The organism is Paraburkholderia monticola, assembly GCF_001580545.1.
GTDB lineage: Bacteria > Pseudomonadota > Gammaproteobacteria > Burkholderiales > Burkholderiaceae > Paraburkholderia > Paraburkholderia monticola.
Genome location: NZ_LRBG01000037.1, coordinates 341,640 through 803,012, shown reverse-complemented (window position 1 = coordinate 803,012; position 461,373 = coordinate 341,640). Strand labels below are relative to the sequence as shown.

Sequence of the window (461,373 nt, the reverse complement as noted above, 5' to 3'; positions counted from 1 at the left end):
TCGCATCGACAGACTGCAACACGACCGTTGTCCATGCCGGGCGAACCCGGCCTGAGGTCGACACGGGTGCGCGAGTGCGGATCTGCGCTGGCGCGTGCGCTGAAGCTCGAATCACAAACTTTCCAAATGTAGCAATTACGGCAGAGGATGGGGAAAACTATGAACCGCACCGCGTTAGCTCGCTTACTTTCGATGTCAACTGTCGTGGGTGTCGCCGCTGCGGGCGTCGGCAGCGCTTCGGCCGCGCCACTCGATGCACTGATCGCCGCTGCGAAGCAGGAAGGCCAGCTTACCGTGATCGCATTGCCGCACGACTGGTGCAACTACGGGCAACTGGTCGCAGGCTTCCAGAAGAAGTACGGCATCAAGATCAACGAGCTGAATCCGGATGCAGGCTCGGGCGACGAAATCGAATCCATCAAGGCGAACAAGGGCAACAAAGGTCCGCAAGCGCCGGACGTGATCGACGTGGGCCTGTCGTTCGGTCCGTCCGCGAAGGCTGCGGGGTTGCTGCAACCGTACAAGGTCGCAACGTGGAACGCGATCCCCGCGGAGTCGAAAGATGCCGATGGCTACTGGTACGGCGATTACTACGGCGTGCTGTCGTTTGAAGTCAACGCCGACATGATCGACAAGGCGCCGTCCGACTGGAGCGATCTGCAGAAGTCCGACTACAAGAACGCCGTCTCGCTGGCGGGCGACCCGCGCTCGGCCAATCAGGCGATCCAGGCCGTGTATGCAGCCGGCTTGTCGCAAAGCAAGGGCGACGCCAGCAAGGCCGACCAGGCCGGCCTCAAATTCTTCGCCGACCTGAACAAGAGTGGCAACTTCGTGCCGGTGATCGGCAAGGCCGCGTCGCTCGCACAAGGCACTACGCCGATCATCGTGCGCTGGGACTACAACGCGCTCGCCGACCGCGACACGCTGAAGGGCAATCCGAAAGTGAATGTGGTGATTCCGAAAACAGGCGTGGTCGCCGGCGTGTACGTTCAGGCAATCAGCGCGTACGCGCCGCATCCGAACGCGGCCAAGCTGTGGATGGAATATCTGTACTCGGACGAAGGCCAAATCGGCTGGCTGACGGGCTACTGCCACCCGATGCGCTACAACGAACTGGTGGCCGGGAAGAAGGTGCCGCAAGCGCTGCTCGACAAGCTCCCGCCGCCGTCGTCGTATAAGAACGTGGTGTTCCCGACGCTGCCCCAACAGGACGCCTCCAAGGACACCATCACGAAGCACTGGAACGACGCGGTCGGCGCGAACGTCAAGTAAGCGGCGTGGCTGAAGTCGTCGCGGCTCTGGACCGTATGCGCCGCGACGTCGAACCGTAGCGAAAAGTTGTGCCGTCGCGCGCCGCTCAACCCGGGTGGCGCGCGTTGCGTTAGCCAGAAAGCCCCAAGGGTGAGCTATGAGCGCTTCATCGGATGCCGGGTCGGTGCAGCCGGAATTGCTGACTCCACCAGCGCCTACGCCAACGCCTCGCGTCGACGGTCCGGGCCGCGCGTCGCAGTGGCTCGCGTGGATCGGCGTGATGCCGTTCTTCACGTTTGCGCTGATGTTCCTGATTCTGCCGACCGGCTTTCTGATGATCGGCGCGTTCCAGGACTCGCAAGGCCACTTCACGCTCGCCAATTTCCGCGAACTGTTCCAGCCGACCGTGATGGAAGCTTACTGGATCAGCTTCAAGGTGAGCGCCGCTTCCGCGCTCGGCGGCGCGTTGATCGGTTCGCTGCTCGCGTGGGCGGCGGTACAGGGCAAACTGCCGGGCTGGATTCGTCCGACCTTGATGACGTTTTCCGGCGTCGCTTCGAACTTTGCCGGCGTGCCACTCGCGTTTGCGTTCATCTGCACGCTGGGGCGGGTCGGGCTCGTCACGGTACTGCTGAAGAAGTATCTCGGCTTCAATCTGTACGCGACGGGATTCAGCATTCTGAGTTTCTCCGGTCTGACGCTGACCTACCTGTACTTCCAGATTCCGTTGATGGTGCTGATCGTCACGCCCGCGCTTGACGGCCTGAGGCGCGAATGGCGCGAGGCCTGCGATTGCCTCGGTGGTACTCCGTATCAATACTGGCGCTACGTCGCGCTGCCGGTGTTGTGGCCGAGCGTGCTCGGTGCGACGCTGCTGCTGTTCGCCAATGCGTTCGGCGCGGTCGCCACGGCTTACGCGCTGACCGGTAGCTCGCTGAATATCGTCACGATCTTGCTGTTCGCACAAATTCGCGGCGACGTGATGCACAACCAGAACCTCGGCTACGCGCTCGCGCTAGGGATGGTGCTCGTGACCGGCCTATCGAATGGCGGCTACATCTGGCTGCGTTCGCACGCCGAAAGGGGTCGCCGATGAAAAGCCAGTCGCGGGTGGGAGCATGGACCGCGGTGATCGTCGGTTCGCTGTACTTTCTGATTCCGTTGATCGCGACGTTCGAGTTCAGCTTGCGGATGAAGCGCGGCACGTACAGCTTCGAGGCGTATCGCGTCGTGCTGGCCGATCCGCATTTTCAGGCTTCGTTCGGCTACTCGATTCTGATGGCAATCCTGACAATCGTCGTCGGCGTACTGCTGGTGGTGCCGACCGCTTACTGGGTCCAGTTGCATTTGCCGAAGCTGCGGCCGCTCGTCGAATTCATCACGCTGTTGCCGCTGGTGGTGCCGGCGATCGTGATCGTGTTTGGCTATCTGCGCATCTATAACAGCAGTTCGATTCTGCCGTTCACGGCCAACGAGCGCGCGACTGATCTCCTGCTGGTGTTCGGCTACGTGACGCTGTCGCTGCCCTACATGTACCGCGCGGTCGACGCCGGCCTGCGCGCAGTCGACGTGCGCTCGCTCACCGAGGCGGCGGAGTGCCTCGGCGCGAACTGGCCGACCATTCTGTTCAAGGTGATTTTCCCGAATATCCGCTCGGGCATTCTGTCAGGCGCGTTTCTCACCTTTGCCGTGGTGATCGGCGAGTTCACGTTGGCGAGCCTGCTCGACCGGCCCGCGTTCGGCCCGTATCTGCAATTGATCGGTGCGAACCGGGCCTATGAACCGTCAGCGCTCGCGATCATTGCGTTCGCGATCACGTGGGCGTCGATGGGTTTGATTCAGGTATTCGGCTCGGCCCGCGCGTTGAGCGGCCAGAACATTTGACGCACTGATTTTGACGCACTGAGGCAGCGAATCATGGCATTCCTTGAGATCGAAAACCTGCACAAGTCGTTCGGGGCGAACACGGCGCTGCATCACTTCGGGATGCAGATCGAACGCGGCGAGTTCGTCACGTTCCTCGGGCCGTCCGGTTGCGGCAAGACCACCGTGCTGCGGATGATCGCCGGCTTCGAAACGCCGACGAGCGGCATCATCCGGATGGACGGCCAGGACGTCACGCACCTTCGGACGCGGCAGCGCAAAGTCGGCATGGTGTTTCAGGCGTATGCGCTGTTTCCGAACATGACTGTCGCCGACAACATCGGCTTCGGGCTGAAGATTGCGCATCGGCCGCAGGCGGAGATCAGCAAGCGCGTCCACGAGATGCTGGAACTGATCAAACTGCCGCAGCTCGGCGAACGTTATCCGTGGCAGCTGTCGGGCGGCCAGCAGCAGCGCGTGGCATTGGCGCGCGCGCTGGCCGGCAGGCCGCAAGTCCTGCTGCTCGACGAACCGCTGTCGGCGCTCGACGCGAAGATTCGCATTTCGTTGCGTCAGGACATTCGCGCGTTGCAGCGCGAACTCGGCATCACGTCGATTTTCGTCACGCACGATCAGGAGGAGGCGCTGTCGATTTCCGACCGCATCGTCGTGATGAATGAAGGCCGCGTCGAACAGATCGGCTCGCCGTCCGAGATCTACAACTATCCGCGCACGCGCTTTGTCGCGTCGTTCGTCGGCACGCTGAACATTCTGGCCGGGCACGTGGTCGATCCGGCGGCCGGAAGGATGGCGGTGGACGGCCAGGAGTTGACCACCACCCAGGCACTGCCGGCGGACGACGCGGGCAAACGGCGTCTGCTCGCGCTGCGGCCCGAGGCGATCGTGCTGGAGCCGGCCTCGCCCGGCCGCAACACGCTGAACGCGACCGTCGAAGAGGTGAATTTCCTCGGCGCGGTTGTGCGCATCAGAACGCGCGTGAAAGACGCGGTGATTTCGCTCGACGTGTTCAACGACCCGAATCGCGGTTTGCCCGAACGGGGGCAGCCCGTCTCGCTGGGTTTCTCGCACGAGAATCTGCTGGTGCTGGAAGAGGGCGGCGTCTAGGAACCGGCTGCTCGACTAGTGGCGAAGCGCACCCCGGCCGGAACCTTGCTCACTGATTTTCGCGCGGGATGCCGGCCTCCAGAAATCCACGCAGAACCAAATTCAAATCCGTCTCATCACAGCCCAAACAACCGCCCGAGACGAGGTTCGCCATCCCGCACACCGGCGAGCCGCAACGCGTGCCACGCCATCGCGTAGTTACTCGATATCACCGGCTTCCCAAACGCCGCCTCGAGTTCCGGAATCAACCCCGCAATACGCAAGCTCGTGCAGGACACAAAAATCGCATCCACATCGTCATTACCCGCCAGACGCTCAACACCCGTCCGCAACGACGCAGCATCAATCCGCGCCACTTCGTTATCGTTCGCATGCTCGAACGACGCCATGCGCGTAATGCGGTGGCCACGCGACTCGATATAGTCGCGCATGTAATCGTTGATCGAACGCACGTAGGGTGTCAGCAGTGCCGTGCGCTCAGCGCCGAGTGCGCAAAGCGCAGCCAATGCCGCCGTGATCGGCGTGGTGGCCGCGGCGTCCGGACGCGCTTCGCGAATTCGCGCGAACACCTTGTCCTCGCCGATCACCATCGACGCCGATGTGCAGCCAAACGCCACCACGTCGATACGCTCGGCCGGCCGGATCAGCGCGACCGCCGGAGCAATGCGGTCCTCCATTTCAGCCAGCCGTTCGGGTGTGATATCCGCCGAGTTGTACACACGGCTTTCGTAGAACGCGACGCCGTCCTGCTTCAGCAGGCCTCGCCACTCATGCTCGATCGTATGATCGGTGGCGAGCACCACGAGGCCGATCGCGGCACGCCGGCAGATGCCATCGTCCAGCGTGAAAGCGAGCCTCGTGTACGCGTCGTGCTGCTGTGCAATCTCACTCATTTCAAAGCCATCCTTTCATGCTGCATTCCGGTTCGCGAGTACCTGCCGTCACCGCCTTCTAAAGGTAGAGGATTGCCGGCGGCTTTGTGAAGTGGTTTATACGCAAATACCCTATAGCGCCGCAACGCACGCGGCCTCCTATCATGAAATCAGCGCTTTCGTGCCAGCGCGGCGGTGAAATCAGCGGTCACACCCTCGACCTGATCGGCTGGGATGCATCCCGAGCAAGCGCCGCTTTGCGTCCGTTTTCTGGTGTCACCGGTGTAGCCGTGTGGCGGATCGTTCGATCGCTTTCACAATAAGGAGTCGCAAACATGAATGCTCAGAAGAATGGTTGGCCCGGCGCGGATCGGAGCTTGCGGCAAACGGTGGTCACGGCCGTCGCGGCTGCTTTCGCTGTGTTTGCAGGCATGGCGCCCGATGCGGCGCAAAGCCAGAGCGCCACCATCAAGATCGGCGTACCCGTCCCGCTGTCAGGCAGCAGTGCCAATGCCGGCACCGACATCGTCAACGGCGCGAAGCTCGCCGCCGCCAGAATCAACGCGGCCGGCGGCGTACTCGGCAAGCAGATCGAACTGGTGCCCGAGGACGACGCCTGCGATGCGCAGACCGCGGTGCAGGCGGCGCAAAAGCTCGTCGATGCGGGCGTGGTCGCGGTAGCGGGCGGCTATTGTTCCAGTGCGGCCCTGCCGGAATCGACGACCTTTCATCGCGCCGGCATTCCCTACGTGCTCGATGCGTCGACCAATCCGCAGCTGACCGAGATGGGGTACGACAACGTGTTCCGCACGATCGGCCGTGACGATCAGCAGGGCCCCTTCGCGGCAAGCTTCATGAAAGATGCGCTGCACGCGAAGCACGTGGCGGTCATCGACGACAACACGACCTATTCCAAAGGTCTCGCACAGAACACCGTGGAAGCGCTGAAGAAAAACGGTGTCGATGTGGTCTACGCCAATTCGATCACGCCCGGTCAGATGGACTACTCACCGACGCTGACGCGGGTCGGATCGCTGAAGCCTGACGTGATCTACTACACCGGCTATTTCTCCGAAGCCGGTCTGCTGGTCAAGGAGGCGCGGCAACTGGGTCTGAAAATGACCCTCATGGGCGGCGACGCCACCAACGATCCCACGCTGATGAAAACCGCCGGTCCCGCCGCCGACGGCATGATCATCACGACGGCACCGCTCGCGCAGTTCCTGAGCGGCGCGCACGCCTACGTCGACGACTACACGAAGGCCTACGGGCAAGCGCCGGGACCGTACTCGGTCTATGAATACGATGCGGTCGGCGTCACGGCGAAAGCCATCGCAGACGCAAAATCGGCACAGCCTGCCGCGATCACCGCTGCTCTGCACAAGATCTCGAACTACCCGGGCGCGACCGGGACGATCGATTTCAATCCGAAAGGAGACCGCAGCAAGGCGGTGTACATCACGATCGTCGTGCACGACGACAAATTCCAGCCCTACCAGAGACAGGATGCGAGCGGACATTGGGTGGCGATGAAGTAGGCGAGCTTGCGCGCCCCACCCCGTCATGAGCGATTTCTTCCAGTTCGTCATCGAAGGGCTGACGACCGGCTCGTTCTACGCGCTCGTCGCCCTCGGCTACACGATGGTGTACGGGATCATCCGGCTGATCAACTTCGCTCATGGCGACCTGTTCATGGTCGGCGCATTCGTCGGCTGGACCGGCTTGATGGTGCTGGCCTCAGCACATCTGCCGCTCGCTATCGCCCTGCTGATCGCCCTCGTGGCCGCGATGACGGTCACCGGCGCACTCGGCCTGCTGATCGAGCGGCTCGCGTATCAGCCGTTGCTGCGGGCGCCGCGGCTGTCGATCCTGATCACGGCCCTGGGCGTCTCGCTGGCGCTGCAAAATGGGGTGCTGCTGATCTACGGCGCAGGCTTTCGCACCTATCCGCACGTGCTGAGCCAGGCGGGATTCGAACTTCACGGCGTGCAGATCACCTTCGCGCAGATCGGCATCATCGTGGCGAGCCTTGCCCTGATGCTGGCACTGTATTTCTTCGTTCATCACACGTTTCTCGGCACCGCGATGCGCGCGCTGGCCATCGATCAGGACGCGGCGCGCCTGATGGGCATCGACGTCGAGCGCCTGATCCAGCTGACCTTTCTGCTCGGCTCGGTGCTGGCCGCCGTGGCGGGCGTGATGGAGGGGCTTTACTACACGCAGATCAATTTCTTCATGGGCTTCGTGCTAGGCCTGCGCGCATTTACCGCGGCGGTCCTCGGCGGCATCGGCAATATCCCGGGCGCGATGGCGGGCGGCATCCTGATCGGCCTGCTCGAAGCCTTCGGCGCGGGCTATGTGTCGTCGCAATGGACCGACGTGTTCGTGTTCGGCGTATTGATCGGCGTGCTCGTGATCAAGCCGACCGGGCTGTTCGGCGAACGCGTCGTCGAGAGAATGTAATTCATGAGCGCCACTCAGGCTTCCGCGCGTTGGACGAGGCCTGCAGGCGGCGCGCTGCTGGCCGCCGCCGTGGCGCTGCCGGCTGTGGCCAGCAACTATGTCGTCGACGTCGGCCTGACCATCGTGACCTATTCGATTCTGGGTCTCGGGTTGAACATCGTGGTCGGCTATGCCGGACTGCTCGATCTGGGCTACGCGGCCTTCTTCGCGATCGGCGCCTACACGACGGCCTTGCTGGAGACGCTGCTGCACTTTTCGTTCTGGGAAACGCTGCCGTTCAGCCTCGCGTTCGCCGGCGTCTCGGGCATCGTCATCGGCTATCCCACCTTGCGGCTGCGCAGCGACTATCTGGCGATCGTCACGCTGGGGTTCGGCGAAATCACGCGTATCGTCGCCACCAATCTCGACATCACGGGCGGCCCGAACGGCATCTTCGGCATCGCGAGCCCGAGCCTGTTCGGCTTCGAGATCAGTTCGCCGCTGGCGCTGTACGAACTGGGCATGGCGTTTCTCGTGCTGGTGCTCGTGTTCGCGATACGGCTCGGCCAATCCCGGCTCGGCCGCGCCTGGACCAGCATCCGCGAGGACGAGGCGGCCGCCGAGGCCGTCGGGGTGCCGACGCTGCGCGTCAAGCTGCTCGCCTATGTGATGGGGGCGCTGATCGGCGGGCTGGGCGGCAGCCTGTTCGCCGCCCGCTTCGGCACCATCGATCCGACCGGCTTCACCTATCTGCAATCCGTCACGATTCTGATCGTCGTCGTGCTCGGCGGCCGCGGCAGCATTCCCGGGGTGATCATCGGCGCCATCATCGTCGCCGGCCTGCCGGAGATGCTGCGTTTTCTGAACCTCTGGCGCATCTTCGCTTTCGCGATCGGGCTCGTGATCCTGATGCTGCTCAGGCCGCAGGGTTTGTGGCCAGCACCGTTGCGGCGCGTTGCGCCGCCGCGCGAGGGTGCCGACGCCGAGCGGGCCCCCGCGCCCAGCCACGCGCTGACCGATGAAACCCTGCTCGAGGTGCGCGACATGCAGCGCCGCTTCGGTGGCGTGCTGGCGGTCGGCGGGGTCAGCTTCACGGTGAAGAGCGGCGAGATCGTGAGCCTGATCGGCCCGAACGGCGCCGGCAAGACCACCGTGTTCAACTGCCTGACGGGCGTGATCCGTCCGACCGGCGGCCAGATCGTCTGGTGCGGGAAACGGCTTGCAGGCGGCGCGCCTCATCGGATCGTTCATGAAGGCATGGCGCGGACCTTCCAGGGCATCCGCCTGTTCGGCCACATGACGGCCTTCGAAAACGTCCTGACCGGCATGGATCATCGGCTTCGCACGTCGCTCGCCGCCGAGCTTCTGGGCTTGCCGTCCGCGCGTGCCGAGGCCGCCGACCATTCGACGGAGGGACTGCGCTGGCTCGCGTTCGTCGGACTGGCGTCCCGCGCGGGCGAGCGCGCCGCCGATCTGCCCTACGGCGACCAGCGCAGGCTGGAGATCGCCCGCGCGCTCGCGAGCAGCCCGCGCCTGCTGCTGCTCGATGAACCGGCGGCGGGCATGAACCCCACCGAGAAACGCGCGCTGATGGAACTGATCCGGCGGATTCGCGATCATGGCGTGACGGTGCTGTTGATCGAGCACGACATGATGCTGGTGATGGGCGTGTCGGACCGGATCATCGTGATGGATCACGGCGTCATCATCGCCGAGGGCCCGCCCGCCGCGGTCCAGGCCGATCCGCGTGTGATCGATGCCTATCTCGGCACGGCCGAACAGGACGAGGCAAGCGACGATACCGCCGGGGAGGAATCGCTGTGGGACTCCTAGAAATCCGCGATCTGCGAGTAGGCTATGGAAATGTCGAAGTGCTGCACGGCATCTCGCTGGAGGTCGCACAGGGCGAAATCGTCGCGTTGCTCGGCAGCAACGGCGCGGGAAAAACGACCACGCTGCGGGCCATTTCCGGATTGATCAGACCCCGCGCGGGCGACATCGCGATGGATGGCCAGCGCCTGATGGGACTGCGCGCCCACCAGATCGTGGCGCTGGGTCTAGGTCATGTGCCGGAGGGACGGCGCATTTTCGGCGCACTGACGGTGGAGGAGAATCTGCATCTCGGCGGCTACCTGATCCGGCGTGACACCGCCGCGCTGCAGCAACGACGCGATCAGCTGTATGAGACTTTTCCGCGGCTCGGTGAGCGGCGCAGCCAGCTGGCCGGCACGCTCAGCGGCGGGGAACAGCAAATGCTGGCGATTGCTCGCGCGCTGATGCTGCGCCCGCGTCTGGTGGTATTGGACGAACCCTCGATGGGACTCGCGCCGAAGCTGGTGCGCGCAATCTTCGGGATGATCGCCGCCATCTGCAGGGAGGGCACTTCGATTCTTCTCGTCGAGCAGAACGCCCGTCAGGCGCTGCGCATCGCGCATCGGGCCTATGTGCTGGAAAGCGGTCGCATCGCGCTCGCGGGGTCCGCCCGCGAGCTGGCTCAGGATAGTCGGGTCCGCGCCGCCTATCTGGGCGGCAGCGCTATCGCGGCGGCGCAGCCCGCCAACGGAACGAATGACATCGGTCGAAACGGGTCGGACTCAACTGGAGGCAACCATGCAGGAAATCGATAAGGAACAGGTCGTTGAAGTTCTGAACCGGATTCTGGAGTCGGAACTGGCCGGGGTCGTTCGTTATACCCACTACTCATTCCTCGTATTCGGCTTTGGCCGCATTCCCATCGTGGCGTGGCTGCGACAGCAGGCCGACGAGTCGCTCGTCCACGCGCAGCAGGCCGGCGAATGGATCACCACGCTCGGCGCCTACCCGTCGCTCGCGATCGGTCCGCTGCTCGACTCGCACGTCTTCGACATCGCGTCGATTCTGCGTGAATCGCTCGAAGCCGAAAAAGTCGCGCTCGACCTGTACCGGGAACTGCTCGCGCAGGTGGAAGATCGTTCGGTCGCGCTGGAGGAATACGCGCGTCAGATGATCCACGTCGAAGAAATGCACGCGGGCGAAGTGGAGAAGATGCTGCGGCGCCCCGGCGCGATGACGACGCCGCCCGAGCGCGGCAACGCGCCGGCCTGAGCTCGCGGGAGACGCCATCATGCTGAATTACCCTGCGGCGTATCAGTCCACGAAAGGCTCCGCGCTCGATGTCGACAAGGCGTTCTATCAGCGCATCGCTTCGCGGCACGACACGCGCACGCTGGTCGAGTCGATCGTCGTGCCGATTCGCTCGGGACGCGCGTGGACCGTGCCGGCCGGCCACGTGTTCCGGATCGTCACGATCGAGGGCCCGCAGGTTGCCGACCTGAACCTGTGGAACCGGCACAACCCGCGCGAGCGGATGTGGGCCTCGCGCACGCGCCAGTTGCAGCAGGCTCACGTGAGCACGTTCGATCGTCTGTGGTCGACGCTGCCGTTTCTGCGTCCGATGGTGACCATCACCGACGACAGTCTCGCCGGCTACGGCGTCGACGAACACGGCGGCCGCGTGCACGATCTGCTCGGCACGCGCTGCGATCCCTATGTGAACCGGATGCTGACCGGCGAGGACTTTCATTTCCATTGCCACTCGAACCTGACGCGCGCCATCGCGCCGTACGGGCTGACCGAGTACGACGTCCACGACGTGCTCAATGTGTTCCAGTGCACCGGCCTGAATCTCGACGACAAATACTTCATGAAGGCGTGTCCCGCACAGAAAGGCGATTACCTCGAATTCTTCGCGGAGATCGATCTGCTGTGCGCACTGTCGACCTGTCCGGGCGGCGATCTGTCGGTGCCGATGTGGGGCCCCGACGCGCGCGATCCGCTGGACGTGTGCCGGCCGCTTGGCATCGAGGTCTGGCAACTCGCGCCCGAGCTGCTGGACGGCTGGGCGCCGCCCCCTGTGGCCGCCTACAAGGGCCAGCACGGGATGGTGCTGGATCAGCCGCAATGGAAGTGAGACGGCCGCGGCGCGAATCGTACGATGCTTCGATCTGGCAGAGCGGCGCGATTTCACCAATAATGGCCCCACTCCCCATCCTGCGAGAGGGCCAACATGCCTTATAGCCCCGATGCCATCCGTACCATCGCCCTGGTCGGGCATGCCAGCAGCGGTAAGACCTCGCTCGTCGAAGCGCTGCTGTACCACGGCGGCGCGCTCCATGCGCCTGGCAGCGTCGACCGAGGGACGACGGTCTGCGATTTTGACCCGCTCGAACGGAAGTATCATCACTCGCTGAACTCCACCCTCACTCACCTGCACTACCGCGACACCCGCATCTATCTGCTCGATACGCCCGGTTATCCCGACTTTTCCGGGCCCTCGATCAGCGCGCTGCCCGCGGTCGAGACGGTAGCCGTCGTCATCAATGCGCAGACCGGCATCGAGATGACCACGCGGCGCATGATGAACTGGGCGGCCGAACGTAAGCTCTGCAGAATGATCGTGGTGAACGGCATCGATGGAGAAAAGGTCGACCTTCCAGGGCTGCTGGCGCAAATCCAGCAAACCTTCGGCACGGAATGCCTGCCGATCAACCTGCCGGCGCAGCGCGGCCGCGAGGTGGTGGACTGCTTTTTCAACCCGGACGGAGACGCCGATTTCCTGTCCGTGGAAGCAGCGCACAATGCGCTGATCGATCAGGTGATCGAACTCGACCCGGCCCTGATGGAGCTTTACCTGGAGCAAGGCGAGGCCATCCGTCCGGAACAGTTGCACGAGCCGTTCGAGCGCGCGCTGCGCGAAGGCCATCTGGTGCCGGTGTGCTTCACGTCGGTGGCTAACGGTGCCGGCATCGAGGCACTGCTCGATGTGTTCGTGCGGCTTCTGCCCAATCCGATGGAGGGCAATCCGCCGCTCTTCTACCGCGATACCGGCCACCATAAGGAAGTCGTGCGTGCCGAACCGGTCGCCGACAAACACGTGCTGGCCCACACCTTCAAGATCGTGATCGACCCTTACATCGGCAAGATGGCCGTGTTTCGGATCTATCAGGGCACGATCGAGCGCGATATGCAGCTCTATATCGGCGACCGGCGGCAGCCGTTCCGGGTCGCCCATCTGTTGATGCTGCAGGGCAAGGAGCACGTCGATGTCCTGCGTGCCGGTCCCGGCGATATCTGCGCGGTGACCAAGGCCGACGAGATCGGCCTCGATGCCGTGCTGCACGACGCGCCCGAGGACGGCAACATTCACCTCGTGCCGCCCCAGTTCCCGACGCCCATTTATGGCCTCGCGATCGAGCCGGCGCGCCGCGGTCACGAACAGCGGCTCTGGGAAGCGCTACAGAAGCTGACCGCGGAAGACCCGTGTCTGCGTATCGAGCGCGAGCCCACCACCAACGAGACCGTGGTGCGAGGCCTCGGCGAGCTGCATCTGCGCTATATGCTGGAGCGCCTGACCGACCAGTACAAGCTCGAAGTCGTCACGCGACCGCCGAAAATCGCCTATCGCGAGACCATCGGCGGCAGCGCGGAGGGGCACTGCCGCCATAAGAAGCAATCCGGCGGGGCAGGACAGTTCGGGGAAGTCATGCTGCGCGTAGAGCCGCTGCCGCGAGGCGCGGGGTTCGAATTCGTCGACGCAGTCAAAGGCGGCGCCATCCCCGGCCAGTTCATTCCCGCGGTGGAAAAAGGCATCCTCCAGGTGATCGAGAGCGGGCCCCTTGCCGGCGTCCCGATGCAGGACGTGCGAGTCACGGTCCTCGACGGCAAGAGCCATTCGGTCGACTCCAAGGAAGTGGCCTTCGTCACCGCCGGGCGCAAAGCCTTCATCGATGCGGTGCTCAAAGCCCAGCCCATCGTGCTCGAACCTATCGTGGATATCGAGGTGACGACACCGGAACCCACCATGGGCGAGATCATTGGCGATCTGTCGTCGAGACGCGGCCAGGTTCATGGTTCGCGCCCGTCCGCCGCCGATGCCGTGGTCGTGGCGGGCCAGGTGCCGCTGGCGGAGCTCAACGACTATCAATCGCGTCTGAACGCGATCGCCGGAGGACACGGCAGCTACAGCATCGAACTGAGCCATTACGCGCCGGTGCCCGCTGCCACGCAGGAATCGTTGGTTGCACAGCACAAAAACCGGAGCGACGCCGCGCTGTCGTGAATGCACCGGGCCCCGGTTGCATCTGAGGACATTATGAAAATTATCGTGCTCGGGGGCGGGGTGGTCGGTGTGACGACCGCGTACCAGCTACAGAAGGATGGCCATGAGGTCGTGATCGTCGAGCGCCAGCCTTTAGTCGCAGCGGAAACCAGTTGGGGCAACGCGGGCATGATCGCGCCCGGGCATTCGTTTGTCTGGTCTTCACCCAAAGCGCCGATGATTCTGCTCAAATCGCTGGTGCTGAAGGATCAGGCGTTGCGCTTCAAGTTCTCGGCAGATCCCAGGCTTTACAGCTGGTCGTGGCGCTTCCTGATGGAATGCACCTCGGAGAAGGCGCGTCGCAATACCTTGCTCAAGCATCGGCTGGCCGCGTACTCGCAGCGTGTGTTGCAGGATGTGGTCGCCGAAAACGCCATCGAATACGATCGGAATGAGCGCGGCATTCTGTATTTCCATCGGACGCAGGAAGCGCTGGACCGCGGCATCGAACACATGAAGCTGCTGGAATCCGATGGACAGGTCATCAACGTTCTCAGTCGCGATCAGGTCGTCGCACTCGAGCCTTCGCTGGCACCGGCAAAAAACAGCATAGCCGGCGCCATCCACTGCCCGACCGACGAGACCGGAGACCCCGCGAAGTTCACCCGCGCCCTTGCGCAAATCGTCGTCGCGCGTGGCGGCACGCTTCTGACGGATACCACCATCGAGCGCTTCGAAACCGCCGGGCAGGACGTGATGGGCGTCGGCACGAGCCGAGGCCTTCTGAAAGGCGACGCTTATGTGCTGGCGCTTGGCCCCTACAGTCCGGTACTTGGCCGACAGATCGGCATCGATCTTCCGATCTATCCGATCAAGGGATATTCCCTCACGATCCCGATCGATGGCCGGCCCATGCCGCCCACCATCGCAGCGATCGACGAGCACAACCTGGTCGCGATCTCGCGCTTTGGCGACCGGATCCGGGTCACCGCGACGGCGGAGTTCGCCGGCTACGATACGAGCCACCAGCCCTCTGATTTCGCGTTCATGAAGAGCGTGACACGCGAACTGTACCCGGACGGCGCCAACTACGATCGCGCCGAAATGTGGGCCGGGCTCAGGCCGATGACGCCGACGAACTTACCGTTTCTTGGGCGCACGAAGTATCGCAATCTCTATCTGAATACCGGCCACGGTCACATCGGCTGGACGATGTCGCACGGATCGGCTCGCATCACGGCCGACCTGATCGCGGGACTCACGCCCGCGATTCCGATGGTGGGGCTGCTTGGCGATTGATGGTGACTCGGCGGGAAGGCCTAACGTTCTACGCGAATGGCCACGATGCCCTGATCAGCGCTTTACCGCCGCCCGTCCCCGCGCCAACTTCACGCGCCAGTTCACGAGCGCGCCGAGCGCCATCAGGATGCTAGTGCCGAGAAACACCGCGCGCATGCCGACGTGTCCGCCGACGAAACCGCCTAACAGCGGCCCGGCCACCTGCCCCGCGTACTGAGACGACACCGAATACCCAAGAATCGCCCCCGTCACGCTCGCCGGGACGTTGTGGCGAATCACGCTCGCGATGCACGGCAACAGGCCGCCGAGTGCCATGCCCATCAGGAAGCGCAGCACGATCAGCTGCCAGCTCGCGGTGACGAACGCCTGCGGGACGAGCAGCAACGCCGATACGGCGAGGCAGCCGACGATCACGTTCCAATGCCCGACACGATCGGCGAGCCTGCCCAGCCGCGACGATGAGATCACGCTGCCGAGCGCCGCGCCCGACATCACGAAGCCCGCGACCATCGTCACGTTTTGAGGCTTCACGAGCTGAGCGACGTAGACGGTGATGATCGGCTCGATCGACATGTTCGCGACCATCAGCAGCAGACCCGTGGCGAGCATCGCGATGGCGGGTCCCTTGTCGTCGACCGAGGCCCACGCGCCCTGCTTCGACGCGTTGTCCGCGCGTTTGCGGACCGGCTTTTCGCGGATCAGAAACGCCGTCGCGAGAAACGCGACGAAGATCGCCGCGCCCGATGCCCAAAAGGTCGCGCGGATGCCGATCAGCGGCGGCAGGAAGCCGCCCAGCAATGGGCCGACCAGATTGCCCGCCATGATCCCCGACGACAACACGCCGAGTGCCCAGCCCGAGCGCGCCTTCGGCGTCTGCGTCGCGACGAGGATCATCGAGCCCGACGCATAGCCGCCGAGCAGCCCCGCGAGCAGCCGCAACGCGACCAGTTGCCACGCGGAATGCGCCATGCCGATCAGCGACATCGCGACCGCCATGCCGAGGCTCGAACGGATCAGCATCAGCTTGCGGCCATAGAGGTCCGCGAGCTTGCCCCACAGCGGCGCGACGAGCGCGGCGCTGAAGAAGGTCGCGCCGAACGCGGCACCCGACCACTGCACGATCGCCGCATGATCCTTCACGCCGAGTTGCTCGACGTAGAGCGGCAGGAACGGCAGCAGCAGGGTCATTGCGACGATGGTCGTGAACGAGCCGAACACGCACACGCCGAGATTGCGCTGCCAGTGTGCGGCGGCTTCGTCGTCGGCTGGTGGGGCGGCCTTGGCCGCCGTCGGAGCATGCGGCTGCGGCGGCACAGGGTCGGCTGTCGGTACGTCGAGTTTGCGATTCATCTTCGGGACTTTCCAGGGTGACGAGCGTCCGCTCGATCTATCCGAAGCATCGTAACGGGCTCCGGCGTCATCAGGCAGTCAACCCGTCATCCTGGTATCGTTACTACCTCTTCGGAACTCGCGGAACTCGCGGGCCTCGTTGCGCCGCTTTTGCAACTAGCGGCCCCCGGGCAACGTGCTGTGCGAGGTCTGCGGCGCGGCCGCCGCCGATGCCGCCGCACCCGATACTCCCGCCGCCCCACCCGGCAGATCGGCCGGTTTCGTCGAGCTCACCGCGTCCGGATAGAGCTGCATCAGCACGCGTAGCACGCCGTTGGTCCAGCCAAAGCCGTCCTGTAGCGGATACTCGCCGCCGCCGGCCGATTTGTCGCTCGCGTCGACGTCGTACTTCTCGACCAGCTTGCCGGTGCGCTGGTAGTACGCGACGTCGGTACGGATCCAGCGCGTCGCGATATCGCGCGCAAGTTCCGGTTCGCTATAGCGGCGCAGTCCCATCACCGCGAGATACTGCAGCGGCGCCCAGCCGTTCGGTTGATCCCACTGCTGGCCGGTGCGGGTCTGCGTCGTTGCGAGACCGCCCGAGCGCAGCAGCGCGCGCCGGATCGTTTGCGCCAGTTCGCGCGCCTCTTCGCGCGTCGCGACGCCGGCATACAGGGGATACACGGTCGCGGCCGTAAGCCGGTGCGTGAGCGTGCGATGCACGAAGTCGTAGTCGCCGAACGCGTGCAGTTGCGGGTCCCACAGCACCCGGCGGATTGCATCGGCGCGCACGCGCGCACGTTGTTCGAGATTCTCCGCGTGGCCTGCATCGCCGCTCACGCGGTAGGCTTTCGCGAGCGTGCGTTCGAGTTCCACCATCAGGCAGTTCAGGTCGACGGGGACGAGCGCGGTCACGTCGATGGTCGCGAGCGTCCGGCCGTCGGCAAACCAGCGCGAGCTGAAATCCCAGCCGGATTCGCCGCCCGCGCGCAGGTTGCGCCACAACTCCTGCGCATCGCGTTGCGGCGTCTGCTGCGCCGTCATCACGTCCTCCCGGTACGACTCGTCGCGCGGCGCCGCACGCTCGTCCCAATAGCGATTGAGCAACGTGCCGTCGGTGAAGCGCACGACGTGTTGCGTCGCGTTGCCGGCCGCGAGGCGCTGGCTGCCGTCCATCCAGTACGCGTATTCGCGACGCAGTTCGGGCAGATAGCGGGCGTAGACCTGGTCGCCCTCCTTGTGCGCGACGAGTTGCACCATCTGCGCGAAGAACGGCGGCTGCGAACGGCTCAGGTAGTACGTGCGATTACCGTTGGGAATGTGGCCATAGCGGTCGATCAAGGTCGAGAAGTTGTTCAGCGTGTCGTCGACGAGCGCGCGCTGGCCGCTTGCGTCGAGCCCCAGCAGGATGAAGTACGAATCCCAGTAGTAGATCTCGTCGAAGCGGTCGCCCGGCACGATGTACGGCGACGGCAGCGGCAGCAGCGACGAGTACGGGCTCGCGCTCGCATCCGGCTCGCGGCGCAGCACGCTCCACAACGTATCGATGTGCGCGGTGACGCTCTGGTCAGGATCGGACACGTAGCGCTTCGCTGCGCGCGACGGCAGCGTGAAATGCTGTTCGACGAATTGCCTGAGGTCGAAGCGCGGCTGCGTGCGCGCGCTGTCGTAATCGGCGACGATCTGCGTCGGTGGCTCACTAGGGACCATATCGGCGAAGGTCTTGCTGTCCGGATAGAGATGCGCGAGTTCGACGTCGCGGTACAGCTCGCCGTACAGCTCGGACGGCGGCGTCGCCACGACCGGTGACGGTTGCGCGTGCTCGGCGTCTTCGGCGCGCCGGAGCAAGGCGCTGCTGGCGGCATTCGCGGCGACGGCCGAAGCGGGCAGCGTAACGACCGGCACGGCCGGATGGGTCTGCGCATACGCCGGCGCGGCTTGCGCGCCGACGCTGGTGCTGGCGGCAAGCGCCAACGCCGCAGCCACGGCTGCGACAGCGCACCGGCAAAGCCGCGCGCACGCACGCAAAAGGGGCAAGTCGTAACGGGATGGCATCGGCGAACCCGTTGAGGACGACGCGGCGACGTCGTCGTGGAAGGCCACAGCGCGTACCGAAGACACGCCGCACATGACTGCGGGGCTACGAGACGCTGTCGCAAGCAAATGCGGGACCCGCTTCGCAAAACGAGGGCGTTTCGCAAGCTCTTCCGAAAGATGAGTGACGGACGATGGGCCGAGGTCCAGCGCTAACCTCCAGTCTGGAATCCCAATGACGCCGCCTTCGCGCGCAGCTCCGCAAAGCGGTCCGCCGTCGGGTTGATCGCCAGTTTTTGCGACCGGTCGATCGCCGTTACCGCGTTCGACGACGAACGCGAGGCCGCCGCGAGGCATACGCCGCCGAACCGCCCTGGGGCGACCGTGAACGCGGGCGCATCGGTGCGCGGCGCGCCGCTGAAGTCTAGTGCATAGGCGAGATTGAACGTCGCCGGATCGCTGCCGCGCACGCCGAGCGGCTGCAAGCCGAAGCGCCATTGCAGGAGCGCGTGAATCGAACTGGGGTCGAACGGATAGCGCGTGACCGTGCCCGCGCTCACACGTGGGCCAAGCAGCGCGAGCGGCACGCGAAACCCGAGCTTGCCGTCGTTGCCGAGCGTGAATTCGCTGATGCCGATCGGCCGGGTGGGCGGTACTACGTGTTCGAGAAAGCCGCCCCATTCGTCATAGACGACGATCATCAGCGTACGGCTCCAGTTCGGGCTCGTGCGCAGCGCCTCGTACACCTGCGCAAGAAACGCCTGGCCGTCGCGGATGTCCGCATGCGGATGATCGTCCGAGGAAAAGCCTTCCTCTTCACCCACGAATGCCGGGTCGACCATGCAGAACGGCGGCAGCGTGCCCGTTGCCGCATTCGCGAGGAAATCCGCAAACGGGCGCGAAATGCCGAGATACCGGGTGCCAAAAAGCGCCGTGAAGGGTACGTCGCGGTAGTAGTAGTTACATCCGACGTTGGCGTCGCTGAGCTTGTCCCAGATCGTCGTGAGCGAGGACGTGTCATTGCTGTCGTCGAGCCGATCCGTTGCGCCGCTATGAAGGTAGAGGCGGTTTGGAAACGTGCTGGTCAGGATGCCGCTGAAATAGAAGTCGCCGATCGTGTAGTGGCTCGCCACGGCGCTGAAGAACGGGAGATCGGCCGACGTGTAGTAGCCGATCGGCAGCAGATCGCCCTGGTTCAGGCTGGTGCCCGGCGTGAGCAGCCAGCCGTTCATCGCGCCCGATGCCAGTTGCGTGCGGGCCCCCTGGAAGCTGTGATTGGGATCCTGGTGGGCGCACGCCTGATAGCCGTACGCGGGATTCGCGGATAGCGAAAACGGCGTTTGCGTCGCGCCGAAAGCGTCCTTGAACTGCTGGTTCGCGGGCCTGCCCTCGGCTTCGGGCAGCCAGCCGAGAAAATGGTCGAACGAGCGGTTTTCCATCGTGACGAGCACGATGAAGTCGACGCCCGAGCTGTCCGGCGCGGGCAACGCCGGGCGCGGCAGGCTATAGCGGTCGGCGGCGTCCGGCGACGGAATGTCGGCAATCGAAGGCGCGGGGGCGTCGCCGCTGCCGCCGTTCGATCCTCCGCCTCCGCCCGGTCCGCCGACGCTCCCGCAACCCGTTAGCGCGACGCCGCCGGCCACCGCGGCCACGCCGGCAAGAAAGCGGCGGCGGTCGTAGCCGTGATTCTGGTGAGTCTCGTCGCCCATGGCACGTCTCCTGGTGAGATGCAGCCGCGCCCTCGGCAGCAAATTTCAAGCCCAAGGCTCCGGCAGGCGGCTGCTCGCGAGCGGCGCAATCCCACGAATAAGCCCCCCGTAACCTAGGTTTTTCGAACGATTGACCGCCGCGCAGGTAGCCGACAATTCGTAGCTATGCGAGGCGGGCTCCATCGCGCGGCTGCCTCCCCGAACGACGAAACGGTATTCGTCACCACGTGCACTTTGTCGAGGCAGACATGTCAAGCAATATTACGATCACGGACGAACTCATAGCTGAAATCGCCAACCGGATGGCTGACGAGGGCCAGAAGGTGTCGCCCGTGGCCATCTGGTCCGAAGTTCATACCGGCTCGGTGGTCGCGGTGTCGGCGGCCTTGCGCAAGTGGCGCGAAACACGCGCTGCGCGGGCGCCGCAGGTCGTAGAACGTCCTGCTTTGCCGGAAACCGTGACGGACACGATGCGCGACGCGCTCGATCGGCTCTGGACCTCGGCGCAGGACGAAGCCGAACGCGCGGTGGCGCGCCGCCTCGCCGCGATGCGCCAGCGTGTCGAGGATGCCAGCAACGAACGCGACGACGCGCTCACGGAACTGCAAACCACCGTCCAGGAACTGGATGCGCTGCAGGTCCAGCTGAATCAGATGGCAACCGCCTACGACGAGAAGGTCGATGCGGTGGCGGGCCTCGAAGAGGACATCGCGCTCGCGGTGCAACGCACCGACGCAGCGGAGAAGCGCGCGCAGCAACTCGCCGAGCGCGTTTCGCTGCTCGAAGCGGAACTGGAGCGCGCGGAGCTGGCCGCGGGGCGTGAAGCGTCGTCGCGGGAAGGCAGCGACGTGACAGGCGAGGACGACTCGGCCGAGCTGGTTGCCGACACGCCGGAAGCTGAAGCGGAGCGCGCAGCGCTCGACGCTGCGCATCTGGAAGCGGTCGCTCGTCTCGAAAGCGAACTCGAAGCGATTCGCGCGGAGCTGCAGGCCGAGCAGGAAGCGCTCGCAGCCCAACGCGAAGAGGTCACGGGCGCGCATGCCGAGCGGGATGCCGCCGCGCTCGAATTGCAGAATGCCCAGGCACAAATCGCCAGCCTGACCGATGAGCGCGATGCGGATGCCTCGGAAATCGCGAGGCTGTCGGCCAGTTTGTCGGAGGCGCAGGAACGCGCCGCAAGCGCTGCGGCGAGCGGACAGGTCGAGGGCGCGGAGTCGGCGTCGCCGGCGGCTGTCGACTCGCAAGAGCTCGACGCCTTGAAGGAGCAGCTTGCGCGCGACGCGCAAACGCATGCCGCCGCGATTGCCGAAGCGCGCGAGACCGTCAGGAAATGGTCCGACTACTCGAACGTACTGAAGCAGCAACTGGCTCAGTCGAATGAAAAAATGATGCTCGTCCTCGCCCGCGGCGCGGGCGAGGCGTCGTTGAGCCGCCTGCTTGCGGCTGAACTGGGCCAGCTCAATCCTGAGCATGACTTGCTGCGCAAGGAAAAGCAGCAGCAAGTGGTCGTCGAAACGATCAACGCTCACCTCGAGAAACAAGGCTACCGCTACGACGAGAAGACGGGTCTGGTGTCGAAGGTGAACCCCGAAACCGCGCCGGCCTGATTCAAAGCTTTCCCGCAAGCCGATCGGCGTGATACGACGAACGCACGAGCGGCCCCGACACCACTTCCCTGAACCCCATGTTCAGGCCTTCGTCGCGTAGCATGTCGAACGTCGTGGGCGGCACGTATCGCCGCACCGGCATGTGATACCGCGACGGCGCGAGATACTGGCCGATCGTCAGCACGTCGACGTCGTGCGCGCGCAGATCACGCATCGTCGCGAGCAGTTCGCTGTCGGTCTCGCCGAGGCCGGTCATCAGGCCGGACTTGGTCAGCACCGCGGCGTTCTGCCGTTTCACGCGCGCCAGCAACTCGAGCGAGCCGTGGTAGTCGGCGCCAGCCCGTGCCGCCCGGTACAGCGACGGCACCGTCTCGAGGTTGTGGTTGAAGACGTCGGGCCATGCCCCGGACAAAGCGTCGAGCGCGCGGTCGATTCGCCCGCGAAAATCCGGCGTCAGGATTTCCACGCGAATGCCCGGCACGCGCTCGCGCACGAGCGCAATACAGCGCGCGAAGTGCGCGGCGCCGCCGTCGCGCTGATCGTCGCGGTCCACCGATGTAATCACCACGTAGCGCAGCCCGAGCGCGGCGACTGCATCGGCGAGCCGCGCGGGCTCGTCGTCGTCGAGCGCTTGCGGCCGGCCATGCGCCACGTCACAGAAGGCACAGCGCCGCGTGCAGATCCCTCCCATGATCATGAATGTCGCGGTGCGCTGCGCAAAACACTCGCCGATGTTCGGACACATCGCCTCTTCGCAGACCGAGTGCAACCTGTGTTCGCGCAGGATCGCCGCCATGCCCGCCACGGTTTCGCTCATCATCGGCCGCGCATGCAGCCAGGGTGGTTTGGGCAACACCGTCGAATCGTCCGCCGGCACGATCTTCACCGGAATGCGGGCAAGCTTGTCGCGGTTGCGCTTGCCATGCTGGCCAAGCGCCGTGAGGCTGTCGGTTTGAATAGAGGCGTCCATCGCGTTTATCCGAAGAACTCGTTGAGCAGGCGGTTCACTTCCGAGGCAGCCTCCATCTGCACCATGTGCCCTTTGCCGTCGATGACGTGCACGCGCACCTGAGCGGGCAGCCCCTGCGCGTGCGCGGCCGGAATGATCTGGTCCTGCGCGCCCCAGATCACCAGCGTGCGCGGCGCGAGCGTGTCGAGCCGGTCCCGATAGATGCGGCGCTGCACCCCGCCTTCGAACGCGGACCCGGCAATCTTGCGCAACGCGTCGTTCACGCCTTCGAGGCGTTTGTACTTGACGATGTCTTCGATCAATTGCCGCGTGACCAGCGAGCCGTCGGCGAACAGCTTCACCAGATGCGGCTTCAGCGCGTTGCGGCTGCTGCCCTCGACGAAACCCTCTATGTACTCGCGATTGATCTCCGCGCCCAGCCCCGCGCCCGCGATCAATGCCAGCGACGCGACGCGTTCGGGCGCTTTCGCGGCGACCGTCATCGACACCGCGCCGCCCATCGAATGGCCGACCAGATGCGCGCGCTCGATGCCCCGATCGTCGAGAAACGCGATCACGCTGTCGGCCAGTTCGTCGAGGCTGCCGGTCTCGACCGCCTTGCCCGACTCGCCATGCCCCGGCAGATCGAGCGCCCACACGGCGCGGTGCGCGGCGAGATCCGCATGATTGAAGAGCCAGTTGTTCAGATCGCCGCCGAAACCGTGGATCAGCACCGCGGGCGTGCCGCCGTCGCCGATCTTCAGGTAACGCACGGTGCGCCCGCCGATCTGCGCTTTTTCCGGTTGCGGCCCGGCCTCCGCGGTGTCCGCGGTGGCCGGCACGAAGTCGCGCTGGAACGCTTCGACCGCCGCGTCGATGTCGGCATCGGAGCTCGCCTCGTCGGCGACCACGCCAAGCAGCGCCCCGATCGGCAACGTGTCGCCCTGCTGCGCGATCTGGCGACGCAATAGGCCGTCGAAAGCGCACTCGACGCCCGACGAAATCTTGTCGGTCTCGACGTCCAGCACCTCGTCGCCCTTCGCGACCTTTTCGCCGATCTCCTTGAGCCAGCCGTTGACCTGGCCCTGCTCCATCGACAGTCCCCACTTGGGCATCGTAATCATGTGAATCGGCATTGCTCAGCTCCTCACTTTCCGCACGGCCGCGGCGATGTTCTCCGCCGACGGGATATACAGATCCTCGAGCACGCCTGCGAAAGGCGTGGGCGTATGCGGCGCGGTCACGAGTTCGATCGGCGCCTTCAACGAATGGAACGCGCGCTGCGCGACCAGCGCGGCGATATCGGTCGCGATCGAGCAGCGCGGATTCGCCTCGTCGACCACGACGACGCGTCCGGTACGCTCGGCGCTCTCCAGGATCGTTTCCTCGTCGAGCGGCGAGGTCGTGCGCAAATCGATCACGTCGACCTGGATGCCCTCTTTCGCGAGCTTTTCGGCGGCGTCGGTCGCGTGGTGAACCATCCGGCCATAGGTGACGATCGTCGCGTCGTCGCCGTCGCGCACCACGTTCGCTTCGCCGAACGGAATCGCATACGACTCTTCCGGCACGTCGCCCTCCCGCCCATACAGCAGCTTGTGCTCGCAGAAGATCACCGGGTCGTTGTCGCGAATCGCCTGGATCAACAGACCCTTCGCGTCGTACGGCGTCGACGGGCACACCACTTTCAGCCCGGGTATGTGCGTGAAAAGCGACGTCAGCATCTGCGAGTGCTGTGCGGCCGCGCGCAGGCCGGCGCCCTGCATCGTGCGAATCACGACGGGCGTGACCGCCTTGCCGCCGAACATATAGCGAAACTTCGCGGCCTGATTGAAGATCTGGTCGAAGCACACGCCCATGAAGTCGATGAACATCAGCTCGGCCACCGGACGCAGCCCGCATGCGGCCGCGCCGACCGCCGTGCCGATGAAGCCGCCTTCGGACAGCGGCGTGTCGAGCACGCGCCCCGGATATTTATGAAAGAGCCCTTTCGTTACGCCGAGCACACCGCCCCACGCATCCTGTTCGCCTGGGGACCCGGCGCCCCCCGCGTTGTCCTCGCCCATCACGATGACGCTTTCGTCGCGCGCCATCTCCTGGCTCAGCGCTTCGTTGATCGCCTGGGAATACGTAATCTTCCTTGCCATGATTGTCTCCTGTCGATCGGAGTTAGCGCTTTAGCGCTTAGTCCGATCCCATGCAAAGCTGAAGGTTGAATGTTCGCGTTGCGCATTACGGATAGGACACGTACACGTCGGTCAGCAGATCCGCGGCCGTCGGCAACGGCGCAGCCTTCGCTTCCGCCACCGCGCCGTCGATCAACTGCTTGACCTTGGCGTCGACGCCGCGCAGTTCGTCGGCACTGAGCATTTCGGCCCGCACCACGCGCTCCTCGAAGCGCTTCAGGCAGTCTTTTTCGTCGCGTAGTTTCTGCACTTCGCCGGGCGCGCGATAGGTTTGCGCATCGCCTTCGAAGTGACCGAAATAGCGCGACAGCTTTACCTCGACGAGCGTCGGGCCGCCGCCGTCGCGCGCCCGCTCGATCGCGGCGCCGAGCGCCTCGTGCACCGCGAAGAAATCGAAGCCGTCGACGATCACGCCGGGCATGCCAAAGCCGCTCGCGCGGTCGGCGATGTTGTCGGCCGCGACCGACCACGTCGACGAGGTCGCCTCCGCATAACCGTTGTTCTCCGCGACAAAAATCGCCGGCAGGCGCCATACGGAAGCCAGATTCATCGATTCGAAGATCACGCCCTGGTTCGACGCGCCGTCGCCGAAAAAGCACACGCCGACTCCGCCGGTCTTTTTCAGCTTCGCGGCGAGTGCCGCGCCGCACACGAGCGGACCGCCAGCGCCGACGATCCCGTTGGCGCCGAGCATCCCTTTCGACAGATCGGCGATGTGCATCGAGCCGCCCTTGCCGCGACACACGCCGGTGCTGCGACCGTAGATTTCGGCCATCATGCCGCGCACATCGACGCCCTTCGCGATGCAGTGGCCATGACCCCGGTGGGTGGTCGCGACATAGTCCGCGTCGTTCAGATGCATCATCGTGCCGACCGCCGACGCCTCCTCGCCGGCATACAGATGCACGAAGCCCGGTATCTCGCCGGTCGCGAATTCGACGTGCAGACGCTCCTCGAACTCGCGGATCGTGCGCATCATCCGATACGCTTCCAGCAGCTTGTCCTTGCTCAACTGGGTCGAAACAGACATGGTGTGTCTCCTATCAATGATCTCGATGGTCACTGCTACTTCAGCCAGCATTGCTTCAGGCGTTTGCTTCCTCCTAAGTTGATGACCCTCGACGCGCCGTCGCTTCGCGCATCAACTGCCGCGACGCGCAATAGCGCAGCGTGCGGCCGACATCCACGGTGAGCGGTCCCGCCCAGTCGAGCGCGATCTCGTAGCGGTCGTCGCGTTCGAGCTCGATCTCGCGCTCGCCGTCGAAGGCGAGCGTCCCTTGTTCGGTATGCAGCGGGGTCCAGCAGCCGGCTTCGAAGCGCTCGCAGGCGCGCATCGTCACCTGATCGACGCGGCCCGGCGCGAGCGGCGCGAAGATCGGCACGCCGGATTCGCCCGCACGCGCGAACCGCAGATGCAGCCCGTACGGCGCGCTGCGTTCGACCGGCGCCCACGCGCCGCCAATCGCCGAAAGGCCGATGCCATCCGGCGCAGCGAACGTGAGAAAGAGCGCTTCGAGATCCGCCGGCTCGGAGATGGCGCGCGCACCGATGAAACGCTGCCGGCTCACGCACACGTCGACCAGCGCGATTTCCTCGCGCCCCTGATTCGGGCCCGCGACGCAGCGAACCACGAGACGTTTGTTGCGCGTCAGCGCGACATCGGGCGGCGCGAGCCCGGATGCGGCGAGCGCGCCCGCGAGGCCCGCGACCGTCGCTTCGCGCAGCTCCGGAAACGCGTTGTTGGTACCCGTCGACAGCGTCAGCAGCGGCACGTCGCCGCAATGCGCGGCGACCGCGCGATGCGTGCCGTCACCGCCAAGCACCGCGATCAGATCGACGCCCATCGCGACCATTTGCGCGACACCCGCGTGGGTGTCCGTCACGCTGTCCGTGATCGGCAGATCGAGGAATTCGACGTTAGGCCAGGGCTGCGGCTCGGCCACGGCCGCATGCGTGTCGAGCGCGCGCAGCACCAACGCGGCGACTCCGGTCCGATCGCGCAACGTCAGCACGCGACCGACGCCGAGCATGCCGAGGCCCGCGAGCAGGCGCACGACCATGTTCGCTTTCTCGGCGGTCGGAAACACCGATGCGTGTGTGGTGAGGCGTCGAATATCGCGGCCCGATGCCGGGTTCGCGATCACGCCGACGGTGATGGGCGATAGCACTGGCTTGTCTCCTGTATGCGCGTCGCGAAGCGCGGACTCGCTTTGATGAACCCCGATACTGCAAAGGTCGGGCCAGTTGCTTGCGCGCCGTGCGCTGGGGCCGAAAGCGTCGCAGGCAAAGGGCTGACGCGGGGCTTTGGCGTTCCGGAGCGCTTTCATCAGACCTGCCCCGCGCAGTTCACTGTGTCTCAGGCACACGTCGCGCGACGTGCCGCAAGGCTCGAAGCACGCCGCGACGCTTGCGCAGTACCGCGCCAGACACGGGTTTGCCCGATCGGACCGGTGTGTCGCCAGTCGCTGAGACATTCGTCTCACGCGTCTCACGTGCTGCGCCGCAATGTGATTGCTCATGATGGATGTGCTACAAGACAGGGACTCGCCCTACTCGGTGTCGCTCGCCTGGAGCCGGCCATGCCCTACGTTTCTCAAACGCAGCACATCGATCGCGTCCGCGCGGCCATCGAAGGACGCCTGCCCGCCCCTGCCAATTCGCCGCGCCTCGTCTCGTCGTGGCAGCGCTCGTTCGAGCAGTACCGGCTCGACCCCGGCTCCGTGATCGGCCCGCGCGTGCTGTCGTCCGCGGAGCTGCGCGAAGTCCAGGGCAAGGAGGAAGCCTTTCTGCGCGCGTCGGGCCAGTGCCTTGCGCGGCTGCACGAGATGATTCGGGTCGCCGACTATTGCGTGATGCTGTCCGACGCGCATGGGGTCACGATCGACTATCGGATCGACCGCGACCGGCGCAACGATTTCAAGCACGCGGGGCTATATATCGGCTCGTGCTGGTCCGAGCGCGAAGAAGGCACGTGCGGCATCGCCAATGTGCTGACCGATCTCGCGCCGATCACCGTGCACAAGACCGATCACTTCCGCGCTGCGTTCACGACCCTCACGTGCAGCGCTTCGCCGATCTTCGCGCCGACGGGCGAGTTGATCGGCGTGCTCGATGCCTCGGCGATCCACTCGCCCGACAACCGCGACAGCCAGGGGCTGGTGTTTCAGCTGGTGCGGCAAAGCGCGAGTTTGATCGAGGATGGCTACTTCCTGAATCAGACCGCGCAGCACTGGATCCTGTTCGGCCATCAAAGCCGCCATTTCGTCGAAGCACAACCCGAAGTGCTGATCGCGTTCGACGAATGCGGCAACATCGCCGCCGCGAACCGCAAGGCACAGGAGAGCATCGCGGGCCTCGACGCTCCGCGTCACCTCGACGAGATATTCGATACGTCCGATGTCCGTCTGCACGACGTCGCGCGCACCGACATGATCGTGGCGCTGCGGCTGCGCGCGACCGGCGCGATGCTGTACGCGCGTATTCGCGCTCCGATGAGACGCGCGGCCCCCCCCGCCCCTCGCAGTCCGTCCGGGTGAGTCGCAGGCGGACAGCAGCATCGGCGCGATGTCGCGCTTCCTGAATAGCTCGGACGAACGGATCGCGCGCAACGCGGACGTCGCGTTGCGGATCGCCGGCAAGCGGCTTCCGCTTCTGCTGCTCGGCGAAACCGGTGTCGGCAAGGAGGTGTTCGCGCACGCGGTGCACGACTCCGGTTCGCGGCGGACCCGGCCGTTCGTCGCCGTGAATTGCGGCGCGATTCCGGAGCCGCTGATCGAGAGCGAGCTGTTCGGTTACGCGCCGGGCGCATTCACCGGCGCGCGCAGCCGTGGCGCGCGCGGCAAGATCGCGCTCGCACATAGCGGCACACTGTTTCTCGATGAAATCGGCGATATGCCGCTCGGTCTGCAGACGCGCCTGCTGCGTGTGCTGGCCGAGGGCGAAGTGGTGCCGCTCGGCGGCGATGCGCCGGTACGCGTCGATATCGACGTCATCTGCGCAACGCACCGCGATCTGATGCACATGGTCGAAGCCGGATCGTTCCGCGAAGATCTCTACTATCGCCTCAGCGGCGCGACGCTGCGGATGCCGCCGCTGCGCGAGCGCACCGACATCCGCGAGGTGGTAGATACGGTGTTCAACGAGGAAGCCCAGGCGGCCGGCCATGTGCTGATGCTCGACGAGCAACTCGCCGGGCAGCTTGCCGCCTTCGCGTGGCCCGGCAACATCCGGCAGTTGCGCAACGTATTGCGCTATGCGTGCGCGGTCTGCGATTCGGCTCGCGTCGAGTTGCGGCACGTGTCGCCGGACCTCGCGGCGCAACTCGCGTCCGCGGCCACGCCGGTACTCGCTACGGACTCCACCTCGCCGGCCAGCCCGGACGACGAACGAGCACGGATCGTTGCCGCACTGACCCGGTGTCAATGGCGGCCGAACGCCGCCGCGCAGGCTTTAGGCATGTCGCGCGCGACGCTCTACCGGCGCATCGCGCGGCTGGGCATCGTCGGGCCGCATCGCACCTAGGCGGTTGCTCCTGCTTTGACGGAAAATCATTGCGCCGGTAAGATCAATACAAAAAATATAACGATAAAAACAAACGCCTTGAACAGAATAACGGGTGAGCAATGTCTGAGAGCAAGCACATCGACGCGCCAAGCCGCGCGACCACAGTAGCACCGTCGGCCGACGAAGCATTACCGATCGGGGAACCGCTTCCGTGGCGCGTGGTGGACGAGGACGGCAGCCTGCTGCTTCGTGCGGGCACGATCTTGTGCCGCGAAGCACAGCGCAACTTCCTCCTCTCGCACTTCCATCCCCGGCGTGGCGACGCAGCCGGATTCCAGCAAAACTCGCGCAGCGCCGAGACGAATCCAGTCACACTCGAAGACATGCATCTGAGCATCGGCGCGCTGCTCGGCATGCGCACCCAGATCGGCATGGGCCGGGCGATGCATGCGAGCCGGGTCATCGGCTTCAGTCCGAGCCACAAGCTTTTCGTCACGCCGCCGATGGTCGACGGTCAGCACCTGATGCCGATGCCCGGCGAGAACGTCGAGATCGTGGCGGTCACCACCCAGGCGGTGTTCTGGTTCGTGTGTACCGTCGAAGCGATTTGCACGCACCCATTCGACTACCTCGTGCTGTCGGCGCCGGGCAACATCCGTCAGTTGCGCGAGCGTAAAGCGGTGCGTGTGCGCACGCATCTCGCCGTGCGGCATGGCATCGATTTGACGGGTCACGCGCTGGATGGAATGGGAGTCGGCTGCGATCTGAGCGTGTTCGGCATGTCGCTCGCGACGACCGCGCCGATCGGGCGGATCGGCGAGCGGGTGCGCGTGGCGCTACAACTCACCACGCGAACCGTCGACGCCGAATTCACGGCCGTCGCGGTCATCCGCAACGTGCAGACCGGCACGAATCCAGCGGCGCTCTGCACGCACGGCCTCGAATTCGAAGGCTTGAGCTCGGAGCAGGAACTGGCGCTGAAAGCCTTCGTGTTCGACAAGCAGGACGCGATTTCATATTGGGCCGCGCATGCGGCTTAGCGCTTCCCGCTTCTGAATCGCCTCCCGTCGCTGGGTAGCCTAACGGCCGTGGCGGCCACCACCCATGTAGTGGCCGCCACCCCAGCCGCCGCCACCGCCCCCACCCCAGCCGCCTCCGCCACTGCCGCCCCAGCCGCCACCGCCGCCGTAGTTCGCGTGAGCGGCACCCCATCCGCCACCGCCATAGGAACCGCCGGCCGAACCGGCGTGAGCGCCGCTCCAGGTGCCATGTCCATTTCCCCAATAGGAGGCGTGGCCGTAGTAGGCGTGGTTGTAGTACCCGTGGCCATAATAGCCGTGGCCCCAGTAGCCATGGCCGGCCCAGTAGGTGTGATAGCCATAGTGATAGTGGTTGTACCCGCAACACCCGCCCCAGAAGGCCAACGTCACCGACGGCCACCAGTAGCCTGGCCAGTACCCGTAGTACGGGTATGGATACGGATATGGGTACGCGTAGGGGTACGGAGGATAAGCGACCGGGTAGTACGCCGGCGCGCCATAGGCTGGCCCGGGCGCGGACGGGGGCGCGGACGCGAAATCGTAGGTAGGTGGCGGCCCGTCGGGCGACGTGCCGTCGGGCATGCTGAATTCCTCCGGCGCCGGAGCCTGCTGCGACGGGTCGCCCGGAGCCATCGCCACACCTTGCTGCGCGCCCGCCGTCGGGACGCCCGGATCGCCAGTCGCATAGGCAGCGGCATAGGGAGCGGGGTAATACCCATAGCCCGGATAGTAGCCGTACGGCACGTAGTAACAACCGGCCAGCGCCCCGGAGACAAGCACTGCAACGGCGCTGCCGGCGCGCAACGTTGCATCGAGCGGGTTCATGACATGCTCCTCACTGTGCACGCGGCGACGTAGGCGGCGCGCGCCTGTCTAATCAGCTTATGTCAGGGTCCGATGCGGGACTTCACAAAGTGGTAACGGGGTATTTCAACCGTCAGCAGTAGAGTAGGAACGCCGCTTGCGCCAATCTGGGCCGCGACGAAGTCCGAAACCATGTTGAGCGGTCGGCTCGGTGATGGAGGTTCGATGAAAGGCAGGCGGGTGGCAATCGCAGGCGTGGCCGCGGCTCTGGTTGCTTTCGGAGCCGCGCACGGCGGACACGCTTCGCACGCAGGGGAGCCCGAGCCGAGTCCTGTGACTACGGCCTTCGCGACCGCCAGCGATACCACTGCCGAGGCGCGCGGGGCGAAGCTCGCCGCGCTCGGCGATTGCATCACGTGCCACACCGCGACGGGCGGCCAGCCTCTCGCGGGCGGACTGCCACTGCAAACGCCGTTCGGCGTCATTTACTCGACCAACATCACCCCGGACCAGGAAACCGGTATCGGCCGCTGGACGCTCGACGAGTTCACCCGCGCGATGCGGCGCGGCGTGTCCCGCGACGGCCATCTGCTCTATCCCGCGTTTCCGTATCCCCACTTCACGCACATGAGTGATGCCGATATCGCGTCGCTGTATGCCTGGCTGATGAGCCGCGATCCCGTCAACGCTCGCGCGCCGCACAACGCGCTGATCTTCCCGCTCGGCTTCAGGCCCATCATCGCCGGGTGGAATCTTCTCTATCTGCATGCGGACACGACAGCAGCGCCGTCCCCCTCCGACGCGCCGGACATCGCGCGCGGGCGTTATCTGGTCGAAAGCCTCGGTCATTGCGGCGCGTGCCACACGCCGCTCAACCACCTCGGTGCCGAGCGCCGCGAGCACGCGCTGCAAGGCGGCACGATCGACGGATGGGATGCGCCCGCGCTCACGGACCTCGCCTCACGCCCGACGCCCTGGACGCAGCAACAGCTCGTCAGCTATCTGCGCACGGGTCTCGCCAGCGCGCATGGTGCGGCAGCCGGTCCGATGCGCCCCGTCACGCGCATGCTCGCCGACGCACCCGCGTCCGACGTCGAGGCGATTGCCGCGTATCTGCTGGCGCTGTCACCGGGTCCGCCAGGCGAGCCTGAGCATGTCGTCGCTACACCGCCCGCTTCTGCGGCGCGCGTGCCCGTCGTCGGCGCGACCGGGAGCGGCGCGAATCTGTTCGCCGCGGCCTGCGCATCGTGTCATGCCGAAGGCGCGCCGATGTCGATCGGGGGCGCCCGAGCGTCGCTGGCCTTTGGCACGGCCGTCAACGCCGACAGCCCACGCAACATGGTTCGCCTCATTCTCGATGGAATCGACTGGCACGAAAGCGACGGCGCGCCCTTCATGCCATCATTCGCCAACACCTTCACGGACGCGCAGATCGCGGAGCTCGCCAACTACACGCGCGCCCGCTTCACCGCACGCGGCGCGTGGCCCTCGCTCGACGCCGGCGCGGTCGCGCAATTTCGCAAGGACGGCCTGCCACGATGATCACGCTCAACGTCAACGGCGTCAGTCATACGGTCGATGCCGACCCGTCCACGCCGCTGCTCTACGTGCTGCGCAACCAGTTGCAACTCGACGGCGCAAAGTTCGGCTGCGGTCTCGGTCAATGCGGTGCGTGCACCGTCAGCCTAGGCGGCGAGCCGGTGTTCTCGTGCCTGATGCCGATCGTGGCCGTCGGCGACCGGCCCGTGCGAACCGTCGAGGGACTGGGCACCGCGCAACAGCCGGGACCGCTTCAGCAAGCCTTCATCGACGTGCAAGCCGCGCAATGCGGCTATTGCATCGCCGGCATGATCATGCGTGCTCACACGCTGCTCGAGCGAGTCCCGCACCCGACCGATGAACAGATCCGTCGCCACATGCAGCCGAACCTGTGCCGCTGCGGCACGCACATGCGCATTCTCGAAGCGATCCGGCAAGTCGCGACGGGTTCGCCGCGTGCCGACGAGGGAGCCCAGTCATGAGCGACGACCGGCGTTCCCCCGTCGCTCACGACAGCGGTCCAGGCGACCCCGCACGGCGCCGCTTTCTCGTCGGCGGATCGCTGATCGTGAGCTTCGCGATCATGCCGCGCATGGCCGCGTTTGCGCAAACCACCACCGAAGCGGGCACCTTCACCGCCAGCGCACCGAAGCTGCCGGGCAGTCTCAAGAGCACGCCGTTGCTCGACGCGTGGATCAAGGTCGCCCCCGACGGCCACGTCAGCGTATTCACCGGCAAAGTCGAGCTTGGCACCGGCATTCGCACCGCGCTGCTGCAGGTCGCCGCGGAAGAGCTGGATCTCGCGCCTGATGCGATCGAGCTGATCACCGCCGACACCGCCGCCACGCCGAACGAAGGCTACACCGCGGGCAGCCACACGATGGCGGACAGCGGCACCGCGATCCTCAACGCCGCGGCTCAGGTGCGCACGCTGCTCGTCGCGAGCGCGGCCGCGCAGCTCGGCGTCGACGCAGCGGCCCTCACGACCCGCGACGGCGCCATCATCGCCGCCGACGGCAGACGCGTGACCTATGGCGATGCCGTGCGTTATGCGAACCTCCATCAGAACGCACAGCCCGACGCCGCGACAAAGCCGCCATCGTCCTACGCCGTGATCGGCCATACGCTGCCGCGCGTGGATATCCCGGGCAAGGTGACGGGTGGCGCGAGCTATGTCCAGGACCTGCGGCTGCCCGGCATGCTGCATGCTCGCGTGGTCCGGCCGCCGTCTTATGGCGCGAGCCTCGTGGCAGTCGATAGCGCGCGCGTCGAGGCGCTGCCCGGCGTCATCAAGGTGGTGCGCAACGGCAACTACCTCGCGGTCGTCGCCGACGACGAATGGCGCGCGATCCTCGCGATGCGTGAGCTCGAACTCGCCGCGCGATGGCAGGCCGGGCCGCCGTTGCCCGATCCGGCGAGCATTCACGCGCTGCTGATGACGCTGCCCTCACAGGAAATCGTGGTGGCCGATCAGGGCGCGGCCGTGCCCGGGTCGACCCTGCGCGCACGCTACACGAAGCCGTATCTGACGCATGGCTCGATTGGGCCATCGTGCGCTGTCGCGCAACTCGACAACGGTGTGATGAGCGTGTGGACGCACACGCAAGGCGTCTATCCGCTGCGTGCGGGCATCGCCGAAATGCTCGCCATGCCACCCGAGAAGGTGCGCTGCGTGCATGTGGAAGGTTCGGGCTGCTACGGACACAACAGCGCGGACGACGTCGCCGCCGACGCCGCCCTCCTTGCTCGCGAGTTGCCCGGCCGTCCCGTGCGCGTGCAATTGATGCGCGAACAGGAACACCTGTGGGAGCCGTTCGGCCCGGCAATGACGGTCGAGGCGAGCGCAACGCTCGATGCGAGCGGCACGATGACCGACTGGCGCTACGAGCTATGGAGCAACACCCATAACAATCGCATCGAGAATGCGGGCCGCCTGCTGGCCGCGCAGCTGCTCGCACAACCGTTCACGCCCGCGCCGCCGAAGCCGATTCCGATGCCGGAAGGCGGAGGCGACCGCAATAGCATTCCGCTTTACCGCGTGCCCAGCCTGCACGTGCAGCATCATTTCGTGCCCACGATGCCGATACGGGTCTCCGCGATGCGCTCGCTGGGCGCGCACATGAACGTGTTCGCGATCGAGAGCTTCATCGACGAGCTCGCTCGCGCCGCTCACGCCGATCCGGTTGCATTTCGCCTGAAGCATCTCGACGATCCGCGCGCCCACGACGTCATTCGCGCCGTGGTCGATCAATTCGGCTGGCAAGCCCGCAGCGCACGCACCGGCGGGTCGAGCCCGCGCTCGCACGGTACCGGCTTCGCGTTTGCCCAGTACAAGAACCTGATGGCCTACCTTGCCGTTGCGATGGAAGTCACGGTCCTGCGCGATACCGGCGAGCTCAGCATCGAGCGCGTGGTAGCGGCAGTGGATTGCGGGCAGATCGTCAATCCGGACGGCGTGCGCAATCAGATCGAAGGCGGGATTCTGCAAACCACCAGTTGGACGCTCTATGAAGAAACGCAGTTCGACCGGCAGCGCATCACGAGCTTCGACTGGAGCACTTATCCGATCATGCGTTTCTCGTCGGTGCCGAAACGCGTGGACGTGCTGTTGATCAACCGGCCCGGCCTGCCCTTCCTCGGTGTCGGAGAAGCGGCGCAAGGTCCGGCCGCCGCGGCACTCGCGAATGCGATCGACGATGCGACCGGCGTGCGGATCCGCGACTTGCCGTTGCTCGGGCCGAAGGGAAAGGACGCGCTCAAGGCATGAGGATTCGTGAGGGTACGAAGCGGACGCTTGTGGTCCGGACCAAAGCGGAAGGCGGAGTTCGCAGATACGGACTGGCCATCAGCATTCCAGTTCACTGCTTGATGAGGTGGTCCACCCGATCCCTCCTGGCGATCGGGTGATAGGGGCCCGAAAATGTCAGTGCAGGGTGTGGATGCAGTTGATGAACTCAGCCTCGTCCTCATCGGACGAAGCTTGATCAAGGATCGCGCACCGGAAGTCCAATTTGACGCGAAGGATGGCTGATTCGATACGTGCATCGCCCCGATGTCCGCTCAGGCGAGTATTGATCGCCTCCTCGACGGCAAGAATCGCCTGCTCGATGCTCTCCGGATCATCGCTATCGAACCCGATCTCAAGCTCAATGCTCTCCAGCAGGTTCAACGCTGTGGCAATGTCATCGGAAGCGACGAATAGCGTCTCGGCGTTTTCTGTCATCTACCCTCCCCGTTGGGTTGTCCAGAGTCTTCAGACTGGTACGAACTGCCCCACTATCGTTGCACATCCAGAGCAAATCTGCCAGGCGACGAAGGCGACTGTTGGGTTCGAAACAACGGAAATGTTGCTGTACTCAGCGAAGCGAATAGAATCGAACATTCCCGTATAGATCTATGGGCATTGGGTTCGAAAACGCCCCAATCCTGGCAAGCGGCTCCATTCACGTTCAATCCGACAGCATCTGCCGCATTTCTTCGTCGGCATTCTCGCGTCGATCAGCGAAGAGAGCAAACAGCGTCGGTGGGCCGCGTTCGCCGACCGGCTGATCAGCGGACTGCTAGAGCACTGCGATCTAACGCAAGATCCGGACTCTTTGGGCCTCTTTGCCCATGGTGCAGCACACGTACCCGCAGGGCGCTACGACAACATACTTCCCTATGGCGATTATTACTTCATGGAAGTGCTCATGCGGTCGGTCGGCCATCAGCAATTTTTCTGGTAACCAGCAACACATCATGAGCTTCGACTCGAGCACTTACCCAATCATGCGTTTCTCGTCGGTGCAGAAACGCGTGGACGCGCTGTTGATAAGTCGAACGGGCCTGCCATTCCTCGGCGTGCGGATCCGCGACTTGCCGTTGCTCGGGCCGAAGGGAAAGGACGCGCTCAAGGCATGAGGATTCACGAGGGCCTGTTCGATCGGTCTCCTCTGCGCAGTTGCAGGAGATGCGTGTCCCACCGAAGTCGATCGTCGGACGGCGGAGCGGACAAAATCGCTGCCCGGTTCGAGTAGGAAGCGTCGATGAAGTCCAGCAGCTTCTGCAGCCGGAGTTGCTGGCCCGGCAGAAGGCCCACCGTTGCCAGTGCCTGAAGCACTCGCCCCCGCCAATAAGTTCTGGAGAAAAAAGAATCGGCTCCTTGCGCACCCAGCACCTGCTCGAGATGCGCGATGGCGGGGTCGATGTTGTGAAACGTGTACGGGCTCGGGTCCAAACTCTCGTGTGCGACGGACATCACATTGATCTCTGATTAATCTGCTTCTCAAGCGCGGTGACGCGCGGGTGAATGTGGTTATTCAGCTCTATTGTTATGACTTATATAACGACATCGACACACTTCTACATCAATCAAAAACAAACCACAGCGTGCTACGACAGCATCAATCGTTGCTACCTTCGTTGCCGGGTGGAAACACCTGCCACGTGCCGTCATCATGGAGGAAGAAGAACAGTCCGACCGGACCTTGCGGCCGCTGCGCCTCGACGTGGATGTAACGCCGGCGGCTCGCGCCCTGGTGGCTGAACCGGGTGAGCCGGACGGAGGTTGCCGGCATCAACCATTTTTCAACCGATGATCGCAGGGTCCTCTTTGCCGTCATCATGCGCACCTCCTTCGGTCTGGCGGCCATCTTCGCGTCGACTCGCGTCGATCACGCCGATGTGCCTGTGCATCCGGGAGTTGAAGTTCGGGCGCTTCGCTCCCGGTGCCGAAACCACTTCAGACAATCTGGACGGCCACGGCCAGCGAAGCTGGCGCGTGGCCCGTCCGTGGCGACGCAGCGATTACTCGTCGCTCGTTTCTACCGGTGCCGCGAGTTGTCGAACGCGCTTGGCGGAAGTCGACGCCGCCACGCTGAGGTCCTTCTCCGCACTCTCACCCACCTGCTTCACGGCCTTCGTCGCAGTGTCATATGCCTTGTTCGCCGTATCGATGACCGTCGTGATGAACGTCTTCCACGCCGTCACAGCGGTTTCGCTTCCAGCGGGTGCCGTTTTCGCGAGGGTTTCGGCGTAGCGCTGCGCATCGCCCTGGTACTTCTTGAACTGCGCTTCCGCAACCGCCAGATATTCCGCTCGCGTGCTCGAAGCGATTTCGTAAACCTCGCGCCAATATGCCTGAGCCTTTTCGATCGCAGGCTGTGCCTGGCTTGTCTGTTGCGCGATAAACGTTTGCGGCGCGCCGGCCCCAAATGCCTTGACCAGAGCCTCCTGATTTTCCGCGAGACCAGATTTCGCGGCTTGCAGAGTCAGGCTGGTCAGCTTTTCGACTGCATTGACGGTTTTGCTCAGGAGGTCGAACGTTGTGTCGACACTCGCCTTCTGTGCGGCGACGATTTGTTCCGGGGTCGTACTATTCATCACTAAGCTCCATGGAAAAGGCTGAAAACGGCGTTGTTGGATCAATGCACAGAACCTGGCTGGTAGCCACGAACAGCGCAGCGCGGACAATTTGATGCGCCGCAACAATTTCATTCTAGAGTGGGGTCGCCAAATGTCAATGACATAGCTGCCTTTGTCGAGCGCGGCGGCGGCCGAAATCGCTCAAATCCTTTCTAGCAAAGGATAGACGGCGTTATAAGTGAAAACCCCAGGCCCTCTGAAAAGTTAAATCTTCAGAAAATTCAGGGTTAGTTCGACCTTGTGCAACGCGGCAAATCCTGTAGAGTCAAGCACTTTCGACGTGCTGATTCATAAGCGATACAACGGTGGTGCGGAAGCCCACATTCGGTCACGCCGCTGTCACGCGCGACCAGTAACGTCACGCCGCAGTGAGAACAAGAGGCCGTTGAAATATCTATAAGAAAATAAGTCTGAGAGATCCGAGGAATGAATCTGCATTTACAGAATATTGGCCACCTCGAGCGCAGCGTCGAGGACGACCGCTTGAGGCGCGCCTTGGCCGCGCGCCTTGACAGGGCATTCAAGCGAGCCCGAATCAGTTCGGCGCACGCGGCAAAGTGGCTAGGCGTGAGTGAGTACGACGTGCAGTATTGGCGCAGCGGCATTACCGTGCCGCCGCTGAACGCCTGCGCCCGTCTCGCCGACGCTTTCGATCTCGACATTCACTGGCTCTGCACGGGCCAGACTCACGAGATCCCGCGAGACTACCTGCGGGCGTCCAGTTCGCCGGCGCTTTAACACCCACGCGCGTCACGGTAACGGGGAAACGACGAAAGGAACGTTTCGTGCGAGCGCATCTGCATCTCCCGCTTCCCGGCGCTCGGCCGAATGCACTCTCCTCCCGACAGGCGCACCGCACACCGCCCCGCACAAGCTGGTACGCACGCTGCGTTGGCGCGGCTCGCGCACGGGTGGGCCACCGATCCAGGCCCCGGGCTGACGAGCCTCGGCTGCGATAACGATCCGAGCGGCATCGCAACCTATTCACTGGCAGGCGCCTGGTACGGCTACGACATGCTGTGGACCTGCGTGCTGTCGTATCCGTCGATGGTCGCGTTGCAACTGGTCTCGGCGCGTGTCGCCGCCGTTACGGGGCATGGCCTGACGGCGAACATGCGCGCGCATTATGCGCCGGTGTTCTTCTATTTCGCGGTGGCGCGCTTCGTGATTGCGAATACGCTGAACATTGCCGTCGATGTGGTGGCCATGGCCGCGGGCGTCCAGTCTTTCATTCATGCGCCCCTTGCGCTGCTTGCGCTCACTTGCGGTTGCGCATCGATCGCGTTGCAATGTTGTATTCCCTACGCGCGCTATGCACGGGTAGTCAAATGGCTGGTTCTGCCGATGTTCGCGTATGTGGGCGTGATGCTGATCGTCGATGTACCGTGGCACACGGTCGCGCTGCGCTCGCTCGTACCCAGCTTCGTCTGGAAAGAAGATTTTGTGACGATGCTGATGGCCTTGCTCGGCACCACGATGAGCCCGTATCTGCTTTTTTCGCAGGCAGAGCAGGAAGTCCAGCAAGAACGTCAACAGGGTGAACAGCGCGCTACGCTGCGCGATCAACCTTCCCCGGAGCAGCTTCGCCGGTTGCGTATCCAGACCTTGAAGCGCACTGCGCTGTCGAGCGTCGCCGCGTTGTGCGTGATGATCGTCGCCGCGGCGACGCTGCATGGCGCACACGCGCAGCCCGGCGAGCCCGCCGAGATTTCCCGAGCGCTGGAGCCACTCGCGGGTGGGTATGCCGGGCGCCTGCTTGGGCTTGCGCTGATCGGTTCGGCGCTGCTCGCTTTGCCTTCGCTGGCGGGTTCCGCTGCGCAGGCGGTCGCGAGCTCGTTCGACTGGCCCCACGATCAACAACGTGATCGGCGTATTTCCGTGCTGCTCATCGCCCTAGCGACGGTCGGCACATTGCTTGGTCTCGCGCTATGCCTCTCGCATGTCGATCCCGTCACGGCGCTGTATTGGAGCGCCGTCGTCAATGGCATGACGATGACGCCCGTGCTGGTGCTGCTGGTGCTGCTCAGCGCAAAACGCGAAGCGGTCGGTGAAATGGTCGCGCACTGGTCATTGCGGGCGCTCTGCTGGCTCGCGACGCTCATCACCGGTATGGTCGTGATCGCGCACCTCGTCCTGGAAGTGGCCGAGCGCGTGTCCTGACTTGTCCTGATTGGATGTGCCGCGCGAGAGTCGGCGCATCGAACTGTAAGCTCAACGTATCGACGCAAGTATCGGCTTGTGCGGTTAAGATTGCCGGGAACGCGACGAACACGCGAAGGAGCCATGGTGATGGAGGAATCCCGGAACTCGACGCGGCAGAGCGGCCCCAAAGTCGCGCTTGCCCTGCAAGGCGGCGGTTCGCACGGCGCCTTCACATGGGGCGTGCTCGACCGTCTGCTCGAGGCTTCGTCGCAGGCCACGCCACTCGATGTCGCCGCGATCAGCGGCGCGAGCGCGGGCGGGATCAATGCGGCGCTGTGCGCGGCGGGCCTCGCGACCAGCGGCCCAGAGAAAGCTCGCGAGATGCTCGGCACCTTTTGGGAAGCGGTATCGCGTGCCGGCGCGCTGGCGGGCAATGCGCTCCTCGGCTTTTCCGAGCCGGGTCCATTCGGCGGCTGGAATATCGACTGGAATCCCGCCGCCATCATGCTGGAAGCCGTGGGACTCGTCACATCGCCCTACGGCAATCCGTTTTACCGCGATCCGCTCGGGCCGGTGATTCGTTCCGCCCTGACGGAACACGATCTCGCGACGCTCAACACGTCGCCAGACGGCCCGCAACTATTCATTTGCGCGACCGATGTACGAACCAACCAGCGCGCAATCTTCACCCGCCCCGATATTTCCGTTGACGTATTGCGCGCCTCCGCTTGCCTGCCGAGCGAGTTTCGCACCGTGAGCGTGGACGGCGTACCGTACTGGGACGGCGGCTATCTGGGTAACCCGCCGTTGGCACCGTTGATCGACCACGCCCAGGATCTGATCCTCGTCCTCGCGAATCCATTCGTGCGCCACGACATGCCGCCCAAAGATGCGCGCGGCATTCTCGACCGGCTCAACGAAATCGGTTTCAACGCGTCGGTGGTGCTGGAAATCAACGCGATCGAAGCAGTCAACCGCGTGCTCGACTCGGTCGGCGAGGAAGCGGCGCGCAAAAGCCGCTTCAAGCCCGTCAGATTTCACCTGATTCGCGACGACGATTTTCTCGCGAAGTTCGGCTTTGTCTCCAAGAGCAGCACCTCCTGGCCCTTGCTCAAAACGCTGTTCGAGCGTGGACGCGAGGTGGCTGACGTATGGCTCAAAAATGACTATGCGAACCTCGGGCGAGCGTCGTCGCTCGACGTTAAAAGTTCGCTGCTCGATCCGACGCTCAAGCACGATGCCAAGCCGAGCGAGCAGCGAAACTGATCACGACAGATAGTGAGGGCTTGCGGCAGTCTTAAACGCTTGCCCGCGAAATGACGCTCGCGATGGCCTGCGCGACCGTCGCGACGTTGTTCTCGTTGAGCGCGGCGACGCACATGCGCCCGGAGCGGATCAGGTAGACGCCGTGCCGTTCGCGCAGCGTGTCGACCTGATCTGCCGACAGCCCCGTGTAGGTGAACATGCCGCGCTGCTCGAGGTATCGCGCGAGCAGCGCGTCCGGCAGCTTGCCGCGCAGGTGTTCATGGATCTCGGCACGCATGCGCATGATGCGCCGGCACATCGATGCAAGCTCTTCCTGCCACGCTTGCCGCAATGCCGCTGTCGTCAGCACGCGCGCGACGATCTTCGCGCCGTGCGTCGGCGGATTGCTGTAGTTCGCGCGCACCGCGCTCGTCAATTGACCCAATACGCGCCCGGCAATCTCCGGCGACTCGCAAATCACCGACAGTCCGCCGCACCTCTCGCCATACAGCGAGAAGTTCTTCGAAAACGAATTCGCCACCAATGCCGGGACGTTCTGGCGCACGAGCTCACGAATCGCGAATGCATCCGCATCGATGCCCGCGCCGAAGCCCTGATATGCCATGTCGATGAACGGCACCAGGTCCCGCTTCTTCATGACGTCGATCAGCTCCACCCATTGCGCGTCGTTCAGATCGACGCCCGTCGGGTTGTGACAGCACGCATGCAACAGCACGACGCTGCGGGCCGGTAGCGCATCGATGGCCGAGAGCATCGCTTCGAACTTCAGACCGCCGCTCGACTCGTCATAGTACGGATACGCGCCGACTTCGAACCCCGCGCGCTCGAAGATGAAACGATGGTTTTCCCACGTCGGATCGCTGACCCACACCCGCGAGGCCGGAAAGTAGCGCTTGATGAAATCCGCGCCGACCTTGAGCGCGCCCGAGCCGCCCAAGGTCTGCATCGTCGCGATGCGTCCCTCGGCAAGCGCCGCCGAGTCGTTGCCGAATACCAACGATTGCACGGCCTCGCGGTAGTGGGCGAAACCCGCCATCGGCAGATACGGTTTCGGACCCAGCTCCGCGATCAGTTGTCCTTCGGCCTCGCGAACGGCTTGCATCACCGGCAAGCGGCCTTGCTCGTCGTAGTAAATGCCGATACTCAGATTGACCTTGTGCTCGCGCGGATCCTTCGCGAAGTTCTCGTTCAACGTGAGGATCGGGTCGCCCGCATAGGCATCGATATGTTCAAACATGCTAGTTCCTGGATTAGGCCAAAAGATTGCAAAAGCGGGGTGCCTAGCGCGTCGGCACGCCAGCCGGTACCGAGGCGCCCGCGCGCCGATTGCGCAGGCGATAGCCGACGCCCAGCACGGCCAGCCAGACGGGGATCAGATAGACCGACATGCGCAGATCCGGGATCAGCCACATCACGACCAGAATGCCACCGAGGAACACCAGACACAGGTAGTTGGTCAGCGGATAACCCAGGCTGCGGAACAGGGTCGTCTCGCCGGCTCGCGCCTTCGCAACCCGGAAGCGCAAATGAATGATGCTGATCATCGCCCAGTTGATGATGAGCGCCGAAACGACCAGCCCCATCAGCAGTTCGAACGCCTTGCCCGGCATCAGGTAGTTGATCACCACGCAGGCGGCCGTCGCCAGTGCGGACACACCGAGGGCGACGAGCGGAATCCCGCGGGAGTTGACCTTGAGCAGCGCGCGCGGCGCATTGCCCTGGCCGGCGAGGCCGTAAAGCATGCGACTGTTGCAGTAGACCCCGCTGTTGTACACCGACAGCGCGGCGGTGAGCACCACCGCATTGAGCACGTTGGCGACGAAGTTGCTATTCATCGCGTGAAAGATCAGCACGAACGGACTGCCACCGGTGACGACTTTTTCCCACGGATACAGCGACAGCAGCACGCCGAGTGCGCCGACGTAGAAAATCAGAATCCGGTAGATCACCTGGTTGGTGGCGCGCGGGATCGTGTGCGAAGGATCGTCCGCTTCAGCGGCCGTAATGCCGACGAGTTCCAGTCCACCGAACGAGAACATGATGACGGCCATCGACATCACGAGACCCGACACGCCATTCGGGAAGAAGCCGCCATGACGCCAGAGGTTGGCCACGCTCGCGTCAGGGCCTGCATGGCCCGAGATCAGCAGATAGCCGCCGAAGCCGATCATGCCGACGATTGCCGCGACCTTGACGATCGAGAACCAGAACTCGAGCTCGCCGAACGACTTCACGCTGGTGAGGTTGATCGCGTTGACGACGCCGAAGCACACGAGCGCGGAAACCCACGTTGGCAGACCGGGCCACCAGTACTGCATGTAGATACCGACGGCCGACAGTTCCGCCATCGACACGAGAATGTACAGCACCCAATAGTTCCAGCCCGACACGAAGCCTGAGAATTGGCCGCAGTATTTGCCGGCGAAGTAGCTGAAGGAACCGGCGACGGGCTCGTCGACGACCATTTCGCCGAGTTGCCGCATGATGAAGAAGGCGACGACGCCCGCGATCGCGTATCCGAGCAGCACCGACGGCCCGGCCGTCTTGATGGTCTGCGCGATGCCGAGAAAGAGTCCTGTGCCGATTGCGCCTCCTAGCGCGATCAGCTGGATGTGACGATTCTTCAGGCCGCGGTGTAGCGAGCCCTCTTGCTGGTGTGCCACGATGTTGTCTCCTGTGTCCTGCGATGGATTCCGCACGCCACGCCTCGCTTCTCGTCCGCTCTGGTCAGGCAGGCGACATGCCGAGGCGTCACGGCCGACGCTTGTGGCGCCGGTGCCGTGTCTTGCTGGTATCTGTTTTGTCGAAGTGGCGATGAGCCGGTTGCGCGCGCGTCAGACTTTCAGCGTGCCCCGCTCGATCTGATCGCGTTCGAGCGACTCGAACAGTGCCTTGAAATTGCCTTCGCCGAAGCCTTCGTCGCCCTTGCGCTGGATGAATTCGAAGAACACCGGCCCAAGCAGCGGCTTGGAAAAGATCTGCAGCAACAGGCGCGGCGAACCGTCTGCCGTCGTTCCGTCGAGCAGGATGCCGCGCGATTGCAGTTCGCCAACCGGTTGACCGTGGCCCGGCAGGCGGGTCTCGAGCGCATCGTAGTAGTAGCTGTTCGGTCCCGTCATCAGCGGCACGCCTGCCATCTGCAGGTTGTCGATGACGGCGAGCAGATCATCGGTGAGGAACGCGATGTGTTGAATGCCCTCGCCATTGAAGGCCATCAGGAATTCCTCGATCTGGCCGCTACCCTTGCCCGACTCCTCGTTCAATGGAATACGGATCTTGCCGTCCGGCGCCGTCATCGCCTTCGACGTCAGACCCGTGTATTCACCCTCGATATCGAAGTAGCGCAGCTCGCGGAAGTTGAACAGCGTCTCGTAGAAATTGGCCCAATACGTCATGCGGCCGCGATAGACATTGTGCGTCAGGTGGTCGACGAGGCGCAGGCCATGACCGGCCGGTCGGCGCTCGACGCCTTCGACGAACTCGAAATCGATGTCGTAGATCGACTTGCCGTCTTCGAAGCGGTCGATCAGATAAAGCGGCGCGCCGCCAATGCCTTTGATGGCGGGCAAGCGCAACTCCATCGGACCGGTTGCGATTTCGATCGGCTGAGCGCCCAGCGACAAAGCGCGCGCATAGGCCTTGTGCGAATCCTTCACGCGAAACGCCATGCCGCACGCGCTCGGGCCGTGCTCGGCGGCGAAGTACGCGGCCTGACTATTGGGCTCGCGATTGACGATGAAGTTGATCTCGCCCTGGCGATAAAGCAATACGTCTTTCGAACGGTGGCGAGCCACCAGAGTGAAGCCCATCTGCTCGAACAGCGGTTCCAGCACATTGGGGATGGGCGAGGCAAATTCAACGAATTCGAAGCCCATCAGTTGCATCGGGTTGTCAAACAGGTCGGCCATGATCTCTCAGGTTCAGCGGATGATGAATGATTGGTGGCGAGCCACCGGCACCGAGCGGTACCGGGAGTCGGGAAAATGAAAGAAAATTTCTCCATTCGCCTTGCAGGCAAGGTGGTCGGTCCGCTCGCGCGTCTGGCCACGCTCCTATTGCATGCGCTCTCGTCGCAGCGAAATCTGGAATCAGTTTAATTTTTTATCGACGCAATTGGATTTCCTAGACAGCGCAGACAAACCCTTATTTGTGCATTAAAATTTCCTTTTGCTTGTGACTGGGGAAAGAAAAGTGCAGACAATCGACTTCGACCGTATCGACATGCGTTTGCTGGACGTTCTTCAGTCCCAGGGGCGCATCTCCAATCTCGAACTGGCGGAAGCGATCAAGCTGTCGCCTGCGCAGACGCTGCGGCGTCATCGGCGGCTCGAGGAAATGGGCGTGATCAAGTGCTACGAGACGCGGCTTGACGCGCAGATGCTCGGCTTTGGCGTCGTGGCCTTCATCCAGGTGACGATGGAGCGAGGCCATGTCCGTGATCTGTCGAAGTTCAAGCGGATGATCGCGGAACTCACCGAGGTTCAGGAATGCTTCGTCGTCACGGGTGATATCGATTACATGCTCAAGGTCGTGGCGCACGACCTGAAAGCGTTGTCGGAGTTTCTGCTCGATACGCTGATGCGCATTCCGGGCGTGAGCGGCGTCAAGTCCAGCGTTTGTCTCGACGAACTCAAATGTTCGGGCGCCGTTCCGCTTGCGGCCTAGTTCGCTGAATGGCCGCCGCCAACCATCCACCGCTTCCGTGCGGTCGTTCAAACCAATGCTTGACTAACGCGAGCCTCAGCAACCCGTTCGATCGCCACGATATGACTGAGTGCCGCGCGGAACGTCTCGTCGATACTCTGCTCCCCATCCAGCGCGACAATGCCGTTCACCTCGAACACGGCTCGATAGGCCGCCACCTGACGCATCAGAAAGCTCATCGGCGGCGGCTGGTCGTTCTCGTCGTTCCTCGACCGCACGCGGCGGTGTGAGGTCGCGCCGGAAACGTTCAGGCCAAAGGCAACGTCGGGACGCAGCAGATGGCCTGCGATGCTGTGGAGCACGGCTGCAGTCTCGGCGGGATCGGAGCGCGTACCGATTTCCGCCTGAGACGTGAACACGTAGCGGTCGCAAAACACGACGTCGCCGCGTTCCAGTGCCGGGATGATCGTATCGGTCATGTGCTGGACGAGGTCTCCCATGATGGACAGCAGAATGCCCAGCATGTCGATGCGGCGTCGGCCACCGTCGGTCCCGCAACCGCCACTCTGCGTATGCCAATGGCCGTCGACCAGCTCCCGAAACACCGCATCGCCGCGGATCCGTCGAGTCGGTGTGAACGTCGTCACGCAGTTCAGCCCCGCGCGTGTACACGCGCTCTCGAGCCTCTCCATCAGTGACGACTTACCCGCTCCATCCACACCGCACAACGTGACGAGGACGCCCGGATAGCCGTGCGGTTTGAGTTCGAGCGCTTCGAAGCCACTATTCGACATGAGATCACCTCAGACCATCACTTCGCCGGACTCCGCGAGCACCTCGTCACGCACCTCGATCGGCGCCAAGACCGCGGTGAAATGCTTGAGCATCGGCGGTGCCGAGACGATGCGCATGCCCGGGATCGCGGCGCGTCGGTGGTAGACCCGGATCAATGCAGCCGCAACCGCCCCGAGGTGGCTATCGGTGTAGACGCGGCGAGGAATGGCCAGCCGCAGCAGTTCCAGCCTCGGCGGGCTGGCCGTGCCCGTCGACGGATCTTCTTTCAGGAACGCCAATGAGCCAAGACCGACTGCGCGTACCCCGCCCTCCAAATAAAGCTCGGCGGCCAGCGCCTCGGCCGGAAACTCCGAGCGCGGCAGATGCGGCAGGAAGGCAGCCGCATCGACATAGACCGCGTGTCCGCCGGTAGGCCTCAGAATCGGAACGCCCCCGGCAAGCAGTCGGTCTCCGAGCCGTTCGACCTGCCGCACACGGTGCTGAAGGTAGTCGTCGTCGACCATCTCGCGCAGACCGATAGAGAGCGCCTCGAGATCGCGGCCCGCCATTCCCCCGTAGGTGACGAAGCCTTCGTGCAGCACGAGAAGCGGCACGACCTGCTCATAGAGCGTGCGCGACCGTGTCGCGAGCAAGCCGCCGATGTTGACCAGCGCATCCTTCTTGCAGCTGAACGTGCAGCCCTCTGCGTAGGAAAACTGCTCCTTGAGAATGTCCGCCACGGACCGGCTCGCATAGCCGCTTTCGCGCTGCTGGATGAAGTAGGCATTCTCCGCGCAGCGCGCCGCATCGAAGTAGACAGGAATCGCAAACTCATCGGCCAACGCCCTGACCGCGCGCAGGTTCGCCATCGATACCGGCTGCCCGCCGCCCGCGTTGTTCGTCAGCGAGACCATGATCAGCGGAACGTTGTCGCGCCCTTCGCTCTCGATCACGTTGCGCAGCTTCTGCACATCCACGTCGCCCTTGAACGGGTGCTCGACAGCGGGTTGGTAGCCGATATCGCCGACGCACGGTATCGCCGTGCCGCCGGCAATCGAGACGTGCGCCTCGGTCGAATCGAACGGCGCGTTGAACGGCACCACCTGCCCTGGCCGCACGAGGGTCCGAAACAGGAAGTGTTCGGCCGGCCGGCCCTGGTGGGTCGGCAATACATACTCGAAGCCGAGCATGTCGCGCACGGACTGCGTCAGCTTCGTAAAGCTGCGGGAGCCGGCATACGACTCATCGCCGGTCATGATGCCCGCCCACTGGTTCGCGCTCATCGCCGAGGTGCCGCTGTCCGTCATCAGATCGATGTAGACGTCGTCCGCTTCGAGGCGAAACACGTTGTACCCGGCAGCGGCAAGTCGCGCCTGCCTTTGCTCGCGGTCGATCAGTCTGATCGGCTCGACCATCTTGATCCGGTACGGCTCGGGCGGGCTGTCATCTGAAAGCATGGACTCCTCCTGCGTTGAAAGTACGCGGGCGATCGGCGCCCATTCCGGCTCGCCGCCATGCGCGGACGCGCAGTGCCCGCCGTGTCCGTTGTGGTGGGCCGCTTCGAAGCGTTTCTCGATCCGGTTCAGAATCGACCAGTACGCACCCCGCTCACCTTGCGCGATCGCTTCGACCAGCGCGTCATTCGCGTTGTAGTTGAACAGACTCGTATTGGTCCCGAAGAAGCGCCGGTCATTGCCGATCAGATCGGCAATGAATTTCTGCGGCTCGGGGCCCAGTGCGGTCGGCAGATAGAACACCGGGTGCAGCAGATCGTCGTTGCCTTCGATCTGGCCATGAAGATTCGGATTCGCGACGTTCAGGCCTTCTTCGCGGATCATCTGCTCGAGTTCGGTTCCCGGAAAAATCCTCAGCCCGACCGTCACCGAAACGCGCTCCGGATCGACCCGCTTGATGAACTCGATCGTCTCGCGCGCGGTTTCCCGCGTCTCGCCGGGCGCGCCGAACAGCAGCTCGATGATGTGTTCGAGGCCGTGGCGCTTCGCCGTCTTGACCGCATGTTCGATGTCGGCGGCGCTGAAGGTGCGGCGCAGGATCTTCAGCATCGTTTCGCTGGCGCTGTCGACACCGAAGTTCATGCCGACACAACCGGCCGCTTTCATCGCGGCCGCCAGCTCATCGGGGAACGGTTTCGGCATACCGTACGCATACCACTGGATTTTGCCGGCGAGCCCGTGCCGGACGATCGCCGCGCACAGCGCCAGCGGATGCGCGACGCTCAGATTGAATTCCGAGTCGTTGATGTGAAAGACATTGACCCCTTGCTCGACCAGCGATGCCATCTCGGCGACGACATCATCGGGTTCGCGCATGCGCACCGTGCGCCCTTTGATCAGCGGCTCGACGCAATAGATACAGGAGCGATTGCAGCCGCGCTTCGTTTCAATGCCGATCTGGCCGCCTTTGGCGAAATAGTGCGGGTTGTCGACCAGCTCGCGTTTGTGAGGCCCGATCTTCGCCAATGGGCCGCACGTGTTCGGGGCGAGCGGCGTAGCGTGCACGCCGGCCGCATCGCGGTAGACCAGGCCGGGTATGTGCGTGAAACTGCGGCCCTCTTCGAGGCAGGTCAGCAGTTCGGGAAAGCTGAACTCGCCTTCCCGGACGATGCCGAAATCGGCGTCGAGGTAGGCGAGCAGCTTTTCCGGCATCACCGAGTAGCCCGCGCCGCCCATCACGACCGGGACCGCGCGCACACGCCGGAGCATCGCGACGATGTCGCGGATTCTGTCGAGGAAGCTGTAGCCGCTGGAAAAGTAGACGTCGTCGGTATTGCGCAGCGTCACCCCCCAGTACGCGGGCGCGGCCGTGCGACAGTGCGCGGCGATGGCCGCCTCGCAGTCGTCGGAAAAGCACAGGTCGAGCAGATCGAGCTCGAACCCCGCTCGTTCCATCGGCGCCGACAGGTAGTCGAATGCAATCGGCGCAATCGCCGGCTTGATCTGGTTCGTGTTGACGAAGGTGACGCGCTTGGCCATGTTCGGTCGGTTCCAGTGCAAGGGTTCGCGAGGGTTCGCAGAGGTTGGCGGAAGCGCGCGGCTAGACGGCGACGTCGATCGACATCTTCTGGCCCGCCCGGGCCACCGTCATCTCGCTCATGAACTCACTGAACTGATGCATCATCACCGCCGCGAGGTGCTTCGCCTTTTCCTCGCAGTCGGAGAATGCGTAGAAGCCCGGACCCGCGCTGCTCATTCCCGCGTAGACCGCGCCCTCGCGTTGCATCGTTTCGTCGAACTCACGCATCACGTCGGTCCGGAAAATGCCCTCGAGCACCTTCATGTTGCTCATGCTGTTGAGCTCCCAACCGTGCTTCAGAAACGCGAAGAGGTCGTTGCGATGCAGTGCGGGCCGCAATTTCTTTTCGATGAAGTTGCGCCATGCAACGCCGTAGCGCTTTTGCCACTCGACAAAATGCGTCGGCACGAAGCCCGCCTCGGTGGTGCCGGACATGTCCGCGCCTTCGCCATGGGCGCGCAGCGTTTCGGTCGAGAGCGTGTCGTAGTTGCCGACCGCGGTCGTGACCCAAAGGTTTTCCGAACTGAGGTTGCCGAGGAAACGGCCGTTGCCGTGCTTCTCGTCGACCCAGACCAGCCCGCCGAAAAACAGGCACGCTTCGCCGACGCCGGTCTCGAGACCGAAATACACGTGCTCGTCATCCTTCGCGGTCTCGACGTAGTTGCGGGTGATCATTTCCCACATGTCGTGCGGCGAAAACGGTGAGCCGAACAAGGCGTTCAAGCCGGCGAGCGTCGCGGTATTGAACGAGACGTTCGAGCCGAAACCGCTGTGCTGGTGCTGGATGCTGCGCACCCGCTCGACGAGGATGTCGTCGCGAGCGTAGCCGACGGCCCGCTTGAACAACTCGAGCATGTGCCGCCCGCTCGGCACGTCGCAGCCGCCCGCGCCGCCCTTCGTCTTCGTGACGGTGATCCGGTGTCCGACCGTGCTCGTCGACACGCCGAGTCCGCCGCCGCCGAAGCCAGGCGCCATCTGCATGAAATCGAAGACAGCGAAGTGAAGACGCCCTGGCACCGAGACTTCGGCACGATCGTAGCTCGGCACCGCCTCGCGCTCCCAATGCGGCAGCACAGTCAGATTCGCCCCCGGCAGAAACTGCCCCGCTTTAGCCTTCCATGCCTGATTCATTGCCCCACCCCCTTGAACGTACGGATTCCTACGCTAAACGCTTCGCGACCCTCTACCAGATTCCACGAGCTTCGAAATACAACGGGTCTTCATTGGCTCGCGATCTTCACTCACGGTTCGTGCCAGGTCTTCTATTGCGGTACGAAGCGAGCCCTCGTCAGATGCAATGACGCAAGCAGGCAGCCAGATTTCAAAAGGCCGCGCGACACTTCAGAACGTTTAGACGTTCGGACATCCGGGTGAGAAGCGGCCCAGCATTGGAGGTCCCGCAGTCCACCCGCAACCAACAGATTTGCCTGCACGTGTTGGCCGGGCACCGACATCGCGGTGATGGCGACGGTCTCCGCGAACCTGCCTCGCCACCTCGCAGACCCCACCGGAATCCGGCCGGTCCCCGCGCCCGCCTTTTGATATCCGGCCACGCCATTGCGTCATTGCAGTGTTAGAGGACGACCTCCGTTCCGCCAACGGATGACTGGCATGAACCCTGCAAAAAGCATCCGCAGGCAGTAGCCGTCCCAACACGATTCCTCTTTGCCGTAACCGAACCCGAACCTGAACCCGAATCGAATGGCATCGCTCGATCGCCATTCGTGACTCGTCCTCATGAGCATTGACGGGAGCCGCAGATGACAGCAACCCTGAAGAACAACGCGCCGGCGCGACGTCACGTCGATTGGCCGCGCGCCTTGCGGGCGATCAAGGCGCTGAGGGCGAATGTCGACGATATTCAGCATGCCTATGAGGTGATGATCGCGCTCGACGGCGGCCAGATGGAGGCGATGTACCAGCGTTTTCTCGGCGAGCCGGGCGCCGCCGTACTGCTTTCCGAACAACCGTCACTGCTCGGCACGCTCGCGGACTCCGCTGCGCTCTTGCGTTTGCCGGCGGGCTCGTTCGGCCGCGCCTATATGGCGATGATGGAGCACAGCGGCTACAGCGCCGATGGTCTGCTGCAGGCGAGCCGGCTCGCCGCGGGCCTCGAAGAAATCCTCCCCGGCCCGGACCGGCAGTGGTTCATCGAGCGCAGCGGCTGCATTCATGACCTGCTGCACGTGCTGACGGGCTATGGACAGGACTGGGCCGGCGAGACCTCGCTTCTCGCGTTCGACTGCGGGCTCGAACCGATGCGCGCGCGCATCGTGGGTCTGCTCGGCACCGCGTTGACCGCGCCGTGGTGGCCGAACTTCTGGGTGCATCGTTTTCTGCGCCGCGCGTGGCTGCGTGGCCAGCATGCGCGCATTCCCCTTTCGTACCCGTGGGAAGAGGCCTTGGAGCGACCGCTCGCAACCGTGCGCTGCGAGCTCTCGATCGAGCCGCTCGCGCTCGCCCACCCGCAGGGCATCCTGGCCGGCGGCCAGACACTGCCGTGGCGCTACGCCGCGTCGAGCATCGCGTGAACGGAAAGGATCCCAACATGACCAGCACACCGAACAATGCGTCGACGCGAAGCAGCGTGTTCGAAGTGGTACGCACGCAGCTCGCCCGCGTCTGCCGCGAACATCGACGCGACTTCGATGCCGAGATTCACCTCGAGAGTTCACTGATCGCCGATCTCGGCCTCGACTCGCTGTCGCTCGTCGAAGCGGTGGTCGCACTCGAGCAGGCGTTCGGCATCGAGCGCCTGCCGCTGGAAGCGTTGAGCGAAGGATCCGACGAAGCGTACTTCACGGTCGGATCGCTGGTGGATCTGTGCATGCGGCACACGGCGGTCGGTATCGCCGTCGATGAGGGGATGCGCACATGAGCCCGCGCGTTTCGTTGGCCACCCCGGATGCCCATCGCGGCAGGCTTGCCACGACGGCAGCCGCCGTCGGCAACGCGCTCGGCCGGATGCCGCTCGCCTCCGAGGCGGTGCCGATCGCCGGCGCGTTCGTCTGCTCGCTGCTGCTGTACGGACGGATAGCCGGCGTCGCCTTCGAACCGGGCTGGCGTCTCCTGGCCGGCCTTGCGTCGTTCTTCCTGCTGTTCGTCCAACTGCGCCTGATCGACGACCTCGACGACCTCGAGCGCGACTATCCCGCCTGGCGCGCGCCGTCGGCATGGCGCGCGGCACGGCGCACACGTCTCGTCGCCAGCCTTGCGGCAGGCGCGTTGCTGCTCGCCGTGCTGAACATCGGCATGAAGCACGCGTGGGCCGCCGCCGCTGCCGCCGCCGCACTGGCCTTCGCGGCCCCGTTCGGTTGCAAGCGGCTGTTCGCGACGATGCACCCGCTGCTCTGCTTACCCGCTTTCGAAGGCGCGCCATTCGCCATCTTCACGTACGCCTATTTCTTCTGGCGCGATATGGCTGCGCGCGAACTGAATTCGTTCGTCGTCGTGTGCGTAGCGGGTTCGATGTGGACCGGCTACGAGTTCTGGAAGTTCTCGCGCAAGGTCGGCACCACCGCGCCGCAGCCCTATCACCTCCCGGCGCGCGGAATCCGGCTCGCGTTGAATGCCTTCCTGATTCTGGCGCTCGGCATCAACGTGTCGCTCTCGCGCCTGGCAGGCCTCTCGCTAACGTACTCGATCTATGCCGCGACGCTGCCACTCGTGTGGCTCGTTTGGCTCAACGCGTCCTGGCCCGGCCCCGCGAGCCGGCCAGGCCGGCCACGCTGGGCCGGCACCCGCTTCGTCGTCGCCGTCGAACTCGGACTGCTCGCCGGGCTTCTCCTCAAATGACACGCAACCCTGGATGGTCACCCACGATGAATAAGCACGTTCTGGTCACCGGTGCGCGAGGTCTGCTGGGCGCTGAAGTGATCGCCCGGCTGACGGCAATGGGGTATCCGGTCGTCGCCTTTCTGCGCTCCGATGGACCGGTGGTCCGCAACGACGGCACGCCGCTCGCGGCAACGCCGTATCGCGGTCACACGCCGGCTGCCGGTACCTTCTCCTGTGTGCGAGGCGACGTCGCCGAACCCCACCTTGGGCTCGATCCGGACACCTACGCTGCACTGCGCGCGACGACGCAAGCGATCGTCCACTGTGCCGCGCTGACCAGCTTCGGGCGCAAGCCCGAGGTCTACGAGGCGATCAATTTTCGCGGCACCGAGCGCATCGTCGAGTTCGCGCAACGTAGCGGCGACGCGCCGATTCCGTTGCTCTATGTGAGCACCGCCTATGTCTGTGGCGAGCGCCCCGGCATCTTCAGCGAGGACGACCTCGAACTCGGCCAGCGCCTGGGCAACCCGTACGAGCAGAGCAAGTACCGCGCGGAACAGTCGGTGCGAGCGGCGATGCGCGGCGGTCTGCCGGCGGCGGTCCTGCGCCCATCGATCATCGTCGGCGACTCGGCGACCGGCGTGATCCGCAAGTTCGACACGCTTTACACCGTCGTGCGTCTGACGGCCGCGGGACTCGTGCGCACGATGCCCGGCGACTACGGCGCAACGCTGAACATCGTGCCGATCGACTGGGTCGCGGACTGCGTCGCCGAGGCGCTGGCGAAGTTCCCGCTGGTGCGCGGACGCACGCTGCATCTGACCTCGGGCACGCCCACGACGCTGCGCGAAATCAACGACGTCTGCGCCGAGTTTCCCTCGTTTCACGTGCCTCGCTATGTGCCGCGGCATGTCTTCGACGCCGCCGCGATGAAGCCGCTCGAGCGACGTTACTACGACGAGGTCGTGAAACTCTACGAGTCGTACCTGACGCGCCAGGTGCGCTTTGCACGGGAGACGACCGCCGCCCTGCTGCCGGCGCTGCCTCGCGCGACGGGCAAAACGCTGCTGCGCAGGATCTTTCGTTATGGGATCGCGGCGGGCTACTTCGTGCCGCGCTCGGCTTGACGTTCAGGGAGCCTAACCATGTTGATGACTGATCCGATGCTCGCGGAACTCTGGCAAAAATCGCGGGCCGCGCTAGGTGCCCAGTTCGAACAGCGGGCACCGAGCGCCGTCTTTCTCGAAGGCTCGATTGCCGAAGGCTTCGGTAACGAACGCTCCGACGTCGACTTCGTCGCGATCGTCGACAACGGAATCGAGCCGGCCACGATGCCGTACATCCTGTTCATCGATGGCCGCCGTGTCGAAGTCAGGCTGCTGAGTCCGGCACGCCTGCGCCGCGAACTCGCGCAGGTTCGCGAAGCACTGGGCAAAGGCCGTCGCGCGGTGGCGCGCCTGTCGTGGAATCTGCTCGAGCGTTGCCAGCGTTTTATCGGCGGGCTGCCGATCGACAACCCGGCGTTGATCGGGACGCTGCAAGCCGAGCTTGGCCGCGAGGCGCTCTGCGAGGCGGTGGCGCTGTGGTTCGAGGATTTCGCGCGGCAGACCGGCCGCTATGCGGTCGCGATGTTCGCGCTCGGCGAGCCCGACTACGCTCGCGCGTGGATCAGGACCGCCGCGTTTCATGCGGCCAAGAGTCACGTGGCGCGCCTCGGCGAGTGCTACATGAGCCCGAAATGGCTGTCGCTGCAACTCGAACGCGCGGCCGTCGACGCCGGCCGCGTCGACCGTCTGTGGAACCTGCTGCACGCGCCGCGCGAGCAAGGCGCCGCAAGCGGGTTGCTGGCGGCGGGGGTCGCGCTGATCCGTGAGTTCGGTGTCAACGGCGTGAGCCTCGCGGCCGACAACGTGCTGATCGGCCCCGGCAAAGACACGACGACCTGGCAGATCGGCGAACGGGTCCATGTGCTGCGCGGCGGCGACGTCTTCGCGCTCGACGACGAAGCGGCCCAGGCGTGGCGTGCGATCACGTTCGACACGCCATGCACGGATCTCGCGAGCCATGACGACGCTCAGGCGGCAAGCCGGCGCCGCGCGCTGATCGCCGAGTTCAGCCGGCTGGGCCTCGTCAGCCTACGCTGGAAAGGGAGCGGAGAAATCCACGCGCGTCAGCAGGCGACCTCGACGCCGGTGTCCCGTGCGCCGCTGATCTCGATCGACGGCGCGCGCCTCGCGGCCGGGCGCGCGAGCGGTGCGCAGTTGCTGCCGATGCCCGCCGGGCGCTTCGCCGAAGCGGGTCTCGAGATGGTCTGGGCCAACATCGGCCTCGAGAACGCGCGCGAGGACGCCCAAGGTGCACTCCAGCGCGGCCAATGGAAGGTACTCGAGTACGCGCTGCAACGGATGATGCAGACCGCCTGCATGGTCACGCTCGGAGCGCACGGCGTGACGCCGCAGTCGACGATGGAAGAAGCGACGCTCGACGCGATCCGGCTGCTGCCGCTCGATGCGACGCTGATCGACGGCATCCGCGAACTCGAACAGTGTTCGATCGGCTCGACGCGCGATGCACAACGCTGCGTCGCGCTGGCCGATGAACTCGCGCAGCGTCTGCGCAAGCTCGGCGGCGACCCGCAATTTCCGGCGAGCTTCGATACGGCGTCGGGTTGGCGCGGCACGATCCACGCCGCCTACGACTGGATCAACCTCGGCGCGCATCTGCACGCGCGCTTCCCGCAGACCGCCCACGGCGGACGGGGTACCGCCGAGGAAGCGAGAGATCTGCTCGCGTCGTCGAGCACCTGAGCAACGGGGAACGCAATGAAGTTAGACACTATTACGCCTGCACGCGGCCAACTCGAAGCGGCCGGAAGCTGCGCACCCCACGAGGTCAACGCTGCGTGCGACAGCGCCGCCCCGGCAGCATCGTCTCGCGTGATCCTCACCGCGGCGAGTCCGGCCGACACCATCGAACGGCTTGCCGGCAACAAGGGCCGATCGCTGCATCGGCTGGCGAACCTCGGCGCGGCGGTGCCACAGTGGGCGATTCTCGGCACCGACTGCTTTGCCGAGTTCCGCCGCGACGCCGATCTCGACGGAACCATCGCCGCGCTGCTTGGCGACTTCACGCCCGCGAACGCCGCCGCGATCGCGAGCGCGATCCGCGAGGTCGTGCTGACGTGCGACATGAGCGCCGCGTTGCGCGCCGATATCGCGCGCGCATTCGACAGCATAGGAGACGGCCCGCTCGCGGTGCGTTCGTCGGGCGTCGAAGAAGACAGCGCGAGCTTCTCGTTCGCCGGCCAGTTCGACACGTTCCTCGACGTACGCGGCCTCGACTCGACGCTCGAACACGTGCGCCGGTGCTGGGCTTCCGCGTACTCCGAGCGCTCGCTGCGCTACCGGCATCAGCACGGACTCGATATCGCCGGCGCCGGCATGGCCGTGATCCTGCAGCGCCTCGCTCAGGCGGACACGAGCGGCGTCGTGTTCACGATCAACCCGGCGAACGGCAACCGCGACGAGCTCGTCTTGAGCGCCGTCTACGGGCTTGGCGAGGGACTCGTGTCGGGCGCGGTCGACGCCGACACGATCACCGTGGACCGTCATACCGGACAGCACAAGCAGGTGGTGATCGGCGAAAAACATGAACGCCATGACGGCCGCGACATTCGCGAGGTGCCGGCCGCGCTGCGCGAGGCAGTGGCTCTGTCCAACGACGAGATCGAGCGCATCGTGACGACGGCCCGCACGCTCGAAACCACGCTCGGCGAGCCGCTCGATATCGAATGGTGCATCGCGCAGAACCAGCTATGGATCCTGCAAGCGCGCCCCGTGACCACCCCGGTCGCGCCGGTGCCGTCGCGAGCCGGCGAATTCCAGCTGTGGGACAACTCCAACATCGTCGAGAACTATCCCGGCGTGACGACACAGCTGACGTTCACGTTCGCGCAGCACGTCTATGCGCAGGTGTTCCGCGAGTTCGGCCGGCTGCTCGCGATTCCGCACACGCAGCGGCGTCAGATGGATGGCTTCCTCGGCTCGACGCTCGCGTTCCTGAACGGGCGCGTGTACTACAACCTGCTGCACTGGTACAAGCTCTCCGGGCTCGCGCCGTTCCAGGACCTCGGGCGCAAGATGATGGAAGTCCAGATGGGCGTCGACGAGCCGCTCGATCTGGCGAGCTTCGCCGCGCAGATCACTCCGTACCAGACCCGCTCGCGCGCCGGCCTCGCCTGCATCCGGGCGGTGAGCGGCACGAAGTTCGCGTGGCACTTCGCGCGTCTCGAGCGCAATGTCGAACGCTTCCGCGCGTTCTTCTACCCGGTCTACGACGAGTTCGACGCGCTCGACTATCGCTCGCTTCCCGCCGACGCCGTCTATGCGCACTACCGCCGCTTCGAGCAGGCGCTGCTCGCGCGCTGGGGCATGATGATCGTGCTCGAATCGGCGATCGGTCTCAGTTACGGCGTGCTCCGGCGACTGATCAAACGGTGGATGCCCGATGCGCCCGAGTGGCTCGAAGTGGCGGTCATCGGCGGCATGGACGATATCGAGTCCATCGAACCGGTGCGCCGGCTGGCTGCGATCGCGCAAGCCGTGCGCGCCGAGCCTCGAGTCGAAGCACTGATCCGCAGCACGCCGTCAGCCGTTGCGTATGCGGCGCTGCGCGGATGCGGCGCGCCTCAGATCGTCGCCGACATCGAGCGCTATCTCGCCGACTTCGCGTACCGCAGCAACAACGAACTGAAGCTCGAAGAACCCGATCTGCGCGAAGACCCGGGCGTGCTGTTCGATATGTTGAAGGCTTCGCTCGCGCATGGTGCCGTGTCGATCGATCGCACCGCCACCGAAGCGCGCATCGACGCGTTATTGCATGAGCGGCTCAATCCGCTCCAGCGCTGGATTTTTGCCCGCGCGCGCAGCCGCGTGCGCGCCGCGATCCGGGCGCGTGAGACCGTGCGCTTTTGCCGCTCGCGCGCGTTCGGGGTCGCGCGCCGGATGTTCCGCGCGATCGGCGAGGGTCTGGCCGGCGACGGCGTGCTGGCAACCGCCCGCGACATCTTCCATCTGCGCCTCGAGGAAATCCGGGGCTGCTTCGAAGGCACCGTCTCCCATCGCGAGCTGCGCCCGCTCGTCGAGCAACGCAAGCGCGACGATGCGGCCTACCGCGCCATGGACGACCTGCCGCCACGCTTCGTGACGCATGGCCCCGTTGCGGCCTGGCTCGGCAAACCGGCGAACCTCGCCGCGCTGCGCGCGGCGCCTTCCGATGCTTCCGGCGCGACGCTACGCGGCACGCCCTGCTCGCCGGGCTTTGCCGTTGGACAGGCGAAGGTCGTGCGCGAAGCCAACGAGTTCGACGGCGGCATCCTCGTCACCTATCGGACCGACCCCGGCTGGGTCCCGGTATTCGCTTCGGCGACCGGGCTTCTGATCGAGCGCGGCAGTCCGCTGACCCATGCCGCGATCGTTGCACGCGAGATCGGCATCCCGACCATCGTCCAGATTCCGGGCCTCACGACGCGCGTGCAGTCAGGCATGCAGCTCAAGGTCGATGGCCATAGCGGCGTGATCGAACTGCCCGAACCGACCTGAAATGAATTTCCCACCCGCTGACCATTGAAATTGCCTCTGAAGGATATTGCCATGTACCGCCTCCTCAACGATCGTCGCGACCTGCCCCATCTGCGGCTCTATATCCAGTGCGCGCTGCTGTTCATCCCCGCCGCGGCGCTGCTGTATGGCCTCGGCCATTTTCCGTGGTGGCTGGGCGTGGCCTACGTGCTCGTCTGGAACGCGTTCGGCGACCGCTTCACGATGAGCTATCACTGCACGCTGCATCGGCGGCTGTTCAGGAAGCAGCACCGGGCGTGCGAGATCCTGCTCGAGTGGGTGCTGTGTCCGTTGTTCGGTCAGACGCCGGGCACCTTCTATGTCCATCACATGGGCATGCATCACATCGACGACAACCTGCCCGGCGATCTGAGCTCGACGATGCGGTATCAGCGCGACAGCGTGAGCGGCTTTCTGCACTACTACCTGCGCTTCGCCGCGCTGGTCCCGCTCGAGCTGAGCGTCTATCTGTGGCGCTCGCGCAATACGAAGCTGATCCGCCAGCTGCTCGTGGGTGAGGTCGCGTTTTACGCAGCCGTTGCCGCCGCCGCGTACTGGAACCTGCGGGCGACGCTCGTCGTGTTCGTGTTCCCGTTCGTGTTCGTGCGGCTGATGATGATGATCGGCAACTGGGTCCAGCACGCGTTCATCGACCCCGATCATCCCGACAACCCCTACACGAGCAGCACCAATACGATCGACGCGCGCTTCAATGCCCGCGTCTTCAACGCCGGCTATCACATCTACCACCACGTCCGCAAAGGCACGCACTACAGCGAACTGACGAAGGAATTCGCGGCGAATCTCGAGAAGTACGGACGCGAGGACGCGGTCGTGTTCGATCGCATCGACATCGCGCAGATCTGGCTGCTGCTCGTCACCCACCAGCATCGCAAGCTCGCCACGCATTTCGTGCGCCTGCCGGGCGCGCCGGTGCGCAGCGACGACGAGGTGATCGCGCTGCTGCGCCGCCGTCTGCAGCCGATCCGCGACTGGGCGCCGGCCGCTTCGCTCGAACGCTGAAGCTCGATCACACAACGAGGACCCGTCACCATGGACCAGACGCTAGTCGATGCCGTTTCGGCGCTGCCGCGCGGCGACGCTCGAGGCCTTCGCTTTGTCTCCTCGCACGGCGACGAGCACTACTATCCTTACGAGGCGCTCGAGCGCGAAGCGCGCAAGCGTGCGAGGCGCCTCGCGGCCCTGGGCCTGAGCAAGGGCGAGCGCATCGCGCTCGTGATCCTCGACCCGGAAGCGTTCATCCTGAGCTTCCTCGGCGCCTCGTTTGCCGGTCTGGTGCCGGTGCCGATCTTTCCTCGCGGCAGCCTCAACTTCAAGACCCGCACGCGCTATGCCGAAACCGTGAGTCACATCGTGCGCTCGGCGGGCGCGCGGATACTGCTCACATCGGACTCGGCAAAAGAAACCATCGAGGACGTGCTGGCCGTCGACACCGGCCTCGAACGCATCGTGACAGTTGAAGCGCTGGACGACGGCGAGCCGCCCGCCTGCGATTTACCCGCCGTGCAGCCCGATGACCTGTGCTTCCTGCAATACACGTCGGGCAGCACGTCGCTGCCGAAAGGCGTGATGGTCACGCATCGCAATCTGCTCGCGAATGCGCGAGCATTCCTCGGACCGCGCGGCATCGATCTGCGCAAAGACGACGTCTACGTCAGCTGGCTGCCGTTGCACCACGACATGGGACTCATCAGCGTGCTCGGCGCGTTGATCTGCGACTTGCCGAGCGTGCTGCTCGCCACCGAAGCGTTCGTGCGCCGCCCCGGCCTGTGGATGGAGGCGATCACGAAGTACGGCGGCACGATCAGCTTCGCGCCGAACTTCGCCTACGCGCTCGCCGCGCGCCGTACCCGCGACAAGGACCTCGAAGGGCTCGACCTGCGGCCGCTGCGCGTGGCCGGCTGCGGTGCCGAGCCGATCAACGCGCAAGCGCTGCGTGACTTCTGCGCGCGCTTCGAGCCGGCCGGTTTTCGCGCCGAAGCACTGCTGCCGTGCTACGGAATGGCCGAGGCAACGCTCGCGATCACGTTTCACGACCACGGCCAGCCGATCGTCACCGACGTCGTCTATGCGTCAGCGCTGGGGCTCGGACGCGCCATCCCGGCCACGCACGATACCGGATTGCGTTCGGTCGAGCTGGTCGGCTGCGGCCATCCGTTTCCGGGCCACGAGTTGCGGATCGTCGACGAATCCGGGCAAGCGTTGCCCGAGCGCTGCGTCGGCGAAATCGTCACGCGCGGGCCCAGCATCACCGTGGGCTACTACGGCGAGGCCGACGCGAGCGCCGCCGCGTATCGCGACGGTTGGCTCCAGACCGGCGACCTCGGTTATGTCGCCGGCGACCAGCTCTATATCTGCGGCCGCAGCAAGGATCTGATCGTGATTCACGGCTCGAACCACTATCCGCAGGACATCGAATGGGCGGTGGCCGAGTTGCCGAGCGTGCAAAGCCGCGGCGTCATCGCGTTCAGCGTGATGCGCGACGGCGACGAGACGCTCATCGTGTGTGCGGAGGGCAAGCCGGCCGAGGCCGCCACGCTGCGGCGCGCGATCGCGCAGAAGGTCGCCGAATGCGCGGGCCTGCAGGTCGGTCACGTGGCGATCGTACAGGCGGGCAGCTTACCGCGGACGTCGAGCGGCAAAGTGCAGCGCCGCCGGACCAAGGCGCAGTTCGAAGCCGGCGAGCTGGAGGAACACACGTGAACCGCCTGCGCTGGCACAGGATCATGCTGACGATGTCGGGCGCGCTCGCGCTCGCCGCCTGTCACGCGAGAGAAGCCGAGGTGACGCCGCCGCGCGCGGTCATCGCCGTGACCGTGCACCGCGACAGCCGGCCCGTTCTCGCGACGCTGCCGGGCGAAGTCAACGCACGCTATGCGACGCCGCTGTCGTTTCGCATCGCCGGCAAACTGATCGTGCGCAACGTGCACCTCGGCGACACGGTCAAGGCGGGCGACGTGATCGCGCGGCTCGATCCCGACGACGCGCAACGCAGCCTCGCGAGCGCACAAGCTCAATTGATGGCGGCGCAGCATCGGCTCACCTTCGCCGAGCAGCAACTCGATCGCGACCGGGCGCAGGCGCAGGAACAGCTGATCTCGACGGCGCAGCTCGAGCAAACCCAGGACGCGTATGTGGCAGCCGTCGCACAGCGCGATCAGGTGGTCGAGCAGTTCGCGCTGCTGAAGAATCAGGTGCAATACACGACCCTCACGGCAGAACATGCCGGCGTCGTGACTAGCGAAGACGCCGATACCGGGCAGAACCTCGCGCCAGGACAAGCGGTCTACCACGTCGCCTGGTCCGGCGAGGTCGATATCCTCTGCGACGTGCCCGAGAGCCTGCTGAAGGCGCTGGCGGTCGGCAGCGCGGCCAGCATCTCGCTGCCGGCCGTCACCGGCCGCCGCTACGCGGCGCACGTGCGCGAGCTGTCGCCGGCCGCGGATCCCGGCAGCCGCACCTATCGCGCGAAACTGACGCTCGATGCGCCGGGTCCCGAGGTGCACCTCGGCATGACGGCCAACGTCACGTTCGCCGACACGGCGGGCGAAGCGCAAGCGGACGACCCGATCACGCTGCCCGCCACCGCGCTGTTTCACGAGGGCAACGCGCCGGCCGTGTGGGTCGTGCGGCCCCGCGACCAGGCGCTGGAGCTGCGGCGGGTCCAGGTCGGCCGCTACGACGACCGCACGATCTCCGTCTCACAAGGCCTCACCGACGGCGAGCGCGTCGTGCTGCAAGGCGTGCATACCGTGAGCGCCGGCGAGACCGTGCGCGCGGTCGCACCCTTGCATCCCGAGGACTTCGCATCATGAAGGCGCTGTTCAGCCAGGGTTCCGGCGGCCTGGGCGGCCCCGATGGATCAGGCGGACCGCCGCGGCCGCCGGCGGACGATACGGGCCGCTTCAACCTGTCCGCGTGGGCGATCCGCAACCAGGCGCTCGTGATCTTCGCCGTCGTGCTCGCGACCTTGTTCGGCGTGCTCGCCTATTCCCGGCTCGGACAATCCGAGGACCCGCCGTTCACGTTCCGCGCGATGGTGATCCGGACCTTCTGGCCCGGCGCGACCGCACGCCAGGTCGAGGAGCAGGTCACCGACCGGATCGGCCGCAAGCTCCAGGAAACGCCTCATCTCGACTATCTGCGCAGCTACTCGCGTCCCGGCGAATCGCTGATCGTGTTCACGATGAAAGACTCCGCGCCGGTGAGCGAGGTGCGCGAGACGTGGTACCAGGTGCGCAAGAAAGTCAGCGACATCGCCGACACGCTTCCGCCCGGCGTGCGGGGTCCGTACTTCGACGACGAGTTCGGCGACGTCTACACGAACATCTATACGCTCGCGGGCGACGGGTTCTCGCCGGCCCAGTTGCACGCCTATGCCGACGAACTTCGCGGCGTGCTGCTGCGCGTGCCCGGTGTCGCGAAGGTCGACTATTTCGGCGATCCCGACGAGCACATCACGATCGAAATTCCCAACGCGCAATTGACTCGGCTCAGCATCACGCCGCAACAACTGGCTCAGGCGATCAATGCGCAAAATGCGGTCACGCCGAGCGGCACGCTGACCACCGCGTTCGACCGCGTCTATGTGCGTCCGAGCGGCCAGTTCACTGATCTGAAGGCGATGGGCGACACGCTGATCGACATCAACCATCGCCTCGTTCGTCTCGGCGACATCGCGACGATCAAGCGCGGCTACGACGATCCGCCGGTCTCGCAGGTTCGCGCCGGCGGCGGCCCCGTGCTCGCCATCGGCATCACGATGCAGGCGGGCGGCGATGTGATTCAGCTTGGCAAGCGGCTCGACACGCAGATCGCCGAATTGCGCGGGCGTCTGCCCGCGGGGCTCAAGCTCGTCGAGGTGTCGAGCATGCCGCACGCGGTCTCGCATTCGGTCCACGCTTTTCTGGAGGCGGCCGCCGAAGCCATCGCGATCGTGCTGGCCGTGAGCCTGATCTCGCTGGGCTGGCGCGCCGGCGTGGTGGTCGCGATCTCGATCCCGGTCGTGCTCGCGGTCACCGTGCTCTGCATGGATGGCTTCGACATCGGCTTGCACAAGATCTCGCTCGGCACGCTCGTCCTCGCGCTGGGCCTGCTCGTCGACGACGCGATCATCGCGGTCGAAATGATGGCCGTAAAGCTCGAGCAGGGATTGGGCCGCGCAAAGGCCGCGGCATTCGCCTACAGCAGCACCGCGTTTCCGATGCTGACGGGGACCCTGGTCACGGTGGCGGGATTCCTGCCGATCGCGCTGGCAAAATCGGCGACCGGCGAGTACACGCGCTCGATCTTTCAGGTGTCCGCGATCGCGCTGATCGCTTCGTGGTTTGCGGCAGTCGTGCTGATCCCGTTGCTCGGCTATCACCTGCTGCCCGAACGCAAGCACACCGCACGCGGGCCAGCGCGGCACTTCGCGCTCAAGATCCGCCGGCACGACGACACGGAGATGAACTCGTCTCGGACGGCGACGTTGCCCGCCACCCGCTTTCATCGCCGGCTGCGCGAGTGCATCGTGTGGTGTCTGAAGCGGCGCCTCATCGTGCTCGGCGTCACGGGCGCGCTGTTCGTTGCCGCGCTGGCCGGCTTTGCGCTCGTGCCGCAACAGTTCTTCCCGAGCTCCGAGCGGCCCGAACTGCTCGTCGACATGCGGCTGCCCGAAGGTGCGTCGTTCGCAGCGACGCTGCGCGAAGCCACGCGCCTCGAAAAGACCCTGGCCGGCCGGCCCGAGATCGATCATCTGGTCGACTTCGTCGGTGCGGGCGCACCGCGCTTTTATCTGCCGCTCGACGTCCAGCTGACCCAGCCCAACTTCGCGCAGTTCGTGATCACCGCAAAGTCCGTCGACGATCGCGTGAAGCTCGAGCGCTGGCTCGCAAGCACCCTGCAAAAGAGCTTTCCCTCCGCGCGCACGCGCGTCTCGCCGCTCGAGACCGGCCCCTCGGTCGGCTATCCGGTGCAGTTTCGCGTCAGCGGAAGCGAGCTCGGCACCGTGCGGGAAATCGCGGAAAAAGTCGCGGCGATCATGAAAGACGATGAGCGCACGACAGGCGTCCATTTCGACTGGGACGAACCCGGCGAGCGCTCGGTGCGCTTCGAGATCGACCAGCAGAAGGCGCGCGAGCTCGGCGTCACGTCGGAAGACGTGGGGAGCTTCCTCGCGATGACGCTGTCGGGCTACACGTTCACGCAGTTCCGGGTTCGCGACCGGTTGATCAGCGTCGACCTGCGCGCGCCCCAGAGCGAGCGCGTCGATCCCGCCGGGATCGTGAACCTCGCGATGCCGACGCCGAACGGTCCGGTTCCGCTCGGCGCGCTCGGACACCTGAAAAACGAGCTCGAATACGCGGTGATCTGGGACCGCGACCGTCAACCGACGATCACGGTCCAGTCCGACGTGCGCGGCAACGCTCTCGACCTCGACGTGATCCAGGCGATCGATCGGTCGCTGGAGCCGCTGCGCGCGTCGCTGCCGATCGGCTACCGGATCGAGACCGGCGGTGCGGGCGAGATCAGCGGTAACGCGCAGGCGTCGGTGATCGCGCAGCTTCCGCTGATGCTCGTCGTGGTGCTGTCGCTGCTGATGATTCAACTGCGCAGCTTCACACGCGTGCTGATGGTCGTGCTCACCGCGCCGCTGGGGCTCATCGGCGTGGTCGGCGCGCTGCTGCTGTTCGGCAAGCCGTTCGGCTTCGTGGCGATGCTCGGCGTCATTGCGATGTCCGGCATCATCATGCGCAACTCGGTCATCCTCGTCGACCAGATCGAACGCGATATCGCCGCGGGCCACCCGCGCTTCGATGCGATCGTCGGCGCCACGCTGCGGCGCTTCCGCCCGATCATGCTGACCGCCGCGGCCGCCGTGCTCGCCCTGATTCCGCTCTTGCGTTCCGCCTTCTTCGGACCGATGGCGACCGCGCTGATGGGCGGCATCACCGGCGCCACCGTCTTGACGCTGTTCTTTTTGCCCGCGCTCTACGCGACCGCGTTCAAGGTGCGGGACGGCGAACGCGATCTGCGAAGCGCGAGCGCGCCGGTCGAATATACGTGGAGTTGATCGTGGGCACAGACTGCAATCCCATTCTCGAACCAGCGCCGGAGCGAGCGCGCGCTGCGGCGCTGCCTGGATGGCGGGCGGCGCTCGGTGCGGCCGCCGCGATCGCGCTTGGCGCATGCACGTTCGGACCGAGCGGCGAACCGCCCGCGATGCCCGTTCCCGTCCACTACGGCGTCGAGCCGCAGCCCGCGCAAACGGTCGAGGCGCTCGGGGTCGCGCAGCGCTTCACGGTCGGCGCGCAACCTGCGCCCGAATGGTGGCGGCTGTTCGGATCGACCGAGTTGAATGCGCTCGTCGAGGAAGGTTTGCGCAACAGCCCGACGCTCGCTGCCGCCGACAAGCGCCTCGCCGCCGCGCACGAACAACTGATGGGCCAGATTCACAGCTCGCTGCTGCCGACGGTCGATCTGGTCGGGCAAGCCTCACGCGGGCGCGATCTCGGCATTCCGGTGCCCGGCGGTCCGAATACGCTGCTCTACAACGAGTTCATCGGCGTCGTCCAGGCGCAATATACGTTCGACCTGTTCGGCGCGGTGCACAAGGCCAACGCGGCCCGCTCCGCGCGTGTCGACGTCGAAGCGTATCAACGCGAAGCGGCGCGGCGCGCACTGGCCACCAACATCGTCACCGCGACGATCGATGCGGCGATGTTGCGCGCCCAGATCGAGGCGACCGAGCGATTGATCGCGCTTGCCGGCGATCAGGCTCACGATACCGAACGGCATTACCAACTCGGATCGCTGACGCACGGCGACGTGCTGAGCGCGCGGCAAAACACGGCCACGCTCGAGGTTAGCGTGGCCGAACTGCGGCAACAGCTGACGGTGACGAGACACGCGCTCGCGGTGCTGCTTGGCCGCACGCCCGACGCGGCACCGCCCGAGCCCGAACTCGCGAGCCTGCACTTGCCGCAGGATCTGCCCGTCGTGTTGCCATCCGACCTGTTGCGCACGCGGCCCGATATCGAAGCGGCCGAGGCGGCGCTGCAAGCCGCCGCGGCAGACGTCGGCGTCGCCACGGCTCAGCTGTTTCCGAGCCTGACGCTGACCGCATCGATGGGACAAGGGGGGTTCAGCTGGCCGCTCGCGATGTCGGGCGCCGGCGCGATCTGGGCGATCGGCGCGACGGTTTCGCAGGCGCTTTTTCATGGCGGCGCACTCGTCGCGCAACGGCGCGCGTCAATCGACGCCTACGAAGCGGCCGTCTTCGAGTACAAGCAGACCGTGCTGGCGGCGTTCGAGAACGTCGCGGACACGCTCGCGTCGCTCGAACACGACGCGCAGGCACTCGAAGCCGCGAGCGGTGCCGCCCATGACGCGCGCGAGGCGTTCGACGAAGCCACGTCCCGCCACCGGCTCGGCGCGCTGCCCGCTGCGACCGCGCGCGGCGGCGAGCAGCAGTACGAAGCGGCAAGGCTCGAAGAAATCCGCCTGATCGGCCGACGTCTGACCGATACGGCGACGCTGTTTCAGGCCATGGGCGAGTTGCCGCCAGGCGCCAACGGCAGACCTGACCACCTGGCCGGCAAGTGATCAGCCTGCGGGTTCCCGGGGTACGCCGACGAGGTACGTGAGACCGAGCGGCGATCCCTGTACCGGCTGCGTGCCGATGTCCCATTCGAAGCTCTGCTGGTCCGGAATGCTTGCCACCATCTCACGCAATTCGTCGGGACTGTAGATGCGCAGCATCGACACGATGCCGTCGAACAGACACAGCAGCGGGATGGCCGGAAGGACATAAGTGAGCGCGAGTCGCGACCAGCGAAACGGCCGGATCAGCGGAGTCAGCACGAGCATCATCAGCGGCATCAGCAGGATGAACACGATCCCGAGCAGGCGGTGATCGGCGCCCTCGACGACGACGATCGCGCGGCGCTTGTTCACCGCATCGGCGAGGATCGCCCGCGCATCGTGCGGCCGAAAATGGTGGAAAGCGTTGAACATCGTGCGCACACCGTCGAATCTCGATGGCACGTTCATCGCATCCACGGAGTCGCTCACATAGGTGACGCGGCCGCTCGACCCGGCTGATATGCGCTCGCGCGCGGCGCGATTGGGATAGAAGTCGGTCAGTTGCACCGTCACGGAACCGGACTGCGCGAGCAACGGTGCAAGCGTCTGCCACGGGCCGCCGCCGCCCGAGCAGAGATCGACGATCTGGTCGCTGCCGACCCGTCGCATCGCCTCGCGCATTTTGTCCCCGATGGCGTTGAATCCCTTGTGAGCATTGGCCAGAAAATGCAGCCAGTCGGTGGCGCCGTCACGGATCGCCCGTGGGCACCACGGCTCGTCTTCGATTTCGAGCAGATGCAGGCGTCGCATGATCATGCAGGCAACCGAAATGAGTAAAGATGGGCAGAGGCGTCGATCAGGCTAAACGACGCGCAGGTCGGCCTGGGTGAGCGTCAACCATTCACCGAAGTTGAACGACTCACCGCGTGGGTTTTTCAACAAGGTCAGCGCGACTTTGCTCACGGCGCCGCGGCCGCTTTGTGCGCCGTCTGCTCGCCTGCGTTGATGGGCCATTGCGAGCGGATCTTCGTCACGACCAGGTCCGGAAGCGGGATGTAGTCGAGCGCGTTGACCGTCGGTCCGCCATGACTCAACGCCCAGTCGAAAAACTTCAGGGTGGCTTCGTCGTGGCCCGGCTTGTTCGGCGTTGCGGGAAACAACACATAGGTTGCGCCCATGACCGGCCACGCATCCTTGCCCGGCTGATTGGTCAGCAACTGCGACAGAGAGCCCGACCAGTCGGCGGCCGTCGCCGCTGCCTTGAACGAATCGACACTGGGCTCAACGACATTGCCCGCCGCATTGGTCAATGCAAGGTACTTCAAGCGGTTCTGCTTCGTGAAATCCCATGCGACATAACCGATCGCGCCGGGCAGATAGCCGACGTACGTGGCCACCCCCTCGTTGCCTTTGCCGCCGATGCCGAGCGGCCATCGCACGCTGGTGCCTTCGCCGACCTTGCGCTTCCATTCCGGACTGACCTGCGCGAGGTAGTGAGTCCAGATCAGCGTCGTGCCCGAGCCATCCTGGCGACGCACCACCGCGATCGGATAGTTCGGCATCTTGATCTTTGGATTCAGCTGCACGATCGCAGGGTCGTCCCAGTACTGAATCTTGCCTAGAAAGATCTCGGCGATGACCGGCCCCGTCAGCATCACCTCGCCGGCTTTGAGCCCCGGAAGATTCACGACGGGCACTACGCCGCCGATCACGGTCGGGAATTGCCGCAAGCCGTTTTTGGTCAATTCATCGTCGCTCAGTGGCGCATCCGATCCTGCGAAGTCGACTTCGCGGGCGATGACCTGCTTGAGTCCATCGGACGACCCCGTGCTCAGATAGACCACCTTGCTGCCACCGGACTTCAGATAGTCGTTGGCCCAGCGGGTGTAAAGAGGCGCGGCGAACGTGCTGCCGGCTCCCGTAATGTCGGCGGCGTACGCCGCGGCTGTGCATGAAAAGCAAACCGGAAAAGCAATGACCACGCCCAATTTTTTCACGAGTGTCTCCCGTTGGTTCTTGTTCCGGGACATCGCTGATCCAGACTTGCCAGTGCGTGAATTTTTTGGAGGGCGACCGTGCCGGCATTTCAGTGTTGTGTGTTTTTCATCGGGTATACAGGTCTCCTCAGTTGCGCGGCATATGGCATTACAAAGCGGCGCCAGACCAAATTCCAATTGAATCATGCTATCGAACACGTCGCCGTGTGGCCCCACTAGCGCGGCGGTGAAAGACGTCTGAAACGCTTCCATAGTTTTTTCAACGTCTGGTGATCCGCAGCGACCCGCGAAGCCAGAAACCCTCGCGCAAAGGCAGCACCCGAAGCCGCGTCGGGCGAAGTTTTCGACAGCGCCTTCAGAAGCTGATCGGCGACGACGGCATCGTTGCGCCAGCCCAGACCATCCTGAAGCGCGGTCAGCGCGTCGACATAGTGGAGGACGGCCCGCCTCGGGCACAGCGACTCGAAGAACTCGGTGGCATAGCGAACCTTCTTCGCTGCGATGCGGGCGCGGTGGCGACGATGATCGTCGAGATCGGCCAGGCCCTTGCCGCGTTTGATCAGTTTCCTGTGCCGACTCCGCAGCACATCCTCGGCGAACGGCTTCACCAGACTGCCGATCGCTTCGCGCTGTTCGTCGGACATGCCGTCTCGCCAGCCCTTTCGGCTCAACCACAGCGCGAGCTGAAGCGCGAGCCGCGTATAGCGAACCGACTCGACCGCGGCGGCGGCGCGCTGGCGGTTGTCGACGGCGATCTTTTCGCACGCCTGCCTGACGGGCTGGATCTCGTCCGGATGGTCCTTGAAGTCGGCATGATCGAGCGTCGATCCCGCCAGCACTTCCCAGTCTCGCGCAGCGCCGAGTTCCGAGGCAATCCAGCGCAATTCGTCGTTCAGGCCGGGATAGGCGGGAATGACCGTGGCGAACAGGTCGAGGGCGGAACGCAAACGACGAAGCCCAACGCGCATCTGATGAACGCTCGACGGATCGTGACCGGACACGACGCCGCGTTCGTTCGCCTGAACCTGATCCAGGCAGTTGCGCGCGATCACGGAGAACGCCTCTTCGATCGACGCGCGTTTGTCCAGTTGCACCCGTTGCGCCTTGACCGCCTCGCTATGCTCGGCCACAAGCTGCGCGTAACCGAGATCGGCCTTGCTGAGACGATCGATGCGCAGCGGCACGGTATCGAGCAACTCGAGCGCGACGCTGTACAGGCTCTCCGGCTGCCCCTGTTTCAGCTCCAGCTCCAAGGCCGTGATCGGCACCGAACCCATCTTCGCGTCGATGGTGCCCTCGTCGAGTGCGATCTCGATCTCGTCGCCGGACGGCAGGTGCAGCGGAAAGACCGATCGATTGATTCGCGTGACGAACACCGGTTCCAGCTGCGCGCCAATGAGTGCGTCGCGAACCAGCTTGCCTGGGTCGGTGTCCTCAGGAATCTGATCGTGCAGTCGCTCGAGTTCGGGGACGTCGCTCCCGACGGGCCCCTCGAATTCGTCCCGCTCGAAAAGTCCCGCCTGCACCGACCCTTGCAGCTTCAGCGTCTGCACTCTGTCGGTGCCGACGGTACGCACTCGCAGCGAAGCTTTGCTGTCGCGAAACGTGAGCGCGGGCGTGTCGAAATAGGTGCTCGTCAGCAGTCGAGGAGCCTCGGCCGCGCTTTCCACTTTTGCGAATAGAGGCGCGTGACGCAATGCATCAAGATCTTCTTTCGCGACGCGCAGCTTTAGCTCCCGTTCCATCAGACCTCCTGTGTATGCCCGGGATTGTCAGACTACCTCAGATCCGCGCCACTGCCGGTGCTTTGCCTCGCGTTCAGCGTGAGGCAGAAGGGAAAATGTTGGTTTGACCCAGATCAAGCGACCTACACTGCAATTCAACAAAGACGAAAGGTCTGGAGGCGGCCATGAAAAAGGAGAGAAAGACGGCACGGCAAATTCTGTCCGACAACCCTCGGGAGGTGATTTCGGTCGGCCCCGATGACACAGTGCTCAGCGCGCTGCAGTTGATGGCGGACAAGGACGTGACGACGGTGTTGGTGCTGCAGGGCAGCAATGTGGCGGGTGTGCTGTCCCAGCGCGACTACGCCCGCAAAGTCGAGGTGCTTGGCCGCAACGCCGCCAACACCAGGGTCGGCGAGGTCATGACGACCCAGGTGTTTTACGTGGCGCCCGAGCATACCTGCGACAAGTGCCTCGTCACGATGCACACCAAGCGGATCCGGCACCTGCCCGTGATCGAATCCGGGCGCGTTATCGGCGTGCTTTCCGCCAGTGACGTGCTGGAGGAACTCCTGCAGGAGGACGAGCATTTCATCCGGGTACTCGAGGACGACATGCTCCATCTGACCATTGATACCGGCGGCGCCTACTAGAATCGCGCCCAAGCCAGGCGAGGTGAAACGTGAGCACGCACTCAACCGCGGTGGCGCCTTTACCCGCCATCCTCTCCCGCACGAGCGGCAAAGTGGCCTCGGCGCGCGATGCCGTGCGCCTGATCCGCGAAGGCGATACGGTCGCGACAGGCGGCTTCGTCGGTATCGGCTTCGCCGAAGACCTCGCGATTGCCATCGAGGAACTCTGTACGGCGCATGACGAGGATACGTTGGTCGCCCTCCCCAAACCCCGCAACCTCACGCTGGTCTATGCGGCCGGCCAGGGAGACGGCAAGGAGCGGGGACTGAACCATCTCGCGATGCCTGGGCTCGTCAAGCGCGTGATCGGCGGACACTGGGGCCTCGTGCCGAAGCTGCAGCAGCTTGCGGTGGATAACCAGATCGAAGCCTACAACCTGCCGCAGGGTGTGATCAGCCACCTGTTTCGCGACATCGCGGCCGGCAAGCCCGGCCATCTTTCGCGAGTCGGCCTCGGCACCTTTGTCGATCCGCGCTTCGGCGGGGGCAAACTGAACGAACGCACCACCGAGAATCTGGTCGAGTTGATGCGTATCGGCGACGAGGACTATCTGTTTTACAAGGCCTTCCCGATCAACGTCGCGATCGTGCGCGGCACCACGGCCGACCCGGACGGCAATGTCACGATGGAGCGCGAAGCCCTGACCCTGGAGGCCCTCGCCATCGCGATGGCCGCGCACAACTGCAACGGTCTGGTGATCGTCCAGGTGGAACGCATCGCTGAACGAGGCTCGCTGAATCCACGGCAGGTCAAGATCCCTGGAGTGCTGGTCGATTGCGTCGTGCTGGCGCCACCCGAGCACCACCAGCAGACCTTTGCCACGCCGTACAGCGCGGCGTTCGCCGGCGAAATTCGGGTCCCCGCGAGCAGTGTGGCGCCGATGCCGATGAGCGAGCGCAAAGTGATTGCGCGGCGCGCGGCCATGGAACTCCAGCCAAACAGCGTGGTGAATCTCGGCATCGGCATGCCCGAGGGCATTGCCAGCGTCGCCAACGAGGAAAGGGTCCTCGACCTTGTGACGCTGACCACCGAGCCCGGCGTGATCGGCGGCATTCCGGCGGGAGGCTTGAACTTCGGCGCGGCGACCAATGCGCAGGCGATCATCGACCAGCCCGCCCAGTTCGATTTCTATGACGGCGGCGGCCTCGACCTCGCCTTTCTTGGCCTCGCCCAGGCCGATCGGCTGGGAAACCTCAATGTGTCCAGATTCGGGCCGCGCCTGGCCGGCGCCGGAGGCTTCATCAACATCAGCCAGAACGCCAAGAAAGTCGTGTTCGTCGGCACTTTCATGGCGGGCCGCAGCCAGATTGCAGTCGCCGATGGGAAGCTGCATATCCACCGTGACGGCACGGCCAGGAAGTTCGTCGAGGAAGTCGAGCATCGCACGTTTTCTGGCCCGTATGCGGCGGCGGCGCGCAAGCCAGTCCTCTACATCACCGAGCGTTGCGTGTTCGAGCTCGGCGAGCAGGGCATGGAACTGATCGAGATTGCGCCCGGTGTCGATCTGGAGCGCGATATTCTGGCCAGGATGGACTTCGCGCCGATCCTGCGTTCGCCGGTGCCGATGGACGAGCGGATTTTCCGCCCTGAACCGATGGGTCTGCGCTCGAATGTGTTGCGACTGCCGCTGGAAGCACGCTTCATCTACGACAACGGCAAGAACATCATGTTTCTGAATTTCGCGCGCCTGGAGGTGAAGCGTCCGGACGACATCGCGGCGATCCGGGCTCAGGTAGGCCGCGTCTGCGAGCCGCTCGACCACAAGGTTTATGCCGTGGTGAACTACGAGGGGTTCGTATTGGACCCCGCGCTGGAGGACGCGTATGTCGAGATGGTCGAGGATATGGTGCAGCGCTACTATCTCGGCGTCACACGCTTCACGACCAGCGCTTTCATGCGCGCCAAGCTGGGGGACGCACTGACGCGGCGCGGCCTCTCACCTTATGTCTATGAGACGGAGGCGGAAGCGCAGGCGTACCTGCGCGAGCAATCGCCGAACCGCTAGCCCCTAAAGCATCCTGTCCAACGCCTTGGCGAACCTGGCGACCGTGCCTTCGATGTCATGCAGTTTGTCGAGGCCAAACAAGCCGATGCGGAAGGTCTTGAAGTCGGCGGGTTCGTCGCATTGCAGCGGAACGCCTGCCGCGATCTGCAAGCCGGCATCGGCGAATTTCTTGCCGGATCGAATGTCGTCGTCGTCCGTGTAGCTGACCACGACTCCCGGCGCCTCGAAACCTTCGGCCGCCACGCTTCTGAAACCTTTGTCGGTCAACAGCGCGCGGATGCGCTTGCCGAGTTCCAACTGCTCCGCTCTCACCTTGTCGAGGCCGTATGCCTCGGTTTCCTTGATGACGTCACGCAGCGTCGCGAGGCTGTCCGTGGGCATCGTGGCGTGGTACGCGAATCCGCCGTTCTCGTAGGCCTCCATGATCTGCAGCCATTTGCGCAGATCGCAAGCGAAACTGGTGCTGGTCGTCTGGTCGATTCTTTCGCGGGCGAGCGGGCTCAGCATGACCAGCCCGCAGCAAGGCGACGCACTCCAGCCCTTTTGCGGCGCGCTGATCAGGACGTCGACGCCACTCGCCTGCATATCCACCCAGACCGTGCCGGAGGCGATGCAATCGAGCACGAACATGCCGCCGACGGCATGAACGGCGTCGGCCACGGCGCGCAAATAGGCATCGGGCAGCATCATTCCGGATGCGGTTTCGACATGCGGCGCAAAGACCAGATCCGGTTTGTGTTCGCTGATCGCGGCTACCACTTCTTCGATCGGAGCCGGTGCAAATGCAGCCTGCCTTCCTGGTTCGACCGGGCGCGCCTTCAATACGATCGATTCAGACGGAATGCCGCCCATGTCGAAAATCTGCGACCAGCGGAAACTGAACCAGCCATTGCGGATGACCAGACACTTCCGGTTCGTCGCGAACTGCCGGGCCACGGCTTCCATGCCGAAAGTCCCGCTGCCCGGAACGACCACGGCCGCCTTCGCGTTGTAGACTTTTTTCAGGGAGGCGGAAATGTCGCGCATGACGCCCTGGAAGAGCCGCGACATATGGTTGATTGATCGGTCGGTATAAACGACTGAATATTCGAGGAGTCCCTCGCGGTCGACATCGGGGAGTAAACCTGGCACGTTCGCCTCCGGTAATGGACGAATCAAAGAATCGAAAACAGATTCTAACCAAAGCCAGCTACCCCTGGATGTTTATCCTCAGCTCAGGATCTGTCAGCCCCCACCGCGCGCGCTCGCGTTCTGCAGATGCGTGCCGAGGCCAACGGCCACCTCTCACGCACCCGCGCAACACGATCGCGCATGGTCACTTCGACGCATCGGTGATCAGGCTGGATAAGCCATGTATTTCTGCAAGATATCGGTCAGCGCCTGGTTCGGCGTGCATTGCTCACGCGAGAAAGACGCGAGGATATGGTCGATCTGACTTTCCGAGAGTCCCTTGAACAGCTTCGCGTAAGCCGGCTGCATCAGGCTGCCCACGAAGAAGCACATCAGATTCTGGCTGAGGCAACGACGGGTGTAGGCCTGCGACTGCTCTTCATCACCGATCACGGCCCGAATCTGGTCGGCGAGTTGGACGGCGGCATCCTTGACGGGTGTCATTGGCAACCAGTGCATCCAGTCGTCGGTACCGAGCATTTCCTTCTTGCGGATCAGATCGCCGACGAGCTGCATGTACGGGGACGCTTCATCGAGCGTGAGCATGCCCATCACGCCGACGTCCTTGTAGTTCCATGTCGTCCAATGCGCGCCATGGCGTTCAAGAATCGCGATCTGGTCATCCATCGCGCGTAGCCGGTCAGGAATCTCCTGCGTGGCGCCGTTGTACGCGGAGCCGAATTCCCCTACCCATAGCGGCACATTGTGCCGTTGCGTGAAAACCGTGCCCTCGTGATCGAGGAATGCTTTCTCCTGACGCGCCAGATCCCAATACTCTTCCGATTCCTCGGTCTTCGCGGACTGTGAGCGGATCACGCCGGGGTAGGAGCCGGGTCCGAACCCGCACGATGTGTAGTTGTGGCTGCTATAGACGAGATTGTCGGCAAACGGTGCGTCCATGCCCGCGAACAGCAGTGAGTAGCAATCGCCCTCGAGGAAGATGATGTGCTTCGGATCGATCTCGCGCACCGCGGTCACCGCCCGCCTGTAAAGCGCATTGAAGCGTGGCCAGTCCGGTTGATAGTTCCTGTAGATGTTCCACGGCACGTCGCCCCGGTAATTATTGACACAGGGTTCATTCATCAGGTTGTAGCCGGCGACTACGGCCTCGTCCCGATAGCGACGCGCGAACTCCTGCCACAGCGCGACGAAGCGGTCCTGATAATGCGCGCTTTCCCAGAACAGATTGATGCGCGAGGCGTTATCCGAGTGCCAATGGACGTTTTGCCAACCCGCGACTGCGTGCAGATCGAGGATCACGTAAAGCCCATGCCTCTCGCACCATTTGAGCACCTGATTCAGGCGGGCAAAGCCCTTTTCATTGTATTGAAAGGGCGCGCGCTCATCCTCGAAATGACGGAAGTTCAGCGGCAGGCGGACCACCGTCGCGCCCATCCGCTTCAGGTAGATGACGTCGCTCTCGTTGAAGAAATGATCGAGCAGTCGATCGAAAAAGAATTCCGCCCTGGCGGCGCCCAACACCGACTTCATCTCGGCGCGGAGCGTATGTTCCGCCCCCGGGTAGCCGTTGATGAAGTCCTCCATATTCATCCAGCCGCCTGGACAGGTGCCTCTGAGGCGAACCTTGTCTCCGTTGGCATCGACGATCTGATTTCCGCTGACACTCAAAAACTGCATGTTCAGTCCTTCCGTCAAGATGGTGGGTGTAACTCCGAGCGCTTACTGATCGATCGCTCTGACTGCGTCAGGCACGCCGCCCAGGCTTCCGAGGCGCACGCTGGAGGAATCGTTCTCGTCTTTTTTCAAGCGAACGAGCGTCCACAGCACAGTGGCGCCGATCAGATCGAATACGGCCAGAAGAATGAAAATCGGTTTGTAGCCGACATGGCTGACCATCGCGCCAACGACCAACGTAAAACACAATTGCCCGATGGTGCTGACGGTGCCCGCACAACCCGCCACCGTAGCGACCTCGCTCTTGCGAAACAGGTCGGTCGACATGGTGATGACCGTCACCGATAGCGTCTGATGCGCGAAGCCGCCCAGACAGAGCAGTGCGATGGCCGTTAGCGGGTGATCGACGAAGCCTACGAACGGCACAGGCAGCATCATCAAGGCGCCGAAGGTGAACACGCAGCGCCGGGCGTTGACCACGCTGATGCTGGTGTATTTGAGCAGTGCGCCGACGAGCATCCCGCCGAATACGCTGCCGATATCTGCCGCGAGGAAGGGCAACCAGGCGAACAAGGCAATCTGCTTCAGATCCATATGCCGGACCGTGCTCAGATAGAGCGGCAGCCAGAAACTCAGCGTCACCCACGTCGGATCGGCGAGAAACCGCGGCAAGGCGATGCCCCAGAAATTGCGTTGGGTGATGATCGAGCGGATGGACGGACGCTCGCTGCTCGCCTGGATATGCTCCTCCTGACCCGCACGGATGTAGTTCTTTTCCCGCTCGGAAAGCGCGCGATGCTTCTCGGGCGTGTCATAGATCCACCACCAGAGGGCCAACCATACGAACCCGATACCCCCCGTGACCACGAACGCGAACTGCCAGTTCCAGAAGAGGGTGGCCCAGACCACGAGCGGCGGCGCGAGCATCGAACCCAGCGATGCGCCAATGTTGTAGATGCCGCCGGCGAGACCCCGCTCCCGCGCGGGGAACCATTGCGAGGTCGCCTTCATGCCCGCGGGATGGATCGCCCCCTCGGGCAAGCCGAGAAGCCCCCGCATCAGCGCGAGACCCTGCCAGGAATGGACCAGACCATGCCCCATCGTGATGATCGACCACGCGAGGCAGAACAGCGCAAAGCCCGTCTTCAGGCCGATCACATCGATGACATAGCCGGTGAGTGGCTGTAGCGCATTCGTGAGGGTAAATGCGCTGAGCACATACGAGTATTGCTCCGCAGTCAGATGCAACTGGGTGGTGAGCGTGGGCGCAGTGACCGCAAGCGTGCTTCGGGTCAGGAAATTCAGGCACGAACCTAACATGATGGTGCCGATGATCCACCATCTCAGACCGTAGATTTTTCGTGTCATTTCGTCTCCGTCATTGTTTTCTAAACGTTACTGCGTGGACGCCGCGAAAGTGACGGCGCCTCCGATGCGACCGTCGACCCGAAGCTGCGACGCCCTACGCGGGCAACTGGCGATACGAGAAGTTCCGGAAGTCAGCGGGCTCGCGAAAGCCGAGCATGTCGTTGACCGAGATCCCGACGAACGCCCCCGTGAAACCGATGGGCGTCGCATACTCGTCGCTCAGTTTGGTGAAGTCCTTTTCCACGCCGACGTCCATCCACTCACCATGCGTCGAGCGGTAGAAGAAGCGCAGCTTCGTGTCCTCGACCCGAACCCGCAAGCCGGTTTCGCCGCCCTCAGGCAGTACGGCAAGCCGGTTGTCATACGCAAAGCTGCCGGCATCCATCTCCATGAAGGAGAGTATTTTTGTGCCGTCATCGTCGCGAGTGATGAACAGGTAGTAGAACGTGTTCTCGTCGTAGCGGGCCATGAGTCCGGCCATGTGCAAGTACGACGTCGGCGAGAATTCGAGCGCCGTTTCGACTTCGAATTGCCAGTCACGGACGCGGCAAGCCAACAGGCTTTGATGGAATCGCGAGGTGGGCGACTCCTGGCCCCGTATCCGCAGATAACCGGGGCGTTCGGCCAGACTGCACCAGGCGTCGCTGATCGGGGCGCGCAGACTTTGCAGTTCGAGCGGCAGCGTCGCACCGTGGCCGAAATCGACCCGCCAGCTGCTATCGAGGTTTTGCTCGACGTCGGAGTCGACCGTGAAGGATTCGGGCGGCACCACGCCTGCGCCGCTCAGGAAAGGCCAGCCGTCCCGCCAATCGATTCGCGCGATGCAGGTCTCCCGACCCAGCGGTGAACGTTTCGTCTGTGCGTCGATTGGCCGGGAACCGAGGTACGTCATGAACCACTGGCCATTGGGCCCTTCGACCAGATTGCCGTGACCCGTTCGCTGGATGCGGCGATTCACGTCGCGCGAGCTCAGCATCGGCGTTTCGGGATGCAGCTCGTACGGACCGAAAATGCCGCGCGATCTGGACACGCAGGTGGCATGCGTATAGCCCGTCCCGCCTTCCGCGGTGATCAGGTAGTACCAGCCATCCTTTTTCAGCAAATGGGGCGCTTCGTAGATCTGGCATTTCATGAAGTAATCGGTCTTCAGATTCGCGCCGCGATAGATCACGTGCTCTTCACCGATCAGTCTTCCCTGCTCCGCCGAGTACTCGCGCAAGATGATGCCCGCGAAGAGATCCTCGTGGATTCCCCGGAAATCGCGGCGAATGTACGCGAGCCACTTCTTGCCCGATTCGTCGTGAAACAGCGACGGGTCGTATCCGCCAGAGACCAGATGCGTCGGTTCCGACCACGGGCCAGTGATGTCCGGGGCCGTCACGACGTAGTTGTGCATGTCGCGCAGCGGCGAAATCTTCTGCTCGCCTTTCCATGCCTTCGTGTCGGTGTAGACGAGCCAGTAGAGGCCATCGTGATACGACAAGGCCGGAGCCCAGATGCCGCCGGACGGCTGTTCCCCGATCAGGTTCAGTTGCGAAAGGCGGTCCAGCGGGGTGGCCTTCAGTTCCCAGTTGACGAAGTCTTTCGATTCGTAGATGAGAACGCCCGGATACCATTCGAACGTCGATACAGCGATGTACCACGCATCTTTGCCGCGACAAATACAGGGATCGGGATTGAAACCGCGTAGAACAGGGTTTTGAATAACGCTCATCGAGGATGGATCTGTCTGAAAAGATCGAAGTGCACGGTTCGACGCTAGCCACGGTTGCCTTCACCGATCGGATACGCGAACCAAATCTATGCCTACCGATAAGTTACCGGTAACAATCCGAATTTAGCACGTGACTTTGCGGTCGTTCAAGCGCGATGACGAGAGGGTATTCCCGTAGATGGCAGTTGAAAGGCGATTGTGAACGACTTCAGATTTTCCCTTGCGGTGCACCACCGCCACCGCGCCGGCTTCAGCTAGCCGGGGCGCAATGCCCTCTCCGAGGCCCGCGCTGCAACGGCGCTTTCGCTCACGCACAGTTAGTACTACGCTAGAAGCCGGATCGACGAAGACCGGCTGATGCGCGAGCTTTCCATAGTCGCGTTGCCCCGTCTTCGACGTGTTTTCGTCGGCGTTCGGCCGCAATGGAGCGAGGTCCAATATGCAATTGTCCGCCGTCAAGGTCGTCAAGCCTGAAACGACCAACTTCATTCTCGGGCAAAGCCACTTCATCAAATCCGTCGAGGATATTCACGAAGCGATGGTCGGCACGGTGCCCGGCATCAAGTTCGGCCTCGCCTTTTGCGAGGCCTCCGGCAAGCGCCTCGTGCGGCGCTCCGGCACCGACGAGAGCCTCGTCGAGATGGCATGCCAGAACGCAACCAGCGTCGGCGCGGGCCATAGCTTCTTGGTGTTTCTGGGCGACGGCTTTTTCCCCGTCAACGTGCTGAACACGATCAAGGCCGTGCCGGAGGTCTGCCGCATCTTCTGCGCGACAGCGAACCCCGTCGAAGTGCTGATCGCTGAAACCGATCAGGGCCGAGGCATCGTCGGCGTGATCGATGGCTTTTCGCCGCTCGGCATCGAAAGCGCGGAAGACATTCAATGGCGCAAGGATCTTTTGCGCACGATAGGGTACAAACTGTAGCGACTGCCCTTTCACTCACGTCACGCGCGCCGCCGCGCCTGCCGACATCGTATGGAACCACCACGACGCCTCATTCCGGGCACATTATGGCCCGCCATCGTGCGACAGACCGAACGTGCGCTCAGTTGCGGCGCGCTGCAACCGATCGACACGCAACAGTCCGTGATCGAAAGCGGCGGCATCCGCTTTCTCGTGCGTCAGGTGTCGAGCCTGACGCGCAAGGAACAGGATCGCGAGCAAAGGCGAGCGCTTCAGACGGAAAAGCGTCCTCGCGCGAACCCGTTTCTTCCCTACGAGCCGGATCTGTTCGTCGCCGATATCTCCGACACGCATCTCGCGTTGCTGAACAAGTTCAACGTGATCGACCATCATCTGCTGATCGTCACGCGCGAGTTCGAACGGCAGGAAGCGCTGCTCGATCTTGCCGACTTCGAAGCGCTGATCAGGTGCATGGTCGAGTTCGACGGCATCGGCTTTTACAACGCGGGCACCGAGGCGGGCGCGAGCCAGCCGCACAAGCATCTGCAGATCGTGCCGCTGCCGCTCGGGGAAGCCGATCCGGCCGTGCCTATCGAGCCTTTGCTCAGCGCGAGTGCGCAGACCCGTTTGCCGGATCTGCCATTCCGGCATGCGTTCGCTCGCTTCGACACGGATGAGTTGACTCGCGCGGACGCGGCAAAGACGGCGCTTTCCCGCTATCGCTCGCTGCTCGAAGCGGCCGGTGTCGGCGCGGTCGAAATCGACCGTGCTACCTGTCATGCGACGCCCTATAACCTGCTCGTCACGCGGCGCTGGATGCTGCTCGTGCCGAGATCGCAAGAGCGTGTCGAAGGCGTGTCCGTCAACGCGCTCGGCTTTGCGGGTTCGCTGTTCGTGCGCGACGCGGCGCAGTTGGAGGTGATCGAAAGGCTCGGCCCGATGACGGTATTGGAACGCGTCGCGCTGCCCGCGAGCATGTAGACGTAGCGACGGACTCACGCACCGTCCGACTGCAAGTACCTGTGCGCGAACGCAATCGCCATGCTGCCCTCCCCGACCGCTGAAGCAACGCGCTTCACGGGACTCAGCCTCACATCCCCACACGCGAACACGCCAGGGACGCTCGATTCGAGCAGGTAAGGATCGCGCTGATGCGACCAGCTTCCGGCCCTGACGACGTCATCGCCGGTCAGAACATAGCCGCGCCCATCGCGCGCGATCTCGGGCGGCAGCCACTCCGTCTGCGCGTCCGCGCCGATGAAAACGAACAGACCGCCGCAGTCGTGCCGGCTCACTTCGCCGCTGGTCGAATCGCGAATGTCGATGGCCGTCAGATGCGTATCGCCCTGCGCGCCGACCACTTCCGAGCGCAACCGCACCGCGACATTCGACTTGCCCGCAAGCTGTTCGACGAGATAGCGCGACATGCCCTTTTCCAGCGAATCGCCGCGCACGACGAGCGTCACGCTGCGCGCATGATTGGCGAAGAACAACGCCGCCTGGCCGGCCGAATTGCCGCCGCCGATCAGATGGACATCGAGCCCGTGCGTCGCGCTCGCTTCGCTGCGCGCCGCGCCGTAGTAAATCCCCTTGCCGATCAGGCGGTCGAAGCCGTCGATGGCGAGCCGCCGCCAGGTGACGCCGGTCGCGAGAATGATCGTGCGAGCGCGCACGGCGTCGCCGCCGTCGAGATGAATCTGCCGCGTTTGCACATCGATGCGCTCGACCGAGCGCGTCACCAGGATCTCCGCGCCGAGCCGCCGTGCCTGTTGCAGCGCACGGCTCGCGAGTTCATCGCCGGAAACGCCATTGGGAAAGCCGAGATAGTTTTCGATGCGCGAGGACGTGCCCGCCTGTCCGCCCGGCGCCTCGCGCTCGAGCACCAGCGTGCGCAAACCTTCCGACGCGCCGTACACCGCGGCGGCAAGCCCCGCGGGTCCGCCGCCGATGATCACCGTGTCGTATCCGGCAAGCTGCGGCTGCGTCTGAAGACCGAGCCGTTCGGCCAGCTCGCGGGTCGCCGGCCGGCTCAGCACGGTGCCGTCGACGAGGCGCAACGCGGGGCACTCGGCTTCCGACGGACACGTGCCGGGCCAGCGCGCGGCCAGTTCAGGCGCATCCGGCGCCATCCAGTCGTGGCTGATCTGATTGCGCGCGAGGAACTGACGCAGCAGCGTGCACGCATTGTCCCAACGGTTGCCGACGATCGACACCCGCGCCTTCGGCGGCTCGGCGGAAAGGCTTTGCAGGCCGCCGATGCGCTCGCGTGCCAACGCGCCCATCCGGAACGCCACGTCCGGCGATGCGGCGGCCAGCGCATAGTATTGCGGCGCATCGACGCGCATCACGCGCGAAGGCTCGGCGGCCCGATAAGCGCCCGGAAACGGCGAGCTCAGCGCCAACGGCACCTCGCCGAAGATCGTCCCGGGCAGACGCCAGCCCAAGGTTCGCTCGATGCCGTCGAAAGTCTTGATGACTTCCATCTTGCCCGCCAGCACGGCGTATAGCGCACGCTCGCCGCCTTCATGAACCGCGAACTCGCCCGCGCACAGATGCAGGTCGGCGGAGGTGTGCGCGAGGTTCTCCAGCACGATGTCGGGGAGGGCCGAGAACAACGGGACAGCGCGGATGTCGTCGATCGTGAGCATGGCTTCGTCCTTTGTTCTTTCAGGCTCCTGACGTAACGCAAGGTCCGCCAGCATTCCGGGGCGTCATGTCCGATGATTGGATTCGCGCGAAGACTTGCGCAGACAAGCGCACCGACCCAGTATAGGATTTTCAGGTCGCGAGCCATAGGCGCGCTTCAACCAGTACGAAGCAGGGAGCGCAATGAACGCGGAGGTGCGCCATGGTGTTTCGATCGGTGGGAATCATCTGTCTGGCGACCTGTGTGTGGGCGAGCGCGGCCCGATGTCTGGCAGCGGACTCGTCGGCGGCGCCCTCGACTCCCGTCGCGCAGCCCGTCGTCTATGTCTCCGATTTCGATCTCGATGCCGCGAATGTCACCCCTGACAGCGGGCCTGGCCACCGCGCGCGAGGCATCGTGGGCAATCTGGTGCCCGAAGGTCCGCTGCGCCAGCAACAGGATCCGCAAGCGCGGGCGCGAGAGATCGTTGCGCTGATGGCGCAATCTCTCACGGACGATCTGCGCAAGGCCGGAGTAGACGCGCGCCGCGTGACGCCGGGTGAGCCCCTGCCCCACAGCGGCTGGCAGGTGCGGGGCGTTTTTCTCAGTGTCGACGAGGGTAACCGCTTGCGTCGCGCGATGGTGGGGATGGGCTCGGGCCAAAGCCAGTTTCAGGTCGCGGTTTCCTGCGATAACCTGGCTGCGCCGGAGTTGCCGCCGCTCTATCAAAGTGTCGAAGAAGGCTCGAGCCGGGATATGCCCGGCGCCGTGATCAAGCTCAATCCGTACGTGATTGCCGCGAAGGTCGTTCTGTCTGGTCGCGATGAAAAGACGGCGATCAGGAAAAGCGCCGGGCAGATCGCTGAGCAGCTCGCACAACGGCTTCAGGCTGGCGCAAAGTAGAAGACATCCAGCGCGGCCCGATGCTAACGGCCGTGACCGCCGCCTGCGCCCCAGAAGTGGCCGCCGCCACCGCCCCAGCCATGAGCACCGCCCCAGCCGCCGCCATTCGAACTGGCGTGCATGGGGCCCCATGAGCCGTGACCTCCAGCCCAGTTGCCATCGTGACCCCAGTGGCCGGGGTGGTGCGGGTGGCCGTGGAAATGGCCGCAACATCCGCCGAAGAACACGAAGCTGAACGACGCCGACGGCCACCAGAAACCCGGCCAGTCGTAAGCGTAGTAAGGGTACGGATAGTAGTAAGGATAGGGATAGGCGACCGGGTAGTATGCAGGCGCGGCATAGGCGGGCGCGGGCGACAGGTCGTAGGCGGGCGTCGTGCCGTCGGGCATCGCAAACTGAATCTCGCCGTCGGCACCGCCTGCTGTGACAGAGGACATCTCTTGCTGAGCGTCCACCGTCGATACGACGCCATTGGCAGGGTAGGACCCGTAAGGATAGTAGCCGTACGGCACGTAGTAATAGCAACCGGACACAGCGCCCAACAACACCAGCACTGCAACGGCGCTGCCGGCGCGCAACGTTGCATCAAGCGGTTTCATGACGTGCTCCTCGATTCACACGGCGACACGGCGGTGCGCGCTGCCTATCGAGCGTAAGTCAGTGGACCTGGTTGCCTAACGGTTAAACGGCCCCGCACGGTGGTTTATTCCGCGATCAGCGAAGCCGGTCGAGCGCGCTCACCGTTTTCCAGACGATTGAATAATTGAAGCAGTCACTACGCGCGAGGAATAAAGCGCCGGGGCGTCGCGTTTACCACCATGTCGACGCTTGCGTTCGCGGTGAACCGTGCGACGCGTCCGCCATGCAACGGCAGTTCGGTAATAGCGCGGTTATTGCCTCGCTGGATATCCCTCGGTGGGACTTCCTGCGAGCTTCCCCCTGGAGGAATGACTATGAAGCGGCTTCGGATGGCTCTTGCGTGTCTGGTTTGCCTGGGAGCGGTGGTGGTGGTTTCAGGATGCGGCGATATGAACTCAGGCAGCTCCGGCGCGTCTGGCGGTTCGAGCAGTTCATCAGCCGGCGGTTACTGAACGCCGCGCGCCGAGCTGCGCAGTGCACCTGAGAGTCGCGCCGGTCGAGAACACGGCGCGGACTTTCTTTGACCTTAGCGATCGCTGAACTTGCGTAGCTTCTCGAGCGTATCTTCGATAAAGCCTCGGCAATAAAGCGCCGCCAGATACACGATCGGCAACCCGGCCGTGGCGGTAAGCCATACGGTCGAAGCCGCCACCAACGGACTGGACGACCATCTTCCATACTCGGAAACGCAAATCGCAACGAACAAGGCTGCACTGAACACTGCGGCATGAAACATGTACACCAGTGTCAGCGCTCGCCTATCCCAATCGGAAATTGTCCGGCTGAAAAAGGTGCGCCACGTTCGAACCAGCGAGAAGACGATCGCCAGCACCCCGAGAGAAAAGAAAATAATCACGGGAATTTGCGAGTAAGCCATATACCCTTCCTGATTCGAAATCACCGCTTTGATTGAAGGAAGTTTGCGTCTCCCAGACCACTCTCGTACGCGACAGCGCCAATCTCGTGCTACGCCCGCACTGTCGCGGATGTCAGTCTGCGCAGCACTACATGCCGCCGATGCTCGCCCCTCCACTCGAACTTGTACCTGTGCCCGAGCCCGAGCTCGAGCCCGTATTCGTCCCAGCGCTCGACGCCGGGTTCAGATCGATCCTTCCATAAACGCCATCGGCTTCGTCATTCGGACCCGCCGCGAAGAACAGCGTGCTCGAAGGCTGATTGCTGAGGTCGTTGCCGAACGCGATGCCCCACAGGCCCGGTTCGACGATCGGCCTGCCGTTCGATCCATTGAGCGGCCCCATCGACTGACCGCTCGTTGCGTTGAACGCGTTGATCGTGCCGTCGCCGAAATTGCCGATCAGAATTGCGCCGCTCATCGAGCCGAAACTAGCGGGAGCCTGCGCGATGCCCCAAGGGGCGTTCAGTGCGGCACCGGTCGCGAAGTGCTGCTTCAGGTTGCCCGCCGTGTCGTAAACATCCACCACGCCGAGTCCCGCGCCCGCGACATCGTCGTGTTTGGCGGCGTCTTGCATGGCGTAAGTGACGAACAGATTCGAGCCGATCGCCTGAATGCCGAACGGCGCGAAGCCGGCCGGAACCGTCGGGTCCTTGAAGCCGCCGGGCATTCCGACCTTGGCGAAGCTGCTATCGAAGACGTCGATCTTGTTGTTATGGAAGTCGGTCGCGTAAAGGAAGTTGCTGCCGTTCAGCGAGGCGAGCGCGAGACCTTTGTACACTGCGCCGCCCGCGCCATCGTCGTACATGACGAACGCGTTGGTCGGCCCCACGGTGGGCGCCCATGCGGTGATGGTGCCGCCTTCGCCCGTGAAGATGAAAGCCGCGACACCGGATTTGCCGTTTTCGGTAACGGCGAAGCTCGATGTGCCGTTGAAGACGATCCCGGTGGGCGATGCAGTCCCGTTCTTGCCGTTGGGTATCGTGACGACCAGCGATTGCGGTACGCCGTTGCCGTCATAGAGCGTTGCGACATTGGTGCCGTTGTCCGCGACCCAGACGAAACCCTTCGGATTGAAGGCGACGCCCCAAGGATTTTTCAGGTTCGCGTCAGTGTGGGCGGCGGCCACCGCGCCATCCGACACGAGGGCCGTCGCAGTGAATGTCGATTGAACGGCCGGGCTTGGATTGCTCAAGCTGGGGCTGGAGCTGGAGCCGCTGCTACTGCCGCCACCGCCACACGACGCGAGAATCGCGATGGCCATGCCGCATGTCACGACGCCCAACACAGCAAGTAGTGCCTTCATGACTGTACTCCTCACCCAGAGCCACAATGGTCAATGAACGAAGAAGGTGCAAGAGTTATTCCGACGTCGAAGCGGTTATTTCGCAAACGCAGTCGCGCATCGCAATGGCTGAATTGCCTAGATAAAAGCGACGTCTGTGCAACGAATAACACGTGTGTCTATTCCATTCGTCTGGCCACAATCTCGGTTGCTTCGTGTGGTTTGAACGGCTTAAATAGCAGCGCGACTGAGGCGAGCTTCGACGTAAAACGCTACAGGGACTCTAGGTAACCGGCCGTTATCTCCTCGCTTTGCGCCACCGGCATTCGCGCCAATCGCACGCGGCTATGCTTTAGCGCAGCATGTAATTGCGTTGTAATTTGGGGCAGCGACTGCGCGCGAGCACCAATGAATGCCTGGCCATTGTTGGGAGAACAGAGTATGCCCCATCCGCCCGACGCAATTATTCGACGAATGAAGGACAGTGCCAAACAGCTTCTTCCCGATGCGATTTTCCTGAGTTTGTTGCATCGGAAGGAGATTGGCCGGTTCCCGAAACTATTGCGTCCGACGACCTTCAACGAAAAGATCCTGCTCCGCAGCCTGCGGCCCGACCCACGCTACGGCGCGTTGACCGACAAGCTCGCGGTGCGGGACTACGTGAGGGAAAAGATCGGCGATAAATTTCTGGTTCCGCTTCTTTCGGCGCCCGAGGTCTTCACGCAGGCGGTCTTCGATGCGCTGCCCGATGCCTTCGTGATGAAGGCCAATCATGGCAGCAGTTTCGTCGAGGTCGTGCGAGATAAATCGGAACGGAGTTTCGAGCAATTGCAGTTGCTGGCCAGCCGCTGGATGTCCACCGACTTTTACCGGGTTGCACGTGAGCGCCATTACCGGCAAATCCAGCCACGCATTTTCTTCGAACATCTGCTGCTCGACGAGCGCGGCCAGATCCCGGCGGACTATAAGGTGCACTGCTTCGGCGGCCAGTCGAGCAAGCCGAAGATGTTCATCGTCGTGATCTCGGACCGCTTCAGCGACCACCCGCGCGGCGACGTGTACGACGCGCAATGGAATCATCTCGACGTCGGCATTGGCCCCTACGCACGCAGTGCGGCACCGGAGCCGCCGCCGCACAACTTGCCATTGATCCTCGAGACCGCAGCGACACTGGCCCATGACTTCAACTATGTGCGCGTCGATCTGTACGCGCCGAACAATGACGTGTACTTCGGCGAACTGACCTTCACGCCAGGCGCAGGCGTGGTGCCGATGCGGCCGGACTGCGTCGATTTCGAGTGGGGTCTGCTGTTGCCATGAGTGAGCGCAGCCACACCCCACGAAGAGCCGATTGAGCTGCGTAGCGCGACCCGCGGCGCACGCACTCAGACCAGTTCGGTTGTCGCTCGATGCGCCGTAATTTGGCCGTCGCCGCCGGTGGGATACCGGCTGAACAACGCGGTGAACTCTTCTGGCGCTACGGGCCGTGAAAACAGGTAGCCCTGCCCGCTGTCGCACGACCACTCGCGTAACAGGCGGGCCTGTTCGGGCGTCTCGATCCCTTCCGCTGTCACCGAGAGACCCAGCTGGCGCGCAAGCGAAATGATCGCGCGAACGATGGCGTCGTCCTCGTCGTTCGTGCCAATGCCCTGCACGAACGAGCGGTCGATCTTCAGCACATCGAGCGGCAAGCGGCGAAGATAGCTGAGCGACGAGTAGCCGGTGCCGAAATCGTCGATGGCGATCGTCACGCCGAAGCTTTTCAAACGGCGCAAGGTTTCGATGCTCTTTTCCGCGTTCCGCATGATCAGCCCCTCGGTGACTTCCAGCTTGAGCGAACCCGGGGCGATCGATGCCGCCTGCAGTGCCGCGGCCACGTCGTCGACGAAGTTGGGATCGTCGAACTGCCCGGGCGAAAGATTGACGCTGACCTGAAGCGGCGCGTGAGAGGGAAACTGGCGCTGCCAATCGGCGACCTGCTGACAGGATCGCTCGAGCACATAGCGGCCCAACGGAACGATCAGCCCGCTTTCCTCGGCAATCGCGATGAATTCGGATGGAGGCAGCAGGCCACGAACGGGATGCTGCCATCGGATCAGGGCTTCCATTTGATGAAAGCCGCCGGACTGCAGCTGCATGATCGGCTGGAAATGGACGCGCAGTTCATGCTGTTCGATCGCATGGCGCAGGTCGCTTTCGATTTCTAGCCGCCGTACCGTGTCGGCATGCATCTGCTTCTCGAAGATCACATAGCGGCCCCTGCCGCTGTTCTTGGCGCGGTACATGGCGACGTCGGCATCGCGCAGCAGCGCATCGGCGTCGCCACGCAGCCCTTCGCCATGCCTGAACGCAAGTCCGAGGCTTGCGCCGACCATGTACTGCTTGTTGTCGAGATCGAACGGCTGACCGAACTGCGCGAGTATCCGCTGCGCAATCGCCACGCCCTCGCTGACAGCGTCCGTGCCAAGCTGTTCGAGCAACATCACGAACTCGTCTCCGCCGAGCCTCGCCACGGTGTCGGTGGAACGCAGGCATTTTTGCAGCCGCTCGGACGCGGCGATCAACAGCCGGTCTCCCGCGTGATGGCCGAGACTGTCGTTGACGCGCTTGAAATGATCGAGATCGACAAAGATCAGACCGGTCGTCGCGCTGCTGCCGTTCGCACGCAGCGCAGCCTGGCCGATCCGGTCGAGCAGAAGCGCGCGGTTTGGCAGCCCCGTGAGCGAGTCGTAGAACGCCCGCTTGGTGAGTTGCTCCTCGAAATGCTTGCGTTCGGTGATGTCGCTAGCCGTCGCGACAATCGCTCCGACCGCGGGTTCGTCCTGCAGATTCGTGAGCGTGAGTTCCACATGACGCCATGATTCGCCCTCGCCGCGCGTGCGCAGTTCGATCGAGCGCGTCGAGCGCGGCGCGGATGAAACGACCTGCAGCACTTCCTGCAAGCTCGGACGGTCGGACGGATGGATGGGGTCGAGGACGGTGGTCCCCGCGAGGCGCCCCAGGTTGTCCAGTGGATCGGGCCGGCGCGTCGGTGCTTCGTACGTGATGACGCCGTCCGTATTGCAGACCAGGATTGCATCCGTCGTATTGGCCACCAGCGCCTGTAGCCGCTGCTCGCTTTTCTTCAGCACGTCCTGGGCAGCCGCGTCGGCACCGCGGCGAATGCGTCGCAGCATCTGCAAGAAGAGCAGCGCCAGCGCCACACCGATCAGCATCACGACCGGCGTGGAGATCAGAACGATGCGCTGCACTTTCACGAGCCGGTCGAGCTGCGTGGTGGCGTCGAGCCGGTGCCGTGCGGCTGCATCGAGCACCTTGTCCTCGATGTCGTCGAACAACGGGTCGGCCAGCTTCTCATCGATCTCGTTGGCGCGCGCGATATCGTGCTGGTCGACCGCCTGGAACATGTCGCGCGCGTACACCCGATACTTCGCGTGCTTGCGAAGCAGCTCGTGCAGCATCGGGGTACTGTGCGGCTCGAGCGCGGCCGCTTTCGTGAGCGCCGCGTCGAGCGTCTCGCCCGCCTCGGCATGTTCACGACGGACCTCGGGACGCGGATCGAGGAAGTATTTGCGTTCCGCGGACTCCTCCCAGGCGACGCTATAACGCGCCTCTTCGAAAATTTTGTCCGCCTCGTTGCCGGCACGCGCCGCCGCGCCCGCACTCAAACTCTCGTACGCGCCCCAGAACGCCAGCAGCGGCACACTCAGAAGCACGAGCGTCAGGCCGACGATCGCGATGCGCCGGGCTGGCGGCTCATTGGGCGAAGTAGGCTCGTCACCGGTTGGGCTCGCGCGGCCGCGCTTCGGGCGGGGCGGCTTCGGGATACCTCGTTGGCTCGTCACATTGGCTCCGAAGGTGGACGTAGAACGACTTGTTAACGACCCGGGGTACCCGTTGATGTAGTCGGGGATAACGCCGAGAGCGCGGTCGCGGCCTGGGGGCCACGTCGCCTGCGGCCGGCGCGGAGGATTTCATCGGTGGCGCGAGGCCATCGCCGGCGCGAACGTTTGCGCGCCCGGCCTCAGGTCACTGCGGGAGCGCGGAAAATGCCTCAGAATCGTTGGACACGATCCGGCTAGCTTCCAATGGCCATCAATATCAATGACGGAGAGCAGCCCATGGCTGGCAGCACTTCAGGCGAAGCATTGCGTCGGTTTGCTTCTATCGCGGCGCTGGTCATGGCTCTGGTTCTGGTCGTTCTGAAAGTCTGGGCCTGGTTCGCGACCGCGTCGATTTCCATGCTCACGTCCGCCGCCGACGGACTGATCGACGTACTCGCTTCGTCGGTGACGTTCCTCGGGGTTCGCTATGCCGCGCGCCCGGCGGACCGCGGACACCGCTATGGTCACGGCAAAGCGGAAGCCGTGGCGGCGTTCGTGCAGGCGATGTTGCTGGCCGGCGTCGCGCTAGCCCTTGGTGCGGAGTCGGTTCAACGGTTGTTCAACCCGCAGCCGTTGAACCAGACGGAGTTCGGCATCCTCGTGATCGTCGTCAGTTGCATCGCGGCGGGAGCGCTCGTCGGCATGCAGACGTATGTCGTGGCCCGGACGCAGTCCACCGCGATAGCCGCGGATCGGGCCCACTACGTCACCGACGTCGCCGTGAATATCGCGGTGCTGATCGCCTTGCTGTTCGAACATTTTTTTGGCTGGTCGCGCGCCGACGCCATCGGTGCGCTCGCGATCTCGCTCTACATGGTATGGAATGCGCGCGGTATGGCGAGGCATGCGCTAGTCCAGCTGCTGGACGAGGAACTGGAATCCGACGCCCGGCAGCGGATCGAAGCGGCGGCGCTCGCGTGCGAAGGCGTCTGTGCAATCCACGACTTGCGTACCCGAAACGGCGGTGATCGGGTGTTCGTGGAGTTTCATCTGGAGGTCGACGGAGCGCTGACGGTGCAGCAGGGGCACGCCATTGCAGATCGGGCGGAACAGGCCGTGGCCAATCTGTTCCCGGCTTCGGACGTGACCGCTCATACCGAGCCTGCGGGCATCCAGGACGCGCGCCTGGACGACATCGTCAGCCGGCACGTCGCGCGCGGCAAGGCAGCGAGACAGTCCGGCAAGCAGACGTGATGAGCGCCGGGCACATAGAATTCCGTTGCGCGCAGCGGCAGCAGCAGCAGCGGCGGATCGACGGACGGAACACTCGGTCCCTATATCACCGTAAGCACGCGCATCCCCTGAACCGCCCGCCGCTGCGCGAAGCGCCCGGATCGAAAGCGAAATCAGGGCTTGCGCCGTTCATCGAGAGACTTTTATAATCGCGGCACTCTTCGGGGAGTAGCCGCTCCGGACGCGAGGTCCGGTGGCACACGTCAACATACTTGTCGACCTTCGACATGGCGTGTGCAGCGAAAGCCTGGCAAGACCGATGACGTACAGCCCTCACCTAACCGGGTCGCAGGGGTGTGTGTCATCGCGTGTTCGCTGTGCGACCCGGTTACAACAATCCCATGGAATCGTTTCTCGTCTCTACGAGCGTGGTGACTCTTGCCGAAATCGGCGACAAGACCCAACTGCTCTCGCTCGTTCTCGCCGCGCGTTATCGCAAACCCGTTCCCATCGTGCTCGGCGTCTTCGTGGCGACGTTGGTCAATCACGCGTTCTCGGGCGCCCTCGGAGCGTGGCTCGCGGATGTCGTCAATCCTCACGTGATGAACTGGGCGGTGGTCGCCTCGTTCGCGCTGATGGCCATCTGGATCCTCGTTCCCGACAAGCTTGACGATGCGGAGGCCGCCACGAAGGGACACATGGGCGTGTTCGGTACGACGGTGGTAACGTTTTTCCTCGCGGAAATGGGCGACAAGACCCAGGTCGTGACGGTTGCTCTGGCCGCCCGCTTTCATGAGTTTTTTGGCGTCGTCGCCGGTACGACGCTGGGCATGATGATCGCCAACGTTCCTGTCATTTACCTCGGGCACAAATTCGCCGATCGGTTGCCGACCAAGGCCGTGCACATCGTCGCGGCGATCATCTTCGTGGTGCTAGGAGGATTCGCGCTCAGGACTGCCCTGTATCCAGACGCTCACCCGCTGTTCTAGCGCCTCGCGGTGTTGGCAACTTCATTCGTTTCGCCGAAGTGTCTGTTGCTCGTCAGCAGACTGCCTCGCCTGTCCGCGTAAAAGCCGGTTTGCCGGAATGCCCGCCGATTTCCATGATCTCCGCGAGGCGCTGCTGGTAGTGCTCGGGCAGATATTCGGCGAGCGAATACTTTCTTCCCTTGTCGGCCAGATGCGCCGCCAGTCGATCGAGCGCCAGCCTGAAGCTCTCCGGCTGCGACCGAAACTTGATCTTGTTGCCCACGGCGTCGCCGGTCGTTGCCATACTGCCACCGTCGTGGACAAGGGCCGGCATGCCGAGCATGGCGGCCTCGACGATGACGAGCGGCGCATTTTCAGCGCCCAACGATGGCACGACGACCGCGTCGGCGAAGTGCCGCATCTGCGGAAACAATTCTTCCTGCGGCAATCTACCGAAAAAAATCAGCTTGCCGCGCTCGATAAGCGACGTGAAGCGTTGCTCCATGGCAAGGCGATCCGGACCGTCCCCATACACCCCTATGACGTCGATGCGATGAAAGTCCACGCTCTGTGCGAGTTCGATAAATTCCGCGAGTCCCTTTTCCTGTGAAATCCTGCCGACAAAGGCAATCTTGAATCGCTGCTTGCCTGAAGCATTCGCGGGCTGAAGCGCGACCGGCACCGAAGAGGGATTAAAAACAACCCTTGTATTCGTGATGCCCCTACGATGCAGCGCTTCTTCCATGAAAGCGCTTGGACATACGATCGTCTCGAAGATCCGTGTGGGAGGAAATGCCCCGCGCACCGCGTGCCAGTAAACCTTCGTCATCGCATCATGCACGAAGCCTTTTGCCGTCGACCGATGCGTCAACGCTGCGCGCGTGCCCAACACGTCCAGCGGCAGAATCACCGGACGCTGCTTGTCGAAGTATTGCAACGCCGGGTTGTAATAGACGAGGTGATAGTCGTGGCTCGTGTGATAGGCACGGAAGCCCAGCTTGCGTTTCTGGCGCGCGATAACACCAAGTATCGAATTCGATAAGGCGTTATGGTAGTTGTGCACCATCAATCGATGCGGACGAAAATCAACGATAGTCTTCTCGAGTGCACGTGCGGCCGGCACATTCCAGGACCTGGACAGCTTCGTGGTGCCCACCGGAAAGTGGTTGTCGTCGAAGCGCTCAACGTCGACCCCCGGCAACCGGCTGAGCAGGTCTGCCGATTGCTGATAAACAACTTCCGCACCGCCCATCGTCGCGTAATCGTTTATTACCAATACCCTGCAGCGCTGCATGTCTAACTCCGTTTTTCTAATGCCGAGTAATTGCATGAAGGTGGTCAATTCCTCAGCATTCTATGAAGTCGATTTCGACGACTTTGTGTGGGAACGCACCAAGTAGGCCCCACCTTCTCTTACCTCGTCTTACAGACCGCGATCATTCAGGAGCCGGTATCGCGCTGTGATAGTTGCAAATGCAAATTGCGAAAAGGTGAAAGACGATCAATAAGCGTTCCGAAAGACAACGGATTTGCCACGGTACAGTTCGTAAGATTTCGTCCTTCGGAATGTAAGCAGGTGCGAGAATTGTGATGCGGGGGACGGTTTCCACGCCGGAATCAGCGGAGTTAGAAATGGACGATCTCTATGACCTGCAGCGCTTTGTCGATGCCCAGGACCCGGTGTACACGCAGGTGTGCGATGAATTGAGGCATGGACGTAAGCGAAGCCACTGGATGTGGTTCGTCTTTCCCCAGATTCAGGGGCTCGGAGCTAGCGCAATGGCGCAGCGATTCGCGCTTTCGTCGCTGGCCGAGGCGCAAGCCTATCTGCGCCACCCGATACTCGGAGCACGACTGCGCGAAACGACGCAACTGGTCAACCTCGTCAGCGACCGCTCCATCGAGGAAATTTTCGGCTATCCGGATGACCTCAAGTTTCGTTCGTCGGTCACCCTGTTCTCGCGTGCCACGAACGACAACGACGTTTTCGTCGAAGCTTTGCGCAAGTATTTCGCGGGAGAGGCCGATCCGCGAACCCTTGCGCTGCTTTAGATCGCTTGGGTCCCGTGGATCGCTTTAGTGGCGAGAGCGCATTACTGCCCGCTCGCATCGGCTGCACGGGACCGGTAGAGCAGCAGATGATCGGTACCGGATTCGGACAGCCAGACTTCGCCTGGACGACCCATCATCTCGCGCACATTCGCGTGGTCACGAGGAAGCGGCAACACGTCGAACCGCTCGGAACGCGGATCAAACCGCACTAGCGCGTTAGCGCTCCACTCACTGAGCCAGACGATGTCCTGGTCGTCGACGAAAATCGCGTACGCGTGCGGATCGTTGCCGGGCAGTTTCCATTCGCGCCATTGACGCGCGGCGGGATCGAATACGCCGACTTTTCCTGCGTTCCACTCGCTGACCCAGACGCGGCCTCTGGAATCGGACCAGACGCGCCGCGCGCCCTGATTCGACGTGGGCGGCTCGATGACCTGCGCCGCGCCAGTCACGGAGTCGATGTGCCCCAGATAATTCCCCGCCAGTGACGCGAAATACAAATCCCCGGACCGCGTCACGCAGATGCCATAGGGCCCGGCTCCGCGTGGTGCGTCGAAGACACGCATGCGGGCTCGCTGCGGATCGAGTTCGCCATAAACGCCGCTTTGCCCGGTAAACCACAGATGCCCTTGCCTGTCGAACACGGCGGTGTTCAGATTGGCGTCCGGGTGTTCCTTGGGGAGCGGAAAGCGCGTGACGGCGAGCGTCTTCGGATCGATGCGCACGATCGCGTTCTGGCCGCCATCGGTGACCCACGCCGCCGAATCGGGACCGACGATCACGCCATGCGGGGCCGATCCGGTGCCGAGCGCAACGGTGTCGATTTTGCCGCTGCGCGGGTCGAGCCGTCCGACCGCTCCCCGCGCCTGCGCGGTGTACCACACGGTGCCGTCATGCGCCGGTGCGACGTCGTGCGGCGCACTGCCGCTCGGGACGGCGAAGCTCTCGAACGACGGCTTCGGTGCTTGCGCCTGCGCGAAGCCGATGCTGCCAGCGGTCATCACGAAAGGCACGGCGTAGATAGCCGCGGCGATCACGGATCTGGCAGCCGATTGCCGCATGGTGTGACTTACCGATGCAAGAAAGCTGAGCAGCCCCGCAAGGAAAAGCAGATGAGCCAGCATGGGCGGCCTCTTACACTGTCTGGTTACGCGTCTGCCCTCAGCCGATCTCGATCACCGCCGGACCGGGTTCCTTAAGAGTAGTCAACCCGATGCAAGGCCGCTCGATTTCATCGAACCGGCCGCTCAAAACCTGAACTGCGCGACGCAGTCGACGAGGGTTGCAGCCTGTTGCCTCAAGCTCTCGGCCGCGGCGGCGCTTTCTTCGACGAGGGCCGCGTTTTGCTGCGTCGTCTCATCCATCTGGTTGACCGCTTCACCGATTTGCCCGACGCCCACGCTCTGCTGCGCACCGGCGTTGCTGATTTCCGCCACGAGGATACTGACGCGCTGAATCGTGCTCACGACCTGCGTCATCGTCGCCCCTGCCTCGTCGACGAGCGCGCTGCCATGATCGACGCGCTCCACGCTTGCGGAAATCAATTCCCGAATCTCGTGAGCCGCTTGCGCGCTGCGTTTCGCGAGCGAACGCACCTCGCTCGCGACGACAGCGAACCCTCGGCCCTGCTCTCCCGCACGTGCTGCCTCGACCGCCGCGTTCAGCGCGAGAATATTGGTCTGCGCCGCGATGTCATTGATGATGCCGATAATCTCGCCGATCTTGCGCGAACTCTGATTGATGCCCTTCATCGTCTCGACGACCGCACCCACGAGGTGGCCCCCCTGCACCGCGATCGTCGAAGCGCTGGTCGCGATCTCGCTGGCTTCGAGCGCATTCACCGCGTTCTGCTTCACCGTGGCACTCAATTGCTCCATCGACGCCGCGGTTTGCTGGAGCGCGCTCGCCTGCTCCTCGGTGCGCTGACTCAGATTCGCGTTGCCCGATGCTATTTGCGCCGAACCTGTCGCCACGGCGTCGCTGCTCATGCGCACCTGGGCGACGATACGCGCGAGCGCCACCGTCATCGCATGCATTGCGGCCATCAGGCTGTCGGTGTCGCCGGGTTGCAGATGCAGATCGACATCGAGATTACCGGTCGCGATCTGGCGTGCCGCCTCACGCGCGTCGTCAGGCTCGCCGCCGAGCTTGCGCGTGATCGCACGCGAGAACTTCAGGGCGGCCACGACGCCCGCGAGCGCGATGACCGCCATCACGCCGATACTCGCGAACGTGGCGCGCCTTTGGGTTGCTTTCGCGAGCGCGGCGGCAGCGGATGTCTGCGCGACGATCGCGGCGCCCGCTTCGCGCAGCGTAATCGCGGAGTCGCGGTCGATCCCGTCGATCGCCCGGTCGCCAACGGTGATGTCGAAGCCCGAGGCTTCGAACGCCTGCAGCGCCCTGCGAAACGATGCGCCCATTTCCTGATGCAGCAGGTTGAAACGTTCGAGTTTCGCGTGCGCAACGCCTGGCGGCAATTCTCGCGCGAGCTTTTCCGTTGCCGTTTGCACCGCGTCTTCATAATTCTGGAATCCGCGCCAGTACTTTTTGAATTGCTCGGGGTCTTTGCCGCGTAGCAGGATGTCCTTGCCGTTCTGCACCTGGTTCTTGAATGCGACGAGCGCATCGTCGACTCGGCGGGCCTGCGCATCGTCAACCAGAACGAGCCGCTCGTATGCGTTGGCGGCATCGTTCATCTGCCACACGCCGAATAGCCCCGCCCCCGAAGCGACCAGCAACGCGGCGCCCAGCGCCAACGGAAGTTGATGGACCAGTTTCATGTATCGCCTTATGAAGCCCCCTTTCTATTCCGGGGCATTGTCTCCGCTCGCGAGCGTAGCCGACATTGGCTCGCCGGGCTTTGGACAAAAGTGCGATTCGCTGGGATATTCGTTACGAAGTTTGGAGGCAGGGAATCCGGTTAGCTAATTCGTAGGCGGACCTGCACAGGCGGGGGAACCACTGGGCCACACGGAAATACGCGCATCCGACCGTCATGACGCCAATCGCGTCGTCATCACAGTGGGATGCGCGTATTTCCGTCAGCCTGCGACCGGGCAGAATTCAGCCCAGCACCGCTTCTTTGCCGAGCTTCCGCACGCAGTAATCAATCAGCCCATCGACCACGGCCGCAGCGTCCCCGTGAATGGCGGGGCCGTGCATCGGAAATATCGACTCGATATCGTATTTTTTTATCTTGTTCAACGCGCGGTGGAAATACTCGATCGAGGGCAGGTATTCAGACTGCTCGATCGACGCGATCATGCCGGCTACCGGGTCTTTCGATTCTCCATCCACGGGTCCGAAGCGCATGAAGATATCGGAAGAAAAAAGTGCCTTGAGCCGCGGCACATAGATGACCAACGCATCCCATTGATGCACGTGCTTGACGAAAATCGGCACGATGACTTCATCGTTGATCCTGGTGGGTGCCTCGTCTTTCAGTGGTTTCACCTTGACCGGGAAGATATCCGACAACGCGTGCGAACAGATCGGATGCGCGTACGCAACCACGCCTTTGTTGAGCGCGACGAACTCGGGCAAGGCGCCCATTTCATCGTCTTCGAAATGCGGCACGATGACACTGCTGACGGACGCCACATCGATTCCCGTTTCACGAAGCGTCGCGCTCATCAATGAAAAGTCGGCTCGCGCGCCCGTCTCGATGCAAAGCGTTCCCGAGGGCGACCTAAGGAAAAACTGACAGAAGCTCAGGTTGATTTTCTCGACATAGGTGCTGTGTCTGTAGATGTGCTCAGCAAAAATATCGACTTTTGATGAACTCATTTCGGTGCCTCCATGCTCGCCTCGAATTGTCGAATGGCGACGCTGCCGCGTTCTTCGAAGTTCTCCAGATAGGCAGTCATGTACCGCTCGTTGCCGTACAGGAATGCGATATCGCTCAAAACCATATGCCGGATCGCAAGCAATGGAACAGGCGTTTGCAACGGACGGAACGCTCTGTTGTGCAGCCCTGGCTCGGCGCAGTCCGGGAAAAACTGACCGATCATCAAATGACGTTCGACGAACATGGGCTTGAGCTGCTTCTGCACACACTCTATCGCGCTCGACGCATCGCCCAGCTCGTCGGGGATGACGAGACGACAGTAGTATATGTCGTCGCTTCGCTTGCTTTGAAGAAATTCCTCCAGGTGCTGTTCCATGTCGCTGGCCAATCCCGCCACGCTGCGGGAGAAGTTACGGTAAAACTCGAGCGACCTTTTCAGTATCGCCGTTTTGGCGTAAGGGCACACGTTGCCGGTGCGCCCCAGTGCCGGGTTCGGAACGCACAAAAACCGATCGATCCAATCGACGATTCGGGATAACCGTGCATCACGCGACGCCTCTTCGAAAGATACCGGTTGCGATTCCGATACGCGTGTCGCCATAGTCATCCCCATGCGTCGCTGAGCTGCGGTGACGGCATGGTCCTGATCAGGCGCCCCCACTCGTCGTCGAAACTGTCTCGCGAGAAACGCGTCACGCCGGCCCCCGGTGTGAACGTCAATTCGCCGAAAAAGATCTCGCCGTCAAATGCGTAAAGATCCACGCGCACATAGCCGAGGCCCGCCGAAAGCCGCCTCGCCACGCTGATGACCTCAGCCCAATTGGGCGGGCGCGGAGTCGGTTCCGCGCTGCACGGGTAGCCGGCCGCCGCGATATCCAGCCGGTTCCAATCCGTGTCGTAGAAATCGTGCCGGGGCGCGCCGAACCGGTCCGACACCACACCGGTATAAATCACCGGCGCGCCATTTTCCCGTTCGAAGATATTGATCTTGTAGTCGGCGGGCACCTTGCCGCTTCGATCGATCAGTAACTTCTCGAAGTAGATCCGAGGCGTGATCGACCGATAATGCCGTTCGCGCGAAGCGAGGTAGAAGTCAGTCGCCAGCCATTCGTCCGCAATCTTGCGCAGTTCTTCGAACGAAACATCGCCCTTATTCCAGACTACCTTCACAAAACCGCACCCGTGGTTCGCCTTCATGACGAATGAATCCGGGAGCGAGTCGAATACGTCCGCGCTGAAAACGTCGGGCGCGGCGATCAGGGGAATCAGATGCTTCTCCCCTACCTTGGCCTTCACATAGTCTCGGACCGCGAGCTTGTCGGCGAGGATGCTCCATATCGGGTCCGGATGCAGACAGCGATCCAGAATGATTTCGTTGAACGTCGACGGGTTTCTCAAATGCGGAAATCGTCCCACTCGTCGGCGATGTGAAAGAAACAGAAAAACCGCATCGGGAAGGAAATATTTCACGCCGTGAAGCACGCCAAAACTGATCGCGGCGACGCCCTTATTGAATATGCATATTCCTGTCGATGCTATTGATGCGTTCTCGCCAGCATTGCTTTCAAGGATATTCGTCGGCATGGGCCGGATTCTCCACCGATAAGATTCCCTGCGCCTCCTGGATCCATCAGGTGTACTCATTGGCGACCTCCCTGACAGAGCAACGTCGAAAGGCGTTGGTGATCAGTGAACGTGGGGGAAGACTCTGAGAATCGACGTCGTTTGCAAATCCCAACCGGGGCCTTGGAGGCACCTGCCGACGTCGCCTTCGTGCTGCAGTGAAGCATAGTGGTCCGGCGAAGTCCGCGCTTTGATGTGGCCGAAATCGTGGAGTTTCTGTCACGCCGTACATGCCAAAAGCCTGAGGCTGCGTCGACGACGTATCACGATTTGATATAAGAAGCGCGAAACCTTATGACGAAATGTGATTTGGCGATCACGCCCCACCGAACCTGGCCCGCGGGCACCAGGGTAAATACAGATTCGATCGCTCCAAAAGCTTTATAGAATGACAAGCATTAGCAAGGAGCAACATCGCTTGCTATAGATTAATCAAGATGCCCCTCGCAGAACCCGGAGACGCCATGCAGATCGACTACCAAACGATGCGGTTCGACTACGAGCGAGCCGCCGACCACGACGCCGGTGCCGCGCTCACCTACCCGGTCGTCGTGATCGGGGCGGGCCCGGTCGGGCTGTCCGCAGCCATCGATCTGGCCCAGCAAGGCGTTCGCACCGTCCTGCTCGACAACGACGACACGCTATCGAGCGGTTCGCGCGCGATCTGTTTTGCCAAACGAACGCTCGAAATATTCGACCGGCTCGGTTGCGGCGCGCAGATGGTCGACAAGGGCGTGAGCTGGAACGTCGGCAAGGTGTTTCTGCAGGATGAGCTGATCTACACCTTCAACCTGCTGCCCGAAACAGGCCACGCGCGCCCCGCCTTCATCAACCTGCAGCAGTACTACGTCGAGGGCTTTCTGGCGGACCGCGCGAAGCAGACCGCGAATCTGCAGATGCGCTGGAAAAGCAACGTCATCGGTGTGATCCAACGCGAGGACCATGTCGAGTTGCAGGTCGAAACGCCCGACGGCTTCTATCCGATGCGCGCGCAATACGTGATCGCCGCCGATGGCTCGCACAGTGCCGTTCGCAAGGCACTCGGTCTCGACAGCCATGGGCGCACCTTCAAGGACCGCTTCCTGATCGCGGACGTGAAAATGAAGGCGCCGTTTCCGACCGAACGCTGGTTCTGGTTCGATCCGCCCTTCCATCGCAACCAATCGGTGCTGCTGCACCGGCAGCCCGACAACGTCTGGCGCATCGATTTCCAGCTCGGCTGGGACGCCGATCCGGTCGCGGAAAAGCAGCCTGAGAAAGTGATTCCGCGCGTGAAAGCACTGCTTGGCAACGATGCCGAGTTCGAACTCGAATGGGTCAGCGTCTACACGTTTTCGTGTTTGCGGATGGAGCGCTTCCGGCATGGCCGCGTGCTGTTCGCGGGCGATTCGGCGCATGGCGTGTCGCCGTTCGGCGCGCGCGGCGCGAATAGCGGCGTGCAGGATGTCGACAATCTGGCCTGGAAGCTGCGACTCGTCGTGAACGGCGACGCGCCGCCCGCCCTGCTCGATACCTATGCATCGGAGCGTGAATATGCCGCGGACGAAAACATCCTGAATTCATCGCGCGCCACCGACTTCATCACGCCGAAAAGCGCGGTGTCGCGGATGTTCCGCGATGCCACGCTGAAGCTCGCGAAAGAGTGTCCGTTCGCGCGGCGCCTCGTCAACAGCGGCCGTCTGTCGGTGCCGGCGGTGCTGCACGACTCGCCACTGAACACGCCCGATGCCGACGCGTTCACCGGCAAGATGATGCCCGGCGCGGCATGCACCGACGCGCCCATCAAGGTCGATGGCGCCGACGCATGGTTCCTGAATCAGACGGGCCACGGAGGCTTCACCGGCGTGCATTTCTGCGGCCAGGCGGACGACCTGACGAAATGCGCCGAACAGCTTCGCGCGCTCGCGCGCCTCGCCGTTCCAGTCCACTCGCTGATTGTCGTGCCACGTGGCGCGGCCGTGACCGCTCTGCCCGACATGCCGCACGTCACGATGGTCGAGGACGTGGAAGGGATCGTCACGCATCGCTTCGATGCCCGGCCCGGCACCTTTTATCTGCTGCGCCCGGACCAGCATGTCTGCGCGCGCTGGCGCGCTCTCGACACCGCGTCGGTCGCCAAGGCCGTGGATCGCGCAACCTGCAACGGATGACCATCATGACCAAGCTGAACATCGAAACGAATATTGCCGATCCCGACGCGTTCTATGAAAAGCTCATCGACGCGCACAACGGACTCAGCGACGAGCAAAGCCAGTTCATGAACGCGAAGCTGGTGCTGCTGCTCGCTAACCACATCGGCGATGTCGACGTGCTGCTCGAAGCGCTCGCGCTGGCGCGCGCGGGGGTGGCAGCGGAGCCGCCACGCCCGGCTGCGTGAGTTGGGATCAGGCAGAATTATTCAGCGCTCGATCCAGCCAAACCGCCACGACAGCCGTCGTGTCGTGGCGAGCAGCCTTTGCGCGGTCGTGCCGTGCAGGCTGAAATCGAAGCTGCCCGACGGACCAATCACCGCCACCACCAGACTGACGCTGCCCGTGTGATCGAACACGGGCGCAGCCAACGCGCCGATGCCTGGCACCGGCGCATCGAGCGCGTCATCGATGCCCTCGCCTCGAATCTTCGCGCGACGCGCCAGATAGGCCGGGGCCAACGACGGCGCGCCCTTTTTCGGCGACACGAGCACCTCGGCGCTCGGCGCGCCCGCGAGTCTGATCGATTCCTGCGACAACAGCCCGATCAATACATCGTCCGCCAGATGCGCGGCGAACACGCGCCCTATCGCCGTGTTGACGAGCGACATCACGGTGCCCACCCGCAGACTCACGTGCTGCGGTCTTGCCGACTCCTCGAAGCGGATCACGGTGGGACCGAGCGGTCCCAGAATCGATACCGCGACGCTCATGCCGGACTCCGCCGCGAGTGTGACGATCTCCGGTTCGGCATCGCGAATCGGCGACATCCGCTGCAACGCGATCAGGCCGAGCTCCATGCCGAGCGGTCCCGCGCTGAAGAGACCCGCATCGTCGCGGCTCAGCAAGCCCACCTTGAGCAGACTCACCAGATGCGGAAACGCCTTCGCCGCGGGCATGCCGGCCGCGGCGGCCAGATCGCGCAGCGACAGCGGACGACCAGCGGCAACGAGGGCCAGCAGGAGATCGCCGGTGTTGTCGAGCGCGCTGATGCCGCGCTGAGCTTTCGTGTCGTTCAGTGGGGGCGTGTCCGCATCGGACGCGCTGGGGGTTTCGATCTGCATGGTTCTCAGGAAGCTGTGACCAACGCTTCGGTAATACGCCGGGAAGTTTCCAGCAACTGACGCGCGAGCGCGCCATCCCACTCGATATCGATCGAACCCGACGAGCCGATCGCCGTCAACGCGAGTTGCATGCGCTGCTCGCCATCGAACACCGGCACGCTCAGACTGCTGATGCCCGGACTCGGCGCATCGATGCCGCGCTCGATGCCCCGAGCGCGGATCTCATCGAAGCGTGTGCGCCACGCCGCGCTGTCCGGCCCGCTGTCCGCACCTTTGCCAGCGCGACCGCGAGCCGGCGACGGGTCCGCCGACTGCGCCTGGCTGCGCGCCATTTCCGCGATCTGCTCGGGCGCGTAGAACGCGCAGAAGACGCGGCCCGTCGACGTCGCTTCGAGCGACATCACCGTGCCGATGTGCAGGTTCACGTGCAACGGAGAACCACCGCGCTCGTATCGCACGATGGTCGGCCCCTGCACGCCCGCCACGCAGATCGCCACGCTCAGACCGATCCGCTCCGCGAGCGCGGCCGCATAGGGTGCAGCGATGCGGTAGACCGGCTGTTGTTCGATATGCATGAGGCCGAGTCGCAACGAAAGCGGTCCCGGCTCGTAGTTGCCGGTCAGTGCGTCGCGTTTGACGAGGCCGAGGCGCGTCAGGCTCACCAGATAGGTATGCGCCTGCGCCGACGACAGTTGTGCCGCGCCGGCCAGTTCCGTCAGCCCGAGCGGTTCGCGCTGCCGCGCGAGCACCTGCAGCAGACGTCCGCCGACTTCGACGCTCTGAATGCCCCGCTGCTTCTTTTCGCTTGTCGTATCGGCCATCGTTCGGTGTCGCCCGTTGAAGGCCTAAATGGTATCCGATCGGAACCTGCCGACCAACCAACGGCGTTTACCCTAAATTAGCGAATGACAAGGTATTTTGTCATTGACAAACATCACCGTGACGACGACTATTAGGCATCCCCCACTGAGTCGTTAGACGGAGACAGACATGGCGAAGGCTTTTGCATCCCAGGCCGACCTGGAAGAGAAGAAGATCACGTGGACCCAATTGTCGGAAAACGCGTATGCGTACACGGCCGAGGGCGACCCCAATTCGGGCGTGATCATCGGCGACGACGGCGTGCTGATCGTCGACACCACCGCCACGCCGGCCATGGCGCAAGACCTGATCGCGAAGATCCGCAGCGTCACCGACAAGCCGATCAAATACGTGGTGCTGTCGCACTATCACGCGGTGCGCGTGCTGGGCGCGTCGGCGTATTTCAAGGAAGGCGCGCAGCAGGTGATCGCGAGCCGCGGCACCTACGAAATGATCGTGGAGCGCGGCGAGGCCGACATGAAGTCGGAGATCGAGCGCTTTCCGCGCCTGTTTGCCGGTGTCGAAACGGTGCCGGGGCTGACTTGGCCGACGCTGGTTTTCGAAAAGGAAATGACGCTCTTTCTCGGCAAGCTCGAAGTGCGCATCGCGCATCTCGGCTCGGGCCACACGAAGGGCGACACGGTCGTCTGGCTGCCGTCGCAGAAGGTGCTGTTTTCCGGCGACCTGGTCGAGTACGACGCGGCCTGCTACTGCGGCGACGCGCAGCTCGAACAATGGCCGGCCACGCTCGAAGCACTGCGCGCCCTGAACGCGGACAAGCTGGTGCCGGGGCGCGGCCCCGCGCTGCTGAACCCCGCGGAAGTGAACAAGGGTCTCGACTACACGAAAGACTTCGTCACCACGCTGTTGCAGGCAGGCCGTGACGCATTCAAGGACAAGCTCGACCTGAAGGGTGCGATGGCGCTCACGCGCAAAGCCATGGACCCGAAGTTCGGCAATGTCTTCATCTACGAGCACTGTCTGCCGTTCGACGTGTCACGCGCCTACGACGAAGCCAGCGGCATCAGCCATCCGCGCATCTGGACCGCGCAGCGCGACAAGGAGATGTGGGACGCGTTGCAGAACTGAGCGCCGCCCCGCAATCCGCACTCGAGGAAAGGCCGTCCGGTCTTTCCTTTTTCCCATTCGATACCTGAAGGCGCGCTAGACGCCTCGGACGCGCTCGTCTTCGCACAGGCGCGCGCCGCACCTGGAGCGAGACATGCATCATTCCCTCGATGGCAACGCCATTGGCCACGCCGTGCCCGTCGCGAGTGACGATTCGATGTTCAGGAAGGTCGCGTGGCGCATCGTGCCGTTTCTGTTTCTTTGCTACGTCGTGTCTTTTCTGGACCGGATCAACATCGGCTTTGCGCAATTGCAGATGAAGCATGATCTCGGCTTCAGCGATGCGATGTATGGGCTCGGCGCAGCTGTGTTCTATGTCGGTTATGTGCTGTGCGAAGTGCCGAGCAACGTGCTCCTGGCCAAATACGGCGCGCGCAAAACCTTCATGCGGATCATGCTGCTCTGGGGTATTGCGTCGATGTGCATGATGTTCGTATCGAAGCCCGCGCACTTTTATGTGCTGCGTTTCATGCTGGGCGTGTTCGAGGCGGGATTTTTCCCTGGCATCGTGCTGTATCTGACCTACTGGTTTCCCGCCAGCCGGCGCGCCGCCGTGATCTCGGTGTTCTTCGCGGGCGTGGCGGTTGCGGGTGTGCTCGGAGGACTGTTTTCCGGCTGGATCATGCGCGACATGAGCGGCGTGCTGAGCCTGTTCGGATGGCAATGGATGTTTGCGATCGAAGGGGCACCCGCCGTAATCCTCGGTTTGCTCACGTGGCGCTATCTGGTCGACAAGCCTCACGACGCGAACTGGCTCACGCAGGCCGAGAAGGAACGGCTCGTCGCGCTCTGCGCGCAAGGCCAGGCGAAAGACAGCAAGCATGACGGCCGCAGCTTCGCTGCCGCGCTGCTCAATCCGCGCGTCTATCTGTTCGCGTTCATTTATTTCTCGCTGACCTGTGCGTCGCTGACGCTCAACTTCTGGATGCCGTTGATGATCCGCGATTTCGGCGTTCAGGATGTCATGGCGGTGAGTCTTTATACGGTGGTGCCGAATGCCATCGGCGCGGTGGGTCTGATTCTGATTGCGCGCCGCTCGGATCGAACCGGGGAACGGCGCAAGCATTTCGCATTCTGTACGGTGGGCGGTGGTCTTGCGCTTGCGGCGCTCACGCTACACCTGAGCAGCTTTCCCGCGATGCTGGCGATTCTGTCGCTGGCCGCCGTGTTGATCTTCGCGGCGCTGCCGATTTTCTGGGCCGTTCCTACCAGCTATCTGTCCGGTAAGGCGGCAGCATCGGGCATTGCTTTGATCAGTAGCATCGGCATTACCAGTGGCATCGTTAGCCCGTGGGTGATCGGTCAGATTCGTACGACGACCGGCAGTATGGATCTCGCCGTGTATCTTCTTGCGGCTCTGCTTGTGGTTAGCGGGGTTGCGTTGATGGTAGGGGTTAAGGGCGAATCGGCGCGACGGTGATAAGCCACGACCGATTCGCTGCAGGTTCCGCCGAGCCCTCCGCGTCAATGCGCGCCAGCATCGAAAACCAGACAAGGTCGGATCTAGAACGGCGACGCTTCGGTAGTCAGATCGGTCAGATCGTTGGTCGTGAGGTCGATGACAAAGTGACGGGTCGGCGCGCCATTCGCGAGCCTAAGCAGAATGTCCATCAGCGGTTTGAAGCGTGCCTGGAAAACGCTGCCCACGGAGTTGTCATTCGTCACCTTGTCGACATTCATTCGTAGGGATGCATGGGTCGATTGCAGTGCCGTATGAAGCAGTTTGTACTGGCGTGCGCGGCTTTCGGGAATATCGGCGAATGCGAGGTCGCCCGCGTTGGCGATCCGCACAAAATCCCCAGCAAGATCGATCGCCCGCCAATCATTGAAGTCCTCGAGACGCAGCCCATTGGCGTGAGCCAACGCTCTCGCCTCTTGCTCCGCGGCCGCATAATCAAGCGAGAATGCAGTGTTGGGTGTCCCGGCGCCGCCGGCTTCGTCGAGGCACTCATAGAATGCCTTGCTATAAAACCCCTGACTGTCAGTGCTTTGCAGTTCCTTGAGAGTGACTCTGGTTCGCAGTTGCGACAGAACCAGCAGATCCGAACCGCGCAGTGGGCTCTTGACCAGTTCGCGCATTTCGCAGCGCCAGTCGTCTTTCAGTAGACGCAGTCGTACAAGTTCGGACATATAGCGAGAGGTGAAGTCGGCGTAATTCGTTGCATCGAGCATCGACGCACTCCACAATTCGCCGCCACCAGGTACCTTCGCCGGGAAATCGGTGTAGAAACGGTGCTCGTCGCGATAGTGCTCAAACAGTTCGTCGAAGCGCGGCACGTCGTCGAGTCGCACGGTTTGCACCTCGATCTGATTGTCGGGCTTCAACGTGAGTAGCTTGTACGCCGGCACATAGGCTGCGAGCGAAGGCGCCTGGATGTTGAAGAGCGCGTGCCCGGCGTCGTACTTGCGCACGGCGGTATCGTTGAAGTGCATGTGGCCGCCGACGTGTACTTTCAACCCGGTATCGGCCAACGCACGCGTAACATCCTCTTCCGGACGACGCACCATCTGCATTTTTCCCGCGCCGAGTAGCGCGATGATGTCATCGGATGCGCCATTAAAGAACTCACTCATCGGGAAATGGCTGAACGCAACCACCTGCTTGTTCAGTGCTTTGCCACGTGCGACGACGTCCGTGAGCCAACGGATCACGTGCGGCTTGTGTGTCAGCATCCTGTTGTAGCCGGCATCACCCGAACCTGCGAAGTCATTCGGACCTGTTCCGCCCGGAATGTAGACATTCGCGTCGATACCCACCAGCCACACGCCTTCGACCGGTTCCACGAGGTAAGTGGTGTCCGGCACATTGTGACAGAGCGTGTAATCACTCTTTCTGTCGACGCCGCCAGCACCTTCCTTGCAAATTTCGTATTGACGGTTCTTCCACGACGCCTGCTCGGTCGCCCGTGCCAGCGAATAGCTACGATAGTTGTACGTGCTGTAGGGGGTTTCGTAATAGAGGTAGTTGGCCTTCGGCATGAAGCCGTGTCGAGCGAGCGCCGTTGTGATGCCGTCGTAGCCGAGTTCCTGGACTTCTTCGGTGCAATAGGTCGCGCCGCGTTTCGTCCACTCGCCAGCATAACCATCGCAAACGGAGGCGCCGCGGCTATAAATCGCCTGAGCCGCCCCGGTTCGACCGGTGTCCGGATCGACGCCAAGATAGTCATCCTTCCCGCCGGGCCTGGCAAATGGACGGTTTGGATCATGGTTGCCCGGTGCCGCAAAGAACTCGATGCCGTACCTGTTCGAATAGTCGTCCAGTACCTTTTGCAGACCGCGTATATGGACCGGCTGACCGTCGTCGGAGAAGTCGCCGGGCAATGCAATGAACCTGACGCCGCGCCCGACCGCGTCGTCGAGTGCAGCAATGAACGCGAAGTAGTTTTCATTGAAAAGACGCGTCGACGTCATCTGCGCCTGCATCAGGCGAATGGTCGCGTTCTTGCCGGATTTCCGGTTGGGCACACCTTGAAAGGAGCCGTCCTTGAACGTTGCATAGACGTCGTGGAAATGAATGTCGGGCATGAATGCCACTTGCGTCGCGGCGGGTCGCTGGATCGGTGGTTGCGCGCTGGCGGCCACGTCTTCGGCGCCTGCGCTCAGGCCTTCGTGGTTGCCGCACGCAATGAGCAACGTTGACATGGATACGACTGACACCTTCAGGACGCGACACAACAGGCGGGTTAGATCAGGTAGGAGCATTAGGCGAATGGGACTGGTTGCGGATTAATTCCCCCATGCAATTTCGCGTTGCAAACGGGGACCATCGCCCCATGGTGCATAGACAACATTACAATGTATTTTCAAGACAATTACATAACGATTAATTGATCGCACTATTCGCGGGGCAGACCTCATTGATCGGTGTTTCGCTCGCTCACCGGCTCGGGCCCTGCGGAAACCGAAGCCAGCAAACAGCAACCGACGAATGAGTGCTGTCGGCGTGGTGCTCGAAAACTGCTGGACCGGATCTTGCGTATCCTCGATGATGGAGGATGACAATCATGACCCGACTACTCTTTGCACTAGCCCTATCGATCGGCCTTGCAGGCTGCGTCGTCGCCCCGCCGCCAAGCTATGGCTATGGTTACGAGCCAGCCCCCGCCTATGGTTATGGGCCCGGGTATTACGCCGCACCGTCGGTTAGTGTGGGCATCGGCGTCGGCGGTTACTGGGGTGGTGGCCATGGCGGCGGCTGGCATGGTCGATAGTCCGGATTGGTTCAGACGGTCACGAAGGAAACGACAAAAATGAAATTACGACGCATCACCGCACGGCGCTCCCCGGTGCATGGCAAGGGCGTGTTCGCGCTGCAGCCGATCGCCGCGGGCGAACGGGTCATCGAGTACAAGGGGGAAGTGACCAGTTGGCGGCGCGCCGCCGCGCGTCAGCGCGCGGAGGCTGGCCATACGTTCGTGTTTGGTCTGTCCGACGGACGTGTGATCGACGGCAGCCGTGGCGGCAACAGCGCCCGCTTTCTCAACCATGCCTGCGCCCCCAATTGCGAAGCGATCGAGACGGGCGAGCGCGTCTTCATTCACGCGCTCGCCGCGATCGCACCCGGCGACGAGCTTTTCATCGACTACGGGCTGTCAGTCGATGGCGTGATCACCGACGACATCCGTACCCAGTACAGCTGTCATTGCGGCGCTCCGGCCTGCCGCCGCTCCATGCTCGGCAACGGCGCATGACGCGGCATTGACCCGGCATCGACGGCCGTTCCCCGGAAGTCCAAAGCACACTCCCAAACCAGGGTAAACATCCAGCCACGCACAAAGCGCTTTAAAATGGTTGGTGTACGGAGTATATTTCCGTTCAAGCGATATCTATTGAACGGAGGACGACGTCATGCAATTTCATCTCAACGGTTTCCGGGTCGGCGATCCCACGATCGAGCCCGCCCTCAGCAATGCGCATGCTGCGCAGATGCCCGAGGCGGTCGACGTGCTGATCGTCGGCAGCGGTCCTGCCGGCCTCGTGCTGGCGGCGCAACTGTCGCAATTCCCGTCGATCAGCACGCGCATCGTCGAGCGTCGCGACGGACCGTTGCAGATGGGCCAGGCCGATGGCGTGGCGTGCCGTACCGTCGAAATGTTCAATGCGTTCGGCCTCAGCGACCGTCTGCTGCAAGAAGCCTACTGGGTCAACGAAACGGTATTCTGGCGTCCCGATGCAAATGACCGCGGCGCGATCAGTCGTACCGGTCGCGTTCAGGACACCGAAACAGGTCTTTCGGAATTTCCGCACGTCATCGTCAATCAGGCTCGCATCCAGGAATATCTGCTCGATGTGATGCGCCGCTCCGCGCGTCGGATGGAACCGGACTACGGCCTCGAACTCGTCGATGTTCAGCGCGACGACACGCATGAATATCCGGTGCTGGTCACGTTAAAGCGTACCGATCCGGCGCGGCTCGACGAGACCGTGACCGTGCGGGCGCGCTATGTCGTCGGTTGCGACGGCTCACGCAGCCGCGTACGCACGGCCATCGGACAAACGCTGAAGGGCGACGCGGCGAACCACGCGTGGGGCGTGATGGATGCGCTAGCCGTCAGCGACTTTCCGGACATCCGCCTGAAAGCGGCGATTCAATCCGCAAGCAAGGGCAACCTCCTCATCATTCCGCGTGAAGGCGGCTATCTCGTCCGCTTCTACGTCGACCTCGGCGATGTCACCCCGGAGAGCCGCGACAGCCTCAAGCAGATCACGGTCGATCGCATCATCGAGACGGCGCAGCGCATTCTCCATCCCTATACGCTCGACGTGAAAGAAGTGGCATGGTTCTCGGTCTACGAGGTCGGGCAGCGCCTCACCGACCGCTTCGACGACGCGATCGCCGCCGACGGCACCGCTCGCGAGCCTCGCGTGTTCATCGCGGGCGATGCCTGCCATACGCATAGCGCCAAAGCGGGCCAGGGCATGAACGTGTCGATGCAGGACGGCTTCAATCTCGGCTGGAAGCTCGGCGCGGTGCTGGAGGGTCGCAGCGACGCCGATCTGTTGCGCACGTATTCGGACGAGCGCCAACCGATTGCGCAGGAGCTGATCGATTTCGACAAGGAATGGTCGGCGATGATGGCCGCGCCGCCCAAGGACCCGAACCGGCCCGAAGCGGGCGGTGTCGATCCCGCGGAGCTGCAGGCGTACTTCGTTCGCGCTGGCCGCTACACGGCTGGCGTCGCCACGCGTTACCGGCCGGCGACCCTGACCGGTGAAGCGACCCATCAGGCGCTCGCCAAGGGCTTTTCGATCGGCGCGCGCTTTCATTCGTCGCCGGTCGTTCGCCTCGCGGATGCCAAGCCGTTCCACCTCGGGCACGCCGGTCGCGCGGACGGCCGCTGGCGCCTGTACGCTTTCGCGGACGCGTCTGGCCGTGCGCTCAATGCGCTGTGCGAGCATCTCGACAGCTCGCCCGATTCGGTCTTGCGGCTGGTCACGCCGAAGGACGCCGACGTGGACAGCGTCCTCGATCTGCGCGCGGTGCTGCAGCAGCCGCATCGCGAAGTCCGTCTCGACGCCCTACCCGCGCTTTTGCTGCCGCGCAAAGGACGCCACGGCCTGATCGACTACGAAAAGGCATTTACGAGCGACGCGACGACTGATATCTTCGACGAGCGCGGCATCGATCGCGAACAGGGCGCACTCGTGCTGGTACGTCCCGACCAATACGTGGCCCATGTGCTTCCATTGAATGCGTACGAAGAGCTGAACGCCTTCTTCCGGCCCATCTTTCGCGCGCGTTGAACCACCCGAAACCCGAATCTCCGAAATTGTCGACCAAATCTGAAGACGCCCGCCCACTCCCCAGATTCACCGGCAGCCTGGTGCGGCGTGCCCAACAGCGCCATGCAGCAGTGTGGCTAAGTGAGGTTTCCACCGAGATCACGAGCGTCCAGTACGCGGCGCTCGAGGCCTTGCAGGAGACCCCCGGCGTCAGTCAGCGGCAACTCGGAGATGAACTCGATGTCGACCGTTCGACCATAGCGGATCTCGTTGCACGCATGGTGCGCAATGGCCTTATCGAACGCGCCGACGATCCTGTCGACAAGCGCAGTTACGTGCTGTTTCTCACCACCGCCGGTAAGAAGCAGCTCGCGACCTTGCGTCCTCGAGTCGAGCAGGTCGAGCGCATTCTCACCGCAAGGTTGACACCGGCCGAACTCGCGCAGTTGCGCCGCCTGCTTTCGGCACTGCTGCCGCCGCAGGCTTGATGCGCCGGCTTCCGCAAACCGCCTAAGTTCGCGGTCCACCACTCGCCACACGTGCGCCCGCACGTGCGTTCTGGAATTCGAGCCGCAACGCAATCCGCGCCAGCGGACATCCGGACGATCCAGCGTCCGCATCCCTCGCTTCGATCGCCATTTCTCCAGCGCGGCAAACCCGCCTGCGACCAGCACTGATTCGCGCATCCTGAAAGCACTGCTGCGCATATCCATAGCTGCAATGCTTCCTTGTCCCTGGAAAGGGTGTCGACAAGAATGAGCACTCCACGACCACCACGTCGCGCTGCACATCGTCCCGATCAATGACCCATCGAATCCCGCGAAACGTTTTGCGAACCTTCTCCTTGTGGAAGTCCGCATTGCTCGCTACGGCACTCGCATTGACGATGCCGCTGGCCCATGCCGACAAACCCGCTGTGATCCGCATCGGCGTCGCGCAGCAAGGCGCCGGCGATCCGCCGACCTTCGGCGGCTCACCGGCCGCCACCGTGCAGCAGCTTCAGCTGCTCGAAAAGGAATTCGCCGCCGACGGCATCAAGGTCGAATGGCTGTTCTTCAAGGGCGCGGGTCCGGCTGTCAACGAAGCGATCGCCGACAAGTCGCTCGACTTCGCGTTTCAAGGCGACCTGCCCTCCGTACTGGGCCGGGCAAACGGCTTGAAGACCCGCATCCTGCTCGAATCCGGCGTGCGTGTCGGCGTGAAGTTCGCCGTGCCGCCCGACTCGCCCGTGCAGAGCGTGAAGGATCTGAAAGGCCGGCGCGTGTCGATTTTTCGCGGCACCAATCTGCAGCTCGTCGCCGACAACGTGCTCGCGGCCAATCAGCTCGACGAGCGCGATCTGCGCGTGATCAATCTGGATTCGGCCAGCGCGCTCGCGGCGCTTTCGTCAAAAGGCATCGACGCGTCGGTCAACGACTATCACCTTTACAAGCTGCGCGATCAGGGTCTCGCGAAGATCGTCTACGAATCGCAGACAGCAGGCCCGCAGTTTACGCGGCAATCGCACCTGCTCGTGCTCGACGATTTCGATCGCGCGCATCCCGACATCGTGCAGCGGGTCGTCAACGTGTTCGTCAAAGGCGCTCAATGGTCCTCCGATGAAGCGAACCGCGACGCGCTATTCAAGCTCTGGGCGAAAAGCGGCGTCAGCTACGCGTCGTGGCAGGCCGAGTTCGCGAACCAGCCGCTGAAGTCGCGCAACTCGCCGCTGATCGATCCGTTCATCGTCGCGCGCTACAAGGCCGTGTCGGCCGATGCGTTGAAGCTGAAGCTGATCCGTCAGCCCGTCGAGGTCGACGGCTGGTTCGAGCCGCGCTATCTCGACAACGCGTTGCACAGCCAGTCGCTCGAGCACTACTGGACGCGCTACGACCCACAAGGCAAACCCCTCGGCTGACCGGAGATCGACGATGAGCAAGGCGCTTGGCGAATGGTCCCCGGCCGCGGCGCACGTCCCGGCGCGCGTGGCAAACGACGCGAAGGCGCAGGCGAATCTGCAGCGGCGCGCACGGGCCGTCGGCTGGCATCTCGCGCCGTGGCTGTTGCCCGCCGCACTGTTCGCGCTGTGGAGCATCGGCTGCGAACGCGGCTGGATCGCGCCGCAAATCCTGCCGCCGCCGCAGATCGTGTTCGACACGCTGAGCGACCTCGCGCGCAGCGGCGACCTCGCGCACCATACCCTCGTGAGCCTGCAGCGCGTACTGCTCGGCTTCGGCGCGGGCACCCTGGCTGGTTTCCTGATCGGTGCGGCGCTCGGTCTGTCGCGGACGGTCGAATCGTACGTTCTGCCGGGATTCAATGCGCTCGTGCAGATTCCCGTGCTCGGCTGGCTGCCGTTTCTGTTGCTGCTCGTCGGCGTCGCCGAGCCGCTCAAGTACATCCTGATCGCGCATGCCGCGCTCGTTCCCGTCACGCTGAGCACGATGCAGGGTTTTCGCCAGACGCCCGCCGCGCTCGACGAAGTCGCGCGCGGGTTCGGCTATGGCCGCTGGCAGCGCATCGCGTACGTGGTGCTGCCCGCCGCCGTGCCGACGCTTGCCACCGGCGTGCGGCTCGCGTTCACGAAAGCGTGGCTTGCACTGGTCGTCGTCGAACTGGTGGCGTCGTCGGAAGGGCTCGGCTATCTGATCGTCTCCGGCCGACAGCTTTTTCAACTCGATCTGGTCATGGCGTCCGTCGTGATCGTCGGCGCGATCGGCTTTGCGATCAACCGTCTGCTCGATGCGCTCGAAGCGCGGCTGCGGCGCGGCCAACCTTCGGCGTTTCGCGAATAGACGCTTCGTTTCTGGACTCAGTCATGCCACTCACTTCTGCTTCCGAGGCGCTGCGCCGCTTCTTCGAGCCGCCGCGAAGCGCTCCACCTTCGTGCGGTTGCGAGGCACCTGCCCGCCCCACTCGCATGGCAGCGCTCAGGGACCGTCTTGCTGCCTTCAACTGGCGCGGTCTCGTGCTGCCGCTCGCATTGTTCGCGCTGTGGTGGCTCGTGTCGGCGTTACACCTCGTCAAGAGCGGCCTGCTCGTGAGCCCCGCCGATGTCGCGCATACCGCGTGGCAACAGATCGAAAGCGGCGCATTGCTGCGCGCGCTGTCGGCGTCGCTCGCGCGCGAGGCGAGCGGCTTCGTGATCGGCACCGCGGGCGGCCTGCTGCTCGGCTCGGCGCTCGGGCTCTCGCGTGTCGCGACGCGCCTGATCGGCCCGAGCTTCGATACCTTCAAGCAAATCTCCCTGTTCGCATGGATTCCGCTGATCTCGGTCTGGTTCGGCCTCGGCGACATGGCGAAAGTCGTGTTCCTGTCGCTCGCGGCGTTGCTGCCGGTCGCGGCACATACCTGCGACGGCATCCATGCGGTGCCGCGCCGCTACATCGAGGTCGCGCGCGCGTTGCGCTACTCGCGAATCCAGCTGATCCGCTACGTGATCCTCCCCGCCGCGTTGCCGACGATCTTCACCGGCCTCTATCTGGGGCTGATCTATTCGTGGCTTGCGACGCTCGGTGCCGAGTATCTGCTGGTCGCGGGCAGCGGCATCGGCAACACGCTGATCGACGGCAGCGAGCAGTTCAGGATGGACCTCGTGCTGTTCGGCATCATCGTCGTCGGACTGACCGGCTGGGCGCTCAATGCGCTCGCCCGCGGCGTCGAGCGACGCGTGATGGCGCGCCGCAGCGGTGCGCCGCGGGAACGCGCCGTCGCCTGAGGTGGTGCAGCAGCCAAACGGCTCATCAACAGGAAGCGAACTCATGACCACCACGGTTTCCGAAGGCATCCGCATTCGCGGCGTCAGCAAGCGCTATGCAGGCCAACGCGGCGCGCGCGACGACCTGCTCGTGCTCGACGACATCTCGCTCGACATCGCGGCCGGCGAATTCATCAGCGTGCTCGGCGCGAGCGGCTGCGGCAAGTCGACGTTGCTGCGGCTCGTCGCCGGACTCGACACCGACTATCGCGGCGATATCAGTGTGGATGGCGAGCGTGTGCGCGACACGTCGCTCGAACGCGGCATCGTGTTTCAGGATCACCGGCTGTTTCCGTGGCTGACGGCGTCGCAGAACATTCTCGCCGCTCTGCGCAATGCGCCGCTCTCGTCGCAACAGAAGCGCGACGCGGTGGCCGAGCATGTCGCGCTGGTCGGCCTGCAAGGCTTCGAGCATGCGTATCCGCATCAGCTGTCGGGCGGCATGGCGCAGCGTGTGGCGATCGCGCGCGGACTCGTGAATCGCCCGCGCGTGCTGTTGCTCGACGAACCGTTCGGCGCGCTCGACGCCCTCACTCGCGCGCGTCTGCAAAACGAACTGCAACGGATCTGGGAGAGCGAGCGCATCACGATGATCCTCGTCACGCATGACGTCGACGAAGCGATTCATCTCGGCGATCGCGTGGTGACGATGGCGCCTCGCCCTGGCCGCATCAAGCGGATCACGCATGTCGGCTTGCCACGGCCGCGCGAGCGCAGCGACCCGCGCTTCGTGCATCTGCGTGAGCAGATCCTCGCGGATTTCTCCGAGCGGACCGAACATGCCGGCTGACCTCGCCCGCGACAAGCAGCGTCTTCGTTCAACGTTCGTCACAAGGAGCCCGCAGTGAGCGCAACATCACACCACCCACGACAGATGAGCCTCGGCGCATTTCTGATGGAGACCGGCCATCACATCGCCGCGTGGCGTCATCCCGACACGCATGCGGCGGGCGGTCTCGACTTCACGCACTACGCGCAGCTCGCGCGCATCGCCGAGCGGGCGAAGTTGGACGCGATCTTTTTCGCGGACAGCGTCAGCGTGCGCGACACGCATCTGCCGTCGCTGTCGCGCACCGCGCGCGCCGATCACTTCGAGCCGTTGACGCTGCTGTCCGCGCTGTCGGTCGTAACCGAGCGCATCGGGCTGATCGCGACCGTGTCGACCAGCTTCAACGAGCCCTACAACGTGGCCCGCAAATTCGCCTCACTCGATCATCTGAGCGGCGGCCGTTCGGGCTGGAACCTCGTCACGTCCAGCACGGAAACGGAAGCGCACAACTTCAGTCGCGACAAGCACCTCGATCACGCGCTGCGCTACGAGCGCGCGAAAGAGTTCTACGACGTGGTCGCGGGCCTGTGGGACAGCTGGGAAGACGACGCGTTCGTGCGCGACAAGGCGAGCGGCATCTATTTCGATGCCGACAAGCTGCACGTGCTCGGCCATCGCGGCAAGCACTTCAGCGTGCGCGGGCCGTTGAACGTCGCGCGTTCGCCGCAGGGCTGGCCGGTGGTGGTACAAGCGGGCGCATCGGAAGCCGGACGCGAGCTGGCTGCGCAGACGGCCGAGGTGATCTTCGTCGCGCATCAGACGCTCGACGAAGCGCAGCAGTTCTATCGCGACGTCAAAGGACGCCTCGCGCGCTACGGACGCGCGCCCGAGCATCTGAAGATCATGCCGGGCATCTTCCCGGTGATCGGCAAAACGCAGCAGGAAGCGCGCGACAAGTTCGACGCGTTGCAGGAGCTGATCGATCCTGCCGTCGGCCTCGCGTTGCTGTCGAACATGTCGGGCGGCATCGACCTGTCGCAATACCCCGTCGACGGACCGGTGCCGGAGCTGCCCGAAACCAATGGCGGCAAGAGCCGCCAACGGCTGCTGCTCGACCTCGCCCGGCGTGACAACCTGACGATCCGCGATCTGTATCTGCGTATCGCGGGCGCGCGCGGACATCAGCAGGTGATCGGCACGCCGCAAAGTATCGCCGACCAGTTGCAGCAATGGTTCGAAGAGGAAGGCGCGGACGGCTTCAACATCATGTCGCCGTGGCTGCCGGGCGGGCTCAGCGAATTCGCCGATACCGTCGTGCCCGAATTGCAGCGCCGCGGACTCTTTCGCACCGAGTACACGGGCCGCACGTTGCGCGATCATCTGGGGCTGCCGCGTCCGCTCAATCGTTACACGCAGACGGCGCGGGAGCGCGGCGAACTCGCGACGGCCGCTTCCTGAACAAAGGCCTTTGGCGAGCGAGGCAATCTGCTCGCCCGCCAAAGGCCTGTCAAAGTTTGCCCGGCCGCGGATCCGGCACGAAGCCATCGCGATTGGGCATGCGGATGGCGGCAAGCGTTTGCGCGTCGAGACGCGCATCGTCCGGCACGATGCCGTTGCGATTCAATATCCACGCGCTGAGCGCGTACACCTCGTCGGCGCTCAGCGACTGCGGCGCGTTATAGGGCATCGCCCGGCGGATATAGTCGAACAGCGTCGTCGCATACGGCCAGTAGCTGCCGACCGTGCGCTTCGGATTCGCGGTGGCGAGCGTGCCCGCGCCGCCGATCAACTGATCGCCGATCAATCCTTCCCCTTTCGCGCCATGACAGACCGCGCATTTCGCCGCGAAAATGCGGCCACCCGTTGCGACGTCGCCGCTGCCATTGGGCAGGCCGTGGCCGTCCGGCGCGACGTCGATATTCCAGGCGCTCAGATCGGTTTCGCTGATCGGCTTGCCGAGCGCGTCGACCGATGCGCGCCAGTGCGCTTGTGCAGCGCTCGACTGCGCGTCGCGCGTTGCGTTGAACGACGAGGAGCAGCCAGCGAGCAGACTGCCAGCCGCGACCACTGCCAGCAGAGCGCGCATCATGCTGGATACCGAGCCAACGATCCGGATAGGCTCACGCATTTTTCACGCTCCCATCCGCTTCGATGCGCCACTGCTGAATGCCGTTGTAGTGATAGTTCGAGTTCAAGCCGCGCGCCGCGACGAGTGCTTCGCGCGTCGGTTGCACGTAGCCGGTCGAGTCCGTGGCGCGCGACAGGATCGCGGTCGGCGCGCCATTCCACACGAAGCCAGCCTGGAAGCGCGTCAAGGCGCGATCGCGCGCCGGCTCGTCGAGCACCGCGGCTTGCCACGTCGCGCCGCCATCGGTCGATACCTCGACCTTGCGGATCGCCCCGCGCCCCGACCACGCGAGCCCGACGATCGGATAGAAGCCCCGCACCGTCAGCCGCTGCCCGGCGGATGGCCGCGTGATCACCGACTTCGCGTCCATCTCGAACACGAACTGACGCGCGCGCCCGTCGGGCAGGATGCCCGTGTACTTCGACGTTTCCTCGCGCGTCTGCAACGGCGCATCGACGATCTTCAACCGCCGCAGCCATTTCACGTTGGTATTGCCCTCGAAGCCAGGCACGATCAGACGCAGCGGATAGCCGTTCTCGGGCCGCAGGCGCTCGCCGTTCTGCGCGTAGACGACGAGCGCGCGTTCGAGAATCCGCTCGAGCGGCAGACTGCGCGTCATGGCGGCCGCGTCCCCGCCTTCGGCGAGCAGCCATTGCGGCGTGCCGCCGTCGCTCGCCGCCGTGCGTCCACCGACTGCTTCGAGCAGCGTCGACAGCCTGACGCCGGTCCACTCGCAGCACGACAACAGACCGTGCGTGATCTGCACCGGCAAGCCACTCGGTCCCTTCCACTCGCTCGCCGTGTTGCCCGAGCATTCGAGAAAGTGAATGCGCGACTCCGAAGGCAGGCGCAACAGGTCATCCATCGTGAAGAGCTTCGGTTCGCGCACGAGACCGTGTATCACGAGCCGGTGCGCGTCGGGATCGATGTCGGGCACGCCCGCGTGATGCCGCTCGTAGACGAGCCCATTCGGCGTGATCGAGCCATGCAGATCCGCGAGCGGCGTCAACGACGATGCGGCGCCCGGCATCGGCCACGCTCGCGCGGCGCGGCGAATCACGTTCGCTTCGTGCGGCGATGGCAGTCCATACGGGTGGTTGAGAATCGGCGCACCGGGTGTTTGCGTCCAGGCATCGACGCCTAGCGGCTGCAACAGCGTTGCGGCCCTCAGATTCGGCGCGGCCAGGGCGGACAGGGCGAGACCGCCCAGCAGACGTCGACGCGGCGACGCGGGTTTCGACGCAGCGTGCGCGTCGCGGGCAATACGTGAATGTCGCGGCATGCTTGTGCCGGCGAGGCGGCCTGGGTTGATCGAGAAGCGCCCGAGTATAGGCAGTGTCGGCGCGCCATTCAAAGCCGATTGCGACTATGGTTATGACCGTCCGCGATATGCCGTGCGCGGACTCAGAAAAACAGCAGCGAACGCAACTCGATACTGCGCCGCGGCCGCGCGTCGGGCGGCGAGGACGGATCATCGAACGCCGTATGCGCGGTCAGGCGCGCGACGTCGTCTCCCGCCGAATCGTAGATTTTCAGCAGCAGCACTTCGTCGGGCGTCATCAGCGGGAAGTAATACCAGCGGTGTCGCGGATCGAACACGAACGCGTAGGTCTCACCGACCTTGTCCGGATAGATCAGATCGGACGGCACCAGATCGTTGAGCGCAATGCTGCGCGCGTCGCACAACGCGAGCGGCGAGGTTTCGACCGGCCAGCCGATCGGCCGCCACAGGTTGACGATCGCGACCCGGCCCTTCAGCAACTGCTCGGCCTCGTGCGGCGGCAGATGATCGCGCACGCGGCGCGGCCCCGACACGAAGGTCTGATCGTTGTGGATGTACTTGACGGGTTCGCGCACGCCGCTCGCTCGCGTCGTGCGGCCATCGCGCAACGTGTGATCGAAAATGACGACGCGCTTCGCGCCGGTCCACCGCTTGAGCAATGCCTCAGACTCAGGATAGTAGACGCGTTCGATCGCGGCCGGATCGGCGAAGTCGCTGAGAGCGCTGGCGTGCTGGTGCAGTTCGAAGCCGTTGCGATCGAGCGACAGCCCGCCGGGCGGCGGGCTCACGCGCGCGTTGGCAATCTTCACGCGCTCGGTCCGGTAGATGCCGCTGCGCAGCGGCACGCCCGCGGGCGGCTCGTATGCGTACGTGGCGGGTTTCACACCCGTGGCGAACAGATAGTTCAGGTCGGCCTCCACCACCGCCGGCTGTTCGACGACGATATCGCTCATTGCTTGCGCTCCATCAGATGTCCGTCAATCCGGCGCGATTTCGGCGAGCACGTGAAACGATTCGAGCGTGTAGCCCATGTTGAAGTAGCCCGCGCGCGCGCAGATCGCAATCCGCTCGAGGCGTTCGGGATCATCGCGCGATGGATCGTATGCGTCGCGCGCGTGGGCTGCGTCGTGGCGCCGGTCGCGATGGACCCGCTGCCGAATGGCTTCGAAAGGGTGGAACACGGCCCGCCGATAAAACGATGCGAGGTTCATTGACATCATGCGCCCTCCTGCTCGTGGCATTCATCGAATCTAGTCGGCGGCGCGCGCTTGCGCAAACAAGCATTTGTGCAATGCTTTGCGGCGCGAGTGCAATGTTGGGCCCGCAGTATTCAGTTCAGCGCAATCGCGGCCGCCGCCCCCACGGGTGAGCCTTGCAGCGCTACCGACGCGCGTCCGTCCGGCCCGACCGGCACGTCGCCGACTAGCGTCGTGCGGTAGAGCTGGCGATCGAAGTCGAGATCGAAGATATCGGTCGGCGCGAGATGCGCGGTTGTCCGGTTGTCCCAGAACGCCACGCTGCCTGCTTCCCATTTGAAGCGAACCGTGAACTCCGGCCGCGTCACGTGTTCCCACAGCAGTTCGAGCAGGACCTGACTCTCGCGCGGTGTGACACCGGCAATCTGCTTCAGAAATCCGGGGCTCACATAGAGCGCACGCTCGCCGGTCTCCGGATGCACACGCACGAGCGGGTGCTCGCTGACGAGCGTGTGCTGCTCGACCGCCGACGCAAAAGCCTCGGTGCCTTTCGCGCCTTGCGGCGGCGCGAAGCGATGCACGCCGCGCAGACCGTCGACGAACTGGCGCAATGGCTCGGACAGCTTCTCATAGGCGATGACGAGGTTGGTCCATTGCGTGTCGCCGCCGTACGGCGGAATGGTCACGCCACGCAGAATCGACGCGAACGGCGGATTGACGGCCGCGGTCACATCGGTATGCCAGCCCGTCCAGGGCCGCAACAGCGGCTGCCCTTCGAAGCGCGTCGCCTTGCGGAATTTCGAAATCGAGTAGATCTGCGGATGGCCGTCGACATGGCCGAACACCGGATGCCCGACCGTCAATTCGCCGAATTGCGCGGAGAACGCAACATGCTGCTCGTGGCTCAGAAACTGCTCGCGAAAGAACACGACACGCCACTTCAGCAGCGCGGCGCGGATCGCCTTGATCTGCTTCTGGTCGAGGGGCCGCGTCAAATCGACTCCGCTGATTTCCGCTCCGATATGCGCGGACAGCGGGTTGATCTGGAGTTCGGCTTCGTTCGTAATGGGGGCTGCACTCATCGTTGCTCTCCTGGGTTGCGGCGCTTGTCGCGCGACCTGCGTGGATGTTCATCGGCGATGCGGCAGCGAGCCATGTGCGCGGAATTATCGTTCGCGATCCTGATGATGTACGCTGCACGCGTGCGCCAGCGTGTCAGTATAGGGACACGCCGGTACACCGATAACGACCGATTTGCGCTTAGGTTATTCGCGCAGGTGCAATGAAGAGACCCCTCGTCGCGGATCGCGGCGCATACGAAAAAGGCATGGCGCCTTCCGGCACCATGCCTTGCTTGGTCACACGACAGACAGCGGCGCGGCGCGCCCGTTCAAGCACGCCTTGCGGACAGATGACGAATCACCGACACCATCGCATCCACTTCGTCGCAAGTGTTGTAGAACGCGAGCGACGGGCGCACCGTCGTTTCGAGCCCGAAGCGCCGCAGGATCGGTTGCGCGCAGTGATGCCCCGAGCGGACTGCGATGCCCTCTTCGGACAGTGCACGCCCAACCTCTTCGGTTTCGTAGCCCTTCAGCACGAAAGACAGCACGCTCGCCTTGTCGCGCGCGGTGCCGACGAGCCGCACGCCCGGTACGGGCGCGAGTGCATGAGTCGCGTACTCGAGCAGATCGTGCTCGTAGCGCGCGATATTCTCGATGCCGACCCGCTCCACGTAGTCGAGCGCGGCGCCAAGACCGACCGCATCCGCGATATTGCCCGTGCCTGCCTCGAAGCGATTCGGCGGCGGCTGAAACACCGTCCGCTCGAACGTCACATCGGCGATCATGTTGCCGCCACCCTGCCACGGCGGCATCTCGTCGAGAATCGCGCGCTTGCCGTAGACCACGCCGATGCCCGTCGGACCGAAAATTTTGTGGCCCGAGAACACGAAGAAGTCCGCGTCGAGCGCCTGCACGTCGACGCGCATGTGCGAGACCGACTGCGCGCCGTCCACGAGCGCCTTCGCTCCCGCGCGATGCGCGAGCTCGACGATTTCGCGCACCGGCACCACCGTGCCGAGCGCATTGGATACCTGGGTTACCGAAACGATCTTCGTGCGGTCGTTCAGCAGCTTGCGGTATTCGTCGAGCAGCACCTGGCCCGAATCGTCGACGGGAATCACGCGCAGCTTCGCGCCCGTCTGCGCCGCGAGTTGCTGCCACGGCACGATATTGGCGTGATGCTCGAGATGCGACACGACGATTTCATCGCCGGCGCCGACGTTATTCACGCCCCACGTCTTCGCGATCAGGTTGATCGCCTCGGTCGTGCCACGCACGAACACGATCTCATCCGGCGACGATGCGCCGATGAAGCGCTGCACCTTGCTGCGGGCGTCTTCGTAGGCGTCCGTCGCGCGGCCCGCCAGCGTATGCGCGGCGCGATGGATGTTCGAGTTCTCGTGCGCGTAGAAATACGCGAGACGGTCGATGACGGACTGCGGCTTGTGCGTCGTCGCCGCGTTGTCGAACCAGATCAGCTGCTTGCCGTTCACGCGCTCCTGAAGGATCGGAAAATCGCGGCGAATCGCGTTGACGTCGAAGGGCGGATGGCCTGCCGGTGTGGCCGCCGCGAGCGCCCGCGAATCGGCTTCGCCCCGCGTGCCCTCGACAAAGTACGGCGCGCCGCCGCGCGGCAAGCCAAGTGGATCGTCGACCGGCGGCGCGAAGCGATGAATCGACAGCAGCTCGCGCAGGTCATCCTCGCCGGGGAGCCCGAATGAACCCGGCACAGCCGCGGCGCTCGCGGGCAACGCGATCTGCTGATCGGGACGCGACCAGCCGTGCCCCGCCGCCTGCATGAAATAGTAGGGCGACGCGGAAGCCCCTTCCTGCACCGGCGGCACGCCCAGCGCCGCTCCGCCGGCGCGCGGCTCCAGCGCGGGCGCGATCGTCGCGGCATTGTCGAGCAGTCCGTTCTGCGCGACCGCATGCGGCACCAGCGCCGGCGCGCGATTGCCGAGCGACAGCACATGCGTCGGCGCCGACGGCAACAGGTTCGCACCCGGCACCTTCCCTTGCGGCAACGAAACGCCAGGGACGCCCGTGCCAGCGCCACCGGGGCCGGCAAGCGGCGAACCCGCCGGAGCCGGATTACCGAGCGACGACAAAATGGGCGCGGCAGCAGGCAACGCCGAAGCAACGCCGCCAACCGCGCCGCTGCCAGCCGACACCTGCGGTGCTGCCGCGCCGCCCGGCAACGCACTGAAGAACTCGGTCGCGAGGCGCGCCAACTGCGCCGGATCAGGCAGTCCAGCCGGCAGCACCGGCGGCGGCGCGGACAACGACCCCGCGCTCGGCGGCCTACCGGTAGGTGTCTGGATAGTCATGGTATTTGCCGATCTCTACGTCGTCGAGCACTGCGAGCGCATCGGGTGAATGAACGGCGAGCGAGCAATAGAGCGAGATCAGATACGACGCGATCGCCTGGTTGTTGATGCCCATGAAACGCACCGACAACCCTGGGCCCTGCTCGCCCGCGACGCCCGGCTGGTAGAGACCGACCACGCCCTGGCGCTTGTCGCCGACACGCAGCAGCAATATCTTCGTCTTGCCGTCGGCGATCGGCACCTTGTCCGACGGGATCAACGGAATGCCGCGCCACGTGATGAACTGCGAGCCGAACAGGCTGACCGTCGGCGGCGGCACACCGCGGCGCGTGCATTCGCGGCCGAACGCCGCGATCGCGAGCGGATGCGTGAGGAAAAACGCGGGCTCTTTCCAGACTTTGGTCAGCAACTCGTCGAGATCGTCCGGCGTCGGCGCGCCCGTCAGCGGAAACACGCGCTGCTCTTCATCAACGTTCGCGAGCAGACCGTAGTCCGGATTGTTGATGAGCTGGCTTTCCTGAACTTCCTTGATCGTCTCGATCGTCAGGCGCAGCTGTTCCTTGATCTGATCGTGCGGACTGCTGTACAGATCGGAGATGCGCGTGTGCACGTCAAGCACCGTGCTGACCGCGTTGAGGAAGTACTCGCGCGGATTTTCTTCGTACGGAACGTACGTCGTGGGCAGTGTGCTTTCGTCCTCGCGCGCGGTGCAGGCGGCCTGAACCGCTTCAGGATCCTTCACGCGGTTCAGACGATAGATGCCCGCCTCGACCGGCACCCATTGCAGCAGATGGGTCAGCCAGCGTGGCGTGATGGTGGAAAGCTGCGGGACTGTTTTGGTGGCGTTGGCTAGTTGCCGTGCTGCATTATCGCCGAGAGCGGTTTGGCCGCTCGCTGACGTCGACATACGAAGGCTCCAGGTCTATAGAAGAAAAACAGGAATGCTTATGGCGGCAGGGAATTATCAGAAGACTCAAATATCGGCTCAACATGCTATAGCCATCATCGCGCGCGCGACGGGCCCTGCCCCCCGCCGCGATACGCGGTGTACGTGTTCGTGAAGAACGTCGAATCAAGCGATCAAGCGGGAAGCCGAGGCGCCACGGCGCCGCGCTCGTGGTCAGGCGCATCGAGCCTCGACGCCGCGCACAGCAGCGTCGCGATCGGCACATTGAGCGCGCGCGCAAGCTTGTCGGCCGTGACGATCGACGCGATCGCGCTACCCCGCTCGATCTCGCCGACATACGACCGGTTCAGCCCCGCATGCTCGGCGAGTTGCTCCTGCGACCACGAAAGCGCTTCGCGCAAGGACCGCACTGTCGCCCCGAAGTCGCGCACGAGTCCTGTCATCCCGGCACCTCGGCCGAGATCGCGCGGGCGGCCGGCGTCGCCGCTCGCGCCGATTCGCTGCGTAGCACCGCCTGCGTGACGTGCGAGCCGGGCGCGACATCGTGTGTGATCCACACGTTGCCGCCGATGGTCGCGCCGCGTCCGATCGTCACCCGGCCAAGAATCGTCGCGCCCGCATAGATGACGACGTCGTCCTCGACGATCGGATGGCGCGCGAGCCCTTTCTCAAGGTGACCGTTCTCGTTGAGCGGAAAACGCTTCGCGCCGAGCGTGACCGCCTGATAGACGCGCACGCGCTCGCCGATCACGGAGGTCTCGCCGATCACGACGCCAGTGCCATGATCGATGAAGAAGCCCGAGCCGATCTGCGCACCGGGATGAATGTCGATGCCGGTTTGCGCATGCGCCAGTTCAGCGACGATCCGCGCGAGCAATGGCAAGCCCAGTCCATAGAGTTCGTGAGCGAGCCGGTGATGAATCATCGCGAGCACGCCGGGATAGCACAGCAGCACCTCGTCGACACTGCCAGCCGCGGGATCGCCGTGGTACGCCGCGATCACGTCGCTGTCGAGCAGCGAGCGAATCGCCGGCAGGCGTCGGGAGAACGCGCGGATCGCTTCGATCGCGCGGGCTTCGATCGTATCGCCGTCGCTTCTTTCGCGTCGCGCCGCGTATTGCAGTTCGAGCCGCGCTTGCGCAAGCAGACCGTGCAACGCCGCATCGAGCGCGTGCGTGACGTAGAAGTTCTCGCTTTCCTGTCGTAAGTCGGGCGGCCCGAGCCGCATTGGAAACAGCGCGCCCTTCAGTGCGTCGATGGCGGTCGCGAGTGCGTCGCGCGAAGGCAGATCGCGCCCGCCTGGCTCCAGCGCGCGCCGTTGCACGTCGCGCCATTGTTGCCGGACCGTCTGAAGCGATCCGGCGATGTCGTCGATATCGAATGCCGCCATTTGCCCATGCTCCTTGTGACTATGTTTACCGGCAAGCGGCTTGCCAGGCAATGCCTCGCCGCGCGATGCGTGCGCATGCCCGAAGAGGCAGACCAGCTCGCGCTAGTCCTGCACCCACGGCAGATCGTGGAAGCGCCAGCCGTTCAGCGCGCCGCGGTGCTGACCGTCGTTCAGATCCCCTTCGAATCCTTCCAGCACGTTGTATACCTGCGTGAAGCCCGCCTTGGCCGCCGCTTCGGCCGCCAGTGCCGAGCGATTGCCGCTGCGGCACAGCAGCAGCACGACCGCGTCCTTGCCGGTTTTCGCTTCGAGTTCGCGCACGAAGCGCGGATTGCGCGTGAGGCTCGTGCCTGTCGCCCACGGCACGTGCACCGTGTCGGGCACGTAGCCGACGAACTTGCGTTCCTCAGCCGTTCGCACATCCACCAGCAGCGCATTGCCGCTGGAAAAGAGTGCCCACGCGTCCCGCGGCGCGACGCCGCCGGCATATGCGAGCCCTGTGGTTGCCGCCTTTTCGCGTGCCGTCTCGAGCACTGCGTGGGCCGGTCGTTGTTCGAGTACTGCTGTCATGTCGCCTCCTTGATGATGGAAAGTACCGCCACAGCGCGGCAAACCGTCTATAGCCATCAGAAGCGATCATGAGCGAGGCGGTAGGCAGAGCAGAACCAATCAAATTTCATTTCTAAAGAAGGACGCGTGGATTGAAGTTATTCGTGAGAGAGCGGAACGCGAACGGATTGAGTTCCTTGGTGAAAACGTCGACGAAGACCGGCGCGACGGAACGCTCAGAACGCCTGCAGGCGCTTGCGCCGAATCGCGATAACGATAGCGCTCGATATTATTTGTGCGCTAACGAGTGCCTCTCTACGATCTCGAGACCTTCACTCGAAACAGCTTCCAGAAACATGACAACGACAAAAGCACTCAAGGCCGCACTTTTCTCGGTTCTCGTGACATGCGGCATCATCGGCGCGCAACCGGCGCTCGCGGCGGGGCAAACGGTGCGCGTCGGCATCATGTCCGGCGAGGACGAAGACGTGTGGCGCGCGGTCGCGGCCAATGCGGCCAAACAGGGCATCACCGTCAAGATCACGACGTTCTCCGACTACACGCAGCCGAACGAAGCACTCGCGCAGCACGATCTCGATGCGAACTCGTTCCAGCACAAGCCCTATCTCGACGCGCAGATCGCGGCGCGCCACTACGAGATCGTGCCCGTCGGCTATACCTACGTGCAGCCGATCGGCCTCTACTCGCGCAAGGTGAAATCGGTCGCGGCGCTGCCGCAAAACGCGACGATCGGCGTGCCGAACGATCCGAGCAACGAAGGCCGCGCACTGCTTCTGCTGCAAGCGAACGGAGTGATCAAGCTGCGCCCCGACGTCGGCCTGCTGCCGACCGCGCGCGACATCGCGGACAATCCGAAGCACGTCCAGATCAAGGAGCTCGACGCGGGCATCGTCGGCCGTGCGATCGGCGACCTCGACGCGGCCGTGGTCAATACCGACTGGGCGATCAAGGCCGGCATCAAGATTCCGCAGGAACGCATCGCGCAGGAGAAAGTGCCGGGCAATCCGTATCGCAACTTCATCGCGGTCAACGCGAAAGACGCAAACGCGCCGTGGGTGAAAGCCATCGTCGCCAGCTACCAGCAGGCCAACGTCGCATCGTCGATCCTGACGGTCTATCACGGCGCCACGCTGCCGGCATGGGACGGCGCGCCCCAGCACTGAGATCGCGCCCGACGCCAGCGGCGGCGCTTCGGTCGCCGCCGCCAATCCTCGCCTCTTCATCGTATTGCCCGTCATGTCCATCACCACAACACTCCACGACCGCCGCACCTTCCTGAAGCTCTCGCTCGGCGCCGCAGCGGCAACCGTATCGGCCGTAGCGGCACCGCTTTCGTTCGCGCAAGGCAACCCGCGCGTCTTGCGCGTCGGCAACCAGAAGGGCTATCTGAATCTGCTGAAAGGGCGCGGCACGCTGGAAAAGCGGCTCGCACCACTGAACGTATCGGTGACGTGGACCGAGTTCGCGGCAGGCCCCGTGCAACTGGAAGCGCTGAACGTCGGCTCGATCGATTTCGGCGATGTCGGCGAAGCGCCGCCGATCTTCGCGCAGGCCGCCGGCGCACCGTTGGCCTATGTGGCGGCGACCGTCAAGCGGCCGCAGTCGGAAGCCGTGCTCGTGCCGCCTCAATCGACGATCCGCTCGGTCGCGGACCTGAAGGGCAAAAGGATCGCGCTGAACAAAGGCAGCAACGTCCACTACTTTCTCGTCAAGCTGCTGCGACAGCACGGTCTGCAATACGGCGACGTGAAGCTCGTTTTCCTCGCGCCCGCCGATGCACGCGCCGCGTTCGAGCGGGCGTCGATCGACGCGTGGGTCATCTGGGATCCGTTCTTCGCCGCGGCGGAGCAATCGCTCGGCGCTCGCGTGATTGCCGATGCGAGCGGCGTGGTCGGCAATCGCGCGTTCTACTTCTCGTCGCAGAGTTATGCGGCGAACAATCCCGACGTGATCCGCATCGTGATCGAAGAACTCGACAAGGTCGATCAGTGGGGCCAACAGAACAAGGATCAGCTCGCGAGCGAACTCGCGCAGCTATGGGGTTTGCCGAAGCAGGTCGTGGAGGTGGCGGTACGACGCCAGCAGTTCGGCACGCTGCCGATTACCCGCGCGATTCTCGGCGAGCAGCAACAGATCGCCGATACGTTCCTCGATCTCGGCCTGATTCCGAAGCATGTCGACGTGCTGAAGGCGGCGCCTTCGAATCTCGCCTAGGTGCGCGGGCGACGCGGCGATGTCGCCACCGCCTCAACGCTCGGAGACCGGCCGCTTCAGTGTGGGAGCGCCCTCCTGGGGCGCGTCGCTGTACTCCGACATACGTCGCACAGAACTGACGCAGGCCGCGATCAACGCGAGCGTCGCGGCAATGCCGGCGATCAGCGTGAGGTGCCGGCCATGCACGAGCCCGAATACGACGGCCACCACCACGGCGCCGCTCGACTGGCCGAGCAGCCGTCCCATCGACTGCAGGCCGGACGCGCCGCCGCTGCGATGCCGCGGCGCACTGCCGATGATCACGCGATTGTTCGGCGATTGAAAGAGCCCGAAGCCGAGGCCGCAGATCGCGAGGCGCCACACGATGTCGAAGCGCGTCGCCGTATCGCCGAGCAGGCACAGCAGCGCGAGACCGGCTCCGAACACGACGAGCCCGATGCTGCTGATGCGTCCCGGCTGCATCCGGTCGGAGAGTCGTCCGGCGAGCGGCGCGATCAACGCGGTCACGAGCGGCCAGGGCGTCATCAGAAGGCCGGTTTGGGTTTCCGACAGTTTCAGCGTCTGCTCGAAATAGAACGGCAGCACGATATACGCCATCGTCTGTGCCGCGAACGAGCAGATCGACGTCGCCATCGACAATGAAAACACCGGCATGCGCAGCAGGTCGATCGGCAGCATCGGCGCCACGAGCCTGCTTTCGCGGCGCACGAACAGCACGCCGGCCACCAGTGCGAGCGCAACCATCACGATGCCGCGCTGCGTCGCGCCCGGCTGGCTGAATGCGGCGAGACCGGAGATCAGCAGGCCGAAGCAGAGCGCATTGAGCACGACGCTCAAGCCGCTCAGGCGTGCACCGGAGGCCGGCGTCACGGGCAACGTGCGCGCGCCGATCGACAGCGCCAGCACGCCGAGCGGCACATTGACGAGGAACAGCCACTGCCAGTGCGCGATCGACAGAATCGCCGACGCGATACTCGGCCCCGCCGCCGACGAGACGGCCACGACCAGCGACGATAAGCCGACGCCGAGGCCAAGCTTCGCCTTCGGAAAGACGAAGCGCACCAATGCGATATTCACGCTCATGATGCCGGCCGCGCCGAAGCCCTGAAACACGCGGGCAATGGCAAGCAGCGCCAGAGTGTGCGAATTCGCGCAGGCGAACGACGCCACCGTGAACAGCGCGAGTCCGTAACAGTAGACCCGCTTGTAGCCGAGGCTGTCGCCGAGCACCGCGAGCGGCAGCAAGGACACGGTGATCGCCAGCTGATACGCATTGACGACCCAGATCGCGGCCGAGGGCGATACCGCGAGGTCATTGCTGATGGTGGGCAGTGCGACGTTGACGATCGAGGTGTCGAGCACCGACATCGTCATCGCGATGGCGATCGCGAGGTACGCAAACGCACGTTGGGGGTTGGGCAGGCCGTCGGTCATGGTGCAAGTGGATCGAAAGAAATTGCGCGGGCGGCGGCGTGCTGCGCCGGCGCGGGTGCATTGTTGCAACTATGACCCGCGGGAGCAAGGTTGAACTTGATACTGGAATGATCGGTACCCGCCTCGTGGCGCGTCTGTTTCGGGCACCGCGCTTGCGTCGCTGAAGAGTTGACCGGCCCCGGCCCACGTTGTCAATCTGTAGGAATCATTGCACCGGCCCGTATTGGCGAGGCACCCATGAAACAGCCTTTTTTCACGATCGGGCACTCGACGCACCCGTTGCAGCAATTCGTCGATCTGCTCAAAGGCGAACAGATCGCGTTGCTGGTCGACGTGCGCAGCATCCCGCGCTCGCGGACCAATCCGCAGTTCAATCTCGACACGCTGCCCGCTTCGCTCGCCCCCGAGCATATCGACTACGTGCATCTCGCCGCACTCGGCGGACGCCGCGGCAAGTGCAAGGGCGATGCGCCGTCGCCGAATGCGTACTGGACGTATCCGGCGTTCCGCAACTACGCGGACTATGCGATGAGCGATGCATTCCGCGATGGGCTCGCGCAACTTCTGACGCTCGGTCATCGGCAGCGCTGCGCGATCATGTGCTCGGAAGCGGTCTGGTGGCGTTGCCACCGGCGTATCATTACCGACTACCTGCTGACGCACGACGAAAGCGTGCTGCACATCATGGACGCGCACCACACGAACGCCGCCACGATGACGCCGGGCGCCGAACCCCAGGCCGACGGCACGCTGATCTATCCGGCTCAAGCGCAGGACTGACCCGCCCATGACACGACTGCCCGCCAGTCACCTCGCCCCGCTCGATGGCTGTTACCACTCAACACACGTCGAAAAACGGCGCGTCGCTCGACACGCTGCTTCAGGATATCCGCGCCTGCACGCTGTGCGCGCCGATGCTGCCGCACGCGCCGCGCCCCGTGCTTGCGGCATCGGAACGGGCGCGCATTCTGATCATCGGTCAGGCACCCGGCGCACGCGTGCATGCGTCGGGGGTGCCGTGGAGCGACGCGAGCGGCGCGCGTTTGCGCACGTGGCTCGGCATCGACGACGCGACCTTTTACGACGTTTCGAAACTCGCTCTCGTGCCGATGGGCTTCTGTTTTCCGGGCCGCGGCGCGAGCGGCGATCTACCGCCCCGGCCCGAGTGCGCAAGCCGCTGGCATCGCCAATTGCTCGAGCATATGCGTTCGGTGAAATTGACGCTGCTGATCGGACAATACGCGCAGCGCTTCGGCCTCGGCGACGCATTCGGCCCGACTTCGACCGATACGCTCGTGAGATGGGCGGAGTTTGGTCCGCATCTGATGCCGCTTCCGCATCCGTCGCCGCGCAATATCGCCTGGTTCAAGCGCAACGCGTGGTTTGAAGCAGAGGTGTTGCCGACGTTGCGCGAGCGTGTTGCGGCGGCGTTGGCGGATCGGGCGCTTTGAGCGCCCGTCTGCTGCACCGCGTCACCAGCCCGAAGCCCTGCATGACGTCACGCAGCGGGCGTCTGTAAGCGGCCGTCCCACTCTTCGGACACGTTACGGGTATACATGGATTAGGAGGCGCAACCGCACTGCACTACCATCTTTGCGGTACCGCACGGCGCGTATCGAGCGCTTCCGAATCGGGGTTGCCCAACGCCACGCCAAAGTCCCGCGCAGCCCAGCGCACTCCCGGTGCCGTCCAGCATCTGCACACGATCGACGCAACGTCGACCACATCGACCAACGAAGACAAGAACCGGAGGATGAGATGGCACAGCAACGGGATGACGATCAGGATCAAAACGGTAGCGGTATCAGCACGACACGGCGGGGGTTGATGCAGGGCGCGGGGCTCGGCGCGGCGCTTTCGCTGATGGGTGCGCTCGGCGGCGCAGGCGGGCTGATCGGCGCCGCGCAGGCCGCGGAGTCGGCTTTTCCGTCCCACAAGAAGTGGAAGATCGTGTTCGTCAATCACGTCACCACGAACCCGTTCTTCGTGCCGACACAGTATGGCATTCAGGATGCCTGCTCGCTGCTCAGCATGGATTACCAGTGGACCGGCTCGGCCACCTCGGACGCGGGCGAAATGGTCCGCGCCGTGAACTCGGCGATCGCGGCGAAGGCCGACGCCATCGCGGTGCCGATCGTCGATCCGAGCGCGTTCGACAAGCCCATTCAGGCCGCGCTCGACGCCGGCATCCCGGTGTTCGCCTATAACGCCGACGCGCCGCGCGGCAAGAAGAATCCGCGCCTGGCTTATATCGGCCAGGACCTGTATCTGTCGGGCTACCAGATGGGCGAGCGGATCGTGAGCCTGATCGACAGCGGCATGGTCGCGCTGTTCATCGCGACGCCGGGGCAGCTGAACATCCAGCCGCGCCTCGACGGCGCAAGCGACGCCATCAAGAAGTCCGGCAAGAAGATCGACATCCAGACGGTGGCCACGGGCGCGACGGTCAACGAGGAGCTGTCGAAGATCAAGTCGTTCTATCTGGGCCACCAGGACCTGAAGGGCATGTTCGCCGTCGATGCGGGCAGCACGCAGGGCGTCGCGCAGGTGATGAAGGAATCGAACCTTCCTTCGAAGGGCGTGCACGGCGGCGGCTTCGACCTGTTGCCGACCACCATCCAGCTCATCCACGAAGGCTTCCTCGACTTCACCATCGATCAGCAGCCCTACGTCCAGGGCTTCTATACGGTGATGCAGGCGTTCGTGTTCCTCAGCTCGGGCGGCCTCGTCGGACCAGCCGAAATCAACACCGGCCTCAAGTTCGTGACCAAGGACAACGTCGAGCCGTACCTCAATACCTCGACGCGCTTTGAAGGCAAGACCGATAAGCAGCAAATCGTTCCGAGGTCCGGCGCAATCAAGTCCTGATGAATACAGTGAACGAAACCAGCAAGACCGAAGCTGCCCGCGCGCCCAAGCGCGCGGGCGTTTCTTTCGCATCACAATGGGCGCCCGAGCTACGTATCCTGCTCGTGGCCGTGCTGCTGGCCGCCTACTTTGAATTTGCGAATCACGATTTCCTGCTCACCAACGCGAGTCTCGTCAATCTCTCGCAGTTCATCGCGCCGGTGGCAATCATCGCGTTCGGTGAAATCATGCTGATGATCGGCGGCGACATCGATCTCTCGGCCGGCATGGTGTTCGCATTCGCGCCCTTCATGATGGTGTTCGCGAACGACGCGGGCGCGCCCATGTGGCTCGCCGTGATCGCGGGGCTCGTGGCCGCGGGAATCATCGGCTTCGTCAATGGCGCCGTGACGGTGTGGCTGCGGCTGCCGTCGTTCGTCACGACGCTCGGCACGCTCTTTCTGATCAACGGCATTACGCTCACCGTCTCGCGGGGCACGCCCGCGCCCACGCCGGGGTCGCCGACGTTCGCCGGGTTCATGGGCGCATGGGGCTATAGCGAGATCATCTGGACGCTGGTGATCGCGGCCGCGATGCACGTGCTGTTGCGGCACACGCGCTGGGGCCTGCATACGCAGGCCGCGGGCGCAAATCCACTCGGCGCGAGCGAGGCCGGTATCCAAGTGAGGCGGCTGCGCCTCGGCAACTTCATTCTCGCCGCCGTGCTCGCGGGCTTCACCGGCATGCTCGAAGCCTTTCGCATCACCTCGATCGATCCGCAGGCGGGCGGCAACCAGATCATGTTCCTCGCCGTGGCCGCCGCCGTGATCGGCGGCACACCGCTCACGGGCGGCTCGGGCACCATCGTGGGCGGGCTCATCGGCGCGGCGGTGCTCGGCATTCTGAACGACGGCTTTACGCTGATCGGCATCAACGCGTTCACGTTCAACATCATTCTTGGCGCCGCGATTCTGGCGGCGATGATCTTCAACATCCACGTCGGGCGTATTCGCCGCAAGGGTGGACGCTGATGGACCAATCGCAAACTTCTTCCGCAGGCGCGAACGCCACGCCTGCTGCGAACAGCGCACCCGACGCGCCGCTCGCGCTGCGCGGCGACAGCCTCGTCAAACGCTTCGGCGCGGTGACGGCGCTCGACGGCGTCTCGCTCACGCTCGGCAAGGGCGAAATTCTGGGCATACTCGGCGACAACGGCGCGGGCAAGTCCACGCTCGTGAAGATCCTCACCGGCTTTCATCAGCAATCGGCCGGCACGCTCCATATCGACGGTGAGGAGACGCTGCTGCGCTCCGTCGATCATGCGCGTTCGCTCGGCATCGAATGCGTGTATCAGGATCTCGCGCTCGCCAATTCGCTGAGCATCTATCACAACATGTTCCTGAACCGCGAAATCGTGCGCCGCGGACCGTTCAGGCTGCTCGACCACAAGCAGATGCGCGAGCGCGCGGCGCAATGCCTCGACGATATCGGCGTGCACGTACCTTCGGTGGATTTGCCGGTGGAGCGTCTTTCGGGCGGTCAGCGCCAGGCTATCGCCGTGGCGCGCGCCGTGAATTCGAACGCGAAGATCCTGTTGCTCGACGAGCCGCTCGCCGCGATGGGCGCGCGCGAGGCGGGGCTCATCATCGACCTTCTGATGCGCTTGAAGGAGAAAGGCGGCCTCTCCATCATCATGATCATGCACAACTATGCGCAGACGCTCGATATCGCGGATCGCATCATGCTGATGCAGCGCGGCCGCGTAACCTACGAGCAAAAGAGCGCGCTGACTTCGGTGGCGGAGCTGATGAACATCGTGCAGCGGGAATACCGGGCCATGCGCGCCGGCGGCGAGCATTGAGCCCTGCATAAAGCCCGGCATTGAGCCCAGCATTGAGCCCGTCACTCAGGATCAGAAGTCGATCTTCGCATTCACGCTGACCATGCGCGGATCGCCCGGCGCGATGTAATCCGAGTACTGGAACATCCAGTAGCGGCGATTCGTGATGTTGTCGATCGCCGCGCGCAGCGTCACGTCGTGGCCGCCGATGCGCGTCATATAGTTCGCCCCGACGTTCACGATCGTGTAGCTGCCCGTCTCCAGGTCGCCCGCCGCACGCACCATCGTGCTGCCCGTGAACTTGGCGTCCGCGCCGACCTGCAGGCCCGGCACGGCGGGCACGTCGTAGGTCACGCGGCCGGCGGCGACGAACTGCGGCGCGCCAGCCACACGGTTGCCGTTGTAGGCCTGCCCCTTCGCGTACCAGGTGTCGAGCAGCATCAGGTTGCCGGTCACCTGCCAGCTGCGGCCAAGACGTACGCTGCCACCCGCTTCGAGACCTTCGTAGATCGAGTTGCCGTCCTGCACGTAGACGTTCTGGCTGTTCGCGTACGCGGCTCCACGTTCGATGCGGAACAGCGCGGCCGTCGCGCTCCAGCGCTCATGCTCGCTCTTGATGCCGAGCTCGTACTGACGCGAACGCAGCGGACGCAGCAGCGCGCCGGCGTTCGCGTAGATGTCGGCCACCATCGCGCCCTGCTCGAGCGATTCCACGTAGCTGGCGTAAAGCGTGGTGTGCGGCTCGAGCTTGTACATCAGCGCGACGGTCGGCGTCAGCACGCCGTTCTGCCCGTACGACGACGCGAGCGAGCCGTTGACGTTGTACGACTGCTGATCGTAGTTCGTGTAGCGCAGGCCCGCGAGCAGCGACCAGCGGTCCGTCAACTGGATCGTGTCGCTTGCGAACAGCGCCTTCTGCGTGATCTCGTTCGCGCGATATTTGTCGAGACCGGCGCCCGAGTAATAGCGCCATGGGTTCGGCTGATACAGGTTGCCGGGGCCCAGGGTGAAGTAGTACGACACCGCGCTGTAGTCGTTCGTCTGATACTGCCACGACGCGCCGAGCACCAGTTGATGCGTGAAGATGCCGGTCTTCACCTTGCCTTCGAACGCGCCCTGCCAGTAGATGTCCTGGTGGCCTTCGTCGCCGTTCCAGCGGCTGTCGGTGTAGTCGCCTGCCTGGTTCAGCAGCGTCAGTGTGCTTTCATTGCGGTCGCGCGCCGATTTGCTATAGCTCGCCGACGTGTTGAACGACCAGTCCGGCGTGATCTGATACCTGACGCCCGCCGTGTACAGCTGCAGGTTCGTGTTCAGATGCTGATCGGTGCCGCCTAGCAGATTGGTGCCGCCGCTGATCGGCGCGGGCAGGCTCGTGCCCGTATAGCTGCCCGTGTAGATCGCCGGGGTTTGGCCGCTCGAGCGGCTTTGCTGATAGATCGCGTCGAAGTAGACGTCGAGGTCGCGCGTGAGCTGGCCGTCGAGCGACACCGCCAGCGAATTGCGATTGATGTCGCCTGCGTTGTAGGTCTTGCCCGCCTCGTGCGTGTAGTTGATGCGCGCGCCGAACATGTCGTCCGGGCCGAAACGCCGGCTCAGGTCGACGTGCTGGCTGAATACGCTGTCCATCCGGTAGCCGGCCGACACGCTCGTCACCGGCTGATCCGCCGGTTTCTTCGTCACGTAGTTGACGACACCGCCCGGCTGCACGAAGCCGTACATGAAGCCACCCAGGCCCTTCAGCAGTTCGACGCGTTCGAGGTTTTCGTAAGGCATCGTGATGCCGTACGAGATGAACGGATTGCCGTTGATCCGAAAGCCATTCTGCCAATCGATCGGCAGGCCGCGAATCGAAATGTAGGTGGCCCACGCGCTGTACGCGTTGCTGCTGTCGGTGACGGACGCGTCGACTGCGAACACGTCGCCGAGCTTGTTCGCCTGACGATCGGCGAGTTCCTCGCCGGTCACGACGGTGGTCGAGAACGGCGTGTCGAGCTGCGAACGCGAGCCGAGCGCGCCGACCGATACGGGCGTGCTCAAGTGCATCGGCGAATCCGGCTGGGCGGCCGCGCTGACGTTGACGGCCGGTAGCGCCTGGCCGCCGCCGTCAGCCGCCGGCGCGGCCGCCGCCGCGACGCCTGAACTGGCTGCGGGCGCCGCGGCTTCCCCGCTGGCGGCGCCCTGCGCGAAAGCGGATTGCGCGGCGCCGGCAAAGGCCAGCCAGACGGCAATCTGCATGGGACGATGGAGTGTGAGCCTTGTTGAACGTGCGGTTTTTTGATTCTTCATGTCTACCAGCGAGCAAGCGCCTCCGTCGGTTGTAAATGCGAGTGATTCGCATTACGAGAGAGCGCGATGGTAGCAGAGGCTTTTGCCTTTTGAAAGGATTACGGTGAGATTCGAATGGCTTGCAGTGGTGGGGGTGCTACAGCCGTGGGTATGCACGGCTTTAGCGAGCGCGGGCCGATGAGCCACGCTGTAGAGAGGGTTTTCTGACTGGGAACACCTTGCTCCGGGCGGAGCGGGTCCGGTGGGCGGATCTTCGATCGGCTCGGAATTCCTGCCAGTGAGCTCAGACGCTCGATATCGCCGATCGCATCATGTTGATGCAGCCGAGGCCCCGTGACCTACGAGCAGGAGAGCGCGCTGACCTCGGTGGCGGAGCTGATGGGCCGGGCGCATTCCTTTGATCGCCATAGTCGCTACTCGTTAAAACTCCTCTACTTAGCGGTTCAAATCGCTGCTTTCTGAAAAAGCGCTTCCGTAAGCAACACCCAAACAGGCCGCATTTTCGAGGAGTTTCTGCTGCACATCAGGCCTTCGCCCCCCGCGATTGAACGAGCGGTTGCTTTTGTCTGCGGATGCGTCTCAGGAGCCGCATCGGTGCAACGAGGCAATACCACTGCAGCGCCGGGAAGGGATCGCTCCAACGGAAGTAGCCGTCGAAGACCTTGGTGCCAGGGGGCAGCAGATCGGACGGGGGACGGTCCGCGAAACTCGCGCGCCAAGCCACCGGTACGGTAGTGGTGCGATTGGGGATCGGCGGAAGTCCTAGTTCATGTCTGAACGCGGCGAGCGGAATGTTGACACCGGCCAGCGTCGCGATTTCTTCCTGCCAGTCCGTGCGGCCCACGGTCGGCTCGACCATGATGAATTGCTTGTAGTTGTCGTCCCACTTGTACTCGATGCTGCCCATGCCGTCGAAGCCCGACCGCTCGATGAACTTCGTCGTCAGTGGTTCGAGCGCTTCGCGCGCTTCGGGCGCGGCCACACATATCGCAGTGTTACCGACACAGGGCGGATAACTAAGCATCTTCCGGCCCGTGAACATACTGATCACCTTGCCGCCCTCGCCGCGATAGAACATCGTAAAGAAGATGTTGCTGTCGGGCCCTTCTATCCATTCCTGAACCACGATGCCGCCTGGCGATGCGAGCATTTTGGCGGCGCACTCGCGTGCTTCGCCCAACGTGTCTGCGCGCACTGCACGCTCCTTATGGCCATGAACCGCCTGACGCTTGTCGTCCGGTTTCAGCACGCAGGGATAGCGCAATTCCGACAGACGTTGCAGATCAGCCATGGTGTCCAGCACGACCGAACGCGGTACCGGAAAACCGTGCTTTTGCGCGAATTCATGAAACCTGACCTTGCTCGACAGCATGTTCACCGTGTCGTCGTCAGGAAGACGAAAGCGATACAGTGGCAAAAGTTTCTCGCGATTCTCGGAGACCGCGTGGACCGGATCTTCCTCGGTCAAAAAAAGAACAGGCCGCTCCGTAAAGCGCCGGCCGAGCTCGACCAGCTCGTCGGCAAAAGATCTGCCAATGAGGCTTTCAACATGATGGCTGCGCACGTGTCGACACCACTGACCGACGTGAAGCTTTTTTGTATCGACCGCTATGAGAGGCACCTGCGCGTGAGCGAGCGATCTCGCGACGCCCAACCCACCCAATTGCGTACCAACGATCACTGCTGCAGCCTGCTTTTCACCGTATCCGCTCGCCATGGTATCTCGTCCTGATTCCACTCAAATAATTGATTCCCCAAGCCATGTCAGTGGCATCTTCTCTCAGCGGCACGACGTGACATCCCCGGCCAATGTACGAGCCCGCGCGCACGTGCCAATATGCGCTGCCGCACACAGGCCACAAGAAAACACGGCAAAGGTGGCCGCACCAGTGCGATCACTCATCGCTGAGTGCATCGACGCGAGAGGTCCAGCCGGCGTGGCTTGGGCCATATCACCCAGAAGGAAATCGTAATAAAGTCCGGCCCCGAGCAATTTGCGTGCAACATTGATACCCGTGTCGTCCCGCCCGATGCCGCGAACGTTGTCCGAACTTGTCATGGACTGAGTCCATCCAGCCCTACTCGCGGTTCATTGAATCGGCGTGCGATAAGCATCTGACAGGAACCTGCTCGAGACCGGAATGGATTCCGAGTACGCTTTGATCTCAGCTGCGAGGCGCGGGCGAATCAGACGCCGATCGTAGCTATAAATCGAATAGACATCCCCTTCTCCGTTTCCCGGATCGTCGTTACGGATGACATACCAGAACGCCTTCTGCACCTCTGCGCGGTCCATGAGTACCTTGATCTGATCGAATACGGCAGCTTGCTCCGCGTCAGTTTTGGCGCCATTGTTCGTTTCAGTGATCCACACCTGCTTTGGTCCGTTCGTGGTCAGCGTCCCCAGAGTATCGATGAACGATTTCATCATCTTGAGATAGACGCCGCTATTGAAGTAAGCATGAACATCCACGACGTCGATTGCAGCATTCAAAGGGCTGCTCGGACTCGCCGAATAGTTTCCGACCGCCTTGATCGCATCGGTCGCTTCGATGAGCGCGTCTTTTTCCGGCGGCTTCCAGCCATCATCAGGGAAAGCGGAGTTATAAAAGTAGGAGATTCCCTGACTATGCAGCACCGCCTTGTAGCCTCGCTTCGCTTTCTCCTTCAGGACATGTCTAGCAAGGATATAAAGCTCCTTTTCGCGTTGAGGAACGTAGCCGTACGCCCCGTCAGACGCACCGTACGACGGGGCGGTCGTCGCGAATCCCCAGTTGACTTCGTTGAACAGCTCGATATCCGCAGTAAAAGGGAGCACAACATCCATCAGCGCACTCAAATACGCGGAAAAGATCGAATCGCAGAAGTCGAGCCGCGACGAGGCCTGAGTGGGCGGGTCTTGCACGCCGCGGCATTGGTAGGCACCCACCGGCGCATGCAAGCCAACCTGAAAAAGAATCTTCATCCCACGGCTTCGCGCCGCATTGAGGAGTGCTTTTTCGAATGCCACCTTTTTCGGGTCAAGCGTGCTGGCGTTCGTCATGAATTCCCAAGGCGCGCCAAGACGCACCGTGCCGACCCCCAGATCTTTGATCAAGTCCAGATCCTTGGTGCACGCGTCTATTGCCCTCTGGTCTGCGGACTGAACCGCGCAATTGACATCAATGGCAAACCGATCTGGGCCGCCCGTCATCGGTGGTGGTTGCATCGCGACGAGTTGCGCATCGGTTTGTGCTCTCGTCGCCTTTCGCACTTGCCCGAAACCCGTCGCGGGTTGCACGCAGGCCGTGAAAATCAGTGCAACGAAAATCAATGCTCGGGTCATCATCGTCCACTTCGATATCAACGCAAAGTACGGGCGGCGCCTTTTATGGCTATTTCGCTGAACGCCGAAGAAAGCTCGGCGTTCATAAAAGAGTCATTGGGGACGGGACGTTAGGCACATCGGACCTGGCAATTCCGCTTCAGTCTCCTCTTCCCGAATGAATACAACGGCTCGTTCGGTGTAGCCTCAATACAACACCCGCCGCGTCGGGCGCATTGGATTTCTCAACAAGTACCATGTAACCATGATTACGGCACGCGCAGATAACGAAGGCCCGTTCATTTCAGACAAAGTTGGCGCAGTCATGTACGTGTCATTGCACGTAGGCTCAATTTCCTTGTTACGACGTTCGTAACTGATCATCCGCGGGTATCTACCGACTGGCGTGAAGACCACACTCTCCACTGCGTCTTCGAGCCAGGTTGATGTGCAGATTACGACCTTCACCGCTGTCGACAAAAGCTGGAAAACTGTGAGTAACCTAACAGAAGGCGGACAGTCCTATGTCCCAGTATGGCGATCTGTGGACGCAAGGTTGGTTGCGACTTGAAATGATTGTCGCCTGCGAGGGCGTCGCCCCAGTCGTTACCCCACCGGATGCTATCCCCACCAGTCAGCGCACTTGGAGGCAACAATGAATAGCCGCGTCGAATTGGCACGTCCGAGCAACAAACGCTGAGTGCGTGGTTAGTTTGCCAGTGCTGGCTCAATGAAGTGCCGGCCAATGCAGTCCAAACCCGATACAGCTCCCGGAGCACGTAGCAGATGCGCTGATGTTTTCGCCGACGTTCGCAACGGCGCAAGAAGCATCGAGCGTACCAATTGCACCACTCCCCATATCGAGCACATGCAATGTGAAAGCGTGGAGGCATTATTTTGAAAACTCTCGCGGATGAAAGAGTTACCGACTGCGGCTCTGAGGATAGGGTCGTACCGCTCGTCGCTGCGCCAATGCCGCCGCGTCGCGAGCCTGCCGCGTTTTCGATCTTCCATGAACCGTGGTGGCTCGATATTGCAACTGGCGGGAACTGGGCCATGGCCAAAGTGATGCACGGCAACCAGTTGATGGGACAGTTACCTTACTGTTCAACCCGCAAGGGCGCGTTTCGAATTTCGCATCTACCCCCGCTCACGCACACACTTGGTCCAGTCGTTCAATCGCTAGGCCTCGACGGCCCACGCGAACAAAGTCATCGTCAGACCGTCACATCTGCACTGATCGAGCAGTTGCCGCATTTCGACAGTTTTTATCAGCCACTCGACGCGCGTATCGAAGATGCGCTCGCTTTTTCACTGCACGGTTTTACGGTATCTGTGCGCTACACGTTTCAGATCTCACCGGAGCGCACGATCTGCCAAGTGTGGGACACGATGCACAGTAAGACCAGAAACGTCATCCGTAGTGCTGAAAAAAACTTGACCGTTGCGCCGATCGCCACGCCCGCGGAATTCCTGCGGTTCTATGAGGCGAATCTGTCCGGACGTTCGCGCCAGAACGCTTACGGACGCGTAATGAATCAACTCGTCAACGCCTTCGTTGAGCGACAAACCGGCCATCTTCTGGGCGCGTACTCTACCGACGGGCGGCTCGTCGCCGCCATCGGTCTCGTGTGGGACCAGCATGCGATGTACTACCTGCTGTCGTCTCGTGAAGACAAAGCACACAGCGGCGCCATCAGCCTGTTGATCTGGAAGGCGATTCAGCAGGCGATCGAGCGCAAACTGACATTCGATGTCGACGGTTTCTACGACCGCGGCACCTGCAAGTTTCTGGAAGGATTAGGCGGTACGCTCAAACAGCGTCTCTGTGTTGAGCGCGCCGGTACGATGTTTTCCGTCGCGCGCGTTCTCAGGCAACGGTTCATGCGCGACGCCCGTAGTGGGTTTTCTGCTCTCAGCCGTTGAGCGAGTCCGGGCAGAAACAGTGGAATCCTGTGTTCCTTCCTGAACGTAGTTCCCTCGGTTTTTTCTCCTGCGAAAGATGGGTTTCGATCGATACACCACGCAACCAGCAAAGCGGAAGTGCCAGCTTGGAGGAGCGATGTTCGCATCCCTGGTCCGCAGCGTGGCCTGCTAGAAACAGGCGACTCGAAGAAGGCGGCAAACCGCATCTAATGCTGAACCGGTGAGAAGAAATAACGGGGGCCAAATATCTTTGCGAGGAAGGTATGACTAACGCACTGTTCTTGATGCAGGATCTGCGGGGCGGCGGTGCAGAACTCGTGACTCTGAACGTGGTGAGTGGAATCATTGCGCGCGGAGGAAAGGCGCGAATCCATACCTTCAGCGAGAAGCGTACCGACCACGCGCTGCCGGAAAATCTCGCGCGCGTGGGAAAGTCGGTCTTCCCCGCCAGCGGCGGCTCCGCGACCTCTCTCTGGCGCGCCCTGCGTGGGGCGAGCGTAATTGTCGGGTCCCTTGAGATCAAGACTCATCTGGCCGCAGTGTTGTTTGGCGCGATCTTTCGCAAACCCGTCGTTCTCTGGCTGCATAAGGATCTGGTGGTGTTTCTCGAGAGCAAGGGCGCCCTCCAGCGTGTCGTCTACAAGGCGCTCTTCGGCTTGAACCTGCGCTTCTCCCAGCAAACCATCACCGTGAGCGAAGGCGTGGCGAAGCGCCTGCGGTCTATGTTCCCGGCTCACGCCTCGCGTATCGTCTGTATCTATAACCCGATCGACATCCCCCGCATCGACAGCCACATGGCGGACGCGCTCGAGGCACCACCATGGATGAAGAAGCCCTTTGTACTGTCGGTTGGGCGCCTCACCCGGGAGAAAGGCTTTGACCTCTTGATCCACGCGTTCGCCCAGCTCTCAAAGCGCGTTCCGGGTGTTGATCTCGTCATTCTGGGTCAAGGTAACGAGCGCGAGGCACTCGAGCGGCTAACGAACGAACTCGGCATCGCGGACCGCGTGCATCTTCCGGGCTTTACCAGCCCGCATCATGCGATGGCACGAGCATCACTGTTCGTTACCTCCTCGCGCTTCGAGGGCCTGTCGCTTGTACTGATCGAGGCCCTCTACCACGGCGCGCGCATCGTCTCCACTGATTGCCCGGTCGGACCACGCGAGGTGCTCGATGGCGGTCGTTACGGGGTGCTGACAGCCAACGAGGCCATCAACGAACTGGCGGATGCGATGGTGCGCGAATTGACGACCTCTGATGCCGACGGGGCCAAAGAAACTCGCCGCGCACGCGCCAAAAGCTTTTCGTTTGATCGCATCCTGCCGGAATGGGAGCGTCTGCTGAACAACGTATGAATTCACCTGGCGCTACCAATGAGGGCGCCCCCGTTACGCCGTTGCGATCAAGCGACTATCAGTCGAGCATGGACGGGTTTCGCAAGATTGACCTGCGCGGCCGCTAGAGCGAACTTTCCTAAGCGACGAAGCTCGCAGTGGTCTGTATCCGGCCGGCTTGCGTGCACATTCGAGCAGAGCCGGTGCCGCACTGGACTAGTTGGTTTCGGCTGGTCGCGAAGATCATTTGCGTCCCTCTGATTGCCAATTCCTTCTTGCAACGGCATCACGATCAGCGCGTACGCATTATCGGCGTCGATGAGCGAGAGCCCGCGGCGCTGCTGCAACGCGGCGTTGCGGCTCGAGTCCGAGCCGCAGAACGAAAAACACGATCAGTGGCGAAATAGGCGAAAGATGTCGCAGGAATGATCCGTAATCCGGTTCAAAAATAGCTTGCGTTACGACGAAACTCACCAGTAGGCAAAGACAAAGCCTCTCAAATCCGCGCCTCGCCGCATACGACGTCGCGACCGCCCGATAGCGAAACGACAGCATTCCGAACGTGAGACAAAGGCCAACTCCCCCGAGCATCTGCATCGCATTGCCCGAAGCGATCAACCGTAGTGGCACGATGAAAGTCACCAGCGTAATGGCGGCGTTCGCGACGCCGACGACAATCCCGTTGCCTGCAATGAAGGGCATGATGATCGAGGCGGTGTCGTTCACGTCGCGCCATTCGTTGACGCTCTGCCTCGCAAAACCCAGCGGTTCGCCAAGGGCTGCCTGAAATCCGACAGCGACGACCACAAACACAAAGAGCGAAAACAGGAGCAGTGATATCGGTCTTCTGAAACCTGTTGGCGCGAGATAGAGGCATACGGTCGCCGACAGTACGATTCCCCAATACGATCTGAAGTAGACAGCGATCAACCCTGCGAGCACCACAAAAATCGGCAGAATTGCACGGGACGAGCTGTAAAACAGCAACAGCAACACCAGGATCGAAATGACAATTTCTTTCGAAGGAAGGCCGATATATACCGTCTGATTGACAAGCCAGAATGCTACAAGGCAGAACTCTGCGGGCTTTAACGCAGTGACCCCGGAACGCCAGATGGCGAAAAACATGCTGAAGCTCGCCGCGAGAAATCCGAGCAATGAAATTGTGAAATCGCGCAGGCCGAAAAAGTTGAAGACCCACGCGAGATTCGCGAACGAGTCTCCAAACGCCTCGAATGACGCGCCGCTTTTCATCATCTGGAGAATTCCCGCCGCATCCAACAAAAAGCGCGCGGGCAGCGCGCTCTCGTGCGCTGCGGAGAGAGCACACAGTGCGATGAACAGAATGAGCCAGACGGCGGCTGACACCCCTGGACTCGCATTCCTGCCGATCACGCCAGGAACCTTTACAATTCGCATCCCGACTCCTTACAAAACGTCGCGGACTGGCTCGTGGTCGAGCAACCAGCTTTACTGCACCGCGGCTTCCCGAGCGCCCGAATCATGATGCCCCGAGCCCAGGTCGGCGCACTGGGTAAGCCGCGGGTTGCGCACTGATTTTCAGCGCCTGGTACGTACCCACGCAGGTGATGACCGTTCCGCCCAGGCTGATCAGTACCAGCGTGTGGATAAAGCTGACGCCAAAAACCTGCGCCATCGCCAGACTCACCACGATTAATAGGGCATTGGCGATCTGATTTGCCAACTCGACCTTTTGCCGGTTGGCGACCACGAATACCTGTGACATCGAACTGTAGATCACCGTGCTGATGAAGTTCGGAACGAAGATCGCATAGACCGTCATTGACGGGTCCCAATCGTTCCCCATCTTCAGGTTAATGATCAGCTCCAGGCCCGCATAGCATGCCGCTACGAGGGCGAAACCGGTCAGCGTCAGCATGATGAAGAACTGCTTTGAAGGATTCGTCCCGGTCTTTTTGTCGTTGGCGAAGTAATCGACCAGATCACGACGGAACACACCCCCAAGGCTTTGTGACAACAGCGACGCGGGAAAGAAGCCCACCCGGTACGCAAGCGCGAAGATACCTGCGTCCCGGTTACCGAACACAATAGGAATCAGAATACCGGATGCATAGATCACGAATGAGTTCAGCGTGATGATCGGAAAGCCGTATTTGGCGTACTGGATCTGCAGCGAGGAGAACTTCATGAAGGCCGAAGGGATCATCCCGCGCGCAGACCACAGGTAACCGGCGGCAAATGCACCGCTCAGGACGAGAAAGATCCAGCAATAAATGTTGAATACACTGGTGCCAGTGCACTTGCCTGACGAAACCGCCATCAGGCCAACGAAAAAAACGGCAAACATCGCATTCGGCAAAAACCGGATTACCGCGATCTTCGTGTATTTTCTTTCGCTAATCAGTGATGCGCACAGCGCCTGCTGCAAAAACACGCCTAACGCGAGACCGAGAACGGGTAGGTATTCTGGGTGACCGGCCGCCATGGTGGTCACCGCGAGCGCGAGGCTGATGAGGGTTGCGACCGAACTGGAGCTCATCATTGCACGCACCGCAAGCGCCTTGTCCGCTGCGAGGCAGGCGCTGTCCAGACGTAACCCGATCACCGTGCCGACAAAAAGTCCCCCGGCCATCAGCTGATTGAAGTGGCCAAGTTCCGTGGGGCCGCAATACTTTCCGATCAATAGAATCGAAACGAAATTGAGCGCCTGGCTTATCACCACTCCAGCGATACTTACAAACGAGTGCCTGATATTCACGATTGAAATGTCGTAGATGGAATGCGACCTGACTGACTTCCTGTTCCAGGTTCATGGCAGGCTCCTGACTGTGCTCAACACGCAATACCGCTACGGACACTGCGCCACCATGAAAAATCAACGTCAGACTTGGTCGGGGACCCCTGTAAGCTCGAACTGGGCGCTTGCTATCGCTGCCACAATATTCCCCGACTCACAGCTAGCCCTTGGGCGTTTCCGCTTTGGGAGGCAAAGCCTCGAGATAGGAGGCATTGCGATACAGGCCGGCGCGCGCGGTCCGCGTATAGCGATAGATATCCATGTCGATGCCGTTCAAGATCACACCCTTCACGTGGGCATTCGCCTGCTTGAGTTGCTTCACCGCCTCCACGACCTCTGCAATTGACGTCGTTTCAAAGCGCGTCACGAGCATGACGGTGCCGCAGCAATTCGCGAGCGCCGCAGCGTCCGACACGGCAAGGACCGGCGGAGTGTCGATCAGCACAATGTCGTATTCATTCGTCTTCGCCAGAAATTGCTGCATGCGCTTCGTCAGCAGCAGTTCGGCAGGATTCTCCGGTATGGCTCCACGTGGGACGAAATCGAGGCCTGGCCGCACCTCACGGATGATGTCCGACTCCGGCATTTCGTCCGACGACAGGTAGTCAGCCAAACCTGGTTGCGAATCGACGCCATAGTATCGTTCGAGATGACCTCTGCGCAGGTCCGCGTCGATCAACAGTACCCGCTTTCCACCCGTGGCGACCACTGCCGCCAGGTTCGCCGAAAGGAACGACTTGCCCACATGTTCTGTCGGGCCAGTCAGCAACACACGATTGTTGCCCAACTCCGATTCGCACATGGCGAAATGCAGTGCCGTTCTCAGCCGGCGCAAACTTTCGATTGATGCGTCGCGCGGGAACTCGCTCGCAAGCAGGAACCCCTTATCGTCAGTCAGGCTAGGCGCCTTGCCAATTCGCGCGACGTTCACCTGCGACAGCGGCACATTCGCATAAACGTTCAAGCCAGTTTGTTCCTCGATCTCCTGCGCATCCGTCACGCCCCGATAGAGCACGTGGCGCGCGAAAGCGGCGACTACACCGAGAAACAACCCGCCCAACCCCGCGCAGACAATGATGAAAAGCTTGTCCGGCCTGATCGGGTACTTCGACGCCACGGGGCTATCGATCATCCGGACCGTTCCCACTTTACCGGCGCGCACCAGCTTGAGCTGCTGCATGTTGTTCAACATGCCGACGTAAAGCTCATTGTCGACAGTCACGTCACGGGTAAGGCGCACCGCGTTCTGTTCCAGATCAGGAAGCCCGTGCTGCTGCTGGGACATCGTTTCGAGCGAGTCGCTCACCATTGCGATTTCGTGGTCGACCGCCTGGATCGCGGGATGGCCCGGCGCGTAGATCGCGCTCAGTTGCGCGCGCTTTTGCTTCAATTCGAGCAGGTTGCGCTGCGCAGCAACGCTCTGATCCAGATAAGCCTTGCCCTGCTCGCTGAGATCAAACACGCCCTTCCGGTTGCGCATCTCGTTGTACCGGTCTTCGGCGCGCTCGAGATCGGCCTTGAGTTGAGGCAGCAGATCGCTTAGAAATGCGAGCGACTTTTCGGCCTCTTCCGCCTTCCGCTTTACATTCTGGTCAACATAAACATGGCCAATCTCAGCCAGTGTTTGCGCGGTCAACAACCGGTCTGATCCCGTCAGGGAAGCGGCGATGATGCCGCTGTCCTTGCTACCTTTCTGCGCGATCTTAAGCCTGTCTTGCAGGCGTTCGACGGTTTTTTCGCGGTTCTCTTTTCTCAGCGTGAACTCGGTGCCGGGCCTCGCGTTGAGCGAATCAATGCTGAGCTTGACCAGACCCTCGGCATGATTCACCTGGAGCGTTTCACCCACGCGTCCTTCGACCGCCTTATCGAGGTTGGACTGTTCAAGTCGGTAACGGCCATTGCCTAGCGCAGTGACGATGAACTTCTCACCCTCCAAAAATTCAGGAACGTCGAAGCTGGCGACTTTCAACGACTCGTCGCCCCACGCATATCCGCTTCCTTTGAGGATGGCCGGTTCGGACATCTTTTTGGCGTGCCGAGCCAGCCAGTCTCCGATCAGCGGAAGGCGCCGCGGCTTTGCGTCGATATCGAGCCCCAGTTCATCAACGGCTCTTCCAATCACCATTCTCGACTGGAGGATTTCCATTTCACCTGTGGCTTCTGTCTTGACGTCGAACATGCTGGACACGTCGCCCAATGGACTTTTGGCGGCATTGGCCGCCATCGTGTCTTCAACCTGAATGAGGATATTGGCCTGATACACAGGCGGCGCGAGAAATGCATAGGCGATACCGAGGACGAGTACGCCGCTGGCAATGCCACCGACCAGCCAGCGGTTCGCCACGAGCACGTCGACATAGCGCGAAAGACTGACATCCTCACTTCGGATAACAGTGGCATTCCCAAACGAATGGCTCTGGTTCATCGAAACTCCAGCCGGTGTATGAAAAGTCAGACCTTTGATTGGGTGAGCCACGTAAGCCGCGTGCCCAATCGCTTCTTAAGACTGAGAGCCTCACCGGCGCCCTCGGGCACCGGGAGTGTCATGGCGTGCCGTAGACGAACAAGCCAACACTGCTCGGCCTTGAACGGTTACCTGCCGCGCTCAGGAACAGCAAACAGTCTATTCACCCATCAATCCATCAGGCTATCCAATACCCACCGCACGCTATGTACGCTGCCGCACAACTTCTCGGTGCCGATGGCAAACTTCATAAAGATTTCCGCAGATCTTGCTGGTACTGCCTCACAACGCGCCCGAAGATTCGTCTTGCTTCTGAACTCCGTGGTGAGTCAATCGCTGAGCACCGGATGGGCGTTACGAATACGGTTCAGCTGCACCGAATAAAGCCGCACCATGTTGGCGAAGAAACGATCCTCACTGAATCTGCTGCTAGCTTCCTGCTGAGCGCGTCGCGATAGATTTTTCCGGAAACCATCGTCCCTCAAGATCCTTGAAATAAGCGCGGTCGCCTGCGGCGCCGTCCGGTATAGGACACCGGTAGAATCATGATGAACGGTATCGATATTGCCAGCGCACTCTGAGGCCACGACGGGCGTGCCGAGCGCCATTGCTTCTATCAGCGAGACCGGCATACCTTCCCACGAAGCAGTCGACAGATAGATATCCGCGTGCGCGACCGCATCGATAGCATCAGCACGCGTGAGCCAACCTGTCACACGCACGCCGGCGTCTTCAAGTGTCCTTCTCAGAGATGCGTCACCGTCGCCTATCCACAGGAAATCGACGTCTTCGCGCTCGAAAGAACGGGCAATCTCAGCAAATAACCGAGGATTCTTTTGCACACGAATGCCGCCGACCGTCACGATTCGTGGCCTCTTTTTCGACCGGTCTTGAATCGTGCCAGGTTGACGATTTTCAGGCGGGAAAGCGACTGCGCAGTCGATCGCATTCTCCACCAACACTGCCTCTCGTCGAAGGTAACGGCGAATGGCGGAGCATTCGCTCTCCGAACAACCAACGTAGGCGCAATTCTTCAAGCCGGCGAGCCATTCCAGAGCAGCGAAACAATAGCGCTTTACCTCGCCAACGTCCGTCCGCATAAAAGAGATGCAATGTGGGCTATATAGGAAGGCCGTTTCCGGCAGCGCGAACAAAGTTGACACTCGCCCGAGGAAACCAGCGAATGACGAGTGCATGTGCACGACGTCCGGTTTCAAGTGAATGATTTGCTTACGCAACTCCGTCATAATGCTTGTCACAGGGGGTCCTTTCATCTGGACATATTGCAATATGACATCACGATGAAACATCGCACGTAAATTCTTCGGCGTTTCGTCGCGCACTGAATAAATCACATAAACCTCGTGACCTTCCTTGGCGAGGCGCGTGGCAAGAGTACTTACAACTGCAAGCGTTCCCGTTGCGGTCGATTCAATCACGTGGGCGACTTTCATAACGTACGTCTCGGAATGGATGAACCCTAGCGGAACACGTCGCCGATCGGTCTTGGCGGTCGCGCCGATATGAAAAGGAACCGGGCAGGTCAGTAGGCGCCGTCTTTGGCGAATACGACTCTGACGGTTCGCAGCAGAATCCACACATCAAATGCCAGCGAGCGATTCGTTGCGTATTTGACGTCAAGCGAAACACGGGTCGGATAGTCGACATCATTGCGGCCGCTGACCTGCCACAAGCCCGTGATCCCTGGCTTTAAAGCAAGGTAATAATGAACATTGTGACCATAGCGCACCAGTTCCTTTTGTACGATCGGGCGCGGGCCAACCAGGCTCATATCGCCGCGCAATACATTCCAGAGCTGCGGTAGCTCATCGAGGCTGGTTTTTCGCAAAAATCGGCCAACGGGTGTCACACGAATATCATTTTTCAGTTTGAAATCGCGGTCCCATTCCGCCCGAGCTTGCGAATCTGTCGCCAGCAGTTTGGCAAGGACCGCATCTGAATCCATTACCATTGAACGGAATTTCAGGCACTTGAACGTTCGCCCTCCTCGGCCAATCCGCGGGTGACCATATAAGGCATTTCCGTGATCGCGCTTGACCAGCAGCGCAATGATGACAAAAACTGGGAAGAGCAGGAAAAGGAGAACGGACGCTCCACAGACATCCATGGTCCTCTTCGCTGCGTTACCGCGCCAATTTAATCGGGGTTTTACGTTTGCGGAATTTGATTCATCCGAAGCATAGCGCTGTGACTTGACATGGATGCACGCGCCTTTTACTCCCTGTTCCCGGGCGGCGTCGGAATCGAACATGTTGTCTCCTATATGGTCGTAATCGGCCTTCCAAGGGACGAAAGGTAGGCCTTGAAAGGAAACGTCGCAATCTTTTCGGATAGGATGGAATGAAACTGCGCAGGCCGGCACTGGTCATTCCAGGGGTCAAGTATCGGCGACCGACGGCATTCACTAATGCGCGCTACCGCACATTGAAGGTAGATATTCCCGCTCGGTAGAATATCGTCATAGCAGTCTTACCCATGGATGCGCGCCAAACTCGAATGAGATGCCGCCTAAAAGCAAGATGCTTCAAGTGGGAATGAGAACCGCGAGCCACGAGTTAAAGAGGCGGTGCTGAGACTCGAATACTTGACTCGTATGGTTTGGCTCAGCTATCTGCAGGTTAACTAACCGGTGCAGACCATCAGTTGACTTTGGGGCGAAAGCAATAACACAAATAGCGCCCACGGCCGCTGCGCGCAAGGGCCCACGGCATCGACCTCCACGCTATGCAATAGCATGGGCTCTTCTGATGCAACGTTGATCGTCACCTTTGCAGGTGATCGCTGGTGATTTACAACTAATCGGGTTTACCTAGATCGACAATTCTCGAACGCGGAAAGGCTGCTGTCTTATGATCCGAAGATTCTATTGATATCGATTCCGTCGCTACAAACTCGTCAGCATCGCAGCACTGCGCCGAGCATGCGGTGGATCTGCGGTCTGCTCGATCCACCACCATCGCCATTACCCTTCCGCCCCGTTTTACTTGATGCCAGTCAATGTCACGCTTCCAGTCATTTTCCCATTTGGGTTTGCTCCTGCTTGCTAGATAGCTCCTGGCTATCGTCAGTCGACTCTCTTGCACGCGCCACGCAAAGTGCACACGCAAACACACCAATAGCGACGCCGATCAAGAGGCACGCCGCATGTGTCAGAATAGTTACCATCAACCCTCCGATCTTCGCGAAACCGTTTAATACACTGGCAACATGCGTTAAACGGTTGAGCCAGCCAAAGCTACGCTCGACAATTCAGCGCCGGGAAGCAAAGGAAGACTCTCTTAGTTTTTTGTTAATCACTTATATCTTTGTTCTACAACCTCTGTGCATTGCTGACGAACTGAAAAACCGCCGGGCTCGACGTATCGAATCGATGCAGTTTTTGTCAAGGAGCTTCGGCGAAATCAAGCGGTTTAATTGTACTGCGTTTTCGGACAGAAACCGCACTACTGACCGATGTCGGAGAAAGGGGCCGCGAGTGCGTGCGCTTTGGCCGACTCATTGAGCGATGAGAAATCGCCGCTGGCCTCTTTGAACGCCCCTAGGCATTTGACCCCAGGCGACACGCATGACCCGTCGTCATCACCAAGCCGAACGCCCCGGCATGGCAAGAAAAGATGGCATTCCAGATTTCGGGAACGGGCTCCTCGTTTGTCCGCTCGCTACCGCATCGTTCGCACCGCGGGCCGCTGCGGTAGCACGATCACGCAGGCGGCGATGAACGCAATGAGGTTTAACGAGGCGTACGGCCGGCTGATCTCGAGGTGACCTTGAGAAGCGGGTTTGTCCAGCAAGTCCTCCAAGGTCGCGCCTGGCGGGCGCGTGAGGATGAACGCTGCCAAGAAAATAGCGGTGCGTCACAGCCGTGACCAGAAATAGCGTGCACCGACGCTTTGGTGCGGGTCTGCTGATCGTTCAGACATTCGTCCCGGAATGAACCATTGAACGTCTCGATGAAGCTGTTATCGGTCAGCCTGTCCGGACGGCTGAAGTCGATCTGCACCTTGTAGTCGTAAGCCCACGTGAGCAGAGTTGAGCGAAAAGACGCGGCTGCCTGGCAGCGATTCACAGTCGCGGCATAGATTTGGGATTCGCTCACGGGAAAGCATCGAACGATGGACTCCCGAGCTCTTCGCTAAGAGCACGTTGAATTTGATCGAAGTCCTGCTGTCACCGCGCCCATCGCTCGTCAAGATGCCTTAAGCAGCAGATCCGTCCTGCGGCGGACGACTCTGCTCACCGCTGTGTCTTCCTTCGTTTCTTCGGCTTCGGTGGTGTGAGCGCGGCGGTCCAGAACGCAGCAGCCGCGCGCTTGCTTGCGGCTGTCGTTCGTACTCGCGCGGAATTCGCGACGGTATTGGCGCCACTCAACCACATGCTCATGAACGGGTTCTTCATCGTCCAGGGATTCTTCATGTCAGCCTCGATTGAAGGAACGTCTCGCGGGTCTGCTATCGACAGATCGACGCAATGACTATTCCCGAACTTCCGCAACGCCGTGATCCACCTACTGTATCGCTCTTCCGGCAGGACGCTGCGGTATGAAAGCCACACAGAGGACCATGAACGCCACCAGGATCAACGACGCATAGAGCCGGCTGACCTCCAGGCCACCTTGAGAAACGGGTTTGTCCAGCAAGTCCCCCAGAGTCGCGCCGAGCGGTCGCGTCAAGATGAATGCGGCCCAGAAAATAGCGGTGCGCGAGATTCGCGACCAGTAATAGAGTGCGCCGACGATCAGCAACCCCGCGCCGAAGATCAGAGCGCCAATCTCATAGCCAAGCCCGAGCCCCCCTTCGTCCGATCCCGCCACCCAATCGCCCAACGCCGTACCTAGTGTTTGCGAAAAGAGGATCGTCACCCAATAGAACCACTCGGCTTTCGCCGTGGTCACGCTTTGCACTGCCACGGTCCCTTCCGTTTTGTACCAGACGGCCAGGCTCGTCAGCAGAAGCGCGAAAACAAGGGCTACACCGCCGGGATAGCCGATGCCAACGGAGCGATCGAAAAAGTCCGCCATCGTGGTACCGAGCGTGGTGGTTGCGACGATGGTCGACCAATAGAGAACGGGATGAAAGCGCGGCGCCCTGATCTGTCCCGCGACCAGCCCGATGAAAATAACCGCAAATATTGCCGAGCCGATCAGATAACCGAGTTTGAGCGACATGGTGACCCAATCGCCGCCCGTTTCACCCAGCGTCGTGGCGGCGATCTTGATGATCCAGAATCCCAGCGTGATCTGCGGGACCTTGCTGACTGCATGCGCGCGAGTTCGTGACGGATTGCTATTCATGTGACGTGCTCACTAGTCTCGTGGTTTGAACAAGGGCTCAACCATCGCAGAGCAACGCTTAACAGCACCTTAAGCATCCACAGAATCACGGCGGTCAGATTTTCCTGGGCGAGCAACGGGGCGGTATTTCCCGGACTCTTCAACGCAGCTCCAGCCACATAGGCTGATGATCGGACGAGCGGCTGTGCGGATCCACCTCGCACGATGCAATGCGTGCGGTCAAATCTTGCGTGACGAAAACGAAATCGCACGCGAATGGTCCTTCGGGCCATTGCTCATGATCGTATAGGCCGACCGTCGCGGCACGCGGCTCGCCAGAATGCACGCAGGCCCACGCGTCGACGAAAGCTGGAGCGTCGGCAATCGGTTCAAGGATCCCGCAATAGGCGGCGTCTTCGAACGCGCTGTTGAAGTCGCCACAGAGAATTGCGCTGATCGGACGCGCCGTATCGGCAAACGGGCTGTCCGGTCTTTCGGCGCGGGCGGGAAAGCGTGCGTGAGCGCACGCCTCCTGGTGCAGTTCCCGCAGTCTCGCTACTTGCGCGAGTCGCTGCTTTTCCGAATAAAACTCCAGGTGCGTGCTGATGACGCGCAATGGACCGATGTCGGCTTCGAGCACCGCTTCGAGCGCGACGCGAAGCATCGACGGCGTGGCCGGGTCGGCAGGCCACGGCAGCGAATGTCGAAGCACCTGGCGGACCGGCAAGCGGGTCGCGATCGCATTGCCGAACTGGCGCCGATGACGGCTCGCGCCCAGTGAAGGAAGATCGGAGCCGATCGCGTCGAATACCGTCATGTCCGGCAGCAAAGCGGCAAGCTTCGCGAACTGATCGACCGATGGCCCGCCTTTCAACCCGCCGGCCGCCGGTTCTTCGTTGAAACCGCGCGTGACTTCCTGCAGACACAGGACGTCGAAGTCGCACAACGCGCGTGCTTCCTGCACGATCCGGCCAAGGTCGACGCGGCCGTCAACGCCGCAACCCCACTGCATGTTCCAGTCGACGAGCTTCATGAGGGTCTCCTTAGAAGAGCCGACTACAGTTTATCGCTGCGCCCTATCGCGCGATGAATCAGTGGGGCGGCCCATTCCGCCAGAAGTTTCCACCGCCGGCGCCTTCCCATAAAGTTTTCTTTCAATCGGCCGTTATCTCGACGCACACACCCGTCGAAACGGAGCACCGTTTGAAAGATATGAGATTTGCTGCATCGATCGTTGGGATCACGACTGCACTCTATTTGTCCGGATGCACCACGACTGGACAGCCACAGATCGCTGTTCGACCGGTTTCTCACGCTCCACAGGCCACTGCGGTTGTGACAGCACCGCCCTCCCGGGCTGTCGTTACCGCGAGGCCGGTAGTCGTGGAGGAGGTGATTCCGGAAACCAACGACATGTATATCTCGGCAGCGTCGAACGCCGATATCGTGTTCGTCGGAGGAAGCACATACATCTGGGCAAAGGGGCCGGACGGGCGACGCTATCGTCATTTCTACAGTCACGGCGATAGGCGCCAGGAGGTGTTTCGTCGGCGCGACAACCTGCGTTCGGTCGTCAGCCATCGTCCCGGACATCCGCCAGCAAAATACGCGGGGCACAGTTCTGCTCGCCAACGAGAAGATCTGCGTCACCCGCAGCCATTGCATGCGAACGGTATGTCACGCCACGATCATCGGTCCTCGCACCGTCTGGTAGCCGACGATCATTCACACCACATTGATCCGCACCATTCAGCATCCAAACCGGGTCAGTCGGTCCGCGATGCGTCCGCCGTGCATAACGGTGTACGACAGCACCCCGCCCCCAGTGTGTAGCCGGCAACACCGTTCTCATTCTTTCGTCCACGCTGCGGCGCAGGCCTTCGCAAAGTCCCGGCGCGACCATGGCTGCCGGCCGAGAAGCGACGTCGGGCGCTCGACCTGCGCAGCCGTCGCAGCGGCCCCATCGCGTTGATATCGCAACATGATCAGTCGCATGTCATAGGCGAGCCGATCTGGCGAACCCGATTTCAGGCGTGTTTCGGGCGCCACGAGATTGCTGGCCGTATTTAACCAGACCAACCCGGTGCCAGCTAGCACCGCCCGGCTGGCCGGTGGCAAATCTTCTCGCAGTGTGTCTGCTCCGAGAAGTCTGCACTATCCGTTCACTCGAAAGTCACAAGGTGGCGAAACGCTTGGCTGTCGCTGGCCTCTCCACTCGTTCGTGTGTATTGCAGTTATCGCCACGACTCGCATCGCTGCTCTGGCGTATTTTCCAGGGTGTCCCTTGGGACCAAATATTGCTGCACACATTGCAGTCCAGTTGATCTGGGATGACGACGTTATGATGGGGCTACTCAACAGATACGAGAACGTGAACCGCCCCGAGGCCGCAATTGAGCGCTCGCCCCACCTGCGCTGAGGGGTGTGTTCTTCCGGACAGCTTGAATGGAGACACATGATGTACGAAGCGCAACTCAGCAATCTGTCAGCACGCCTCGCCAACGCCGCACGTGAAACCGCAGGGATGCCAGAGGAAAGTCGGCAAGCATGGCTAGCCGCGATTGAAGGCGAAATCGATGCGTTGCGCACAGAGATTGAACGCAACCAGAACGTGGAGCCGGCAAACCGTTTCCAGCTTCTTCAACAACTGGAGGACGCAAGAGCGATCGCCACAGGTCTGCTCTAGACGATGGATCGCCTTTCTCGCCCGATAGTCGATCTTATTCGCGTGGCACGACGGTTGCGGTAATGGATTTCGGGAGCGAACCATCACATTCTCTTTGTCGCCGGCGATCGCAATTGTCGCCCGCTACCAGGTGATCACTCCGTCTCCGCCACGGAGCCAAGCAATGCAACTCGCAGATGATGCTGACAATAGCCGCGCTGGACGCGTGCGCCGTCGTCGGCGCTCACGTGAAATCTCGAGATATGCGGGCAGGCCGACCCGCCTCCTTTGGCGCTATGTAGGTCGTCGCAAGTTGGCGCATGTCGTAGTGCTTGCGAGCGTCCTGATCGCCGTGGGGTGCGCGCTGGCATCGCAATACGGTATCAAGAACCTGATCGATGCACTGCCCGCCGGACGTGCGCATCCGGAGACCGTGATTCGCGCTTTCATGATTCTGGTAATACTGATTCTGGCGGACAATCTGTTCTGGCGAATCGGCGGCTGGACCGCCGCACGCGCGTTCGTCGGCGTAACGGGTGATGTCCGCAACGAGATGTTCGCCTACCTGTCGGCACACGCTCCGGCATTCTTTGCGGACAAGCAGCCTGGTGTCCTGTCCAGCCGGGTGTCGGCCATGGCGAACGCCGTCTATACGGTGGAGAACACCGTCGCGTGGACCGCACTGCCACCGTGTCTGACCATGGCGGGCGCCATCGCCATGGTCGCCGTGGTCAGTGTGCCGATGAGCCTCGCGCTTGTCACCGTCTCCGTCGGGCTCGCGTTGTGGCTCTTCCGGCTTGCGAACAAAGGAACGGCGCGCCACCAGGCATTCGCCGCGCGTGCCGCATCGGTGGACGGCGAACTCGTGGACGTGATCGGCAACATGGGGCTGGTACGCGCGTTTTCTTCCGTGCCGCTGGAGTGTCAACGGCTCGACGCACATCTGCACACCGAGAGCGCGGCGCGCACGCAAAGCCTGCTGTACCTCGAAAAACTGCGGCTACTGCACTCCGCTACCACCGCGCTCTTCTCCGCAGGCCTTTTGGGGTGGACACTCTGGTTGTGGAACCAGGGACGTGCCACCACCGGTGAGGTCGTGCTCGTTAGCTCGCTCGGTTTTGCAATCCTCCACGGCACCCGGGACCTGGCGGTCGCGCTCGTCGACCTCACCCAGCATATTGCACGTCTGGGCGAGGCGACGCAGACTCTGCTTGTCCCGCATGAGATGCCAGAGCGCAGCGATACGCAGCCTCTGCGGATCGAACGGCCCACCGTGGACTTCGATAACGTGTCCTTCGCCTATTCCGGGCGCCGGCCGGTGCTCAGCGAATTCAACCTGCATATTCGCGCTGGCGAGCGGGTGGGTCTGATCGGTCCGTCAGGCTCCGGAAAATCGACCATCTTCGCTTTGATCCAGCACTTTTACGAACCGCAGACAGGCAGCGTGAGGATTTCGGGGCAGGACATCTCGCGTGTGACGCTGCATAGCCTGCAATCGGCGATTTCAATCGTGCCGCAGGACGCGTCCCTGTTTCATCGATCCCTGCTGGAAAACATCCGCTATGGTGTCCCTGACGCGACGGAAGCCGATGTTCGCCGCGCGTGCGAGGACGCAAACTGCGCGGACTTCCTCGCCGCGATGCCCGGGGGCCTCAACACTGTAGCCGGCGATCGCGGCGCAAAGTTGTCGGGCGGTCAACGCCAGAGAATTGCCATCGCGCGTGCTGCTCTCAAGGACTCGCCGATCCTTCTGCTCGATGAAGCCACTTCAGCGCTCGACACGGTTTCAGAACTCGCGATCCAATCAGCCCTTGAGCGGTTGATGCAAAACCGCACCGTCATCGCCATTGCCCACCGACTCTCCACCTTGCAGACCTTCGATCGCATCGTCGTGATCAATCGAGGGCGCGTCGTTCAGGACGGCTCGCCGACGGAGCTGGCGGCCGTCCCGGGGATCTATCGCGACACTCTAGCGGGACAGCGCAGGCGGTTCGCCGCGCCAGAGGTATCCTGACGCGGGAGCGACCCGTCAATGCAGCATTCATTCGGGCTTCCTCGCGATAGCATTGTTCACTCGCGCAGCGAACCAGAACCTTTTCAGGCTGATTTCGATACGGAATCGCGGCTGTCTTCGTCCACGCTCTCGAGTCGAAAAATGCGTATGGCGGACGCCGCACCCTGATTCCCCCGTCGCTCGACGTCCTGCGCGAGCAGTTCCCGGAAAACGCCCAACGCCGGCACGCCGTGCAACCGGCTGAACTCTTCGAGCACCTCTGCGATAGCATGGTTCAATGTCTCAGGTTTGCGCGTACTGGCAATGTGCGAACTGCCCCTTACCAGCTCCAACATGTAGGTCACCCGACCCAGCGCCATCGCGGCGCCGGAGATAGCTTTCTTCGGCATTTCAGTTCTCCCTTTCCGTTTTCACACAATCACTCGCAGGGCTGCAACGTGGCGTCAGCGAACCCAATATTTCGTACGATTGCGCGAACATTGGCCCGTGGCGACGACCGTCTATACCGGGCCGACAATGGCGCTTACAGAATGCGTGGGTCGCTCGACGCCGCTGTCGATTTCTTCTTCGTAGGACCTCCGGCCTCAAATGATTGGGCGGGACGCTATTGCAGCCAGAATGACCGGTAGCCGCGCCGGTTTTACAAAATGATGATCGAAACCAGCCTTGAACGATTCGGCTTTTTCTGCGGCCGCGCTCAGTGCGGTCACCGCCAGCAGAAACGGGCGGGGGGTGAAACCCATGCGTCGGATCTCTTTCGCCACCGCGTGTCCGTCCACGCGAGGCATCTGGATATCGAGTATCACCACGGCAGGATGCCAGGCATAGTACGCGGCGAGCGCGCCTGCACCGTCCACGGCCGTCTGGACGATGTAGCCGGATGCTTCGAAGAACAACACGTAGGCTTCGACGAGATCCGCGTCGTCGTCCGCGATGAGTAAGCGCTCCGCTTTGGCAGTGGACATAGATTCCTCTAGGTTGCCCCTAATGTCGCGCAATTTAGGGACCCGATAGAATCAAAGCGGATAATTTCAGCTAATATAAATTCAGCGAATACTCCATACGGATTTTTCCCTTCTTCGAGGGCGAACATGCGATTGGCTGACTTCATCCTCCGCGACATGGAAACGATCCTGGCGCAATGGGAGGCGTTTGCAGCGACCCTGTTTCCGGCAGCCGCTAACATGCAATCGCTGGCTCTGCGAGACCATGCGCAACAGATTCTGCAAGCTGTAGCGAAGGATCTGACGACGGTCCAGACGAGGGACGCGCAAACCGAAAAGTCATTGGGCCGTGCCCCGGTTCGTGCCGGCGCTCCAGCGACAGCCGCGCAAACGCACGCGCTGTTGCGGGCGCGAGGCGGCTTTGACATCAACCAGTTGGCCGCCGAATACCGCGCCCTGCGAGCGAGCGTTCTGCGCCTCTGGATGGACGACTGCCAGCCTGAATCCCCACATCCGGATGATGTCATCCGGTTCAACGAGGCCATCGACCAGGCACTTGCGGAATCGGTCGGTCATTTCAGCGCGCAGGTAGACCAGGCTCGGAATCTTTTTCTTGGCATGCTCGGGCACGATATGCGCAGCCCGCTCCAGACCATCCTGATGACGGCCCAATATCTGGCAGCGCTGAACGCCGGGGAGCAGATATCGGGAGCCGCATCCCGTTTGATCAGAAGCGGCGGTCGCATGCAGGCTCTTCTGAGCGATATGCTTGATTTCAATCGAACCAGGCTGGGTTTGGGTATCAATATCGCGCCGACCGATGGCGACCTGCAGAAACTACTTGCCGACGAACTCGACCAGTTACGGGCAGCGCACCCAGACCGTCGGGTCGATCTCGACGTGGTGGGTGACTGTCGAGGCGTTTGGGACGGCCGCCGTCTGCAGCAGTTACTCGGCAATCTGGTTTTGAATGCAATCAAGTACGGCGCGCCCGATGCGCCGGTGCGAGTGGTGGTGACTGGCGACGCGCGGGATGTTCGCTTCGAGGTCAGGAACTACGGGCCGGCCATCGAGCGAATCACGCTGGATCGGATCTTTGACCCACTTCAGCGTGGCTTGAATCAGGAAGGTTCATATAACCCCGACGGCAGTCTGGGGCTCGGACTGTATATCGCGCGCGAGATTGCCAAGGCTCATGGGGGCGAGATCGAGGCGCGGTCCGACGGGACAGAAACCATATTCGCTGTGCGCCTGCCGCGCGGTCAGTAGCGCGCATGCCCGTGCCACGCATGGATCCGACACAAGGCGCCAATGCGCTCGCCAGGTATAGCCCTTGCGCATTTGAGTGCGTATCAGCTGATGACCTATGGAGGAACCGCATGCCACAAGTCATCGTTGCGCTGTTCGGTTCATATCATGACGGCGATGAGGCGCTTCGCGCGCTGCGGGCACTGGGGCTAAGCCCGGACCATGGACATTTATATCAGGCAGGAAAATGCGCCCCGGCGACGCCTGTTTCTGTCAACACTCCAGAACTGGACTGGCGCCTCCACGAGTCCGCGGAGTATGCCGCGCACGGCGAGCGTCCGGGCGCAGGCGCGAACCGATACAACCCGGAGACGGAAGATTTGGGTATCAGCGCCGACACTGCGACTTCCGTGAGCGTCGACACAACCTCGCGTACGCTTCTAGTGATTGAGGACACAACTGGCCTGAGACCCGCCGCCGCTTCCGAGGTGCTTTACGACTACGGCGCGCTCGCGGTAAAAGACGCGGCCGGCCATTGGCGCTTTTCACCCAACCGGAAGGTCTGCCGCAGCCAGGAATCGTGATTTGATTCGCAACCCGAAATTTTCCGACGCCGTGATGACAGGTGGTCACACCCCTTGCTCATCCCCCACCCGGGTATGCCGCTTGCGCGTTCCAGAGGCACCCTTTTCAAGGAGGTGAATCATGGGCTCAATCAACCCGCAAGGTGGCACCCAGGGCGGGGCCAATATTGTAGGCGGCGGCATGGGGGAAGGACCGGGACCGGACATCATGGCCGCAGCCACGCTGGACGGAACCAAGGTGATGTCTTCCGACGGCGAACATGTGGGGAAAATTTCAGACATCATGCTGGACGTCCGAAGCGGACGCATTGCCTACGCAGTGCTGGCGGAGGGAGGATTCCTCGGCATGGGGGCCAATCTGCACGCCATCCCATGGAGTGCACTGACTCTCGACACAGATCAGAAATGCTTCTTCGTCGACATTACCGCCCAACGCCTGAAGGACGACCCCGGTTTTGACAAGGACCACTGGCCCGTCATGGCGGACGCAAAGTGGGGAATGTCGATGCATACCTACTACAACCGGGACCCGTACTGGTCGGCGACCCGCGAAGTAGTCGAAGACGACTCGAGCATCAGGCCGAGCGAACACTAAAAAGAAGGACGGCCAAGCCGCGCCACGCCGACAGCTAATCTGTCGCTCTGGTGTCTGCGCCACCGCGTCTCACTGCGGTGGCGTACCCGCTTCAGCAGAAGACGCGACAATACGGCTCCCTAAAGGGCGACGAAAATTTGGATTCGCTGTGGCTACGCCAGCGGACCTGAGAAAGTCGTCGCGAACGCCCCTGCGAGCGCGACACGTCAGAAGTTGCTCGACCCTGAGTCCTCCACGTTCCTCACACCCGACCAGTAAGGGTCGCGGTTGTAGTACTGATGGACGGTGGCACCCCACGAGGCGTCCGCCATTGAGGGCCAATGATCCTTGTCAAAACCTGGGTCGTCCTTGATTCGCTGTGCGGCGATGCTGACGTGGAAGCACTCCGCGTCGGTATCGAGCGTCAACGCGTTCCACGGAATCGCGTGCAGGCTTGTGCCCATCCCGAGAAATCCGCCCTCGGAGAGCACCGCGTATGCAATCCTGCCGCTTCGCACGTCGAGCATGATGTCGGAAATCTTGCCGACGTCCGCACCATCTGACGAAATGACGGTCGTCCCCTTAAGTGTCGCTGCAGCCATCACGTCGGAACCGGGTCCGTCACCGGTACCACTGCCGACGATTTGCGCGCCGCTGCCAGGTGCGCTCCCTGGTGGGTCGAATGTGCTCATGACGTTCTCCGGATTGTCAGGGGGAAAACTTCATCAGCGCAACGAATATGCCCACGCGGACATTGCTTGGCGCAGGGACTCGGGCAATACCTTGACGACCGGACTCGCGTCGCGAGGCAGGTCAGCGTGACGGGTACACGTTCATCGCAGCATCGCAAGAAAATTGTGCGCACCCCGGCTCGCGGAATACCCCTTGCTCGTATCAAGTCATTCCACCCCACCGGAGACTCAGATGGCTACCGACCCGAAGCAGCACAACCCCGCAAGTGACAAGTCCGAAGAGGATGTCGACAAGGCGGTAGAAGACACCTTCCCGGCGAGCGACCCGCCCTCGACAGGAGGAACCACCCGGATTGCGTCAGAGGACGGCGACGAAGTCGACGAGGACGGAGCTAGTCCGCAGTAATCACACCCAGATGAGTGCCTGCGTGTACCGACATCCCAAGAAACCGCACTGACGAGCGCTCGGTAGCTTTGCCTGGCGGATGCATGACCGTATCCGCCTCGACCGAGGAATTCGCACAGATGAGTCCATGGAAGTTCATCGTCTACGTAGACTGTGAGCTTGCGTAAGTTGCGAGAAGTGAAGAATCGGATCGACCCACACAACCCGTCGATAGTGGTCCTCGTGCGGACCGCCATCCTTTTGTCTATAACAATTTGGTGACGCAGGTATCGAGCAACGTGCGAAATGTACCGCGACGATGCTCGGCAAGGAGGCGCGCCACGACACGAAGCACCTCTGGATTGTGAAGCATGCCCCAGTGACTTACGTTGTCCACTTCGATGTTCCGATGATATTCGGACTCTGTCCCGACACATCCTGCCCAACCGACGACACCATCGGATGGCGAATATACCGACGTACAAGGGACCGCAGGGTCGATACTCAATCGCCTGAGAAGCGCCTCATCCATCGGTGACACTCCGCCATTCAGGAGCGTGAAAAGCCAACCGGCGTGGGTCGAGTTTGGCTGGTCCGCAAACGGCGTCGCGAGGGTGATGGCCTGTCTCACCAGCTTCGGATGCGTCTTCGCGAGTTCGCGGGCGTACACTCCGCCAAGGCTCCAGCCGATTAATGAAATGGGGCGACCATTTTGGCTATGGATACGCTTCAACTGCTCGCTTAACAGGTCGAGAAAACCGTCGAATTCGGTATCGGGCCACTGGTTGACGCCCTGCTCCCAGTCATGGACTTCGTAATTCAGCTCTTTGAGCCTTTCTCGCAAGCCTTCGGTCGCATATCCGCTGACGCCCAGACCTGGAAAAACGATCACAGGATGGCCGTCGCCTTGTGGCAAAGGCTGGGAGGCGGGAGCAAGACTTGCAACGTAGTCCGCCATCGCACGAAGGGGTTCCAGCGCAAAAAGTATCGCTGGGGGCGGCGTTAATTCAAGTTTTTCCATCGAATCTCCCAGACGCCGCTATAGGGTTCGCCGCACACCATCACAAATTGCCAGATGAGCGTTGCGGAGAAAAATGTCCCCCGAGGGTTGCGACCAATGAGGCACCGTCAAGGGGGAGCAGAATCAGCAGAAAGTGCGGGATAGAGCCGGGAACCAGCGCTCCGACTCATTCCGTAAATCACGCCGCGTCCCATGGAGCCTGGAGACCGCGTGCAACGCGACGAAACCGGTCCGTCAATCTATGTCTATTCGGCCTCGACAATGTTCGTTCCGAGGGAGGCGCTCTTCGTGAGACTCTCGACGAAACCCTGCGCATCACGCGCATGCTGCTGGTATTGAGACGGCGCGGTGGCAGTTAATGCACTCTGAACACCTGACATGATTTCGTAGACGTGGCGGCTGTACGCCGTGAGTTTTTCCGCAGTGGGCTTCACGAGGCTGGTCGACAGCGCAATCAGCTCCTCAGGTTTCGCGGACAACGCCTTGGCCATCAGAGCCTCGTTTTCAGCGAGCGTCGCTTTGACTACCTGAAGATTTAGCTGTGTCAATTTTTCCAAGCCGTCAAATGCGGTGCTCGAGAAGGCAAATAGCTGCTGGATACCGGTATTTTGTGCGTCTACCAGACGCTGGGGGATAAGTGTGCTCATGAATGCTCCAGATAGGGAAGACGACCGGTGCAAGGACCCTGAACGGATTCAGGAGCACGGGTCATGGGCCAACGGCCAATTGCTGCGGCGCAACAAAATTCATTGTAGGCGCATTATTCCTGAAGTCAATCGTGCCCTAATCATTTAGCCTCGCGATAACAACAAGCCCGATTTTCTCGGTCAATTTATTATCAGCAGAACGAAGTAGAGGAAAATCCAGAGAATGGGGCTCCTGTTTTGAGCCCCTGCGACTCTCACTTCACGGCTTCTCCCACACCGAGGTCAGCGCCAGTCATCGGGTCAGAGGAAGTGTCCGACGCCGTACGCGAAGCCATGGCTCGAAGAACCTCGGCTTCGTCGGCCGTCACGTTCACGGTTGCCGTGCCGTCGCCACCGTCCACAGCCGGTTTCGGCGCTTCGACGAATTCCCACTCGGGCCCCTCATTCCACGGACCTCGCGGAGCTCCATCACTTGCGGACATTTTGTAATAGACGCTTGTAAATTCCGGGACACCGGGAAGCTTTCCCTGAGGGAAATTCGGCTGGATGGAATGGAGCGCTTTTTCGAACGACTTCTGATGGGCGATTTCCCGCGTCATCAGAAAGCCCAGCGTTTCCTTGATGGCGGGGTCATCGGTCACGTTAATTAGCCGTTCGTACACAATCTTGGCCCGCGCTTCCGCCGCAATATTGGATCGAAGGTCTGCGGTGGGCTCACCGATGGTATCGACATAGGCTGCTGACCACGGAACCCCAGCGGAATTGGTGAGTGCCGGGCCGCCCCCATACAGTAGCGCTGTGATATGGGAGTCGTTGCCACCGCCGGTCATGCCGCGATAGAGCTCAGCTTCACTTTCAACCGCTTCCGCTAGCTGACCCTTTGCCCCCTTGTTCAGCATCGCGACGATGGACCCGACGATTTCCAGATGGCTGAGTTCTTCCGTTGCAATGTCGAACAGGAGGTCCTTGCGACCAGGGTCATCTTCGCCCACAGCCTGAGTGAAATACCGGCATGCCGCGCCGAGCTCACCTTGTGGTCCGCCAAATTGCTCGAGCAGCAGATTTGCGAGGCCGGGATTAGGCGCGGAAACACGCACCGTGTATTGGAGGCGCTTGTTATGGACAAACATGGTGTTCTCCTTTAAGAGCCCGGCAATGACGGAGCACCGTCTATAACGCCAGGCAACAGGATTCGGAAGTCGTGAAAGCGGCGATGCTGTCGCGCACCGCTTTCACAACGGAGGTCTCAGAAGGATGAGTTCTGGCGAGGGGCGGCAAACGCACCGCACATGGGCAGGGAGACTGCGTCCTTGTTCCGCATGTCGCGTTCCCGAAACAACGTGTACGGCTCGAAATTATTTTCTGGAGGGTGAGGACTTCGGGAATAGCCGTTGCGCGTCGATAGCGTCGAGATATCTGTGGGTCGTCTGGTGCACCGCCGGATTCTCTTCTCTGTTTTCTACCCCTTACGAGAGAGCAAATCATGACCGCAAAGACTGTGAAAGACCTGTTTATTCACTCGCTGTCCGACGTCTACAGCGCGGAAAAGCAGCTGACCAAAGCGCTCCCGAAACTGGCGCGCGCCTCGACCAGCCCCGAATTGAAAGCGCTGTTCGAAATGCATCTGGAGGAAACGCACGGGCAGGTCGCGAGAATCGACCAGGTTGTCGAGTCCTGCGGTATCAAACTGAAGCGAATCAAGTGCGCCGCGATGGAAGGGCTTGTCGAGGAAGGAGGCGAGGTGATTGAGGAAATGGAAAAAGGGCCCATTCTCGACCTCGCTCTCATCGGAGCCGCTCAAAAGGTCGAGCATTATGAAATCGCGACCTACGGAACGCTCGCTGCGCTGGCCGAAAAGCTGGGCGAGTCTGCCGCCCAGAAGCTGTTGCTCGATACGCTGAAGGAAGAAAAGGCCGCCGATGAAAAGCTGACGGTGTTGGCGCAAGGAACCATAGTCGAAGAAGCGATGGCTCATTAGCCCTTGATGCATCTGGAAGCGGCCGTCCTCTACGGCACGGGGCCACGTCGTAACACCCGTTGTCCTCAGGCGCGGTCCTCCGCCCCTGAGGCCCTCCGGACTCGAGGTCGCCCGGCGTCCGGAATCCTATCGCTCAGCTTCCACCCGAGGCAGGGTCGGTAGCCGACGAAGGCGTGGCGGACCCCGCCTTCTTGTGCATCTTCTTGTGCGAACCCGTTGTTGCCGGTGCCATCGTATTAGCCCCTGACGCGCCCGAAACCGTATCGGTCGATCCGCCAGAATTCGGCTTGCTCATTCCCGTACCGCCTTGTCCTCCAGCGGCACCGCCGCCTGCGCCTTGGGCAAAAACGTTACCCGATATTCCAACCAGAAGCACAGAAATCAAAACCCCTTTCGTCGCAACTCGCATGGCAGTCCCCTCAAGTACGAATCGGTCAACGCCGGACGGCGCTAATCCGTATGTTCGTGCCCGCAATTCGCATACCGTGTCGGAGCCGAGCAGCGTGGAACCACCCAACGACGAGAACACCTGTTACGACCCACGCGACGTGGCCGGCTCGTGACGAATTCGCCGCCGTCGACCGCGACAACGGTTGCCATCAGATCCAGCCGAACGCTCACCAAGAACGATGACGCGTCCGATATAACAGCAGCACCACTTACGCAATCACGCAGCTGACGAGTTCTGCCTCAGTGACGACGACGGGCAATCTGCCTTGTCTCGCACCTCGCGAGCAGCAAAATCGGGTTGTATGCAGGAGTCGGGTATGACGCATGCTGCGGCGTAGGCGCGGCATCGGCGCGCATAGCGCCACCGGACCGGAGACGATCATGAAGCGGGTAGCGACGATTTTGAGCGTGGTTTCGTTGATTGCCAGCACCTGCGTGTTCGCGCAGACAAACAGCAACAGTGCCAAGCCCACCGGGCAGGACCAGCAGGAAGCGCAGCCCGGCACCGGCAGTCACAGCATGGATCGAGCCGCGGCTGCCGGCAGCAGCAAGGCCGCTAGCGGAACCTTGATGCACCAACGCGAAAAGGGAATGTCACCGCAGGGCGCGTCGGGGACCGACGCGACCGGCAGGATGAAACAATAGACAGGGGCGACAAATCGCGCTGCCAATGGGCGACCACGATGCTGGTCAAGCCGGTATGTTACGCAGCGACTCGTGCGCATCGCGTGAATCTGCATGGCGACGCTTTTCAGCTTGTGCTCGCGCGCGCCCCGTGTGTATGAAGCCAGCAGGAGCGTCGGAGGACGTAGCGGTCCAACCAGGTTTGCTGCGAATGGCGTCCTTGTGAATTGATAACGGGTCAGCACGCCGGCCGGACGGCACACTTAGATCATGTCGCGCAGCCCGCGCATTCAAGTTGGCGTGTGTTGTCTCTCCGATCCAATACCGACGTGAACGGCAGCGCAGCATGGGCCATGCCGAGCTTTCGTCACCACGCCAGTACCACCACTCATACGTTGGCCGCGGTACGTCAGCCGGACGCCAAGCAAGGGCCATCCGGTTGACAATGACCGCGACGGTTACGTCGACAGCTAGACGTAGCGCGCTTCGTTCAGATCGGACAGGAGCGTCGGGCCCGTCGGTCGCCAGCCCAAACGCGCCTGCGTTTGCGCACTCGATGCCGGCATATCGAGCGCGGCGAACATCGCCATCCACCCGAAGTACGCCTGGGCTTCGTCGCGCGCGATCGAGACCACCGGCAACTTCAGGCCACGCCCCAGCGCCTCGGCAATCTCGCGAGCGCTGACGCCTTCCTCACCGACCGCGTGATAGCGCGCGCCGCGCTCGCCTCTCTCGATCGCGAGCCGGTACAGCCGCACGACGTCCGACAGATGCCCCGCCGGCCAGCGGTGACGACCCTGCTCCACATAGGCGCACACGCCTTTCTCCCGCGCGATCTCGATGAGCGGCGTGATCAGGCCTTGCCGGAACGGGTTATGCACTTGCGGCAGGCGCATCACCGACACATTGACGCCCGCCTCCAGCAGCGCGTTGCCGGCTAGCTCCGAGCCGATGCGCGGGTTCGGGTGGCCAGTGTTGAACACGTCCTCGGTGGCCGGTTGTCCGTCATCGCGGCTGCCGACACCCGTACCTGACGTGATGAGAAGCGGCCGATCGGAACCCGCGAGCGCCGATCCTAGCGCTGCGATCGCGCGCTTGTCCTTCTCGCAGTTTTCCAAGAAGTGCGAGAAATCATGATCGAACGCAAGGTGGATGACGGCGTCCGCCTTCGCGGCGCCGCTGCGCAGGCTGTCGGTGTCTTCGAGCGTGCCGCGATGGACCTCCGCGCCCGCTGCGCTCAGCGCGTCCGCGCCCTGCTCGGATCGGGTCATGCCGATAACCTGATGCCCAGCCTTGATAAGTTCGGGCACCAAAGCCGAGCCGATAAACCCGGTGGCGCCGGTTAGAAAGATACGCATGGTCAAGTCTCCAGGATAAGCACCCATGCACTATGCGATCATTCAATATGCTATTGAAGTAGTGAGCTTATCCCGGTAAAGCGACTAACAGGTTATTCATCCCCGTGAACACCGCCCAATCCCTCGGCGACTTTCTACGCAGCCGCCGCACCCGGCTCGATCCGGCCAGCTTCGGCTTTTCGGGCCGCAGGCGTACGCCCGGACTGCGACGGGAAGAAGTGGCCCAGCGCGCGAACATCAGCTCGACGTGGTACACGTGGCTCGAGCAGGGCCGCGGCGGCGCACCTTCCGCGGCGGTGCTGGAGCGCATCTGCGCGGCGTTGATGTTGACGAATACCGAGCGCGAACATCTTTTCATGCTGGGCCTGGGGCGGCCGCCGGAAGTGCGCTACCAGTCCTCGGACGGAGTAGACCCGCGCTTGCAGCGCGTGCTCGATTCGCTCGATGCCAGCCCGTCGATCATCAAGACCGCGACGTGGGACGTGATCGCGTGGAATCGTGCCGCGGCTGTCGTGCTCACCGACTACGGCACGTTGCCGCCGGGCCAGCGCAACATCCTGCGCTTCCTGTTCGGCGACCCGGCCGTCCGTGCAAAACAGCACGATTGGGAAAGCGTCGCGCGCTTCGTCGTGGGGACGTTCCGCGCGGACGTTGCGCGCGCCGGGCTCGCTTCCGAAGTGGGCGATCTGGTGGATGATCTGTGCCGCGCCAGCCCGGACTTCGATCGTATGTGGCGCGAGAACCAGGTATTCGGCCACAGCGAAGGCGAGCACGTGAAACGCCTGCTGCATCCCCAGTTCGGGGCCATCGAGATGGAATATTCACTGTTCGCCGTCGATGGTCGGCCAGACCTCAGCATGCTCGTCTACACACCGCTCGACGCGCGGATCGCAAAGCGCATTCGCAACGCCGTCGCTGCAATGGACAAAAGTCCGGTCGACGCCTAGCGCGCGAGCAGCGTTCGTGCCAAGCGGCCCAGGCGGCGAATTCCCTGTTCCATGTCGTCGTTCCACGCATGCCCGGCGCTCAGGCGCAAGCAATTGCGAAAGCGCCGGCTCGCGGAAAATACATCACCGGGCGCGAAGCAGATGCCTTGCTCGAGCGCCTCGTCGAAGAGCGCGCGCGAATCGAAGCGTCGTGGCAGTTCGAGCCACAGCACGAAGCCGCCTGCTGGCCGGCTTACTTTCGTGTCTGCCGGGAAGCTGGCCTCGATCGTGCGAGTCATGTGCGCGAGGTTTTCTTCGAAGACCCGGCGGATGCGGCGCAGGTGTGAATCGTAGGCGCCGCTCTCGAGGAAGTCCGCGAGCGCGATCTGAGGCAAGACCGGGCTGCAGAGGCTGAACGCGAGCTTGCGCTCCATCACTTGCTGCGTATAGGCGCCCGCCGCGATCCAACCGACCCGGTATCCGGGCGCCAGCGATTTCGAAAACGAGCTGCAGTAGATCGTATTCGCGCCGCCGTCGAGCGCGATGAACGGCTTCGGCCGCTCGCGTCCGAAGTGAATGTCGCCATAGACGTCGTCTTCGATCAGCGGCACGGCATGCCGCGCGAGCACCGCGAGGAGTGCGCGTTTGTCGTCTTCGGCCATCATCGAGCCGAGCGGATTATTGAAGCTCGATGACAGCAGGCAGGCCGCCACCGGCTCCGTTTCGAGCAGGCGCGCGACTGCGCCGACGTCGATCCCGCGCGTCGGGTGAGTCGGCAGTTCGAATGCCTTGAGGCCCAGCATCTCGATGGTATGCAGGAACCCGAAGTAGGTGGGTGATTCGATCGCGATCGTGTCGCCGCGCCTCGCGACTGTCGTCAGCGCGAGCGTGAGCGCCTCGGTGGCGCCGCACGTCACGAGCACGTCGTCGGGCGACAGCGCATGGCCGACGCGCATCGCGCGCTTCGCAATCTCGCGGCGCAGGCGCGGTTCGCCTTGGGGTGCGCAATAGGTGTTGTAGCGCGTGCCGTCTTGACGTGCGGCGCGCGCGAGCGCGAGGTCGAGCCGCTTCGATTGCAGCAGCGCCGGGTCGGGTACGGCGCAGCCCAGCGGCACGAGGGTCGAATTCGACGCATGTTCGAGCAACGCCGCTACGGCTCCGCTGATCGAGACGGTCGACGCCCTCGCGCGCGGCCGCGATGCCGACGGCAATGCGCGTGCGCCGCGGCGCGCCGCCGCGACGTAAAAGCCCGACTGCGGACGCGCGACGAGGACACCGCGATCCTCTAGCAGGCGATACGCCTGTAACGCGGTGGAAATGCTGATGCGATGCTGCTCGCTGACTGTGCGCACCGATGGCAGCCGCATGCCTGGCGCGAGCGCCCCCTTGTCGATCATGCCGACGATGAGCTCGGCCAGTTGCTCGTAACGGTACGAAGTGGACGTGTCCATGGGCGCGCTCAAGACGGGGTAATCCGTGATTATCGGCGCGCCGCCCTGGCTCGCCAAGCGAAACTGTGTTGGTCCATTCAGCGGAAAATTGTGGCTGTTATGGTTTGCGGGACGAGGCTACGATGCATGCGTCGCGATCGAATGCGCGGCGCAGAATTCACCGCAACCGGAAGGCAAAACCATGAATGGCTTACAGCAGACGTGGCGCGGCAGATTTCCTCGCAACGAAATCATTTCACTGCTCGACGTGAATCGTCCGTTCAACCTGGCGGAGAGCACATCGCAAGACTTGACGGTCGGCGAACTGCTGGACCTGGCGGGTCTCGAGCGCATTCGCGATCTGAAACTCGGTTATGGAACTTCGGCCGGGTCGTTGGCGCTGCGCGAAGCCATTGCAGAGGGCTGCGGCGTCTCAGCCGAACAGATCATCACGACGCAGGGCGCCGCGCTCGGGCTGTTTCTTCTCGCTTACGAGGTCTGCCGGCCCGGCGACGAGGCCGTCCTCGCGACACCCTGCTTTCCGCCGAGCCGCGACTGCCTTCTCGGAGCCGGCGTCGACGTCCGCGAAGTCAAGTTGTCGTTCGAGAATGGCTATCGGCTGGAACTGGACCCGATCGCCGCAAGCCTGTCGTCGAAGACGAAGCTGGTCAGCATCGCTTCGCCGCAAAATCCAACGGGCGTTCAGGTATCTCGTACCGATATCGAGAAGCTTCTTGTCCTGATGGAAACGCGGTCTCCTCGAGCGCTACTTTTCGTCGACGAGACTTATCGGGAAGCCGCCTATGGCGATGAGGCCGTGGTCGACAGTTTCGCCTCGCTCGACGCGCGTATCGTCACCGGCGCTTCGGTATCGAAGGCGCTTGGTGCGCCAGGATTGCGCACAGGCTGGCTCACAGTCGCGGACGCTGATCTTCGGGCGCGCCTCGCCGTCGCCAAACTGAACACGGTGATCTCGGGCTCGGTCCTCGACGAAACGCTCGCCACCGTGCTTTTGCGTCATCGGGAGCGGGTGCTCGCGCCGCGACGTCGGTTGCTTGCCGGCGCACTCCAGGAACTGGCGCTCTGGTGCGAGAGCGAGCGCAAACGCGTCGAGTGGGTTCGACCCGACGCTGGTGCGCTGTGCTGCGTGCGCCTGCGTCCGGACGCATTCAATGACACTGCCGTCTCACGTTTCTGGGATCTGCTGCCAGGGCATGATTTGCAGCTGGCGTGCGGAACATGGTTCGGGGAAAGCAGCCGTACCTTCCGGGTCGGCTTTGGCTATCTGCCGCCCGGGCGCCTTGGACCCGCATTGACCGCACTCTCGTCGGCGCTGGACGCCGCGACGGAATGACCTATCGTCACCTTTGATCTATGGAGCCCCACGATGAAAGTAAGAATCGCATATATCGAGGAACCGCCCTTTTACTGGACCGCTGACGATCATCGCGTGACGGGCGCCGACATCGAACTCGCCGACGTGACGCTGCGAGCGATCGGAGTCGACTCGATCGAACATCATTTGACCTCGTTCGAAGAGCTTCTGCCTGGCGTGCAGGAAGGTCGCTGGGACATGAACGTGCCCATCTTCGTGACGCCCGAGCGAGCGCAGCGCGTGGCGTTCAGCGTGCCGGTCTGGTCGCTAGCCGATGGCTTTTTGCTGCTTCATGGCAATCCGAAAGCGCTGACGAGCTACGCGGCCGTCGCGGCGCGCCATGACGCGCGGCTTGGGATCGTCGCCGGGACGGTTCAGTTCGATGCGGCGAAGTCGGCGGGCGTGAGCGATAGCCAGGTCGTGACGTTCAAGGACCAACCCCACGCGATCGACGCGCTGCTCGCAGGACAGATCGACGCCTACGCGAGCACGGCAGTGGGAAGTCGTGTCCTCGCCCGCGACAGTAGCGAGCTTGAAGCGGTTTCGCTCGGGCAGAGCAACGCGGGACGAGCGCCCGTCGGCGCCTTCTCGTTCAACCGGAGCAATGATGGCCTTCTGCAGGCGGTGAACGAGCAGCTCCGGAAATACCTCGGTTCGGCGGACCACCGGGCTCGCATGGCGAAGTACGGCCTGGCGGAGACGGAGCTCGACAGCGTGAGCGCGAGCTGAACGGCAACCCGGTGGCCGTGGTCATGGACGCGGCACGCGGGAACAACGATACGTCGAGCGAGGGAAATTTCTATTTGGCGGGTGCCGCGACATCGCAGTCGCCGCCGTGGGCGCCGCTGCCCGTGCTCTTCAGAGTGAGCACGAGTCTGCTACCCGTGTTTGCCGTGATGATCCCGCCATAGCTAACCGTGGGAATGAACTGGATGTCCGGCGCGACCGCCACAGGGGGATTCCTTGCGCCGTCGACGGACAGGTTGAGCTCCACCGTGATCGAATCAATGGCAACGCCCATATCCTGCTTCCGGCCGGCCTGATCTTTCTTGAAGTTGCACAGGCCATTGAGAACCTGTTCGAGGGCAGTCGGGATATCAACGGGTTTGCCCGGTGGGATGGGCGGCGTATTACAGCCAACGATCATGAATGGCAGGGCGCACATCGCTGCATATCGGTAGGCTCGCATCAGGTTCCCCAATCGATCTGGTCCATGCCGTATGGGCCTTCCCGTGCCGTCGCTGGTTCAGCACTGGCTGGCGCACGCCAACGCTCAGTACTTGATATTCCTCGCCGCCTGACGGCCGTTCTGCTTGGTGTGCCGTTTGTCCTGACGGCATTGCGAATTGCTCTTCTGGTCCGTGGCCCTGCACTCCTGCTTCGTGTGGCGGGAACCCTGGCGCGTTTCTTGACGAACGTCACGCCCGGCGCGACGTTGCTGAGCCTGTTCGGTTGCCAGGGAGGTTCCCGCGGAAGCCACCAGAGCCAAAGCAATGGCCGTGGCCGCGAACTTCCGGCTCCATGCAGACATGGCGTCCTCCGCAACGGGTTGCGTATCGATATTTCGTGTCGCTCACGGGCTGTTGCCGCGTGCACGCCGCTGGCGCCTGCGTGAGCAGTGCAAGGGTGACACGTGTGCATCCGGGGTCAATCGGACCAAGGTCCTAGGGTTGCCGGGTGAGTCCGCCAGAATGACCGTGGTTCAGCCAACACCCAGCCTTGCCGATTCACCGACTAATGCTGATGACGATGGTGGATGTCCGGGAAATGCGCGTGCGAATGTGTGATGGGCAGATGGACGTGCGGATGGGTGTGCGGTTCGTGACCGTCATACGGAAAATCGTGCTCGTGCTGATGATGTTCATCGTGCCGATGCCGGTGCGAGTGCTCGATCAGTTCGTGGTGATGCTCATGCTCGTGCCGCTCCCGTACATGAAGCCAGATACCAAGCGCCATCAGTGCCGCGGCAATCCAGAAGCTGACGGACGGCTGCGCCGGCCAGATCAGCAACGAAATGGCGACGCCAAACAACGGCGCAACCGAGAAGTAAGCGCCCGTGCGTGCCGTCCCGAGATGACGCAGCGCGACGACGAAGAGAACGAGACTCACGCCGTAGCCGGCGAGCCCCGTAAGCATGGCAGCGCCCACCGTGGTCGCGGACGGCAGTGATGCTCCTAGAGCGATTGCGATGGCAAGATTCACGGGACCAGCGATCAGGCCTTTCAGGCAGGCGATCATCATCGCGTCACTGGCGGACACCTTGCGCGTGAGGTTGTTGTCGACCGCCCAGCACAGGCATGCCCCGACGATCAGCAGAGCACCGGCCGGCACACCTCTTTCCCCGGGCGCCCAGGACAACATCACGCCACCGGCGACGATCGCAACCATGCCGAGAAACACCTGCAGATCGACGTTCTCGCGAAACACCACCCACGCGATGACGGCAGTCAGCACGCCCTCGAGATTCAGCAGCAGCGAGCTGGTCGCGGCCGGCGTGCTCGACAGCCCCAGCATCAGCAGCGCCGGTCCGGCGACACCACCGGCGGCGATCGCGCCGGCAAGCCACGGCAATTCGCTTTTCTGAAACCGGTGTTCATGCCCGGCTTGCGCCGACGGCCGCCGCATCCGGCGGGTGATGATGCCCACGCCGAGACCGATGCCGCTTCCAAGGTAGAACAGGCCCGCCACCATGAACGGCGACATCGAGCCGAGCAGCGCTTTGGCGAAGGGCGTCGCGGCGCCGAACAGCGCCGCGGCGGCAAGCGCGGTCAATACCGCGCTAAGCCTCGAGCTCATACCCACTCACGCCGTCACCCATCCGCCAGAAAATTCGGATGACTCGTGCGAATCTGATCGATCTGATTCAACGTTCCCGACAGATGCTTGCGCAGCGCCGCCTGCGCGGCCTCGACATCACCATGCTCAATCGCATCGATGATCTCGGCGTGATCGCGCACCACCGCCATCGTCTTGCCCTCCACCGGGAGATGCAACCGCCGCAGCCGGTCGATATGGCCGCTCAGCCTGCGCACCAGATCCCAGAGCTGCGGCACGCCCGCCGCCTCGTACATCTGCCGATGAAACGCCTGATCGAGCAGCGAGAACTGCTCGTAGTTCTTCAGGTCGAGCAGTTCCGTTTGCCGCGCGATCGTCTCGCGCAGCTGGGCGATCAGCGCGGCGTTGCGCTGCTCCGCGAGCGTGCGCACGACTTCCAGTTCGATCGATCGCCGCAGGAAGTGCGCCTGCAGCGCGGACGTCACGTTGATCTGGCTGACGACCGTCGCGTGCTGCGGGTAGATGTCGACGAGGCCTTCCTCGCCGAGCTTCATCAGCGCGTCGCGCACCGGTGTCTGGCTCAACCCGTACCGGTTCGCCAGCTCGGTGCGGGAGAGCACCGTGCCCGGCGTCAGTTCGAGGGAAAGGATCATTTCGCGCAGACGTTCGAATACTTGCGGCGCGGCGTGGCGGGAGCGGTCGAGCCGCGTCACCGTCGACGAATGAGCGTGGTTTTTCATGGCAAAAACTGAAGCGTGGAGGCACGCGGGATCGGCGTGGCCGCCCGCTGAGGCACTAGTACTATAGCCGACGCCCGCCCCTTCCAGCGGGCTTGCGGCCCGAATTCACCAAAAAGTGGACATGAGTATTTACCCCACTGACGCACTAATACATTAGTGCTTTACTATCCGTTCCATCAAATTCCCCTTGTTCCCTTGCCGATTGCCATCATGACTCGCGACATCACCATCACGCAGGTGCGCATCACCCCGATCGCCTTCCGCGACGGCCCGCTGCTCAACGCCGCCGGGATCCACGAACCCTGGGCGCTGCGCGCCATCGTCGAGCTGGAGACGAGCGACGGCCGCGTCGGCATCTCCGAGACTTACGGCGACGAGCCGATGCTGCGCGTGCTCGAGCAGGCGAAGTCGCTGGTGCTGGGCCTGTCGCCGTTCGACCTCAATCGCATGGAAGAGCGCGTGCGGGCCACCATCAAGGCGAGCCCAGGCGCGGTCGAGTTCGAACTCGCGCCCGGCTCGCATGCGGCGAAGAACGCGCCGAAGGTCATCAGCACGCTCGAAGTCGCGATGCTCGACCTGCAAGGGCAGATCGTCGGCGCGCCGATCGTCGATCTGCTCGGCGGCAAGGTGCGCGACGCAGTGCCCTACAGCGCCTATCTGTTCTTCAAATACGCCGAGCACATCGACAAGCCCTATGCGCCCGATGCATGGGGCGAAGGCCTGAGCCCCGAGCAGATCGTCGCGCAAGCGCGTCGGATGATCGAGCTGTACGGCTTCCAGAGCATCAAGCTGAAAGGCGGCGTATTCGAACCGGCGCACGAAATCGCCTGCATGCGCGCGCTGCATCAGGCTTTCCCCGGCGTGCCTCTGCGCCTCGATCCGAACGCCAACTGGACGCTCGCAACGAGCATCGCGGCGGCCCCTGAACTCGACGAGCTGCTCGAATACTACGAAGACCCGTGCCCGGGTCTCGAAGGGATGGCCGAGCTGGCGAAGCACACGCGCCTGCCGCTCGCGACCAACATGGTGATCACGACGATGGAAGATTTCCGGCGCGGCGCCGAGATGGGTTCGGTCAAGGTGCTGCTGTCGGATCATCACTACTGGGGCGGACTGCGCGCCACGCAAACGCTCGCGCGCATGTGCAAGCTGTGGGATCTCGGCATGTCGATGCACTCGAATTCCCACCTCGGCATCAGCCTGATGGCAATGACGCACGTCGCGGCGAGCATCCCCAACCTGACCTATGCCTGCGACACGCACTACCCGTGGCAGGAAGAAGAAGTCATCAAGGGCGGCCGCGTGAAGTTCGACAACGGTTCGGTGCGCGTACCCACCACGCCGGGCCTCGGCGTCGAGCTCGATCGCGAGCGGCTTGCCGAACTGCATGCGCAGTATCTGTCGTGCGGCGTGCGCAATCGCGATGACCTCACGCAGATGCGCAAGTACGAGCCGGGCTTCACCGGCAAGAACCCACGCTTCTGATCCGCGCCTGCGAGCCGCACAGAACAACGACACGCGGCACCTGACCCGCGACGCGCCCCGCGCGTCGCATCGAAGGAGACAACTCCATGAGTAGCCCCATTGCCGACGCGGCACGGCCCGAGCGCGCCGGCCCGCTGGCGAGCGCGGTGCGCAAGATCAAGTGGCGCGTGCTGCCGCTGTTCGTCGTGATGTTCATCGTCAACTACATCGACCGCGTGAACATCGGCTTCGTGCGCCAGCATCTGAGCGCCGATCTGGGCATCGGCGCGGCGGCTTATGGGCTCGGCGCGGGGCTCTTCTTCGTCAGCTATGCGATCTTCGAAGTGCCGTCGAACATCCTGCTGCAGCGCTTCGGCGCAAAGCTATGGCTCGCACGCATCATGCTCACGTGGGGCTTGGCCGCGGCCGGCATGGCGTTCGTGCGCGGCGAAACCTCGTTCTACGCGATGCGGCTCCTGCTCGGCGCAGCCGAAGCGGGCTTCTTTCCCGGCGTCATCTACTACTTCACGCAATGGCTGCCGAGCAACGAGCGCGGCAAGGCGATGGCGATCTTCCTGAGCGGCTCGGCGCTCGCGTCGGTGCTGTCCGGACCGATCTCGGGCGGGCTGATGCTGATCGAAGGCGCGGGACTGCGCGGCTGGCAGTGGATGTTCCTGATCGAAGGCATGTTCTCGGTGTTGCTCGCGGGCTTCATCTGGCTGTGGCTCGACTCGAAGCCGCGCGACGCCGCGTGGCTCACTCGCGCCGAGCAGGATGCGGTGCTCGATGAGGTCGAGGAAGAGCAACGCCAGCGCGCCGCCGCGCACCCGGTCAAACCATCGCTGGGCGCGCTGCTGCGCGATCCGCAAATCCTGATCTTTTGCCTGATCTACTTCGCGGTGTCGCTGACCATCTACGGCGCGACCTTCTGGCTGCCCAGCATCATCCGCAAGATGGGCGATTTCAACGATTTGCAGGTCGGCCTGTTCAACTCGATTCCGTGGCTGATCTCGATCGTGGCGATGTATCTGTTCGCGATGCTCGCGGCGCGCTTCAAGTTCCAGCAGGCGTGGGTCGCGGTCGTACTGCTGATCGCCGCGCTCGGCATGTATGCGGCCGGCCAGGGGAGCGCGCTGTTCTCGTTCGTCGCGATCTGCTTTGCGGCGATCGGCTTCAAGGCGGCCTCGGCGCTGTTCTGGCCGATTCCGCAGGGCTATCTCGACGCGCGGATTTCCGCGGCGGTGCTGGCGCTGATCAACTCGATCGGCAACCTCGGCGGCTTCGTCGCGCCGGCAGCCTTCGGCTTGCTCGAACAGAAGACCGGCTCGATCGAAGGAGGACTGACTGGACTCGCGGTGATGTCGGTGGTGGCCGCCGGCGTCGTGTTCTTCTCCCGCATGAGCCCGCGCGAAGGCTTGCCCGCCTCCGCGCATTGATCGCATCGAACCGTATCGACACCATTTCCAAAAACCTTCAGGAGACTTGATGAAAACAATAGAAGCCACGAGGGCCGCAGCAAGTACGGCCGTCGGACGATACCGCTGGACCATCTGCGCGATGATCTTCGCCGCGACGACGATCAACTACATGGATCGTCAGATGCTCGGGCTGCTCGCGCCGCTGCTGCAAAAGGACATCGGCTGGAACCAGGTGCAGTACGCGCAGACCGTGATGGTGTTTACGGTCGCCTATGCGGTAGGCCTCGCGATCTTCGGCCGCATCGCGGACCGTGTCAGCACGAAGAAGGTCTACGGCAGCGCGATGGCGCTGTGGAGCCTGGCAGCGATGCTGCACGCGGTGGCATCGACCGTGCCGGGCTTCGCGGCCGTGCGCGGTCTGCTCGGCTTCGGCGAAGCGGCGAATTTTCCCGTTGCGATCCGCACCACGGCGACGTGGTTTCCGAAGAAGGAGCGCGCGCTAGCGACGGGCTTCTGGAACATGGGCGCGACGATCGGCGGCATCGTCGCACCTGCCTTCGTGCCGATCGCCGCGGTCATGTGGGGCTGGCGCGCGACGTTCATCGCGGGCGGCGCGACCGGTTTCATCTGGCTGGCCGTCTGGCTGCTGGTTTATCGGCAGCCTTCGGAGCATCCGTCGGTGTCGAAGGAAGAACTCGACTACATCAATGCGGATCGCGAAGAAGTCGTCGAACAGAAAGTCAGCTGGTTGTCGGTGCTCAAATACCGCGAGACGTGGGCGTTCGTCTTCGGCAAGCTGCTGACCGATCCGGTGTGGTGGTTCTATCTGTTCTGGCTGCCGAAGTGGCTCAATGAGTCGCGCCATATCGACATCGGCAACATGGGCCTGCCGCTGATCGCGATCTATACGATGGCATCGGTCGGCAGCGTGGCGGGCGGCTGGCTGTCGTCGCGCCTGATGGCGCGCACCAACAAGCCGAATTTCGCGCGCAAGCTCACGATGCTCGTTTGTGCGTTGTGCGTGGTGCCGATCGCCACCTTGTCGTATTTCCAGAGCCTGTGGTTCGCGGTGTTCGCCGTGGGTCTCGCGGCGGCGGCGCACCAGGGTTGGTCGGCGAACCTCGTCACGACGGTCGGCGACGTGTTTCCGAAGCGGCTGGTCGGCACGGTGGTCGGCATCGGCGGCGTGGCGGGGATGGTCGGCTCGTTCTTCTTCTCCGGCGTGATCGGCGAGACCTTGCAGCGCACTGGGCAGTATTGGGCGCTCTTTACGGTCGGCGCATCGGCGTATCTGGTTGCGTTGGGCATCATCCATCTGCTGATGCCGCGAATGACGGCAGTGAAGTTGCGCGATTGAAGTAACTGAAGTAACGCTTGCCGGTAGTAAAGTGGGCGGGGCACGCGACGAATCATCCGCGTGCCCCGCCCTTTTCTTTTCAGGCCACGCGAGCCCTTATGACCATCGATCCCTCCGTCGTCGCCGCGTTTGCACCCACGGGCAAACTGCGCGCATCGATCAATCTCGGCAACCCGATCCTCGCCAATCGTCACCCTGAGTCCGGTGAACCGTTCGGCGTATCGATCGATCTCGCGCGCGCGTTCGCCGCCAGATTGAACGTCGAACTGGAGCTGGTGGTCTTCGATACGGCCGGCCAATCGGTGCAGGCGGTCAGCGAGGAGCGCGCGGATTTCGGCTTCTTCGCGATCGATCCGTTGCGCGGCGAAACGATTGCGTTCACGGCGCCCTATGTGTTGATCGAAGGCTTCTATCTCGTGCGCGACGACTCGCCGGTGCGAACCAATCAGCAGGTGGATCAGCCGCACAACCGGGTCGTGGTCGGCAAAGGCAGTGCGTACGATCTGTTTCTGACGCGCGAGTTGAAGGCTGCGCAAATCGTGCGCGCACCAAGCTCGCCGAGTGTCGTGCCGACTTTCATCGAGCAGCATCTGGAAGTGGCCGCGGGGGTAAAGCAACAACTCGAAGCCGATGCGAAGCAAACCGCCGGGCTGCGGCTGCTCGACGAGCGCTTCATGGTGATCCGGCAGGCGATGGGCGTCTCGAAGACCCGCGGCGAGGCGGCGGCTCTGGCACTGCGTTCGTTTGTCGAGGAAGTGAAGGCGGCGGGCTTCGTCGCGGACTCGCTCGCGCGGCACCAGATCGCTGGGGCATCGGTTGCAGCCGCCGAGTAGCAGGTCGTTCCATCCCGACACCGCGTAGCGCCTCGCTGCGCGGTCGCTGATCCTCGCAAGTCTTTCGAGCCACTCGCTCGGTTTCCCACGCTCGGTTTCCCACGCTCGGTGACGCGTTCCGCGTGAACGGTCACAGCGCCTCTTTGCCCTCACCGAGGGATTGTCCCAAGCTCCCCCGCGCCAAAACCCGTTGCAATCCGGATATTTTCTGGCCACAATCGAACCTGTTCAAATTCATAGCAATATGTTCATTTATGAACATAGGAGAGACGACGTGCTGAAGATCGGGATCAATGGCGGCGGAATCGGCGGCCTCGCGGCGGCGATTGCGCTGCACAAGCAAGGTCATGACGTGGTCGTGTTCGAACAGGCCGAGCGTTTCGGACGCGTCGGCGCCGATATCAACCTGACGCCAAACGCGGTGCGCGCGCTCGACGGCCTCGGCATCGGCGCGACGCTGCGCGAAACCGCCGCGCGGCCGTCGGCACGCATCAGCCGGATGTGGGATACCGGCGAAGTGACCTCGCATCTACCGCTGTCGGATGAAGCCGAGATCAAGTACGGCGCCCCGCAACTGACGATGCACCGCGCCGACGTGATCGCGGCGCTCGAAGCCGCGATGCCTGCCGGCGCGTTGCGGCTCGGCCATCGCGTGACGAAGCTCACGCAGGAAGATGGCGCCGCAACCGTCGCGCTCGCGGACAACACCGAGCATCGCTTCGATCTCGTGATCGGCGCGGACGGCATCCATTCCGGTGTGCGCGAATTCATCCTCGGCCCTGATGCGCCGCAGTTCACCGGCGTGGTCTCGTATCGCGCGGTGGTGCCCGCCACGCGACTCGCCAACCTCGAAACCGGCGCGTTCGTCAAATGGTGGGGCCCGACGCCGGAATCGCAGATCGTCACGTTCCCGCTAAATCGCGGCCGCGACGTGTTCATCTTCGCGACGACCGCGCAGCCCGACTGGACCCACGAATCGTGGACCGCCCCCGGCGACCCCGACGCGCTGCGCGAGGCCTACCGGCACTTTCACGCCGACGCGAAAACGCTGCTGGCCGCCTGCGATACCGTGCTCGCCTCGGCGCTGTACGTGCGCGAGCCGTTGTCGCAATGGAGCCGCGGCAACTTCACGCTGCTCGGCGACGCCTGCCATCCGATGATGCCGTTCATGGCCCAGGGCGCCGGCATGGCGATCGAAGACGCGGTCGTGCTGTCGCGCGCGCTCGACGGCGCCTCGGCCGGGACGCTCGGTGCCGCGCTCGCGCGCTACGAAAACGCGCGCCGCGAGCGCACCGCGCGCATCCAGATCGGCTCGCGCGGCAACAACTGGCTCAAGGAAGGCGGCAACGCCGACTGGGTCTACGGCTACGATGCGTGGACGGTTCCTGTGGCATGATCGCTGTCCCTTACCCCGCTCCCCGCTCAACGCATGCCTGACCGTTCTGAACGCAGCACCGAAGCCCCGAACGCCGTCGACCGCTCGTTCCGGCTGTTGCGCTTCATTGCCGAAGGCGGACAAACCGGCAACGTCAGCGAAGCGGCGCGGCAGCTCGGCGTGAATCGCATCACGCTGATGCGGCTGATCGCGTCGCTCGAAGCGCTCGGCCTGATCGTCGAGGACGGCAGCGGGCATCGTCTCGGGATGCCGTTTCTGACGCTGGCGGCGGCCGCGCTGGGGTCGTCGGATCTGATCGCGCATGCGCGCGCCGTGCTGCCGACACTCGCCGTGTCGACACGCATGTCCGCGTATCTGGTCGTGCGCGAGGGCGCGGACATCGTCTACTCGCTCGCCGAAGTGCCGGACACGCCGCTCGTCAGTCAGATTCGGGTCGGCAGCCGGCTGCCCGCGTATCGCGCGACGCCGGGGCTCGCGATGCTCGCGCTGCTCCCCCGCGCGGAACTCGAGCAGATGTGCGCGACGCAATGGCCCGAGGAGGACGCGCCCTCGTTCGATGCGCTGTCGGCGCGTCTCGCCGAGGTGCGTGCGGACGGCTGCGCGTGGAGCCATTCGGGACTCGAAGCGGGCATCGACTCGTGCGCGGCGCCGATCCTCGACGCCGCGGGCAACCCGGTGGCGGCGCTCAGCATCGCCGGGCCCTCGCGGCTGTTCGCCGATCGGCCGGAGCACGACGAAGCGCTGGCGCTGCCGGTCAAGCGCGCGGCCGCGCAGATATCGAAGCTGCTGGCGTAGCGGACACACACCGGGCCGCGCACGCTGCCCGCTTCCTTCAGCGACGCCGGCCGTGATACCGCCGCAACAGATAGTTCGCGGTCGAGCCATGCAGCAGCACCGACAACACGATCGCATCGAGCACGGTCGGCAACAGTGGCGCCATCGCGCCACGCGCGTATTCGAGGCCGAACATCAGGTAGTAGAACGCGCCGACACCGCGAATTCCCATCCACGCCATCAGATACCGCTGAGCGTTGTCGATGCGCGCGCCGAACATCGACGCCACGACGGACACCGGTCGCGCGACGAAAAACAGAAACACCACGGGCAATACGGCACGCACGTCGAGCATCTCGCGCCAATGCGCGGACACGACGCAACCGATGATCAGCATCAGCGACATCTCCGCAATCCGCTCCATTTCGATCGTAAATTCCATCATCGATTCGGCGAGGACCGCGTGCGCCTTTTCCGGGTCCTGGGCGACGTCGAGCTGCTCACCGTGCTGCACCTCCTCGAGCAGCTCCGAGGGATTCTTGTCGCCCGTCGCGCGCAATTCCTCATGACGCAGCGCGACACCCGCGACGAACACCGCGACGAACGCATACGCCTGCAACAACAGCGCCGCGCCATACGACGTCGACATCAGGCCTAGCGCGAGAAAGCCGTCGAAACCGATCGCTTCGCCGTAGCGCGTGCGTAAAAAGAAAATCACGCGCGCGAACACGATCGCGAATACGCAGCCGATCACGAGCGCGCTCACGATCCCCCACAACACCGAGCCGACGAAATGCACGCCGCTGCCCGAGCCGAACAGCTTCGCGCCGGCCAGCGTCAAGCCCAACACCGCAAACGGATAGGCGGCGCCGTCGTTCAGGCCGCCTTCACCGGACAACGCGAATCGCACGGGTTCGTCGTCGCCGGCTTGCGTCACGCGCAATTCGTTGGCGAGCACCGGGTCGGTCGGCGCGAGCGCGGCCGCGAGGAACAACGCCGCGCCGTCGGCGCGTCCGGTCAACAGCGCGGTGAAGCCGAACATCAACGCCACGGTGATGAGCATTGCGGGACCGCCGAGTCGCAGCGGCAACAGCCACAGCGGATTGCGCGGCCGCACGCGCAGATGCATGCCGATCGAAAACAGCGACACGACGAGCCCGACTTCGGCGAGCGTCGCGAGCAACGCGGTATTGCCGAGCAGATCGATCCCGACGAGCCCCGACATGGTCGGACCCACCGCCACGCCGACCAGCAGATAGATCATCGCGCCCGTCAGCGGCAGACGGCGGATCGGCCCGCGCGCGACGGCCATGAACGTGAGCAATGCGCCGATCAGCAGGAACCAGACCGGTTCGTCTCTCATGGCGGGATGGCGAGCATGCGCCGCGACGGCGACACGACCACCGCGCCGCCGCTAGCGGGCACGGCTAGGGGCGCTGGCAAAGCGCTGTACAACCTTGTTCATGGGCGGCCTCCTCGGTCCGGACAAGCGGGATATGTCCTGTCCCTTGCGTTGCAAGCCGCGTTCCTCGCCTGACGCAGCGCCGTGCCGAGTGATCTCACACGCCGAAGGGAAAGGTCTGCGCCGCGTGGTCGTGTTCGTCGACCGAAACGGGCAGCGCGGTCACCGCGCTGGTGCGATCGAACCACACGAACGCATCGAATTGCTCGGCCAGCGACGCTTGCGCGTAGTGGCTATGCCGCTCGCTCTCCGGCCGATAGATGACGCCGATGAAGCGCTCCAATAGCGGCTCGCGCAGCCGTTCGCGCAGCGCGTCGTGCACGCCTGGCCGCAGGTCGAGCAGGAAGCGCGCGAGACCGGTGCCGTGCATGCTGAATTCGACGCTGCCCGCGAGCGACGGCGCCACGGTCTTCACCTCCATCGGTCCGCCCCAGTCGCTCGCCGTGGCGAGCGTGCCGCTGTGCGTGCCGAACCCGATCAGCGCGACCGCGTCGCCGAAATACGCGCGGCACAACTGGCCGAGATTGATCTCGTCCTGCGCGCGGCCCCTCTCCGTTGCGCTCGCGTCGCCGATATGCGAGTTGTGCGCCCACACGACCGCGCGCGCGCGCGGCCCATGGCGGTCGAGCGCGTAACGCAGCGTGTCGAACATATGCGTGTCGCGCAGATTCCAGCTTTGCGGGCCGCCGTAGTACATCGCGCGATAGTACTGCTCGGCGACCGCGACGAGCCGCGCGTTCTGCGCCGCGTCGAGGAATCCCTCGCCGTCCTCGCGCGCATAGGCGAGCCGGTTTTTCAGCAGATCGCCGAGCTGCGCGATCACCTGCTCTTCGCACCGCGCGTAGCCGCCGGTAATCGCCGCGCGTCCATAGACGGCCGGATCTTGCTGCCACGGACTGAGGCACCCATAGCGCTCGCGAGCGATCCGGGCCGCGGCCGGGTCGACGCTGTCGAGGTAGCGCAGCACCACGTCGATCGATTCCGACAGACTGTAGATGTCGAGCCCGTAAAAGCGCGTCTCGCGCTCGCGGTGCGCGGCGTTGTGCGAGCGCAGCCACGCGACGAAGCCCATGAAGTCCGTGTTGCGCCACATCCAGGTCGGAAAGCGGCGAAACGGCCGGGACCGCTCGCCGGGCATCGGTCGATCGCGCACATGCCGGTCGATAATCGCCGCGTCGGGCCAGTCGGCCTCGACCGCGATCATCGAAAAGCCGTGGTGCTCGATGAGGCGTCGTGTGATCGCCGCCCGCGCGCGATAAAACTCAGAGGTACCGTGACTGGCCTCGCCGAGCAGCACGACGCGCCGCCCGGCGAAGCGGTCGAAAAACGCCGCGAATTCCGGGGCATCGAGGTCGGGCAACGGTTCGGCCGCGTCGCGAATCGCGGCTTCGAGCGCGGGCGGCGTGGGCTGCGATGCCGGCCGCGCGTTCGCATGCGGCGCGCTCCCCGGCTCGGGCCAGCCATCGTCGCCGACGAGCGGCACGAAGCGCACTTCGCCCAAGCCGTGTTCGTCGTAGTCGTGTTCGCCGCGCCGCACGATCTTCACGAGCCGCTGATGGCTGCGGCTGCTGCCGACCGGCATCACCAGCCGGCCACCGGGAGCCAGTTGGGCACGCAGCGCCTGCGGCACATGCGGGCCGCCCGCCGCCGCGATGATCGCGTTATAGGGCGCATGCGCGGCGAAACCCACCGTGCCGTCGCCGATATGCACCTCGACGTTCTCGTAGCCGAGCCGCTGCAGGCGCTCGCGCGCGCCCTCGGCGAGGCTCGCGTCGCGCTCGATCGAATCCACCCGGCCCGCGATCTCCGCGGCGATCGCGGCCGCATAGCCGGAGCCCGTGCCGATGTCGAGCACGTGATCGCCTGGATGCAGATCGGCCGCTTCGAGCATCTTCGCGACGATGAACGGTTGCGAGATCGACTGCTCGCCGCCGATCGGCAGCGGTGTATCGTCGTACGCGAAGTCGCGGAACTCGGATGGCACGAACGCCTCGCGCGGCACGCGGCGCATCGCCGAGATCACGTGGTGGTCGCGCACGCCGCGCCGCACGATCTGTCGTTCGACCATCCATGCGCGCGCATCGTCGAAATCGCTCATCGCCGCCTCCTCCGCATGCGCAGCGGACCGCGCGCGCATCGATTGCGATGGCGGCGCGCGGATCCGCTGGTCTTCCACCTTCAGCAACGAGCATACCGCCGGCAGAAACTTACGGCGATCCGCACAACGTAAAGCCGGTGTCGCGGGTTCTGTCAGGCGGAAAACCGGCTGCGCGAGGGCGAGCGCGGGCGCGGAAGTGCAAACAACGAGGAGGCGCTGACGATCATCGACGGCAACGCGCGTGAGAAGCGCGGTTGGATGCGGCCCCAGGTGGAGCGCGACGCGACGCTCGCCACGGCCGCGTTCACCTTGATCGGTGGCTGCCTGTCGTCGAACCCGCCTCGGTATCGGTCATCAGTACAGTCATCGGTCCCGTGCTCAGCGCGGCCGAGATGATCGCGAGACGATCTGGCGGGCAATCGACCAGATCGACGCTCAGCGACTCCCGACCTCCCGCGCTATTCACGTGCACGGACCAGCCGCACACCTGCGCACGCTGCTCAATCAGACTTTTCCAGATTGCGACGACGTGCAGCGATCCCGGGCTTGCATAAACAGTCAGACGTTTCACGTTCACGGCTTCACGCGGCACGCGGCCGCGCCTCGGGTTCCCGATCACAGGTATTGGTATGTTGCTTGTACGTCGAGGTTAGACGGGCAAACTTTCAAAAGCAAAAGCGCACGGGGGTGCCCCTAACCTGACGGTTACGGACACCCGCGTGCGCGAGGTGCAGCGCAGCGCTGCAAGGCCGTGGCAGCGCGGGCCTGCATGTTCAACCGCTTAGCGGCGGCCCGCCCCCCGCTTTACCGAGCCTGGCTGCGCAGCGTCTTCGCGGCGGCCACCATGTTCGTGAGCGCCGGAAGGACCTCGGACCACTGACGCGTCTTCAGACCGCAGTCCGGGTTCACCCACAAACGCTGCGCCGGAATCCGCTCGGCCGCCTTCCGCATCAGTTGCACGATGTGCTGCTGCGTCGGGATGTTCGGCGAATGGATGTCATAGACGCCCGGACCGATCTCGTTCGGGTAGTTGAAGTCGTCGAAGGCGTCGAGCAGCTCCATGTCCGAGCGCGAGGTCTCGATCGTGATCACGTCCGCATCCATATCGGCGATCGACGCGATGATGTCGTTGAACTCCGAATAGCACATATGCGTGTGGATCTGCGTTTCGTCCCGCACGCCGTTCGCGGTGAGTCGGAACGATTCCACCGCCCAGCGCAGGTACTCGCCCCACTGCGCGCGACGCAGCGGCAGACCTTCGCGCAGCGCCGCTTCGTCGATCTGCACGACCCGCACGCCGGCCTTCTCCAGATCGAGCACTTCTTCGCGGATTGCCAGCGCGAGCTGATAGCACGACACCGAACGCGGCTGGTCGTCACGCACGAACGACCAGTTCAGGATCGTCACCGGGCCTGTCAGCATGCCCTTCATCGGCTTGTTCGTCAGCGACTGCGCGTAGCTGATCCACTCGACCGTCATCGCCTTCGGACGGCTGATGTCGCCGAACAGGATAGGCGGCTTCACGCAGCGCGAGCCATACGACTGCACCCAGCCGAACTGGCTGAACGCGTAGCCGTCGAGCTGCTCGCCGAAGTATTCGACCATGTCGTTGCGTTCGGCTTCGCCGTGCACCAGCACGTCGAGGCCCAGCGCTTCCTGCTCGCGCACGCTGCGCTCGATTTCCTTGCGCATCGCGTCCTGATAGCCGGACTGATCGAGCGCGCCGCTCCTGAACTGGCTGCGTGCATGGCGAATTTCCGCGGTTTGCGGGAACGAGCCGATTGTCGTGGTCGGGTAGGCGGGCAGCTTCAGCAGCGCGGCCTGCTTCGTCGCGCGCTCGGCGTAAGCGTGCTGGCGGTTGCCGAGGTTCGCGTCGATGCGGGCCAGCGCGGCCTTCACCGCCGGGTTGTTCACGCGCGGCGAGTTGCGGCGCGCGGCAATCGCGGCGGCGTTCGCGGCGAGTTCATGCGTGACCCTGTCGCGACCGGCGTTCAAGGCGGTGGCGAGCACCTTCAGCTCGTCGAGCTTTTGCAGCGCGAACGCGAGCCACGAGCGGATTTCGGCGTCGAGCCTGGCTTCGCTCGCGAGATCGACCGGCACGTGCAGCAGCGAGCACGACGGCGCGAGCCACAAACGATCGCCGAGTTGCTGCGCGAGCGGCTCGAGCCAGTCGAGCGTGGCGTTCAGATCGGTCTTCCAGATGTTGCGGCCGTTGATCGCGCCGACCGACAGCACGCTGTGCGCGGGCAGCTTCTGCGCGGCCAGGGCGACCTCCTCGCGCGCATTGATCGCGTCGATGTGCAGACCGTCGACCGGCAAGCTGCAGGCAAGCTCCAGGTTCTCCTTGAGCTGACCGAAATAGGTCGCCAGCAGCAGCTTGACGCCGCGCTCCTCGAAGCCTTGATACGCGGTCACGAACGCGGCGCGCCATGCCGGATCGAGTTCGGTGACGAGCACCGGCTCGTCGATCTGCACCCACTCGACGTCCATCACCTTGAAATAGTCGAGCAGCGCGCGATACACGGGCATCAGGCGCGGCAGCAGCGCGAGCTTGTCGGCGAGTTTGCCGGGGCCGTCCTTCGCCTTGCCGAGCCACAGATACGTGATCGGGCCGATGATCACCGGCTTCGCTTTCACGCCCTGGGCTCGTGCTTCGCGCAGCTGTTCGAGGAAGCCGGACGTGTCGAGGTTGAACGCCGTCTCTGCCGTGAATTCGGGGACGATGTAGTGGTAGTTGGTATCGAACCACTTCGTCATTTCGCCGGCCGCGACGCCGCCGCAGCAGGCGGCATGCTCTTCGGCGCCCTGCGCCGAACGCCCGCGCGCGACGCGGAAGTAGTTGTCGAGCTTGTCGCCATGAAAGCCTTGCACGCGCGCCGGCAGATTGCCGAGCGCGAAGCTCATGTCGAGCACCTGATCGTAGAACGCGAAATCGCCGACGGGCGCGAGGTCGAGTTCGCGCTGGTCGTTCCAGTGACGCGCGCGCAGCTGCGCGCCGAGCGCCTTCAGTTCGTCGCGCGACGATTCGCCCTTCCAGTAGCGTTCGAGGCCGAACTTGAGTTCGCGTTGTGCGCCGATGCGCGGGAAGCCGAGATTGTGTGTCGTGACCATGGGCGCTGCCTTCCGATGAAATTTGCCAGAAACGATGCGAGGAGTGACAGCGATGATAGGGTTTTCATTACATGAATAAAAATGGCATTATTTCATTCACCCATCAATTCTGTTCATCTATGCTCGAACGCTTTCACCTCACCCTGATCCGCGAAGTGGACCGGCAGGGCTCGCTCACGGCGGCGGCCGGTGCGCTGCATCTGACGCAATCGGCGTTGAGCCATACCGTGAAGAAGCTCGAGCAGCAGCTCGGCACGCCGGTCTGGGAACGCGATGGCCGCCACCTGCGCCTCACGCAGGCGGGTCGCTATCTGTTGTCGCTCGCCGACCGTCTGCTGCCGCAGTTCGAACACGCCGAGGCGCGCATGAAGCAATATGCGAACGGCGAGCGCGGCACGCTGCGCATCGGCATGGAATGTCATCCGTGTTATCAGTGGCTGCTGAAGGTCGTGTCGCCCTACCTCGCGCGCTGGCCCGACGTCGACGTCGACGTCAAGCAACGCTTCCAGTTCGGCGGCATCGGCGCGCTGTTCGGCTACGACATCGACGTGCTCGTCACGCCGGACCCGCTGAAGCGGCCCGGCCTCCGCTTCGAGCCCGTGTTCGACTACGAGCAGGTGCTGGTGGTGGCCGAAGGGCATCGTCTGGCCAACGCGCGCTACGTGGAACCGGGGCAACTCGTCGATGAAACGCTGATTACCTATCCGGTCGAAACCGATCGCCTCGACATCTACAACCTGTTCCTGCGTCCCGCCGACGTCGCCCCGCGCCGCCATAAGACCATCGAGACCACCGACATCATGCTGCAGATGGTCGCGAGCAATCGCGGCGTGGCGGCCCTACCGCGCTGGCTCGCCGAGGAATACGCGGACCGCATGCCGGTGGTCAGCGTGAAGCTCGGCAAGACCGGCATCGCCAAACAGATTTTTCTCGGCACGCGCGAAGCGGATGCCTCGCTCGACTATCTGCATTCGTTCGTCGAGTTCGCGCGCGCGTCGAGCTGGCAGGACGCGAAGCCGCGGCGCTGAATGCGACATGCGCGAGTCCGCGCGTCTCCATGTCGACGAGCCGAACGGTCATGAAAGAAAAACGGTTCGACTACACGCAGACTTCCCGGCCGAGATACGCAGCGACCGCGCCTGTCACCGCGAAGGCGTGCAATTCCTCCGGCGAAGCCAGATGCGCGGCGACGATCTCGCGATTATCGAGCCGCAGTTCGGGTTCGCAATCGAGGCGCAGCTCGAAGAAATGTACCCGGTCCCTTCGGCCGTCCCACTGGCCGGCGACGCTGCCCGCTGGCAGCAAGGGGTGAGACGGGAGTCCGATCTCCTCCTCCATCTCGCGCAGCGCCGCGGCAGCAGGCGTCTCACCGGCCCGGATACTGCCACCCGGGAACCCCCATTCGGCACGGTACGACGACTTCAGCAGCAACAGCGACTGACCCACGTAGATTGCTACTAGCGCGCCCTCATGGTCAGGCCGTCGAAGGTGCCACCAGGCGCGGGCGAGCGGAAATCCGAGGCGAAACACCATGCGCCAGACAGCGTCGGAAAGCGCCGCCACGGTGGAAGAAGCCGTCATGAGCGGACCGCTCGCGCCCCGTTCACTGCTGCGGCAACGCATATGCAACCACGTAGTCGCCGAGCTTCGTGCCGAACGACCCGTGTCCACCGGCCGCGATCACGACGAACTGGCGGCCGTTGACCGAGTACGTCATCGGCGTGGCCTGGCCGCCCGCGGGCAGGCGTGCCTGCCAGAGCAGATTGCCGTCATTGACGTCGAACGCGCGCAGATAGTTGTCCGCCGTCGCGCCGATGAAGACGACCCCGCCCGCCGTCACCATCGGGCCGCCCAGCATCGGCATGCCCATCCTGAACGACAGCGGAAACGGAGAGCTGTCACGCGGGGTCCCGATGCGGCGCTTCCACACGATCTGGTTGGTCTTCAGATCGATCGCCGCGATGTAGCCCCACGCCGGCTGCTTGCACGGCAGGCCGAACGGCGAAAAGAACGGGTTCAGCGTCACGCCGAAGGGCACGCCGTATTGCGGCTGGATGCCCGCCTCCGTGCCGCTTCCCTTCGCGCCCGGCTGCGGCTCCATCGGGTTGCCGGGGCCGCGCGGTATGAGACGCGAGACGAAAGGCAGCGCGATCGGGTTGGCTACGGCAACCTGCCGGTCGGTGTCGATGGCAAGGCCGCCCCACTCGAACATGCCGAGATTGCCCGGGAACACGAGCGAGCCCTGAAGTGAAGGCGGCGTGAAAGTGCCCTCATAGCGAAGCCTGTGGAACATCACGCGGCATATGAGCTGGTCGTACATCGTGGCGCCCCACATGTCGGCATCCGTGAGGTTCTTCGAGGGGCGAAACGTGAGCTGCGAAAACGGCTGCGTGGGCGAAACGTGATCGCCGGGCGCCGCGCCCTGGGGCACCGGCATTTCGGGCGCGGGTACGACGAGCGCACCCGTGCGACGGTCCAGCACGAACAGGTTGCCGGTCTTCGCTGGCGCGTAGACGACCGGTACGATCTTGCCGTCCTTGTCGGTGATGTCGGCGAGCGTGGGCTGTGAAGGTTGGTCCATGTCCCAGAGATCGTGATGCACCGTCTGGTAGAACCAGGCGAGCTTGCCCGTCGAGGCGTGCAGGGCGAGCAGACCCGTCGCGTAACGCTCCAGCTCGGGTGTGCGGTCGCCGCCCCAGATGTCCGGCGTCTTCACGCCCATCGGCAGATAGACGATATCGAGCTTCGCATCATAGGCGGCAGGCGCCCATGAGTTCGGCGAGTTCCATGCGTAGTGTTCGCCCGGACCCGGAATCTTGTTCGGATCCGCCGCGCCCGGATCGAATGCCCAGAGCAGTTCGCCCGTCCGCACATCGAAGCCGCGGATCACACCCGAGGGCTCGCGGTTCGAGAAGTTGTCCTCGACCGCGCCCGCCACGACGATCACGTTGTTCGTCACAACGGGTGGCGACGTGGGCTCGTACATGCCGGGCGTCGTCACAGGCATGGCGTGCTGCAGGTCGAGGTCGCCGTTGCTGCCGAAGCCTGGGCAGCGTTCGCCTGTCAACGCGTCGAGCGCATAGAGGTGGCCGTCGTTGACGGGCAGCAGGATGCGGCGCATACACGCGCCGTTAGCGGCAGGTGCTGCCGCGGTCGTGGTTTCGCTCGCAGGGCCGGCGGCTTCCGTACCCGATGCGGCCATGGCATCGGACGCCGCCATGCCGCCGCTCGCGCTCGTCGCAGTTGCGGCGCTCGCCGACAGATCGACAAACGACACGCCCCGGCAGGTCACGTGCTGGAACGAAGGATCGGCCTTGAGCTTCGGATCGAACTTCCATTTGAGCTGGCCCGTTTGCGCGTCCAGCGCGAACAGGATCTGGTGAGGCGAGCACAGGTACAGCAGATCGCCGATCTTGATCGGCGTGACTTCGTTGGTGATTTCGACCGGATCGTTGGGCCCCTTCATGTCGCCCGTGCGGAAGGTCCATGCCAGTTGCAGCTGATGTGCGTTCTCCGGCGTGATCTGTTGCAGCGGCGAATAGCGCGTGCCTTGCTGGTCGCGGCCGTAAGCGGGCCACTCGGAAGCCTGGATGCCGTCCGGGTGCGGCGCGGGCGTGGGTCTCGCCGAGGTCAACGTACCATTCAGTTGTTGCGGATCGTTGAAGTGCGCATAGACGAGCACGCCGCCCCAAACCACGAGCCCCACGACGAGCGAGACCACGCCGAACCTGCGCGGGCGCTCGAGACGCCAGCTCATGAGCAGCAGCAGCCACACGCCGAACACGACCAGCACGCCCGAGCGCGGCACGAGCGCCCAGAAGTCGGAGCCCGCTTCCCAGAGTCCCCAGATCGCGGTACCGATCAGCACCAGCGCATAGACGACGAAAGCCGCGGCGCTGGCCCGCCACAGCAGCCACGTGAAGATGAGCAGCACGATGCCCGTCACGACGTAGTAGGGCGAGCCGCCGAGCGAGAGCAGCCACCCGCCGCCGATCAGCAAATAGATGGCGGTGAGCAACGTGAACAGCACGGAGATGACGCCGATGACGCCCAGCGGTTTCGATAGTCTGGCCATGATCTCAACCTTCCTTGAAGAACGTCTGCGATGATGGATAAAGCGTTGACTCAGCACACGTGCATCATGTCCACGTATGCAGCCTTGCGATCGTCGTCGCTGTTACGTCAGCTCCATGCTGGCGTCTTCTTTCGTAGTGCTGTCCATGCCGGGACGACTCGGGTGCAGACAATGCGGCACTAAAAAGCATAGTGCGTCGACGAACAATCCGCTTTTCTGGCTGGAGAACGTGCGATAAACCGCGTCCGCACCGAGCATTTTGCGTGCCACACCGCATCATGCGGAATGCATCGTGCGACGAAGGGGGTGGATCGAGGAAAAGCATCGAGTTGCGCAGGAACGTGCCGGACCGATCTGCGTCATTCAGCAAACAGATCGTCTGTTGACTCGAAGGCCGCGCATCGTTTCGCCCGGCGGCCATTCTGAAGCGAGCCGCACCAGCTAGAAACTCATCGCGAATCCGAACGACACGCCATGCACGTTGCGCCCGAACACGTAGCGCACCATCGCGCGCGTGCGAGTGACGATGATCGGATACCTGCTGCTATCGAGTTCGAGGCCCACGCCCAACGAAGTGAGGTCGTTGAAACCCAGCACCCCGGCACTGTCGCCGAAGTAATGCGAGTAAGCGGCTTCGAGCACATAGCGGACCGGCCGGTCCAGCGCGTGCCAGCCGGTGGGCGCGCGCCAGCGTGTCCATAGGCTCAGCTGCTGGGCCATGGCCGAGCCCTGGACTGCTTCCGACGTACTGCCGAAACTACGCAGATAAATATCGGTCGCCCGCAACTCAGCGTCGATTTCGTAGTTTTCGCGGTAGTGCTCATAGTCGAGCATCAACGAGCCGCCATAGCCGTAGGCGTTGAGCGAGCCGTTCTCGAGGAACTGCAGGTTGCTGTCCGTGACGCGATTGAAGATCGTTTGCCCCACCGTCAGGTCACTCGAGACACGCCCAAGCGTACCGTTGAGGATCGGCCGGAACACCAGTTCGTCGGTGATGCGGAAATCCCAGCCGAGGCCGACTGTGCCGCTGAAAGTGTTCCACTTCGTCGGCACCGCACGCTGCTGGGCGCCGTCCGTTGCAATGAAGACCGGATCGTAGCGGCTATAGGCAAGCGTGCCCTCCATGTACAGGGGAAACGTCCTGCTGAGCGTGAAGCCGCCGCCAAATTGCGTCTGCCCGAAGCCGGGATTACCCGTCAGGCCGTTATTGACCGACAGGTTACTGGTCGTCACGTCGGGGACTGTCGTGTAGGTCATGATCGCGAGCACAGCGTCGGCATGCCGCTTGACATTGCCGCCAACCACCGCACCGCTCGACAGTTGCCCCGGCACGACCTGCGCATGCGAGGCGCACGGCAGCAGCGTCAAGGGCAAAGCAGCGCATGCCCCCGCCGCGCGTTGTGACCAACGCTTCCGGAACGCAAGCATGGTCAAACAACCTCGCCAGTTGTCGATGGATTGGCAGGCTGACTTGCGGGCTCACACACAGCGTATCCAACGAGCATCACGCCCTCCTGCCAGTCGGCTGGTTGTGTTCGTCTTCCGCGAAGTCTCCGTCCCGTTGCAAAGAAGCACGTCCCCGCAACTGATGCGACTCCGGCGGGCGTTCTGCCGCTCACAGCACCTGGAAGCGCTGCTGTAACTTATGTGATAGAAATACCCGAAGTGAACTAGTACGGCAATACGGGCATATCTTCAGTCAACTGCCCTGCGCGCGGGCGAGGGACTTCGCCGTCGGCAAGCGATACCTCGCCGCCCCACTCACCCAAGGAGCGTCTTTATGTCCACTCATTCGGCATCGCACGACAAACTGATCAAGATCCCGGGCCCGGACCATCCGATCACGATCGAGCGCCATGGCGGGCGCGTGATCGTCATGGCAGGCGGCCACGTGATCGCTGATACGCACGACGCGTTGACGCTGCGCGAAGCCCTCTATCCGGCCGTACTTTACATTCCGCGCAAGGACGTCGATATGACACTCCTCGAACGCTCCACCCACGCGACGTACTGTCCATACAAGGGCGATTGCGCATACTTCTCGATTCCGTCGGTCGGCGGGCGCGGCACCAATGCGGTGTGGACCTACGAACAGCCTTACGACGCCGTCGCGCCGATCCGCGAGCACCTGGCGTTCTATCCCGACCGCGTGGACTCGATCACGGAGCAGCCGGCCGATCACTAGAGCGACACTACCGCCGCTATATAGTCAATCCATCGGTTGACACCTGGCGGCATTCGACTACCGACCGACGAAACGGCACGGGTTGCGAAAACCCGTGCCGTTTTTTATGCGTGGTAGCTCGCGCAAATCCACTGCGCATGTGCGTCGAATGGATCACGTATTCCTTAACAAAACCTTAAGCGCTAAGCACGTCGAAATAAAAACCGCAGGTCACGTAAATGACTTCTTTACGGTTCAAATTCGTCCCGCCTTACCCAAAGTCGTTGTCAAACAAAAGGACGAGACATGAAACCGATCACGAAATGGAAGCGTAAGCAAAGCGCAATGTGCGCAGCCGTCGCATTGCTCGCCGGGCTGTACTCGGTAGTAGCAACAGCCGGCGACGATCACGATCACGGCCGCGATCACGATCACGATCGCGGGTCGGTCAAGCATGTGCTGCTGATCAGCTTCGACGGTCTGCATGAGCAGGACGTCGCGCGTTGCATCGGCGCGAACACGTGCCCCAACCTCTCCCTGCTCGCGAAGTCGGGGACGACGTATACGAACGCTCACACGCCGGGACTGTCGGATTCGTTTCCGGGCCTCGCCGCGCTCGTGACCGGCGGCTCGCCGAAGTCCGCGGGCCTCTTCTACGACGTCTCCTACGACCGCACGTTCTATGCGCCGTCGGATAGCAATTGCACGGGCCCGACCGGCTGGAATGTCGTGTTCGATGAAACGACCGGCATCGACGGCGAGAACGGCGGCGCGCTCATCCACCTCAACGGCGGCGGCGCGTTCAATCCGCAAGCGATTCCGCATGCGCTCGTCAATGGCGTCTGCACGCCGGTCTATCCGCACAACTATCTGAAGACCAACACGGTTTTCGAGGTGATCAAGGGCAACGTGCACGGCGCGCGCACCGCGTGGGCCGATAAGCACGCGTGGGGCTACGACTGGCTCAATGGACCGTCGGGCGCGGGCGTCGACGATCTTTCGCGTACCGAAATAAATTCGATCGATCCGGATACCAACACGTACTACCTCGACACTTACCAGCACACGGAGAAGTTCGACAACTACCACGTGCAATCGCTGATCGATGAGATCGACGGCAAGGATTCGACCGGGCAAATGAACGCCCCGGTGCCGACCGTGTTCGGCGCCAATTTCCAGACCTTGAGCGTCGCGCAGAAGGCCACGGTCGCGACGGGCGGCGGCTATCTGGATGCGAGCTTCACGCCGGGTCCGCAGGTCACCGGCGCGATCGCGTATATCGACGACGCGTTGGGACGCATCGTGGCCGAACTGAAGCAGCGCGGTCTTTATTCGTCGACGGCGATCATCGTCACCGCGAAACACGGCCAGTCGCCGACCGATCATACGAAGCTCGTGAAGAACGGCGATACGCTGACCAAGCTGCTCGAAGCAAACAACTACCTGGATTCAGGCGGCGCTTTCGGCCAGGCCGCGACGAAGAGCGGCAACCTCAACGACGGTACCGGACTCGTCGGCACCGGCTTCGTGCAGACCGACGACGTCGGTCTGATCTGGCTGCGCGATCAAAGCCAGGCGTCCTCGGTCGTGAAGACGCTCAAAGACAATCTGAGCTGCAACGCGCCCGGCATCTGCGCCGATGGTCCGCAGGCGTACATCCTGTCTGGCCCGCAACTGGCGAACCGGTTCGGCGATCCGTCGCGCGGCCGCACGCCCGACATCATCGTTCAGCCGAACCCGGGCGTGATCTATACGTCGAGCACGGCGAAGGATGAGGAGCATGGCGGCAATGCGCCCGACGACAGCCATCTCGGCCTCGTGATGTATGTGCCTCATGCGCAGCACGCCGGCCAGGTCGACAACGAGCGTGTGCTGACCACGCAGGTGGCGCCGACGATTTTGCGTCTGCTCGATCTGAAGCCCGAGCTGCTGCAGTCGGTCGCAGTCGAAGGAACGCGTCCGCTGCCGGAGTTCGATCACCAGGACTGAGTGTCGATGTAGTCAAAGCATTCGAGTCATGAACTGCGCCGCGATCTGGGTTGCCACGATCGCGGCGTAGCTGCTTTCGACGAGGTCCAACCGCGCGGCCCGCGCATGCCGGCCCGTGCGAGAATGGGAGCGCCTGATCCGTCGAACCGGTGTGCGTCGCTAGCCTGCCAAGGAGCCGCGTTCCCATGAACTCTATTGCTCTCGGATGTGTAGCGGTGCTGGGGCTGCTGTTGTTCGGCCTCGGCTTGTCGGTATCGATGATGCGTTTTCGCCAACGCAGCCTGTCCGACTGCGCCGACGATCCGGCCAACCTCTTGCACAAGCTCGTTCGCGCACATGGCAATACGGCCGAATACGCGCCGTTCCTCGCCGTACTGTTTCTCTTTCTGGGCGCCCGCTCGCCCTCCACGCTGACGGTGTCGCTGATGATCGTCGCGACCGTGTGCCGGTGCCTGCTCGTCGTCGGACTGATTGCGTTTCCGACGATGGCGAAGCCCAACCCTTTGCGCTTCGTCGGTGCGCTTGGGACTTATGGGGCGGGGATTGCCTTGTGTCTGGCGTTATTGCGGTGATGAAACGCGCCGCCCGAAACGAAAAAAGCCCCACGGTTACCCGTGGGGCGCCAAAAAGACTCGCAGCCTGACACCGCGAGTCCTGGTCTTTCAAGCAACCACGCTTACTTCACATTCGGGAACACCGGCCAGGACGAAGCCTGATCGCACAGCGACAGCTTCGGATTCTGCGAGACGATCGTCGCCGCAGGATTCGTGTCGCCAGCCGCACCCGCATCGTCGCTGCCGTTGACCGTCAGGTTCAGCGTGTTCGTCGGGGTCGTGTACTTGCCCGCCCCGCCCGACGTGTTCGTCAGGATACCGCCCGTGCCGTGAGCGAGCGAGTGACCGATCAGGCTCACGTTCGCGCCAAGGTTCAGCGTCGCGTTGGCCGCCTTCGATTGCGTCGAGCCATCGAGCGCGCCGATGTTCACGACCGGCTTGCTCAGGTTCGCAATCGCCATCGTCACGTCGTTATCCGCGACCACGTTATCCATGTTCAGCTGGATCACGCTCTGCGTATTGGCGTAAGCGGTGTCGGCATGCAGACCACGGAAGGTCAGGTTGCCGCCGCCCACTTTGCCAGCCGCCTTGTTGGCCGGGATGTTCATCATGCGGATATTGCTGACGTTGATGTCGTGGAAGCTCGGCGGCAGCCAGCCCAGACCCGTGTACGAGATCGGATCGGCAGCCGGACCCGTGTAGTACATGTCGAACACGAGGAAGTCCTTCGCGCCACGCAGACATGCGCCGTCGTAGTAGATGTTGCTGACGTCGCCGCCACGTGCCTGACCGCTCTTGATACGCAGGCCCACGATGCCCATATCCGTCGACCCGGTGCTGCCGTCGTAGATATTGTCGAAGTAGTTGTCGTAGAAGTGAATGTTCCGGACACCTGCATTCGTCGGGCTGCCGACCGACAGGCCGTGACCGTTGTAGTTGTGGTTGTGCGCCACCGTGATGCCGTACGTGCGGTTCGACGAAACGTCGCGGTTACCGTCGATGCCCCACAGCATGTTGGACGGGTTCTGGCCGCTCGGCGCGCCGCGTGCCGCCAGCGGACGCGGATCCTGCAGACCGCCCTTGAACGCGACGTTGTCGTCGGACGGGCTCAGGAAGTTGTACACGATCGCGACGTTCTTCACGTAGCCGTCGAAGTACACCTGGCCTGCGGACGTCGTCTTGCTGCCCGTGCCGAGTGCCGAGTGCTCCGGACCCGCTGCAACGCTCGGGTCGACACCGTCGGTGTTCTTCACGCCGGTCGAGCTGGCATCGATCGTCGCACCCGTATAGAGATGCGAGTACGAACCGCTGACGCCATCGAAGCCGTCGTTGTTCATGCCGACGCTCGCCTGGTTCGCCGCATCCGGCAGCAACGGCGTGATGATCTTGATGCCCCACACGGTCAGGCCGTCCACGCCGTCGGCTTCGACGGTGAAGAAGGTGCTGTTGCGGAACGTGATCTGATACAGCGACAGGTTCTTCGACTGCTGCATCCACAGCATGCCGGGGTTGCCCTGGAAGCTGTACGGGCCGCCGCCGATGTCCTTGTTGCCGTGGTACGAGATATCCCACCAGCTCGCCGGCACCCAGCGTGCGCAGCCGGCCGTACCGGCGGTACAGCCGCCACCCGTGACCGAATAGCCGCTCGGAACGCTGGTTGCCTGACGGTTCACCACATAGGTGACGGCCGGCGTGGTCAGCGTCGTCTGGCCCATCGCGGTGACGACGTCGCAAGCGGTGCCTTCCGGCGCGAGCGTGCCCGCGCGGTAAGCGGCGATCGTGTTCGTGCAGCTGAACTTCGGCGTCGTCACGCCGGTGATGTTGCCGCTCGAATACGTGAACGCCTCGGTGACGCCGGTCGCCCAGCGGATCGTCGGATACATCGGCGACGAGCTGATCAGCGGCATGTAGCCACGCGCATCGATCGAGCCCGTGCCCATGATCGACGCGTTGACCGTATGCGTGCCGCGGATCAGCGGATAGCAGTTCTGCATGCCGCTCGTGCCCGCGATGGTCGCCTGGCCCGCGTTGGCGGTGCCGCTCGGCGCCGGAAGACCGGCCGGGTTGTTGATCGCGGCGCCGCAGGTGATCGCGTTGGGGCGATCCTGCGCGGTCTTGTCGTAGACGACGACGTCGCGGCTCGCGAACAGCGTGACGCCGTCGTCGATCCACAGCGTGACGCCCGACGGCAGAACCAGCGGACCGCTCAGGAACGCGTTGCCCGCGCCGCTGCTGTTCTTGACGAGACGCACCGCGAACTTGGTGGCCTTGTAGGTCGGGTTCGACAGCGTTTCGCTCGATGCACCCGCGATGTTGACGAGCGGGTTGTTGGCTGCCTGCTGCGTAGCGGCCGCCTGCTGATCGGCCTGCGTGATCTTCGCGCCGACTTCCGCGTCCACGGCGGCGCCGCACGCGTCGAGCGCGGCCTGGATGCGCGCCTGGTCGGGGTTGTTCAGTGCCGTGGTCGCGCCGCCGTAGGCAGCCGGCGTCGGATCCGAGCTGAGCGGCAGCGAGCCGTCAGCGTTCTTGATCATGTTGTTGTTAGCCTGCAGCGTCGCGCACACCTGCGTGTCGGCCGGCAAGGACGGCGAATCCGGCAGATTCGTGTCGGCGGCGTAGCGGCCAGGCGTCCAGGCCGGGGTAGTCGGCGAGGTCGGGCTCGTGGGTGGCGTGGTCGAGCCGGAACTGGGGCCTGAAATGTTATTACCTTCACCGCAACCGGCGACGGTCAAAACAAACAGGCCGAGTACCGCAAGCTCTCGGACTGAGCGCATCTTCATAAGTAATCTCCTTGGGAGTGGATCCAGTGCGCGCGCCTGGCAGGCCTCGCTCTCGCCCGCATCGATGCGGCAGCGAAAGCGTCAGGTCATGCGGAGCGGCTACGTTTGTTATAAGACATCGTATGAGACACAACCTAAAATCCGGAGCTTCCACCCTACGCGCGTCGGCCGAAGCGACGTATCGCGCTACTTATGTCGACACAACGATCCAGCCTCCGGCCGGATCCATCAAGACCGCAGTGCAATGGAAATGCTTGTCCAGCAAGGGACTGCGTCTCAAAGTCATCTTCTGTTGCGAGCCGGCCGCCCGAGCGGCTCGCCGACAACCGGCCGCGCTAGCTCGCGAACCGAGTTGTCCGGCAACCACATAATTTATCGTACAACGTACAACGGATCATGCTTCAGAACGGGGATTTCTTTCTATTACAGTAAACCCCAGCTTGTCGCGTCAGGGATACCGACAACGCCTGAAGCCGCTCAGATATGATGAAAGCGTCAGGCCGAACACCCGGTCCCGCACCCAGCCCACCATCGAGGATTCATCTTGCATTCCGCCAACATCCTGCTTGCGCTTGCGGGCGTCCTGCTGCTCAGCGTCGCGAGTCCGGGACCCAACTTTCTGATCGTCACGTCGACGGCCATCGCGTCGCGCAGCGCCGGCATCATGACCGGCCTCGGCCTCGCCGCCGCGTCTGGCACCTGGGCCTTGATCGCGATCGCGGGACTGAGCCTGATCGTCACGCATGTCAGCTGGATCGGCGCCGTGCTGCGGATTGCCGGCGCGCTCTATCTGATCTGGCTCGGCCTCAAGATGATCGCGACCGCGCGGCGGCCGTTGGCCGTGGGCGTCGGCAGCGGCGCGGCCGGCTGGGCCGCGACCAGAAAGGGGTATTTCGTCAGCATGACGAACCCGAAATCGATCGCGTTCTACGGCAGCATCTTCGCGTTGATGGTGCCTGCGCATGCGCCGTTGTGGCTCGATGTCGCGGTCGTGGCGCTGTCGATCGGGATTTCCTGCGCGTGGTACTGCGCGATGGCGTTGCTGGCATCGCATCCGGCGGTGCGGCGCACGCTGATTCGACGCAAGGCTGCGCTCGACACGGTGGCGGGTGTCTTATTGGTCGGTGTGGGTGGACGGATGTTGGCGGGGCGTTGAGCGGCCATCGACACGCGAAATGATGCCCCGTGCGCGAGATCAGGCGGAGTCGGGCTGCGAGGTGCCGTCGCCGCGAATCAGCAGTTCGAGATAGCCCGTCCGCGGATCAAGCTCTCGCACGAACGAATACCCAGGAAGCGACACAAGCAGTAACTCAGCGGTCGTGCGCACCGTGCAGCCGCGCGCCACATGACCGCCAAACACCTGGCCGCGGGCATCCGCAATCGACATGTGCAGATGCGCGCCATCGAGCGAGACGGAGCCCGCCAGGGTCAATATTTCGAGGTCGCCGCGAAGTTCCGTCGGCGCTTGCGCGCCAGCCAACCTCAATGCCGCAACGTCGAGACTGCCGATGCCCTGAACGACGAAGGCTGCTTGCAGGTTGCGTTGCCGGAGCGCGTCCTCGACGGCGACGCGAAGGTCGTCGCCGGGGGAGAGTCTGAGGGGATGGGCTTGCATGCCTGGGTCGGTCGACGCGCGGTAGACGCAGGGATTAAATGTGGATGAGGAAGTATCTCATAGGCGCATGTATCCGCTGAGCTCGTGCCGACCCGGCGGAAAAATATATACAGTCCATCTGTACAGTTAAACTGCATATATGATATGGTGCCGCCATGACTAGACCATCGCCGTCTTCCCAATCTACAGATCTCGCCGCCCTTGCAGGCGAACTACGCGTTGCCGTGAGCAAACTGGTTCGTCGCGCGCGGGAGCATTCGCAATCGAGCGACTTTACGTCGGCCCAGAAGTCGGTGCTGTTTCATCTGGAGCGCGACGGGCCAGCCACCGTTTCCGCCTTGGCACGGGCTGAAAGTGTGAAACCGCAGTCCATGCGCATGACGGTTGCGGGCCTGGAGACGCTGGGCGTCGTCAAAGGCGAAGCGGACCCGACCGACGGACGCAAAACGCTGATCGATCTCACTCCCGCATTCAAACGAAACCTGCAGGCGAGTCGGGCCGCCAAAGAGGACTGGCTGATTCGTGCGCTGCAGGCGCAGCTATCCGCGCGAGAACAGGCCGCGCTCGCCGCCGCGGTGGGACTGCTGCAACGGGTCGCAGACTTCTGAACATTCACCGCGTCGAAACGGGCACAGCCCGCGACTCATCGATTGACTCGCTACGAGGAGTAACTGAAGTGGATTGGTCACATGTCGTTCCTTATTTTTTCGGAGGTGCCTTTCTTGCGAATGCGGTGCCTCATTTCGTCAGGGGTGTGATGGGCGAGCCGTTTCAGAGTCCGTTCGCGAAGCCGTCCGGGAAAGGGCTGTCGTCATCGACGGTCAATGTGTTGTGGGGTTTCTTCAATATTGTCGTCGGCTATCTTCTGGTTTTTCGAGTTGGCGACTTTCGACTCGAAGTAACCGGTGATGTCGTGCCGTTCGGCCTCGGTATCCTGGCGATGGGGTTGCTCTGTGCGCGGCTGTTCGGCCCTTTGCATGGCGGCAATATGCGGAAACGCACATAAGAGACTTGCGATGACTCACGGCGCGCCGCCCGGAGCGTGCAAAAGACCCGATCAGGGTTTATACTGAAATTGTCTCCTCCATGTCTCCACATGGATTCAGGCCCGCCCAGTGCGGGCCTTTTTCTTGCCCGGGCGTCCTTGCGATGTGGCGACACCGGCCTGCCCCGGTCCAGTCTCGACACTGCGAAGCCATCACTTGCACATGTCGATTTCTGCCGTGATCATTCGTCGTAGTCACAGGAGGCGCCATTGTCTCCGATCAATTTCGACTTCAAAGGAGAAATCCAAATGCGTGTCATGGTGATCGTCAAGGCAACCCCTGAATCCGAAGCCGGGCAAATGCCAAGCACGGAACTGATCGCGGCGATGGGGAAATATAACGAGGAGTTGGTGAAGGCAGGCATCATGCAAGGCGGCGACGGGCTGAAACCGAGTTCGGCAGGCGCACGCGTGAGGTTTTCGGGCAAGGATCGAACCGTCATTGACGGGCCATTTGCCGAAGTCAAGGAATTGATCGCCGGGTACTGGCTTTGGCAGGTTCAGTCGATGGACGAAGCGATTGAATGGGTCAAGCGTTGCCCGAATCCGATGGTCAGCGATTCGGAGATCGAAATTCGGCCTTTCTTTGAGCCCGCGGACTTTGGTGAAGCCTTTACGCCCGAACTTCAAGACGCGGAAAAGCGCCTGCGGCAACAAATCGAGGGGCAAACGCGCTGACCATTTTGATCGTCAGTTTCCAAACGTCACCTTGACATGCAAGTAATCTCTTGCCTATAGTAGATGCAACAGATTACTTGCCTATAGGCATTCATGGCCGAGCGTCCCGACGACACAGACCTGCTGTTCAAAGCCCTCGCCGATCCGAGCCGTCGCAAGCTGCTGGACGTGCTGCACGCGCACGACGGCCAGACCCTGAACGACCTGTGCGAACACCTCGACATGACGCGGCAAGGCGTGACGCAGCATCTGGGTCTGCTGGAAGCGGCGAACCTCGTCGTTACCGCACGCAGCGGGCGCGAGAAGTTGCACTTCCTCAATCCGGTGCCGCTGCAGCAGATCTACGAGCGCTGGATTGCGAAGTTCGAAAAGCCGCGCCTGAAGGCGCTCTCATCCCTGAAACGACGCCTGGAGAGAGGCAATGACTAGATCGACGTTCGTCTACGTGACCTGTACATTTCATAGAGCGATGCAAGCTGCTGTTTATATGAAAGAAAGCCGGCATTTTGAGTTGTGCGGATAGCGACTGAAATGCACAAGCGATACCAAATGAAATCAACGGTTTATAACGCGATTCCAGACGACGCATTTTCCCGCCTCTTGCTGTAGGTACTGTGCGGAGTGATGTGCACGATGCCCGGCAAAACCACACAAAGATAAGAGAGTTCGGCGTTCATATCCAGGATGATCCACTGAGCCAGCCGGTCCGGCCGAGCGCCACGGCCGTCGCCGATAAGGCGATGCCCCGAAGCACACGGGCGGATCATCTAAACTGCAGAATTGACGAACAAGGACATTACCGCTCGGCTGCCCCGCCATGGCGCACATCTTCTTCGCTCCTTCGATTCAACGGCATATCGCAACACCCGAGCGCGAGATCGATGCGCGCACGCTCGGCGACGCACTCGAGGCCGTCTTCGCCGCGCAACCTCGACTTCGCGGCTACATCCTTGACGATCAGGGCTCACTGCGCAGGCATCTGGCCGTGTTTGTCGACGGCCGGCCGGTGCGCGACCGACGACATCTGTCCGATGCCCTCAGCGAGGAAAGCCGGGTTTACGTCTTACAGGCGCTGTCGGGCGGATAAGAAGGTTCCACTCGTACTCCGGGAGACACTAGACATGAGCGATCGATTGCTTGTTGCAACCCGCAAGGGATTGTTCGTTCTGCAAGCCGACGGCGACGGTGGCTGGACCGTCGGTGAGCCGTATTTCATCGGCGAGCCGGTGAGCATGGTGCTGCCTGATCCACGCGACGGATCGCTGTATGCCGCGCTCAATCTCGGCCACTTTGGCGTGAAGCTGCATCGCCGGCGCGCGGGCATGGCGGATTGGGAAGAATGCGCGGTCCCCGTCTACCCGCCGCAGCCTGCCGACGAGACGCGTACCAGTGACGGCGCGGACACGAGCGCGGCCGCGCCCAACCCTCAGCCGCCCTGGACGCTTCAGCAGATCTGGTCGCTCGAAACCGGCGGCCCGGACGAACCGGGTGTGTTGTGGGCCGGCACGATTCCCGGTGGGCTCTTCCGTTCTGACGATGGCGGCGACACCTGGGTCCTCAACCGTGCGCTGTGGGATAGCCCGGAGCGCCGCGAATGGCTCGGAGGCGGCTACGACGCGCCGGGCATCCATTCGGTGATGGTCGATCCGCGCAACAGCCGGCACGTGACGATCGGCGTGTCGTGCGGCGGCGTCTGGCAGACGGCCGACGGCGGTACGACCTGGCGCGTGAGTGCCGAAGGCATGGAAGCCGACTACATGCCGCCAGAACGGCGCGGCGACCCTAATGTGCAAGACCCGCACCGCGTCGTGCACTGTGCGGCAAACCCGGATGTGCTGTGGACGCAGCATCACTGCGCCATCTTCCGCTCGATCGACGGCGCCGCCCACTGGCAGCGGATCGAAGCGCAGCCATCGAGTTTCGGCTTCGCGGTCGCCGTGCATCCGCGCGAGCCGGACACTGCGTGGTTCGTACCCGCCGTTAAAGACCAGTACCGGATCCCGGTAGACGGCCAGTTCGTCGTTACGCGCACACGCGACGGCGGCCGCACGTTCGAGCGTTTCTCGAACGGCTTGCCGCCAGCACCGGCCTATGACCTCGTATATCGGCACGGGCTCGCGGTCGATGACTCCGGCACGCACCTCGCGATGGGGTCGACTACTGGCGGGCTATGGACGTCCGACGATGGCGGCGAAAGCTGGCATTTGATTTCAGCGCATTTGCCGCCGGTATATTGCGTTCGGTTTGGATGAGGGCGCGGGGCGTGACAGGAAGGTTGCCGGACCCGGCGGCACGCCGCCGGGCACCCGGGGACATCGCGCGGAGCGTCCGACAGCGCTGGACGTGCCACGCTAGCCGGCAGATTGAGTTCGCTGCCACCCAAACTGTTATCTTTTTGCACTGAAATATCGTTGAATCTGAAGGCTTTTGCTGATGACAGTCGATCTGATCCCTTCAGGTATACCGTCACCGCACGTGCGCTGAAAAATCGCCCCCGGTTCCCGCCTGTCGGAGTGTTTCCTGCTGGTCAGACACGTTACCGTAGCGAGCATACACACACTATCCAACCCGGCTGTCTCGCCGCAGCGCAGCCACTGCGCCCGCCTGCTCTCACCCGAAAGTGCGTCCGCCGGGTCCCATCGCTCACCTTAGCGGTTGCGTCCGACCACCACCAGGCAGGTCGAGGGGTGAACGTACGTTTCGTGCGGAAAATGGCGGTTAGGTCCGAAAGGAGCCATAAAATCAATGACCTGCATTTGCGAGTCGCGGAACCGGAACACGTGACGACGTCGCGCGGTGCGCGCGATATCAATGGTCTAGAAATATGTCGGTGCTGTTCCGGTTTGTGTGGTGCGTGTTTCTGTCTGCTGCGGCCTGGTGTATGTGTTTGCCTGGACCGTCGCAGACACGAACTCCTTTAACGAGCCGTGTCGATAGCCAACGCGTCGACAGCCTTGCGCTGATAGCCATTCGTCGCGAGCAACAGGCTGCGTGAATACTCGTTATCGACCTGCTGCGCTCTGATTTTCTCCACATCGAGTTCTTCGATGATCTCGCCATTGCGCATGATCGCAATACGCGAGCACAGAAAGCTCACGACAGCGAGATTGTGGGTGACAAGAATCATCGTCAGACTACGCTCGCGATGCAGGCGCTTGAGCAAGTTCAATATCTCAGCTTGCACGGAGACATCGAGCGCCGATGTAGGCTCGTCGAGCAGCAAAACACGCGGCTCGACGATCAGCGCGCGCGCAATCGCCACACGTTGCCGCTGCCCACCCGATAGCTGATGCGGATAGCGAAATCGAAACGACGCATTGAGCCCGACTTCACGCAACGCATTGACGATACGTTCTTCATGCTGGCAGATGCCGTTGATACGCAACGGTTCGCGCAATGTCTGATCAACAGTGAAGCGTGGATGCAGCGAGCCGTATGGGTCCTGAAACACCATTTGCACAGCGCACTTTTGCGCGACACCGCCTTGCTGCGCAATGCGCACCTTGCCTTGCGCGATAGGCGTCAATCCACTCAACGCACGAAGAATGGTCGACTTGCCGGAACCCGACTCACCGACGAGCCCGAACACTTCGCCTTGCGCTACATGAAAGCTCGCATCGCGGACGGCATCGACTGCGCCCGCGACCGTCTTGAAGCGCACTGTCAACGCATCGACGTCGATCATGCGGACGCTCCTTGCGTGTCGTTCAGCCATGCAGGGTCGCGCGACAGAACGGGCAATTCGGCAGGCGGATTGGCAAGCGGCGGATTCGCGGCCAGCAACCCGCGCGTATAAGGATGTTGCGCATGCACGAGATCGCGCGCCGCGCATGTTTCGACGACACGCCCCGCATACATCACCACCACCCGATCGCAGAACGACATCACGAGCGGCAAGTCATGGCTGATAAAAATGAGGCCGGTATCATGTTTGGCGATCATCTCGTCGAGTACGGCGAGCACCTGCATCGATACGAGCACGTCGAGCGCACTGGTCGGCTCATCGGCGATCAGCAGGCGCGGTCCCGTCGACACCATCATCGCGATCATCACGCGCTGTCCCATGCCGCCGGAAAGCTCATGCGGATATGAATCCGCGACGCGCGCGGGGTTGCGGATATGCACCGCTTCGAGGGACGCGATGATCTTCTCACGCATCGCACGCCCGTTGAGCTTCGGATCATGCAGTGCGAACGCCTCGCGCATTTGCCGCGCGACAGTCATCACCGGGTTCAGCGAGTACTTCGGATCTTGCAGGATCATGCCCATTTGCTGACCGCATAGACGGCGGCGCCTGTCGGCGCGCATATTCAGCAGATCACTTCCATCGAAGCGCAACCTTTTCGCGGTGTAATGCGCGGCAGGCGGCAGAAGTCCGAGCAGCGCGCGGCCCGTCAGCGACTTGCCCGAACCCGATTCACCGACGATGCCAAGCCGCTCGCCTTTATTCAGCGTCAGCGAGAGACCGCGCACGGCTTCATTCAGCGTACCGTCGTGCGTGCGAAATGCGATGCGCAGATCGTCGATCTCACAGAGAGGCGAGCGCGTTTCGTTCGTGCCCATATCAGTCTCCATGGCGGGGATCGAACACGTCGCGCAAACCGTCGCCGAGCAGATTGAATGCGAGGCTCACGAGCAGAATCGCGAAGCCCGGTATCGTCGCCACCCACCACGCGTCGAGCAGCACGTTGCGGCCCGACGCGACCATGAAGCCCCATTCGGGACTGGGCGGTTGTGCGCCAAGCCCCAGAAAACCAAGGCCTGCGACGGTCAGAATGATGCCAGCCATATCAAGCGTCGCACGAACGATCACCGACGACGAACACAGCGGCACAATATAGCGCAGCAGAATGCGCAGATTCGACGCGCCTTGCAGCCGTGCGACGTGTATGAAATCGGCTTGCACGAGCCTCAACGTTTCGGCGCGTGCAAGACGCGCATACGCGGGCCACGCGGTAATCGAAATAGCGATCACCGCATTGAACACACCCGGCCCCAATGCCGCAGCGAATGCGAGTGCGAGCACGATCTTCGGGAACGCTAGCGCGATATCCGTCACGCGCATCAGCACGTTATCGACCCAGCCTCCGAAGAAGCCCGCCGTCGTGCCGATCATCAAGCCGATCGGCACGACGACCACGACAACGAGGATCGCAATCGACAGCGTCAGGTGCGAGCCGTAAATGATGCGCGAAAGAATATCGCGTCCGAGCTGATCGGTGCCAAGCCAATAAGAGGCCGAACCGGGCGGCAACAGACGGTCGGACAACACCTGCCGGAGCGGATCATGCGGCGCGATCCAAGGGCCGATGACGGCGCCGACCACGAGCAGCATGAGGATCGACAGACCGAACAGCGATAGCGGATTACCCGAGAAACGCCGCCAGCGCCGATACGCAAGACCGAGCGCCGCCTGCATGCGCGAAGCTGGCGTATCGGTCAACAACCAGGCTCTCCACGTTGAGCGAGGCACGTTCATCGGCAAGTCCTGAGTTGAAGTCTCAACAGGTGGACGCACGTTGCAGATCTCCGTTGCATCAGCGGGCGCGCGGATCGAACACGCGATAGAGCACATCCGTCAGCAGGTTCAACGCAATGAAAGTAATGCCGATCACGAGCGTGCTGCCGAGCACGGCATTCATATCGGCATTGAGCAGCGCGCCCGTCAGATACGAACCGATGCCCGGCCACGCGAATACGATTTCGGTGAGCACCGAGCCTTCGAGCAGAAAGCTATACGACAGTGCGACCACCGTCAGCAGCGACACCGCGATATTGCCGAATGCGTGCACCCACACGACGCGCCGCTCGGACAAGCCTTTTGCGCGTGCCGTCGTGATGTACTCCTGGTTCAACTGGTCGAGCATGAACGAGCGCGTCATCCGGCTCAGATAGGCGACCGAGTAATAGCCCAATATCGCAGCGGGCAACGCGATATGCGACAGTGCATTGAAAAACACATCCCATTCCCCAGCGATCAGCGAATCGATCAACAGGCTGCCCGTGTGCGTATCGACCATGCCATCGAACACGGGGTCGATTCTTCCTGGTCCCGACACCCAATGCAGCTTCGCATAGAACAACAGTAGTCCCATCAGACCGAGCCAGAACACGGGCACTGAACTGCCGATCAGGCCGATGAAACGCGCGACGTGATCGATCCAGCGGTTGTGCCGTGTCGCAGCAATCACGCCGAGCGGCACACCGACCAATACGCCGATGATCGTCGACAGTGTCGCGAGTTCCAATGTGGCCGGGAAGACGCGCTTGATGTCGTCGAGCACGGGATTCGCCGTCAGCAGCGATACGCCCAGATCGCCGTGCAGCACCGCGCGCACATAGATGAAAAACTGCGCGGCAAGGGGCTTGTCGAGTCCAAGCTGAATGCGCGCGGCCGCATAAGCGCTCGCCGACGCGCGATCGCCGAGTATTGCGAGCACGGGATCGATCGGCACCTTGCGGCCGATCACGAAGGTCACGGCCAGCAAGCCCGTGAACGTGACGGCGAGCGTGAGCGCCCAGCGCAGCACGCGCAACGTCCAGCGCACGGTCGCGCTGCGCGCGGACGCAGCGCGTATCTGGTCAATAGGAGTGGTCGTCGTCGACATGTTTCGCGCGCTTACTGCTTCTTCACATGCAGATACGACACGAGATCGTTGATTGGACCGACTTCGAGGCCCGACACGCCCGGACGCATCGCCACTTGCGACACCTGCTGGAACATGATGACGAACGGCGAGTTTGCGAGCATTTCCTTCTGCATCGTCTGATAGAGTTGCGCGCGCTTTGTCGTCGACGATTCGGCGAGCGCCGCATTGGTCTGTTTCGTCAGATCGGGAATGTCCCACGAATTACGCCATGCGAGCATCTTGTACGCAGACTTGTCAGAGTTGTCTGGATTCCATGCGTAGCCCTGCGCATTGCTGTGCGGGTCGATGTAATCCGCTGACCATTCGCCGATATAGATATCGTGCTGACGCGCTCGATACTTCGCGAGCGTCTGCTTGTTGTCGCCCGGAATGATCTCGACCTTGATGCCGCCTTGCGCGAGATTCGCTTGTACAGCTTGCGCAATTTCGTTGTACGGGTAAGCGCTGCGCACATCCATCGTCACGTTGAAGCCATTGGGCAAGCCCGCTTTGGCGAGCAGCGCCTTGGCCTTGGCAACGTCCTGGTGATAGGGATCGGTATTCAATGCGCCGAGGAAACCTTCGGGCAGGAACGTTTGATGAGTCTTGAACGTGCTCTTCGTCACGTTTTTCTGAATGCCGTCATAGTCGATCAGCCATTTCATGGCTTCCTGCACTTCCGGCTTCGCGAGATTCGGGTTCTTCACGTTCAGGCCGAGGTAGAGCAACGTCGCTTGCGGCACCGACATCACCTGCACCTTGTTGGCCTTAGTCAATGCGGCGAGATCGTCGGGGCTCAGATTGCGTGCGACATCCGCGTCGCCGTTTTCGAGCAGCAGGCGCTGGCTCGCGGCTTCCGGCACATGACGCATCACGATGCGTTTCATCGCGAGCGGCAGTCGGTAGCCGTCGTATTTCTGCAGGACGATGCTGTCGTTCGCCGTCCATTTGACGAGCTTGTATGCGCCAGAGCCCGCTTCGTTCGTACGCAGCCATTCGTTGCCGAAATCGTTGCCCTTCTGATGCGACGTCAGGAGCTGCTTATCGACCACTGACGCGGGCCACGCGCCCAGCACGTTCAGCACGAACGTGGGCGAGTATTTCTGGTCGGTCGTAATGCTGACGGTCGAGTCGTCGATCTTCTTGACGTTCTGCAGCGCGTTGTCTTTGGTCAGGCCAATGCCTTGCAATACGGCCGCCGCGCCTTTATCGAGCAGCACGCAGCGCTGGATCGACCACGCGACATCATCGGCTGTCAGAGGATTGCCAGAGTGGAACTTGAGACCCGGGCGAACCTTGAACGTGAACGTGAGTCCATCAGGGCTGACCGTCCACGATTGCGCGACATCGCCATTGAATTTCGCCGGGTCTTTCAGATCGACGCGCACCAGTCGGTCATAGGTATTCGCGACATATTCTTCCGGCACGAGCTCATAGACTTCGCCGGGATCGAGCGTCGAGAATTCGTCGAGCGTGGTGGCGATCACCAGCATGTCTTTCGGCGTCGCCGCAAATGCAGTACTTGTTGTCGTCATCGTAAGCGTCAGTGCGGACACGACCGCGACTGCCGCCAGCGCATTGCGCAAAACCAGATTCATACTCGCTCCGTATCGAGAGGGAAAAGCGGTGAGAAATCTGCAAACGGACAGCAAAGAACCAGAACGCGATTACATCAATTTCAGAGGGCCGCTTTCGGCATTGTCAATAACGGGCAGCGAGCGTGAACCCGGAATTTCATAATGCCACCATTCGCTTGGAATATGCGTGAATCCTGCCGCATGCATGATGCCAAGCAGCAGCAGTCGATTGCGCTGCACATGCTGCGGCAATCCGTGATGGAAGTGCTCGGACTCCTTGATCATTGCATCGAAGCCCGTGCCCATGTCGAGCGCTTCACCGTTGCTGTCAATCAGGGTGAGATCGAGCGCCGTACCCCGGCTATGGTTCGAGCCTCGGCCAAGTTCTGCGATATACGTGGGATCGGGCAGAAAATCCCACAGTACTTTTTGTGCTTGCGGCGGACGGTACGCATCGAAAATGTGCAGCTTCATGCCGACGCTTTCGGCAAGTTCGACGGCTTTGCGCAATCTGGCTTCAGCGGGGGCCAGCAGCAGGGCGTGCGCTTCCTTGTAGATCGCCTTGCCGGTGAAATTGCGATCGGTCGCATACACGAGGTCGACTTCGACGCCATGCGTTTCCGGTGTGATGTGAATGAGGTGCGGTGTATCGGTCATGATTGTCAAAGATCGAATTGATCGGGTTCGCGTTGCAACTCGCAGTTGTGCGCGACACGTTTGTCGATAGTGCAGCCGTGAACAGGCAGGTGGGCTGCGCAAGCGAATCCCAGAACTGACTGACATCGGTTTTCACTTGCAGCAGATCGCAGGCGAAGTCTCGCGCCCACGGGCAATAGAGATCGGTGACGAGCGCGAACGGCAATTCGCGCCGTGCCGCCGCCTCGCAATAGCGGCGCGCGATGCGCGAATAGGCACGCGTGTCGGTGACGATCAGATACGGCGACGCGAATTCCGAATTCAGCGACTCCACATACGAGCCTGACATGCCGGCGGAAAGGAACCCACGTGGCCGCAGATATTCGAGGTAGCTGTGGAATGCATTCGAAATGCTGCACGTCGATTGAATGCCGAGAATAAAGACGGCATCCGCAGCGGTAATGCGTTGCCCGATGCGGGCGAATGTGTCGCCTGGTGCGAGCTGGCACACATAGCGGATCGTATCGAGTTCGAGCAAATGAGCGAGCGCCGTGTCACTCGTGTCTTCCACGCCGTTCGCGTAGCCGTCGAGGCGCTCGCTGCGCCAGGCGTCGAGGTGATCAGTGATGAACCATGGCCGTGTTTGTGTACCGCGGGATTCGCGCTTCAGGTCGTCGAGATTGCGACAGCCCACGCCGCGCACAAAGCGCTCGACCGAAATGCCGCTCGTGCCCATCTGTTGCGCGATCTGATCCGCCGTCTCCAGTCCGAGGCACTCCAGATTCGCAAGCATAAAACTGGCAATGCGCTTGGCCGTGGGCGTGAGCGCCGCAAAACTCGCTTCGACTGTATGAGCGAATGCGGTGGACATCGAGTCGTGTTTCCGGTCTTCTCGTTAGTTATCCGGCATTGCTCGGCGAACTGATATGTATATAACAATGACAATAAGGCGAGTGCTAACTTGATTTTTTTATCGGATCAAGAAAGCCAATAGCGAGAAGGCGCGTTGCTCGCTGAACGTTCCTGATTGCACACAACCTGAGAAAAGACCGACGACCGGTGATCCAGGCCGCGGTGGACATCGGGCTCAAGCCCGGCCGTGCAGCCAAACGTCCGGGCTTGACGGTCCGGCAGGTCGAATCGACATTTCCGCGACAATATTTAGAGTCCCGCTGTCATTTCTTGTTCGATTGGCGCGTCTGGCCTGGCTTTTTGGCCGCTCCCGAAAGCACAGTGATAGCACGCCGCCGTTCGCGAAGACCGCAAGGAGGCTGATCTGCACGGCAGCCTCCCCGGTTGGCAATTCGCCTGGACGGACAGCTTACCGCGCGCCAGTGTCTGCAGGCGTTCATTCGCCGCCGGACGGTCGAAATGCCGATCCAGCCAGATCAGCCATTCGTCGGCCTCGACGCGCAGATCGTTCAGGTCAATCTGGCCTCCGCGTAAAGTCTCAATCCGCTCGAGAAATTCGTGCTCGCCACGAACTTTTCGGGGCCGTCTGTATCTTCCAGCGAGCAATGCCCGGCGCCCGCGACGCAGCGCGGTAACGGTCTTGACCGTTGATTGCACGTTCGCCTTGCTGCTCGCGGGCACTGTGGACAAGGTCTACGACGGCTCCCTTATGTCAGTCCACCCCAGGACCGGCAATCTGCTCTTCTCTGATGCGATCGACGAGGCGGAGAGTGCCCGTCTGGTGGTGACCATACGCGTTTGCGCAAGACGCCCACTGCAGAACAGGCGGTCTACCTGGAGGCGCACTACAAGCGCTTCCTCGAGAAGCAAGCAGAGCGCAGCTCCAAGCTGCGCAATGTAGCCTAGATCTAGCGGGCTCCAGCGGGGAGACTGTCGAGGCGGCCACCTCGACATCGTCCGTGCCTGTGAGAATCGCCCCCATAGCATGACGGCACGTTACGGCCTTCAGAAATCTTTCATACACGAAACTCTCAAGCAATTAAGCATGCGCTGGCGACAGGATGTCGCACTGGTCACGCGGATAAACCATTTATATTGCATCGCACAAGCCCGTGCGATCGGTAGATGCGATCTGACGGTCGTGTTATAGTGCACTGCACAAACCCCGTCCGATCGGCAAGTTCGATCTGACGACCGCGTCCGGCGTTGCCGGGTTGCGGACAGACATGCCGCTGAAGGTGATTCGACACGCCTGTCAGCTTCGCCCAGTTTCTGTCTACACCATCAAAATGAGGTCCCTGTGAAATACCTTCCCCGCATCGCCGCGTCTGGAGCACTCCTGGTCGTCGCTCTCGGTATCGTCACCTTCGCCCAGATCAAGTTCGCGCCGCAATCCGCCGACAACAACCCGGTCGCACGGATCGTCCTGAACGTCGAGTCGCAACTGAACGACTGAGCGACTCCACCGCTGTATGTAGCCCGCGCCCCGCAGGCAAAGAAAAACCCGCCAGGCTCCCAAGAGAACTGGCGGGTTTGAGCTACTGATTTCGGATTCACATACCAGGCGATGGTAACGGAGTTGACGCCTGCTCAGGCTCCTCCAGCGACCAGTCGCCTCCAGGTCCACGGCATCCAACACCTTGGGCAGGTCACCAATCGTGAATTCGAGACGCTTCATCGTGGCCTCGTGAGACAGGCAATCTTCCCCTTCGACGTTTCGATCATCAGAAACTTGAAGAGCGTGTCGCCACACTGATCCAGCGCAAGCCAGCCCTCCCCGCCTTGCGCAAATTGTCACCGCGCAACCTGAAGGCATTGCCGAATCCAAAATTTGTGCAGCAGCCTCCTGCACAAATTGAAACCTCTTCGGCTTATCCCGACGCGTTCTCGTGTGTCAGCCATGGCTATCGCGCAGAATGTCGGCACGCTGATTACTGCGCTCCCGCCCGCACTGTTTGCGACGGTGGCTCCGCCTGGATCGAACGATATTCCGATGACGGTCGGCTCGATCAGTTTGGCGTCACGATCATCGCCGCACTTGCAGCCTGGAGCGCGCGCGAAACGTATGGCATTCCGATGAACCGGCTCGACGAGCCTGACGCCGTGCCGATCAACAAGGGGGACTACGACCTTCTGCGTGGAGAATTGGTCGCCGACGACAAGCTCTCGCGGGGGGGCGGCCTGACAAACCCGAGCGCCTTTGACAGGTGTGCGCGCTGGTTCCCGGCAGTGGCGGAGCGGAATCGCCTACTGCGATTCTGCTCGCCTGCTTCAGTGTTGACGCATATAGGCTTCAGCCATGATCGCGCTGACTTCAGCGCGGGTCTTCAACGCGTCGCGGATTCCGTCACGAAGGCGTGCGAGCCATCCGGGCACGGACGGGGCCAGAACGGTAGCGGCAAGTGCTGCGGAGATGAACGATTTCATGATGGGACTCCGGTTGTCTGACGGCGGCCTACCCGCTGTCGTCCGGTAACGATGCTGTCCCGAGACGACATAGGTATTCGATCTGCGGGCGAAGCGCACCGCTTCACCGCCTTTGACATCAGTATAAACCCTAATGTCGTTCATGTATCCAGGCGTTTTATTCAGCTCGCCGGCCGGAATTGTGGAGGTACCCTTTTGAACGCCGCCTCCGCTAACTCATTTAAATACATTTGCAATGGGCATACACAGCGACCGATCGACCCGGTCCGAATCATGATCCGCGAGCGCGCGCATGTAACAGCACCGTTCCGGTCCCGCCGAGCGCAATCAGCAATATACCCAGCGTCATCCACAAGTCCGGCGCCTGACCAAAGTAAGCCCAACTAGAAAGCGTGGGAACGCCAGGTGCGCCTAACCAAACGGTATGGAGCACCCCCAGGTGCACACTTCGAAGCGCCTGGAGCATCAACGTGTGACCGAAAGTCTCGAGCGACGCCATGATGAGGACATCCAACTAGCTTCCGGACCGGACGTTCCTGATCTCAGGAAGGAGAGTGGCCTGCGCCGCCCATAACTGCCGACCACGGCGCTTGCCTACGACCCAGCCCCAGCCGGCAGGCCGCGCATCGCGCGTCGGACCGTAGCCGACCCGTTGCTGTCCGTCGAGTCGCCTCGACCTTTAAGGCGGCTTTCGACGCGTGTGTGGTCATCGCGAATACTCCGAACGGGAAAGGTGCCGTCAGCGGAGGCGCCGGGGCAACAAATCGGATATGCCGGGCAACCGGGCTCGGCGCAGACGGCTGGCTCGATAGTGCAAACATACTGTCTGCAGCCGAGCGCATCGGAATGGGCGGCCGCCCACGGGAAAGGCCGATTGAATGCGCAATGGCCGGCTATGCCCGACTTCAGAGTCCCATGTGATCGGAAGTTCCCGACCCCGACCACTCACAGGCGTCCCTCGTCAATCAACGACTGTGCCCTTGCCTTGCGCGCCGCGCTCGATATATCCCGGAAGCAGGCGCCTTCTTCCTGAAGCCAGCGCTCGAGCGTTTTGGAGTCGCTCTGACACGAGGCAGCCTTTGCGTTTCGGGGCTGAAGTAAACGCTAGAATCGCCGTTTGCCAGTCGCAGTGGTGCGAATCTGGAATCGATGGAAATCTGGGCTGTTGTGAGGAAAAGGTATGGAGAAAGGTAGACTTCTTACAATCGCTTTCACTGTCGCCGCGGCGTCTTTCGCTGGGTGTGCGAGCGTAGCCGAAAAAAACGCCGATCAGTGCGAGCAAATGATGCAAAGCAAAGCAGAACCCGCGCTCGTGTCGGTGAGTAAAAGCGAACCGTCGCGTGACGGCCGCTCGGTGCTGGTAACTGGCGTGGTCGAAGATCAGCGCTTAAATACCGTCGTACCTGCCAAAGCGGAATGTCAGTTCAAGGGTAAGTCGCTCGCAACCTTTAAATGGCTAGCTCCTGCCACGTTGGCAGATTCAAGTGACGCGCGTGCGAACGCCGGAAACACGGAGCATTAGACAAACCAAAGGTGCGAGCATGACCTCGGCGCAAACGAGAGCATGCAAAACCTTGGGGCTTCACCGTCTGCTAACTCCACCAGTCAAGTTCGCAAAGCCGCAATCAGGTTACGACGGTCGGTGCGTTCCTGCCGGTGCGGACCGCGATGTCGGCCACCCGGCCGGCGACGGCAATCAGGCCGGCGAGCGCCGTCTGCGTGGAGATGTCATGTTTCGAGCTGTCGGCCTCGTAGCGTTCGAGATAGACGCGCAGCGTCGCGCCTTCGGTGCCGGTGCCAGACAGCCGGAAGACAATGCGCGAACCTTCCGCAAAGACGATCCGCACGCCCTGCTTCTGCGACTCCGAGCCGTCCACCGGGTCCGTGTACGAGAAATCGTCGGCGGTTTCGACCATGTAGTCATCGAGTCGCTGGCCAGGCAGCGATGGCAGCTGCGCGCGCAAGTGCGTCACTAGCGCGTCCGCTGCCGCGCTGTCGATCGCCTCGTAATCGTGCCGCGAGTAGTAGTTGCGGCCGAAGCGCGCCCAGTGCTCGCGCACGATCGCCTCGACGGGTTTGCCGGTCGCGGCGAGGATGTTCAGCCAGAACAGCACCGCCCACAGGCCGTCCTTCTCGCGGATGTGGTTCGAGCCGGTGCCGTAGCTTTCCTCGCCGCAGAGCGTCGCCATGCCGGCGTCGAGCAGGTTGCCGAAGAACTTCCAGCCGGTCGGCGTTTCGTAGCAGCGAATGCCTAACCCGGCGGCGACGCGGTCCGCGGCCGTCGAGGTCGGCATCGAACGTGCGATGCCCGCGAGGCCGTCGCGGTAGCCCGGCGCGAGCGTCGCGTTCGCGGCGAGGACCGCGAGACTATCCGATGGCGCGACGCAGAAGTCGCGGCCGACGATCATGTTGCGATCGGCGTCGCCGTCAGAGGCCGCGCCGAAATCCGGCGCCGCCGCGCCGCTCATGCAGCCAATCAGATCGGCGGCGTTCACGGGGTTCGGGTCGGGATGATGGCCGCCAAAGTCCTCGAGTGGCTCCCCGTTGACGACGGTGCCGGCCGGCGCGCCGAGCATGCCTTCGATAATCGCCTTCGCATACGGGCCGCCGATGGCGCTCATGGCGTCGAAGCGCATCGTGAAGCCGCGCGCAAACAGCGCGCGGATCGCGTCGAAGTCGAACAGCCGCTGCATCAGCTCGGCGTAGTCGGCAACCGGGTCGACGACCTCGACGGTCATGTTCTCGATCGTATGCGTGCCAGGCGCGTCCAGATCGACGTCGGGCGCATCGCTGATCCGGTACGCCGTAATTGTGCCGGTGCGCGTGTAGATCGCGTCGGTCACCTTTTCTGGCGCGGGGCCACCGTTGGCGATGTTGTACTTGATCCCGAAGTCACCGTCTGCGCCGCCCGGATTGTGACTGGCGGACAGCACGATGCCGCCGAACGCGCCGGTCTTTCGGATCACGCAACTGATCGCCGGCGTCGAGAACAGCCCGCCGCGGCCCACCAGCACCTTGCCGAAGCCGTTGGCGGCCGCCATCTTCAGGATCGTCTGCACGGCGGCGCGATTATAGAAACGCCCGTCGCCGCCCAGCACGAGAGTTTGTCCGGCACTGCCCTCGAGCGAGTCGAAGATCGACTGCACGAAATTCTCGAGGTAGCCAGGCTGCATGAAAGCCGTCACCTTCTTGCGCAGCCCCGACGTGCCGGGCTTTTGCCCGGGGATGGGTTGTGTTGCAATGTTTCGGATTGTCATGTCCCTTCCTTTTTGCCGGGGGTTCCAGCGTTGCCTTCCTGTGTTACGGGGAATCCTCTCGTGCCTTCTGCCTTCTGCCTTCTCCCCTCTGGCTTCTGGCTTCTGGCTTCTGCCAGTTTCAGCCGCGACCTCGACACCAAGCCGCAGGTCTAGCAGGTCCGCAAATTTCGCGAAGTCGAATGAGCGCCACCAGTCAGGCGACGCGCCGGCAAAGCGCCACGTGCTGAGTTTGTGTCGAAGTTGGGAGGGGTAGAGGCTCACCCACTCGCCGACGAACCGGTGCCAGTCCGGCAGTGGCGGTATAACGGCGTCGCTATGGACACGGAACCCGTAAAAGACTGTACGCTTTCTGAATGACGTACGCTTTCGGAGAACGGCATAGAACCGGCGCACCACGTCAACCAGCCGCCTCCGCGTCAACTGCCGGGTCGTCCAAACGCTGAACGTGCAAAGGTTACGGCGTAAGCGCCCGGCTGCGCGACCATGTATCCGCGCTGTGCCGTTCTCGTCCATCCGACGAAAGCTTCATACGATGGCTGGTGCGGATTAGAGCGCTCCCCAATGACCGACGGCGGTGTTTCGGCCATTCCCGACACTCAGGCATCGGCGCTCGTGAGGCGGCAGTACTTCGCTTTCCCGACATTCGCCCCTCGGTAGCCGCAAATGTCAGGCCTCACGCGAACGTAGGCGCAGTTTCGACCCACTTCGGTCCCCCGCAATACACGCGCGAACGACCGTTGCGTGAGCCATAGCAGCCGCGCCCGTTGCTGCCGGATGTGAGCGAAGCATCGGGATTCGCGATAGTGCCGTCACGCTTGATACTTGCACCTCCTTACAGTTCGCGACGCGATTGTCGCTTTACCGACCATCATCGTTTGACCGCATTCTCGCGGCGACACAGCTGGCAAAAATCTCTCACTTTTCCTCATCCGAACGATCAGAAATTGCATCGCAAGGCAATCGGCGGATTTTGGCTATCGCCGCGCCCTCTTACCATCGTTACAGAATCACGCGATCAGAAACGGCCGCGGAAGTGCCGGAGTTTCCTTCAATTCATCGACGCAACCTAGCGAGCGCCCGAGCATGAAAAATCTTAAATTCATCCCTCCTCTTATGACGGTGATGTTCGCGGTGCAGCCGTTTTTGGCAAAGGCTGACGTCACGATCAAGATAGGCCAGGTATCACCATTGACTGGGGAGCTGTCTCACATAGGCAAGGACGACGAGAACGGCGTGCGGCTCGCGATCGAGGATCTGAACACGAAGAAACTTCGTATCGGAGGGCAGCCGGTCACATTCGTACTGGATTCGCAGGACGACGCGGCCGACCCGAAGACCGCTGTGACCGTTGCGCAAAAATTGGTCGACGACCGCGTGGCAGGTGTGGTCGGCCACGCCAATTCCGGCACGTCGATTCCTGCTTCGAAGATCTACTCGGATGCCGGCATACCGATGATCACCGAGTCCGCAACCAACCCCAAGCTCACCGCGCAGGGCTACAAGAACGTCTTCCGCATGGTCGCGAACGACGTGCGGCAAGGCACGGTCATCGGCACCTATCTGGTGAAGGACCTCAAGGCGACAAAGATCGCGATCGTCGACGATCGAACAGCCTACGGACAGGGACTCGCCGACGAAGTCGAAAAGGCGGTCAAGGCTTCGGGAGGCACCGTCGTCGCACGTGAATACGGGACCGACAAAACCACTAACTGGATGGCCGTCCTCACGACCCTCAAGAGCCACGTTCCCGACGGGATCGTCTTCACCGGTGGAGATACGCAAGCGGCCGCATTCGTCCAGCAAGCCCAGAAGCTCGGTCTGAAGGCCAAACTGATCGCGGGTGATGAGGCCTGTACGCCGCAATTCATCAAGCTCGCGGGCGCCGCGATGAACAGCGGCACGTATTGCACGCTGGCGGGCGTGCCGCCGTCGAAAATGCCGCAGGGAGACGCCTTCTTCAAACGCTACCAGCAGCGGTTCGGCGTTCCTGTGCAACTCTACGCGCCGTACGCGTATGACGCCGTGATGTCGATGGCCGGTGCGATGCAGGCTGCCGACTCGGTCGATCCGAAAGTCTATCTGCCCAAGCTTCGGAACCTGGCACTGGACGGTGTGACGGGACCGATCAAGTTTGACGAAAACGGCGACATTCGCAACGGCGCGATTACTGTCCGGCAGTTTGGCCAAGGCGACTGGCACGACGCGAGCGTCGTCAGATAGGCCACTATCGTCGCGATGGACAATTCGATGTCAAACGCGGAAACGACGGGGGATCTTCGGTGGTGCGCCGGCGGCCGTGCAACAGACAGGCTGCCCGGTGCCCGGCTGCCGACCGGAATCTACTTCAGTCGTCGATATCTACCGGTACGCCTAGCCCGACCTTTACCCGGCTCATGCTCACGAGCGTCTTGAAGCGCTTGACGTTGTTATTGGAAAAGAAAAGCTGCCGGGTCAGGTCGTTGTATTGCTCCATGTCCCGCACCGTCAGGATCAGTACGAAGTCCCACTCGCCCGCGACGTAGTAGCACTGCTGAATCTGTGGACACCGTTCAAAGGTCCGCTTCATGGAATCGAGCAGATCGATTTGCTCACTCTCGACTTCCACCATGGAAACAATAGTAAGAGGACATCCCACCTTTTCGGGCGAGACGATAGCCGCATACCGGTCAATCACGCCGTCCTCGGCTAGGCGGCGCAGACGGCGGTTCACGGCGGCAGTCGAGAGATTGACCCGCGCGCCAAGTTCATTTTGGGGCAGTTGAGCGTCCTGCTGGACCTCGGCGAGCAGTTTGCGATCGAATACATCGAGGGTGATAGCCATGGTGTGAGTCCCAGCATAAATGCGAGAAATTATTGCGCGATGACCCTAGATTTGGAGATTAATTCAATGGTGTCAAGCAATATTATTTTGTCATTGGCTGACGCGTCGACTTCCGAGGAGGTGATGCGACGGTCCGCCTCGGACACTTACTCACTGGAGCCTCACCGCAATGCTGATCGCTAACAAGCGCGCGTCGCACACTGACTATCCCAACGAACTGAAGACCATTCTGAGTGTCGAGTCCGCTGAACAGAGCCGTCAATGGCTCAAGAACTGGAAGCTTCTCAGTTCGTCTGCCACGCCTCTATGGGATCTGCCCGATGCGGCGGCACGACTCGGCGTGGCGCGTCTGAGCATCAAGGACGAATCCGTCCGGTCACCACTCGGAAGCTTCAAGGCTCTGGGCGCGCCGATCGCGCTCGTACGCCTGATCCTGCGTTTGTGGCCCGAGCATGATCTCGATCCGAAGGGCTTGATCGAGGGGCGCTACAAGGCAATGCTCACGAACCTCGTCGTGATCAGCGCGACCGACGGCAACCATGGCAAGGCCTTGGCCGCTGCAGCGCAAACGATCGGCTGCAATTGCGTGGTCGTCTTGCACGCCAACGTGAGCGCCGAGCGCGAGCAGGCCATCGCTGCGTATGGCGCGCAAATCATTCGCGTTCGGGGAAACTACGACGGGTCGGTGGAAGAAGCCGCACGCCTTGCGAAGGAAAACGGCTGGCACGTGGTCTCAGACACATCCTATGAAGGATATGAAGCCATTCCTCGCGACGTTATGCAGGGCTATGGCGCGATCGCTGCGGAGATCGTCGAGCAGTCGGAAAGCCATGCGGACGAATCCGCTTTCACGCACGTATTTCTGCAAGGCGGTGTCGGCGGTCTCGCTGCTGGGGTCGCCAGCTATCTTTGGCAGATTCATGGCCCCAAACGGCCGCGCTTCGTCGTCGTCGAGCCGCGGCAGGCGGATTGCCTGTATCAAAGCGCGCTCGAAGGCCGCGCGGCGAAAGCGACTGGCTCCGTCGATTCGGTCATGGCAGGTCTTGCGTGCGGCGAAGCTTCACCACTCGCGTGGAAGATTCTCGAACGGTGCATCGACGACTTCATGACGATCGGCGATGAAGATGCGATCCGGGCAATGGGTAGACTTGCGGCGGGAACCGGCGCAGACATTCCGCTCGTAATCGGCGAATCCGGGGCAGCAGGCTATGCCGGTGTCGAAGTAGTGATGCGCGATTCACAACTGGCGCACACCATCGGTTTGAACGGGCAATCACGCGTTCTGGTGATCAGCACGGAGGGAGCGACGGCGCCGTCAGTCTATAGCGAATGTGTAGGCGAGACGGCCGACTCGGTTCTTGCACGCCAGGCTCAGTGGCTGGAAGCCACGATTCGATAAGACAATCCAGATCGCCATCGGAAAGGGATACGCACTATGGAAAGCTCCTTGCAATCGCAATTGAAGAGTTGGCGTCGGCATCTGCATCGGAACCCGGAAACCGGTTTTGAGGAAGTTGCCACTTCGGACTATGTCGCGAGAGCTTTGACAGCGCTCGGCCTTGACGTGCACCGGGGAATCGGCGGCACGGGTCTGGTCGCCAACCTCGCAGTCGGCAACGGCCGCGGCGTGATTGGCCTGCGAGCCGACATGGATGCGTTGAATATCGCGGAGAACGCACCGGACCGCCCGCATGCCTCGCGAACGCAAGGCAAAATGCACGCCTGTGGACACGATGGGCATATGTCGATGGTTCTCGGCGCGGCGCGTCTGCTTGCCGAACGAAGGGACTTCAGCGGCACTGTGCGATTTATTTTTCAGCCGGCCGAAGAACATGGCCGCGGCGCGAAAGCGATGATGAAAGACGGGCTCTTCGAGCGATATCCCGTCGACGCCATCTTTGGCGCGCACAATATGCCTGGCATGCCCGCCGGGACATTCGCGACGCGTGCCGGCGGCATCATGGCCAGCGAAGACAATTTCGTCATTCACATCAAGGCCCGTGGCACGCATGCAGCGAGGCCCCACATGGGCATCGATCCCATCGTGATCGCGTCGCAAATCGTGCTGGCATTACAGACAATTGTGTCCCGCAATCTTGATCCGAGCCTGCAGGCGGTGGTCTCCTGCACGCAATTCATCACGGACGGTATCCGCAACGTCATCCCATCGAACGTGACGATCAAGGGTGATACCCGCAGCTATGCACCCGAAGTCCAGACGATGCTGGCGACCCGCATGCGCGAAATCAGCGAAGGCATCTGTCATGCGCACGGGGCTGAATGTACGTTCGAATACACGCACGAATTTGCGCCCACCGTGAACTCACCGGAATATGTTGACCTTGCCGTTGCGGCGGCCCGCAATATCGCCGGCACGGACCAGGTCGACGCCAACGTGCAGCCCATGATGATTTCCGAGGATTTCGGCGCGTTCCTCCAGGCCGTACCGGGCAACTTTATTTTCATTGGCAACGGTGATACAGGGAAGGAAGGAGGTATTCCGCTCCACAACGCCACGTACGACTTCAACGACAACATTTTGCTCACCGGCGCGCGATACTTCGCAGAGATAGCGCGACTGGCTCTCCCTCTTTCCTGAGTGACATCTGCTTCGCGTTCCCGGCCTGGTCAATGGCCAGCCGGTTCTCGCCCGGATTTTCAATGTCTCATTCCTATGAGCAGCCTTTCGAATTGAGAGGCTGACTGACGATAACTGGCCGGCAGTACGCGTTCGCACCAGTCACCCGAAGCAGTCATTGAGAATCCCAACGGCCGCATTGAGATCCGTTCATCGAACTGGTGCTATCGGCCACGTGCGGTCGCTCGACCGAAGTTGGGAGGGGACAATCGAGCGTCAGCAGTCGGCCCGGGACGTGACCCACACGGTCGATGCCGCGAACGCTACCGAACCCGTCCGATCGCCGTTCGCTACCGCGTGGAGACGCCTGCCGGCCTCCTGAGACGCGCCTATACTCGTCCATGCTCCGCGTTACCGGAATAACTGGCCGCCAATCAGTTCGACGGGCGCGGGCAGACTTTTTTATTCCACATGGCGCCGCTGATTCGCGGCAACGGAGAAGCCATGAAAGAGATCCCCAAAACCACTGCCTTGTTCATCGCAGGCTTTGGCCCGATTGTGACTGATGCCCAGGCAAGCCGCGAGCTCTACAGTCGGGCCCTCGATATCTCCTTTAAGGAGGAGAAAGGCGGCTACCTCCATACTGAGAGTCTGAAAGGCGCAAACACCTTCGCCTTGTGGCCGCTCTCTCAAGCCGCTCAGTCGTGCTTTGGAACGGATTCGTGGCCTGATGACGTACCTGTCCCACAAGCTTGGCTTGAGTTCGATGTCGACAACGTCAAAGCGGCTACGACAGAACTTGAATCACAAGGGTATCGGATGCTGGTCAGCAACCGGAATGAGCCGTGGGGCCAGATCGTCAGTCGCTTCATCGGGCCGGAAGGATTGCTGATAGGAATCACGTTTACGCCGTCGATGCGGGAAGAGAAATGATGGTGGCCTCGATGGGAAGCTCCCGCACGGTGAGTGATCTGGCCAGCGAGCAGCCCACGCTCCCCTGGTGAATGGCTGATGAGGAACCGGCAACGGTCCTCGCCGTCCTCCTGGACCGAGTGGCGGCTGCAAGTGGCGGATTCAACCGGTCGATGCCCGATGATTGCAACGTTCCGGCTACCCCCCGAGTCGGGCGGTAGCCAAAGGCGTCATTGAGCAAAGTGGCGGCTCTCCGGTTGGAGCAGTATCGCATTGATAACGTAACGGATCTGCACGCCGCTCGGTGGTCGGCACACTACGGTCTGCCCACATCGCGCACCCAAAATTGAAATGCCGGCAGGCGACAGCACCGACAGATATCCCATCCGATAGTCCGCCTTGTCGGGATAAACCAGCTTCCAGCGATGTGTGTCCGCACTGTCGAGTGCCGCGCATTCAATCATCGTGTTCATCGTGACGACGTCAGGCGGTATCTGCTCAGGGGCTACAAGTAAAGCGGTGGCCTCAAGCGTCTCCACCATCGCTCGCTGCTGCGGTGTCGCCGTTGGCAGATCGATGCACGCTTTCAGTTGAGCCAGATCGCTTTCGGACACGATGCGCTCATTTTCCGCAAGCGTCTTCATATCAGTGAGAGAACAGGTTTGGGGGAACAGCACGATTGCCTCCGGCAAGAATAAAGATTGCAGATGTCTGAGCATCGGCTGTCATCCCATATCTCCAGCCAGGACGCATCGAGAAAGATCAGCCGTGTGGCCGTGCCCGATCGATGCACGCGGCGCACGACGTCCCGGTTCACGAACGCGCCGGGACGCTCATCTGAAAAGACCACCTGCATCAGTGGAGCCAGGCGCCGGGTGACCTCGGCAAAGCTCGCGTACGTCGAAGGCTTCGCGACACCGAGCCAGTAGAGTAGTGCTGCTGTCGGGTTGCCTGCGTCCCGCAGCACAAAGCGAAGAGGCCGCGCGACTGACAGTGAGGTGAAGGTCTGCATGATGACTACTCCCCGCTTCCGCGAGCGGTGTCAGGTCTGCCGTCCATGATGTCGGTACCCATGGTTCGCTCCACCACTTTTTGCAGTCGGTGATCGACCCATATCCTTCCCCATCGTGTCGCATACCCTAGCGCCTCCGCCGCCGTGTAGAAATAGTCCAGGGCGCGAAATTTACATGATGAGGAGTCCGCCTGTTCAATAACAAGATCGGCGGCATATAGATCGGTGTCCGCAGGCCGAGCATGGACTGAAAGGCGGTAGCCCTTATATGTCGAGCAGTAACTCAATGGGGCGACGTGCCGCGCCTGCGGCGCAGGCCCCTGCATATCTGCAGGCCGATTTGCGAACTCGATCGCGATTGTCTTTCCGGCTTGAACAGCCTGCAATGAATGCTTCGCTTGCGTTCTCATGGCTTTCCCAGTTTTCCAGCACGTGGTTAGCCCCGCCGCAATCGCAGCGCGGTAGCAGGCCGCGCGTTAGCAGCGCGACGGGGGCTGTGGGACGTGACACGCGACTGCGCGTTGCTGCGCGCTACTTGCCCTCGCCTGCCAGGAAAGGCGCGAAACAATGGCGTGGTGTGCCGTCAGGTCTGGTAGGAGGCCCGGCTCTTCGCTCTTATTCGAAGCGCCGGGCGAAGGGAAGTGCTGACTTGTCCGCGGGAAGAACGCGGCTCCGTGTGCGTTTCACAGTCCCCGGGTCTCGATGTCTGCACGTCTCCTCTTCGGGTAGGCCCCGAGAACGGAAACACACCAGGACAGAAAGACTCAGGAAGAAATGCACTGTTATGGCCTCAATTGGGTCGCTCGTAAGCGACAGAGGATGTAGACAGTCTCATTAAAGCCCGATTGTCAGGAGTTTGCAAGCTTTGATTTGACTGCTCACTCACGGCTCAGCGTATACGGCGGCGACTTTCGTTTGCGAAGCTTGCAACGATTCGGCCTTAACCGACCGTCGCGGAAACTAAGTTTGCACAACAGTTCCCCATCAATAACTCACTGAGCTGCCTCGCACCCTATCATGGCGGCTACGACAGGCTGAGAGGCTGAACGGATCGATCCGAGTCGGACGCATGAGTCGCAGTTCGGCCAGTTTCGGCCGGTCGACATCGTGCCGAAGATCGCGGACAATTCTAGGGCTCGAACAAATGCAGGAGATCGGCAATGACAGTCTTTTGGACTTTGAAGAGCATCCCTGAGCTGGCGAATCTCCCGGCGCGCGACAGACGCGTAAATTGGCGACGCGCCTATCGTCGTAGCTGGCGTCATTGGCAGATATGGGCCGGTTTGCTCGCGTGCGCCCTGTGCGCCGCAGTGGGTGCGGGACTTGGTGCATTTGCCTCGCATCCGATCGTTGGAGCATTTATCGGAGGCGGCGTTGGCGGATTCGTATTTGGGCAAACTACGGTACGTGTCGCGCGTTCACATTACAGAAACATACTGCTAGGCCTCGACAGTTAGCCAACTGACTGGCGCGGTAGCTCCACTACCTGAAATCGTTGGCAAACAATGCATCTACGCAGTCGGCGGGAGATTTGCGGCGGCTCGTCGTCGGCCGCCCGTATAATCCGAGCATGGCTCCATCCATCTCCCACTCAGCAAGCTCAAGGCCGCCGGCAGCGGTTTCTCGATTCATCGGTTTGTTGGTCGCGCATACCTCAGCGGGTCCTTCACGATCCACGCGCGTGGAATGCACGTTCCACGAGCTGCGGCTGACGACCGTATGAAAATACCAAAACGACTTGCACCGCTTCTCGAAGAAGGGCTCATCGACGAAGTCATCGGCCAGTTGATGAGCGGCAAGGAGGCAACAGTCTATGTCGTGCGCAGCGGCGAATCGACGCGTTGCGCCAAGGTCTACAAGGACGCCAAGCAGCGCAGTTTTCGGCAAGCCGCGTCGTATCGGGACGGTCGCAAGGTCAAGAACAGCCGGCAGGCTCGGGCGATGGAAAAAGGTACGCGCTACGGCCGTCAGATGCAGGAAGCGTCATGGCAGAACGCTGAAGTGGACGCGCTGTTCCGGCTCGCCAACGCAGGTGTGCGCGTGCCGCAACCCTATATTTGTACCGACGGCGTATTGCTGATGGAGCTGGTGATCGACGGGGCGGGTGACGTCGCGCCACGGCTGAACGACGTCGATCTGACCGAAGCCCGCGCTCTCGAACTGCACGCGCTGCTGCTGAACCAGGTTGTCCGCATGCTCTGCGCAGGCGTAGTTCACGGCGACCTGTCGGAATACAACATCCTGCTGGCAGCAGATGGGCCGGTGATCATTGATCTGCCACAGGCCGTCGATGCAGCCGGCAACAACGAAGCTGCCTCGATGCTCAAGCGAGACGTCGACAACCTGGCCGCGTACTTCGGACGGTTTGCACCGCAAATACTCACCGCGAGTTATGGGACGGAGATCTGGGCGCTCTTCGAGACAGGCCGGCTGCACGTCGATGCCGAACTGACCGGTCGCATCGAAGTCGACGCGCGACCTGTGGACCTCGATGGCGTGCTGCAGGAACTCGAAGCGACACGTCTTGAGGAAGACGCGCGAATGAGTCGCCAGCAGGAACTGAGCGCAGGCAGGTAACCGCGCTTGATGTCCCCGAAGACGGTCCGAAAGTGAAAAGTCTTCGAGGATGTCGCCGCTCGGGCCAAAACCGGCCACTCAAAGGCAGCGAAATCGTGGCCTGTCGATCTCACAGGCGCCGCCCGAGACGCCCGTAATGCGATGCCGGCGCCGCGCTGCTGCAGCCCGCTTTTCAGGCAGCGATCATTCACCTTCAAGACAAAGAATGAAACGAGTATTTATTGGCTTTTCTGCGTTGTTCCTGTCCGGTTGTCTTAGTATCGGCAGTATTCATGGCACTTCGGAAGTGCTGCAGCGCCCAAGTGCTCCCGTATCGAACTTAGGCGTGGTCTATATCCAGGCAGCCTTGACAGCAAAACGGGGAGGGTTGCCTACCAAGTCACCGGTCCCGCTTCTCCAGAAGGATGGGTATTACCAAATTGCGGATGAAATAAAGCGTGTGACTCCGGACGTGGCGCGGGAGCGAGGTATTCAAGCAACCGTCTCGGTTGGCGGGGAAAGTTCCATCCCTAGATTGCCCTACAGACCGGGTTCACACGACGCCGCACAACGAGCGGCCACGAAGGAACTCGTCCTGTTCGTTAAAGGCGGTCACCTGGACGTGCGCGGCGTAGAAAGCGATTTTATTTTCCATGCAATATTTCGCGATGCATCAACCGGAACAGAGTACTGGCATAGCGATTATCGTATTCTTGACGGTCGTTTCCCGGACCAAATTGCATTAAATGGGGCAAAAATTCGTACGTTGCTTTCGCAAATTTTCGATGATTTGCAGAAAGAAGGATTTGTCATGCCGCCGGTGTCGAGTTGACGTAGCTTTAGTACCCCAAAATAGACAGAAAGGTGACCGCGAAGTGCTCCCTTTCCGCGCTATTGAATACAGCCCAAATGTGCTGACTAGGGAGAGCACGGGCGGCGAGTTGGGTGAAGCAAGCGGACACTTCACGCGACATGAACGCGACGCGCAATCGAGGCGCTGCGTACGGGCGGCTTTTTCGACCTCAGAGTGCAAGCTTGCGACGCTCCCGCGCAAGTAGACCTTCAGTCACTGGTGCTGCGCATCGTCTAGCTCATTTGCCAACTACGGCACGCAGCTGACGCGATCGGATTGCGACGCGGCGCTTTCTATTGACGCGGGATATCCGAGACAACTACACGCAGCATCGATGCCGTAGCCATGGGCATGAAGCTCTGCAGCTGTTCCACGCAGCCCAATGACAGAGTGCGCCATTGATGTTCCGCGAGCTCAATTGGCTGATGACTCCGGGCGCGAAAACGGCTTCCACTGCAGCGGTCCGGCGCAACCAGCGAATGTGTGAAAGCATGCCTAATCGGGTGCACGGTGAAAAACACACATGCTTTCAATCATTGGAGAGCAGCACCAGTCGAGCTCTCTCCTGGCGACCTGGCTCCGTCGTCACCTGCTACGGCTCGTCGCCTCTCAACACTGGCCTCATAAGTTGTTGACAGTTCACGTTCTGGTCCGAGTCGGAGGCCAGCGAACGATTCTCACTCTGGTGGAAAGGTCCAGCTGTGTTCCCGGGTCATAAACGCGAAGACGCAACCGGACACTCGCTCCGGCTGCGACCCGCGAACAGTGCTCGGCGAGCGCACCGAACGGCGTACCGGACTACGGATTCCCGGCCGAGCCGCCGTTCGACACCAGTGACGGCGCCAGTGCGCTGTTGGGATCCTGTCCGTCCCACTGGCCGATCCATGCGTCGTTCGGCGTCGCCCCCATCACGAAAACGAGCGTGCCGCCGGCCTTCATCTCGTCATAGGTGATGTAAGGCCGGTGCAGCGGCGTGCCATTCAGGCTGACCGACTGGACGAAGCGATTGACCGACGACGGCGCGCCACCGCTCGCCGTATGCGCGGTGATCGTGAAGCGCCGCGGCGCGCCGAACTGCAACTTGCCGCCGGATGCCTCGCCGGTCGCGACCGGCACGTCGATCGTCGCCTCCTCGAATAGCGGCGTGCCGAAATAGAACACACCGCCGACGGGGTTCAGCGAATACATGCCAAGCGCAGACAGCACGTACCACGCGGACAGCTGCCCGCAATCGTCGTTGCCAGGAACGGCCGAATCCCGCACCCGCCGCGGATCGCCCTGCGCGGCCCTCAGGCTATCGCCGCTCAACGTGCCGCGATCGCCGGCCGTAAGCGTCAACGAGTACATGTCGTCCATCACCGACCGCACCCGATCCTGCGTCTTCGACGGCATCCCCACCACGTCGTACAGATAAGGCAGATGGTTCGCCGGCTCATTGCCTGCGAAATACTGGCCGATTCTGCCGGTCAGGTCCGGAAAGCCCTGGTTGCCGAGGAATGTTAATTGATTGGCCGGTTCAAACGTCCTGTCGAGCTGCGCAACAAATTGGGCTTTCCCCCCTAGCAGCGCAACTAGTCCCGGGAAATCGTGGAAGATGTTCCACGTATCGACCCACGAATTCGACTCGGAGAAATTCGTCTTCTCGGCCGCGGTCGGATCGAAACCGGCCAACCAGTTGCCCTGCGCATCCTTCGGCTGGGCGAACCTCCAGCCGTTGTTCAGGGTTGTGTTGAACACGTTCCGGTAGTTCAGGCTGCGTTGCAGGTACGGCCGGTATTCGGCCGTGCCCTTGCCAGCCGCCTTGCCCACCACGGCTGTCGCCCAGTCGTCGAACGAATAATCCTGCGTAGTCGACACAGCCGAGTTGGCGCCGGCAAACACGTAGCCGCGCTGTCGATACTGGTCGAAGCCGTGCGCGCTCGCGCTCTGGGTAGTCGTCAGCGCGGTCCAGATGTCGTCGACACTCGCGCTCGTCAGATGCTTCAGATAGGCATCTGCAATCATCGGGATCGACGGATGGCCCGCCATCGTGAAGGTTTCCGTTTGCGCAAGCGGCCACACCGGTAGTTCTCCCTTGCCGTTCTGCCTGAACTGCGTCAGCAGCGACTTGACCCAGCCGTCCATGCGTTCTGGCTGCACCAGCGTCATCAACGGCGATTCGGCGCGGAAGGTGTCCCAGAGCGAGAACGTCGATGAGTAGTCGAAACCAGGGTTCGCATGCTTGCTCGTCGTGGGCGGTGACGTCGTGCTGTCATTGGTCGAATCCGTGCCGACGTAACTGCCGTCCGCATTGTTGTAGAGCGTCGGCGCGAGCATCGTGCGGTACAGCGACGTGTAGAACATGGTTTGCTGGTCCGGCGTGCCACCCTTGACGCGGATCCTGCCGAGCACGGTGGCCCAATCGCGCTCGGCCGAGGCGCGCACCTGATCGAACGACTTCGCGCCGACTTCTGCTGCGAGGTTGGCCTGGGCGTCCGCGATGCTCGACGGCGATATGCCCACCTCCACCGTGACCGAGCCGCCGGCATAGTTGCCATTGCCCGCGAAGGTCAGATAGGCCCGGTAGCCGTCCGCACTGAAGGCGACGTTCTTGCGGTCAAACGCCTTCGAAAAGCGCGCAACGAAATACGTCGGTTTGTTACTCGCCCAATTGTTTGTGATCTCCCATCCCGCGATCGTCTGCGCGTCGATCACGACGATCTTGCCACTGCTGGTCGTGCCGCCGATCGGTTGGTCGATGCTCACGATCATGTTCTGCTGCTGCCCAGCCGTGTTCGGGAAGTACGTGTAGCGCTGCACGCCCGCATGCGCGGTCGCCGTCATCTCGGCGAATACCTTCGTACCCTGCACATTCCACGGCGTGTTGCCCGTGCCTTGCGGCGACATCAGCACACGGTAGTAACCGGCGCTAGCGCTTTCGTCGTCATGCTTGAACGATGCGTTGTAGGTGATCGACGAATCGGCGGCCACCTTCGCTAGCGTCGCCTTGTCGACCGGCGCCAGCGTCGGCAGGAACCGCACTTCGCCGCCCGAGCCCACGCCGGTGCCCGACAGGTGCGTATGCGAGAAGCCGGTGATATAGGTGTCGTCGTACAGATAGCCTGGGCTGCGATCCCAGCCGGACGACGGCGTGGTCGTGCCGGTCGTGTCCGGCCCGAGCTGGACCATGCCGAACGGCACGGTCGCGCCCGGGTAGACATGGCCATGGCCCCGCACACCGCTGTTCCAGGGCGCGTTGATATCGAGATTCGCGGTGCCGATCATCGGATCGACGCTGTGCAGGATTGACCGCTTGACGGCATTCTCCTGACTGCCCTGATCGTTCTGGTTCCCCTGATTACTCTGATCGCCCTGCGAGAATCCCACTTCGGCCGCGTTCGCCTTCGCCAGCACACTCGCATCCGTCGAACCCTGATCGCTCCCCCATCCCGACAGGGCGGCAAGGCACCCGATACCCAACACGTAACGTAGCTTCATTCGTCCACTCCTCTCTCTGCATCGGTCGTGTTTGAAAAGACGCTCGTTGAACTTCCTCCATCTACAAGACGCATTCGATTCGTCGCCGCTGCCTGTCTTCGTATCGCTCTCGAGGCGATCCTATTGATTCGGCATCCAAAATTTCAATAGTAGAAATTTCTTTTTTGGAACTACTCTTCTGATTTGGCGAATCGATCGGGGATTCCGCGCACTTATATGCAGCGGATCGCCTGCGTGGGAGAGACCGTGTGACGCGTCGCCGCGCCACACTGATTTCCTTGAAATGACAATGATCGGAAGAATATTTAAAAAGACTCGAGCTTTCTATTCGTATTTTTACGTATTTTTAGCTCGTTTATCTAAACAAAGTTCTGTTGTTTAAGCGTGTTTAATGCGTCGCGAATCGGAACTTATCAAGTTTGCTGTCGACGAAGAGCTATATGCTGATTCGCGAGTATTCGCATATATCGTAGTCGACGTAATTTGTTGACTCGCACAAGCCCCGCGAGCACCCAATGCAGCGCTCCCCCAGGCGGTGTCCGCTCGGTCCGACAAGACTCTCCAGCGCCTGGTTGCCACTTGTCGGAGTCCGGATTTCTCGCTTACCGTTGACGACCGTGGGGCAATACTCCGCAGCGTGTACCTGGAATCGTGCCGCCTGACGAGTAACACATCGCGATCAGTTCGATATTGGCACGTCGATGAGGTTCGGCTCTCCCGAGCGGATGCCATCCTCTATGGCAATAGCAATGTCCCCAGCTCGCTCGACGCGCCGCGCAGAAACACCGAGCGAACTCGCGAGAGCCAGGAAGTCGATTGCAGGGTCGGAGATATCCAGGCCAATGAACCTGTTTGCCCCGGCGCTGCGATAGCTCGTCTGGGCTCGAGCGTAGTTTTTCAGTATGTTGTATTCGCCGTTGTTGAACACCACGAAGGTGACAGGCAAGCGCTCGTGCGCTGCGGTCCATAGCGCCTGCGGCGAGTACATCGCGGAGCCGTCGCCGACCAGGCACACGACGGGGTTGCGATCTAGCCCCAGCGACGTACCGACCGCCGCCGGCATGCCCCAACCAAGGATTGCGCTACGGGTGAAAAGATATTGTCGCCCGGAAGCCGAATCGAGGCACGCGCGCACGTGCGGAATCGTAACGGGAGCCTCGTCGACAATCGGGATGTCCGGTCCGATCGCCCGGATCGTTTCGAATGCAGCGACGAAGGGCGTTGTCGTCGGTGCGTCGAATTCGCGGGCCGATCGCTCAGTGGTTTTAGTCCGACGCGCGTCGCGCTTGAGTGTGGCTGCCTCTCGCAGCCGGACGATCGCGCCGTTCTGCGGCTGAAGATTCCTCGCAAGCATTGGCAGCAGCGCTCGTAGCGAAAGCTGCAGGTCGCCGACGAGACCGAGCGTTGTCTGGTGGATCCGGCCAATCTGGTGGCCGTCGCCCGTTAGTTGGAAGAGCTGGCAATGTGACGGAATGGCAGATCCATCGGAATACGGATAGGCGATCAGGGAATGGCCGCCTAACAGGAGGACCGCGTCGAAAGGGGCGAGTGTCTCTCGGATCTCGGAGGCTTTCGACGGCAGCGTTCCCTGCCACAGTGGATGGGCGGTCGGGAACGGGATGTGGCCCGGCCATGATGCGCCGAAGACCGGCGCTCCGAGTGCCTCGGCAAGCGCAACGGCTTCGACGTCGGCATTCGCCGTGAAGACTTCCTCACCAGCGACGAGCGCAATACGTCCGGCTGATACTCCCGCCAGCGCAGCGGCCAGCGCGTCGAGCATGTTGGCCACCGAGGCGCGCTCAATTCGCGATGCCTCGCCGGCGCCCACGATCGTGGAACGCTCCATCGTGTCCATCGGCAATGACAGGAACACCGGACCGGCCGGACCTGTGCGGCAGTCCTGCAAAGCACGACGCAACAGCATGGGGATATGCTCGGGATGGTGAATTTCTTCCACCCACTTAACGTTCGGACGGGCGATGCCCGTGAGATCGCCGTGAAGCAAGGGATCTGTCACGCTGTGCCGCGTGTCTTGCTGTCCGGCCGTTACGACGAGCGGAGTGTTCGCCATTTTCGCGTTGAGGATCGCGCCCATCGCGTTGCCGAGGCCACCAGCCGTGTGAAGATTGACAAATCCCGGCTTGCCGGACGCCTGCGCATAACCGTCTGCCATAGCAACGACGGATGCCTCGTGAAGGCCTAGAACATAGTCTATGCCGGCGAGGTCGGTCAGCGCGTCCAATAGCGGAAGCTCGGTCGTCCCCGGATTGCCGAAGACATAACGCACCCCTTCTTGTTGTAGTACTTCTGCGAACAGATCTGCACCGCGCTGTTCGCTTGCACTGAGTGGGTCAAAGGACGATATCGATGTCATAAAGATAACCTTGGAGTTCAGTTGTCGATCCGGAAAAGTCTAGTGTTAGTCGGTGCGTACGCGATTGCGAATCCGGTGAATATCGCGGTAAATGAGGCACCAGATATTCCAAGCGAAGCTGAAGTCGATCACCATCGCGCCCCCAGCGTCGCGATGCTTAGGCCTGCTGCAGGAGCAGGCCGCCACCGGATATAAAGTTTCGCTGTTGTACCGCTGCATGTTGCGCGGCGCCGTGCAGATCTCGCATTCGCCGCTGCAGCGGAGAATCTCGATACAGGGCACCGCTGCCGGCCAATGAAAAGCACGCGTCGGCCACACGAACGCAGGTTGCGGCCATCCATGTCGCCACCTGCGTACCGTGAACATGAAGGTCCTTCTCGCTCAGCGTTCCGTCAACCGCGTGACGCCAATGGCTCGCCGCCTGATCGCGCAGGAGCGCGCGCGCCGCGCGCAGATCGGCATCAATGCGCCCGAGTTCCGCCTGAAACCATTCCGAATCGCGCATCGATGTCGCCGCACGGTATTGACGGTGACCGCTCGCCGCCAATGCGATCAGGTCTGCCAACGCCCCTTCGGCGATGCCGAGCATATTGGCCGCGTGGAACAGCGGGATGAACGGGGGCACGACGCTGTACAGCGGTCCTTCTAGCCAGCGTTGTTCTGCTGGAGCGAAGAAGTGATCTTCGGTCACCAGCGCATTGCGAAGCGAAATATGATGACTGCCGGTGCCGACCAGTCCCATCACATGCCAGCTGTCTTCAATATGCCATTGGTCGGCTGGCAACAGAAAGGCGCGCATCAGCGGTACCTCGCCGGACGGCGCGGACAGCGGCGTACTGCCTTCGCGCATCGTGCTGAGTCCGAGAATCCAGTCGGCGTGTGCGCATCCGCTCGCGAACGGCCAGCGTCCATTCACGCACCAGCCGCGGTCGGTTCGATCCGCAGTGCCGCCTGGAGCGAAGGAGCCGGCGAAGATCACGTCGGGACCATTTGCGTAGATACGCTCATAGGTGGATTGCGGTAACTCCGGCGCCACTAGTGCAGCAGTTGCGCCGATCATGCTGATCCAGCCGAGCGAGCCATCGATCCTCCCTAACGCTGTGACGATTTCGAGTGCCGCGGGCACATCGAGTTCAAGCCCTCCATAGCGACGTGGAACGAGCGAACGAAAGATTCCAATCGATCGCAATGTCTCGATCACGTCGCGAGGCATGCTCCGCAGCGCGTCGATTTCCGGTAAGCGCGCTACGATCGTGGACGCCATCCCTTTGATATCGGACAGCATGAGTTCGACTATTGATGTCATTTTGCTTGAATGAAATACGCAGCTTGAGGAGATGGGGAAGTTATGCGCGAATGTTAGTCACCGCATATGCGATACCCACATTGCGCGCGAAATCATTGACGCGAACGTCAATTGCGACGGTCGGCGCTAATGACCCGACGTTCCTTTCTGAATGCACGTGGTATTAACTTGCTGAGAGCGCTGCGTCAAAATTGTGCGAGACTGTCCGCAGACGGATGCATTCGAACGTTGCACCTCATCCCGTGCATCTCTTCCGGAGAGAGTTCCGCATACTGCGTGGCTTGTAAATAAGCGGCCGCACGATTGCCCACGAGGTCAGACGTGCTGCCCTCCATTGATGTGAATCTCGGCGCCATTGATATATGACGCCGCCGGCCCACAAAGGAAATGGATTGTCTCCGCCACCTCGCGAGGGTTACCCAATCGATGAAGTGGAATCTCGTGGTTGACGATGTCTTCGGTGCCTGGCGACAGGATCGAAGTATCAATCTCTCCGGGGGCAATGGCATTGACGCGTACGCCCTCCGGTCCAAACTCATGAGCCATCTCTCGCGTCAGGGCGAAAAGTGCTGCCTTGGACACCGCATAAGCAGCGCCCGCGAAGGGATGGACTTTGAAACCGGCAATCGAGGTGACATTGGCAATTGCGCCCTTGGCGCGTGCCAGCTCAGGAAAGAGAGCCCGGGCGAGCAAGGCATTCGAGATCAGATTGACGTTGAGAACGGTCGACCACGTGCGAGTGTCGCTCTTGAGCACGCCAAGTCGCGTTCTGTCTTCGCCTTTGGGCGAGATCCCCTCATTGTTCACGAGCGCGTGCAGTTTGCCGTCAGGAAGCCGACGACGTACTTCTTCGGCAATCTTCTCGACGGAATTCAGATCCGCGAGGTCCGCCTGAATATGCGACTCTCGCGCGGCTGGCCACTTGCAGTCTTCGGAAAACGGCTGTCGCGACACAGTGAAAACCTTCCAGTTGTGTTCCTGGAACAACTTTACAGTTGCGTGTCCGATCCCACGACTCGCGCCGGTAAGTAGCATGTAGCGGGTTGAAACGTCTGCGTGCGGCATTTCGGAAAGTCGACTGATGGCGCAGTTGCCATGTTCATTGCGTAGTCCGCGATAGCGCCGTACGTTCGACGTCGGGGTCGTTTTCACAACCTCGCGAGAAAGACGGCACCGGGAATTCAAACCAGAACACGATCTGGAAGAAGCAACGGCGAGAACGAGTGGCCGTCTGGATGCCAGATCGGACGCAACGCTGCCCCTCGGCTGGCTCACATCGGCGGCGCAACGCCATCCTTTTCGACGACGACGAACTTACCGCCATAAGTACCGGCCGCCGTTGGCGTTGCCACGACGAACACCTTCTTGCCCGTCGTCAACTCAGCGCGGGTCGCCGGAATAAGCGTCACGACCGGAACGTTGTCCGGCACGGTGATGGTGTTGCTGCCGCCCTTGTATGAAAGTTTGAGATCGTGGCCGCTCGTGCCCTGCACTACCGTATCCACATTGGCGTTCGTCATTGTGCTGTTCGCGCCGAGATCCCATGCATAGTGGCCTTCACCCGTACCGCGAGCGGCTTCCGGAAAGACCAGAACTTCCTTTGCGGTCAGCTTGCCATCGGGGCCCGGCATGGCGGCTGCGCCGACAAAGGAGCCCGGCTTGATATCCGCAAGCTTGATCGCCTTTACGGCGTTGACACCCGACGACTCCTGCATGTCGATCGTCACGGTGTCTCCACTGCGCCGATGCACTTTGAGGGTGCTGCCGGTGAACGACACAATCTCGCCACGGATTCGTTCAGGTTTGTCGGCTGACGATTGAGCGAACGCCGCACCGGCGAGCGTCAGTGCGACGAAGGAAACGGCGAATTTGAAGTGCATGGACATAAATGCTCCGTAAGATGGGTTGAGGTGAGAAGATATTGACGGCGTGTGGTTCAGGAACCACCGAACCAGTTGTAACCCTGGTTTTCCCAATAGCCGCCGGGAAATTCATTGGTCACGGAAATGGCGACGATATGCTTCGGGTTTTTGTAGCCGAGCTTCGTGGGCACGCGAAGCTTCATGGGGAAGCCGTACTTCGCGGGCAGGATGTCGCCGTCATAGGTCAGCGTGAGCAGCGTCTGGGGATGCAACGCCGTCGGCATGTCGATGCTTGTCCAGTAGTTGTCGGCACAGTGTAGGGCGACGTATTTCGCAGTCGTATCGGCGCCGGCCCGCAAGAGAAAGTCGGAGAATCGCACCCCACCCCACTTGCCGATTGCGCTCCAACCTTCAATACAAATGTGCCGAGTCACCTGGCCCTGCTGCGGCAACGCATGCAGTTCGTCGAGCGTCCAGATACGCTTGCCTTTGACGAGACCACTGAGATCAAGTTGATAAGCGTGTGCGTCGACGTCCGGTACCTGATCAATGTCATAGAAGGCATTGAACGGAAATGGGCGCGTGATCATCGATTCTGGATAGACCGGCGCCAGTTCGCGCGGATCGAACAGCAGGGCCTGCGCGCTATCGTTGAATGAAGACATTTTCCGCAGCATGGCGTCGACCGATCTATCGTTGGTCAAATCGCAGCCCGACAGTAGTGCGAGTCCGCCCAAGGTCAGGATTCGCCTGCCAAGCAGGCGACGTGCAGGCGATTGCAGTTCCCTCTGTGCATCCTTGATGATCGATGCAGCGTCAAGGGGGCGTACGGATTTTCGGGAAGTCACGGTTAGCGGCCCCGGATCATGGTGAGTAAAGATCGCGGCACTAGCGCAACCATCACGACATGTATTGAGAAAAAGCCGACGAGCACGCTCATCGCGACGAAGTGGACGATGCGTGCGTTGTCGAAACCACCCATTAACGTGCGCAGGACCGGCAATTGAACCGGTTTCCAGATAGCCAGGCCCGATAACACCACGAGCACGATGTCGGCAATCACAACGAGATATGCAAACTTCTGTACGGCGTTGTATCGGCCTGGATCGTCATGACCAAGCTTGCCCCGGAGCGCGGCAACCAGGTCGAAGGCAATCGCGCGAATGCCAATGGGAAAGAATTTCTTGCGCAGGCGTCCTGTAAAAGTGCCCAGAACGAGGTATGTGACAAAGTTTGCGACCAGTATCCACATGACCGTGAAATGCCAGAGCAGCGCACCACCTAGCCAGCCGCCCAGTGCGACCCAGCTCGGAAACCAGATGGCCTTGAAGATGGGCGACGCGTTATACACTTGCCAGCCGCTCAGACACATGACTACGACAGCGACTGCGTTGATCCAGCGCATGATGCGGACCCATACGGGATGTATCGTTGTATGAGCCAAAGCGGCCTCCCTGTCGATGGTATTGAAAGTTAAAAGCGTGTTCTGCGGCTCTCAGCGGCGAGCGAAAAGCCACCGTGCGTCGCGCCTTCCCTTGCAAACTCAACTCGAAATCTGACTCGTGAAAGACCGTCGCGTTGCCCGGTCTTCATTTGGATACTCGTGCCTTAGTACCCGACAAGAATCGCATCCCGGGTCGCGCAATGCTATCGGTCAAATGACCGACCAAGGCGAGTCACCCTGCAAGAGACGTTCGTGGACGACCCGCGCGCTCGCTGCCGCTGCGGTCATGCCGTGCGTTACCATGAGGAGACGCGCCTGAAGCAGTCGTGTCGACTTGATGTATTGCGACGGCGAAGTGTTGACCGACTTCCTTCATGCGGCACCAGTTCCAGAAGCAGTCCCACCATGTCGGCGCGCACGCTCCAGTGCTTGAGTCTTGCGTTCCATGGCAGATCACCCGTTCAGCGTCATTTCTATCGATGACGGTAGGTGTGCCACATCGCATTGCGTTACGACGATCGCCTCATAGGATCAGGCAAGGAATTCAGACAATCTCACGTTCGCGGATCTTCTTGCCTCACATACGATTCGATCATGCGGCCGCGTCACGCCACACCGTGTGCCGCTGCAGAGCCTTGAATCATCCTAAAGAGAAAACTGCATGACCGACGTTCTTAGTCCCGTAGACGGCAGTGTGGTCGGACAGGTAGAACATCATTCCGAATCCCAGGTACGCCCAGTGATTGTTCGTACCAGTGCCGCATTTTTTGGGTGGTCGCCCCTGCTTGCCAAACAACGCGGCGATATCGTGCGCTTGATGTTTACGCGGAAGGTGTCTATCGCATTGGCCGCTGGTCGCGCGATCATCATGAAGCCGATGGCAGAAACCCGCAGACCGCATCCGAAAATTCAATTTCATCGGACACACCGGCCCGCAGCCGTCTACCCGGTCTCCCCCCAACCCTGCAGTAGATGAAGTTGATTACAGAGGCAAGTCGAGCCATCCCGAATGGCATCGGTCATTCGACCGATACCGTTCGGCATAGCTCGACGTCATTCTATTGCCTGACTCATCCGCATCGTAGACGGCGATATGTCAGACATCGATCCGGTCAATGCCGCGCGCCGGCTTCGGATGCTAGCCTCTGAGGAGTTTGAATGTTTGAATGTCACATTACATCGAGCAGGATCCGCGAGGAGCGGTGGCTCAAGTCATATTATTCCGTCCGGGCAATATTTTCCGCCATCTGGGTCGCATTAGCATTTGTTATCGGTAAGCAGACCGGAGCCCCCGTCGCGGCTCTGCTTGTCATTTACCCCGCGTGGGATGCTCTGGCCAATGTCATCGACATGTCGCGCAGCGGTGGAACCGGTACGAACCCGACACAGGCTATCAATATCGTTGTCAGCGCCATCACAACGGTCGTGGTCCTCCTGGCATTGAGCATTGGGGCGCCTCCGATACTCGTGATCTTTGGTGTTTGGGCGATCGTCTCCGGACTACTCCAACTCGCTACCGCGGTCCGCCGTTGGACGGACCTTGGGGCACAGTGGCCAATGATTCTAAGCGGAGCGCAATCCGCGCTCGCGGGGATATTCTTCATTCTCCAAAGCGGCGCCTTAATACCTCCCGCGATTTTCAAAATAGCCGGCTATGCAGGCGTTGGTGCGATTTACTTCCTGATATCCGCTGTGTGGCTACACGCGAAGCATGCACGACTTAACGCTACTTGAGAGTTCTCCAGAAAAGTAGTCCCAGTCGTCTCACACGTGTCCTCGATGCAGACGAACCATTCCATCATATTTTTCGACCCTCTACGTTGACGATTACGAATCCATTTGGATCTGATAATTTTGTCAATTTTCAACATCGGAAAGCACAGGACTGTCGGCGGCTGAAAAGCCAACATCTCGGGTGTACCGTTCAATATGAGTTCATTTAATGACAATCCAATCTCTTAGCATTCGGTCTCTACTCGTTCCTCTCTCCGCTTCACTCTTCTTCGCAACACCACATTCCATTGGGGCAGTGCCTGACTCGAACAGAACGTTCAGGCCATTGATTGAATTGACAGTGAAGAGACTCAGAATTGCAAAGCAGGTCGCATTGGTGAAGTGGGACTCCGGTTCCGCGATCGAAGATTTACCCCGAGAGGAGGAGGTCCTGGCAACAGCCAGAACAGAAGCTCGCGCCGCGGGCATATCTGACCAGGAAGCAACGCAATTTTTTGGGGATCAGATAGAGGCGAATAAGCTTGTCCAATATGGTCTTCATGCGCTATGGCGACAAATCGGAGGAGCGCCCGATGAACCAAGGGCCAATCTGGCAAGCGACATCCGTCCCAGGCTTGATGGATTGCAGAAGGAGTTTCTGCAGGTTCTGATTTCGACAAGAGATTTGCGCACAGAACAGGGGTGCGGTGAGAGACTCGCTAGAGAAGTGCAGTTATACATTACCAGTCAGGCTCTGGAGCCGCTCTACGGATTAGCCGTAGAGCGCGCGCTTGCGAGAGTTTGTCTAGAAGGTTGAACTGAATGGTCACGCACCCTGCGCAATAGCGCTGGATCTTCGCAAGTTAGGCCGGCGCAATCAGATAGGGTGCGCCGGATTTTTCACTGGACTGTCATCATCGCCGCCAAGTTGGGCGAGTGCGCACCAATGGGGATGACGAATAGCTGTACCTTCCGACCGGATTCGACTGGCGCCATGCACACCGATCTGTGTCGCCCGCCCGACAAGCCAGCTATAAGACCTCAAAAAAGGAACAACGTCGATGACTGGAGCAGACTTAGCCAGCACGCTTCCAGGCATGCAGCCGCAACTATGGAAATTTGCGTTGAGCCACAAATCGACTCGCGTCTACCCGGCGAGCCGCTTGCCCCTACTAGCAAGTCCCGATCGAAAGCGCGCCCCGTTGGCTTTTCGATAGCGCGCCGTTCAGCCTGCTCACGCACATCCGAATGTCGATATCCCCGGACTGCACCGTCGCACTACCGTGCAGCACCTCGCATCGTCACGTATGATTATTAGCCCTTTCTCATGATGTTCCATAACCAATCCGATGTTCGACCTTGAGCCCAGCCACGCCGCGCTGCGTATATTCGATGCCGTGAGAACACTCGCTTTCGTCGGCGATCTGAGCATGGGACAGCCAACCGACCATTCGCTGCGCACCGGATGGCTGGCAGCACGGCTGGCGCACACGGCCGGACTCGAGGCTTCGGCTTGCGACACGGTCCGCGAGGTGTCGCTGCTACGTTGGTCGGGTTGCACGGCAAACGCGGCAGGGTTCGCAACAGTGTTCGGCGACGACATTGCGATCCGGACCGCGATGCTTGAGAGCACGCCCGGTATCGCCGAGACGATTGGCGGAGTCGGAGCCGCGCTGATGCCACTCGCGCAAACTCACTGCGAAGTATCCGGCGAGGTCGCGCGAATAATGGGTCTTTCGAAGGCGACCGAAACCGCGCTGCGCCACATTTTCGAAACCTGGGACGGCAGAGGCTTGCCCGCGCAGCTCGCACGCGAGGCGGTGCCGATATCCGTACTAGTCGTTGCACTTGCTGGCGACCTGGAGGTGTTCAGCCGCACGTATGGCGTCGACGCGGCGCTGGCGCTGATCGAACAGCGCTCCGGCGCGCGGTATCCGGCGAACCTCGTCGCGGCAGCGACACGCCACGCAAGCAGTTGGCTGACGGAACTGGAGCGCCAATCGCTGGATGATTTTGATGTCGTGCTGGCAACAGCCGATATGCAACGGACAACGTCGGCGGAATTGATCGCCGACATCATTGATCTGAAATTGCCATGGATGACAGGCTTTTCACGTGCGGTCGCAATGACGGCTGCCGAATGTCACGCTCGATTCACCTCGGATGATGCAACACGCGCGCTCGTATATCGGGCTGGATTGATTCATGGCATCGGCAGGGCCGCCGTACCCAACAATGTGTGGAACCTATCGACGCCTTTGTCGCCCAGCACCTGGGAAAAGGTGCGGCTGGTGCCGTACTGGACAGAGCGCGCAGGCAGGCAAACCGGCGCGCTGGGCGAAGCTACCGTGCTTGCGTCGTATGCGTACGAGCGGCAAGACGGTTCGGGGTATTTTCGCGGCGCGCGCGCTCCGGCGCTGACGTTGGAGGCTCGTGTGCTGGCGGCGTCGGTAGCGTGGGTTGCGTTGCGCTCCACGCGCCCCTGGCGCGCCGCGCTCGCCGACGAGGCCGCCGCACAGGTGTTGCAAGACGAGGCTGCCAATGGCCGGCTATGCCGCGAGGTGGTGGATGCGCTCGTGGCGGAGCGTGCCCCCGTCGCCAGGCGCGCGGCAAGGAGTGCGCCGCATGGTCCCCGACTGTCTGCAAGAGAGCTCGACGTCCTGCGTGCGATCTCGCGAGGTGCGAGCAACAAGGAAGCCGCGCAGGAACTGACGATGAGTCCCAGCACGGTGCGCACCCACGTCGAGAGCGTATTTCGCAAGCTCGAGTGTTCGACGCGCGCAGCGGCAACGCTCAAGGCGTCTACGATGGGCTTGATCTAGATGCATGGCGTTGCGCGTCAGCGAGGCGATCCTGCCAGCACAATGTCCGGGACGCCGCCCGCCTGGACCGTGAGATAGACGACATCCTCATTCGTTTCGTTCCTGACGTGGTGAACTGTGCCCGGATCAACGGAGTAGTATTCGCGCACCTTGGTGCTTTGAACATGGCCGTCGATATTCAACTCGACGGTCAAGACGCCACGAATCACGAGAAACCGATCAGTGACATTCGTGTGGTGATGCCATTGCGTCTCACCGCCGGCTTGAACCGTCGTTTGGAGGATAGCGCAGCCTTCCTCGCGCAATAGCGTCTTATACTGCACCTTGCCGTTGGCAAGTGGAATATCGTTATCATCCATCTCATTCTCCGATGCGAGTCGATAGCTTGTTGCTCGCAGTTCTGGTTGCCAAACCTTGGCGGAATGCCTGACGAACCGGTCGCCAACCACCCGTCAGGTTCTTTGGTTGTTCATGACGTCCCGATACACTTGCGACGCGATCCGCCGACCGACCACCACAACCCTGCGATCAGGAAGTAGACAGCGCCCATTGCCTCGCTGAAAAGCAGCACTCCGGCCAGCGCCGATCGTGCGCCATTTCGAGATCATTCGCCATTGTGCGCCGGAGCGCTTCCAGCGAAAGACGGCATGGCCGAGCTGGAGAACGCCTGAAAGAGCGGCCCAAACGCCGAATGCCCGAGGTAGCCAGCTCACGCCGATGAGAACAACGAAATGATGAACCGACATTGCACTCATCCTCCAGGAATTCTTGTGAGCTTGCCCTGAGGAAACCGACCTTCGTCACCGCGAGTATCATCGCGACTCCAACGTCATCATGACATTCGACTGATCGCTGCGGCATCGGTCAAATGACCGATGCGCGCCGACGATAGGCTACATTGACTGAGCGCGATTAGCTTCGATCACCGTCAACGCCGCCATGTTGATAATTCTCCGGACTGTGGAACTAGACGTGAGGATATTCACCGGCGCGTTGACGCCCAGCAAGAATGGACCTACCGCCACGTTGCTCCCTGCTTCGGTTTTGAGCAGATTGTAGGCAATATTGCCCGCATCTACGTTTGGACAAACCAAAAGATTCGCTACACCCTTGAGCGGCGAAGTTGGAAGGATGCGTGATCTCAACGCTTCGTCAAGTGCGCAGTCGCCGTGCATCTCGCCGTCTACCTCAAGGTCGGGGGCCTGTTCTCTGACGATCTGCAACGCCCGGCGCATCTTCACGCCTGAGGCCGCGCTGCCTGAACCGAAGTTTGAACGCGAGAGCAACGCTGCTTTGGGCGACAGGTTCAACCATTCCATCTGCCTTGCCGCGGCAATCGTGAATTCGGCTATCTGCTCTGCGCTCGGGTCATCGTTGATGTGGGTATCCACCAGCGCCACCGTGCGCTGATCGAGCAACAGGATGTTCATGGCCGCATAGGTGCTCGCGCCACGCTTCTTGCCGATCACTTCGTCAACAAAACGCAGGTGATCGTGATAGGCGCCGACGGTCCCGCAAATCATGCCGTCAGCATCACCTAACCGCACCATCATCGCACCGATCAAGGTCAGACGACGGCGCATTTCAACGCGCGCCATCTCCTTCGAGATGCCGTCGCGGCACATGAGTTCCCAGTACGTCTTCCAGTATTGCGGGAAACGTTCGTCATACTCAGGATTGGTCACTTCGACGTCCTGCCCGAGTCGCAGACGCAAACCAAATCGCTCAATACGTGCAAGCAGTACCTCTGGACGCCCAACCAGAATCGGACGTGCCAACTTCTCGTCCACGACCACCTGCACAGCTCGTAGCACACGCTCGTCTTCCCCCTCGGTGAACACGATGCGCGCATGACCTCCATCCCGCACAAGCTGGCGTGCGGTTGCAAACAGCGGCTTCATGAAGGCGCCGGAATGGTAAACGAATTGCTGCAATCGCTCGACATAGGCGTCGAGGTCTGGAATCGGGCGTGTCGCTACACCGCCCGCCATGGCGGCCTTAGCCACCGCCGGTGCGATGCGGACGATCAGACGTGGGTCGAATGGCTTTGGAATAAGATATTCGGGACCAAAGGCTACGTCATAGGTGCCGTACGCGGCAGCCACGACTTCGTTCTGTTCCTCTTCCGCCAGACCAGCGATGGCATGCACCGCGGCAATTTCCATTTCGCGTGTGATGGTAGTAGCCCCGACGTCGAGTGCGCCGCGGAAGATGTATGGAAAGCAGAGGACATTGTTGACCTGGTTCGGGTAGTCCGAGCGGCCAGTTGCAATAACCACATCATCGCGTGTGGCATGCGCGAGCTCCGGGAAGATTTCCGGAGTAGGATTTGCTAGTGCGAGAACCAGCGGGCGTGGCGCCATCGTGGTCAGCATCTCGGCGCTCAGGATGCCGCCCACCGAAAGACCCAGGAATACATCCGCGCCGCCGATCACTTCGGCCAACGTGCGGGCGCTGGTCTCCTGCGCAAAGGACGCCTTGGCCGGGTCCATTAGCGCAGTACGCCCACGGTAAACGACGCCTTCGATATCTGTGACCCAGATGTTTTCGATCGGAAGCCCGAGGTCAACCAGTAGTTCGAGACATGCCAGTGCCGCTGCACCGGCGCCCGACGTCACCACCTTCACTTCCGAAATGGATTTGCCCACCACCTTCAGTCCGTTGATGAAAGCAGCGGATACGGTGATGGCCGTGCCGTGCTGATCGTCATGGAAGACGGGGATCTTCATACGCTCGCGCAACTGGCGCTCCACGGCGAAGCACTCAGGCGCCTTGATGTCCTCGAGGTTGATACCGCCAAAGGTGGCTTCAAGACTGGCGATAATGTCGACGAGCTTATCCGGATCGGTCTCGCTGATCTCGATGTCGAAGACGTCGATCCCTGCGAACTTCTTGAACAGCACGGCTTTGCCTTCCATGACCGGCTTGGACGCCAGCGCGCCAATGTTTCCAAGGCCCAACACGGCGGTGCCGTTGGTTATCACGCCAACCAGGTTTCCCCGACCCGTAAACCGATGTGCCAGATGAGGATCGGCCGCGATTTCCTCACACACCGCAGCCACGCCAGGGGTATAGGCGAGCGCCAGGTCACGTTGCGTCACGAGCGGTTTGGTAGCCGTCACCGCGGTTTTCCCAGGGATGGGAAACTCGTGATAGTCGAATGCCGCCTGCCGATCTGTATCTTTCTGATCCATATTCCTTGCCTCCAAGAGTGTGCTGGGCCAGCCCCGGCGCGATCTGTGGAGACGATTCTAAAGATCCGCCATCAGCAGATTATTTTGATTTAATATCGGTCCATCATTTTTTCGTGATGGGCGTGCGCGCTGTCAAATGAAATTCGAGTCGAACGATGTAGTCAGGCGGCTGAGCGCGCGTCTGAAGATGAGACATCTGGTCCTGTTGCTGCAAATCCAGCAGCACGGTTCGCTTACCCGCGTCGCGGAGCACATGGCCAGCAGCCAGCCAGCCGTGACCAATGCTCTCTCCGAGTTGGAAAGCATGTTCGGCACCCCGCTCTTCGAGCGCTCCCCGCGCGGCATGCTGCCCACGGCAATGGGTGCGTTGGTATTGGAGCGGGCCAGGACGATGATCAACGACCTCGATCATCTCGCTCGTGAGATGGAGGCAGTTGCCTTAGGGCACGCAGCGCACCTGCACATCGGAGTCATTCCGTTCATCTCCGGTCAGATGCTCTCGGCAGCACTCAAGCGGCTCCAATCCCGTATGGAGCGACGCCTGACCGTGACGATTCACGAAGGAACCAGCGATCAACTGTTGCTGCAACTACAGGACCACACCGTGGACATCGTCATCGGACGAGCGTCGTCGGTGACAGATTTGAACCACATCTCCCTGGAAGTCCTGTTCCGGCAGCAACCGCGGATGATCGCGAACCGGCGTCTTGCGGCAAAATTGTCTCGTACGAAGCTCGACTGGAACAAGCTGATAACGCTGGACTGGATTCTCGGCGCGCCACATACGCCGATGAGAGAACAGGTGACCGACCTGTTTCTCACCGCAGGAACCACACCTCCAGTTCCGGTCGTTGAGAGTTACTCCTCCAAACTCATCGGTGAAATGATTGCTTCAAGCGAAGAGGCTGTGTCGATCGTACCATCCGATATCGCGGAGGAACTGGTGCGAATTGCCGGCGTCGCAATCGTTCCCTACTCGCTCGATTGGACACTTCCGCCTATCGCGTTGTTCACGCGCTCGGTGGGCTCGCACTCAGCGGCGCAGGAGTTGTTCGTCGAGGCATTGCGCCAGATTTGCAAAGAGATGTACGCAGAAGCGCAAGGTTAGGATCGACGTGCCTTTAACGTCGCTGCCGAAGAGCACGCCAGTTTTCGGGGGACTGTCTACTGTTGACCGACATTCGCGATAAGTTTGTGGGTCGATCTGAACAATCGATTTTTTCGCTAGCTGATTGCAAAAGCCAGGAAGCGACTTTTCAACGGTATCGACCCGTGTGAGTCATTCAAACGCGATATAGCACCGTCCGCTTTCAAACCGACATCGGAAGATCGTCAAGCACACCGCGACCTGTAAAAGTGGCGCTATTGGCTGACGCTCATCACGAAGCCGGCAAGACGAACTCGAGAGAGTACTGACGCGAAGCGGAGCTATTCCAATGAACGCGGCTGCCGCAGAGACTGCGAGCAGCGCCCCGCTCATTGCAGAAACCCTGCGTTACGCAGCGCCTCCTCAGCGGCCTCATGGTCTTGAACGGATGTTCCGCCAGAAACACCGATGCCCCCAACCAGATGCCCTTCATGGAAGAGCGGTACGCCGCCGCCTACCGGAGTCAGACGCGGATGATGCGCCAGCGGGGCAACGGTGGATTCGGCCATGTACTGATTCCATTGGTGCGTGGCCATGCCGAAGGAGGCGGCAGTCCACGCCTTGTCGATGGCGACGCCAACGGTAAGGAAAGGAGCCGTGTCTGCGCGCTCGAAAGCGCGCAGGTGGCCGCCTGCATCGGTAATTGCGATCGTCGCTGCGAATCCGCGCGCTGCGCAGGCGCGCCGCGCCTCTGCCAGCAATGCTTGCGCGGCTTCGAGGCTGATGGTTGTCGTGCTGATGATTTGCGATGTCATGTTTATGCTCGTTGTCAGAAAGTTTCAGCGGTTGGCGACGACGACTTTGCCGATCATGTTGCCGGCCTCGACCAGCGCATGCGCCTGGGCCAAACTTGCGGCGTTGATGTCGTCAATGCGTCGGGTCAGCGTGTGCTTGAGGTCGCCCCGATCGACCAGTTCCGCCACGCGGCGCAGCAAGGCGTGTTGCCGTGCGATCGTGCTGGTGGTGAAGATCGCGCGGGTATACATGAGCTCCCAGTGAATCGAAATGGACTTCGCCTTGAACGGTCCGATATCCAGATCCACCGGGTCGTCGATCAGTGCGAACTGGCCCTCCGGACGCAGCACGGCCGCGATTTGCGGCACATAGGAGGCGCTTTCGTTCAACCCGGCAACGTGGGTGACGTGTTTGATGTCGAGCGCGGCCAATTGGGGCGCCCAAGGCTGATGGTGATCGATGACGTGATGAGCGCCATGCGCCAGCACCCACTCGCGGGTCTCCGTTCGCGAGGCCGTGCCGATAACCGTCATGCCAGTCAGCTCGCGCGCAAGCTGGGTAAGAATGGAGCCGACACCGCCCGCCGCTCCTATTACCAGCAGCACGTTGTTATCGGTTGGATCTGCAGCCTGAGCGCGTAGACGGTCGAACAGCAGCTCCCAGGCAGTGATCGCGGTCAGCGGCAACGATGCGGCTTCCGCGAAGTCCAGCGATGCCGGCATGGGTCCAACGATGCGTTCGTCCACTGCGTGCAGTTCGCTGTTGCAGCCAGGCCGCGTAATGTCGCCGGCGTACCACACACGGTCGCCCGGCTTGAAGCGCGTCGCCAACGGACCGGTTGCGCGGACGATTCCTGCGGCGTCCCAGCCGGCGATACGCGCACTACCTTCTGGAATATCTCCACCGCGCCGGATTTTCGTATCCACCGGATTGACCGACACAGCTTTGACTTCCACTAGCAGGTCGTGATCGCGCAGTTCCGGCGTCGGCAGTTCGATGTCCTGCAGTGCCTGCGGGTTGCTGATGGGATGGTTCTGATAGAAGCCAATGGCCTTCATGACAAAAAATCCTTCGGGGTCAGAGAATGATGGGTACGTAGGCCACTATGGTGGCGACAAACGGCAATCGACTCAGACATATAAGCGGTCTTCAGGTAAGCAAGGACCCTATGGTATCTTTCGGCAATGTGCGGATAAATACCGGCCGCGCCCAAACACTTTCTGCATTTCAATGAAAATAATCCGGCTTGATGACGTTCAGATCTTTGTGCACACGGTGGACTCCGGCAGCTTCTCGGAGGCGGCACGCAAGCTGAACATTGCGCCGGGACATGCGAGTGCTTCAGTGCAGCGGCTCGAAAAGGCGCTGGACGCCCGCCTGTTCACGCGATCCACGCGCAGCATGCAACTGTCGGAGGCTGGGGAGCGCTACCTGCCGCATGCGCGGGTCATGGTTGACGCGCGGGAGCAAGGCGAGCAGGCCTTGGCAAATGGCAGGGGTGCTCTGTCGGGCCCACTGCGACTGTCCGCTCCATCTGACTTTGGACGAAACGTGCTGTTGCCGTGGCTGGATGAATTTCAGCACCGGCATCCCGGACTGTCCTTGCACCTGAAAATCAGCGACCGCGCGGCCGACTTGGTCCGCCAGCCGCTGGATGCCGCCGTGCGCTACGGACCACTGCCTGATTCATCTCTGCTGGGCATGAAGTTGGTCGACAACAACCGACGCGCATTGTGTGCCGCACCGTCGTACATCGACCGGCATGGTGCGCCGGCCAAAGTCGACGACCTGCGGCGACACAACTGTCTTCGGTTCGTATGGAGCGAGCAGATACATGAACGCTGGCGATTTACCCTACCCGGCGGCGACCGCACCGTGGCAGTCACCGGTAATCGCATCAGCGACGATGCCGATGCGGTTCGTCGCTGGGCAGTTGCAGGGGAAGGCCTTGTGTACAAGTCGCGACTGGACCTCATCGACGATCTGAAGGCCGGGCGACTGGTAGAGTTGTTTCCGCCGGAGTACTGCGAACCTTCGCCGTTACACCTGGTTTGTGCCCACCGTGCGCAACTGACTCCGGCGATTACCGAGTTGAATGCCTTCCTGCGGGAGCGCTGCTCGGCATTGCTTGCAAGCCACCCATGGAGGGGTTACCAATCTGCGTAACGAAGGTCGCGCCCTTCCCAAGCGTTGCAACCCGACGCGCGAACCGGCGCGGGCGTTGACATCTTGCCGGCTATTTGCCCGGCATGACGTAGCGTGTCTGGTGTTTGACGAGCGTCGCAATCTGGTTGCTGCCGTTACCGCAAAGCGGATCGCCTCCCAGTAGAGTCCTCTGCATCTCTTCCTCACATGCGTCGGACCGCCGAGCCGAATCGTACGGTCCTACTCCAACATCAAGTCCAGCGGCCTGGCTCAAAGCCGCTTCAACTCGGGACGACACCCTGGATCAGAGCCGTGCGCCGCCTGTCGCGTCCACGACATCGGCCGTCATCCAGCACGTCTCGTTCGAGGCCGTGAACGCGACGATATCAGCGACGTCCCCAGGCTGACCCACGCCGGCACCGAAAGCTCGACGCTCATCAACTCAAGAACGAACTCACCATCTTGCCTGAAGACACCTGTCGCGTAGCGGTCGCACGGGTTGAATATGCCTCGAAAAATCCCCCGCATCGATTGGACGTGCGCCGTCTGTATTGGCAACTTTAACGCGGTGGATTTCCGGGGCATTTTTGACGTCCTGGCGGGTTCTGCCGAACAGGTGACGTCGCCACCCAGCAGTTGGAGGACATATCCAAATGAGCAGCCGAAAAAATGGCAAGCCGATGTTTCTCGCTGGCGCCGTCAATGAGATGACACGAACGGCGACGACAAACTGGCCTCAGGCACGGCAAAATGCCGCTGCATACGCGCGATCTCCTCCGACGGTGTACCGCCGAATAGCCGTTTGAATTCACGGCTGAACTGCGAAGGACTTTCGTAGCCGACCTGCGCGCTCGCTGCGGCTGCGGTCATGCCCTGCCTCGCCATCAGCAGACGCGCCTGATGCAGCCGTGTCGACTTGATGTATTGCAACGGCGAAGTATTGGTCGTTGCCTTGAAGTGCGCATGGAAGGACGGCACACTCATTTTTGCCTCGGCGGCAAGATCCTCAACCGACAAGGCTTCCGCGTATCTCAAGTGAATTTTTCTGAGCGCCTTCGAAATACGGCCGAAGTTGCCATGGCGGTTAAGGGCCGCGCGCATCGAGCCGCCTTGCTCGCCCACGAAGACGCGGAAATAAATCTCCCGAACCAGTGCCGGACCGAGTATTGCGGCCTCGAGCGGATTACGTATCGCACGCAGGAATCGCAGCACGGATTCGCCGAGCGCGAGATCGAGCCGTGTGGTGGCCATGCCCCGAGGCTCGACCGCGACCAGACCGTCACGCTCGTCGATCTGCGTCAGAACGTCGGCGGCAAGGCTCATGTCGAGCCTCAAATATATCGCGAGTAATGGTTCTTCCTCCGTCGCATCGGTCTCCATTGAAAAAGGCAACGGCAGTGCGACGACCAGATAGTGCTGCGCATCATAGACGTACACCGTGCCGCCGAGGTACCCACGTTTTCTGCCCTGACAGACGATCACGATACCCGGCTCATAAAGCACCGGCGTGCGTGTAAGCGGCCGGTTCGAGCGCAGGAAGCGGATATCGGCCATCGGCGTCAGGTTATACCCCTCAAGTGGTGCCAGTTCCAGAAGCAGTCCCACCATGTCGGCGCGCACACGCGCCAGTGCCTGCGTTTCGGTTTCCATTGCAGATCACCCGTTCAGCGTCATTTCTATCGATGACGTTAAGCGTGCCACATTGAATGCGTCATAACGATCGCCTCATAGGATCAGGCAAGGAATCCAGACAATCTCACGTTCGCGGATCCTCCCCGCGCACATAGGATTCGATCATGCGCTGGCGTCATGCGGCAACGTGTGCCGCTGCGAAACCCTGAATCATCCTAAGGAGAAAACTGCATGATCGACGTTCCCAATCCCGTAGACGGCAGTGTCGTCGGACAGGTCGAGCATCATTCCGAATTCGAGGTACGCGCGGCGATCGATCGTACCTGTGCCGCATTTCCTGCGTGGTCGCGCCTGCTTGCCAAACAACGCAGCGACATTCTGCGAAAGTGGTTCGACCTGGTTAGTGCGGACAAGCGCGCATTTGCCGAATTGATGTGCCGCGAAAACGGCAAGTGCCTTACCGAAGCACTTGGTGAAATCGAATACGGACTCGGCTTCGTCGAATGGTACGCAGAGGAAGCGAAGCGCGTCTACGGCGACACTATTCCGACACACGCGCAGGGCGCTGCGGTCATCGTCACCAAGGAGCCAGTCGGTCCCGTTGCGTCGATCACGCCGTGGAACTTTCCGTTCATGATGATCACCCGGAAGGTGGCTACCGCTTTGGCCGCCGGCTGCACGATCATCATTAAGCCGGCGGAAGAAACTCCGTTGACCGCTTACAAACTTCTCGAATACGCACGTCGCGCCGGCATTCCGGAGGGCGTATTCGAAATGGTGACGGGTGACCCGGTGCTGATCGGAAAGCTCATTACGAGCGATGCCCGTATCAAGAAGATTTCGTTCACCGGCTCCACGGTGGTCGGCAAGCTGCTGGCTCGTCAAAGCTCGGATACGCTCAAGAAAATGACGATGGAGTTGGGCGGCAATGCGCCGTTCATCGTGTTCGACGATAGTGACATCGAACAGGCTGCCAAAGGCCTCGTGGCCGCAAAACTGCGCAACTCGGGTCAGGTGTGCATTTCGCCGAATCGTGTGTACGTGCAGTCCAGCATCCATGACCGTTTCGTTCAACGCGTGAAGGAACTGGTGGAAGAGATTCCCGTCGACCAGGGGCTGCAGGAGCGCTTCGTCGTGGGTCCGTTGATCAACGCGAAGGCGGTTTCCAAGGTTACGGAACTGGTCGACGATGCCCGGGCGAATGGTGCGAACGTAGTACTCGGCGGCCATTTGCATGCAAAAGGCGGCCTCTTTTATGCTCCGACCATCCTCACTGAGGTGACGGACGCCATGCAAATCCAGTCGACCGAAATTTTTGGCCCGGTGTTTCCTGTCTACCGCTTCGAGACCGAAATGGAGGTCATCGCACGAGCCAACGATACGGAATACGGACTTGTCGCCTACGCCTACACGCGCGATCTGGGCCGCGCGTTCCGGCTCTCGCGAAATATCGAGTCTGGAATGGTCATTCTGAACTCCGGTTCCGTGGGCACCGCGTCCGTCCCGTTCGGTGGCGTGAAGCAATCGGGTTATGGACGGGAAGGCAGCTACTACGGCATCGAGGAATACGTGCAGGTCAAGTACACGCTGATGGCAGGGCTAGATTGAGCGCCCCGCCGACTGAGGCGGGGCTGCCGATCCATAGGCCACGCTGAGTCAAATCGGACGACCGGTGCGATCCATGAAAGAATCGCGCCGGTTGCCGTCGCCCGGTCAGCGGGCCGGCAATCGCTCGGTTCCGGAAGCAGGTTGCCCTGCATGGCGCTCAAGGCGTCTGACACGGGCGTCCTGCTTCAGCCCCCAGACCCAGGTTACCGCGAGACAAGGAAGCAGCGACGCAATCGAATAGCCGACACCTGCAAGCGGGTTACCGGTCCAATCCACGAGCGTCAAACTGATTAGCGGCAGAAATCCTCCGAATAGGACATTACCCAGTTGCTGGGCCAGTCCGAATCCCGTGGTGCGGCTTTGCGGGGGAAAGCATTCGGCGATGAACGCAGGCAGGGGTGCCATGATCATCGCGGTCAGGATCGCCAACACCGCAATCAATAGAGAAACCTGCACCCATTGCGCCGACGATGCACTTGCCTTGATGCCCGCAAAGGCCGGATATACGGCAACGATCCATAGCAAGATGCCGATCAGCATCACACGGGCGCGCCCGATCGCATCCGAAAGTTTCCCGAACGCCGGATAGAACGGAGCAGCGATCAATATGGCCGCACCCAGACAAAGATTGGCCGTTGTCGGGTCGACCTTGAGCACGTTCTGGAGAAAATACAGCATGTACACGATCGACGTATATAACGACACAGAGGTGCCCCCTTGTGCCCCGAACATGGCGACCAGAATCATCTTCCACGACGATTTGCTCGACAGCGTATCCTGCAGCGGATTTTTTGACAGACGCCCCGCCGCTTTCATCTGCGAAAAGATGGGTGTCTCAGTCATGCCGAGCCGGATCCATGTCGCCACTGCAACGATAGGAGCGGAAATGACGAACGGCACGCGCCATCCCCACGCCTCGAAGCTGGATGGAACGAGAGACACTTTCAGAATGGAGACAATGGCAAGCGCAAGCAGCAGACCTATGCTCGCGGTTCCCTGCAGTACACTCGTCGACATGCCTTTCCGGCCTTCCGGCGCGTGCTCCATGACGTATACGACCGCCGACCCGTACTCGCCACCCAGTGCGACACCCTGAATGATTCGCAGCGTGATCAGAGCGACAGGCGCCGCTACACCCGCTACCGCATGGGTTGGCAGACATCCGATACCCACAGTGGCAATGCCCATCAATGCCAGTGTAATGACGAACGTCCTCTTGCGACCGATCCGATCCGACATCGGATTGAAGATGATCGTGCCTAACGGGCGCGCGACGTAGGCTATGCCGAAAGTCGCAACGCCCGCAAAAGTAGCCACGATCTTGTCCGTGTCGGGAAGAAACAGATGCGTCAGCGTCGCGGTCAACGCGACGTAGACAAAAAAATCGTAGTACTCAAGCATCGTTCCGAGGCTCGAAGTTGCGATGATCCGCACCATCCCTGGCTGATGATCATGAGCACGCGTCCCGTTCGACATGTCAGTCTCCTCTATGTGTATGGAACAGCGACGCGCGGTTTCACCATCGCGCCGGTGCTACCGATTACATCCGGCTCTTCTTTTGAGCCTGCCGCTCCAGAAAGCTGGAAACAGCGCGCTTATGCTCGTCGCCACACAGCAGGATCGCCTGCATGCTGGCCGCTATCTCGAGTGCCGCTGGCAGCGAGCCCCTCGCGGACTCGCGTACGAGTTTTTTTGCCATTCGCATGGCTCGTGGCGGATTGGTCGCAAGGCGTCGCGCAAGCGCGAGTGCTTCGCCATCCAGTTGGTCATCTGCGAAGACCTTTGCTACGATGCCGAAGCGTTCTGCCGCTGCGGCGTCGAGAAACTCGCTGGTGAGCGTCATCTCGAGGGCCTTGGCAGGGCCTACGATACGTGACAGAAACCATGCGCCACCTATTCCCGATACCAGTCCGAGCCGCAGGAAGCTTTCCGCAAATTGCGCACTTTCACCTGCCAGGCGGATATCGCACATCAGGGCAAGGTCGCAACCTGCTCCCACTGCTGCACCATTCACAGCGCAGATCGACGGAACCTCAAGGTTGCTCATGGCCCGCGTAATCCGATGCAGGCTTTTTTGCAAGCGCTCGCGCACGTCTTCTACACTTCCGTCCATCAGATCCTTGCCGCTTTGCATGTCCTTGACATGACCGCCGGTGCAGAAATGTTTCGAAGAAGACCGCAACAGAAGGCAATTTACGTCGTCGTTGAAATTCGCTGACTCGAGTGCGTCCGATAAGGCTTCCGTCATGGCCACCGTTAGCGCATTTCCGTTCGCAGCGCTATTCATGCTGAGAATCAGCACACCCGATTCGACCGACCTCGTGACCAACTCCGTTTCTGATTGCTGCAATGACACGATTGACCTCTGGATAATAAAAACGAGAACTTCGACAACTATCGGTTCACGAAGTCGGGACAGCGGCGCTCGAGGAAAGCCGCCATCCCTTCCTTCTGGTCAACAAGTGAAAATCCAGCATGAAAGAGCCGCCGCTCGAACAGCAACCCTTCGGATAACGACGACTCGAATGACCGATTAACCGATTCCTTTATCGCAAGCAGTACTGGCAACGAATGCCGCGCAACCTGCTCGCCTATTCGCATGGCCTCATCTATCAACCCGTCCCTGGGTACAACTTTCGAGACCAACCCGCACAGCAGTGCCTCCTGCGCAGACATCGACTCGCCAGTGAGGCATGCGAGCATTGCCGTGGATTTCCCCGCCGCTCGCGGCAAGCGTTGAGTGCCGCCAGCACCAGGCACGATGCCCAGCTTGACCTCGGGTTGCCCGAATACTGCGTCGCTTGCCGCGATCACGATGTCGCACATCATGGCGAGTTCGCACCCTCCTCCCAATGCATATCCACCCACGGCGGCAATGATCGGCTTACGCAGGCCGCGGATGCGATCCCAACCGCGGCCGATGTACTCCTCACAGAACGCCGTCTGATAGTCGAGCTTCGACATCGCGACGATATCCGCGCCCGCGGCAAAGGCCTTTTCCGATCCGGTCAGCACCGTGGCGTGCACATCCGGTTCGGATTCGACGTGTTGTAGCGCTGCGACCAGTGCATCGATCAACTCGTCGGTTAGCGGATTCAGTTTGTTTTCCAACGCAAGACGAAGCAGTGCTACCTTGCCGTGCGTTTCACGTCGGACGATCTCGGTTGACATTTATGGTCTCCTTAGATCGCGACGGCATGAGCCACGCCGGCGCGTATCACGCCGGCGTTCAGGAGTTCTGTGATTTCATCGTCCTGAATGCCGTACAGCTTGAGCATCTCAACCGTATGCTGTCCGGTCAGTGGTGCAGGAATCTCGTCTTTTACCGGCTTGTCCGATGGGCCGAGGGCAAATCCATGCGTGCGCACTGTCCCAGCAGCAGGATGTTCCACTGTGCGTGCGATGCCACTCTCACGATATTCAGTCGTCCCGGTCACATCGCTATAAGTCGCAAGCGGGGCGCAGATGACGTCGCGCGGTGCGAGCCGTGCAATCCACTCCGCTGTGCTTCGCTCAATAAAGCGCGCCGCTAGCAGTTCATGAAGAACATGACGATTGCGCACGCGATCGTCGTTGGTCGAAAAGCGCGAGTCATGTTCAAGTTCGGGCACTTCCGCGACTTCACATAACGCACTCCAGCGAGCCATGTCGTAGGCGACGACCATGATCCAACCATCACGTGTCGGAAACGCCTCATTGGGACATGCATAGGGTGCGGCGCTGCCCGTTTTCTCAGGATTTCTGCCTGATGCGAAAAATGCCGCAAAGCCGATCTGCTGAAGCATCAGCGTCGCGTTGTAGAGGCTAACGTCTAGATGCTGGCCGATTTGATCCCGATAGACCCGATGCAGCGCGCCAAGTACTGCAATTGCCGCAAGGTATCCGCCGATCATGTCCGCAACCGGAATCGGCACTTTCAACGGATCGCCCTGAGTCGCACCGAGCGTACTCATGAGCCCGCTAACAGCCTGAATCACGCCGTCGACACCTGGACGCCGCATATTGCTGCCGGTCTGGCCAAACGCGGAGATCGAGCAATAAACAAGTTTGGGATGGTCTTTGCGCAGGGACTCGTAGTCCAGTCCCATTGACGCCATGACGCCAGGCCGAAAATTCTCTACCAGCACATCGGCTTTGCGGATCATTTCCCGGACCACACGTCTGCCAGCGTCAGCCTTCAGATCGATGGACACGCTGTGCTTGTTGCGGTTGACGCTCATGAACGTCGGGCTCTCGCCGTCGATCCATGGCGGCCCGATCTTGCGGCCAATTTCCCCTTGCAGCGGCTCGATCTTGACGACGTGAGCGCCAAGGTCTGCTAGCGTCATCGAACAGACTGGTCCAGCCAGAACGTGCGAGAAATCGACGACTCGCACCCCCTTCAAACTGTCTCGTAACATTTTTGATCGTCCTGTCTCGCGGCGTGCCATTGCGGCATGCCATGACGACGAGCATAGGCAGACGCCGTTGAGCGGACAATCGACTTTTTCGAATCAGGCTTTGACTTTTTGTTAAAAGGTCAGCATTCACACCTGAACTTGCGTAGCCAACCAGTCGCGGAAAATCTTCAGCTCTTCAGAGGGACGGCGCCCCGTTGGCCACGCGAAGTAGTACGTGTAGCCGCCACGGTCGAGTTCAAGGCGAAACGGCTGGACCAGTTGGCCACTGTCGAGCTCGGCGCGGATCAATGCCTTTTGCGCGATAGCGACGCCGTGCCCTTCGATTGCAGCCTGGTAAGCAAGCAACGACGTCTCATAACGCATCGCCGGTCGCTTGACGTGTAAGGGGAAGCCAGCCGCCTTCAACCATAACGACCAATCATCCGGCCGCGCGAGCGAGTGCAACATCGTTTCGCCTCGCAATTTCCCCTGCGCTTTCAGCTTGAGGGACGGCGCCGCAACCGGCACCAGTATGTTCGGAATCAGGCGTTCCACGCGCAGGCCGGGCCAGTTACCCACACCCAGTTGAATCCCGCCATCTATCTCTTCACGCGTGAAATCCAGGGGAACGGATGACGTCGTCAACTGAACATCTATCTCCTTGTGCAGTCGGTGGAAGCTCGCGAGGCGTGGAATCAACCAGCGCACTGCGAAGGTGGCGGGGGACCGAATCTTCAGTACGCGCGAGCCGCTTTCCCTGCCGCGAGCGCTATCTGCCGCATAGCGCAGCGATTCGAAAATTGGAATCAGCTCGGCGAGATAACGCGCGCCGGCTGACGTCAGCTCTAGACGACCTTTGACCCGTTCGAAGAGTGCGACGCCAAGATAGGTCTCCAGCGTCCTCACCTGCCGGCTAACCGCGGCCGGAGTGACAGCGAGTTCGTCTGCGGCCTTCGAAATACTGAGGAGCCGACCGGTCGCTTCGAACGCACGGGTCGGGTTCAGCGGAGGAAGAGGTTGGCGGCGATCCATGCGCAGGCTGGAAGTGGACGGAGAAGCGCCGCAAGCGTTTGGCTTGCCGATGCGCTCAGCTATTGTAGCTGGGCAGATAAGCGTAACTCTTTTCACCTCGCGTGGTGACGTTGATTCTCTAGCTCGGTTGACTGATTCTCTATGGCCAATATGTGAAGCCATGCCCAGTGTCGTCCGATCCAATTTTCAACTCAACTTCCTGGCATGACTGACTACAAACCCGAGCGTAGTTGCAGCAGACAATGGGCTACGATTGTCAAAATTGGGACGTTTCTGGCTGACAATGTCCTCAGCTATGCAGTTTAAGCTTTCAACGCAAATTCTCATTCTGCTCTCTGCAGAAAGGCAGACGTGCGCGCTCTCGTTAGTCGTAAAAGGCCGTCGTCTGTCACGGCATTTTTTTAATGTGCCAGTCAAAAGATTTACCCACAAGAACCGTAACAGTCTTGTACGCCATGCCGTCTTAATTTTAAGTAACCGCTCACCTAGACTGCAACCACTGGCTACGGACAGGGCTGTTCGTGGCAGCGAACCCAAATGTCGAGGTGAGTCATCATGAAGTTGCTCATTCAAGCAGTTGTTATCAGCGCGGCCCTTGCAGCTCCTTTCGCTTCCTTTGCGCAATCGAGTGTACCCAAGACGCGTGCGCAAGTCCGCGCCGAATTGATTGAGCTCGAACAAGCCGGCTATAACCCGGGGGCGTCAAACGACGCGACTTATCCTGGTCAGATCGAGGCAGCGGAGGCTTGGGTAGCCCGGAAGCAGGCTAGTGTCACAGCCGCAAAGACGCAAGTTGCAGATGCAAATGATACGGGCGGAACAGTCGCAGGCACTTCGGAATCGGGAAACATTCGTCCCAAGCCGTCAAGTGATGGCATGAAGCCGATCTATTTCGGGCAATGAGTCAACCGGCTATCGTCGTGGTCAGGATGCTCTGCATACGCCGGCATAGCCGCAAATAGTCAACGCAGCAATTTTGAAATAGTTGCACTTCTCCCCGCGTTTCGCGTCAACTTCAGAACCGTCACGCTGACCTCTCCGATCCAATACATTAAGTCGACGCGTTTGCACCAGGCGCGTCGGCGAATGATTCGCGACGGGTTGGCGGCCCCGTCCGCGTCGGCGCGCGTCGGTTACGAAAGTCCTTCGCAGTGCAGTCGCCTGCGACGCCCACGCAGCCGATTACCGCCTCAAACCCGTCGAGCCGGAGCGACTGCAGCGCACCCTGCTGCGATTGCGTGGGTCGACTCGCGTAGCGCGCGAGCATCCCCATGCCAGCCCAACTGATGATTGCTGATCGCGGGCAAACGCATGTCGTGCGCTGCGCCGAAATCGAATGGCTGGAAGCAGCCGAGAACTATGACAATATTCATTTGGCGGGGAAAAGCCTGTTGATGCGCTGTACTTTAACTGCGGTGCTCAATGACCCTGGGGGCAACATTTGTTCGCACGCACCGTGGGGCCGCCGTGGCGCTGTCTGCTGTGCTCGTGGTCCGGTCGCGGGGAAAAGGCGATGCGACGATCGTTTTGCGCAGTGGCGTCGAAGTGCCGTGCAGCCGGCAACATCGTGCCGAATTGATCCAACGTCTGCGGCGGTAGCACTGCTGTCCACTTCGTCACACGCCAGACCCAACTCGTCCCAGCTTGATGGAAACTACGGTGGCGTGCTGATCGTTTTCGATCGACTCTTTGGCACCTACATAGCAGAACGGCGCGACACGCCTTGTCGGTCTGGGCTTATGCAACCGATGACAACGTACAACTTGCTGACCATAGAGTTCGCGCAATGGAGATCACTCTGGCGCGATCTGAGAGCCGCGCGGACGTTGAGCGAAGCACGGAGCTACGTTCTGAAGCCGCCAGGCTGGCAGCCTGGTGGTAACGGAGAAACTATCGAAGATTTGAGGAAACGTGCAAACCACGGCAGTTCGGAGCGCGCGCACCCGCGACAACGTCCGATAGTGGTTTGGGTGCGGACGCTTACGAAGCTCGCCTTAGCGTCTCTTCGGGGCGCGAAGACTCACTCGTCAATAGAGACAGGAGACATTCGAGGGCACGGGTTTGCGAGTGACCGTGAAGCGGACTTCAGCCGCCGCACAGCCGTTGATCGGCGACCGGCGGCTTTGGCCGAACTGCGGTCCTCCCGCGGCACCTTACTCTCTCGTTAGAAAGCCGAGCCCCCAAAGCGCTCGAATCAAGACAATGCCTCCAACTTACCGCTACCAGCGGCCCGTTTCATTGCCACGGCGCGTTTGCGGTGATCACGGGCGTTATCGTTCCGCGCCCGTGCAGCGGTCTGGTGCACTACCACATCTGAATCTGGCCTCGACACTCGTATCGAGGCCATTCTTAAACGTCCGCGCAAGCGACAACTTAAACAAAGAAGGCCATCCTTCATCCTGTCGCACCTTCCTTCGCGGCTACCGATCCGCCTTTCCGCTCACCTCACGCACGCGACCAATCCGTTCGAAGATCGCACCGCGCGGTTCCGGACAATCGGCAATCGGCGCGTAGGCCAGCGCGCGCGCTTCTCGCGCGGGAATGCCGAACGCTTGCATGAGGGCGCACATCGACTGCTCAGTGTAATCAGCCGGTGCATCATCGGATAGCAAGGTTTCAATGCCATAGCGAATCGAGCCCAACGCAATATCGCGCGCGACGACTACATCGGCGACTTTGAAACGTCCCGCTTCGAGTCCGAGTTGTAGATCTCGCGTCAGGTATTCGTCGAGTAGACGCCCACGCGATCCGCGTCTGGTGCCGACGCGCGTGATGAAGGCTCCCCACAACGGATAGCGCAACGCCATGTGCATGTACAACCGCGAGCCGACTACAACTCGCTGCGCCGGGTCTTCGATCTCCCGCACCAGCGGATCGATGACGGCCAGCACCTCGTCGCTGCTCTCGCCCGCCACCGCCGACAACAACTCCGCAGTGGTTCGGAAATAGTTGTAGAACGTGCCCCGCGCAACCCCGGCGGCGGCGATGAAGTCGTCGATCATCGGTGCGTCCGGACCCTTCTCGGCAAATACTGCCAGTGCGCTTTCCAGCAGGCGATTGCGTGTGTTTTCGCGGCGCCTTGCGCCGACGCGCGTGCGATGGTCTTCGAGCGGCGGTAGCTCTTTCATTGAGTGTTCCCTTGATCCAGCGCGAATTTTACCAGCAGGCGCATGCGGGTTTATCCCGAGCTTTTTAGAGTTGACGGTTTTGTCATTTCTACTAGAATACAAACTGACAACTTCGTCAATTCTAGTCCGGTGCATTGAAACAGGCACGAAAATCTTCAGGAGACAGCTATGCGGTTCATCAGTTTCGAGCGAGATGGAAAAGCGGTACTCGGTATCCGCGACGGTGAGCAAGTGCGCGTAATCGGCGATGAAACGCTCGAATCCCTGCTTGCACGCGGCGTGGATCTACGCGAATACGCGACGCATCATGCGAGCGAAGAGAAAGTGCCGGTCAAGGATCTGAAGTTCCTCCCTCCGCTGCAACGGCCGCCGAAGATCATCTGCGTCGGGCTGAACTTCGCGGATCACACGTCGGAAAGCAACTACGCCCAGCCCGACTATCCGACGCTGTTTTTCCGCGTCAACACGAGCCTGATTGCCCACGAACAGCCGATGGTTCGCCCAGCTGTGAGCGACTCCGAAGGCCTCGACTTCGAAGGCGAAATCGCCGTGGTGCTCGGCAAGGGCGGTCGGCACATTTCGAAGGAAAGCGCACTCTCGCACGTGGCCGGCTACTCGGTGTTCAACGACGGCTCGGTGCGCGAGTATCAGTTCAAGACGCCGCAATGGACGGTCGGCAAAAACTTCGACGGAACCGGCGCATTCGGTCCCGACCTGGTCACCGCGGACGAACTGCCGCCCGGCGTAAAGGGATTGCGCCTCGAAACGCGTCTGAACGGCGAACTGGTGCAATCAGCCAGCACCGACGAAATGGTCTTCGATGTACCGAGCCTGATCAGCATCATCAGCGAAGCGATCACGCTGGAAGCAGGCGACGTGATCGTGTCCGGCACGCCGTCGGGTATCGGCTGGGCGCGCACGCCGAAGCTCCTGATGAAGGCCGGTGACGTCTGCGAAGTGAGCGTCGAAAAAATCGGCACGCTGAAGAACGTGATCGTCGACGAAGTCAAAGCATAAAAACCGTCAGGCATACCTGCCCGGAAGCACCGGGCAGGCAAGCCGGCCCCAGAGCCGGCGCAGCACCTCATTCAATGGAGACGACTATGGCTGACCCGGCAAATGTGCGTAGCGTCGCAAGTGTTCATTCGATCGATCACTTCGCGCTGAATGTTCCTTCCATCGACGAGGCCGAACGCTTCTTTAGCGCATTCGGACTCGACGTGACCTCGTGCGGCAACGAAGTCCGCGAACTCGAGCTGCGGGCCGCTGACGGCCACCGATGGGCGCGAGTCTTGCCGTCTTCCAGAAAATCGCTCGCGTATCTGAGCTTCAATTGCTTCGAGGCGGACTTCTCCGCCATCGAAGCACAGGTGCGGGCAAGCACGGCCCAGATCGTCGACGGCCCCGCGAATCATCGCAACGGTCTCTGGTTTCACGATCCCGATGGCAACCTGATTCAGGTGAAGATCGGCCCCAAAACCAGCCCCTCGGCCAAGACACCCTGCGTCGTCACCGGCAGCGCCGCCGACGAACGTGGCTCGCATAGCCGCTCCGCTTCAACACAGGTCAAACCGCGCCGCCTTTCGCACGTTCTGCTGTTCACGCCCGATGTGCTCCGCGCGCTCGATTTCTACTCCAACGCGATCGGTCTACGCCTGTCGGACAAGTCAATCGACATCATTGCGTTCACCCACGCGCCGCACGGCAGCGACCACCACCTGGTGGCTTTTGCAAAGAGCAACGCTCGCGGCTGGCATCACGCCGCGTGGGACGTCGAGAACGTCAACATGGTCGGCGAAGGCGCCTCGCAAATGCAGGCCGCGGGCTTCAGCAAGGGCTGGGGCACCGGTCGCCACGTGCTGGGATCGAACTACTTCCACTACGTCCAGGATCCCTGGGGCTCGTTCTGCGAATACTCGGCGGATATCGATTTCGTCTCGGCTGGACACACATGGCCGGCGGGTGATTTTCCGCCGGAAGACTCGCTCTATCTGTGGGGCCCGCAAGTGCCGGAAGACTTCGTGCATAACTACGAAGCGTCATCCTGATCGCTGACCCGGCCGGAGTCCTAAGCCCCGAGGGCTAAGCGCCCTCTCCTCCTTTCTCGTGATCGCATGGCAGCCAGATCGACCGGCGCCAGGGCAAAACTCGCTCTCTTTTAGCAGGTGAACTCAAATGACTGACCAGAATATTCTTGATGTCGTCATCGTCGGATACGGACCTGTCGGTCAATCCCTGGCGATTCATCTCGGCGAACGCGGCTACCGCGTCGCGGTGTTCGATCGATGGCCTGCGCTGTATCCATTGCCGCGCGCCGTATTCCACGATCATGAAATCCGCCGTGTCTTTCATGCTATGGGGATCGGCAAGGATGTCGAAAAGATCTCTCAACCATCCGCGATGTATCAATGGTTCAACGCGGACTGGAAGACACTGGTCGAAATCGACTGGTCGGCGGAATCGATCAGCGATGGCCCGGTCGGCTATCTTTTCAATCAGCCGTCGCTCGAAGCGCTGTTCGACAGCAAGGCGAAGTCGCTGCCCAGCGTCTCCGTGCAGCAGGGTTGGGAAGCAACAGCGCTGCACCAGCACGCGGACCACTGTGAGGTGACGTTGCGCAAGGGATCGATGATCGAAGGCGTGTGGACCCCTACCGGCGAAACGCAAACAGTACGCGCGCGATACGTGGTCGGCGCCGACGGCGCGAACAGCTTCGTGCGTAAATCGGCAGGCATCGCTTTCGAAGACCTGGGCTTCCAGGAGGACTGGCTCGTGATCGATCTGAAGCCGAATGAGGGCGTCAAACTCGACGTGCCGGACATCGGCCAATGGTGCAATCCCGCAAGGCCGACGACCATGGTGCCGGGCGGCCCCGGCTACCGACGCTGGGAATTCATGCGTCTGCCACACGAAACGCTCGACGAACTGCAGAAGCCGGAGAAAGTGTGGGAGCTGTTGCAGCCGTGGGTCACACCCGAGAACGCCACACTTGTGCGCTATGCGGTCTATACGTTCCGCTCCCTGCTTGCGCAGAACTGGCATAACGGCCGCGTCGTGCTCGCTGGCGATGCGGCACATCAGATGCCGCCGTTCATGGGCCAGGGCATGTGCTCTGGCCTGCGCGACGCATGGAATCTCGCGTGGCGTTTGGACCTGATCCTGAAGGGAATCGCGTCGTCGAACCTGCTGGAAAGCTATACGCCGGAGCGTCGTCCGCAAGTACGCGCGGTGATCGATGCGTCGATCGCGATGGGCCAGGTGGTGTGCATTTCCGATCCAGAAGAAGCGGCGCGCCGCGACGCCGCCTATCTCGCCGGCGATGTTCCGCCACTGCCCCCCTTCCCTGGTCTCACCGATGGCCTGATCTGCACGCAGAAGAATTTTGCCGTCGAGGCAGTTGCCGGCCTGTTGAGCGTGCACGGTCAGATCGAGAATGATGGAGAAGAAATGCGCTTCGACAACGCAATGCCGAACGGCTTTCACGTCATCGCACTCGATGCGGACCCCGAGTCGTATCTGGACGCCGCCGCGCAGGCCACGCTCGCGCGCATCGGCGCCCAGACCGCTGGCATCACTGCCGACACCAGCAAGACGGTAGCGGGACGCATCCTGCTGGACAAGAGCGGCAAATATCAGCGCTTCTTTGATGAGCACGGCGTGCGTGTCATGATCGTGCGGCCCGATTACTACGTGTTCGGTGCGGTGAAGAAGCTTTCGGACTTGCCCGCGCTCATCGCCGACCTCGCATCGCGGCTTGGCGTCGAAGTCGACGCCGGGCAGGAAACTGCCGCCGCTTGACGCGACCCAAGGTCATTGCGCAGACCACGAGCGACGGCCCAACCGCTGTCGCTCGAGCCACTTGCACGGCGGCCCTCGCCCAGAAAGCGACACGCGCCCGTCAGTGAAACCAGGCTGTCACGCGGCAAGCCAGTGCTGCCCGTCCGCTTTCATTTTGCGCTCCAGTTCACTGCCTCGAGTCGCGAATACACGCTCGACGGGAAAGCCGCCTTTTTCGAGCAGGTACGCCAATGCAGCGTATTCCCGCGGATATTTCGCTACCACGTCCCGGTCGATCTCAACCGGACCGCGAGGAAAAGTAAACGCCCCCATGTCATAAATGCTTTGCCGTTTGACCAGTTTCCACACGCCATTGCGCTTTTCCACCAGATCGTAGAACCGGTTGTGTGTCTCGCAACCCAGATCCAACCGAACATTGTCAGCGACGATCACCGCGTTCGTTTCCACGATCGCCCTGCTGCCATTGAAGTTCACCACAGGCGTGCCAATCAGATGCTTGGTTCTGAGATCCGACGCGCCCATCTTGATGGATCCCGCGACGAAATCGGCAAACGGCCCTTCGAACCATGTCACCTCGATGACGCCGTCGGGATGAAACAAGCCGCGCAGCTGATCCCATTCACCCAGGTCGCGGTGCATCCAGCCTGTGATCAAGTCGGTAATCTGAATACGGTCTTCAACAAGTGATTGCATGATGAGTTTTCCTTCCATTCATTGTTAGAGCGCAAGGCATGCGCATGGCGTCAAGAATCGTCCACAATGTGTCTTTAATCAAATAGATTGAAGTGAACGATTGATCACAAAAACTGATGGCCGAGGTTGACGATGGATTTACGCCACTTGCGCTACTTTCTAGCGGTCGCTGAAGAGGGCCATTTCGGGCGCGCCGCCCGCCGCCTGAACATCGTCCAGCCCGCGTTGAGCATGCAAATACGCGCGTTGGAAGAAGAGCTGGGAGGGCCGCTGTTCCTGCGCACCAGCCGCCGGGTTGAACTCACGGAAGCAGGCATGCTGCTGCGCGAAGAAGCGCGTCGCACGCTGGACCAGGCGGAGCACACCCGTCTCACCGTACAGCGGTCGATACGTGGTGAGACTGGCAACGTCAGGGTGGGCTTCGCGGGCAACGCGGTTTTCAGCGGCAAACTGATCAACGATTTGCGCGAGTTCCATCGCACGTATCCGGACGCCGATCTGATCGTGCGGGAACTGGCTCCCCAATTGCAGGCGAACGCCGTCGTCGCGGGTCAATTGGATATCGGCTACACACCCGATCCAGGCATTGCATGTGATGACCGACTGGTCTACGAGTCAATCGGTGCCTGGCGAATCCTGGTCGCGCTGCCGAGCGATCATGAACTGGCCAGCAAGAAACGCCTGACTGCCCGAATGTTGACTACTGCCCCCCTGATTGTCTACGCCGCCCAGGACGCTGACGAAAGCCTCGTCCATGCGTTACGCCAGGTGCTCGACAGCCCGCCGAAGGTAACTTATCAAGCTGCCAACACGCTGAGCGTACTGGCCCTCGTGGCGTCAGGGCTCGGCCTTGCCCTCGTGCCCGCACCGATTGCGCAGATAGCGCTGCCGGGCGTGGTCTACAAGCCTCTTGATCTGCCCGGACTATCGATGGACCTCATGAGGATCAGTCGCGTGGATGAAAGCTCTGGGGCAGTGCGCGCCTTTCTGACGTTAGCCCGCCAACGCGATAAACACCGCCGGGCCGACGACTAAACGGCAATGGACGACGAGATCATCGTCGAGCGCTCGATGATCCGATTGCCTGAGCGATGCGTGACAGCGCCTGTCCGCTTCGAGGCTGCAAGGACATTTAAACTCATGCCGCACTCGCCAGACTTCTGTCCGACACCCTGAACGCTGCCAGTACGCCGCGCACATGGGCAATCTGCTCGTCGAGGGAGTGCGCGGCGGCCCCTGCCTGCTCGACCAGCGCGGCATTCTGCTGCGTTACCTGGTCCATCTGCGCGACGACGCCGGCAACCTGAAGAATTCCCTGACTTTGCCGCGCGGACGCCAAGGAAATTTCTGCAACGACCGTGGAGACCTCTACGATCGCATGCTTGACCTGTTCGATGGCAGCGCCCGCCTTCTCTGCCTGCGACGAGCCGTCCCGCACCATCGCGGCCGAGGCTTCGATCAGCGTTTTGATCTCCTTGGCCGCAGACGAAGACCGCTGCGCCAGCACGCGAACTTCGCCTGCAACGACTGCGAAGCCACGCCCCTGATCGCCGGCGCGGGCCGCCTCCACGGCGGCGTTGAGCGCGAGGATATTGGTCTGAAAAGCGATACCTTCGATGAGGGACGTGATGTCGGAGATTCTGCGCGACTCCGTCTCGATTCTGGCGATGGTGGCAACCAACGCCTGCACCGCCTCGTTGCCGCGATCCGCCAGGCTAGACGCACGTGTCGCCAGACCATCGGCTTCGCGGGCGCTGTCGGTGTTCTGTGCGACAGTCCCTGTCAACTCCGCCATGCTCGCGACGGTCTGCTCAAGAGACGCGGCCTGCTCCTCGGTTCGCGAAGACAGATCCATGTTGCCTGCGGCGATCTGCCGGGTAGCCGCACTCACGGATTCCGTCGATGCCAGCACGGCGAGCACTGTATCCTCGACCCGACGCATGAAGCGATCGAACCAGACCGCGCCGCGCCCGAACTCATCCATGCGTCGCGCCGACGAGCGCCGTGACAGGTCGAGCGTTTCGGCCAGATACTGGAATGAGCGTGTCTGCCGGCCAAGACCGTCACATACCACCCTGTAGAGATGAAAGTAGCTGTACGTCAGCATCGCCACCGTCACGGCCGCGATCGCGAGGAGCCACGTCGCGGCCGATGAGTCAGAGTCGGCGGCACGCACCTGCCAGACAATCGTCCTGTTTGCAATGAAGCTCGAGGCGAGCGTCAGGAGCACGGGAACACCGAAGGCCAGTGCCAGCCGGAGCCGGATGGTCGGAACGAATTTACGCATGCTGTCTCCATGGGCGCGCATCGACTCGCTCAGGACGCCTCGATACGCGCCACCTCTGCTCAAACTAGAAAGAGAACCCAAGACTGCCCGGGCTCCTGAAGCTGTTCAGGAACTGGAAGCGCGCCGTCGTCGTTTCGGGCTGCGGCTGAAGTGGAGTCGCCAGTCCCATGACCTGACCGCCGGCTCCGGTATAGGCGGGCCAGTTTGGCAAACCGCTGCCGTTCGGATTGCCGGTCTTTGCAAAATTCGTCCAGTACGACGACATTGCATCCGCAACGGCAAAGTCACTCGCATTTGGCGCGCCGTGTCCGTTCGCCACCAGATTCTGGAAGACGTAGGGCACTTCGGATACGTGAATCGGCAGTGGGTTGTAGGGCGACGTCTGGCTGAAGTAATAGGAATAGACCGGCGACTTGCCGGTCTTCTTCTGCAGGTTCGCCATCTCCCACGTTTGCGAAGCGATGATCAGATCCCCCGCGAGCGTGACTTCGGACTGTTGTGCCTGCACATCCGTCGTGGCCGGGTAAAACTGCAGGAACGTGTTGATATTGTTCGCACCGAACGCCGAGGTCGCGGCGGCAACGAAATGTTCCTTCGTGTCGGCCGGTATGCCGGCGGTCGCGGCGAAGATCGTCCCTTCGTCGGCGTTCTGGCCTTCGAGTAAAGGCACATCGTTCTGCAGACCCGCAGCGAAGCGCGACGCGGGATCCGCCGGCAATACGTAACCGTCGACGCTGGGGCTGTACGCCGGTTCGGTCGGATCGGCCATCAATTGCGAGGCAGGCAGATTGCGCAGCGCGGCGAGCGTGGACGCCCCGGACGCGGCGCCGAGATGCGCGCCAGTTTGCGTCGCAGCGACGTGCGACACCATCACGCCCTTCGGGGTTTCCCAAAACGCGCCGCTTTCGGTGATGGCTTTCGTGAACAATCCTTTGGCCAGCGGCGACGAAAGCAGCATGCCGATTGCGTGGGCGCCGGCCGATTCGCCGAACACGGTGACGTTGCCGGGGTCGCCGCCGAACGCCGCAATGTTGTTTTTGACCCATTGCAGCGCCGCAATCTGATCGAGGAGTCCGTACATGCCTGACGAACTCGCGCCGGCTTCCGCGTCGAGGTCTGCACGTGCAAGAAAGCCGAACACGCCGAGCCGATAATTCAGTGTGACCACCACGACACCTTTCTTCGCCAGGTTGGCGCCTTCCCAGCGCGGATCGCCAGAGGTTCCGAACTGGAATCCGCCGCCATGAATCCAGACCATGACCGGCCGCCGCTCGACCGAAGTTTTGGCCCCCGTCCACACGTTCAGGAACAGGCAATCTTCACTAGCGTGGCTGTTGTCGACCGGCCCGAAAGCCGTGCCCTGCCAGCATGTATTTCCATATTGCGTGGCCGCGCGGGTGCCGCTCCAATGCGCTGCAGTCTGCGGCGCTTTCCAACGCAACTCGCCGACTGGAGCCACCGCATACGGAATACCTCGGAAGCTGATGATGCCGGACGCGTCGGGCGGATTGCCGCTCAGCACGCCAGACTGCACCAATGCCTGATTCGTCGTCAGATCGGGACTGGGCGACAGTGTGTCATTGCCGCCGCCGCAAGCGCTCAGCATGCCGATCGCACCGGCCAACAGTGCCCCCGTGTAAAGCGTTTTGTTTTTTACCACGTGATGTCTCCTCGGGAGGTTCGCACCAATGGGCGAGAACCGCGAAAAAAGCTGTAGTCAGGCGATAGCGCGCGAGCGCCCCAACGCGGTCGCGCGTCGACGGGTGCGCTCAGAACGAATGCCGGATTCCGGCCATCACGCCCAGTTGCCCGATGCCCGCGGCCGGCGTCGTCCCGGGTCCGCCCTGACTGAGCGTGTAGCGTGCCTTCGCGCTGTTGAACAGGTAGCCGCTCTGCAGATAGACGCTGGTGCTCTTCGACAGCAGATAGGTGCCGCGCAACGCGGCCAGCGTGGCGCGCGTGTCTTGCTGTTGATCGATGGTGCGATAGACGCCGCCGTCGAAGACAATCGCCGGTGTCACGTAGTACGACGCCGTGAGGTAATAGATGTTGCTCCGCACGTTCGGCAGCGCAGCCGCCGCCGTGTCCACCCAGCGGCCCAACCAGCCGCCGCCTACTTTGAGTTGTCCCAGCTTGAAGTAGCCGTTCAGTTGCGTGCGGGCGTCCTTGTCGCCGCTACTGGTCAGGGCGATCGGCGCAACGCCGTTGAAGAAGTTGGCCGCAGCTCCTGGGCCGCCGCGCTGTTCGTCATACGAGGCCGCCACGCCGAACGCGCTGGCGTCATAGCGCAGCATGACCGACCATTGGCGGCACGCCTGCGCGTTGCCTGGAATCGAGCCCGCGCAGGTACCTTGCCCCGGGGAATTGCCCGTGCCGGCCGAGTCGCGTCCGAACGAATAAGTCGCGCCGGCCGTCACGCCGCCGAACGTTCCTTTGTAGGTGACGGTGTTGTCGCTGCGTGCGTTGGGAATATACGCATCGAGCGAGCCGATCCCGCCGTAGATGTCCGGCCCGAGGATGTCCGAGTCGCTGAGCGCCCAGAACGACATCGTGTACTGGCGCCCGAAGGTCAACGCACCGTACTGATTTGACAGGCCCACCCACGCCTGCCGTCCGAACAGCCGGCCACCCTGGTTCGTGTCGCCCGCGCGAACGTTAAAACCGTTTTCAAGCGTAAATACCGCTGCCAGGCCACCACCGAGATCCTCCTTGCCGCGCAGGCCCCAACGCGACGGCATCGAACCGGTGATGCCGGGCATACGTACAACCTTGTCCCCCGCTGCATCCGCGTGCGTAACAAGTTCGATGCCGGTATCGAGAATCCCGTACAGCGTGACGCTGCTCTGCGCGTAGGCCGAGCCGCAAAGGACAAAGGCGGCGGCCGCCGCAATGGCTTTATGTTTCATGTCTCCAAACCCTATGTGATGTTCTAATTTTTTCAGTCCATGGCGCCGTGGATCGCGCCGGTCGTCGTCATGCTTTCCTGCTTACGCCTCGTTGCTCATGCTTCAGTGCTGCTCCTGCCGCGATAGAGCCAGCCGTTCGCGAGCATCGCGACACCGGCGATGACCATCGGGGCAGCGAACAGCAGGAAGGCAGTCGCGACGCTATGGAAGGCGGCCAGAAGAATCCCGCCCGTCATCGAGCCGATGATCGAGCCGATACGCCCCACGCCGAGCGCCCAGCTCACGCCCGTGGCACGCGCCGCGGTCGTGTAGAAACCGGCGACCAGTACGTTCGCCGCGGTCTGTGCGCCGGACAGGCCGAATCCCGCCATGAACACCGATACGAACACCCACATCGGTTCGTTGATCGAAAGGCCGATCAGCGCAGTGGACACCGCCGCGATCGCGTAGGAACCGGCGAGCACGAAGAACGGATTGAGCCTGTCCATCAGCCGGGCATTGATCAGCGAACCGATCGTGCCGCCAAGCGGCAGCATCGCGCCGACACGTGCAGCGTGAGAGGCATCGATGCCTGCGCTGGTGATCACCGTCGGCAACCAGCTACTGACCTGGTAGTACACCCAGAGCGTGCAGAAGAATGCGAGCCACAGGAGCAGCGTGCCTGCACGGTAGCGCCGGTTGAACAACGTACCGACTGCCGTCTCGGCGGCTCCGCTCGCCTTCGCCTCTGCGGGCACGATCTGTTCGACATTCGTGTTGGCATCGCCCGTCAGACGTTTCATGACTTGCCGGGCTTCCTGTTCATAACGCGGCTTGCCTGCCATGAAACGCAACGATTCCGGCATCCAGATCCAGACGATGGGGGTGAGCACCAGTGGGAAGACGCCGCCGAACACGAATACGCCCTGCCAGCCGAAGAGCGGGATGAGCAAGGCGGCAACTGCTCCACCGAACGCCAGGCCTAACGTGAAGCCACAGAACATGAGCGTGACCATCAGTGCCCGACTGCGCGTGGGGCTGAATTCCGACGACAGTGTTATCGCGTTTGGCATTGCGCCGCCCAGGCCGGCGCCTGTTGCGAAGCGCAGCACGACCAGCCAGAGGGGCGATGGCGCATAGGCGCACGCGAAACTACCCATGCCGAACAGCACCAGCGAAATCGCGATGACGCGTTTGCGGCCGATGCGGTCGGCCAGCGGCCCAAACAGGAAACTGCCGACCGTGAGCCCGAAGAGCCCGGCGCCGAAGATCGGCCCGAGTTGCGCGGGACTGAGCGCCCACGCTCTCTTCAGCAAAGGCGCGACGTATCCCACCGAGGCCACGTCGAAGCCATCGGCTGCGACGACCAGAAAGCAGAGAAACAGCGTGAGGATTTGTAGCGAGGACGTTTTTTTGTCGTCCATAACGCTATGTGACGTAACTGCTTGCGCGTGCATAACCTGTCTCCAAGGGTTCCGTTCGCTTCATTGCGAAACTGTTTCCATCTTTTTTTGCGCAGGGCCTGTCCGTGATCCGGTCGCCATGCATCGCGATGAGCCTGTGTTTGCAAGCGTTTTTCACGCGGCCGATGGGCAGGCCTGAGTCGGCAACAAGGCGGTCTCTCCCGGTCGATGCCCGAGCGTACGCAGCACGGCAGCGACGAACTCGTCGCCCAACACGCTGCCTCGCCAGGCCACATGCTGGTCCGGTCGAATCAGCACGAATGCCGCCTGGTAAAGATCCGCCACGGCGGCTTCGGCCACCCGCACGACAGTCAGTCCAGGCAGCATCGCTGCCGCGTTCCGGACCGCGCCATGGCTTTCGATGTCCACGTCCGCTTCAGCGATACATAGCAGCGTGAAGCCGGGGCCAAAACGGTCGTACAAAGAGCTGCCATCGGCGAGCCACACATGCGGCGCACGATGGCCAGGACGCGCGCATGGCACGTAGAGGTTCGCCGTGTCGGGGGTGGCCGCACCTGCTTCAGCCACCAGCAGCGGCGATGTTTCATAGCGCGTGCCGAGATGAACACCGGGAATCACGAACTCCGCGGTCGCATGGAATTTCAGGTAATCGCCGACTGCGGCGCGTGCCGCGTCGCCGGAGGCACCTGCTTCATGCGCGACGGCGGGCAGATGCACGTTGCCGATACTGTCGGCGAAGCCGCGGGCAAACGAAGTGTTACGCAACGCCGCCGGCCGGCGCTCCGCTTCATAGCTCGCGCCGAGTGCGTCACCGGCGACGCCCTTGACCATAGCCTCGAGCTTCCACGCGAGGTTCGCCGCGTCCTCGATGCCGGTGTTGTAGCCGAGTCCGCCAGTCGGCGTAAAAAGATGGGCCGAATCGCCCGCGAGAAATACCCGTCCAACCGAAAACTTCTCGGCCACGAGCGCAAAGCCCGCCGTCCACCTCGAACTGCTCTTCACTTCAAATGGGATATCTGCGCCGATTGCCTCGGCGATACGCTGCGTCACATCGGCTTCGTCGAGTGATTCGCCTTCGCGTGTCTGCACATTCATGATGAAGTGGCCTTCACCATCGACGGCGATGACCAGCGCGCGTTGCTTCGCGCCGAAGGTCCAGTACTGCCAGGCGGGCGCATGCGGGCACACACGGTAGATGTCCGGTGCGTAGAAGTAGACGGCGTCCATCTGACCGCCCATGAATTCGCGCTTCTCTCCCGCCACGCCTGCGTATGACAGACCCAACGATTTGCGCACGAAACTGCGCGGCCCGTCGCAACCGATGAGATAGCGAGCCGTGACAGTGCGCGTTTGCGCAGCCCGATCCACCATGGCATCCATCTCGACAGTCGCAGTCACCCCTTCGGCGTTTTGCGTGAAATCGAGCACCTTTGAACTGAAGTGCACGCGACAGTTTGCATGACGGCGCGCCGCCTCGAGCAACACCGGTTCGACATAGAGCTGCGAACAGCGATGCGGCGGCTCGGGCGTGGCCCAGGTGAAAGCGTGCGCCTTGGCCCATTCAACCGCCGCCTGCGACGACGGTTGATTCAGGCGCGCCAGTTCATGGCCGGCGATCGAGGTGAAATAAGCAACGTCCGGCGCATAGTCACACGGCAACCCCAACGAGCGGACCGCAGCCGAGATGCCGATGCGGCGGAAATGCTCCATCGTGCGCGCGCTGTTGGCATTCGCAGCCGGATGGGTACTCGTGCCAGGTTTCGCATCGAACACCTCGACACTGATGCCTCGCTGCCCCAGTTCTGCCGCCAGAAACAGGCCAACCGGGCCGCCGCCCACGATGACTACTTCGCAGTCCACCACTTCCGTCTCCTTGCTTTTTACCTGCTATGGATGCGAAGTTAACCGCCATGCGCCTATAAATCTATACAATGACTTTCATATTCATCATGAATCTGGTGCATACATGCAGTCTCCCGACCTGAACTTCCTCTACGTCATTCAGGCGCTGGCCGAGGAGCGCAGCGTGTCGCGCGCGGCTGAACGCCTGGGTCTCACGCAACCTGCCGTGAGTCACGCACTAGGGAAACTCCGCACGTTGTTTCAGGACGATCTGTTCGTGCGGGCCGGACCGGTCATGGCACCGACACCTGTCGGCGAGCGCTTGATCGAAGGCGTTACGAACGTTCTGGCGCTGGTCCAGCAGGAGATCTGGAGCGCCAAATCGTTCGACGCCTCCACCACCACGCGGACTTTTTCGGTCTGCCTGAGCGACATGGGTGTGATCGTGCTGCTGCCACGCCTGTTGGCGGCGCTGCGCGAACGCGCGCCGCACGCCACGCTCAAACCGATTCAGGTGCCGTCACTCGAGCTAGCCAGCGCGCTGCAGGACGGCGCGCTCGATCTCGCGATCGGCTATCTCGGCAAACTCGGCGAGAACCTTCATCAACAGCCCTTGTTCCGTCGCTCGCTGGTCGGCATCATCAAAGGGGGAGCAACGCGAAAGAAGCTGCGTATGACACTCGATGATTTCGTGGAGAAAAAGCATGTCGTCGCGGGCACGCTTGCGCTCACCAATCAGATGCTCGAGAAGGAATTGCGGCAGCACGGTGCGCGTCTGAAGGTGGGCGTGGAGGTGCCGTATCTGCTGGCCGTGCCGAGTCTCGTCGCAAACTCGGACTTCATTGCAGCGGTGCCGGACGAACTGGCCGAACTGTTTTCGCGCCTGGCCGATGTGGACGTGTTTCCGCTGCCAATCAAGTTACCGGATTTACTCGTGCAGCAGTTCTGGCATGCGCGCTATCACAATGACGCCGGACACCGCTGGTTTCGCTCATTGGTCGCGCAAACGCTGCGCCAGGATTAAAGCGCGCCGCCACCACGCTCGCTCGAGCGTGCGCATGACGACGCCTCGTACGCACGGCTGCAAATATCAACCCGCGTCAGGGAAGCGGGGCGATGCCGTCTCGCCGAAACGTTTTAAGTTCAAGCAGGCGTCGCTTGATCGCCCGATGGCTCGGTGTGGATTCGACCGGTCGGTGCAACACACTAGAACCTGCGTGAGCAGCGGAGGTGTTGCACCGACCGCTTGAATCCACAGCCCTTCTGTGCCCGAAGCGACCGCCTCATGCCTACCCGCCAATCCTTCAGCTTTCGTAATAGCGGCCTTTATGGCTCGTGCAGGCGAGTCTATTTAGATGGCGAATCATTAAGTTGAGCCGCCGCTCTGCGATTCCGATGAGAAAACGCACGCTTTCGGCTCGACTACCCGAAGTAGCTGATCCCCGAAACGATCATTAGCACGTTCACGGCGCGCGCGAAATGCTTGTCCGACAGCCGCTTGTAGAGCGTCATGCCAACTGCGGTTCCGAGCAGCGCAGCGGGTATGGAGAGCAGATTCGCCGGCGCGAACCCAACCTTGCCGGTGGAATGTCGCAACAGACTAATCGTCGCAAGCGCAGCCACCTGCATGATCAAAATGAACGGCTGGAACATAGCGCGCTGGCGGTCCTTGCTCCACCCCTTGAAACCACACCAGATGGTGACAAATGCACCGGGAAACCCGACGGCACCACCTGTGATTCCCCCGAGAAGTCCGGCGAAGACATCGAAGGCCATCTTCTGACGACGGATAATCAAAGGTTTGCGGACAAGCATGTAGCAACCGTAAGCGACAAGAAAAACGCCAAGTACATGGGTATAGAGATGACGATCCAGCTTCAACAATACAATGATGCCGATCGGCAGACCGATTGCACCGCCGATCAGAAAAATAGCAAGTTCTCGCCAGTGGATTGCTCTTCTCAGTGACCACACCATCGCTGTCTGGTTGGCGATACTGCAGACGATCATGATCTGGACGAGTTGCACGGGATCGATGGGAATATGGAACAACATGGCGCCGCAAACAGCAGAGAAAGCGAATCCGGCGATGCTAGAAACGGCGGATGCTAAAAAGATGGCGCCGACGACAACTGGCTTTATGGCGCCCCCTGCTGACAAGGCGAGACACAGTGCAGTGGCAGCTATGAGGACCAACCACTGAACCTTGATTTTCCGGGCTCGCCAGTTGAGTGCCGTGCTGGATGAAAGAGCGGATCCTTTGGTGCTTTCCGTTTCAGGCTGAGGCTCAAAATCCATCGCCGTGACTCCCAATTTTGCGAATTTTCGGAAGAGCCAGGCCTTTCCGGCCCAGTTGCTGCCGCATCGTCAGGCTCGCGCGTTCGGCACGCAGAGCGCACCCGAAAAGGGTGAAATGTCCGCCTCAATGTGATAGATCACACGACTTTCAGACGCCCTTCCAGAATGAGAGGTACCGCACACTTCTGGTAGGTGTTTGCGCCGACAAACTTCGCCATCGAGCCGCGCTAACCAGGGTTGCCGGACTTCGGCTGGCGTTTGCTGATCTGGGGCGGACGTCACTGCGCCGGGATCACAATGCCCGTGAACGTCGGCTCCTGGCCCGCCCGGCGCCCCACGGTCGGCTGGGACAATGATGGGTAGTGACGTTCAGGTATCGGCGCTGTTGAGGCCGCTTCAGCGTACATTTCTTGCATTTGCACTGAGGCAGCGCGCAATGTCGGCCCCGTCGGAAACGTACGCGAAGTTTCGAGCCGAAGTAGTAGCCCGGATCGCGTTCCAGGCGGGAGCGCGGTTACCTTTTCACGGTTGCGTAGCGCGGTGCGTGAGGTCAAGCGCGCAGCATCTGCATCCCGGGCATCAGCCTTCAGGAACGGGCGGTGGCCTAGGACCAATGCGTTTGATAAAGGATCTTGCACACCTGACCAAGATACTGGTTCCAGATGCAGATCCTCTTATAGGGTCCTTGCTGGTTCGCGCCTGCGGCCGACATTGTGGCCATCAGTGCCTTGACGTCATCAGGGCCGTGCAATTGGACCTTGCTATCGTCAGCCATAGTGACAGTGACCTTGAAGCCGAGTTTCGCAAGGTTGGCTAGCGCCGCACCCGGAGTCTTGTCTGCTTCAGGATAAAGTTCACTAAGGCGCGCGACCAAAGCCAGAGCTGATAAATCCAGTGATTCGTTTTCCCCGATCACCTGCTCCTGCGGAGGTGGGTCGCCACCATGAATCGCTAACCACAACGCCATGAGCCAACCCGCATCCAAGGCATGACCTAGTTTCTGTAACTCGCTTGCGTTCATTCGATTGCTCCTCTTGACCCTTGAGCCGATGTTTAACGGACTTTCCGACGAAGCCATTCGAGTGTTGACTGGATCGATATCGCGCGAAGCTGGGGCAACGTGCTCGCAAAAGCGGCCTTTCCTCAACCTGTTTGACGTCAACAAGTCCCCACGCTAAATGACACGACGTTCTCCTCCTGAGGACGAAGCCTCGCAACTAGTTGTTTCTGCTATCGCTGCTACCGCAGATTGTCCGTTGGCATCGAGACAGCACAATCAGCGCCTGCATCAGCGCCCAGGACGCCCGTGAAACATTGATAGGCGACAAGTGTTAAACGATCCGAGTCAAATCCATTTAAACGGCGCCCATGCAGAAGCGCTCGGTGGTCGCCTGTCAGAGGAAAGTCAGTACATCCCGTAGACTGGGTCCGGCACTTCCGCAACCCGCCATTTATGTTGACGAACGTTTTATGTGTCGTTGCTGAGTCGGGTTTCGGATGCGGATTCAACCGGTCGATAGGTCGCACGAATTGCTTCAGTTCCGCGCTCGCAGCCGCGACATCTAACCATCTGATCGCACATCATCCCGTCACCGCGCAAAGCAGAAAACTATCTGAGCAGAAAACTCGATAGTTTTGTAATAAAACAATTTTGCGCTGCGCCACGATTTTTCCCATTGCCGCAGACTTTGTTGCACCCGAACGACGAGTCTCAGATCCCGCAGACTTTGTTGTGCCCCGATATTTTGATCGTCAGTTTCCACACGTCACCTTGACATGCAAGCAATCTCTTGCCTATAGTAAATGCAACAGATTACTTGCCTATAGCCATTCATGGCCGAGCGTCCCGACGACACAGACCTGCTGTTCAAAGCCCTCGCCGATCCGAGCCGTCGCAAGCTGCTGGACGTGCTGCACGCGCACGACGGCCAGACCCTGAACGACCTGTGCGAACACCTCGACATGACGCGGCAAGGCGTGACGCAGCATCTGGGTCTGCTGGAAGCGGCGAACCTCGTCGTTACCGCACGCAGCGGGCGCGAGAAATTGCACTTCCTCAATCCGGTGCCGCTGCAACAGATCTACGAGCGCTGGATTGCCAAGTTCGAAAAGCCGCGCCTGAAGGCGCTCTCATCCCTGAAACGACGCCTGGAGAGAGGCAATGACTAGATCGACGTTCGTCTACGTGACCTATATCCGCACCACGCCGGAGCAGCTGTGGTCGGCATTGACCGACGCGGAGTTCATCAGGCAGTACTGGTTCGGCATGCACTGCGACAGCGAATGGACGGCGGGCTCGTCGTGGAAGCTCGTGTCGAGCACGGGGGAGACTTTCGACGCCGGCGAGATCATCGAGGCGGAGCCGCCGCGGCGCCTCGTGATCCGCTGGCGGCACCAGCGACGTCCCGAGTTGCAAGCCGAAGGCGATTCGCGTTGCACGATGGAACTCGAACCGAGCGGAACGGCGGTCAAGCTGACGCTCACGCATATGATCGAGCGCGATCCTTCGCAATTCATCGAGGCGGTCTCGGGCGGCTGGCCGAAGATCATGTCCAACCTCAAATCGCTGCTCGAGACGGGCTCGATCGCGTTGCAGGAGGCTTATCCGGCCAATGCCGGCAGTCATGCCACGAAGGCATGAAGCGTAGCGTTCCGCGCGAACTTTGAGGACGTCCGGGCGCGAAAATTACGCTGATAGAATCATCCGGTACCCCTCGACCATCTCAGGAAATCAGCATGGAAATTCAGCCGTATCTGTTCTTCAATGGCCGTTGTGAGGAAGCCATTGCGTTCTATCGTTCGGCGCTCGGCGCGCAGGAGTTGATGAAGCTGCGCATGAAAGACGCGCCGCCCGATCCCGCGCGTCCGGTGCCGCCCGAACACGTCGACAAGATCCTCCACGCGACCCTCGTCATCGGCAACACGCACGTGCTGATGTCGGATGGCGAATGCCGAGGCGACGCCGCCGTGCATGCGGGCTTCAGCCTGTCGGTCACGGCCGACGACCAGCCCTCCGGCGAAAAATATTTCAACGCGCTGTCGGACGGTGGCCAGGTCACGATGCCGTTCCAGCAGACTTTCTGGACCAGCGGCTTCGGCACGTTGGTCGACCGGTTCGGCGTGCCGTGGATGGTCAACGTGCGGCACGAGGAACCCGCGGCGTAGCGTTGAAACGGGCCCGGGTTTCATAGCGCTTGCACACTCGAACGCCGCGTCAACGCGGCGTCTGTCTTCCTCCGGCGCAACAGCAAGCGCTCAGCCGCCGCGCATGTGCCGCACCCCACACCTGCAAGCACATAGCGGGCCGCCCGCTATGGCAATCACCGCGCAGACACGCTAGAGTGCAAGCAGGCATGACCGTCGTTCACCGCTGTTCCCGGCACCCGCACCGCAAAACGAATCGAATGACGCCGCATCTCCAAGGGGCAAACGATGACGCCACCCGAAACGCTCGCGGATCGCCGCGCAGTCGGCCGCAATGCACGCAAGAACACGCCGCGCAGCGCCAACTCCGACATCGGCAACATCCGGCGTGATCCGGTCCGCCTGCTGCGCGAAAGCAGCCGCGGACGCGTCGAATCCCTCGTGCCGCTGCGCTACGGCCGCATGCTCGCATCGCCATTCACGTTCTATCGCGGCAGCGCGATCATCCAGGCGCACGACCTTGCGAAGACCGCGAACAGCGGCTTTCACTTCCAGATCTGCGGCGACTGCCACCTGATGAATTTCGGCGGCTTCGCGACACCCGAGCGCGCGCTCGTGTTCGACATCAACGATTTCGACGAAACCGCGGTCGGACCGTGGGAATGGGACCTCAAGCGTCTGGTGGCGAGCCTCTATATCGCGGTCCGGCATCTCGGCCACGGCGATCGGCTCGCGGACGAAACGGTCGCGTCGTGTATGCAGAGCTATCAGCACTGGACCTCGGAATACGCGCAGATGAGTCCGCTCGAACTCTGGTGCGAGCTGATCACGTTCGCGCGTCTCGAGGAAATCTCCCCCACCGCCGACGCGCGTGAACGCATTCGCAACAGCATCGCGAAGGCGTCGCGCCGCACGCACGAGACGATCCTGCCGAAGCTCGCAAGCAAGCGCGAGGGCCTCTGGCAAATCCGCGACGCGCCGCCCACGGTGTTCCACGTGCACGGCAAGAACACGCTGTTCACGCACAAGGACGACTGGGTCGGCCTCGGCGACTGGCGCACGTTGATGGCGCCGATCCTCGCGCACTATCTGAACTCCCTCGGCACGGTGCGCCGCACGCTGCTCGATCACTTCTCGATGCACGACATGGCGTTCAAGGTGGTCGGCGTCGGCAGCGTCGGCACGCGCTGCCTGATCCTGCTGATGGTCGATCAGCACGAGAAGCCCCTGTTCATCCAGTTCAAGGAAGCGTCGACCTCGGTCGTGTCGCGTTACTTCAAGGCACCGGGGCCGAAGCACCAGGGGCAGCGTGTCGTCGACGGGCAGCGGCTCATGCAGGGCGCGAGCGACCCGTTCCTCGGCTGGACCACGGGACCGTTCGGGCGCTCGATCTACGGCCGTCAGCTACGCGACATGAAGATCTCGGCGACGCTCGAGCTGTTTGCGAAAGACACCTTCCGCCAGTACGCAGCCATGTGTGGCTGGGTGCTCGCGCGGGCTCATGCAAAAGCCGGCGGCGTCGCCACCGAGGTTGACGCCTATCTCGGCAACGGCGATCAGATGACGGATTCGCTGGTCCTCTACTCGCGCGCGTACGCGGACCAGGTCGAAAAGGACTACGAGATATTCCGCCAAGCGTGCCGCAGCGGCAAACTGGAAGCGCGCACCGACGCCGACATGGCTGCGGATTTCGCAGCGTAGACGAACGAGGCGAGGGGGCACGCTGTGCCCCCTCGCCTGTTCGCTTACTTTTGTAAGCGGAAGCCTGCCGCGCCACGTACCGCGGGGTTCCGACTCACTGACCGTACACGTCGAAATCGAAATACTTTTTCGCAAGGCGGTCGTAGGTGCCATCGGCGCGCATATCGGCAATGGCTTTGTCGATTTTCTCCTTCAGATCGACATCTTCTTTACGCAAACCGATTGCCGTGCCACTGCCGAGCGTTTTCGCGTCATAAAGCGGATTGCCGGCGAATGCGAAATCCTTGCCGCGTGGTGTGCGCAAAAAGCCGATTTCGGCTTGCACCGCGTTTTGCAGTGACCCGTCGATGCGGCCGGCAAGCAGATCCGAATACACCAGATCCTGATCCTGATACGGCACGATCACGGCACCTGCCGGCTCCCAATACGTCTTCGCATAGGTTTCCTGAATCGAGCCCTGCTCGACGCCGATGTGCTTGCCCTTCAGCGCTTCCGGCGTCGGCTCGATCGACGAGCCCTTCTTCGCGACCAGACGGGTCGGAATACGGAACACCTTCGACGAGAAGGCGATCTGCGCCTGGCGCGCGGGCGTCATCGACATCGTCGACAGCACGCCGTCGAATTTGCGGCCCTTCAACGCGGGAATCATGCCGTCGAACGAATTCTCGATCCACAGGCATTTCGCGTCGAGCCGCCGGCAAATCTCATTGCCGAGATCGATGTCGAAGCCGACGAGCTTGCCGTCGGCGGCTTTCGACTCGAACGGCGGATAGCTCGCGTCGACGCCGAAACGCAGCGTCGGCCAGTCCTTGGCGATTGCGCTCGCGGACGATACGGCCAACAGCGCAATCGTCAGGGTTGCCAGCATGGCTTTCATTTCTGCTCCTTATCGGTCTTTTAAAAGACTACAAACAGGCGGCCGGCGACACACGCAGACCGCGAAAAACCCGACATTCGACCGTGAACCGCGCGTTCGCACAAATTCATTAAAAAAATCAATTCATGCGGAGCGCGCATAGAACGGGCGCCAAGCACCGGCAGCCCGAGCGGCGCGCGCCGGTTAGAGATTTAACATTGCTCTGCGTTGCCGAGCCTGCTTTAGTACGCCATGACACTCTCGTTTCATTGAATGAGCACGGATCAGCGTCGGTTTTTTGCGCGCCATTTTATTGAAAAGATCGCAATAACACTAATTCATTCATACAGCCTTCTTCCTGTCCGACTAGCGTATTCACCCGCTAAAGCGACCACCGGTGGGCAACCGTGCGCCGGTTGCTTTGCCATACGTTGTCACATAGAATTTTCCGCAGGGCCTCCTCCTGGAACCGATGACATGGCTTCGAACAACGGAAAACCGGTGTCGTCGTTTGTTCCTCGGGGCATGCTCGGCCTCTGGGTCGTCCTGTTCGTCATCTGGATGATCGCCAATGCGTCGCTCGCCGTCGAACCCGCTCTCGTCGGTCTCGTCATTACCTTCGTCATCGCGCATGTCTTCGTATCGTCTAGCGAGGCGTGGCAGCGTCTACGTCTGACACCGAGCGCGCTTTATCACTTCATCGCATATAGCGCGACCTTCGTCGTCGAACTCGTGCGCGCCAATCTGAACATGATGGCGCTGGTGTACTCGCCTCGTATCGACATCAAGCCCGGCATCGTCAAGGTTCGCACCCGCCTCGAAACACCGCTCGGCCGTCTCGCGCTCGCCAATTCGATTGCGCTCACACCGGGCTCGCTCGTGATGGATATTCGGGACGACATACTATTCATCCACTGGCTCGACGTGAAGACGACCGACATCGACGAAGCGACCGAGGCACTCGTCGCGCCGTTCGAAAAGCATCTGGAGAAGGTCTTTGGCTGAGATCATGCTCCGGATCGCCGCCGTGCTGATCTTCTTCGCGATCCTGTTCGGCGTGATCCGTCTCGTGATCGGCAAAACCCTCGTCGACCGCATCGTCGCGATCGACATGCTGACGGTCGTTTCGTTGTCGCTGATCGCGCTGTACGCGCAGGTCTCCGGCCGTTTCGTCTATATCGACGTCGCGCTCGTCTACGCATTGCTGAGCTTTCTCGCGGTGCTGGCGATTGCGCGCTTTCTCGAAAGGGGGCTGTGAGCCATGCTCGAACTGCTCCTGCTGCTGATGTGCGCGAGCATCCTCGTGAGCGGCGTACTGGCCGTCTTCCTGAAGAATCTGCTGGCCGCGATGGTGAGCTCGGGGCTCGCGAGCCTGTTCGCCGCGATCGCCTTCCTGCTGCTCGCCGCGCCCGACGTCGCGATGGCCGAGGCCGCGATCGGCTCGGGACTCGCGACCTTCATCTTTCTGTACGCGATCCGCAAAACCGGTTATCAGAAGGGCTAGCGCATGTTCGAACTGATCGGCAGCGTGTTCATCCTCGTGGGCGCCGTCTTTCTGTTCTCCGCCGGCCTCGGGCTGTTGCGCATGCCGGACGCGTACACGCGCATCCAGGCCGGCACCAAGGCATCGACGCTCGGCAACATGCTGGTGCTGATCGGCCTCGCGTTCTATCACCCGAACTGGACCTTCCGTCTGATCCTGCTGATCTACTTCGTGCTCGTGACCAACCCGGTGTCCTCGCACGCGCTGTCGCGCGCCGCCTGGCTGATCCGCACGCCGATGACGTCGTCCACGGTCACCGACGCGCTCGCCGATGAAGACGGGCGCACCGCGGGGGAGGCGGAATCATGATGCGTCGCGCGTTCGCGCTGCTGACGGTGCTGCTGTTCGCGGTCGTGTTCTGGCGGCTCGTCGGCGGCTATACGGAGTTGCAGGCGCTGCGCCCGCTCGCCTGGTATTACGTCGTCAGAGGGCCGGTCGAACTCGGCGCGCCGAACATCGTGACCGGCATTCTGATCACCTATCGCGGCTTCGACACCCTCGGCGAAGTCGCGGTGCTGTTCATGGTGGCGGCAAGCGTTGGCCTGCTGCTCAAAGAAGAAAGCCAGCCGACATCCGCCGCTGCAACAGACGAAACCACTAGCGCGCGACGCCCCGCCGGCGAAATCGTGCATACCGGCAAGCAGGTGCTGCTGCCGATGATCTTCACCTTCGGCGGCTACGTGATCGTCAACGGCCACCTGTCGGCGGGCGGCGGCTTCCAGGGCGGCGCGATCGTCGCGTCCGCCGTGATGCTGATGATGCTTGCGCGGCCCCGCTCGACGCTGAACGTCGCGCTGCTGAGCGTCATCGAATCGCTGGCGGGCGTTATCTACGTTTGCATCGGCATTCTGGGCCTCGTGCTGGCGGGCGGTTTTCTCGACGCGCGCTTTCTGCCGCGCGGCGAGTTCGGCGCGTTTTTCAGCGCCGGCGCGATCCCGCTGATTTCCGCGCTGCTCGGCGTCAAGGTCGGCGCGGAGCTGAGCGTCATCATCGACCGGTTCAGAAGCTGAACGAGGGAACAAGCACATGGGCATCCCGGTTTCGAAGATCCTGCTGATCACGGGCTTCTGCCTTTCGCTGATCGGCCTGTGGGGCATGCTGACCCACCGCAACATCCTGCGCATCATCATCGGCTTCGCGGTGATCGACACGGGGCTGCACATCGTGATGGTCGCGACCGGCTACATCACGGGCGGGACCGCGCCGATCATCGACGCGGCGCTCAGCAAGTCCGCCGCCGCGCACCGCGCGATCGATCCGGTTCCATCGGCGCTCGTCGTCACGGCGATCGTGATCGGGCTGTCGGTCACCGCCATCATGCTGTCGTACGCGATCCGTCTTTACGCCGCCAAAAAGACCCTTTCCATCGACGCCTTCACCGAGTCGAAATGGTAGCCGCGCTCTTTCATCCGCTGCATATCTTCATTCTCGGGCTCGGCGGCGGCTTCGCCATTCCGCTGCTGTACCGGCTCGGCAAGCCGTGGCTCACGCTCGGCTTTTTCCTCGCGCTGTGCGGCATCGTGGTGGTGTCCGCCGTGTCGTTCTATGGCGTGCTCGACGGCGGCGACACGATCGAAGTGCTGACCGCGGGCTCGCTGCCGCCGGTGTCGATCAACCTGCGCTTCGGCTTGTGGGAAGGCTTCTTCACGTTCAGCGTCAACCTGGTCGCGCTGCTCGGCGCCTTGCATCTGTGGGACCGTCTGCGCGGCAACTACGCGGCCTTGCTGCTGTACCTGATTCTCGTGATGGGCATCGACGGCATGGTGATGACCCGCGATCTGTTCAACCTGTTTGTGTTTCTCGAGATCGTGTCGATCGCCACGTACGGCCTGTTCGGGCTCGACCGCACGCCCGCCGCGCTCTCGGCCGCGTTCAAGTACATCTTTGCGACCGTGATCGCCTCGACGCTGTTTCTGCTCGGCGCGGTGCTGCTCTACTACGTGAGCGGCACGCTGAACATCGACCAGCTGTTGGCGGTGCGCGACCAGCTCGGCGGCCCGATCGGCACGACCGCGATCCTGCTCGTGTTCGCGAGTCTCGTGATCGAGCTGAAGCCGTTTCCGGCGAACGGCTGGGGGCTCGACGTCTACGAGACCGCGCCGAGCGGCGTCGCCGCGATGGTGTCGGTCGGCGTATCGGCGGGCGTGTTTTTCGCGCTGTTCAAATTGCTACCGCTGTTCGACGGCCAACTCACGCTGCTCGCCGTGTCGGGCGGCATCACGTTCCTGTTCTCGAACCTGCTCGCGATCAAGCAGACGAAGCCGCAACGCGTGCTCGGCTATTCGTCGATCGGGCAAATGGCGCTCATGATGCTGTCGCTCGCACTGCTGCGCCAGGTCGGCGCGGAGGAGTCGATTCCGCTCGTCGTCGGCGGCCTCTTCATCAACCATCTGTTTGCGAAGGCCGGGCTCTTCTGGCTGATCGGCGTGCTGCGACGGCACGGCGACGATGCCCGCGCGATCCTGTCGCGCAGCCCGCTGCTGATCGGCCTGCTCGGACTCTTCATGGTCGCGATCGCGGGGCTGCCGCCGTTCCCCGGCTTCTGGGCGAAGTGGGAACTCGTCATGCGCCTGACCGCTGCCGGCAAGCCGTACTGGATCGTGCTGATCCTGACCGGTTCGCTGCTCGAAGCAGGCTATATGTTCCACTGGTTCGTGCGCGCGCTCACTCCGTCCGACCATGAAGCCAAATCCCGTCCCAAAGTCGTCGCGCTGGTGCCGCTGTTCGGCGTCGCGGTGCTGCTGATCGCCGCGGCCTACATGGCGGCCGTCTTCTCGGGTGTCGCGTCGGTGTGGATCTTCTCGCCGCTCATGGCGGGCGCGCTGTTCTATGCGGCCGATCGTCTGCCGGGGCGCGTGAAAGGCGTGCTCGCGCTGATCGCGATCGCGCTGATCGGCAGTCTGCTGTGCGAGGGCACGGGCGGCATCGGCGGACTGTTCACGTGGCTGCTGCTCGCGGGCAGCCTCGTGATCGCCGCGGCAAGTCTCTATCGCGACGACGTGCGCGCCGGCTTCTATCCGATGCTCGTCGTCCTGACGCTGTCGATTCCGGCGCTCTTGCGTTCATCGACGACGCTCGAGTTCTTCTATAGCTGGGAAATCATCACGCTGTCGTCGTGCTTCCTGATCGCGAAGTGCCGGCGCGCTGGACCGCATGTGCTGACCTTTCTGCTGTTTTCGCTGCTGGCGGCGTTCTTCCTGCTCGCGGGCTTCGCCAACGTTGCGGCGATCGACGGCACCATCTCGCTATCGGCCTTGATCCACGCGGGACCGGAAGCGAACCGCGCGTTCGTGCTGCTCGCGGCCGGCTTCCTGATCAAGGCCGGCGCGATCGGCGTGCACGTGTGGCTGCCGGGTGCTTACACCGAGGCGGAAGACGACGTGACCGCGATGCTGTCGGCGGTGGTCAGCAAGGTCGCGATGTTCGGCCTGCTGATCGGCACCTATCTGACGATACGCTCGGAGGTCGGCCTCGAACTCGCGCACCTGATGACGTGGATAGGCATGCTCACGACGCTGGTCGGCGCATTGATGGCATTGCGGCAGAACGACTTCAAACGCATGCTCGCGCTCTCGAGCATGAGCCAGCTTGGCTATATCGTCACCGCGATCGGACTGATGAGCCATCTCGGCTGGGTCACCGCGCTGTACCTGGTCGCCAATCACATGTTCGTGAAGGGCATCCTGTTCCTCGCGCTCGCAGGCGTGATTCTGCGCACCGGCACGCGCAACTTCGCCGATGTGGGCGGCCTCGCGCGCGAGATGCCGCTCACCTTCGCGATGGTCGTGATCGCGCTCGTGTCGATGTCGGGCCTGCCGCCGCTGATGGGCTTCGGGGGCAAGTGGCTGCTGCTGAGCGCGATGACCGACAAGGGCTGGTACGGGCTCGCCGTGTGCGGGTTGATCGCGACTTGCGCTGGCTTTCTGTACATGCTGCGTCTCCTGAACGGCATCTTCCTGAAGCTGCCCCCGACGCAGCGGCCGATCGTGCGCGAGGCGCCCATCATGCTGCTGGTGCCGCAGTTTCTGTTCGTGGTCGGGATCGTGATCCTGTCGTTCTTTCCGAAGGTGCTGCTCGAGCCCGTGTCGGCCGCGATCGATCCGCAATTCGCGGCGACGCTGGTGTGGGGCGGCATGTCGCTGGAAAGCATCTACGGGTTCTGGAATCCGACGCCGGTCGTGATCGTCGTGCTGGTCGTCACGGCGATCGTGTTCGGGCTCGGCGTTCTGTACTATCGCAGCCGGCGCGGCAACGCGCGCAACGCTCCGGATTTCTACCACTTCTACCGGCCGATGTTGAGCCGCACCGTGCCGCCGGTCGCGCAGATCTTCTGGCGTGGCATCTCGCACTTCGCGCTGGTGTCGGCGGCGTGGATCCGGCGCGTCTATACCGGCAATGGACAGACCTACGCGCTGTATGTGCTGCTATATTTCCTCGCGATCTATTTCGCGAGCACGGGGCTGAGCGCGGCGGGAACGCAATAAGGACCACGACGCCGCGCTCCTCGCGTCATCGATCATCACTTACTCGCTGGTCGAATCGACCGGCAATTCCGCGCCACTCTCCCGCGCGGGACGTTGCACCGCTCGAACGAGCCCGCTGCCGCCCCCTCCGCAGAAGAACAGATCCGCGCCGTTCGATTCGAGTCCGGAGATGCCCGCGCCGGCCGGCATCTCGACGCTCTCGAGCACCTCGCCGCTGCGCGGATCGATATGTCTGAGCTCGCTCTCGTCGCCTTCCCACGTGCCATGCCATAGTTCGCCGTCGACCCACGTAATGCCCGTCACGAAGCGGTTCGATTCGATCGTGCGCAGCACCGCGCCCGTGTCCGGATCGATCTGATAGATCTTTCGTTCGGGGTATTGACCCATCCACAACGAACCTTCGGCCCATGTCAGCCCCGACTGGCCGCCGTCGCCGGGCGCGGCGATCGTCGCTAGCACGCGGCCGCTTTGCGGATCGATCTTCTGGATGCGGCCGTGCGCGATCTGGAACAGGTGCTCGCCGTCGAAGGCCGTGCCCGCGTCGGCGGCCACCGCGATCGAGCGCAGCGTCTCGCCGCTCGCGGGATCGATCGCGGCGAGGCTTTCGCCGGTCGCGATCCACACCTGCCGGCCGTCGTAGGTGACGCCGTGCACTTTATCGACGCCCGTAAAGGGCCCATATTCGCGGACGATTCTGGCGGCTGAGCGGTTCATGGTGGTCATCCTAATCACGAAGGGAACGGGGAAGGGAGTAACAAAGCCGTCGCGAATCCGGCAAGCGGCGGCGTCATCCAGCGGCGCGCGCGCCCCTCGCCCACCGGCTGTACTTTGCCCGCGGCCGCAAGCGCGTCGAGCGCGCGCTGCACGGTACGCTGACTGGCGCCGAGCACGAGAGCAAGCGCCGAACTCGACCACGATTCGCCGTCCGACAGGAACGCGAGCAGCGCCGCATGCTCGCCTTCGACCGGCGGCGCCAGCACGACGACCTCGCGCGCCTGACGCGGCGCGAGCGCGAAGCCGCGCGTCGTCGCGCTGACGCTCGCGAGCGTGCCGAGCGCCGCGCGTAGGCGGCCGATCTCGACGCGCAACCGCGCGCGATGCGATTCGTCGGCGCGTTTGGCGCGGAATGCGCGCGCGACGAGCGTGTCGCGCGGCACGTCGTTGGGCCATGCCTCGCCGAGCATGCGAGCGAGCGCAAACAGCACCGGTCGGCTTGCCAGCACGACCGTCGCGTTCGCGTCGCGGATCGCATAGCGGCAAGCGTCGACGATCAGCGGGCCGTCCGCCTGGTTCGAGCTCAGGAGCGTCTCGACATCGTCGAGCAGGATCGGTTCTGCTTCGCCGTGTGCGATCCTGCGCGCCGCCGGTTTATTCAGCGCCAATGACGCGCTTTCGACTTCCGCGATCAGCGCGGGAATGCCGGCTTCGCGAGCCGCGTCTGCGGCTCGCGTCAGCGCGGCGCGAGCGGCGCGGCTGCGCAAACGCCGCAGCGCGACGCCCGCGATGACCAGCTGATGCGCGGCACGCAATGCGGGCGGAAACGGCTGGGGATCGACAGCGGCGAGCTTGCGCTCCGCTTCGTCGAGACGGCCGATCAGCAGCAGACGCCGCGCCGCCAGATAGCGCGCATGCGCGGCATTGACGCGATCGCCATGGGAGTCGAGCGTGGCGGTCGCGCTATCGAGTGTTCGGGCGGGCCATGCGAGATCGCGCGACGCAAGCGCGATCTCGGCTTCGGCGACCACGCATCGCGCGCGCGCCACCGCGTGCTGCGGGCCGAAGGCACGCGCGGCACCGCGCACCAGCGCTTTCGCCCGCACGAAGTCGCCGAGCTGCGCCATCGCGATGCCGCGCAGCGCGAGCGCCGGCGCGTCGTCGCGCAATGCGACGCGGTCGAGCGCGCCGAGCGGATCGCCGGCCGCCAGCGCGCGCGCCGCCGCCGTGATCAGTGCGTCCACGGGTCGTGAATCCGCGCGCAGCACGTCAATGCATCAAGCAAATCCCGCCACACTTGTCACTCCCATCCGGTCGTTGTCCGTCGCTAATCTAGCATGACCATCAACCGTCGCCGAAGCCGTCGCGGCAAGGGCTCGCGCGGCACGGCACGACACCCGGAGGAATCCACCATGACCACGCATCCGATCGGAACACGCGAACAGTGGCTCGCCGCACGACGCACGCTGCTCGACGCGGAAAAGGCCTACACACGACACGGCGACGAGCTCGCGCAGCAGCGCCAGGCGCTGCCGTGGGTACGAGTCGACAAGACCTATCGCTTCGAAACCGACGAAGGCAGCGCATCGCTCGCGGATCTGTTCAAAGGACGTTCGCAGCTGCTCGTCTACCACTTCATGTTCGGCCCCGACTACAAGGCGGGCTGCCCGTCGTGCTCGTCGATCGCGGACGGCTTCGCCGGCTTCGCCGTGCATCTCGCGAATCACGACGTGATGCTGATGGCGGTATCGCGCGCGCCGCTCGAGAAGCTGCAGACGTACAAACGGCGCATGGGCTGGACGTTTCCGTGGGCGTCGTCGGCCAACGGCGAATTCAATCTCGACTTCAACGTTTCATTTACCGAGGAGCAGCAGCGCGAAGGCAGTATCGAGTACAACTACGAGCGCAGCGGCCACGCGATGGATATGACGCCCGCCCCCGAACCGGTCGTACAGTTCGCGGCGACTTGCGGCACCGACGCGGCCACCTACACGCGCGACCGGCCCGGCATGAGCGCGTTCGTGCTCGAGGACGGCGTCATCTATCACACGTACTCGACTTACGCGCGCGGCGTCGATGGCCTGTGGGGCATGTACCAGTGGCTCGATCGCGCGCCGAAGGGCCGCAACGAGACGGGCATCTGGTGGCGTCGTCACGACGAGTACGAGCGGTCATGAGCCCGCTCGTGCGTGCTGCCTGCGCGAGCGGGCAGCGCCTCGTCACGCGGCGCGTGCCCGGCTCGTCGCAGCGCGGGTTCGTCGGCGTCTGTGCGTTGCTGTTCGTCGCGAGTGTGGCGATGACCGTGGCGCACAACGCGTCGATGTCGGCGATGGGCGCGGTGCCGATGCCCGGCGGCTGGTCGATGTCGACGCTATGGATGCCGACCTGCGGGCGCACATGGGCTCGCGTCGCGGCATCGTTCATCGGCATGTGGATCGTGATGATGACGGCGATGATGCTGCCGTCGCTGGTGCCGACGCTGCTGCGTTACCGCGACGCGGTCGGCTCGCGTGCCAGGGCGGGACGCCTGGCCCTGCTGACGATGCTCGTGAGCGGCGGCTATGGCGTCGTCTGGACCGCCGTCGGCGCGGCTGTGTTTGCGTTGGGCGCGCCGCTCGCGGCGCTCGAACTGCGCTGGCCCGCGCTCGCGCGTTCGGTGCCGTTCGCAGTCAGCGCGGTGGTATTGCTCGCTGGCGCGTTGCAGTTCAGCGCGTGGAAGGCGCACCGCCTCGCTTGCTGTCGCGCGACGCCAAACCTCGCCGCCGATGCCGCGAGCGCCTGGCGTTACGGTCTGCGCATCGGTATCGATTGCGGCCACTGCTGCGCGGGGCTGACCGCAATACTGCTCAGCGTCGGCACGATGGATTTGCGCGTGATGGCCGCCGTGACGGCCGCCATCACCGTCGAGCGTATTGCACCGGACGGCGCGCGCATCGCACGAGCGATCGGCGCCCTCGCCATCGGCGGCGCAGGCTTGCTGCTCGTGCAAGCCCTGTCAGCCGGCTGACGTCCCCGCCGCCGATCGCTTCGGAAATCGATGCTCGACGGCGTGACTCTCTCAAGATTGTTTTAAATATAGAAACAGTGAGTTCGGAAATTAGGTATTTACCCTAGTTCCCGCGCCCCCTAGACTGTCATCACTGCTGCAAACAAATGAGTTTCGCAGCCTAACAAGACAAAACCTGGAGGTAGTTAAAAATGAAATCCCTCGTTCAAGCTGTCGTTATCGCCGCTACCCTCGCTGCTCCGGTTGCCGTTTTCGCTCAATCGAACCAGCCGCTGACCCGCGCGCAAGTTCGTGAAGAGCTCGTCCAGATCGAAAAGGCCGGCTACAACCCGGCACGTTCGAACCCGAACGAATACCCGGGGAACATTCAGGCTGCTGAAGCCCGCGTCGCTGCGCAAAACAGCGCGGTCGGCGGTGTGACCAGCGGCTCGTCGCAAGAAGGTCGCGCAGCGCAGTAAGCTGCCTCACCGGTTGGAAAGTTGCTGTAGATGTGGCTGTACCTGCTGGCCCGCCATCGTGCTTGAATGCGATGGCGGGCCAGTGTCGTTTGGGCAAGCGCCGCTGGCGTCCTGTTAAACCGCGCCCGGGTTGATATACGCGGTCTTGACCGTCGTATAGAACTCGCGCGCGTAGGCGCCCTGCTCGCGCGGACCATAGCTCGAGCCCTTCCTGCCGCCGAACGGCACGTGATAATCGACACCCGCCGTCGCGGTGTTGACCATCACCATGCCGGCCTGCACATGACGACGGAAATGACTCGCGTACTTCAGCGACGTCGTGCAGATGCCGGCCGACAGCCCGAACTCGGTATCGTTGGCGACCGCGAGCGCTTCCTGGTAGTCCTTGACCTTGATCACCGATGCCACCGGCCCGAACACTTCCTCGCGGTTGATGCGCATCGCCGAGGTCGTCTCCGTGACCAGCGCCGGCGCGAGGAAGTAGCCGCGCGTCGCGCCTTCGACGCGCTCGCCGCCGTACACCGTGCCGCCTTCTTCGCGCGCGATCGCCAGATAGCGCTCGTCCTGCGCCAACTGCTTGTCGTCGACGACCGGGCCGATGTGCGTGCCGTCCGCGAGCGCATCGCCGACTTTCAGCGCCTGCATGCGGGTCTTCATGCCGTCGATGAAGCGGTCATAGATCCCCGCGGTCACGATCAGCCGGCTCGATGCCGTGCAACGCTGGCCGGTCGAGTAGAACGCGCCGTTGATGCAGGCTTCGATCGCGACATTGAGATCGGCGTCGTCGAGCACGACCATCGGGTTCTTGCCGCCCATTTCCAGCTGGAACTTCTTGCCCGACTCGAAGCATTTCGCGCCGATCGCACGGCCGGTCGAAATCGACCCGGTGAAGCTCACCGCATCCACCTCCGGCGACGACACGAGCGCCTCGCCGACCACCGAGCCGCGCCCCATCACGAGATTGATCACGCCTGCCGGCGCGCCTGCCTCGGCGATGATCTTGACGAGCTCCCACGTGCTGCCGGGCACCAGATCGGCCGGTTTGATCACGACCGTGTTGCCGTAGGCGAGCGCCGGCGCGATCTTCCATGCCGGAATCGCGATCGGAAAATTCCACGGCGTGATGAGGCCGACCACGCCGAGCGGCTCGCGCGTCATTTCGACCGTCATGCCCGGACGCACCGACGGCACCGTTTCGCCGCCGAGACGCAGCGCTTCGCCCGCGAAGAACTTGAAGATCTGTCCGGCGCGGCCCACTTCGCCGATCGCCTCGGGCAGCGTCTTGCCCTCTTCGCGCGCGAGCAGCTTGCCGAGTTCGGCCTTGCGCGCGAGGATCGCGCTGCCCGCCTGGTCGAGCAGATCGAAGCGTTGCTGCGGCGTGGATAGCGACCACGTCGCGAAGGCCCTGCGCGCGGCGCTGATCGCGCGGTGCGTCTGTTCGGCGTCGGCTTGCGCGAATTCGCCGATCACGTCATCGAGATTCGACGGATTGACGTTGCGCGACACGCTTGCGCCATCGACCCATTGTCCGTCGATGTAGTTTGCAAATTGGCTCATGTCCTGACTCTCCTTGCGAATAGGAAAACTCGCGACGATCCTGTCACGCGGCAACCAGCAGGCCACGGGCCGCGAGATTGCGATACAGCGCGCGCACCCCGAACGTCCACGGTTCGATTTCCGTCGACAGGCGCACCGTGTTGGTCAGCGCGCCGAGCTGCGGCGTCGAGATCGTCACGCGGTCGCCGAGGTGGTGCGTGAAGCCGCCGCCGGGCGCGTCGCGGTCCTTGATCGGCGAGAACATCGTGCCGAGGAACAGCATGAAGCCGTCCGGGTACTGGTGATGACGGCCGCAGGTCTGCGCGACGAGGTCGGCCGGGTCGCGGCTGATCTCGCTCATGTGGCTCACGCCGTCGAGCACGAAGTCGTCGTCGGCGCCTTCGACGCGCAGCGACACGCTCGCGGCGCGCACCGAGTCGAGCGAGAACGCGTCGTCGAACAGCCGCACGAACGGGCCGATCGCGCACGAGCCGTTGTTGTCCTTGCACTTGCCGAGCAGCAGCGCCGAGCGGCCTTCGATGTCGCGCAGGTTCACGTCGTTGCCGAGCGTCGCGCCGACGATGCCGCCGCGGCTATTCACCGCCAGCACGATCTCCGGCTCCGGGTTGTTCCACACCGACGCGGCGAGCAGACCGACGTCCGCGCCGAAGCCGACCGCCGACATCGGCTGCGACTTCGAAAATACTTCGGCGTCCGGACCAATGCCGACTTCCATGTATTGCGACCACGCATCGCGGCGCTCGAGCTCGGCCTTCAGCTTCATCGCGGCTTCCGAGCCCGGCTTGATCTTCGACAGGTCCGTGCCGATCGTCGAGGCGATCGTCTCGCGCACTTCCTTTGCCTTCGCCGGATCGCCGCCCGCCTGCTCCTCGATCACGCGCTCGATCAGGCTCACCGCGAACGTGACGCCGCAGGCCTTGATCGCCTGCACGTCGCACGGCGCGAGCAGGCGCACGGCGGGCGCGCTGGCGCCGGCGAGGTTCGCCGCGATCAGTTGCGCGACCGGCCCGAGCGGTACGCCCGGTGCGCTGCGCGCCAGTTGCGCGGCATCGTCGCGCTCGAACAGATCGGCGGTGGTCGGCACGGTCGCGGTGATGTCGAACACCTCGCCGCCGCGCACGACGACCACGCACGGTCCTTCGTGCTGCTCGGTCTTGCGCCACACGCGGCCCACGAGCAGCGCGTCGTTCAGATCGTCGGGAAGAAAGCTGGAAGGGGAAGTTGCGGACATGGGATGGGCTCTTTCGGATAAGTGGAAAAACGGGCAAGGCCGGGCGTCGCGTTGCGTGCGACGTCCGGCCTCGTCACCTGCATGTCAATGCGAATGCCGCGGATTGCCGCGCTCGGCAATCACCTTCAGATAAAGCGTCGCCGGTTCGAGGCAACCGCCGGTCGAAAGCTGGCCGACCGTCTTGCGGTACAGCTCCTGCCACGGGGTTTGCGCGGGCGGAATTTCGAAGTGCACGGTTTCGCGGCGTCGCGCGAGTTCGGCTTCGTCGACCAGCACGTTGACGCTGCGCGAATTCAGATCGACACGGATGCGGTCGTTCGTGCGCAGCAACGCGAGGCCGCCGCCCACCGCCGCTTCCGGCGACATGTTCAGAATCGACGGGCTCGCGGACGTGCCGCTCTGACGGCCGTCGCCGAGCGTCGGCAGCGACGTGATGCCCTGGCGCACGAGCGCCGCCGGCGGCGCCATGTTGACGACTTCGGCGCTGCCCGGATAGCCGACCGTGCCCGTGCCGCGAATCACGAGAATGCAATGCTCGTCGATTTCGAGCGACGGATCGTTGATGCGCGCGTGATAGTCCTCGGGACCGTCGAACACGATGGCGCGTGCTTCGAACGTGTTCTCCGCGCCGGGCTCGCTCAGATAGGTTTTGCGGAACGCATCGCCGACCACCGACATCTTCATGATCGCGCTGTCGAAGAAGTTGCCCGACAGCACCATGAAGCCCGCGCCGTGCTTGAGCGGCTCGTCGGTCGTCTTGATGACCTCGCGATCCGGGGTGGGCGCGGCGGCGGCGATGTCGCCCATCGTGCGGCCCGACACGGTCAGGCAAGCCTCGTGCACGAGGCCGCCTTTCGCGAGCTCGCGCATCACGGCCGGTACGCCGCCCGCGCGATGGAAGCTCTCGCCGAGATATTCGCCGGCGGGCATGCAGTTGACGATCAGCGGCACCTGCTCGCCGACGCGCTGCCAGTCTTCGAGACTCAGTTCGATGCCCATATGCCGCGCGATCGCAATCAGATGCGGCGGGCAGTTGGTCGAGGCGCCGAGCGCCGAGGCGACGACGATCGCGTTTTCGAACGCTTCTTTCGTCATGATCTTCGACGGCCGCACGTCCTCGCGCACCAGATCGACGATGCGCTTGCCGGTCGCGTAGGCCATCTGGCCGCGCTCGCGGTACGCGGCCGGAATGCTCGCGCAGCCGGGCAGCGACATGCCGAGCGCTTCGGCGAGGCTGTTCATCGACAGCGCGGTGCCCATCGTGTTGCAGTGTCCGATCGACGGCGACGACGCGGTGGTCAACTCCATGAAGCCTTCGTAGTCGATCTCGCCGGCCGCCAGCAGATTGCGCGCGTGCCAGATCACGGTGCCCGAGCCGACGCGCTTGCCGTCGTGCCAGCCGTCGAGCATCGGGCCGCCGGACAGGACGATGGCCGGCATGTCGACCGTGGCGGCCGCCATCAGGCAGGCCGGCGTGGTCTTGTCGCAACCGGTGGTCAGCACGACACCGTCGAGCGGGAAGCCGTGCAGGATTTCGACGAGGCCCAGATACGCGAGATTGCGATCGAGCGCGGCCGTCGGCCGGCGGCTCTGCTCGGCGAGCGGGTGCATCGGAAACTCCATCGGAATGCCGCCCGCGTCGCGGATACCGGCCTTCGTGCGCGCCGCGAGTTCGATGTGATGCCGGTTGCACGGCGCGAGATCGCTGCCCGTCTGCGCGATGCCGATGATCGGCCGGCCCGATTGCAGCTCTTCGCGCGTCAGACCGTAGTTCATGAAACGCTCGACGTACAGCGCCGTCATATCCGCGTGCGAGGGATCGTCGAACCATTCCTGGCTGCGCAGCCGGCGCGGGGTGGATGCTGACATGGTGCTTATCTCTCTGTCTTGGTAAGGGTTGCTTATGCGTGCTCTGCGTGTTTGCGCGTGCGCGCCGTCTCGCGGCCGGCCCCACCGTCTTCATTCGACGGGGTCCGCGCCAGCATTGCGCGCGGCACGAGCAGGATCAGCACGCAACTGACCAGCAGACACGCTCCGAGCGCGTAAGTGCCGTTGTTGATGTCGCCGGTCAAATTTTTCGCCACGGCGGTGATCATCGAACCGGTAAAGCCGGACAGGTTGCCGATCGCGTTGATCATCGCGATGCCCGCCGCCGCCGCGGCACCCGACAGCAGCTGTCCAGGGAACGTCCAGTAAATCGGCATCAAGGCGAGGATGCCGGCCGTGGCGATCGTCAGAAACGTGATCGCCCACACCACATGATGCGCCAAAGCCGCGCTCATGATCAGACCGAGGCCGCCAATCAGCGCCGGAATCGCAGCATGCAGGCGCCGCTCGCCGGTTTTCTTCGAGTGCGCAGCGTTCGCGAGCGTCGCGATGATCGCCACGCCGTACGGGATCGCGGTCAACAGACCGATATGCAACGGGTCCTGCACGCCGGTCGCCTTGATGATCGACGGCAGCCAGAAGGCCAGGCCGTAGAAGCCGGTATTGAACGTGAGCAGGATCGCGACCAGCAGCCAGACGCGCGGATCGCGCACCGCCGAACCGAAGCGCGCGGTCTTGTGCGCGCTCTCGCGCTGCAGATTCGCCGCAAGCAGGCTTTTCTCCTGCGGCGTGAGCCAACGAGCGCGGTCGATGCCGTCGTCGAGCGAGAAGTACACGACGAACGCGGTCAGCAGCGACGGCACGCCCTCGAGCAGCAGCATCCACTGCCAGCCCTGATAGCCGAGCAGGCCGGCCGTATGCTCCATCAACCAACCGGACACCACGCCGCCGAGCATCAGGCTGACCGGCATCGCGATCAGAAAGCCGGACATCACGCGGCTTTGCCGCTGCGCGGGAAACCAGAAATTCAGGTACAGAATCACGCCGGGGAAGAAGCCGGCTTCGCAGATCCCGAGCAGGAAGCGCAGCATGTAGAACATCGTCGCGGTTTCGACGTGCGCGAGGCGCGCGAGCGGCGCGACGAACGCGAGCGCCATCGACACGATCCCCCACGTGAACATGATCCGCGCAATCCAGAAACGCGCGCCGTAGCGATGCAGGAACACGTTGCTCGGCACTTCGAAGATGAAGTAGCCCCAGAAGAACACGCTCGCGCCGATCGCGTACATCGTGTCGGACAGGCCGAGATCGTCGAGCATCTGCAGCTTCGCGAAGCCGACGTTCACGCGATCCAGATACGCAACCACGTAGCACAGCAGCAGCACCGGCAGCATCCGGCGCACGACCTTGCGATAGGTCTTTTCCTCGAACTCGTCGACGCGCGCGGCGGGCGCGGCGACTGCGGACGGTACAGCGCTCATTCGTATCTCCAGCAGCGTCTTTTTCGTGGGATATGCCGTCGCGTCGCTGTCATGCGACACGAGCCGGCAAATATTGCCGTGAAGTTACCGGTAACATTTCTGGTGGTGGATGTTACGCGCGGCGTATCATCCGAACAACCAAGGGATATCCCTGATCTGCTTGATTAAGGGGAGTTCGAGTGCGCCATTTACGCGCTATCGCGCGCAATTACAGTGAAATCGATCTTCACCGCTTTCCTGCGCTGCACCTCGCCCGCTTCGCGATCCGCGAGGGCCGCGAGCAGCGTTTCGCCGGCGCGCACGCCGATGCCGTAGGCGTCGACCGACACCGTCGTGATGCTCGGCTGACAGCACCACGACACTTCGAAATTGCCGAAGCCGGCAACCGCGATGTCGCCCGGCACCGACAGCCCGCGCCGATGGCACTCCATGATCGCGCCGAACGCCGACATGTCGCTCACGCACATCACGGCCTCGGTATCAGGCCACATGTCGAGCAACCTGGCGATCGCGGGGCCGCCGTGGCTCATCGTGATCGGCGAATCGCCGAGCCGGATCACGCGCGGCTCGCCGAGTCCCAGCGCCTTGACTTCGGCGACGTAGCCGCGCATCCGGTCATGCCCGCGCCGATCGCGCTCGCTCGCGCCGGCGATGAAGCCGATGCGCCGGTAGCCGCGCTCGTGCAGATGCCGGACCATCGCGCGCGCCGCGGCGGAGTTCGAAAAGCCGACGACCGTATCGATCGGATCGCTGGGCAGATCCCACATCTCGACGACCGGAATGCCGGCGCGCTGCAACAGCATGCGCGTCGCCTCGGTGTGCCGGCTGCCCGTCAACGCGACGCAACGCGGCTGATGACGCAGCATCGAGCGCACCAGCAGTTCTTCCTGTTCGAGGCGGTAGTCCGTGTCGCCGAGCAGCAGTTGCAGACCATGCGGACTCAGCGCGGCAGTCAGGCCGCGCACGGTGTCGGAGAAGTTCGAGCTCGACAGCGACGGCACCAGCACCGCGACGAACTCCGAGCGTCCCGACGACAGCGCGCCCGCCGCGGCATCGGCGACGTAGCCGAGTTCGTCAATGACCTTCTGCACGCGTTCGCGCGTCGCCTGCGACACGTTGCGGCCCGCCAGCACGCGCGACACGGTCATCTTCGAGACGCCCGCGCGTTCGGCGACATCGGACATGCGGGGCGGGACAGGCGGCCTGGACGTCATGATTGGAATGGGGGCAAATGCGCGAAAGTCGCGGAACGCACATGATAGCGGGCCGCTCCTCGCGGAGCGACCTGTGCAAGCTCAAAGTTGCGTTTTGCGGCGGGTGTTGCCGCCTGGATTGTGCTAGCGCCCGAAACCCACCGTGCAGCGGGCCTGAGGCTGGCCCGCCACCGGCGCGCGGAACGAGAACAGGCCGCCCGCTTGCGGCTGATGCTGCCGCTCGACGGCCGTCAGTCCCTTCCATGCGGTCGTCACATAGACCGTTTTCAGATCGTCGCCGCCGAACGCGAGCTTCGTCACGTTCGCGCACGGCAGGGGCACCTGATCGACCAGTTCGCCGGCCGGCGAGTAACGCTCGATGCGCCAGCCGCCGAACAGCGCGACCCACACGAAGCCGTCCGCATCGACCGCGAGGCCGTCAGGGTGGCCGTCGCCCGAGATCGCCGCGAAAATGCGCTTGCCGGACAGCGTGCCGTCCGCGGCGACGTCGAATGCGTAGACCACGCGCCGCATCGTGTCGTTGTGATAGAGCGTGCGGCCGTCCGGGCTCATCGCCGGACCGTTCGTGATGACGTAGTCGTCGTCCTGGGCGAGCGCCGCGCCTTTTTCGTTCACGCGATACAGCGTGCCGCTCGGTGCCTCTTCCGCGTCGTCCATCGAGCCGAACCACAGGCGTCCCTGGGCATCGACGAACCCATCGTTCAGGCGATTGCCCGGCAGATGCGGTTCGACGTCGACGAGCTTGCGGAACTCACCGCTGGCCGGATCGAAGCGATGCAAGCCGCCTGGCAGCCCGCACACGAAGGTGCCGTCCGCGAGCGGCGCGAGAAAGCCGGGTTGATCGGGCGCCTGCCACGTCCGCTGTTCGCCCGTCGCGACGGACAGCCGATGAATCCGCCGCCCCTTGATATCGACGAAATACACGGCGTTTTCCGCGGCCTGCCACAGCGGCCCTTCGGCGAGTTCCGCGCCGACCGCCCATACGCACACAGGGACCGGCATGCTCATTCTCCGTACCACCCGGCGTCGACGAAGTAATCGCGGCCGGAGCAGCGCGACGCGTCGTCGGAGGCGAGGAACAGCGCCATGCGCGCAACGTGCTCGGGTTCGATGCGCAGTGGCAGACACTGACTCGCGACGACCTTCGCTTCGCTCTCCGCCGATTGCCACAGCTGCATCTGCCGCGGCGTCTTCACCGCACCGGGGATGATGCAGTTCACGCGAATGCCGGCACTGCCGAGATCGCGCGCCAGACCGCGCGTGAGCCCTTCGATGCCGGCCTTCGCGGTCATATAGATCGCGAGGTTCGGCAGCGCGAGATGCCAGGACACGGAGCCCAGATTCAGGATCACGCCGCGCCCCGCGCGACGCATACTGTTGGTCGCCGCCTGCGCGCAGAAGAACTGGTGACGCAGATTGACCGCGATCCGGTCGTCCCAGTAGCTGGCGGTGAGCTCGCCGATTTCGTGCCGGTCGTCGTTGCCGGCGTTGTTCACGAGCACGTCGATCGGGCCCGCCGCGTCGACGATCCCGGCAAACGTGCCGTTGATCGCATCGACGCTGCGCAGATCGCAGCGAAGGAACTTCGGCGGATGCTTCGCATGGCGAAGCGTTTCTTCCAGCGCGAGCGAATCGTGCTCGGCGACATCGAGAAAGAACACGCGCGCGCCTTGCTGCGCAAAGGCCTCGACCATGGCGGCGCCGATCCCGCTGCCGCCGCCCGTCACGACGATCGTTTTGTCCGACAGACTCGGATAGATTGCGTACGACATCAGATATTCCATTTGTTACGAGTAGGACCACACACAGGGCGGCACACCCCGCCCTGACCCGCCGCTCACGCCTCGATCTCGACCTCGCTCAGCATGCGCCAGGCACGTTCGAGCGTTCTCGTCGCGGCGCCCGCGACCGTGACCGTGCCGCTCAGATGAATGTCGCGGCTCGAACTGCCGACCAGCAGATCGAAGTCACCGGGCTCAACGATACGCTCGCCGCGCGCGTCGGTGAAGTTCAGCATATCGACCGGCAGCTTCACGCGCACCCGCGCCGACGCACCGGCCGCCAGCGGGACCCGTGCGAACGCTTTCAACTCGCGCACCGGCCGCGCGACCGACGCGTGACGGTCGCGCACGTAAATCTGCACGATCTCCGTGCCGTCGCGCGAACCGAGATTGTCGAGCGTGAAGCTCAGCTCGATCGTACCGTTTTCGATCGGCACTTCGCTGTGCGCGAGCGCGAGATCGGCGTAACGGAACGGTGCATAGCCGAGGCCGAAACCGAACGGATAGCGGCAACCGAAATGATAGGCAATCGGCGTTCCCGCGCTCTTCAGCCGATGGTTGTACACGTACGGCACGGCGCCGGCGCTCTTCGGCACCGACAACGGCAGACGGCCGCTGAAATTGGCACGGCCCACCAGCAGATCGGCCAGTGCTTCGGCACCACGCTCGCCCGGCGCGAACGCCATGATCTGCGCGGCGATGCGGTCTTCGAGGCCGCCCAGATTGTACGGGCGGCCGCCCGTCATCACGACGACCGTCGGCGTGCCGCTATCGACCACGGCTTGCAGCAACGCCTGCTGTACGCCCGGCAGATCGAGGCTGTCGGTATCGGACCCTTCGCCCACTGTGCCGGACTGGAACAGCCCCGCCAGATCGCCGACGAACACCAGCGCGACGCCGGCCTGGCGCGCGGCCTCGACCGCGGCCGCGATGCCGTCGGTGTCCTTGCTGATCAGCTCGTCGCAATGCGCGTCGCCGGTCAGCTCGAGCGACACATCGCCCGGGAACACCGGCGCGCCCGCGCGGCGCTCCTTGATGATGTCGCAACCGTGCGCGTGAATCACGCGCTCGTCGCCGAGCAGGGCGCGCAACGCGCGCAGCGGTGTCGCGATCGACGCCGTGGACTGCTCGCCGCTGTTGATCAGATGCACCGGGAAGCTATAGCCGGCGAGTAGCGCGAGCGGATCGTCGGCGGTCGGGCCGATCACCGCGATTTTTTCCGCGCCGTTCGCGTTGAGCGGCAGCACGTTGCCTTCATTGCGCAGCAGCACCGCGGATTCGAGCGCGACCTGATACGCGGTATCGCCCGCGGCCGCGCTTTTCACGTCGACGCGTTCGGGATCGACGTACGGATTCTCGAACAGGCCGAGCTCGAATTTCACTCGCAGCACGCGCGAAACCGCGGTATCGATCGTCGCTTCGGTGATCTCGTTGCGTTCGAGCGCTTCCTTCAGATGCACCGCGCACTCGTGTCCGGGCAGCTCGACGTCGAGACCGGAGTTGAACGCGAGCGCCGCGGCCGAGGCGCTGTCGCGCGCCACCGCGTGGTGGCTGTACAGCAGATCCACGCCCGCGTAATCCGCCACGACGAGACCGTCGAAGCCCCATTTCTCGCGCAGCGTGTCATGCAACAGCGCGCGGTCGCCATGACAGGGCACGCCGTCGACGTCGTGATACGCCGGCATCACCGAACCCGCGTTCGCGAGCTTGACGGCCATTTCGAACGGCAGCATGAACACGTCGTTCAGTTCGCGCGGGCCGACATGCACCGGCGCATGATTGCGGCCACCTTCGCTCGCCGAATGGCCGACGAAGTGCTTCAGCGTCGCCAGCAGATCGCGCCGTTCGCCTTGCAAACCTTTCACGTAGTGGCACGCGAGCACGCCGACCAGATACGGATCTTCGCCGAGCGTCTCCTCGGTGCGGCCCCAGCGCGGATCGCGCGACACGTCGAGCACCGGCGCGAGCCCCTGGTGGCAGCCGATCGAGCGAGCCTGCTCGCCGATGATCGTGCCCACTTCGCCGACCAGTCGCGGATTCCACGTCGCCGCATAGTTCAGCGGCGACGGGAACAGCGTCGCGTCCTTGATCATCAGCCCGACGAGGCACTCTTCGTGCGCCATCACCGGAATGCCGAGGCGCGTGTCCTCGACCATCTTGCGCTGCAGTTCGTTGAGCGCGCGCACGCCTTCCTTCGGATCGACCGTGTGCGTGCCGAGCGGCCGCGTAATCTGGCCGAGGCCATGCTGCAAGATCTCGTCGACGGTAATCTGATTGGCGCTCTGCGCGAAATCGATGCTACGCGCCTTGTGATTGCCGTCGGCCGACAGCTTCAGCCACGCTGCGTGAAGCTGCGCGATCTTTTCGTCCAGTGTCATGCGCGCGAGCAGATCGGCCACGCGCTCCTCCACGGCAGCGGCGGAATTGCGGTAGAGCGGGACCTCACTTTGGCGAAGCAACATCGAAAACTCCTTTTTTATCCTTGTGTACGAAGCGCATGACGCGCCGACAAATCCGTTGTTCCTGACAAGCGTGCGGCAGGGCGTTGCTTCAGCCCGGATGCCTTCCCCTTTGCTTTCAGACACCTTCCCGTGATTCGCAGTCCTGCTGATCGATCGAATGCCGTCGGAATTCGAAATTCGCGGCGTAGGGCCGACTACGGCTCGTGCGTTGCGTCCATCGACGCGATGCGGCGGGACCGCGCTTGCCCGCGTCGTGCAGGCAGCGCGATCGCAAACGGATCAGTGCAGGCGCGGCAGCGCGAAATCCTTGTCGTCGAACACGTGGCACGCGTGCGGCGCGAACGCCAACTCGATGCGCTCGTCGTGCGTCACGCCGCCGTCGCCGGGCAGCTTGGCGATCATCGTGTTGCCGTCGCGCACGCCGCCGTCCAGGTGCACGTAGCTGTGCTCGCCCATCCGTTCGACCAGACGCACCTCGCAGCGGATCGTCTGCACGCCGGGCTGCGCCGACGGCAGGGCGAGATGCTCCGGACGGATGCCCAGTGTGACCTGCGAACCGACACGCTGCTTGCGGCCGTCGACCTCGGCGCGCACGCGCTCGCCCGTCGTCAGTTCGACCTGAATGCCCTTGTCGTCGACCGCGCGGACCGTGGCCGGCAGGAAGTTCATCTTCGGCGAGCCGATGAAGCCCGCGACGAAGCGGCTCTTCGGTCGGTGGTACAGATCGAGCGGCGCGCCGATCTGCGCGATGCTGCCGTGCTTCTCCATGTCAGCGCCGGCATGCAGCAGCACGATCTTGTCGGCGAGCGCCATCGCTTCGATCTGGTCGTGCGTGACGTACACCGCGCTCGCGCGGCTGAACTCGCGATGCAAACGAGCGATTTCGGTGCGCGTCTGCACGCGCAGCGCGGCGTCGAGATTCGACAGCGGCTCGTCGAACAGGAACACCCCCGGCTCGCGCACGATCGCACGCCCGATCGCCACGCGCTGGCGCTGGCCGCCCGACAGCGCCGCGGGACGGCGTTCGAGGTAGGTGTCGAGTTGCAGGGCGGCAGCGGCGCTGCGCACTTTCTTGTCGATGACGGCCTTGTCGATCTTCGCCTGACGCAGACCGAATGCCATGTTCTCGTACACGCTCATATGCGGATAGAGCGCGTAGTTCTGGAACACCATCGCGACCTGGCGCTTCGCGGGTTCGACGTTGTTCATCAGTTGACCGTCGATGCGCAGTTCGCCGTCGGTGATCGACTCGAGACCGGCGATCATGCGCAACAGCGTGGACTTGCCACAGCCCGACGGCCCGAGGAACACGCAAAACTCGTTCTTGCCGACTTCGAGGTTGGCGTCGCGGATCACCGAGTGGCCGCTCGTATAGGACTTCTGTATGTTGCTGAGGGAAATGCTTGCCATATCGTGGTATGCGAAGTTCGGTGTGCGGGCCACTTCAGCCCGCAAGATTCGAGGTGGTTTGCGACGCGGATCAGCCCTTCAGCGAGCCGGCCATCATCCCCTTGATCACGCGCTCCTGACCGAACGCGTAGGCGACGATCAGCGGCAACGAGGTGAGCACGAGGACCGCCAGCATCGAGGGTATGTTCGACGCGTATTGCCCCATGAAGTCCCAGATTGCGAGCGGCAGCGTACGGTGCTCGGCCGTCGAGGTGAGCATGTACGCGAAGATGAACTCGTTCCACAGACCAATGCCGTTGAAGATCGCCACAGTGGCGAGCCCCGGTGCCGAAAGCGGGAAGAAAATCCGCCAGAAGATACGGAACGGACTGCAGCCGTCGAGCTGCGCCGCTTCTTCGAGCTCGCGCGGAATCTGGCGCATGAACTCGGTCAGAATGAAAATCGACACCGGCAGACTGAGGGCCACATACGGGCCGAGCAGCGCGAACTGCGTATCGTAAAGACCGAGATTGCGCGTGAGCAGATAGATCGGCACGAGCGTCGCATGCAGCGGCACGATCATGCCGGCGACCACGAGACCGAACAGCATCTTGTTCAGCGTGAAGCGCATGCGTGCGAACACGTAGGCCGCCATCGCGCTGATGATGACGATCAGCGCCACCGACACGCCCACCGTGAACAGGCTGTTACGGAAATACGTGAAGAACGGCCCTTTCAGCACAGCCGCGTAATTACCCCAATACAGCTGGCTCGGCGGCGCCCACACGGAGGTCGAAAAGGTTTCTTCCGTGCTCTTGAAGCTCGACACGACCATGAAGAGGAATGGAATCGTCGTCACGCCGAGCCAGATCAACGCCAGCAGAGGAATCCCCACGCGAGGGAAGCGTAGTTTCTTGTTCATGGTTCAGACCTCGGTTGCATAACGGCGGGTGAAGCGCATCGACACCGCGGCCACCGTGATGACGATCAGGAACATCGCCGAGCCGATGGTGCTGCCGTAGCCGAGCTGGAACGAGCTGAACACCGTGCGATACATGTAAGTGGCCATCAACTCGGACGAGCCTTCGGGGCCGCCGCCGGTCATGACGAAGACGAGATCGAAGTAACGCAGCGAGCCGAGCACGGACAGGAGCACAGCCGTGCGCACCGTGCCTTGCAGGTGCGGCAGCTTGATGCGCCAGAAAATGGTCCACTCGGAAGCGCCGTCGAGAAGGGCTGCCTCGTTGACCTCGGCCGGCATCGACGAGAGACCGGCGAGGAACAGAATCATGTAGAAAGGCGCGTTCTGCCAGATGATCACGGCGATGGTTGCAGCCAGCGAAAAATGCGGGTCGCCCAGCCAGTCCTTCGCGAGGCTATCCAGCCCGAATGCCTGCAGCGCGACGTTGAGCGGACCGAAATTCGGATCGTAGATCTGCTTGAACAGCACGCCGATTGCCACGCTCGACATCAGCAGCGGCAGGAAATAGAGGACCTTGAGCACACGCGAGCCACGGCCGGCCTTTTCCAGCAGCACGGCGAGCGCGAGCGCGATGGGCAGTTGGACGACGATCGATGCGACGGCAAGGATCACGTTGTTCTTCAGCGATTGCCAGAACACCATGTCGTGGGCGAGCCGCCCCCAGTTCGCCAGCCCGATATAGCGGGCGGTGTTGCCGAGGCCATTCCAGTCGAGCAGCGACAGCCGCAGGCTGGAGACGAGCGGATAAAGCAGGAAGACGGCCAGCAGCAGCAGCGACGGCGCAAGAAACACGACCGTGACGAGCGTCTGCGACGAGAATCTCAGCCGGCGTTCGGGTGTAGCGGAAAGTGCGATATTCACGGGCTTGTATGCCGACCGGCACCTTGCGGTGCCGGCCGGACTTTCCTTTGGGACTGGAGATCAACCGCCCTTCTTCGAAGCGGCTTCCATTTGCTGCGCAGCAGCCTCAGGCGTCAGCGACAGACCGAACAGCGCCTGCGTCGTGTCCTTGTGCATTTCACCGAGAGCCGGCGGCAGTGCCTGGTCGTACCAGAGCTGCACGCTCGGCGCCTCGGCCAGCAGTTTCTGCAGACGCTGCGTGAACGGATCGTCGATCTTGACGTTATTGACCGGCGGGAGCTTGTGGTCATCCGACGCACGAGCCTGCATCGCCTGGTCGTCGGTCAGCGCCTGGATCAGCTTGAACGCTGCGTCCGGCGTCTTGCACTCGGCCGAGATGCTCAGGAAGCCATCGCCAACCGTGCCGATCAGGTCGCGCGGATCACCCTTGCCGCCCGGCACGCTCGGGAACGGGAAGAAGTCGAGATCCTTCGAGAACGCCGGATCTTCGTTCGCGATCGTCGACGCTTCCCATGCGCCCATCAGCTCCATGGCAGCCTTGCCCGAGTACAGCAGACGGCGCGAAGCGCCCGAGTCGTAGTCCAGACCGTTGATGCCCGGCGCGAACGCGCCAGCCTTCACGAGTTCCTGGATACGCTTGCCGGCTTCGACGAATGCCGGGTCTTCGAAGCCCTTGCCCTTGCCTGCGAGCGCATCCTTCACGACCTGCGGACCACCGATACGGTCGACGAGGTACATGTAGTACATCGAACCGGTCCACTTGTTCTTGTTCGCGAGCGAGAACGCTGCGACGTTGTGCGACTTCAGCACCTCGACGACGTGCATCAGTTCATCCCACGTCTTCGGCGGCGTGATGCCGTACTTCTTGAACGTTTCCTTGTTGTAGAAGATCACCGCGGCCGCCGCGTTTTCCGCAGCAACGCCGTAGGTCTTGCCGTCGAACGTCGTGACATCCCACGACGATTGCATGAAGCGGTTGCGATATGCCTGATTCTTGCTCAGATACGGCGTGAGGTCGACGATCTGGCCGGATTTCACGTACTCATGCAGACCGCCGCCGCCCCAGTTCTCGAACACACACGGGGGCTGGTTCGCGCCGAAGGCAACCTTCAGCTTCGTCTTGTAGGCCTCGTTCAGGACGTGCGAATTCTCGACCTTGTAGCCCGGGTCCGCCTTTTCGAAGCGATCCGACGCGTCGCGAATGATCTTGCTCGACGACGCATTGGTTTGCTGATCCCACACCGTGATCGTGTTGGATTCAGCCGATACGGCGTTCGTCACACCTGCAGACAACGAAAATAGCAGCGCCGTGGCGCCAATGATGGACCGTGCTTTAAACAACGCCGGGTACGCCATGTGTGTCTCCCCTCTTCTGGATTTTTAAGAAACCGCCGGAGCGTTAACGTTAGCCTTAACGTTACCGAATGTTAGGCTGGTGCTTGACCTGTGACTATGCGGGATTTTACCTGGTCTTGCGACGTTCCCGCGCAACAGTCGCATCAGATTGACCGTCCCCGGGAAAGCTGAAATATAAAGGGTTCTGCTAGAATGGCGACTACATAAACGGTATCGCTAACGTGATTAGCGAGTCGACCCAGACAATGACCTCTCGCACACCTTCGACCCGCATGGCAAGGCAAACCCCCACGCTTGAGCATGTCGCCAAGCTTGCGGGGGTGTCCCAGATGACCGCGTCGCGCGCCCTGAACGGCCGTCCCGGCGTGTCGCGCGAAACCCGTGACGAAGTACTGAGAATCGCGTCGGACATCGGTTACGTCGTCAACCGCACTGCGCAGAAATTGTCGGGCGGCCGCAATGGCATCATCGGCATCATCACGCCGACACTCGACACGCAATTCTCCAGCGAACTGGTTCTAGGCGCGGGCCGCGCGGCGCGCGGTGCGGGCTGTGAGATGCTGGTCTACACGGTGTTCGACGAAGACCGTCATACGCATCACGATCTGCTTGGGCTCATCCAGCAATTCTCCGACGGCATCCTCGCCATTCTTCCGCGCGAGTCGCTGTGCCTCGAAGCGCTCGCCACCGCGAAGGTGCCGGTCGTCGTCGTCGACCAGCGCGGCACGCTGACCGGCTTTCCGTCGGTGTCGGTCGACAATTACGGCGGCGCCTGCCTCGCCGTCGAGCATCTCGCGGAGCTCGGCCACAAGCGCATCGCATTTCTTGCCGGCGACGAAACGATCGAAGGTGTCCGCGACCGGCAGCGCGGCTATCACGACACGCTGGCTCGCCTTGGCCTGCCGCGTGAAGACTCGCTCGTCGCCGCGGGCGACCTGTCGCAGATGATGGCGTTCGACGTCACGTTCGACCTGCTGAACCTCGCCGAGCCGCCCACCGCGATCTTCACGGCCAACGACCAGAGCGCGTTCGGCGTGATCGCGGCGATCCGCGAAGCGGGCCTGCGCGTGCCGGACGACATCTCTGTGATCGGCTTCGACGACATCCCGATGTCCGAGCAGTTTCACCCGGCGCTCACCACGATCCGTCAGCCGTTCCAGCAAATGGCGCGCTCGGCGGTCAACACGCTGCTCGCGCAGATCGCCGGCATCGACGCCGCGTCGCAACGCATCACGCTGCCGGCGGAACTGGTGGTGCGCGATTCCACCGGCCCAGTCCGCATCAAGCAGCGCCGCGCCCGTCACCAGATCGTTTCGACGTAAGTCGAGGCGCGCACCTTCGCATCGGAGGTCACGAGCGCGCCGCCATGCGTGCGCGCGGTCGCGACGATCAAGCGTTGATGCAAGGTGAGCGCGGGCGACAACGTGGCCGCGCGGAACGCGATCTCGGTGTCGACCGGAATCATCCGCACACCATCGAGCGACAGAAACGTCGACATCCAGCTGCGCGCGTCCATCGACAGTCCGAGACTGCCGACTTTCACGAACTCCGCGATTTCGAATGCGCTGATTGCCGAGATCAGGATCTCGCCGCCGGCCAGTTCCCGATCGATCGCATCGTGCGCGGCCTGGCTCAACGCTTTCTGCCTGCCGAGCCAGCACACGAGCGCAAGCGTATCGAGGGTGATCATCAGTCTTCCTGCTCGGCTGTGACCGGCTCCAACGCGTGTTTGAGGTTGAAATGCGTAATCGACGCGCGCAGCAGCTCGAGCGGATTCTCCTGCTTGCTGCGATACGGCCGGATTTCGATGGTAGGTTGTCCGCGATCGGTAACGACGACGGTTTCGCCCAATGCCTCGACCTGGCGGAACAGCTCGCAGGCCCGGGATTTAAAAATGGCTTTAGATACTCGCTTTTCCATGACTCTCTCCACCCATCAAGATTTCAACGGTTATTTTTTGTATCGGGCCTGCACGCTCGCCTGCTGACGCTTGCGATGCGTGGCCTGATATTCTTTTTCAACCTTGCCTCGGTCGTTGCTTCCCAACTTACTGCCAGGAACTTGCGGTGCGTCTTGGGTCCCCGACGTTCGCTGTTGCTTTAGGTTTTCGAATCGACGCAAACTTTTCGGAACGTTACCCTTAACGTTAGCGGATGTTAATGGTGCATATCCGTCACCGCCATGCGGAGTTTACCTAAGCTCCAAACTACTCCCCAGGCACCCCAGCAATCGCTGAAAAGCAAGCCTGGCAAGGCGGAAGGAATTTGTAACGCATCGAAAGCACTACGAAAGCTCAAGCGCGGCGCGGCTAACGTCGACCCTGCTCGCATCACGTTTCGTCGCTCGAAGCAAGTGGCCCCGACGAACGCTCCGGATCGAAATGCACGATCCACGCATGCAGCGACTCGCGGGGCTTTTTCGGCCTGCCGCGCTGCCGCGATTCGCGTTCGTTCGCCGCTTGCTCGCGCTCAACGGCGGCAGCCGTCCCGTCGGGCGTCCCGGCGTGCCGGCGCCCAGACGGACCGCTCGCCGCGGCCTCGGCATCGTCCTTCTCCACGTTCTTCTCCATCGCGCTGTCCGTCCTCGGTGCACCGTCGCTCGCTCGTCGGCATCGGCCCGTCAAGCGACCGCGTCGACGTCCTCGCCGACTTCAGGTCGCTCGAGGGCCAACGCGGCGCCGTTTGAATCGAACAGCGTGACCGCCGCCGACGCCACCTTGATCCCGACGCGCGCGCCGACCGCGTGCTGCGCGTCCCTCTTGTCGAGTTTCAGCGCGATCGCATGCGCCATCCCATCGAGTCGCGCATGCAGGATCGACACGTCGCCGAGATGTTCGACCAGCTCGACACGCGCGGCGAGTCCTTCGTCGAGCGAGCCGATGCCCAGATGCTCCGCGCGCACGCCGAGCGTGAGCTCGCTGCCGACCGGCTGCGCCAGCCGGCCCGGCAACACGATGCGCTGGCTCGCGCCGGCGAGCGTCACGACGGACTGCGCATCGCTTTGCGACTCCAGCGTCGCGGCCAGCATGTTCATCTGCGGCGAGCCGATGAAGCCGCCGACGAAGCGATTCGCCGGCCGCTCATACAGGTCGAGTGGCGCGCCGGTCTGCTCGATGCAGCCTTTGTTGAACACGACGATCTGCTGGCCGAGCGTCATCGCCTCGACCTGGTCGTGCGTGACGTAGATCATCGTCGTGCCGAGTTCGCGATGCAGCTTCGCGAGCTCGATGCGCATCTGCACACGCAGCGCCGCATCGAGATTCGACAGCGGCTCGTCGAACAGGAACACCCGCGGCTTGCGCACGATCGCGCGTCCGATCGCGACCCGCTGGCGCTGGCCGCCCGACAGCGCCTTCGGCTTGCGCTCCAGGAGATGCGTGATCTGCAGGATCTCGGCGGCACGGCCCACGGCCTCGCGCACTTCCGCTTTCGACTTGCCCGACAGCTTCAGCGAAAAGCCCATGTTTTCCGCGACCGTCATGTGCGGGTAGAGCGCGTAGCTCTGGAACACCATCGAGATGCCGCGGTCCACGGGTTGCAGGTCGTTGACCCGTACGCCGTCGATCATGATGTCGCCGCCCGTCACCGATTCGAGCCCGGCGATCATGCGCAGCATCGTCGATTTGCCGCAGCCCGACGGCCCCACGAACACCGTGAATTGACCGTCCGGTATGTGCAGATCGATGCCCTGGATGACCTGCGGTCCTTCGCCGTACGTCTTCGTGACGTTGCGCAATACGAGTTCGCCCATTGATGCCTCCTTCTCAATCCTTGTGCTGACAGACCCCGCGTGACGCTATCCCACTGCCCCACTACTTTCGCGCCACGCGAGGTTCGGTGCGCCCGCTGCCGTGCCCGCGCTTCAGCGCGCGAGCACGACGCCGGCGTGTTGCGCGATCACGTCGCGATACCAGAGCGCGCTGTCCTTCAGCGTACGATCCTGGCTCGCATAGTCGACGTAGACCATGCCGAAGCGCTTGTCGTAGCCCGACGCCCATTCGAAGTTGTCCATCAGGCTCCATGCGAAATAGCCGGCCACGTCGACGCCTTGTTGCACCGCGTCCGACAGCGCGGCGAGATGCAGGTCGTAGAAGCGCACGCGCTCGGCGTCGTGCACGCGGCCGTTGTCGAGCACGTCCTTCGCCGCGCAGCCGTTCTCGGTGATGTAGATCGGCGGCAGCTTGTAGTCGGCGTTGATCCGCGTTAGCAATTCAGTGAGGCCTTGCGGATAGACTTCCCAATCCATGTCCGTGAAGCCGAGCGCGCCCGGCGGACGCTTCTCGCCCGATGCGCTCGCGAAGATTCGCGTGTAGTAGTTGATGCCGAGAAAGTCCATCGGTGTCTTGATGACATCGAAGTCGCCACTCTGGATCACCTCTTGCGGACCGTTCGCGCCATACCACTCCAGTGCTTCGGCCGGATATTCGCCCTTGAACAGCGGGTCCATGTACCAGCGCACGAACTTCGCGTATTCGAGCGACGCGGCGGCCTGGTCTTCGGGCGAATCCGTCGCGCCGTGCGCGGGCGACTGGTTCAGCACGATGCCGAGCGGCGCCTTCACGCCGTCGGCGCGCAACGCCTGCAAGGCGAGACCGTGCGACAGCAGCAGATGATGGGCGACGTGCGCCGCTTTCTTCAGATCGGCGTTGCCCGGCGCGAAATAGCCATTTGCGTTGCCGAGCCACGCGGTGCACCACGGCTCGTTATGGGTGGCGATCGACGCCACGCGGTCGCCGAGCACGCTGCCGATCTTGCGCGCATAGTCTGCGAAGCGATAAGCGGTGTCGCGGCTTTCCCAGCCGTTTTGCTGTTGCTGTAGCGCGAGCGGCAGATCCCAGTGATACAGCGTCGCGAACGGCTGGATGTCGCGCTCGAGCAGACCGTCGACCAGACGCTCGTAAAACGCGAGACCCTTCTCGTTGAATGCACCGCTGCCGGTCGGCTGCACGCGCGGCCACGCGATCGAAAAGCGATACGCCTTGACGCCGAGTTCGGCCATCAGATCGAGATCTTCCTCGAAGCGGTGATAGTGATCGCACGCGACGTCGCCGTTCTCGCCGTTCACGACCTTGCCCGGCACGTTGCAAAACGCGTCCCAGATCGACGGGCCACGGCCGTCCTCATGCGCTGCGCCTTCGATCTGGTAGGAACTGGTGGCGACGCCCCAGACGAAGTCTTCATTGAATCGATACGTCGACATAGATGATGTTGTCCTGAATGGTCATGCCCGCGAGGGCGTGAAAATTAAAGAAGGAATCTCAGGCCTTGACCGCGCCGGTCGTCAGACCGTCGATCAATCGCCGCGAAGTGAACGCGAACAGCACCAGTAACGGCAACACCGCGACCGCGGAACCCGCCATCACCGCGCCCCAATCCGAGTTGGTCGGGCTTTGCAGAATGCGCAGCGCGAGCGGCAGCGTGTACATCGACGGCGAGCGCAGCACGACGAGTGCCGACAGAAAGTTGTTCCACGCCTGAATGAAGCTGATCAGCCCCAGCGTGCCCAGCGCCGGTCCCAAGAGCGGCATCACGATGCTCCAGTAGATGCGGAATTCGCCGCAGCCGTCGATACGCGCCGCCTCGATCAGCTCCGACGGAATCGCCGCCGCGACGTACTGGCGCATCAGGAACACGCCGAGCGCGGCGGCCGCGCCGGGCACGTACAGCGCACGCGGCTGATCGATCCAGCCGAGCAGGTTCATCGTCATGAAGGTCGGAATCATGCTGAGAAACGGGGGCACCAGCATCGCGGTCAGCGCGACCGCGAACAGCGTCTTCTTGAAGCGGAACTCGTACATCGCGAACGCGTAGCCCGCCATCGACGTGACGAGCAGCGTCAGCACGGTTTGCATCGCGGCGGTATAAAAGCTCCAGCCGAGATTGCGCCAGAACGGAATGTGCCGCATCAGCGAAGCCATGTTGTCGAGAAACGCGCTGCCGAACCATAGCGGCGGCGGCATCGAGAAGATCTCCGAGCTCGTGTGCGTCGCGAACACGAACATGAAGTAGAACGGCGAGAACATCAGCAGCGCGCCCGCCAGCACGACTGCATAGCCGATATAACGGCCCTTGTTCTTGGACGATTTCATCGCTGTGTCTCCTCGTTCATGCCGCTGCGGTGAAAGATGCGCGTGTTCAACCACATCAGCGCGGCGATCGAGATGAACAGCAGCCATGCGATCGAACTCGCGGTGCCGAAGTCGCCGTCGTGGAATGCGGTGCGATACATGTAGACGGCCGTCGTCAGACCGGACTGGCTGGTGCCCATGCCTTCGTTCGGCAGCAGGATGAACGGCTCTTCGAACAGCTGCAGCCCGCCGATGATCGACAGCGTGACCGCGAAGAAAATCATCGGCTTGATGAGCGGAATCGTGATGCGCGTGAACTGTTGCCAGCCGTTCGCACCGTCGATGCGCGCGGCCTCGTACAGGTCCTTCGGAATCGTTTGCAGGGCCGACAGATACAGCACCGTGTTCCAGCCGACGTAACGCCAGAAGATCACGACCGACACGGCCGGCTTGACGTTCTTCGGGTTATACAGCCACTCGGTCGGATGCGCGGGCACGATCCAGTGCAGACCGGGCAGCTTGCCGAGCTCGGCGATCGCGAGGTTGATCATGCCGAAGTCGGTCGAATACAGCGACGAGAAGATCAGCGCGATCGCGACGCTCGACGTGATGAACGGCAGGAAATACAGGCCCACGACGAAATTGCGCCAGCGGCGAAACGCGGTTTGCAGAAAGAACGCGAGCGGCAGCGCCACCAGATGTTGCGGCACACCGGACATGATCGCCATCGACGCGGTGTTGTACAGCGACTTCCAGTACCACGGGTCGGTCAGCGTGAACGTGAAGTTCGACAGACCCACCCATTTCATGCTCGCGAGTCCCGCCGTCGCGTCCCAGCTCTGGAACGACAGATACAGCGAGAACAGCAGCGGAAACGCTATGAACAGCGCGAACAGCAGAAAAAACGGACCGAGAAACAGGTACGGCGCGATCTTCACCGGATCGAACCGCGTTGCATGGCGCGGAGCGGCGAGCGGCGGCATCGAGGTCGACGCGGCGCTCGCGTGCGTATCGCGGGCGGCCTGTTCGGTCGTGGGCAGCGGAGTGTTCATCAATAGTTCCGTCCAGTCGGGCGTGGCCGGGGTCGGTGACCGGCCACGCTGTTTGCAGCACACTGCGACACACTTCAGTCGCGGCACCGGGCGTGCCGCGACCTTCCCTCAACGACGCTTAACGACGAACCCGGTGCGCGATCTGGTCCTGCGCTTCCTGCAACGCGGTGTGCACGTCCGCGCCGTCGTCGACGACCTTGTCGAGCGCCGAGTGCACGGCTTCCTCGGCGACCTGGTCGTACTTGCTACGCTGGATCGCCGGGATGTGCGAGGCCGCATCACGCCAGATCAGACGCGCCTTCTCGTTGCCGAGGAACGCGACCGGCTCCGCGAAGAACGAATCGTTCTGCGCGGCGAGCAGTGCGGGGAATGCATCGATCGAACGGAACGACGCGAGCTGCGTGTCCTGGCGCGTCGTCAGGAACTTGATGAATTCCCATGACATCGGCTTTTGCGTCGCCTTCGCCGGAATCGCGTAGAACGTGCCGCCGAACGATGCGTACGCGTTGTTCGGCAGATTGGTCGCGCGCCACAGACCCTTCGTGTCCGGTGCAATCCACGACGACAGGTGGCCACCGAGCCACGCGCCCATCATCTGCGTCGAGACGGTGCCGCGCTTGAAGCTCTCGGCCCATTCGTTGGTCCACGGCGAGATCTTCGCGTCGAGACCGAGGTCGCGTGCCTTCTTTGCGAGTTCGAACGCCTTGACGAAGCGCGGCGACGTGACGACCGGGTTGCCGGCCTTGTCGAAGTAGACGCCGTCGCCTTCCTTCAGGTCAGCACGAATGTAGATGTCTTCGATATCGCGCGACGAGGCCATCAGGTACGCGCCCGTCGCCTTCTTGATCTTCACGCCGGCCGCGAGATACGAGTCCCACGACTTCGTCAGATCCGCTTCGGTGACGCCCGCCTTGTCGAGAATGTCCTTGCGATAGAACAGCGTGCCGGGACCAATATCGGCCGGCATGCCGACGATCGTGCCATCCTGCGTGGTCGCCTGCGCGAACGTGTAGTTGATGAACTGGCTCTTGTACTGGCCCGCGCTGTACGGCGGCTTCGACAGATCTTCGAGACCGCCGCCCGCAGCGAAACGGCCGATAAAGCCGACCTCGACCGCCATCACGTCGGGCAGATCGGAGCTCGTCGCGAGCGCGGTGGTCATCGCGTTGTGGTGATCGCCAATCGCGAGCGACGACACCTTGATGTCGACGTCCGGATGCAACTTCTTCCACGCCGGAATCGCGTCCTTGATTTCCTGATCCAGCTTCGGAAAGACCGCGACCGTCAACGTCGTGTTGGCATGCGCGCCGACTGCGGCCAGGCTGAGCAGAACGGCGGCGGCAGGCCCTGAAAAACGGAATTTCATTACTCGTCTCCTTGTGAATCCTGTTTGAATTGCATTCGAACGACTACCCTTTTGCTGCTGACTTGCTTCCCCTGTTGTCTTTGTTGCTGCTTTGCTTGCTGCTCGATCGTGTGCTGCTCGATCATGTTTGAAAGCGCTTTCAGACCACTGCGCAAAAAACGTCCGTTACGTCCGCGTATCCCCTCGCTTTAGCGGCGACGCGATTCGCCGCGTCGTTTCGCGCGTCACCAGCGTGAGCGGAATCGGACTGAGGGCGACCGTCTGCTTGCGGATCATCTGCACGATGCCTTGAGCAGCGAGACGGCCGATCTCATAGGTCGGCTGGCGGACCGTCGTCAAAGGCGGCGTCATGTACGACGAAGTCGGCAGATCGTCGAAGCCGACCAGCGACACGTCCTCCGGCACCCGCACACCGCGACGGAACATCGCGAGCCGCGCGCCGTAGGCGGTCTGATCGTTTGCGCAGAACACCGCGCTGAACGAGGGATGGCGCACCATCAGACGCTCCATCGCGGCGACGCCACCCGTTTCGAGGTAGTCGCCCTGCTCGACGAGATCGGCATCGAAACCGATGCCTGCTTCTTCGAGCGCGATCCGGTAGCCGTCGAGGCGCTCGATCGCATCCTCGTGAGTCGGCGGCCCGGCGATGAACGCGATCTCGCGATGGCCCTGCTCGATCAGATGACGGGTCGCGTCGCGCGCGCCCTGCTTGTTGTCGATCGGCAGGCCCGCGAGCGTCGCGCTGTTTTGCACCGAGCGGCCAAGCACGAGCATCGGCGCGTGTCGCGAGTAATCGGTCAAGGTCGGCTCGTCGAGTTGCGCGTGCAGCAGGATGATTCCGTCGACGCGCCGCGCGATGAACTGCTCGAGGCGCGCCTTTTCTTCGTTGATGTTCCAGCGGCTGCTGACGAAGATCGGTGTGAAGCCCGGCACGGACAGCGCTTCTTCGATACCGCGCAGCCACTCCGCGTAAAACGGGCTCGACACCGCCTGCGTCAGTACGCCGATCGTTTCGGTCCGGCCGCTCGCGAGACCGCGCGCGAGCACGTTCGGCCGATAGTTGAAACGCGCGATCGCCTCTTCCACGGCCCGCTGCTTGGCCGGGACCACGCGCGCCGAACCGTTCAGGATCCGCGATACGGTGCTCGGAGAAACACCGGCTGCGCGCGCGATGGCTTCGAGCGTCACGTTGGGCGCAACCGGTACCTTCGGTACCTTGCGCGCGCCGGGTTTGTCGTTGGAGCCGTCGTCGGTCATGACTTGTGCCTGAATCCTGTTTTGCAAGCGCTTTCAAACATGAATGAAAAAAAGCGCGATCTATCCGGTGATGAATTCGAAAAAGAAAAAGCAGCCGATGCGACGAGGGTGGAGGAGGCGTCGCACCGGCCTCTCTATGAAAGAGAATTAAACAGTCCTTGAAACAAAGAGATCACTGCGATTGCTGATCAGGCAACCTCAACTCAGAACGAGGTCATGATCCCGGCGAAGACGCCGGTTTGGCTGTGACCGTAATCCGGGTTGCTGTTCGACGACGTACCCGTCACCGGATTGAAGTTGTTGTTGCCGTACGGGCCGTTGCCGAGGTTCAGGTTCGACGTCGAGCTGTTGTGCACGTAGCCGGCTTCCGTGTACAGGAACGTGCGCTTCGACAGCGCGTAGGTCCCAGCGACCGTGAACATCGTCGCGTTGCCGTTGCCGTTGTTCGCGTTCGCGTGATAGACCGCTGCCGTCAGCGCCGTCGGTGCGGTGACCTGCCATGCCGCGCCGAACCATGTGTGGTTCACGCTGGTCGGTGCGCTCACGCCGAGCGGCTGCGATGCATCGGATACGCCCACGCTCGCGTTGGTCGCGTCAGGTGCGCTCAGGTGCTGGTAGCCCGCGTACAGCTTGACCGGGCCGAACACGTAGGTGCCGCCAGCGAGAATCGAGCGCGAAGCCGAGTAGACGTTGTTGAACGTGCCGTTGGCGCCACGCACTTCGTCGTAAATCACGCGGAAGTCGCCGCTGCCCCACGTGTACACGCCTTCAACCGCGTTCGTACGACCTTGACCGGTCGGCACGCCCGCCGAGTTGACAGGCGCCTGGTTCCAGCTCGTGCTGTTGGTCAGCGAATACTGGCCCTTCAGCACGAGGCCGCCGAGCAGCACCGGCGAGTTGTACTCCGCGCCGTTGCTGGTGCTTGCCCAGTTACGGCCGCGCACCAGCGTCGAGATTGCGTAGCGCTGCATCAACTGCGGGTCGGTGCCCCAGCTGTCCTGCGACAGTTCGCCGGCGCCGAGGTTACCCACCTTGAACAAGCCCCAGTGGTCGTTCGTCAAGCCCACCGTTGCGTGGCGGCCGAACAGATTGCCTGCCGATGCGCCGGTCATCGTGTTCAACTGGCCTTCGAGCTGGAAGACCGTCTTCGTGCCGCCGCCGATATCTTCGGCGCCTTGCAGGCCGAACCACGAGCAACCCCAGTTGCCGCTTTGAGCTGCCCAAGCGTGGCCGCCCGGGATGCCCGTTTCATACTGGATGCCGTTGTCGATACGGCCGTACAGCGTGACGCTGCTCTGCGCATGGGCCACCGTCGTCGCAGCTGCCATCACAGACACAGCAATAAGCTTCTTCTTCATTTAGATATCCTATATGTATTTTGGCGTCTCCAAGCCCATCAGGACGCATGCGTTCTCACGCGTTCCCCTCTCGTCGAAATGCTCGCTTCACATTTCGAGGCGATTATAGGGATGACCTTGCGCCGTGCATCGAACTAACCGCTCAGGGAAAACGATGTTATCGATAACAGTTGCGCGCCGCCCGATCCCGAAGTAGGCGTCCATTTCGTGACCATCACCTGATGGTCATAAGCGTCGGAAATCCGTTTGAATTCATGGGCCGAAACCGGACGGGATTGCCGCCGCCCGCCTCGCTCGGCGTTCGCTTAACGGGGAAATCGCGTCGGAATGCAAGCGAAAATCGTGTTCGATGTTGCGAAGATGCAACGAGCGATCTTGCCCGGGTTGCCGGTTTGGGCTTGACGAACTGGCGCGGGACCGCCCAGCAGCGCCGGGCATTAGCGACTATCATCAATGCATACGATGCCGGGCAACGAGCCGGGCTCAGCCACGTAGCAGGCTGAGTGCGGGACTGTCAGCGCATCCGCCTGGCTCTCGCGCTCCATCTCGAACGCTCCAACCAGCTGCCATCCCCCGGCTCCCGCTGTTCCCCCGCCACGCCGCGCACGCGACGTCCCGCTCGAACGCACTGCACCCGCAAGCTGTTGCGCGGGCGACGGCACGACCGTCCGCCGCCCCGACCGACAAAACCTCGACGCGCAATCGCGATAGCCGCGACGCATGCAATGGAAAGAGGATTTTGTCCGATGCACTTCCGTGGTCTCGCATTGAATCGGACCGGAAGAATTGCCGACGGAGTTTGCCGGCACACCGTGGTACCAGTAAGGAGTTATTGTGAAAACAGCCCTTGTTTCTACACTCGCGTTGATGATTGCAGGCGCAATCGCGCCGGCAGCCCAAGCCCAGGGCGACGCGCAAGCCACTGACCAACAACTCGCCCATGCGGTCCGCGTTGCGGAGGCACACGCCGGCGTTGGGATGTCACATGTGTTTGTGTTTGCCCACTCGGGACAGGTCATGCTGGTCGGTTGGGTGCAAGAGCGGGACCATGTCGCGCGTGCCGAACAGAGCGCGATGTCGGTGCCAGGTGTCACCTCAGTGGATAACCGGCTCTCCCCCGACGGCGGCTCGTTGAACGGACATTGAAGTCGAACTGAAGCGTCGCGCGCACGAAGTTCGAAGCACTCCGCGCGCTGAAGGGCTTCGGTTTTCCGCTCTCGCCAGTTCGGATTGAGTGACTGGCGCTCTGTTTCGCGCTGTACGTCGCGCGCCCGCTCGGCGCAACTCCATTTGAAAGCGCTGTCAAATCGCGCTGGTTGAATCGGGCGACTCCACGCTTATTCACCTCGCATCGTCTCGCCGATACGTCAGGCAAATCCCTCATAGCGGCTCCGAGGAGTGGCGCTTAATATCGCGTTGGTACCGGTAACGTTAAACGTAGTTAGAAAAGCATGCGAGCCGGCATCACATGACAAGGAGACCGGGAATGCGTCCTTTGAGGACCCCGCTGCGCGCGCTCTGCGCAGCGATCGCCGTTTGCACGCTCGCATGGACCGCGGGCTGCGCACACAACCAGGCGCAGGCCGCCCACGACGGCCCGCCGCTCGCCGCCGCACCCGCTGAAGCGCTGCCGTCACTGCGCAGTGTGCTGGGCACGCACTTCAAGGTGGGCGCGGCGATCGAACCCGATTCGATCGACAGTCCCGCCGACGCGGCGCTCATCGCCGCGCAGTTTTCGAGCCTCACCGCCGAGAACAAGATGAAGCCGGGCACGATCGGCGTCGCACAAGGCCAGTACGACTTCGAGCCTGCGGACAAGATCGTCGCGTTCGCCCAGGCGCATGGCATCGCGGTGCGCGGCCACACGCTCGTGTGGCACTTCAAGGCCGGCGACTGGACCGAAGCGCCGGCCTGGTTCTTCGCCGGCGATCCGAAAGATCCGCACTATCACGATATCGTTGCGAAGCGGCTCGATCGATATGTAACCGACGTCGTCACACACTTCCGCGGCAAGGTCTATGCGTGGGACGTGGTCAACGAAGTCATCAGCGACGACCCACATCAGGTGTACCGCGAAGACAGTCCGTGGTATCGCGCGCTCGGCAAGGACTACATCGCGATCTCGTTCCGCGCGGCGCGCGCGGCGGACCCGAACGTGAAGCTCTATATCAACGAGTACAACACCGACGATCCGGGCAAGCGCGCGAAGCTGCTCGCGGTGATCCGCGATCTGCGCGCGCAGGGCGTGCCGATCGATGGCGTCGGGCATCAGATGCATATCAGCGTGAACTGGCCGCCGCTGCCGAACATCAAGCAGGCGTTCGACGACGTCGCCGCACTCGGCCTCGAAAACCAGGTCACCGAGCTCGACGTGAGTCTCTATACCGATCCGGGCGAATGCTGGAGCAATCCGCATGCATGCCTGCCGGACCTCGGCCATCCGGTGCCGAACGACATCATGCGCGCGCAGGCCGAACGTTATCGCGCGGTGTTCGCTCTGTTCGAGCAGGAGCCGACCATCAAGGCGGTGACGTTTTGGGGCTACTCCGACAAGCATACGTGGCTGAGCTCGACGCCGGTGCCACGCAACAACCTCCCGTTGCCCTTCGATACGAATCTGAAGCCGAAGGCTGCGCTATGGACGATCGTCGATTCGTCTTATCAGCCTTAAGCCGAAAAAAAAATGGCCCGCGGTAGTGCGCGGGCCACGGTATCGCAAACGCCGTCAGCTCGATTCAGGCAATCGGCATCTCAAGGCTCATCTGAACCGACCTGCTCGAGCGCGTTCAGGTCCGCCTCGAAATCGTCGGGCTGACCGTCCGCGGTTTCATGCGTGCGCGGCGGCGACTTGACGACCGGCGGCGGCATCTTGCCGATGCCTTCATCGATACGCTCCAGCAGATACGGGAAGAACGGATTCGAGGCGATGCGGAACATCGAATCGAGCGTCAGAATCAGCGTGCCGCGTTCGCCGCGCGGCGCGAGCGTGCCGAGATTCTCGTTGAAGTTTTCCGAATCGTCCGGGGCGATGCCGTACAGCGCATCGGTGATCGGAAACGGAATCGCGACGTGCGACAACGAGAAAATATCCTGCGGGTAGTCAATATCGAGCGGCTTCACGCGCGTTTGCACTTCGCCCGCATAAACGCTGCGCTCGACCGTATGCGCCGAGTCCGGCGACGCGTTGGCGATCACCGTCGTGCGATAGTTCTGCGGACCGATGCGCAGCAGCCGCGACAACGCCGTGTACGACGCGACGCGCAGGAACGTCCTGAAGCGCACGCTGCGGTTCACGTCAAACAGCACGACTTCGCTGCCGTTCTCGGGCAGTTTGTCATAGAGCGACGACATCACCGCGGGCGTGCTGACCGTGAAATCCGTCACCGACTGGAACGTCAGGATAGGCGGCAACGTATCGAGCCGATTCTCACGCTCGAGCCGCGCAATCTGATCCTGGATGACACTCGTGAGGAGATAGGACTGCCGCGCGCCATTCACAGGAAACGAGTTGTACTTGAACGGATTGAACTCCGGCACGATGCCGAGCCACGCCGCACGCGCGAAGGCCGGCAACACCGCGGGCAATGCGGCGAGGCCGGCAAAGCGCGCGTAACGCGTGACGCCGATCATCGGTGAGATCAGCACGACGCGAGTCGGACGCGTCAGCGCGGGATTCTCGATCGCGTCGAGCGCATATTGCAGCGCGAGCGCGCCGCCGTTCGAAAAGCCGACCAGCTCGATCGGCTTGTCCGGTCCCACGCGCCGGCGCGCTTCACGCACCGCGAGCCGGGTGGCCGCGGTCCAGTCCTGCCAGTGCACATCGACGAGCCCCGCCGGCACCGTGCCATGTCCCGGCATGCGGATGCCGATCGCGACGAAGCCGCGATCGCGATAACGACGCGCGATGTGCCGCATACTGAACGGCGTGTCGGTCATGCCGTGCAGCAGCACGACCGCGCCGACGGGTGGCCCCGACGGCTCGAGAATGTACGAGTGGTTCCAGTTCTCGGCGAAGTGCCACGGAAAGATCGGCGAGCCCTCGTAGTATCGGTTCGCCGGAATGCGCTCGGACGGCTTCAGCTTTTCGACGACATTGACGCGCACGTCCTCGAAGATCCGGTTTTCCGCCTTGATGTACGTGTTCCAGTCGGCGGTGTCCATTTCCTCGACGGTCATTTCGCGCGGCACATAGGTATGCCAGACCGACAGCTCCGGCCCGCGCTGCGAGTACCATGCGCGCAGCCCGAATGCGAGCACCGCCAGCAGCACCACAACCCATGCACTTATCTTTATTACCTTCAGTGACGTGCGCAGCATTCGTGTTCTCTTGATGAGATGAAGGTTGCACCGCGCGCAGGCTTCGCCCTGCGTTGTGTGCGCATGCCGTCATCGCGACGGCTTCCGGTGTGGATATCCTAAGGTCTTTTAAGCAGCGGTTCAAACTTTGTCGCACGGGCGCGCGACGCGGAGCCAGCCACGGCCCGTGCATGAACGGGCGATTTGCATGACAACCGGGGGCTGCGTGAGGGTTAGAAACGAAAAGCCGGGGCGCGACCTACGCCGCGCCCCGGCCTTGCCTGCTTGCAGGCGATATTACTGACGGCCGCGAATATTGCCGGCCACCCCACCCGCCGCGCCGCCGATGATCGCGCCAGTCCACGCGTCGCCACCGGAGATCGCCGCGATGCCGGCGCCGGCACCCGCGCCGATTGCCGCGCCGCTCATCGTTCCTTGCGCCTGCGGGCTCATGTCCGTGCAACCGATCATCGCAACCAGCGCGCCAATACTGACGATCCACCCAAGTCGTTTCATGATCGTTCTCCTTAGGGATTTTTCTTCAGGCCGGGCATGACCATCTGGAACCAGAGGGTCTCGATCACCGGGTGCTGGATCATCGTGGGATTGGCGGCGTAGTAGCTGTCGAGACCTTGACGCACGCTGTCGAGCGTCTGGCCCTGCAGGCCCTTGCCGAAGCGCTGAGCGAGATCATTGCTGTTCGCCATGTTGCCGGCATAGGCGCGCTCGATGTCCATCACATTCGAGATGCCGACCAGATACGCTTTCTTCTGTTCATCTGTCGACTGCATCCATTGCTGGCCCGTGACAATTGGAATGCTCTCCGCACGCGCGACATTGCCTATCAGTGCCGCTGACAGGAAAGTCAGAGATAACAGCGTTCGCCATTGTGGTTTGATTGCCATTACGTACTCCTGGGAAGTTATGTTCTCCAGCGGCCCGCCGGCGACCGCATCCGGCGGTGTCGATCACGTTATTTGGAAGAATGGTCTGTGTCTCGTCGAGTCTCCTTTCAGGTTCACCGGTCGGCGTGCGACGTCGGCTCGGGTTCTATTGGCGGTCGGTTGCATCAGCGAATAGACACCTTGTTGACGGAAAGTCTCTTGACGGATTGGAGTGGATTGCGCACATGCTGTACACGCGCAACGAGTTGACTGGCGCGGGCCGTGCCGCGTCAGACACGCTATAGAGTCTACAGCGTTTTCTGTAATTTCCAAGCCCATTTCCGCCCGGTGCGCACCGTGTGACATTTGTGTCAAATGGCATTCGGCGTGTGAAAGGAAACGATGCATTGTGATACGACAAAGTGCTTTTCGGCTGAATGTTCGGCTTCCTGATTAGGCCGCTGATTGATAGTGATTGGTATTTATCTATGTCCTGTCGAGGCGCTTCCTCTAGTAGCAGTACAAACCAATAGTGAAACAGGTGCGATTTCTGATTGATGCATTGGTCCGCCATTTTTATCGCGGATCGTGTGGATCTCATACCCTGCTCTTACGTCGGACAGCTCTTTGCTCGCGCCGGAGTGGCTGCGTAGCAGCGAAGGGGTGGTCGATGCGCGGTTGACGGTTAGTTGCGTTATCGACGAGGGCGGGCGAGCGTCGTTTCGAACGCGCGCGCCCCATCATTAACAGTCTTTAGCTTGTATTTTCAGAATACAGGATATAGACTGTATCCGTCATTTACAGGCTTTGGGCTGTTACGCCGTCACAGCCGAACCGGAGACCAACCGTGGACTACGCCATCAGGACCCTGAGTCAGCTGAGACCGATCCTGCAGGGCTTCAGAAAGGCCGCCGGCCTCACTCAGGCCGCGATGGCCGCGCATCTCGGGGTGACGCAACAGACCTACGCGCAACTCGAGGCGAACCCGTCGGCCGTCAGCGTCGAACGGCTCTTCAGGGTGTTGCGGGTCTTGCAGGTCGATCTGAAGCTCTCGCAGAGCGGCTCGGCGCACAGCGTTGCCATGGAAGACACCGGTGCGCCGGCCGCCGGTGCGCCGGCCGCCGGTGCGCCGGCCGCGACAACGGCCAATGCGAAGCGCACCACGCGCGTGCCGCCCCAACAGGGAACCTCGGCGCAAAAGCCAACGCGAGCGCAAGAACCGGCGCAACGCACAGCGACCGCAGCGACGGCAGCGACCCGCGAAGCCAGCGGCAGCGCCGCAGCCAAAGCCCCCAGATCCACTAGCGCCGCCCCAAAACCCAAAGCGGTCAAACTGGCCAAAGCAACCAAAGCGGCCAGCACCAGCAAGAAGCGGGAGGACTGGTAAGCATGGCGCGCGGCACATCGAACCGTCTGAACCTGTGGATGAACGGCCTGCCGGTCGGCTCCTGGGAAACGACCCGCAGCGGCGAGCGTCTGACCTATGCCGACGAATGGATCGACGATCCGCAAGGACGTCCGCTCTCGCTGTCGCTACCGTTTACGCCGGGCAATCAGCCGTATCGCGGCCAGATCGTCGCCGACTATTTCGACAACCTGCTGCCTGACAGCGAACCGATCCGGCGCCGCATCGCCACGCGCTACCGTACCGGCAGCACCGCGCCGTTTTCGCTGCTCGCCGCGCTCGGACGCGACTGCGTCGGCGCGCTGCAACTGCTGCCGCCCGAAGAAGAACCGAGCGATCTGACCGGCATCCACGGCCGCGAACTCAGCGACAGCGAAATCGCGGCGCTGCTGCGCGGCACGACATCGGCGGCGCCGCTCGGCCAGCACGATCCGCTCGAAGACCTACGTCTGTCGATCGCCGGCGCACAGGAAAAGACCGCGCTGCTCCGTCATCGCGATCGCTGGCTGCTGCCCGAAGGCAGCACGCCGACCACGCACATCTTCAAGCTGCCGCTCGGACTCGTCGGCAACATGCGCGCCGATATGCGCACGTCGGTGGAAAACGAATGGCTGTGCTCGCAGATCGTCGCGGCCTATGGATTGCCCGTCGCGCGCTGCGAAATCGCGCGATTCGACGAACAGAAGGTGTTGATCGTCGAGCGCTTCGATCGCCGTGCGTCGAGCGATGCCACGTGGATCGTGCGGTTGCCGCAGGAGGACATGTGCCAGGCCACCGGTACGTCGGCGCTGCACAAGTATGAGTCCGACGGGGGTCCGGGCATCGAGGCGATCATGGAGATACTCGCGGGGTCCGCGCGCGCGGCGACGGACCGGCGCAACTTCTTCGCGACCCAACTGGTTTTCTGGCTGCTCGCCGCCACCGATGGCCACGCGAAGAACTTCAGCATCGCGCATCTGCCCGGCAGTCGCTACGAGTCCACGCCGCTTTACGACGTGCTGTCCGCACACCCGATCATCGGCAGCGGCGCGGGGCGCCTCGCGGCACAAAAAGTAAAACTCGCGATGGCGGTGCGCGGCAAGAACGTCCATTACCTGCTCAATCAGATCCAGCGCCGGCATTGGGTCGCCGAAGGTCAGCGGGTCGGCTTTGCCGCCGCGGATGTCGATACGCTGATCGACGAGTTGACCGCGCGAACGGAGACCGTGATCGATACCGTATCGTCGCAATTGCCGGCCGATTTTCCGCTGGACGTGGCCGATGCGGTGTTCGACGGCATGCGTCGCTTGAAGGGCAAGCTCGCTCAGTAAAGCTCAGCCATCCAGATCCACACGCGGCATCACGGCAGCTTCACGCACGCCGCGCCGCCCCTGTCTCGGTCTTCGCCGACGCGCGCCCTTGCACGCTCAGCAGATGCTCGCGCATGCATTGCGCGGCCACTTCCGCATCGCGCGCTTTCAGCGCATTGACGATCGCCTGATGTTGTTGAGCAAAAAACTGCCGCGTCTCCTGCGCGGACGTCTTCTCACGAACCTCCGGTTTCACCCGCATGCCATTGATCACCTCCATCAACGCGATCAACGCGGGATTGCGCGTGGCCTGGCCGATCAACCAATGAAAGCGGTGATCCCATTGCTGCCATTCGTCGTCATTTTTCGCGGCGGCGTTCTTGCGCGCGCATTTCTCCAACTCCTGCAGATCGTCGCCGCTCGCTTTCGTCGCGGCCAGCGCGGCGAGCGCCGGCTCGAACAGCAGCCGCATTTCGGCGATATCCGCAGGGCTGGTACCGGCGCGCAAGCCGCGCAAGGTCGGCGCGAACTTCAGCGGCCGCGCGCCCAGATAGGTGCCGCGGCCGACACCACGCCACACGCGACCCGACGCCTCGAGCGAAGCGAGCGCCGCGCGCAGCTCGCGGCGGCTCACGTCCAGTTCCTCGGCAAGCTTTCTTTCGGGCGGCAGCGCATCGCCGTCCTTCAGCTGATGGTCAGCGATGTAGTCGAGCAATGCATCCAGTACCGGTTTGTCCATGTCGCTCACTGAACCAATTCGTATTGGTCTCAAAGATACCAGAAACGCGAAGGCCACACACGACAGCATCCAACGATTTTTGATCCGCTATACTGGGCCGCTCAGCGAGGGTTAACACCGGGTGCAACCCGGCTGCGTTAGTCTTACGCTTTCATTTTCTCCAATCGAACCATTTTGTATTGGTTCTCTCAATCGGACCCGTCGTCGCCAAGGAGTCGCGCATGTCGTTTACAACCCGCCCGGAACTGATCGGCACCTTCGGCATGGTGGCCTCGACGCACTGGCTCGCGAGCGCATCGGCGATGGCGGTCCTCGAAAAAGGTGGCAATGCGTTCGATGCCGCCGCCGCGGCCGGCTTCGTCCTGCAGATCGTCGAACCGCATCTGAACGGTCCGGGCGGCGAGCTGCCGGTGGTGTTCTACAGCGCACGCGAAGACCGCGTGCGCGTGCTGTGCGGACAGGGCGTGACGCCCGCGCGCATGACCATCGAACGGATGCGCAAGATGGGGCTCGACGTGGTGCCGGGCACGGGCCTCTTGCCCGCGGTCGTGCCGGGCGCGTTCGGCGCATGGATGACGCTGCTGCGCGACTACGGCCAGTCGCCGCTCGAAGACGTGCTGAGCTATGCGATCGGTTACGCGGAAAACGGCTATCCGGTGCTGCCGCGCATGGCGTCGTCGATTCTCGCGATCCAGGAGTTCTTCCGCACCGAATGGACGACCTCGGCCGAGCAATGGCTGCGCAACGGCGAGGCGCCGATGCCGAACCAGCTGTTCGCGAATCCCGCGATCGCCGAAACCTACAAGCGCATCCTGCGCGAAGCGAATACGCGCAGCGACCGCGCCGAGCAATGCGAACGCGCGCGCGACGCCTTCTATCGCGGCTTCGTCGCCGACGCGATCGACCAGTACTTCCGCTCCACCGCCGTGCTCGATACCTCGGGCCTGCGCAACAGCGGCCTGCTCGATGCCGGCGATCTCGCGCGCTGGGAGCCGACCTACGAAGACCCGGTGTCGTACGACTACGCGGGCATGCGTGTGCACAAAACCGGCCCGTGGGGCCAGGGGCCGATGTTCCTGCAACAGCTCGCGTTGCTGAAGGGCTTCGATCTCGGCGCGATGGACCCGCTCGGCCCCGACTTCGTGCACACCGTGATCGAGTGCTCGAAGCTCGCGTTTGCCGATCGCGAAGTGTTCTATGGCGACCCGGCGTTTTCGCATGTGCCGATGGACGTGTTGCTCAGCGACGCCTACAACGACGAGCGTCGTCGTCTCATCGATCCGCGCCGCGCGTCATTGGAATTCCGCCCTGGCCTGCTTGGCGACAGCGAGCAACGTGCCGCGCGCATCCTTGCGAATGCCGGGCGCGAGCAAGCCGGCGGCTTCGGCCAAGGCGAGCCGACCTTCGCGCCGCTTCCCGAATTGCGCGGCGATACCGTGCATCTCGACGTGGTCGACCGGTGGGGCAACATGGTGTCGGCCACGCCGTCGGGCGGCTGGTTGCAGGCGTCGCCGGCGGTGCCGGGTCTCGGCTTTAACGTCACCACGCGCGCGCAGATGTTCTGGATGGAAGAAGGCCTGCCTTCGTCGCTCGGCCCGGGGCGCCGTCCGCGCACCACGCTGTCGCCGACGCTCGTCACGCGCGACGGCAAGCCGTATGCGGCGTTCGGCACGCCGGGCGGTGACCAGCAGGATCAGTGGTCGTTGCAGCTGTTCCTCAAGCACGTGCATGGCGGCATGAACTTCCAGGCCGCCGCCGACGCGCCGTCGTTCCAGACCGCGCACTTCCCCGGCTCGTTCTATCCGCGCGCGATGCAGCTCGGCAAGATGTCCGCCGAGTCGCGCTTTCCGGACAGCACGCTCGCCGAGCTGCGCGCGCGCGGCCATGATCTCACCGTGGCGGAGCCGTGGGCGCTCGGCCGCGTATGCGCGGTCGGCATTCGCAATGGTCTGATGCGAGGCGCGGCCACGCCGCGTCAGATGCAGGCCTACGCAATCGGTCGATAAGCGGCCCCGAAGCGGCCCAAAGCCGTCACCAGTGCAGAACGCGCAGCCCCGCCGCGCCATTATCTTCAGGAGAAGTTGCCGTGTCCGCCGTCGCCGCCCGTCTTGAAAGACTGCCCCTGTCGAGCTTTCATCGCAGACTGCTGCTGATCGGCGGGCTGGGGTACATGTTCGATGGACTCGACTCGTCGTCGCTCGCGTTCCTGCTGCCGGTCGTCAGCAAGCTGTGGCAGCTGACGAGCGCGCAGACCGGGCTCGTCGCCAGCAGCACCTATATCGGCTACTTTTTCGGCGCGTTCCTGTCGGGTGTGCTCGCCGACGTGATCGGCCGGCGCCGCATCATGATGAGCGCGCTCGCCATCTATTGCGTCGCGTCGCTCGCCAGCGCGACCGCGCAGGACTGGCACACGTTCTTCGCGCTGCGCGTCGTCGCGGGCTTCGGTTCGGGCGCGGAGACCGTCGTGATCGCGCCGTTTCTCGCCGAGTTCGTGCCGCGCCGCTATCGCGGCATCTTTTGCGGCGCGCTGGTCGGCTTCATGTCGTTCGGTTATCTGACTTCGTCGATTCTCGGCTTCGCGGTGGTGCGCAACTACGCCGACGGCTGGCGCTATCTGGCGGTGATCACGTCGCTGCCGGTCGTGATGCTGCTGTGGTGGCGCCGCACGCTTCCCGAGTCGCCGCGCTGGCTCGAAAGCCAGGGCCGTGCGGCCGAGGCGAACGGCATCGTCAGCCGCATCGAAGCGGCGTTCGTCGAGCGCGGCATTGCGCTTGCGCCGGTGAGCACGGTTAGCCCGCTGCATGATGCGCCCACTCCGGCGTCGGGGTCGGCGCGCGGCAACGCCTGGCGCAACGTGCTCGCGCTGTGGTCGCCGCGACTCGCGCGCACGACCACGGTCAGCTGGCTGATGTGGTTCTCGGTCGCGTTCGCGTACTACTCGTTCTTCTCGTGGATTCCGAGCCTGCTCGTCAAGGAAGGACTGACGATGACGAAGAGCTTCGGCTATTCGATCGCGATCTACGGCGCACAGATTCCCGGCTACTTCTCGGCGGCATGGCTCAACGAAAAGATCGGCCGCAAGGCGGTGGTCGCCTCCTACATGCTGCTCGGCGGCATCGCCGCGATCACGCTCGCGTTCTCGCACACTGGCATCCAGATCATGACCGCGGGCATCGCACTGTCGTTCTTCATGAACGGCGCGTTCGCCGGTGTCTACGCGTACACGCCGGAAGTGTTTCCGACCGCGGTGCGCACGACGGGCACGGGCTCGTCGTCATCGTTCGGCCGCATCGGTTCGGTCAGCGCGCCGATCCTCGTCGGCCTCGTTTATCCGCTGTTCGGTTTCCTCGGCGTGTTCGCGATGACCACGACGGTGCTGGTGATCGGCGCGTGCGTCGTGTTCTTCCTCGGCATCGAAACGCGCAACCGCTCGCTCGAAGATATCGAAGCGAGCGAACTCGAACCGGCTCACGACGCCTCTAGCCAACTGAAGTCCCCCCGCATGCAGGGCTGAACGCGCTGCGACTTTTCTCACTTCCCGATCCGAACGATGCAAGGCAATCTGACCGAACCCGCGCCGCACGATACGCCAACGCTAGAGCTCGCCGACCTCGAACGGCTCGCGATGGCGATGCGCCTGAAAGACCAGCCGCTCGAGCTGTTCCGCGCGGTTCACGCGGTGGCGGCGAAGGCGATAGGCCTCAGCCTGATTACGATCATGTCCTACGATGCGCAGCATCATGAGGTTGAACGTGTCTACACGAACATGCCGGACGTGTATCCGCTGGGCGGCCGCAAGAAGAAGCAAGGCACCGCGTGGGCGCGGCAGATTCTTCTGGATCTGAAGCCGTTTCGCGCCGTCACGCCGCAAGGCATTCGCGAGGCCTTCGACGATCATGCGGTGATGACCGGCATGGGCCTCGGCTCGATCCTGAACATTCCGATCGCCTACGACGGCGTATGCATCGGTACGATGAACCTGACGCACAAGGAAGGCTGGTACACGAGCCATCACGAAAGCATGGGCCTCGTGATCGGCGCCTTCCTTGCCCCCGCTCTGATCCGGCAGAGTATGAAAATCCCCGCTTGCGACACGCGTTCATGAAAACACCATCCGATCTGCAACACTATCAAGCCGCGACACGACCCGCCGTCTCGCAGGGCCGCTGGCTGCTGGTCTTCGTGCTCGGCTACTTCGCGCTGATCGCCGACGGTGCCGACGTGATGATGTACGGCCTCACGCTGTCGCGCATCAAGGACGAGTTCGGGCTGACCAATGTCGAAGCGGGCGCGCTCGGCAGTCTGACCTTGCTCGGCATGGCGATCGGCGGCATTGTCGGCGGCTGGGCGAGCGATCGTCTCGGCCGCGTGCGCGTCGTCGCCTGGGCGCTCGCGCTGTTCTCGCTCGGCGCGGGGATGCTCGGGTTCACGCACAGCTTCGTCGAATTTGCGGCGGTACGTTTTATCAGCTCGCTAGGCATCGGCTGCATGGTGCTGGTCACGACGCTCGTGGCCGAATACGTGCCGACCGAGCGGCGCTCGCTCGTGCTCGGCATGCTGCAAACCGGCATTTCGGCCGGCTATATCGTCGTGATCGCGCTCAGCAACTGGATCCTGCCGCAGTACGGCTGGCGCACGCTTTACTACGTGTCGGCCGTACCGGTGGTGCTCGCGTTCGCGATCAAGTTCGCGGTTCCCGAACCGGCGGCATGGCTCGCGAGCCGGGCCGCCGACCGCGCCAGCAAGACGCGGCGCGCCGACAATCGCTACGCGCAGATTTTCCGCGACCGCCAGGCTCGCATGATGTTCATCCTGTGGACGTTCGCGTCGATTTTCATCCTGTCGGGCTTTTACGGCCTGAACAACTGGCTGCCGACGTACCTCGAAAAGGAACTGCACATCAAGTTCAGTTCGCTGACCGGCTATATGATCGGCACCTACGTAGTCGCTTTCATCGGCAAGATCTTCGCGGGCTGGCTCGGCGATCGCTGGAGCCGGCGCGGCGTGTACGTGCTCGGTTGCGTCGGCGCGGCGCTCTTTCTACCCGTGATCATTTTCTGGCACACGCGCGATAACATCTCCACGCTGATGCTTTTCTTCGGCTTTCTGTACGGCGTGCCGCTCGGCACGATCGGTACGTTCATGTCGGAGAGCTTCGCGACGTCGGTGCGCGGTACCGCGGTGGGCGGTTCGTATAACCTCGGCCGCTTCATTTCGGGGGCGGCGCCGATCGTCATTGGCTATATCGCCACGCAATTCTCGATCGGTCTGGGCTTTCTCGTGGTCGGCGCAGTGTTCTTTCTCAGCGGCGTGACCGCATTGTTCGTTCCGGACCGGCTATACGACACGCAGCATTAAGTCGATGGCGACCATGACGAAATCGTGTCAAAGAATTGCCCAGGTTTCGGCGCTAAAACTGGTCGCCAGGAAAGCCTGGGCACCATGATGAAGCATTACTCCGTTCCGGAGACGATGTTGGAAATGGTCCAGTTGTTCGTCGTCACGAGCACATAGTCGCCATTGACACCGAGCCATTGATGCCCGCGCGGCGGCGCATTCAGGCCGTGTCCACGCCAGTCGTTCATGACGAAGTTGTAATGACGGTATTCGGCCGGTACGCGTTGGCCTTTATGCCAGTCACGATGCGGAATCGTCGGCATCACCTGCTGACGCGGCATTCCGCCGGCCATCTGGCCGCCGCCCTGGTCCGGCGGCGGTCCCGCCGCGATCGCGAGCGCTGACCCAGCGGAAAACGACAAGGCAACGAACTGCGCAACAACTCGTTTATTCATGATCGAACCTCCGTGCGGTGGAAGAAAGCTCGGGGCATTCACGCTATTGACGTGAAAGTGATCGTCCAGCTACTCGCAGATTCATTAACTCGAATTTCATTACAGCGATAGCTGGTATATCGAATCCAATACTCTAAAATCGCGAGATATCGAATGCGATATTTCAGACGTGACTTGAAGTCGTTAAAAAGTATAGTAAAAGGAAGTTCGACTTCAAGCCGGACCTTGTCCACGGCAACCGTGTGTGTCAACTCGGCAACGTCAATTGCTTTCAATTCGCCAGGTCATTTGTCTGAACGAGTCGTGCCGGCCTGCGCGTCGGTCGATGCGGGCGCGGCGCTGTCGCTCGCCACGCGCGGCATCCGGATGCCCGCGTAAGCCATTGCGATCGTCAACAGCGGACTCACGAAGCAGAACACCGCATACGGTGCGTAACTGAGTGTGGCCACACCGAGCGTAGCAGCCATATAGGCGCCGCAGCTATTCCACGGAATCAGCGCGCCGGTGGGCGTGGCCGCATCGCCGACCGAGCGCGACAGCACGACCGGAGCGAAGCCGCGTCGTGCGAACGCCGTCTTGAACATGCGCGCGGGCAGCACGACCGCGATGTATTGATCGGCCGTGACGATATTGGTGGCGACGATCGCCGCGACCAACGAAGCCACCAGCGTGCCCGCGCTCTTCGCTTTTTCGATGACCGGCGCAATCAGGCGCTCGAGCACGCCGCATTTTTCGACCACGCCACCGAACCCTAGCGCGGCAATGATGAGCCAGATCGTATTCAGCATACTTTCCATGCCGCCACGCGTGACCAGCAAATCGAGCGCAGGGTTGCCCGTCGACGCCTTGTAGCCGCTCGCCAGTGCGAGCCACACGCCCTTGACGAGCGCGAGCCAGTCCGGCAAACCCGCCTTCGCGGTCGCAGACATGGACGCGAACGCGATCACGCGCTCGGGCGCCACGCACACGGCGAGCACGGCACCTGCCAGCGCACCGAGAAAGATCGCCGTAAATGGCGGTATCTTGAAGACCGCAAGCACAATGACGAGCACCAGTGGCGCAAACAGCCACAGCGAAATGTGAAACGCTCCGCGCATTGCCTCGATCTCGGCGCTCGCGTCGAAATCGCCAGGGCGGCCGACCATAAAATAAAACGCGAAGGCGATGATGATCGCCACGGCCGAGGTCAAGAACACTTCGCGCAGATGCTGGTACAGTTCGACGCCCGACGCCGCCGCGGCAAGATTCGCGGAATCGGACAGAGGCGAAGACTTGTCGCCGAGATAGGCGCCCGAGATGATCGCGCCCGCCGCGATGGCTTCGTTCAGTCCCATGCCCTGCGCGATGCCCATCAGCCCGATGCCGATCGTGCCGACCACCGTCCACGAGCTGCCGATGCTCATCGATACGACGCCGCAAATGGCGGCCGCGGTCACGTAGAAGAAGTTGGGGCTAAGAAGCTTCAACCCGTAATACACCATGCCGACCAGCGTGCCGCTGAGCGCCCACGTGCCGATCAGCGCGCCGACCGCGAACAGGATGAAGATTGCACCGATGCCGGTGCTGACACTCGCCACGGCGGCCTCGCCGAGCGAAGCCAACGAGTGCCCGCGGCGCCAGCCGATGAACACGGCAATCATCGCCGCGACGGTGAGTCCCACCTGGTTCGGGCCGTTCGCACCCGTATCGCCGAACAGGAAGTACGACAGACCGACGAATACGACGAGGCTGGCGATCGGAATGATCGCTTCGGTCAGCGTGACCGGCTGGGGTGATTCGGGCCTGTTCATTTGAGTTCGTCCCCGTATCGACAACCACTGCCACCTCGCTGCTGTCGCCCGGCGAGGCTCGGCCCTGCCGGCGACGCGCCGCTGCCCGCTCGCCACTTTGGCGAGCGGGCAGCACTTTGTCAGTCAACCGTCAGATTGAGTTGTTTGACTTATCAATAGTCGACCGCATCGCGAATGATCGGGCAGGTCATGCAGTGACCGCCTCCACGTCCACGACCCAGCTCGGCGCCGACGATCGTAATCACCTCGATGCCCTGCTTGCGCAGCAGCGTGTTCGTATAGGTGTTGCGGTCGTACGCATAGACGACGCCCGGCGATGCGCACACGAGGTTCGCACCGCTATCCCATTGCGTGCGCTCGCGCTGATAGTCGCTGCCGCCCGCCTCGACCACGCGCAGCTGCTTCAGCCCAAGCGCCTCGGCGACGACATCGGTAAACGGTTTGTTTTCCGCATGCAATTCCACGCCGCTCGGATGGCTGCTCGGCCGATACGAATAGGTGCGCGTCTTCGCCATGAAGTCCGGCGCAACCAGCACGCAATCGCGATCGGCGAACGTGAACACCGTGTCCAGATGCATCGCCGCGCGAATCTTCGGCATCGCCGCGACGATCACGCGTTCGGCCGCGCCCTTCTTGAACAGCGTCGCCGCCAGTTGACTGATGGCCTGACGCGAGGTGCGCTCGCTCATGCCGATCAGCACGACGCCCTTGCCGATCGGCATCACGTCGCCGCCTTCCAGCGTGGCCATGCCGTGGTCCTGAGTCGGATCGCCCCACCACACGTTGACCTTGCCCGCGAAGTCCGGGTGAAACTTGTAGATCGCCGTGGTGAGGATCGTCTCCTCGTGGCGCGCCGGCCAGTACAGCGCGTTGAGCGTGACGCCGCCATAGATCCAGCAGGTCGTGTCGCGCGTGTACAGGGTGTTCGGCAGCGGCGGCAGCAGATATTCGGTGCCGCCCGCCGCTTCCTTCGCGATCTGCAGCGCCTTGCCGCCGTGCGCTTCCGGGAAGTCGTGCGTGGATAGCCCGCCAATCAGCGTTTCGGCCAGCTTGCGATCGTCGAGCCCTTCGAGATAGCTTCTCAATTCATCGATAAAGCCGAGGCCGACCTGATTCGGCACCACCTGATTGTCGAGAATCCACTTTTTGCCTTCGGCCACCGCGACCGTTTCGGCAAGCAGATTGTGCATTTCCACCACATCGACACCGCGATCGCGCATCTTCGTGACGAAGTCGAAGTGATCGCGCTTCGCGTTCTCGACCCATAGCACGTCGTCGAACAACAGTTCATCGCAATTGCTCGGGGTAAGGCGCTGATGCGCGACCCCCGGTGCGCAGACCATCACTTTGCGCAGTTGCCCGACCTCCGAGTAGACACCCAATTCACCCGCTTTCGCGTCCGTGTTTGCCATGATGATCTCCTGATTACCAGTGTTGACCCTTTGTTCAACCGGATTCCGTTAAAGCGCGATCCGCCCAGTCGCGAGGCCATAGATGCCGACGATCGCGCCAATGACCGCAACGATAAAAATGATCCAGTCGGAAGCGATGAAGACGCTCTTGTTCTGCTCGCGCCGAGCCCAGATATAAAGCGCCGTTCCAGGCGCATACAGCACGGCGGAAAGCAGGATGAATTTAAGGCCGCCCGCCCAGATCATGAAGACCGTGTAGATCACGGCGACTGCGGCCATCACCAGGTCGCGCCGGCGTTCTTCGGGGCGTACGTCGTAACCCTCGCCGCGATTCGCGGTCATGCATCCGTAAGCGGCGACGAACAGGTACGGAATCAAGGACATCGCGCTCGTCAGATTCAGCATCAGCGCGAACGCATCTCGCGAGAAGTACGTGCTGATGACGAGCAGCTGCACCACGATGTTGGTCAGCCACAATGCATTGGCAGGTACCTTGTTGGCGTTTTCCCTCGCGAACACGGCGGGCATGTCTTCGGTCTTGGCCGCCGTGAACAACACTTCGGCACAGATCAGCGACCAGGCGAGGTAAGCGCCCAGCACCGAAATCAGCAGACCTATGCTGACGAAAACGGCACCCCAGTGACCGACCACCCCCTCGAGCACCGCCGCCATCGACGGCTGGCGCATGCCCGCGATGTCCGCGCGCTGAAGCACCGCGTAAGGCAGCAACGTCACGAGTACCATCAGCGCGGTCACGACGACGAAGCCGAGAATCGTCGCCTGGCCGACATCGGTGCGCTTCTTCGCATAGCGGGAATAAACACTCGCCCCTTCGATACCGATGAACACGAAGACCGTCACCAGCATCGTCGCGCGCACCTGCTCGAAGATATTGCCTTCGAGTCCGCCGCCGTAGAGGTTGGACTGGAACAGGTCCATCCGGAAGCCGAAAATCAGGATCACGATGAACACCAGAATCGGAATGACCTTGGCGACCGTGACGATACTGTTGATGAAGGCCGCCTGCTGCACGCCCTTCAGGATCATGAAATGAAATAGCCAGATGCCAATCGATGCAACGACGATCGCGACGACCGTATTGCCGTCGCCGAACACCGGAAAAAACGCGCCGAGTGTCGATTTGATCAGCACCCAGTACGAAACGTTGCCGATACAGCTGCCGATCCAGTAGCCAAATGCGGAGAGAAAGCCCGGATAGTCGCCAAAGCCCGCTTTCGCGTACGCGAACACACCGGCGTCGAGTTCGGGCTTTCGTTCCGCCAGCGCCTGAAACACCCGCGCCAGCATATACATACCGGTGCCCGCGATGATCCACGCGATGACGGCGCCCAACGGACCAGTGGCATTAGCGAATGTACGCGGCAGGGAAAAGATCCCGGCTCCGACCATGCCGCCCACCACCATCCCGGTGAGTTGCATCTTTGACATTTTTTGTGAAGTGGACGCCATTCGGATTCCTTCTTAGTGATCTTTTTAAAAAAAGGATCTGCGATCAGATTCGAACGATACGTGTCTCCCGGCCAATCTTGCTCTTGATCAGCCGCGTAACTCTGCAACCACCACACAAAAAGAATGGGCTCTCCGATGAGGTTTGTCAATTAATTGCAGGACCGGCTAACGGCTTGCGTCGCGCGGTGCGATCGAATCGTCGATCAATGCTGCATTGCCGAATTTTATTGAATGCCCGAATTAACAATTGACAATTCCACGCATGACATGTGACATACGATGCGAACATCCGCATTATCAATGCGGTTTCTCAAATGATGGGGAATCACTGAAATGCGCTGAACTGCAGGACGTTCATGGATGTCATCGACAGTACTAACCGGATCACGATTAGGCAGTGACGGCTTGGTGAACTTTTATGATCGAAATTCTGCCTGGACAATATTTCGCATCGGTGAGTGGTCCGAGCCTTCAATCATGACTCGCGCAACTTGCGCAGCGTCAACCGCGCTTCGAGACCGCCGCCCGCGCGGTTGTGCAGCGTGAGCGTCGCGTCCATCGCGAGCGCGAGTTGCCGCGCGATCGCGAGACCCAGCCCCGTTCCCCCTGTTTGACGATTGCGCGAGCCCTCGAGTCGAACGAACGGCTCGAACACGGTTTCCAGCGATTCGACCGGAATGCCCGGACCACGATCGAGCACCGACACGGTAGCCTCGCCATCGTGCAACTCACCGATATCGATCTGCGCGGCGCCACCGAAGTTGAGCGCGTTATCGACCAGATTGCCGACGATGCGCCGCAACGCCTGCGGACGCATCGTCAGCGACTGACCGAAGCGGCCCTGCAGGGACACGTCCTGCCCAGCGTCGACATAATCGCAGACGAGACTGTCGAACAGCGCATCGGGATCGATGCGGCGCGGCAGCTCGGTCGTGCCATGCATCGTGCGCGCATAAGTCACCCCTTCCTTGACCAGCGCTTCCATTTCCCGCAGGTCCTGGCGCAACTTCGCGGCCTCGGCTTCGTTGTCCATCGTGTCGGCGCGCAAACGCATACGCGTGATCGGCGTCTGCAGATCGTGCGAGATCGCTGCGAGGATCTGCATGCGCTCGGTCATGTACGTGGCGATCCGGTCCTGCATCGCGTTGAACGCTCGCGCGGCGCGCGCCACTTCGGACGGCCCCGCTTCGGGCAGGCGGGCGGCCTTCAGGTCGGGGCCGAGCGTATCGGCTGCGACGGCGAGTTGATTGAGCGGGCGCGTCGCGAGCCGCACCGCGAGCCAACAGCACGCGACCAACACGAGCAGTTGCAGCGTCAGTACGAGCGGCAGCCAGCGCGACAACGGCGCGCCGGGCATCGGCCGCAAGTCGATGGTGAGCGGGGTGCCGTCGCTCAGTTTCAGGTGAACCTGCAGACGCTCGCGATTGCCCGGGACCGCGTTGACGGTCAACGGATAACGCGTGCCGATACCGTCGCCGATCGATTGCGCGACGCGCGCCGACAGGCTTGCATCGACCGGCGCGCCGGGCACGCCGGGGCCGAGCACGAATTCGTAGCTGCGCCGCGCGAGCCGCGGCAGCCACTGCGCGCGCTCGTCGGGGGGCAGATGATCGAGCAGCGCGACCGAGCTCGCGACCTCGCGCTCGATGTAGCCCATCATGATGTTGGTCATGGTCTGGTCGCGCTCGGTCATCGTGAGCCAGACCGACAGCGACTGCGCGAGCGCGAGCCCGACGAACAGGATCACCGCGAGCCGCGCGAACAGCGTGCGCGGCCAATGCGGCCAGCGCAGCAAGGGCGGCGACGGCGGTGCGTTCATTGCGGGTCTCCGATCGCGGTGACCGTCGCCGAAAACACATAACCTTCGCTGCGTAACGTCTTGATGTAGCGCGGTTCGCGCGCACCGTCGCGCAGGCGTTGGCGCAGGCGGCTCACCATCAGATCGATCGAGCGGTCGAACGGATCGGCCTGGCGGCCTTGCGTGAGGTTCAGCAGCTGATCGCGCGTGAGCACGCGCTGCGGATGATCGAGAAACACGCGCAACAAACGGTACTCCGCACCGCTCAACGCGACCTCCGTGCCGTCCGCGTCGAGCAGATGGCGCGCGGTCGTGTCGAGCCGCCAGTCGCCAAAGCACAGCATCGGCGCCGACTCGGTCACCTGCATGCCAGGCGGCAGCATGCGCGCGCGGCGTAGCACCGAACGGATGCGCGCGAGCAACTCGCGCGCGGCGAAGGGCTTAGTCAGATAGTCGTCAGCGCCCATTTCGAGGCCGACGATCCGGTCCGCTTCCTCGCTACGCGCCGTCAGCATCAGGATCGGCACGGTACGGAACTTGCTGGCGCGCAGCTCGCGGCACAGCACGAGGCCGTCCTCGCCCGGCAACATCAGGTCGAGCACGATCAGGTCCGGCGCGCCGTTCTCGAGCGCGGCGCGCATCTGGCGCCCATTGGCCGCGAGCGAGACGCGCACGCCGTTTTTCTCGAGGTATCCGGCGAGCAGTTCGCGGATGCCGCGATCGTCATCGACGATCAGTACGTGGTCGGAAGTTTCCATCGACGGATTATTTGCGGCGGCGTTTGAGTTGCACGCCGCTCGCCTGGATCAATGTACATTGCAACGGATGCGCGAGTTCGGCCGCGAAGCCGCCCGCGACGAACAATGCGATGGCAAAGAGGCGTTTCATGCGTCCTCCAGCACGGAAAGACTCGCGCCGTCGGCCACGCTGGCTTCGAGCGCATAAGGATCGACCCCTTCGAGGCAGCCGATATTGACGCGCCATTGCTGCGGATCTTTGCGCGTCTGATGAAAAGGATAGATGCCGCAGTGCTTGCAGAAGTAGTGCTTCGCGACCTTCGTGTTGAACTGGTACAGCGTCAGCGAATCCTCGCCGCTCAGAATCTTCAACTGACTGGCCGGAAACAGCGGCGTCATCAGTGCGCCCTTGCGGCGGCACAGGCTGCAGTTGCAACGGCCAGCGGGAACGACTTCGGTGCGAACCTCGAATTTGACGGCCCCGCAATGACAGGACCCTTGCAGCAACTCGGCACTCATGGTGCTCTCCGTGATTTGACGATGCCTGTTTTATAGCCTGGTTCATCAGTCGAATTATGTCGTAATGTATCCGGCCGCCGAGCCGATACATTACATTGCAAGAAGCCGCGTCGATTGGCGCAAGGCGAAACCGCGGATAGCAAGCGAATTGACATTCAAGCGGCATACGCCGACGAATCATTCACATTGTCTGGCTCCGGCTTGATTGCGGCCGCATTGTCGTGTCCAGCATCTCCTTGCAAAGATACTCCGCTCATCGATGAATATGCCGGACACGCGGCGCCCGAGCCGGATTCCCTACACGCTGTTTTTGACCTTGGCGTGACGAGGCGGATTTCTCTGTTCCGCCGGATTGGCCTGCCAGCCTCCCTGCGCGCAAGGTCTGTGAATCGAGTTGAATGCGCTTGACTTTTAATCACTGGCCACTTCCAATACCAATGGTGCAGTGCGATGTTTCGCCATTGAAACACGCTGCATGTCATTCGGTAGTTCAAAGCATTGGCTAGCAGTTCAACCGTCCGCCGTGCATGCGGCGTCAGCTTGCGAAATGGAGCAGTCCTCACTACCGGAGGCATCTTGGCTGCAGCAAAGAACCCACCCGCGCGACGCGAACCCGCCCTCATCGACCTCGCCTTGCAAGGCGGCGGCTCGCACGGTGCTTTTACCTGGGGCGTCCTCGACCGCTTGCTTGAAGAGCCGTGGCTGCAAATCGAAGGCATATCGGGCACGTCGGCCGGTGCGATGAACGCCGCGGTGCTGGTGAGCGGCTATCAGGTCAATGGTGCGGCCGGCGCACGCGAAGCGCTCGAAGCGTTCTGGCGACGCGTGTTCGAAGCCTCGGTGTTCAGCCCGTTTCGCCGCAGCCCGTTCGACGTGGTCATGGGTCGCTGGACGCTCGACTATTCGCCGCTGTTCATCGCGATGGACCTCGCGGCCCGCATGTTTTCGCCCTACGACCTGAATCCACGCGGCGTGCATCCGCTGTCGAAAATCCTGCAGGACTCGATCGACTTCGCACATCTGCGCGACGCGCCTATCAAGCTGTTCATTACCGCGACGCGGGTGCGCACGGGCCAGGCGCGCGTGTTTCGCAACGCCGACCTGACGCCGGACGTGCTGCTCGCCTCCGGCTGCCTGCCTACGCTGTTCCAGGCCGTGCAGATCGACGGCGAAGACTACTGGGACGGCGGCTACGCCGGTAATCCGACGATCACGCCGCTGGTGCGCGAATGCACGTCGAGCGACACGGTGCTGATCCAGGTCAACCCCGTCGAGCGCCAGGATACGCCGCGCACCGCGCGCGACATCATCAGCCGTCTGAACGAGGTCGCGTTCAACGCGCCACTGCTGAAAGAGTTGCGCATGATCGCGCTGCTGCGGCGCGCAGCGGACGCCGGCAGCGACGAAGGCCGCCATTGGGCCGAGATGCGCATCCATCGGATCTCGAGCGAAGTGATGACCGAACTCGGCTACTCATCGAAGCTGAACGCCGAGTGGAGCTTTCTGACGATGCTGCGCGACGAAGGCCGGCGTGCCGCGGAGGCGTTCCTCACCGAGCACGGCGATTCGATCGGCGTACGCTCCTCGCTGGATCTCGACGCGTTGCTCGACGGAGTCTGACCATGGATGTCATCACCCTGTCACCGCTCGCGATCGGTCTCGGGCTCTTTGGCATGCTCGCGAGTCTCGCGCTGCTGGTCGGCTTCGCATATCGCGGCTGGACCGTGCTGCTGCTTGCACCGTTCGCCGCCATGCTGGCCGCCGCGATATCGGGCGAACCGATCCTCGCGCATTGGACGCAGACCTTCATGCTCAGCGCCGCGCGTTTTCTCGCGCAGTTCTTCCCGCTGTTCCTGCTCGGCGCGCTGTTCGGCAAGCTGATGGAAGACAGCGGCTCCGTGAAGGCGATCGCCAGTTTCATGACGGAGAAGCTCGGCGCGCATCGGGCGATTCTCGCTGTCGTGATCGGTGGCGCACTCGTCACCTATGGCGGCGTCAGCCTCTTCGTCGCGTTCTTCGTGCTCGCGCCGATGGCCACCGCCCTCTTCCAGGCCGCCAATATTCCGCGCCGTCTGATGCCGGCCGCGATTGCGCTCGGCACGTCGACGTTCACGATGTCCGCCCTGCCCGGCACGCCGGCGATCCAGAACGCGATCCCGATGCCGTTCTTCGGCACGACGCCGTTCGCCGCGCCGGGGCTTGGGATCATCGCGAGTATCGTGATGGTCGTGTTCGGGCTCTGGTGGCTGTCTCTGCAGCAAGCGCGCGCGAAGGCAGCCAGCGAAGGGTTCGACGGCTTCAGCAAGGCGGGGAAGGCGACCAAGCCGCCGGCTAGCGACAACCTCGTGCGTGAACGCGCGAGCGTATCGCAGAGTTTCGATCCGGAAGAAGCGAAACGCGGGCATATCAGCGAGGATCTACCGGCGTTCGGCGTCGCGGTCGCGCCGCTCGTGCTGGTCGTGCTGACGAACTTCGTGATGAACGTGATCGTGCTGCCGCGCATCGACGCCGACTACCTCGGCGACGTGCGGTGGGGCGAGACCTCGCTCGCCGCGGTCGGCGGTGTGTGGGGCGTGTGCGTGGCGCTCACCGTCGCGATCGTCGTGCTCGTGCTGCTCAACCGGCGCCGCTTGCCGGCGCTGCGCGAGACGATCGATGCGGGTGCGAATGCATCGGTGCTGCCAGTGCTGAGTGTCGGCAGTCTGGTGGGGTATGGCGCGGTCATCGCCGCGCTGCCCGCGTTCGCGCTGGTGCGCGAATGGGTGCTCGGCATCGGCGGTGGGCCGCTCGTATCGCTCGCGGTCGCTACCAATCTGCTCGCGGCGCTGACCGGCTCAGCCTCGGGCGGTCTCACCATCGCACTCGATGCGCTCGGCAGCACCTATCTGCAACTGGCCGGGCAATACGGCATCGACCCCGCGCTGCTGCATCGCGTCGCCGTGATCTCCTCCGGCACGCTCGACAGCCTGCCGCACAACGGCGCGGTCGTGACGCTGCTGGCGGTGTGCGGCTCGACACATCGCGAGAGCTACCGCGACATCGTGATCGTCGGGATTCTCGGCGCGTTGCTCGCGCTGGTGGTGGTGATCGTGCTGGGCTCGCTGTTCGGGTCGTTCTGAGCGTTGGGCCGATTTCCGGTTCACGTCATGCCGACGCACGGGCCGCATTCATCCGGCCGAACACGAACTGCCCCAGATACCAGACGAGCTCGGTATTCGCGAAGATCGCCTCTTCGGTGACCGTCGACGGTTCGAGCTTCATCCGACGCAGCATCAGCTTGCCTTCGCGCGACGTGGTCCACGCATGCATCAGGTCCTTGCGCGTCTTCGCATCGGCGGCGTTGAAATGGTCGCGACCCTTGCGCGAATCCTCGTTCATGCGCGCGCGCACTTCTTCTTCGCGGGTGGCGATGCTGTGCGCCACCGTGTTGCGCGTTTCGGTCTTGACCGCCTGTTCCTGCACTTCGTCGGCGATCAGTTTGGCCTGGACGTCGACCATCGTGCGCTCGGCGTCGGAGATCTTCCAGTTGTCGCGCAGCGCGCGCATCAGATAGCCCGCGGGGCTCTTCTTGACCTGGCCGCGCTTGATCCTGAAGCGGGTGTATTCGACGGCCTGCTGGATGCGCTCGTCGGTCCAGAGATCGCGGTTCTCCGAAATCTCGCTGAACTGCTTGGTCGATAGACCGAATTCGTCAGTGAGAATCTTGTACAGATGGCTGGCATCCGCGAGGCTCGCCAGCACTGCGTCGGCGGTGTCCTTACGTTTGAGCAGAAAACGGATGCGATCGATTTTTTTCGACGTCGTCGACGCGGTCCGCGTCTCGTACGACATCTCGACGTCCGATACCTCGTTGATCTCGCGCACGGCTGGCTCGAGCCAATCGCGCTTGAAGTACTTGAAGATGGCGGCGTTCGCGCCCATTTTGCCGGGCCAGTTTCGCATTTCCTCGAGCTGGATCCAGTCCGTGCGGCCCGCCGGGACATTGGGCAAAACCTTGTCGTAGATCGCACGCGCGAGACTACGCGTGAACGCGGTGGAAATGCGCAGACTCAGCCAGTGCGATTTCTGCGGGTCGCGAATGTGCGGCACGAGCCGCGGATGAACGTCGAAACGCATGCGTCCACGATGAAAACCGACCATGCCGATCAACTGGACCTGCACCCATAGATCGTCTTCGTTGGGATCCCGGTCTGCCGGCGTATTCGTGACGCGGACTTTGGCGTTCTGCGCTTCGTCGGCGATCGTGCGCAGGTGCTTCAGGTTGCGGCTGTCGTAACGCATCAGCCACTTGAAGTAGTTGAGCTCGACATCGTACTGGTCGCGCTGCTCGGGTTCCTGCGCGACGATGAAGTAGGCGGCATCGAGAAAGCGTCGCGCCGGCAGCCCCATGTTGACGATTTCGGTGAAGAAGTCGTTCCGCTGATAACCGATCTCACGATTGGCCTCATTGATGCGCAATCCCTGATCGAACATGTCTTCGAACAACGCGAGCGCCATCTGACGTGACGTCGCTTTCGACTTGCCCTCTTCCGAATGCTCCGCAGCCATTGTCTTCACCCATTTTTTCGCTCACGGGACTGTAAGCACGCGGTGGTGAGCTGTCAACACACAGAACCTCACCATCAAACCGACCGCTGCGGAGGGGCCAATTCGGCTTCCATTCTGCGATTTCGCACACAGAACCTCACCATGTACACAAAGAACCTCACCTTTAACCGAAGGCCTCGGGCAGCTGCGCCTTATGTGACGGCCCTTTCGAGCCTGTTTCCGGCATCTCGCACAACACACCTCACCTTTGTGATTCCGAACGCGGTCAGGCACAGAGAACCGCACCTTGCTGAGGAATAGGTCTCACCTTGCTGCACAACCAACCGCACCTCTGAACACACTGAACCTCACCTTCGACACAACCTACCTCACCTTTTGAGCCTTAAATGGTTGATTGAATTGAATATCCTGTCTGCACGTAGGTTTGTCGGTTTGTTCTCGGTTTAAAAAAACCTACTAACCCGGGCGTATAGATATTCAGAGAGAATTGGCGCGGCGCAACATGGTGAGGTTGATTGTGCGACTGAACGCGCGAGCAAAAGTCTGTGTTCGGACAATGGTGAGGTTGGTTGTGCTTCCCGTGTGATTGACGCCGTTGATGCTGGTCGAGCGGCAAGGTTGATACCGCCTTTGTAGATTCATTTCGCGGTTTATAGGTGAGGTTGATTGTGCGCTGGCCTTGTTAGATGCCTGACCGGGCTGATTTGAGCCACTGGAACTGGAGGATGGTGAGGTTGATTGTGCTGTTGGCCGCTGGTGGGAGGCGAGGAAAATGAGAAAATGCACAAATGACCTCACCACGTGCCTGGATTTTAAGCATGCACAGAGGTTTTGGTGGCGTGATCGGGGTCAAGGTGAGGTCATTTGTGCCTTCGCGTATTTGATGTAGGCAAGGCTCATTCAGTTTCCGGTGCGTTTCCGTCGGTCGAAACGATACGGAAACGCAGAAATTTGCAGAAAATCCACATAAAAACAATAATTTAAAAAGCTATTTTCGAGTATTTCCTGTATTCTGAGGTTTCCGGAATTTTATGGAAAAACCTCAGAATGGTCAGAACGAGCCAACTTCCTGCCGTAGACCGAACCGTTCACTTTGAGCAGATCAGCGAGTTCGCAGAAAAAGTCACCATTTTTACTAATGAGCTTCGTGACACGATTCTGGCTCCGCGTCCTCGAAAAACGGCTCCCGTTTTCAAGACCGGCGAGATTGCCGAGATGTGCAACATCTCTCACTCGCAGGTTCAATACCTCGCAACAAAAGGCGATGGAGATCTGCCTTCGGGCACGGCGGCTGGTACGGGTCGAACCCGGACCTTTACGCTCGAAGAAGCGCGAATCTGGGTGCAAAAGATTTCCGACATCTACCAGACTCCGCTGGTCACGCGCCTGAAGGAACCTGACGGGAAGATCATCATCACCGCCCAGCTCAAAGGCGGCTCCGCCAAGACGACGACGACCATGTGCCTCGCTCAGGGGTTGTCGCTGCGTGGCCGCAAGGTGCTGGTGGTCGATCTCGATCCGCAGGCTTCGCTTTCGGAACTATGCGGACTGTACGCGGAAAAAGACGTATCGCCGGAAGATACGGTGTTGCCGTATGTCTATGACCAGGATATCGAAGGCGGCCTGGAGGGACGGGTCCAGTCGACGTACTGGGATGGCATCGATGTGATCCCCGCGCACACGGAACTGATCGGCGCAGAATTCCATCTGCCAGCCATGCAGAAGATGCGACCGGGTTTCCGCTTCTGGACCGTGCTTCGTCAGGGGCTCGAGCCGCTGCGCAAGAAGTACGACTACATCCTGATGGATACCTCGCCTTCGCTGTCGTATCTCAATCTGAACGCGCTGATGGCCGCGGATTCCATGGTGATGCCGATGGTGCCGGAAAACCTGGACTTCATTAGTTCGCTGTCGTTCTGGCGACTCTTTTCAGACGTGTCCAAAAGCTTCATCAAATTCGAGAAGGACAAGAAATACGACTTCGTGTCGCTCGTGCTGTCGCGAGTCGATTATGGGCGGAACTCGTCGGCGCCGATCGTGCGCGCTTGGGCGCAAAGCGCGTACGAAAACTGGCTGCATTCGATCGAGGTCCCGGCGAGTTCGGTGATGAGCACGGGGGCGTTAGCTTTCTCGACTGTCTTCGACATTAGCAGCAACCATAGCGCGGCTAAGTCGCTGCAACGCGTGCGGCAGCCTCTCGTCGACTACTGTCGTTGGATCGACGAGATCTATTCGGAAAAATGGAGGAACGCGCAATGAGCAATATGCGAGAACAGTTGCTGGCCAAGACGTCCGGCATTCGCAAAACTTCGTCGATCAACGAAGACGAGGTGAAGCGCAGCAACCGCACGCAAACGGCACCGGGCCTCGCCGGTGCGCTGGCCGTTGCGCAACTTCGCGTGCAGGAATTGGAATCGACTGGCGTCGCGTCGCAACTGGCCGTCGAGGGTATTCTGCCGAACCCGTGGCAGCCGCGTCGTGTATTCAATGAAGCCAAGCTGGCGGAGCTCGCCGAGTCGATCCGGGAAGTTGGATTGATGCAGCCGATCGTGGTCCGTCGTGTAGCGGACGACTATCAGATCGTCGCGGGTGAGCGGCGCTGGCGTGCGCACAAGATGGTGGGACTCGACACGATCAAGGCCGTGGTCGCGGACTGTTCCGATTCGGACATGGCGGTCCTGGCGATGGTCGAAAACATCAGCCGCGACGACCTTGCGGACTACGAGATTGGTGTAGCGATTCGTCGATCGGAGACGGAATTCCCGAATCGCAAGCGGCTGGCGGAAGCGATGGGTTTGTCGCGGGCGGGCCTGTACCAGTTTTTATCGTTCGATAATCTGCCGGACTTCATCAAAAAGGATCTCGATATCCAGCCGCGACTGCTTGGCGGGACCGCGGCGCAAGCGATTGCGGCGGCTATCAAAAAGCATGGCGAGGATGGCGTTAAGGCTTCTCGCGAAATCTGGCCGCTGCTGGTCAGAGGGGAGATGGATCAGGGCAAGGTCGCCGCAGCGATTACTGCGCTGGCGACGCGGCAGACGACGTCGAATGGGACCAGCGGCCGTAGCATCGAAAAGTTTTTCGCGGGACGCGAACACGCAGGGAGCATCACGAAGGACATCAGCAACTTCACGATCAAGATCAAGACCGGGGTGATTACCGAGGCGCAAGAGATTCAGATACGACAGCTGATAGGACAGATGTTCCAGTCGCAGCCGAAGACGAACTGATTGCTGATTGATTTGCAGTGTAGAGAAGCCCGCTTAGTGCGGGCTTTTTTATTGGTCAGGCAAGACAGTGGGGAGGAGAGAAGTGTCTAGAGTCTAGACACTCAATGGTACTTAGAGAGTGTCTAGACTCTAGACACTCCTGGCGACTCAGGTCGATGTTGGCGGCCGAGCGTCGCGGCGGGGCGGACCAACGTCCCGTATTTGTTTGGCGTTTTGTGACCGATTTCCGCTTAGGCGCAATCGCGAATCGAACTCGCAGGACCGCGCAGCGGATAAGCCTGTTGAAATGGGCGAAGTGGTCGTCCGGACCGGATCTGCCGAAGTTGGCTCATCTGCCGCCGTGTGGCGATGCAATGACGACATTATCGCAAAGGCAATCGCGAGCGACGTCTTCTTGCCATCATTCATGACTGGCGGGATGGAAAGGCGAACCCGTCTCGCCTTTAAAACAAAAAGCCTTTCCAGCAGATTCTCCCTGTCGTCCACTGCCCCGAAGTTCAGTCGACGCGTTTCCGCGGCGTCGATGCCGCACCCATTCATCGATGGGAAGGTTCGCCGTTCTCCCCATCGGCGCGCAAATCAAGAACCAGACTCGACGCAAGGGCATGCACACCGGTCAAATTGCGAGCCGAACCTTGCCGTGATTTTCCGATACGCGCTGCGTCGATGACGGCGCGTTCGGTCGCTACCGCCTTGAAACAACTCGCCCCAACATCGCACCGGCGATCATTCGCGGAGAACTGCTTGGGGCAACGGAACGCGCAGGGTCATTGCCGGCATTCACTTGATTGGGAGTCGGCTCAGTTGGACTTGCATTTAGATCCCAATCGACGGGCGCCCGTCCGCTCGTTTCTTTGCGCGGCACAGTGAATTTGATTGGTTCAGAGACCACTGCGCGCTAGTGACGTTGTCGATCGAAACGCGCTAAGGGATGCTCAGCCTTGTATCCGTATGGCCCGTCTGTAGAAGCAGGACAGGCCTTTCGCGAGCAGGCTCGCTGTTGATTCCGAGCAGCGCCGCCTTGCTCCCAGTCCCCGCTGGTCGCTGATTCACCACCCCTCCGACGAGCACACAACCGATCTTGGATTCATGATGGGTGATGCTCGTTTGGCTGTATCGGCGTTGATCCGCTTTAATGGCGTCGCCTGTGAGTAGACACATCCTGCCGACTGGCGGTTGTTGCGCAGGTATGTCCGTTTCCTTATCGCCACGCTACGTCGCTCGTTGCCGACCGGATCGATGCCCGGACCGCACTGGATAGAACAATGCACTACGAAGTTACCGGTCATCTCTTTGGGCGCTCTTGAGTAATGGGCTCGGGGCCGATCGTCGAAAAGATGGTGTGGCCAGTCCTCCCTACTGGGTATCCACCCGAGTCCGGATCCATCTCTGCCCGCTCCTCTTTGCTCGTCTAGCGGCAGACCATGAACAAAGCGCTCTGGGCATCGGCACATAATCCGTCGCGTGGTCGTCACCAGGCAAAAGGAGAAGGGGCCCGCGAATCACCCAGCCTACAAAATACCGCCTTTGAGTTGGCTCGGTGACAGGACCAGAGAGACGAGTGCGAACCCGCTTGACCCACAACGCGCTCCGTCACAAACCACCGCAATCGACCCCAATCGAAACGTCAGCAAACGTAGCTGACTCATCTCTACAGCCGAATAATATCGGGGGACAGAACAAATTATAGCGCGTCACGAACTAAATTTCGAAAAACGAGCGGGTATTAGCCAATACGAGCGCAAACACCTGATTCCTCGGCTGATCTCGCCAATTACCACGCCGTGAAACATATCAAAACGTCTTTGTTATATCGCAACCGATTGTTTTTAAAGCCGTTTCTCGTCCTGACCGTCCTATGTTTCACGAGAATTAGTCAAATTAGTGCCGGACGACACGCCACCCCAACGACACGGGACGCGAAGCAGGAATAGTTCGCCGCATCTCCCCCGGCCCGTAGCATTTACTACGTAATTTGTAGAGAACAATTTTTCCGCTCACCGGGGATCCTTCCAGCCTTTTAACCGCATGCCCGCCCCATCCCACCAGACCCCCGCCCAACCAGCCATCACTTCGCCAACTCCGCCTCCCCGCAAACCTCCCCGGGCTCAGCGAGCTGCGCGATATCTTCATGCAGAATCCGTCGGATCTCGAGGATCGCCTGCGGTGTTTCCTGCACGCTGTGTCCAGCCACGATCACCTTCTCCGACAGCGCGCCCGCGAGATGCGCGCTGCGATAAGGCACGACGCCATCGTTGGAATCTTCGAGCGGCCCATTTTCACGGCGTCGCGCGATGATCGAGTGGAAGCACACCTGCGGGCTGATCGGCAACTTCGATGTCGCGCGGATCAGCGGATCGGTTTCCCGTAGCTGCTCGATGCTGTTCGGCACGTGGAAAGTTTGGCCCTGCGGCTCGATGTTCGTCGCCGTCTTCATCACTTCCTCGAACTCGTTGAGCAGCGCGAGCGGCAGACGCACGAGGTTGGCTGCCCAGCGTGACAGCCGGTTGCTCGCGAACGGCGTGCCCCGATGCGGCGCCGCGATAAAGATGGCGCGCTCGACTTGCGGCATCGGCGTGAAGTTCAGTAGCCGGTTGAGCCGCTCGTCCTCGCGATCGATATCGGTGCCTTCAGGCACATACTTGTTCTCGAACGTGGTCCAGAGCTCTTCACCGGAAGTCGACACGAGCAGCCGAGCGATAACGCCGCCCATGCTGTGACCGATCAGCACCATGCCATGCGACGCCGGCGCTGTGCCCTCGGGATCGAAATGGGCGAGCGTCTGTTGCGTGGCGCGTCGGATGCGCGCGAGGTTGACGAGGATCGGCACGTTGGTCGGGTAATAAACCTGCCACACCTGGAAATGCTGGCGAAGCACTTCGTCGCCCTGGATATCGTTGGCGACATTGACCCATGCCTCAGGGCTGCTTGCGAGTCCGTGCAGCATCAGAATGATCCGTCGACCGGGGTCGAACGGCTGCATCATATAGATGCGCGGCGTATCGATGCCGCGCGAGCGCCCAAACAGCGTGCGCAACGATTGCCCGGCGAAACCCGAGCGCGCGAGCCAGATGCCATAGCCCGCGCTGAAGTTGGCCGAAAGAGGCACCGTCTGGCCGTGTCGCTCGACACTCTCTTCGCGATACGGATCGTAGACGGACAGCACGACGTCATGCGAGTCCAGCACCTGTTCGAGCGTGCCCTGGCTGAACCAGATCAATGCGGTGACGTTAGGCGACGGCATCTCGCTGAAAAAGCGCGTCGCGGGCCTCGGCCGCGCAGCGGCTGGCGGCGACTCGCCGGCTTTGAGCGCTGAGTCCGCGCCACTATCGCCGCCGGTGGTCACTCCCGTATCGCCATCCTCTTCAGGCGGCGGCACGTTCATGACTGCAACCAGTTCCGCGCCCAGACCATCGCGCCGATAAATGCTACGTATCCCAGCGAACGACAACCGCGACGCCGGGATCACTTCGCGCGGCTCGCGTACGCCCTCGGGCAGCCGAACATGGCTCAGGTCGAGATGAATGGACCACCCGGCGATGTGCAGCGTGCCGGGCTCGCCGTTGCCGCCATCGGTAGCGAGCGCGCCGCGCAGAAACAGCGCGCGGGCCAGCTCCTGCACCGCATAGTTGTAGTAGTCGCGAACCTGGGTCTGACGATCTTCGAATGCGCGTTCGCCGGCGGTGCGCTGTCCGAGGAATAGGAATGCATACGCGAATCGTGCGGTTCTGAGCCACAGATCGAATTGCGCGTCGGTCCAATCGGTGGCGTTGGCCGGCGTGTGCGTGATGGCCATCTGCAACGACAGTTCGGCGAGGCTCGACAATCGCCGGTCGGTGTTGATCGTGCCGACTGTCGAGACCGTATTGATGCAATTGAGCGGATCGCGTTGGCAGCTATTCTCGTCGAGCGCCGCGCTGCGCAACGTGTCGCGCGTCGCGGCGCTCAGCCGGCCGGTGGACAGGATATCGCCACGGCGCATCGCGATGTATTGCTCGGGGCCTTGCGTGCTGACGGTCACCATTGCGCAACCGGACAGAAGACCGCTGGCGAGCAGCGCAAGTGCCACACAACGTGGCATCCATGATGAGAGGGCACGCGTCATGATGCGGCGGACAGCTTCGTGCAATGTGGCTGGCGCGCCGCGCCGACGCCGGACGGTCTGGGAAATCACAAACCGTGCCACGTTGGATGCCTTGCGCGAACGGCCGAACACCTATGCTGCGATGGACGAAGCAACGGCATGGCTTTCGATGAATCGCCGTCTCGACGTGCGACCCGGCAGAAAGAATCGAGCGTGTCGACACGTGTGGAATGGACTTCAGTCGTGTGCGGTGCCGTACCAGTCATCGTGCTTTGGACCGTTGTCATGCGGAACGGCAGAAAGGACCCACCGGTTTTCCGGCACCGACGGGGCGCTTATGGACGGCGAACGATCAACGCTCAGGCGGCAGCTTCCGGCGTTGCAACTGCCAACGGTCTCCTCACGCAGGGTCGACGCACAGCCCGCTGCCTCATACACCGATTCGACAAATCTGAATGCGAATTATTTGTTCGCTGAGTACTGTACGCCCGGCAATTTGCTTGTGCAACCGGCGCCGTTCGCCATACCGCGCATTAGCTTCAAAAAGAAAGAATTCCGATTTAACAATCATGGCTGCGCCATTGGCGAAACAAAATTCCTTCAAACCTATAACACTTTTGCCCCGTGCACTTCGTCATTAGCACAGCAGAGTACTCACAGCGATCTTTCGTCGACCGCAGTCCAAAACATCATGGAATAAATCTATGTAGCCGCGCTAAGAATCGCAGGGCAATTGACGGACAGCACGGTGATCGGCCATGATGCCTGTGACGTACTGTGAAAGGGCACGGTGACGCACGCGTGACACTAAGAGACCACCGGTGAACTGCCTCTCTTGACAAGCAATTGTTTGGTAACTTAAATACTTTTGCAGCATGTCTCAATCGAAGAGACCCGATTGCGCTGAAATCGTCGTGCGTTTTATTGTGCTTTCCATACGGGGTGGACTCGCCAATTTCCTCAGTCTTTCATCGGCGTGACGCAGCAGTTCGGCAGTTGGACTGGATGCCTGACAGCCGAGCTCGGAACGAGTGGTCACTGTCCTTTAACCCTGCAAGGTCATCCTCTGGAACGCGAGGAACGAACATGACAGACGAAAGTGGAGCCGCGCGAGTCCCGATATCAACAACACATTGAACGACGGCGCCGCGATGACAGACGGGATGCAAGCGTTCCGCGAGTCTGACCTCGCCGTGCAAGCCACAGCGGATGCTTGATCGCGATCCACTGTTACGGACCCCTATGAATTCCTGAGCAACCTGAAGAGCACCGTATTCGCGTGGGCCGCGAACTGCGTTGCCGCCGCGTGTGCGGCATGGGTTGCGCCAGTAGTCAGCCGAGGACGTCATGAACGCAAACCGCACCGATGCACCACCGGTTCACCGATTAGCCGGAGTCGCATGGACCGGCGCATGGTCTTGCGCGTTGACCTGTGCGCTCGTGCTTTCCCTGTCGGGCTGCCAACGGCAAACCGAAACCCAGAGCGGCGAGACGAGGCCGGCCGTGCAGCTTGCCAAGGTCGAACCGGCCGACGCTTCCTCCATTCGCATTTTCACCGGGCGGGTCGAACAGACCAGCATCTCGCCGCTCGCCTTCGAGGTATCGGGCCGAGTCGTGCAGATCGCGGTGCTCGAAGGTGCGTCGGTGAAACGCGGGCAGTTGATCGCGCGTATCGATGAAGAGCCCTACAAGCTGCAGCTGCAACGCGCGAACGCACAATATCAACAGTTGAGCGATAACCTGAAGCGCCAGGCGGTATTGCGCAAGGACGGGATTCTGTCGCAGGCTGCCTACGAGCAACTGTCGGCTTCCACGGACGCCGCGCGGGCGGCACGCGACATGGCGAGCCGCGACCTGCGCAATACGCAGCTCACCGCGCCGTTCGACGGCCGGATTGCTCGCCGCAACATCGAGATCCAGCAGGTCGTGCAGGCGGGGACGCCTGCGTTCAATCTGGAAAACATCGGCCGTGTCGATGTCGGCGTCGATCTTCCGCAGAGCATCGCCGAGCGGCTGTTCGTCGACAAGACGCTCAGAGCCGAAGCATGGCTGCCCGAGCGGCCGCAGAACCGCTATCCGCTCGTGTTCCGCGAACGGAGCACGCAGACTTCGCCCACTTCGGCGGCCTACCGCCTCGTGTTCTCGATCGAAGGACCGCAAAGCGCGATGCTGTTTCCCGGCATGGCGTTGCGCGTGCAGATTTCCGACACGGCGCGTCAGGTCGCGCAAAACGGCAACAACGGCTACTTCGCGATTCCGATCGCCGCGGTGTCGATCGCCGCGGACGGCCAGCGCAATCTGTGGCGCTACGATGCCGCGTCCGGCCGCGTGCACGCGGTGCCGGTCAACGTGCGCGAAATCCGCAATGACGATGTGGTCGTCGCGGGTGCCGTAGCCGAGGGCGACCGCGTCGTGGCAGGCGGATCGCAGTTCATGAAAGAGGGAATGGCAGTCCGTCCGATGGATGCACCTCAATGAATCTCGCGCGCCCCCTTATCGAAAAGCCGCTGATCGCGTGGGTTCTGACGATCATCTCGCTGTTGGGCGGTATCTTCGCGTACTTCAACATCGGGCGGCTCGAAGACCCGAAGTTCACGATCAAGACCGCGGTCGTCGTGACGCTGTATCCCGGCGCGAGTGCGCACGAGGTCGAGCAGGAAGTGACGGACAGACTCGAAAGCGGGATCCAGCAGATGCCGCAGGTCGAGAAGCTGACCTCGCGTTCGACGCCGGGTTACTCTGAAATCCGCGTCGAGATTCGCGACCAGTACACGTCGGCGCAATTGCCGCAGGTGTGGGACGAGTTGCGCAAGTCGGTCTCGGATGCACAGGTACGGTTGCCACCGGGCGCGGGTCCGACACTCGTGCTCGACCGTTTCGGCGACGTCTACGGGATGTTCTATGCGCTGACCGGCGAGGGCTACACCCAGGCGCAACTGTTTGACTACGCGCGCGAACTGCGCCGCCAGCTGTTGACGCTCGACGATGTGTCGGACATCGTGATCGCCGGCGAGCAGCAGGAGCAGATTTCGGTCGACGTCGACCAGTCGCAACTGATTGCCAACAACCTGTCCACCGACGATCTCGCGCAGACACTATTCGTGCAGAACGAGGTTCGGCCTGCGGGCCGCGAACGCGTCGGCGATCTGTCGTTGCGGATTGCGCCGACGGGCTCGCTGGATTCGCTGCAGGCCATCCGTTCGCTGCCGGTCAACAATACGCCGGGCCCGCTGCTGCTGGGCGACATCGCGCGCGTGAGCCATGGCTATGCGACGATCCCGAACCACGTCATCCACTACAACGGCGAGCCCGCGATCACGATCGGTATCAGCGCCCGGCCGCGCGTCAACGTGGTGAGGGTCGGCGAGGAGATCAAGGCGAAGCTCGCGGAGCTGGAGCGTGACCGCCCGATCGGCATCAAGCTGCACTCGCTCTACGATCAGCCGCAGGTCGTCGACGAGAGCGTGCGCGGTTTCATTTTCGACGTGTTCCTGTCCGTGGCGATCGTCGGTGTCGCGCTGGGTATCGCGCTCGGCTGGCGCGCGGGCGTCGTGCTGGGCGTCGAGCTGTTCCTGTCGATCCTCGGCACGCTGCTGGTCATGTACGGGGCAGGCATCGAGCTGCAGCGTATCTCGCTCGGCGCGCTGATCATCGTGATGGGGATGCTGACCGACAATAGCATCGTGGTGGTCGAGGGCATGCTCGTGAAGGTGCAGCGCGGCATGTCGCATCTCGAGGCGGCGACCGAAATTCTCAAAGCGAACCAATGGCTTCTGCTCGCGTCGACCATCGTCGGGATTCTGGCTTTCTCGGGCATCGGCCTGTCACCGGACGCGGTCGGCGAATTCTGTGCGTCGCTGTTCGCTGTGGCTGCGATTTCGCTGCTATTTAGCTGGGTGATTGCCATCGCGCTGACGCCGCTGTTCGGCACGTATCTCTTCAAGGCCGCCGACATCATCGATGAAGACCCGTTCAAGGGGAAGCTGTACAAGCGTTACGGCGAGGTGTTGTCATGGGTTACCAGACAGCGCGTGGTCGTGGTCATCGGCCTCGTCGTGCTGACGGTGCTCGCCGGATGGGCGTTCCGTTTCGTCGAGCAGAGCTTCTTCCCCGCGTCGACCACGCCGATCTTCTATGTCGATATGCGTTTGCAACGCGGGGCGGATATTCGCGCGGTCGTCGAAAAGAGCCGCGACGTGGAAAAGGTGCTGCTCAAGCACGCGGACGTCACCAACGTGCAAACGTATATCGGCGGGGGAGCGACGCGTTTCTTCCTCGTCTACGATCCCGAGACGCGCGATCCGGCCTACGCGCAGTTCATCGTCGGCGCGAAGAATCAGAACCTGATCGACGACATGATTCCGGACATCGAAGCCGACCTGAAGAAGCGCTTCCCCGAGCAGCACTGGACGGTCACGCGACCCAACTTCGGTCCCGGCGGTGGCGCGGCTATTCAGGCACGCTTCTCCGGACCCGATCCGGTCGTGCTGCGCCGGTTGTCGCAGGAAGCGCAGAACGTGCTCAAGGCAGACGGCCGCATCATCGCGATTCGCGACGACTGGGAGACGCCGATCAGCATCGTGCGGCCGGAATTCGACGAATCGCGTGCGCGCTCGCTCGGGGTCACGCGCCGGCAGGTCGCCGATACGATGGCTTATGCAACCGAAGGCCTGCGGGCTGGCATCTATCGCGAAGGCGATCAGTTGCTGCCAATCGTGCTGCGCTCGCCCGACTACACGCGCGGCGTCGCGGGTCTGCAGGACCTGCAGGTGTTCAGCACGGGGCTGCGCCGTTACGTGCCGCTCGGCGACGTGGTGAACGGCTTCACGGTCGGTACGGAGGAAGGCCAGATTGCGCGCGAGAACCGGATCCGCACGCTCACGGTTTCGGCCAACCCGATCTACGGACAGAACAGTGTCGCCGCGTTCAACCGCATACGCTCCGGCATCGAGAACATCAAGCTGCCACCCGGCTACAGCTTCGAATGGGGCGGCGAGCACGAGTCGTCGACGCGCGCGCAGGAGAGCCTGTTCCGTCAACTGCCACTCGGCTTCATCGCCATGGCGCTGATCGTGATGATGATGTTCGGCCGCCTGAAACCCGCGCTCGTCGTGCTGCTCGTGGTGCCGATGTCGATCTGCGGTGTGACGCTCGGTCTGCTTCTGTTCCGCGGCGCCTTCGGCTTCATGGCGCTGCTCGGTCTATTGAGTCTGTTTGGCATGCTGATCAAGAACGGAGTCGTGCTCGTCGAAGAGATGGATTCGCAGATCGCCGCGGGCGTGCCGCGCATGCAGGCGGTGACCCACGGCGCGATGAGCCGACTGCGGCCGGTGGTATTGGGGGGCGGCACGACGGCACTCGGCATGGCACCGTTGTTGTGGGATCCTTTCTTCAAGGACATGGCGATAACGATCATGGCGGGCCTTGCTTTCGCCACCGTGCTGACGCTGGTCGCCGTGCCGGCGCTGTATGCGATGCTGTTCTCGATCAAGCAGGCGGAATGGGAGCCGGGTCAACACCCGGAAGCAAAATGATCCGCGCGCGCCCTTATCTTTTCGCCATCGCGGCCCTGTTGCTCGAAGCCGGCTGCACGGGTTCGTTGCAACTGGAAAAGCCCGCCGCGTTTCCACCGCAGTATTCGGAGGCGCAAGCGGGCGCGGCGACACCGATGTCCGCGCAGGATCTCGCGACCTGGTGGACGCAGTACAACGATCCGACGCTGAACAAACTGATCGAGCTCGCACTCGCGCACAACTTCGACATCGCCACCGCTTATGCGCGCGTCGATCAGGTGCAGGCCGGGATCAGACTCGCGCGTTCGCAATTGCTGCCGTCGGTCGGAGCAGGTGTGAGCGCCGCGAAGTATCACGGCGGCGAGACGCAGCTCGAGTTCGAGGAAATTCTCGGCATCAACAATACCGATGCGCAGTTCTGGCGTGTCGGTTTGCAGGCCCAATGGGAGGTCGACCTGTTCGGCCAGGGACGGGCGCGGCTCTCGGCGGCACGCGAGCAGGCGCGTGCGGCCGCGGGCGATGCCGAGGCGGTACGCCTGAGCGTGGTGTCGGGTGTCGCGGATCTGTACGTCACGTATCGCGGGTTGCTACGTCAACGCACGATTCTGCTGCAGAGCCGGGACATCGCGGATGACTTCGTCAATATCGCCGAAAAGAGCTTTACCGCGGGCCTCGTGCTTAGCACGGACATCGAAGCCGCGCGTGCTGGCCGCGCGCAGGTCGAGGCGCGCTTGCAGGACGTGGAGAACGGCATCGTGCAGGCGCGGTTGAATCTGCAGAACCTGTGCGGCGTGCAGCCTGCGGAATTCGCCGGCATTCTCGACGAAAGCGACAAGCTGATGACCCCCCTGCCGAACATCGAACCGGGTCAGCCCGTCGATCTGCTGATGCGGCGCCCGGACCTGATCGCGGCGCAGGCGCGCGTGAACGGCGCGGTCCGGCAGTCGGATGTCGCGCGGCTCAATTACTGGCCGACCATCTCGCTAAGCGGTCTGCTCGCACGCAATGGTTGGGAGATCGCGGGTCAGAGCCTCGGGCCCAGCACGTTCTGGCTATTCGGCGCGGCGATGGCGATGCCGTTGATCGATTTTGGCGCGCGACGCTCGCAGGTGGAGTCGTCGGATGCGCAGGCTCAGCAGGCGATGTTCACCTACGAAAAGACCGCGCTCGGCGCGTTTTATGACGTCGACCGTGCGTTGGCGCGCTTGAACCGGCAGGACGAGTTGTTCAAGGCGCGCAATGAAGAAGTCACGCGGCGCACCACGCAGTTGAGCCAGGTGCAGCGCCGCTATCAGCTCGGCGACACGGGCCGCGTCGATATCGATCAGGTGCGGGTTGCGCTGCTCGAAAGTCAGTCGTCGCAGGCGCGGGAAGAGGTCGGCAAACTGCAGGCGCAGTTTGCTCTGTTCAGGGCGATGGGTGGCGGCTGGTTGGCCAATCCGCCGGCCGTTGCGAACACGCCAACGCCGGCGGGACCGGCGCCCGCCACCGCGAATGCGCCGGCTTCGCAGTGAGACGAGCGAGGTCTACGCGGATTTCTTGTTCGATGGAGTTCCTTCGGTTTTACGACGCTGGCCAGCCGATTGATTGCGCTTTCAAGAGGGCACGCCGTTACCGCGACGCCGTTCTTCTAGACATCGGTCCTTAAACGGTGAAGCTGAAGTTAAGCAATGCTTCAGCCTTCAAATGGCTTGTCGCTACGAACTGTTGGCGGATTCCGAATGGGATTCGAAGGCATCGTGTAGCGCAATCGAAACTATGCTTACAGAAAACTTGATCGAGGGCTTTCTGTTTGTCTGCGCCGCGTACTCTATGAAGCTACGCTTTTCGCGAAAATCGAGGTCGTTGCCCGGAATGCGTCACTTCTAATCCGGGGTTGACTGGTCGTCAGGTACGCAAAAATCAGCAAAAGAAAATTCGTCCTGCTTTACCAGTTCCCGTTTCCCGGTTTGTGTTTCAATGCGTCCGTTTTGGTGTACGGAGGGCCCCGCTTTGCCTGTCTGACGGAGAGCGCAAGTTGATAGCGGGATAAATGACGTGTCTCAGTCACGTCATTGCCGTGACAACAGGTTATCGAGGAATCTGCCATGACCAAGACCGGATGGTGCAGCGCCTGGTTTCGGCGAGGTCTTCTCGCATTCTGCATACTGGCCTCAGCGTTTTCTCGAGAGGCAGAGGCGCAGGTGGCCAGGATGGAAGTCATTCCGTTTGAATCATTGACGCTGACGGACCAGGAGTTCCTGACGGGACGCGAAGACGGCAAGCCAGTGACTATCGCCGGTGAGCTGCGCCTGCCACGTGCAGGCACCGAGCGATTCCCACTCGTCATCCTCCTCCATGCTTCCGGCGGGATAGGCGGATATCTCACGGACTGGGAGCAGGAATTCCTATCCATGGGCGTCGCGACGTTCGTTATCGACAGCTTCACGAGCCGCGGCATCGTCAACACGAACAATGACCAGTCACAGCTTGGCCGACTTGCCCAGACCGAGGACGCCTACCGAGCGCTCGCGCTGCTGGCGAAGCATCCGCGAATCGACTCTAGCCGCGTGATGCTGATGGGCTTCTCCAGAGGCGGTCAAAGCGCCCTCAACGCCAGCATGATGCGGTTTCAGAAGGTGCACCTTTTGTCATCGGAAGCCCGCTTTGCTGCGTACGTCGCGCTCTATCCATCCTGTAACTATTCCTATAGCGACGACGATGACATATCCGCGCAGCCGGTCCGGGTGTTTCAGGGAACCGCGGATGACTACGTTCCAATCGAGGCGTGCCGCGCCTATGTGCAGAGGTTGAAGGCCAGAGGAAAGGACGTGCAGTTTATTGAGTATCAAGGGGCAGGCCACCTTTTTGATGGGCGGGCATTCAAGACTCCTATGACGCTTCCACAAGCGCAGGCGACGCTGAATTGCCAGTGGCAGGAGGGGGAAAACGGTCAACTTTTCAATGCCGCCACCCGACAGCCTTTTTCGTACAACGACCCTTGCGTCAAACGCGGTGCCACCCTTGCATATAACGAGAAGGCCGCGACCGAGGCGAGGAAGGCGGTTATCGAGTTCGTCGCAGCTACGCTCAAACCGGTTCATTCTCCATGACTTCAGCGTCGGGTGTATTTGCATTGAATCCACCTCGAATCTGCATTGCGTAATCAACAAGTACGACTGCCGACAACAATGTCGCTCCGCACTGTTCGCGAGTGCGGCGATTCCGTTCCCAGCGGGCGACACAATAACCGCGCGGGTATAAGCGAACTTGTCGAAGAAAGCTCGGACAGCTGACAATGTTCAGGTCCCGGTTGCCTTTCCGGAGATAACGCGCAATCTTGACAACGAACACCCGCATGGCGACGCTCGCGGGCGATGGAGAATGCGCCCGCTGTTGAGAAAGGCGTTGAAAATCACTTATGATGACCGTCAAGGTTGACATCGCATGCGCGCCGCATGGCATCGATGCGTAGCAAGCGTACTGGCGTCTCAAGCAATAGAACATGAAGATGATCTGCCGGAAGCTTCCGCTAGCGATTGAACAGTCCGCTACACGAAAGGCCGGTGGCTTCAGTCGGTAGGGCTAACGGGAGTGGCGCAACGTAAGCGTGCCTGCCCCGCGTGAGTTCCTCTCTGGAAGTAAGCAGCTTCTCTGAAGGGTGGACGATGGCAACCCAGCTCGAGACAAAACTGTCGTTGCCCGCATTGACCGCGATGGTCGTCGGCTCAATGGTGGGCGCAGGGATTTTCTCGTTGCCGCGCAATTTTGCGCGCGCGACCGGACCGTTCGGCGCGGTCATCGCATGGACCGTGGCGGGCATCGGCATGTATGCCCTCGCGCGCGTGTTTCAGGCGCTTGCACAGCGGCGGCCCGAGCTCGATGCCGGCGTGTTTGCCTATGCACGAGCGGGCTTCGGCGACTACCTGGGCTTTCTATCGGCATTCGGCTACTGGATGGCCGGCTGTTTCGGCAATGTGTCGTACTGGGTGCTGATCAAGTCGACGCTCGGCGCTTTCGTTCCCGCATTCGGCGATGGCAATACGGCGACGGCGATCATTGTCTCGTCGGTCGGCATCTGGCTGTTTCATCTGGTGATGCTGCGTGGCGTGCAGCAGGCCACGATGATCAACACGATCGTCACGGTCGCGAAGGTGATTCCGATCGTGTTGTTCATCGTGATACTGATCGTGCTGTTTCGCGCCGACATGTTCCGCGCGAATCTGTGGGAAGGCAGCGATCAGATCGGCGTGGGTCTTTTCACGCAGGTGCGCGCGACGATGCTCGTCACCGTGTTCGTGTTCGTCGGCATCGAAGGTGCGAGCGTGTACTCGCGCTACGCGAAAAAGCGCTCGGACGTCGGCGCGGCGACGATCACCGGCTTCGTGGCGGTGCTGTGTCTGCTGGTGCTGGTCACGCTGCTGCCCTACGCGAGCTTGCCGCGCGCCGACCTCGCGGTGATGCGCCAGCCGTCGATGGCCGCGGTGCTCGGCGCGCTGCTCGGCCCATTCGGCGTCGTGTTCATCAGCGCCGGTCTGATCATTTCGATCCTGGGCGCGTATCTCGCGTGGTCGCTGATCTGTGCCGAGGTGCTGTTCGCCGCCGCCCGTCTCGAGACCATGCCGCGCATCTTCACGCGACAGAACGAGCACAAGGTGCCCGTCGCCGCGGTGTGGCTCACGAGTAGCGTCGTGCAGATGTTCGTGATCAGCACGTACTGGTCGACCGATGCGTTCGCGCTGATGCTCAACCTGACCAGCTCGATGGCGCTGATTCCTTATTTTCTCGTGGCCGCCTACGGCATCAAGGCCGCGCGACACGATAGCGGCCAGGATGGCGGCACCTTGAGCGGGGCGCTGCGCACCGAGTATTTCGTCGCGATGTTCGCGACGCTGTACACGGCCTTTCTGCTGTTCGCGGGCGGTCCGAAGTTTCTGATGCTATCGGCGATGCTCTATGCCCCCGGTACGGTGCTGTACGTGGTGGCCAAACGCGAGCGCGGTTTGCAGGTGTTTTCGAAAGTCGAGTGGGTTATCTTTGCCGTCGCGGCTTGCGGCGCGATTGCCGCGTTGATTGGCCTCGCGACCGGCACGATTGTCATCTGAGCGGTCGATCATCGTAGCCGCACAAGGGCGGCCGGATCGGAACGTGTTCGCGGGAGAGCGATCGCAGCATGGACAAGCGCGTCAGACTTTCAGCAGCGGGCCTGATGGCGATGGTAATCGGCTCGATGGTCGGGGTGGGCGTATTTTCATTGCCGCAGGCGCTCGGCAAGTCGACCGGCGTGGTCGGATCGTTGATCAGCTGGACCATCACCGGCTCCGGCATGCTGATACTCGCGCTGATCTTTCAACGGCTCGCATGGCGCAAACCCGAGCTGGACGTCGGCGTCTATACGTATGCCCGCGTCGGCTTTGGACGCTATACGGGTTTTCTGTCGGCGTTCGGGTACTGGTGCGCCAGCTGCCTTGGCAACGTGGCCTATCTCGTGTTGATCAAATCCGCGCTCGCGATCGTCGTGCCTTCATTCGGCGCCGGCAATACGCTGAGCGCGATCGTCAGCTCCTCGGTGATGATCTGGGTGTTCCACTTTCTGATTCTGCGCGGTGTGAAGGGTTCGTCGATAGTGAATGCGTCGATGACGGTCGCCAAGTTGTTCGGGCTCGCGCTGTTCGCGGTGCTCGTGCTAGCCAGCTTCAGGTGGCAGCTGTTCGTCGCGAATCTGTGGACCAGTCCCGAGCCATCGACGGCAGGTCTGTTTGCGGAGGTGCGCAAGACGATGTTGGGTACGGCCTTCGTGTTTCTCGGCGTCGAAGGCGCGAGCGTTTATTCCCGGCATGCGCGCGAGCGGCGCGATGTCGGCGTCGCGACCGTGCTCGGCTTTTTCTGCGTGCTGGCGTTGATGGTCATCGTCACGTTCCTCTCGTATGGCGTGTTGCCGCTCGAGCAGTTGGGCGCGCTGAAAAATCCGTCGATGGCCGGCGTGCTGAGTGCCGCGGTCGGCGCCTGGGGCGCGGTCGTGGTCAAGCTCGGCCTGCTGCTATCGGTGCTGGGTTCCTATCTCGCGTGGACGCTGCTCGCCGCCGAAATTTTGCACGCGGCGGGCCAGAGCCGCACGATGCCCGCGTTTCTGGCGCGAGAAAACCGCAACCACGTACCGGTCGCCGCGTTGTGGATGACGAGCCTCGTGATCCAGGGGTTCCTGATCGTGACGCTGTTTTCAAAAGAGGCATTTACGCTGGCCAAGGAGTTCACGACGTCGATGAGCCTGATCCCGTATCTGCTCGTTGCCGGCTATGGGGTGAGGCTCGCGTCGAGCGGCGAATCGTATGCGGGGCAGCCGTGGTCGCGGCGCGTCGATTTCGTGCTCGCGCTGGCGGGTTGCGGCTACGCACTGTTTCTCGTGTATGCGGGCGGCCTGCACTATCTGCTGATGTCCACCGTGCTTTATACGGCGGCGACCGCGTGGTTTTACCTCGCCGAGCGACGCAAGGGGAAACGGCCGGTGTTTACGCTGCGGGAACGCTGGCTATTCATCGTTGTCCTGCTCGCCGCGCTAGTCGCGTTCGTGGATCTCGCGCGCAATCATTTTTCGGCTTAAGGCTCCCTTAAGGAACCGCCACACATAGTCTGGCCTCGCGCCGATTGCCCTGTGAGCCACGGCAATGGCCGTCGCGAACACTTCCTTGCATCGACCGGCAACCGCGGACAACTCACCTTCTATCGTTGGTCCCGCGTTGCCACCACCACGTCCATGAACATGCACCGAATTCTGGAGCGAGCCGGGTTGCGGCCTACGCTTCCCCGCGTCCTCGTGCTCGAGTTTTTCCATCAGCACCCGCACGAGCACTTCAGTGCGGAGCAGGTCTATAAGCGTCTGAATGGCGACACGCGCAACATGAGTTTGGGCACCTTGTACCGCGCGCTCGGCTTGCTCGTCGAAAGCGACTTGTTGAGCAGCGTCGCGTTGGGCGAGGGCTGCATGGTGTATGAGTTGAACGACGGCAAGCCTCACGATCACATCATCTGCACCGCGTGCGGCGGTATCCGCGAGTTCTTCGACGAGCAGATCGAGGCGCGGCAGCGAGCCGTTGCGGATCAATTCGAATTCGAAATGGCGGGGCGGCAACTGGTGCTGTTCGGCCTGTGCGCCGAATGCAGGAAAGGCCGTATGCAAAGCCAGGATGGTGCCGGGAAGCTAAGCCGACGCCTCACATGATCGCGGCCTCGCGAATGCAACGGATGAAATAGTCGGCCGGGCGCGTGTGAATCGCGCCTTCGCGCTGCATCAGATGAAGCCTCGCGGCGCGCGTGGTTTCGATGAAATCGAGCCGCTTCATGTGTCCGATCGTGTTGACGAGTTCGAGCGTGTGCGAAGCCCAGGCCATCACCGCGTCGATACTGAGCGCGAGGCTGTACATCAGCGATTGCGACGTGCAGCGCGTGATCCGGCGCGGCACCGGCAGGCCGTGACGGTTGAACAGATCGGTGACGAACTGCGGGTATTCGTCGGTGGTATCGGAGTGCACCCATTCGGCGTCGCTCAGATCGGCGAGCGAGGTGGCGCTGGCGAGCGCGCCGTTCGCGCGCACCGCGAACGCCAACGGATAGCTCAGGAGTTCAGAACATTCGATCGCCGAATCCGCGGACGATTCCGTGACTGCGGCGACCGCGAAATCGAGCGAACCCTGGCGCAACTGATCCTGCAGCTTCGTCGCGTGAAACTCGAGAAATTCCACCGTGATATGCGGCATGTGCTGGCGAAACCGCGCGTAGGCATCGGGCAGCAGCGTGAGTGCCGCGAGCGGCGTGACACCGACCGCCACGCGGCCTTCCTGCGCGCCTCGTTCCATCGCCATCTGCTGCTCGGCGCGCCCCAGTTCGCCGACGATCAACCGCGCATGCCGCAACAGCGATTCACCCGCGCGAGTGAGCGCGACGCCATTCACGCTGCGGCCGAATAACGACATGCCGATATCGGTTTCCAATTCCCGGATGGCTTTGGTAACGGCCGGCTGGCTGACGAACAGCGCTCGCGAAGCGCCGACGATCGTGCCATGATCCGCGACGGCAACCAGCGCGCGCAGTTGATGAAGCTTGATGGCCATTAACCTTACCTCAGGGTAAATACTATAACTAACGGTTATTGGGATAAAACTTTATCATGTTTTTATTCGCCGCCGCTCTCGTAGACTGGCTCCCAATTCGCGCCGTGCTTGATCAGGCGCTTGTCACACGGGTCTGTCAGAGGAGACGGCGTTGTCCCACAACATCAATATCGATCCCGCGATTCAGGAGCAGGCGGCAGAGTTCGTCGAATTGCGCCGGCGCATTCATTCGCACCCGGAACTGGGATTCGAAGAAGTCGAAACGAGCCGGCTCGTCGCCGAAAAACTCAAGGCCTGGGGTTATGAAGTCACCGAGGGCATCGGCGGCACAGGGGTGGTCGGCCGTCTGAAGCTCGGCGATGGCACCCGCGCGATCGGCATTCGCGCGGACATGGACGCGCTGCCGATCATCGAGGATACCGGTCTGCCGTACGCGAGCAAGGTGCACGGCAAGATGCATGCATGCGGTCACGACGGCCATACGGCGATCCTGCTGGCCGCCGCGCATTACTTCGCGCAAACGCGCCGCTTCAACGGCACCTTGAACCTGATTTTCCAGCCGGCCGAGGAGGGGCAGGGCGGCGCCGCGCGCATGATGGAAGAGGGTCTGTTCGAGCGCTTTCCGTGCGATTCGGTGTACGCGCTGCATAACGCGCCGGGCGTGCCGGTCGGTATGTTCATCGTGCAGGAGGGTGCGATGGCCGCATCGGCCGATCTCGTGACGGTCACGCTGACCGGCAAGGGCATGCACGCCGCGATGCCGCATCTGGGCCGCGATCCCGTGGTCGCCGCCGCGAGCATCGTGATGGCGTTGCAGACGATCATCGCGCGCAACGTGCCGCCGGCCGACGCCGCGGTGCTGACCGTCGGCGCGATCCAGGCCGGCACGGCGCACAACGTCGTGCCGAACACGGCGACGATTCTGATGACGGTGCGCACGCTCAGCACCGAGGTCCAGGACCTGATCGAAACCCGGCTGCGCGAAATCGTCGAGAGTCAGGCCGCCAGCTTCGGCGTGAGTGCGCAGATCGACTATCAGCGGGTCACGCGTGTGCTGATGAATACCGCCCTGGAAACCGCGCGCGCCCGCGAAGCGGTCGCCGCGGTGGTCGGCGCGCAGAACATCCTGCCGCTGCCGCCGGGCATGATGGGCGGCGAGGATTTCTCTTGGATGCTCGAGAAAGTGCCGGGCTGCTACGTCGCGCTCGGCAACGGCCACGAGGGTCATGGCAGCTGCATGATCCATAACCCTGGCTACGACTTCAACGACCAGGCGCTGCCGATCGGCGTCGCCTACTGGGCCACCCTCGTCGAGCAATACCTCACAGCCTGAACTTCGCTTGATTCGCGTTTCGCCGACCCGGCCTGCTGCCGGGCCGGTGGCCAGACTTCGTCCATATCGGGGATTCACATGAAATATAAAAAGACCGTTTGCGCCGCGGCCGTGGCGCTGATGTCTCACGCGGCCTGGGCCGACTCGTATTTGCAGCAATGGTTGTCCGCGTGGCCGTCGATGGAAAGCGCGGTCCAGCAGAACGGCGTTCAGTTGTACGGCGCCGTCGACATGGGCCTGAACTTCCAGAGCGTCAGCGGCACCTCGAAGTGGCAAACACAGAGCGGCGGCGTGCATACGTCGCAATTCGGGTTGTTCGGCCGCGAAGATCTCGGCGGCGGCCTGAAGGCGGAATTCAACCTTGAAAACGGCTTCATGGCGAACAATGGATCGTTCGGCACCAGCAACACGCTATTCGATCGCGCCGCGTGGGTCGGCCTGAACTCGGCGACGTGGGGCGTGGTGCGCTTCGGCTTGCAGCCGACCGCGAACCTGCCGCTAGTCGTCGACCCGTTCGGCGAAGTCGCGACGAACTCGGTCGTCGCGTGGCTCGCCGGCGGTGCGGTGCAGACGCCGAAGGGGATCGGCTACAACGCGGACCTCGGGCCCGGCTCGAGCCAGGTGCTGGTGCGTGCGAACAACGCGGCGACGTGGACCACGCCGCGCATCATGGGCTTCGGCGCAACGTTCCTGTACGCGTTCAACAATCAGGCTGGCGTGTCGCCGAACGCGTCGAACCAGGGCGTGGTCGCGTCGTGGACGAACGGCACGTGGTATCTCTCGGGTGCGTATAACCGTGTATGGAGCTCGCCGGTCGAGACCTCGGCCGGCGTGCAAACCGTGCGCAACGACATCTACGGCGCCTCCGCGATCTACGACGTCGGCAGCTACGTGCTGTCGGCCGCGTTCACACAGGTGGCGCCGAAGCTCGAAGGCAACGGCATCGCGCGCTCCTACATCCTCGGCGCGACGGTGCCGTGGGGACGCCATGCGGTGCGCGCGTCGGTGGTTTATCGCGACACCTCGGGCGTGCGCGACAGCGCCGGCGATCCGGCCAAGGACTCGGCGCTCGGCGTGATGCTCGGCTATGACTATTCGCTGTCGAAGCGTACGTCGCTGTATGCGCGCGCGGGCTTTATCCGCAACTACGGGATTTCGAGCGTGATCCTGAACAGCAATCCGTTGCCGCTGCAGCCGGGTACGGCCTCGCCCGAACTTGGCACGACGCCGATGACGGCGTCGCTCGGCATCTATCACCTGTTCTGAGTCGAGGCATGGCGGTCGGCGCGCGCGCGGCGCCGCCCGCCAGCTGTGTTGCTCGCTCGTTCCTTCGTCTCTGATGAGTCCCACGCATGAAGACCACCAGCTCATCCGTTGCACCGCTGCCCGATGTCGTCGTGTCGAAGGCAGCGTCGACTGTTGCATCGCGCGACGTGCCGCGTGCGGCCACGCGTCGCCGGGTCATTCTCGCGACCTCGCTCGGCAATGCGCTCGAGTTTTTCGACTTCACCGTCTACAGTTTTTTCGCGGCGCTGATCGGCAAGCTGTTCTTTCCGGTGGGCGGCTTGCATGGGCCGCTGCTGCTGTCGTTCGCGACGTTCGGCGCGGGCTTCGTGGTCAGACCGATCGGTGGCGTCGTGATCGGCGCGTATGCGGACCGGCGCGGCCGCAAGGCCGCGATGACGCTGACCATTCTGATGATGGCGCTCGGCACGGCGATCATCGGTCTCGCACCGACCTACGCGCAAATTGGCGTGGGGGCGCCGCTGCTGATCGTCGCTGGCCGGCTGATTCAGGGATTCTCGGCGGGCGGCGAAGTGGGCGCATCGACGACGTTCCTGATGGAATCGGCCACGCCGGGTACGCGCGGCTATCTGGTGAGCTGGCAGCTCGCGAGCCAGGGCGCCTCGGCGCTGGCCGGCGCGCTGTGCGGGATGCTATTGACTCACGCGTTGACGCCTGCCGCGCTCGAAAGCTGGGGCTGGCGTGTGCCGTTTCTGCTGGGTCTGCTGATCGGCCCGGTCGGGCTGTATATACGCAGCCATCTGCATGAGACGCTGCATGCGATGAGTGACTCGCCCGAGGGCGCGACCGTGGTCACGCGAGCGCGCTACGACGTGCGCCGCATCGTGCTTGGCACGCTGCTGATGATCGGCGGTACGTCGTCGATGTACATCCTCGTGTTTTATCTGCCGGCGTGGTTGACGCGCTTCGCGCATGTGTCGGGAGCGGCGGCGTTCTTGCCGAGTGGTCTCGCGGGACTCATTCTGACCGTTGCGTCGCCGTTCTGCGGCAAGCTGACCGACCGGTTGAAGTCACGCAAACCGTTGCTGTTCGCAACGGGCATCGCGAGCGTGCTGGCGCTCTATCCGGCCTTCGCGCTGATGTTGCACGTGCCGGTGCTGCCGTCGATTCTTGCGGCCGTGGCGCTCCTGATCAGCCTGTGGGTGCTCGGAAATCCGGCTGGCTTCCTGCTGTTGCTCGAAGGATTTCCGCGCGAGATGCGTGGGCGTTCGCTCGGGATTATCTATAGCGTCGGCGTGACGCTGTTTGGCGGCTTCGCGCCGTTCGTGGTGACGTGGCTGATTGGCGCGACGGGCAGCCCCTATGCGCCGGTCTGGTACATGAGCGCGTGCGGTCTGGTCAGTCTCGGCGCGCTGATCGTATTCGACGAGCGCATTACCGATTAACCGCCGGAATCATCGTCGATGTGATCCGGCTAAAAGACAACAGGAGAACGAAATGAACGCAAAAAAATTATTGAAGCTGCTTGGTGCGAGCGCGGTCGTGTTCGCTTGCCTGAACGCGCAAGCGCAACCGCAGGCCGGCGGATCAGTCCCGGCGGTACAGGCTGCGGCGGGCTCTTCGCCAACCGCAGCTGAATCCAAGGCAGCCAACAAGCAGCTCGTGCGGGACGTACGGCGCGCATTTAGAGGCGCGCGAAGTCAGGGCTTGCGCTCGAGCAACATCACGGTGCGCGCGAACAACGGCGTCGTGACTTTGACGGGCAGTGTGCCGAGCGCGGAGCAGGTCGATCTCGCCACCAATATTGCGAAGGGCGTACCCGGTGTTCAGTCGGTGACGAGCCGCGTCGCGGTGCGCAAGGAATTCAGCACGCGGGGCAGCAATTAACGGTTGTCGGTTTGAATGGCCCGCTAGTGCGGGCTTGCTCACGCCTCGTAATTTGATTCCTATCGGGCGTGGCGCAAATTCGGTTGTCGCAATGGACATGATGGCGATGTCCGCCACCTATCTGTCGGCGCTCGGTCCGGTCAGACCAGGCCGGGCCGTGCTGGGGGCGCCGATGAGGAACTGCGACGCGTCCGACGGGACCAGATCTTGACTGGAGGACGAGATTGCGACTCTCCGTGAGGTGTGCACGCGACCCGTGCAGCCTGGTCACCTGGAAAATGCCCCCTCCTCGCGACGCGGCCGACGTACGCGGCGCTTGCAAGCGGGTACGGAGGTTACCTTGATCAAAGTGCCCAGATGCTCAGACGAGACATATCGGACTTTGCTGACTTCTTTCCTTTTTGACCTTTCCTACAATCTGCCACAGTCCTACGTGAGGATGTTTGAGTTCCTCGCTGACGAATGCGTTGCGCAATTCCTTCCCATTCATTGTTGATCCACGCTACGTCGCATGGGAAGAATTGTTTGGTTCCTAAAAACGCACGACGTCCCTGTTGAATTCTTATTGATTTAATAAAAATAAGAATACTCAACTTCTTTAAGGCCAAATCGGCCCGGGGAATAGTTAAGACATTTTTGATGTATGCAATTCAGATCCCACCGATTGCTACGCCGACGTGATGGGTTCTGCACGTTATCTGCTTTCATCAGGGGCAGCAGCGTAGTGCATTGAATACGTCCTGCTCATTAGCGGGCGCCAGGACTTCGAGCTATGCGCCAAAAGCCATGTTGGGTTTGAGGGTTGTTGGTGTTTTTGTACGAAAAAGGTTTTCACCAGTGTTGCTATGGAGTTTGAGTGAGCAGAATCAGAGTGGGTATTGCGGACGATCACCCCTTCATCCTCCTCGGCGTCGACCATCTTCTTCAGCGTCATCCTGATATCCAGGTCTGCTTCAAAAGCGAAAGTATTGGCAGGTTGCTCCAGCTTCTGGTTGACGTACCCGTTGACGTTCTCGTCTGCGATTATGAATTCGAAGGTGATCCGTATGCCGATGGACTCAACCTTCTTGACCGGATCCGACGTGTCGCTCCCGCCGTAAGCGTTGTCTTTCTCAGCGCACATTCCTCGACGCACATCATCTCGTCCGCGCTCAATGCGGGGGCGGCAGGCTTCGTCGGTAAGGGGCCCGAGGGTTTTGTCGGTCTTGTTACCGCCGTTCGTGTCGCAAAAAATAAGAGAGTCTTTCTGCCTGATTCCATTGCGAACAGGATACTGTCCACACCCGGGTGCGCAGCGGAAGGCGGATCTTCTCTCGATTCACTATCTGAAAAAGAATTGACAGTCGTGCGGATGATTTGCGATGGGATGTCGATCGGGGCGATCGCCGAGCGACTCAATCGCAGTCGCAAGACCGTTAGCAATCAGAAGAACGCTGGCATGAAGAAGCTCGGTGCCAGAAACGACGTCGAACTCGTCACGATCGTTCGCGAATGGTCATGCTCGTAACAATTGCCGCCCTTCACGGGCCGCGTCTGTCTTTCTCTCTTTGCTGGTCCTTTCTTCTTCTCGACTGATCACGTGTACTTTCATTTTGGGCGTCGGCCCATTAACAGTGATTCGCTTCGATGAGATCATTCCTCTGCCTTGACGATCGCTGGAAGCCCCCGGCTTGACAAGGGTTTGAAGTTTTCAAATGGCACTAAGAGGAATTTAATGAAAAAGCAAGTCACGCAACTCATGATCGCCCTGATGGGCCTGTCCGTCGCGCCGATGGTTTTCGCTCAATCTGCACCGGGTACTGGCCAAGTAACGTTCAACGGCGAACTGTACGACGAAACCTGTGTGATCAACGCGGGTGATGAGAACAAGACGGTCACATTGCCGACCCTGTCTACGCAGTCGCTGGCTGCAGCTGGCCAAGCCAACGGCTCGAAGATGTTCGATATTTCGGTATCGGAGTGCCCGGCATCCCTGGCTAGTGTCGCGGCGCATTTCGAGACTACGAACATGAACCCGAGCACGCGTAACGCCATCAACCAGGCAGTCACTTCGCCGGCTAAGAATGTCGAAGTGCAATTGCTTGACAGCGATGGCACGACGCCGATTCTGCTGGGTAGCACGGGTACGTTCTTTACTGTCGCGGGCGACGGCACCGCAACGATGACCTACGGCGGCCAGTACTACGCAACGGACAAAACCGAGGCCGGTTACGTGACGGCTGTTGTTCGCTATACGCTGGCATACCAGTAAGCCAATCTAAGCCGAATGGCATCGGGTTGCTCTTCTAGCTCGAAAGCAACCCGAAGTGGCGTTCCGCTTACCTGTTGCGTGGAGGAGCGCATTTCTTCGATGAAGTTCCCTATTTTGTTGGCCGCGGCGGTCGCCTGCAGTGTGGTCTCGTTTGCCGCACAAGCTGCTATCACCATTACTGGTACACGAGTTATTTACCCGGCGAAAAACCGTGAAGTGAATGTTCGCTTGAACAACGTTGATAGTCGTCCTGTCCTGGTTCAAGCATGGTTGGACGACGGCGATGCTGCGGCTGCACCGAATGAAATCAAGGTGCCATTTACGCTGCTGCCGTCGGTATTTCGAGTCGAACCTCACAGAGGGCAGGCTTTGCGCATCATGTTCGCGGGCGGCGATATGCCGACGGATCGTGAATCCGTCTATTGGCTGAATGTTCTGGAAATTCCGCCGAAGCCTAAGGATGCCGATGAGCGGAACATGATCCAGCTCGCGTTCCGTACGCGTATCAAGATGTTCTACCGGCCCGCGTCGTTGCTCGATGACCCAACCGCACAGCGCGCTCAACTGAAGTGGCATGTCGAGTCGGACGACAAAGGTCAAAGCGTTGTTCGTCTGACCGGCGACGCCGGGGTCGGCAAGACGGCGGTCGTCGAAGGACTCGCGCGCGCGATCGCGGCCGGCGAAGTACCGCCGAAGCTCGCCGACGTACGGCTGTTGAGCCTCGACGTCGGTGCGCTGCTGGCCGGCGCGAGCATGAAGGGCGAGTTCGAGGCTCGGCTGAAGTCCGTGCTCGAGGAGGCGGCGAAGTCGCTAGCGCCGATCGTGCTGTTCGTCGACGAGATTCACACGCTGATCGGCGCGGGCGGTCAGGCTGGCACCGGCGACGCGGCGAATCTGCTGAAGCCGGCGCTCGCCCGCGGCACGCTGCGCACCATCGGCGCGACCACATGGGCCGAGTACAAGCGGCACATCGAGAAAGACCCTGCGCTCACGCGGCGCTTCCAGGTGCTGCAGATCGCCGAGCCCGAGGAACCGTCTGCGATAGACATGGTGCGCGGGCTCGCGCGTACACTCGCGCGCCATCATGGCGTCGTGGTTCTCGACGAGGCGATTCGGGCGGCAGTGACACTGTCGCATCGCTATATTCCGTCGCGCCAGTTGCCGGACAAGGCGATCAGCCTGCTCGATACTGCCTGCGCGCGGGTTGCGCTATCGCAGCATGCGCCGCCGCGAGAATTGCAGCGGATTCGCGAGCGGTTGCAAGCCGCGCGCGTCGAAGCCGAGCTGCTCGACAATGAGGCGCGCATCGGCCTTGGCAGCGAGTCGGCACTGGCCGACGTCAATGCGACCATCGCGACGCTCACGCTCGAAGAACGTGCCATCGAAGCCGCGTGGCAGGCGCAGTCAGATGCGGCGAAAGCGCTCGCGAGCGCACGCGAGGTGGTGAGCGAGCGCAACGCCGATGCCGGACCTCGAGCCGATGGGGCGGACAGCGCTGCGAGCTCGCTGGAGACCCTGCGCGAACTGGAGCGGACGTTATCGAACCTGCAGGCGGGCACCCCGCTCGTGTTCCCGGAAGTTGGCGAAGCGATCGTTGCGGAAATCGTCGCCGACTGGACCGGTATTCCGGTCGGACGCATGGTCACCGACGAGGTCAGCGCCGTTCAGATGCTGCCTGCTACGCTTGCAGCGCGCGTGATCGGCCAGCACGACGCATTGCAGCAGATTGGCGAGCGCGTACAAACGGCGCGTGCCGGCCTCGCGGACCCGCGCAAGCCGCTTGGCGTGTTCCTGCTCGCGGGACCGTCCGGCGTCGGCAAGACGGAAACCGCCCTGGCCCTGGCGGAGGCGCTCTATGGCGGCGAGCAGAACCTGATCACGATCAACATGAGCGAGTACCAGGAGGCGCATACGGTGTCGGGTCTGAAAGGGGCGCCGCCTGGCTATGTCGGTTACGGCGAGGGCGGCGTGCTGACGGAAGCGGTGCGCCGACGTCCGTACTCGGTTGTACTGCTCGACGAGATCGAAAAAGCGCACGGCGATGTGCACGAAATGTTCTACCAGGTGCTCGACAAGGGCTACATGGAAGACGGCGACGGGCGCTATATCGATTTCCGCAATACGACCATCCTGATGACCAGTAATGTCGGCTCCGATCTCAACGCGAACCTGTGCGCGGACGAAATGCTTGCGCCGGACATGGATGGCCTGCGTTCGGCGCTTGCGCCCGAGTTGCTGAAGGCGTTTCCGGCGGCGTTCCTCGGGCGCATGACGGTGGTGCCGTATCGTCCGTTGGGTCCGGATTCGCTTGCACGGATCGTGAGCTTGCATCTCGATCGGGTCGTTCGGCGTATGGCGGACAACAACCGCATCGTGCTGAGTTATGCGCAGGAGGTGGTCGACTACATCGTCGGGCGCTGCCTGGTGCAGGAGACGGGCGCGCGTCTTCTGATCGGCTTTATCGAACAGCACGTGCTGCCGCGTCTCGCGCGGGAGTGGCTCGATGCGTTTGCATCGAAAAGCGCACTCACGCATATGACGATCGAGGTGGCCGATCCGGCCGCGGCGCCTGCCGACGCACTCGTGTTTCAGTCGTCCTGCCTGGTGTAGTCCTTCGCGTTGGCGGGGGCGGACTGGCGGCTACCCGTCAGTTCTCATTGAATCTCAGTGGTAACTATTGGATTCTCGCGGTCAATTGAACTCCCGCAAACATTAAGTCCAACAGCTTTCAGCCGTGCATTGCCCGATTACCCTGTGTATTCGTGTCGTCACGCATGGAGCGGTATCCGCACGCCTGTGTCCCACCAGGTCGCTTTACTCGTAAGTCGGTTCGCCTGGTTATCTGCGGCCGTTGGAGCAGTGTTCATAGCTTCGATTTTCATGGCCTTGGCCGTCGGTGACGCTCTGGGCGCCAATCCAGCAGCCTCCGCGACGACCGCCCGCAGTCGCGAGAGCGACAACGGCTTCGTCACCTTCGTGTCATATCCGCGGCCTCATAGCGCGCGCTCCTCCGGCGTCACCGACGCGCAGGCCGCGGATTTATTCAGATTTGCTTACGAAAGTGAACTGCTACTGCGCCGCGGAAGCGTTCGTTCTTTGACCTTGCGTCCACTCATGCATATTCAATGCCACGCGGCGTGATCGCCGCAGCAACGACAATTTTCATTCGAACGGAATCCTTAAAAATTGCTCGCGTTACTCTATCGAGATAAGCTATAAAGGCAAAAAGGTCCGCATCATGAATGTGCGTCGCGTTAAGTGAGGGACACGCTGTCGTGGTAGATTTCAGCGTTGCCGCGCTGATCCCATGCGCCATCCATAGCGGGCAACCCGAGGTCGGAATCCGTTAAGCCTTTCAATTGCAACCGGAATGACTGGAGAACAACAATGCTTTTCTTTAATGATGGATTCACATTCCCGAATTTTCTGGCCGACGTTTTCTCCATCTTCATCTTTATTCTGTGGTTCTGGCTGCTGATCACGGTGTCGGGCGACCTGTTCCGCCGCCATGATGTGTCCGGTTGGGGCAAGGTTCTGTGGGTGATCTTCCTGATCATCCTGCCGTATATCGGCATCTTCGCGTATCTGCTCACGCAGCATCGCGGTATGGCGGAACGCAATCAGGAGCGGGCCAAGCAGGCGCGCGAAGATCTGCGCAGCGTGGTGGGCTTCAGTGTCGCCGACGAACTCGAAAAGCTCGACAAGCTGAAAGCGTCCGGTTCCATTTCCGCGGACGAGCACGCCCGACTGCGCGCCAAGCTCGTGCAGTAAGCGGCAAGTAGCGGATTGCTGCCACGCGCGAGGGCGCGCCGTCCGTCTCGCCGTGGCGCTTGCGCGATCGAACGTAACGGGAGGAATTTATGCTGACCCACCTCGCCCACGTTCCGGGTTCTGCCGCGCGGACCGCGCGCGTGTCGTCAGGTGGGCGCCGCGCCGCGCTCACCTGCCTGACGGCGTTGATGCTCGCCGCTTGCGTACAACCGTGGCAACAATTCCAGGCCGGCCAGGATCAAGCGGCGATCATCGCCCGAATGGGTCAGCCGCGCGAAGTCTACGACCTGCCCGGAGGCGGCCGCCGGCTGATGTGGCCGACCCAGCCGATGGGCTCGACCACCGTCGCCGCTGATATCGACGCTTCAGGCAAGATCGTGAGCGTGCGCCAGGTCTTGCAGCTCAGCGAATTCAACCGCGCAGAAATCGGCAAATGGACGCGCAACGATGTGCTGATCAATTTCGGCCGTCCCGCGCAAACGCAGTTTTTCCGCCTCTCGCAACGCGAAGTCTGGTCGTATCGCTACATCGAAAACAACATCCACCACATGCTGTTCAATTTCGCGTTCGATACCAATGGCGTGTTGCGCGAAACGCAGCGCTCGCCCGATCCATTGCGCGATCGCGATATGCGGCGGTTCTGAACAGGCCCTAAAGTAACGACTCGATCGGCATGACCGACAGCATCCACACGCCGAGCCGTGCGTACCAGGTCGCATTCGGTTCGGTGTCGTGGCGGGTTTCGACGTCGCCGTTGGTCTCGATCCAGTACAGCTTGCCGTTTTCGTCGAGATGCACCGAGTACGCGACTTTAGGCAGCAGCGCGAGGAACTTTTGATCGACGCGCGTCGCGAGATCGGGGCTGTCGATCACGAGGCCAAGCTCGGTATTCAGATGCGCGGAACGCGGATCGAAGTTGAATGAACCGACGAAAACCCGTTCCGAGTCCACGATGAAAGTCTTCGCGTGGAGGCTCGACCCTGAGCTGCCGAACGGACCCGGCGACTGTTCTTTCTTGTACGGGACACCCGCCACGCGCCGCAATTCGTACAGGTGCACACCGTTTTGCAGCAACTCGGTGCGCCGCCTGATATAGCCCGAGTGGACGGCGACGACGTCGGTCGCTTCGAGCGCGTTGGTCAACACGCGCACATCGACGCCCTGGGCCGCGAGCCCGCTCAGATACTGCGTGCCCGTGCTCGCCGGCACGAAATACGGCGAGACGAGGTCGAGCGAGTGGGTCGGTTGGCCCACCACCTCGCGTAGCTGGTGAACAATCAGCCCTTCCGGTGGCGCTTCGTTCAAGCCCTTCGCCGGGTCATCGCTGACCAGCTTCGTTTTGGCCCAGTCGAGTGGCAGCTTGTCGTCGAGCAGGTTCTGCACGACGCGCGGACCGCGTAGCGCTTCCTTATAGTCCGCGGCCGCGGGATCCTGCTCGATCGCCTGCGCCCGACGCTCCAGCTCGGCCAGCTCATCGACGCTTTCGTGCGGCAAGATCTTCTCGACCGGAAACGCCGACGCGCTCGCCCAGTAGCGGTCGAAATCGCGCGAGACGTCGGCCGCGGCCGGCCCGACCGCGAGCACGTCGAGGTCGGCGAAGACGACGCCGTCGGTGGCATCGAAGTACTCGTCGCCGATGTTGCGGCCGCCGAGAATCGTCGCGGTGGCGTCGGCGGTCAGGGATTTGTTGTGCATGCGCCGGTTGGCGCGCGAAAAGTCGGTCACGAAACCGAGGAACTTCGGGCTGCGCACGACGAACGGATTGAACAGACGCACCTCGATGTTCGGATGCGCATCGAGCGCCGCGAGCGTCGGGTCGAGCGCGGAAGCGATACCGAGATCGTCGAGCAGCAGGCGCACCCGCACGCCACGGTCCGCCGCCTCGTGGATCTGTTCGAGCAGCAGCGTGCCGGTCAGGTCGTCGCGCCAGATGTAGTACTGGATGTCGAGCGTGCGTTGAGCGGAACGGATCAGGTCCATGCGCGCGGCGAACGCGACATGCGCATCCGCCAGCGGATAAATCCCCGCGAACCCCGGGTGCGCGGCAAGCTCGGGTGCGACCGCGCGACCGAGATCCGTGGTGGCGGCCACCGCCGGCGACAATGCCTGCGACTCCTTGCGATCCTCGAGCGACGGCAACCCTGCGCAGCCGGCGAGCAGGCTTGCGCAGAGCAGCGCGCACAGCGAGCCGGCAAATCGACGAGGCGGGAACGACGGGTGGTGTGTCTGCGCTTGCATGGAGTCCTGGTCTTCCGTTGGCTTGCAGTCAACTTGCACTGGTTGAGAAGAATACTATGAGCGTGTCCCCATCGGTGTGCCGCCAGACGCCCTTGTTGCGCAAAGCGCTTTGTCCGATGATACGGGCATGGCGCCTTCGAGCGTGCCGCCCACTCTGGAGTCGAGCAACGTGAAGATTTCCCGCTTGCTGCTTGCTAGCGTGCTGCTGTTCGTGGTGGGCACCGCGCTGCAGATGATCTGGCCGCTCGCCCAGCCGGCCTCGTATCATCACTTCGCCGATCAACGCTCGCTCGGGCAACTGCACAATGCGTCCGACGTGCTGTCGAACGTCGTCATTCTGATCGCCGGTCTGCTCAGTCTCGGCTGGGTTCTGCGGCATGCGTCGAACCAGCCCGCGCAATTTCCCGGCATGGTCGTCGCCGCGTTCGGTCTGCTCTTCACGGCGTTCGGCTCGGCTTACTACCACATGGCGCCGAACGACGCGACGCTCGTCTGGGACCGTTTGCCCATGACGATCGTATTCGCCGGCATCCTCGCCATGCTATGGACGTCGTGGAGCGGACAACGGGTCGGCTGGGCGCAGATGCTGATCATGGTGGTCGTGTCGCCCGCCACCGTCGGCTATTGGCTCCTGTTCAACAGTCTGTGGCCTTACGCGATCCTGCAGTTCGGCGGGCTCATGCTGATCGTCGGCATGACGCTCACGCGCAAGGTGGACGGCCTGGTCGCGTGGACGCTCGTGATCGTCTTCTACGGGGTCGCGAAGATTTTCGAAAGCCTCGACTGGCAGATATGGGAACTGACGCATCACGTGATCGCCGGCCATGCGTTGAAGCATGTGTCGAGCGGTCTCGCCGGCGCGTCGATGATTCTGGTTGCGAACGCGGCGCCGCGCGCCGTCGTGGGCATCGTGCCGCGCCGGCCGGGGGGCATCGGGCAGTCGCGCACGCCGCGTTGAAGCCGCGCTCGCGCGAAGTGAGGTGGCCGCTGCCCCCACACCACTGCCGCTCCTACCTCGAATACGTCGCCAACGCGGCGTTCTGAACCCGCATTTCGAGGCGCCGGCCCGGGGTTGGCCGACGCAACGATCTGTCGCGCTTTTTATGTGAGCTGTCATCGTTCTGTGCGAAGATCAGTGCTGTCCATCGCGCGCGCTGCTGTGTAAGCGGATCGTACGGCGGCGCGTGCGCGGCCATCGCCTCGTCCTCGGGGCGGGCGCGGAGCGCACCTGTTTGCGGATTCGTGGAGTCCTGACCAATGACCGACAGATTGCAAGCGTCCGTATGCGTAGTGGTGCTGTTGCTGATTGTGGGCTGGGTTCTGTATATCGGCCGCGCGGTTTTCGTGCCGATCGTGTTCGGCGCGATCGCGGTGTACGTGGTGGTCGACTTCACGCGCCTGCTGCAACGCATTCCGCTCATCGGACCACGGCTGCCGGTGCAGGTGCGCTACGGACTCTCGATGTTCCTGATCGGGGCCGCGATCTTCTTCGCGGTCGACATGCTCGTCGCGAACTACGACGCGCTCGTCGCGCTCGCGCCGCGCTACCAGGACTCGGTCCTGCTGATGATCCACAAGATCTCGACGCTGCTGCACCTCGAAAGCGAGCCGACCTGGGAGTCGCTGCGGCGGAACATGCTCACGCAGCTGAATATTCAGTCGATGGTGACCGGCATGCTGGCGTCGCTGTCGTCGGTGATCATCGATCTGTTCGTGATCGTGCTGTATGCGAGCTTTCTGCTGGTCGAGCGCAGTACGTTCGGCGAAAAGCTCACGAACATGACCGCTAATTCGACCAACGCGGCGCGCATCCGGGGTGTCGTCACCGACATCAACCGGCGCATCGGCGCGTATCTCGCGCTGAAGACGTTTCTCGGCGTGCTGCTGGGTGCGATCTGCTGGCTCGCGATGCGCAGCGTCGGCCTCGAGTTCGCCGGGCTGTGGGCGATCCTGACCGCGCTGCTGAACTACGTCCCGTACATCGGCTCGGTGCTCGCGATCGTGTTTCCGGTGTTGATGTCGGTGCTGCAGTTCGGCGACCTGAATTCGATCCTCGTCGTGGTGGTCTCGCTGACCGCGATTCACTTCGTGATCGGCAATATCCTCGATCCGTATCTGACGGGCAACTCGCTGAACCTGAGCCCGTTCGCGATTCTCGCGAGCATGGCGGTGTGGTCGGCGCTGTGGGGGGTGCCGGGCGCGTTTCTCGCGGTGCCGATCACCGCCAGCGTGGCGATCATTTTCTCCGAGTTCGAAATGACGCGACCCGTTGCGGTGTTGCTGTCGAAGAATGGCCGGCTTGCCCTTGGCAAGAACGGCAAGACTGAACAAACCGCGTAAAGCGGCCGCTTCGGCAGCGGCCGCCGCCCCGAACGCGCCATCTACCCGGCGCATCCAATGAAGACGGCCCGTGCGAACTGTTCCGCGCGGGCCGTCGAATGAAACACGTCTACTTCGATGCGTGCGGCTTACCGCCGCCGCACGCCGTTGCCATCAGCGCGAGGCGCTGACCGTCTGATGCTTACTGCGAAGAACCCGACCACGTCTGGCCGCTCGTCGACGTATCGCCGATGGCCGGGAAGTCGACGTACGCCGCGCTGCAATCGACCGCATCCTTGGTGCTCAGCTGCTGCGACGCGGAGCCGGTCAGCACGACACGGTTCGCGGTCGACGCGAAGATCGGCAGGTTCACGTTGTTCAGCGTCAGATTCGCATCCGAAGCGGTGACCGACACGAGTTCCGGCGAGTCGGCGAGCACGTTGTTCAGCGTCATGCCGAGCGGAATTTGCGCGTGCGTGATGCCGCCCGAGTTCGCCTGGAAGCCCTCGAAGATCGCCGACGTCGTACCGATGATATGGACGTTCGACAGCGTGATGGCGTGGAAGTCCGGATAGAGCGGCGAAGTCGGATTCGACAGTTGCTTCGTGCTGTAGTACGGCGTGAACAACAGCGCCTGGCCGCTATTGCGGATACAGATGTTGTTGTAGTTGATGTTCGTCACGAGACCGCCGCGCGCCCAGTCGGACTTGATGCGCAGTGCCTGTTCCGAAGTATCGAACGAGTTGTCGTACACCTGGACGTTCGTCACGCCGGCATTGGTCTCGCTGCCGACCGACACGCCGTGACCCGCGTAGATATGGTTGTGCGCGATGACGAAACCATACTTGCGATCGGTCGCGACGTCGCGATTGCCGTCGACGCCGTACAGGCCGGAATTGGCCGGGCTCGGGTTGTTGGAACCTTTGATCGCAATGTCGTCGTCGCCGGTGCTGATGTAGTTGTACGCGAACACGACGTTCTTCAGGTAACCGTCAAACGCGAGCTTGCCTGCCGTCGACGACTTGGTGCTGCTGATCACCGGTGCCTGCGTGGCTGCCTTCGAGGCCGAACCCGGGTCGAACGCGTCGGTGTTCTTCGCCGTATCGACGGTCGGCACCATGCCCAGATAGTTCGGGTTGCCGTTGCCCGCCGGGTTCGCCGAAGCCGAGGCCGACGGCGTCTGCACCTTGACATTCCAGACCGTGAAACCGTCGATACCGCTCGGCACGACGTGGAAGTTCGCGCTGTTGTGCAGCGTGATGCCGAACAGCGTCAGGTTCTTCGCGTAGTTGAACACCATCATGCGGAAGTTCGACTGCGAGCCGACACCGGTCGTGCCGTTCTCGACCATGTTGCCGAGCCACGCGAGATCCCACCACGTCATGTGGCGCGCCGAAGCCTTCGAGTCCACGAACGTGCCGCCGTCGTCGCAGGGAATGCCGTCCCCGGCCTGCGTACCCGTCGCATACGCGGCGTAGGTGTTCGTACAGGTCTGGTCGACGCGCATCAGCGGATAGAGCGGGTTCGAGCTGACGATTTCCGATGCCGCCCGGCCGTCGATCGTGCCGCCACCGACCACCGCCGAGTTCACCATGTAGTTGCCGGTGATCAGCGCCGCACAGTTGCCCGAGCTACCTGCCTTGGTCGAGCTGACTGCGGTGTTCGCGCAGTACGGTCCGGCCGCGTTCGGCGAGTAGGCCATCACGTCACGCGTCGCGTAGAGGGTCACGCCGTTGTCGATCCACAGCGTCACGCCCGAGGGCAGCGTCAGCGGGCCCGTGATGAACGAGTTGCCCGCGCCGGTGCTCGACACGACGAGGCGCACCGCGAACTTGCTCGCGCGATACTGCGGAGCCGCGAGGGTTTGCGCCGATGCGCCCTTGATGTTGATGTTCGGCACTGCTGCCGCGGTTTGCGACGCGGCTGCCGCGGCGTCGGCCGCGTAGATCTTGGCGCCGACTTCGGCGTCCACGGCGGCGCCGCAGGCGTCGAGCGCGGCCTGGATGCGTGCCTGGTCCGGATTCAGGATCGCCGACGTAGTGCCATTGTCGGCTTCAGGTCCGAGCGCGCCGCTCGGCTGGCTCACGAGGTTGTTGCTGGCTTCGAGCGTGCTGCAGACCTGGGCGTCGGTCGGCAGTTGCGGCGCCGCGGGCAGATCGGCGTCGCTGGTCGTGGTGCCGACCTTGAAGGCGGCGGGCGTGGTCGTTGCCGGCGGGGTGGTGCTCGCGTTCGATGCGGCCGGCGCATTATCTCCGCTGCCGCATGCCGCGAGCAGCGCGGCCAGGCAGGTTATGACGGTGACTCGGTAAAGCATGGGGTCATCCTTTTTATTTAAGAAGACTAACTATCTAGACGTGTTCCAGCTCAGCGAGACGGATCTCGATGGTGGGTTGTTTTTATTCTTGACGGGGTGGGGGCTTGGCGTTGCCGCATGCCGGGCGACATCGCGCATCGCACGCGAGCGCTCGCCGCGGCGGCGCTCGCAGGCGCGGCGGGGAGTGCTCGTGAAGCGTCGCTCGGAAGGGCATCTATCGATCAGCCTGGGTTGGTTTTGTCCGCGGCGAGGGGCGCAGCGATACGCGGTCTCGGCGCGTTAGTCATACGACGACATATAAATAGTAAATGAAGGCTGTGTCTACGTACATGCAGTACTTACCCCAACTTACAGCCTGTAGATTTGTTGACCCTGGAATCATGCGGTCCTCCGGGGTGGTCGCCTCTCGAAATTCTTATGCGGGGATTACCCGCGTAAGACCAAGGTATACGATGACATATAACATAGGCTGCGGATATCCGCAGTTCGGTCGTCATCTCCTTGAATATTTGGAAAAGTTTCAGTGCGCCGCCTGACGCAGAATTCACGCAAACCCATGCAACAATGGCCTCGGGTTGCGGCCACAGCGAGTGGCTGGACCTGACGTGTCTTTCCATCAGCACGAGGCCTGCCACTCGATGACAAAGCCGACCAGGGCGCTCCTCATTGCCGCGACGGTTCTCGGCGCGGCGGCCGGCCGGGCATCGGCCCAGGAGCTCGGGCTGTTCGCCGGGCCGCTGACCGGCGAGCACAGTCATTCGTACTCGTGGCAACTCGACTACACCGAAGGCATCGGCCGATACGTCGCCGGCAGCGTGAGTTGGCTCAACGAAGGCCACATCCCCGATCATCATCGCGATGGCCCGCTCGTCCAGTTGTGGGGCAGGGTGCCCGTGATGGACCGGCGCGTGGTGTTCGCGGTCGGTGTGGGGCCCTATCGCTACTTCGATACCGAAGCGGCCGAGCAGGGCGAGGGGTATTCGAATACGCACGGTTGGGGTGTCGTCTATAGCGCGCGCGCCACGTGGTATTCGACGCAGCGCTGGACCGCGAATCTGCAGGTCAATCACGTGCAGGTGACCCACGGTGAGTCGACGACCGCGATCATGCTCGGCGTCGGCTATCAGCTCGACGCGCCAGACACGCCGGGACCACGCGACTTCGCGCTGCCGCGCACGAACAAGGTGACCAACAACGAAGTCACGCTGATGGCCGGCGCGACGATTCTGAACAGCCTCGATTCGCAGACCTCGGCCGCGGAAGCGATCGAGTACCGGCGCGGCCTGACGCCGTATCTCGACGCGACGCTCGGCTATCTGCACGAAGGCAACGGCCTGTCCGCGCGACGCGACGGCGCGACCGCGCAGCTATGGCTCACGCGCGCGTTCTTCGACGAGCGCTTCGCGCTCGGCGTCGGCGCCGGCGTGTATGTCGCGATCCATCACGGCGACAGCAACGACATGCGCGACACGGGCGACGGCATTTTGTCCGGTCTCCTATCGATGACGGCATCGTATCGCTTCACTCAGCGCTGGTCGGCGCGTGTCACGTGGAATCGCGTCATGACCCGCTATAGCCGCGATACCGACGTGATTCTCGGCGGCATCGGCTATCGGTTCTGACGCGCGCTCATGCCTCGCTCACACGACTCTGACATCCCGCCGCTCCCCATCTCGCGTAACGCTGACGCGCTCGAAGACCCGGCGCTGCTGCGGCGCCTGTTGCGCGCGAAAGACCGCATGGATGCCGCCTCGCACGAAGCCTGGCCGGTGCGGCGTCTGGCCGAAGTCAGCGGCGTGTCGGAGGCGCATTTCGCGCGTTCGTTCAAGCGTGCCTTCGGCCTGCCGCCGCATCGCTATCTGCTGACGCGCCGTATCGAGCAGGCCGTCACGCTGCTGCGCGACACCGACCTCGGCATCACGGACATCGCGTTCGCAACCGGCTGGGAAAGCCTCGGCACGTTCGGCCGGATCTTTCGCGACATCACCGGCATGAGCCCGAGCGAGATGCGCGTGCAGGCCCGAGCCAATCAGGCTGAACTCGATCGCGTGCCTGCCTGCGTGCTGAAGGCCGCGCAACGCCCGGACCTGACGATCGCAGTTTTGGAGAAGCGGCGGCGCGGGGCCAGCGATACAGTCGAGCCCTCAACCAGGGAGGAATCATGAATCAGGGTATCAATGTGGTCGGTTTATACGTCGACGATCAGGACGCGGCGCTGGCGTTCTACGTCGACAAACTCGGATTTCGGGTCCACACGGACGTGAGCAACGGTGCCTACCGCTGGCTCACCGTGCAGCATCCGGAGCAGCCGTCTTTCCAACTGGGCCTGTTCAGACCTGGGCCGCCGGTCCACGACGAAGCGACCGCGCAAACGCTGCGCGCGATGGTCGCGAAGGGGGCGATGCCGCCGTTGGTGTTGTCGGTCGCCGACTGTCGCGCGAGCTACGAGCAGTTCAAGGCACGCGGCGTGGAGTTCACGCAGGAGCCGGTCGATCGTTACGGCAGCGTCGACGCGGGCTTTCGCGATCCCGCGGGCAATGGCTGGAAGATGATCCAGGCGGCCGCTCAGAAGTGAGCGTCGGCAAAACGTAGTCACGCGCCTGCGCGATGAAGACGACCGGCCGGCGGCACGTCGCACGATCGCGACGCGCCGCCGGCCGTGCTAGCGGTCTAATGGACCATCACTGCTGATGCTGCTGCAGATACTGCCTGACGTCGTTCAACGTCACACGGCCCGAATGCGCCGTGTCGATCTCGTCGAAATGTTTGGCGATAAAGCCGAGCCCATTGCTTTGCGCCTGGGCCTTGGTGATCGACGAGCCGTTACCCAGCACCGAATTCGCGCCCAGTCTGCTCTCGACGCGATTCTGAGCCTGCTGCTGCAGCGTCGAGCCGGTGGTCGGCGCGACCGCGTTGGCACGGTTGTGAGGAAAGAACGGACCGTCTACGCCATGTCCGCCGTTGGGTAGCGTCACGGGCGCCACCGGCTGCGGCGGCAACGCGTGCGCACTGACGGCGACCACACCGAGGACGATCAACGCCAGCGCACGTCGCAAGATATCGATTGAAGACATGATCATTCGCCATAAAGAGTAGTCGGAGGGTTTCGTACGAAGCGAAACCACCATCAATCAGGGCGCGGCCGCCGCAACGGACTCGCTGGTCGGCGTCGCGGCTGACGCTTCGTCAGCCCACGGCTGTGGCAGCGTCGCGAGCGTGAGCGCGCCCGCGATCGGCGTGCCACCATAGAACGCCGCGAGATCGGCCTTCATCTGCGGGCGCGCCACGTCATCCAGATAAATCATATGTCCGCCCTGGAAGAAGTTGACCTGCAGATTCGGCTTGAGACCCTGCACTGTCTTTAGCCGCGCGAGCTGCTTCTCGGTATTGAAGAACGGTGTCGCGAGATCGTGGAAGCCGTTTTCCGACAGCACCTTCAACTGCGGATTCAGCTTCAGCGCGCCGAGCAGATCGGGGATCGTGTCGGGCAACGGCTGGCCGCCGTGCGAGAAGTCCCATACCTCGATGATCGCGTCGTTCAGTGGCATATACGTCGCGTTCGGGGCCGTGTAGCCGAGGTAGTCCGGCATCTGCGTCGCCAGCGCATTCGTGAACGGCTGTGAGATCAGGATGTCCGACGGGTCGCCATCGGTCTGCAGACGCGGATCCGAGTTGGGTAACGACACACGTCCATCGTAGCGGCCGATCGTCGAGCCCGGCACCAGCGTGATGCTGAACGGATTGATGTTGAAGTAACCCTGCATCGCCTGCAACGTGAGCCCAGACTCGGCGTCCCAGACCTTTTCGAGCCACGTCGGCGGGAAGTTCGGCGGTCCCGCGAAGGTGGGCGCGCCGAGCTGGCTCAACGTCCAGTACAGCGAGTAATTCTTGAACAGGTTGTAGTTCGCGGTCACGAACGCCTCGCTGCGAAGCGCGTAGGTAGCCTGATTGATGGGCGTTGGCGATACCTGGTTGTAGTACGCCGCGACCTCGGCATAGCCCGGCATGTAGCCGCTGAGCGTATCGGTTTCGAGCGCGAGCTGATCGGTCGAACCGGTGATGGCCACTGCTTCGATCGCATCGGCGAAGTAGTTCAGGATCGAAGACTGCAGCGTGATCCCCGTCAGATGCACACCGGCCGATTCGAGCGCGAGCGCCAGGATGTCCGTGCGAGGCGTGCCGTACGATTCGCCGTACAGGTAGATCGGCGAGCTGCTGCGCGAATTGACCGTCAGGTAGCGGACGATGAAGTCGCGCATGATGTTCGCGTCCGCATCGGTGCTCCAGTAGGTCTGGTTCGTGTTCGGCAGGATCGCTTCGGAGAGCCCCGTGCCCGGCGGATCGATGAACACGAGGTCGGTCGTGTCGATCAGGCTCTCGGTGTTGTTCACGAGCGGGTAGTTCGGCCAGCTCGTGCCGTTCAGCAGCGGATCGGTGGTCGCGACACGCGTCGGCGCGAACGATCCGAGACGCAACCAGATCGACGAGGAACCCGGGCCGCCGTTATAGACGAATGTGACGGGGCGCGGCTTGCCATTGGTGCTCGGTGCCGTGTAGGCGACGTAGGACATCGTCGCTTCGGGTGCGCCGCTCGTCAGATCCGTGGCGATCAGGTGGCCGGTGGTCGTCGTGTAGTTGACGGTGGTGCTGCCGGAGGTCCATTGGTAATGCATGATCGCCGCTTTCTCGGCGACCAGCGACGCGGCGATGCCGGACGAAGCACTCGTCGAATAGCTGGTGAGATCGGTGTAGGGTTGATTGGCGGATGGCGTCTGAGGCGCGGATGCGGCTTGCGCCTGATTGGCGACCTGCGCCATGCTGCTGGGCACCGCCGACGCCGACGAACCGCCATCACTGCCGCCGCAGCCGGCGAGCATGGCGATTCCGAGCGTCAGCGCGCCTAATGCGGCTAGCCGGCCGTGACGACGGACGCGGCCATCGTCGGTATTCCTTCTGTCTGGTTTCATCTCGTTCCCTGGTGAGTGATACCGCTACATAAAGGCCGCTTTTCGCCGGTCGCGCGCGTCGGAGATCGAATAACCCGCACCGCACTCGAAGGCACGCAGCGGTTGCATCGACAGCTCTTTGCCAATGTATTAATTCAATAGGCTTGCATTAATATTTCTATTCGCTTTCCCTGATTGCCTATTGAATGGCCAAAGGAATTCCCTGTCGATTTAGCTCGACATTTCAAGAAAAATTTCAAGAACTGATTCTTTCCGATGATTACAGCAAAAATGAAAATAGGATGCGGAATGAGGTCTTGTCAAGGATAAAACGGGGATTATGCGATTCAGCATAAACGAAGCGAATCGCCGAAGAGGGGCCTTGCGGGACAAGATTGACGCGCCTGAGAGAGCTGCGACCGGAAAATGCAGATCGCGATTTATCCGCATTGCATTGAATACAAGTGCTCGACTGCGAATTCTCGTAAATGCATTGCCGGGAATTATTTTCGCTTGAAAAAGATAATTAAATGGTAAATTTAACCGGTAAAAATGCGCCATCAATAGAACTAAAAAGATAACGTCGGGATATATTTCTACCACGGGCGTTGATTGCTCGCGCGAGTGTTTGCGCGTAGTGTCGTCGGAATCAGGTTGCGAACTTCGTTTCTGGAAGGGGGCAGCGATGGCACAAGATCGGCCGAACGACAGCACTGCGTTGCTGGGAACGTGGAAGCTTCAGTCCTTCACGACCGAAGACCTGGCCAATGGCGAGAAGACCGACCTGTTCGGTGCCCATCCGGACGGTTATCTGAGCTACGGCGCCGACGGCCGCATGCAAGCCATTTTGCTCAAGGAAGGACGCAAGGCGCCGACCGGGGTCGTTCCGACCGACGCCGAGCGCATCGAACTCTATAGCGGACTCAGTGCCTATGCGGGGACCTACAGCATCGACGGCGATCTCGTCAGTCATCATGTCGACGCGTCGTGGAACGAGTCCTGGACCGGCACGGTGCAGGTGCGTCAATTCAGAATCGACGGCCCGTATCTGTACATCCGGACGCTGCCGGACAGGAACCCGGTGACGGGAAAGCACAGTACTTCGGTGCTGGTGTGGGTCAAGGTTAGACCCGAGGAGAAGGCGGGCAGATAGGAAACCGCCGGCGCGAAGCCGGCGGTTCGTGCATCACGCATTAGCCACTCACTGCCCATTCCCATACAGATCGAGCAACATCAACGTCACCCCATTGGTCCATCCGAAGCCGTCCTGCAACGGATACTCGCCACCGCCCCCGCCGCCTTCTCCCGCACCTTCGACGACGTACTTCTCGACGAGCTTCTGCTGCGTGTTGTAGACGTTCTCGACGTCCGCGAGAAAGCGCGTGCCGATCGGCTTCGCGAGATCCGCGCGTCCATAGCGCTTGAGGCCCTGAATCGCAATCCAGTGCAACGGCGCCCAGCCGTTCGGCGCATCCCATTGCTGGGTGGTGTCATAGATCGACGTCGCGAGACCGCCCTGCTTGAGCAGCACGTTCTGCACGGTCTGGGCGGTCTTCCACGCGCGATCGGGCCACGCCACACCGGCCATCAACGGATACAGCATCGCCGGTGTCTGGTTGTCGCGTGCGCGGCCGAGTTGCCAGTCGTAGTCGCCGTAATAGCCCTTGTTGTTCCACAAATAGTGGTTGATGCCTTCCGCTCGTCGCGCCGCATAGCCGATGAACTGCGCGACACAGCTGAAGTCGCGAGTCACCGAGCAGCCGCGCGCGATCGTCGTCTCGAGATGGAACAGCAGGCTGTTCAGATCGACGGGGATGATCGATGTCGTACGCACCGTGGCGAGCGTCTGGTTGTCGCCGAACCAGCGCGAACTGAAATCCCAGCCGCTTTCGGCGGTCGCGCGCAGATCGCGGTAGACCTGGTTGGCCGGTCGGCCACTCGCCTGCTGCGCGGTCTGCACATCCTCGAGATAGGACTCGTTGCGCGGGGTGTCGAGTTCGTCCCAGTAGCGGTTCAGCACGGTGCCATCCTTGAGGACGACCACATTGCGCGTCGCGCCGCCGCGCGGCGTGCTGGTCGCGCCCTGCATCCAGTACGCGTACTCCTTGCGCAACTCGGGCAGGTACTTCTGATAAACCGTGTTGCCTTCTTTCTGCGCGGCGAGCTCGACCATGTACGAGTAGAACGGCGGCTGCGAACGGCTCAGATAGTACGTGCGATTGCCGTTCGGGATATGGCCGTACGTGTCGATCATGTACGCGAAGTTGTCGAGCATGTCGTCGACGAGATCTTCCCGCCCGGACTCCTGGAGCCCCAGCATCGTGAAGTAGGTGTCCCAGTAGTAGCCTTCGCGAAAGCGGCCGCCCGGCACGACGTACGGTTTGGGCATCGGGATCAGCGAACTGTAGTCGGGCGCGCTCGTCGTCGTGCGCGTGAGGCCGGACCATAGCCAGTCGATGTGCTCGCGCAGACTCTGGTTCGGCGGCGGCGTGATGCTCTGATCGGGGGGCGGTGTGAAGTACTGGTTCACGAACGACTTCAGCGAGAAGCCCGGCTGGTTCTTCTGCGCTTCGTATAACTGTACGATCGCGGCGGGACTGCCATTCGGCGTGGCGTCGACGAACGTCTTCTGGTCGTCGAAGATCTGCGCGGTTTGCACGGCGACGAACAGATCGCCGTACAGAATGTCGGGCGCGGGCGGTAGCGGGGCGCCCACCTGGGTATCGGCCAGACAGCTCGCGGACGCGAATACGAGCGTGGCGATGCATGCAACGCCGATCGCGATCGGCGAGCGCTGCGGCATGAAGTACTGCTTGGGGCTGAGAGAAAGATGAGGGTTAGATGCGGCGCTGCTGCGAGACAGTGACGGAATGCTCATGATGCCTCCAAGGTTGTGGGCATTTCACTGGTCTCTTCGCGTGCCAATCGATGCCGTCTGCCGGCGACATGCGAGTCCGGCACGAGATGGCCGGTTTGATGGCCTCGAAAGCATTGCACGCTTTCGAAGCATCAGGCAACTGCGGCGCAGCAGAACCTGTATGCACTGAGCATGAAGAATCAAACGAGATGAACGAAGGGGACAGTGCGCGCAATGGGGGATTTGCGCGTGCTCCGTGGTTCGAAGCAATGGATGCTTCGATGGCGAGCGATTCCGGGAGAGAAACCGCTCATCGAGCAAGCGACGTACCTGCGTCGATCATTCGGCAATTCGACGCAGGTACGCGAGAACAACGAGAGACTTACTGTGCGATCGGCTGCGTCACGTCGGTGTTGAACCAATGCATCGAGATCTTTTTCAGCGTGCCGTCCTGTTTCAATTGGGTCAGTGCGTCGTCGAGTGCTTTCGCGAACTTCGGATTGTCCTTGCGGAATGGGATGCCCATTTCCTGATCGGCGCCCTTCAGCACCGCGCCCGTACGCAGCGGCAACTGCGAGTTCTTGATGATATACGGCAGCATCAGCCGGTCGTCGATCGTCGCGTCGATCCGTTTCGCGGCGAGATCGCGCAGCTTCTCGGGCGCGCCCGGATAAGTCAGCACGTTGATGCCCGGTACCGCGCGCGCCATCTGGTCGTAGTTGGTGCCGAGCGTTACGCCGATCTTCTTGTCGCCCTTGAATTCATCGAGCGATTTGAACTCGCGCTTGTCGTCCGCCCGTTGAATCAGTTGCGCGGCCGAATAGGTGTACGGCTGGCTGAAATCGAGAATCTGTTTGCGTTGCGGCGTAATGGTGACCTGATTGATGATCACGTCGAACTTGCCGCTCTGTAGCGCCGCGATAATGCCGCTCCACTCGGTCGGAATGAACTCCGGCTTCACACCGAGCTTCGCTGCCACGGCCTTCGCGACATCGACGTCGAAGCCTTCGAGTTGACCGTCCTTGTTGCGTGAGTCGAACGGCGGATAAGTGCCCTCGAGACCGATCTTCAGGACTCCGGCCTGTTTGACCGAGTCGAGCAGATCTTCGGCATGCGCCGCGAGTGCGGTGAAGCTGAAGGCGGAGAGTGCCAGCGCGTTTATCAGCAGCTTCGAAAGTTTCATTGAGTGTCTCCTCTGTACTTGAGTATCAGGCTGCACAACGCAACGATTTCATCATCGTGTCCGCAACCCGGCGGTGTCGTTACGGGGAACACGTCGGGTTGCGGGCGTCATCCTAGCACTCCAAAAGTCGTCTGTTTCATCTTTGTTCGGAGGCGGATGGCCGTGGATGAAACTCCGGCTTCGAAAAGTCGCAGAACTCGCGCGTGAGACTCGCGACGTGCGAGTAGAGCGGCTGCGGCCCGTCGCTACGATAGACCGCGTAGTACCGTACCGGCGGCAATTCCGGCTGCGAATGCAGTACCGTGAGTTCGCCTTGCCGAACGAAATCGGCGAAATAAAGCGCGGGCAGGTAGCTGACGCCGACGCCCGCGATCGTCAGCGAACACAGCGAGATCAGGCTGTTGCCCGCAAAGGCGCGACGGATCGATACGTTGTTCGATTCGAACCAGCGCTCGTAGATCGCGTCGACGCCGGAAGTGCCGGCCTGCATCAGGATCGGCCACGCCGCGATCTCGTCGAGCGACAGCGTGCGCGTGTCGCCCACCAGCGACGGGCTCGCCATCCAGGCGAGGTGCATCTTGCGCAACGGGATCGACGTGAAGCGCGGCGTGCGAATCGGGGTCGGCGCGATGATGAAGTCGATTTCCCCGGCGAACAGCCGCTCGGTCAGTTTCGTGCTGACGTCGATTTCCGGCTCGAACGACACCGCCGGATAGGCGAGCCGGATCTCGCGCACGAGGCGGGGCAGAAACGTCAGCGCGATCAGCTCGGTAATGCCGATCCGGAAGCGCCGGACTTCCTCGACCTGCTTGCCCATCCGTTCCAGCAGCCGGTCGCGCGATTGCAGCATTTCCTCGGCGGTATCGAGCAGCTCGCGGCCTTTCGGCGTCAGGCGAGGCGCGCGGTGGCTGCGATCGAACAGCGGCGTCGAGAAAAAAACTTCCAGTTCGTTGACGCGCTTCGAGATCGCGGACTGGGTCGTATGCAGGCGATCCGCGGCCGCGGCGAACGTGCCGAGCCGGGCTACCCAGTAGACCGCTTCGAGCTGCTTGAGCGTGATCACGTAGATCGGAGGATTCTTGTCGGAGAGAACCGCTGGCGCACGCGCCAGTTCGGGAATAACCCGCAGTATCGAACGTGCGGCGGCGATCTGGCAAGCGGCCAGGCGCCGAACCAGGAATTTTTTTCATGGTTCGAGATGCCGATTTCTCCGCATTCGGCGAGCCTGTCTTTGCGATACTGTGCCGATAATGCGTTGAACGGAGCGTCAACGCGAAGTCTAGCGACGAGATCGAGGCCATGTCGGGAAAAACCCTGTCTGAGAAGATTCTGTCGGCGAAAGCGGGCCGTGACGTTCGCGCGGGCGACGTCGTGATCTGCGAGGTCGACTACGCGCTGGGCACCGACGGCTCGATTCCCATGGCCATCGACTACTTCGCCGCGATGGACGGCGCCCGCGTGCATGCGCCGCACAAGCTGCTATTCGCGCTCGATCACTACGCGCCCGCGCCGAGCCCAAAGGCGGCGTTGTTGCAGGCAGGTATCCGCCGTTTCGCGAAGGAGCAGGGTATACGCCTGTTCGATATTGGCGAGGGTATCGGCCATCAGCTCGTCGTCGAACAGGGTTTTGCCGCGCCAGGCCGCCTGCTCGTTGGCGCGGACAGTCACTCGGTCATGTATGGCGCGGCGAACTGCTTTGCGACCGGTATCGGTTCATCGGATCTCGCGGGCGTCATGAAGACCGGCAAAGTCTGGCTCAAGGTGCCGGCCTCGATTCGCGTGAACCTGCACGGCCGGCTCGGCCAGGGCGTCTACCCGAAAGATCTTGCGCTCTACCTCGCGCAATTGCTCGGCAACGATGGCGCCACCTACGAGACGCTCGAATTCGGCGGCGACGGTGTGCAAAGCCTCGATTTCGAGGATCGGCTCGTGGTCGCCAACATGTCGGTCGAATTCGGCGCGAAGAACGCGATCTTTCCGTACGACGAAGCCTGCCGGTGCTACCTCGAAGGCCGCGCCGACGACCTGTCGGGCGCGGTCTCCGCCGACCCCGACGCAATCTATTCCCGCACGCTCGACATCGATCTCGCGACGCTCGAACCGTTCGTGGCGGTGCCGCATGCGGTCTCGAACAACGTGCGAGTCGGGTCGCTCGAAACGACCTCGGTGCAGATGGTGTTTCTCGGCACCTGTACCGGCGGCCGCACCAAAGACTTCCGCCAGGCGCTGAACGTGTTCCGCGAGTTCGGCGCTCCGGCTGAAGGCGTTCAGCTCGTGGTGACACCCGCTTCGCGCGAGGTGCTGCTGGAGCTGACGAGGGGCGGCGAACTCGCCGAGCTGATTTCGCTTGGCGCCGTGATCGTGACGCCCGGGTGTGGCGCGTGCTGCGGCACGAGTGGCGCGATCCCCGAGGACGGCGCGAACGTGATTTCAACGGCCAACCGCAATTTCAAGGGACGTATGGGCAATCCGAGCGCCCAAATCTTCCTCGCGTCTCCCGAGGTCTGCGCGGCGAGCGCGATTGCCGGCCGCATCGCGAGTCCTCGAATGCTCGCCGCCGGAGACCACTGAACATGAATATTTCGATCAACGGCCACGCCCGGCGCTTCGGCGACAACGTCAACACCGACTACATCATTTCATCGCGACGCAAGCGGGAATCGCTCGATCCCGCCGTGCTGAAACAGTATCTGTTCGAGACGATCGCGCCTGAATTCGCTGCATCGGTACGCGCGGGCGACATCCTCGTGGCCGGCAAGAACTTCGGCTGCGGCTCGGCGATGGAGGTGGCGGTCACGGCGGTGGTCGGCGCGGGTATCAAGGTCGTGCTCGCGCAAAGCTTCGCGCGTACCTATTTCCGCAACGCGGTGAACAACGGGTTGTACGCGATCGAATGCGACACGAGTCGCATTGGCGAGGGCGCGGCGTTGCACATCGAGTTGGGCGCGCAGGTGATCGTGCGCTGCGATGGCGGCGCCGAACCGATGCAGGCCGCGCCGATCGCACCGGAGATGCTCGCCATTCTCGAAGCGGGCGGCCTCGTTCCGTACCTGCTTCGGCACCCGACTTTCTGATTACCGTATCTGTCGCGAGGAAGACATCCATGAGCCAATCGAACAAGTTAGGATTCCGCATATTGCCGATGCCCGCGCCGATTCCGGCCGACACGGTCGACGCATTCAGGACGATCGTCACGCCGCATATCAGCGACAACATGCAGCGCCTGTGCGGCGTGATCGGGTTGCGCCGCTATCACCATGAGAAGAAGCTGGTCGGCCGTGCGCTGACGGTCAAGGTGCGCCCGGGCGACAACCTGATGATCCACAAAGCGATCGATATCGCCGAACCCGGCGACGTGATCGTCGTCGATGGCGGCGGGGAAGTGACGCAGGCGCTGGTCGGCGAACTGATGCAGATGCACGCGCAGGTGCGCGGCGTGGCGGGCTTCGTGATCGACGGCGCGATACGCGACGTGGCCGCGTTCTACCAGGCGGATTTCCCGTGCTTTGCGCGTGGCAATACGCATCGGGGGCCGTTCAAGGAAGGCCCGGGCGAGATCAACGTGCCGGTGGCGATCGGTGGCCTCGTGATCGAGGCGGGCGATCTGATCGTCGGTGATGAAGATGGGCTCGTCGCCGTGCCCGCGGCTCGACTCGACGACGTGTTGCAGGCGGCGCGCGCGCAGGCGCAGCGCGAACAGCAGCGCAAGGAGGCGATTCTCGCGGGGCAGGACAAGCGCGGCTGGATCGACGCATATCTGAAAGAGCAGGGCGTGATCGCGTAGAAAGCGAAAGCGCGTACGAAAAGAGCGAAAGGGACACACATGAAACTGATTGCGACGCGTCTCGACCGGATCAAACCGTCGCCGAGTTCAATGGCGACCGCCCGAGTCAAGGAATTGCGCGCGGCGGGGCGGGAGATCATCGGCCTCACGGTCGGCGAGCCGGATTTCGACACGCCGCCTCATATCATCGAGGCAGCCTACGATGCGATGAAAAGCGGCAAGACGCGCTATACGGTGGTCGACGGTACGCCCGAATTGAAGCGCGCGGTGCGCGAGAAGTTCGAGCGCGAAAATGGTCTTGTTTTCGCGCAGGATGAAGTGAGCGTCGGCAATGGCGGCAAGCAGGTCATCTTCAATGCGCTGACCTGCACCGTCGACGAAGGCGACGAAGTGATCGTGCCCGCGCCCTACTGGGTGTCGTATCCGGACATGGTGCTGCTCAACGGCGGGCGCCCGGTCATCGTCGAATGCGATGTCGACAGTGGCTACAAGATGACGCCGGCGCAACTGGAAGCTGCAATCACGCCACGTACGAAATGGCTGGTGCTCAACTCCCCGTGCAATCCGACTGGCGCGTCCTATACCCGCGCCGAGCTGGTCGCGTTGGGCGAGGTGCTGAGCCGTCATCCGCACGTATGGATTCTGACCGACGACGTCTACGAACATCTGATCTACGACGGCTTCGAATTTGCCACGTTCGCGCAGTGCAATCCGCATCTGCAGGAGCGTACGTTGACGGTCAACGGCGTGTCGAAGGCTTATGCGATGACCGGGTGGCGCATCGGCTTCGCAGGTGGTCCGAAGACGCTGATCAAGGCAATGGCGAAGCTGCAATCGCAAAGCACGACGAATCCGTCGGCGATCAGCCAGGCGGCTGCGCTCGCCGCGCTGAATGGCCCGAAAGATTTTCTCGCCGATTGGCGCACGCAGTTCCAGCGGCGGCGCGATCTCGTGGTGGATCGACTGAATGCGATCGAGGGACTCTATTGTCCGCGTCCGACCGGCGCCTTCTATGTGTATCCGTCATGCGCGGGCGTAATCGGGCGACGTACGCCTGACGGGCGTGTGATCGCCAACGACAGCGATTTCGTCATGTACCTGCTCGAAACTCAGGACGTGGGCGTGATCCAGGGCGCGGCATTCGGTTTGTCGCCGGCATTCCGGATTTCGTTTGCGACCTCGTATGAGCAGCTTCAGGAAGGATGCCGGCGGATCGCTCTCGCGTGCGAATCGCTGCGAACAGACGCGTGAACGGAAGTCGACAATAAACCTGGCAAGGAGAGACCATGCATACGCTGTTACAACGCGCGCTGCCGGCGCTGCTGATAGGCTGCTTTGCGCTCGGCGCGCACGCGCAGGATCTGACGGGCCGGCTCGCCAATATCAAGGCGCGCAATACGATCGTGCTCGGTTACCGCGAATCGTCGCTGCCGTATTCGTACTATGACAACGATCAAAAGGTCGTCGGGTATTCGCACGATATCGCGGAGCAAATCGTCAAGGAGATCCAGCAGGCGATCAACGCGCCGACGTTGCAGGTCAAGATGATTCCGGTCAACGCGCAAAACCGTATCGCACTGATGCAGAACGGCACGATCGATCTCGAATGCGGCGGCACGACCAACAACAAGGAGCGCGCGCAGCAGGTCGGATTCTCCAATACGATTTCCGTCACGGAAACGCGGCTGCTCACCAAGGCCAATTCCGGCATTCATTCATTCAACGACCTGAATGGCAAGACGGTCGCAGTGACGGCCGGCACGACCTCGGAGCGCTTTCTGCGCAAATACGTCGAGGAGAAGCACGCGAACATCACCGTGATCTCCGCGCGCGATCATAGCGGCTCGTTCCTGAACCTCGAAACGGGACGCGCGCAGGCCTTTTTCATGGATTCGGACGTGCTGGCGGCGGAACGCGCAACCTCGGGCAATCCAGCCGGCTATGTGGTGACCGGCGATCCGCAGACGCACGAAGCGATTGCGTGCATGTTGCCGAAGGACGATCCCGCGATGAAGGCGATCGTCGACCGCGCCATTGCGCAGATCGAACAGAACGGCGAAGGCGAGAAGCTCTATAAAGCGTGGTTCATGTCACCGATTCCGCCGAAGGGCATCAACCTCGATATGCCGATGAGCGACACCATGAAGGCGGTGTTCGCGCATCCGAATGATCGGCCGATGGATGACTGAGCGGGCGGGGTGTCGACTTTGACACCCCCTACGCCCTGATCACAGTCACTCCCGCCGCCTCGATCGGCTTGGTCAACTCCGCGCTGGTCTTCTTCTCGACCACGATGGTCTGCGCGAGCGTGATATCACCGATCACGAACTGCGACGCGGCGTTCAGCTTCGACGCCGACGCGAGCACCACCGTCTCCGCGGCGCGCGCGGCGAGCGCGCGCTTGATAGCGGCCTCCTCGAAGTCACCGGTACTCAGCCCCGCGCTCGGATGCACGCCGGTCACGCCCATGAAGTACAGGTCGGCATGGATGCGCGAAATGCCTTCCATCGCCGCGGCGCCGACCGCGACGATCGAATGCTTGTAGAGACGCCCCCCAATCAGGATCACCTCGACACGCGGATGCGCGGCAAGCGCCGTGGCGACGCTCGGACTGTGCGTGACGATGGTCGCGTGCAAGTCGGCCGGCAGTTCCTGGACCAGCAGCGCCGACGTGGTGCCGCCGTCGACGATCACGGTTTGCCCCGGCGCAATCAACTCGACCGCCCGACGCGCGATGCGCCGCTTGGCGACCGTCTCGATGTCCTGACGCTGCTCGAATGACGCGAGCGCGGCGGACGCGGGCAATGCGCCGCCGTGGACCCGCTGCAGTAGCCCCTCCGCGGCCAACTCGCGTAGATCGCGGCGGATCGTATCTTCCGACACGCCGAACACCGTGCTGAGCTCGCCGGCCAGCACCTGGCCATTGCGCGCGAGTGCGTCGAGGATCGCTTTCTTGCGTTGGGTCGTCAACATGGCATTGCACGAAATCACTTGAAATTGCACGAAGTTGCACGATACCATGAATCATTGTCCATGGTCGACAGGAGGCCCCATGACTGCAACGAAAGACCGGGTTCGGATCGTCGGTACGACCTTGCTATCGGATGACTGGTACACGCTGAAGAAGGTCACATTCGACTACCTGAGGCGCGACGGCACATGGCAGCGCCAGAACCGCGAGACTTACGATCGCGGCAACGGCGCGACGATCCTGCTGCACAGTCCGCGCACCGGCAACGTGCTGCTCACGCGACAATTCCGCATGCCCGCGTTCGTGAACGGCCACGACGGCATGATGATCGAGGCACCCGGCGGATTGCTCGACAACGCTTCGCCGGAAGAACGCATCCGGCTCGAAGTCGAAGAGGAAACGGGGTATCGCGTGGGTCAGGTCCGCAAGATTTTCGAGGCCTACATGAGCCCGGGGTCCGTGACCGAAAAGCTCTACTTCTATGTCGGCGAGTACGACGCTTCGATGCGGGTGAACGACGGCGGCGGCGTCGAGGATGAAGGGGAAGATCTCGAGGTGATCGAAATGCCGTTGCAATCCGCGTTGCGAGCGATCGAGGCTGGCGAGATCGTCGACGGCAAGACGATCATGCTGTTGCAGTACGTCGCTCTACGCGGGCTTTCGTCAACGCGCGCAGCCTAGTTGCGTCGCGAGTTCGTGCAGGTCGTTGACGACGAAGTCCCAGGCCTCGTCCGCTTTCAGATCGGTCGTCTGAAGGGGACCATGCTCCGTCGGCCGCAGTACGAACGCGGTGCTCAGGCCGACGCGTCGGGCCGCGGCGAGGTCGCCGTTATGCGCGGCGACGAGGCATAGTTCACGCGGCGCGATGCCGAGAATCTCCGCCGTTTCGCTATAGACCCGTGGCGAGGGCTTGTAAGCGCGGACGACCTCCGCACCGAGAATGGCATCCCACGGCAGACCGGCACGCTTTGCCATGTCCACCATCAGGCGAATGTTGCCGTTCGAGAGCGGCGCGATGATGAAGCGCCGCTTCAGTCGATGCAAAGCATCGACTGCATCCGGCCAGGGGTCCAGGCGATGCCACGCGAGGTTCAGTTCATCGATCTCCGACTCGGAAGCGTTGGCGATGCCGAAATGGGCGAGCACCTTGACGAGGTTTTCGCGGTGCAAGACATCGAGCCGCACATACGGTCTGCGTCCGCTGCGCACTTCTTCCATCGCGGGTGAATACTCGCGACGCCATGCGTCCGCGAATTCGGATGCGTCGAGGTTCGGCGCGTGCCGCTTCAGAAATGGTTGTGCTTCGCGCGCGACACCGCCGCGCCAGTCGACCACGGTGCCGAATACATCGAATACGAATGCTTTGATGCTGGTTTGATTCGTCGAGTCGATGTTCATGACCTTCCTTTGTCGCGGTGTCAGGAGCAATCCATATTAGGCGAAAAGAAAGCGCGCGTTGATATCATCGATCACCTAAAAACGACGCGGAGACACAATGCCCTCCGATGACGCTTCGATCGCCACGCAATCGGTATGGAACACAATCCGCGACGACTCGGTGCCCGAGCCACATGCACTGACGGTGGAAATCGCTGGCTGGCTGATCCCCCTCGATCCCACCGCTCGCACCGCCGACTACTTCCTGCTCACCGAGGACGAACCGTGCTGCGGCGGATGCGTGCCACGCGATCCGCTGCGCTGCATCGAAGTGACATCGCGCGATGCGCTCGAATTCGACGGTGGCGCTGTCCGGCTGCGTGGCCGCCTGACCCGGCTCATCGACGATCCGGCCGGCTGGCGTTACCGGCTCGAAGCGGCGCAGCGCGTGTCGGAACCGGACCGCGCATCGTCGAGCGCCACGGGCATGAGCCGTCGCGCGTTTCTCGCGACGGGCGCCGCATTGAGTCTTGCGGCCTGCGCGCCGGGACGCTTTGCGGGCTACACCGATGCGCATGAGCAGGCCGAGCCGCGCGAGACCGAAGCCGCGCCATGGCAAGCCTCCGCCGGCGCACTGACCATCGACATGCACAGCCATGCCGGCCACGTGATCGTGTCGCGCAATCTGAAGGTCGGCACGCACCGGCCGTTCACGCCGGTCAGCGCGCCGATGCGTGCGGGCGGCATGAACGTGATCTGCTTCGCGATCGTGACGGATACCGTCGTCACGCGCGTGTCCGATGACCGCAAACGCTTCGAGGCATGGCGCACGCCGCAGCCCGGCGAGCTTTACGAACTCGGTCAAGCCGAGTTCGCTCGCGCGAAGGCGTTGATCGAGCGCGAACAACTGGTCGTCGTGACCGATGCGGCGATGCTCGCCTCTGCCGACCCGCAAAAGCCGCATGTGATCATCGCGTCTGAAGGCGGCGATTTTCTCGAAGGGCAACTGGAGCGCGTCGACGAAGCGTATTCGCAGCATCAGTTGCGGCATTTGCAGGTGGGCGGAGCTTCAAATCGTTGCGCCCTGACCAAGCCTGATAAGGCTCTCCGAGTTTGGCCCAGACGGCCTTTTGTCTAACTTGAGCATCAGTGTCTAACTTACGCGGACACAGAGGACATGTCTGGGGTAGCCTCTGCCGAATTGAAAGCGGCCATCGATGCTTTTAACGAACTGGCCAGTCCCGCGAAAGTAACGAGCGCAAACCGGGGTACCTTCCCCAGTGTAACCAGTGGTGCTCCCCAGCTTGCGTCGAAGTAGCCGCCATGCTGGAAAGCCATTGGTAGAACTTTCTGAGGCGTAAGTCGAACTCACTGGCGCATTGGTCGCTATCAGGCAGATCGAAAAGCGCGGACGAGAGTCGCATTGTGGCGACCTGCGATGCGGTACTGGTGGCGGGAATATATACAGCACCTGGTCGCGTCGAACAAGACGCTAATTGTTGGTGTTGATCTGGTGGAAACGGGTTCGCTTCCCGGCGGCCCCATCATTGGCGAGCCCTTCCTACGCTACACCGATAGCGCCGTGGCCGTCGGGGCCAGTGATGGACGCTTCGACAGCCGTCAACCCGTTCCAGCAGGGCTGTGGCGTCCGTGGGCCGACGTGAGTGCAAGTGCAGGTAGCCTCGCGCAACCGTATCTGGCTGTTGCGGGTCGGCGCGCTGCCTTTTCGATCTGCTACGAGGATTTCTTGTGGTGGCCCCATTGGCGACTCCTGGTTGATCGACCCGGTGTCCTGGTTGGCATCTCAAACGGTTGGTTTACTGGCGATCTCGCCCTCGCACGTATTCAAGAGCAGAGTGTGCAGTCGATCGCACAACTCGCCGGCGTGCCGCTTCTACGTGCAGTCAATCGATGATTTCTTCGGCGGGAGGCGAAATCCAGATGGCCGCGGCAAAGGCGGTCAAATTCACGGCCGGGAAGGCTTTCAAGGGTGCTGTAAATCCGTCATGACGAGCGGACGAATACTCGCAGTTAGATCTTGAGAAGATGCCGATCCAAAACTTTGCCGGATTTCCTGCTGGAGCTCGACGACGACCTCGCGTTCGATGATCGGGTGCGGCGCATGTGAATTGACGGGACTCGATATTGCAAAACGGGTATTCCATTTGTACCGGGTCGACGACGAAACCGGTGAGGTCGCAAATCGACAGGTCGGGCGTGAGGATTTAATCGCATCTCAGGTTACTGTCTCGCTTGAGCTGCGCCGATTTTTTTTGCATCCTATGTGTATACCGTCGTGGATCGTGATACCCCGTTCACCGGGACTATTTTCGTTTCCGGTTTGCCGATGAGAGACGCACCCGATTGCCTCAGGTGGTGAAGCCATTGTTCTGCATGGCTTCAAACCCGGCAATCCTTCTCGCGCGATCAACGATCGGCTTATCGACCAGTTTGCCATCCACCGCAAACGCGCCCTCCGGGTGCTCGCTGCAAGCGGCCAACACCCGCGCGGCCCAGCGCCGCTCTTCTTCGCTCGGAGCGAACCCGCGATTCACGGAGTCCACCTGGTTAGGGTGAATACAAAGCTTTCCGGTAAACCCAAAGCGCCGGGCGGTAGCAACGTGCTCAGTCAAGCGCGCAAGATTGTCGAGCTCCAATGTCACACCATCAACCGGCGCAGCCAAACCCGCATGGCGCGATTCGATGACCATCTGCGAGCGCACGTAATCCAGCTCGACGCCCAGGCCTTCGATCCCGGCATCGCCGCAGAAATCGACCGTGCCGAATGCTAGCCGTGTAACTGACGGTACCGCGGCAATCTCGCGCATCGCTACCACACCCGCAACGGTCTCGATCAAGGCCACGATTCTTACCTGCGATGGCAACTGCGCCGCGATATCGGCAAGTTGCTGCGCGCTGTCCGACTTCGACACCATCACAACTGAAGTGCCGCACCGGCTAACCATCTCCACGTCGTCGGCATGCCAGGGCGTGCCCACCGCATTCACTCGAACAATCAGTCGCGAACGGTCCGCCGTCATCAACCAGCGCTGCACGCCCTCGCGAGCGTGTTCCTTGGCGGCCGGCGCGACCGCGTCTTCCAGATCGATCACTACCGCGTCCGCTTCCGCGTCGAGCGCCTTCATGAAGCGCTCAGGCCGGTCGCCCGGAACGAACAGATAGCTGCGTGCGTCCATGCTGCTCTCCTTCAGAAGCACGCGGCCCGATGCTGCCTAGTTCGCGTGCCAGTCGAGTTGAAACGTTTCGGAATAGCTGTAGCGGTCAGCCGGGTGAACGCTGATCGTCAGCTCCACGAGTTGTCCGCGCCGGTTCAGATATCTGCGGCACAACCACAGCGCCGGCGAGCGCGCTTTCGCGTTCAAACGCTGCGCGAGTTTCGCCGGCATCGCGATCGCGCGGATTTCCTGCTGCACTTCAGTGATCTGCTCGCCGAACTGCTTTTCGATGAGCGTGTAGATCGGCACGTGAGTCCGACCGCTCAGGCCCGTCAATGACCGGAACGCCGGGTGGATGTACACCTCGGTGTGGCAGATCGGCTCGACGCTGCCAGGCGACCGGCGAATCCCCTCGGCGAGCAGCCATGTCTCGCCCGGCTTCGCGTTGAGTCGCTCGAGCAGTTCCGCATCGTCGATCTCGATGGTTTGGGTCGAAGCGATCTCCAACTCGGTGTCGGAGGTATAACGGTGCAGATCGCTCAGTCGCTCCATGACCTGGCGGTACGCGGTCTCGCTCTGCGTCGCCTTCACGCGAGTGCCGATGCCGGGGCGCCTGTCCACGAGACCGCGCTGTTCCAGTTGCTTGATCGCCTGCCGCACGGTGAAGCGGCTCGCGCCGAACTGCTCGCATAGCTCGAACTCGGTGGGCAGTAAAGCGCCGATGGGAAACCGTCCGCCCTGAATCTCGTTGAGGAGCGTCTGTGCCAACTGCATGTAGCGCGGCTGTTGCCCGAGGACTGTCGTGGTGGCCATTTGAGTGTGCATGAAGTAGGGGAGCGGGCAGCTGCCCGCATGGCCTTATTGCACCACACCAGCCCCCCTCAGCAAAGCAATCCTTTCGGCGCTATAGCCCAACTCGGCGAGCAGACGGTGCGTATCCTGACCGATATCCGGCGCGGCACGCATCGGCAGGGGCTCATCGACCCGCACTGGGGCGGCGACGCCGCGAATCTGGCCGAAGCGCGGATGCTCGGCATTCACCACGCAGTCGCGCTCGGCGACGAACGGATTTTCAAGCGCCTCCTTAACGTTGAAGACCGGTGCGGCCGGGACGCGGCCGCCCAAGCGTTCGAGCCACTGCGCCGTGGTTGCGGTCGAGAGCACCGTATCGAGTTCTTTCTGCACCAGGTCGCGATTCGCGAGGCGCGCCTGGAAATTGGAGAAACGCGGATCGCTCACCCACGACGGTTTGTCGACCACTTCAGCGAGCACCCCCCAGAACTTCTCCTTGTTGCACATCAGGAAGATCCAGCCGTCCTGCGTCTTGTACAACTGACTCGGCGTGAGCGACGGATGCGACGAGCGATTCTCGCGCCCCGTCACGACGCCGCCGTTCAGATACCAGGTCGCGACATAGGCCAGGTTATGGAGCGCGACGTCGAAGAGGCTCACGTCGATATCGCGCCCCTTGCCTGAAGTCTTCGCATCGACGAGGGCGGCGAGGAGTGCCATCGCCGCAGTCGTGCCGGTCATCAGATCGATGATCGACAGGCCGAAACGTGCGGGGGGACTATCGGGCTCGCCAGTAACCGACAGATAACCCGCCTCGGCCTGCATCAGATAGTCGTAGCCGGGCCACGCCGCGCGGCTGCCGGTACGGCCATACGCGGACAGGTGCGCGCAGACGATCTTCGGGTTGGCCTCGCGCAACTGTTCGTAGGTGACACCAAGTTTCACCGGCAAATCGCCGCGCAGGTTGTTGAATACTGCGTCGCTCCTTGTAACGAGGTCCAATAGCACCGCACGCGCTTCAGGCTTCTTCAGATCGAGCGTCAGGCTGCACTTGTTACGATTGAACGCTTCGAAGAAGTGGCTATCGCCTTCGCCGAAAAAATATGGACCGACCGCGCGGCCCACATCGCCGCCATTGCCTGGGTGCTCGATCTTGATGATCTCCGCGCCAAGGTCCGCAAGATGCTGGGTCGCGAAAGGCCCTGCGCCGTACTGTTCGATGGCGAGCACGCGCACGCCGGAAAGGGGGAGGCTCATACCGGACTCCGTTCGATCAGCTGTTTTGCGATGATGATGCGTTGCATCTCGTTGGTGCCCTCGCCGATTACCAGCAGCGGCGCATCGCGGTACAGCCGCTCGACGTTGTATTCCTTCGAATACCCGTACGCGCCGTGAATGCGCATGGCTTCGATGCTGTTCTCCAGCGCGGCTTCGGTGGCGAAGTATTTCGCCATGCCGGCCTCCATGTCACAGCGCTCGCCACGGTCGTATTTCTGCGCGGCGGCGTCGACCAGCAGGCGGCCGGCTTCGACGCGCGTGGCCATTTCGCCAAGCTTAAGCTGGATCGCCTGGTGCTCGCAGATCGGCTTGCCGAAGGTCTTGCGTTGCTGGGAATAGCTGACGGACTCTTCGAGCGCCGCTTGCGCGATACCGACTCCCCGCGCGGCTACATTGATGCGTCCGAGTTCGAGTCCGCCAAGTATCTGTTGCAGGCCTTTGCCTTCCACGCCTCCGATCAATGCATCGGCGGGCACGTGATGGTCGCTGAACGACAGTTCGCAGGTATCGATTCCTTTGTAGCCGAGTTTTTCGAGTTGCCGGCTGACTTCGAAGCCTGGGCCCTTTTGCACCAGCAGCAGGCTCATCCCGCGGTGACGCGGCTGCGCGCTCGGGTCCGTCTTCACCAGCAGCGCGAGCGTATTGCCGTGCTTGCTGTTCGTGATCCAGGTTTTGTTGCCGTTCACGATGTACTCGTCGCCGACACGTCTGGCGGTTGTGCGAATCGCCTGGAGATCGGTGCCGCAGTCGGGTTCCGTCAAGCCGATCCCACCGCGCCACTCGCCGGTCGCGAACTTCGGCAGATACTTGCTCTTCTGCTCGGGCGTACCATTGCGTTGCACCAGCATCGCGAGAATCAGATGCGAATTGATAATGCCGCTCACCGACATCCACACGCGCGCAATCCGCGTGATGATCTGGGCGTACGTGCGGGTCGACAGTCCCAGGCCGCCATACTCGGGATCGATGATGCAGCCGAACAGACCCATGTCTTTCATCTTCTCGACGATCTCTTCCGGGTAGATGTCGTCGTGATCGAACTTGTGAACGTAGGGCCGCACTTCGGATTCAAGAAAGCGATCCAGCGAGTCGAGAATCAGTTGATCGTTTTCCAGCGTGTCGAGTTCGGTGGCGGTCATGATGGCGTCCTTGAAGATTCGGTGGTTCCGGCGAGCGTGTCGGCCAATGCGCGCGCCGGGCGTTCGTCGAGTTGCAATACGGCCTGCGCGATCTGTTCGGCGGCACTGCGGGATACGGTGCGCTGAGCGTTCGCGTAGAACTTGGAGGCAATGTCGTCGTTGCTTACCGGCCGCTCGGCGCAACCACGATTGATCGCCTCGCGATGTGCAACGCGCGAGCCATCGCTGCGTTCCACGATGACTTCGCCGGTGTAGTGACGTGGGAAGGTGGAATCAGGATCGATCTCGTAGTCGACGCGTGTGGCCAGCGCCAGCACGGCGGGATCGGCCAGCGCGGCCGGCTCGAGGTCGTCGAGAGTGAAGCGCCCTTTGAGCAGCGCAGTGGCGACGATGTACGGCACGCTGAATTGCGCGTCGTAGCTGGTCACCGGTTTGCGCTTCGGTTCGAGCGGTTCGCAGACGACCTCGACTGTGCCACGCGGCACCCTGGCGATGACGCGATCGATCGAGTCGAGGTTCTGCGCCGAAAAACCATGTTCCTGATACAACGCGATTGCCGCATCCGCTACGGCGTGCGTGAAGTGACAGGCGGGCAGCGGCTTGATCGCGACTTCATCAATTTGCCACGCGCTGCCGAGTCCCTCGGTCGCAAGCTGCTGATCGGCGGCGTCGAGGCGCTTGCCAAGGTGGCTGGCGTACAGACCGAAGCGTCCTTCGTAGGCTGACCGCGGGCCAGTGAAACCGTGCTTCGCGAGCGTCGCGGCGGTGATGCCGGCTGCGGCGGCGAAGCCAGGATGAGCGCGCTTGGTCCATGCGCCGTCTTCGAGGAATTCAAGGCTGCCGGCGGCCATCGACAGAACAACGCCTTGGGCATGGGCCGCGCGTGCTTCGTCCAGGTGCAACAGACGCGCCGCCGCGACCGCACAACCGAATGCCCCGACCATGCCCGTCGGATGAAAGCCGGCCTGATGGAAACCACCCTTCGCGGCCGACGCAACGCGCGTTGACACTTCCATCGCGACGATATACGCGCTGAGCAGCTCAGCACCGCTCAGGTCGTCGCGATCAGCTAGTGCAAACACAGCAGGCAACGCGCTCGTCGTCGAATGAATAACGCCGCGTGAATGCGTGTCGTCAAAATCGAGGCCGTGAATCAGTATGCCGTTCATCATCGCGGCATCGCGCAGAGCGAGACGCCTGCCATAGCCGATTACCGGCGAGGTGCCGCTGCCGAGTTCGGAGAATGCGGCAAGCGATACGCCGGCATACGGGTAACTGCGTGAGGCCAGGGCGATGCCGACGGCATCGAGAATCAGATGCTTGGCACGCGTCCGCAAGGTGCGCGGAACATCGCGCAATTGCAGGCTGAGACCAAAGCGTGCGTACTGATCGGAGAGCGTGACGGCTGGGTCGAGTGAAGTCATGTCGATTTATCCGTGTTGCGTAGCGGGCATGGGATCGGAACCGGTGTCGAGGCTCGGCGAGATCTGCTCGAGCGCATGCTGATTGGTCTCTACACGCAGAAGCAGAATGCCGACTATCAATAGCGCGAGAACGCCGCTCACCATCGCCAGCACACCGGACACGCCAAACGAGTTGTAAAGCAGCACCGCGAAATAGGGCGTCGTCATGGAGGCGGCGCGCCCGCATACGCCCGCTGTGCCGGTACCGCGCAAACGCAATTCGGTCGGAAACAGTTCCGGAATGTAGGCAAAGAGGCCGAGCGTTGCGACCGTGTAGATGCAAGTAATCAGGACAAAGCCCACCAGGCTGATTGCCCAGCCCGCGTGCATGTTTGGATAGACGAAGCCGACTGCGATGGTCGCGATCGCGAAAATCACGAGGCCACGCGCACGGCCGAGGCGGTCCGCACACAAAAAGCCGATTACAGCGCCGCCGGGCGCGCCGAACGCCATCAAGGTCGTGAAGCCAAGCGACTGCACGATGGTCAGGCCTTCCTTCACGAAGAACGTAGGCAGCCATGCGACAAAGCCGTACACCGAAATATTCACCGCGACTGCCGTCAACGCGGCGACCAGCGTGCGCCCGAGCATCGCGTGCGAGAACAAGGCAGAGAAGGGTGCTTTGGGGACTTCAAGACTTTCGGTGCGATCGACCGGCGGCAACGGACCCTTCTGACGCTGCACCTGCTGCTCGATCGCCGAGACCGTCGCCTCGGCTTCTTCGGCGCGTCCCACGGATTCGAGCCAGCGCGGCGATTCAGGCATGCGATGCCGCAATACCCACACGATGATTGCGCCGACACCCGCGATCGCGAACATATAGCGCCAGCCGAGATGCGGGATGACGACGTAACCGACCGCGGTCGACACCAGCAAGCCGGAGTTGATGATGAACGCGAGCAACGCGGTCCACCGTCCGCGTGAAGCAGGCGGAATGAATTCGCACAAGGTGCCAGCTGCGACCACCAGTTCAGCGCCAAGGCCGATGCCCATGATCAGCCGCAAGGCGATGAGCCAGGTCATGTTCGGGACGAAACAGGCGGCGATCGACGCTATGCCGAAGATCAGCAGATTGGTCTGATACGACGAGCGGCGCCCGAAACGGTCGCCAAGGTAGCCGGCGAAACCGGCGCCGATCAGCATGCCGAGAAAAGTCACCGAGATAAACAGCGCATTCAGCCTCAGGTCGGAGAAGCCGGACTTGACCATCGCGCCGAGCGCGCCCGCGGCGAGATAGATGTCGAAGGCGTCCAGAAAGGCCCCCGCGCTGATGAGCCCCAGAACCTTCCAATGGAAGGACGCGATAGGCAGGCGATCGAGTCGCGCGCCCGAATTGACGATACCGATAGCCACCTTTGTCTCCTTGGTGTGCATGACTTTGCTTGCGCTTGCCGCATTGCGGCGCGTTGTTTGGACGCCGCCTGGACCCGCATGCCACCTGCTCTTGCTGACAGGTTGGCGCGATTTGCTGCTGTTTGTCTTGCCCCGGGCTGCGGGAGTCGCGTGGCCGCTATCGCAGCAATTCGAGCCGCGCAGGTCGCTCAGTCGCCTACACCGTTTCCACGCGTCGGCACCAGGGCGCTGCGCACGAAGTCCATGATCGGCGTGCCGTCCTGCTTGAACGCTCGAGTCTGCACGGTGACGATGCCCTGTCCCGGACGGGATTTCGATTCGCGCTTTTCGAGCACTTCGGATTCCGCGTAGATCGTGTCGCCGCAAAACACGGGCGCAGTTAGACGGATCTCTTTCCAGCCCAGGTTGGCGATCGCCTTGCCGCTGACGTCGTTCACCGAGAGCCCCAGCACCACGGCGACCGTTAGGCCGCTGTTGACGAGCAGACGGCCGAATTCGCTTTTGGCGGCGTACGCGGCGTCGCAATGCATCGGATGGAAGTTCATCGTCAGCAGCGAGAAGTGGATGTTGTCGGCTTCCGTGATGGTTCGCCCGGGCCGGTGTTCGTAGATGTCGCCTACATGAAAATCTTCGAGGTAGCGGCCGTAGCTGGCGCGGATGCGGGTCTTTACTGCGACGTCAGATTCCATGTCTGTCTCCTGTTCTGGATGATTTGTACGGTTTTGTCTGTTTGTCCGTACAAAGTGTGGATTCAGTATTGTCGGCATGAGGATGAAAGTCAAGGCGCATTTGTCGTGCCGGAGTTTGGCGCATCCGGATTCGATCGCGCGATCTCTCGCGACGGCTATGCCATGGGAGTTCCGACCACACAGGCGCGATTTGGCCGCTAACAGGAGCCATTTGCTTTCGCGCTTCGCGACCGATCGTCGAGGGTCGACCCCTGGTTGCACAAAGCCCGCTTCACGCCTATCTTTCGACATCATACGTATGACCTAGAGAGTAAATCGTGGCAACGCTACACAGGCAGGTCCTGAATCAGTTGGGCGAGCAGATCTGTTCAGGTAAATTCATGCCCGGTGACATCCTGCCGGCCGAACCGGTTCTCGCCGAACAGATGCAGGTGAGCCGCATCACCATCCGCGAGACGATGAAGTCGCTCTCGGCCAAGGGCATGCTGCAGGTGCGTCGCCGTTACGGCACGATCGTGCTGCCGCGCGCACAATGGCAACTGTTCGACCCCGACGTGGTCACCTGGCGTGCGCGCGCCGGCGCGATTGAACCGGGTCTCGTCGAAGATCTGATGGAGTTGCGCCTGATCATTGAGCCGAGCGCGGCCACGCTCGCCGCGAAACGCGCTACGCCGGAAGACCGTATCGCCGTGCGGCGAGCGTTCAAGGCGATGGAGCGCGCGGTCGCTGGCCACGGCGAATATGTTCCCGCCGACCTCGCATTTCACGGTGCCATCCTCGCCGCCTGTCACAACCAGTTCGTCCAGCAGATGCAGAACGCGCTGTCGGCGATCCTGCGCACGAGCTTCGAACGCAGTTCCGAAATCGCGGGTGGTCCGGCCCGTTCGCTGCCGATGCACGAGGCGCTGTGCGTCGCGATCGAGCAGGGCGATCCGGAAGCCGCCGAACAGGCCGTGCTGACGCTGATCAAGCGCGCCGAGCAGGATTTTGAGGACCGCGCTGCACTGAACCACACCGCCAACAATCAGCCGGTCTGACGTAGTCCTGCTTCGCCAACAGCGGATCTAACCCACTTGAAACGCGACGCGCGCAGCCGTCGCGACGGGCGGACTTGCGCCTTTTTCTGAACATATCAAGGACCCAGCATGACCCATCTATTCGATCTGAGCGGCCGCACGGCGCTTGTCACCGGCTCGGCCCGTGGTATTGGCTACGCGTTGGCCGAGGGATTGGCGGCGGCGGGTGCCAGCGTCGTGCTCAACGGCACGCGTGCGGATACGGTGGCTGAATCGGTCGGCAAGCTGGCCAGCGCGGGCTACCAGGCGCAGGGCCGTGCTTTCGACGTCACCGACGAAGCGGCTGTCGCCGATGCTTTCGCGCGGTGGGACAGGAACGGCGTCCCGATCGACATCGTCGTGAATAACGCCGGCATCCAGCTCCGCAAGCCGCTTGTTGATCTCGAACTGAGCGACTGGCAGCGCGTGATCGACACGAACCTGACCAGCGCGTTCATCGTCGCGAAGCAGGCCGCGCGCCGCATGATCGCGCGCGGCACGGGCGGCAAGATCATTAATATCGGCTCGCTCACGAGCGAAGCGGGGCGGGCGACAGTTGGCGCGTACACGGCCGCGAAGGGCGGCATCAAGATGCTGACGCGTGCAATGAGCGCTGAATGGGCGGCGTCGAACATCCAGGCGAACGCGATTGGTCCGGGCTACATCCTGACCGACATGAACAAGCCGCTGATAGAGAACGCGGCCTTCGATGCGTGGGTGAAAAGCAGCAACCCATCGCAGCGCTGGGGCACACCGGATGAACTCGTCGGCACGGCAGTGTATGATGGCCGAGCGCGGCGTTTCCGTCGATCATTCGACTGTGCACCGCTGGGCCGTCAAGCTGCTGCCGGTGCTGGAGAAAGCGTTTCGCCTGCGCAAGCGGCCAGTTGGCAAGAGCTGGCGCATGGACGAGACATACATTCGCGTCAAGGGAGAATGGCGATATCTTTACCGTGCCGTCGACAGGGACGGCAACACCATCGACTTTCTGCTACGCGCCCATCGGGACAAGACTGCAGCCCGGCGTTACTTCGAGAAATCGATCGTCTGGAATGGCGCGCCCGACACAGTGGCCATTGACAAAAGCGGCGCCAATCTCGCCGCGCTCGAAGCGATCAATGCCGATCGTGAAACGCCTGTCAGGATCCGCCAGTCGAAATATCTCAACAATCTGGTCGAGCAGGACCATCGGGCGATCAAGCGACGAACGCGACCCATGCTGGGGTTCAAGACTTTTCGTTATGCCCGGATCCTTCTGGCCGGCATCGAGTTGATGCACATGATTGTGAAAGGGCAGATGAAGTGTGCTTGCGGAACCCATCCGTCCGCTGCCGATCAATTCTATGAACTAGCAACGTAAGCAGTACTTTTCATATCGATCTCGCTCGCCCTTCGATTCTTACCGCGACAAAGCCTTGCGACGTACCCTCGCGTTTGCAAGCGCTGCCCAGCGGCGAGCCCGTCTGGTTAAGCGTCTCGATGCCCATCGTTCGTCTCTTCAAAACCGCGCTCGGGCAAACCAGGTCGAGCATCAGGGTGCCACAGCCGGCGCATTACTAGGCTTTTGTCCGGCTGCTTTTTGCTGGGCGTTTTGAAGGTTCTGCGGATAGTTGGTTTGATTTCCGGCAGGGTTGTAGCCGTTCTTCTGAAGTTGGCTCAATTCGGCGTTCTTCTTTGCTCGGCGGGCCTTACTCTCGGCCTTTTTTTGCGCCTTTAACTCCTGCTTGGACACGGCAGCACTCGAGGCATCTGCATCGGTGCCCTCCGCGTGAGCGTCTACTACCAGAACCGTCATCAGGCTCAACGCCATCGTTGCTACGACAGCCAAGACGGACAGCTGGGTGGATTTCATACGTTTCTCCCATGGATGCGTCTATGAGGCGGAAGCGTGGAGTAGAGCGTTGGTTGGTTACCTCAATGCCAATAGTCCATCGCTCCGGAACGCTCGAACCCTATTCGATGACATGTGGCAAGGGAACCGGGGTAGCCGCGAGCACGATACACAGGATAGCCCTGAAAAGCGCTGTGCACACGCCTGTACGCGCATTTTCCCGGACTGCGCGAAAGACATTCCCCCTTTCGCTCTTTGTTGCAGCGAACAGGGAATATACACTCGGCCGAAAATGCACGAGGGCGTTCTGGAAGATGCGGTAGGCGGAAATATCGCCTTGCAATATTACGTTCGCCTGCCTTACCTGTTTCCGCAGTTTGTCGCTGTTGGACAGGCGTTCGCGCACGCTTCGAGCCAGAGCCAGCCCGGCGTTGAGCGAGGCCTGGTCCAAAGCCGGCACTCGCGGAATTGCGTTCGCCGTGTTTCAGAATCGATTGCAAGAAAGCATAAGGATGCGGTGAACAACAAACAGGCAGAAGAGGTCTGGGTAATTCTCTTATGTATGTAGGATAACTAAATTAATGGAGACGCAAATGAAAACGGCTTTGGTGGGCTTGCTCGCGATAACTGCGGCGGCAACAGCTAGTGCGCAAAGCAGCGTTACGCTGTACGGCATTGTAGACAATGGAATCGTGTACGAGACGAATCACCCGACCGGAAATGTTTTCGCCGCGCAAAGCGGCGGCTGGGCGCAGTCAAGATTTGGCCTGAAAGGAGCCGAGGACCTCGGCGGAGGCACGCAGGCGATTTTCACGCTCGAGTCCCGATTGAATACCCAGAATGGTAGCTTCGCTAACGGCAGCTTCTTCGAGGGACAGGCGACCGTCGGTCTGCACAACGACACTTGGGGCCAACTCAAGTTTGGCAACATGGGCTCGGCGGAGATTAGTCAATACTCGGGCGATGTCGACCCACAGCAAACCAAGAGGTACTCCATTGGAACGCTGGTCAGGGGCCGCATCTTTTCGCAGGGAGCGAACGGCGTGGAGTACCTTTCGCCGACCATTGCTGGTTTCACCCTGCAAGGTCAGTACGACCTGACCAATTCGAGTACCTGGAACGCGGGCAATCCTGGCAGTGCACCTGGCCAGTTGGGCACCTCCAGTGGACTCGGGAGTGCTCAGGGCCGTACCGACGGTATCAAGCTGTCTTATACAAATCGAGGCCTCTTCTGGCAGGCGACGTACGACGAAGTTCGCGACCCAGACGGGAAATTCAGCAACGTGTATCTGACGTCTCGCTCGATTCTCACTGGCTTGACCTACGCTTTCGGGCCTGTTACGGCGTATGTTGGCTATCAGCACCTGAGCGCCCCGGATGCATCTGATGCTGGATATTTCGGCACGACGACGCCGTCGGCATTACCACCGGGGGCCAGCCTGCCAACCACGGTGAATCACGAGTGGATTGGTGCGATTTGGCAGACGACTCCTGCTCTTGCAATCACCGGCGCCGTCTATCACGCCAACGCAAACAAGGGCAACGGAAACGCAACGCTTTTCACGCTGGGAGCAAACTATTCGCTCTCGAAGCGAACGCTCCTGTACACCGAACTCGCCTACGTCCGGAACAGCTCGACGTCTAACCTGGGCCTTGACAGTGGCCTGTACGGCGCGAATACCAATGACGACCCGGTCAACGGGAACCCATCGAGTTCCAATCCCAATTTCGGCCAGGGTCAGTTCGGTGTCATGGCAGGACTGGCGACCAGGTTCTGATGCTGTCCAGCGGTTCGAGTGATGTCTGTCGCTCGGACCTCCCGGCGCCGTGTGCGTTTAAAGCATCATCGGGCGTCCAGGTAACTGGAAATGTGGTACTTGCCGAGACAGAAGCATGGTTGTGAGCAGCCGAATCAATCGCGAAAGCGACTGGCAATGTGGTCCGGGATATTCTCCGGCGTCACGACTACGACCGATGAGCATGCCGCGATAGAGGATGCTGGCAGAAGCTTGTGATAGTGCAGGACATGATGACACGCCGAGCGCATATCCTGTCGGAGGTCGTGATACAGGATTGCCTGAATCTTTCCGGCGCGGAGAAGTTGCACATTATCCCTGTCCAGGTCGTGACCGATAAAGCAGACCGAGGATTCCTGCTGCGCTTCTAGTGCGCGAAGTATCGAGGCATTCCCTCCGCCCATTGAATACACGGCAGCGATGGGAGTGCCGTCGCTGAGAACGTTCCGGACTCTTTCTTCTGTTGGCAAATCAAGGCCGTGTCCGCCGCTTGCGTCAATCAGTTTGAGTTGGGGATGGCGTTTGCGCAATGCTCGGCGAAAGCTTATCTCGCGCTCCTCCTCGCCACGAAATTGCTCGTCACTCATCGTTATCAATACGTTAGCTGGCCGGGGGCCCAGCAACAGGCCTAGAAGGTAAGCGGCCGTGGCGCCAGCGACGCGATTGTCGAGCCCGGCGTAAGCGATACGACCCGACAGCGGTATGTCGGTGAAAACGGTGACGACAGGAATTCCATGACGCTGGAGTTCTCCGACCATCTCGGCAATCTCTGGGACGTCGCGGGCCTTCAGAAAAACACCATGACTGCCTCTTCGGGCGATAGCCCGAAGAGCCTCCACGACTTCGGGCGTCGTCATCGTCTCCCGCAAGAGGAAGCGCGGACGAACAACCGCCGGGTGCATGAATGCGAGTTCGGCCTGAAGCGCATCTTCTATCTCGTCGCTAAACCGGGTCGGCGCCTCGACTACCACGTCGACGATGAGCTTGCGCCCCGTGTTTGCCAGATTCAGCTCCTGCTTCTCCAGCTCCTTTATCGCCTGCTCAACCCGCTTGCGAGTGTGTTCCCGGACGTTTGCGCGCCCGTTCAGCACCCTGTCAACGGTCGCCACTCCAAGTCCGGCCTGCAGGGCGATTTCCTTAATCAAGAAGCGGTGAGCCAATCCGACCCTCCTTAACTGATAGCTTTTTGATGTGTTTTTGAGACTTGTGTGTTTGCTATGCAGGCTATCCTACATCGGAAACAGGAGACACGGATGGACCATCAACGAGAAAACTCTCTTACGGAGCGAACTAACTGGTATCGCGAAACCGACTGCAGCCTGAGTGATTTCTTGACAGTGCTTCATGCGAACGCGGAGCGGCCGCTACGCTGCGCCGCAAGGTCGGTGCGCGGGATTCCTGTATACGAATGCCGCGAACTGGAAGGCGTGATTTCGTCAGGTCGGGACCGGTCTCGACTATTGTCGGAATGGGCGAGCGTCCTGCAGGACGGAGCAGGCGTCTTTGTACTTGAAGGCGCGTTTGCCGACGCCGCTTGCGTTGACGAAGCGACGACGGTCTTCGAATCGATTATTGAAGAGGAGAAGAAAAAGGGTTCGAAGTCCGACCATTTTGCGAAAGCGGGGGCGAACGACCGTATCTGGAACGCTCAGGAGAAACTCTGCGTTTCGGCACCGGAGGTTTTCGCGAGGTACTTTTCAAACCCATGGTTGCCCGCAGCCGCCGAGGCATGGCTCGGACCATGTTTCCAGGTTACGTCCCAGGTCAATGTTGTGAGGCCGGGGGGACAGGCACAACAACCCCATCGTGACTACCATCTGGGCTTCCAGACTGCGGAGGTGGCTGCTTCTTTCCCGGCGCACGTGCATGCGATGTCATCTTTCCTCACGTTGCAAGGGGCTGTCGCGCACTGCGATATGCCTATTGAGAGCGGCCCGACCAAGCTTTTACCTTTCTCGCAGCGCTACGCGCAAGGCTATGTGGCCTGGCGTAGAGCCGACTTCCGGGAATATTTCGAGGACAACTTTGTCCAGGTGCCGCTCGCCAAGGGCGATGCCATCTTTTTCAATCCGGCGCTCTTCCACGCTGCTGGCCCGAATCGTACGAGCCATGTCCAGCGCATGGCAAACCTGCTTCAAATCTCATCAGCCTATGGTCGGGCGATGGAAGTGATGAATCGGACGCGCATGTCCGAAGTCCTCTATCCGGTCCTTCGACGCCGATTGATTGACGGCGACATAACGGAGCAGGAAACGTTGTCAGTGATTGCCTCGTGTGCCGAAGGCTATTCCTTCCCCACCAATCTGGACAGGGACCCGCCTGCCAAAGGGCTCGCGCCGGAGAGCCAGGCCCAACGGATGCTCCGGGCGCTGCGCGAGAACTGGGAGCCTGACGAGTTCGCAAGGGCTCTTGCGAATCATGCGTGGCGGCACGAAAGTGGTGAGGTGGTGGAATTGATGGATTATTGATGTTTTTTAATCCATTGAAGATAGATTCACGGCACTATCATGATGTCAACGCGGCGAAGAGAATCAATCAGGGAGGCCGCGTGTTCCCCCATCCGGCAAGGATGAGGGCGAAGACAAGACGTAATGGTGCAAGAGAATGGACCAGTTCAAGGAACTACAGCTGTTCGTCGAGGTGGCCGAGACGGGCAGTATCAGTCGGGCCGCGGAAGCCGTTGAGCTTTCCATTTCGGCGGCAAGTCGACATCTGATTTCGTTGGAGGCGAGGCTCGGGGTTCAACTGGTACGGAGAACAACCCGTAACCTGTACCTGACCGAAGCGGGCACCGACTTTCATCGACGCTGCAAATCCATTCTTTCCGACCTCGGCGAAGCCGAAGCCGTAGTCAAGGAGGCGGTCGTACGCCCGAGCGGCGTGCTTCGCGTGACCGCTTCGTTATCGTTCTGCATGCTGCATATTGCGCCGATGCTTCCCGAGTTCACGGCGCGTTATCCCGATATCTCAGTCGAGCTGATAGCGGCTAACCGCTACTGCGACATCATCGAGAACGGCATCGACGTCGCGATTCGGACCAAGGTTCTTGAGCCTGACAGCAACATCACGATAAGAAGACTCGCGTCAACGCGTCGCATATTGGCCGCCTCACCTGGTTACATTGAGGCCAATGGCTCGCCTCGCTTCCCTGCGGAACTTGCCAGGCACAGGCTGCTGAACTATCAGCTCGCCGACAACCCAAGGGAGCTTTGTTTTCACCGTGGTGGCGAGAGTGTCATTGTCAAAGTAAAGCCATTGGTGGAATCGAATGATGGCCAGATATTGCGGGTTGCCGCGCTCGACAACATGGGCATCCTCGTGCAGCCCAAATATATCGTCTACGACGACCTGAAGGCCGGTCGCCTCGTTCCCGTGCTCGACGACTGGGAACTACCGCGGCTAACGATGAACATCGCATTCCAGACACGTTCACATCTCCCCGTGAAGGTGCGCCTGTTCATCGACGCGCTTGTCGAGCGCTTTCAACAGAACGACTTCGAGCGTCATTGGACGGCGTGAGTGCCGCGCTCGTGCGGCCTTTGGGTTTATTCCCGCTGAGCGCGAAAGACTTTCCCTCTTTAGCTCTGTTTTGCCGGCCGCAGCGAATATAGACTGCGTTCAAAGCTAGGGAAATGTTGATGGAGACGCGCAATGCAAACAGCACCCACTGCAGTTCAGTCCTCGTCGCCGTACTTCGATGAAGCTCGCTCGGCCGAAGTCGTCAATGCTCGCATGAGCGAAGACGCCGACGCTCGACTGCGGCAGGTCATGTCAGTTCTGGTCAAGCATCTTCACGCGGCGGTCAAGGAAATCGAACCTACGCATGAAGAGTGGTTCACGGCTATCCGGTTTCTGACGGAGACTGGCCAGATGTGCACGGACTGGCGGCAAGAATACATCCTGCTGTCGGACGCCCTCGGAGTCTCGATGCTGGTCGATGCAATCAATCATCGTCGTCCGAGCGGTGCTACACCAAACACCATCCTCGGTCCGTTTTACGTGGCCAACGCACCGGAGTACGCCAATGGCGCGAACATCTGCCTGGACGGAAAAGGCGAGCCGATGGTAGTCGAAGGCCGTGTGACTGACATCGACGGCAACCCGATTCCGAACGCGAAGCTTGAGGTATGGCAGACCAACGACGATGGCTTCTATGACGTTCAGCAAAAGGGCATTCAGCCGGACTCGAATCTTCGAGGCGTATTCACTGCGAACTCTGAAGGTCGTTACTGGTTCAAGTCGGTGAAACCGCGTCACTATCCGATTCCTTCGGATGGTCCAGTGGGAAAGCTGCTCGGCGCGATGGGCCGTCACCCGAACCGCGCGGCACATCTGCACTTCATCGTGACGGCGCCCGGCTATGACCCGGTCATCACTCACATCTTTACGCCCGACTGCCCGTATCTCCCGGAGGACGCAGTCTTTGGCGTCAAGCGCGAGCTCATCGCTGAGTTCAACAAGATTGACGACCCCGAAGCCGCTCAGCGCGTCGGGTTCTCCTCGCCGTTCTGGGCCGTGTCGTGGGACTTCACGCTCGCGACATCCCGCAAGCCGGCGCGAGCTATTCCGTAATCGTTGAGTGTGCGCACTCATGTGCGCTCGACAAACTGCTTAAACCTGAGAGACAGGAACCATTGACATGAGCACGAAAGAGAAAGAACTGCTGGCAGCGTATTGGACCCTGGCTGGCGACGTGTATCCCTGCGCACCGAACGAAATCAGCCCTTTCCCACTGCGCGACCGCTGTGAAGCGGCGATGCGTGCCGGCTGGAGCGGCGTCGGCCTCATTCTCGACGACCTCGAGTACAGCATCGAGAAATACGGGCTGGCCGGCGTCAAGAGCATTCTGGAAGACACGGGCATGAAGTACTTCGAGCTCGAAATTCTCATGGACTGGTACATGGTCGGCGAAGCGCGTGCGAAGTCGGACGATTGCCGTAGCCGTTTCATCGAACTGGGTGCCGAACTCGGCATGCGCAATCTGAAAATCGGCGCGAACCCCTTCGATAAGAATCCGGCCGACTTCGCGCGTATGACGGACGACTTCGCAAAGCTTTGCCAGGACGTCGCGACGGTTGGCGCGACGGTCGCAATCGAGTTCATGCCGTTCTCTCCAATCCGGAATGTCGCAGAGGCGCTGAAGGTCGCGGAAGGCGCAAATCAGCCCAACGGTGGACTCATGGTCGACCATTGGCACGTCGCACGGGCCGGTACACCCTATAGCGAAGTCGCGCGCATTCCGGCCCGGTACATCAAGGGAGTAGAACTGGATGACGTGGGCGCGCAGGTTAAAGGGTCACTGTTCGATGACTCGACCTTTAACCGCCAGCTCTGCGGCGAAGGAGCCGGCGACTGTCGCGCCTTCGTGGATGCCCTTGACCAGGCAGGCTGCACGCTGCCGTACTACGGCGTAGAGCTCATCTCCGAAGTGCATCGGAAGTTCCCGCTCGACGAGATGGCGAAGCGTGCTTACGACACAACCATTGCGCAGTTCTCGGAAAAATCGGCTACTGCCGCCTGAAGTTCCTGGACCTTAAATCAGAACGTACCTTCTGGAGACTCACATGATTCGAATCGCTGTACTTGGCGCTGGCCGCATTGGTCGAATTCACGCTGGCAACGTCGCCGCGAGCGCGAACGCAAAACTGGTCGTGGTGGCAGACCCGGTCGAAAGTGCAGCCAGGTCGCTGGCTGACCGCCTCGGCTGCGAAGCTTCGACGGACCCCGCAGGCGTCCTCGAACGCAATGACATCGACGCAGTGGTTATCGGTACGCCGACGGACACTCACATCACGTTCATGCTCGAGGCCGTCAAGCGCGGGAAGGCTGTTCTGTGCGAAAAACCCATCGACCTCGATATGGAAAAGTCGCTTGCTGCGGCAAATGAGGTCGAGCGCCGGGGCGGCCGGGTCATGCTCGCATTCAATCGACGTTTCGACCCGACGTCGCAGGCATTCCGCAAAGCCATCGATGCGGGTGATGTTGGCGAGGTGCGACAGGTCATCATCTCGAGCCGCGACCCGGGCATGCCTCCTCGCGACTACGTCGAACACTCGGGCGGCATTTTCCGCGACATGGTTATCCACGACCTGGATATGGCTCGCTGGCTGCTCGGCGAAGAGCCGGTCGAAGTGATGGCGATAGCTAGCCGTCTCATCGACGAGTCGCTCGAGAAACTGACCGACTTCGATACGGTGATGGTTCAGCTGCGCACCGCTTCGGGCAAGCAATGCCATATCAACTGTTGCCGCGAGGCGGTGTACGGCTACGACCAGCGTATGGAAGTGTCTGGCTCAAAGGGCATGCTCCTGCAGGAGAATCTTCGCCCGTCGACGATTCGCCGCTGGTCTCAGGAAGTTACGGATGCGCGCGAGCCGCTCCTGAACTTCTTCCTTGAACGCTATGTAGATGCGTACAAGGCTGAACTCGAAGCCTTCGTCGAGGCCCTGAACACGAATTCGCCGCTGCCGACGTCGGTTCAGGACGGATTGAAGGCGTTGCGCCTCGCGGATGCCGCACTCGAGTCCGCATTGTCGGGTAAAGCCGTCAAGGTGTAACTGGAAATCCGGAGGAGATAAGTCATGACACGAAAGATTAGTCCGAACGAAACACTTGGAGTGGCATGTCTTGGCATCACGCACCCGCATACGTCCGGGCGAGTCAAGGCAATCCAGCGTCGCACTGACGCGAAGATGCTGGGTGCGTGGGATAAGAGCCCGCTGCTCACGCCGTTCGTCGACGCGCTCGGTCTCGAGGCGCGCTCGAAGGAAGACATTCTGGCAGACGAGAATGTGCATGTTGTTCTCGTCCACTCGAAGAGCGAGAAGATGGCCGACCTGACCATCGAAGCGCTCGAAGCTGGCAAGGCAGTGCTGTGTGAAAAACCGGCTGGCCGTAGTTCGTCGGATGCGAAGCGCATCGTCGAGGCGGTCGAGCGTACCGGCGGTCTGGTGCAGGTCGGCTATTGCTGGCGCTTTGCTCCGTCCGTTGACGCAATGCAGGCGGCCCTCAAGAGCGGACGTCTGGGGAAGGTCGTTCAGGTGCGTGCCCACGGCGGTTGCTCGCACGATGAGGCGGGGACGCCGCACATGACTCAGCCCGGCGACATCGGTGGTGCCGTGTTCGTTATCGGCTGCCACCTCATCGACCGCATTCTTCTGCATTTTGGCCTGCCGCGCTCCGTGAACGCCAGAATCACGAAGTTCCCGAACTTCCACGGCGACGAATCGCGTGAAGACGCGGCCGGTGCGGTGCTGAACTACGAAGACAAGATTGTCTCCGTCGACTTCATGTCGTGGGATGTCCTCCCGTGGACCGAGAGCTGGGATATCACCGCGTACGGGACGGAAGGCATTATGTCGTCACGGTCGCTGCCCGCGAGTTACAAGATTTACGACGCGGGCAAGGGTGAGCATCCCGAAGGCTGGACCGAGTGGCAAGAAACCAGCTTCCCGGAAATCTGGGCGACTAAAAAGACGGAGTATTCGCCCGACATTGCTGAAATCGGCAACCCCGTGTACTTCGACCGCGAGTCGAATGCGTTCTTCGATGCATTGCGCAACGGGACGCAGTCGGTTGTGCCGGCCACGCAGGCATACAACATCAGCCGCGTCATTGAGGCCATGTTCGCTTCTTCCAAAGAATCTGGAGCAGAGGTCTTTATCGGTTAAGGGTTCGCACGGCTGACGCTATCCGGCGTCGGCCGAGGATTCCCGGATTCATAAACCGCAAACGTAAATAGGTAGTCCTAAATAGGAGACGATGTCATGAAGATTCTGAAAAGTGTTGCAGTCATCCTGGCCGCTTCGGCAGCGTTCGCTGCTACGTCCGGTGTAGTGTTCGCTCAGGAAAAGGGTGTTGTCGGAATTTCGCTGCCCGACAAAACTGAATCGCGCTGGATTACTGACGGGAAGAGCATGGTCGATGCGCTGAAGGCGAAGGGCTACACGGCCGACCTCCAGTACGCGAATTACGACGTGCCGACGCAGGTGAATCAGGTCGAGAATATGCTCGCAAAGGGTGTCAAGGCACTCGTCATTGCACCCATCGACGGCAAGACTTTTTCCGATGCTCTCGCACTCGCCCAGAAAAAGGGCATCAAGGTCATCTCGTACGACCGTCTGATTAGCCAGACCAAGGACGTCGACTACTACGCAACGTTCGATAACTACGGTGTAGGTGTCCTGCAGGGGCAAAGCATCGTCTCGGCATGGCAGAAAGCCGGCAGCAAAGCTCCGTTCAACATCGAAATTTTCGGAGGGTCTTCGGACGACAACAATGCCCACATGGTCTACGCGGGCGGCATGTCGGTTCTGAAACCGTACATCGACAGCGGCAAGTTCGTGATTCGCAGCAAACAGATTGCCTTCGAAAAAGTCGCGACGCGCAACTGGGATGGTGCGACCGCCCAGGCGCGGATGGACAACCTGCTGAGCGCCTTCTACGGTAAGGACCACCTCGATGCCGTCTGGGCCCCGAATGACGCGCTGGCGATTGGCATTATCTCGTCTCTCAAGGGCGTGGGATACGGTTCGGGTCAGCAGGCGATGCCCATCATCACGGGACAGGACGCGGACGTTCAGAACGTTAAGAACATCGTTCGCGGTGACCAGACGTCAACTGTGTTCAAGGACACGCGAAAACTCGCCAGCGTCGCAGCAGACATGGTTGACGATGCACTGACCGGCAAGCAGGTGCCCGTCAACGACACGAAGAGCTACAACAACGGCGCAAAGATTGTTCCGACATATCTCGTGAAGCCTGTTCTGGTGGACAAGGCTAACTACCAGGCGGAACTGGTCACGAGTGGCTACTACACGCAGGCTCAAGTCAAGTAAGGAATCTGAAGGTGAGCGTGGCGGGGCTTCCGGCGGAACCCTCGCTTCACGCAGGCACGTCCTGAGCGTGACCAATTGGAGGAAGTTTGACCATGGATACCATTCTGGAGATGCGCGGAATTCAGAAGAGTTTTGGCGCAGTCAAAGCCCTGAATAACGTGAATCTGAAGGTCCAAAAAGGCGAGATTCACGCCATATGTGGAGAAAACGGCGCAGGGAAGTCGACCCTGATGAAAATCCTCAGCGGCGTCTATCCGCACGGCTCTTACGTAGGTGACGTGCTCTACGACGGCCAGGAACGAGCGTTCGCCGATATTTCCGATAGCGAAGAGGTCGGAATCATCATCATCCACCAGGAACTCGCCCTGGTGCCGATGCTATCGATTACCGAGAATATTTTCCTGGGTAACGAACAGTCGAAGCGCGGCGTCATCGATTGGCAGAGTTCGCGTTCGAAGGCAAAGGCATTGCTCTCGAAGGTGGGCTTGACGGATTCTCCAGACGCAGCGGTCGGAACGCTCGGGATTGGCAAGCAACAACTCATCGAGATTGCCAAAGCATTGTCGAAAGAGGTTCGTTTGCTGATTCTTGACGAACCCACTGCAAGCTTGAATGAGAAAGATAGCGACACGCTGCTCACTCTTCTGCTAGAGCTTAAGGCGCGCGGCGTCACGTCAATCATCATTTCGCACAAGCTCAACGAGATTTCACGTGTCGCTGACGGAATCACGGTTATCCGTGATGGCTCAACGGTCGACGTCCTCGACTGTAAGGCCGATAGCGTCAGTGAGGACCGCATTATCAAGGCGATGGTTGGCCGGGAGATGTCGGACCGATACCCTCCGCGAACGCCAAACATCGGCGAAGTTATATTTGAAGTGAAAGACTGGCGTGTACAACATCCGACCCAGAGAGACCGTGCAGTCATCAAGGGCGTCAATCTGAAAGCGCACAAGGGCGAAATCGTAGGTATCGCAGGATTGATGGGTTCGGGGCGCACCGAACTCGCCATGAGTGTTTTTGGCGGCACATACGGCCAGGATATCACCGGTCAAGTACTGATGCACGGGAAACAGGTTGACACGTCATCGGTCAAGAAGGCCATCAAGGCGGGCGTGGCCTACGTGACTGAAGACCGGAAAGGCAACGGTCTGCTGCTGGACGACAACATCAAGCGAAACATTACGCTGGCGAATCTCTCCGGGGTATCAAGGCTCGGTGTCGTCAACGAGCATGAGGAAACAAATGTCGCGACTGAATTCCTCCAGAAACTGCGGATTCGCGCGCAGGGCGTGACGCACGTTGTTGGCAACCTGTCGGGCGGAAATCAGCAAAAAGTCGTCATCAGCAAATGGCTCTTTTCTGAACCAGAGGTGTTGATTCTCGACGAGCCCACACGAGGCATCGATGTGGGCGCGAAGTATGAGATTTACAACATCATGAATCAGGCGGTTGCGGCAGGTAAGTGCGTGGTCATGATTTCGTCGGAAATGCCGGAGCTACTTGGCATGTGCGACCGAATCTATGTCATGAATGAAGGCCGGTTCGTCGGCGAATTATCCGCAGATGACGCCTCGCAGGAAAACATCATGCGAGCGATTATGCGAAATGGAGACATTCAAAATGCGTAAGGCACTCTCTCCGGTGGCCGCCGAAGGCACCGAGCTCAAGCAGAAAAGCGAACTGTTCGGCATGGTCAAGCGCGTTGGCAGCGAATACGGGTTACTCATCTCGCTTGTCATCATCATGGCTTTCTTCCAGGTCTCAACGAGCGGTGTATTGATGCAGCCGCTCAATCTGACCAACCTTGTGCTCCAGAACAGCTACATCGTCATCATGGCGCTGGGAATGCTCATGGTGATTGTCTCCGGCCACATTGACCTCTCGGTCGGCTCAACGGCAGGTCTGGTCGGCGCGTTGGCGGCGGTGCTGATGGTGCAATATGACGTCAACTATGTCTGGGCGACCATCATCTGTATCGCGACCGGTGCATTAATTGGCGCGGTTCAAGGTTACTGGATTGCGTTTTGGCGCATGCCCTCGTTTATCGTAACGCTGGCCGGCATGCTGGTGTTCCGAGGCTTGACGAACCTGGTGCTGCAAGGTCAGTCCATTGGCCCGTTCCCTGATGCTTTCGGTGCGGTGAGTTCGGGCTTCATTCCGGACGTCTTTCATGGACAAGGTCTTCACATCACCTCAATCCTGCTCGGCGTGCTTGTCGGCGTGCTGTTCTGCGTGATTGAGCTTCGGCATCGCGCGGGTGCTGCCAAACATGGGGTCGAAAGCGGTTCTTTCTCCATGTTCGTGACGAAGAATGTGGTGCTTACGGCCCTGATAGTGTTCTTCTGCTACCTGCTTGCATCCTATCGCGGCTTGCCCACCGTGCTCGTCATCATGGGCGTATTGATTGGCGTGTACACCTTCATCATGAATCGCACGACCATCGGCCGTCGCATTTACGCGGTTGGCGGAAACGCGAAGGCCGCACGTCTCTCAGGCGTCAGCGTGCCGGCAGTGAGCTTCCTGACCTTCGTGAACATGGGAGTCCTGGCCGCACTGGCAGGTCTGATTTTCGCAGCACGCTTGAACAGCGGCACTCCGAAGGCCGGCACTGGCTTCGAACTTGATGTCATCGCGGCATGCTTCATTGGCGGTGCATCCGCATCCGGCGGGGTCGGAAAGGTTGTCGGGGCGGTCGTGGGCGCTTTCATTATGGGCGTGATGAACAACGGCATGTCCATCATGGGCATTGGGGTGGACTATCAGCAGGTCATCAAAGGCATCGTTCTGCTCGCGGCTGTGTTCGTCGACGTCTACAACAAAAACAAGGCGTAACAGCCTATTCCTGAAACAGACCAGATTTAGAAGTCAGCGGGGCAACGCTGGGTCGGTGTGTAACCCTGCTGAAATGCAGACTTGAAGCATGAGATTGCATCCCGAACATTTGGCCTGTCAATCAGCAGCACTAATGGAAATAGATATGGTCAAGCATATTGTGATGTGGAACGTTCGCGGCGAAACACCGGAACAAAAGAAAGAAGCTGCGCAGCTGGTGAAAGCCGCGTTCGAGAGCCTAAGCGGGAAGATTCCCGGGCTGACCACTCTTGAAGTCGGGCTCGACGTGAGCGCCGTGGACTACGCATGCGATGTCGTCCTGTACACGGAATTTGAAAGTCAGGAATCGCTCGATGCGTATGCGTTTCACCCGGAGCATCTGCGCGTGAAGCAAATCGTGGGTGACGTTCGCATTGCTCGCCACCAGGTCGACTACGTCTAAGGCACCGTTACTGCCTGATGAAACAGGAAGCAAGTCCTATGTTTGAGTTCACCTACACCACGCAGTCGTCGAGAGTAGTATTCGGCGCTGGGAGCATGAAGCTCGTCCAACAGGAAGTCGAGACCTTGGGCGCGCGCCGGGCACTGGTCCTCTGCACCCCAGAGCAGAAGGCTCAAGCCGAGGTGGTTTCTTCGCTCCTGGGTCCTTCGAGCGCAGGAGTCTTCGATGGCGCGCAAATGCATGTTCCCATCGAAAACGCCCGCCGCGCGCGCGAACACGCCAAGTCAGTTAACGCTGACTGTGCAGTGGCTATCGGGGGAGGGTCTACGATTGGACTCGGCAAGGCGATTGCGCTCGAATCGTCGTTACCCATTATCGCGATACCGACGACGTATGCCGGGTCTGAAATGACTCCCATCTACGGGATTACAGAAAATGGCCTGAAGAAAACCGGGCGCGACGCGAAGGTGATACCTAGGACAGTTCTGTACGACCCGGAACTCACGATTGGGCTGCCGGTTAAGCTTTCGATTGTCAGCGGTCTGAATGCAATCGCTCACGCAGCCGAAGGTTTGTACGCCAAAGACGGTAATCCCGTCATGTCGATGATGGCAGAGGAAGGAATTCGCTCGCTCGCCAACGGCCTCCGTGGCCTAAAGAAAAGCAGCAAGGACAAAGAGGCGCGAAGTGAGTGTCTCTATGGTGCGTGGCTGTGCGGAATGGTTCTCGGGAATGTTGGCATGGCCCTTCATCACAAGCTTTGTCATACGTTGGGCGGAACGTTCAATCTACCTCACGCAGAGACGCATGCAATCGTCCTGCCGCACGCTCTTGCGTACAACAGCTCCGTAGCGGAAGATGCTATGGATAGAATCGCCAGGGCGCTAAATGTAGAGTCGGCGCCGGATGGTCTTTACCGACTGAACGAAGAACTCGGGGTGCCACGAGGGCTTCGGGAAATTGGACTTGGCGAAGCGGACCTGGACTACGCGTGCGAAGTGGCCCTGTCGAACCCATATTGGAATCCGCGACCGGTAGAGGCGGTGCCGCTCCGAGCGCTGTTGCAGCGAGCCTGGGAAGGTGCCCGTCCTGCTGCATAACAGTCACTCAACTCATTTTGCGGCGGGGTCCTGAGCGCCGCGATTTCGGAAACAGCATCTTCGACCGCGACCGTCGAACGGCGGCCGTACCGTATTTCCATGCCCCGCGCGCAGCGGGTCGAGGGGCCGAGGTTACGGTAAAGGTCGGCCTAACGGTAAGGTATAAACCTTGATACCTAATTTAGTTAAGAAGAAGTTTGTTGCTGTCTAATAAGGCTGTGTAAAGACAAAGAAAAAGACTCTTGTTGGAAGGCATTCGAACACAACGAACTGCGTCCCTGCATCGGAGCATCTTGGGTCGCAATGTGCTCCTGATGCCCCTCGGATACCCATCGATGGGCGCGACTACCCGTGATTGTCCACCCAGGCACGGGCCCACGATAACCCTGCATCTTCGGCTTCCTGTTCGCTCATGAAGACGCCGAGGATGCCGGATGCCTGGATAACCTTGCTATTTCGAGTAATCGTCCCACTTGCAGCGTAGCGTTCTCGCTCAAGAAGGTCTTCTTGCTGCGCAATTGCATGGCCCCAGATGGCGTAACCTACGTACGACTCTTGTTGCATTAGCGTTGTACCTCGGAGATATCGCGCGGTGCGATTCGAGTAGGGATACTCGTGGAATTCTACGGAAATCGCCGCATTGCGTCTGGCGGAGCTGGCGGCGGTTCCGACGAAAGGCCGCCATTTCGTGACCGCTCCTGATTAAAGATGATGCGCATTTGTTCAAGGGCTACAAGCTGCGAGCGGGTCTCGTCCCGCCACGCTCGCTGCACAGCGCCGCAAAGTCCGTCCAGTTGAACAACAAGCTGGCGCAGCCTGACGACGTCCAATATCAAACGGCGAATGGCATTATCGTACTCGCTGTCCGACCGGTGTTGGCGCCAGAGCCGACGCAGTTCCGACAGCGTCGGCGAAGGCACCTGTGGAAGAGTGCGACGAACCACTGCTGACCCCAAAATACTGTATGGATGTACAGTATTTCGGTGTCCGACCCAACGGTCAAGAATCGTGAGGCATGAAACCGGGCAATAGGGCGCGCGGGGGCCGTCGCGGGCACGTCAGGCCGTTGGGCACGCCGTCTGCTCGGTTTCGCGTCGCCAGAACTCGCCCGAATTAAAGCTCCCGCCGGTAGACAGGCCTTGCTGAAGAAGAGATACGATGCCCGCAAGCATCTGGTTCAGGCGGGCTCCAGATTTCTGTCCAGCGTCTCGTCTGTAGTCTCGTCCAGGCTAGCCACACTCGACTGCTGTCATGGCCCCAGCGCGCGTCATCACATCTCCGCCTCTGTCCCGCTACAGGACGAAGCGGGACTTCAGGGCCACGCCAGAGCCCGCGGCCCCGGCGGACATACCATCGGCCACTCTTCTCCCGCTGTGCTTTGTCGTGCAAAAGCATTGGGCAAACCGACTCCATTACGACTTCCGGCTTGAACTGGATGGAGTGTTGCTGTCGTGGGCCGTACCGAAAGGGCCATGCTACGACCCGAAGGAGAAACGGATGGCCATTCATGTCGAGGACCATCCGGTCGAGTATTCGAAATTCGAAGGCTCCATTCCTCGCAGGCAGTATGGTGCCGGCACAGTGATAGTGTGGGACCGCGGAACATGGGAGCCGGTCGGCGACCCACACGAGGGAATGAAGGTCGGCAAGCTGGTCTTCCGTCTTCATGGCGAAAAGCTTGCAGGACTCTGGGAGCTGGTCCGGATATCGAAAGCCGATGACAAGCAGGACCAATGGATGCTTTTCAAGAAGCGGGACGCGTGGGCGCAGCCACTGGCCGATTACGATGTCATCAAGGCGCTTCCGGATAGCGTCACTGCGAAGCCGCTGGGGCTAATTGAAGACCGCGAGCCGAGGGCGGCCAGGCCCGCGCGCACCGGGCCGCAGGAATTAGACCTTTCCGCAGCGGTTTCGGCGCCGCTGCCTGCAAACCTTGAGCCACAACTCGCGACCCTTGCGACCTCTCTTCCGTCAAGCGGCGACTGGGTAACCGAAGCCAAGCTCGATGGCTATCGCATGCTGTCGCGTGTCGCCAAGGGCCATGCGCGACTTATCACGCGCGGCGGCCATGACTGGACAGCGAAGTTTCCGACGCTCGCAGCAAAGGTCGAGGAACTTCCGCTCAACAGTGCATGGCTGGATGGCGAAATCACTGTCCTCAAAAATGGCATTCCAAGTTTCGCTGCATTGCAAGATGCGATAGACGGAAACGCCAGCCAGGACATCGTCTACTTCCTTTTCGATTTGATGTACCTCGACGGGAAAGACCTCAGGAAGGTGCCCTTGTGGGCGAGGCGCGCGCTTCTCGCGCAGCTTCTTGAAAGCGCAGGCGAACATATTCGCTTCAGCCAGGACTTCGAGGCACCCGCCGCCCGGTTGTTCGAAGCCGCCTCGGGCCTGGGCCTTGAAGGCCTGATGCTCAAGCGCCGCGATGCAACCTATGAATCGGGGAGGACCCAGACGTGGCTCAAGGCGAAATCCCGACTCCGGCAGGAACTGGTCATCTGTGGCTTCACTGCCCGTGGCGGCAAGGACGGCGAGGTTGGTAGCCTGCTGCTCGGCTACTACGTCGATGGCGAGCTTCGCGATTCGGGAAGTGTTGGCACCGGGTGGGACGCGAGGACTGCGCGGGACCTGTGGGCACGCCTGACGCCGCTCGAAATGGATGCGGCACCATTTGACGTCACGGTTGCCAGGCAGCGCCGCTGGTCCCGGCGCTCGGTCGGCAGCGAGCGCTGGGTCCGCCCCGAACTTGTCGCCGAGGTCGAATTTGCGGACTGGACGACCGATGGCGTCATCCGGCAAGCATCCTTCAGAGGCCTGCGAATCGACAGGCCGGCAACCGGCGTCATCCGGGAGGGCGGGAAGACTCGGGCGCCCGAACCTCAGCCGAATCTGAAAATCACGCATCCGGAGCGTGTCGTCGACCCCTCGACGGGCGTCACAAAGGCCGACCTGGTCCGCTATTACGCGAGCATTGCGGAGCGCATGCTGCCTCATTTGAACGCCCGGCCCCTCGCGATGGTCCGCGCACCGGACGGCATTGCGGGACAGCTCTTCTTCCAGAAGCATGCCGAGAGAACGAACATGCCCGGGCTAACGGCTCACGACCGGAGCCTGTGGCCGAATCATCCTCCCTTGCTGACGGTCGGCACCGTCGACGCGCTGCTGTCGGCAGCACAGATGAATGTCGTCGAGTTTCACACGTGGAATTCGACGGTCCGCCGACTCGACAAGCCCGACCGGGTCATCTTCGACCTGGACCCCGGTGAGGGTGTGAAATGGGGGTACGTTCAGGAGGCGGCGCTTCTCGTTCATACGCTGTTGTCGGAACTCGGCCTGCAGGCCTGGCTGAAAACGAGTGGTGGGAAGGGCTTGCACGTTATTGTCCCGCTTGCGCCGCGGTTGAGCTACGACGCGGTCAAGGCGTTCTCGCAGGCATTCGTGCGGCACCTCGCGAAGACAATCCCCGAGCGCTTTTCGGCGACGTCCGGGGCTTCAAACCGGGTCGGAAAGGTCTACGTCGACTATCTGCGCAACGGCAAGGCGCAGACCACCGCTGCGGCATTTTCAGCGCGGGCGCGGGCCGGGATGGGCGTTTCAATGCCCGTTTCCTGGGAGCAACTGTCCGAGCTCAAAAGCGGCTCGCAGTGGACCGTCCAGACGGCGCGCGAATACCTCAGCTTCCAGCAGCAGGACCCGTGGGCCGAATACTGGTCGGCGGCGCAATCATTGGCATCGGCGATAAAGCTCCTAAAATGAAACGACCGTCTGGTCGGCGGCGGCACGGGCCTTCCGTGAGCGACGTGCCGAACGCGCAAATCTGCGAGGAGAATTCCATGCCCGCCCGCTCAATCGCCTCCTTGTCGCTCTCCTTCGGGCTCGTTTCGATACCGGTGAAGCTCTACACCGCGACTGAGAGTTCGTCCGATGTCAGGTTCCACATGCTCGCGCCCGACGGTTCGCGAGTGAAGCAACAGTACGTATCGGAGAAGACGGGCGCTGTCGTCGAGCGCTCGAGCATGAATAAGGGCTACGAGTTCGAAAAGGACAGGTTCGTGGTCTTTACCAGCGACGAGCTAAAGGCACTGGAAGACGCTGCGAGTCATGTCGTCGAGATAATGGCCTTCATCCCTGAAGAGGCGATTAACCCCGTCTTCTACGATAAGGCCTATTACATCGCGCCCGACAAGCGGGGCGGGAAACCGTACAGCTTGTTACAGCGGGCGCTCGCGCAAAGCGGACGCTGCGCATTGGCGAAATGGGCGTACAAGGGAAGGACCCGGATTGTCCAGGTGCGCCCTGAGGAAGACGGGCTTGTCTTTCAGCAACTGCTTTATGCGGACGAGGTCCGTTCGCTGGCTGACCTGCATGTCGAACGCGTCGAAGTGTCCGATACCGAGATGAAGCTCGCGCTGCAGATTATCGAACAGGGTGCTGAAGACAATTACGACCCGAAGGCGTACGAGGACGAAGAGAAGAAGCGCATCCTGGCGGCCATCGACGAAAAAATTGAAGGCAAGCAGGTCGTCGTTCATGAGGCTGACGAAGAACTGGCCGGCGGCGGACAGGTCATCGACCTGATGGATGCCTTGCGCGCCAGTCTAAAGGGCGGTGCGAAAGCGAAAGCAGCTCCAGCACCAAGGCGCAGCAAGAGCGCGGAGCCCGTTGCCGAGCTACCCGTGGCGCCCAAAACGCGCAAGCCAGCGGCGCGTGCAGCCAAGGCGCCCGCTGAAGCTCCTGCAAAGGTCCGGGCACGCAAGTGACACCACAAGTCGCCGCGCGCGAGATTTCGATGCGCGAATTGCAGGCCATGCTGGGCGTCTCCCGAAGTGTGGTTTCGGGGCTCATTGCTGCGGGATTCGTCGAACCGTCACGGGGTCCACGAAACGCATACCGCTTCACGTTCCAGGATGTTGTACTTCTGCGTACGGCGTTGCAGTTACGAGATGCCCGCATACCGCCGCGCAAAATCATCACCGCCCTCTCGAGGCTTAGAGACGAGCTGCCAGACGAATTGCCGCTCACGGGGATTCGCATATCGGCGATTGGCAACGATGTGGCTGTGCGAACCGGCCCCTCGCAATGGGACGCCGCGACAGGTCAGTTCCTCCTGGATTTCGAAGTCGCGGAAATCAAAGGCGATGTTGTCTTTCTGGACTCCACTCCCGCGCAGAAGAATCTCGCGCACCAGGCGCAGGAATGGTATGACCTCGGCGAGCAACTGAGACCATCCGATGTGAGCGGTGCTGAACGGGCGTACCAGAAGGCCATAGCACTATCGCCACAGCCTTTCTATGCGGCCTACGTGGACCTCGGCGCGCTTCTGTGCGAACTCGAAGCCCGGTGCGAAGATGCGCTAGGTGTGTTCGACGCAGCGTTAGCTCACTTCCCCAACGATGCCGTGTTGCACTTTAATCGCGCAATTGCGTTAGAGGAGCTAGGCCGCTTTGACGAGGCCGAGCGAAGTTATAAACGCTGCCTGGAGCTCGACCCGTCGTACGCGGATGCCCACCACAATCTCGCAATCCTGCTCGAAAGACGTGGCGACCCACAGGGCCTGGTTCGCCATTTGAGCGCATATCGCAGGTTGACAACTTAAACGGCACCCGCGCGAGGCAAAGCGTCCAGACGAAACCTGAGTGTCGACGAACGTTGCAAAATTCTCGTCAGAGAGATAGATGAGCACATTGCATCTGCCGCTTGTAGCAGCGGCTTTCTTGTAGCGGTCAAAAGCGAACGGGCTTGCTTGAGAAGCGCGTGCGACGCGGCAAACTCATTACGTCCAGCCATAGTAAGTGCGGCGTGACTGGTGCGCGCGAACAGCTCGTCATCGGACGTTTCGACGGCATCCAAACCGAGACAAGTACGCTCGTGTTGGCGAAAGAACGCGTGCATTTCGGACGCATCGGACCGCCAGTCTGGAGGACCGGCCATGGCTAGAATCTCGGCGGCGGCCACCAGTTGTCGGGTGGCTGCGATGAATGCAGAGCCTTCCATGACATCTGTCTCCGTGTAAGTAGGCGTCGCCGACTGTTCTGAGAGTTTAGCGCAGGTCTTTGACGGCGCCAGTGATGCTGTATCCATGGTGAGACCGCGACTCCCATCAGCGTGCCACTGTGGTGCGTGATGTCGATGGTTCGAACGAAAGCTTTCGAGGGTTGCGTTCTTGACGACCAGGCGGTGGGTCGCGGACTGTCGCTACCACAGTGCGACGTTTAATCCAGTTGGCGAACTCGGCTTTCTACCGCGCGTGCGAGTCATCGAGACATCGAAAGAGCAACGGGGACAGGTCTACTCGCCCGCCGTCAACGCAATCCTCTTCATGTCGGTTTTGTTCCTGGTGCTGGTCTTTCGAAGTTCGGCGAGGCTGACTTCGGCCTATGGCATTGCAGTTGGACTCACGATGCTGGTCACGACAATCCAGATGGTCAGTGTGTCGCGCAACGTGTGGGGCTGGTCTGCGTGGTGCGTCGCGCTCGTCAGCGCACCATTGTTTGCGGTCGACCTTACACTGGTGGCCGCGAATATTCCAAAGATTCCTTCCGGCGGCTGGTTCCCGGTCACGGTGGGTCTGCTCCTCTTCGTGCTGATGTCGATTTGGAATCGCGGGCGCGAGCTCGCGGCGATTCACGCCGACCGTACCGAGCCATTGGATGTGTTCCTGCGTGATGCGCTCAACAGCGGGGATCGCCTTGCGCGAGTACGGGGAACGGCCGTCTACCCGGGAAACAGGGCAGGTATGACTCCGGCAGCACTTAAAAGCAATATCCGGCACAACGGCGTGTTGCACGAGACGGCGATTATCTTTGCGAACCTGTCGGAGTCGGCGCCTCGCATCGACGAGGAAACCCGCATTGAAATTCGTGATCTCGGCAAGGGCTGCTACGAGATCATTGCGCATCACGGATTTGTTGAGCGCATGAATTTGCCGGCGCTGCTCGAATCACTGAATGGACGGTTGGGCAACTGGAACTATGACCCCGCGCATACGACGTTCTTTTTGCCACGAGATGAAGTCGCTAAGGGTTGTTCGCATGGTGCGTTGATGCGTTGGCGCGAAGCCTTGTTTGGACAAATGTCGTTCCATTCAGCCACCAGCGCTGAATACTACGGGCTTCGGCCCGAAGATGTCGTAGAACTAGGTGTTCAGATCGCGCTTTGAATGTGTTGCCGCAAATACGGGGCCGTGCGGCTTTCCTTTTCGCCTGCTACTTCGGCGGGCTTGCCGCTCGCCACGATCTTCCCGCCGGCGCCGCCGGCTCCCGGCCCAACGTCGATAATCCAGTCGCTTTGGGCGGCTACTCGCATATCGTGCTCGACCACCACTACCGTATTGCCCGCGTCGACGAGTGCCTGCAACTGCAACATCAGTCGGTCGACGTCCGCGGGGTGGAGGCCGGTAGTCGGTTCGTCGAGGATGTACAACGTCTCCCCACGCTGCGCGCGTTGCAGTTCGGTCGCGAGCTTGATGCGCTGCGCTTCGCCGCCCGATAGCTCGGTGGCTGGCTGACCGAGCCGCAAATAGCCAAGGCCGATATCGCGTAGTGCGGTGAGCGCACGCATCACGCCTGCTTCGTCGGCAAAGAAATCGCATGCGGCGTCGATAGTCAGCCCAAGTACCTCCGCGATGTTTTTATCGCGCCACGTGATCTCCAGCGTCGATGTGTTGTAGCGGGTGCCGTGACAGGTCGAGCAGGGTGCATAGACGCTCGGCAGAAAAAGCAGTTCCACGCTGACGAACCCTTCGCCTTCGCAGGTCGGGCAGCGACCTTGCGCGACGTTGAACGAGAAGCGCCCTGCGGTGTAGCGGCGCTTGCGGGCGTCGGGCGTGTTCGCGAACAGCTTGCGCACGTGGTCGAAAAGCCCCGTGTAGGTGGCGAGGTTGGAGCGCGGTGTGCGCCCGATCGGCTTCTGGTCGACGCGTACGAGCCGCCGGAGCGCATCCATGCCCTCGGCGATATGGCCGCTCGTCGGCACTGTCGCTGTGGCGAGCAGCGGGTCCTGATCTTCTTCGTCCGGGCTTTCGATGATCCGTCCCAGCCGGCTAGCGACCAGTTCGGTCAGCGCCTGGCTCACGAGGCTCGATTTGCCCGAACCCGACACGCCCGTCACGGTGCTCAGGCAGCCGAGCGGAAATGCGACGTTCAGCCCATGCAGATTGTTGCGGGTGATATTGACGAGCCGCAGCCAGCCCGCGGGCTCGCGCGGCGTGCGATTGACAGAGGCGAGCCGCGCGAACAGATACCGGCGTGTCTGAGATGCCTCGACCGTTGCAAGCCCCGCGGGCGGTCCGCTATAGACCACATGACCGCCTGCCTCCCCCGCCGACGGACCGACGTCGACAAGCCAGTCGGCGTGGCGCATCATCTGCAGATCGTGCTCGACGATGAACAGCGAGTTGCCCGCCGCCTTCAGCGCTTGCAGTGCGCTGTAGAGCGCTTCACCATCGGCTGGATGCAAACCGGCCGACGGTTCGTCGAGCACATACACGACGCCGAACAACTGCGACGACAATTGCGTGGCGAGTCGCAAGCGCTGCAGTTCGCCGGACGAAAGGGTGGGCGTACTGCGCTCCAGCGCGAGATAGCCCAGACCCAGATCGACCAGAGTCGTCAGGCGTTCAAGCAACTCGGCTGCAATGCGTTGCGCGGCGACGCGTTTTTCCTCAGACAGGTTGGGTGTGCGCCGCACGTCGGGTGAGGCTTTATGCGCGGAACCGCCTGCGGCGATCCGTTTATCGACGGCATCGCGCATGGCGCTCCTGCTCAGCATGCTGCCTTTGCCAGCGTCTTTGCCCGAACGAGCGGCATCCAGATCGGGCCATTCGCCGCGCGCGATCGGTTCGAGCATCTCGGCAAGTCTGGCTAGCGGCAACTGAGCGAACGCGCCGATATCCAGGCCGGCGAATTTCACCGACAGCGCTTCTTTCTTGAGTCGCTTGCCATGGCAAGCCGGGCAAACGCTGCTGATCATGTATTGCGAAACGCGCTTTTTCATCAACGCGCTTTGAGTGTTGGCAAATGTGTGCAACACGTAGCGGCGCGCGCCCGTGAAGGTGCCCTGATAGCTCGGCTCGTCCTTGCGCCTGAGCGCGGCGCGGGTCTCCTTCGGCGTGAGGCCGGCATAGACGGGCACGGTGGGCTGTTCATCGGTGAAAAGGATCCACCCGCGATCCTTTTTCGGTAGATCGCGCCATGGCGTGTCGACGTCGTAGCCGAGGCTGACCAGGATGTCGCGCAGATTTTGCCCGTGCCAGGCTGGCGGCCACGCGGCGATTGCCCGCTCGCGGATGGTGAGTGAGTCGTCGGGCACCATGGATTTTTCGGTGACCTCGTACACGCGGCCGAGCCCATGGCAGATCGAGCAAGCGCCTTGCACCGTGTTCGGCGAGAAGTCCTCGGCGAACAGCATCGGCTGTTTCGGGGGATAGTCACCAGTTCGCGAATACAGCATGCGCACCAGGCTGGACAGTGTGGTGACGCTGCCCACCGATGAACGTGCGCTCGGCGCGCCACGTTGCTGTTGCAAGGCGACCGCAGGCGGCAGCCCTTCGATCGCGTCCACTTCGGGCACGCCGACCTGCTCGATCAGGCGCCGGGCATACGGCGCGACCGATTCGAAATAGCGCCGCTGCGCTTCGGCGTACAACGTGCCGAATGCCAGCGACGATTTGCCCGATCCGGACACACCAGTGAAGACGACCAGCGCATCACGGGGAATCTGCACATCGATGTTTTTCAGATTGTGCTCGCGTGCGCCGCGCACGCGCACGAAGCCAGCGGCGTCGTTGGAGGGAGTTTGAGCTGGTTTGCTGCGGATGGCGCCCATGTAGATCAATAGCGGTCAGCGCGGCCTGGATGGCTGCGTGAATACTGATGACGCACGGAACATGCCAGGGCCCAGTGAGAAAATCTGGCGACATGCACAGGGCAGTGGATCCTGAGCGAGATGCGAGAACACAGTCTGGATCGGGGGCGGTCGGCGAGCAGTTCGCGTGCGCTTATGCCAGGACGACGCGCTTTCGTGCACTGCGCGAGCACGTCGCGGACGCGGCGCAGCAGCGCGGCATCGGGATAGCGGCCCAGCGCGAGAAACTGCTGTACGAGTCGATCGTTCATATCGAACAGCAGCTCGCAACGTGCGACGTTGCCATCGCGCCCCGCGCGTCCGCTTTCCTGATAGTAAGCGTCGATGCTACCCGGCATCTGGTAATGGACGACGAAGCGGATGTCGGAGATATCGACACCCATCCCAAAGGCGTTGGTCGCGATCATCACGCTCACGTCGCCCGCCACGCAAAGGTCCCGCGCAGCGTGCCGCTCGCGCGCGGACATGCGCCCGTGATAGCAGGCCGCGGCAACATCCCAGCCGCGTACCGTCGCCGCCACTTGCTCGGCTTCACGCACGGTCGCCGTGTAGACGATGCCTCTGCTGGTTTCACTCGCTAGCAGCGTACACAACGCGGCCATCTTGGCGTCTCTCGCGCGCGTCGATGCGCGCTGACGCGCCCGCCTCCCACCGATACCTGAGTAACCCGATAGTGAAGATTGGCGCGATACACGCCGGTGTTGACGATGCGCGGTTCGCGAAGACCGAGCGAGCGCACGATGTCCTCGCGGATGTCGGGCGTCGCCGTCGCGGTCAGTGCGAGGATCGGCGGCTTGCCGAGCATCTTGACGGCATCGACGATGCGCAGGAATGCCGGGCGAAAGTCGTGCCCCCACCGCGATACGCAATGCGCCTCGTCGACGACAACGTATTCGATGCGTTGCTGAGCGCGCGTGCAATGCGTCGATCACCTCCGGCCGCGTCAGTTGCTCCGGCGTGACAAACACAATGCCGGGACGCTCGTCGCGCAACGCTTCATAGCTTCATAGGTCTCGCGCAGTTCGGCGGCCGGCACCGTGCTGTTGATCCGCCACGCGTCGATGCCGGCGTCGCGCAGTTTGTCGAACTAGTCTTTCAGCAGCGCGATCAGCGGCGACACCACGAGCGTCCAGCCGTCGAGGTGCAGAGCGGGCAACTGGTACCACAGCGATTTGCCCGCGCCCGTCGGCACCACGGCGAGCGTGTCGCGCCGTTCGAGCACACTGCGGATGACGTCTTGCTGACCGGGGCGCAACCGGCTGATGCCGAACACGGTGCGCAGAGTTTTGCGCGTCGCGTTGAGGCAGGTGCTCGTGTCGCGCGTGGTCGTGGCGTCGGTCATGGAGTTTGCCGGTTGCATGCGCCAGCGGCGCAGCAAGCACCGTACCGCCGCTTTGCGCTGCGGCCGGGAACGCGGCGTGCTAACACCTCATCACGTGACATGTATGTGCCAACGGGGAACTCATGAGCAAAATAGACAAAAGCGACGCGTATCCGTACGCATCGGGCGGATGGGGGTCGCTCAAGGCGGTCGCGACGATCCTGCTGCAGGAAAAAGCGCCACTGACGGATACCCGCGTCCTGATGCATCAGAACAAGCACGACGGCTTCATGTGCGTCAGCTGTTCGTGGGCCAAACCGGCCGATCCGCATACGTTCGAGTTCTGCGAAAGCGGCGCGAAAGCGACGGCATGGGACCTCACGGCCAAACGCGTGACCCCCGATTTCTTCGAGGCCCACACGGTTAGCGAACTTGTGCAGTGGCACGACCACGATCTCGAGGAAGCGGGGCGTTTGACCGAGCCGATGCGCTACGACCCGACCACCGACCGCTACGTGCCCGCGTCGTGGCAGGAAGCGTTCGATGCAATCGGCGCCGAGCTGCGCACTCTGGACCCGTCCAGCGTGGTGTTCTACACCTCGGGCCGTGCGTCGCTCGAAACCTCGTACATGCTGCAGCTGTTCGCGCGCATGTACGGCACCAACAATCTCCCCGACAGTTCGAACATGTGCCACGAAAGCACCGCGGTTGGACTCAAGGAGGCGATCGGCGTGGGTGTCGGCACGGTCTCGCTCGACGACTTCGAGACAACCGACCTGATGTTCTTCTTCGGCCAGAACGTCGGCACGAATAGCCCGCGCATGCTGCATCAGTTGCAGGACGCACGCAAACGCGGCGTGCCCATCATCACGTTCAATCCGTTGCGGGAGCCAGGCCTGCTGCATTTCGCTAACCCGCAATCGCCGGTCGACATGCTTACGCCCTCAGACACGCAGATCAGCACGCAATATCACCAGGTGAAGACAGGGGGCGACACTGCCGCGATTCTCGGCATCTGTAAGCTCGTCATTGAAGCGGATGATCGCGCGGTGAGCACGAGCAGCGGGCGAGTGGTCGACGCCGCTTTCATTCGCGAGCATACGAACGGCTACGAAGAATTCGCGCAGTACGTGCGCGACGCGCGCTGGGACGACGTCGAGCACGTGAGCGGCTTGCCGCGCGAGGCGCTCCAGACCGCCGCCGATGAATACATGAAGGCGAACGCGGTGATCATCCACTATGGCATGGGCATCACGCAGCATCGGATGGGCGTCCAGAACGTCCGCATGCTGTGCAACCTGCTGATGCTGCGCGGCAATGTTGGCAAGCCGGGCGCTGGGCCGTCGCCAGTGCGCGGCCATTCGAACGTGCAGGGTCAGCGAACGGTGGGCATCACTGAAAAGCCGGAGCTTGCACCGCTCGATCAACTAGCCAGACAGTTTTCGTTCGAGCCGCCGCGCGAGAAAGGCATGAACATCGTCGAGGCCTTCGAGGCGATGCTCGAGGGCAAGATCAACGCAGTGATCAACCTGGGCGGCAACCTGGTGCGCTCGGTACCCGACCGCATGCGCACCGAGCCGGCGTGGGCTGCGCTCGGACTGACGGTCAACGTGACGACCAAGCTCAACCGAAGTCATCTGGTGCACGGTCCGCGCTCGTATATGCTGCCGTGTCTGAGCCGCATCGAGATCGACCGGCAGGCGGGCGGCGCGCAGGCGGTGTCGATGGAAGACAGCACGGCGCACTTTCATGGCTCGCGTGGCGTGGCCGAGCCGGCCGCGCCGACGATACGCTCGGAGCCGTTCATCGTCGCGGGCATCGCGAAGGCGACGCTCGGTGAACACTCAACCGTCGACTGGGACGCGTGGCGCGACGACTATTCGCGCGTGCGCACGGAGATGTCGAAGACGTGGCCGGAGATGTTCGAAGACTTCGAGGCGCGCATGTGGACGCCTGGTGGCGTGATACGGCCGCTGCCCGCGCGTGAGCGCAAGTGGAAAACGAAGAGCGGCAAGGCCGAGTTCATGGTGCCCACTTCGATCGGCGAAGATCCCGATATGCCGCAGCGCGAGCCCGATTCGCTGCGGCTCATGACCTTGCGCAGCGACAGCCAGTTCAACACGACGATTTATGGCCTCGACGACCGCTTCAGAGGGATCAAGGGCACGCGCATGGTGATTCTGATGAATCCCGCCGACATGGAGAAGCGCGGGCTCGCGCAGGGCGATCGAATCGGTCTCGAGACGATCGCGGACGACGGTGTCGAGCGCCGCGTCGACGGGCTGACCGTCGTGCCGTTCGACGTGCCGCAGGGATGCATCGGCGGCTATTACCCGGAATGCAATCCGCTGCTGCCGCTGTGGCATTACGCGAAGGAGAGCAAGGTGCCGGGCGCGAAGTCGATTCCGGTGCGCGTTCTTGCGAGCGCCGCGTGACGCAACGGGCGCATGTTTGCATTTCCGTCATCGGGGCCCGGTGCTGGTGGGCCAGCCTGCGGGCGCGGTGTAGGTTCATCATGACGTGTCGGGAATAATGTCGGGCTGCTCACTCGCGAAGGGTAAAAACCGGCCAACGGGCCGGCTGCGGGTGAAAGTCTGGTCGCCTCGGCATCAGTGGGTCACGTTGCCGGGCGGTTGCAATGAGCGACCCTGTATGTCCAGCAAAGCGACGGACCGAACATGTGCAGAGTTCTCCTTGTAGACGACGATACGGTGACCCAAAAATCATCTCCTCAGCCCACGCTAAGGAAGGTTGGTATGCGACTACTCTCCTGGCTTCTGGCAGTAATTGCAATTTTTCCAACGTCAGCCTCCAGCTTCGCGCTTGATGATCAACTGATGTGCGCGGAAACTGCACATGACTTCGTCGGCGGCCTCGTTGAAGCGCATTCGATCAACATTCCACCCATGCACGTTGAGCCCGATTCAGTGAATGCATTCCGCCCCGCGAGCGGCGCCGGCTTGACTGCATTCGGCCTTCCCGTTCATGCTGTGTTTGGCTATCAGCCAGGTGACCCACTTTTTACCGTTGGGGGAGGGAAAGCTTCATCGAGTCCAATATACGGCGCGGTGGTGCTGGGCGCGGCGGATTCGGTCAAGCGTCTTCTCGTAAGTGCGGGAAGTACTGCAGTCGTGCATCCGGTGATTCCATTGGTACTGACAGCGATCGTATGCGGGCAGTCATCTGACGACCACTTCAGACGGTGACGCATGACGCTTTCCCGCGAACACGAACCGCACGGGTCTAATCCGCATGGCAATCCGCAGCCAGTTGGTCGTCAAGAAGACAGTCACTCGACGCGAAACTGGTGCTCGGCCTCCAGTGTTTTTCGAAACGAGACCTTGAAGCGGTACGCGCGGCGAACGAACGGCTCGACATCCAGAGGTGCTCGGATTGGCGAGCATTGCCGCTGAGGTCTCTCCGGAATTCGCCGTCGTAACGATCGAGTCGAATCTCGTAAGCGGTGTGCTGCACGCATCGTCGGCGGTCAAGGCGGCGCTCGTGGAGCGCATCCGTTAGGGTCTTTGACTTGAGCCCTATCAAACGGACACGCGATGAAACCTAATCCACGGCGCGCAGCATCCACGGTCGGGCGGAAGCCCGTGTGGCTCCTACACTGATCCTTCCGGACCGGACGCGAGTGCGGAGATACTGCGCTTCTTTCTCGCGCATCCGCGCTGCAACTGATTGTGTTGGTACGCACGGTTCGTGCTACCAGTGCTTCTGGACGTTCCATCTTTGATCGGACGGAGAGTGCAATGGCCGATGAGCGCCAGCGTGATCCTGCGATATGGATACTCACGTTCGCCTACCTGTTGAGCCAGTTCTTCCGTAGCTATCTTGCGGTGGTCGCGCCGCAACTGATTGCAGGCTACGGTCTGACGGAGAAGATGTTCGGGTCATTTGCGGGAGCATTTTTTCTCACTTTCGCCGTCGCACAACTTCCCCTCGGCGTTGCCTTCGACCGGTTCGGCGTCGGCCGGCCAACGACGCTCTGCATGTGTGTCGGCACGGCGGGAGCGGCGGCACTTCCGTTGACCCACGATGCGACCGTGGCGCTCGCGTCTCAGGCTGCCTTGGGCGTCGGCTGCGCGCCCATATTCATGGGACTGCTCAACTATGTGCTGGTCTCCGGACATGGGCCGCGTCAGGTGAGATTGGTAACGGTTGCAAGCGGCATTGGAATTCTCGGTGCATTGATCGCCGCATTGCCGTTGGCGTGGGCGACGTCGAAGATTGGCTGGCGGTCGGCAATGGGTATCGCCGCGGCAGCAATGTTCGTGGCAACCGCGGGAGTGGGCATCGTTCTGTGGCGGCAGCCACGGCTATTGCAGTCATCGCAGGCATCGCCGAATGAAACGGCCGGTGAGCAACAGCACGCTGGACGAAGGTGTTGCTCTGCCAACGTCGCGTTCCTGGCACTGCTGCCGGTATGTTTCGCGATGTCGGCGGGCGGCACGTTCAGAACGTCGTGGGGTGGTCCTTATTTCAAAGATGTATTTCATCTGGACACGATTGCACGGGGACACGTGATGACGGCTGCGAGCGTAGCTGCGCTGGTGATATCGTTGATGATGCCGCTTCTGGTGCGACGGGTTTCGCTGAAGGCACTGTCACTGGCTGGCATGTCGCTTGGTCTGCTTGCCGCCTCGCTGCTCGCAGGTGCGCCGGCGTATAGCGCATCTTTGAGCGCATCTCTGGTCTGCGTGCTGTTCAGTGTCGGTGCAATTCATCCACTGGTGATGTCGCAGGCTCGCGCGATCTCTCCCGATCGGACTTTGGGACTACGGCTCGGCATACTTAATAGCATGGTTTTTCTGGGCGTGGCGGTGACGAGCAACTGCTTTGGATGGCTCGCGGAAAGTGCGCTTCGGCAAGGCGTGTCCGCACCTGAGATATACGTGCGCCTTTTCCGTTTCACCGCGATTGTTCTCTGTGTCGGCACTGCGGCTTGCTTTTTCAGTCCTCGCGCGACCAGGGGATGGCGGGCGGAAGAAGCGCCGCGAGCGCGGTCGGTAGCAGGAGCCGTCGAGGATTAGCTCCGGGTCGGCGGCGCATTTCTGCATCTTACCGGTCTCGCGACACGAGAGGTACCATTCCGTGTGATGGCGTTGGCCATGGGTCTGCGCGCTGAGGCAAAGTCGGTACCAAGGGAGCGTTCAGGAATGCAACCGGAGACCATGGAACAACGTATCCGGACTAGGGCCTATGAACTCTGGCAGGCGGATGGCAGCATGGAGGGGTGCGCAGACGAATACTGGCGAAAGGCGAGAAGCGAGGTTGAGGCGGAAGTGGCGGAAGAACAGCGGCAGGCCTTGAAAAATCGACAGAGCTAGATCGGCGGACGCCGAACGCGGTGGAATGTGCTGTCCGAGGCATTCCAGAATGGCGCTGACATGTTCGACAAGCTTGGGTAGCAACTGGTCTGGATGGTCCAGCATCTGCGCCTCAATGTCCTGTAGCGCAAGTTTTTCGCCAGGGTGATCTACCTCCCTGGGCACCCGGCGATGCAGTTCAGGGGTAATGTAAAGGTCCCGTGGCGGCACTGTCCGGACCGTACTCATGCTGTCCTCCATTTTCCTTCGCAAGGCATCGCGGGTGAGCGCCAAGGCATACTCGGCAAGGCCACTTCGCAAAGAGTAATTTCTACCAGACGCTCGACTTCCATTATGCATGTGGTGATCGGCTGACTCCGCCGACGGCGCGACAATACCGCGCCGTCGCAGATCCAGAGATACGAATGTCCCACCTCCGGCAGTCCCCGTTGGCCATGCCAGCAGAAGGATCGTTGCCGATGCGTGCCATACCTGTCCGTGAATTGTGATGCGCCTCGCTCGCATACCGTGGCGGCGCTTACGTTTGTTTGTGCGGCGCTAAGCGACCGAAGCTCCGAGCGGCGTTGACGCGGTTTGGCGCGCACGCTCGCGGCATAGGGGTTGCTCGACGTCGTGCATGACGCGCGGCACTCGCCATGCGCGACGATCGACATGCCCAATTGAAGGGCACAACCGGGAGAGCGACATGCCGTCCGACGAAGTTTCTCCGGGCCGCCGCAAGGTGATTCAAGGTGCTGCGGCGGGTCTGGCCGCGGCGTTCGCGGGCAACACGCTCGCCGATTCCGGGTCGCCAGATGCGAGCGGGAGCACCCCGTCGACGCGGGTGTCAGGCTCCGCCGTGCGCGATCCGCGCTCGCTGTTTCCGCATCCGCCTTTTCCCGAGCAGCAGCAACCGTGGCCGGGTCTTGCCGGCCGCATGACGCCGCGTCCCGATCACGGCGAATCGAGCTATCGCGGCAGCGGGCTGCTTGCTGGCCGCAAGGCACTGATTACCGGCGGCGATTCGGGCATTGGTCGCGCGGTCGCGATTGCGTTCGCGCGGGAGGGTGCGGATGTATCGATCGTCTATTTGCCCGCGGAGGAACCGGACGCGCAGGAAGTGGTTCAATTGATCCGCTCCGCGGGCCGCACTGCGTTTGCGCTGCCGGGTGATATCCGCGACGAGACGTTCTGCAAACAGATGGTCGACCGCGCGGCCAACGGCATGGGTGGACTCGACGTTCTGGTGAACAACGCAGGGCGCCAGCATAGTCACGATTCGATCCTCGATATCAGCACCGAAGATTTCGACTGGACGTTGCGCACCAATCTTTATGGAATGTTCTGGATTACCAAAGCCGCGATCCCCCATATGCCGGCCGGCGCTGCGATCGTCAATACGAGTTCGGTGAATGCTTACGATCCTTCGATCAACCTGCTCGACTATGCGATGACGAAGGCCGCGATTGCGAACTTCACGAAGTCGCTGGCGAAGCAGCTAGTCGCGCGCGGGATACGCGTAAACGCCGTGGCGCCGGGTCCATTCTGGACGCCGTTGCAGGTCAGCGGCGGACAGACGATGAAGAATGTCGTGCAATTCGGCGCGCAAACGCCGATGGGGCGTCCAGGGCAGCCTGCTGAAATTGCTCCCATCTATGTGCAGCTTGCAGCTGCGCGATCGAGTTACATCACGGGGCAGGTGTATGGCGCGTCTGGAGGCGAGGGGCAACCTTGAACATGGAAGGTGGGGACGTTACGACTCAGTAGTCGTTCCGGCAGGAAAATGAAAGGCTCGATCGAGGTACGAGGCTTGCTCCACTTGCAATCAGTTTCCGCCCCTCGCGAACCCTCATGAGCGCCCGATCCAAACCGACTGATCTACGTCAAACCGTCGACGTCCGAAAAGGTCAGGTCACGGACCCCATGTCGCGTGACGCATTTCGGGAGCGATTCATGGCCCGCTTCTACGATCCGGCATTTCGCAAGGAAGACGAATCTCTCGCGCGCCTCGAAGCCATTGCATGGGATGCGTATTCGGACGCACGCAAGTCGCCATTGACGGAGAAAGCAGGCGCCGGTTTCGCAGACCTGGACTACCGGCTGGGATTACCCAAAACATCTGGCGGGCAGGGCGTACGGCCTCGTCGTGCATGGCGACGTCGCCGGCATTGAAGGCTCCCGGCGCGCACTGACGGACTGGCTAGACTGGATGGGCTTCATCGAGTCAGGCGCGAAGTCGCGTCTGGATCGCTTTATCGGCTACTACGAGCCTTATGCGACGAGCCATGTGACACTCGATCACGACGAGGACATGCGCACTGAAGTCGCCAACGTCGCCGAGGCGGTGGCGACCTGTGTCGAACAGATCCGCAACGGCCGAAGGGAGCCCGACGACAGTCTCGACCCGCCGCGCGCGAAATGACTTGCTCGACTTCTCAAGCCGCTATTTCCACTTCAACCAACCTGTAAAGGCAAGGCATGGCAGACGACGCAGCGGATACCCAGACACAGCGGCGCAGACTAGGGGAGTGGTTGCCGAGGGAAGAAACCCACCTGGCACGCTACCGGTGCGACCTCGCAGCAAAAGCGCGCGAGCGGGCGGACAATTCGCCGCGCACGCGTGCCGTCGACGAACTTGCTGCACTCGTGCAAGGTGATCCCGTGCTCAGGATGGATATGACGCGGGCCATTGCTCAGGCGCGGGAAGCTGGTTATGTGCTCGGCTATTCGTCGATCGACGAGTTGATGACGATCGTCGACTACCTGATGACGTATGCTCCGCCTTTTAGCGAATCAGGCCTGATTCATTGTCCACTGAACGCGGTGCTCGATTGGCCAATGTGCATGCCATCCGGATACGCGCTCTTTCGCGATCCGGCTCTGAACGCGCAGCTCAAGCACGTGCTGAACTGCTGGTGCGGCTTTCTGAGCGGCCCGCATTCACGCGAACACCTGAACACATCGCCACCCAACGGATGGTTTTGTGCCGAAGCCGATAGGCGCATCGCGCTATCGCAATTCGTGTGCGATCCTCGTCAACGCTATTGGGGATTCGCTTCGTGGAACGACTTCTTCACGCGGCGATTTCGCGCTGGAGAGCGGCCCGTGGATGAACCGGACGACGATAGGGTGATTGTCAGCGCGTGCGAAGCCGCGCCGTATAACATCCAGCATGACGTAAAAATTTCGGACACGTTCTGGATCAAATCGCAGCCGTATTCACTGCAGGACATGTTGACGTTGCATCAACCCGAACTGACGCCGCGTTTTGCCGGCGGCTCCGTTTACCAGGCATTCTTGAGCGCATTCAATTATCACCGCTGGCATGCACCGGTAAGTGGCGTGATCACGCACGCTTATACAGTTGACGGCAGTTACTACTCGAATGCCGACAGCGAAGGCGAGGACCCAAGCGGTCTGAACGATTCACAAGGCTATATAACCGCTCTGGCCGCGCGTGCGGTAATCGTGATCAGTTGCGACGACCCGGCAGTCGGGCAGGTGGCGTGCGTGTTCGTGGGCATGGCGGACGTGTCGTCCTGCATGATCGAGGCGCTGCCTGGCCAGCATGTCAGGAAAGGCGACGAGCTAGGCTTCTTCCAGTATGGCGGCTCGACCTGCTGCCTGGTTTTCGAGCCCGGCGTGATAGGCCGCTTCGTCGTCGAACCGCCGTTTGACGACAACGGTCCGCCGCTCAGGGTGAATGCCGCCATTGCCAACGTGACCGGTACGCGCGATGCAAGCAGATAGGAGTTTGGCCTGTTGCCGCATCCCCGGTCGCGCAACCGCGCGAAGTTACTGTTTCTTGTCATGAGCCGTTCCAGCCCGCGCTGAAACGGCATTGTCGGTTTGAGCACAGGTGCTCACAGAGTCCACTCAGGCTGCGGGTTTGAGCACAACCTTCGTCCAGCCATCGTCCCGTTCGTCGAAGTGCTTATATCCATCAGGGGCGCTCGCGAGCGGTAACTCGTGAGAGATGATCTGCGACGGATTCGCCTTGCCCGCCGCAATCAGATCGCGCAGCTTGCGGTTGTAAGCCTTGACGTTCGCCTGGCCAGTCGCAATGTGCTGTCCCTTCATCCACAATTGCCCGAAGTCGAGCGCAAGTTGGCCTTTCTTCTGCAACGGATCTTCGGCGTGGGCATCTTCAGCGACGAACACGCCGACCACGCCGATCCCCCCTGTGGGACGCACCGCCTTGATCAGGTTGTTCATCGTCAGATTCGGCACTTCGTGGCCTTTGCAACTGCATTGATAGCCGACGCATTCGCAACCGCGATCAGCGCCTTCTCCGCCGGTCATCTCGAGAATCCTGTCAGCCGACGATCCGTCCCTGTCGTCGACGGGAATCGCGCCCATCTTCTCCGCGAGCTTCAGCCGGTCCGGATGGCTGTCCACCACCATGATCTTGCTGGCCCCCTTGATTGATGCTGACAGCGCGGCCATCAAACCCACGGGGCCTGCGCCATAGATCACGACGCTATCGCCAGGTTCGACACCGGCAAGCACCGTTGCGTGATAACCGGTCGGAAAGATATCCGACAGCATCACGTAGTCGTTTTCCTTTTCTTCGGCATCCGGTGGCAGAACGAGGCAATTGAAGTCACCGAACGGCACACGCAGATATTCCGCCTGGCCGCCACTATACGGTCCCATACCTGCAAATCCATACGCTGCGCCTGCGACGCCGGGATTCGTCGTCAAGCAGAACCCGGTCAGACCCCGCTCGCAGTTCTTGCAAAAACCACAGCCGATATTGAACGGCATGCACACGCGATCGCCTGTCTTGATGCGCTCGACAGCGTTACCCACTTCGACGACGACACCGAGATTTTCGTGCCCGAGAATGCGGCCCGATTCCATATTCGTGCGACCTTCGTACATATGCAGGTCCGAACCGCAGATGTTGGTGGTCGTGATCTTCACGAGCACATCCGTAGGTCGCTCGATTTTCGCATCCGGCATTTCTTTCACGACAACTTTGCGGGGACCTTCATAAACCAGTGCTTTCATGCTGGACTCCTCGAGAATGGCGCGGATCGTCGGTTGACTACCGTGTTCGAGTTCGAGCAGCACGCATGCCTGGTGATCGTGAAAAGCGAGCCGAGGCACAACGTGCACACGGATCTCCAGCGCTCTCACGAAAATGTTGCGGGGTAGAGACTGGCGCTGCCGTCCAGATTACCTGTCTGCGCGTAGATCAGCGGTTCGCCTGCGGGACTGACGGTCGCTCCATCCAGTACCTGTCCAACGACCAACCTGTGATCTCCCGCTTCGAAGTCATTGACGACCCGACAGTCGAAATGCGCGAGCGCATCGAGCAGAAGGGGCGCCCCCGTCATACCCGGCTGCCAGCGCGTCGATGCAAGTTTGTCGACAGTACGGCCGGACTGCGTTCCGAAGTGCCGCGCGAGATCCTGTTGCTCCGCCCGCAATACGCTGATGGCAAATCCCTGTCCGTCATGGAGAAGCTTGTAAGACTCGTGAGTTGGGCTAATCCCGACTGCAATGAGCAATGGAGAGAATGAAACCTGCATGACCGCACTTGCCGTGAATGCGTCCCGGCGATCGCCGTCTGACACGCCAATCACGTACACGCCCGCCGTCAAGTGCCTGAAAAGCTCCACGATGCTGCTCATGGGTCCTCCTGTCTGTCGTGATGGAGCGGTTCGCGCCAGTGGTCAGTCTAGCGCCTGGCGTACGGGCAAAGCGTGCCGACACCGCGCGTGTCAGCCCAGCATGATCGCCGTATTGATCACCGCGTCGTGGGACAGCGTTTGCGGAAAATTGCCGCATTGGCGCCTTGCCCGGATGTCGTATTGTTCCGCGAGAAGCCCCACGTCATTGCGCGACCCGAGCACCCGTGCAAACAGCGTGCGCGCATCATCGTGACGACCGTGCATGCGCCGGACCTGCGCGAGCCACAAGCTGCATGCGAGAAGCGCGCCTTCGCCCGGCTCGTGTCGAGTCTTCCCGGATGGGTCGCTTCAATAGCGGGATACAAGTCCATCCCCATCAGTTCGCGTTCGATGGCGCGTACCGTTGCCTGTATTCGCGCGTCTTGCACGGTGCCGCTGCGCGCCGCGAAACTCCCACAAGCCGTTATCGACGGCGCGCCAGATGACCGTGACATGATCGATCACACTGCGTTCGAGCAACCATGCGTCCTCGTCGGGCGACAACTTGGTTATGCCAACGACCGCTGCAGCAAGCGCTATGCCTTACGGCGGGATTTCATCGGGAGACGGGGCGCGACTTTTGCTCGCTGCCTTTGCATCGCGGGTCATTTATTTTTGCGGGAGCCTCTCATGGCGACGACGGTGGGCGACTTTATCGTGGACAGGCTGCATCGCTGGGGTGTGAAGCGGATGTTCGGCTATCCAGGGGACGGCATCAACGGCGTGTTCGGCGCGTTGAACCGTGCGGAAGGGAAGATCGAATTCGTGCAGGCGCGGCACGAGGAAATGGCGGCCTTCATGGCCTCCGCGCACGCCAAATTCACCGGCGAACTGGGCGTGTGTATCGCGACGTCGGGCCCGGGTGCTGCGCATCTGATTACGGGCCTCTACGACGCGAGAATGGATCACATGCCCGTGCTCGCGATCGTCGGCCAGCAGGCGCGCGCGGCGCTGGGTTCGCACTACCAGCAGGAAGTCGACCTCGCGGCGATGTTCAAGGATGTAGCGGGGTCCTACGTGCAACAGGCGAGCGTGCCCGCGCAGGTGCGGCACATGATCGACCGCGCGATACGGATTGCGTTGGCGGAGCGGCGCGTGACGGCACTGATCCTGCCGAACGATCTGCAGGATCTCGAATACGAGCCGCCCGCGCGCAAGCATGGCACCGCCCATTCCGGCATCGGTTATTCGCGGCCGAAGATCGTTCCCATGCAGGAGGATCTGCAGCGGGCCGCCGACGTGCTGAATGCGGGGCACAAGGTCGCGATCCTGGTGGGCGCGGGCGCATTGCAGGCCACCGACGAAGTGATCGAGGTGGCGAACCGGCTTGGCGCCGGCGTGGCCAAGGCGCTGCTCGGCAAGGCCGTGCTGCCGGACGACCTGCCGTGGGTGACGGGGTCCATCGGTCTGCTGGGCACGAAACCCAGCTACGAGCTGATGACGTCGTGCGATACGCTGCTGATGATCGGCTCAGGCTTTCCGTATTCCGAGTTTCTGCCGAAGGAGGGCGACGCGCGAGGCGTGCAGATCGACATCAAGGCGGACATGCTCAGCCTGCGTTATCCGATGGAAGTCAATCTGGTCGGTGACAGCGTGGAGACGTTGCGGGCGCTGCTGCCTCTGCTGAAGCAGAAGGACAGTCACGCGTGGCGAGGCCGTATCGAACGCTGGACGTCGCGGTGGTGGGAAACGCTTGATGAACGCGCCCACGCGTCCGCGACGACGGGTGTCAACCCTCAGCTTGCGTTCACCGAGTTGTCACCGCGTCTTCCCGATCAGGTCATTCTGACGAGCGACTCGGGCTCGTGCGCCAATTGGTATGCGCGCGACCTGAAAATCCGCCGCGGGATGATGGCGTCGCTTTCGGGCGGCCTCGCGTCGATGGGCGCGGCAGTTCCGTATGCGATCGCCGCCAAGTTTGCGTACCCGGGCCGCCCCGTGATCGCGATGGTCGGCGACGGCGCCATGCAGATGAACAATATGGCCGAACTGATCACGGTTGCCAAATACTGGCAGCAGTGGGCCGATCCCCGCTGGATCTGCATGGTGCTGAACAACGAGGACCTGAATCAGGTGACGTGGGAGCAACGTGTGATGGAAGGCGACCCGAAGTTCAACGCTTCGCAGCAGCTTCCGAACGTGCCTTATCACCGGTTCGCGGAATTGGTGGGGCTTACCGGGATCTATGTCGACAAGGCGGAGCAGTTGCCGGACGCCTGGGAAGCTGCGCTGGCCGCACGGCGCCCCGTCGTTCTGGAGGTGAAAACCGACCCGGAAGTCCCGCCGTTGCCGCCGCATGTGACGCTCGCCCAGGCCAGGGCGTTTGCGCGCACGTTGATGGAAGGCGACCCGAAGGAGGGCAGCGTGATAGCGAATACGGCGCGGCAAGTGCTGGGGGCGGTCATTCCCAACGGAAAAGGTTGAACGCGCGACGCGGCTCTGCGGGAAGAATTTTGTAAATATCACATTGTGAGTAAAACCTACAGCCGGGCGAGCGTTCACTGAAGGAGTGCTGTGTTGTGCTCGTGCAGACGGAGCGGTCCCGGGGGCACAACGTGTCTGTCCTTGAGTCGCCGCCAGACGGGCATGTCGCTTCTGCTCAGCGTTGGTTTACCGTTGACAGAATTTTCCCGGACCCGTGGGCGAGCGCGCTCGTTTCTTGCTATGAGACTTCTTGCTACGCGAGGTCGGAAGAGTGGCTGGCCAACACGCAAGCCACGGAACTGGGAGCACGCCGATGCAATACAGGCCGGTTGTCCTGGATCGGGACCGGACAAATACACGCGATCGCGTCACGCTTGCCCTTTCCATTGCGCTGCCGGCCGGTTTGAGCGTCGTCCACGCCGATTCGCAAGGTGCGCCGCTCAATTATTTCCTGCATGCGGCGGGTCCTGCCGCGGGGCCGACGATGCATCTCGGTTGGGCACTCGCCGCATTATCGATGGCTGTAATCGTAATCGTCGCGGTGCTGCTAGGGATTGCAATTACGCGACGCGGTCACAGCGAGCATGCCGTGAGCCTCGTGAAGGGCGAGAAGGGCGCGTTGCGCTGGGTCTATATGGGCACCGCAATCTCGTCGATCTGCCTGATCGCGGCACTTGCGTACACGCTGGTTACGCTCGAATCCGTCGCGGCACCGCCGCAGGCGCCCTCGGTGGTCCTGACTGTCACCGCGTATGACTGGTGGTGGAAGATCGAGTACGGCGACGCAGATGGCGGCCCGGCGTTCGTTACAGCCAACGAGATTCACATTCCGGTCGGCGAGCCGGTGAAGGTCGTGCTCAAGAGCGCCGACGTCATTCACGCGTTCTGGGTACCGCAACTCGCGGGCAAAACGCAGACGATTCCCGGCCAGATCAACGAGCAATGGATTCAGGCAGACGCGGCCGGCATATATCGCGGGCAATGCTCGCAGTTTTGCGGCGCGCAGCACGCGCATATGGCATTCGAGGTTATCGCGCAGGACCGCGCTGCATTCGATGCATGGCGCGTCGCGCAAGCGAAGGCCGCCGCGCCGGAAGCCGCAGCAGAAGCCGGCTCAGACAGCACCGCCGTCACGCACGGC

383 protein-coding genes, 14 pseudogenes and 1 riboswitch (1 of these 398 cut by a window edge) are annotated in these 461,373 nt (G+C 62.0%); of the genes and pseudogenes, 206 read left to right on the top strand and 191 right to left on the bottom strand.

Annotated elements, in window-relative coordinates:
* Positions 1-159: 159 nt before the first annotated feature.
* The 4 genes from CI15_RS27505 to CI15_RS27490 all read left to right on the top strand — a co-directional run bounded on the left by CI15_RS27505 (position 160) and on the right by CI15_RS27490 (position 4,239).
* The gene (locus CI15_RS27505; protein WP_062134041.1) at positions 160-1,272 is read left to right on the top strand and encodes an ABC transporter substrate-binding protein; all 1,113 of its coding nucleotides are present in this window, start codon (positions 160-162) and stop codon (positions 1,270-1,272) included.
* 136 nt (positions 1,273-1,408) lie between these two features.
* Positions 1,409-2,347, top strand: coding sequence for an ABC transporter permease (locus tag CI15_RS27500; RefSeq protein WP_062134038.1), 939 nt, complete (start codon positions 1,409-1,411; stop codon positions 2,345-2,347).
* Positions 2,344-3,135: an ABC transporter permease gene (locus tag CI15_RS27495; protein WP_062134035.1), complete on the top strand. Its 792-nt coding sequence runs from the start codon at positions 2,344-2,346 to the stop codon at positions 3,133-3,135. The genes CI15_RS27500 and CI15_RS27495 overlap by 4 nt, the downstream gene beginning before the upstream one ends.
* Before the next feature lie 33 nt (positions 3,136-3,168).
* Positions 3,169-4,239, top strand: coding sequence for an ABC transporter ATP-binding protein (locus tag CI15_RS27490; protein ID WP_062134032.1), 1,071 nt, complete (start codon positions 3,169-3,171; stop codon positions 4,237-4,239).
* Positions 4,240-4,355: 116 nt separating this feature from the next.
* On the opposite strand, the gene CI15_RS27485 is transcribed toward CI15_RS27490, so the two are convergent.
* Positions 4,356-5,132 (bottom strand): maleate cis-trans isomerase family protein, encoded by a 777-nt coding sequence (locus tag CI15_RS27485; RefSeq protein ID WP_062134029.1) that lies wholly within the window; start codon positions 5,130-5,132, stop codon positions 4,356-4,358.
* A gap of 314 nt (positions 5,133-5,446) precedes the next feature.
* On the opposite strand from CI15_RS27485, the gene CI15_RS27480 reads away from it, so the two are divergent.
* From CI15_RS27480 to CI15_RS27445, 8 genes are all read left to right on the top strand, one after another.
* Complete coding sequence (locus CI15_RS27480) at positions 5,447-6,649, top strand: branched-chain amino acid ABC transporter substrate-binding protein (RefSeq protein ID WP_062134027.1); 1,203 nt, start codon at positions 5,447-5,449, stop codon at positions 6,647-6,649.
* A gap of 25 nt (positions 6,650-6,674) precedes the next feature.
* On the top strand, positions 6,675-7,574 hold the full coding sequence (locus CI15_RS27475; RefSeq protein ID WP_062134025.1) for a branched-chain amino acid ABC transporter permease: 900 nt from the start codon (positions 6,675-6,677) through the stop codon (positions 7,572-7,574).
* Between the two features lie 3 nt (positions 7,575-7,577).
* On the top strand, positions 7,578-9,386 hold the full coding sequence (locus CI15_RS27470; protein WP_062134022.1) for a branched-chain amino acid ABC transporter ATP-binding protein/permease: 1,809 nt from the start codon (positions 7,578-7,580) through the stop codon (positions 9,384-9,386).
* Entirely contained in the window at positions 9,374-10,180 is an 807-nt protein-coding gene (locus CI15_RS27465; protein ID WP_241495952.1) for an ABC transporter ATP-binding protein, read from the top strand. Before CI15_RS27470 ends, CI15_RS27465 begins: the two co-directional genes overlap by 13 nt.
* Positions 10,164-10,637, top strand: a complete 474-nt coding sequence (locus CI15_RS27460; protein WP_062134019.1) for a ferritin-like domain-containing protein — start codon at positions 10,164-10,166, stop codon at positions 10,635-10,637. Before CI15_RS27465 ends, CI15_RS27460 begins: the two co-directional genes overlap by 17 nt.
* Positions 10,638-10,656: 19 nt before the next feature.
* Positions 10,657-11,502 carry an urea carboxylase-associated family protein gene (locus tag CI15_RS27455; protein ID WP_062134016.1) on the top strand — a complete coding sequence of 282 codons (846 nt, stop codon included), beginning with the start codon at positions 10,657-10,659 and terminating at the stop codon, positions 11,500-11,502.
* A 96-nt stretch (positions 11,503-11,598) separates the two neighbouring features.
* Positions 11,599-13,650 carry an elongation factor G gene (gene fusA, locus CI15_RS27450; RefSeq protein WP_062134014.1) on the top strand — a complete coding sequence of 684 codons (2,052 nt, stop codon included), beginning with the start codon at positions 11,599-11,601 and terminating at the stop codon, positions 13,648-13,650.
* Between the two features lie 33 nt (positions 13,651-13,683).
* Positions 13,684-14,928: a D-amino acid dehydrogenase gene (locus CI15_RS27445; protein ID WP_062134011.1), complete on the top strand. Its 1,245-nt coding sequence runs from the start codon at positions 13,684-13,686 to the stop codon at positions 14,926-14,928.
* A gap of 54 nt (positions 14,929-14,982) precedes the next feature.
* Here the strand turns inward: CI15_RS27445 and CI15_RS27440 are convergent, their stop codons facing one another.
* The 3 genes from CI15_RS27440 to CI15_RS27430 all read right to left on the bottom strand — a co-directional run bounded on the left by CI15_RS27440 (position 14,983) and on the right by CI15_RS27430 (position 20,000).
* Complete coding sequence (locus CI15_RS27440; protein WP_062134007.1) at positions 14,983-16,278, bottom strand: MFS transporter; 1,296 nt, start codon at positions 16,276-16,278, stop codon at positions 14,983-14,985.
* 156 nt (positions 16,279-16,434) lie between these two features.
* Positions 16,435-18,243 carry an alpha,alpha-trehalase TreA gene (gene treA / locus CI15_RS27435; protein ID WP_062134004.1) on the bottom strand — a complete coding sequence of 603 codons (1,809 nt, stop codon included), beginning with the start codon at positions 18,241-18,243 and terminating at the stop codon, positions 16,435-16,437.
* A gap of 260 nt (positions 18,244-18,503) precedes the next feature.
* On the bottom strand, positions 18,504-20,000 hold the full coding sequence (locus CI15_RS27430) for an alkaline phosphatase family protein (protein ID WP_062134001.1): 1,497 nt from the start codon (positions 19,998-20,000) through the stop codon (positions 18,504-18,506).
* A gap of 248 nt (positions 20,001-20,248) precedes the next feature.
* Between CI15_RS27430 and CI15_RS27425 the strand changes: the two genes are divergently transcribed.
* Entirely contained in the window at positions 20,249-21,607 is a 1,359-nt protein-coding gene (locus CI15_RS27425; RefSeq protein ID WP_062133998.1) for a DNA-binding protein, read from the top strand.
* A 1-nt stretch (position 21,608) separates the two neighbouring features.
* Here CI15_RS27425 and lipA read toward each other — a convergent pair whose 3' ends face one another.
* The 5 genes from lipA to CI15_RS27400 all read right to left on the bottom strand — a co-directional run bounded on the left by lipA (position 21,609) and on the right by CI15_RS27400 (position 26,907).
* Positions 21,609-22,577 carry a lipoyl synthase gene (gene lipA / locus CI15_RS27420; RefSeq protein WP_062133994.1) on the bottom strand — a complete coding sequence of 323 codons (969 nt, stop codon included), beginning with the start codon at positions 22,575-22,577 and terminating at the stop codon, positions 21,609-21,611.
* A gap of 5 nt (positions 22,578-22,582) precedes the next feature.
* Positions 22,583-23,692, bottom strand: coding sequence for an acetoin dehydrogenase dihydrolipoyllysine-residue acetyltransferase subunit (locus CI15_RS27415; protein ID WP_062133991.1), 1,110 nt, complete (start codon positions 23,690-23,692; stop codon positions 22,583-22,585).
* A gap of 3 nt (positions 23,693-23,695) precedes the next feature.
* A complete protein-coding gene (locus CI15_RS27410; RefSeq protein ID WP_062133988.1) occupies positions 23,696-24,700 on the bottom strand; it encodes an alpha-ketoacid dehydrogenase subunit beta in 1,005 nt (334 codons plus the stop codon).
* 85 nt (positions 24,701-24,785) lie between these two features.
* Positions 24,786-25,769: a thiamine pyrophosphate-dependent dehydrogenase E1 component subunit alpha gene (locus CI15_RS27405; RefSeq protein ID WP_062133986.1), complete on the bottom strand. Its 984-nt coding sequence runs from the start codon at positions 25,767-25,769 to the stop codon at positions 24,786-24,788.
* 73 nt (positions 25,770-25,842) lie between these two features.
* The gene (locus tag CI15_RS27400; protein WP_062133983.1) at positions 25,843-26,907 is read right to left on the bottom strand and encodes an ATP-NAD kinase family protein; all 1,065 of its coding nucleotides are present in this window, start codon (positions 26,905-26,907) and stop codon (positions 25,843-25,845) included.
* Positions 26,908-27,318: 411 nt separating this feature from the next.
* Between CI15_RS27400 and CI15_RS27395 the strand changes: the two are divergent.
* A pseudogene (locus tag CI15_RS27395) lies at positions 27,319-29,260 on the top strand (sigma-54-dependent Fis family transcriptional regulator).
* Positions 29,261-29,361: 101 nt separating this feature from the next.
* Positions 29,362-30,282 carry a flagellar brake protein gene (locus CI15_RS27390; protein ID WP_063910578.1) on the top strand — a complete coding sequence of 307 codons (921 nt, stop codon included), beginning with the start codon at positions 29,362-29,364 and terminating at the stop codon, positions 30,280-30,282.
* 39 nt (positions 30,283-30,321) lie between these two features.
* Here the strand turns inward: CI15_RS27390 and CI15_RS37555 are convergent, their stop codons facing one another.
* The gene (locus CI15_RS37555) at positions 30,322-31,107 is read right to left on the bottom strand and encodes a hypothetical protein (protein ID WP_063910577.1); all 786 of its coding nucleotides are present in this window, start codon (positions 31,105-31,107) and stop codon (positions 30,322-30,324) included.
* A 204-nt stretch (positions 31,108-31,311) separates the two neighbouring features.
* Between CI15_RS37555 and CI15_RS27380 the strand changes: the two genes are divergently transcribed.
* The 3 genes from CI15_RS27380 to CI15_RS27370 are packed head-to-tail and all read left to right on the top strand — an operon-like array spanning position 31,312 to position 35,392.
* On the top strand, positions 31,312-32,628 hold the full coding sequence (locus tag CI15_RS27380; RefSeq protein WP_062133980.1) for a c-type cytochrome: 1,317 nt from the start codon (positions 31,312-31,314) through the stop codon (positions 32,626-32,628).
* Entirely contained in the window at positions 32,625-33,107 is a 483-nt protein-coding gene (locus CI15_RS27375; RefSeq protein WP_062133977.1) for a (2Fe-2S)-binding protein, read from the top strand. Before CI15_RS27380 ends, CI15_RS27375 begins: the two co-directional genes overlap by 4 nt.
* Positions 33,104-35,392 (top strand): xanthine dehydrogenase family protein molybdopterin-binding subunit, encoded by a 2,289-nt coding sequence (locus CI15_RS27370; protein WP_062133974.1) that lies wholly within the window; start codon positions 33,104-33,106, stop codon positions 35,390-35,392. The genes CI15_RS27375 and CI15_RS27370 overlap by 4 nt, the downstream gene beginning before the upstream one ends.
* A gap of 156 nt (positions 35,393-35,548) precedes the next feature.
* Here the strand turns inward: CI15_RS27370 and CI15_RS27365 are convergent, their stop codons facing one another.
* Positions 35,549-35,848 (bottom strand): hypothetical protein, encoded by a 300-nt coding sequence (locus CI15_RS27365; RefSeq protein ID WP_062133972.1) that lies wholly within the window; start codon positions 35,846-35,848, stop codon positions 35,549-35,551.
* 515 nt (positions 35,849-36,363) lie between these two features.
* Here CI15_RS27365 and CI15_RS37190 point away from each other — a divergent pair.
* Entirely contained in the window at positions 36,364-36,525 is a 162-nt protein-coding gene (locus tag CI15_RS37190; RefSeq protein ID WP_162532574.1) for a hypothetical protein, read from the top strand.
* A 4-nt stretch (positions 36,526-36,529) separates the two neighbouring features.
* Here the strand turns inward: CI15_RS37190 and CI15_RS38215 are convergent, their stop codons facing one another.
* The 3 genes from CI15_RS38215 to phaP all read right to left on the bottom strand — a co-directional run bounded on the left by CI15_RS38215 (position 36,530) and on the right by phaP (position 37,986).
* On the bottom strand, positions 36,530-36,862 hold the full coding sequence (locus tag CI15_RS38215; RefSeq protein WP_063910576.1) for a hypothetical protein: 333 nt from the start codon (positions 36,860-36,862) through the stop codon (positions 36,530-36,532).
* Positions 36,863-37,007: 145 nt separating this feature from the next.
* A complete protein-coding gene (locus CI15_RS27350) occupies positions 37,008-37,229 on the bottom strand; it encodes a hypothetical protein (RefSeq protein WP_062133967.1) in 222 nt (73 codons plus the stop codon).
* 181 nt (positions 37,230-37,410) lie between these two features.
* Positions 37,411-37,986 carry a TIGR01841 family phasin gene (phaP, locus tag CI15_RS27345; protein ID WP_062133964.1) on the bottom strand — a complete coding sequence of 192 codons (576 nt, stop codon included), beginning with the start codon at positions 37,984-37,986 and terminating at the stop codon, positions 37,411-37,413.
* A 609-nt stretch (positions 37,987-38,595) separates the two neighbouring features.
* Here phaP and CI15_RS37890 point away from each other — a divergent pair.
* The 3 genes from CI15_RS37890 (at position 38,596) to CI15_RS27330 (ending at position 41,436) form a co-directional block, all read left to right on the top strand.
* Complete coding sequence (locus CI15_RS37890; protein WP_241495950.1) at positions 38,596-38,766, top strand: hypothetical protein; 171 nt, start codon at positions 38,596-38,598, stop codon at positions 38,764-38,766.
* Between the two features lie 90 nt (positions 38,767-38,856).
* Positions 38,857-40,188, top strand: coding sequence for an NRAMP family divalent metal transporter (locus CI15_RS27335; protein WP_062133958.1), 1,332 nt, complete (start codon positions 38,857-38,859; stop codon positions 40,186-40,188).
* 129 nt (positions 40,189-40,317) lie between these two features.
* Entirely contained in the window at positions 40,318-41,436 is a 1,119-nt protein-coding gene (locus CI15_RS27330; RefSeq protein WP_062133955.1) for a patatin-like phospholipase family protein, read from the top strand.
* Positions 41,437-41,467: 31 nt separating this feature from the next.
* On the opposite strand, the gene CI15_RS27325 is transcribed toward CI15_RS27330, so the two are convergent.
* The 3 genes from CI15_RS27325 to hppD all read right to left on the bottom strand — a co-directional run bounded on the left by CI15_RS27325 (position 41,468) and on the right by hppD (position 45,344).
* A complete protein-coding gene (locus CI15_RS27325; protein WP_062133952.1) occupies positions 41,468-42,673 on the bottom strand; it encodes an amino acid aminotransferase in 1,206 nt (401 codons plus the stop codon).
* A 43-nt stretch (positions 42,674-42,716) separates the two neighbouring features.
* The gene (locus tag CI15_RS27320; protein WP_062133950.1) at positions 42,717-44,099 is read right to left on the bottom strand and encodes an amino acid permease; all 1,383 of its coding nucleotides are present in this window, start codon (positions 44,097-44,099) and stop codon (positions 42,717-42,719) included.
* 171 nt (positions 44,100-44,270) lie between these two features.
* Positions 44,271-45,344: a 4-hydroxyphenylpyruvate dioxygenase gene (gene hppD / locus CI15_RS27315; protein ID WP_062133947.1), complete on the bottom strand. Its 1,074-nt coding sequence runs from the start codon at positions 45,342-45,344 to the stop codon at positions 44,271-44,273.
* A 283-nt stretch (positions 45,345-45,627) separates the two neighbouring features.
* Between hppD and CI15_RS27310 the strand changes: the two genes are divergently transcribed.
* Complete coding sequence (locus CI15_RS27310) at positions 45,628-46,101, top strand: Lrp/AsnC family transcriptional regulator (RefSeq protein ID WP_062133943.1); 474 nt, start codon at positions 45,628-45,630, stop codon at positions 46,099-46,101.
* Positions 46,102-46,148: 47 nt separating this feature from the next.
* Here CI15_RS27310 and CI15_RS27305 read toward each other — a convergent pair whose 3' ends face one another.
* From CI15_RS27305 to CI15_RS27290, 3 genes are all read right to left on the bottom strand, one after another.
* Positions 46,149-46,874 carry a dTMP kinase gene (locus CI15_RS27305; protein WP_062133939.1) on the bottom strand — a complete coding sequence of 242 codons (726 nt, stop codon included), beginning with the start codon at positions 46,872-46,874 and terminating at the stop codon, positions 46,149-46,151.
* 9 nt (positions 46,875-46,883) lie between these two features.
* Entirely contained in the window at positions 46,884-49,847 is a 2,964-nt protein-coding gene (locus tag CI15_RS37885) for a tryptophanase (protein WP_241495949.1), read from the bottom strand.
* 61 nt (positions 49,848-49,908) lie between these two features.
* Positions 49,909-51,018 (bottom strand): hypothetical protein, encoded by a 1,110-nt coding sequence (locus CI15_RS27290; protein WP_062133937.1) that lies wholly within the window; start codon positions 51,016-51,018, stop codon positions 49,909-49,911.
* 629 nt (positions 51,019-51,647) lie between these two features.
* Here CI15_RS27290 and CI15_RS27285 point away from each other — a divergent pair.
* From CI15_RS27285 to CI15_RS27235, 11 genes are all read left to right on the top strand, one after another.
* A complete protein-coding gene (locus tag CI15_RS27285; protein ID WP_062133934.1) occupies positions 51,648-52,418 on the top strand; it encodes a Coq4 family protein in 771 nt (256 codons plus the stop codon).
* A 17-nt stretch (positions 52,419-52,435) separates the two neighbouring features.
* Positions 52,436-52,765, top strand: a complete 330-nt coding sequence (locus CI15_RS27280; RefSeq protein ID WP_062133923.1) for an acyl carrier protein — start codon at positions 52,436-52,438, stop codon at positions 52,763-52,765.
* On the top strand, positions 52,762-53,682 hold the full coding sequence (locus tag CI15_RS27275; protein WP_062133920.1) for a hypothetical protein: 921 nt from the start codon (positions 52,762-52,764) through the stop codon (positions 53,680-53,682). The genes CI15_RS27280 and CI15_RS27275 overlap by 4 nt, the downstream gene beginning before the upstream one ends.
* A 26-nt stretch (positions 53,683-53,708) precedes the next feature.
* Positions 53,709-54,791, top strand: a complete 1,083-nt coding sequence (locus CI15_RS27270) for an SDR family oxidoreductase (protein WP_062133917.1) — start codon at positions 53,709-53,711, stop codon at positions 54,789-54,791.
* 18 nt (positions 54,792-54,809) lie between these two features.
* Positions 54,810-56,471, top strand: coding sequence for a nucleotidyltransferase domain-containing protein (locus CI15_RS27265; protein ID WP_062133914.1), 1,662 nt, complete (start codon positions 54,810-54,812; stop codon positions 56,469-56,471).
* Between the two features lie 15 nt (positions 56,472-56,486).
* A complete protein-coding gene (locus CI15_RS27260) occupies positions 56,487-59,264 on the top strand; it encodes a phosphoenolpyruvate synthase (protein ID WP_062133911.1) in 2,778 nt (925 codons plus the stop codon).
* 51 nt (positions 59,265-59,315) lie between these two features.
* On the top strand, positions 59,316-60,305 hold the full coding sequence (locus tag CI15_RS27255) for a fatty acid desaturase (protein ID WP_062133908.1): 990 nt from the start codon (positions 59,316-59,318) through the stop codon (positions 60,303-60,305).
* Positions 60,306-60,335: 30 nt separating this feature from the next.
* Entirely contained in the window at positions 60,336-62,006 is a 1,671-nt protein-coding gene (locus tag CI15_RS27250) for a fatty acyl-AMP ligase (RefSeq protein ID WP_062133905.1), read from the top strand.
* A gap of 23 nt (positions 62,007-62,029) precedes the next feature.
* On the top strand, positions 62,030-63,118 hold the full coding sequence (locus CI15_RS27245) for an efflux RND transporter periplasmic adaptor subunit (RefSeq protein ID WP_174543267.1): 1,089 nt from the start codon (positions 62,030-62,032) through the stop codon (positions 63,116-63,118).
* Positions 63,115-66,357: an efflux RND transporter permease subunit gene (locus CI15_RS27240; protein WP_082814311.1), complete on the top strand. Its 3,243-nt coding sequence runs from the start codon at positions 63,115-63,117 to the stop codon at positions 66,355-66,357. Before CI15_RS27245 ends, CI15_RS27240 begins: the two co-directional genes overlap by 4 nt.
* Positions 66,358-66,506: 149 nt before the next feature.
* Positions 66,507-67,889 carry an efflux transporter outer membrane subunit gene (locus CI15_RS27235; protein WP_420915885.1) on the top strand — a complete coding sequence of 461 codons (1,383 nt, stop codon included), beginning with the start codon at positions 66,507-66,509 and terminating at the stop codon, positions 67,887-67,889.
* Here CI15_RS27235 and CI15_RS27230 read toward each other — a convergent pair whose 3' ends face one another.
* The 3 genes from CI15_RS27230 to CI15_RS27220 all read right to left on the bottom strand — a co-directional run bounded on the left by CI15_RS27230 (position 67,890) and on the right by CI15_RS27220 (position 71,610).
* A complete protein-coding gene (locus CI15_RS27230) occupies positions 67,890-68,684 on the bottom strand; it encodes a class I SAM-dependent methyltransferase (protein ID WP_241495948.1) in 795 nt (264 codons plus the stop codon).
* Positions 68,685-68,827: 143 nt separating this feature from the next.
* Complete coding sequence (gene pstS / locus CI15_RS27225) at positions 68,828-69,898, bottom strand: phosphate ABC transporter substrate-binding protein PstS (RefSeq protein WP_082814310.1); 1,071 nt, start codon at positions 69,896-69,898, stop codon at positions 68,828-68,830.
* Between the two features lie 182 nt (positions 69,899-70,080).
* Complete coding sequence (locus CI15_RS27220; RefSeq protein WP_062133897.1) at positions 70,081-71,610, bottom strand: CYTH and CHAD domain-containing protein; 1,530 nt, start codon at positions 71,608-71,610, stop codon at positions 70,081-70,083.
* Between the two features lie 164 nt (positions 71,611-71,774).
* Between CI15_RS27220 and CI15_RS27215 the strand changes: the two genes are divergently transcribed.
* Positions 71,775-72,242, top strand: coding sequence for a CBS domain-containing protein (locus CI15_RS27215; protein WP_062133894.1), 468 nt, complete (start codon positions 71,775-71,777; stop codon positions 72,240-72,242).
* A gap of 29 nt (positions 72,243-72,271) precedes the next feature.
* The gene (locus CI15_RS27210) at positions 72,272-74,287 is read left to right on the top strand and encodes an acyl CoA:acetate/3-ketoacid CoA transferase (RefSeq protein WP_062133891.1); all 2,016 of its coding nucleotides are present in this window, start codon (positions 72,272-72,274) and stop codon (positions 74,285-74,287) included.
* A 3-nt stretch (positions 74,288-74,290) separates the two neighbouring features.
* Here CI15_RS27210 and CI15_RS27205 read toward each other — a convergent pair whose 3' ends face one another.
* The 4 genes from CI15_RS27205 to CI15_RS27190 all read right to left on the bottom strand — a co-directional run bounded on the left by CI15_RS27205 (position 74,291) and on the right by CI15_RS27190 (position 80,174).
* Complete coding sequence (locus tag CI15_RS27205) at positions 74,291-75,418, bottom strand: aminotransferase class V-fold PLP-dependent enzyme (RefSeq protein ID WP_062133887.1); 1,128 nt, start codon at positions 75,416-75,418, stop codon at positions 74,291-74,293.
* A 204-nt stretch (positions 75,419-75,622) separates the two neighbouring features.
* Entirely contained in the window at positions 75,623-77,113 is a 1,491-nt protein-coding gene (locus CI15_RS27200; protein ID WP_241495947.1) for a glycoside hydrolase family 5 protein, read from the bottom strand.
* A 24-nt stretch (positions 77,114-77,137) separates the two neighbouring features.
* Positions 77,138-78,460 (bottom strand): MFS transporter, encoded by a 1,323-nt coding sequence (locus CI15_RS27195; RefSeq protein WP_062133881.1) that lies wholly within the window; start codon positions 78,458-78,460, stop codon positions 77,138-77,140.
* Positions 78,461-78,554: 94 nt separating this feature from the next.
* Complete coding sequence (locus tag CI15_RS27190; RefSeq protein WP_062133878.1) at positions 78,555-80,174, bottom strand: glycoside hydrolase family 43 protein; 1,620 nt, start codon at positions 80,172-80,174, stop codon at positions 78,555-78,557.
* Positions 80,175-80,613: 439 nt separating this feature from the next.
* Here CI15_RS27190 and CI15_RS27185 point away from each other — a divergent pair, with 439 nt between their 5' ends.
* A complete protein-coding gene (locus CI15_RS27185) occupies positions 80,614-81,099 on the top strand; it encodes an adenosine-specific kinase (protein ID WP_062133875.1) in 486 nt (161 codons plus the stop codon).
* Positions 81,100-81,150: 51 nt separating this feature from the next.
* Positions 81,151-82,059, top strand: a complete 909-nt coding sequence (locus CI15_RS27180) for an ATP adenylyltransferase family protein (RefSeq protein ID WP_062133872.1) — start codon at positions 81,151-81,153, stop codon at positions 82,057-82,059.
* A gap of 14 nt (positions 82,060-82,073) precedes the next feature.
* Here the strand turns inward: CI15_RS27180 and CI15_RS27175 are convergent, their stop codons facing one another.
* The gene (locus tag CI15_RS27175) at positions 82,074-83,726 is read right to left on the bottom strand and encodes an FAD-dependent oxidoreductase (RefSeq protein ID WP_062133869.1); all 1,653 of its coding nucleotides are present in this window, start codon (positions 83,724-83,726) and stop codon (positions 82,074-82,076) included.
* A gap of 200 nt (positions 83,727-83,926) precedes the next feature.
* Between CI15_RS27175 and CI15_RS27170 the strand changes: the two genes are divergently transcribed.
* Entirely contained in the window at positions 83,927-84,607 is a 681-nt protein-coding gene (locus CI15_RS27170) for a DUF4410 domain-containing protein (protein WP_062133867.1), read from the top strand.
* A 23-nt stretch (positions 84,608-84,630) separates the two neighbouring features.
* On the opposite strand, the gene CI15_RS27165 is transcribed toward CI15_RS27170, so the two are convergent.
* The 3 genes from CI15_RS27165 to CI15_RS27155 form a co-directional block, all read right to left on the bottom strand.
* Positions 84,631-85,206: a hypothetical protein gene (locus CI15_RS27165; RefSeq protein WP_062133865.1), complete on the bottom strand. Its 576-nt coding sequence runs from the start codon at positions 85,204-85,206 to the stop codon at positions 84,631-84,633.
* A 566-nt stretch (positions 85,207-85,772) separates the two neighbouring features.
* Positions 85,773-86,123, bottom strand: coding sequence for a hypothetical protein (locus CI15_RS27160; protein ID WP_062133863.1), 351 nt, complete (start codon positions 86,121-86,123; stop codon positions 85,773-85,775).
* 127 nt (positions 86,124-86,250) lie between these two features.
* Positions 86,251-87,465 carry a TIGR03118 family protein gene (locus tag CI15_RS27155; protein WP_062133861.1) on the bottom strand — a complete coding sequence of 405 codons (1,215 nt, stop codon included), beginning with the start codon at positions 87,463-87,465 and terminating at the stop codon, positions 86,251-86,253.
* Between the two features lie 387 nt (positions 87,466-87,852).
* Between CI15_RS27155 and CI15_RS27150 the strand changes: the two genes are divergently transcribed.
* On the top strand, positions 87,853-88,764 hold the full coding sequence (locus tag CI15_RS27150; RefSeq protein ID WP_420915881.1) for an ATP-grasp fold amidoligase family protein: 912 nt from the start codon (positions 87,853-87,855) through the stop codon (positions 88,762-88,764).
* Positions 88,765-88,829: 65 nt separating this feature from the next.
* Here the strand turns inward: CI15_RS27150 and CI15_RS27145 are convergent, their stop codons facing one another.
* Complete coding sequence (locus CI15_RS27145) at positions 88,830-91,289, bottom strand: putative bifunctional diguanylate cyclase/phosphodiesterase (RefSeq protein ID WP_153041202.1); 2,460 nt, start codon at positions 91,287-91,289, stop codon at positions 88,830-88,832.
* Between the two features lie 243 nt (positions 91,290-91,532).
* On the opposite strand from CI15_RS27145, the gene CI15_RS27140 reads away from it, so the two are divergent.
* On the top strand, positions 91,533-92,522 hold the full coding sequence (locus CI15_RS27140) for a cation diffusion facilitator family transporter (RefSeq protein WP_063910575.1): 990 nt from the start codon (positions 91,533-91,535) through the stop codon (positions 92,520-92,522).
* 190 nt (positions 92,523-92,712) lie between these two features.
* Positions 92,713-92,878, top strand: a riboswitch (yybP-ykoY riboswitch).
* Positions 92,879-92,902: 24 nt separating this feature from the next.
* Positions 92,903-93,490: a TMEM165/GDT1 family protein gene (locus tag CI15_RS27135; protein ID WP_062133853.1), complete on the top strand. Its 588-nt coding sequence runs from the start codon at positions 92,903-92,905 to the stop codon at positions 93,488-93,490.
* A 52-nt stretch (positions 93,491-93,542) separates the two neighbouring features.
* Here the strand turns inward: CI15_RS27135 and CI15_RS27130 are convergent, their stop codons facing one another.
* Positions 93,543-94,763: a glycosyltransferase gene (locus CI15_RS27130; RefSeq protein WP_062133849.1), complete on the bottom strand. Its 1,221-nt coding sequence runs from the start codon at positions 94,761-94,763 to the stop codon at positions 93,543-93,545.
* A gap of 338 nt (positions 94,764-95,101) precedes the next feature.
* Here CI15_RS27130 and CI15_RS27125 point away from each other — a divergent pair, with 338 nt between their 5' ends.
* Positions 95,102-95,521, top strand: coding sequence for a DUF1810 domain-containing protein (locus tag CI15_RS27125; RefSeq protein ID WP_062133846.1), 420 nt, complete (start codon positions 95,102-95,104; stop codon positions 95,519-95,521).
* A 41-nt stretch (positions 95,522-95,562) separates the two neighbouring features.
* Here CI15_RS27125 and CI15_RS27120 read toward each other — a convergent pair whose 3' ends face one another.
* The 5 genes from CI15_RS27120 to CI15_RS27100 form a co-directional block, all read right to left on the bottom strand.
* Positions 95,563-96,522 carry a Vgb family protein gene (locus CI15_RS27120; RefSeq protein ID WP_420915884.1) on the bottom strand — a complete coding sequence of 320 codons (960 nt, stop codon included), beginning with the start codon at positions 96,520-96,522 and terminating at the stop codon, positions 95,563-95,565.
* A 246-nt stretch (positions 96,523-96,768) separates the two neighbouring features.
* On the bottom strand, positions 96,769-98,301 hold the full coding sequence (locus CI15_RS38110; RefSeq protein WP_062133840.1) for a methyl-accepting chemotaxis protein: 1,533 nt from the start codon (positions 98,299-98,301) through the stop codon (positions 96,769-96,771).
* Between the two features lie 283 nt (positions 98,302-98,584).
* Entirely contained in the window at positions 98,585-99,307 is a 723-nt protein-coding gene (locus CI15_RS27110; RefSeq protein ID WP_062133838.1) for an oxygen-binding di-iron domain-containing protein, read from the bottom strand.
* Positions 99,304-99,909, bottom strand: a complete 606-nt coding sequence (locus CI15_RS27105) for a DUF6875 domain-containing protein (protein ID WP_153041201.1) — start codon at positions 99,907-99,909, stop codon at positions 99,304-99,306. The genes CI15_RS27110 and CI15_RS27105 overlap by 4 nt, the downstream gene beginning before the upstream one ends.
* Before the next feature lie 2 nt (positions 99,910-99,911).
* Positions 99,912-100,892: an ATP-grasp fold amidoligase family protein gene (locus tag CI15_RS27100; RefSeq protein ID WP_062133832.1), complete on the bottom strand. Its 981-nt coding sequence runs from the start codon at positions 100,890-100,892 to the stop codon at positions 99,912-99,914.
* A 503-nt stretch (positions 100,893-101,395) separates the two neighbouring features.
* Here CI15_RS27100 and CI15_RS27095 point away from each other — a divergent pair.
* Both CI15_RS27095 and CI15_RS27090 read left to right on the top strand, forming a co-directional pair.
* Positions 101,396-103,081, top strand: coding sequence for an FAD-dependent oxidoreductase (locus CI15_RS27095; RefSeq protein WP_062133829.1), 1,686 nt, complete (start codon positions 101,396-101,398; stop codon positions 103,079-103,081).
* 5 nt (positions 103,082-103,086) lie between these two features.
* The gene (locus tag CI15_RS27090; RefSeq protein WP_062134249.1) at positions 103,087-103,308 is read left to right on the top strand and encodes a DUF2783 domain-containing protein; all 222 of its coding nucleotides are present in this window, start codon (positions 103,087-103,089) and stop codon (positions 103,306-103,308) included.
* Between the two features lie 21 nt (positions 103,309-103,329).
* Here the strand turns inward: CI15_RS27090 and CI15_RS27085 are convergent, their stop codons facing one another.
* Together CI15_RS27085 and CI15_RS27080 are read right to left on the bottom strand one after the other, a co-directional pair.
* Entirely contained in the window at positions 103,330-104,184 is an 855-nt protein-coding gene (locus CI15_RS27085) for an IclR family transcriptional regulator (RefSeq protein ID WP_062133826.1), read from the bottom strand.
* 5 nt (positions 104,185-104,189) lie between these two features.
* Positions 104,190-105,005, bottom strand: a complete 816-nt coding sequence (locus CI15_RS27080) for an IclR family transcriptional regulator (RefSeq protein ID WP_062133823.1) — start codon at positions 105,003-105,005, stop codon at positions 104,190-104,192.
* A 169-nt stretch (positions 105,006-105,174) separates the two neighbouring features.
* On the opposite strand from CI15_RS27080, the gene CI15_RS27075 reads away from it, so the two are divergent.
* A complete protein-coding gene (locus tag CI15_RS27075) occupies positions 105,175-106,134 on the top strand; it encodes an MBL fold metallo-hydrolase (protein ID WP_062133820.1) in 960 nt (319 codons plus the stop codon).
* Positions 106,135-106,267: 133 nt separating this feature from the next.
* Complete coding sequence (locus tag CI15_RS27070; RefSeq protein WP_062133818.1) at positions 106,268-107,593, top strand: MFS transporter; 1,326 nt, start codon at positions 106,268-106,270, stop codon at positions 107,591-107,593.
* A gap of 83 nt (positions 107,594-107,676) precedes the next feature.
* Here the strand turns inward: CI15_RS27070 and CI15_RS27065 are convergent, their stop codons facing one another.
* Positions 107,677-109,815 carry a metallophosphoesterase family protein gene (locus CI15_RS27065; RefSeq protein WP_082814309.1) on the bottom strand — a complete coding sequence of 713 codons (2,139 nt, stop codon included), beginning with the start codon at positions 109,813-109,815 and terminating at the stop codon, positions 107,677-107,679.
* Between the two features lie 362 nt (positions 109,816-110,177).
* On the opposite strand from CI15_RS27065, the gene CI15_RS37875 reads away from it, so the two are divergent.
* From CI15_RS37875 to CI15_RS27025, 9 genes are all read left to right on the top strand, one after another.
* Entirely contained in the window at positions 110,178-110,384 is a 207-nt protein-coding gene (locus CI15_RS37875) for a hypothetical protein (RefSeq protein WP_075643794.1), read from the top strand.
* 39 nt (positions 110,385-110,423) lie between these two features.
* Positions 110,424-110,864, top strand: coding sequence for an SET domain-containing protein (locus tag CI15_RS27060; protein ID WP_062133813.1), 441 nt, complete (start codon positions 110,424-110,426; stop codon positions 110,862-110,864).
* Positions 110,865-111,021: 157 nt separating this feature from the next.
* Positions 111,022-112,917: an FAD-binding monooxygenase gene (locus tag CI15_RS27055; RefSeq protein WP_062133804.1), complete on the top strand. Its 1,896-nt coding sequence runs from the start codon at positions 111,022-111,024 to the stop codon at positions 112,915-112,917.
* Positions 112,918-112,943: 26 nt separating this feature from the next.
* Complete coding sequence (locus tag CI15_RS27050; RefSeq protein ID WP_062133802.1) at positions 112,944-113,384, top strand: MarR family winged helix-turn-helix transcriptional regulator; 441 nt, start codon at positions 112,944-112,946, stop codon at positions 113,382-113,384.
* A 314-nt stretch (positions 113,385-113,698) separates the two neighbouring features.
* The gene (locus CI15_RS27045) at positions 113,699-114,793 is read left to right on the top strand and encodes an ABC transporter substrate-binding protein (RefSeq protein ID WP_062133799.1); all 1,095 of its coding nucleotides are present in this window, start codon (positions 113,699-113,701) and stop codon (positions 114,791-114,793) included.
* 13 nt (positions 114,794-114,806) lie between these two features.
* Positions 114,807-115,670 (top strand): ABC transporter permease, encoded by an 864-nt coding sequence (locus CI15_RS27040; protein ID WP_153041200.1) that lies wholly within the window; start codon positions 114,807-114,809, stop codon positions 115,668-115,670.
* Positions 115,671-115,693: 23 nt separating this feature from the next.
* Positions 115,694-116,593, top strand: coding sequence for an ABC transporter permease (locus CI15_RS27035; RefSeq protein WP_420915880.1), 900 nt, complete (start codon positions 115,694-115,696; stop codon positions 116,591-116,593).
* Between the two features lie 43 nt (positions 116,594-116,636).
* On the top strand, positions 116,637-117,422 hold the full coding sequence (locus CI15_RS27030; RefSeq protein ID WP_062133796.1) for an ABC transporter ATP-binding protein: 786 nt from the start codon (positions 116,637-116,639) through the stop codon (positions 117,420-117,422).
* Positions 117,423-117,506: 84 nt separating this feature from the next.
* Positions 117,507-118,859 carry an LLM class flavin-dependent oxidoreductase gene (locus CI15_RS27025; RefSeq protein WP_062133794.1) on the top strand — a complete coding sequence of 451 codons (1,353 nt, stop codon included), beginning with the start codon at positions 117,507-117,509 and terminating at the stop codon, positions 118,857-118,859.
* A gap of 49 nt (positions 118,860-118,908) precedes the next feature.
* Here CI15_RS27025 and CI15_RS27020 read toward each other — a convergent pair whose 3' ends face one another.
* From CI15_RS27020 to CI15_RS26975, 10 genes are all read right to left on the bottom strand, one after another.
* Entirely contained in the window at positions 118,909-119,529 is a 621-nt protein-coding gene (locus tag CI15_RS27020; RefSeq protein WP_062133793.1) for a c-type cytochrome, read from the bottom strand.
* Positions 119,522-120,811 carry a sulfite dehydrogenase gene (gene soxC / locus CI15_RS27015; protein ID WP_062133786.1) on the bottom strand — a complete coding sequence of 430 codons (1,290 nt, stop codon included), beginning with the start codon at positions 120,809-120,811 and terminating at the stop codon, positions 119,522-119,524. The genes CI15_RS27020 and soxC overlap by 8 nt, the downstream gene beginning before the upstream one ends.
* 122 nt (positions 120,812-120,933) lie before the next feature.
* Positions 120,934-121,764 carry a CmcJ/NvfI family oxidoreductase gene (locus CI15_RS27010; protein ID WP_062133784.1) on the bottom strand — a complete coding sequence of 277 codons (831 nt, stop codon included), beginning with the start codon at positions 121,762-121,764 and terminating at the stop codon, positions 120,934-120,936.
* Between the two features lie 24 nt (positions 121,765-121,788).
* Entirely contained in the window at positions 121,789-122,031 is a 243-nt protein-coding gene (locus CI15_RS27005; protein WP_241495946.1) for a hypothetical protein, read from the bottom strand.
* Positions 122,032-122,141: 110 nt separating this feature from the next.
* Positions 122,142-123,089: a TauD/TfdA dioxygenase family protein gene (locus CI15_RS27000; protein ID WP_062133780.1), complete on the bottom strand. Its 948-nt coding sequence runs from the start codon at positions 123,087-123,089 to the stop codon at positions 122,142-122,144.
* 308 nt (positions 123,090-123,397) lie between these two features.
* Positions 123,398-125,398, bottom strand: coding sequence for a family 2A encapsulin nanocompartment cargo protein cysteine desulfurase (locus tag CI15_RS26995; protein ID WP_062133778.1), 2,001 nt, complete (start codon positions 125,396-125,398; stop codon positions 123,398-123,400).
* Entirely contained in the window at positions 125,373-126,305 is a 933-nt protein-coding gene (locus CI15_RS26990; RefSeq protein WP_062133775.1) for a family 2A encapsulin nanocompartment shell protein, read from the bottom strand. Before CI15_RS26990 ends, CI15_RS26995 begins: the two co-directional genes overlap by 26 nt.
* 173 nt (positions 126,306-126,478) lie before the next feature.
* Positions 126,479-126,748 (bottom strand): helix-turn-helix domain-containing protein, encoded by a 270-nt coding sequence (locus CI15_RS26985; protein WP_062133771.1) that lies wholly within the window; start codon positions 126,746-126,748, stop codon positions 126,479-126,481.
* A complete protein-coding gene (epsC, locus tag CI15_RS26980; protein ID WP_062133768.1) occupies positions 126,745-127,695 on the bottom strand; it encodes a serine O-acetyltransferase EpsC in 951 nt (316 codons plus the stop codon). Before epsC ends, CI15_RS26985 begins: the two co-directional genes overlap by 4 nt.
* 102 nt (positions 127,696-127,797) lie before the next feature.
* On the bottom strand, positions 127,798-128,265 hold the full coding sequence (locus CI15_RS26975) for a rhodanese-like domain-containing protein (protein WP_062133765.1): 468 nt from the start codon (positions 128,263-128,265) through the stop codon (positions 127,798-127,800).
* Positions 128,266-128,600: 335 nt separating this feature from the next.
* Between CI15_RS26975 and CI15_RS26970 the strand changes: the two genes are divergently transcribed.
* Both CI15_RS26970 and CI15_RS26965 read left to right on the top strand, forming a co-directional pair.
* Complete coding sequence (locus tag CI15_RS26970; RefSeq protein WP_062133763.1) at positions 128,601-129,428, top strand: MetQ/NlpA family ABC transporter substrate-binding protein; 828 nt, start codon at positions 128,601-128,603, stop codon at positions 129,426-129,428.
* 73 nt (positions 129,429-129,501) lie between these two features.
* Complete coding sequence (locus tag CI15_RS26965; protein WP_062133761.1) at positions 129,502-130,479, top strand: sulfonate ABC transporter substrate-binding protein; 978 nt, start codon at positions 129,502-129,504, stop codon at positions 130,477-130,479.
* Between the two features lie 33 nt (positions 130,480-130,512).
* On the opposite strand, the gene CI15_RS26960 is transcribed toward CI15_RS26965, so the two are convergent.
* A complete protein-coding gene (locus tag CI15_RS26960; RefSeq protein WP_062133758.1) occupies positions 130,513-131,913 on the bottom strand; it encodes an MFS transporter in 1,401 nt (466 codons plus the stop codon).
* A gap of 237 nt (positions 131,914-132,150) precedes the next feature.
* Between CI15_RS26960 and CI15_RS26955 the strand changes: the two genes are divergently transcribed.
* The 5 genes from CI15_RS26955 to CI15_RS26935 all read left to right on the top strand — a co-directional run bounded on the left by CI15_RS26955 (position 132,151) and on the right by CI15_RS26935 (position 136,621).
* Entirely contained in the window at positions 132,151-132,693 is a 543-nt protein-coding gene (locus CI15_RS26955; protein ID WP_062133755.1) for a DUF488 domain-containing protein, read from the top strand.
* Between the two features lie 44 nt (positions 132,694-132,737).
* On the top strand, positions 132,738-133,364 hold the full coding sequence (locus CI15_RS26950; RefSeq protein ID WP_062133752.1) for a uracil-DNA glycosylase family protein: 627 nt from the start codon (positions 132,738-132,740) through the stop codon (positions 133,362-133,364).
* A gap of 307 nt (positions 133,365-133,671) precedes the next feature.
* Positions 133,672-134,781: a sugar ABC transporter substrate-binding protein gene (locus CI15_RS26945; protein WP_062133749.1), complete on the top strand. Its 1,110-nt coding sequence runs from the start codon at positions 133,672-133,674 to the stop codon at positions 134,779-134,781.
* Positions 134,781-135,791 (top strand): ABC transporter permease, encoded by a 1,011-nt coding sequence (locus CI15_RS26940; protein WP_062133746.1) that lies wholly within the window; start codon positions 134,781-134,783, stop codon positions 135,789-135,791. Before CI15_RS26945 ends, CI15_RS26940 begins: the two co-directional genes overlap by 1 nt.
* Complete coding sequence (locus CI15_RS26935; protein ID WP_062133743.1) at positions 135,791-136,621, top strand: ATP-binding cassette domain-containing protein; 831 nt, start codon at positions 135,791-135,793, stop codon at positions 136,619-136,621. The genes CI15_RS26940 and CI15_RS26935 overlap by 1 nt, the downstream gene beginning before the upstream one ends.
* A 51-nt stretch (positions 136,622-136,672) precedes the next feature.
* Here CI15_RS26935 and CI15_RS26930 read toward each other — a convergent pair whose 3' ends face one another.
* On the bottom strand, positions 136,673-138,835 hold the full coding sequence (locus tag CI15_RS26930) for a TonB-dependent siderophore receptor (protein WP_062133740.1): 2,163 nt from the start codon (positions 138,833-138,835) through the stop codon (positions 136,673-136,675).
* Positions 138,836-139,219: 384 nt separating this feature from the next.
* On the opposite strand from CI15_RS26930, the gene CI15_RS38105 reads away from it, so the two are divergent.
* On the top strand, positions 139,220-139,348 hold the full coding sequence (locus CI15_RS38105) for a hypothetical protein (RefSeq protein WP_277621117.1): 129 nt from the start codon (positions 139,220-139,222) through the stop codon (positions 139,346-139,348).
* A gap of 61 nt (positions 139,349-139,409) precedes the next feature.
* Here CI15_RS38105 and CI15_RS26925 read toward each other — a convergent pair whose 3' ends face one another.
* Together CI15_RS26925 and CI15_RS26920 are read right to left on the bottom strand one after the other, a co-directional pair.
* Positions 139,410-140,603, bottom strand: coding sequence for a carboxylate--amine ligase (locus CI15_RS26925; RefSeq protein ID WP_174543264.1), 1,194 nt, complete (start codon positions 140,601-140,603; stop codon positions 139,410-139,412).
* A gap of 372 nt (positions 140,604-140,975) precedes the next feature.
* On the bottom strand, positions 140,976-142,214 hold the full coding sequence (locus CI15_RS26920; RefSeq protein WP_241495945.1) for an alpha-amylase family protein: 1,239 nt from the start codon (positions 142,212-142,214) through the stop codon (positions 140,976-140,978).
* A gap of 873 nt (positions 142,215-143,087) precedes the next feature.
* Here CI15_RS26920 and CI15_RS26915 point away from each other — a divergent pair.
* Both CI15_RS26915 and CI15_RS26910 read left to right on the top strand, forming a co-directional pair.
* Entirely contained in the window at positions 143,088-144,116 is a 1,029-nt protein-coding gene (locus CI15_RS26915) for a GNAT family N-acetyltransferase (RefSeq protein ID WP_062133737.1), read from the top strand.
* 263 nt (positions 144,117-144,379) lie between these two features.
* Positions 144,380-145,471 (top strand): glycosyltransferase, encoded by a 1,092-nt coding sequence (locus tag CI15_RS26910; RefSeq protein WP_062133734.1) that lies wholly within the window; start codon positions 144,380-144,382, stop codon positions 145,469-145,471.
* Positions 145,472-145,756: 285 nt separating this feature from the next.
* On the opposite strand, the gene CI15_RS26905 is transcribed toward CI15_RS26910, so the two are convergent.
* The 8 genes and pseudogenes from CI15_RS26905 to CI15_RS26870 all read right to left on the bottom strand — a co-directional run bounded on the left by CI15_RS26905 (position 145,757) and on the right by CI15_RS26870 (position 157,016).
* Positions 145,757-146,869 carry a hypothetical protein gene (locus CI15_RS26905; protein WP_062133731.1) on the bottom strand — a complete coding sequence of 371 codons (1,113 nt, stop codon included), beginning with the start codon at positions 146,867-146,869 and terminating at the stop codon, positions 145,757-145,759.
* 82 nt (positions 146,870-146,951) lie between these two features.
* Positions 146,952-148,190 (bottom strand): lipopolysaccharide biosynthesis protein, encoded by a 1,239-nt coding sequence (locus tag CI15_RS26900; protein WP_062133728.1) that lies wholly within the window; start codon positions 148,188-148,190, stop codon positions 146,952-146,954.
* Between the two features lie 199 nt (positions 148,191-148,389).
* Positions 148,390-150,654, bottom strand: coding sequence for a polysaccharide biosynthesis tyrosine autokinase (locus tag CI15_RS26895; RefSeq protein WP_062133725.1), 2,265 nt, complete (start codon positions 150,652-150,654; stop codon positions 148,390-148,392).
* Between the two features lie 368 nt (positions 150,655-151,022).
* Entirely contained in the window at positions 151,023-152,147 is a 1,125-nt protein-coding gene (locus CI15_RS26890; protein ID WP_062133721.1) for a glycosyltransferase family 4 protein, read from the bottom strand.
* 89 nt (positions 152,148-152,236) lie between these two features.
* Positions 152,237-152,926, bottom strand: a pseudogene (locus CI15_RS26885) (sugar transferase); the annotation flags it as partial.
* Positions 152,927-154,624: 1,698 nt separating this feature from the next.
* A pseudogene (locus CI15_RS38375) lies at positions 154,625-154,732 on the bottom strand (integrase core domain-containing protein); the annotation flags it as partial.
* A 486-nt stretch (positions 154,733-155,218) separates the two neighbouring features.
* Positions 155,219-156,004 carry a COG4705 family protein gene (locus CI15_RS26875; protein WP_062133713.1) on the bottom strand — a complete coding sequence of 262 codons (786 nt, stop codon included), beginning with the start codon at positions 156,002-156,004 and terminating at the stop codon, positions 155,219-155,221.
* A 139-nt stretch (positions 156,005-156,143) separates the two neighbouring features.
* On the bottom strand, positions 156,144-157,016 hold the full coding sequence (locus CI15_RS26870) for an endonuclease/exonuclease/phosphatase family protein (protein WP_062133710.1): 873 nt from the start codon (positions 157,014-157,016) through the stop codon (positions 156,144-156,146).
* 1,422 nt (positions 157,017-158,438) lie between these two features.
* Between CI15_RS26870 and CI15_RS26860 the strand changes: the two genes are divergently transcribed.
* Positions 158,439-158,669, top strand: a complete 231-nt coding sequence (locus tag CI15_RS26860; RefSeq protein ID WP_153041199.1) for a hypothetical protein — start codon at positions 158,439-158,441, stop codon at positions 158,667-158,669.
* A gap of 163 nt (positions 158,670-158,832) precedes the next feature.
* Entirely contained in the window at positions 158,833-160,662 is a 1,830-nt protein-coding gene (locus CI15_RS26855) for an ABC transporter ATP-binding protein (RefSeq protein ID WP_062133702.1), read from the top strand.
* Positions 160,663-160,745: 83 nt separating this feature from the next.
* Here the strand turns inward: CI15_RS26855 and CI15_RS26850 are convergent, their stop codons facing one another.
* Positions 160,746-161,051, bottom strand: a complete 306-nt coding sequence (locus CI15_RS26850) for a hypothetical protein (protein WP_063910574.1) — start codon at positions 161,049-161,051, stop codon at positions 160,746-160,748.
* A 195-nt stretch (positions 161,052-161,246) separates the two neighbouring features.
* Positions 161,247-161,627, bottom strand: coding sequence for a response regulator transcription factor (locus tag CI15_RS26845; RefSeq protein ID WP_062133699.1), 381 nt, complete (start codon positions 161,625-161,627; stop codon positions 161,247-161,249).
* A 126-nt stretch (positions 161,628-161,753) separates the two neighbouring features.
* Between CI15_RS26845 and CI15_RS26840 the strand changes: the two genes are divergently transcribed.
* The 3 genes from CI15_RS26840 to CI15_RS26830 all read left to right on the top strand — a co-directional run bounded on the left by CI15_RS26840 (position 161,754) and on the right by CI15_RS26830 (position 164,033).
* On the top strand, positions 161,754-162,875 hold the full coding sequence (locus tag CI15_RS26840; protein ID WP_062133696.1) for a sensor histidine kinase: 1,122 nt from the start codon (positions 161,754-161,756) through the stop codon (positions 162,873-162,875).
* A gap of 110 nt (positions 162,876-162,985) precedes the next feature.
* The gene (locus CI15_RS26835) at positions 162,986-163,438 is read left to right on the top strand and encodes a hypothetical protein (protein ID WP_062133693.1); all 453 of its coding nucleotides are present in this window, start codon (positions 162,986-162,988) and stop codon (positions 163,436-163,438) included.
* A 121-nt stretch (positions 163,439-163,559) separates the two neighbouring features.
* On the top strand, positions 163,560-164,033 hold the full coding sequence (locus CI15_RS26830) for a PRC-barrel domain-containing protein (RefSeq protein WP_062133690.1): 474 nt from the start codon (positions 163,560-163,562) through the stop codon (positions 164,031-164,033).
* Positions 164,034-164,239: 206 nt separating this feature from the next.
* On the opposite strand, the gene CI15_RS26825 is transcribed toward CI15_RS26830, so the two are convergent.
* The gene (locus CI15_RS26825; protein ID WP_062133687.1) at positions 164,240-164,704 is read right to left on the bottom strand and encodes a PRC-barrel domain-containing protein; all 465 of its coding nucleotides are present in this window, start codon (positions 164,702-164,704) and stop codon (positions 164,240-164,242) included.
* A gap of 232 nt (positions 164,705-164,936) precedes the next feature.
* Here CI15_RS26825 and CI15_RS37395 point away from each other — a divergent pair, with 232 nt between their 5' ends.
* Positions 164,937-165,110 (top strand): hypothetical protein, encoded by a 174-nt coding sequence (locus tag CI15_RS37395; RefSeq protein ID WP_162842064.1) that lies wholly within the window; start codon positions 164,937-164,939, stop codon positions 165,108-165,110.
* A 244-nt stretch (positions 165,111-165,354) separates the two neighbouring features.
* Here CI15_RS37395 and CI15_RS26820 read toward each other — a convergent pair whose 3' ends face one another.
* The 3 genes from CI15_RS26820 to CI15_RS26810 form a co-directional block, all read right to left on the bottom strand.
* Entirely contained in the window at positions 165,355-166,110 is a 756-nt protein-coding gene (locus CI15_RS26820) for an alpha/beta hydrolase family protein (RefSeq protein ID WP_062133684.1), read from the bottom strand.
* Between the two features lie 245 nt (positions 166,111-166,355).
* A complete protein-coding gene (locus CI15_RS26815) occupies positions 166,356-166,757 on the bottom strand; it encodes a phasin family protein (RefSeq protein ID WP_062133680.1) in 402 nt (133 codons plus the stop codon).
* Between the two features lie 254 nt (positions 166,758-167,011).
* Positions 167,012-167,887: a manganese catalase family protein gene (locus tag CI15_RS26810; protein WP_062133677.1), complete on the bottom strand. Its 876-nt coding sequence runs from the start codon at positions 167,885-167,887 to the stop codon at positions 167,012-167,014.
* Positions 167,888-168,240: 353 nt separating this feature from the next.
* Here CI15_RS26810 and CI15_RS26805 point away from each other — a divergent pair, with 353 nt between their 5' ends.
* On the top strand, positions 168,241-168,735 hold the full coding sequence (locus tag CI15_RS26805; protein ID WP_062133674.1) for a YciE/YciF ferroxidase family protein: 495 nt from the start codon (positions 168,241-168,243) through the stop codon (positions 168,733-168,735).
* Between the two features lie 831 nt (positions 168,736-169,566).
* Entirely contained in the window at positions 169,567-169,830 is a 264-nt protein-coding gene (locus CI15_RS26800) for a hypothetical protein (RefSeq protein WP_062134228.1), read from the top strand.
* A gap of 449 nt (positions 169,831-170,279) precedes the next feature.
* On the opposite strand, the gene CI15_RS26795 is transcribed toward CI15_RS26800, so the two are convergent.
* Positions 170,280-171,167 (bottom strand): SDR family oxidoreductase, encoded by an 888-nt coding sequence (locus tag CI15_RS26795; RefSeq protein ID WP_062133671.1) that lies wholly within the window; start codon positions 171,165-171,167, stop codon positions 170,280-170,282.
* A gap of 104 nt (positions 171,168-171,271) precedes the next feature.
* On the opposite strand from CI15_RS26795, the gene CI15_RS26790 reads away from it, so the two are divergent.
* On the top strand, positions 171,272-172,114 hold the full coding sequence (locus tag CI15_RS26790; protein WP_062133669.1) for a helix-turn-helix transcriptional regulator: 843 nt from the start codon (positions 171,272-171,274) through the stop codon (positions 172,112-172,114).
* Here the strand turns inward: CI15_RS26790 and CI15_RS26785 are convergent.
* Entirely contained in the window at positions 172,111-173,544 is a 1,434-nt protein-coding gene (locus CI15_RS26785; protein WP_062133666.1) for an aminotransferase-like domain-containing protein, read from the bottom strand. The two genes, CI15_RS26790 and CI15_RS26785, sit on opposite strands and share 4 nt — an antisense overlap.
* A gap of 25 nt (positions 173,545-173,569) precedes the next feature.
* On the opposite strand from CI15_RS26785, the gene CI15_RS26780 reads away from it, so the two are divergent.
* Both CI15_RS26780 and CI15_RS26775 read left to right on the top strand, forming a co-directional pair.
* Complete coding sequence (locus CI15_RS26780) at positions 173,570-174,877, top strand: pyridoxal phosphate-dependent aminotransferase (RefSeq protein WP_241495944.1); 1,308 nt, start codon at positions 173,570-173,572, stop codon at positions 174,875-174,877.
* 33 nt (positions 174,878-174,910) lie between these two features.
* On the top strand, positions 174,911-175,627 hold the full coding sequence (locus tag CI15_RS26775) for a transporter substrate-binding domain-containing protein (protein ID WP_062133664.1): 717 nt from the start codon (positions 174,911-174,913) through the stop codon (positions 175,625-175,627).
* A gap of 70 nt (positions 175,628-175,697) precedes the next feature.
* On the opposite strand, the gene CI15_RS26770 is transcribed toward CI15_RS26775, so the two are convergent.
* The 4 genes from CI15_RS26770 to CI15_RS26755 form a co-directional block, all read right to left on the bottom strand.
* On the bottom strand, positions 175,698-176,045 hold the full coding sequence (locus CI15_RS26770) for a hypothetical protein (protein WP_082814319.1): 348 nt from the start codon (positions 176,043-176,045) through the stop codon (positions 175,698-175,700).
* A 126-nt stretch (positions 176,046-176,171) separates the two neighbouring features.
* Positions 176,172-176,429 (bottom strand): hypothetical protein, encoded by a 258-nt coding sequence (locus tag CI15_RS26765; RefSeq protein WP_062133657.1) that lies wholly within the window; start codon positions 176,427-176,429, stop codon positions 176,172-176,174.
* Positions 176,430-176,632: 203 nt separating this feature from the next.
* Positions 176,633-177,694: a DMT family transporter gene (locus tag CI15_RS26760; RefSeq protein ID WP_062133654.1), complete on the bottom strand. Its 1,062-nt coding sequence runs from the start codon at positions 177,692-177,694 to the stop codon at positions 176,633-176,635.
* Between the two features lie 14 nt (positions 177,695-177,708).
* Positions 177,709-178,413 (bottom strand): GntR family transcriptional regulator, encoded by a 705-nt coding sequence (locus tag CI15_RS26755; RefSeq protein WP_062133642.1) that lies wholly within the window; start codon positions 178,411-178,413, stop codon positions 177,709-177,711.
* 210 nt (positions 178,414-178,623) lie between these two features.
* Between CI15_RS26755 and CI15_RS26750 the strand changes: the two genes are divergently transcribed.
* The 6 genes from CI15_RS26750 (at position 178,624) to CI15_RS26725 (ending at position 185,676) form a co-directional block, all read left to right on the top strand.
* On the top strand, positions 178,624-179,898 hold the full coding sequence (locus tag CI15_RS26750) for a glucarate dehydratase family protein (RefSeq protein WP_062133639.1): 1,275 nt from the start codon (positions 178,624-178,626) through the stop codon (positions 179,896-179,898).
* An 86-nt stretch (positions 179,899-179,984) separates the two neighbouring features.
* Positions 179,985-181,313: an MFS transporter gene (locus CI15_RS26745; protein WP_062133636.1), complete on the top strand. Its 1,329-nt coding sequence runs from the start codon at positions 179,985-179,987 to the stop codon at positions 181,311-181,313.
* Between the two features lie 49 nt (positions 181,314-181,362).
* The gene (locus CI15_RS26740) at positions 181,363-182,652 is read left to right on the top strand and encodes an MFS transporter (protein ID WP_062133633.1); all 1,290 of its coding nucleotides are present in this window, start codon (positions 181,363-181,365) and stop codon (positions 182,650-182,652) included.
* Positions 182,653-182,750: 98 nt separating this feature from the next.
* Positions 182,751-183,485 (top strand): ABC transporter substrate-binding protein, encoded by a 735-nt coding sequence (locus CI15_RS26735; protein ID WP_062133630.1) that lies wholly within the window; start codon positions 182,751-182,753, stop codon positions 183,483-183,485.
* Between the two features lie 274 nt (positions 183,486-183,759).
* On the top strand, positions 183,760-184,881 hold the full coding sequence (locus CI15_RS26730) for an FAD-dependent monooxygenase (protein ID WP_420915879.1): 1,122 nt from the start codon (positions 183,760-183,762) through the stop codon (positions 184,879-184,881).
* A gap of 33 nt (positions 184,882-184,914) precedes the next feature.
* On the top strand, positions 184,915-185,676 hold the full coding sequence (locus CI15_RS26725) for an IclR family transcriptional regulator (RefSeq protein WP_062133623.1): 762 nt from the start codon (positions 184,915-184,917) through the stop codon (positions 185,674-185,676).
* Between the two features lie 37 nt (positions 185,677-185,713).
* On the opposite strand, the gene CI15_RS26720 is transcribed toward CI15_RS26725, so the two are convergent.
* The 4 genes from CI15_RS26720 to metE all read right to left on the bottom strand — a co-directional run bounded on the left by CI15_RS26720 (position 185,714) and on the right by metE (position 192,326).
* On the bottom strand, positions 185,714-187,018 hold the full coding sequence (locus CI15_RS26720; RefSeq protein WP_062133618.1) for a cation:proton antiporter: 1,305 nt from the start codon (positions 187,016-187,018) through the stop codon (positions 185,714-185,716).
* Positions 187,019-187,214: 196 nt separating this feature from the next.
* Complete coding sequence (locus CI15_RS26715; RefSeq protein WP_062134222.1) at positions 187,215-189,215, bottom strand: protein-L-isoaspartate(D-aspartate) O-methyltransferase; 2,001 nt, start codon at positions 189,213-189,215, stop codon at positions 187,215-187,217.
* A gap of 304 nt (positions 189,216-189,519) precedes the next feature.
* Positions 189,520-189,786 (bottom strand): hypothetical protein, encoded by a 267-nt coding sequence (locus tag CI15_RS26710; protein WP_241495943.1) that lies wholly within the window; start codon positions 189,784-189,786, stop codon positions 189,520-189,522.
* 233 nt (positions 189,787-190,019) lie between these two features.
* Entirely contained in the window at positions 190,020-192,326 is a 2,307-nt protein-coding gene (metE, locus tag CI15_RS26705; protein WP_062133616.1) for a 5-methyltetrahydropteroyltriglutamate--homocysteine S-methyltransferase, read from the bottom strand.
* A 119-nt stretch (positions 192,327-192,445) separates the two neighbouring features.
* On the opposite strand from metE, the gene CI15_RS26700 reads away from it, so the two are divergent.
* Positions 192,446-193,354 (top strand): LysR family transcriptional regulator, encoded by a 909-nt coding sequence (locus CI15_RS26700; protein ID WP_062133614.1) that lies wholly within the window; start codon positions 192,446-192,448, stop codon positions 193,352-193,354.
* 70 nt (positions 193,355-193,424) lie between these two features.
* On the opposite strand, the gene CI15_RS26695 is transcribed toward CI15_RS26700, so the two are convergent.
* From CI15_RS26695 to CI15_RS26685, 3 genes are all read right to left on the bottom strand, one after another.
* On the bottom strand, positions 193,425-193,907 hold the full coding sequence (locus CI15_RS26695) for an NUDIX domain-containing protein (protein WP_062134215.1): 483 nt from the start codon (positions 193,905-193,907) through the stop codon (positions 193,425-193,427).
* A 22-nt stretch (positions 193,908-193,929) separates the two neighbouring features.
* On the bottom strand, positions 193,930-196,401 hold the full coding sequence (locus tag CI15_RS26690; RefSeq protein ID WP_062133611.1) for a glucose/quinate/shikimate family membrane-bound PQQ-dependent dehydrogenase: 2,472 nt from the start codon (positions 196,399-196,401) through the stop codon (positions 193,930-193,932).
* 441 nt (positions 196,402-196,842) lie between these two features.
* A complete protein-coding gene (locus CI15_RS26685) occupies positions 196,843-197,829 on the bottom strand; it encodes a hypothetical protein (protein WP_062133608.1) in 987 nt (328 codons plus the stop codon).
* A 352-nt stretch (positions 197,830-198,181) separates the two neighbouring features.
* Here CI15_RS26685 and CI15_RS26680 point away from each other — a divergent pair, with 352 nt between their 5' ends.
* From CI15_RS26680 to CI15_RS26670, 3 genes are all read left to right on the top strand, one after another.
* Positions 198,182-198,586 carry a DUF427 domain-containing protein gene (locus CI15_RS26680; RefSeq protein ID WP_062133605.1) on the top strand — a complete coding sequence of 135 codons (405 nt, stop codon included), beginning with the start codon at positions 198,182-198,184 and terminating at the stop codon, positions 198,584-198,586.
* Between the two features lie 285 nt (positions 198,587-198,871).
* On the top strand, positions 198,872-200,554 hold the full coding sequence (locus CI15_RS26675) for an alkaline phosphatase family protein (RefSeq protein ID WP_062133602.1): 1,683 nt from the start codon (positions 198,872-198,874) through the stop codon (positions 200,552-200,554).
* Positions 200,555-200,739: 185 nt separating this feature from the next.
* Positions 200,740-201,126 (top strand): MAPEG family protein, encoded by a 387-nt coding sequence (locus CI15_RS26670; RefSeq protein ID WP_062133599.1) that lies wholly within the window; start codon positions 200,740-200,742, stop codon positions 201,124-201,126.
* Between the two features lie 104 nt (positions 201,127-201,230).
* Here CI15_RS26670 and CI15_RS26665 read toward each other — a convergent pair whose 3' ends face one another.
* On the bottom strand, positions 201,231-203,888 hold the full coding sequence (locus CI15_RS26665; protein WP_062133596.1) for a glycosyl hydrolase family 28 protein: 2,658 nt from the start codon (positions 203,886-203,888) through the stop codon (positions 201,231-201,233).
* 544 nt (positions 203,889-204,432) lie between these two features.
* On the opposite strand from CI15_RS26665, the gene CI15_RS26660 reads away from it, so the two are divergent.
* Entirely contained in the window at positions 204,433-205,044 is a 612-nt protein-coding gene (locus CI15_RS26660; protein ID WP_420915878.1) for a LysE family translocator, read from the top strand.
* Positions 205,045-205,083: 39 nt separating this feature from the next.
* On the opposite strand, the gene CI15_RS26655 is transcribed toward CI15_RS26660, so the two are convergent.
* A complete protein-coding gene (locus CI15_RS26655; protein WP_062133590.1) occupies positions 205,084-205,503 on the bottom strand; it encodes a PPC domain-containing DNA-binding protein in 420 nt (139 codons plus the stop codon).
* 155 nt (positions 205,504-205,658) lie between these two features.
* Here CI15_RS26655 and CI15_RS26650 point away from each other — a divergent pair, with 155 nt between their 5' ends.
* The 6 genes from CI15_RS26650 to CI15_RS26625 all read left to right on the top strand — a co-directional run bounded on the left by CI15_RS26650 (position 205,659) and on the right by CI15_RS26625 (position 209,478).
* Positions 205,659-206,111 (top strand): MarR family winged helix-turn-helix transcriptional regulator, encoded by a 453-nt coding sequence (locus tag CI15_RS26650; protein WP_062133586.1) that lies wholly within the window; start codon positions 205,659-205,661, stop codon positions 206,109-206,111.
* A 68-nt stretch (positions 206,112-206,179) separates the two neighbouring features.
* Positions 206,180-206,509, top strand: a complete 330-nt coding sequence (locus tag CI15_RS26645) for a hypothetical protein (protein WP_062133583.1) — start codon at positions 206,180-206,182, stop codon at positions 206,507-206,509.
* A 288-nt stretch (positions 206,510-206,797) separates the two neighbouring features.
* Positions 206,798-207,226: a YciI family protein gene (locus CI15_RS26640; RefSeq protein WP_062134212.1), complete on the top strand. Its 429-nt coding sequence runs from the start codon at positions 206,798-206,800 to the stop codon at positions 207,224-207,226.
* Positions 207,227-207,319: 93 nt separating this feature from the next.
* Positions 207,320-207,655, top strand: a complete 336-nt coding sequence (locus tag CI15_RS26635; protein ID WP_062133410.1) for an ArsR/SmtB family transcription factor — start codon at positions 207,320-207,322, stop codon at positions 207,653-207,655.
* Positions 207,656-208,043: 388 nt separating this feature from the next.
* Positions 208,044-208,313 carry a MoaD/ThiS family protein gene (locus CI15_RS26630; RefSeq protein ID WP_062133580.1) on the top strand — a complete coding sequence of 90 codons (270 nt, stop codon included), beginning with the start codon at positions 208,044-208,046 and terminating at the stop codon, positions 208,311-208,313.
* Positions 208,314-208,347: 34 nt separating this feature from the next.
* Entirely contained in the window at positions 208,348-209,478 is a 1,131-nt protein-coding gene (locus CI15_RS26625) for a WD40/YVTN/BNR-like repeat-containing protein (protein ID WP_062133577.1), read from the top strand.
* Between the two features lie 665 nt (positions 209,479-210,143).
* On the opposite strand, the gene CI15_RS26620 is transcribed toward CI15_RS26625, so the two are convergent.
* The 7 genes and pseudogenes from CI15_RS26620 to CI15_RS37865 form a co-directional block, all read right to left on the bottom strand.
* On the bottom strand, positions 210,144-210,911 hold the full coding sequence (locus CI15_RS26620; RefSeq protein ID WP_062133574.1) for an ABC transporter ATP-binding protein: 768 nt from the start codon (positions 210,909-210,911) through the stop codon (positions 210,144-210,146).
* Positions 210,908-211,789, bottom strand: coding sequence for an ABC transporter ATP-binding protein (locus CI15_RS26615; RefSeq protein ID WP_062133571.1), 882 nt, complete (start codon positions 211,787-211,789; stop codon positions 210,908-210,910). The genes CI15_RS26620 and CI15_RS26615 overlap by 4 nt, the downstream gene beginning before the upstream one ends.
* Before the next feature lies 1 nt (position 211,790).
* Complete coding sequence (gene nikC / locus CI15_RS26610) at positions 211,791-212,705, bottom strand: nickel transporter permease (protein WP_062133568.1); 915 nt, start codon at positions 212,703-212,705, stop codon at positions 211,791-211,793.
* A 58-nt stretch (positions 212,706-212,763) separates the two neighbouring features.
* Entirely contained in the window at positions 212,764-213,834 is a 1,071-nt protein-coding gene (locus tag CI15_RS26605; protein WP_062133565.1) for an ABC transporter permease, read from the bottom strand.
* Positions 213,835-213,845: 11 nt separating this feature from the next.
* On the bottom strand, positions 213,846-215,453 hold the full coding sequence (locus tag CI15_RS26600; protein ID WP_062133562.1) for an ABC transporter substrate-binding protein: 1,608 nt from the start codon (positions 215,451-215,453) through the stop codon (positions 213,846-213,848).
* 69 nt (positions 215,454-215,522) lie between these two features.
* Positions 215,523-216,089 (bottom strand): D-alanyl-D-alanine dipeptidase, encoded by a 567-nt coding sequence (gene ddpX, locus CI15_RS26595; RefSeq protein WP_062133559.1) that lies wholly within the window; start codon positions 216,087-216,089, stop codon positions 215,523-215,525.
* A 5-nt stretch (positions 216,090-216,094) separates the two neighbouring features.
* A pseudogene (locus CI15_RS37865) lies at positions 216,095-216,939 on the bottom strand (MurR/RpiR family transcriptional regulator).
* Positions 216,940-217,364: 425 nt separating this feature from the next.
* On the opposite strand from CI15_RS37865, the gene CI15_RS37055 reads away from it, so the two are divergent.
* The 3 genes and pseudogenes from CI15_RS37055 to CI15_RS37860 form a co-directional block, all read left to right on the top strand.
* A complete protein-coding gene (locus CI15_RS37055; protein WP_161950068.1) occupies positions 217,365-217,514 on the top strand; it encodes a hypothetical protein in 150 nt (49 codons plus the stop codon).
* A gap of 766 nt (positions 217,515-218,280) precedes the next feature.
* On the top strand, positions 218,281-218,436 hold the full coding sequence (locus CI15_RS37050; protein WP_161950067.1) for a hypothetical protein: 156 nt from the start codon (positions 218,281-218,283) through the stop codon (positions 218,434-218,436).
* A 414-nt stretch (positions 218,437-218,850) separates the two neighbouring features.
* Positions 218,851-219,149, top strand: a pseudogene (locus CI15_RS37860) (MFS transporter); the annotation flags it as partial.
* Between the two features lie 102 nt (positions 219,150-219,251).
* On the opposite strand, the gene CI15_RS37390 reads toward CI15_RS37860, so the two are convergent.
* Positions 219,252-219,407: a hypothetical protein gene (locus CI15_RS37390; protein WP_162842063.1), complete on the bottom strand. Its 156-nt coding sequence runs from the start codon at positions 219,405-219,407 to the stop codon at positions 219,252-219,254.
* Positions 219,408-220,587: 1,180 nt separating this feature from the next.
* Here CI15_RS37390 and CI15_RS36775 point away from each other — a divergent pair.
* Positions 220,588-220,929 (top strand): hypothetical protein, encoded by a 342-nt coding sequence (locus CI15_RS36775; RefSeq protein ID WP_153041198.1) that lies wholly within the window; start codon positions 220,588-220,590, stop codon positions 220,927-220,929.
* 103 nt (positions 220,930-221,032) lie between these two features.
* On the opposite strand, the gene CI15_RS26570 is transcribed toward CI15_RS36775, so the two are convergent.
* Entirely contained in the window at positions 221,033-222,664 is a 1,632-nt protein-coding gene (locus CI15_RS26570; protein WP_062133548.1) for an alpha-D-glucose phosphate-specific phosphoglucomutase, read from the bottom strand.
* Positions 222,665-223,747: 1,083 nt separating this feature from the next.
* Between CI15_RS26570 and CI15_RS26565 the strand changes: the two genes are divergently transcribed.
* Complete coding sequence (locus tag CI15_RS26565; protein WP_062133546.1) at positions 223,748-224,884, top strand: branched-chain amino acid ABC transporter substrate-binding protein; 1,137 nt, start codon at positions 223,748-223,750, stop codon at positions 224,882-224,884.
* Positions 224,885-225,008: 124 nt separating this feature from the next.
* On the opposite strand, the gene CI15_RS26560 is transcribed toward CI15_RS26565, so the two are convergent.
* Positions 225,009-225,485 carry an Lrp/AsnC family transcriptional regulator gene (locus CI15_RS26560; RefSeq protein ID WP_062133542.1) on the bottom strand — a complete coding sequence of 159 codons (477 nt, stop codon included), beginning with the start codon at positions 225,483-225,485 and terminating at the stop codon, positions 225,009-225,011.
* A gap of 169 nt (positions 225,486-225,654) precedes the next feature.
* On the opposite strand from CI15_RS26560, the gene CI15_RS26555 reads away from it, so the two are divergent.
* The 3 genes from CI15_RS26555 (at position 225,655) to CI15_RS26545 (ending at position 228,996) form a co-directional block, all read left to right on the top strand.
* On the top strand, positions 225,655-226,884 hold the full coding sequence (locus CI15_RS26555) for a diaminopropionate ammonia-lyase (protein ID WP_062133533.1): 1,230 nt from the start codon (positions 225,655-225,657) through the stop codon (positions 226,882-226,884).
* Between the two features lie 36 nt (positions 226,885-226,920).
* Positions 226,921-228,084, top strand: a complete 1,164-nt coding sequence (locus CI15_RS26550; RefSeq protein ID WP_062133530.1) for a M20 aminoacylase family protein — start codon at positions 226,921-226,923, stop codon at positions 228,082-228,084.
* 483 nt (positions 228,085-228,567) lie between these two features.
* Positions 228,568-228,996, top strand: a complete 429-nt coding sequence (locus CI15_RS26545; RefSeq protein WP_062133527.1) for a VOC family protein — start codon at positions 228,568-228,570, stop codon at positions 228,994-228,996.
* A 209-nt stretch (positions 228,997-229,205) separates the two neighbouring features.
* On the opposite strand, the gene CI15_RS26540 is transcribed toward CI15_RS26545, so the two are convergent.
* Positions 229,206-229,652, bottom strand: coding sequence for a GreA/GreB family elongation factor (locus tag CI15_RS26540; RefSeq protein ID WP_241495942.1), 447 nt, complete (start codon positions 229,650-229,652; stop codon positions 229,206-229,208).
* Entirely contained in the window at positions 229,616-229,987 is a 372-nt protein-coding gene (locus CI15_RS36770; protein WP_075643786.1) for a hypothetical protein, read from the bottom strand. Before CI15_RS36770 ends, CI15_RS26540 begins: the two co-directional genes overlap by 37 nt.
* 1,719 nt (positions 229,988-231,706) lie before the next feature.
* On the opposite strand from CI15_RS36770, the gene CI15_RS26530 reads away from it, so the two are divergent.
* The gene (locus CI15_RS26530; RefSeq protein ID WP_062133524.1) at positions 231,707-232,564 is read left to right on the top strand and encodes a PA4780 family RIO1-like protein kinase; all 858 of its coding nucleotides are present in this window, start codon (positions 231,707-231,709) and stop codon (positions 232,562-232,564) included.
* Positions 232,565-232,769: 205 nt separating this feature from the next.
* A complete protein-coding gene (locus CI15_RS36765) occupies positions 232,770-233,375 on the top strand; it encodes a hypothetical protein (RefSeq protein ID WP_153041196.1) in 606 nt (201 codons plus the stop codon).
* An 819-nt stretch (positions 233,376-234,194) separates the two neighbouring features.
* Here the strand turns inward: CI15_RS36765 and CI15_RS26525 are convergent.
* The 7 genes from CI15_RS26525 to CI15_RS26495 all read right to left on the bottom strand — a co-directional run bounded on the left by CI15_RS26525 (position 234,195) and on the right by CI15_RS26495 (position 243,859).
* Positions 234,195-236,873, bottom strand: coding sequence for a GH92 family glycosyl hydrolase (locus tag CI15_RS26525; RefSeq protein WP_062133521.1), 2,679 nt, complete (start codon positions 236,871-236,873; stop codon positions 234,195-234,197).
* 679 nt (positions 236,874-237,552) lie between these two features.
* Positions 237,553-239,247: a thiamine pyrophosphate-binding protein gene (locus CI15_RS26520; RefSeq protein WP_062133518.1), complete on the bottom strand. Its 1,695-nt coding sequence runs from the start codon at positions 239,245-239,247 to the stop codon at positions 237,553-237,555.
* 157 nt (positions 239,248-239,404) lie between these two features.
* Positions 239,405-240,532, bottom strand: a complete 1,128-nt coding sequence (locus CI15_RS26515; RefSeq protein WP_206597783.1) for an acyl-CoA dehydrogenase family protein — start codon at positions 240,530-240,532, stop codon at positions 239,405-239,407.
* Between the two features lie 336 nt (positions 240,533-240,868).
* Entirely contained in the window at positions 240,869-241,588 is a 720-nt protein-coding gene (locus tag CI15_RS26510; RefSeq protein WP_241495959.1) for an SDR family oxidoreductase, read from the bottom strand.
* Between the two features lie 236 nt (positions 241,589-241,824).
* A complete protein-coding gene (locus CI15_RS26505; RefSeq protein ID WP_062133507.1) occupies positions 241,825-242,439 on the bottom strand; it encodes a hypothetical protein in 615 nt (204 codons plus the stop codon).
* Positions 242,440-242,489: 50 nt separating this feature from the next.
* Positions 242,490-243,263, bottom strand: coding sequence for a molybdopterin-dependent oxidoreductase (locus CI15_RS26500; RefSeq protein WP_062133504.1), 774 nt, complete (start codon positions 243,261-243,263; stop codon positions 242,490-242,492).
* Positions 243,264-243,265: 2 nt separating this feature from the next.
* On the bottom strand, positions 243,266-243,859 hold the full coding sequence (locus CI15_RS26495; protein ID WP_062133501.1) for a cytochrome b/b6 domain-containing protein: 594 nt from the start codon (positions 243,857-243,859) through the stop codon (positions 243,266-243,268).
* Positions 243,860-245,017: 1,158 nt separating this feature from the next.
* Here CI15_RS26495 and CI15_RS26490 point away from each other — a divergent pair.
* From CI15_RS26490 to CI15_RS26480, 3 genes are all read left to right on the top strand, one after another.
* Positions 245,018-245,593: a DUF308 domain-containing protein gene (locus tag CI15_RS26490; protein WP_062133498.1), complete on the top strand. Its 576-nt coding sequence runs from the start codon at positions 245,018-245,020 to the stop codon at positions 245,591-245,593.
* A gap of 208 nt (positions 245,594-245,801) precedes the next feature.
* The gene (locus CI15_RS38310) at positions 245,802-246,389 is read left to right on the top strand and encodes a chorismate mutase (RefSeq protein ID WP_075643784.1); all 588 of its coding nucleotides are present in this window, start codon (positions 245,802-245,804) and stop codon (positions 246,387-246,389) included.
* Between the two features lie 532 nt (positions 246,390-246,921).
* Positions 246,922-248,394, top strand: coding sequence for an HD domain-containing phosphohydrolase (locus CI15_RS26480; RefSeq protein ID WP_062133491.1), 1,473 nt, complete (start codon positions 246,922-246,924; stop codon positions 248,392-248,394).
* A gap of 17 nt (positions 248,395-248,411) precedes the next feature.
* Here CI15_RS26480 and CI15_RS26475 read toward each other — a convergent pair whose 3' ends face one another.
* The 3 genes from CI15_RS26475 to CI15_RS26470 form a co-directional block, all read right to left on the bottom strand.
* Positions 248,412-248,753, bottom strand: a complete 342-nt coding sequence (locus CI15_RS26475) for a cupin domain-containing protein (protein WP_062133487.1) — start codon at positions 248,751-248,753, stop codon at positions 248,412-248,414.
* 93 nt (positions 248,754-248,846) lie between these two features.
* Positions 248,847-249,140, bottom strand: coding sequence for a hypothetical protein (locus CI15_RS35770; RefSeq protein ID WP_241495941.1), 294 nt, complete (start codon positions 249,138-249,140; stop codon positions 248,847-248,849).
* Between the two features lie 147 nt (positions 249,141-249,287).
* Positions 249,288-251,588, bottom strand: a complete 2,301-nt coding sequence (locus tag CI15_RS26470) for an NADP-dependent malic enzyme (RefSeq protein ID WP_062133484.1) — start codon at positions 251,586-251,588, stop codon at positions 249,288-249,290.
* Positions 251,589-251,724: 136 nt separating this feature from the next.
* Here CI15_RS26470 and CI15_RS26465 point away from each other — a divergent pair, with 136 nt between their 5' ends.
* Positions 251,725-252,696 (top strand): LysR family transcriptional regulator, encoded by a 972-nt coding sequence (locus CI15_RS26465; protein ID WP_062133482.1) that lies wholly within the window; start codon positions 251,725-251,727, stop codon positions 252,694-252,696.
* Positions 252,697-253,064: 368 nt separating this feature from the next.
* Here the strand turns inward: CI15_RS26465 and CI15_RS26460 are convergent, their stop codons facing one another.
* Both CI15_RS26460 and CI15_RS26455 read right to left on the bottom strand, forming a co-directional pair.
* Positions 253,065-253,490: a GlcG/HbpS family heme-binding protein gene (locus CI15_RS26460; protein WP_062133480.1), complete on the bottom strand. Its 426-nt coding sequence runs from the start codon at positions 253,488-253,490 to the stop codon at positions 253,065-253,067.
* A gap of 24 nt (positions 253,491-253,514) precedes the next feature.
* Complete coding sequence (locus CI15_RS26455) at positions 253,515-254,528, bottom strand: zinc-binding alcohol dehydrogenase family protein (protein WP_062133477.1); 1,014 nt, start codon at positions 254,526-254,528, stop codon at positions 253,515-253,517.
* 178 nt (positions 254,529-254,706) lie between these two features.
* Between CI15_RS26455 and CI15_RS26450 the strand changes: the two genes are divergently transcribed.
* Entirely contained in the window at positions 254,707-255,636 is a 930-nt protein-coding gene (locus tag CI15_RS26450; protein WP_062134205.1) for a LysR family transcriptional regulator, read from the top strand.
* Positions 255,637-255,919: 283 nt separating this feature from the next.
* Here CI15_RS26450 and CI15_RS37845 read toward each other — a convergent pair.
* A pseudogene (locus CI15_RS37845) lies at positions 255,920-256,027 on the bottom strand (short-chain dehydrogenase); the annotation flags it as partial.
* Positions 256,028-256,314: 287 nt separating this feature from the next.
* Positions 256,315-257,265: an AraC family transcriptional regulator gene (locus CI15_RS26445; protein ID WP_062133474.1), complete on the bottom strand. Its 951-nt coding sequence runs from the start codon at positions 257,263-257,265 to the stop codon at positions 256,315-256,317.
* A gap of 213 nt (positions 257,266-257,478) precedes the next feature.
* Between CI15_RS26445 and CI15_RS26440 the strand changes: the two genes are divergently transcribed.
* Positions 257,479-258,855, top strand: a complete 1,377-nt coding sequence (locus CI15_RS26440) for an NAD-dependent succinate-semialdehyde dehydrogenase (protein WP_062133471.1) — start codon at positions 257,479-257,481, stop codon at positions 258,853-258,855.
* 105 nt (positions 258,856-258,960) lie between these two features.
* Here the strand turns inward: CI15_RS26440 and CI15_RS26435 are convergent, their stop codons facing one another.
* The 5 genes from CI15_RS26435 to CI15_RS26415 form a co-directional block, all read right to left on the bottom strand.
* Entirely contained in the window at positions 258,961-260,331 is a 1,371-nt protein-coding gene (locus CI15_RS26435) for an MFS transporter (RefSeq protein WP_062133468.1), read from the bottom strand.
* A 64-nt stretch (positions 260,332-260,395) separates the two neighbouring features.
* Positions 260,396-261,211, bottom strand: coding sequence for an enoyl-CoA hydratase-related protein (locus tag CI15_RS26430; protein ID WP_241495940.1), 816 nt, complete (start codon positions 261,209-261,211; stop codon positions 260,396-260,398).
* Between the two features lie 38 nt (positions 261,212-261,249).
* Positions 261,250-262,026: an enoyl-CoA hydratase-related protein gene (locus CI15_RS26425; protein ID WP_062133464.1), complete on the bottom strand. Its 777-nt coding sequence runs from the start codon at positions 262,024-262,026 to the stop codon at positions 261,250-261,252.
* Between the two features lie 11 nt (positions 262,027-262,037).
* A complete protein-coding gene (locus CI15_RS26420; protein ID WP_062133461.1) occupies positions 262,038-263,255 on the bottom strand; it encodes a CaiB/BaiF CoA transferase family protein in 1,218 nt (405 codons plus the stop codon).
* Between the two features lie 126 nt (positions 263,256-263,381).
* The gene (locus CI15_RS26415) at positions 263,382-264,266 is read right to left on the bottom strand and encodes a LysR substrate-binding domain-containing protein (protein WP_062133458.1); all 885 of its coding nucleotides are present in this window, start codon (positions 264,264-264,266) and stop codon (positions 263,382-263,384) included.
* 555 nt (positions 264,267-264,821) lie between these two features.
* On the opposite strand from CI15_RS26415, the gene CI15_RS35765 reads away from it, so the two are divergent.
* From CI15_RS35765 to CI15_RS37835, 4 genes and pseudogenes are all read left to right on the top strand, one after another.
* Entirely contained in the window at positions 264,822-265,169 is a 348-nt protein-coding gene (locus CI15_RS35765) for a DUF4148 domain-containing protein (protein WP_075643782.1), read from the top strand.
* Between the two features lie 162 nt (positions 265,170-265,331).
* The gene (locus tag CI15_RS38305; protein ID WP_420915877.1) at positions 265,332-265,553 is read left to right on the top strand and encodes a hypothetical protein; all 222 of its coding nucleotides are present in this window, start codon (positions 265,332-265,334) and stop codon (positions 265,551-265,553) included.
* A 135-nt stretch (positions 265,554-265,688) separates the two neighbouring features.
* Positions 265,689-265,865 carry a LytTR family DNA-binding domain-containing protein gene (locus CI15_RS38300; RefSeq protein WP_082814306.1) on the top strand — a complete coding sequence of 59 codons (177 nt, stop codon included), beginning with the start codon at positions 265,689-265,691 and terminating at the stop codon, positions 265,863-265,865.
* A gap of 20 nt (positions 265,866-265,885) precedes the next feature.
* Positions 265,886-266,182: pseudogene (locus CI15_RS37835) on the top strand (sterol desaturase family protein); the annotation flags it as partial.
* A gap of 504 nt (positions 266,183-266,686) precedes the next feature.
* Here the strand turns inward: CI15_RS37835 and CI15_RS26405 are convergent.
* The gene (locus tag CI15_RS26405) at positions 266,687-267,541 is read right to left on the bottom strand and encodes a TetR/AcrR family transcriptional regulator (RefSeq protein WP_241495939.1); all 855 of its coding nucleotides are present in this window, start codon (positions 267,539-267,541) and stop codon (positions 266,687-266,689) included.
* A 21-nt stretch (positions 267,542-267,562) separates the two neighbouring features.
* Between CI15_RS26405 and CI15_RS26400 the strand changes: the two genes are divergently transcribed.
* The 3 genes from CI15_RS26400 to mhpA all read left to right on the top strand — a co-directional run bounded on the left by CI15_RS26400 (position 267,563) and on the right by mhpA (position 271,192).
* On the top strand, positions 267,563-268,411 hold the full coding sequence (locus tag CI15_RS26400; RefSeq protein ID WP_062133449.1) for a fumarylacetoacetate hydrolase family protein: 849 nt from the start codon (positions 267,563-267,565) through the stop codon (positions 268,409-268,411).
* A gap of 86 nt (positions 268,412-268,497) precedes the next feature.
* A complete protein-coding gene (locus tag CI15_RS26395; protein WP_241495938.1) occupies positions 268,498-269,442 on the top strand; it encodes a VOC family protein in 945 nt (314 codons plus the stop codon).
* Positions 269,443-269,569: 127 nt separating this feature from the next.
* Positions 269,570-271,192: a bifunctional 3-(3-hydroxy-phenyl)propionate/3-hydroxycinnamic acid hydroxylase MhpA gene (gene mhpA, locus CI15_RS26390; protein WP_062133443.1), complete on the top strand. Its 1,623-nt coding sequence runs from the start codon at positions 269,570-269,572 to the stop codon at positions 271,190-271,192.
* A gap of 117 nt (positions 271,193-271,309) precedes the next feature.
* Here mhpA and CI15_RS26385 read toward each other — a convergent pair whose 3' ends face one another.
* The gene (locus CI15_RS26385; protein WP_062133440.1) at positions 271,310-271,885 is read right to left on the bottom strand and encodes a nuclear transport factor 2 family protein; all 576 of its coding nucleotides are present in this window, start codon (positions 271,883-271,885) and stop codon (positions 271,310-271,312) included.
* Positions 271,886-272,017: 132 nt separating this feature from the next.
* Here CI15_RS26385 and CI15_RS26380 point away from each other — a divergent pair, with 132 nt between their 5' ends.
* On the top strand, positions 272,018-272,920 hold the full coding sequence (locus tag CI15_RS26380) for a LysR substrate-binding domain-containing protein (protein WP_062133437.1): 903 nt from the start codon (positions 272,018-272,020) through the stop codon (positions 272,918-272,920).
* A 103-nt stretch (positions 272,921-273,023) separates the two neighbouring features.
* Here the strand turns inward: CI15_RS26380 and CI15_RS26375 are convergent, their stop codons facing one another.
* The 5 genes from CI15_RS26375 to CI15_RS26355 form a co-directional block, all read right to left on the bottom strand.
* Positions 273,024-274,172, bottom strand: a complete 1,149-nt coding sequence (locus tag CI15_RS26375; protein ID WP_062133434.1) for a methyl-accepting chemotaxis protein — start codon at positions 274,170-274,172, stop codon at positions 273,024-273,026.
* A gap of 64 nt (positions 274,173-274,236) precedes the next feature.
* Positions 274,237-275,832 carry a carboxylesterase/lipase family protein gene (locus CI15_RS26370; protein WP_062133432.1) on the bottom strand — a complete coding sequence of 532 codons (1,596 nt, stop codon included), beginning with the start codon at positions 275,830-275,832 and terminating at the stop codon, positions 274,237-274,239.
* A gap of 109 nt (positions 275,833-275,941) precedes the next feature.
* Entirely contained in the window at positions 275,942-277,078 is a 1,137-nt protein-coding gene (locus tag CI15_RS26365) for a porin (RefSeq protein ID WP_062133429.1), read from the bottom strand.
* A 95-nt stretch (positions 277,079-277,173) separates the two neighbouring features.
* Positions 277,174-278,481 (bottom strand): MFS transporter, encoded by a 1,308-nt coding sequence (locus tag CI15_RS26360; protein ID WP_241495937.1) that lies wholly within the window; start codon positions 278,479-278,481, stop codon positions 277,174-277,176.
* A 153-nt stretch (positions 278,482-278,634) separates the two neighbouring features.
* On the bottom strand, positions 278,635-280,341 hold the full coding sequence (locus CI15_RS26355) for an FAD-dependent monooxygenase (protein ID WP_161950066.1): 1,707 nt from the start codon (positions 280,339-280,341) through the stop codon (positions 278,635-278,637).
* On the opposite strand from CI15_RS26355, the gene CI15_RS26350 reads away from it, so the two are divergent.
* Positions 280,322-281,347, top strand: a complete 1,026-nt coding sequence (locus tag CI15_RS26350) for a LysR family transcriptional regulator (RefSeq protein ID WP_241495936.1) — start codon at positions 280,322-280,324, stop codon at positions 281,345-281,347. The two genes, CI15_RS26355 and CI15_RS26350, sit on opposite strands and share 20 nt — an antisense overlap.
* Before the next feature lie 398 nt (positions 281,348-281,745).
* On the opposite strand, the gene CI15_RS26345 is transcribed toward CI15_RS26350, so the two are convergent.
* Both CI15_RS26345 and CI15_RS26340 read right to left on the bottom strand, forming a co-directional pair.
* Positions 281,746-282,621 carry a sulfite exporter TauE/SafE family protein gene (locus tag CI15_RS26345; protein WP_062133416.1) on the bottom strand — a complete coding sequence of 292 codons (876 nt, stop codon included), beginning with the start codon at positions 282,619-282,621 and terminating at the stop codon, positions 281,746-281,748.
* A gap of 604 nt (positions 282,622-283,225) precedes the next feature.
* The gene (locus CI15_RS26340; RefSeq protein ID WP_062133413.1) at positions 283,226-283,642 is read right to left on the bottom strand and encodes a hypothetical protein; all 417 of its coding nucleotides are present in this window, start codon (positions 283,640-283,642) and stop codon (positions 283,226-283,228) included.
* Positions 283,643-284,454: 812 nt separating this feature from the next.
* Between CI15_RS26340 and CI15_RS26335 the strand changes: the two genes are divergently transcribed.
* The 4 genes from CI15_RS26335 to CI15_RS26320 all read left to right on the top strand — a co-directional run bounded on the left by CI15_RS26335 (position 284,455) and on the right by CI15_RS26320 (position 287,466).
* Positions 284,455-284,790 carry an ArsR/SmtB family transcription factor gene (locus CI15_RS26335; protein ID WP_062133410.1) on the top strand — a complete coding sequence of 112 codons (336 nt, stop codon included), beginning with the start codon at positions 284,455-284,457 and terminating at the stop codon, positions 284,788-284,790.
* Positions 284,783-285,262: an SRPBCC family protein gene (locus CI15_RS26330; protein ID WP_062133398.1), complete on the top strand. Its 480-nt coding sequence runs from the start codon at positions 284,783-284,785 to the stop codon at positions 285,260-285,262. Before CI15_RS26335 ends, CI15_RS26330 begins: the two co-directional genes overlap by 8 nt.
* 95 nt (positions 285,263-285,357) lie before the next feature.
* The gene (locus tag CI15_RS26325) at positions 285,358-285,786 is read left to right on the top strand and encodes a VOC family protein (protein WP_062133394.1); all 429 of its coding nucleotides are present in this window, start codon (positions 285,358-285,360) and stop codon (positions 285,784-285,786) included.
* 267 nt (positions 285,787-286,053) lie between these two features.
* Positions 286,054-287,466, top strand: a complete 1,413-nt coding sequence (locus CI15_RS26320; RefSeq protein WP_062133391.1) for a DUF2252 domain-containing protein — start codon at positions 286,054-286,056, stop codon at positions 287,464-287,466.
* 94 nt (positions 287,467-287,560) lie between these two features.
* Here CI15_RS26320 and CI15_RS26315 read toward each other — a convergent pair whose 3' ends face one another.
* Positions 287,561-288,343 (bottom strand): ABC transporter substrate-binding protein, encoded by a 783-nt coding sequence (locus CI15_RS26315; protein ID WP_062133388.1) that lies wholly within the window; start codon positions 288,341-288,343, stop codon positions 287,561-287,563.
* Positions 288,344-288,799: 456 nt separating this feature from the next.
* Between CI15_RS26315 and CI15_RS26310 the strand changes: the two genes are divergently transcribed.
* The 7 genes from CI15_RS26310 to CI15_RS26280 are packed head-to-tail and all read left to right on the top strand — an operon-like array spanning position 288,800 to position 294,349.
* Positions 288,800-289,327, top strand: a complete 528-nt coding sequence (locus tag CI15_RS26310) for a Na+/H+ antiporter subunit E (RefSeq protein WP_062133385.1) — start codon at positions 288,800-288,802, stop codon at positions 289,325-289,327.
* Positions 289,320-289,580: an MrpF/PhaF family protein gene (locus CI15_RS26305; RefSeq protein ID WP_018422733.1), complete on the top strand. Its 261-nt coding sequence runs from the start codon at positions 289,320-289,322 to the stop codon at positions 289,578-289,580. The genes CI15_RS26310 and CI15_RS26305 overlap by 8 nt, the downstream gene beginning before the upstream one ends.
* Positions 289,581-289,583: 3 nt before the next feature.
* Complete coding sequence (locus CI15_RS26300) at positions 289,584-289,826, top strand: hydrogenase subunit MbhD domain-containing protein (RefSeq protein WP_062133381.1); 243 nt, start codon at positions 289,584-289,586, stop codon at positions 289,824-289,826.
* Between the two features lie 3 nt (positions 289,827-289,829).
* Positions 289,830-290,174 (top strand): monovalent cation/H(+) antiporter subunit G, encoded by a 345-nt coding sequence (gene mnhG, locus CI15_RS26295; protein ID WP_062133377.1) that lies wholly within the window; start codon positions 289,830-289,832, stop codon positions 290,172-290,174.
* Positions 290,171-290,875, top strand: coding sequence for a Na(+)/H(+) antiporter subunit B (locus CI15_RS26290; protein ID WP_062133374.1), 705 nt, complete (start codon positions 290,171-290,173; stop codon positions 290,873-290,875). Before mnhG ends, CI15_RS26290 begins: the two co-directional genes overlap by 4 nt.
* Before the next feature lie 16 nt (positions 290,876-290,891).
* Positions 290,892-291,260 (top strand): sodium:proton antiporter, encoded by a 369-nt coding sequence (locus CI15_RS26285; protein WP_062133372.1) that lies wholly within the window; start codon positions 290,892-290,894, stop codon positions 291,258-291,260.
* On the top strand, positions 291,254-294,349 hold the full coding sequence (locus CI15_RS26280; protein ID WP_062133368.1) for a complex I subunit 5 family protein: 3,096 nt from the start codon (positions 291,254-291,256) through the stop codon (positions 294,347-294,349). The genes CI15_RS26285 and CI15_RS26280 overlap by 7 nt, the downstream gene beginning before the upstream one ends.
* 39 nt (positions 294,350-294,388) lie before the next feature.
* Here the strand turns inward: CI15_RS26280 and CI15_RS26275 are convergent, their stop codons facing one another.
* Entirely contained in the window at positions 294,389-295,063 is a 675-nt protein-coding gene (locus CI15_RS26275; protein WP_062133365.1) for a Vgb family protein, read from the bottom strand.
* Between the two features lie 14 nt (positions 295,064-295,077).
* Positions 295,078-296,307 carry a hypothetical protein gene (locus tag CI15_RS26270; RefSeq protein WP_062134199.1) on the bottom strand — a complete coding sequence of 410 codons (1,230 nt, stop codon included), beginning with the start codon at positions 296,305-296,307 and terminating at the stop codon, positions 295,078-295,080.
* Between the two features lie 168 nt (positions 296,308-296,475).
* Here CI15_RS26270 and CI15_RS26265 point away from each other — a divergent pair, with 168 nt between their 5' ends.
* The 3 genes from CI15_RS26265 (at position 296,476) to CI15_RS26255 (ending at position 298,528) form a co-directional block, all read left to right on the top strand.
* Positions 296,476-297,240, top strand: a complete 765-nt coding sequence (locus CI15_RS26265) for a DUF899 domain-containing protein (protein WP_062133362.1) — start codon at positions 296,476-296,478, stop codon at positions 297,238-297,240.
* Positions 297,237-298,070, top strand: coding sequence for a DUF2182 domain-containing protein (locus CI15_RS26260; RefSeq protein ID WP_062133359.1), 834 nt, complete (start codon positions 297,237-297,239; stop codon positions 298,068-298,070). The genes CI15_RS26265 and CI15_RS26260 overlap by 4 nt, the downstream gene beginning before the upstream one ends.
* 191 nt (positions 298,071-298,261) lie before the next feature.
* Complete coding sequence (locus CI15_RS26255; protein WP_062133356.1) at positions 298,262-298,528, top strand: DUF4148 domain-containing protein; 267 nt, start codon at positions 298,262-298,264, stop codon at positions 298,526-298,528.
* 114 nt (positions 298,529-298,642) lie between these two features.
* On the opposite strand, the gene CI15_RS26250 is transcribed toward CI15_RS26255, so the two are convergent.
* The 12 genes from CI15_RS26250 to CI15_RS26195 all read right to left on the bottom strand — a co-directional run bounded on the left by CI15_RS26250 (position 298,643) and on the right by CI15_RS26195 (position 314,594).
* Positions 298,643-300,085, bottom strand: a complete 1,443-nt coding sequence (locus tag CI15_RS26250; RefSeq protein ID WP_062133353.1) for an aldehyde dehydrogenase family protein — start codon at positions 300,083-300,085, stop codon at positions 298,643-298,645.
* A 43-nt stretch (positions 300,086-300,128) separates the two neighbouring features.
* Positions 300,129-301,316 carry a fumarylacetoacetate hydrolase family protein gene (locus CI15_RS26245; RefSeq protein WP_062133348.1) on the bottom strand — a complete coding sequence of 396 codons (1,188 nt, stop codon included), beginning with the start codon at positions 301,314-301,316 and terminating at the stop codon, positions 300,129-300,131.
* Between the two features lie 84 nt (positions 301,317-301,400).
* Positions 301,401-303,185, bottom strand: a complete 1,785-nt coding sequence (locus tag CI15_RS26240; RefSeq protein WP_062133345.1) for an IlvD/Edd family dehydratase — start codon at positions 303,183-303,185, stop codon at positions 301,401-301,403.
* A 32-nt stretch (positions 303,186-303,217) separates the two neighbouring features.
* Positions 303,218-304,624 (bottom strand): MFS transporter, encoded by a 1,407-nt coding sequence (locus tag CI15_RS26235; protein ID WP_062133343.1) that lies wholly within the window; start codon positions 304,622-304,624, stop codon positions 303,218-303,220.
* Between the two features lie 188 nt (positions 304,625-304,812).
* Positions 304,813-305,808, bottom strand: a complete 996-nt coding sequence (locus CI15_RS26230) for a LacI family DNA-binding transcriptional regulator (protein WP_062133340.1) — start codon at positions 305,806-305,808, stop codon at positions 304,813-304,815.
* 153 nt (positions 305,809-305,961) lie between these two features.
* The gene (locus tag CI15_RS26225) at positions 305,962-306,846 is read right to left on the bottom strand and encodes an SMP-30/gluconolactonase/LRE family protein (RefSeq protein WP_062133336.1); all 885 of its coding nucleotides are present in this window, start codon (positions 306,844-306,846) and stop codon (positions 305,962-305,964) included.
* Positions 306,843-307,610, bottom strand: a complete 768-nt coding sequence (gene xylB / locus CI15_RS26220; protein WP_062133333.1) for a D-xylose 1-dehydrogenase — start codon at positions 307,608-307,610, stop codon at positions 306,843-306,845. Before xylB ends, CI15_RS26225 begins: the two co-directional genes overlap by 4 nt.
* Positions 307,611-307,675: 65 nt before the next feature.
* Entirely contained in the window at positions 307,676-310,081 is a 2,406-nt protein-coding gene (locus tag CI15_RS26215; RefSeq protein ID WP_062133330.1) for a glycoside hydrolase family 3 N-terminal domain-containing protein, read from the bottom strand.
* 279 nt (positions 310,082-310,360) lie between these two features.
* On the bottom strand, positions 310,361-311,491 hold the full coding sequence (locus tag CI15_RS26210; protein WP_062133326.1) for an ABC transporter ATP-binding protein: 1,131 nt from the start codon (positions 311,489-311,491) through the stop codon (positions 310,361-310,363).
* Positions 311,492-311,561: 70 nt separating this feature from the next.
* Positions 311,562-312,392 carry a carbohydrate ABC transporter permease gene (locus CI15_RS26205; RefSeq protein WP_062133323.1) on the bottom strand — a complete coding sequence of 277 codons (831 nt, stop codon included), beginning with the start codon at positions 312,390-312,392 and terminating at the stop codon, positions 311,562-311,564.
* A gap of 3 nt (positions 312,393-312,395) precedes the next feature.
* On the bottom strand, positions 312,396-313,313 hold the full coding sequence (locus CI15_RS26200) for a carbohydrate ABC transporter permease (RefSeq protein ID WP_241495935.1): 918 nt from the start codon (positions 313,311-313,313) through the stop codon (positions 312,396-312,398).
* Positions 313,314-313,373: 60 nt separating this feature from the next.
* Positions 313,374-314,594, bottom strand: a complete 1,221-nt coding sequence (locus tag CI15_RS26195) for an extracellular solute-binding protein (RefSeq protein WP_241495934.1) — start codon at positions 314,592-314,594, stop codon at positions 313,374-313,376.
* Between the two features lie 320 nt (positions 314,595-314,914).
* Here CI15_RS26195 and CI15_RS26190 point away from each other — a divergent pair, with 320 nt between their 5' ends.
* Entirely contained in the window at positions 314,915-315,991 is a 1,077-nt protein-coding gene (locus CI15_RS26190; RefSeq protein WP_338152560.1) for a LacI family DNA-binding transcriptional regulator, read from the top strand.
* On the opposite strand, the gene CI15_RS26185 is transcribed toward CI15_RS26190, so the two are convergent.
* From CI15_RS26185 to CI15_RS26140, 10 genes are all read right to left on the bottom strand, one after another.
* On the bottom strand, positions 315,970-316,359 hold the full coding sequence (locus CI15_RS26185; protein ID WP_062133314.1) for a type II toxin-antitoxin system VapC family toxin: 390 nt from the start codon (positions 316,357-316,359) through the stop codon (positions 315,970-315,972). The two genes, CI15_RS26190 and CI15_RS26185, sit on opposite strands and share 22 nt — an antisense overlap.
* Positions 316,359-316,589, bottom strand: a complete 231-nt coding sequence (locus CI15_RS26180) for a type II toxin-antitoxin system Phd/YefM family antitoxin (protein WP_062133312.1) — start codon at positions 316,587-316,589, stop codon at positions 316,359-316,361. The genes CI15_RS26185 and CI15_RS26180 overlap by 1 nt, the downstream gene beginning before the upstream one ends.
* Positions 316,590-316,998: 409 nt before the next feature.
* Positions 316,999-317,238: a hypothetical protein gene (locus CI15_RS26175; RefSeq protein ID WP_062133309.1), complete on the bottom strand. Its 240-nt coding sequence runs from the start codon at positions 317,236-317,238 to the stop codon at positions 316,999-317,001.
* A 50-nt stretch (positions 317,239-317,288) separates the two neighbouring features.
* Positions 317,289-318,419, bottom strand: a complete 1,131-nt coding sequence (locus tag CI15_RS26170) for an ABC transporter ATP-binding protein (protein WP_062133305.1) — start codon at positions 318,417-318,419, stop codon at positions 317,289-317,291.
* 111 nt (positions 318,420-318,530) lie between these two features.
* Entirely contained in the window at positions 318,531-319,868 is a 1,338-nt protein-coding gene (locus tag CI15_RS26165) for a GH1 family beta-glucosidase (RefSeq protein WP_062133302.1), read from the bottom strand.
* A gap of 58 nt (positions 319,869-319,926) precedes the next feature.
* Positions 319,927-320,757: a carbohydrate ABC transporter permease gene (locus CI15_RS26160; protein WP_062133300.1), complete on the bottom strand. Its 831-nt coding sequence runs from the start codon at positions 320,755-320,757 to the stop codon at positions 319,927-319,929.
* On the bottom strand, positions 320,754-321,788 hold the full coding sequence (locus CI15_RS26155; RefSeq protein WP_062133297.1) for a carbohydrate ABC transporter permease: 1,035 nt from the start codon (positions 321,786-321,788) through the stop codon (positions 320,754-320,756). The genes CI15_RS26160 and CI15_RS26155 overlap by 4 nt, the downstream gene beginning before the upstream one ends.
* Positions 321,789-321,906: 118 nt before the next feature.
* Positions 321,907-323,154, bottom strand: coding sequence for an ABC transporter substrate-binding protein (locus CI15_RS26150; RefSeq protein WP_062133295.1), 1,248 nt, complete (start codon positions 323,152-323,154; stop codon positions 321,907-321,909).
* Between the two features lie 165 nt (positions 323,155-323,319).
* Complete coding sequence (locus tag CI15_RS26145; RefSeq protein ID WP_062133292.1) at positions 323,320-324,411, bottom strand: LacI family DNA-binding transcriptional regulator; 1,092 nt, start codon at positions 324,409-324,411, stop codon at positions 323,320-323,322.
* 203 nt (positions 324,412-324,614) lie between these two features.
* The gene (locus CI15_RS26140) at positions 324,615-325,769 is read right to left on the bottom strand and encodes a porin (RefSeq protein ID WP_062133287.1); all 1,155 of its coding nucleotides are present in this window, start codon (positions 325,767-325,769) and stop codon (positions 324,615-324,617) included.
* 834 nt (positions 325,770-326,603) lie between these two features.
* Here CI15_RS26140 and CI15_RS26135 point away from each other — a divergent pair.
* On the top strand, positions 326,604-326,915 hold the full coding sequence (locus tag CI15_RS26135) for a BON domain-containing protein (protein ID WP_062133283.1): 312 nt from the start codon (positions 326,604-326,606) through the stop codon (positions 326,913-326,915).
* A 340-nt stretch (positions 326,916-327,255) separates the two neighbouring features.
* Positions 327,256-328,440, top strand: coding sequence for an endo-1,4-beta-xylanase (locus CI15_RS26130; protein ID WP_241495932.1), 1,185 nt, complete (start codon positions 327,256-327,258; stop codon positions 328,438-328,440).
* A gap of 80 nt (positions 328,441-328,520) precedes the next feature.
* On the opposite strand, the gene CI15_RS26125 is transcribed toward CI15_RS26130, so the two are convergent.
* From CI15_RS26125 to CI15_RS26115, 3 genes are all read right to left on the bottom strand, one after another.
* Entirely contained in the window at positions 328,521-330,086 is a 1,566-nt protein-coding gene (locus tag CI15_RS26125; RefSeq protein WP_062133280.1) for an alpha/beta hydrolase, read from the bottom strand.
* A gap of 276 nt (positions 330,087-330,362) precedes the next feature.
* A complete protein-coding gene (locus CI15_RS26120) occupies positions 330,363-330,581 on the bottom strand; it encodes a YMGG-like glycine zipper-containing protein (protein ID WP_062133277.1) in 219 nt (72 codons plus the stop codon).
* Between the two features lie 11 nt (positions 330,582-330,592).
* Positions 330,593-330,970: a hypothetical protein gene (locus tag CI15_RS26115; RefSeq protein WP_062133273.1), complete on the bottom strand. Its 378-nt coding sequence runs from the start codon at positions 330,968-330,970 to the stop codon at positions 330,593-330,595.
* A gap of 826 nt (positions 330,971-331,796) precedes the next feature.
* Between CI15_RS26115 and CI15_RS26110 the strand changes: the two genes are divergently transcribed.
* On the top strand, positions 331,797-332,336 hold the full coding sequence (locus tag CI15_RS26110; protein ID WP_062133270.1) for a helix-turn-helix transcriptional regulator: 540 nt from the start codon (positions 331,797-331,799) through the stop codon (positions 332,334-332,336).
* A 2-nt stretch (positions 332,337-332,338) separates the two neighbouring features.
* Positions 332,339-333,664: a type II toxin-antitoxin system HipA family toxin gene (locus CI15_RS26105; protein ID WP_062133267.1), complete on the top strand. Its 1,326-nt coding sequence runs from the start codon at positions 332,339-332,341 to the stop codon at positions 333,662-333,664.
* Between the two features lie 40 nt (positions 333,665-333,704).
* On the opposite strand, the gene CI15_RS26100 is transcribed toward CI15_RS26105, so the two are convergent.
* Positions 333,705-334,382 (bottom strand): FadR/GntR family transcriptional regulator, encoded by a 678-nt coding sequence (locus CI15_RS26100; protein WP_062133265.1) that lies wholly within the window; start codon positions 334,380-334,382, stop codon positions 333,705-333,707.
* A gap of 221 nt (positions 334,383-334,603) precedes the next feature.
* On the opposite strand from CI15_RS26100, the gene CI15_RS26095 reads away from it, so the two are divergent.
* From CI15_RS26095 to CI15_RS26080, 4 genes are all read left to right on the top strand, one after another.
* Positions 334,604-336,388: a gamma-glutamyltransferase family protein gene (locus tag CI15_RS26095; protein WP_062133261.1), complete on the top strand. Its 1,785-nt coding sequence runs from the start codon at positions 334,604-334,606 to the stop codon at positions 336,386-336,388.
* Between the two features lie 80 nt (positions 336,389-336,468).
* On the top strand, positions 336,469-337,896 hold the full coding sequence (locus CI15_RS26090; RefSeq protein WP_062133259.1) for an MFS transporter: 1,428 nt from the start codon (positions 336,469-336,471) through the stop codon (positions 337,894-337,896).
* Positions 337,897-337,932: 36 nt separating this feature from the next.
* Positions 337,933-338,487 (top strand): GAF domain-containing protein, encoded by a 555-nt coding sequence (locus CI15_RS26085; RefSeq protein ID WP_241495931.1) that lies wholly within the window; start codon positions 337,933-337,935, stop codon positions 338,485-338,487.
* Positions 338,484-339,740, top strand: coding sequence for an MFS transporter (locus CI15_RS26080; protein WP_062133252.1), 1,257 nt, complete (start codon positions 338,484-338,486; stop codon positions 339,738-339,740). The genes CI15_RS26085 and CI15_RS26080 overlap by 4 nt, the downstream gene beginning before the upstream one ends.
* A 95-nt stretch (positions 339,741-339,835) precedes the next feature.
* On the opposite strand, the gene CI15_RS26075 is transcribed toward CI15_RS26080, so the two are convergent.
* The 8 genes from CI15_RS26075 to CI15_RS26045 form a co-directional block, all read right to left on the bottom strand.
* Complete coding sequence (locus CI15_RS26075) at positions 339,836-340,174, bottom strand: RcnB family protein (protein WP_062133249.1); 339 nt, start codon at positions 340,172-340,174, stop codon at positions 339,836-339,838.
* 284 nt (positions 340,175-340,458) lie between these two features.
* On the bottom strand, positions 340,459-341,964 hold the full coding sequence (nhaC, locus tag CI15_RS26070; RefSeq protein ID WP_062133246.1) for a Na+/H+ antiporter NhaC: 1,506 nt from the start codon (positions 341,962-341,964) through the stop codon (positions 340,459-340,461).
* Between the two features lie 152 nt (positions 341,965-342,116).
* Entirely contained in the window at positions 342,117-343,307 is a 1,191-nt protein-coding gene (locus tag CI15_RS26065) for an arginine deiminase (RefSeq protein WP_420915883.1), read from the bottom strand.
* Positions 343,308-343,424: 117 nt separating this feature from the next.
* On the bottom strand, positions 343,425-344,846 hold the full coding sequence (locus CI15_RS26060; RefSeq protein WP_062133240.1) for a basic amino acid/polyamine antiporter: 1,422 nt from the start codon (positions 344,844-344,846) through the stop codon (positions 343,425-343,427).
* Between the two features lie 475 nt (positions 344,847-345,321).
* Positions 345,322-346,665 carry an ATP-binding protein gene (locus tag CI15_RS26055; RefSeq protein WP_062133237.1) on the bottom strand — a complete coding sequence of 448 codons (1,344 nt, stop codon included), beginning with the start codon at positions 346,663-346,665 and terminating at the stop codon, positions 345,322-345,324.
* A complete protein-coding gene (locus CI15_RS26050) occupies positions 346,662-347,402 on the bottom strand; it encodes a response regulator (protein ID WP_062133234.1) in 741 nt (246 codons plus the stop codon). Before CI15_RS26050 ends, CI15_RS26055 begins: the two co-directional genes overlap by 4 nt.
* Positions 347,403-347,409: 7 nt before the next feature.
* Positions 347,410-347,532, bottom strand: coding sequence for a hypothetical protein (locus CI15_RS38095; protein ID WP_277621097.1), 123 nt, complete (start codon positions 347,530-347,532; stop codon positions 347,410-347,412).
* Positions 347,529-347,900, bottom strand: a complete 372-nt coding sequence (locus tag CI15_RS26045; RefSeq protein WP_062133230.1) for a GFA family protein — start codon at positions 347,898-347,900, stop codon at positions 347,529-347,531. The genes CI15_RS38095 and CI15_RS26045 overlap by 4 nt, the downstream gene beginning before the upstream one ends.
* A 576-nt stretch (positions 347,901-348,476) precedes the next feature.
* Between CI15_RS26045 and CI15_RS26040 the strand changes: the two genes are divergently transcribed.
* Together CI15_RS26040 and CI15_RS26035 are read left to right on the top strand one after the other, a co-directional pair.
* Complete coding sequence (locus CI15_RS26040; RefSeq protein ID WP_062133229.1) at positions 348,477-349,520, top strand: patatin-like phospholipase family protein; 1,044 nt, start codon at positions 348,477-348,479, stop codon at positions 349,518-349,520.
* A 2-nt stretch (positions 349,521-349,522) separates the two neighbouring features.
* A complete protein-coding gene (locus tag CI15_RS26035) occupies positions 349,523-351,019 on the top strand; it encodes a GntP family permease (RefSeq protein WP_062133226.1) in 1,497 nt (498 codons plus the stop codon).
* A 25-nt stretch (positions 351,020-351,044) separates the two neighbouring features.
* Here CI15_RS26035 and CI15_RS26030 read toward each other — a convergent pair whose 3' ends face one another.
* Positions 351,045-352,448 carry a replication initiation protein gene (locus tag CI15_RS26030; RefSeq protein ID WP_062133224.1) on the bottom strand — a complete coding sequence of 468 codons (1,404 nt, stop codon included), beginning with the start codon at positions 352,446-352,448 and terminating at the stop codon, positions 351,045-351,047.
* A gap of 1,047 nt (positions 352,449-353,495) precedes the next feature.
* Between CI15_RS26030 and CI15_RS26025 the strand changes: the two genes are divergently transcribed.
* Together CI15_RS26025 and CI15_RS26020 are read left to right on the top strand one after the other, a co-directional pair.
* On the top strand, positions 353,496-354,707 hold the full coding sequence (locus CI15_RS26025) for a ParA family protein (protein WP_162842062.1): 1,212 nt from the start codon (positions 353,496-353,498) through the stop codon (positions 354,705-354,707).
* Positions 354,704-355,678, top strand: a complete 975-nt coding sequence (locus CI15_RS26020) for a ParB/RepB/Spo0J family partition protein (protein ID WP_062133218.1) — start codon at positions 354,704-354,706, stop codon at positions 355,676-355,678. Before CI15_RS26025 ends, CI15_RS26020 begins: the two co-directional genes overlap by 4 nt.
* Positions 355,679-357,746: 2,068 nt before the next feature.
* On the opposite strand, the gene CI15_RS26015 is transcribed toward CI15_RS26020, so the two are convergent.
* Positions 357,747-359,747: an esterase/lipase family protein gene (locus CI15_RS26015; protein ID WP_338152559.1), complete on the bottom strand. Its 2,001-nt coding sequence runs from the start codon at positions 359,745-359,747 to the stop codon at positions 357,747-357,749.
* 1,362 nt (positions 359,748-361,109) lie between these two features.
* Here CI15_RS26015 and CI15_RS26010 point away from each other — a divergent pair.
* From CI15_RS26010 to CI15_RS25980, 7 genes are all read left to right on the top strand, one after another.
* The gene (locus CI15_RS26010; protein ID WP_241495930.1) at positions 361,110-362,240 is read left to right on the top strand and encodes an efflux RND transporter periplasmic adaptor subunit; all 1,131 of its coding nucleotides are present in this window, start codon (positions 361,110-361,112) and stop codon (positions 362,238-362,240) included.
* A complete protein-coding gene (locus tag CI15_RS26005; RefSeq protein WP_062133212.1) occupies positions 362,237-365,296 on the top strand; it encodes an efflux RND transporter permease subunit in 3,060 nt (1,019 codons plus the stop codon). Before CI15_RS26010 ends, CI15_RS26005 begins: the two co-directional genes overlap by 4 nt.
* A complete protein-coding gene (locus tag CI15_RS26000; RefSeq protein ID WP_062133209.1) occupies positions 365,293-366,789 on the top strand; it encodes an efflux transporter outer membrane subunit in 1,497 nt (498 codons plus the stop codon). Before CI15_RS26005 ends, CI15_RS26000 begins: the two co-directional genes overlap by 4 nt.
* A 573-nt stretch (positions 366,790-367,362) precedes the next feature.
* Positions 367,363-368,367 carry a dienelactone hydrolase family protein gene (locus tag CI15_RS25995; RefSeq protein ID WP_062133207.1) on the top strand — a complete coding sequence of 335 codons (1,005 nt, stop codon included), beginning with the start codon at positions 367,363-367,365 and terminating at the stop codon, positions 368,365-368,367.
* Between the two features lie 555 nt (positions 368,368-368,922).
* Positions 368,923-370,359, top strand: coding sequence for a basic amino acid/polyamine antiporter (locus CI15_RS25990; protein WP_062133204.1), 1,437 nt, complete (start codon positions 368,923-368,925; stop codon positions 370,357-370,359).
* A 68-nt stretch (positions 370,360-370,427) separates the two neighbouring features.
* Entirely contained in the window at positions 370,428-371,855 is a 1,428-nt protein-coding gene (locus tag CI15_RS25985) for a basic amino acid/polyamine antiporter (protein WP_062133201.1), read from the top strand.
* A gap of 51 nt (positions 371,856-371,906) precedes the next feature.
* On the top strand, positions 371,907-372,473 hold the full coding sequence (locus tag CI15_RS25980) for a Fur family transcriptional regulator (protein WP_241495929.1): 567 nt from the start codon (positions 371,907-371,909) through the stop codon (positions 372,471-372,473).
* Here the strand turns inward: CI15_RS25980 and CI15_RS25975 are convergent.
* Positions 372,466-373,362 (bottom strand): LysR substrate-binding domain-containing protein, encoded by an 897-nt coding sequence (locus CI15_RS25975; RefSeq protein ID WP_062133195.1) that lies wholly within the window; start codon positions 373,360-373,362, stop codon positions 372,466-372,468. The genes CI15_RS25980 and CI15_RS25975 overlap by 8 nt on opposite strands.
* 151 nt (positions 373,363-373,513) lie before the next feature.
* Here CI15_RS25975 and CI15_RS25970 point away from each other — a divergent pair, with 151 nt between their 5' ends.
* The 9 genes and pseudogenes from CI15_RS25970 to CI15_RS25930 all read left to right on the top strand — a co-directional run bounded on the left by CI15_RS25970 (position 373,514) and on the right by CI15_RS25930 (position 384,493).
* Positions 373,514-374,695: a M20 aminoacylase family protein gene (locus CI15_RS25970; RefSeq protein ID WP_062133192.1), complete on the top strand. Its 1,182-nt coding sequence runs from the start codon at positions 373,514-373,516 to the stop codon at positions 374,693-374,695.
* Between the two features lie 78 nt (positions 374,696-374,773).
* On the top strand, positions 374,774-375,961 hold the full coding sequence (locus tag CI15_RS25965; protein ID WP_062133188.1) for a porin: 1,188 nt from the start codon (positions 374,774-374,776) through the stop codon (positions 375,959-375,961).
* An 86-nt stretch (positions 375,962-376,047) separates the two neighbouring features.
* Positions 376,048-377,385 carry an MFS transporter gene (locus tag CI15_RS25960; RefSeq protein ID WP_082814305.1) on the top strand — a complete coding sequence of 446 codons (1,338 nt, stop codon included), beginning with the start codon at positions 376,048-376,050 and terminating at the stop codon, positions 377,383-377,385.
* Between the two features lie 52 nt (positions 377,386-377,437).
* The gene (locus CI15_RS25955; RefSeq protein WP_062133185.1) at positions 377,438-377,827 is read left to right on the top strand and encodes a BON domain-containing protein; all 390 of its coding nucleotides are present in this window, start codon (positions 377,438-377,440) and stop codon (positions 377,825-377,827) included.
* Between the two features lie 856 nt (positions 377,828-378,683).
* Positions 378,684-379,334, top strand: a complete 651-nt coding sequence (locus tag CI15_RS25950; protein ID WP_062133183.1) for a response regulator — start codon at positions 378,684-378,686, stop codon at positions 379,332-379,334.
* A gap of 207 nt (positions 379,335-379,541) precedes the next feature.
* Positions 379,542-380,078, top strand: coding sequence for a fimbrial protein (locus CI15_RS25945; RefSeq protein WP_062133180.1), 537 nt, complete (start codon positions 379,542-379,544; stop codon positions 380,076-380,078).
* 180 nt (positions 380,079-380,258) lie between these two features.
* Positions 380,259-382,688, top strand: a pseudogene (gene tssH, locus CI15_RS25940) (type VI secretion system ATPase TssH); the annotation flags it as partial.
* 777 nt (positions 382,689-383,465) lie between these two features.
* Entirely contained in the window at positions 383,466-383,849 is a 384-nt protein-coding gene (locus CI15_RS25935; protein WP_062133177.1) for an SHOCT domain-containing protein, read from the top strand.
* Positions 383,850-383,938: 89 nt separating this feature from the next.
* Positions 383,939-384,493, top strand: coding sequence for a hypothetical protein (locus tag CI15_RS25930; protein ID WP_082814303.1), 555 nt, complete (start codon positions 383,939-383,941; stop codon positions 384,491-384,493).
* Between the two features lie 7 nt (positions 384,494-384,500).
* On the opposite strand, the gene CI15_RS25925 is transcribed toward CI15_RS25930, so the two are convergent.
* Positions 384,501-386,087 (bottom strand): phospholipase D family protein, encoded by a 1,587-nt coding sequence (locus CI15_RS25925; RefSeq protein WP_062133174.1) that lies wholly within the window; start codon positions 386,085-386,087, stop codon positions 384,501-384,503.
* Positions 386,088-386,256: 169 nt separating this feature from the next.
* On the opposite strand from CI15_RS25925, the gene CI15_RS25920 reads away from it, so the two are divergent.
* Together CI15_RS25920 and CI15_RS25915 are read left to right on the top strand one after the other, a co-directional pair.
* On the top strand, positions 386,257-387,045 hold the full coding sequence (locus CI15_RS25920; protein WP_062134182.1) for a hypothetical protein: 789 nt from the start codon (positions 386,257-386,259) through the stop codon (positions 387,043-387,045).
* Between the two features lie 299 nt (positions 387,046-387,344).
* The gene (locus tag CI15_RS25915) at positions 387,345-388,427 is read left to right on the top strand and encodes an AI-2E family transporter (RefSeq protein ID WP_062133171.1); all 1,083 of its coding nucleotides are present in this window, start codon (positions 387,345-387,347) and stop codon (positions 388,425-388,427) included.
* A gap of 181 nt (positions 388,428-388,608) precedes the next feature.
* On the opposite strand, the gene CI15_RS25910 is transcribed toward CI15_RS25915, so the two are convergent.
* Complete coding sequence (locus CI15_RS25910; protein WP_062133168.1) at positions 388,609-390,720, bottom strand: glycoside hydrolase family 28 protein; 2,112 nt, start codon at positions 390,718-390,720, stop codon at positions 388,609-388,611.
* 638 nt (positions 390,721-391,358) lie between these two features.
* Here CI15_RS25910 and CI15_RS25905 point away from each other — a divergent pair.
* Genes CI15_RS25905 through CI15_RS25895 form a run of 3 tightly spaced genes read left to right on the top strand, consistent with a single transcriptional unit; the run spans position 391,359 to position 393,295 of the window.
* Positions 391,359-392,342: a porin family protein gene (locus CI15_RS25905; protein WP_062133165.1), complete on the top strand. Its 984-nt coding sequence runs from the start codon at positions 391,359-391,361 to the stop codon at positions 392,340-392,342.
* Positions 392,343-392,351: 9 nt separating this feature from the next.
* Complete coding sequence (locus CI15_RS25900) at positions 392,352-392,885, top strand: helix-turn-helix domain-containing protein (protein WP_062133163.1); 534 nt, start codon at positions 392,352-392,354, stop codon at positions 392,883-392,885.
* Positions 392,882-393,295, top strand: coding sequence for a VOC family protein (locus CI15_RS25895; protein WP_062133161.1), 414 nt, complete (start codon positions 392,882-392,884; stop codon positions 393,293-393,295). The genes CI15_RS25900 and CI15_RS25895 overlap by 4 nt, the downstream gene beginning before the upstream one ends.
* A 106-nt stretch (positions 393,296-393,401) precedes the next feature.
* Here the strand turns inward: CI15_RS25895 and CI15_RS25890 are convergent, their stop codons facing one another.
* Positions 393,402-393,800, bottom strand: a complete 399-nt coding sequence (locus tag CI15_RS25890) for a hypothetical protein (RefSeq protein ID WP_062133159.1) — start codon at positions 393,798-393,800, stop codon at positions 393,402-393,404.
* 51 nt (positions 393,801-393,851) lie between these two features.
* On the bottom strand, positions 393,852-395,687 hold the full coding sequence (locus CI15_RS25885) for a S10 family serine carboxypeptidase-like protein (protein ID WP_062133157.1): 1,836 nt from the start codon (positions 395,685-395,687) through the stop codon (positions 393,852-393,854).
* 664 nt (positions 395,688-396,351) lie between these two features.
* Here CI15_RS25885 and CI15_RS25880 point away from each other — a divergent pair.
* Positions 396,352-396,819 carry a lipocalin-like domain-containing protein gene (locus CI15_RS25880; protein WP_062133155.1) on the top strand — a complete coding sequence of 156 codons (468 nt, stop codon included), beginning with the start codon at positions 396,352-396,354 and terminating at the stop codon, positions 396,817-396,819.
* A 48-nt stretch (positions 396,820-396,867) separates the two neighbouring features.
* Here CI15_RS25880 and treA (CI15_RS25875) read toward each other — a convergent pair whose 3' ends face one another.
* The 3 genes from treA (CI15_RS25875) to CI15_RS25865 form a co-directional block, all read right to left on the bottom strand.
* Positions 396,868-398,544 (bottom strand): alpha,alpha-trehalase TreA, encoded by a 1,677-nt coding sequence (treA, locus tag CI15_RS25875; protein WP_062133152.1) that lies wholly within the window; start codon positions 398,542-398,544, stop codon positions 396,868-396,870.
* A gap of 361 nt (positions 398,545-398,905) precedes the next feature.
* The gene (locus CI15_RS25870) at positions 398,906-399,706 is read right to left on the bottom strand and encodes a transporter substrate-binding domain-containing protein (RefSeq protein ID WP_062133146.1); all 801 of its coding nucleotides are present in this window, start codon (positions 399,704-399,706) and stop codon (positions 398,906-398,908) included.
* A gap of 136 nt (positions 399,707-399,842) precedes the next feature.
* The gene (locus tag CI15_RS25865) at positions 399,843-400,769 is read right to left on the bottom strand and encodes a LysR family transcriptional regulator (protein ID WP_062133143.1); all 927 of its coding nucleotides are present in this window, start codon (positions 400,767-400,769) and stop codon (positions 399,843-399,845) included.
* Between the two features lie 236 nt (positions 400,770-401,005).
* Here CI15_RS25865 and CI15_RS25860 point away from each other — a divergent pair, with 236 nt between their 5' ends.
* Genes CI15_RS25860 through CI15_RS25840 form a run of 5 tightly spaced genes read left to right on the top strand, consistent with a single transcriptional unit; the run spans position 401,006 to position 405,679 of the window.
* Entirely contained in the window at positions 401,006-402,277 is a 1,272-nt protein-coding gene (locus tag CI15_RS25860) for a 3-isopropylmalate dehydratase large subunit (protein ID WP_062133140.1), read from the top strand.
* A 2-nt stretch (positions 402,278-402,279) separates the two neighbouring features.
* The gene (locus CI15_RS25855) at positions 402,280-402,780 is read left to right on the top strand and encodes a LeuD/DmdB family oxidoreductase small subunit (protein ID WP_062133137.1); all 501 of its coding nucleotides are present in this window, start codon (positions 402,280-402,282) and stop codon (positions 402,778-402,780) included.
* A gap of 29 nt (positions 402,781-402,809) precedes the next feature.
* Positions 402,810-403,490: an RraA family protein gene (locus CI15_RS25850; protein WP_075643781.1), complete on the top strand. Its 681-nt coding sequence runs from the start codon at positions 402,810-402,812 to the stop codon at positions 403,488-403,490.
* Between the two features lie 39 nt (positions 403,491-403,529).
* Positions 403,530-404,741, top strand: coding sequence for an aminotransferase class I/II-fold pyridoxal phosphate-dependent enzyme (locus CI15_RS25845; protein ID WP_062133131.1), 1,212 nt, complete (start codon positions 403,530-403,532; stop codon positions 404,739-404,741).
* Positions 404,742-404,776: 35 nt separating this feature from the next.
* The gene (locus CI15_RS25840; RefSeq protein ID WP_062133128.1) at positions 404,777-405,679 is read left to right on the top strand and encodes a transporter substrate-binding domain-containing protein; all 903 of its coding nucleotides are present in this window, start codon (positions 404,777-404,779) and stop codon (positions 405,677-405,679) included.
* Positions 405,680-405,707: 28 nt separating this feature from the next.
* Here the strand turns inward: CI15_RS25840 and CI15_RS25835 are convergent, their stop codons facing one another.
* A complete protein-coding gene (locus tag CI15_RS25835) occupies positions 405,708-406,463 on the bottom strand; it encodes a DeoR/GlpR family DNA-binding transcription regulator (RefSeq protein ID WP_062134179.1) in 756 nt (251 codons plus the stop codon).
* 79 nt (positions 406,464-406,542) lie between these two features.
* Here CI15_RS25835 and CI15_RS25830 point away from each other — a divergent pair, with 79 nt between their 5' ends.
* Positions 406,543-407,142, top strand: coding sequence for an NUDIX domain-containing protein (locus CI15_RS25830; protein ID WP_062133125.1), 600 nt, complete (start codon positions 406,543-406,545; stop codon positions 407,140-407,142).
* Here the strand turns inward: CI15_RS25830 and CI15_RS25825 are convergent.
* A complete protein-coding gene (locus tag CI15_RS25825) occupies positions 407,125-407,859 on the bottom strand; it encodes a haloacid dehalogenase type II (RefSeq protein WP_062133123.1) in 735 nt (244 codons plus the stop codon). The genes CI15_RS25830 and CI15_RS25825 overlap by 18 nt on opposite strands.
* A 97-nt stretch (positions 407,860-407,956) precedes the next feature.
* On the opposite strand from CI15_RS25825, the gene CI15_RS37475 reads away from it, so the two are divergent.
* Both CI15_RS37475 and CI15_RS36745 read left to right on the top strand, forming a co-directional pair.
* Positions 407,957-408,976 (top strand): hypothetical protein, encoded by a 1,020-nt coding sequence (locus CI15_RS37475; protein WP_062133120.1) that lies wholly within the window; start codon positions 407,957-407,959, stop codon positions 408,974-408,976.
* Positions 408,977-409,276: 300 nt separating this feature from the next.
* Positions 409,277-409,753: a carbon-nitrogen hydrolase family protein gene (locus tag CI15_RS36745; protein WP_153041195.1), complete on the top strand. Its 477-nt coding sequence runs from the start codon at positions 409,277-409,279 to the stop codon at positions 409,751-409,753.
* Positions 409,754-410,207: 454 nt separating this feature from the next.
* Here the strand turns inward: CI15_RS36745 and CI15_RS25815 are convergent, their stop codons facing one another.
* The 7 genes from CI15_RS25815 to CI15_RS25785 all read right to left on the bottom strand — a co-directional run bounded on the left by CI15_RS25815 (position 410,208) and on the right by CI15_RS25785 (position 417,728).
* Positions 410,208-411,035: an HpcH/HpaI aldolase/citrate lyase family protein gene (locus CI15_RS25815; RefSeq protein WP_062133118.1), complete on the bottom strand. Its 828-nt coding sequence runs from the start codon at positions 411,033-411,035 to the stop codon at positions 410,208-410,210.
* Positions 411,036-411,071: 36 nt separating this feature from the next.
* Complete coding sequence (locus CI15_RS25810; RefSeq protein WP_082814302.1) at positions 411,072-411,827, bottom strand: GntR family transcriptional regulator; 756 nt, start codon at positions 411,825-411,827, stop codon at positions 411,072-411,074.
* A 45-nt stretch (positions 411,828-411,872) separates the two neighbouring features.
* Positions 411,873-413,063, bottom strand: coding sequence for a CaiB/BaiF CoA transferase family protein (locus CI15_RS25805; protein WP_062133112.1), 1,191 nt, complete (start codon positions 413,061-413,063; stop codon positions 411,873-411,875).
* Entirely contained in the window at positions 413,060-414,223 is a 1,164-nt protein-coding gene (locus CI15_RS25800; RefSeq protein WP_062133109.1) for an acyl-CoA dehydrogenase family protein, read from the bottom strand. The genes CI15_RS25805 and CI15_RS25800 overlap by 4 nt, the downstream gene beginning before the upstream one ends.
* On the bottom strand, positions 414,220-415,647 hold the full coding sequence (locus tag CI15_RS25795) for an MmgE/PrpD family protein (RefSeq protein WP_062133107.1): 1,428 nt from the start codon (positions 415,645-415,647) through the stop codon (positions 414,220-414,222). Before CI15_RS25795 ends, CI15_RS25800 begins: the two co-directional genes overlap by 4 nt.
* Positions 415,648-415,653: 6 nt before the next feature.
* Positions 415,654-417,060 (bottom strand): MFS transporter, encoded by a 1,407-nt coding sequence (locus CI15_RS25790; protein WP_062133102.1) that lies wholly within the window; start codon positions 417,058-417,060, stop codon positions 415,654-415,656.
* Positions 417,061-417,227: 167 nt separating this feature from the next.
* The gene (locus tag CI15_RS25785; protein WP_062133099.1) at positions 417,228-417,728 is read right to left on the bottom strand and encodes a MaoC family dehydratase; all 501 of its coding nucleotides are present in this window, start codon (positions 417,726-417,728) and stop codon (positions 417,228-417,230) included.
* 317 nt (positions 417,729-418,045) lie between these two features.
* Between CI15_RS25785 and CI15_RS25780 the strand changes: the two genes are divergently transcribed.
* The 3 genes and pseudogenes from CI15_RS25780 to CI15_RS35735 all read left to right on the top strand — a co-directional run.
* Positions 418,046-418,765, top strand: a complete 720-nt coding sequence (locus CI15_RS25780) for a FadR/GntR family transcriptional regulator (protein WP_062133096.1) — start codon at positions 418,046-418,048, stop codon at positions 418,763-418,765.
* A 108-nt stretch (positions 418,766-418,873) separates the two neighbouring features.
* Positions 418,874-419,566: pseudogene (locus tag CI15_RS25775) on the top strand (SDR family NAD(P)-dependent oxidoreductase); the annotation flags it as partial.
* Positions 419,565-420,143, top strand: a pseudogene (locus CI15_RS35735) (IS6 family transposase); the annotation flags it as partial. The pseudogenes CI15_RS25775 and CI15_RS35735, both read left to right, overlap by 2 nt.
* A 171-nt stretch (positions 420,144-420,314) precedes the next feature.
* Here the strand turns inward: CI15_RS35735 and CI15_RS25765 are convergent.
* Positions 420,315-420,635: a DUF4148 domain-containing protein gene (locus tag CI15_RS25765; RefSeq protein WP_062133090.1), complete on the bottom strand. Its 321-nt coding sequence runs from the start codon at positions 420,633-420,635 to the stop codon at positions 420,315-420,317.
* Positions 420,636-421,207: 572 nt separating this feature from the next.
* On the opposite strand from CI15_RS25765, the gene CI15_RS25755 reads away from it, so the two are divergent.
* A complete protein-coding gene (locus CI15_RS25755) occupies positions 421,208-422,392 on the top strand; it encodes a porin (protein ID WP_062133084.1) in 1,185 nt (394 codons plus the stop codon).
* Positions 422,393-422,526: 134 nt separating this feature from the next.
* On the opposite strand, the gene CI15_RS25750 is transcribed toward CI15_RS25755, so the two are convergent.
* A complete protein-coding gene (locus tag CI15_RS25750) occupies positions 422,527-423,570 on the bottom strand; it encodes a LacI family DNA-binding transcriptional regulator (protein WP_062133082.1) in 1,044 nt (347 codons plus the stop codon).
* 93 nt (positions 423,571-423,663) lie between these two features.
* On the opposite strand from CI15_RS25750, the gene CI15_RS25745 reads away from it, so the two are divergent.
* From CI15_RS25745 to CI15_RS25695, 11 genes are all read left to right on the top strand, one after another.
* Entirely contained in the window at positions 423,664-424,878 is a 1,215-nt protein-coding gene (locus CI15_RS25745) for a phytanoyl-CoA dioxygenase family protein (RefSeq protein ID WP_062133080.1), read from the top strand.
* Positions 424,879-425,014: 136 nt separating this feature from the next.
* Entirely contained in the window at positions 425,015-425,929 is a 915-nt protein-coding gene (locus CI15_RS25740) for a LysR family transcriptional regulator (RefSeq protein ID WP_062133078.1), read from the top strand.
* A gap of 132 nt (positions 425,930-426,061) precedes the next feature.
* On the top strand, positions 426,062-426,982 hold the full coding sequence (locus CI15_RS25735) for an intradiol ring-cleavage dioxygenase (RefSeq protein WP_062133076.1): 921 nt from the start codon (positions 426,062-426,064) through the stop codon (positions 426,980-426,982).
* A gap of 67 nt (positions 426,983-427,049) precedes the next feature.
* A complete protein-coding gene (locus CI15_RS25730; RefSeq protein WP_062133074.1) occupies positions 427,050-427,931 on the top strand; it encodes a sugar phosphate isomerase/epimerase family protein in 882 nt (293 codons plus the stop codon).
* Positions 427,932-427,974: 43 nt separating this feature from the next.
* A complete protein-coding gene (iolG, locus tag CI15_RS25725; protein WP_062133071.1) occupies positions 427,975-428,967 on the top strand; it encodes an inositol 2-dehydrogenase in 993 nt (330 codons plus the stop codon).
* A 24-nt stretch (positions 428,968-428,991) separates the two neighbouring features.
* A complete protein-coding gene (locus CI15_RS25720; RefSeq protein WP_062133069.1) occupies positions 428,992-430,080 on the top strand; it encodes a Gfo/Idh/MocA family protein in 1,089 nt (362 codons plus the stop codon).
* A gap of 96 nt (positions 430,081-430,176) precedes the next feature.
* Positions 430,177-431,247, top strand: coding sequence for a multiple monosaccharide ABC transporter substrate-binding protein (gene chvE / locus CI15_RS25715; protein WP_062133066.1), 1,071 nt, complete (start codon positions 430,177-430,179; stop codon positions 431,245-431,247).
* 92 nt (positions 431,248-431,339) lie between these two features.
* Positions 431,340-432,878 carry a multiple monosaccharide ABC transporter ATP-binding protein gene (gene mmsA, locus CI15_RS25710; protein ID WP_062133062.1) on the top strand — a complete coding sequence of 513 codons (1,539 nt, stop codon included), beginning with the start codon at positions 431,340-431,342 and terminating at the stop codon, positions 432,876-432,878.
* On the top strand, positions 432,871-434,082 hold the full coding sequence (mmsB, locus tag CI15_RS25705) for a multiple monosaccharide ABC transporter permease (protein WP_082814301.1): 1,212 nt from the start codon (positions 432,871-432,873) through the stop codon (positions 434,080-434,082). Before mmsA ends, mmsB begins: the two co-directional genes overlap by 8 nt.
* 145 nt (positions 434,083-434,227) lie before the next feature.
* The gene (locus tag CI15_RS25700) at positions 434,228-434,524 is read left to right on the top strand and encodes a Dabb family protein (RefSeq protein ID WP_062133061.1); all 297 of its coding nucleotides are present in this window, start codon (positions 434,228-434,230) and stop codon (positions 434,522-434,524) included.
* 38 nt (positions 434,525-434,562) lie between these two features.
* Positions 434,563-435,624: a maleylacetate reductase gene (locus CI15_RS25695; protein ID WP_062133060.1), complete on the top strand. Its 1,062-nt coding sequence runs from the start codon at positions 434,563-434,565 to the stop codon at positions 435,622-435,624.
* Positions 435,625-435,969: 345 nt separating this feature from the next.
* On the opposite strand, the gene CI15_RS37825 is transcribed toward CI15_RS25695, so the two are convergent.
* Positions 435,970-436,188 carry a hypothetical protein gene (locus CI15_RS37825; RefSeq protein ID WP_062133059.1) on the bottom strand — a complete coding sequence of 73 codons (219 nt, stop codon included), beginning with the start codon at positions 436,186-436,188 and terminating at the stop codon, positions 435,970-435,972.
* A 687-nt stretch (positions 436,189-436,875) separates the two neighbouring features.
* On the opposite strand from CI15_RS37825, the gene ligD reads away from it, so the two are divergent.
* The 3 genes from ligD to CI15_RS25675 all read left to right on the top strand — a co-directional run bounded on the left by ligD (position 436,876) and on the right by CI15_RS25675 (position 441,226).
* A complete protein-coding gene (gene ligD, locus CI15_RS25685; RefSeq protein ID WP_062133058.1) occupies positions 436,876-439,386 on the top strand; it encodes a DNA ligase D in 2,511 nt (836 codons plus the stop codon).
* 77 nt (positions 439,387-439,463) lie between these two features.
* Positions 439,464-440,390: a non-homologous end joining protein Ku gene (gene ku, locus CI15_RS25680; RefSeq protein ID WP_062134173.1), complete on the top strand. Its 927-nt coding sequence runs from the start codon at positions 439,464-439,466 to the stop codon at positions 440,388-440,390.
* 29 nt (positions 440,391-440,419) lie between these two features.
* On the top strand, positions 440,420-441,226 hold the full coding sequence (locus CI15_RS25675; protein WP_174543266.1) for a tetratricopeptide repeat protein: 807 nt from the start codon (positions 440,420-440,422) through the stop codon (positions 441,224-441,226).
* Here the strand turns inward: CI15_RS25675 and CI15_RS37470 are convergent.
* Positions 441,223-441,624, bottom strand: coding sequence for a hypothetical protein (locus CI15_RS37470; protein ID WP_063910571.1), 402 nt, complete (start codon positions 441,622-441,624; stop codon positions 441,223-441,225). The genes CI15_RS25675 and CI15_RS37470 overlap by 4 nt on opposite strands.
* A gap of 169 nt (positions 441,625-441,793) precedes the next feature.
* On the opposite strand from CI15_RS37470, the gene CI15_RS25665 reads away from it, so the two are divergent.
* Positions 441,794-442,789 carry a KUP/HAK/KT family potassium transporter gene (locus CI15_RS25665; RefSeq protein WP_082814300.1) on the top strand — a complete coding sequence of 332 codons (996 nt, stop codon included), beginning with the start codon at positions 441,794-441,796 and terminating at the stop codon, positions 442,787-442,789.
* Here CI15_RS25665 and CI15_RS25660 read toward each other — a convergent pair.
* From CI15_RS25660 to CI15_RS37810, 5 genes and pseudogenes are all read right to left on the bottom strand, one after another.
* A complete protein-coding gene (locus CI15_RS25660) occupies positions 442,774-445,455 on the bottom strand; it encodes an ATP-binding cassette domain-containing protein (protein ID WP_062133056.1) in 2,682 nt (893 codons plus the stop codon). The genes CI15_RS25665 and CI15_RS25660 overlap by 16 nt on opposite strands.
* Before the next feature lie 5 nt (positions 445,456-445,460).
* A complete protein-coding gene (locus CI15_RS37820) occupies positions 445,461-446,096 on the bottom strand; it encodes a helicase-related protein (RefSeq protein ID WP_062133053.1) in 636 nt (211 codons plus the stop codon).
* Positions 446,072-446,299 (bottom strand): hypothetical protein, encoded by a 228-nt coding sequence (locus tag CI15_RS37815; RefSeq protein WP_062133051.1) that lies wholly within the window; start codon positions 446,297-446,299, stop codon positions 446,072-446,074. The genes CI15_RS37820 and CI15_RS37815 overlap by 25 nt, the downstream gene beginning before the upstream one ends.
* A gap of 6 nt (positions 446,300-446,305) precedes the next feature.
* Positions 446,306-446,392: pseudogene (locus tag CI15_RS38210) on the bottom strand (hypothetical protein); the annotation flags it as partial.
* Between the two features lie 189 nt (positions 446,393-446,581).
* The gene (locus CI15_RS37810; RefSeq protein WP_062133048.1) at positions 446,582-446,836 is read right to left on the bottom strand and encodes a DEAD/DEAH box helicase; all 255 of its coding nucleotides are present in this window, start codon (positions 446,834-446,836) and stop codon (positions 446,582-446,584) included.
* 122 nt (positions 446,837-446,958) lie between these two features.
* Between CI15_RS37810 and CI15_RS25640 the strand changes: the two genes are divergently transcribed.
* The 9 genes and pseudogenes from CI15_RS25640 (at position 446,959) to CI15_RS25610 (ending at position 455,880) form a co-directional block, all read left to right on the top strand.
* Positions 446,959-449,250, top strand: a complete 2,292-nt coding sequence (locus CI15_RS25640; RefSeq protein WP_062133045.1) for an FdhF/YdeP family oxidoreductase — start codon at positions 446,959-446,961, stop codon at positions 449,248-449,250.
* A 321-nt stretch (positions 449,251-449,571) separates the two neighbouring features.
* A complete protein-coding gene (locus CI15_RS35730; RefSeq protein ID WP_075643778.1) occupies positions 449,572-450,021 on the top strand; it encodes a hypothetical protein in 450 nt (149 codons plus the stop codon).
* Between the two features lie 22 nt (positions 450,022-450,043).
* Positions 450,044-450,334: pseudogene (locus CI15_RS36190) on the top strand (CopG family transcriptional regulator); the annotation flags it as partial.
* A 45-nt stretch (positions 450,335-450,379) separates the two neighbouring features.
* A pseudogene (locus tag CI15_RS37805) lies at positions 450,380-450,502 on the top strand (extracellular catalytic domain type 1 short-chain-length polyhydroxyalkanoate depolymerase); the annotation flags it as partial.
* A gap of 71 nt (positions 450,503-450,573) precedes the next feature.
* Positions 450,574-451,854 (top strand): MFS transporter, encoded by a 1,281-nt coding sequence (locus CI15_RS25630; protein WP_062133042.1) that lies wholly within the window; start codon positions 450,574-450,576, stop codon positions 451,852-451,854.
* Between the two features lie 66 nt (positions 451,855-451,920).
* On the top strand, positions 451,921-452,151 hold the full coding sequence (locus CI15_RS38295; RefSeq protein WP_420915876.1) for a DUF2934 domain-containing protein: 231 nt from the start codon (positions 451,921-451,923) through the stop codon (positions 452,149-452,151).
* 685 nt (positions 452,152-452,836) lie between these two features.
* Entirely contained in the window at positions 452,837-453,865 is a 1,029-nt protein-coding gene (locus CI15_RS25620; protein WP_062133037.1) for an SDR family oxidoreductase, read from the top strand.
* A gap of 188 nt (positions 453,866-454,053) precedes the next feature.
* Positions 454,054-454,552 (top strand): annotated as a pseudogene (locus CI15_RS35060) (flavodoxin family protein).
* A 56-nt stretch (positions 454,553-454,608) separates the two neighbouring features.
* On the top strand, positions 454,609-455,880 hold the full coding sequence (locus CI15_RS25610; protein WP_062133032.1) for a phosphatidylserine decarboxylase family protein: 1,272 nt from the start codon (positions 454,609-454,611) through the stop codon (positions 455,878-455,880).
* Positions 455,881-456,006: 126 nt separating this feature from the next.
* On the opposite strand, the gene CI15_RS25605 is transcribed toward CI15_RS25610, so the two are convergent.
* Together CI15_RS25605 and CI15_RS25600 are read right to left on the bottom strand one after the other, a co-directional pair.
* Complete coding sequence (locus tag CI15_RS25605; protein WP_062134170.1) at positions 456,007-457,143, bottom strand: glutathione-independent formaldehyde dehydrogenase; 1,137 nt, start codon at positions 457,141-457,143, stop codon at positions 456,007-456,009.
* Between the two features lie 125 nt (positions 457,144-457,268).
* Complete coding sequence (locus CI15_RS25600) at positions 457,269-457,769, bottom strand: flavin reductase family protein (protein ID WP_062133029.1); 501 nt, start codon at positions 457,767-457,769, stop codon at positions 457,269-457,271.
* A gap of 669 nt (positions 457,770-458,438) precedes the next feature.
* Here CI15_RS25600 and CI15_RS25590 point away from each other — a divergent pair.
* Both CI15_RS25590 and coxB read left to right on the top strand, forming a co-directional pair.
* On the top strand, positions 458,439-460,232 hold the full coding sequence (locus tag CI15_RS25590) for a thiamine pyrophosphate-requiring protein (RefSeq protein ID WP_062133023.1): 1,794 nt from the start codon (positions 458,439-458,441) through the stop codon (positions 460,230-460,232).
* 313 nt (positions 460,233-460,545) lie between these two features.
* A protein-coding gene (gene coxB / locus CI15_RS25585; protein WP_082814299.1) for a cytochrome c oxidase subunit II crosses the window boundary here: on the top strand, positions 460,546-461,373 show its 5' portion. The gene runs 258 nt beyond the window's last position; 828 of the gene's 1,086 nt are visible here — the first part of the coding sequence; it begins with the start codon at positions 460,546-460,548; the stop codon falls past the right edge of the window.

Excerpts from the sequence above, each read along its gene's own strand:
- CI15_RS27095 (WP_062133829.1), top strand. The coding sequence starts at position 101,396 with ATGCAGATCGACTACCAAACGATGCGGTTCGACTACGAGCGAGCCGCC.
- CI15_RS25860 (WP_062133140.1), top strand. The coding sequence starts at position 401,006 with ATGTCGGGAAAAACCCTGTCTGAGAAGATTCTGTCGGCGAAAGCGGGC.
- CI15_RS25800 (WP_062133109.1), bottom strand. The coding sequence starts at position 414,223 with ATGACCGCCACCGAACTCGACACGCTGGAAAACGATCAACTGATTCTC.
- CI15_RS25825 (WP_062133123.1), bottom strand. The coding sequence starts at position 407,859 with ATGAACATCGACTCGACGAATCAAACCAGCATCAAAGCATTCGTATTC.
- CI15_RS26030 (WP_062133224.1), bottom strand. The coding sequence starts at position 352,448 with ATGGCTGCGGAGCATTCGGAAGAGGGCAAGTCGAAAGCGACGTCACGT.
- CI15_RS26350 (WP_241495936.1), top strand. The coding sequence starts at position 280,322 with ATGACTACTTCGCAGTCCACCACTTCCGTCTCCTTGCTTTTTACCTGC.
- CI15_RS26720 (WP_062133618.1), bottom strand. The coding sequence starts at position 187,018 with ATGAGAGACGAACCGGTCTGGTTCCTGCTGATCGGCGCATTGCTCACG.
- CI15_RS25660 (WP_062133056.1), bottom strand. The coding sequence starts at position 445,455 with ATGGGCGCCATCCGCAGCAAACCAGCTCAAACTCCCTCCAACGACGCC.
- CI15_RS26850 (WP_063910574.1), bottom strand. The coding sequence starts at position 161,051 with ATGCCGAAGAAAGCTATCTCCGGCGCCGCGATGGCGCTGGGTCGGGTG.
- CI15_RS26940 (WP_062133746.1), top strand. The coding sequence starts at position 134,781 with ATGAATACAGTGAACGAAACCAGCAAGACCGAAGCTGCCCGCGCGCCC.
- CI15_RS27030 (WP_062133796.1), top strand. The coding sequence starts at position 116,637 with ATGACCACCACGGTTTCCGAAGGCATCCGCATTCGCGGCGTCAGCAAG.
- CI15_RS26085 (WP_241495931.1), top strand. The coding sequence starts at position 337,933 with ATGCAAGGCAATCTGACCGAACCCGCGCCGCACGATACGCCAACGCTA.
- metE (WP_062133616.1), bottom strand. The coding sequence starts at position 192,326 with ATGGTCACGACACACAATCTCGGCTTCCCGCGCATCGGCGCACAACGC.
- CI15_RS37820 (WP_062133053.1), bottom strand. The coding sequence starts at position 446,096 with ATGGCCGCGTTGTGTACGCTGCTAGCGAGTGAAACCAGCAGAGGCATC.
- CI15_RS26795 (WP_062133671.1), bottom strand. The coding sequence starts at position 171,167 with ATGCGTATCTTTCTAACCGGCGCCACCGGGTTTATCGGCTCGGCTTTG.
- CI15_RS25700 (WP_062133061.1), top strand. The coding sequence starts at position 434,228 with ATGGTCAAGCATATTGTGATGTGGAACGTTCGCGGCGAAACACCGGAA.
- CI15_RS26320 (WP_062133391.1), top strand. The coding sequence starts at position 286,054 with ATGACGCCACCCGAAACGCTCGCGGATCGCCGCGCAGTCGGCCGCAAT.
- CI15_RS26675 (WP_062133602.1), top strand. The coding sequence starts at position 198,872 with ATGAAACCGATCACGAAATGGAAGCGTAAGCAAAGCGCAATGTGCGCA.
- CI15_RS27350 (WP_062133967.1), bottom strand. The coding sequence starts at position 37,229 with ATGATGACGGCAAAGAGGACCCTGCGATCATCGGTTGAAAAATGGTTG.
- CI15_RS27265 (WP_062133914.1), top strand. The coding sequence starts at position 54,810 with ATGTTGATGACTGATCCGATGCTCGCGGAACTCTGGCAAAAATCGCGG.
- CI15_RS26990 (WP_062133775.1), bottom strand. The coding sequence starts at position 126,305 with ATGTCGACGTCAGCGAGCGGCCAAACCGCTCTCGGCGATAATGCAGCA.
- CI15_RS25925 (WP_062133174.1), bottom strand. The coding sequence starts at position 386,087 with ATGCAAGCGCAGACACACCACCCGTCGTTCCCGCCTCGTCGATTTGCC.
- CI15_RS26435 (WP_062133468.1), bottom strand. The coding sequence starts at position 260,331 with ATGTCGAACGGGACGCGTGCTCATGATCATCAGCCAGGGATGGTGCGG.
- CI15_RS25610 (WP_062133032.1), top strand. The coding sequence starts at position 454,609 with ATGGCAGACGACGCAGCGGATACCCAGACACAGCGGCGCAGACTAGGG.
- CI15_RS36745 (WP_153041195.1), top strand. The coding sequence starts at position 409,277 with ATGCGGTACTGGTGGCGGGAATATATACAGCACCTGGTCGCGTCGAAC.
- CI15_RS25995 (WP_062133207.1), top strand. The coding sequence starts at position 367,363 with ATGACCAAGACCGGATGGTGCAGCGCCTGGTTTCGGCGAGGTCTTCTC.
- CI15_RS36775 (WP_153041198.1), top strand. The coding sequence starts at position 220,588 with ATGGAGAAAGGTAGACTTCTTACAATCGCTTTCACTGTCGCCGCGGCG.
- CI15_RS27240 (WP_082814311.1), top strand. The coding sequence starts at position 63,115 with ATGAAGGCGCTGTTCAGCCAGGGTTCCGGCGGCCTGGGCGGCCCCGAT.
- CI15_RS26380 (WP_062133437.1), top strand. The coding sequence starts at position 272,018 with ATGGATTTACGCCACTTGCGCTACTTTCTAGCGGTCGCTGAAGAGGGC.
- CI15_RS27190 (WP_062133878.1), bottom strand. The coding sequence starts at position 80,174 with ATGAGCGTTATTCAAAACCCTGTTCTACGCGGTTTCAATCCCGATCCC.
- CI15_RS27180 (WP_062133872.1), top strand. The coding sequence starts at position 81,151 with ATGGAACCACCACGACGCCTCATTCCGGGCACATTATGGCCCGCCATC.
- CI15_RS26650 (WP_062133586.1), top strand. The coding sequence starts at position 205,659 with ATGACTAGACCATCGCCGTCTTCCCAATCTACAGATCTCGCCGCCCTT.
- iolG (WP_062133071.1), top strand. The coding sequence starts at position 427,975 with ATGATTCGAATCGCTGTACTTGGCGCTGGCCGCATTGGTCGAATTCAC.
- CI15_RS25620 (WP_062133037.1), top strand. The coding sequence starts at position 452,837 with ATGCCGTCCGACGAAGTTTCTCCGGGCCGCCGCAAGGTGATTCAAGGT.
- CI15_RS26685 (WP_062133608.1), bottom strand. The coding sequence starts at position 197,829 with ATGCTTGCGTTCCGGAAGCGTTGGTCACAACGCGCGGCGGGGGCATGC.
- CI15_RS27475 (WP_062134025.1), top strand. The coding sequence starts at position 6,675 with ATGAGCGATTTCTTCCAGTTCGTCATCGAAGGGCTGACGACCGGCTCG.
- CI15_RS26020 (WP_062133218.1), top strand. The coding sequence starts at position 354,704 with ATGAGCAATATGCGAGAACAGTTGCTGGCCAAGACGTCCGGCATTCGC.
- CI15_RS26025 (WP_162842062.1), top strand. The coding sequence starts at position 353,496 with ATGGTCAGAACGAGCCAACTTCCTGCCGTAGACCGAACCGTTCACTTT.
- CI15_RS25795 (WP_062133107.1), bottom strand. The coding sequence starts at position 415,647 with ATGACTTCACTCGACCCAGCCGTCACGCTCTCCGATCAGTACGCACGC.
- CI15_RS27405 (WP_062133986.1), bottom strand. The coding sequence starts at position 25,769 with ATGTCTGTTTCGACCCAGTTGAGCAAGGACAAGCTGCTGGAAGCGTAT.
- CI15_RS26420 (WP_062133461.1), bottom strand. The coding sequence starts at position 263,255 with ATGTTACGAGACAGTTTGAAGGGGGTGCGAGTCGTCGATTTCTCGCAC.
- CI15_RS27415 (WP_062133991.1), bottom strand. The coding sequence starts at position 23,692 with ATGCCGATTCACATGATTACGATGCCCAAGTGGGGACTGTCGATGGAG.
- CI15_RS26400 (WP_062133449.1), top strand. The coding sequence starts at position 267,563 with ATGCGGTTCATCAGTTTCGAGCGAGATGGAAAAGCGGTACTCGGTATC.
- CI15_RS26155 (WP_062133297.1), bottom strand. The coding sequence starts at position 321,788 with ATGAACACTCCGCTGCCCACGACCGAACAGGCCGCCCGCGATACGCAC.
- CI15_RS26480 (WP_062133491.1), top strand. The coding sequence starts at position 246,922 with ATGTTCGACCTTGAGCCCAGCCACGCCGCGCTGCGTATATTCGATGCC.
- nikC (WP_062133568.1), bottom strand. The coding sequence starts at position 212,705 with ATGAACGTGCCTCGCTCAACGTGGAGAGCCTGGTTGTTGACCGATACG.
- CI15_RS25955 (WP_062133185.1), top strand. The coding sequence starts at position 377,438 with ATGAACGCAAAAAAATTATTGAAGCTGCTTGGTGCGAGCGCGGTCGTG.
- CI15_RS26725 (WP_062133623.1), top strand. The coding sequence starts at position 184,915 with ATGCCTGACCGTTCTGAACGCAGCACCGAAGCCCCGAACGCCGTCGAC.
- CI15_RS26230 (WP_062133340.1), bottom strand. The coding sequence starts at position 305,808 with ATGTCCGATGTCGCCGAACGCGCGGGCGTCTCGAAGATGACCGTGTCG.
- CI15_RS27260 (WP_062133911.1), top strand. The coding sequence starts at position 56,487 with ATGAAGTTAGACACTATTACGCCTGCACGCGGCCAACTCGAAGCGGCC.
- CI15_RS25855 (WP_062133137.1), top strand. The coding sequence starts at position 402,280 with ATGAATATTTCGATCAACGGCCACGCCCGGCGCTTCGGCGACAACGTC.
- CI15_RS27325 (WP_062133952.1), bottom strand. The coding sequence starts at position 42,673 with ATGTTTGAACATATCGATGCCTATGCGGGCGACCCGATCCTCACGTTG.
- ddpX (WP_062133559.1), bottom strand. The coding sequence starts at position 216,089 with ATGACCGATACACCGCACCTCATTCACATCACACCGGAAACGCATGGC.
- CI15_RS26545 (WP_062133527.1), top strand. The coding sequence starts at position 228,568 with ATGAAAGAGATCCCCAAAACCACTGCCTTGTTCATCGCAGGCTTTGGC.
- CI15_RS37390 (WP_162842063.1), bottom strand. The coding sequence starts at position 219,407 with ATGAAATCGTTCATCTCCGCAGCACTTGCCGCTACCGTTCTGGCCCCG.
- CI15_RS26000 (WP_062133209.1), top strand. The coding sequence starts at position 365,293 with ATGATCCGCGCGCGCCCTTATCTTTTCGCCATCGCGGCCCTGTTGCTC.
- CI15_RS25985 (WP_062133201.1), top strand. The coding sequence starts at position 370,428 with ATGGACAAGCGCGTCAGACTTTCAGCAGCGGGCCTGATGGCGATGGTA.
- CI15_RS27120 (WP_420915884.1), bottom strand. The coding sequence starts at position 96,522 with ATGACCGCTGGCAGCATCGGCTTCGCGCAGGCGCAAGCACCGAAGCCG.
- CI15_RS26895 (WP_062133725.1), bottom strand. The coding sequence starts at position 150,654 with ATGAACCAGAGCCATTCGTTTGGGAATGCCACTGTTATCCGAAGTGAG.
- CI15_RS26995 (WP_062133778.1), bottom strand. The coding sequence starts at position 125,398 with ATGACTATCCAGACACCTACCGGTAGGCCGCCGAGCGCGGGGTCGTTG.
- fusA (WP_062134014.1), top strand. The coding sequence starts at position 11,599 with ATGCCTTATAGCCCCGATGCCATCCGTACCATCGCCCTGGTCGGGCAT.
- CI15_RS26755 (WP_062133642.1), bottom strand. The coding sequence starts at position 178,413 with ATGAAAAACCACGCTCATTCGTCGACGGTGACGCGGCTCGACCGCTCC.
- CI15_RS26360 (WP_241495937.1), bottom strand. The coding sequence starts at position 278,481 with ATGGACGACAAAAAAACGTCCTCGCTACAAATCCTCACGCTGTTTCTC.
- CI15_RS27290 (WP_062133937.1), bottom strand. The coding sequence starts at position 51,018 with ATGAATCAGGCATGGAAGGCTAAAGCGGGGCAGTTTCTGCCGGGGGCG.
- CI15_RS26385 (WP_062133440.1), bottom strand. The coding sequence starts at position 271,885 with ATGCAATCACTTGTTGAAGACCGTATTCAGATTACCGACTTGATCACA.
- ligD (WP_062133058.1), top strand. The coding sequence starts at position 436,876 with ATGGCCCCAGCGCGCGTCATCACATCTCCGCCTCTGTCCCGCTACAGG.
- CI15_RS27255 (WP_062133908.1), top strand. The coding sequence starts at position 59,316 with ATGTACCGCCTCCTCAACGATCGTCGCGACCTGCCCCATCTGCGGCTC.
- CI15_RS27285 (WP_062133934.1), top strand. The coding sequence starts at position 51,648 with ATGACAGCAACCCTGAAGAACAACGCGCCGGCGCGACGTCACGTCGAT.
- CI15_RS37825 (WP_062133059.1), bottom strand. The coding sequence starts at position 436,188 with ATGCAACAAGAGTCGTACGTAGGTTACGCCATCTGGGGCCATGCAATT.
- lipA (WP_062133994.1), bottom strand. The coding sequence starts at position 22,577 with ATGGACGCCTCTATTCAAACCGACAGCCTCACGGCGCTTGGCCAGCAT.
- CI15_RS25765 (WP_062133090.1), bottom strand. The coding sequence starts at position 420,635 with ATGAAATCCACCCAGCTGTCCGTCTTGGCTGTCGTAGCAACGATGGCG.
- CI15_RS37470 (WP_063910571.1), bottom strand. The coding sequence starts at position 441,624 with ATGGAAGGCTCTGCATTCATCGCAGCCACCCGACAACTGGTGGCCGCC.
- CI15_RS26185 (WP_062133314.1), bottom strand. The coding sequence starts at position 316,359 with ATGATCACCCTCGATACGCTTGCGCTCGTGTGCTGGCTCGGCAGGCAG.
- CI15_RS25735 (WP_062133076.1), top strand. The coding sequence starts at position 426,062 with ATGCAAACAGCACCCACTGCAGTTCAGTCCTCGTCGCCGTACTTCGAT.
- CI15_RS27245 (WP_174543267.1), top strand. The coding sequence starts at position 62,030 with ATGCTGACGATGTCGGGCGCGCTCGCGCTCGCCGCCTGTCACGCGAGA.
- CI15_RS26910 (WP_062133734.1), top strand. The coding sequence starts at position 144,380 with ATGACTAACGCACTGTTCTTGATGCAGGATCTGCGGGGCGGCGGTGCA.
- CI15_RS26215 (WP_062133330.1), bottom strand. The coding sequence starts at position 310,081 with ATGTTGCTTCGCCAAAGTGAGGTCCCGCTCTACCGCAATTCCGCCGCT.
- CI15_RS26120 (WP_062133277.1), bottom strand. The coding sequence starts at position 330,581 with ATGAAACGACTTGGGTGGATCGTCAGTATTGGCGCGCTGGTTGCGATG.
- CI15_RS27375 (WP_062133977.1), top strand. The coding sequence starts at position 32,625 with ATGATCACGCTCAACGTCAACGGCGTCAGTCATACGGTCGATGCCGAC.
- CI15_RS26935 (WP_062133743.1), top strand. The coding sequence starts at position 135,791 with ATGGACCAATCGCAAACTTCTTCCGCAGGCGCGAACGCCACGCCTGCT.
- CI15_RS27220 (WP_062133897.1), bottom strand. The coding sequence starts at position 71,610 with ATGGAACGGGAGCTAAAGCTGCGCGTCGCGAAAGAAGATCTTGATGCA.
- CI15_RS26010 (WP_241495930.1), top strand. The coding sequence starts at position 361,110 with ATGAACGCAAACCGCACCGATGCACCACCGGTTCACCGATTAGCCGGA.
- CI15_RS25590 (WP_062133023.1), top strand. The coding sequence starts at position 458,439 with ATGGCGACGACGGTGGGCGACTTTATCGTGGACAGGCTGCATCGCTGG.
- CI15_RS25745 (WP_062133080.1), top strand. The coding sequence starts at position 423,664 with ATGGACCATCAACGAGAAAACTCTCTTACGGAGCGAACTAACTGGTAT.
- CI15_RS26950 (WP_062133752.1), top strand. The coding sequence starts at position 132,738 with ATGGCTGTTACCACTCAACACACGTCGAAAAACGGCGCGTCGCTCGAC.
- CI15_RS26715 (WP_062134222.1), bottom strand. The coding sequence starts at position 189,215 with ATGAGCGATTTCGACGATGCGCGCGCATGGATGGTCGAACGACAGATC.
- CI15_RS27215 (WP_062133894.1), top strand. The coding sequence starts at position 71,775 with ATGAAAAAGGAGAGAAAGACGGCACGGCAAATTCTGTCCGACAACCCT.
- CI15_RS26965 (WP_062133761.1), top strand. The coding sequence starts at position 129,502 with ATGTCCATCACCACAACACTCCACGACCGCCGCACCTTCCTGAAGCTC.
- CI15_RS27065 (WP_082814309.1), bottom strand. The coding sequence starts at position 109,815 with ATGTCAACGTTGCTCATTGCGTGCGGCAACCACGAAGGCCTGAGCGCA.
- CI15_RS26815 (WP_062133680.1), bottom strand. The coding sequence starts at position 166,757 with ATGAGCACACTTATCCCCCAGCGTCTGGTAGACGCACAAAATACCGGT.
- CI15_RS27275 (WP_062133920.1), top strand. The coding sequence starts at position 52,762 with ATGAGCCCGCGCGTTTCGTTGGCCACCCCGGATGCCCATCGCGGCAGG.
- CI15_RS27000 (WP_062133780.1), bottom strand. The coding sequence starts at position 123,089 with ATGAGTGCAGCCCCCATTACGAACGAAGCCGAACTCCAGATCAACCCG.
- CI15_RS25810 (WP_082814302.1), bottom strand. The coding sequence starts at position 411,827 with ATGGCCACCACGACAGTCCTCGGGCAACAGCCGCGCTACATGCAGTTG.
- CI15_RS25630 (WP_062133042.1), top strand. The coding sequence starts at position 450,574 with ATGGCCGATGAGCGCCAGCGTGATCCTGCGATATGGATACTCACGTTC.
- CI15_RS27500 (WP_062134038.1), top strand. The coding sequence starts at position 1,409 with ATGAGCGCTTCATCGGATGCCGGGTCGGTGCAGCCGGAATTGCTGACT.
- mmsA (WP_062133062.1), top strand. The coding sequence starts at position 431,340 with ATGGATACCATTCTGGAGATGCGCGGAATTCAGAAGAGTTTTGGCGCA.
- CI15_RS26630 (WP_062133580.1), top strand. The coding sequence starts at position 208,044 with ATGGCGCACATCTTCTTCGCTCCTTCGATTCAACGGCATATCGCAACA.
- CI15_RS27330 (WP_062133955.1), top strand. The coding sequence starts at position 40,318 with ATGGAGGAATCCCGGAACTCGACGCGGCAGAGCGGCCCCAAAGTCGCG.
- CI15_RS26820 (WP_062133684.1), bottom strand. The coding sequence starts at position 166,110 with ATGGAAAAACTTGAATTAACGCCGCCCCCAGCGATACTTTTTGCGCTG.
- CI15_RS26285 (WP_062133372.1), top strand. The coding sequence starts at position 290,892 with ATGGGCATCCCGGTTTCGAAGATCCTGCTGATCACGGGCTTCTGCCTT.
- CI15_RS26065 (WP_420915883.1), bottom strand. The coding sequence starts at position 343,307 with ATGGTCTGCGCACCGGGGGTCGCGCATCAGCGCCTTACCCCGAGCAAT.
- CI15_RS26920 (WP_241495945.1), bottom strand. The coding sequence starts at position 142,214 with ATGATGACCCGAGCATTGATTTTCGTTGCACTGATTTTCACGGCCTGC.
- CI15_RS25840 (WP_062133128.1), top strand. The coding sequence starts at position 404,777 with ATGCATACGCTGTTACAACGCGCGCTGCCGGCGCTGCTGATAGGCTGC.
- CI15_RS25835 (WP_062134179.1), bottom strand. The coding sequence starts at position 406,463 with ATGTTGACGACCCAACGCAAGAAAGCGATCCTCGACGCACTCGCGCGC.
- CI15_RS26100 (WP_062133265.1), bottom strand. The coding sequence starts at position 334,382 with ATGGACAAACCGGTACTGGATGCATTGCTCGACTACATCGCTGACCAT.
- CI15_RS27270 (WP_062133917.1), top strand. The coding sequence starts at position 53,709 with ATGAATAAGCACGTTCTGGTCACCGGTGCGCGAGGTCTGCTGGGCGCT.
- CI15_RS27055 (WP_062133804.1), top strand. The coding sequence starts at position 111,022 with ATGCAATTTCATCTCAACGGTTTCCGGGTCGGCGATCCCACGATCGAG.
- CI15_RS25915 (WP_062133171.1), top strand. The coding sequence starts at position 387,345 with ATGACCGACAGATTGCAAGCGTCCGTATGCGTAGTGGTGCTGTTGCTG.
- CI15_RS26605 (WP_062133565.1), bottom strand. The coding sequence starts at position 213,834 with ATGTCGACGACGACCACTCCTATTGACCAGATACGCGCTGCGTCCGCG.
- treA (WP_062133152.1), bottom strand. The coding sequence starts at position 398,544 with ATGAGCATTCCGTCACTGTCTCGCAGCAGCGCCGCATCTAACCCTCAT.
- CI15_RS26425 (WP_062133464.1), bottom strand. The coding sequence starts at position 262,026 with ATGTCAACCGAGATCGTCCGACGTGAAACGCACGGCAAGGTAGCACTG.
- xylB (WP_062133333.1), bottom strand. The coding sequence starts at position 307,610 with ATGTCGTACGCAATCTATCCGAGTCTGTCGGACAAAACGATCGTCGTG.
- CI15_RS26445 (WP_062133474.1), bottom strand. The coding sequence starts at position 257,265 with ATGGAAACCGAAACGCAGGCACTGGCGCGTGTGCGCGCCGACATGGTG.
- CI15_RS26165 (WP_062133302.1), bottom strand. The coding sequence starts at position 319,868 with ATGTCGACGTATCGATTCAATGAAGACTTCGTCTGGGGCGTCGCCACC.
- CI15_RS25845 (WP_062133131.1), top strand. The coding sequence starts at position 403,530 with ATGAAACTGATTGCGACGCGTCTCGACCGGATCAAACCGTCGCCGAGT.
- CI15_RS25880 (WP_062133155.1), top strand. The coding sequence starts at position 396,352 with ATGGCACAAGATCGGCCGAACGACAGCACTGCGTTGCTGGGAACGTGG.
- CI15_RS26290 (WP_062133374.1), top strand. The coding sequence starts at position 290,171 with ATGATGCGTCGCGCGTTCGCGCTGCTGACGGTGCTGCTGTTCGCGGTC.
- CI15_RS26625 (WP_062133577.1), top strand. The coding sequence starts at position 208,348 with ATGAGCGATCGATTGCTTGTTGCAACCCGCAAGGGATTGTTCGTTCTG.
- CI15_RS25945 (WP_062133180.1), top strand. The coding sequence starts at position 379,542 with ATGAAAAAGCAAGTCACGCAACTCATGATCGCCCTGATGGGCCTGTCC.
- CI15_RS27305 (WP_062133939.1), bottom strand. The coding sequence starts at position 46,874 with ATGTCGAATAGTGGCTTCGAAGCGCTCGAACTCAAACCGCACGGCTAT.
- CI15_RS26640 (WP_062134212.1), top strand. The coding sequence starts at position 206,798 with ATGCGTGTCATGGTGATCGTCAAGGCAACCCCTGAATCCGAAGCCGGG.
- CI15_RS27140 (WP_063910575.1), top strand. The coding sequence starts at position 91,533 with ATGGCCATCAATATCAATGACGGAGAGCAGCCCATGGCTGGCAGCACT.
- CI15_RS37395 (WP_162842064.1), top strand. The coding sequence starts at position 164,937 with ATGGCTACCGACCCGAAGCAGCACAACCCCGCAAGTGACAAGTCCGAA.
- CI15_RS26695 (WP_062134215.1), bottom strand. The coding sequence starts at position 193,907 with ATGACGGCTTCTTCCACCGTGGCGGCGCTTTCCGACGCTGTCTGGCGC.
- CI15_RS27150 (WP_420915881.1), top strand. The coding sequence starts at position 87,853 with ATGAATGCCTGGCCATTGTTGGGAGAACAGAGTATGCCCCATCCGCCC.
- CI15_RS27480 (WP_062134027.1), top strand. The coding sequence starts at position 5,447 with ATGAATGCTCAGAAGAATGGTTGGCCCGGCGCGGATCGGAGCTTGCGG.
- CI15_RS27250 (WP_062133905.1), top strand. The coding sequence starts at position 60,336 with ATGGACCAGACGCTAGTCGATGCCGTTTCGGCGCTGCCGCGCGGCGAC.
- CI15_RS26745 (WP_062133636.1), top strand. The coding sequence starts at position 179,985 with ATGAGTAGCCCCATTGCCGACGCGGCACGGCCCGAGCGCGCCGGCCCG.
- CI15_RS26825 (WP_062133687.1), bottom strand. The coding sequence starts at position 164,704 with ATGAGCACATTCGACCCACCAGGGAGCGCACCTGGCAGCGGCGCGCAA.
- CI15_RS26970 (WP_062133763.1), top strand. The coding sequence starts at position 128,601 with ATGACAACGACAAAAGCACTCAAGGCCGCACTTTTCTCGGTTCTCGTG.
- CI15_RS26555 (WP_062133533.1), top strand. The coding sequence starts at position 225,655 with ATGCTGATCGCTAACAAGCGCGCGTCGCACACTGACTATCCCAACGAA.
- CI15_RS26870 (WP_062133710.1), bottom strand. The coding sequence starts at position 157,016 with ATGAAGCTCGTCGACTGGAACATGCAGTGGGGTTGCGGCGTTGACGGC.
- CI15_RS27235 (WP_420915885.1), top strand. The coding sequence starts at position 66,507 with ATGCCCGTTCCCGTCCACTACGGCGTCGAGCCGCAGCCCGCGCAAACG.
- CI15_RS27010 (WP_062133784.1), bottom strand. The coding sequence starts at position 121,764 with ATGAGCGATATCGTCGTCGAACAGCCGGCGGTGGTGGAGGCCGACCTG.
- CI15_RS38295 (WP_420915876.1), top strand. The coding sequence starts at position 451,921 with ATGGCGTTGGCCATGGGTCTGCGCGCTGAGGCAAAGTCGGTACCAAGG.
- CI15_RS26325 (WP_062133394.1), top strand. The coding sequence starts at position 285,358 with ATGGAAATTCAGCCGTATCTGTTCTTCAATGGCCGTTGTGAGGAAGCC.
- CI15_RS26565 (WP_062133546.1), top strand. The coding sequence starts at position 223,748 with ATGAAAAATCTTAAATTCATCCCTCCTCTTATGACGGTGATGTTCGCG.
- CI15_RS27035 (WP_420915880.1), top strand. The coding sequence starts at position 115,694 with ATGCCACTCACTTCTGCTTCCGAGGCGCTGCGCCGCTTCTTCGAGCCG.
- CI15_RS27495 (WP_062134035.1), top strand. The coding sequence starts at position 2,344 with ATGAAAAGCCAGTCGCGGGTGGGAGCATGGACCGCGGTGATCGTCGGT.
- CI15_RS26875 (WP_062133713.1), bottom strand. The coding sequence starts at position 156,004 with ATGAATAGCAATCCGTCACGAACTCGCGCGCATGCAGTCAGCAAGGTC.
- CI15_RS26955 (WP_062133755.1), top strand. The coding sequence starts at position 132,151 with ATGAAACAGCCTTTTTTCACGATCGGGCACTCGACGCACCCGTTGCAG.
- CI15_RS25890 (WP_062133159.1), bottom strand. The coding sequence starts at position 393,800 with ATGATCATGTCTTCAATCGATATCTTGCGACGTGCGCTGGCGTTGATC.
- CI15_RS27440 (WP_062134007.1), bottom strand. The coding sequence starts at position 16,278 with ATGAATCGCAAACTCGACGTACCGACAGCCGACCCTGTGCCGCCGCAG.
- CI15_RS25910 (WP_062133168.1), bottom strand. The coding sequence starts at position 390,720 with ATGCTTTACCGAGTCACCGTCATAACCTGCCTGGCCGCGCTGCTCGCG.
- CI15_RS27195 (WP_062133881.1), bottom strand. The coding sequence starts at position 78,460 with ATGACACGAAAAATCTACGGTCTGAGATGGTGGATCATCGGCACCATC.
- CI15_RS26205 (WP_062133323.1), bottom strand. The coding sequence starts at position 312,392 with ATGAACAAGAAACTACGCTTCCCTCGCGTGGGGATTCCTCTGCTGGCG.
- CI15_RS26175 (WP_062133309.1), bottom strand. The coding sequence starts at position 317,238 with ATGGAGAAGAACGTGGAGAAGGACGATGCCGAGGCCGCGGCGAGCGGT.
- CI15_RS27230 (WP_241495948.1), bottom strand. The coding sequence starts at position 68,684 with ATGATCATGCGACGCCTGCATCTGCTCGAAATCGAAGACGAGCCGTGG.
- CI15_RS27370 (WP_062133974.1), top strand. The coding sequence starts at position 33,104 with ATGAGCGACGACCGGCGTTCCCCCGTCGCTCACGACAGCGGTCCAGGC.
- CI15_RS26250 (WP_062133353.1), bottom strand. The coding sequence starts at position 300,085 with ATGAGCCAATTTGCAAACTACATCGACGGACAATGGGTCGATGGCGCA.
- CI15_RS26985 (WP_062133771.1), bottom strand. The coding sequence starts at position 126,748 with ATGACAGGACTCGTGCGCGACTTCGGGGCGACAGTGCGGTCCTTGCGC.
- CI15_RS25930 (WP_082814303.1), top strand. The coding sequence starts at position 383,939 with ATGCTGACCCACCTCGCCCACGTTCCGGGTTCTGCCGCGCGGACCGCG.
- CI15_RS25960 (WP_082814305.1), top strand. The coding sequence starts at position 376,048 with ATGAAGACCACCAGCTCATCCGTTGCACCGCTGCCCGATGTCGTCGTG.
- CI15_RS25965 (WP_062133188.1), top strand. The coding sequence starts at position 374,774 with ATGAAATATAAAAAGACCGTTTGCGCCGCGGCCGTGGCGCTGATGTCT.
- CI15_RS26235 (WP_062133343.1), bottom strand. The coding sequence starts at position 304,624 with ATGAGCGCTGTACCGTCCGCAGTCGCCGCGCCCGCCGCGCGCGTCGAC.
- CI15_RS26310 (WP_062133385.1), top strand. The coding sequence starts at position 288,800 with ATGGCTTCGAACAACGGAAAACCGGTGTCGTCGTTTGTTCCTCGGGGC.
- CI15_RS25990 (WP_062133204.1), top strand. The coding sequence starts at position 368,923 with ATGGCAACCCAGCTCGAGACAAAACTGTCGTTGCCCGCATTGACCGCG.
- CI15_RS26560 (WP_062133542.1), bottom strand. The coding sequence starts at position 225,485 with ATGGCTATCACCCTCGATGTATTCGATCGCAAACTGCTCGCCGAGGTC.
- CI15_RS27025 (WP_062133794.1), top strand. The coding sequence starts at position 117,507 with ATGAGCCTCGGCGCATTTCTGATGGAGACCGGCCATCACATCGCCGCG.
- CI15_RS26170 (WP_062133305.1), bottom strand. The coding sequence starts at position 318,419 with ATGGGCGAACTCGTATTGCGCAACGTCACGAAGACGTACGGCGAAGGA.
- CI15_RS26160 (WP_062133300.1), bottom strand. The coding sequence starts at position 320,757 with ATGAAATCGTCCAAGAACAAGGGCCGTTATATCGGCTATGCAGTCGTG.
- ku (WP_062134173.1), top strand. The coding sequence starts at position 439,464 with ATGCCCGCCCGCTCAATCGCCTCCTTGTCGCTCTCCTTCGGGCTCGTT.
- CI15_RS35765 (WP_075643782.1), top strand. The coding sequence starts at position 264,822 with ATGAAGTTGCTCATTCAAGCAGTTGTTATCAGCGCGGCCCTTGCAGCT.
- CI15_RS27425 (WP_062133998.1), top strand. The coding sequence starts at position 20,249 with ATGTCAAGCAATATTACGATCACGGACGAACTCATAGCTGAAATCGCC.
- CI15_RS25675 (WP_174543266.1), top strand. The coding sequence starts at position 440,420 with ATGCGCGAATTGCAGGCCATGCTGGGCGTCTCCCGAAGTGTGGTTTCG.
- CI15_RS26095 (WP_062133261.1), top strand. The coding sequence starts at position 334,604 with ATGTCGTTTACAACCCGCCCGGAACTGATCGGCACCTTCGGCATGGTG.
- CI15_RS26975 (WP_062133765.1), bottom strand. The coding sequence starts at position 128,265 with ATGACAGCAGTACTCGAACAACGACCGGCCCACGCAGTGCTCGAGACG.
- CI15_RS26260 (WP_062133359.1), top strand. The coding sequence starts at position 297,237 with ATGAGCCCGCTCGTGCGTGCTGCCTGCGCGAGCGGGCAGCGCCTCGTC.
- CI15_RS26150 (WP_062133295.1), bottom strand. The coding sequence starts at position 323,154 with ATGAAATTCCGTTTTTCAGGGCCTGCCGCCGCCGTTCTGCTCAGCCTG.
- CI15_RS25905 (WP_062133165.1), top strand. The coding sequence starts at position 391,359 with ATGACAAAGCCGACCAGGGCGCTCCTCATTGCCGCGACGGTTCTCGGC.
- CI15_RS26845 (WP_062133699.1), bottom strand. The coding sequence starts at position 161,627 with ATGTCCACTGCCAAAGCGGAGCGCTTACTCATCGCGGACGACGACGCG.
- CI15_RS25605 (WP_062134170.1), bottom strand. The coding sequence starts at position 457,143 with ATGAAAGCACTGGTTTATGAAGGTCCCCGCAAAGTTGTCGTGAAAGAA.
- CI15_RS26375 (WP_062133434.1), bottom strand. The coding sequence starts at position 274,172 with ATGCGTAAATTCGTTCCGACCATCCGGCTCCGGCTGGCACTGGCCTTC.
- CI15_RS27160 (WP_062133863.1), bottom strand. The coding sequence starts at position 86,123 with ATGGCTTACTCGCAAATTCCCGTGATTATTTTCTTTTCTCTCGGGGTG.
- CI15_RS27075 (WP_062133820.1), top strand. The coding sequence starts at position 105,175 with ATGGCGAAGGCTTTTGCATCCCAGGCCGACCTGGAAGAGAAGAAGATC.
- CI15_RS25755 (WP_062133084.1), top strand. The coding sequence starts at position 421,208 with ATGAAAACGGCTTTGGTGGGCTTGCTCGCGATAACTGCGGCGGCAACA.
- CI15_RS26265 (WP_062133362.1), top strand. The coding sequence starts at position 296,476 with ATGACCACGCATCCGATCGGAACACGCGAACAGTGGCTCGCCGCACGA.
- CI15_RS26620 (WP_062133574.1), bottom strand. The coding sequence starts at position 210,911 with ATGATCGACGTCGATGCGTTGACAGTGCGCTTCAAGACGGTCGCGGGC.
- CI15_RS25900 (WP_062133163.1), top strand. The coding sequence starts at position 392,352 with ATGCCTCGCTCACACGACTCTGACATCCCGCCGCTCCCCATCTCGCGT.
- CI15_RS25600 (WP_062133029.1), bottom strand. The coding sequence starts at position 457,769 with ATGAGCAGCATCGTGGAGCTTTTCAGGCACTTGACGGCGGGCGTGTAC.
- CI15_RS26335 (WP_062133410.1), top strand. The coding sequence starts at position 284,455 with ATGGCCGAGCGTCCCGACGACACAGACCTGCTGTTCAAAGCCCTCGCC.
- CI15_RS37810 (WP_062133048.1), bottom strand. The coding sequence starts at position 446,836 with ATGACCGACGCCACGACCACGCGCGACACGAGCACCTGCCTCAACGCG.
- CI15_RS26520 (WP_062133518.1), bottom strand. The coding sequence starts at position 239,247 with ATGACATCGATATCGTCCTTTGACCCACTCAGTGCAAGCGAACAGCGC.
- CI15_RS37475 (WP_062133120.1), top strand. The coding sequence starts at position 407,957 with ATGCCCTCCGATGACGCTTCGATCGCCACGCAATCGGTATGGAACACA.
- CI15_RS26765 (WP_062133657.1), bottom strand. The coding sequence starts at position 176,429 with ATGTCTGCATGGAGCCGGAAGTTCGCGGCCACGGCCATTGCTTTGGCT.
- CI15_RS26700 (WP_062133614.1), top strand. The coding sequence starts at position 192,446 with ATGCTCGAACGCTTTCACCTCACCCTGATCCGCGAAGTGGACCGGCAG.
- CI15_RS26505 (WP_062133507.1), bottom strand. The coding sequence starts at position 242,439 with ATGTCCATGCACTTCAAATTCGCCGTTTCCTTCGTCGCACTGACGCTC.
- CI15_RS26600 (WP_062133562.1), bottom strand. The coding sequence starts at position 215,453 with ATGAATCTGGTTTTGCGCAATGCGCTGGCGGCAGTCGCGGTCGTGTCC.
- CI15_RS26275 (WP_062133365.1), bottom strand. The coding sequence starts at position 295,063 with ATGAACCGCTCAGCCGCCAGAATCGTCCGCGAATATGGGCCCTTTACG.
- CI15_RS26280 (WP_062133368.1), top strand. The coding sequence starts at position 291,254 with ATGGTAGCCGCGCTCTTTCATCCGCTGCATATCTTCATTCTCGGGCTC.
- CI15_RS26490 (WP_062133498.1), top strand. The coding sequence starts at position 245,018 with ATGTTTGAATGTCACATTACATCGAGCAGGATCCGCGAGGAGCGGTGG.
- CI15_RS27130 (WP_062133849.1), bottom strand. The coding sequence starts at position 94,763 with ATGCAGCGCTGCAGGGTATTGGTAATAAACGATTACGCGACGATGGGC.
- CI15_RS26680 (WP_062133605.1), top strand. The coding sequence starts at position 198,182 with ATGTCCACTCATTCGGCATCGCACGACAAACTGATCAAGATCCCGGGC.
- CI15_RS27110 (WP_062133838.1), bottom strand. The coding sequence starts at position 99,307 with ATGAGTTCATCAAAAGTCGATATTTTTGCTGAGCACATCTACAGACAC.
- CI15_RS38300 (WP_082814306.1), top strand. The coding sequence starts at position 265,689 with ATGACCCTGGGGGCAACATTTGTTCGCACGCACCGTGGGGCCGCCGTG.
- CI15_RS25785 (WP_062133099.1), bottom strand. The coding sequence starts at position 417,728 with ATGGAATCTGACGTCGCAGTAAAGACCCGCATCCGCGCCAGCTACGGC.
- mnhG (WP_062133377.1), top strand. The coding sequence starts at position 289,830 with ATGTTCGAACTGATCGGCAGCGTGTTCATCCTCGTGGGCGCCGTCTTT.
- CI15_RS26130 (WP_241495932.1), top strand. The coding sequence starts at position 327,256 with ATGCGTCCTTTGAGGACCCCGCTGCGCGCGCTCTGCGCAGCGATCGCC.
- CI15_RS38095 (WP_277621097.1), bottom strand. The coding sequence starts at position 347,532 with ATGAAACGCCTCTTTGCCATCGCATTGTTCGTCGCGGGCGGCTTCGCG.
- CI15_RS26840 (WP_062133696.1), top strand. The coding sequence starts at position 161,754 with ATGCGATTGGCTGACTTCATCCTCCGCGACATGGAAACGATCCTGGCG.
- CI15_RS36765 (WP_153041196.1), top strand. The coding sequence starts at position 232,770 with ATGAAACGAGTATTTATTGGCTTTTCTGCGTTGTTCCTGTCCGGTTGT.
- CI15_RS26800 (WP_062134228.1), top strand. The coding sequence starts at position 169,567 with ATGAAGCGGGTAGCGACGATTTTGAGCGTGGTTTCGTTGATTGCCAGC.
- CI15_RS26055 (WP_062133237.1), bottom strand. The coding sequence starts at position 346,665 with ATGAACGCACCGCCGTCGCCGCCCTTGCTGCGCTGGCCGCATTGGCCG.
- CI15_RS26145 (WP_062133292.1), bottom strand. The coding sequence starts at position 324,411 with ATGACCGACGACGGCTCCAACGACAAACCCGGCGCGCGCAAGGTACCG.
- CI15_RS26775 (WP_062133664.1), top strand. The coding sequence starts at position 174,911 with ATGAAAGTAAGAATCGCATATATCGAGGAACCGCCCTTTTACTGGACC.
- CI15_RS25720 (WP_062133069.1), top strand. The coding sequence starts at position 428,992 with ATGACACGAAAGATTAGTCCGAACGAAACACTTGGAGTGGCATGTCTT.
- CI15_RS26460 (WP_062133480.1), bottom strand. The coding sequence starts at position 253,490 with ATGACATCGCAAATCATCAGCACGACAACCATCAGCCTCGAAGCCGCG.
- CI15_RS27455 (WP_062134016.1), top strand. The coding sequence starts at position 10,657 with ATGCTGAATTACCCTGCGGCGTATCAGTCCACGAAAGGCTCCGCGCTC.
- CI15_RS27165 (WP_062133865.1), bottom strand. The coding sequence starts at position 85,206 with ATGAAACCGCTTGATGCAACGTTGCGCGCCGGCAGCGCCGTTGCAGTG.
- CI15_RS26960 (WP_062133758.1), bottom strand. The coding sequence starts at position 131,913 with ATGACCGACGGCCTGCCCAACCCCCAACGTGCGTTTGCGTACCTCGCG.
- CI15_RS27070 (WP_062133818.1), top strand. The coding sequence starts at position 106,268 with ATGCATCATTCCCTCGATGGCAACGCCATTGGCCACGCCGTGCCCGTC.
- CI15_RS27100 (WP_062133832.1), bottom strand. The coding sequence starts at position 100,892 with ATGCCGACGAATATCCTTGAAAGCAATGCTGGCGAGAACGCATCAATA.
- mhpA (WP_062133443.1), top strand. The coding sequence starts at position 269,570 with ATGACTGACCAGAATATTCTTGATGTCGTCATCGTCGGATACGGACCT.
- CI15_RS26340 (WP_062133413.1), bottom strand. The coding sequence starts at position 283,642 with ATGAACGCAAGCGAGTTACAGAAACTAGGTCATGCCTTGGATGCGGGT.
- CI15_RS26740 (WP_062133633.1), top strand. The coding sequence starts at position 181,363 with ATGAAAACAATAGAAGCCACGAGGGCCGCAGCAAGTACGGCCGTCGGA.
- CI15_RS25815 (WP_062133118.1), bottom strand. The coding sequence starts at position 411,035 with ATGGACGCACGCAGCTATCTGTTCGTTCCGGGCGACCGGCCTGAGCGC.
- CI15_RS25640 (WP_062133045.1), top strand. The coding sequence starts at position 446,959 with ATGAGCAAAATAGACAAAAGCGACGCGTATCCGTACGCATCGGGCGGA.
- CI15_RS38310 (WP_075643784.1), top strand. The coding sequence starts at position 245,802 with ATGACAATCCAATCTCTTAGCATTCGGTCTCTACTCGTTCCTCTCTCC.
- CI15_RS26060 (WP_062133240.1), bottom strand. The coding sequence starts at position 344,846 with ATGGCGTCCACTTCACAAAAAATGTCAAAGATGCAACTCACCGGGATG.
- CI15_RS26615 (WP_062133571.1), bottom strand. The coding sequence starts at position 211,789 with ATGGGCACGAACGAAACGCGCTCGCCTCTCTGTGAGATCGACGATCTG.
- CI15_RS26750 (WP_062133639.1), top strand. The coding sequence starts at position 178,624 with ATGACTCGCGACATCACCATCACGCAGGTGCGCATCACCCCGATCGCC.
- CI15_RS26690 (WP_062133611.1), bottom strand. The coding sequence starts at position 196,401 with ATGGCCAGACTATCGAAACCGCTGGGCGTCATCGGCGTCATCTCCGTG.
- CI15_RS27365 (WP_062133972.1), bottom strand. The coding sequence starts at position 35,848 with ATGACAGAAAACGCCGAGACGCTATTCGTCGCTTCCGATGACATTGCC.
- CI15_RS26255 (WP_062133356.1), top strand. The coding sequence starts at position 298,262 with ATGAAATCCCTCGTTCAAGCTGTCGTTATCGCCGCTACCCTCGCTGCT.
- soxC (WP_062133786.1), bottom strand. The coding sequence starts at position 120,811 with ATGCCGCGACATTCACGTATTGCCCGCGACGCGCACGCTGCGTCGAAA.
- CI15_RS26240 (WP_062133345.1), bottom strand. The coding sequence starts at position 303,185 with ATGTCAGCATCCACCCCGCGCCGGCTGCGCAGCCAGGAATGGTTCGAC.
- CI15_RS27445 (WP_062134011.1), top strand. The coding sequence starts at position 13,684 with ATGAAAATTATCGTGCTCGGGGGCGGGGTGGTCGGTGTGACGACCGCG.
- CI15_RS26395 (WP_241495938.1), top strand. The coding sequence starts at position 268,498 with ATGGCTGACCCGGCAAATGTGCGTAGCGTCGCAAGTGTTCATTCGATC.
- CI15_RS27005 (WP_241495946.1), bottom strand. The coding sequence starts at position 122,031 with ATGATGTCAATGAACCTCGCATCGTTTTATCGGCGGGCCGTGTTCCAC.
- CI15_RS27060 (WP_062133813.1), top strand. The coding sequence starts at position 110,424 with ATGAAATTACGACGCATCACCGCACGGCGCTCCCCGGTGCATGGCAAG.
- CI15_RS27280 (WP_062133923.1), top strand. The coding sequence starts at position 52,436 with ATGACCAGCACACCGAACAATGCGTCGACGCGAAGCAGCGTGTTCGAA.
- pstS (WP_082814310.1), bottom strand. The coding sequence starts at position 69,898 with ATGTCCCGGAACAAGAACCAACGGGAGACACTCGTGAAAAAATTGGGC.
- CI15_RS27020 (WP_062133793.1), bottom strand. The coding sequence starts at position 119,529 with ATGCGTGAGCCTATCCGGATCGTTGGCTCGGTATCCAGCATGATGCGC.
- CI15_RS25895 (WP_062133161.1), top strand. The coding sequence starts at position 392,882 with ATGAATCAGGGTATCAATGTGGTCGGTTTATACGTCGACGATCAGGAC.
- CI15_RS27085 (WP_062133826.1), bottom strand. The coding sequence starts at position 104,184 with ATGCAGATCGAAACCCCCAGCGCGTCCGATGCGGACACGCCCCCACTG.
- CI15_RS25730 (WP_062133074.1), top strand. The coding sequence starts at position 427,050 with ATGAGCACGAAAGAGAAAGAACTGCTGGCAGCGTATTGGACCCTGGCT.
- CI15_RS26735 (WP_062133630.1), top strand. The coding sequence starts at position 182,751 with ATGACCATCGATCCCTCCGTCGTCGCCGCGTTTGCACCCACGGGCAAA.
- CI15_RS27080 (WP_062133823.1), bottom strand. The coding sequence starts at position 105,005 with ATGGCCGATACGACAAGCGAAAAGAAGCAGCGGGGCATTCAGAGCGTC.
- CI15_RS26245 (WP_062133348.1), bottom strand. The coding sequence starts at position 301,316 with ATGTCCGCAACTTCCCCTTCCAGCTTTCTTCCCGACGATCTGAACGAC.
- CI15_RS36770 (WP_075643786.1), bottom strand. The coding sequence starts at position 229,987 with ATGCAGACCTTCACCTCACTGTCAGTCGCGCGGCCTCTTCGCTTTGTG.
- CI15_RS25870 (WP_062133146.1), bottom strand. The coding sequence starts at position 399,706 with ATGAAACTTTCGAAGCTGCTGATAAACGCGCTGGCACTCTCCGCCTTC.
- CI15_RS26440 (WP_062133471.1), top strand. The coding sequence starts at position 257,479 with ATGATCGACGTTCCCAATCCCGTAGACGGCAGTGTCGTCGGACAGGTC.
- CI15_RS26415 (WP_062133458.1), bottom strand. The coding sequence starts at position 264,266 with ATGGATCGCCGCCAACCTCTTCCTCCGCTGAACCCGACCCGTGCGTTC.
- CI15_RS26930 (WP_062133740.1), bottom strand. The coding sequence starts at position 138,835 with ATGCAGATTGCCGTCTGGCTGGCCTTTGCCGGCGCCGCGCAATCCGCT.
- CI15_RS26550 (WP_062133530.1), top strand. The coding sequence starts at position 226,921 with ATGGAAAGCTCCTTGCAATCGCAATTGAAGAGTTGGCGTCGGCATCTG.
- CI15_RS26785 (WP_062133666.1), bottom strand. The coding sequence starts at position 173,544 with ATGGACACGTCCACTTCGTACCGTTACGAGCAACTGGCCGAGCTCATC.
- CI15_RS37885 (WP_241495949.1), bottom strand. The coding sequence starts at position 49,847 with ATGGCCAAGCGCGTCACCTTCGTCAACACGAACCAGATCAAGCCGGCG.
- CI15_RS26210 (WP_062133326.1), bottom strand. The coding sequence starts at position 311,491 with ATGGCAAGCATTTCCCTCAGCAACATACAGAAGTCCTATACGAGCGGC.
- CI15_RS26570 (WP_062133548.1), bottom strand. The coding sequence starts at position 222,664 with ATGACAATCCGAAACATTGCAACACAACCCATCCCCGGGCAAAAGCCC.
- CI15_RS27045 (WP_062133799.1), top strand. The coding sequence starts at position 113,699 with ATGACCCATCGAATCCCGCGAAACGTTTTGCGAACCTTCTCCTTGTGG.
- CI15_RS38215 (WP_063910576.1), bottom strand. The coding sequence starts at position 36,862 with ATGTCCGTCGCACACGAGAGTTTGGACCCGAGCCCGTACACGTTTCAC.
- CI15_RS35770 (WP_241495941.1), bottom strand. The coding sequence starts at position 249,140 with ATGTCGGTTCATCATTTCGTTGTTCTCATCGGCGTGAGCTGGCTACCT.
- CI15_RS38110 (WP_062133840.1), bottom strand. The coding sequence starts at position 98,301 with ATGAAACTGGTCCATCAACTTCCGTTGGCGCTGGGCGCCGCGTTGCTG.
- CI15_RS27410 (WP_062133988.1), bottom strand. The coding sequence starts at position 24,700 with ATGGCAAGGAAGATTACGTATTCCCAGGCGATCAACGAAGCGCTGAGC.
- CI15_RS27380 (WP_062133980.1), top strand. The coding sequence starts at position 31,312 with ATGAAAGGCAGGCGGGTGGCAATCGCAGGCGTGGCCGCGGCTCTGGTT.
- epsC (WP_062133768.1), bottom strand. The coding sequence starts at position 127,695 with ATGGCGGCATTCGATATCGACGACATCGCCGGATCGCTTCAGACGGTC.
- CI15_RS26530 (WP_062133524.1), top strand. The coding sequence starts at position 231,707 with ATGAAAATACCAAAACGACTTGCACCGCTTCTCGAAGAAGGGCTCATC.
- CI15_RS26225 (WP_062133336.1), bottom strand. The coding sequence starts at position 306,846 with ATGAGCATGCCGGTCCCTGTGTGCGTATGGGCGGTCGGCGCGGAACTC.
- CI15_RS27390 (WP_063910578.1), top strand. The coding sequence starts at position 29,362 with ATGTCTGAGAGCAAGCACATCGACGCGCCAAGCCGCGCGACCACAGTA.
- CI15_RS26805 (WP_062133674.1), top strand. The coding sequence starts at position 168,241 with ATGACCGCAAAGACTGTGAAAGACCTGTTTATTCACTCGCTGTCCGAC.
- CI15_RS27490 (WP_062134032.1), top strand. The coding sequence starts at position 3,169 with ATGGCATTCCTTGAGATCGAAAACCTGCACAAGTCGTTCGGGGCGAAC.
- CI15_RS26140 (WP_062133287.1), bottom strand. The coding sequence starts at position 325,769 with ATGAAGAAGAAGCTTATTGCTGTGTCTGTGATGGCAGCTGCGACGACG.
- nhaC (WP_062133246.1), bottom strand. The coding sequence starts at position 341,964 with ATGAACAGGCCCGAATCACCCCAGCCGGTCACGCTGACCGAAGCGATC.
- CI15_RS26475 (WP_062133487.1), bottom strand. The coding sequence starts at position 248,753 with ATGGATGATAACGATATTCCACTTGCCAACGGCAAGGTGCAGTATAAG.
- CI15_RS26665 (WP_062133596.1), bottom strand. The coding sequence starts at position 203,888 with ATGAAGATGCGCTCAGTCCGAGAGCTTGCGGTACTCGGCCTGTTTGTT.
- CI15_RS27485 (WP_062134029.1), bottom strand. The coding sequence starts at position 5,132 with ATGAGTGAGATTGCACAGCAGCACGACGCGTACACGAGGCTCGCTTTC.
- CI15_RS25790 (WP_062133102.1), bottom strand. The coding sequence starts at position 417,060 with ATGCACACCAAGGAGACAAAGGTGGCTATCGGTATCGTCAATTCGGGC.
- CI15_RS27185 (WP_062133875.1), top strand. The coding sequence starts at position 80,614 with ATGCAATTGTCCGCCGTCAAGGTCGTCAAGCCTGAAACGACCAACTTC.
- CI15_RS26190 (WP_338152560.1), top strand. The coding sequence starts at position 314,915 with ATGACCTCTCGCACACCTTCGACCCGCATGGCAAGGCAAACCCCCACG.
- CI15_RS26860 (WP_153041199.1), top strand. The coding sequence starts at position 158,439 with ATGATGTACGAAGCGCAACTCAGCAATCTGTCAGCACGCCTCGCCAAC.
- CI15_RS27430 (WP_062134001.1), bottom strand. The coding sequence starts at position 20,000 with ATGGGCGACGAGACTCACCAGAATCACGGCTACGACCGCCGCCGCTTT.
- CI15_RS26835 (WP_062133693.1), top strand. The coding sequence starts at position 162,986 with ATGCCACAAGTCATCGTTGCGCTGTTCGGTTCATATCATGACGGCGAT.
- CI15_RS27090 (WP_062134249.1), top strand. The coding sequence starts at position 103,087 with ATGACCAAGCTGAACATCGAAACGAATATTGCCGATCCCGACGCGTTC.
- CI15_RS27460 (WP_062134019.1), top strand. The coding sequence starts at position 10,164 with ATGCAGGAAATCGATAAGGAACAGGTCGTTGAAGTTCTGAACCGGATT.
- CI15_RS27335 (WP_062133958.1), top strand. The coding sequence starts at position 38,857 with ATGCACTCTCCTCCCGACAGGCGCACCGCACACCGCCCCGCACAAGCT.
- CI15_RS25975 (WP_062133195.1), bottom strand. The coding sequence starts at position 373,362 with ATGGCCATCAAGCTTCATCAACTGCGCGCGCTGGTTGCCGTCGCGGAT.
- CI15_RS35730 (WP_075643778.1), top strand. The coding sequence starts at position 449,572 with ATGCGACTACTCTCCTGGCTTCTGGCAGTAATTGCAATTTTTCCAACG.
- CI15_RS26905 (WP_062133731.1), bottom strand. The coding sequence starts at position 146,869 with ATGCGAATTGTAAAGGTTCCTGGCGTGATCGGCAGGAATGCGAGTCCA.
- chvE (WP_062133066.1), top strand. The coding sequence starts at position 430,177 with ATGAAGATTCTGAAAAGTGTTGCAGTCATCCTGGCCGCTTCGGCAGCG.
- CI15_RS25740 (WP_062133078.1), top strand. The coding sequence starts at position 425,015 with ATGGACCAGTTCAAGGAACTACAGCTGTTCGTCGAGGTGGCCGAGACG.
- CI15_RS26470 (WP_062133484.1), bottom strand. The coding sequence starts at position 251,588 with ATGGATCAGAAAGATACAGATCGGCAGGCGGCATTCGACTATCACGAG.
- CI15_RS25830 (WP_062133125.1), top strand. The coding sequence starts at position 406,543 with ATGACTGCAACGAAAGACCGGGTTCGGATCGTCGGTACGACCTTGCTA.
- CI15_RS26075 (WP_062133249.1), bottom strand. The coding sequence starts at position 340,174 with ATGAATAAACGAGTTGTTGCGCAGTTCGTTGCCTTGTCGTTTTCCGCT.
- CI15_RS25805 (WP_062133112.1), bottom strand. The coding sequence starts at position 413,063 with ATGAGCCTCCCCCTTTCCGGCGTGCGCGTGCTCGCCATCGAACAGTAC.
- CI15_RS27105 (WP_153041201.1), bottom strand. The coding sequence starts at position 99,909 with ATGGCGACACGCGTATCGGAATCGCAACCGGTATCTTTCGAAGAGGCG.
- CI15_RS26315 (WP_062133388.1), bottom strand. The coding sequence starts at position 288,343 with ATGAAAGCCATGCTGGCAACCCTGACGATTGCGCTGTTGGCCGTATCG.
- CI15_RS26855 (WP_062133702.1), top strand. The coding sequence starts at position 158,833 with ATGCAACTCGCAGATGATGCTGACAATAGCCGCGCTGGACGCGTGCGC.
- CI15_RS27125 (WP_062133846.1), top strand. The coding sequence starts at position 95,102 with ATGGACGATCTCTATGACCTGCAGCGCTTTGTCGATGCCCAGGACCCG.
- CI15_RS26830 (WP_062133690.1), top strand. The coding sequence starts at position 163,560 with ATGGGCTCAATCAACCCGCAAGGTGGCACCCAGGGCGGGGCCAATATT.
- CI15_RS26365 (WP_062133429.1), bottom strand. The coding sequence starts at position 277,078 with ATGAAACATAAAGCCATTGCGGCGGCCGCCGCCTTTGTCCTTTGCGGC.
- CI15_RS25935 (WP_062133177.1), top strand. The coding sequence starts at position 383,466 with ATGCTTTTCTTTAATGATGGATTCACATTCCCGAATTTTCTGGCCGAC.
- CI15_RS26045 (WP_062133230.1), bottom strand. The coding sequence starts at position 347,900 with ATGAGTGCCGAGTTGCTGCAAGGGTCCTGTCATTGCGGGGCCGTCAAA.
- CI15_RS27135 (WP_062133853.1), top strand. The coding sequence starts at position 92,903 with ATGGAATCGTTTCTCGTCTCTACGAGCGTGGTGACTCTTGCCGAAATC.
- CI15_RS26510 (WP_241495959.1), bottom strand. The coding sequence starts at position 241,588 with ATGCTACTTACCGGCGCGAGTCGTGGGATCGGACACGCAACTGTAAAG.
- CI15_RS26455 (WP_062133477.1), bottom strand. The coding sequence starts at position 254,528 with ATGAAGGCCATTGGCTTCTATCAGAACCATCCCATCAGCAACCCGCAG.
- CI15_RS25695 (WP_062133060.1), top strand. The coding sequence starts at position 434,563 with ATGTTTGAGTTCACCTACACCACGCAGTCGTCGAGAGTAGTATTCGGC.
- CI15_RS26925 (WP_174543264.1), bottom strand. The coding sequence starts at position 140,603 with ATGGCGAGCGGATACGGTGAAAAGCAGGCTGCAGCAGTGATCGTTGGT.
- CI15_RS26945 (WP_062133749.1), top strand. The coding sequence starts at position 133,672 with ATGGCACAGCAACGGGATGACGATCAGGATCAAAACGGTAGCGGTATC.
- CI15_RS27170 (WP_062133867.1), top strand. The coding sequence starts at position 83,927 with ATGGTGTTTCGATCGGTGGGAATCATCTGTCTGGCGACCTGTGTGTGG.
- CI15_RS26050 (WP_062133234.1), bottom strand. The coding sequence starts at position 347,402 with ATGGAAACTTCCGACCACGTACTGATCGTCGATGACGATCGCGGCATC.
- phaP (WP_062133964.1), bottom strand. The coding sequence starts at position 37,986 with ATGAATAGTACGACCCCGGAACAAATCGTCGCCGCACAGAAGGCGAGT.
- CI15_RS26760 (WP_062133654.1), bottom strand. The coding sequence starts at position 177,694 with ATGAGCTCGAGGCTTAGCGCGGTATTGACCGCGCTTGCCGCCGCGGCG.
- CI15_RS26180 (WP_062133312.1), bottom strand. The coding sequence starts at position 316,589 with ATGGAAAAGCGAGTATCTAAAGCCATTTTTAAATCCCGGGCCTGCGAG.
- CI15_RS26080 (WP_062133252.1), top strand. The coding sequence starts at position 338,484 with ATGAAAACACCATCCGATCTGCAACACTATCAAGCCGCGACACGACCC.
- CI15_RS27155 (WP_062133861.1), bottom strand. The coding sequence starts at position 87,465 with ATGAAGGCACTACTTGCTGTGTTGGGCGTCGTGACATGCGGCATGGCC.
- CI15_RS26635 (WP_062133410.1), top strand. The coding sequence starts at position 207,320 with ATGGCCGAGCGTCCCGACGACACAGACCTGCTGTTCAAAGCCCTCGCC.
- CI15_RS26465 (WP_062133482.1), top strand. The coding sequence starts at position 251,725 with ATGAAATTCGAGTCGAACGATGTAGTCAGGCGGCTGAGCGCGCGTCTG.
- CI15_RS26125 (WP_062133280.1), bottom strand. The coding sequence starts at position 330,086 with ATGCTGCGCACGTCACTGAAGGTAATAAAGATAAGTGCATGGGTTGTG.
- CI15_RS25885 (WP_062133157.1), bottom strand. The coding sequence starts at position 395,687 with ATGAAACCAGACAGAAGGAATACCGACGATGGCCGCGTCCGTCGTCAC.
- CI15_RS26810 (WP_062133677.1), bottom strand. The coding sequence starts at position 167,887 with ATGTTTGTCCATAACAAGCGCCTCCAATACACGGTGCGTGTTTCCGCG.
- hppD (WP_062133947.1), bottom strand. The coding sequence starts at position 45,344 with ATGGCCGACCTGTTTGACAACCCGATGCAACTGATGGGCTTCGAATTC.
- CI15_RS26515 (WP_206597783.1), bottom strand. The coding sequence starts at position 240,532 with ATGCTGTCCGATATCAAAGGGATGGCGTCCACGATCGTAGCGCGCTTA.
- CI15_RS26330 (WP_062133398.1), top strand. The coding sequence starts at position 284,783 with ATGACTAGATCGACGTTCGTCTACGTGACCTATATCCGCACCACGCCG.
- CI15_RS26105 (WP_062133267.1), top strand. The coding sequence starts at position 332,339 with ATGGCGCGCGGCACATCGAACCGTCTGAACCTGTGGATGAACGGCCTG.
- CI15_RS26115 (WP_062133273.1), bottom strand. The coding sequence starts at position 330,970 with ATGGCAATCAAACCACAATGGCGAACGCTGTTATCTCTGACTTTCCTG.
- CI15_RS27470 (WP_062134022.1), top strand. The coding sequence starts at position 7,578 with ATGAGCGCCACTCAGGCTTCCGCGCGTTGGACGAGGCCTGCAGGCGGC.
- CI15_RS26655 (WP_062133590.1), bottom strand. The coding sequence starts at position 205,503 with ATGCAAGCCCATCCCCTCAGACTCTCCCCCGGCGACGACCTTCGCGTC.
- CI15_RS37190 (WP_162532574.1), top strand. The coding sequence starts at position 36,364 with ATGAGCTTCGACTCGAGCACTTACCCAATCATGCGTTTCTCGTCGGTG.
- CI15_RS27040 (WP_153041200.1), top strand. The coding sequence starts at position 114,807 with ATGAGCAAGGCGCTTGGCGAATGGTCCCCGGCCGCGGCGCACGTCCCG.
- CI15_RS37555 (WP_063910577.1), bottom strand. The coding sequence starts at position 31,107 with ATGAACCCGCTCGATGCAACGTTGCGCGCCGGCAGCGCCGTTGCAGTG.
- CI15_RS26300 (WP_062133381.1), top strand. The coding sequence starts at position 289,584 with ATGCTCGAACTGCTCCTGCTGCTGATGTGCGCGAGCATCCTCGTGAGC.
- CI15_RS26890 (WP_062133721.1), bottom strand. The coding sequence starts at position 152,147 with ATGAAAGTCGCCCACGTGATTGAATCGACCGCAACGGGAACGCTTGCA.
- CI15_RS26005 (WP_062133212.1), top strand. The coding sequence starts at position 362,237 with ATGAATCTCGCGCGCCCCCTTATCGAAAAGCCGCTGATCGCGTGGGTT.
- CI15_RS26525 (WP_062133521.1), bottom strand. The coding sequence starts at position 236,873 with ATGAAGCTACGTTACGTGTTGGGTATCGGGTGCCTTGCCGCCCTGTCG.
- CI15_RS27505 (WP_062134041.1), top strand. The coding sequence starts at position 160 with ATGAACCGCACCGCGTTAGCTCGCTTACTTTCGATGTCAACTGTCGTG.
- CI15_RS26035 (WP_062133226.1), top strand. The coding sequence starts at position 349,523 with ATGGATGTCATCACCCTGTCACCGCTCGCGATCGGTCTCGGGCTCTTT.
- CI15_RS25850 (WP_075643781.1), top strand. The coding sequence starts at position 402,810 with ATGAGCCAATCGAACAAGTTAGGATTCCGCATATTGCCGATGCCCGCG.
- CI15_RS37815 (WP_062133051.1), bottom strand. The coding sequence starts at position 446,299 with ATGCTCGGCAAGCCGCCGATCCTCGCACTGACCGCGACGGCGACGCCC.
- CI15_RS37875 (WP_075643794.1), top strand. The coding sequence starts at position 110,178 with ATGACCCGACTACTCTTTGCACTAGCCCTATCGATCGGCCTTGCAGGC.
- CI15_RS26345 (WP_062133416.1), bottom strand. The coding sequence starts at position 282,621 with ATGGATTTTGAGCCTCAGCCTGAAACGGAAAGCACCAAAGGATCCGCT.
- CI15_RS27175 (WP_062133869.1), bottom strand. The coding sequence starts at position 83,726 with ATGCTCACGATCGACGACATCCGCGCTGTCCCGTTGTTCTCGGCCCTC.
- CI15_RS26670 (WP_062133599.1), top strand. The coding sequence starts at position 200,740 with ATGAACTCTATTGCTCTCGGATGTGTAGCGGTGCTGGGGCTGCTGTTG.
- CI15_RS26770 (WP_082814319.1), bottom strand. The coding sequence starts at position 176,045 with ATGATCGTTGGCTGTAATACGCCGCCCATCCCACCGGGCAAACCCGTT.
- mmsB (WP_082814301.1), top strand. The coding sequence starts at position 432,871 with ATGCGTAAGGCACTCTCTCCGGTGGCCGCCGAAGGCACCGAGCTCAAG.